Origin of the sequence: Ureibacillus sp. FSL K6-2830, from assembly GCF_038004145.1 — a bacterium.
GTDB lineage: Bacteria > Bacillota > Bacilli > Bacillales_A > Planococcaceae > Ureibacillus > Ureibacillus thermosphaericus.
Genome location: NZ_JBBOQR010000001.1, coordinates 807403 through 1268775, shown reverse-complemented (window position 1 = coordinate 1268775; position 461373 = coordinate 807403). Strand labels below are relative to the sequence as shown.

The 461373-nt window shown below is 36.7% G+C and carries 421 protein-coding genes, 1 tRNA gene, 11 pseudogenes, 2 riboswitches and 2 other annotated features (2 of these 437 cut by a window edge); of the genes and pseudogenes, 295 read left to right on the top strand and 138 right to left on the bottom strand.

The features are described 5' to 3' along the window. Both NSU17_RS06205 and NSU17_RS06200 read left to right on the top strand, forming a co-directional pair. On the top strand, positions 1-373 hold the 3' portion of the coding sequence (locus NSU17_RS06205; RefSeq protein WP_096550173.1) for an ArsR/SmtB family transcription factor. It extends 5 nt beyond the left edge of the window; the window shows 373 of its 378 coding nt (coding positions 6-378); the start codon falls outside the window, past its left edge; its stop codon occupies positions 371-373. Beyond that, the gene (locus NSU17_RS06200) at positions 360-2507 is read left to right on the top strand and encodes a heavy metal translocating P-type ATPase (protein ID WP_340704596.1); all 2148 of its coding nucleotides are present in this window, start codon (positions 360-362) and stop codon (positions 2505-2507) included. The genes NSU17_RS06205 and NSU17_RS06200 overlap by 14 nt, the downstream gene beginning before the upstream one ends. 286 nt (positions 2508-2793) lie before the next feature. Here NSU17_RS06200 and NSU17_RS06195 read toward each other — a convergent pair whose 3' ends face one another. Further along, positions 2794-3324, bottom strand: a complete 531-nt coding sequence (locus tag NSU17_RS06195) for a hypothetical protein (protein ID WP_340704595.1) — start codon at positions 3322-3324, stop codon at positions 2794-2796. 99 nt (positions 3325-3423) lie between these two features. On the opposite strand from NSU17_RS06195, the gene NSU17_RS06190 reads away from it, so the two are divergent. Continuing rightward, entirely contained in the window at positions 3424-3999 is a 576-nt protein-coding gene (locus NSU17_RS06190) for a TetR/AcrR family transcriptional regulator (RefSeq protein WP_340704594.1), read from the top strand. Positions 4000-4067: 68 nt separating this feature from the next. Continuing rightward, complete coding sequence (locus NSU17_RS06185) at positions 4068-4787, top strand: glycerophosphodiester phosphodiesterase (RefSeq protein WP_168411887.1); 720 nt, start codon at positions 4068-4070, stop codon at positions 4785-4787. A gap of 350 nt (positions 4788-5137) precedes the next feature. On the opposite strand, the gene NSU17_RS06180 is transcribed toward NSU17_RS06185, so the two are convergent. Then, a complete protein-coding gene (locus NSU17_RS06180) occupies positions 5138-6166 on the bottom strand; it encodes a DUF2804 domain-containing protein (RefSeq protein ID WP_168411886.1) in 1029 nt (342 codons plus the stop codon). 214 nt (positions 6167-6380) lie between these two features. Here NSU17_RS06180 and NSU17_RS06175 point away from each other — a divergent pair, with 214 nt between their 5' ends. Both NSU17_RS06175 and NSU17_RS06170 read left to right on the top strand, forming a co-directional pair. After that, the gene (locus NSU17_RS06175) at positions 6381-6914 is read left to right on the top strand and encodes an amidase domain-containing protein (RefSeq protein WP_340705485.1); all 534 of its coding nucleotides are present in this window, start codon (positions 6381-6383) and stop codon (positions 6912-6914) included. Positions 6915-7062: 148 nt separating this feature from the next. Next, the gene (locus NSU17_RS06170; RefSeq protein WP_016838786.1) at positions 7063-7659 is read left to right on the top strand and encodes a nitroreductase family protein; all 597 of its coding nucleotides are present in this window, start codon (positions 7063-7065) and stop codon (positions 7657-7659) included. A 110-nt stretch (positions 7660-7769) separates the two neighbouring features. Here NSU17_RS06170 and NSU17_RS06165 read toward each other — a convergent pair whose 3' ends face one another. After that, the gene (locus NSU17_RS06165; protein ID WP_340704593.1) at positions 7770-8543 is read right to left on the bottom strand and encodes a LytR/AlgR family response regulator transcription factor; all 774 of its coding nucleotides are present in this window, start codon (positions 8541-8543) and stop codon (positions 7770-7772) included. A gap of 15 nt (positions 8544-8558) precedes the next feature. Beyond that, positions 8559-9200, bottom strand: coding sequence for a sensor histidine kinase (locus tag NSU17_RS06160; RefSeq protein ID WP_157782654.1), 642 nt, complete (start codon positions 9198-9200; stop codon positions 8559-8561). A 1084-nt stretch (positions 9201-10284) separates the two neighbouring features. On the opposite strand from NSU17_RS06160, the gene NSU17_RS06155 reads away from it, so the two are divergent. Then, positions 10285-11139, top strand: a complete 855-nt coding sequence (locus tag NSU17_RS06155; RefSeq protein ID WP_340705484.1) for a fructosamine kinase family protein — start codon at positions 10285-10287, stop codon at positions 11137-11139. 134 nt (positions 11140-11273) lie between these two features. Here the strand turns inward: NSU17_RS06155 and NSU17_RS06150 are convergent, their stop codons facing one another. Next, positions 11274-11801: a DUF2179 domain-containing protein gene (locus NSU17_RS06150; RefSeq protein ID WP_016838790.1), complete on the bottom strand. Its 528-nt coding sequence runs from the start codon at positions 11799-11801 to the stop codon at positions 11274-11276. Positions 11802-12309: 508 nt separating this feature from the next. On the opposite strand from NSU17_RS06150, the gene NSU17_RS06145 reads away from it, so the two are divergent. The 3 genes from NSU17_RS06145 to NSU17_RS06135 all read left to right on the top strand — a co-directional run bounded on the left by NSU17_RS06145 (position 12310) and on the right by NSU17_RS06135 (position 13275). Continuing rightward, positions 12310-12495, top strand: a complete 186-nt coding sequence (locus NSU17_RS06145; RefSeq protein WP_232019902.1) for a hypothetical protein — start codon at positions 12310-12312, stop codon at positions 12493-12495. A 3-nt stretch (positions 12496-12498) separates the two neighbouring features. Beyond that, on the top strand, positions 12499-12627 hold the full coding sequence (locus NSU17_RS06140) for a hypothetical protein (RefSeq protein ID WP_340704592.1): 129 nt from the start codon (positions 12499-12501) through the stop codon (positions 12625-12627). 75 nt (positions 12628-12702) lie between these two features. Continuing rightward, positions 12703-13275, top strand: coding sequence for a methyltransferase family protein (locus NSU17_RS06135; protein ID WP_340704591.1), 573 nt, complete (start codon positions 12703-12705; stop codon positions 13273-13275). A gap of 85 nt (positions 13276-13360) precedes the next feature. Here NSU17_RS06135 and NSU17_RS06130 read toward each other — a convergent pair whose 3' ends face one another. The 4 genes from NSU17_RS06130 to NSU17_RS06115 all read right to left on the bottom strand — a co-directional run bounded on the left by NSU17_RS06130 (position 13361) and on the right by NSU17_RS06115 (position 16328). Beyond that, the gene (locus tag NSU17_RS06130) at positions 13361-14257 is read right to left on the bottom strand and encodes a DMT family transporter (RefSeq protein WP_340704590.1); all 897 of its coding nucleotides are present in this window, start codon (positions 14255-14257) and stop codon (positions 13361-13363) included. Between the two features lie 347 nt (positions 14258-14604). Next, positions 14605-15501: an Rpn family recombination-promoting nuclease/putative transposase gene (locus NSU17_RS06125; protein ID WP_340433379.1), complete on the bottom strand. Its 897-nt coding sequence runs from the start codon at positions 15499-15501 to the stop codon at positions 14605-14607. Positions 15502-15840: 339 nt separating this feature from the next. Further along, entirely contained in the window at positions 15841-16014 is a 174-nt protein-coding gene (locus NSU17_RS06120; RefSeq protein WP_340704589.1) for a hypothetical protein, read from the bottom strand. An 11-nt stretch (positions 16015-16025) separates the two neighbouring features. Further along, positions 16026-16328, bottom strand: a complete 303-nt coding sequence (locus NSU17_RS06115; protein ID WP_340704588.1) for a hypothetical protein — start codon at positions 16326-16328, stop codon at positions 16026-16028. Between the two features lie 347 nt (positions 16329-16675). On the opposite strand from NSU17_RS06115, the gene NSU17_RS06110 reads away from it, so the two are divergent. Together NSU17_RS06110 and NSU17_RS06105 are read left to right on the top strand one after the other, a co-directional pair. Next, positions 16676-18202 (top strand): CoA-acylating methylmalonate-semialdehyde dehydrogenase, encoded by a 1527-nt coding sequence (locus tag NSU17_RS06110; RefSeq protein WP_016838796.1) that lies wholly within the window; start codon positions 16676-16678, stop codon positions 18200-18202. Between the two features lie 349 nt (positions 18203-18551). Next, positions 18552-19175, top strand: coding sequence for an ECF transporter S component (locus NSU17_RS06105; RefSeq protein WP_340704587.1), 624 nt, complete (start codon positions 18552-18554; stop codon positions 19173-19175). 166 nt (positions 19176-19341) lie between these two features. Here the strand turns inward: NSU17_RS06105 and NSU17_RS06100 are convergent, their stop codons facing one another. From NSU17_RS06100 to NSU17_RS06085, 4 genes are read right to left on the bottom strand one after another with little or no spacing between them, the layout of a single operon-like run. Then, complete coding sequence (locus tag NSU17_RS06100; RefSeq protein WP_340704586.1) at positions 19342-20592, bottom strand: Zn-dependent hydrolase; 1251 nt, start codon at positions 20590-20592, stop codon at positions 19342-19344. Positions 20593-20612: 20 nt separating this feature from the next. Next, positions 20613-22127 (bottom strand): sodium:solute symporter family protein, encoded by a 1515-nt coding sequence (locus NSU17_RS06095; protein WP_016838800.1) that lies wholly within the window; start codon positions 22125-22127, stop codon positions 20613-20615. After that, entirely contained in the window at positions 22124-22324 is a 201-nt protein-coding gene (locus NSU17_RS06090; protein ID WP_016838801.1) for a DUF3311 domain-containing protein, read from the bottom strand. The genes NSU17_RS06095 and NSU17_RS06090 overlap by 4 nt, the downstream gene beginning before the upstream one ends. Continuing rightward, positions 22311-23948: an amidohydrolase gene (locus NSU17_RS06085; protein ID WP_340704585.1), complete on the bottom strand. Its 1638-nt coding sequence runs from the start codon at positions 23946-23948 to the stop codon at positions 22311-22313. Before NSU17_RS06085 ends, NSU17_RS06090 begins: the two co-directional genes overlap by 14 nt. 241 nt (positions 23949-24189) lie before the next feature. Between NSU17_RS06085 and NSU17_RS06080 the strand changes: the two genes are divergently transcribed. Together NSU17_RS06080 and NSU17_RS06075 are read left to right on the top strand one after the other, a co-directional pair. Then, positions 24190-25776 (top strand): PucR family transcriptional regulator, encoded by a 1587-nt coding sequence (locus tag NSU17_RS06080; RefSeq protein WP_340704584.1) that lies wholly within the window; start codon positions 24190-24192, stop codon positions 25774-25776. A gap of 378 nt (positions 25777-26154) precedes the next feature. Next, positions 26155-27510, top strand: coding sequence for an aspartate aminotransferase family protein (locus NSU17_RS06075; protein WP_340704583.1), 1356 nt, complete (start codon positions 26155-26157; stop codon positions 27508-27510). Between the two features lie 863 nt (positions 27511-28373). On the opposite strand, the gene NSU17_RS06070 is transcribed toward NSU17_RS06075, so the two are convergent. Further along, positions 28374-28727: a hypothetical protein gene (locus NSU17_RS06070; RefSeq protein ID WP_340433360.1), complete on the bottom strand. Its 354-nt coding sequence runs from the start codon at positions 28725-28727 to the stop codon at positions 28374-28376. A gap of 257 nt (positions 28728-28984) precedes the next feature. On the opposite strand from NSU17_RS06070, the gene ggt reads away from it, so the two are divergent. The 5 genes from ggt to NSU17_RS06045 all read left to right on the top strand — a co-directional run bounded on the left by ggt (position 28985) and on the right by NSU17_RS06045 (position 34104). Further along, a complete protein-coding gene (ggt, locus tag NSU17_RS06065) occupies positions 28985-30619 on the top strand; it encodes a gamma-glutamyltransferase (RefSeq protein ID WP_340704582.1) in 1635 nt (544 codons plus the stop codon). A gap of 156 nt (positions 30620-30775) precedes the next feature. Next, a complete protein-coding gene (locus NSU17_RS06060; RefSeq protein WP_340433355.1) occupies positions 30776-31330 on the top strand; it encodes a chromate transporter in 555 nt (184 codons plus the stop codon). After that, the gene (locus NSU17_RS06055; protein WP_340704581.1) at positions 31327-31854 is read left to right on the top strand and encodes a chromate transporter; all 528 of its coding nucleotides are present in this window, start codon (positions 31327-31329) and stop codon (positions 31852-31854) included. Before NSU17_RS06060 ends, NSU17_RS06055 begins: the two co-directional genes overlap by 4 nt. Positions 31855-31963: 109 nt before the next feature. Continuing rightward, positions 31964-33430, top strand: coding sequence for a GGDEF domain-containing protein (locus tag NSU17_RS06050; RefSeq protein WP_340704580.1), 1467 nt, complete (start codon positions 31964-31966; stop codon positions 33428-33430). 107 nt (positions 33431-33537) lie between these two features. Next, entirely contained in the window at positions 33538-34104 is a 567-nt protein-coding gene (locus NSU17_RS06045) for an NUDIX hydrolase (RefSeq protein WP_340704579.1), read from the top strand. A gap of 312 nt (positions 34105-34416) precedes the next feature. Here the strand turns inward: NSU17_RS06045 and NSU17_RS06040 are convergent. Further along, positions 34417-34489 (bottom strand) — tRNA-Ala (locus tag NSU17_RS06040). Positions 34490-34761: 272 nt separating this feature from the next. Between NSU17_RS06040 and NSU17_RS06035 the strand changes: the two genes are divergently transcribed. The 4 genes and pseudogenes from NSU17_RS06035 (at position 34762) to NSU17_RS06020 (ending at position 38893) form a co-directional block, all read left to right on the top strand. Further along, a complete protein-coding gene (locus NSU17_RS06035; protein ID WP_340704578.1) occupies positions 34762-36279 on the top strand; it encodes a succinate CoA transferase in 1518 nt (505 codons plus the stop codon). A 130-nt stretch (positions 36280-36409) separates the two neighbouring features. After that, positions 36410-37315 (top strand): annotated as a pseudogene (locus tag NSU17_RS06030) (tetratricopeptide repeat protein). A gap of 64 nt (positions 37316-37379) precedes the next feature. Next, positions 37380-37888, top strand: a pseudogene (locus NSU17_RS06025) (YfiT family bacillithiol transferase). Positions 37889-38446: 558 nt separating this feature from the next. After that, the gene (locus NSU17_RS06020; protein WP_340704577.1) at positions 38447-38893 is read left to right on the top strand and encodes an NUDIX hydrolase; all 447 of its coding nucleotides are present in this window, start codon (positions 38447-38449) and stop codon (positions 38891-38893) included. Positions 38894-39036: 143 nt separating this feature from the next. Here NSU17_RS06020 and NSU17_RS06015 read toward each other — a convergent pair whose 3' ends face one another. Beyond that, complete coding sequence (locus tag NSU17_RS06015) at positions 39037-39990, bottom strand: DNA adenine methylase (protein WP_340704576.1); 954 nt, start codon at positions 39988-39990, stop codon at positions 39037-39039. Between the two features lie 241 nt (positions 39991-40231). On the opposite strand from NSU17_RS06015, the gene NSU17_RS06010 reads away from it, so the two are divergent. From NSU17_RS06010 to NSU17_RS06000, 3 genes are all read left to right on the top strand, one after another. Further along, entirely contained in the window at positions 40232-41509 is a 1278-nt protein-coding gene (locus tag NSU17_RS06010; protein WP_340704575.1) for a type II restriction enzyme, read from the top strand. A 126-nt stretch (positions 41510-41635) separates the two neighbouring features. Further along, a complete protein-coding gene (locus NSU17_RS06005) occupies positions 41636-42631 on the top strand; it encodes a DNA adenine methylase (RefSeq protein WP_340704574.1) in 996 nt (331 codons plus the stop codon). A 227-nt stretch (positions 42632-42858) separates the two neighbouring features. Continuing rightward, complete coding sequence (locus NSU17_RS06000; protein WP_340704573.1) at positions 42859-45309, top strand: hypothetical protein; 2451 nt, start codon at positions 42859-42861, stop codon at positions 45307-45309. Between the two features lie 228 nt (positions 45310-45537). Here NSU17_RS06000 and NSU17_RS05995 read toward each other — a convergent pair whose 3' ends face one another. Beyond that, entirely contained in the window at positions 45538-48429 is a 2892-nt protein-coding gene (locus NSU17_RS05995; protein ID WP_340704572.1) for a DEAD/DEAH box helicase, read from the bottom strand. A 19-nt stretch (positions 48430-48448) separates the two neighbouring features. Further along, positions 48449-48847, bottom strand: coding sequence for a (deoxy)nucleoside triphosphate pyrophosphohydrolase (locus tag NSU17_RS05990; protein WP_340704571.1), 399 nt, complete (start codon positions 48845-48847; stop codon positions 48449-48451). A gap of 236 nt (positions 48848-49083) precedes the next feature. Here NSU17_RS05990 and NSU17_RS05985 point away from each other — a divergent pair. From NSU17_RS05985 to NSU17_RS05955, 7 genes and pseudogenes are all read left to right on the top strand, one after another. Next, a pseudogene (locus NSU17_RS05985) lies at positions 49084-50444 on the top strand (transposase). Positions 50445-50773: 329 nt separating this feature from the next. After that, positions 50774-51217: an SgcJ/EcaC family oxidoreductase gene (locus NSU17_RS05980; protein WP_339289350.1), complete on the top strand. Its 444-nt coding sequence runs from the start codon at positions 50774-50776 to the stop codon at positions 51215-51217. A 583-nt stretch (positions 51218-51800) separates the two neighbouring features. Beyond that, complete coding sequence (locus NSU17_RS05975) at positions 51801-52037, top strand: hypothetical protein (RefSeq protein ID WP_016837414.1); 237 nt, start codon at positions 51801-51803, stop codon at positions 52035-52037. Positions 52038-52474: 437 nt separating this feature from the next. Next, a complete protein-coding gene (locus tag NSU17_RS05970) occupies positions 52475-53089 on the top strand; it encodes a flavin reductase family protein (protein WP_340704570.1) in 615 nt (204 codons plus the stop codon). A 102-nt stretch (positions 53090-53191) separates the two neighbouring features. After that, a complete protein-coding gene (locus NSU17_RS05965; RefSeq protein ID WP_340704569.1) occupies positions 53192-54436 on the top strand; it encodes a sensor domain-containing diguanylate cyclase in 1245 nt (414 codons plus the stop codon). A 107-nt stretch (positions 54437-54543) separates the two neighbouring features. Next, the gene (locus NSU17_RS05960) at positions 54544-54681 is read left to right on the top strand and encodes a hypothetical protein (protein ID WP_016837410.1); all 138 of its coding nucleotides are present in this window, start codon (positions 54544-54546) and stop codon (positions 54679-54681) included. A gap of 249 nt (positions 54682-54930) precedes the next feature. Beyond that, positions 54931-55206, top strand: a complete 276-nt coding sequence (locus NSU17_RS05955; protein WP_016837409.1) for a CC/Se motif family (seleno)protein — start codon at positions 54931-54933, stop codon at positions 55204-55206. Between the two features lie 133 nt (positions 55207-55339). On the opposite strand, the gene NSU17_RS05950 is transcribed toward NSU17_RS05955, so the two are convergent. Then, entirely contained in the window at positions 55340-55522 is a 183-nt protein-coding gene (locus NSU17_RS05950; RefSeq protein WP_340704568.1) for a hypothetical protein, read from the bottom strand. Between the two features lie 145 nt (positions 55523-55667). Here NSU17_RS05950 and NSU17_RS05945 point away from each other — a divergent pair, with 145 nt between their 5' ends. After that, positions 55668-56246: a YdhK family protein gene (locus NSU17_RS05945; protein ID WP_340704567.1), complete on the top strand. Its 579-nt coding sequence runs from the start codon at positions 55668-55670 to the stop codon at positions 56244-56246. A gap of 137 nt (positions 56247-56383) precedes the next feature. Here NSU17_RS05945 and NSU17_RS05940 read toward each other — a convergent pair whose 3' ends face one another. The 4 genes from NSU17_RS05940 to NSU17_RS05925 all read right to left on the bottom strand — a co-directional run bounded on the left by NSU17_RS05940 (position 56384) and on the right by NSU17_RS05925 (position 59115). Further along, a complete protein-coding gene (locus NSU17_RS05940) occupies positions 56384-56581 on the bottom strand; it encodes a hypothetical protein (protein ID WP_340432414.1) in 198 nt (65 codons plus the stop codon). 41 nt (positions 56582-56622) lie between these two features. Further along, entirely contained in the window at positions 56623-57222 is a 600-nt protein-coding gene (locus NSU17_RS05935; RefSeq protein ID WP_340704566.1) for a hypothetical protein, read from the bottom strand. 228 nt (positions 57223-57450) lie between these two features. Continuing rightward, on the bottom strand, positions 57451-58617 hold the full coding sequence (locus NSU17_RS05930; RefSeq protein ID WP_340704565.1) for an aminotransferase: 1167 nt from the start codon (positions 58615-58617) through the stop codon (positions 57451-57453). After that, positions 58618-59115, bottom strand: a complete 498-nt coding sequence (locus NSU17_RS05925; RefSeq protein WP_016837404.1) for an Lrp/AsnC family transcriptional regulator — start codon at positions 59113-59115, stop codon at positions 58618-58620. Positions 59116-59283: 168 nt separating this feature from the next. On the opposite strand from NSU17_RS05925, the gene NSU17_RS05920 reads away from it, so the two are divergent. Beyond that, on the top strand, positions 59284-59649 hold the full coding sequence (locus NSU17_RS05920) for a hypothetical protein (protein WP_339289341.1): 366 nt from the start codon (positions 59284-59286) through the stop codon (positions 59647-59649). Positions 59650-59693: 44 nt separating this feature from the next. On the opposite strand, the gene NSU17_RS05915 is transcribed toward NSU17_RS05920, so the two are convergent. Next, complete coding sequence (locus NSU17_RS05915; RefSeq protein WP_232019906.1) at positions 59694-60905, bottom strand: DUF5068 domain-containing protein; 1212 nt, start codon at positions 60903-60905, stop codon at positions 59694-59696. A gap of 281 nt (positions 60906-61186) precedes the next feature. After that, positions 61187-61798: a LysE/ArgO family amino acid transporter gene (locus NSU17_RS05910; protein WP_016837400.1), complete on the bottom strand. Its 612-nt coding sequence runs from the start codon at positions 61796-61798 to the stop codon at positions 61187-61189. 102 nt (positions 61799-61900) lie between these two features. Here NSU17_RS05910 and NSU17_RS05905 point away from each other — a divergent pair, with 102 nt between their 5' ends. Next, positions 61901-63352 (top strand): aminotransferase-like domain-containing protein, encoded by a 1452-nt coding sequence (locus NSU17_RS05905; protein ID WP_016837399.1) that lies wholly within the window; start codon positions 61901-61903, stop codon positions 63350-63352. 143 nt (positions 63353-63495) lie between these two features. On the opposite strand, the gene NSU17_RS05900 is transcribed toward NSU17_RS05905, so the two are convergent. Further along, the gene (locus NSU17_RS05900; RefSeq protein ID WP_016837398.1) at positions 63496-63639 is read right to left on the bottom strand and encodes a hypothetical protein; all 144 of its coding nucleotides are present in this window, start codon (positions 63637-63639) and stop codon (positions 63496-63498) included. 128 nt (positions 63640-63767) lie between these two features. Here NSU17_RS05900 and NSU17_RS05895 point away from each other — a divergent pair, with 128 nt between their 5' ends. Beyond that, positions 63768-64151, top strand: coding sequence for a hypothetical protein (locus tag NSU17_RS05895; RefSeq protein ID WP_016837397.1), 384 nt, complete (start codon positions 63768-63770; stop codon positions 64149-64151). Positions 64152-64229: 78 nt separating this feature from the next. Here NSU17_RS05895 and NSU17_RS05890 read toward each other — a convergent pair whose 3' ends face one another. Beyond that, positions 64230-64382 (bottom strand): hypothetical protein, encoded by a 153-nt coding sequence (locus NSU17_RS05890; RefSeq protein WP_168411853.1) that lies wholly within the window; start codon positions 64380-64382, stop codon positions 64230-64232. A gap of 197 nt (positions 64383-64579) precedes the next feature. Between NSU17_RS05890 and NSU17_RS05885 the strand changes: the two genes are divergently transcribed. The 7 genes and pseudogenes from NSU17_RS05885 to NSU17_RS05855 all read left to right on the top strand — a co-directional run bounded on the left by NSU17_RS05885 (position 64580) and on the right by NSU17_RS05855 (position 68322). Continuing rightward, the gene (locus NSU17_RS05885; RefSeq protein ID WP_016837395.1) at positions 64580-64999 is read left to right on the top strand and encodes a hypothetical protein; all 420 of its coding nucleotides are present in this window, start codon (positions 64580-64582) and stop codon (positions 64997-64999) included. A gap of 124 nt (positions 65000-65123) precedes the next feature. Next, the gene (locus tag NSU17_RS05880; protein ID WP_016837394.1) at positions 65124-65684 is read left to right on the top strand and encodes an NADPH-dependent FMN reductase; all 561 of its coding nucleotides are present in this window, start codon (positions 65124-65126) and stop codon (positions 65682-65684) included. A 134-nt stretch (positions 65685-65818) separates the two neighbouring features. Beyond that, positions 65819-66001 carry an amino acid ABC transporter substrate-binding protein gene (locus tag NSU17_RS05875; RefSeq protein WP_340704564.1) on the top strand — a complete coding sequence of 61 codons (183 nt, stop codon included), beginning with the start codon at positions 65819-65821 and terminating at the stop codon, positions 65999-66001. A gap of 210 nt (positions 66002-66211) precedes the next feature. Then, positions 66212-67105, top strand: coding sequence for a serine O-acetyltransferase EpsC (gene epsC, locus NSU17_RS05870; protein ID WP_016837392.1), 894 nt, complete (start codon positions 66212-66214; stop codon positions 67103-67105). 52 nt (positions 67106-67157) lie between these two features. Further along, positions 67158-67298: pseudogene (locus tag NSU17_RS05865) on the top strand (DinB family protein); the annotation flags it as partial. A 20-nt stretch (positions 67299-67318) separates the two neighbouring features. Continuing rightward, on the top strand, positions 67319-67657 hold the full coding sequence (locus NSU17_RS05860; RefSeq protein WP_340704563.1) for a rhodanese-like domain-containing protein: 339 nt from the start codon (positions 67319-67321) through the stop codon (positions 67655-67657). 83 nt (positions 67658-67740) lie between these two features. Beyond that, on the top strand, positions 67741-68322 hold the full coding sequence (locus tag NSU17_RS05855; RefSeq protein ID WP_340704562.1) for a hypothetical protein: 582 nt from the start codon (positions 67741-67743) through the stop codon (positions 68320-68322). A 163-nt stretch (positions 68323-68485) separates the two neighbouring features. Here the strand turns inward: NSU17_RS05855 and NSU17_RS05850 are convergent, their stop codons facing one another. Both NSU17_RS05850 and NSU17_RS05845 read right to left on the bottom strand, forming a co-directional pair. After that, a complete protein-coding gene (locus tag NSU17_RS05850) occupies positions 68486-69847 on the bottom strand; it encodes a PFL family protein (protein WP_340704561.1) in 1362 nt (453 codons plus the stop codon). 14 nt (positions 69848-69861) lie between these two features. Continuing rightward, the gene (locus tag NSU17_RS05845) at positions 69862-70140 is read right to left on the bottom strand and encodes an ACT domain-containing protein (RefSeq protein WP_026018995.1); all 279 of its coding nucleotides are present in this window, start codon (positions 70138-70140) and stop codon (positions 69862-69864) included. A 73-nt stretch (positions 70141-70213) separates the two neighbouring features. After that, positions 70214-70290, bottom strand: a riboswitch (glycine riboswitch). A gap of 331 nt (positions 70291-70621) precedes the next feature. Here NSU17_RS05845 and NSU17_RS05840 point away from each other — a divergent pair. Next, positions 70622-71152, top strand: coding sequence for a YceI family protein (locus NSU17_RS05840; RefSeq protein WP_340704560.1), 531 nt, complete (start codon positions 70622-70624; stop codon positions 71150-71152). A gap of 233 nt (positions 71153-71385) precedes the next feature. On the opposite strand, the gene NSU17_RS05835 is transcribed toward NSU17_RS05840, so the two are convergent. Beyond that, positions 71386-72780: an amino acid permease gene (locus NSU17_RS05835; protein WP_340704559.1), complete on the bottom strand. Its 1395-nt coding sequence runs from the start codon at positions 72778-72780 to the stop codon at positions 71386-71388. A gap of 332 nt (positions 72781-73112) precedes the next feature. Here NSU17_RS05835 and NSU17_RS05830 point away from each other — a divergent pair, with 332 nt between their 5' ends. Further along, complete coding sequence (locus NSU17_RS05830) at positions 73113-73274, top strand: hypothetical protein (RefSeq protein WP_340704558.1); 162 nt, start codon at positions 73113-73115, stop codon at positions 73272-73274. 11 nt (positions 73275-73285) lie between these two features. On the opposite strand, the gene NSU17_RS05825 is transcribed toward NSU17_RS05830, so the two are convergent. Continuing rightward, a complete protein-coding gene (locus tag NSU17_RS05825; protein ID WP_340704557.1) occupies positions 73286-73891 on the bottom strand; it encodes a class I SAM-dependent methyltransferase in 606 nt (201 codons plus the stop codon). A 159-nt stretch (positions 73892-74050) separates the two neighbouring features. Here NSU17_RS05825 and NSU17_RS05820 point away from each other — a divergent pair, with 159 nt between their 5' ends. The 3 genes from NSU17_RS05820 to NSU17_RS05810 all read left to right on the top strand — a co-directional run bounded on the left by NSU17_RS05820 (position 74051) and on the right by NSU17_RS05810 (position 74905). Next, a complete protein-coding gene (locus tag NSU17_RS05820) occupies positions 74051-74323 on the top strand; it encodes a DUF1450 domain-containing protein (RefSeq protein WP_340704556.1) in 273 nt (90 codons plus the stop codon). A 133-nt stretch (positions 74324-74456) separates the two neighbouring features. Further along, on the top strand, positions 74457-74600 hold the full coding sequence (locus NSU17_RS05815) for a hypothetical protein (RefSeq protein WP_016837381.1): 144 nt from the start codon (positions 74457-74459) through the stop codon (positions 74598-74600). A gap of 152 nt (positions 74601-74752) precedes the next feature. Further along, complete coding sequence (locus NSU17_RS05810) at positions 74753-74905, top strand: hypothetical protein (RefSeq protein WP_340704555.1); 153 nt, start codon at positions 74753-74755, stop codon at positions 74903-74905. Positions 74906-74945: 40 nt separating this feature from the next. Here NSU17_RS05810 and NSU17_RS05805 read toward each other — a convergent pair whose 3' ends face one another. Further along, the gene (locus NSU17_RS05805; protein ID WP_340704554.1) at positions 74946-75083 is read right to left on the bottom strand and encodes a hypothetical protein; all 138 of its coding nucleotides are present in this window, start codon (positions 75081-75083) and stop codon (positions 74946-74948) included. Between the two features lie 422 nt (positions 75084-75505). Here NSU17_RS05805 and NSU17_RS05800 point away from each other — a divergent pair, with 422 nt between their 5' ends. From NSU17_RS05800 to NSU17_RS05790, 3 genes are all read left to right on the top strand, one after another. Further along, a complete protein-coding gene (locus NSU17_RS05800) occupies positions 75506-77653 on the top strand; it encodes a sensor domain-containing protein (RefSeq protein WP_340704553.1) in 2148 nt (715 codons plus the stop codon). Positions 77654-77949: 296 nt separating this feature from the next. Further along, a complete protein-coding gene (locus tag NSU17_RS05795; protein ID WP_340704552.1) occupies positions 77950-79014 on the top strand; it encodes a branched-chain amino acid aminotransferase in 1065 nt (354 codons plus the stop codon). Between the two features lie 724 nt (positions 79015-79738). Next, complete coding sequence (locus NSU17_RS05790; protein WP_340705483.1) at positions 79739-80509, top strand: PhzF family phenazine biosynthesis protein; 771 nt, start codon at positions 79739-79741, stop codon at positions 80507-80509. Between the two features lie 100 nt (positions 80510-80609). Here the strand turns inward: NSU17_RS05790 and NSU17_RS05785 are convergent, their stop codons facing one another. Next, positions 80610-81023 (bottom strand): DUF5367 family protein, encoded by a 414-nt coding sequence (locus tag NSU17_RS05785; protein WP_340704551.1) that lies wholly within the window; start codon positions 81021-81023, stop codon positions 80610-80612. Continuing rightward, positions 81023-81607, bottom strand: a complete 585-nt coding sequence (locus NSU17_RS05780; RefSeq protein WP_340704550.1) for a TetR/AcrR family transcriptional regulator — start codon at positions 81605-81607, stop codon at positions 81023-81025. Before NSU17_RS05780 ends, NSU17_RS05785 begins: the two co-directional genes overlap by 1 nt. Before the next feature lie 553 nt (positions 81608-82160). On the opposite strand from NSU17_RS05780, the gene NSU17_RS05775 reads away from it, so the two are divergent. The 8 genes from NSU17_RS05775 to cyoE all read left to right on the top strand — a co-directional run bounded on the left by NSU17_RS05775 (position 82161) and on the right by cyoE (position 89099). Next, positions 82161-82652: a hypothetical protein gene (locus NSU17_RS05775; protein ID WP_340704549.1), complete on the top strand. Its 492-nt coding sequence runs from the start codon at positions 82161-82163 to the stop codon at positions 82650-82652. 15 nt (positions 82653-82667) lie between these two features. Next, positions 82668-82964, top strand: a complete 297-nt coding sequence (locus NSU17_RS05770) for an RNA polymerase alpha subunit C-terminal domain-containing protein (RefSeq protein WP_016837372.1) — start codon at positions 82668-82670, stop codon at positions 82962-82964. Positions 82965-83159: 195 nt separating this feature from the next. Further along, positions 83160-84170, top strand: coding sequence for a DUF1835 domain-containing protein (locus NSU17_RS05765; protein ID WP_340704548.1), 1011 nt, complete (start codon positions 83160-83162; stop codon positions 84168-84170). A gap of 204 nt (positions 84171-84374) precedes the next feature. Next, positions 84375-84905, top strand: coding sequence for a D-glycero-alpha-D-manno-heptose-1,7-bisphosphate 7-phosphatase (locus tag NSU17_RS05760; protein WP_016837370.1), 531 nt, complete (start codon positions 84375-84377; stop codon positions 84903-84905). 182 nt (positions 84906-85087) lie between these two features. Further along, a complete protein-coding gene (locus NSU17_RS05755) occupies positions 85088-86539 on the top strand; it encodes a protein adenylyltransferase SelO (protein WP_340705482.1) in 1452 nt (483 codons plus the stop codon). A gap of 26 nt (positions 86540-86565) precedes the next feature. Beyond that, positions 86566-86838 (top strand): DUF1292 domain-containing protein, encoded by a 273-nt coding sequence (locus NSU17_RS05750; RefSeq protein WP_016837368.1) that lies wholly within the window; start codon positions 86566-86568, stop codon positions 86836-86838. A gap of 154 nt (positions 86839-86992) precedes the next feature. Further along, positions 86993-88042 (top strand): AbrB family transcriptional regulator, encoded by a 1050-nt coding sequence (locus NSU17_RS05745; RefSeq protein ID WP_340704547.1) that lies wholly within the window; start codon positions 86993-86995, stop codon positions 88040-88042. Positions 88043-88211: 169 nt separating this feature from the next. Beyond that, the gene (cyoE, locus tag NSU17_RS05740; RefSeq protein WP_016837366.1) at positions 88212-89099 is read left to right on the top strand and encodes a heme o synthase; all 888 of its coding nucleotides are present in this window, start codon (positions 88212-88214) and stop codon (positions 89097-89099) included. Between the two features lie 456 nt (positions 89100-89555). Here the strand turns inward: cyoE and NSU17_RS05735 are convergent, their stop codons facing one another. Both NSU17_RS05735 and NSU17_RS05730 read right to left on the bottom strand, forming a co-directional pair. Beyond that, positions 89556-90986: a tetratricopeptide repeat-containing diguanylate cyclase gene (locus NSU17_RS05735; protein ID WP_340704546.1), complete on the bottom strand. Its 1431-nt coding sequence runs from the start codon at positions 90984-90986 to the stop codon at positions 89556-89558. A gap of 243 nt (positions 90987-91229) precedes the next feature. Continuing rightward, the gene (locus tag NSU17_RS05730; RefSeq protein WP_096550246.1) at positions 91230-92609 is read right to left on the bottom strand and encodes a dipeptidase; all 1380 of its coding nucleotides are present in this window, start codon (positions 92607-92609) and stop codon (positions 91230-91232) included. A 221-nt stretch (positions 92610-92830) separates the two neighbouring features. Between NSU17_RS05730 and NSU17_RS05725 the strand changes: the two genes are divergently transcribed. Next, a complete protein-coding gene (locus NSU17_RS05725; protein ID WP_016837363.1) occupies positions 92831-93376 on the top strand; it encodes an RNA polymerase sigma factor in 546 nt (181 codons plus the stop codon). Positions 93377-93506: 130 nt separating this feature from the next. On the opposite strand, the gene NSU17_RS05720 is transcribed toward NSU17_RS05725, so the two are convergent. The 6 genes from NSU17_RS05720 to NSU17_RS05695 form a co-directional block, all read right to left on the bottom strand. Further along, entirely contained in the window at positions 93507-93944 is a 438-nt protein-coding gene (locus tag NSU17_RS05720) for a MarR family winged helix-turn-helix transcriptional regulator (protein ID WP_340704545.1), read from the bottom strand. 49 nt (positions 93945-93993) lie between these two features. Further along, on the bottom strand, positions 93994-94404 hold the full coding sequence (spx, locus tag NSU17_RS05715; RefSeq protein WP_016837361.1) for a transcriptional regulator Spx: 411 nt from the start codon (positions 94402-94404) through the stop codon (positions 93994-93996). 348 nt (positions 94405-94752) lie between these two features. Further along, a complete protein-coding gene (locus NSU17_RS05710; protein WP_016837360.1) occupies positions 94753-94938 on the bottom strand; it encodes an SE1832 family protein in 186 nt (61 codons plus the stop codon). A gap of 113 nt (positions 94939-95051) precedes the next feature. After that, positions 95052-95945, bottom strand: a complete 894-nt coding sequence (locus NSU17_RS05705; protein WP_339289309.1) for a hypothetical protein — start codon at positions 95943-95945, stop codon at positions 95052-95054. A 3-nt stretch (positions 95946-95948) separates the two neighbouring features. Next, positions 95949-96326 (bottom strand): response regulator, encoded by a 378-nt coding sequence (locus tag NSU17_RS05700; protein WP_026018993.1) that lies wholly within the window; start codon positions 96324-96326, stop codon positions 95949-95951. 187 nt (positions 96327-96513) lie between these two features. Beyond that, positions 96514-97560, bottom strand: coding sequence for a PseG/SpsG family protein (locus tag NSU17_RS05695; protein ID WP_340704544.1), 1047 nt, complete (start codon positions 97558-97560; stop codon positions 96514-96516). A 520-nt stretch (positions 97561-98080) separates the two neighbouring features. Here NSU17_RS05695 and NSU17_RS05690 point away from each other — a divergent pair. The 12 genes from NSU17_RS05690 to NSU17_RS05635 all read left to right on the top strand — a co-directional run bounded on the left by NSU17_RS05690 (position 98081) and on the right by NSU17_RS05635 (position 111778). Continuing rightward, the gene (locus NSU17_RS05690) at positions 98081-98635 is read left to right on the top strand and encodes an NADPH-dependent FMN reductase (RefSeq protein ID WP_340704543.1); all 555 of its coding nucleotides are present in this window, start codon (positions 98081-98083) and stop codon (positions 98633-98635) included. Between the two features lie 224 nt (positions 98636-98859). Further along, positions 98860-100203 (top strand): spore germination protein, encoded by a 1344-nt coding sequence (locus tag NSU17_RS05685; protein WP_340704542.1) that lies wholly within the window; start codon positions 98860-98862, stop codon positions 100201-100203. After that, positions 100200-101318 carry a GerAB/ArcD/ProY family transporter gene (locus NSU17_RS05680; protein ID WP_340704541.1) on the top strand — a complete coding sequence of 373 codons (1119 nt, stop codon included), beginning with the start codon at positions 100200-100202 and terminating at the stop codon, positions 101316-101318. Before NSU17_RS05685 ends, NSU17_RS05680 begins: the two co-directional genes overlap by 4 nt. Beyond that, complete coding sequence (locus NSU17_RS05675) at positions 101290-102417, top strand: Ger(x)C family spore germination protein (protein WP_340704540.1); 1128 nt, start codon at positions 101290-101292, stop codon at positions 102415-102417. Before NSU17_RS05680 ends, NSU17_RS05675 begins: the two co-directional genes overlap by 29 nt. 138 nt (positions 102418-102555) lie before the next feature. Then, positions 102556-102873, top strand: a complete 318-nt coding sequence (locus tag NSU17_RS05670; protein WP_340704539.1) for a metal-sensitive transcriptional regulator — start codon at positions 102556-102558, stop codon at positions 102871-102873. Positions 102874-102892: 19 nt separating this feature from the next. Further along, the gene (copZ, locus tag NSU17_RS05665; RefSeq protein ID WP_016837351.1) at positions 102893-103099 is read left to right on the top strand and encodes a copper chaperone CopZ; all 207 of its coding nucleotides are present in this window, start codon (positions 102893-102895) and stop codon (positions 103097-103099) included. Between the two features lie 95 nt (positions 103100-103194). Then, on the top strand, positions 103195-105624 hold the full coding sequence (locus NSU17_RS05660) for a heavy metal translocating P-type ATPase (RefSeq protein ID WP_340704538.1): 2430 nt from the start codon (positions 103195-103197) through the stop codon (positions 105622-105624). Between the two features lie 334 nt (positions 105625-105958). Beyond that, complete coding sequence (locus NSU17_RS05655; RefSeq protein WP_340704537.1) at positions 105959-106606, top strand: DUF1541 domain-containing protein; 648 nt, start codon at positions 105959-105961, stop codon at positions 106604-106606. Between the two features lie 458 nt (positions 106607-107064). Further along, complete coding sequence (locus tag NSU17_RS05650) at positions 107065-107898, top strand: glycosyltransferase family 8 protein (RefSeq protein ID WP_340704536.1); 834 nt, start codon at positions 107065-107067, stop codon at positions 107896-107898. A 161-nt stretch (positions 107899-108059) separates the two neighbouring features. Next, a complete protein-coding gene (locus NSU17_RS05645; protein ID WP_340704535.1) occupies positions 108060-110243 on the top strand; it encodes a DNA topoisomerase III in 2184 nt (727 codons plus the stop codon). A 344-nt stretch (positions 110244-110587) separates the two neighbouring features. Next, positions 110588-111073, top strand: coding sequence for a Cys-tRNA(Pro) deacylase (ybaK, locus tag NSU17_RS05640; protein WP_340704534.1), 486 nt, complete (start codon positions 110588-110590; stop codon positions 111071-111073). Positions 111074-111130: 57 nt separating this feature from the next. Continuing rightward, positions 111131-111778 carry a YczE/YyaS/YitT family protein gene (locus NSU17_RS05635; RefSeq protein ID WP_096550255.1) on the top strand — a complete coding sequence of 216 codons (648 nt, stop codon included), beginning with the start codon at positions 111131-111133 and terminating at the stop codon, positions 111776-111778. Positions 111779-111884: 106 nt separating this feature from the next. On the opposite strand, the gene NSU17_RS05630 is transcribed toward NSU17_RS05635, so the two are convergent. Then, positions 111885-112382: a GNAT family N-acetyltransferase gene (locus tag NSU17_RS05630; protein ID WP_340704533.1), complete on the bottom strand. Its 498-nt coding sequence runs from the start codon at positions 112380-112382 to the stop codon at positions 111885-111887. 237 nt (positions 112383-112619) lie between these two features. On the opposite strand from NSU17_RS05630, the gene NSU17_RS05625 reads away from it, so the two are divergent. Then, positions 112620-113807 carry a glycine C-acetyltransferase gene (locus tag NSU17_RS05625; RefSeq protein ID WP_340704532.1) on the top strand — a complete coding sequence of 396 codons (1188 nt, stop codon included), beginning with the start codon at positions 112620-112622 and terminating at the stop codon, positions 113805-113807. Between the two features lie 68 nt (positions 113808-113875). Continuing rightward, the gene (locus tag NSU17_RS05620; protein ID WP_340704531.1) at positions 113876-114937 is read left to right on the top strand and encodes a nucleotide kinase; all 1062 of its coding nucleotides are present in this window, start codon (positions 113876-113878) and stop codon (positions 114935-114937) included. Positions 114938-115070: 133 nt separating this feature from the next. Here the strand turns inward: NSU17_RS05620 and NSU17_RS05615 are convergent, their stop codons facing one another. The 6 genes from NSU17_RS05615 to NSU17_RS05590 all read right to left on the bottom strand — a co-directional run bounded on the left by NSU17_RS05615 (position 115071) and on the right by NSU17_RS05590 (position 124471). After that, the gene (locus NSU17_RS05615; protein ID WP_340704530.1) at positions 115071-116291 is read right to left on the bottom strand and encodes a dihydrolipoamide acetyltransferase family protein; all 1221 of its coding nucleotides are present in this window, start codon (positions 116289-116291) and stop codon (positions 115071-115073) included. A 16-nt stretch (positions 116292-116307) separates the two neighbouring features. Beyond that, positions 116308-117342, bottom strand: coding sequence for an alpha-ketoacid dehydrogenase subunit beta (locus tag NSU17_RS05610; RefSeq protein WP_340704529.1), 1035 nt, complete (start codon positions 117340-117342; stop codon positions 116308-116310). A 30-nt stretch (positions 117343-117372) separates the two neighbouring features. Continuing rightward, a complete protein-coding gene (locus tag NSU17_RS05605) occupies positions 117373-118308 on the bottom strand; it encodes a thiamine pyrophosphate-dependent dehydrogenase E1 component subunit alpha (RefSeq protein ID WP_197722759.1) in 936 nt (311 codons plus the stop codon). A gap of 125 nt (positions 118309-118433) precedes the next feature. Then, positions 118434-119801: a dihydrolipoyl dehydrogenase gene (gene lpdA / locus NSU17_RS05600; protein WP_340704528.1), complete on the bottom strand. Its 1368-nt coding sequence runs from the start codon at positions 119799-119801 to the stop codon at positions 118434-118436. A gap of 693 nt (positions 119802-120494) precedes the next feature. Then, entirely contained in the window at positions 120495-123089 is a 2595-nt protein-coding gene (locus NSU17_RS05595) for an ATP-dependent Clp protease ATP-binding subunit (RefSeq protein ID WP_340704527.1), read from the bottom strand. A gap of 191 nt (positions 123090-123280) precedes the next feature. Further along, positions 123281-124471, bottom strand: a complete 1191-nt coding sequence (locus tag NSU17_RS05590; protein WP_340704526.1) for a pyridoxal phosphate-dependent aminotransferase — start codon at positions 124469-124471, stop codon at positions 123281-123283. A gap of 160 nt (positions 124472-124631) precedes the next feature. Between NSU17_RS05590 and NSU17_RS05585 the strand changes: the two genes are divergently transcribed. From NSU17_RS05585 to cas9, 6 genes are all read left to right on the top strand, one after another. Next, positions 124632-125426: a carbon-nitrogen family hydrolase gene (locus NSU17_RS05585; protein WP_340704525.1), complete on the top strand. Its 795-nt coding sequence runs from the start codon at positions 124632-124634 to the stop codon at positions 125424-125426. 220 nt (positions 125427-125646) lie between these two features. Beyond that, the gene (locus tag NSU17_RS05580) at positions 125647-126177 is read left to right on the top strand and encodes a sigma-70 family RNA polymerase sigma factor (protein WP_445684070.1); all 531 of its coding nucleotides are present in this window, start codon (positions 125647-125649) and stop codon (positions 126175-126177) included. Next, positions 126161-127216, top strand: coding sequence for a DUF4179 domain-containing protein (locus NSU17_RS05575; RefSeq protein WP_340704523.1), 1056 nt, complete (start codon positions 126161-126163; stop codon positions 127214-127216). Before NSU17_RS05580 ends, NSU17_RS05575 begins: the two co-directional genes overlap by 17 nt. A gap of 595 nt (positions 127217-127811) precedes the next feature. Beyond that, a complete protein-coding gene (locus NSU17_RS05570) occupies positions 127812-128069 on the top strand; it encodes a helix-turn-helix domain-containing protein (protein ID WP_340704522.1) in 258 nt (85 codons plus the stop codon). Positions 128070-128145: 76 nt separating this feature from the next. Next, positions 128146-129516 carry an RsmB/NOP family class I SAM-dependent RNA methyltransferase gene (locus NSU17_RS05565; protein WP_340704521.1) on the top strand — a complete coding sequence of 457 codons (1371 nt, stop codon included), beginning with the start codon at positions 128146-128148 and terminating at the stop codon, positions 129514-129516. A 230-nt stretch (positions 129517-129746) separates the two neighbouring features. Beyond that, positions 129747-130751, top strand: a complete 1005-nt coding sequence (gene cas9 / locus NSU17_RS05560) for a type II CRISPR RNA-guided endonuclease Cas9 (protein ID WP_340704520.1) — start codon at positions 129747-129749, stop codon at positions 130749-130751. Here cas9 and NSU17_RS05555 read toward each other — a convergent pair. Then, entirely contained in the window at positions 130725-131117 is a 393-nt protein-coding gene (locus tag NSU17_RS05555) for a hypothetical protein (protein ID WP_340704519.1), read from the bottom strand. The genes cas9 and NSU17_RS05555 overlap by 27 nt on opposite strands. Positions 131118-131139: 22 nt before the next feature. Further along, the gene (locus tag NSU17_RS05550) at positions 131140-131892 is read right to left on the bottom strand and encodes a hypothetical protein (RefSeq protein WP_340704518.1); all 753 of its coding nucleotides are present in this window, start codon (positions 131890-131892) and stop codon (positions 131140-131142) included. A 112-nt stretch (positions 131893-132004) separates the two neighbouring features. Here NSU17_RS05550 and NSU17_RS05545 point away from each other — a divergent pair, with 112 nt between their 5' ends. From NSU17_RS05545 to NSU17_RS05535, 3 genes are all read left to right on the top strand, one after another. Beyond that, complete coding sequence (locus NSU17_RS05545; protein ID WP_339289281.1) at positions 132005-133303, top strand: Y-family DNA polymerase; 1299 nt, start codon at positions 132005-132007, stop codon at positions 133301-133303. A 198-nt stretch (positions 133304-133501) separates the two neighbouring features. Then, a complete protein-coding gene (locus tag NSU17_RS05540) occupies positions 133502-133819 on the top strand; it encodes a YolD-like family protein (protein WP_016837326.1) in 318 nt (105 codons plus the stop codon). Positions 133820-133962: 143 nt separating this feature from the next. Continuing rightward, a complete protein-coding gene (locus NSU17_RS05535) occupies positions 133963-134916 on the top strand; it encodes an NAD-dependent epimerase/dehydratase family protein (protein WP_340704517.1) in 954 nt (317 codons plus the stop codon). Between the two features lie 128 nt (positions 134917-135044). On the opposite strand, the gene trpB (NSU17_RS05530) is transcribed toward NSU17_RS05535, so the two are convergent. From trpB (NSU17_RS05530) to NSU17_RS05500, 7 genes are all read right to left on the bottom strand, one after another. Further along, a complete protein-coding gene (gene trpB / locus NSU17_RS05530) occupies positions 135045-136208 on the bottom strand; it encodes a tryptophan synthase subunit beta (RefSeq protein WP_340704516.1) in 1164 nt (387 codons plus the stop codon). Between the two features lie 55 nt (positions 136209-136263). Further along, complete coding sequence (gene trpA, locus NSU17_RS05525) at positions 136264-137043, bottom strand: tryptophan synthase subunit alpha (RefSeq protein ID WP_340433935.1); 780 nt, start codon at positions 137041-137043, stop codon at positions 136264-136266. Beyond that, positions 137040-138227, bottom strand: coding sequence for a tryptophan synthase subunit beta (gene trpB / locus NSU17_RS05520; protein WP_339289274.1), 1188 nt, complete (start codon positions 138225-138227; stop codon positions 137040-137042). Before trpB (NSU17_RS05520) ends, trpA begins: the two co-directional genes overlap by 4 nt. Positions 138228-138249: 22 nt before the next feature. Beyond that, a complete protein-coding gene (locus NSU17_RS05515; protein ID WP_340433937.1) occupies positions 138250-138861 on the bottom strand; it encodes a phosphoribosylanthranilate isomerase in 612 nt (203 codons plus the stop codon). Beyond that, on the bottom strand, positions 138858-139655 hold the full coding sequence (trpC, locus tag NSU17_RS05510) for an indole-3-glycerol phosphate synthase TrpC (protein ID WP_340704515.1): 798 nt from the start codon (positions 139653-139655) through the stop codon (positions 138858-138860). Before trpC ends, NSU17_RS05515 begins: the two co-directional genes overlap by 4 nt. Beyond that, positions 139655-140689: an anthranilate phosphoribosyltransferase gene (gene trpD, locus NSU17_RS05505; RefSeq protein ID WP_339289268.1), complete on the bottom strand. Its 1035-nt coding sequence runs from the start codon at positions 140687-140689 to the stop codon at positions 139655-139657. The genes trpC and trpD overlap by 1 nt, the downstream gene beginning before the upstream one ends. A gap of 94 nt (positions 140690-140783) precedes the next feature. Further along, positions 140784-141014, bottom strand: a binding site (T-box leader). 590 nt (positions 141015-141604) lie between these two features. Then, complete coding sequence (locus NSU17_RS05500; protein WP_340433940.1) at positions 141605-142093, bottom strand: QueT transporter family protein; 489 nt, start codon at positions 142091-142093, stop codon at positions 141605-141607. A gap of 8 nt (positions 142094-142101) precedes the next feature. Next, a riboswitch (PreQ1 riboswitch) is annotated at positions 142102-142145 on the bottom strand. A 372-nt stretch (positions 142146-142517) separates the two neighbouring features. Here NSU17_RS05500 and NSU17_RS05495 point away from each other — a divergent pair. From NSU17_RS05495 to NSU17_RS05485, 3 genes are read left to right on the top strand one after another with little or no spacing between them, the layout of a single operon-like run. Continuing rightward, a complete protein-coding gene (locus NSU17_RS05495) occupies positions 142518-143540 on the top strand; it encodes an ABC transporter substrate-binding protein (RefSeq protein ID WP_340704514.1) in 1023 nt (340 codons plus the stop codon). Positions 143541-143574: 34 nt separating this feature from the next. Next, a complete protein-coding gene (locus NSU17_RS05490) occupies positions 143575-144606 on the top strand; it encodes an ABC transporter permease (RefSeq protein ID WP_340704513.1) in 1032 nt (343 codons plus the stop codon). After that, positions 144599-145393, top strand: coding sequence for an ABC transporter ATP-binding protein (locus NSU17_RS05485; protein WP_168411794.1), 795 nt, complete (start codon positions 144599-144601; stop codon positions 145391-145393). Before NSU17_RS05490 ends, NSU17_RS05485 begins: the two co-directional genes overlap by 8 nt. Positions 145394-145561: 168 nt before the next feature. On the opposite strand, the gene ilvA is transcribed toward NSU17_RS05485, so the two are convergent. The 3 genes from ilvA to NSU17_RS05470 form a co-directional block, all read right to left on the bottom strand. Continuing rightward, positions 145562-146821, bottom strand: a complete 1260-nt coding sequence (gene ilvA / locus NSU17_RS05480; protein ID WP_340704512.1) for a threonine ammonia-lyase IlvA — start codon at positions 146819-146821, stop codon at positions 145562-145564. Between the two features lie 714 nt (positions 146822-147535). Next, positions 147536-148816 carry an IS4 family transposase gene (locus tag NSU17_RS05475; RefSeq protein ID WP_340705481.1) on the bottom strand — a complete coding sequence of 427 codons (1281 nt, stop codon included), beginning with the start codon at positions 148814-148816 and terminating at the stop codon, positions 147536-147538. A gap of 283 nt (positions 148817-149099) precedes the next feature. Continuing rightward, positions 149100-150452, bottom strand: a complete 1353-nt coding sequence (locus NSU17_RS05470; RefSeq protein WP_340704511.1) for a YjiH family protein — start codon at positions 150450-150452, stop codon at positions 149100-149102. Positions 150453-150791: 339 nt separating this feature from the next. Between NSU17_RS05470 and NSU17_RS05465 the strand changes: the two genes are divergently transcribed. Beyond that, positions 150792-151088, top strand: a complete 297-nt coding sequence (locus NSU17_RS05465) for a hypothetical protein (RefSeq protein ID WP_096550287.1) — start codon at positions 150792-150794, stop codon at positions 151086-151088. A gap of 110 nt (positions 151089-151198) precedes the next feature. On the opposite strand, the gene NSU17_RS05460 is transcribed toward NSU17_RS05465, so the two are convergent. Both NSU17_RS05460 and NSU17_RS05455 read right to left on the bottom strand, forming a co-directional pair. Further along, a complete protein-coding gene (locus NSU17_RS05460; RefSeq protein WP_096550288.1) occupies positions 151199-151660 on the bottom strand; it encodes a hypothetical protein in 462 nt (153 codons plus the stop codon). A 218-nt stretch (positions 151661-151878) separates the two neighbouring features. Continuing rightward, a pseudogene (locus tag NSU17_RS05455) lies at positions 151879-152115 on the bottom strand (helix-turn-helix domain-containing protein); the annotation flags it as partial. Between the two features lie 306 nt (positions 152116-152421). On the opposite strand from NSU17_RS05455, the gene NSU17_RS05450 reads away from it, so the two are divergent. Continuing rightward, entirely contained in the window at positions 152422-153132 is a 711-nt protein-coding gene (locus NSU17_RS05450) for a hypothetical protein (protein WP_340704510.1), read from the top strand. 485 nt (positions 153133-153617) lie between these two features. On the opposite strand, the gene bshB2 is transcribed toward NSU17_RS05450, so the two are convergent. From bshB2 to thiD (NSU17_RS05435), 3 genes are all read right to left on the bottom strand, one after another. Then, complete coding sequence (bshB2, locus tag NSU17_RS05445) at positions 153618-154295, bottom strand: bacillithiol biosynthesis deacetylase BshB2 (RefSeq protein ID WP_340704509.1); 678 nt, start codon at positions 154293-154295, stop codon at positions 153618-153620. Between the two features lie 13 nt (positions 154296-154308). Next, entirely contained in the window at positions 154309-154656 is a 348-nt protein-coding gene (locus tag NSU17_RS05440) for a YojF family protein (RefSeq protein ID WP_016837310.1), read from the bottom strand. A 213-nt stretch (positions 154657-154869) separates the two neighbouring features. Beyond that, a complete protein-coding gene (gene thiD, locus NSU17_RS05435; RefSeq protein ID WP_340704508.1) occupies positions 154870-155703 on the bottom strand; it encodes a bifunctional hydroxymethylpyrimidine kinase/phosphomethylpyrimidine kinase in 834 nt (277 codons plus the stop codon). 218 nt (positions 155704-155921) lie between these two features. Between thiD (NSU17_RS05435) and NSU17_RS05430 the strand changes: the two genes are divergently transcribed. The 6 genes from NSU17_RS05430 (at position 155922) to NSU17_RS05405 (ending at position 160711) form a co-directional block, all read left to right on the top strand. Next, positions 155922-156599 (top strand): uracil-DNA glycosylase, encoded by a 678-nt coding sequence (locus NSU17_RS05430; protein ID WP_096550293.1) that lies wholly within the window; start codon positions 155922-155924, stop codon positions 156597-156599. Between the two features lie 97 nt (positions 156600-156696). Further along, positions 156697-156876, top strand: coding sequence for a uracil-DNA glycosylase (locus NSU17_RS05425; RefSeq protein WP_168412653.1), 180 nt, complete (start codon positions 156697-156699; stop codon positions 156874-156876). Next, positions 156873-157163 carry a YwdI family protein gene (locus NSU17_RS05420; protein ID WP_340704507.1) on the top strand — a complete coding sequence of 97 codons (291 nt, stop codon included), beginning with the start codon at positions 156873-156875 and terminating at the stop codon, positions 157161-157163. Before NSU17_RS05425 ends, NSU17_RS05420 begins: the two co-directional genes overlap by 4 nt. Before the next feature lie 29 nt (positions 157164-157192). Then, positions 157193-157576, top strand: coding sequence for a DUF423 domain-containing protein (locus NSU17_RS05415; protein WP_340704506.1), 384 nt, complete (start codon positions 157193-157195; stop codon positions 157574-157576). Positions 157577-157762: 186 nt separating this feature from the next. After that, positions 157763-158938: a M20 family metallopeptidase gene (locus NSU17_RS05410; RefSeq protein WP_340704505.1), complete on the top strand. Its 1176-nt coding sequence runs from the start codon at positions 157763-157765 to the stop codon at positions 158936-158938. A gap of 102 nt (positions 158939-159040) precedes the next feature. Next, a complete protein-coding gene (locus NSU17_RS05405) occupies positions 159041-160711 on the top strand; it encodes a methyl-accepting chemotaxis protein (protein ID WP_340704504.1) in 1671 nt (556 codons plus the stop codon). Positions 160712-160889: 178 nt separating this feature from the next. Here NSU17_RS05405 and NSU17_RS05400 read toward each other — a convergent pair whose 3' ends face one another. Then, on the bottom strand, positions 160890-161321 hold the full coding sequence (locus tag NSU17_RS05400; protein ID WP_340704503.1) for a spore coat protein GerQ: 432 nt from the start codon (positions 161319-161321) through the stop codon (positions 160890-160892). 30 nt (positions 161322-161351) lie between these two features. Then, complete coding sequence (locus NSU17_RS05395; protein WP_445684090.1) at positions 161352-161720, bottom strand: cell wall hydrolase; 369 nt, start codon at positions 161718-161720, stop codon at positions 161352-161354. Between the two features lie 335 nt (positions 161721-162055). Between NSU17_RS05395 and NSU17_RS05390 the strand changes: the two genes are divergently transcribed. Then, positions 162056-162226 carry a hypothetical protein gene (locus NSU17_RS05390; RefSeq protein ID WP_016837298.1) on the top strand — a complete coding sequence of 57 codons (171 nt, stop codon included), beginning with the start codon at positions 162056-162058 and terminating at the stop codon, positions 162224-162226. Between the two features lie 32 nt (positions 162227-162258). On the opposite strand, the gene hemQ is transcribed toward NSU17_RS05390, so the two are convergent. Continuing rightward, positions 162259-163011, bottom strand: a complete 753-nt coding sequence (gene hemQ, locus NSU17_RS05385) for a hydrogen peroxide-dependent heme synthase (protein ID WP_096550296.1) — start codon at positions 163009-163011, stop codon at positions 162259-162261. A gap of 181 nt (positions 163012-163192) precedes the next feature. Between hemQ and NSU17_RS05380 the strand changes: the two genes are divergently transcribed. Then, positions 163193-164026 carry a lipoate--protein ligase family protein gene (locus tag NSU17_RS05380; RefSeq protein WP_016837296.1) on the top strand — a complete coding sequence of 278 codons (834 nt, stop codon included), beginning with the start codon at positions 163193-163195 and terminating at the stop codon, positions 164024-164026. A gap of 7 nt (positions 164027-164033) precedes the next feature. Here NSU17_RS05380 and NSU17_RS05375 read toward each other — a convergent pair whose 3' ends face one another. Continuing rightward, positions 164034-164693 (bottom strand): RsfA family transcriptional regulator, encoded by a 660-nt coding sequence (locus NSU17_RS05375; protein ID WP_168412650.1) that lies wholly within the window; start codon positions 164691-164693, stop codon positions 164034-164036. A 249-nt stretch (positions 164694-164942) separates the two neighbouring features. On the opposite strand from NSU17_RS05375, the gene NSU17_RS05370 reads away from it, so the two are divergent. From NSU17_RS05370 to NSU17_RS05360, 3 genes are all read left to right on the top strand, one after another. After that, positions 164943-165173, top strand: a complete 231-nt coding sequence (locus NSU17_RS05370) for a DUF1450 domain-containing protein (protein ID WP_016837294.1) — start codon at positions 164943-164945, stop codon at positions 165171-165173. Between the two features lie 247 nt (positions 165174-165420). Next, positions 165421-166743, top strand: a complete 1323-nt coding sequence (locus tag NSU17_RS05365; RefSeq protein ID WP_445684089.1) for an HD domain-containing protein — start codon at positions 165421-165423, stop codon at positions 166741-166743. A 439-nt stretch (positions 166744-167182) separates the two neighbouring features. Continuing rightward, a complete protein-coding gene (locus NSU17_RS05360) occupies positions 167183-168382 on the top strand; it encodes a polysaccharide deacetylase family protein (RefSeq protein ID WP_340704502.1) in 1200 nt (399 codons plus the stop codon). Between the two features lie 44 nt (positions 168383-168426). Here the strand turns inward: NSU17_RS05360 and NSU17_RS05355 are convergent, their stop codons facing one another. Further along, positions 168427-168612, bottom strand: coding sequence for a 2-hydroxymuconate tautomerase (locus NSU17_RS05355; RefSeq protein ID WP_016837291.1), 186 nt, complete (start codon positions 168610-168612; stop codon positions 168427-168429). A gap of 70 nt (positions 168613-168682) precedes the next feature. Here NSU17_RS05355 and NSU17_RS05350 point away from each other — a divergent pair, with 70 nt between their 5' ends. Continuing rightward, complete coding sequence (locus NSU17_RS05350; RefSeq protein ID WP_340704501.1) at positions 168683-169204, top strand: YwhD family protein; 522 nt, start codon at positions 168683-168685, stop codon at positions 169202-169204. A gap of 303 nt (positions 169205-169507) precedes the next feature. Here NSU17_RS05350 and NSU17_RS05345 read toward each other — a convergent pair whose 3' ends face one another. Next, positions 169508-171565 (bottom strand): transglycosylase domain-containing protein, encoded by a 2058-nt coding sequence (locus tag NSU17_RS05345; RefSeq protein WP_340704500.1) that lies wholly within the window; start codon positions 171563-171565, stop codon positions 169508-169510. Between the two features lie 285 nt (positions 171566-171850). On the opposite strand from NSU17_RS05345, the gene speB reads away from it, so the two are divergent. The 20 genes from speB to NSU17_RS05245 all read left to right on the top strand — a co-directional run bounded on the left by speB (position 171851) and on the right by NSU17_RS05245 (position 196868). Continuing rightward, positions 171851-172723 carry an agmatinase gene (speB, locus tag NSU17_RS05340; protein ID WP_340704499.1) on the top strand — a complete coding sequence of 291 codons (873 nt, stop codon included), beginning with the start codon at positions 171851-171853 and terminating at the stop codon, positions 172721-172723. Between the two features lie 199 nt (positions 172724-172922). Continuing rightward, positions 172923-173360, top strand: a complete 438-nt coding sequence (locus tag NSU17_RS05335; protein ID WP_340434838.1) for a DUF1934 domain-containing protein — start codon at positions 172923-172925, stop codon at positions 173358-173360. Continuing rightward, the gene (gene argS / locus NSU17_RS05330; protein ID WP_016837286.1) at positions 173357-175024 is read left to right on the top strand and encodes an arginine--tRNA ligase; all 1668 of its coding nucleotides are present in this window, start codon (positions 173357-173359) and stop codon (positions 175022-175024) included. The genes NSU17_RS05335 and argS overlap by 4 nt, the downstream gene beginning before the upstream one ends. A gap of 313 nt (positions 175025-175337) precedes the next feature. Beyond that, entirely contained in the window at positions 175338-176510 is a 1173-nt protein-coding gene (locus NSU17_RS05325; RefSeq protein WP_340704498.1) for an acyl-CoA dehydrogenase family protein, read from the top strand. 18 nt (positions 176511-176528) lie between these two features. Next, positions 176529-177410 carry a transporter substrate-binding domain-containing protein gene (locus NSU17_RS05320; RefSeq protein WP_168412648.1) on the top strand — a complete coding sequence of 294 codons (882 nt, stop codon included), beginning with the start codon at positions 176529-176531 and terminating at the stop codon, positions 177408-177410. Positions 177411-177483: 73 nt separating this feature from the next. Continuing rightward, positions 177484-178197 carry an amino acid ABC transporter permease gene (locus tag NSU17_RS05315; protein ID WP_340704497.1) on the top strand — a complete coding sequence of 238 codons (714 nt, stop codon included), beginning with the start codon at positions 177484-177486 and terminating at the stop codon, positions 178195-178197. 15 nt (positions 178198-178212) lie between these two features. Then, positions 178213-178917: an amino acid ABC transporter permease gene (locus NSU17_RS05310; protein ID WP_168412646.1), complete on the top strand. Its 705-nt coding sequence runs from the start codon at positions 178213-178215 to the stop codon at positions 178915-178917. Between the two features lie 15 nt (positions 178918-178932). Further along, the gene (locus tag NSU17_RS05305) at positions 178933-179688 is read left to right on the top strand and encodes an amino acid ABC transporter ATP-binding protein (RefSeq protein WP_016837281.1); all 756 of its coding nucleotides are present in this window, start codon (positions 178933-178935) and stop codon (positions 179686-179688) included. A 350-nt stretch (positions 179689-180038) separates the two neighbouring features. Next, a complete protein-coding gene (locus tag NSU17_RS05300) occupies positions 180039-181091 on the top strand; it encodes an adenosylcobinamide amidohydrolase (RefSeq protein ID WP_340704496.1) in 1053 nt (350 codons plus the stop codon). Then, positions 181088-181648, top strand: a complete 561-nt coding sequence (locus NSU17_RS05295; RefSeq protein WP_340436241.1) for a cob(I)yrinic acid a,c-diamide adenosyltransferase — start codon at positions 181088-181090, stop codon at positions 181646-181648. The genes NSU17_RS05300 and NSU17_RS05295 overlap by 4 nt, the downstream gene beginning before the upstream one ends. A 280-nt stretch (positions 181649-181928) precedes the next feature. Continuing rightward, positions 181929-184079 (top strand): (Fe-S)-binding protein, encoded by a 2151-nt coding sequence (locus tag NSU17_RS05290; protein ID WP_340704495.1) that lies wholly within the window; start codon positions 181929-181931, stop codon positions 184077-184079. A 1210-nt stretch (positions 184080-185289) separates the two neighbouring features. Further along, on the top strand, positions 185290-186477 hold the full coding sequence (locus NSU17_RS05285) for an acetyl-CoA C-acetyltransferase (RefSeq protein WP_340433910.1): 1188 nt from the start codon (positions 185290-185292) through the stop codon (positions 186475-186477). 23 nt (positions 186478-186500) lie between these two features. Next, complete coding sequence (locus NSU17_RS05280; RefSeq protein WP_340704494.1) at positions 186501-187352, top strand: 3-hydroxybutyryl-CoA dehydrogenase; 852 nt, start codon at positions 186501-186503, stop codon at positions 187350-187352. A gap of 15 nt (positions 187353-187367) precedes the next feature. Beyond that, on the top strand, positions 187368-188498 hold the full coding sequence (locus tag NSU17_RS05275) for an acyl-CoA dehydrogenase (RefSeq protein ID WP_340704493.1): 1131 nt from the start codon (positions 187368-187370) through the stop codon (positions 188496-188498). Positions 188499-188561: 63 nt separating this feature from the next. Then, positions 188562-189701 (top strand): acyl-CoA dehydrogenase, encoded by a 1140-nt coding sequence (locus tag NSU17_RS05270; RefSeq protein ID WP_340704492.1) that lies wholly within the window; start codon positions 188562-188564, stop codon positions 189699-189701. Between the two features lie 5 nt (positions 189702-189706). After that, entirely contained in the window at positions 189707-190342 is a 636-nt protein-coding gene (locus NSU17_RS05265; protein ID WP_340704491.1) for a TetR/AcrR family transcriptional regulator, read from the top strand. A gap of 167 nt (positions 190343-190509) precedes the next feature. Continuing rightward, a complete protein-coding gene (gene icmF / locus NSU17_RS05260; protein WP_340705478.1) occupies positions 190510-193794 on the top strand; it encodes a fused isobutyryl-CoA mutase/GTPase IcmF in 3285 nt (1094 codons plus the stop codon). A 251-nt stretch (positions 193795-194045) separates the two neighbouring features. Further along, on the top strand, positions 194046-194204 hold the full coding sequence (locus tag NSU17_RS05255) for a hypothetical protein (RefSeq protein ID WP_340704490.1): 159 nt from the start codon (positions 194046-194048) through the stop codon (positions 194202-194204). A gap of 69 nt (positions 194205-194273) precedes the next feature. Beyond that, the gene (gene rpoE / locus NSU17_RS05250; protein WP_340704489.1) at positions 194274-194858 is read left to right on the top strand and encodes a DNA-directed RNA polymerase subunit delta; all 585 of its coding nucleotides are present in this window, start codon (positions 194274-194276) and stop codon (positions 194856-194858) included. A 402-nt stretch (positions 194859-195260) separates the two neighbouring features. After that, the gene (locus NSU17_RS05245) at positions 195261-196868 is read left to right on the top strand and encodes a CTP synthase (RefSeq protein WP_096550316.1); all 1608 of its coding nucleotides are present in this window, start codon (positions 195261-195263) and stop codon (positions 196866-196868) included. Between the two features lie 811 nt (positions 196869-197679). On the opposite strand, the gene NSU17_RS05240 is transcribed toward NSU17_RS05245, so the two are convergent. The 3 genes from NSU17_RS05240 to NSU17_RS05230 form a co-directional block, all read right to left on the bottom strand. Then, the gene (locus tag NSU17_RS05240; protein WP_340704488.1) at positions 197680-198900 is read right to left on the bottom strand and encodes an IS110 family transposase; all 1221 of its coding nucleotides are present in this window, start codon (positions 198898-198900) and stop codon (positions 197680-197682) included. A 452-nt stretch (positions 198901-199352) separates the two neighbouring features. Then, a complete protein-coding gene (locus NSU17_RS05235) occupies positions 199353-200477 on the bottom strand; it encodes an IS4 family transposase (RefSeq protein WP_340704487.1) in 1125 nt (374 codons plus the stop codon). Positions 200478-200672: 195 nt separating this feature from the next. Next, a complete protein-coding gene (locus NSU17_RS05230) occupies positions 200673-201203 on the bottom strand; it encodes a DUF2529 family protein (RefSeq protein ID WP_340704486.1) in 531 nt (176 codons plus the stop codon). A gap of 169 nt (positions 201204-201372) precedes the next feature. Here NSU17_RS05230 and NSU17_RS05225 point away from each other — a divergent pair, with 169 nt between their 5' ends. After that, positions 201373-201750, top strand: a complete 378-nt coding sequence (locus NSU17_RS05225; RefSeq protein WP_096550318.1) for a response regulator — start codon at positions 201373-201375, stop codon at positions 201748-201750. 271 nt (positions 201751-202021) lie between these two features. Here NSU17_RS05225 and NSU17_RS05220 read toward each other — a convergent pair whose 3' ends face one another. From NSU17_RS05220 to NSU17_RS05210, 3 genes are read right to left on the bottom strand one after another with little or no spacing between them, the layout of a single operon-like run. Continuing rightward, positions 202022-202198 (bottom strand): hypothetical protein, encoded by a 177-nt coding sequence (locus tag NSU17_RS05220; protein WP_340704485.1) that lies wholly within the window; start codon positions 202196-202198, stop codon positions 202022-202024. After that, positions 202188-202448, bottom strand: coding sequence for a hypothetical protein (locus NSU17_RS05215; RefSeq protein WP_340704484.1), 261 nt, complete (start codon positions 202446-202448; stop codon positions 202188-202190). The genes NSU17_RS05220 and NSU17_RS05215 overlap by 11 nt, the downstream gene beginning before the upstream one ends. Then, the gene (locus tag NSU17_RS05210) at positions 202438-202614 is read right to left on the bottom strand and encodes a hypothetical protein (RefSeq protein ID WP_340704483.1); all 177 of its coding nucleotides are present in this window, start codon (positions 202612-202614) and stop codon (positions 202438-202440) included. The genes NSU17_RS05215 and NSU17_RS05210 overlap by 11 nt, the downstream gene beginning before the upstream one ends. Before the next feature lie 348 nt (positions 202615-202962). Between NSU17_RS05210 and NSU17_RS05205 the strand changes: the two genes are divergently transcribed. The 42 genes from NSU17_RS05205 to NSU17_RS05005 all read left to right on the top strand — a co-directional run bounded on the left by NSU17_RS05205 (position 202963) and on the right by NSU17_RS05005 (position 243290). Beyond that, entirely contained in the window at positions 202963-203820 is an 858-nt protein-coding gene (locus NSU17_RS05205) for a class II fructose-bisphosphate aldolase (protein WP_016837264.1), read from the top strand. Positions 203821-203967: 147 nt separating this feature from the next. Further along, positions 203968-204618: a fructose-6-phosphate aldolase gene (gene fsa / locus NSU17_RS05200; RefSeq protein WP_340704482.1), complete on the top strand. Its 651-nt coding sequence runs from the start codon at positions 203968-203970 to the stop codon at positions 204616-204618. A gap of 191 nt (positions 204619-204809) precedes the next feature. Further along, positions 204810-206096 carry a UDP-N-acetylglucosamine 1-carboxyvinyltransferase gene (locus NSU17_RS05195; protein ID WP_340436160.1) on the top strand — a complete coding sequence of 429 codons (1287 nt, stop codon included), beginning with the start codon at positions 204810-204812 and terminating at the stop codon, positions 206094-206096. Between the two features lie 180 nt (positions 206097-206276). After that, the gene (glpX, locus tag NSU17_RS05190; RefSeq protein WP_016837261.1) at positions 206277-207239 is read left to right on the top strand and encodes a class II fructose-bisphosphatase; all 963 of its coding nucleotides are present in this window, start codon (positions 206277-206279) and stop codon (positions 207237-207239) included. Between the two features lie 126 nt (positions 207240-207365). Continuing rightward, positions 207366-208643, top strand: coding sequence for a transcription termination factor Rho (gene rho, locus NSU17_RS05185; protein WP_016837260.1), 1278 nt, complete (start codon positions 207366-207368; stop codon positions 208641-208643). Positions 208644-208829: 186 nt separating this feature from the next. Next, on the top strand, positions 208830-209030 hold the full coding sequence (gene rpmE / locus NSU17_RS05180; RefSeq protein WP_016837259.1) for a 50S ribosomal protein L31: 201 nt from the start codon (positions 208830-208832) through the stop codon (positions 209028-209030). An 88-nt stretch (positions 209031-209118) separates the two neighbouring features. Continuing rightward, positions 209119-209691, top strand: a complete 573-nt coding sequence (locus tag NSU17_RS05175; RefSeq protein WP_096550323.1) for a thymidine kinase — start codon at positions 209119-209121, stop codon at positions 209689-209691. A gap of 81 nt (positions 209692-209772) precedes the next feature. Then, positions 209773-210360: a hypothetical protein gene (locus NSU17_RS05170; RefSeq protein ID WP_340704481.1), complete on the top strand. Its 588-nt coding sequence runs from the start codon at positions 209773-209775 to the stop codon at positions 210358-210360. 172 nt (positions 210361-210532) lie between these two features. After that, positions 210533-211609 (top strand): peptide chain release factor 1, encoded by a 1077-nt coding sequence (gene prfA, locus NSU17_RS05165; RefSeq protein WP_340704480.1) that lies wholly within the window; start codon positions 210533-210535, stop codon positions 211607-211609. After that, positions 211596-212459 (top strand): peptide chain release factor N(5)-glutamine methyltransferase, encoded by an 864-nt coding sequence (prmC, locus tag NSU17_RS05160; RefSeq protein ID WP_340704479.1) that lies wholly within the window; start codon positions 211596-211598, stop codon positions 212457-212459. The genes prfA and prmC overlap by 14 nt, the downstream gene beginning before the upstream one ends. Before the next feature lie 45 nt (positions 212460-212504). Further along, the gene (locus NSU17_RS05155; RefSeq protein ID WP_340704478.1) at positions 212505-213098 is read left to right on the top strand and encodes a stage II sporulation protein R; all 594 of its coding nucleotides are present in this window, start codon (positions 212505-212507) and stop codon (positions 213096-213098) included. Between the two features lie 155 nt (positions 213099-213253). Next, a complete protein-coding gene (locus tag NSU17_RS05150) occupies positions 213254-214303 on the top strand; it encodes an L-threonylcarbamoyladenylate synthase (protein WP_016837254.1) in 1050 nt (349 codons plus the stop codon). Positions 214304-214422: 119 nt separating this feature from the next. Beyond that, entirely contained in the window at positions 214423-214920 is a 498-nt protein-coding gene (locus NSU17_RS05145; RefSeq protein ID WP_340704477.1) for a manganese efflux pump MntP, read from the top strand. A 22-nt stretch (positions 214921-214942) separates the two neighbouring features. Next, positions 214943-215407: a low molecular weight protein arginine phosphatase gene (locus tag NSU17_RS05140; protein WP_016837252.1), complete on the top strand. Its 465-nt coding sequence runs from the start codon at positions 214943-214945 to the stop codon at positions 215405-215407. Continuing rightward, positions 215391-216686 (top strand): methyl-accepting chemotaxis protein, encoded by a 1296-nt coding sequence (locus NSU17_RS05135; protein WP_340704476.1) that lies wholly within the window; start codon positions 215391-215393, stop codon positions 216684-216686. The genes NSU17_RS05140 and NSU17_RS05135 overlap by 17 nt, the downstream gene beginning before the upstream one ends. Positions 216687-216831: 145 nt before the next feature. Beyond that, positions 216832-216957, top strand: a complete 126-nt coding sequence (locus NSU17_RS15910) for a c-type cytochrome (RefSeq protein ID WP_126434561.1) — start codon at positions 216832-216834, stop codon at positions 216955-216957. A 471-nt stretch (positions 216958-217428) separates the two neighbouring features. Then, positions 217429-217866 (top strand): ribose 5-phosphate isomerase B, encoded by a 438-nt coding sequence (rpiB, locus tag NSU17_RS05130; RefSeq protein WP_096550329.1) that lies wholly within the window; start codon positions 217429-217431, stop codon positions 217864-217866. A gap of 8 nt (positions 217867-217874) precedes the next feature. Next, positions 217875-218420 carry a TIGR01440 family protein gene (locus NSU17_RS05125; RefSeq protein ID WP_340704475.1) on the top strand — a complete coding sequence of 182 codons (546 nt, stop codon included), beginning with the start codon at positions 217875-217877 and terminating at the stop codon, positions 218418-218420. Positions 218421-218658: 238 nt separating this feature from the next. Continuing rightward, positions 218659-219921 carry a serine hydroxymethyltransferase gene (glyA, locus tag NSU17_RS05120; protein ID WP_340704474.1) on the top strand — a complete coding sequence of 421 codons (1263 nt, stop codon included), beginning with the start codon at positions 218659-218661 and terminating at the stop codon, positions 219919-219921. A 2291-nt stretch (positions 219922-222212) separates the two neighbouring features. Next, a complete protein-coding gene (upp, locus tag NSU17_RS05115; RefSeq protein WP_016837243.1) occupies positions 222213-222842 on the top strand; it encodes a uracil phosphoribosyltransferase in 630 nt (209 codons plus the stop codon). Between the two features lie 76 nt (positions 222843-222918). Then, positions 222919-224043, top strand: a complete 1125-nt coding sequence (gene wecB, locus NSU17_RS05110; RefSeq protein ID WP_340704473.1) for a non-hydrolyzing UDP-N-acetylglucosamine 2-epimerase — start codon at positions 222919-222921, stop codon at positions 224041-224043. Between the two features lie 436 nt (positions 224044-224479). Further along, positions 224480-224854: an ATP synthase subunit I gene (locus NSU17_RS05105; RefSeq protein ID WP_096550333.1), complete on the top strand. Its 375-nt coding sequence runs from the start codon at positions 224480-224482 to the stop codon at positions 224852-224854. 29 nt (positions 224855-224883) lie between these two features. Next, positions 224884-225609, top strand: coding sequence for a F0F1 ATP synthase subunit A (atpB, locus tag NSU17_RS05100; protein ID WP_340704472.1), 726 nt, complete (start codon positions 224884-224886; stop codon positions 225607-225609). Between the two features lie 83 nt (positions 225610-225692). Further along, positions 225693-225905, top strand: coding sequence for a F0F1 ATP synthase subunit C (gene atpE, locus NSU17_RS05095; protein ID WP_016837239.1), 213 nt, complete (start codon positions 225693-225695; stop codon positions 225903-225905). Between the two features lie 189 nt (positions 225906-226094). Then, complete coding sequence (atpF, locus tag NSU17_RS05090) at positions 226095-226655, top strand: F0F1 ATP synthase subunit B (protein ID WP_016837238.1); 561 nt, start codon at positions 226095-226097, stop codon at positions 226653-226655. Next, positions 226652-227194, top strand: a complete 543-nt coding sequence (locus tag NSU17_RS05085; RefSeq protein ID WP_016837237.1) for a F0F1 ATP synthase subunit delta — start codon at positions 226652-226654, stop codon at positions 227192-227194. The genes atpF and NSU17_RS05085 overlap by 4 nt, the downstream gene beginning before the upstream one ends. A gap of 20 nt (positions 227195-227214) precedes the next feature. After that, positions 227215-228726 carry a F0F1 ATP synthase subunit alpha gene (gene atpA / locus NSU17_RS05080; RefSeq protein WP_016837236.1) on the top strand — a complete coding sequence of 504 codons (1512 nt, stop codon included), beginning with the start codon at positions 227215-227217 and terminating at the stop codon, positions 228724-228726. 79 nt (positions 228727-228805) lie between these two features. Beyond that, positions 228806-229672, top strand: a complete 867-nt coding sequence (atpG, locus tag NSU17_RS05075; protein WP_016837235.1) for an ATP synthase F1 subunit gamma — start codon at positions 228806-228808, stop codon at positions 229670-229672. A 47-nt stretch (positions 229673-229719) separates the two neighbouring features. Next, positions 229720-231135 (top strand): F0F1 ATP synthase subunit beta, encoded by a 1416-nt coding sequence (atpD, locus tag NSU17_RS05070; protein ID WP_096550335.1) that lies wholly within the window; start codon positions 229720-229722, stop codon positions 231133-231135. 25 nt (positions 231136-231160) lie between these two features. Beyond that, on the top strand, positions 231161-231568 hold the full coding sequence (locus NSU17_RS05065) for a F0F1 ATP synthase subunit epsilon (protein ID WP_016837233.1): 408 nt from the start codon (positions 231161-231163) through the stop codon (positions 231566-231568). 100 nt (positions 231569-231668) lie between these two features. Beyond that, positions 231669-231914 (top strand): DUF1146 family protein, encoded by a 246-nt coding sequence (locus tag NSU17_RS05060; RefSeq protein ID WP_096550336.1) that lies wholly within the window; start codon positions 231669-231671, stop codon positions 231912-231914. A gap of 371 nt (positions 231915-232285) precedes the next feature. Further along, positions 232286-233602 (top strand): UDP-N-acetylglucosamine 1-carboxyvinyltransferase, encoded by a 1317-nt coding sequence (gene murA, locus NSU17_RS05055; RefSeq protein WP_340704471.1) that lies wholly within the window; start codon positions 232286-232288, stop codon positions 233600-233602. A gap of 2035 nt (positions 233603-235637) precedes the next feature. Next, positions 235638-236591, top strand: coding sequence for a stage II sporulation protein D (gene spoIID, locus NSU17_RS05050; protein ID WP_340704470.1), 954 nt, complete (start codon positions 235638-235640; stop codon positions 236589-236591). 192 nt (positions 236592-236783) lie between these two features. After that, on the top strand, positions 236784-237443 hold the full coding sequence (locus NSU17_RS05045; RefSeq protein WP_016839305.1) for a M23 family metallopeptidase: 660 nt from the start codon (positions 236784-236786) through the stop codon (positions 237441-237443). A gap of 226 nt (positions 237444-237669) precedes the next feature. After that, positions 237670-237927, top strand: coding sequence for a sporulation transcriptional regulator SpoIIID (locus NSU17_RS05040; RefSeq protein WP_016839306.1), 258 nt, complete (start codon positions 237670-237672; stop codon positions 237925-237927). Positions 237928-238186: 259 nt separating this feature from the next. Further along, a complete protein-coding gene (locus NSU17_RS05035; RefSeq protein WP_016839307.1) occupies positions 238187-239185 on the top strand; it encodes a rod shape-determining protein in 999 nt (332 codons plus the stop codon). A 257-nt stretch (positions 239186-239442) separates the two neighbouring features. Beyond that, complete coding sequence (locus NSU17_RS05030; RefSeq protein ID WP_340704469.1) at positions 239443-240261, top strand: flagellar hook-basal body protein; 819 nt, start codon at positions 239443-239445, stop codon at positions 240259-240261. A gap of 14 nt (positions 240262-240275) precedes the next feature. Continuing rightward, on the top strand, positions 240276-241115 hold the full coding sequence (locus NSU17_RS05025; protein WP_340704468.1) for a flagellar hook-basal body protein: 840 nt from the start codon (positions 240276-240278) through the stop codon (positions 241113-241115). Between the two features lie 37 nt (positions 241116-241152). Further along, positions 241153-241437 carry a DNA-directed RNA polymerase subunit beta gene (locus NSU17_RS05020; protein ID WP_339289198.1) on the top strand — a complete coding sequence of 95 codons (285 nt, stop codon included), beginning with the start codon at positions 241153-241155 and terminating at the stop codon, positions 241435-241437. A gap of 307 nt (positions 241438-241744) precedes the next feature. Then, positions 241745-242188 (top strand): 3-hydroxyacyl-ACP dehydratase FabZ, encoded by a 444-nt coding sequence (gene fabZ / locus NSU17_RS05015; protein ID WP_016839311.1) that lies wholly within the window; start codon positions 241745-241747, stop codon positions 242186-242188. A 202-nt stretch (positions 242189-242390) separates the two neighbouring features. After that, positions 242391-242780, top strand: a complete 390-nt coding sequence (locus NSU17_RS05010; protein ID WP_340434092.1) for a hypothetical protein — start codon at positions 242391-242393, stop codon at positions 242778-242780. Positions 242781-242957: 177 nt separating this feature from the next. Next, complete coding sequence (locus tag NSU17_RS05005; protein ID WP_340704467.1) at positions 242958-243290, top strand: hypothetical protein; 333 nt, start codon at positions 242958-242960, stop codon at positions 243288-243290. A gap of 162 nt (positions 243291-243452) precedes the next feature. Here the strand turns inward: NSU17_RS05005 and NSU17_RS05000 are convergent, their stop codons facing one another. Further along, positions 243453-243869, bottom strand: coding sequence for a YwpF family protein (locus tag NSU17_RS05000; RefSeq protein WP_096550345.1), 417 nt, complete (start codon positions 243867-243869; stop codon positions 243453-243455). Positions 243870-244131: 262 nt separating this feature from the next. On the opposite strand from NSU17_RS05000, the gene NSU17_RS04995 reads away from it, so the two are divergent. Beyond that, positions 244132-244524: a single-stranded DNA-binding protein gene (locus tag NSU17_RS04995; protein ID WP_168412732.1), complete on the top strand. Its 393-nt coding sequence runs from the start codon at positions 244132-244134 to the stop codon at positions 244522-244524. A gap of 446 nt (positions 244525-244970) precedes the next feature. Here the strand turns inward: NSU17_RS04995 and NSU17_RS04990 are convergent, their stop codons facing one another. Together NSU17_RS04990 and NSU17_RS04985 are read right to left on the bottom strand one after the other, a co-directional pair. Continuing rightward, a complete protein-coding gene (locus tag NSU17_RS04990) occupies positions 244971-247745 on the bottom strand; it encodes a DEAD/DEAH box helicase (protein ID WP_340704466.1) in 2775 nt (924 codons plus the stop codon). Next, positions 247742-249301 carry an SWIM zinc finger family protein gene (locus tag NSU17_RS04985; RefSeq protein ID WP_340704465.1) on the bottom strand — a complete coding sequence of 520 codons (1560 nt, stop codon included), beginning with the start codon at positions 249299-249301 and terminating at the stop codon, positions 247742-247744. The genes NSU17_RS04990 and NSU17_RS04985 overlap by 4 nt, the downstream gene beginning before the upstream one ends. A gap of 607 nt (positions 249302-249908) precedes the next feature. Between NSU17_RS04985 and NSU17_RS04980 the strand changes: the two genes are divergently transcribed. After that, complete coding sequence (locus NSU17_RS04980) at positions 249909-250376, top strand: IDEAL domain-containing protein (RefSeq protein WP_016839320.1); 468 nt, start codon at positions 249909-249911, stop codon at positions 250374-250376. Positions 250377-250658: 282 nt separating this feature from the next. Next, positions 250659-251051, top strand: a complete 393-nt coding sequence (locus NSU17_RS04975; protein WP_340704464.1) for a hypothetical protein — start codon at positions 250659-250661, stop codon at positions 251049-251051. A 454-nt stretch (positions 251052-251505) separates the two neighbouring features. On the opposite strand, the gene NSU17_RS04970 is transcribed toward NSU17_RS04975, so the two are convergent. Beyond that, on the bottom strand, positions 251506-251733 hold the full coding sequence (locus NSU17_RS04970; RefSeq protein ID WP_340704463.1) for a hypothetical protein: 228 nt from the start codon (positions 251731-251733) through the stop codon (positions 251506-251508). Positions 251734-252090: 357 nt separating this feature from the next. On the opposite strand from NSU17_RS04970, the gene NSU17_RS04965 reads away from it, so the two are divergent. From NSU17_RS04965 to NSU17_RS04950, 4 genes are all read left to right on the top strand, one after another. After that, entirely contained in the window at positions 252091-252921 is an 831-nt protein-coding gene (locus tag NSU17_RS04965; protein WP_340704462.1) for a flagellin N-terminal helical domain-containing protein, read from the top strand. Between the two features lie 180 nt (positions 252922-253101). Then, on the top strand, positions 253102-254349 hold the full coding sequence (locus NSU17_RS04960) for an RNA-guided endonuclease InsQ/TnpB family protein (protein WP_340704461.1): 1248 nt from the start codon (positions 253102-253104) through the stop codon (positions 254347-254349). 192 nt (positions 254350-254541) lie between these two features. Continuing rightward, positions 254542-255486 (top strand): nuclease-related domain-containing protein, encoded by a 945-nt coding sequence (locus tag NSU17_RS04955; protein WP_096550350.1) that lies wholly within the window; start codon positions 254542-254544, stop codon positions 255484-255486. Between the two features lie 114 nt (positions 255487-255600). Next, the gene (locus NSU17_RS04950) at positions 255601-255807 is read left to right on the top strand and encodes a hypothetical protein (RefSeq protein WP_340704460.1); all 207 of its coding nucleotides are present in this window, start codon (positions 255601-255603) and stop codon (positions 255805-255807) included. A gap of 114 nt (positions 255808-255921) precedes the next feature. On the opposite strand, the gene NSU17_RS04945 is transcribed toward NSU17_RS04950, so the two are convergent. After that, positions 255922-256227 (bottom strand): hypothetical protein, encoded by a 306-nt coding sequence (locus NSU17_RS04945; RefSeq protein ID WP_340704459.1) that lies wholly within the window; start codon positions 256225-256227, stop codon positions 255922-255924. A gap of 291 nt (positions 256228-256518) precedes the next feature. Here NSU17_RS04945 and NSU17_RS04940 point away from each other — a divergent pair, with 291 nt between their 5' ends. After that, positions 256519-257790 carry a nucleotide sugar dehydrogenase gene (locus NSU17_RS04940; RefSeq protein ID WP_340704458.1) on the top strand — a complete coding sequence of 424 codons (1272 nt, stop codon included), beginning with the start codon at positions 256519-256521 and terminating at the stop codon, positions 257788-257790. A 48-nt stretch (positions 257791-257838) separates the two neighbouring features. On the opposite strand, the gene NSU17_RS04935 is transcribed toward NSU17_RS04940, so the two are convergent. Continuing rightward, positions 257839-259596, bottom strand: a complete 1758-nt coding sequence (locus tag NSU17_RS04935) for a DUF262 domain-containing protein (protein WP_340704457.1) — start codon at positions 259594-259596, stop codon at positions 257839-257841. After that, positions 259597-260886 (bottom strand): DUF262 domain-containing protein, encoded by a 1290-nt coding sequence (locus NSU17_RS04930; RefSeq protein WP_340704456.1) that lies wholly within the window; start codon positions 260884-260886, stop codon positions 259597-259599. A gap of 309 nt (positions 260887-261195) precedes the next feature. On the opposite strand from NSU17_RS04930, the gene NSU17_RS04925 reads away from it, so the two are divergent. The 5 genes from NSU17_RS04925 to NSU17_RS04905 all read left to right on the top strand — a co-directional run bounded on the left by NSU17_RS04925 (position 261196) and on the right by NSU17_RS04905 (position 268265). Then, entirely contained in the window at positions 261196-261915 is a 720-nt protein-coding gene (locus tag NSU17_RS04925; RefSeq protein WP_340704455.1) for a WecB/TagA/CpsF family glycosyltransferase, read from the top strand. 743 nt (positions 261916-262658) lie between these two features. Continuing rightward, the gene (locus NSU17_RS04920) at positions 262659-265394 is read left to right on the top strand and encodes an S-layer homology domain-containing protein (RefSeq protein WP_340704454.1); all 2736 of its coding nucleotides are present in this window, start codon (positions 262659-262661) and stop codon (positions 265392-265394) included. Between the two features lie 483 nt (positions 265395-265877). Next, positions 265878-266078, top strand: a complete 201-nt coding sequence (locus NSU17_RS04915; RefSeq protein WP_340704453.1) for a hypothetical protein — start codon at positions 265878-265880, stop codon at positions 266076-266078. An 85-nt stretch (positions 266079-266163) separates the two neighbouring features. Beyond that, entirely contained in the window at positions 266164-267324 is a 1161-nt protein-coding gene (locus NSU17_RS04910; protein ID WP_340704452.1) for an AbiH family protein, read from the top strand. A 689-nt stretch (positions 267325-268013) separates the two neighbouring features. After that, complete coding sequence (locus tag NSU17_RS04905; RefSeq protein WP_340704451.1) at positions 268014-268265, top strand: helix-turn-helix transcriptional regulator; 252 nt, start codon at positions 268014-268016, stop codon at positions 268263-268265. 249 nt (positions 268266-268514) lie between these two features. Here NSU17_RS04905 and NSU17_RS04900 read toward each other — a convergent pair whose 3' ends face one another. Further along, positions 268515-270356 carry a DEAD/DEAH box helicase gene (locus NSU17_RS04900; protein ID WP_340704450.1) on the bottom strand — a complete coding sequence of 614 codons (1842 nt, stop codon included), beginning with the start codon at positions 270354-270356 and terminating at the stop codon, positions 268515-268517. 880 nt (positions 270357-271236) lie between these two features. Further along, complete coding sequence (locus NSU17_RS04895; protein ID WP_340704449.1) at positions 271237-272151, bottom strand: tyrosine-type recombinase/integrase; 915 nt, start codon at positions 272149-272151, stop codon at positions 271237-271239. A 204-nt stretch (positions 272152-272355) separates the two neighbouring features. Here NSU17_RS04895 and NSU17_RS04890 point away from each other — a divergent pair, with 204 nt between their 5' ends. From NSU17_RS04890 to NSU17_RS04870, 5 genes and pseudogenes are all read left to right on the top strand, one after another. Beyond that, on the top strand, positions 272356-273261 hold the full coding sequence (locus NSU17_RS04890) for a tyrosine-type recombinase/integrase (protein WP_340704448.1): 906 nt from the start codon (positions 272356-272358) through the stop codon (positions 273259-273261). A 109-nt stretch (positions 273262-273370) separates the two neighbouring features. Beyond that, positions 273371-273655: a helix-turn-helix domain-containing protein gene (locus NSU17_RS04885; protein ID WP_081189730.1), complete on the top strand. Its 285-nt coding sequence runs from the start codon at positions 273371-273373 to the stop codon at positions 273653-273655. A gap of 348 nt (positions 273656-274003) precedes the next feature. Then, positions 274004-275209 carry an AAA family ATPase gene (locus tag NSU17_RS04880; protein WP_208651224.1) on the top strand — a complete coding sequence of 402 codons (1206 nt, stop codon included), beginning with the start codon at positions 274004-274006 and terminating at the stop codon, positions 275207-275209. An 18-nt stretch (positions 275210-275227) separates the two neighbouring features. After that, positions 275228-276067: a PD-(D/E)XK nuclease domain-containing protein gene (locus NSU17_RS04875; protein WP_340704447.1), complete on the top strand. Its 840-nt coding sequence runs from the start codon at positions 275228-275230 to the stop codon at positions 276065-276067. A 227-nt stretch (positions 276068-276294) separates the two neighbouring features. Beyond that, a pseudogene (locus NSU17_RS04870) lies at positions 276295-276447 on the top strand (helix-turn-helix transcriptional regulator); the annotation flags it as partial. A 398-nt stretch (positions 276448-276845) separates the two neighbouring features. Here the strand turns inward: NSU17_RS04870 and NSU17_RS04865 are convergent. Continuing rightward, a complete protein-coding gene (locus NSU17_RS04865; RefSeq protein ID WP_340704446.1) occupies positions 276846-277277 on the bottom strand; it encodes a hypothetical protein in 432 nt (143 codons plus the stop codon). A 751-nt stretch (positions 277278-278028) separates the two neighbouring features. Between NSU17_RS04865 and NSU17_RS04860 the strand changes: the two genes are divergently transcribed. Further along, a complete protein-coding gene (locus NSU17_RS04860) occupies positions 278029-278670 on the top strand; it encodes a tetratricopeptide repeat protein (RefSeq protein WP_340704445.1) in 642 nt (213 codons plus the stop codon). Here NSU17_RS04860 and NSU17_RS15905 read toward each other — a convergent pair. After that, positions 278624-278971 carry a transposase gene (locus NSU17_RS15905; RefSeq protein ID WP_445684069.1) on the bottom strand — a complete coding sequence of 116 codons (348 nt, stop codon included), beginning with the start codon at positions 278969-278971 and terminating at the stop codon, positions 278624-278626. The two genes, NSU17_RS04860 and NSU17_RS15905, sit on opposite strands and share 47 nt — an antisense overlap. Positions 278972-279262: 291 nt before the next feature. On the opposite strand from NSU17_RS15905, the pseudogene NSU17_RS04850 reads away from it, so the two are divergent. Further along, a pseudogene (locus tag NSU17_RS04850) lies at positions 279263-279370 on the top strand (UDP-glucose 4-epimerase GalE); the annotation flags it as partial. Positions 279371-279494: 124 nt separating this feature from the next. Here NSU17_RS04850 and NSU17_RS04845 read toward each other — a convergent pair. Beyond that, positions 279495-279986 (bottom strand): sigma-70 family RNA polymerase sigma factor, encoded by a 492-nt coding sequence (locus NSU17_RS04845; RefSeq protein ID WP_339289140.1) that lies wholly within the window; start codon positions 279984-279986, stop codon positions 279495-279497. Between the two features lie 324 nt (positions 279987-280310). On the opposite strand from NSU17_RS04845, the gene NSU17_RS04840 reads away from it, so the two are divergent. From NSU17_RS04840 to NSU17_RS04830, 3 genes are all read left to right on the top strand, one after another. After that, positions 280311-280799 (top strand): competence protein ComK, encoded by a 489-nt coding sequence (locus NSU17_RS04840; RefSeq protein ID WP_016839611.1) that lies wholly within the window; start codon positions 280311-280313, stop codon positions 280797-280799. 248 nt (positions 280800-281047) lie between these two features. After that, positions 281048-282757 carry a phospho-sugar mutase gene (locus NSU17_RS04835; protein WP_340704444.1) on the top strand — a complete coding sequence of 570 codons (1710 nt, stop codon included), beginning with the start codon at positions 281048-281050 and terminating at the stop codon, positions 282755-282757. A 336-nt stretch (positions 282758-283093) separates the two neighbouring features. Further along, positions 283094-284449, top strand: a complete 1356-nt coding sequence (locus NSU17_RS04830) for a serine/threonine-protein kinase (protein ID WP_340704443.1) — start codon at positions 283094-283096, stop codon at positions 284447-284449. Positions 284450-284995: 546 nt separating this feature from the next. Here NSU17_RS04830 and NSU17_RS04825 read toward each other — a convergent pair. Continuing rightward, positions 284996-285280, bottom strand: a complete 285-nt coding sequence (locus tag NSU17_RS04825) for an amphi-Trp domain-containing protein (RefSeq protein ID WP_340435611.1) — start codon at positions 285278-285280, stop codon at positions 284996-284998. Between the two features lie 118 nt (positions 285281-285398). Continuing rightward, complete coding sequence (locus NSU17_RS04820; protein ID WP_340704442.1) at positions 285399-285872, bottom strand: hypothetical protein; 474 nt, start codon at positions 285870-285872, stop codon at positions 285399-285401. A 453-nt stretch (positions 285873-286325) separates the two neighbouring features. On the opposite strand from NSU17_RS04820, the gene NSU17_RS04815 reads away from it, so the two are divergent. The 13 genes from NSU17_RS04815 (at position 286326) to NSU17_RS15900 (ending at position 302475) form a co-directional block, all read left to right on the top strand. Continuing rightward, positions 286326-286772: an Hsp20/alpha crystallin family protein gene (locus tag NSU17_RS04815; protein WP_340435607.1), complete on the top strand. Its 447-nt coding sequence runs from the start codon at positions 286326-286328 to the stop codon at positions 286770-286772. A gap of 634 nt (positions 286773-287406) precedes the next feature. Beyond that, positions 287407-287508, top strand: coding sequence for an S-layer homology domain-containing protein (locus NSU17_RS04810; RefSeq protein WP_340435411.1), 102 nt, complete (start codon positions 287407-287409; stop codon positions 287506-287508). 20 nt (positions 287509-287528) lie between these two features. Continuing rightward, complete coding sequence (locus tag NSU17_RS04805) at positions 287529-288614, top strand: Ig-like domain-containing protein (protein WP_340704441.1); 1086 nt, start codon at positions 287529-287531, stop codon at positions 288612-288614. Between the two features lie 278 nt (positions 288615-288892). After that, positions 288893-289552, top strand: a complete 660-nt coding sequence (locus tag NSU17_RS04800) for an S-layer homology domain-containing protein (protein ID WP_340704440.1) — start codon at positions 288893-288895, stop codon at positions 289550-289552. 257 nt (positions 289553-289809) lie between these two features. After that, positions 289810-290910 (top strand): CAP and S-layer homology domain-containing protein, encoded by a 1101-nt coding sequence (locus NSU17_RS04795; protein WP_340704439.1) that lies wholly within the window; start codon positions 289810-289812, stop codon positions 290908-290910. 242 nt (positions 290911-291152) lie between these two features. After that, positions 291153-292103 carry a C40 family peptidase gene (locus NSU17_RS04790; protein ID WP_340704438.1) on the top strand — a complete coding sequence of 317 codons (951 nt, stop codon included), beginning with the start codon at positions 291153-291155 and terminating at the stop codon, positions 292101-292103. A 220-nt stretch (positions 292104-292323) separates the two neighbouring features. Further along, the gene (locus NSU17_RS04785) at positions 292324-294285 is read left to right on the top strand and encodes an N-acetylmuramoyl-L-alanine amidase (RefSeq protein ID WP_340704437.1); all 1962 of its coding nucleotides are present in this window, start codon (positions 292324-292326) and stop codon (positions 294283-294285) included. A gap of 358 nt (positions 294286-294643) precedes the next feature. Then, a complete protein-coding gene (locus tag NSU17_RS04780) occupies positions 294644-295555 on the top strand; it encodes a C40 family peptidase (protein WP_340704436.1) in 912 nt (303 codons plus the stop codon). Positions 295556-295850: 295 nt separating this feature from the next. Continuing rightward, positions 295851-297308, top strand: a complete 1458-nt coding sequence (locus NSU17_RS04775; RefSeq protein ID WP_340704435.1) for an N-acetylmuramoyl-L-alanine amidase — start codon at positions 295851-295853, stop codon at positions 297306-297308. Between the two features lie 182 nt (positions 297309-297490). Further along, positions 297491-298915, top strand: coding sequence for an MBOAT family O-acyltransferase (locus NSU17_RS04770; protein ID WP_340704434.1), 1425 nt, complete (start codon positions 297491-297493; stop codon positions 298913-298915). A 48-nt stretch (positions 298916-298963) separates the two neighbouring features. Then, entirely contained in the window at positions 298964-300142 is a 1179-nt protein-coding gene (locus NSU17_RS04765) for a DHHW family protein (RefSeq protein WP_340704433.1), read from the top strand. 390 nt (positions 300143-300532) lie between these two features. Further along, on the top strand, positions 300533-301819 hold the full coding sequence (locus tag NSU17_RS04760; RefSeq protein ID WP_340704432.1) for an oligosaccharide repeat unit polymerase: 1287 nt from the start codon (positions 300533-300535) through the stop codon (positions 301817-301819). A gap of 473 nt (positions 301820-302292) precedes the next feature. Continuing rightward, positions 302293-302475: an MbeD/MobD family mobilization/exclusion protein gene (locus NSU17_RS15900; protein WP_445684088.1), complete on the top strand. Its 183-nt coding sequence runs from the start codon at positions 302293-302295 to the stop codon at positions 302473-302475. Positions 302476-303937: 1462 nt separating this feature from the next. Here the strand turns inward: NSU17_RS15900 and NSU17_RS04755 are convergent. Continuing rightward, complete coding sequence (locus tag NSU17_RS04755; protein ID WP_340704431.1) at positions 303938-305851, bottom strand: S-layer homology domain-containing protein; 1914 nt, start codon at positions 305849-305851, stop codon at positions 303938-303940. Between the two features lie 198 nt (positions 305852-306049). On the opposite strand from NSU17_RS04755, the gene NSU17_RS04750 reads away from it, so the two are divergent. From NSU17_RS04750 to NSU17_RS04720, 7 genes and pseudogenes are all read left to right on the top strand, one after another. Beyond that, the gene (locus NSU17_RS04750) at positions 306050-308326 is read left to right on the top strand and encodes an S-layer homology domain-containing protein (RefSeq protein WP_340704430.1); all 2277 of its coding nucleotides are present in this window, start codon (positions 306050-306052) and stop codon (positions 308324-308326) included. A gap of 207 nt (positions 308327-308533) precedes the next feature. Next, positions 308534-308770, top strand: a complete 237-nt coding sequence (locus tag NSU17_RS04745; protein ID WP_340704429.1) for a hypothetical protein — start codon at positions 308534-308536, stop codon at positions 308768-308770. A gap of 123 nt (positions 308771-308893) precedes the next feature. Beyond that, the gene (locus tag NSU17_RS04740) at positions 308894-310009 is read left to right on the top strand and encodes an IS4 family transposase (protein WP_096549683.1); all 1116 of its coding nucleotides are present in this window, start codon (positions 308894-308896) and stop codon (positions 310007-310009) included. Between the two features lie 166 nt (positions 310010-310175). Further along, positions 310176-311090 (top strand): annotated as a pseudogene (locus tag NSU17_RS04735) (polysaccharide pyruvyl transferase family protein); the annotation flags it as partial. Then, the gene (locus tag NSU17_RS04730) at positions 311087-312187 is read left to right on the top strand and encodes a glycosyltransferase (protein WP_340704428.1); all 1101 of its coding nucleotides are present in this window, start codon (positions 311087-311089) and stop codon (positions 312185-312187) included. The pseudogene NSU17_RS04735 and the gene NSU17_RS04730, both read left to right, overlap by 4 nt. Then, on the top strand, positions 312184-313719 hold the full coding sequence (gene murJ, locus NSU17_RS04725; protein WP_340704427.1) for a murein biosynthesis integral membrane protein MurJ: 1536 nt from the start codon (positions 312184-312186) through the stop codon (positions 313717-313719). Before NSU17_RS04730 ends, murJ begins: the two co-directional genes overlap by 4 nt. A 643-nt stretch (positions 313720-314362) precedes the next feature. Further along, positions 314363-314935, top strand: coding sequence for a TetR/AcrR family transcriptional regulator (locus tag NSU17_RS04720; RefSeq protein WP_340704426.1), 573 nt, complete (start codon positions 314363-314365; stop codon positions 314933-314935). Between the two features lie 183 nt (positions 314936-315118). Here NSU17_RS04720 and NSU17_RS04715 read toward each other — a convergent pair whose 3' ends face one another. Both NSU17_RS04715 and brnQ (NSU17_RS04710) read right to left on the bottom strand, forming a co-directional pair. Continuing rightward, on the bottom strand, positions 315119-316558 hold the full coding sequence (locus tag NSU17_RS04715) for a S41 family peptidase (protein WP_340704425.1): 1440 nt from the start codon (positions 316556-316558) through the stop codon (positions 315119-315121). A gap of 480 nt (positions 316559-317038) precedes the next feature. After that, positions 317039-318373: a branched-chain amino acid transport system II carrier protein gene (gene brnQ / locus NSU17_RS04710; protein ID WP_340704424.1), complete on the bottom strand. Its 1335-nt coding sequence runs from the start codon at positions 318371-318373 to the stop codon at positions 317039-317041. Positions 318374-318603: 230 nt separating this feature from the next. Here brnQ (NSU17_RS04710) and NSU17_RS04705 point away from each other — a divergent pair, with 230 nt between their 5' ends. Together NSU17_RS04705 and NSU17_RS04700 are read left to right on the top strand one after the other, a co-directional pair. Continuing rightward, the gene (locus NSU17_RS04705) at positions 318604-319539 is read left to right on the top strand and encodes a C40 family peptidase (protein ID WP_340704423.1); all 936 of its coding nucleotides are present in this window, start codon (positions 318604-318606) and stop codon (positions 319537-319539) included. Between the two features lie 309 nt (positions 319540-319848). Next, the gene (locus NSU17_RS04700) at positions 319849-320364 is read left to right on the top strand and encodes a C40 family peptidase (RefSeq protein ID WP_340704422.1); all 516 of its coding nucleotides are present in this window, start codon (positions 319849-319851) and stop codon (positions 320362-320364) included. 168 nt (positions 320365-320532) lie between these two features. On the opposite strand, the gene NSU17_RS04695 is transcribed toward NSU17_RS04700, so the two are convergent. Then, complete coding sequence (locus NSU17_RS04695; protein WP_340704421.1) at positions 320533-321657, bottom strand: IS4 family transposase; 1125 nt, start codon at positions 321655-321657, stop codon at positions 320533-320535. A gap of 164 nt (positions 321658-321821) precedes the next feature. On the opposite strand from NSU17_RS04695, the gene NSU17_RS04690 reads away from it, so the two are divergent. Further along, a complete protein-coding gene (locus NSU17_RS04690) occupies positions 321822-322061 on the top strand; it encodes a hypothetical protein (RefSeq protein WP_340704420.1) in 240 nt (79 codons plus the stop codon). 81 nt (positions 322062-322142) lie between these two features. On the opposite strand, the gene NSU17_RS04685 is transcribed toward NSU17_RS04690, so the two are convergent. From NSU17_RS04685 to NSU17_RS04670, 4 genes are all read right to left on the bottom strand, one after another. Further along, positions 322143-323045, bottom strand: coding sequence for an accessory Sec system S-layer assembly protein (locus NSU17_RS04685; protein WP_340704419.1), 903 nt, complete (start codon positions 323043-323045; stop codon positions 322143-322145). Then, positions 323042-325408, bottom strand: coding sequence for an accessory Sec system translocase SecA2 (gene secA2 / locus NSU17_RS04680; RefSeq protein ID WP_340436760.1), 2367 nt, complete (start codon positions 325406-325408; stop codon positions 323042-323044). The genes NSU17_RS04685 and secA2 overlap by 4 nt, the downstream gene beginning before the upstream one ends. A 236-nt stretch (positions 325409-325644) precedes the next feature. After that, positions 325645-325866 carry a hypothetical protein gene (locus NSU17_RS04675; protein WP_340704418.1) on the bottom strand — a complete coding sequence of 74 codons (222 nt, stop codon included), beginning with the start codon at positions 325864-325866 and terminating at the stop codon, positions 325645-325647. 61 nt (positions 325867-325927) lie between these two features. Further along, positions 325928-327361: a S41 family peptidase gene (locus NSU17_RS04670; RefSeq protein WP_340436756.1), complete on the bottom strand. Its 1434-nt coding sequence runs from the start codon at positions 327359-327361 to the stop codon at positions 325928-325930. A 168-nt stretch (positions 327362-327529) separates the two neighbouring features. Between NSU17_RS04670 and NSU17_RS04665 the strand changes: the two genes are divergently transcribed. Continuing rightward, positions 327530-328966, top strand: coding sequence for a DDE-type integrase/transposase/recombinase (locus NSU17_RS04665; protein ID WP_340704174.1), 1437 nt, complete (start codon positions 327530-327532; stop codon positions 328964-328966). Positions 328967-329471: 505 nt separating this feature from the next. On the opposite strand, the gene brnQ (NSU17_RS04660) is transcribed toward NSU17_RS04665, so the two are convergent. Further along, positions 329472-330803, bottom strand: coding sequence for a branched-chain amino acid transport system II carrier protein (gene brnQ, locus NSU17_RS04660; protein WP_340436754.1), 1332 nt, complete (start codon positions 330801-330803; stop codon positions 329472-329474). Positions 330804-331046: 243 nt separating this feature from the next. Between brnQ (NSU17_RS04660) and NSU17_RS04655 the strand changes: the two genes are divergently transcribed. The 4 genes from NSU17_RS04655 (at position 331047) to NSU17_RS04640 (ending at position 334637) form a co-directional block, all read left to right on the top strand. Then, positions 331047-331952 (top strand): C40 family peptidase, encoded by a 906-nt coding sequence (locus NSU17_RS04655; protein WP_340436753.1) that lies wholly within the window; start codon positions 331047-331049, stop codon positions 331950-331952. Positions 331953-332495: 543 nt separating this feature from the next. Continuing rightward, positions 332496-333560, top strand: a complete 1065-nt coding sequence (locus NSU17_RS04650; RefSeq protein WP_096550420.1) for a glycosyltransferase family 4 protein — start codon at positions 332496-332498, stop codon at positions 333558-333560. Positions 333561-333922: 362 nt separating this feature from the next. After that, positions 333923-334090: a hypothetical protein gene (locus tag NSU17_RS04645; protein WP_340704417.1), complete on the top strand. Its 168-nt coding sequence runs from the start codon at positions 333923-333925 to the stop codon at positions 334088-334090. A 331-nt stretch (positions 334091-334421) separates the two neighbouring features. Beyond that, positions 334422-334637, top strand: a complete 216-nt coding sequence (locus tag NSU17_RS04640; RefSeq protein ID WP_340704416.1) for a hypothetical protein — start codon at positions 334422-334424, stop codon at positions 334635-334637. On the opposite strand, the gene NSU17_RS04635 is transcribed toward NSU17_RS04640, so the two are convergent. The 3 genes from NSU17_RS04635 to NSU17_RS04625 form a co-directional block, all read right to left on the bottom strand. Continuing rightward, entirely contained in the window at positions 334627-334767 is a 141-nt protein-coding gene (locus NSU17_RS04635) for a hypothetical protein (RefSeq protein WP_340704415.1), read from the bottom strand. The genes NSU17_RS04640 and NSU17_RS04635 overlap by 11 nt on opposite strands. A gap of 212 nt (positions 334768-334979) precedes the next feature. Then, the gene (locus NSU17_RS04630) at positions 334980-336065 is read right to left on the bottom strand and encodes an LCP family protein (protein WP_340704414.1); all 1086 of its coding nucleotides are present in this window, start codon (positions 336063-336065) and stop codon (positions 334980-334982) included. Between the two features lie 218 nt (positions 336066-336283). Further along, positions 336284-336919 (bottom strand): YigZ family protein, encoded by a 636-nt coding sequence (locus NSU17_RS04625; protein ID WP_340704413.1) that lies wholly within the window; start codon positions 336917-336919, stop codon positions 336284-336286. 168 nt (positions 336920-337087) lie between these two features. Here NSU17_RS04625 and NSU17_RS04620 point away from each other — a divergent pair, with 168 nt between their 5' ends. Together NSU17_RS04620 and NSU17_RS04615 are read left to right on the top strand one after the other, a co-directional pair. After that, positions 337088-338260 (top strand): sensor histidine kinase, encoded by a 1173-nt coding sequence (locus tag NSU17_RS04620; RefSeq protein ID WP_340704412.1) that lies wholly within the window; start codon positions 337088-337090, stop codon positions 338258-338260. A gap of 25 nt (positions 338261-338285) precedes the next feature. After that, positions 338286-338960 carry a response regulator transcription factor gene (locus tag NSU17_RS04615; RefSeq protein WP_340435969.1) on the top strand — a complete coding sequence of 225 codons (675 nt, stop codon included), beginning with the start codon at positions 338286-338288 and terminating at the stop codon, positions 338958-338960. A gap of 343 nt (positions 338961-339303) precedes the next feature. Here NSU17_RS04615 and NSU17_RS04610 read toward each other — a convergent pair whose 3' ends face one another. The 4 genes from NSU17_RS04610 to NSU17_RS04595 form a co-directional block, all read right to left on the bottom strand. Then, the gene (locus NSU17_RS04610; protein WP_340704411.1) at positions 339304-339738 is read right to left on the bottom strand and encodes a transposase; all 435 of its coding nucleotides are present in this window, start codon (positions 339736-339738) and stop codon (positions 339304-339306) included. 116 nt (positions 339739-339854) lie between these two features. Beyond that, a complete protein-coding gene (locus tag NSU17_RS04605; RefSeq protein ID WP_340704397.1) occupies positions 339855-341129 on the bottom strand; it encodes an ISL3 family transposase in 1275 nt (424 codons plus the stop codon). Positions 341130-341312: 183 nt separating this feature from the next. Continuing rightward, positions 341313-341744 (bottom strand): IS110 family transposase, encoded by a 432-nt coding sequence (locus tag NSU17_RS04600; protein WP_340704410.1) that lies wholly within the window; start codon positions 341742-341744, stop codon positions 341313-341315. Positions 341745-341747: 3 nt separating this feature from the next. Next, positions 341748-341900, bottom strand: coding sequence for a hypothetical protein (locus NSU17_RS04595; protein ID WP_340704409.1), 153 nt, complete (start codon positions 341898-341900; stop codon positions 341748-341750). A gap of 524 nt (positions 341901-342424) precedes the next feature. On the opposite strand from NSU17_RS04595, the gene NSU17_RS04590 reads away from it, so the two are divergent. The 25 genes from NSU17_RS04590 (at position 342425) to NSU17_RS04475 (ending at position 365549) form a co-directional block, all read left to right on the top strand. Beyond that, entirely contained in the window at positions 342425-342976 is a 552-nt protein-coding gene (locus NSU17_RS04590) for a nuclear transport factor 2 family protein (RefSeq protein WP_340435808.1), read from the top strand. Positions 342977-345044: 2068 nt separating this feature from the next. Next, entirely contained in the window at positions 345045-345896 is an 852-nt protein-coding gene (locus tag NSU17_RS04585) for a DegV family protein (protein WP_340704408.1), read from the top strand. Positions 345897-345967: 71 nt separating this feature from the next. Next, the gene (locus NSU17_RS04580; RefSeq protein WP_340704407.1) at positions 345968-347392 is read left to right on the top strand and encodes a DEAD/DEAH box helicase; all 1425 of its coding nucleotides are present in this window, start codon (positions 345968-345970) and stop codon (positions 347390-347392) included. Positions 347393-347418: 26 nt separating this feature from the next. Beyond that, positions 347419-348039, top strand: coding sequence for a ComF family protein (locus tag NSU17_RS04575; RefSeq protein WP_340704406.1), 621 nt, complete (start codon positions 347419-347421; stop codon positions 348037-348039). Between the two features lie 273 nt (positions 348040-348312). Then, on the top strand, positions 348313-348735 hold the full coding sequence (locus tag NSU17_RS04570) for a TIGR03826 family flagellar region protein (protein ID WP_340704405.1): 423 nt from the start codon (positions 348313-348315) through the stop codon (positions 348733-348735). A gap of 151 nt (positions 348736-348886) precedes the next feature. Continuing rightward, positions 348887-349150, top strand: coding sequence for a flagellar biosynthesis anti-sigma factor FlgM (gene flgM / locus NSU17_RS04565; RefSeq protein ID WP_016837982.1), 264 nt, complete (start codon positions 348887-348889; stop codon positions 349148-349150). 119 nt (positions 349151-349269) lie between these two features. Next, positions 349270-349767: a flagellar protein FlgN gene (locus tag NSU17_RS04560; protein WP_340704404.1), complete on the top strand. Its 498-nt coding sequence runs from the start codon at positions 349270-349272 to the stop codon at positions 349765-349767. 79 nt (positions 349768-349846) lie between these two features. Further along, positions 349847-351550, top strand: coding sequence for a flagellar hook-associated protein FlgK (gene flgK, locus NSU17_RS04555; protein WP_340704403.1), 1704 nt, complete (start codon positions 349847-349849; stop codon positions 351548-351550). A gap of 15 nt (positions 351551-351565) precedes the next feature. Then, a complete protein-coding gene (gene flgL, locus NSU17_RS04550) occupies positions 351566-352441 on the top strand; it encodes a flagellar hook-associated protein FlgL (protein ID WP_340704402.1) in 876 nt (291 codons plus the stop codon). A 53-nt stretch (positions 352442-352494) separates the two neighbouring features. Beyond that, the gene (locus NSU17_RS04545) at positions 352495-353049 is read left to right on the top strand and encodes a DUF6470 family protein (RefSeq protein ID WP_340704401.1); all 555 of its coding nucleotides are present in this window, start codon (positions 352495-352497) and stop codon (positions 353047-353049) included. A gap of 21 nt (positions 353050-353070) precedes the next feature. Continuing rightward, positions 353071-353511 carry a flagellar assembly protein FliW gene (gene fliW, locus NSU17_RS04540; RefSeq protein WP_340704400.1) on the top strand — a complete coding sequence of 147 codons (441 nt, stop codon included), beginning with the start codon at positions 353071-353073 and terminating at the stop codon, positions 353509-353511. 4 nt (positions 353512-353515) lie between these two features. Beyond that, positions 353516-353731, top strand: coding sequence for a carbon storage regulator CsrA (gene csrA / locus NSU17_RS04535; RefSeq protein WP_340704399.1), 216 nt, complete (start codon positions 353516-353518; stop codon positions 353729-353731). 216 nt (positions 353732-353947) lie between these two features. After that, on the top strand, positions 353948-354793 hold the full coding sequence (locus tag NSU17_RS04530) for a flagellin N-terminal helical domain-containing protein (protein ID WP_340704398.1): 846 nt from the start codon (positions 353948-353950) through the stop codon (positions 354791-354793). 220 nt (positions 354794-355013) lie between these two features. Further along, complete coding sequence (locus tag NSU17_RS04525) at positions 355014-356288, top strand: ISL3 family transposase (RefSeq protein ID WP_340704397.1); 1275 nt, start codon at positions 355014-355016, stop codon at positions 356286-356288. Between the two features lie 210 nt (positions 356289-356498). Then, positions 356499-356669 (top strand): hypothetical protein, encoded by a 171-nt coding sequence (locus NSU17_RS04520; protein WP_340704396.1) that lies wholly within the window; start codon positions 356499-356501, stop codon positions 356667-356669. After that, positions 356666-356761: a hypothetical protein gene (locus tag NSU17_RS15895; RefSeq protein ID WP_445684068.1), complete on the top strand. Its 96-nt coding sequence runs from the start codon at positions 356666-356668 to the stop codon at positions 356759-356761. The genes NSU17_RS04520 and NSU17_RS15895 overlap by 4 nt, the downstream gene beginning before the upstream one ends. 232 nt (positions 356762-356993) lie before the next feature. Continuing rightward, on the top strand, positions 356994-358073 hold the full coding sequence (locus tag NSU17_RS04515) for a vWA domain-containing protein (RefSeq protein ID WP_340704395.1): 1080 nt from the start codon (positions 356994-356996) through the stop codon (positions 358071-358073). Positions 358074-358135: 62 nt separating this feature from the next. Continuing rightward, on the top strand, positions 358136-359692 hold the full coding sequence (locus tag NSU17_RS04510) for a hypothetical protein (protein WP_340704394.1): 1557 nt from the start codon (positions 358136-358138) through the stop codon (positions 359690-359692). Between the two features lie 399 nt (positions 359693-360091). Beyond that, positions 360092-360448: a flagellar protein FlaG gene (locus NSU17_RS04505; RefSeq protein WP_340704393.1), complete on the top strand. Its 357-nt coding sequence runs from the start codon at positions 360092-360094 to the stop codon at positions 360446-360448. Between the two features lie 19 nt (positions 360449-360467). Further along, a complete protein-coding gene (fliD, locus tag NSU17_RS04500) occupies positions 360468-363089 on the top strand; it encodes a flagellar filament capping protein FliD (protein WP_340704392.1) in 2622 nt (873 codons plus the stop codon). 22 nt (positions 363090-363111) lie between these two features. Beyond that, positions 363112-363471, top strand: a complete 360-nt coding sequence (locus NSU17_RS04495; protein ID WP_340704391.1) for a flagellar protein FliT — start codon at positions 363112-363114, stop codon at positions 363469-363471. Between the two features lie 93 nt (positions 363472-363564). Then, the gene (gene fliS / locus NSU17_RS04490; protein ID WP_340704390.1) at positions 363565-363969 is read left to right on the top strand and encodes a flagellar export chaperone FliS; all 405 of its coding nucleotides are present in this window, start codon (positions 363565-363567) and stop codon (positions 363967-363969) included. 221 nt (positions 363970-364190) lie between these two features. Next, on the top strand, positions 364191-364583 hold the full coding sequence (locus NSU17_RS04485; protein WP_340704389.1) for a PilZ domain-containing protein: 393 nt from the start codon (positions 364191-364193) through the stop codon (positions 364581-364583). A 120-nt stretch (positions 364584-364703) separates the two neighbouring features. Beyond that, a complete protein-coding gene (gene hpf, locus NSU17_RS04480) occupies positions 364704-365258 on the top strand; it encodes a ribosome hibernation-promoting factor, HPF/YfiA family (protein ID WP_340435530.1) in 555 nt (184 codons plus the stop codon). A 159-nt stretch (positions 365259-365417) separates the two neighbouring features. Then, entirely contained in the window at positions 365418-365549 is a 132-nt protein-coding gene (locus NSU17_RS04475) for a hypothetical protein (RefSeq protein ID WP_340704388.1), read from the top strand. Positions 365550-365735: 186 nt separating this feature from the next. Here the strand turns inward: NSU17_RS04475 and NSU17_RS04470 are convergent, their stop codons facing one another. The 3 genes from NSU17_RS04470 to NSU17_RS04460 all read right to left on the bottom strand — a co-directional run bounded on the left by NSU17_RS04470 (position 365736) and on the right by NSU17_RS04460 (position 367120). Continuing rightward, entirely contained in the window at positions 365736-365972 is a 237-nt protein-coding gene (locus NSU17_RS04470) for a hypothetical protein (protein ID WP_340704387.1), read from the bottom strand. Positions 365973-366288: 316 nt separating this feature from the next. Continuing rightward, positions 366289-366864 carry a hypothetical protein gene (locus NSU17_RS04465; protein WP_340704386.1) on the bottom strand — a complete coding sequence of 192 codons (576 nt, stop codon included), beginning with the start codon at positions 366862-366864 and terminating at the stop codon, positions 366289-366291. A gap of 19 nt (positions 366865-366883) precedes the next feature. Next, entirely contained in the window at positions 366884-367120 is a 237-nt protein-coding gene (locus NSU17_RS04460; RefSeq protein WP_340704385.1) for a hypothetical protein, read from the bottom strand. 196 nt (positions 367121-367316) lie between these two features. Between NSU17_RS04460 and NSU17_RS04455 the strand changes: the two genes are divergently transcribed. Further along, entirely contained in the window at positions 367317-367760 is a 444-nt protein-coding gene (locus NSU17_RS04455; RefSeq protein WP_016838018.1) for a hypothetical protein, read from the top strand. Between the two features lie 237 nt (positions 367761-367997). Here NSU17_RS04455 and NSU17_RS04450 read toward each other — a convergent pair whose 3' ends face one another. After that, positions 367998-368894, bottom strand: coding sequence for a DMT family transporter (locus tag NSU17_RS04450; protein ID WP_340435539.1), 897 nt, complete (start codon positions 368892-368894; stop codon positions 367998-368000). A gap of 474 nt (positions 368895-369368) precedes the next feature. On the opposite strand from NSU17_RS04450, the gene NSU17_RS04445 reads away from it, so the two are divergent. Then, on the top strand, positions 369369-370484 hold the full coding sequence (locus tag NSU17_RS04445) for an IS4 family transposase (RefSeq protein WP_096549683.1): 1116 nt from the start codon (positions 369369-369371) through the stop codon (positions 370482-370484). Between the two features lie 1537 nt (positions 370485-372021). Continuing rightward, positions 372022-372852 carry a bifunctional hydroxymethylpyrimidine kinase/phosphomethylpyrimidine kinase gene (gene thiD, locus NSU17_RS04440; protein ID WP_340704384.1) on the top strand — a complete coding sequence of 277 codons (831 nt, stop codon included), beginning with the start codon at positions 372022-372024 and terminating at the stop codon, positions 372850-372852. A gap of 63 nt (positions 372853-372915) precedes the next feature. Here the strand turns inward: thiD (NSU17_RS04440) and NSU17_RS04435 are convergent, their stop codons facing one another. Continuing rightward, a complete protein-coding gene (locus tag NSU17_RS04435) occupies positions 372916-373143 on the bottom strand; it encodes a VOC family protein (RefSeq protein ID WP_340704383.1) in 228 nt (75 codons plus the stop codon). A gap of 284 nt (positions 373144-373427) precedes the next feature. Beyond that, the gene (locus tag NSU17_RS04430; protein ID WP_096550461.1) at positions 373428-374549 is read right to left on the bottom strand and encodes an RNA-guided endonuclease InsQ/TnpB family protein; all 1122 of its coding nucleotides are present in this window, start codon (positions 374547-374549) and stop codon (positions 373428-373430) included. A 352-nt stretch (positions 374550-374901) separates the two neighbouring features. On the opposite strand from NSU17_RS04430, the gene NSU17_RS04425 reads away from it, so the two are divergent. From NSU17_RS04425 to prfB, 3 genes are all read left to right on the top strand, one after another. Beyond that, the gene (locus NSU17_RS04425; RefSeq protein ID WP_340704274.1) at positions 374902-376245 is read left to right on the top strand and encodes an ISLre2 family transposase; all 1344 of its coding nucleotides are present in this window, start codon (positions 374902-374904) and stop codon (positions 376243-376245) included. Positions 376246-376426: 181 nt separating this feature from the next. After that, complete coding sequence (gene secA / locus NSU17_RS04420) at positions 376427-378931, top strand: preprotein translocase subunit SecA (RefSeq protein ID WP_016838028.1); 2505 nt, start codon at positions 376427-376429, stop codon at positions 378929-378931. A gap of 245 nt (positions 378932-379176) precedes the next feature. Beyond that, positions 379177-380287 (top strand): peptide chain release factor 2 gene (gene prfB, locus NSU17_RS04415; protein WP_340704382.1). Its coding sequence is split into 2 segments (ribosomal slippage): positions 379177-379236 and positions 379238-380287, totalling 1110 coding nucleotides; the frame shifts between segments, so codons are not numbered across the junction. A gap of 144 nt (positions 380288-380431) precedes the next feature. Here the strand turns inward: prfB and NSU17_RS04410 are convergent. Further along, positions 380432-380946, bottom strand: a pseudogene (locus NSU17_RS04410) (transposase); the annotation flags it as partial. A gap of 47 nt (positions 380947-380993) precedes the next feature. Beyond that, positions 380994-381308: a hypothetical protein gene (locus NSU17_RS04405; RefSeq protein WP_340704381.1), complete on the bottom strand. Its 315-nt coding sequence runs from the start codon at positions 381306-381308 to the stop codon at positions 380994-380996. A gap of 87 nt (positions 381309-381395) precedes the next feature. Between NSU17_RS04405 and NSU17_RS04400 the strand changes: the two genes are divergently transcribed. After that, positions 381396-381983 (top strand): hypothetical protein, encoded by a 588-nt coding sequence (locus tag NSU17_RS04400; RefSeq protein ID WP_340433592.1) that lies wholly within the window; start codon positions 381396-381398, stop codon positions 381981-381983. Between the two features lie 89 nt (positions 381984-382072). Here NSU17_RS04400 and NSU17_RS04395 read toward each other — a convergent pair whose 3' ends face one another. From NSU17_RS04395 to NSU17_RS04370, 6 genes are all read right to left on the bottom strand, one after another. Beyond that, a complete protein-coding gene (locus NSU17_RS04395; RefSeq protein WP_340704380.1) occupies positions 382073-383428 on the bottom strand; it encodes a transposase in 1356 nt (451 codons plus the stop codon). Positions 383429-383540: 112 nt separating this feature from the next. Then, positions 383541-383726 carry a DarT ssDNA thymidine ADP-ribosyltransferase family protein gene (locus NSU17_RS04390; protein ID WP_340704379.1) on the bottom strand — a complete coding sequence of 62 codons (186 nt, stop codon included), beginning with the start codon at positions 383724-383726 and terminating at the stop codon, positions 383541-383543. A 25-nt stretch (positions 383727-383751) separates the two neighbouring features. Then, positions 383752-384108 (bottom strand): DUF4433 domain-containing protein, encoded by a 357-nt coding sequence (locus tag NSU17_RS04385; protein ID WP_340704378.1) that lies wholly within the window; start codon positions 384106-384108, stop codon positions 383752-383754. A 203-nt stretch (positions 384109-384311) separates the two neighbouring features. Beyond that, positions 384312-387368, bottom strand: a complete 3057-nt coding sequence (locus NSU17_RS04380; RefSeq protein WP_340704377.1) for a YhgE/Pip domain-containing protein — start codon at positions 387366-387368, stop codon at positions 384312-384314. Between the two features lie 577 nt (positions 387369-387945). Further along, positions 387946-390750 (bottom strand): S-layer homology domain-containing protein, encoded by a 2805-nt coding sequence (locus NSU17_RS04375; RefSeq protein WP_340704376.1) that lies wholly within the window; start codon positions 390748-390750, stop codon positions 387946-387948. A gap of 255 nt (positions 390751-391005) precedes the next feature. Next, complete coding sequence (locus NSU17_RS04370) at positions 391006-392361, bottom strand: transposase (RefSeq protein WP_096550004.1); 1356 nt, start codon at positions 392359-392361, stop codon at positions 391006-391008. A gap of 311 nt (positions 392362-392672) precedes the next feature. Between NSU17_RS04370 and NSU17_RS04365 the strand changes: the two genes are divergently transcribed. From NSU17_RS04365 to NSU17_RS04355, 3 genes and pseudogenes are all read left to right on the top strand, one after another. Further along, positions 392673-392915: a PepSY domain-containing protein gene (locus NSU17_RS04365; RefSeq protein ID WP_408647328.1), complete on the top strand. Its 243-nt coding sequence runs from the start codon at positions 392673-392675 to the stop codon at positions 392913-392915. Between the two features lie 406 nt (positions 392916-393321). Further along, positions 393322-394062 (top strand): annotated as a pseudogene (locus NSU17_RS04360) (SDR family NAD(P)-dependent oxidoreductase). Positions 394063-394074: 12 nt separating this feature from the next. Further along, positions 394075-394197, top strand: coding sequence for a DinB family protein (locus tag NSU17_RS04355; RefSeq protein WP_126434450.1), 123 nt, complete (start codon positions 394075-394077; stop codon positions 394195-394197). Positions 394198-394287: 90 nt separating this feature from the next. Here the strand turns inward: NSU17_RS04355 and NSU17_RS04350 are convergent, their stop codons facing one another. The 3 genes and pseudogenes from NSU17_RS04350 to NSU17_RS04340 all read right to left on the bottom strand — a co-directional run. After that, positions 394288-394482 (bottom strand): DUF5957 family protein, encoded by a 195-nt coding sequence (locus tag NSU17_RS04350; protein ID WP_096550480.1) that lies wholly within the window; start codon positions 394480-394482, stop codon positions 394288-394290. Positions 394483-394587: 105 nt separating this feature from the next. Further along, positions 394588-394899: a DUF6220 domain-containing protein gene (locus tag NSU17_RS04345; protein ID WP_096550481.1), complete on the bottom strand. Its 312-nt coding sequence runs from the start codon at positions 394897-394899 to the stop codon at positions 394588-394590. 115 nt (positions 394900-395014) lie between these two features. After that, positions 395015-395401 (bottom strand): annotated as a pseudogene (locus NSU17_RS04340) (winged helix-turn-helix domain-containing protein); the annotation flags it as partial. 249 nt (positions 395402-395650) lie between these two features. Here NSU17_RS04340 and NSU17_RS04335 point away from each other — a divergent pair. Next, on the top strand, positions 395651-396853 hold the full coding sequence (locus tag NSU17_RS04335) for a transposase (RefSeq protein ID WP_096550268.1): 1203 nt from the start codon (positions 395651-395653) through the stop codon (positions 396851-396853). Positions 396854-396977: 124 nt separating this feature from the next. Here the strand turns inward: NSU17_RS04335 and NSU17_RS04330 are convergent, their stop codons facing one another. Next, positions 396978-397349 carry a hypothetical protein gene (locus tag NSU17_RS04330; protein WP_340704375.1) on the bottom strand — a complete coding sequence of 124 codons (372 nt, stop codon included), beginning with the start codon at positions 397347-397349 and terminating at the stop codon, positions 396978-396980. 15 nt (positions 397350-397364) lie between these two features. Continuing rightward, on the bottom strand, positions 397365-397658 hold the full coding sequence (locus NSU17_RS04325) for a hypothetical protein (RefSeq protein WP_096550484.1): 294 nt from the start codon (positions 397656-397658) through the stop codon (positions 397365-397367). A 162-nt stretch (positions 397659-397820) separates the two neighbouring features. Here NSU17_RS04325 and NSU17_RS04320 point away from each other — a divergent pair, with 162 nt between their 5' ends. Next, complete coding sequence (locus tag NSU17_RS04320) at positions 397821-398066, top strand: hypothetical protein (RefSeq protein ID WP_096550486.1); 246 nt, start codon at positions 397821-397823, stop codon at positions 398064-398066. Between the two features lie 90 nt (positions 398067-398156). Here NSU17_RS04320 and NSU17_RS04315 read toward each other — a convergent pair whose 3' ends face one another. Then, positions 398157-399512 carry a transposase gene (locus NSU17_RS04315; protein ID WP_340704374.1) on the bottom strand — a complete coding sequence of 452 codons (1356 nt, stop codon included), beginning with the start codon at positions 399510-399512 and terminating at the stop codon, positions 398157-398159. 522 nt (positions 399513-400034) lie between these two features. Between NSU17_RS04315 and NSU17_RS04310 the strand changes: the two genes are divergently transcribed. Beyond that, entirely contained in the window at positions 400035-400412 is a 378-nt protein-coding gene (locus NSU17_RS04310; RefSeq protein ID WP_016839245.1) for a hypothetical protein, read from the top strand. On the opposite strand, the gene NSU17_RS04305 is transcribed toward NSU17_RS04310, so the two are convergent. Beyond that, the gene (locus NSU17_RS04305) at positions 400402-400938 is read right to left on the bottom strand and encodes a competence protein ComK (RefSeq protein WP_096550487.1); all 537 of its coding nucleotides are present in this window, start codon (positions 400936-400938) and stop codon (positions 400402-400404) included. The two genes, NSU17_RS04310 and NSU17_RS04305, sit on opposite strands and share 11 nt — an antisense overlap. Positions 400939-401290: 352 nt before the next feature. Between NSU17_RS04305 and NSU17_RS04300 the strand changes: the two genes are divergently transcribed. From NSU17_RS04300 to NSU17_RS04275, 6 genes are all read left to right on the top strand, one after another. Further along, positions 401291-401527: an IDEAL domain-containing protein gene (locus NSU17_RS04300; protein ID WP_096550488.1), complete on the top strand. Its 237-nt coding sequence runs from the start codon at positions 401291-401293 to the stop codon at positions 401525-401527. A gap of 262 nt (positions 401528-401789) precedes the next feature. Next, on the top strand, positions 401790-403772 hold the full coding sequence (uvrB, locus tag NSU17_RS04295) for an excinuclease ABC subunit UvrB (protein ID WP_340704373.1): 1983 nt from the start codon (positions 401790-401792) through the stop codon (positions 403770-403772). Between the two features lie 135 nt (positions 403773-403907). Continuing rightward, positions 403908-406775, top strand: coding sequence for an excinuclease ABC subunit UvrA (uvrA, locus tag NSU17_RS04290; RefSeq protein ID WP_096550490.1), 2868 nt, complete (start codon positions 403908-403910; stop codon positions 406773-406775). A 276-nt stretch (positions 406776-407051) separates the two neighbouring features. Beyond that, entirely contained in the window at positions 407052-407603 is a 552-nt protein-coding gene (locus NSU17_RS04285) for an ECF transporter S component (protein WP_340704372.1), read from the top strand. A 740-nt stretch (positions 407604-408343) separates the two neighbouring features. Continuing rightward, a complete protein-coding gene (locus NSU17_RS04280) occupies positions 408344-409573 on the top strand; it encodes a DUF4097 family beta strand repeat-containing protein (RefSeq protein ID WP_340704371.1) in 1230 nt (409 codons plus the stop codon). 280 nt (positions 409574-409853) lie between these two features. Next, positions 409854-410162 (top strand): hypothetical protein, encoded by a 309-nt coding sequence (locus tag NSU17_RS04275; protein WP_340704370.1) that lies wholly within the window; start codon positions 409854-409856, stop codon positions 410160-410162. A gap of 121 nt (positions 410163-410283) precedes the next feature. Here NSU17_RS04275 and NSU17_RS04270 read toward each other — a convergent pair whose 3' ends face one another. Next, complete coding sequence (locus tag NSU17_RS04270; RefSeq protein ID WP_340704369.1) at positions 410284-410721, bottom strand: hypothetical protein; 438 nt, start codon at positions 410719-410721, stop codon at positions 410284-410286. 191 nt (positions 410722-410912) lie between these two features. On the opposite strand from NSU17_RS04270, the gene NSU17_RS04265 reads away from it, so the two are divergent. The 8 genes from NSU17_RS04265 to NSU17_RS04230 all read left to right on the top strand — a co-directional run bounded on the left by NSU17_RS04265 (position 410913) and on the right by NSU17_RS04230 (position 421126). Then, positions 410913-412037: an IS4 family transposase gene (locus NSU17_RS04265; RefSeq protein ID WP_339287653.1), complete on the top strand. Its 1125-nt coding sequence runs from the start codon at positions 410913-410915 to the stop codon at positions 412035-412037. A 799-nt stretch (positions 412038-412836) separates the two neighbouring features. After that, complete coding sequence (locus NSU17_RS04260) at positions 412837-414198, top strand: IS4 family transposase (RefSeq protein WP_340704368.1); 1362 nt, start codon at positions 412837-412839, stop codon at positions 414196-414198. Positions 414199-414626: 428 nt separating this feature from the next. Then, positions 414627-415313, top strand: coding sequence for a cell division ATP-binding protein FtsE (gene ftsE, locus NSU17_RS04255; protein WP_340434522.1), 687 nt, complete (start codon positions 414627-414629; stop codon positions 415311-415313). Then, positions 415303-416202 (top strand): permease-like cell division protein FtsX, encoded by a 900-nt coding sequence (gene ftsX, locus NSU17_RS04250; protein WP_340434611.1) that lies wholly within the window; start codon positions 415303-415305, stop codon positions 416200-416202. Before ftsE ends, ftsX begins: the two co-directional genes overlap by 11 nt. Positions 416203-416222: 20 nt before the next feature. Continuing rightward, positions 416223-417452 carry a murein hydrolase activator EnvC family protein gene (locus NSU17_RS04245; protein WP_340704367.1) on the top strand — a complete coding sequence of 410 codons (1230 nt, stop codon included), beginning with the start codon at positions 416223-416225 and terminating at the stop codon, positions 417450-417452. 172 nt (positions 417453-417624) lie between these two features. Next, complete coding sequence (locus NSU17_RS04240) at positions 417625-418206, top strand: peroxiredoxin family protein (RefSeq protein WP_340704366.1); 582 nt, start codon at positions 417625-417627, stop codon at positions 418204-418206. Positions 418207-418275: 69 nt separating this feature from the next. Next, positions 418276-419715 carry a S41 family peptidase gene (locus NSU17_RS04235; RefSeq protein ID WP_340704365.1) on the top strand — a complete coding sequence of 480 codons (1440 nt, stop codon included), beginning with the start codon at positions 418276-418278 and terminating at the stop codon, positions 419713-419715. A 244-nt stretch (positions 419716-419959) separates the two neighbouring features. Next, positions 419960-421126 (top strand): PDZ domain-containing protein, encoded by a 1167-nt coding sequence (locus NSU17_RS04230; RefSeq protein WP_340704364.1) that lies wholly within the window; start codon positions 419960-419962, stop codon positions 421124-421126. Positions 421127-421284: 158 nt separating this feature from the next. Here the strand turns inward: NSU17_RS04230 and NSU17_RS04225 are convergent, their stop codons facing one another. Next, positions 421285-421608, bottom strand: coding sequence for an AzlD domain-containing protein (locus tag NSU17_RS04225; protein WP_016839259.1), 324 nt, complete (start codon positions 421606-421608; stop codon positions 421285-421287). After that, positions 421605-422339 carry an AzlC family ABC transporter permease gene (locus NSU17_RS04220; protein WP_340704363.1) on the bottom strand — a complete coding sequence of 245 codons (735 nt, stop codon included), beginning with the start codon at positions 422337-422339 and terminating at the stop codon, positions 421605-421607. The genes NSU17_RS04225 and NSU17_RS04220 overlap by 4 nt, the downstream gene beginning before the upstream one ends. A gap of 266 nt (positions 422340-422605) precedes the next feature. Between NSU17_RS04220 and NSU17_RS04215 the strand changes: the two genes are divergently transcribed. From NSU17_RS04215 to NSU17_RS04155, 13 genes are all read left to right on the top strand, one after another. Next, positions 422606-423157, top strand: a complete 552-nt coding sequence (locus tag NSU17_RS04215) for a helix-turn-helix domain-containing protein (protein WP_340704362.1) — start codon at positions 422606-422608, stop codon at positions 423155-423157. A gap of 11 nt (positions 423158-423168) precedes the next feature. Continuing rightward, entirely contained in the window at positions 423169-423816 is a 648-nt protein-coding gene (locus NSU17_RS04210; protein ID WP_340704361.1) for a TVP38/TMEM64 family protein, read from the top strand. A gap of 148 nt (positions 423817-423964) precedes the next feature. Next, positions 423965-427480 (top strand): helicase-exonuclease AddAB subunit AddB, encoded by a 3516-nt coding sequence (gene addB, locus NSU17_RS04205; protein WP_340704360.1) that lies wholly within the window; start codon positions 423965-423967, stop codon positions 427478-427480. After that, the gene (gene addA / locus NSU17_RS04200; RefSeq protein ID WP_340704359.1) at positions 427461-431186 is read left to right on the top strand and encodes a helicase-exonuclease AddAB subunit AddA; all 3726 of its coding nucleotides are present in this window, start codon (positions 427461-427463) and stop codon (positions 431184-431186) included. The genes addB and addA overlap by 20 nt, the downstream gene beginning before the upstream one ends. A 74-nt stretch (positions 431187-431260) precedes the next feature. Then, a complete protein-coding gene (locus NSU17_RS04195; RefSeq protein ID WP_340704358.1) occupies positions 431261-432433 on the top strand; it encodes a DUF418 domain-containing protein in 1173 nt (390 codons plus the stop codon). 89 nt (positions 432434-432522) lie between these two features. Beyond that, complete coding sequence (locus tag NSU17_RS04190; RefSeq protein WP_340434545.1) at positions 432523-433431, top strand: fumarylacetoacetate hydrolase family protein; 909 nt, start codon at positions 432523-432525, stop codon at positions 433429-433431. Positions 433432-433598: 167 nt separating this feature from the next. Further along, positions 433599-433961: a DUF1516 family protein gene (locus NSU17_RS04185; RefSeq protein ID WP_340434547.1), complete on the top strand. Its 363-nt coding sequence runs from the start codon at positions 433599-433601 to the stop codon at positions 433959-433961. A 391-nt stretch (positions 433962-434352) separates the two neighbouring features. Beyond that, entirely contained in the window at positions 434353-435816 is a 1464-nt protein-coding gene (locus NSU17_RS04180) for an alpha-amylase family glycosyl hydrolase (RefSeq protein WP_340704357.1), read from the top strand. Positions 435817-436041: 225 nt separating this feature from the next. Beyond that, positions 436042-437034, top strand: a complete 993-nt coding sequence (locus NSU17_RS04175; protein WP_340704356.1) for an ABC transporter ATP-binding protein — start codon at positions 436042-436044, stop codon at positions 437032-437034. 21 nt (positions 437035-437055) lie between these two features. Beyond that, positions 437056-438000 (top strand): ATP-binding cassette domain-containing protein, encoded by a 945-nt coding sequence (locus tag NSU17_RS04170; RefSeq protein WP_340704355.1) that lies wholly within the window; start codon positions 437056-437058, stop codon positions 437998-438000. Continuing rightward, entirely contained in the window at positions 438001-438963 is a 963-nt protein-coding gene (gene opp4B, locus NSU17_RS04165) for an oligopeptide ABC transporter permease (protein WP_340704354.1), read from the top strand. 21 nt (positions 438964-438984) lie between these two features. Next, positions 438985-439878, top strand: a complete 894-nt coding sequence (locus NSU17_RS04160; RefSeq protein ID WP_340704353.1) for an ABC transporter permease — start codon at positions 438985-438987, stop codon at positions 439876-439878. A 69-nt stretch (positions 439879-439947) separates the two neighbouring features. Next, positions 439948-441696 carry an oligopeptide ABC transporter substrate-binding protein gene (locus NSU17_RS04155; RefSeq protein WP_340704352.1) on the top strand — a complete coding sequence of 583 codons (1749 nt, stop codon included), beginning with the start codon at positions 439948-439950 and terminating at the stop codon, positions 441694-441696. A 109-nt stretch (positions 441697-441805) separates the two neighbouring features. Here the strand turns inward: NSU17_RS04155 and NSU17_RS04150 are convergent, their stop codons facing one another. Both NSU17_RS04150 and NSU17_RS04145 read right to left on the bottom strand, forming a co-directional pair. Further along, positions 441806-442663: a DegV family protein gene (locus NSU17_RS04150; protein WP_340704351.1), complete on the bottom strand. Its 858-nt coding sequence runs from the start codon at positions 442661-442663 to the stop codon at positions 441806-441808. Positions 442664-442740: 77 nt separating this feature from the next. After that, positions 442741-443550 (bottom strand): Cof-type HAD-IIB family hydrolase, encoded by an 810-nt coding sequence (locus NSU17_RS04145; protein WP_340704350.1) that lies wholly within the window; start codon positions 443548-443550, stop codon positions 442741-442743. 124 nt (positions 443551-443674) lie between these two features. Here NSU17_RS04145 and NSU17_RS04140 point away from each other — a divergent pair, with 124 nt between their 5' ends. From NSU17_RS04140 to NSU17_RS04110, 7 genes are all read left to right on the top strand, one after another. Beyond that, positions 443675-444451 (top strand): prolyl oligopeptidase family serine peptidase, encoded by a 777-nt coding sequence (locus NSU17_RS04140; protein WP_340704349.1) that lies wholly within the window; start codon positions 443675-443677, stop codon positions 444449-444451. Positions 444452-444520: 69 nt separating this feature from the next. Continuing rightward, a complete protein-coding gene (locus tag NSU17_RS04135; protein WP_340705477.1) occupies positions 444521-444829 on the top strand; it encodes a metal-sulfur cluster assembly factor in 309 nt (102 codons plus the stop codon). A 285-nt stretch (positions 444830-445114) separates the two neighbouring features. Further along, a complete protein-coding gene (locus tag NSU17_RS04130) occupies positions 445115-445324 on the top strand; it encodes a hypothetical protein (protein WP_340704348.1) in 210 nt (69 codons plus the stop codon). A gap of 191 nt (positions 445325-445515) precedes the next feature. Beyond that, a complete protein-coding gene (locus NSU17_RS04125; protein WP_340704347.1) occupies positions 445516-445731 on the top strand; it encodes a hypothetical protein in 216 nt (71 codons plus the stop codon). 21 nt (positions 445732-445752) lie between these two features. After that, positions 445753-445971, top strand: coding sequence for a nitrous oxide reductase accessory protein NosL (locus NSU17_RS04120; protein ID WP_340704346.1), 219 nt, complete (start codon positions 445753-445755; stop codon positions 445969-445971). 349 nt (positions 445972-446320) lie between these two features. Continuing rightward, positions 446321-447592, top strand: a complete 1272-nt coding sequence (locus NSU17_RS04115; RefSeq protein ID WP_340704345.1) for an IS4 family transposase — start codon at positions 446321-446323, stop codon at positions 447590-447592. 393 nt (positions 447593-447985) lie between these two features. Next, positions 447986-449257: an IS4 family transposase gene (locus tag NSU17_RS04110; protein ID WP_340704345.1), complete on the top strand. Its 1272-nt coding sequence runs from the start codon at positions 447986-447988 to the stop codon at positions 449255-449257. 341 nt (positions 449258-449598) lie between these two features. Here the strand turns inward: NSU17_RS04110 and NSU17_RS04105 are convergent, their stop codons facing one another. Further along, entirely contained in the window at positions 449599-450306 is a 708-nt protein-coding gene (locus NSU17_RS04105; RefSeq protein ID WP_445684087.1) for a Crp/Fnr family transcriptional regulator, read from the bottom strand. Between the two features lie 185 nt (positions 450307-450491). Here NSU17_RS04105 and NSU17_RS04100 point away from each other — a divergent pair, with 185 nt between their 5' ends. Then, the gene (locus NSU17_RS04100; protein ID WP_340704343.1) at positions 450492-452627 is read left to right on the top strand and encodes an ATP-dependent Clp protease ATP-binding subunit; all 2136 of its coding nucleotides are present in this window, start codon (positions 450492-450494) and stop codon (positions 452625-452627) included. 436 nt (positions 452628-453063) lie between these two features. Here the strand turns inward: NSU17_RS04100 and NSU17_RS04095 are convergent, their stop codons facing one another. Both NSU17_RS04095 and NSU17_RS04090 read right to left on the bottom strand, forming a co-directional pair. Next, a complete protein-coding gene (locus NSU17_RS04095) occupies positions 453064-454179 on the bottom strand; it encodes an IS4 family transposase (RefSeq protein WP_096549683.1) in 1116 nt (371 codons plus the stop codon). A gap of 250 nt (positions 454180-454429) precedes the next feature. Continuing rightward, on the bottom strand, positions 454430-454630 hold the full coding sequence (locus tag NSU17_RS04090; protein ID WP_016838218.1) for a DUF2929 family protein: 201 nt from the start codon (positions 454628-454630) through the stop codon (positions 454430-454432). Positions 454631-454820: 190 nt separating this feature from the next. Here NSU17_RS04090 and NSU17_RS04085 point away from each other — a divergent pair, with 190 nt between their 5' ends. Together NSU17_RS04085 and fabF are read left to right on the top strand one after the other, a co-directional pair. Beyond that, positions 454821-455759, top strand: coding sequence for a beta-ketoacyl-ACP synthase III (locus tag NSU17_RS04085; protein WP_340704342.1), 939 nt, complete (start codon positions 454821-454823; stop codon positions 455757-455759). Between the two features lie 67 nt (positions 455760-455826). Then, the gene (gene fabF, locus NSU17_RS04080; protein WP_340704341.1) at positions 455827-457065 is read left to right on the top strand and encodes a beta-ketoacyl-ACP synthase II; all 1239 of its coding nucleotides are present in this window, start codon (positions 455827-455829) and stop codon (positions 457063-457065) included. A gap of 266 nt (positions 457066-457331) precedes the next feature. On the opposite strand, the gene trpS is transcribed toward fabF, so the two are convergent. Continuing rightward, entirely contained in the window at positions 457332-458327 is a 996-nt protein-coding gene (trpS, locus tag NSU17_RS04075) for a tryptophan--tRNA ligase (protein ID WP_340704340.1), read from the bottom strand. Positions 458328-458383: 56 nt separating this feature from the next. Beyond that, positions 458384-458596: a binding site (T-box leader), on the bottom strand. Between the two features lie 438 nt (positions 458597-459034). Here trpS and spxA point away from each other — a divergent pair. From spxA to NSU17_RS04060, 3 genes are all read left to right on the top strand, one after another. After that, positions 459035-459430, top strand: coding sequence for a transcriptional regulator SpxA (gene spxA / locus NSU17_RS04070; protein ID WP_172597913.1), 396 nt, complete (start codon positions 459035-459037; stop codon positions 459428-459430). A 394-nt stretch (positions 459431-459824) separates the two neighbouring features. Beyond that, positions 459825-460469 (top strand): adaptor protein MecA, encoded by a 645-nt coding sequence (gene mecA, locus NSU17_RS04065; protein WP_340434574.1) that lies wholly within the window; start codon positions 459825-459827, stop codon positions 460467-460469. Between the two features lie 138 nt (positions 460470-460607). Continuing rightward, positions 460608-461373 carry the 5' portion of a competence protein CoiA gene (locus NSU17_RS04060; protein WP_340704339.1) on the top strand. Its footprint extends 371 nt past the window's final position, so 766 of the gene's 1137 nt are visible here — the first part of the coding sequence; it begins with the start codon at positions 460608-460610; its stop codon lies off the right edge, out of view.

The following is a 461373-nucleotide window of genomic DNA, read 5'->3' as shown; positions in this document are numbered from 1 at the left end:
AAAAGAACACGATGTTTGTGAAGTTACCTGTATCGATGAGGTAAAAGTAAAGAGAGTTCAGGAGCAACTTGCTCAACAAAAAACGCTGGAAGTGGCCAAGATTTTTAAAGCCCTTGCTGATGAAACACGCATAAAAATTGCATATGCATTAGCCGTGGAAGAAGAGTTATGTGTGTGTGATGTAGCTAATATTATCAATGCTTCCACTGCAACTGCTTCCCATCATTTAAGGTTGTTACGCAATTTGGGGCTAGCAAAATATAGGAAAGAGGGAAAGCTTGTTTATTATTCTCTCGATGATGATTGCGTGAAGCAGCTCATAGAGATTGCTTTCAAGCACCAACAAGAGGTGACGAAAGTTGAAAGAAGTTGAGAAACAAATTTATCGTGTAGAAGGCTTTTCATGCGCAAATTGTGCGGGGAAATTTGAACGGAATGTGAAGGCATTGCCGGGAGTGGAGGATGCAAAAGTCAATTTTGGCGCATCTAAGATCACCGTATTTGGGCATGCGACAGTAGAAGAATTGGAACGAGCAGGAGCCTTTGAAAATTTAAAAGTATATCCGGATAAAGTGATTCGTAAATCCTCGACTAAAAAAGAGGATCAGCAAGAATCGACAGTACCCTTTTATGAAAAATATCAAACGTTATTATTCTCTGGGTTACTGATTGTTCTCGGGTATGTTTCAACCTTTGTAAATGGGGAAGATAATCTCATTACTGTGTTGCTCTTTATTTCTTCTATCATCATAGGAGGATATTCGCTGTTTAAAGTAGGGTTAAATAATTTAATCCATCTCGACTTTGATATGCGAACGCTCATGACAGTTGCAATTATTGGTGCGGCTATTATCGGTGAATGGGCGGAAGGTGCCATTGTCGTCATTTTGTTTGCCATTAGTGAAAATTTAGAGCGATATTCAATGGATCAAGCGAGAAAATCCATTCGTTCGTTAATGGAACTTGCTCCGAATGAAGCTTTGATTCGACGAGGCGGTGAAGAATTAATCCTTCCAGTTGAAGAGATAAAGATTGGGGATATTATGATTGTAAAACCTGGCCAGAAGATTGCAATGGATGGCGTTGTGGTGAAGGGGACATCAACTGTAAACGAAGCAGCAATTACCGGTGAATCGATTCCTGTTGAGAAAAAGGAGAAAGATGAAGTCTACGCTGGGACGCTCAATGAAGAAGGATTATTGGAAATTCGAATTACAAAATATGTAGAAGATACAACCTTATCGAAAATCATTGAATTAGTTGAAGAAGCGCAAGAAGAAAGGGCTCCTGCACAAGCCTTCATCGACCGATTTGCAAAATACTATACGCCTATTATTATGATCATTGCTTTGCATGTAGCGATTGTTCCACCATTATTTTTCGGTGGAGTTTGGCTAGAGTGGATTTATCAGGGGTTAGCAGTATTAGTTGTTGGTTGTCCATGCGCCCTTGTAATTTCAACGCCAATTTCGATCGTTTCGGCTATTGGTTCTGCTGCGAAAAAGGGCGTGCTCATCAAAGGCGGTATTTATCTTGAAGAAATGGGTTCATTGAAAGCTGTCGCCTTTGATAAAACCGGTACGTTGACGAAAGGATTACCTGTGGTGACAGATGTGAAGGTAATGGATGAAGGGTCAAATGAAAAAGAAGTACTGGAGATCGCTTATACATTAGAAAAAAGCTCCAATCATCCGCTGGCATCGGCCATTGTGAGAAAGGCGGAAGAGGCAGGAGTGAATCATTCTGAATTGGTAGTGGAGCAACTCAAATCCATCACAGGTAAGGGAATTCAAGCGACCATTGGAGGAGAAACGTATTATATTGGAAGTCCAAATTTATTTTTAGAGATTTTCCAAAGTGGTTTGATGGAAGTTATTCAGAAAGAAGCGACGACACTTCAAAATGAGGGCAAAACGGTGATGTTTTTAGGAACAAAAGAAAAAATTCTCGCGGTCTTTGCCGTTAGAGACGAACTTCGCGAAACTAGCAAAGAAATGCTGGAAAAATTGCATGAGTTCGGCATTGAAAAAACGGTGTTATTGACAGGGGATAATGAAGCAACCGCAAAAGCCATAGGGATTGAAGCAGGAATTTTAGAAGTAAAAGCGGATTTAATGCCTGAAGACAAGTTAGAGTTTGTGAAAACGTTGCGAAAACAATATGGTAAAGTAGCGATGGTAGGGGATGGTGTAAACGATGCCCCCGCTTTAGCGGCCGCCACAGTTGGCATTGCTATGGGTGGTGCGGGAACAGATACAGCCCTTGAAACTGCTGATGTTGCGTTTATGTCCGATGATTTAAGCAAACTACCCTTTACGATCAAATTAAGTCGCAAAGCATTGGCTATTATTAAAACAAACATCGCCTTTGCTTTAGCGGTGAAACTTCTTGCGTTGCTACTTGTCGTTCCAGGGTGGTTAACTCTCTGGATTGCCATTTTCTCAGATATGGGCGCAACGTTATTAGTTACATTAAATAGTATGAGGTTATTGAGAGTTAGAGAATGAAGTCATTCCATCAGCAATAATTTGATTTTTGCTGATGGAATTTTTTTATTGGGGATAGGTAAGAATTTGGGAAAGCGGTTTTCGAAAAAGTTGCAAGTAATGGGGAAAACCCGGGTAAGTCAAGATATGTAGTTCCAAAAGGGAAAAACATCGCACATGAAAGTTGGGGCGAATACCTAGATGACAACCATATTTTCTTATAACTTACCAGTATTTTAAAATCGCTAGTATTTTCTAGTAACAAACCATGAAAAAACGCACCTTGTATAACAAAGTGCGTACATCATTATCCTTTTTTCTCCTCTCTTTTTGGAAAAATCACGTATGAAAAACATATTAGAAAATCTATAATCAATACAATTGTCCACAGACTTAAAACACGCATAAGTGGATCAATTTCTTCCCCAACATACCATATCATAAGGCCAAGGAGGCTACATCCAATGATATACGCTAAAAGATGGCGGCCCCACATCTTCATTTCATAAACAGCTTTAGCCTTGCCATATAATATTTTTTTCTTGGAAGGCTTCTTTAATATCCAATTTTGGAATTTGCTATCTGCCCAGGCAATCATAGATTTTCCGTAAGCAATCGAAACTCCAATGTAAATAGCAGCAAGACCATGGGCAAAACTTGCTGTGGCTCCGTTTTTCAAATCGATTGCAGTAAGTACTAGCAATGCAAAATCTATAACGGGTGTAAGTAAGAAAAAGAAGATGCTGAGTCTATTTCGTTTCCATATATATCGTGTGAAAAGCCCTGCAATAATTACAATCCAGAAAGCAATTTCAGCGGCAATGATCCAAAAAAGCATTCAATAGCTCACCTCACAATTATTTAATACATCTGTATTAAAATAATACTATGTTTTATTATTTAATACAACTGTATTAAAAAATGTTATAATAAAATCATGCCGAAAATTGTTGACCATGAAGAAAGAAGAAAAATCATCGCGAAAGCAACTTGGAATGTAATTGCACGGGAGGGGTTAGGAGGTGCTTCAGTTCGTTCGATTGCAAAGGAGGCGAATCTTTCATTAGGAGCTGTTCGTCATTATTTTCAAACGCAAGAAGAACTGTTGGAGTTTGCGATGCAGCTCGTTCAAGAACAAGTAACAGAACGAATAATGGAGCACATCCAAAGCCCGCTTCCTCCTAAAGAGCAAGTGCTCAATATATTAATGGAGTTGATTCCTCCTGAAGAAAAGAAAATAGAAATGCAAGTATGGCTAGAGTATATCTCCTATAAAATTCGCAAAAAGGAGTTACAAAAAGAATCAGTGCATGAAGCTATTGTGGGGATTTTACATCGTTTGCAAAAAGCGGGTTTATTAAAAGAGGATATCCTTTTGGAAGAAGAAATTGTTTTGTTGCATGCGTTAATTGACGGAATTGCTTTACATATTTTAATGGGGCTGGTTCCAATTGAAAGAGGCCGCATACGCTATTTATTGGAGAAAGAGTTGAATCGAATTTTTGTGGAATAGTTGAATGAAGAGTGCAAGACAGCCTACATGAACAAAGTGAATCACATCTATGTGAAGGGAGTTACTTCATGCACATTTTTGCCCATAGAGGCTATTCATCAAAGTATCCTGAGAATACACTCGCGGCTTTTAAAGCGGCGGCAAAGCTGAAGATTACCGGTGTCGAGTTGGATGTTCATCTTACAAAGGACAGAAAAATTGTTGTCATTCACGATGAAAAAATTAATCGAACGTCCAATGGAAAAGGATACGTTAAAGACATGACGTTGGAAGAATTGCGGAAGTTTGATTTTGGTTCTTGGTTCCATCCAAAATTCCAGGGCGAAAAAATCCCTATATTAGCGGAAGTGCTTGATTTATTCAAAGATACTCATCATAAGATAAATATTGAATTGAAATCAGATAAATTTCTCTATCCAGGGTTGGAAGATCTTGTCTTACAAGAAGTAGATCAATTTCAATTAAGAGATCGGGTCATTATTTCTTCCTTCGATCACGAAGCTGTTAAGCGAATGGCAGAGCTAGCACCAGATATTGAAACGGCTCCGTTGTTTTCTTACAGCATATTAAACATGAAGTGGTACCGGACTTTATTTCCAGCAAATGCTCTTCATGTAGCATACAGGGCAGTGAGGCGACGTCCTGTATTGGAGGCTTTGAAAGTTGGGATACCTATTAGGGTATATACAATCAATGATAAAGAACAAGCGAAAATGTTACTGCATTTAGGAGTGGCAGGAATCATTACGGATTGTCCAGAAGAACTGTATGAAGTTCTAAAGAAATAATTAATAAAGCAAACCTCTTTGAAAGAGTCGAGATTCAAAGAGGTTTTTTCTATTTTCAAGATTGAAAAGGTAACTGGAAGAGAAAAATTGGTGAAATTGTGATGGAACAATTAGGTGGGAAGAGCAAGGTAAAAGTTTCCAATTCTATTTTGGCGAATGAAAATAAACAATTAATCATGTAAATTAAATGAAAAAAGAGCCTAACCGAAAAGTGCCAAACTTTTGGTCAGGCTCAAATTCTTTTATTCAATCTTTTCGTGCGGTGGTTTACATCGTTGCAATTGTTTTGTGAAAATACGTAAGCGTCAGTCAGTAGAAAAGCATCAACATAAGCTTTTAATTCACTTTTGTTACCACTTAGCAACATGTTCCTCAATGCAGCCTAACATTTGTTGAATGATGAGGGTACTTCCATCTTCCAATTTGACTTTACCGTTATAATAGCCAACTAGCTGATGCACTTCTGATTGCACAAGCTTTAAATCCGTTTTTGCTACCCTTTCAAAAAATGGATGGAATGTGAGCATAATGGAGTCGGTAAACTTTGTTGTAATGTACCAAGGTTTTTTGAAATTAGAGCGATCATATTCAAAAATGACGTCTTCATGGATTTTTGTCATTTTTCCATCTACGAATACAGCGTTTTCCGTCATGCCTGTACCGTCCGTCCACTTACCTCCAAAATTTAACCCTACTCGCTTATTGCGAAGTCGCTGGGAAGCATTTGCCCAATTCCATATCACTTCCCGTGGCCAGACACCTCTTCCAAAATCCAATACGCTAAAACATTCTTCCTCATGAAACTCATATCGCTTATTTCCAAGTTTGATAAATCCTTTCGTCGGCAGTATGTGATGCTTTGCGGTAAATTGAAAAGTGTGGCGGTTCCATGGCACGACGACATTCAACGATTCGTCGCCAACAGGATGCAATATCTTCAAATTAACATTTAGGGGCTCGTTATCAAAGTTATCGCAACTGACCGCTAGCAATGTTTGATTTTGAAAATAAGAGATATTGACATTGATTTCGCTGTTTGTAAATCGAATTGGTTCAAGTACACGAGTTGGCATTTTTAATTTTTTTACAACGCCTAATGGAATTGTAACGGTTTTTTCAAAGAAACGTTGAGTTTCATATTCTAGAAAGTAAATAAAGCAAGAAACAGCGTAATCAAAATGACAGATCGTAACAGAAAATAATACATCTTCTCCGTAACAACACCAATAATTCCATTTCTTCTTTCGCATAAAATGTCCAGATAAATTACATTCGATAATTGGTTTTCTAGCATAACCAATAGCAGCAGGATTTAAATTTCCCTTTTTATCGCATAAACTAGTCCACTCAAAAATTTCTCTTTCAGCATGCTGCACCAATGTCAACATCCTCTCAATCCATAATTCAAAAGAATTCCCTAATAAATATATGATGAAATTTCAAAAATTTACCATGAAAATAATGTGGATACATAGATATTCATAAATAATATTGTATCAGAATTTTACAATTTTTTCTTGATTAGAACAATATGTAGGAAGTTCAGAAAACAGCGATTTATTCATAAGATGATGGAAAAAAGGAGGTAAGAAAATAGCAATTTATTACAATCGGCAAGCAGCTGTCGATTATGCAAGAACTTGGTGGGATTCGTTTAATCCAAATTATCCTATTTTTACAGTGGATTGTACAAATTTTTTATCACAAGCGCTGCGTGCAGGAGGAGCTCCGATGTCAGGTTATCCGAATCGAAACAAGGGTTGGTGGATTACGGATGGCTGGAAAGTTGGAGCGAGAGAATACTATTATCCAAATGAAACATGGAGTTATAGTTGGGCGGTTGCTCATAGTTTAAGATGGTATTTGGAGAGTTCTAAAGCAGGGTTAACGGCTAAGCGTGTTTATACTCCTTCCGAATTAGAACCTGGAGATGTAATTTTTTATGACTTTCAAGGGAATGGAGTCATCGATCATAGCACTATTGTGACAAGCGTGATTGATGGTGTTCCTTACGTTCATGCCCATACAGGACCTAGTGCGGACCGACACTATGATTATTCCAATTCATATGCCTATACGCCAAATATACAATATTATTTCTTTAAAATAGATGATATATTCTATTAACGTTTTCGACCGAATAGGAAGTGTGTTATATAATAAAGAATAGAGGCTCTAATAATGGATATTTAAATTCAACAAGTTTTGTGATAAGGTTGTTTGGAGATAAACGTAATAAAGTTCAACCTATATTTTTAAGGAGAGTAATGAACGAATGAATGAACAAGCGTTAACGGTAAGAGAAGCCATTATCGGAAGACGATCGATTAAAAAATTCAACGGACAGCCTGTAGATCGAGCGGATTTATTGCAAATTATAGATGATGCCGTTTGGGCGCCAAATCATCAAAACCGTGAACCTTGGCGACTTGTCGTGGCATGTGGTAAAGAACTGTTCCAACTTCATGATTTACTGCGCAATACAACGATTCCGGATTGGAGAACGCTTTCGGAGGAAGAAGTAGAAAAACGCATGCAAAAATTCACAACACCAGGTGGTTATGTGTTTGTGATTGTTCCAGAAGACCCTCGCCAAAAGGAACGATTAGAAGACTTTGCAGCAGCATGTGCACTCATTCAAAATATGATGCTTCTAGCATGGGATTACGGCATTGGATCTTGTTGGAAAACTCCGGAATTTTTAGATAAACCAGATTTTCGTAAAGCACTAGGAGTAAAGCCTGGAGAACGAATTGTAGGCATGGTGCAATTTGGTTATTTTGATGAACTGCCAAAAGGAAAAGATCGTAAAAAATCTGACGAGATTGTGACAATTTTTGGTGAGAACGAAGAAGAGCATAAAGAAGAATAGATGCAATGATTAAAATACGAAAAAAATGCGCCTCCGATTTGGTTAATGCAAGCAAAACAATTCGGAGGCGCTGATTTTTTAATCAACCTGACGACTTAAGGTTAAGTGGATCAAGCTTCGATTTTCTGTTTTTCTAAACAATTGCATAAAAATTCATCTAACCGTCTTTGCATAAGACGCAAATTGCGATGAGAAACTTGGCATATACCGCCATTTGTCATAATGACAATGCGCTCTTTTTTATTTATTTCTTTTACATGCTGTAAATTGATGACGTAACTTTTGTGGCATCGGAAAAAGCGGTCATCAATTTTCTCAATTTCTTTTAGTTTCCCATAATACTCATAACAGCCATTTTTTTCATAGAGCATGATTTTATGAATGATATGGGATGTTTCAAAATAGTAAATATCGTCCAATAAAATATTTTTAATTTTTTCTCCTATTTTAATTTGGAAAATGGGTTCTTCCTTCGATTCACCCAGTTGTTTATAACGCTCGAAGGCCACTTTTAAAGCATCGATAATTTGTTTTGATAGTAGAGTGGGGCTATCTTTTACGATAAAGTCCAATGCAGCGATTTTATACGAAAAAGTAAGTTGAAGTTGATCTGCGTGTTGTGTAATAAAAATAATGTTGGTCAATGGATCTTTTTTGCGTATTGCAGCAGCTAACTCTAAACCCCTCATCTTTTCATTATTTAGCTCAATGTCGAGAAAATAACAATCCCCTCGTTGCTCTTCAATAAAACTTAACACATCCTCGGCATGCCCTGTAGATAATACAATTTCTATACTAGGTTCATGAAAAGTTGAATATTTTAAAATTTGAGATTGAATAAATTGTCGATGTTCATAGTTATCTTCACAAATTACAATATTCACACTCGGCACCTCCGTCTAGCGAAATTCTAATTCTTGGATAAACCATCCATTTTCGATGCGAGTATTCATAGTTGCATTCGGGTATTTATGCAATAGTTTTCTTACATTGACAAGTCCGATTCCGCGTCCTTCCCCTTTTGTAGAATAATATCCTTTAAATAATAGATTCATATCCGGCATTTCATCAAAAGTATTTTTTATGACAATTAACATTGATGAAGGAGTTTGAATGAATCCAATTTGAATTTGTTTAGTAGATGCTTTTTCACTTGCTTCAATTGCGTTATCAATTAAGATTCCAATGATTCGTGATAAGTCAATCATATCAGCGGGAGCTGTATGGACCTCTTCCGGAATTTCTAGATGAACATTTATCCCTAATTGTTCAGCAATGAGCAGTTTTGAAGCGATTAACCCCTTTAACTCCATGAGCTTTAAGTTTTTAATTTGGCAAAATGCTTTGTTGGTTAGGAGTGTTTGCTGTTCTACTTTTAAGATTCGAGATTGGAAATAATGTTTTAATCCTTGTATGTCTTCTGTTTCGATAAATGTTTGCAGTGTAAAGAGGATATTAGCATAATCATGGCGAAAATGCTTCATATCTTCATTAATTGTTTCAAGAGCAACAATATAGTTTGACAACTGATTCTGTTTCATCATTTCCATCTTTAAATGCTGATTTTTGTGGAATTGACGTTGCAACAAATACAGCACTGTCAATAGAATAACGAGATACAAAAATTGTGTAAAAAAATAAACATATATCCAAAAACTATCTATCATTAATGTGCTAAAAAAAATGTTTATCAGAAACACCATGAATGAGGAACATAAAATAAAAAAAATAAATAATTGCATATTCATAGTGAAATTAGTAAATTCAATTCCTTTATTTAATCGCTTGAAGAAAATATATACAAAGATTACATTTAATAGAATCATAAAAACATGCTCTAGCCAAGCGAAAGCGTTTAACACAATTGGCAACATGAAAATTTTCGTTAGAGAGTATGAAATCATTTGTCCAATAATTAGTAATAACACATGATAGAGAGCTTTAGTTGTTCTCGTAATATAGAAAAATACAACACAAATCGTAATGAATGATATAAAAATCCAAACCCAAACAGGAAAAAAATAATATGAGATGAGGGAGGGAAGCACAATAAAAAGCATGATATAAAATACATTTTTTAATGAAAAACTAATGTTTAACGTATAATGAAGGGCAATAATCGTGTATAGAGTCCCAATCAGCCCTAAACTATATTGGATAATATGAATCTTCCTCTCTAAAGGAAAAAGTAAATTTCCTAGAGTATCTATCAAAATATTTATTTTCGGAATTTTATAATTTCATAATTTTTCAATTTTTATGGGATAAATATACTATCATAATGATAACAAATATAAAAAGATATTCATAAGAAAACTCATAATCGTTCTATTTAACCTCATTAACGTTATTGATAATCAGTTGAAAATCAACGAGATTATAGAGTTTATCTATATTGGAATAATAAGGAAGGAAAATATAAACAATCCCAAAAAAAGTAGTGAAAAAGAACTGTGATTATTATTTCAGAAAAGATAATTTTATATGGGTGAAAGACTTGACTATATTGTTTGTATCTTAAAAAAGAACATTAGAAAAGAAACCGTAGTAATTTTGATTTATTATTTTTATATGAGGATAGTATTAATCAATAGAACAATGATAAGGGTGGTCAAATTGATTACGATGATAAAAAAAGGATTACAAACGATTTCACCCCACGAAAAAATTCAAGAAATTCATCCAGTATCCGGCGGCGATATTAATAAAGCTTATTATGTGCTAACAAATCAACATGAATATTTTGTAAAGCTGAATCAACAAATGAATATCGGCTTTTTCCAATTTGAAGAGCGCGGGCTAAAGATGATTCAGGGGACCGGTACAATCAATGTACCAAATGTATTAGGTTGCTTAGAAATAGAAGGCATTCCCATGCTTTGGCTAGAGTGGATTGAAGGGAAAAAGACTTATGAAACGGATGTGCTATTAGGAGAACGTCTAGCAGCACTTCACCTTGCCGATGCAAAAGGATATGGTTTAGAAGGGGAAAGTTATATTGGGAAGTTGCCGCAACAAAATCGATTGATGGATGATTGGGTGGAATATTATCGGGACGTGCGTTTAGTTGGCCAATGGAAGCGGGGAAAAGATTCAGGTACGATGGGACAGACACGCGAAAAAATGCTTGTAAAACTGATGGAGAGATTAGATGAGTGGATTCCGAGAACACCAAAGTCTTGCTTATTGCATGGGGATTTGTGGGGAGGTAATTGGATGACGGGTCCGGAAGGGGTTCCGTATTTAATTGACCCTGCAATCCTATTCGGAGATCATGAAATGGAACTTGCTTTTACGGAATTATTCGGTGGTTTTTCTCGACGATTTTACGAGGCATATCAATCGGTATTTCCGCTTTCACCAGAATATGAAGAGCGCAAAGAATTGTATCAACTCTATTATTTATTAGTACATTTAAATATGTTTGGGGAATCATATGGTCCATCGGTGGATCGCATATTACGCCGATATGTAGGATAAAAGCATATTATAGGAGTGTCTAGAAAGTCGTATAACTTTCTAGACACCCCCACTTGTCCAATAATCTTTTACTCTTTGCTTCTGCGGTTGTCGAGACAAGATTCCGCAATCTTCGCTGTCTCAAAATGAATTTGTTATGAATGATTTTTATGTTTTTTCATTCGATCAACAAGGAAACCGCCTTTAAAGGATTTCGGTTCATAGGAAATAATGAATGCTTTTGGCTCGATGGAGTTAACGAGTTCAAAGAGCTCTTTCTCACGATTTCGTTTTGCTAAAATCTCATATTTGTAACGTTCGCTGTCTCGTCCTTCACCAACGTAGGTTGTAACAGCAAAACCGTTGGAGCGGAGTGTATTGATTAATTCATGGTTTTTCGTTTGAGTATTGATGGTTACATACACGTAACCAATCGCTAATTTATTTTCAATTTTCGTTCCTAAAAAGATACCTAATCCAAAGCCGACTGCATATACAATCATTGCAAGAAAACTTTGATCCCCGCTGAATACGAGGGAAAGCCCAAAGACGTAAATGAGCATTTCTAACGTTCCAATCATTGCTGCTAGGAACGTTAAGTTTTTGACTAAAAAGATTGTGCGCAATGTAAGCAATGGAACATAAATCAACTGTAAAACTAAGATGAGGAGAATATTTGTCATCCTTAATCCCTTTCTTTAGCGATTATCGATTTTAGTATTGTACTCATAACTAGGTATTGTCTAAGATTCTTATATCCATTGTAGCTAAAATGCAAAGAATTTCCTGATTGTGTCAATCATTTGAGTGAAAGTGTTTCTTCAGTGAATGATTTTAATCCGTTTCCGCTAATAATATTGATATTAACAGAAGATAAAATGTTTTGTAAGAAGAGAGTGACAATAAATGAGTAAATTTGAATGGAGAAAACATTTAAAAGACTTTACTTGCCCGGCACGCAACCAACCACTATTCATGTGCCACCAATGAAATTTTTTACGATTGATGGCAAGGGAAATCCGAACGGAAACCATTTCAAGAACATATCGAAATTCTTTATGCTTTATCCTATGCGATTCGAATGATGCCGAAAAAGGGGATTACGCCGGAAGGGTATTATGAATATACCGTGTTTCCATTGGAAGGGCATTGGGATTTGGATGAAGAGGGGAGAACGAAAGATTAGATTATTTGGATAAAAATCATCTCGTGTATAAATTAATGATTCGGCAACCGGATTTTGTAACGGAAGAATTGTTTCAATATGCGCGGGATACGGTGAAGAAGAAAAAACCGGATTTGGATGTCAACCAAGTTCAATTTGAAACGATTTCGGAAGGGTTATGTGTACAAGGAATGCATATCGGCAGTCGATGATGAATGGGAACTTTCGAACGGATGGAACCGTATTGTGCAGAAAATAACTTAAAGCGGGAAGAAAAAAAACATAAAGAAATCTATATTTCAGATCCGAGAAAAACGGCACCGGAAAAATTAAAAACAGTGTGAAGGTTTAAAGTGGAAGAAATGAAATAGGGGAGTATCAGGTTTTTGTAGCCATGGGATAAAAAAGGTGAGGCTGCGGTGCAAGGATATTTTGCAATTTTAACATTGCTTTCATTGATTATATTGGTCATTATTCGTGCGAAAATGCTTGGGAAAAAGGGAATCAAAGTGTTTCGATTCGGAGAGCTGGATAAGAAGGATTTCTTGATTCCGCCTTTTGCATTATTGTATTTCTATCTCATTTTCGCCGAAGTGTTCGGTTTTCCGAAATTAGGCGCAAGGCTGTTTTATAACGGGATTGTCAGTTGGGTTGGTGTCGTTTTATGTATATTGGGAATAATGTTATTCTTGTGGAGCTTAATTTCATTCGGGAAAAGTTTCAGGGTCGGGATTGATGAAGAAAAGCCTGGTGAACTCATCACAAAAGGGGCTTTTGCGATTAGCCGCAATCCCATTTATACATCTTTTGGAATGGTATTAGCAGGGATATTTTTCATCATGCCAAACTGGATAAAATTATTGTACGACTTAGCTGGAGGATGGCTTTTTAATCGGCAAGTGAAGTTAGAAGAGGCATCTTTGAGAAAAATATATGGGAAAAATATGAAGAATACTGTAAAAGAGTTCGGAGATATTTATAAGATTGGCTGATTAAAAGAATGATAGAGGGGCATAACAGAAAGTAAATGAAACTGCAATGCCCATTGATTTTATTTGGCATGAAAAAGAAATATTTTTATTTATTTAATGAAGTTTCCAAGGAGCCAGCCTCCATCTTCCTGCTGCTAGTCCAGTTCACTAAGAAGATTCCAGTAAATATGCAAAGACCTCCGATGGTCACATACCAATTAATCGTTTCATCTAATATTAACCATCCAGAAAGAACCCCGAAAAATGGTGCCAAGAACAAAAAGGCGCTAGTTTTGCCGGGATCGCCTTTTTGAAGCAAATAAAACCAGCCTGCAAATTGGACGATGGATGCCATAATGGCGAGCCACAATACGATAGAAATGGATGTGCCGGTTATTCGGAAGTAGGGATTTTCTAAAATCAGACTTCCCATTAACAATATGATGCCGCCAAATAACATTTGATAGGCCGTCAATACCCATGTATTAAATTCATTTCCCCATTTTTTTATGAGCAATGTGCCAATTGCCCATGAAACTGCAGATAGATAGGCGAGAATCGACCCGATTTCAAAACTTAACTTCGCCCCAAGGGTTATGAATACGCCAATAAAACCTAATATCACACCTGTCCATTGGCGTAGGCTATACGATAATTTCATAAAAATCGTTCCAAAGATAACGACTAAAAGTGGGTTCATAAATGTTAATATGGAAGATTGCCCCGCTGAAATTGTCCTTAAGCTGAGAAAGATACATGACATAACGCCAGCTGTTTGAAAGGAACCGATGACAGCGATTTTGATCCATTGGAAAAAGGCTTTAGGATGAGGGATTCTTAATAATCGAACAGCGATGGCCATAATCACTCCTGCTAAAGAAAAACGTATGCCGACTAATAAAAGCGGTGTTGTATATGAAAGGCCAATCTTACCGATAGCAAAAGATGAACCCATTAAAAAGGTTGTTAAGATGACTAACATGCTAAAAAGCCATTTGTTCATCTAAAATCCCTCCCCATAGACTGATTTATCATTAAGCAATCATAGGATATAAATTTAGAAGATTATTAATATTCAATAAATTAAAATCAAGAGATAGACTATCATTACATATTCGTATTAGTCAACTAGTAGACATTGAGAAATATGAACAGAGGGGGATAAAATATTATGATTTCTACGTTTCTATAGATATTTGGTAAATTGTAGAGGGAAGATTAGAGAACGAAGGCAAAAATAAAAAGCGTTGCAAAAACGAACGCCTTTAGAACCATCAGTCCAAATAAATAACCCCATCATCGACAATAGTTTATTTCAACAGAACAACACGCATGCTTTGAAGAATATAACTACCTTAATTCTTGAATCTCCTTCAGAGATAGCCCAGTGATTTTTGAAATGGATTGGATATCCATTTGTTCTGCAAGCATTTTTTTTGCAATTTCCATTTGCAGCTTTTTTGCTCCTTTTTCAAAGGCTTCATCTTCCCGACGTTTTGCTTCCCGCACTTCCACCTCCTCTTCAAGTGTTTGTTTCAAGCGTTCCTCATAGACTTCCATTTCATCTTTTGACTGGCTTAACTCTTTCCAACGATTCAACGCTGCTCGAATGTGGTCATCCCTTAAAGAGATTAGATCTAACTCTTTATAAATGTCGTTATATACATTTCCATTGCGATGGTCAACGATTGCGAGCAGTAAAAGCCATCTTGCCTTTGCGTCGTTCCAAGGATCGATTTTTTTCGCTTCAAAATTCCGTATTATTTTTGGATATTCGATGAAATGCAATTCGAATACATCGGGGAGGGGAGTGCTAGTATGTTTCTCTTGCAAAAGATAAACCGTATGAAAGTTTTCGGTTTGATTGAATAATTCATAGCTTAAAAGATTGATGAAAATAACAGGTTGCAAGTCGTTTTCGCTTTGTTCTGCATAGGCTTTCGTTGCGTAATAAAGAGAGCGTTTTACAATATCGAAACGATTAAAAAAGTTAATTAATATATGCATTTTTTTGCTGTCTTTTGTTATACCGATAAAATGGACGGGTGCTAGTATATTTTCTTCATAAAAGTAATTGGATGGAACGGTGATGCGTTGAATCTTTTGTCTCGGCTCTCGGTTCAGGATCTCATTTAAAAAAGTGAGCGTCACGTTATGATGCTGTTCCCAGCCAATCACCTTTTGGAAGGCAATATCAATTTTCAAATCCATCAATTTTTGAAGAGCTGCTTTTTTATAGTTGCTCAAACTCATCACCTCGGAATCAGGAATTCTCTTACACTACTTTATCGTTTAATGATTGGTGCTATGACAGCGGTCGTCGGCAGATATAAATAAATCCAGATGTCCTTTGGTAGTTGTGTTTATCAAGGTTTACAGGATGAAACCGTAAATGGATATAAGTCGAAATGGGAATGTAAATTTCAAGCTTTCTTTGAGAGGTTGATGTACTTTGGTGCAGTCGTTACGAAAGAACAAGTGAGGGGTTTACTTTTATTTTAAAGCTACATCCATTGTAATGATATGGATGTTTCCACAGTATAAAATAAAAAAGCGCGGTTTCAACGGCCACGCTTTTTTGTAGTTTTAACTTTGTTTCGCTTGAACTTTTTTCTTCCGCCAAGGTTTTAAGTACGAAATAACGAAGATGAAAATGGTTACGGTGATTTGGAAGAACACTGCAGATTGCATGACCTTATGGTTTTGAACGAAAGTTGGATTGCTGATTGCCATTTCTCTTTGCTCTTCCAACATTTCCATATTTCTCACCATTAATTCGTCAACAATAAAAATACCGACGATTGTTTGGATGATATATAGAACAAATTTAACGCCAACCCATCGATGCTTAAAAATCCCCAATTGGTGAAAAAACCGTAAACAAATCCGATTAATAAAGTCCCTACAGCACCCAATCGAACGATATAATCGCTAAGGATAATCATATTTTTATAGCCGAGATAGGATTCATCATATTTTGTGAAATCAATATGTAAATTTAATACCATCGAACTTAAAATGCCTCCGAAAAAGACTACTACTAGAAACACATGGATGATTTTTAACCACTTCATGTCTTTTGAGCCCATTTTTTTCTATTATTAAACCTCCGAGTTGCTTAATGGATGAATGATTATTAACACAAGAATGATTATAGTAGGAACATAATAAGCTTTTAATGAGCGGCAGGTGTATTTTTCTCTACATCTATGGTCTTACGCAAGCCGTATTGAAAGAGTGGAGTCATGACTCTATCAATCAATGAACTTATACATTCTGTTAAATAAATTCATTTTGTTGTTTACTATCTGTCCATTACATTTTCATTCCGTTTCCATTACAGTTATGGGTAACAGGACAACAGCTGGACATATTTGGAGGAAGAGAATATTTAAATTAAACAATACAAGGGGTGTATAATATGGCAGTTGAACAAAAAATTCGTGAGTTACAACATTTTATAAATGGTTCGTTAGTGCCTGGAACAAGTGGCCGTTTTTCGAATGTGTACAATCCGTGCACAGGAGAAGTTATTGCACGCGTACCACTTGCGACTCGAGAAGAAGTTCGACATGCGATTGAAGTGGCGAAAAATGCTTTTCCAAAATGGAAGGCGATGTCTGGCGGAAAAAGATCTGAGATTGTGCAAAGATTCCGCCAACTGATTGCAGAAAACCAAGAAGAATTAATCGAAATTATTTGTGAGGAAAGCGGTAAGACGAAAGAAGACGCTCGTGGAGAAATTCAGCGCGGTTTAGAATCAGTAGATTTAGCGATTAATGCTCCACACATGGTAAAAGGGGAGTATTCCGTAAATGTAGGTGGCGATATTAATGCATTCTCCCGCAAAGATCCTCTTGGAGTTGTGGCAGCTATTTCACCGTTTAACTTCCCAGTTATGGTGCCGCTTGCTCAAACAAGTATGGCGGTTGCCGTAGGAAATGCCGTTATTTTAAAACCATCAGAAAAAGTGCCGATTTCTGCGCTATATATTTCAAACCTTTGGAAAGAAGCAGGATTACCAGATGGTGTATGGACGGTTATTAATGGAGATAAAGAGGCGGTAAATGAATTGCTAGAAAACGATACAGTACAAGCGATTCACTTTGTAGGTTCAACACCAATTGCGGAGTATATTTATCACACTGGAACGAAATATAATAAGCGGGTAGCGGCGCTTGGCGGCGGTAAAAACTTTATGATTGTCATGCCAGATGCGGATTTAGAAAAGGCGGCAAATGCATTTATTGGAGCGGCTTATGGTGCAGCTTCCCAGCGTTGTATGGCACTATCAGGAGTAATTCCAGTGGGGAAAGAAACGGCAGATAAACTCGTTGCCATCTTAAAAGAAAAAATCGAGAAATTAAAAGTAGGTCCATATACAGACGATAATGTAGACTTCGGTCCGGTTATTTCGAAAGAATCAAAAGAAACGATTCTTGGCTATCTTGAGCGAAGCCTAAAAGAAGGAGCAAAACTTGTAACAGATGGCAGAAATCCTGAAATCTTGAAAACTTTAAATGGTTTCTATTTAGGTCCAACTTTACTAGATGAAGTGACGCCAGATATGGAAATCTTTAAATATGAGGTATTCGGCCCTGTACGAATTGTGGTGAGAGCAGATTCTTTACAAGAAGCAATTGATATCATTAATTCCCATGAGCTTGGCAATGGGGTGACAATCTTTACGAACAATGGTGCAGCTGCTCGCAAGTTCCAAGACGAAATCGAAGTAGGAATGGTTGGTGTCAACGTGCCAATCCCAATTCCAGTAGGTTATCACAACTTCGCTGGTTGGAAACGTTCAAATTTCGGTACAGGTGTCATGTTCGGTCCAGATCAAGCGAACTTCTACACGAAGAGAAAAACAATTTCTGAAAAATGGCTTGATGTGGATACAGAATCAAAAGTTACATTTGCATTCCCTAGCAATGACAATACAAAATAATTTTTCATTTGGGGTAATAGGTTCTTTGCTTTCCTAAGTAAAAATATAAAATTCCCCCTTATGAGGCTGTCTAGAGAGGGTATTTCCTTTCTAGGCGGCTTTTTTTATGAGATCCTGTAGGTTTTCTTTACAGAGAACAATGCGGCCAATTTTTAAAGAATGCCGCGTCCATTAGTATCGATAAATTATCTTAATATAGAGAAGATTGGTAGAAAATCCATTGTTCAATGCAAATTCTTAAAAGATGAATTCAATAGTGAAATATTTTATGAATGACAATTTCGAGCATTCATGGGAAAATCTTAGAGTAACCGTTTCATACTAGATCGTTATAAAAAGGGGATTAGTTATGAGAATAAGAGATTTTACGCTAACAACCGTATTTTTAGCAATCATTTTATTATTTGCGCTTACACCCATTGGATTTATTCATTTAGGTGTGATTAAAGCTACAATTATTCATATTCCAATCATTATTGCTTCTATTATTTTAGGGCCAAGAATTGGGGCTTTTCTCGGACTTGCCTTTGGAATTTCAAGTGTTATTACGAATACAATTGCACCAACCTTATTATCTTTCGCTTTTTCACCGGCAATCCCTGTGTTAGGGACAAGCCAAGGCAGTTTATGGGCGCTATTTATTGCCATTGTGCCAAGGGTGATAGTCGGTATTCTTCCATATTTTCTTTATAAGTTCCTTCAAAAAGTTTTGGCAAAGATGAAATCCAATCTGAAAGTATCTTTATTTTTAACGGGACTATTGACTACGGTTTTACATACGTTTTTGATTATGGGGTCTATTGCTTTAGTGTTCCATGACGCTTATGCGCAAGCAATGAAAGTGGATAGCGTGCTTGGCGTTATAGCTGCCGTGTTAACGGTGTTTTTCACCAATGGCATTGCCGAAGCCACGCTGGCAGCAGTAGCTACAGCAGTGGTGGTGCCGCCGTTGCTAAAAATCGCGAAGAAATAGGAATTAAAACAATTGGCAATACATTATGCTAAAATGCTGACAGTTGCGACGAGGATAGTGATATTTTGATATGACCACCGCAGGAGCAAAGTTTTTAGAGAATATTACCATAAGAAGTAAGGCTGTTCAGAAAGTGATCGACTTTCTGGACAGCCCCAAGGTATTTTTATTGATTTTTCGAAGCTGATGAATATTTTGATAAATAGTGATCGTGAAGGGAAAGTAAAGTTTGCAACAATACGTTGGCACCTTTATAACAATCTTCGTAGTAAGTTAACTCTTCTTCACAGTGGCTGCGTCCACCTACACTCGGTACAAAAATCATCGCTGTTGGAACAATGCTTGCAATAAACTGCGCATCGTGGCCAGCCCCGCTGTACATTCTTCTAGTAGAATATCCTAATGATTTGCTTACGGATTCAATTGTATTTACAATCGTTTCATCAAATGGAACTGTATCACGGCCCCAAAGCTTCTCAAAGCTAACGGTACATCCATTCGACTCGGTAGGGAGTGAGTGAATGATTGTTTCCACTTGTTTAATGACGTTCGGATCTTTATGGCGAGATTCTAGCGTAAATTTCACTAGATTTGGCACCACTGTATGAATGTTTGGATGCACATTGACTCGCCCCATTGTATACACGAGTTCTTCATCAAGTTTTCCGAGTTCTTGTTTTAAATGCGTAATTAAATCAGCCGCTAAGAAGAGGGCATCCTTTCGATGTTTCATTGGGAAAGTACCGGCATGGTTGGATTCACCTTTCACTGTAATTTCGTAGCACACCATTCCAACGACGCCTTCAACCACTCCAATTTCTTTCTGTTCGGACTCAAGGACAGGACCTTGTTCAATATGAAGTTCGATAAAGGCTGTTCCTTCTTTCAAACGGTTTTGCTCATCACCTTTAAATCCGCTATTTTCGAGAGCTTCTCCAAAAGTAATGCCGTTTTTATCTGTGGATTTCAGCATTTTTTCTTTATCAAATTTCCCTGTCAGTACGCCAGAACTCATCATCGCTGGGTCAAAGCGGGCGCCCTCTTCATTCGTGAAGTTCACAAGTATAATTGGAAATTCTAGTTCTATGTTTAAATCTTTCAAAGTGCGAACGACTTCTAACGGTGTCACCACTCCTAAAACTCCATCGAAACGACCGCCTTTTTCAACAGAATCTAGATGCGAACCCATAAGGATAGGAGGAAGATCCTTTTTACCTGGCAGTGTGGCATAAATATTGGCCATGTCATCAATTTTTATGGACATTCCTAACTCTTCACAGCATTTAATAAAATATTTTCGTGCTTCAATATCTTCTTTAGAGAGGGATAGGCGCGTTACACCATTATTTTTCGTTTTCCCAATCTCTGCAAAAGCTTCAATCGTTTCACGAAGTCGATTTGCATTACAAACTTTCATATTCCATTCCTCCAATCAAATTATTTTGTGATAGATGTTTCCTCTAGTTGTGCAGGGCTTTGTTGCAATACCGCTTCTTCCTCTTTTTCCTTCACCAAACTTTTCGTTAGCAAACTCACGCAAATGGCAACAATGAAGTTCAGGATTAGAGCAAGCATGCCTGTACTAATGTCGTTAATAAATGTTGGAACGTTAGGGAAGAAGGTTGCAATCTTAGCTCCTGTTAAACTCATGTAGAAAATCACTGCAACCGCAGCTAAGATCCCTGCAATAACCCCGTACTTATTCAACAATGGTTTCTTTGAGAAGCTAAACAACAGTCCAGGTGCTAATTGCGTAATAATCGCATACGATAAAATGTTTAACATCGCTAGAGCATCACTACCATTTACAGCGAAGTAAAGGGCGATGATGACGATAACAACGATAAGTATTTTGGATAGGAGCAATTGCTTTCGTTCGCTAGCATTTGGATTAATGACACGGTAAATTCCTGTTGTAAGACCAATGGAAGCGGAATTTAACATAACGGAAGCAGGAACTAACGCTGTTAATAATCCAGCTGCACCAACGACTCCAATTACCCAAGGGTCAAAAGTTTGAATGGATAAACGCAATAACGACAAATCTCCTTCAGAACCTTGCAATCCAGGTATTTGCACGATTGCCGCAAAGCCGATGAAAAAGGCGAACAATAATAATAATGTATAGAGTGGCAATGTAATCGCATTCTTCCGTAATGCTTTTTCACTGTTAGCCGTTAACGCGACAGAGAACGAGTTTGGAAGCAAATAAAAGCCGAGTGCGTTTAATAACACAGTTGAAATAAACCAAGAAATACTAAAACCGGAATCTGCAAGTGTTAATTTTTCTGGCTGTGTAGCTTGTACAGCTTCAAACAATGGTCGGATTCCACCGAAGTAATGATAAGGAATATATAGCCCTAAGAAGATAATCACGGCTAGAATCATTATATCTTTCACAACGGCTGTCCAAGCAGAACCGTGCATACCTGAAATAATGACGTACGTTGTTACAATAACCGCTCCAATTGTACTTGCGATAGCAGGGGAGATTGCGCCATAAGATGCCTCTGATACAATAATCCCTAAACCTTTTAATTGAATCATAATATAAGGAACGAGAGCGGCTGTTCCGAGAATCGCAACGATAATCCCTAAAGCTGTACTTTTATAAAAGGATGCAAAATAGCTTGGCTGAGAAATAATGTGATGATCTTTTGAATATCGCCAAACTTTTGGAATGAGCCAATAGGATAACACGTACGCCAAGCAAATATAAGCAGGGACATAAAAGGCTGCTGCACCATTAGAATATGCCCAACCACTACCTCCTAAGAACGTAAATGTTGTATAAACTTCCCCAGCAATTAACAAGAACACAAATAGCGTTCCGAAACCTTTATTACCGACAGCAAATTCATCTAAATTAATATCTTTCCCGCGAGATGAACGAATCCCTAAATACAAAGCGAATAGGGCAAAGGCAAAAATAATGATTAATGAAGTATTCATTCAGCTTCACCTTCCTTATTATCTGGATCAAATCGATAAATAATGGCCATGATGACTGATGAAAGAATCATCCAAAACACAATCCAAAATAATAAAAAAGGCAAGCCAAATACATAAGGTTCAATGCGATTCACCATTGGGAGACAGACAATCATCCCAATAAAAGGAATAATCAGCAACAATTTAATGTACTTCATAGAATCCTACCTCCTTTGAATCCTTTCTCTGATAAAGAATGTTTCCATCAATCATTGTTAAATCCACTTGTAAATCTTTAATGTGATGAGGATGAATATTCAAAATGCTATCATTTAGCACAACGAGATCAGCAAGTTTTCCTGGTTCGATGCTACCTTTTATGTGCTCTTCAAAGGAGGCATAAGCACCGTTGTAAGTATACATTCTGATTGCTTCTAAAACGTTGATGGATTGATTTTCTCCAATCGGCGTCCCTTCGCTCGTTTTACGATTCACTGCTGTATGAATTCCAATTAAAGGATTGTAGTCTGTAACAGGGGAGTCTGAACCAGCTGCTGCCAGAATGCCTTGATCAATGAAATCTCGAGCGGGGTACATGTAACGAACTCGCTCTCCGTAATTGTGGATATACGATTCACCAAACTCATAATGGAATGGCGGATTTGGAACAGGAATCAAGCCTAGTTCCTTTATTCGCTTTTGCAAATCTGGAGTCGAAATGCCAGCATGTTCAATACGATGGCGATGATCTTTTCGCGGGTGTTCTTTCAATGCTCGCTCAACAACATTCAAATACATTTCAATTGCCTTATCTCCTTGAGCATGTACGGTAATTTGATACCCCAGTTTATGAGCATGTCCTAAAATGTTATAAATCTCTTCTTCAGAGTAATAGAGAATGCCATGATTTGCTGGATTACTTGTATATCCTTCACGCGTTGCAATGGTTGGGCCAGTGCTGCTACCATCCAAAAATAATTTAACGGGTCCTAATTTGAACCATTCATTGCCTGTCCCAGTGAGCGTTCCAGAGGCTATGATTTTCTTTAGAAAGTCTTTTGAATCAACTAATGAACCTAATAATGCATATATTCGTAATTGCAACAAGCCTTGTTGACTCGCAATTTGGAGTGCTCGAAAACTATCCGCGTTAAACGCTCCAGCTTCACCAACACTTGTTATGCCAGCTGCTAAAAAATCCCGATTGGCAATTTCAATCGCTTTTAACAACTCTTCTTCCGTATAGCTGGCAACTTGATTCATTTCCATATTTGCTGCTTCAATAAGTCGACCAGTAAAATGGCCGTTTTGATCTTTTTCAATGATACCTCCTTGAGGATTAGGTGTGTGTTGATCAATATTTGCAAGTTTCAATGCTTTGCTATTGACAAAGGAAATGTGGCCACATGTTCTAGTAATGATAATAGGGTGTTCTGTTGAGATGGCATCTAATTCTTCCAGTGTAGGGTAGCGCTGTTCTGTTACTTTTCTTTCATTAAATCCCCATGCTCGAATCCATCTTCCGGGGGGAGTGCTTTTCGCCTTTTCTGATAAGGCATGAAGAATGGCTTCTAAGGAGTCCATTCCAGATTCTTTGCAATTGATGGCTAGTTGATTTACTCCATATAAAACAAGATGTAAATGGGCATCATTAAACCCTGGAAGAAGAGATCTTCCATTTAAACGAATCCGTTTTGTATTTGGACCTATCAAGTGTTGGAGAGAATTGTATTCACCTGTTGCAAGAATTTTTCTTCCTTTTACACAAACACAATCAACGACTGAATCAAACCGATCTACTGTGATCACTTCTCCATCATAAAATACATAATCTGCAAACATACATTCACCCCTTATACAAAAAATACCTATACACCTAGAAAGGGATTAGTGTATAGGTATAATAAATTTAACATTTATAAAATTCAGAAAAATATAGACACTTTGTTAAATACTTTCAAGTATCATTATACATATCGTAACTACAAAAATTTATATTATTTCTCTATTATGCTGAAAATTTGTTAGTTTTGTTCTATTAAACAACGTTTTAACAATATAAATAAATAAGGAGGGATAGCCATTGAATCATTATTCCATGCAAGTTCAAGATATTTTGCACAACAAACATTTTCAAAAAGCGGAAGTGATTGCAGGAAGATTGGGTTTACACAATGTCATTAAGTGGGTACATATTTTAGAAATTGTCAATGTTGAAAACTTTGTAAAAGGCAATGAGCTTGTATTAACGACTGGACTGGGCATCCAAAATGATGTAGATAAATTTTTATATTTTGTAAAAGGGCTAATTGAATCCAATTGCGCGGCTCTTTGTATTGAATATGGGCAATATATTCAACAAGTGCCTTATGAAGTGGTTCAACTTGCAGATGAGCATGCCTTTCCCATCATTGTTTTTAAAGAAGAAGTGGCCTTTATAGAAATTACGCAAGAACTGCATTCCCTCATTATTAATAGGCAATATGCGATGGTTTCAAAGCTAGAGAGCTATTCCGAAAAGTTGAATAAAGAAACATTGTACGCACAGCAACCGGAAGAAATCTTGAAAATTACTTATAAATATTTAGAAAAACCACTTGTCTTGAAAATTGATGGACAAGAACCCATTTTATATCCAAACACTTCGAAAAAACATAAAGCTTGTTTGTTGCAGAAGTTAGAAGAAGAATCATATGTTCAAAAACTACTCGTGCAACCTATCCATCTATTTGAACATAAATATGCAGAAGTGATGTTAGTAGAAAAGAAAACTTCTATAACTGAATTCGAAACACTCATTTTGGACAGAACAGCGACTGCCCTTGGCCAACTTTTTATTCGAAAATTATATGTGGAAGAGAAAAAGGGAATGGAGGACGCTCACTGGATAGAGGGATGGATTGAAGGGAAGCATTCAAAGGATGAAATTCATCACTACCTATTTTCGCAATGGCCAAGCCTTTCTTTACAAGGCGGAGCGGTATTTATCACCCAATTTAATGAATCTTTCTCACAGCAGAAACTTGATATTACTTACTACAAATTATTAGGGCGGTCTATTTTCGAACAGTACGGATTTTTAACATTAATTATAGAAAAGAAAAAGTATATTATTTTTATCTTGTTAAATAAAAGAGAAGGTTCAATGAAAGAGCGAATGAAAGAAGCCCTGAGCAAACTGGGAAATTCTGAAGTGTTAGCGAAAATTCATCCATCTTCTTTCCAATTTGCTGTAGGAAAAATCATCAATGATCTGCAATGCATGCATGATAGCTTTCAGACGGCGTTGGATACGTTATATATTAAAAGAAAAGTAGGGACACCTGCTCAATTTTATGATGATTTGCATTTATTCCGATTGATTTATAATTTGCAAAAACATGTAGATTTAGAGCAAATGGTAGAAGATTATTTGCAACCGTTAATTGAGTTTGATGAAAAGAACAATGGCCAATTGCTTGAAACGTTAGAAGTGTATTTGCAAACGAATGGTTCGAAACAGGAAACCGCAAGAAGGTTATATATAGTACGGCAAACGTTGTATCACCGCATTCGAAAGATAGAAAGTTTACTAGGGGAAGATTTTATGAATGGTGAAAAAAGGCTTGCATTAGAATTTATGCTACTTGCAAGAAAGTTTTTAGTGCCGATGAAGAAAGGGAGCGCATGAAAAGTCATTTTGATGGGTCTCTTTTATGGCTCGCTCTGCTTTCGTCGCAGATATATTGCGACGAGTGTGACCATTGGTGGGAGAGATTAAAAAAGATATTTATTGATAAGATTTGAGCCTGACCAAAAAGTTTTACATTTTTTGGTCGGCTTTTTACATTTTTTGAAAAGCCTTTTACGACAAGAGCGGAGGGGAGTTATTTTTACGTTTTGTACAATATTTTGAATTTTATTTAACGTTTTGTTCAATGAAAAACACCTACTTCCCATTCATAATATACATACAACAAGTGCCTTTCTAGCTAGCATTCTATTGATTTTTGAAAAGGGTTTCTTTTGTAAGCGGAATGATGAAAGTAATGAATAGGAGCGTGATGAAATGTTAAGTACAAATGCTGGGAAAGAGTTGTTGGCAAAAGATGAAAAATATGTGTGGCACTCCATGAAACCATACAACCCTAATGCAACCTTTGTAATTGAAAAATCAACGGGCGCAAGAGTTGTTGATGTGGACGGAAAAGAGTATATCGATGCGATGGCAGGGCTTTGGTGTGTGAATGTTGGATATGGTCGGGAAGAGTTAGCGAAAGCAGCATATGATCAAATGATAAAAAATGCGTACACGCCACTATCCTTTTCCCATGCACCAGCTATTGAGTTAGCAGAAAAAATTAATGAGCTGTTAGGCGATGACTATGTCATTTTCTTCTCCAATAGTGGTTCTGAGGCAAATGAAACAGCCTTTAAAATCGCAAGACAATATCACCATCAAAAAGGCGAGTCATCCCGCTGGAAAATCGTCTCCCGCTACCGTGCCTATCATGGGAACTCTATGGGCTCACTGGCAGCAACTGGTCAAGCAGAACGAAAATACCGTTACGAGCCATTAGCACCAGGATTCATTCATGTAACACCGCCTGATTCTTATCGCAACAATGAAGATCATTATACAGACCCACTTGAAATTCCAAGTGTAAAAGAAGTCGACAAAGTCATGACTTGGGAGTTCAGCGAAACAATTGCGGCAATGATTTTAGAGCCAATTATTACAGGGGGCGGCATCCTCATTCCTCCAGAAAACTATTTAAAAGGAATCGAAGCGGTATGTAAAAAGCACGGAGCATTAATGATTGTTGATGAAGTGATTTGCGGATTCGGCCGCACTGGAAAACCATTTGGCTTTATGAACTACGGCGTTAAACCAGATATCATTACGATGGCAAAAGGTATTACGAGTGCTTATCTACCTTTATCAGCAACTGCGGTGAAACGGGAAATTTATGAAGCCTTTAAAGATAGTGGAGAATATGATTTCTTCCGCCATGTGAATACGTTCGGCGGAAATCCAGCAGCATGTGCAGTAGCGATTAAAAATATTGATATTATGCTAGAAGAAAATCTATTCGAACGTTCAGCGGTAAAAGGTGCTGAAATGTTGAAAGCATTCCAAGATGAGTTGAAAAATGCACCGTATGTTGGCAATGTGCGAGGAAAAGGATTGCTGATTGGAATTGAACTTGTGAAAGATCAAGCTACAAAAGAGCCGCTTGATGTAAAACTAGTGAATGAAGTCATTGCGAAAAGTAAAGAGAACGGCGTCATTATTAATAAGAACGGCGTAACAGTGGCAGGCTATAATAACATATTAACAATCGCACCACCATTAAATATTTCAGATGAAGATATTGAAACAGTTGTGAAAGTCGTTTCTAAAGCAATTAAAGAGTTGAAATAAAGTTACGTACACACATACCTTTAAAATAATGTTGTAATAAAGTGAACGACATTGTACGAATGCAAAGTGGATACTTGATGGTTCTATCAAATGAATCCCTAAAAATTGAAGGTTGCATATGTTGCGTTTTGGCGATTATTGCATAAAGTGCATGATGTAAGAAACTCAATTGAATCTCTTTCGAATGTGAAAGTTGAAGCACATCCCTATGAAGAAACCGGCGAAACTACTTTCGTCCTTCCCCCTTGTTTTAAATAGAACGTGTTAATTCGAATAAATTTTTATGAATTTGTGATAATTACTTTGAAAGTTGAAGCGAATCTATTAAAATATTTAATTGCGTGTGGTTATGAATGAAGGAATAGATTGCATGGACCAGTCGAATTTTAGGTTCGACTGGTCTATCTTTTTGTAGATATAAATGTAGAAAACGGAAGATCATTAATCGTTAGAAAAGATGAAATGTTGCATTATTTCCCGAGAAATGTCTTATTTTGGGAGGGGAATTTCCTTGAATGTCGAAGATTTGGTACATGAAACAGAAGGTGTTGAATTCTATCTGAAAGACAACTAAATAGGATCTTCTATTGGAATAAAAAATTTTTTGGAGGGAAGGAACTTTTTCGTAGCGACATATCGTTATCCCCGTTAAGGAGGCTATTCCTTTATTATCTGACGAGGGGAAGTAGTTGTTGGACGAAAGTTTATTATTCGAAAATCTCGACTTCATTTCGCCTTCGTGAAGAAAAAGCCGCTTACTGTTGCGATTGTAAATAAGACATTAAATGACCCTTTAATAATGAGAAAAACGAGGAGAAGTCCCCTCGTTGTTGATAAGTTGAAATTAAACCCGTATCTATTCATCAATTTAACTCTAGTGCAATGGTTTCTGTTTTGCCATCCCATTCTATTATAGCTTCAATTTCCGATTCCTTACTCACATTAGAACATCCAAAAGGTAAACTGAATACTCCTTCAGGTTCTAGTGAAACATCTCCTTCTAAATTATCAATGGAGAACTTTATACTTTCGGGAACTGGCTCATTGCCTATATATTTAATAGCTCCACTTGATTTTCCGCAAACTTCACTTTTATTCACTTCATAACGTATACTCCAATAATCGCTTTCCCCAGTATATAAAAGAATTTCTTGTATACATGCTGGCAAGGGAAGAATACAAATAAGCAAAATCATTAACATACGGACTTTTTTCAAAATTTAACACCTCCCGCTTAGTAACTAAATAACTTTACTAGAATTGCAATTCGACATTATTAATATATTACTCATGAATTTCAAAAAATCCTTGCAGTTTGTCGATAAATTAACTAAAGGTTTAAACAGTTTTGGCAAATCTCCTTCCTTTTGAAGAAATCAAAAATAAAAAACTGTAAACTCTTTACATTTTCAATTTACAGAATAAAATGAAGATTATGTAGGTTGATTGATGGATTATACAGGGGGGAAGGAGAATGGTTCAATATAGAGCAACGACAATGGCAATGAAAGGGATGGTGACGTCGCCACACTACTTAGCATCACAGGCAGGCCTTTCTGTGTTAAAAGAGGGAGGGAATGCAATTGAAGCTGCTATTGCAATGGCTTCAACCATTGCCGTTGTTTATCCTCACATGAATGGCATTGGTGGAGATAACTTTTGGCTCATTTATAACGCAAACAACGGGGTAATCAAAGCGATTAATGGAAGTGGTCGTTCGGGCAAAAGGGCAAGCATTGAATTTTATCGCTCCAAAGGATACGAAACAATTCCTGCGCGCGGTCCACTTGCGGCTATTACGGTACCCGGTGCAGTTCGGGGATGGAATGTAGCATATCAATACGGACAAGATGAAATGGGAAGTACCATGCCATGGCATAAGCTCCTTGAACAAGCGATTGCCTATGCAAAGGAAGGCTTTCCTGTGACTCCAAGCCAACACACATGGACGAAAGTAAATTTGGATGAAAAAGATCAAAGGTTTCGTGCATTAAATCGTTTTGAAGAGTTTTCTCGCATCTTTCTAAAGGATGGCAAGCCTTACAAAGTGGGAGATATCTTCATTCAAGAAGATTTGGCACACACATTAGAACTCATTGCACAAAACGGCGCGGACTATTTTTATGATAGTGAATTGACGGAACGTATGGTGGAAGACTTGCAGAAACACGGAGGCATTTTGACAAAAGAGGATTTCCAAAAACATACGAGCGATTTAGTGGAGCCCATTTCAGTGCCTTATCGTAACTTTGTGGCTTATAATCTTCCGCCAAATACACAAGGATTGGCGTCTTTATCCATATTGAATATTTTAAATCAATTGAATTTAGCAGAGATTGAAGAAGGCTCTGCACAGTATTATCACCTATTAGCAGAAGCCATCAAACATGCCTTCCGAGACCGTGACAAGTATTTAACTGATCCAACATACAACCATATTCCGCTGAACGAATTGCTCAGTAAAGAGCGGGGAGTTGGCTTTGCTGAAAAGATAAAAGAAAGTTGCCATGCGACGGCATTGCCTGCCATGGATCCAAAGGGGGATACGGTTTGGTTTGCGGTGGTGGATGAAAAAGGAAATACTGTTTCCTGCATTCAAAGCATTTATCATGAATTTGGTTCCGCCTTTATTCCAAAAGGAACAGGGGTATTATTGCAAAATCGAGGCAGCTTCTTCTCTTTAGATGACAAACACGTAAATTCCTTACAACCGAGAAAACGCTCCTTCCATACGCTCAATTCTGCCATGCTGATGAAGGATAATCGCCCAGTCTTAATTTACGGAACTATGGGGGGAGAAGGTCAGCCACAAACGCAAACGCTCCTTGCAACACGCATTATCGATTACGGTATGAATGTACAGGAAGCTATCGAAGCTCCGCGATTTTTATACGGCAGGACTTGGGGAGCAACCACTAATACATTAAAAGTGGAAAGTCGTATTCCGAAAAATGTGCAAAAGGAGTTGAAACGATTTGGGCATGAGGTGGAAGTGGTAGAAGAATTTTCGGATTTAATGGGACACGCAGGAGCGATATATATCGATGAAAAGGGAGTGAAGTATGGAGGAGCAGATCCTCGTGGTGATGGTATAGCCATTGGGTATTAAAAAATTTTCTAATTCCTCTCGTTCGTAATATAACAATTAATTTGCAAAATATGAAATTTTTGTAAAATATATAGAGAGAAAGATATAAAGTATATAAAAAATATAAATACTATTCTATAAGAATTTTACCTACATTACGATAAAGGGGGATAAAGTATGGCAAGGCAGAGAGATATATTTATTGCCTTTTTCCGTTCTGGCATGTTGGGATTTGGTGGAGGGCCATCAACTATCCCTCTTGTTCAAAAAGAAGTAGTGGCTACCTTTCAAATGATGACCGATGAAGAATTTGCGGATGTGTTAGCAATAGGCAATACTTTACCTGGCCCCATTATTACAAAAATGGCTGGATATATTGGTTATCGAGTAGGTGGATGGCTAGGTTTAATCAATGCTTTAATCGCTGCTATTCTCCCATCGGTTATATTAATGATTCTTTTCCTTGCCACACTCAAACAATTTAAAGATTTTGATTTTGTAAAAGGAATGTCGAATGGAGTTATTCCAATTGTAGCCGTAATGCTTGGAGTACTCACTTGGGATTTTCTTAAAAAATCTCATAAGTCTCTTGGGTGGAAAGTCGGAGGCATTATTTTGTGCGTTTCAATCGTTGGAATGCTGATTCTGAAGCTACATCCTGGCATCATCATCGCAGGATTGCTTCTGATTGCACTACTTCTCCCAATCAAAAAAGAGGAGAGAAAAGAATGATTTATATACAATTATTTCTGGCCTTCTTCTACCCAGGGATTTTAGGATATGGAGGGGGGCCTGCTTCCATTCCGTTAATTGAATATGAAGTTGTTGATAAGTATGGATGGATGAATACATCAGAGTTCAGCGAAGTATTGGCGTTGGGAAATTCATTGCCTGGACCGATTGCGATTAAAATGGCAGGATACATTGGCTATGAGGTCGGGGGCGTTTTGGGGGCGATTGTAGCATTGTTTGCAACAGTAGGGCCTTCATTAGTTGCCATGTTGATTTTACTTAACATTTTATATCGCTATCGGCAATCCCCGAAAGTCAAAAGATTGTCTAGTTTCGTTTTACCGGCAGTTGTTGTATTGCTTGCAGAATTGACCTTTGATTTTTTGATAACGTCTTATGATACAATTGGAATAATTTATACGATTATACTCATCGTAGGCGCATACATAGCTCTTGAAAAATTAAAAGTTCATCCTGCTTTTGTTGTGATGATGGGCCTAATAATTGGTGGGATATTTCTTTAATAAAAGTGGTTATGATAGGCAAAATGAGGCATTCTTTGGGGTGTCACTATTTTGCCTTCTATCTTTGTGTCATGAAAATACTTTTCAACTATGAAATATAGGTGGTTAGATGAAATATAATTTAAGGGTCAAATTAATTGTAAGTATCGTAATATTAGCGATTATGAGTTGCACTTTTCTAGCAATCGTTTCTTTTATTCAGTTGAAGAAACAAACGGAGGCGGAAAATGAAATTGTTTTTAAACGGATAGAAGACGCAATCAAAGATTCTTTAAAATCCTATGAAAAGGCGATTCTACTGCTAGATGATAACAGCGCTGAAAAAATGAAAGAATATACGGAGATGTTAATAGAGAAGTATAATGAAAATCCAAACTTTGATGAATGGGATTTCCAAGGCTTGAATCAAGAATTAGGGATGCATATATACATAATCAACAAAGAAAATGTGATTACTCATAGTAGTTTTGAACAAGATATTGGTCTAGATTTTACGAAATGTTGTAAAAAACTAACCACCCTATTAAATGAAAGAAGAGCGACTGGAGAGTTTTATCATGATGCGTTAGATATAGAGCAACAAACAGGGGAAATAAAGAAGTATAGTTACATGGCTACACCAGATAAAAAGTATGTGATTGAATTGAGCTACTCTTTAAATGAAAATAATATTTTCAAGGCGTTTAACTTTTTTAATCACATCCAAGAATTAAAAGAATTATATCCATTTATTTATGACATTCATATTTTGAACATTGGAGGATTAACGCTTGGCAAATCTACTAATGAAAGGCGCTTAACGAAAAAAGAAAAGGAAGCCTTTGACAGAACGTTTTCATCGAAACAACCGACAGAAATAAATTATTATTGGAATGGTACACCTGCTACTTTCCGTTACATGTTTTATGAATCAGAATTTAATCGTGACTTTGCTCAAAATAAAGTAATTGAAATCATCTATGATGAAAAACTTTGGAATGCCAATCTGCATCAAATAAAAAAAATGTTTGTCATTCAATTAATCATTATTTTTAGCTTCGTACTAGTGCTATCTTTTGTGATTGCAAGACCAATGTATTTAGCTTACCATGACCGCTTAACGGGACTTGCAAACCGCTCTGCATTTGATGAATTTATAACGGCAATCAAAACGAAAAAAGGGAAGAAAACAGCCTTTTTCATGATTGATTTAGATCATTTTAAGGAAGTTAATGATGTGTTAGGACATCAATCAGGAGATGTGCTGTTAAAAAAAGTGGCTCAAATTATTCGCAGCCTCATCCCGAAAAATGGGGAGGCTTATCGTTATGGTGGAGATGAATTTATTGTTGTTCTGAATTCAACAACGACCGAAGAAGCGAAAGAATTGGCACAGAAAATCATTACGGAAATTAATCACCTTGTTAAACGAAATACAGACATTAATAATCTTGGGGTTTCTGCAAGTATCGGCATTTCTTTTTATCCTGACGATGGGGACAATAAGTATTTGCTTTATAAAAAAGCGGATGTGGCTTTATATATAGCAAAAGAAAAGGGAAAAGGCCAATATTCTATTTTCAAAACAAAGTATTAAAATCTGGATAAATCATGACGTCTTGATATGAAAAAGACGCCTATTTTGTTAACATGTTGCACTAGTCAAACCATTAATGAAATTAAAGAAGAATCGAGGTAGCAATCATGGTTTTACGACAACAAATTGAAAACTATACGCCATATAACGCACAAGAAGCAAAGGATCAAGAACTTATCTTACGTTATATGGATACTTTTGATAACTTATTGACACGTGATAATGAATTTGCCCATTTTACTGCATCTGCTTGGCTTGTGAATAAAGACCGTACAAAAGTGTTAATGGTCTACCATAATATTTATCAATCATGGTCATGGGTAGGGGGGCATGCCGATGGAAATGCCAACTTATTAGGAGTAGCTATGAAAGAGGCGAAGGAAGAAACGGGTTTAAAACAAGTAACCCCTGTATTGAAAGATATATTTTCAATCGAAATTTTAGGTGTCGCAGCCCATGAAAAAAAAGGTAGACATGTGGCGACTCATTTGCATCTGAATGCTACTTTCTTACTGGAAGCAAATGAACACGAATTATTGCATATTAAACCAGATGAAAACAGCGATATCAAGTGGTTTTTATTAGATGAAGCAGTGGAAGCAAGTACGGAAAGGGAGCTACAAGTAGTGTATAAAAAATTAAATGAAAAGTTGCGTTTATTACAAGGAAAATGAACCATTTAGGGGTGATTCTTCCATATCTTAATGGTTAATAATATGAATATTTATGCATAAGAAGAATTTTTCTATTTTAAACTAGCATGGAAGCCGGCAATACCTGCTTTTTTGCATGTTTGAGGGAATATGGAATGAGAATATGGTCATAAAGAACAATTGAAGATGGAGATATAAAATTATATCATCTATAACTATAAAAAGGAATATGTTAATTTTCGATAAGCAGAAAAAATTGCATCGAACAGTTAAAAAATTGTTTTTTAATATAAAATAAAAAGAACCGCGGAATGATTAGCGGTTCTTTTAAAATGGAGCATACCGGGCTCGAACCGGTGACCTCTACGCTGCCAGCGTAGCGCACTCCCAACTGTGCTAATGCCCCGATTAATCAATATTATACCTATTTTTATAAAGTTATCAATCCTTTGAGAAAAGTTTGAAAAAGCAATTATTTCTATATAATGATAGTTTTTTTCTATTATAATCATAGAAATATTTTATTAGACGAATATATGGTTCATATTTACAATAAAATTTAAAGGTAAGTGAAAAAATATACACTTTTTTTAGGCTTCGTATTCGAAAAATTGTGTTTTATTTAAAAATTCTTCATATATTTAATACTAAATTATAATTAATACGAGGTGACATGTAATGGAAAAGGATTTAAGCCAAGTTATTCGACACAAAGCTTTCTTAGACAAAATAGTATCTGCTGAGGAAGCGGCTTCTTGGATTGAAGATGGAATGAACCTTGGTATGAGTGGTTTCACACTTTTCGGTGAGCCAAAAGAGTTCCCAAGAGCGCTTTCAGAACGTGGCAAAAAAGAAAACTTTAAAGTCAATGTTTATACTGGCGCTTCACTTGGACCAGCTGCTGACCAAGCTATGGCTGAAGCAGGAATCATTAATTTACGTGTTCCATATCAAGGAAACGCGGTAATGCGTAAAAAAATCAATAGTGGCGAAATGTACTATATCGATCAACATTTGTCTCATACGGCTGAAGAAGTAAGAAAAGGTACTTTAGGAAAAATTGATTATGCGATTATTGAAGCGGCAGCAATCACTGAAGATGGCTTAATTATCCCAACTGGTTCTGTAGGTAACTCTCCAATTTTTGTTGAGAAAGCTGAAAACGTTATCATCGAAGTAAACTTAACTGCACCTAGAGCATATGAAGGTCTTCACGATATTTATGTACAAAAAGAACAAGGTGAACGTCGAGAAATCCCAATTTACAACGTTTCTGACCGCATTGGTGAAATTGGAATCAAAGTTGATCCTGCAAAAGTAAAAGGTGTTATTTTATCTGAACAACCTGATATTCCTTCTCCTTTATTTGAGCCAAATGAAGAAACACAAGCAATTGCAGACCACTTAATCGACTTCTTAAATAAAGAAGTAGAAGAGGGAAGATTACCAATTTCTTTAGCTCCGCTACAATCTGGAGTAGGTTCTGTTGCTAACGCAGTTCTTAAAAATATGAAAGATGCTCAATTCAGAGATGTAGAAGTTCACTCTGAAGTATTACAAGATGGAATCTTTGACTTAATTGATGCAGGGGTTGTTAAATTCGCATCTGGTACTGCGTTCTCGCTTTCTAAGAAACGCGTTGATTCATTAGCGGAAGACTTGGAAAAATACAAAGGCAAAATCATATTCAGACCTCAAGAAATTTCAAATAACCCAGAAGTTATTCGCCGATTAGGAGTTATTTCATTTAACACAGCTTTAGAAGTTGACATTTACGGTAACGTAAACTCAACACACGTAAGCGGTACTAATATCATGAACGGTATTGGTGGATCTGGTGACTTTGCACGTAATGCTCGTATTACTATCTTCGTAACGCCTTCATTAGCAAAAGGTGGAGCAATTTCAGCAATCGTACCATTCGTATCGCATGTTGACCATACAGAGCACGATGTAGACGTAATTATTACTGAACAAGGATATGCAGATCTTCGCGGACTTCCACCAGTGAAAAGAGCAGAAAAAATTATCGAAATCGCACATCCAATGTACAGACCACAATTACGTGCATACTTTGAAGAAGCAAAAGAAAAAGTGGGTGGACAAACACCACACATCCTTGAAAAAGCCTTCTCCTTCCATACAAATTTAAAAGAAAAAGGTACTATGCTTTTTGAAGAAGCAGAAGTAAAATAATATAATATAGTATAGAAATGGGTTACGTTTTTCCACACGTAACCCTTTTAAATATGGAGAATACAGTTATTGTTATGAATTCACAATCATGATTATTTCATCAAATCTAATTTATGGGGTGTATTGTTAGTTGGATACGAATCAGAGAGCAATTGAACTGTATGAACAAAACGAATATGAGAAGGCAATGGAACTGTTTTTGAAAGCAGTGGATGAATCGAAAAACGTACAATCCTTGAACAATCTGGCCTGGATGTACCTTTATGAGAAAGAGGATGTCAACCGGGCCCTTGAATTGATTAAAGAAGCGGTTGGGATGAATCCTGCTTCCTATTTTCCTTATAATATTTTGGAAGAAATTTGAATTAAACAGGAACGTTGGAAGGAAGCGGAAGAGGCATTACAGAAGTCCATTTCGATTCAGCCATCAAACGAAGCCTTCATCAATTTGGCGGGAGTCTATTATCATCTTGGGGAACTGGAGCTTGCAGCAAAGTATTACTTGCTGGCAGAGAAAGATTCGGACATTTCCATGTATAGCTATATAAAATGCTTGATTGATTTGGGAAGAACAAAGGAAGCAAAAGAAAAATTGGATTTCATTAACAAGGGATCCTATCATTTGATTGGCGAAATCGAAATTGCCGATTTATACGTTGAGCTGGACTGCTACAACGAAGCAATCGAATGGTTTGAAAAAGGGTATAATGCATACTCCGGCAGCTCCTATTGGATTAGCCGATTTGTGTATGCTTTGTATAAGACGAATAATTTCTCCCGTTTAGATGAAGTCATTAAAGAGGAGATTGAAGAAACAAACAAAGCCATTATGCAGGAAGAAGTGAATGAAAACTGGACCGAGGCGCAAAAGAGAGACGCACTCGAAAATTATACGAGGGAATACAACTATTATAAACAATTGAAAGAGCGGGTCACTTCCGGATATGTTCCGCAATTGCAATTTTCTGCTCCGTTTACGAGTGCATGCTACTTGTTTGGATGCAAGCGCCACGGGAATCCGGAATATCAAGGCTAGAGGCCTCTATCCAGGCAAAGTTTAATAGGGCAATGAACTGTTGAAAAAAAGGGGTGTATGAAGAATGGATGTTCGATATCCTATTGGGGAATTGCAAGTTCCTGAAAACATTACGTTGGGACAAGTGCAAGAGTGGCTAAAGGAAATTGAAACGTTCGGACGTCGATTGCGGGAAGCGGTGGACGGATTGAGCGGCGAGGAGTTGGATAAAACATACCGTGAGGGACATGGACAGTTCGCCAACTGGTCCATCATATAGCGGATGCCCAAGTAAACATGTATATTCGATTGAAATTGGCGCTCACAGACGACCATGCAAGTGTGCCGGTATTCGATGAAAATCTGTGGGCAGTTCTTCCGGATACAACTCTTCCTGTTGAAAGCTCCATTAAAATCCTGGAGGGAACGAATGAACGCATCGTTTCATTGGGAAAGACGCTAACGGAAGAACAACTGAAGCGCACATACAACCATCAAATCAACGGCCCAACTGCTGTAGCGTCGGAACTTGCAAAAATGCGTTGGCACGAAGAACATCATTTGGCCCAGATTAAAATCGCATTATCCAAATAAATCAAATCGGCATGCCGGAATTCGGCAGCCGGTTTTTTTATAGGGGATCGATTTGGCTGGAGATCTAGAAGGGGATGCCTGATGAAAGGAAAGGCAGCTTACAGCGGACGGCAATTCCATCGAATGTAACGTAAATTTGAGAAAACGGAATTATTGCAGATGCATTGAATTGAGCAGCTGCAATAATAGAAGACGAAAGATTTGGAACTATTAAGAAATACTCAATTCGGGATCGATGTTGTTTCGTTTTCCATGCAAGCCATTCGAAAGGATAGACAATTGCTCATTTCTTTTTTGACTGATATGGGACGAAAAACTGGATTCCGTATCTGCCGGGGATTGCCCAATAATCTTGTCCATGATTTCAATCCTTGAGGAAATAAAGAGTGAAAAGGAAGAAGAGAAGAAAGAATAGATTGCAATGATGGTTTAAAGGGATTGTATGAGAATTGGAGCATCGTTCAAAATAGTGCTTGAGAGGTTAATATAGCCTTTATTAAAATTGAACAGTACGTTCAAAATTAAAAAAGCGCATCAACTTGGGACAGGAGACAAGATATGGAATACTATAAGTTTTTAAGGCAATACGTCGGAACAAAACCTTTGATTTTGCCGGGCTCTGTGGTCATCATCGGCAATGGCAAGGGAGAAGTCCTTCTGCAAAAACGCCCGGAAGGAAGATGGGGGCTTCCTGGAGGGCTAATGGAACTTGGTGAAAGTTTTGAAGAAGTGGCTGTGCGGGAAGTGAGGGAAGAAATCGGCCTTGAAATCCGAAACTTAAAACTTCTCCACGTCTTTTCAGGCAAAGATTTTTATACAAAAGCGTCAAATGGCGACGAATTTTACAGCGTGACCGCCGTCTTTTATACAGACGAAGCGGAGGGAACCCTTCAATGCCAGCCTTCCGAAACACTCGAAGTCCGCTTCTTTAAACGCAGCAACTTGCCGGAAAACATGGTGGGGAGTCATAAAATGTTTATTCAACTCTTGGAAGGTTCTCAATAAAAAACCGAATACTCAGTATTTGGAATTACATGAATTTATTACCGTCGTTTATGGAAACGTAAGTATGGTGGTGTGAGGGGACGGGAGCTAATCACTCCCTCCTACTCGATTATATTGAAGCTTAGTTATGTCCTAGACTCTTTTTATTTATAATTACGAATTAAAAGTTCGCTAATACTTCCACGACCCGAAGAGTTTGAATTTATATTTCTACGTGCGGAAACGGGTTCGATTTCAAACCCCTTATACAAATCATCAAAGTAATTATCATTAGGATCTGTATTTTTGGGATCAGAATTACTCAACATTAGTTTAGCACCAATTTCCTTGTCTACTTGCTTGAAGAATTCCCCTAATTCACTTTGTTTTTCATTTGAGAAATCTTCTTTAGAATATGATGTAAAACTAGAACTAGTTGAGAGTGGTCTATATGGTGGATCAAAATATACAAAAGTTTCAGGTGTAATAAATTTTTTACTTTCTTTATAATCAAGATTGAAAATTATTACTTTTTTAAGGAGATTGTGAACGGCTTTTAAGTTTTCCTCATTACATATTGTAGGATTTTTGTAAGATCCCATAGGAACATTAAATTCCCCTTTTTTATTAACTCTAAATAATCCATTAAAACAAGTTCTATTTAAAAATATGAATTGTGCTGCACGTTGAACTGACTCTTTATCTATTTCTTTTTTATTAAAGTCAAATGAATTGACTTTTTTATTGAAAGCCTTCCGTTCTTCATAATATTTTTCTTTGCGACCTATTAAATCTGAGGAAAGATACTCTTCCTCAATTTCTTTTAAAACATCAATTAAATCCATAACTTTTTCTTGAATTACTTTATATACTAAAATCAATTCTGGATTTATATCAAAAATATATGCCTCATCAATATTGTAATTCTGAAGTAAATGAAATAATACTGCGCCACTTCCTACAAAAGGCTCTACATAACGTGTAATAGTTCCTTTAGGTTCTCCAATTGGAGTTAATTCTTTTGGTAGCTTTTCATCTATTATAGGTAAAAGTTGTGTTTTTCCACCTGCCCATTTGACAAAAGGTTTTGCCTTTTCTGTGATAGAACTTTTTTTCATTATAGGCAACCTCCTAACTTATTAATTATACTTGTTTGGGTTAACATTTCAAAATGATTTACTAGTATTTTCATAATTAATTAAAGAATAATAAAGGGTTGATAAACATTCCGAAGAATAGGCAGGAATATCTTTAAACAACTAAGAAATGTATCTCATTAGAATTCGAATTAGCAAAGTGAGTTAGTATTATAGAGATTATAAGAGGAAAATGTTCAGTTCGGGAGGTTATAAATAGGAGATGGGAACTAAAAATGACCAGGCTTGGGAAAAAATATTTAAAAAATACAATATCCTAAATGAAATAGAGAAAAAAGGATTTTACGAAATCCTGGCAGACCACATTCGAGAATATAGAGAGCCACGTTTAATGTGTAAATTTGATCATAAAAACAATTTACCAGATATTTTTAAAAAATATAATTTAAACATACTTCCAATATCTACAAAATCATATATCATTGGTGATTTTAAGCTATTTGAAGATATAAAATATGATGACAAGTTAAAACCAAAGCAAATGAGTATTCCTGCTTACATTGAAACTGTAAAGCCGGCCGATTTGTATAGTGAGGCTTCCGCTTTACACTGTGCACACATAACGGGGATGATCGATGATTTCCTAGGTGAGGAATCTTTATTTACTGTTAGTGGTAGAATGGGCTCTGGTAATTTTGATTACAATGTATTAAGTAGTGTAGGAACATCCAGACAAATCAATGTTAGTGGAGCACAAATTGAAATTGACGGAGGATATGAAAGTCACTCAAATTTTGTCTTAATTGAAGCTAAAAAGCAGAAGGTTAATAATTTTAACATCCGACAATTGTATTATCCGTATAGGGTTTGGAAAGAAAGAACTAATAAAGTGATTAAGCCAGTTTTCTTTACAATATCAAATGATGTCTTTCATTTTTTTGAATTTCGATTTGAAGATGATGATACATTCAACTCCATAACTCTTGTTAAACAAAAGAGCTATACCGTAAATTATGAAAAAATTACACAACAAGATGTAGATTATGTTGTCAATAGGGTAACAACATTTGTTCCAGAACCTGAAGTACCATTCCCACAAGCAGATGATTTTACAAAGGTAATCGATTTACTTTCTTATCTTTATGAACAGGATATGACTAAAGATGATATTGCAGAGCAACTAGACTTTGATAAAAGACAATCTGATTACTATTACAATAGTTGCCTCTATTTGGGATTAGCTAATAAGTATACGAATGAAGAAGGAACATTTGCTACATTAAACGATAAAGGAAGAGAAATAGTGCGTCTTCCTTTTAGACAAAAGCGATTAGCTTTTGCAGAGTTAATTCTGCAACATGAGATATTTAAAGAAATTTACGATAAAACGGTAGTAGAAGGAAAAGTAAGTACAGATTACATTGTTAGCCGAATGAAACATCATAAATTATATAACATTAATTCGGAAACAACTTTTCGAAGACGTGCCTCAACAATCCGAGGTTGGGTTAAGTGGATAATGGAATTACCAAATAAATAGTTATATTTTAAAAATGAACTAGTTATAAAAATGGCTGGTTCATTTTTTAGTTTTTATTATAGAACATATGTTCTGTAATGTGTTATAATTTAAAAAATGGATAAAGTAAAATGGGGTGAATGAAATTTGGTAACTTTATTAACTTTGCCCGCAAAAATTGAAAATTTTCTTATTGGTGAACAAAGTGTAGCTTACTTAAGTAGTATTAATAAAGTTAAAAAATTAGAAGGGGGACCATTTGTTAAATGGGCGGGAGGAAAATCTAAGCTAGTAGAAACTATATTAGATATTGTATCAGCACATATTAATTTGAATGAAATTGAACACTATATTGAGCCATTTGTGGGTGGAGGAGCCATGTTTTTTTACTTGGCAAACCGTTGTCAATTTAAAACGTATACTATCATAGACATTAATTTGGATCTCATAAATGTTTATAGAGCAATTAAAGAAAATCCAATTTTGTTAGTAAAAGAAATGGATAAAATTCAAAATAAGTACAATAGTTTCTCATGTTTTAATGATAAAGAAATGTTTTATTATGAAATTCGAGATAAATATAACAACTATGCTAATAAAGGAAACTTATTTGAATCTATAGACTTTAACCGGGCAGCGCAATTTATCTTTTTAAATAAGTCAGGTTTTAATGGATTATATAGAGTAAATAAATCTGGTGATTTTAATGTTCCATTTGGAAAAAAAGAAAAAATAAAAATTTATGACGATAAAAATATTTTAAAAGTTTATGAATTGTTACAGAAAACAACTATTGTTCATGGGGATTATAGACAAACTGCAGATTATTTAAAAAAGAATACATTTGTGTATTTTGATCCGCCATATAGACCGATAACAAATACGTCTTCCTTTACTGCTTATGATCATAATGGTTTTAATGATGAAGACCAAGTAGCTTTAGCACAATTTTGCATGCAACTCTATATTCAAGGAATTCGTTTTTCATTAAGTAACTCCGACCCGCATAATACAGATCCATCTGACGATTTTTTTGACGATTTATATAAAGGATTTAATATTTATCGCATAAGTGCACCAAGACAAATTGCTGCAGAATCTAAAAGTAGGAATCGAGTAACAGAAATTTTAGTTGTGGGATAAATATAAAAAAACGTTGGATATTCTTTTTGCTTCTAGAATATTCAACGTTTTTTATGCAAATAAATCTATTTATTTACAATTAAATAACTTAATTCACAAAAAATGTAATAACTTATAATTTAATGTTGTAGTATATTTATAATAAGAGGTAATTTGTGCCTAGAAGACATAAGTTAGAAATAGGTTAAACTGTATGTTTTTTATTAATACAAGGGGAGGTTGTTTTGTTGAGAAAGTTACTATTACAATTATTACATGCCAAATCAGAGGAAGAAGTAAAAGACATAATTGACAATTCTCCTATTCTATCAAATCCGAGTAATTGGTTGCCTTATGGTGGAACAACCGGAAATTATTCATCTTTTGAAAATCAGCAATCCACATCCATGGGAGCACTGGTTGAAAAGTTTACTAATTCCATCGATGCAATTCTAACAAGAAAGTGCTTAGAGAAGGGAATTGATCCTTCTAGTGATAAAGCTCCAAAATCAATGGAAGAAGCAGTAAAAACATTATTTACTCCAGATGAATTAAAAAACACTAGAGTACACGTATTTACTGATGGTTCAAAAGATAGTGTTAACGTCATTACCGTAGATGATGGTGAAGGGCAGCACCCAGATAACTTTGAAAATACTCTCTTATCTCTTCAAAGAGGAAATAAAAATAGTATTCATTTTGTGCAAGGAAAGTTTAATATGGGCTCCACAGGGGCGGTAGTATTTTGCGGTAAGCATAAATATCAATTAATTGTTTCGAGAAGACATACCGGCATTGACCCAAACAGTAAAGAAGTTGGATTTACCCTTGTCCGAAAACATGAACGAAATGAAGAAGAATTAAATAAATATAAAAATACTTGGTACGAATATTTTGTCATTGACGGGAAAATTGCTCGCTTTACTTTAGAAGATGACGAAACAATTGAAGTGATTAATGGAATTAAAGAGTCTAGTTTTAAACAAGGTACAATCATTAAAATGTATAACTATGATTTACCTTCAAAGTCTCAATCTTTCCAAGGTCTTAAAGAAGAAATCAACAGACTCTTATATTTTCCGGCATTCCCGATTAATGTATATGAAACAAGAAAAGATTATGAAGTGGTAAAGAATAGAAAAAAAGGATACGTCATGAATACCGCTTACGGTGCTGGAACAATTCTTAAAAAGAAAGTGGAGGAAGATGGGGAAAACTCAAAAGAAAAGAGAAAAATAACACCTATATATGAATCAATTAATAATGAATTAAGAGATACGATATTTGGAAAAGCTCTAATAGATATTTATTTATTTGAAAATAAAAAAGATATAGAAGACGTTAGAGGAAAAACGCCAGTTGTTTTTCTCATGAACGGTCAAGTTCAATATTCATTAAATACTACATACATATCAAAAGATTTAGGATTTAAGTTGATAAAAGATACATTATTAGTGACTATTGATTGTACAAATTTATCTAGGTCTTTTTTAGATGAAGGCTTCTTTATGGCAAATAGGGAAACAATTCGTAAAACAGAACATAGTAAATATTTTATTGATAAAGTTACATCTTTCTTAAAAGAAAATCCAGAACTAGATAAGTTGAATCGAGAAAGAGCAACAAAACAAGTATCAGGTTCTAGTACGAAAAAATTATTTGAAAGTTTATTAGGAAAAAACGCTCAAAATAGTATGTTAAAAAATTTCTTTAAAGACGATGTACTTGGAGCTGCAAATAATGGTACTTCTTCAAGTAGTAAAAAAGAAAAGCCCGAAATCCAATTAAAAGAATTTCCAACTTATATGAAAGTAAATAATATGGATGTTGAGGATGGGAATGAAACAGTAAAAACAGTTCCTATTAACGGGAGACTGTCCCTTAAGGTAATCACAGATGCTTGTGATAACTATTTTACTAGAGATGAGGCTAGAGGTGAATTTTCAATTAGAATAAAAAACAGGGAAAAAGATGAAAAAGAAAATGATGGAAATCAAATCGGGGACAATAAAGATTTTGGTGAAGCATTTACAATTAAACGAAGTTCTTTGAAAAATGGGCAAATGAATATACAACTCGAAGCTAAAGAAAGTGTAGTAAATGTTGGTGAAGAAGTGGCAATTGAACTAAATATGAAAGATGAACAGAATGAATTCACACATATAGTTTTAGTGAAATTTATTGACCCTGTAAAAAAAGAGAAAAAGAGCACTAAAAAAGGAAACAAGAAGTTAGAGCTTCCAGCTTTAATTCAGGTATTTAAAGATCAGGAATCAATTGACGCTCTTGATAAATCAGATGAAGAAAAAGAACAATACAAAACTTGGGAAGACATGAGTTGGGATGAAGAAGAGGGGAAATCTAAAATTGTTTACTTAGAACCCGGTTTAGAAGACCAACCTGTAGGGGCAATTTATATTAATATGAATTCTTCTGTATTAGAACAAATTATGACTGAAGAAGGTACAACAGGAACAAAAAAAGCATTAGTTCAAAACCAATTCATCACTCAACTTTACATGAATAGTTTTTTAATTGCGGCAGCTCTTATGAAAATTGAAAAGAGTGATAGCGATAAGGAATTTGAATTAGAACGTATAGAGGCAGAAAAGTTGATTACTCGAATAATAGAAGAAACAGCATATTTAGCGGTAAAGATGCAGGTAAATAATATTAATAATGCAATGCAATTTGTTTAAAATTTTTATTAAAAAGCACTTGAATAATGTTGTTTATGGCAAAACTAAAAATGGATCTTACGTAAACTTAGTGACTTAAATAGAACATTTTAATATCTAAATCATTGATTATTATTAATGCATTTATTAAAAGAACGTAAGAGCCATATTTTACTTGTCAAAAACAACAAAAAGACATTTAAAAGAGTTTTAATCCTTTTAAATGTCTCTTTTAATTTTTTTAAGATTTTATTCTTCCACTAAATAATGATAAATATCATACTTAACTGGTTGTTCCAAAATCAAATTCATTGAAACAACCGGGAGGATTTTACCGTTATCGTCCATCATTGTATCATTTCTTGCACTGTTATCATCAATATTTACTTCACCTAAATAATAAAAATCTGTTCCTTCTCCATCATCTTTTTTTATAAATAGATAAATTTTCATTCCAGTTTCTTTGTAAGATAAAATATTTTTCACTTCTTTAGAGTTCAAAGTCAAACGATTACGAGTAAACCATCGAAACAGTTCTGGAGAGAGGAATTCATCCCCATATGCTTGACTTGATTCCACATTATCTTTCTTGTGATATGTTACAAATATAGGACAGGTATTGTATTTTGCTCGATAACCATATATTGTTGATGAATCGTCATGAGGCCAATTTAATAGCCTACATGCATCACGTCGGGAGTATTTTTCATATAAAGTTAAGGGTTTTGTTTTATCATATTTTTGGTTCTTAATATATCCGCATCTCACAATATCTTCAATTAATTCTCTAAAATAATTATTACGTAGACATTCTTGAATATCATTATTAAAAGTATATTTTCCGTTTTCTATTTCAATAATTGGTTTTAAACCGTACTTTTCAATATCTTTTTGTGTAAAGAATTTCAATGAAAAAATTGTTTCTACAGATTTAATTGTTGCTTCATCAACATAAGTACCGAATTCTTTTAACTTCTTAATATAATTTTGTTTTAAAACGGAATCACTTTCCAGTAACAATTCAATTAAAATGATTTCATGAATTCTTTTTCCATTAATAAATTCTTTTGAAATCATTGTAAGTACAGATTGTTCGTAATCGGAAAGATTCGGTACATCTTCTTTCATTTTTAATAAGAAAGAGTGATAGTTATCAGAAGATTTAATGATCACTTCAGGATCTATTGAGTTTTGTAGAATAAAATCATATAAGGTTGGGATTCTACCAATACGATTTTTTAATTCCATATAGGCTTCTCGTAACATTTTTAATGTTGATAAATTTGTATTGTTTATGGATTCGAAAATGCGTTTCTTTGCAATTTCTTCAAAGTTAATGGTAGAAACTCCACTGATATAATCAGTATTAACAGTTTTTCGTCGAATATTATCTTTATTTAATGATTGATCTCCTGATAAAGCAATAGGAATTAAATAGTTATTTTTATAGTTTCCAATAAAGTCGATAATTGTAACATAGTCTTTCGATGGATGTTTACGTAAACCGCGACCTAATTGCTGAATAAAAATAATGCTTGATTGAGTTTGACGAAGCATAACAATCTGATTTAAGAAGGGGATATCTATACCTTCGTTAAATATATCTACAGTTACTATGTATTCTAATTCGCCTTTTTCTAATTTTTCGATTGCTTTCTCACGTTCTTCTTGTGTGTTATCCCCAGTTAGTGCAATTGTTTTTAAGCCTCTAGCATTTAAAGCCGTTGAAAGATTGTGAGCCTCTTCTTTTGAACTACAGAACATAAGTCCTTTTACGCTATCACCGGAATAACCGTAGTAATTTAATTTTTCAATAATATGATGAACTCTTTCATTAGATATAAGTTTTCTTAGATCGGAAGTATCGTCAATTAATTCTCCATTTTTTTCATAGTCAATAACACCGAAATAATGGAAAGGGCATAACATATCTTCTGCTAAAGCAGCTTGTAATCGTATTTCGTAAGCAATGTTGTAATCAAATAATTCATATATATTGAAATTGTCTGTCCGTTCAGGCGTTGCTGTCATACCAAGCATAAATTTAGGAGTAAAATAATTAATTACTTTTAAGTAAGATGCTGCTCCGGCTTTATGTACTTCATCAATTAAAATATAATCAAAATAGTCTTGCTCAAATAGTTTGAGATAAGAATCTTTTGAAATTGTTTGAATAGTGGCGAATAAGTATTTAGCATTTATATCTTTTGAATTTCCTGAAAGTATACCAAAATCTTCTTCTTGTCCACCAAGGATTTTTTTATAATCTTGCATGGCTTTCTTTAAAATTTGTTCTCGATGTACAATAAACAACATTCTGTTTGGTGCAAAATTTCGGACGTCAAAAGCAGACAAATAGGTTTTTCCTGTACCAGTTGCAGAGATAATTAATCCTTTTTTTGCACCAGTTTCTCGTAATTTTTTTAATTCCTTTAATGCAGCCGATTGCATTTTATTTGGTTTAATTGATAGGCTTTCAGCTAAAGAATTAGTTAAATATGTTGTGTTCAGCTCTAGAACATTTGAAGATTTTGAAGAAACAAAAGGTTTTAATTGGTAAATTTGTTTGTAATCATTAATCCATTCGTTCGTTAGTTGAGTTCCTTCATTCCAAGCAACTTCAAATTGATTTTTAAAGTGATTGATAATTTCCCCATTTTCTAAAGACGTTAAAAAAACGTTCCATTCGTAGTTCGTTTTTAATGCTCTATCGGTTAAGTTAGAACTACCAACTATAAGGGAGTAATAGTCTTGATGTTCAAATATGTAACCTTTTGCGTGAAAATCTTTCTCGTTTGTTATTCGCACTTCAACATTTTCTAGTTTTAATAATTCTTTAAACATTTTTGGTTGATTAAAATTTAGGAAAGTAGAGGTAAGAATCCTACCTTTAATACCTTTTTGTTTTAAGTCATAAAGCATTGTTTTTAATGTAGCAAGACCACCTTCAGTAATGAAGGCAACAGAAAAATAAAACGTTTTACATGTTTTTAATTCTTGTAGTAAAGTTGACAAAACAGTTTCTTGTTTTTTGTTTGTTAGTAGTTTCGGTTTGAATTGAGCAGTAACGGGTTTATTTTTATCAATGAATCCTTTGTATAGGGAATTTTCGATTTTTTTTAATAATTGTTGTTGATTCATTTCATTACCACCACATTATTTACAATTGTTCTCTTGCTATCTTTTTAACAGCCGGTATATCTGCAGGAGCAAAGTTGAGTTTTTCAATGTCTTTACGAGAAACCCATTTAGTTTCAGCGTGTTCTCGTGCTATAGGTTCTCCTTTGATTAGTTTCGCCATATACGTTTCCAAACGAACAATTACTTTTTCATATTCGTAGGTTGTGTCTTCAACCTTCTGCCCTACTTTTATTAAACAATTAAATTCTTCCTTAATTTCTCGAGCTAAAGCTTGTTCAGGTGTTTCATTCTCCTCTATTTTTCCGCCTGGAAATTCCCAATAGTTTGGTAAAGTCATTTCAGGCCCTCTTAAAGCACAAAAAATTTCATTTCTTTCATTTTCAATAATTGCTCCTACTACATGGACTTTCTTTTTCATAAGTATTATCACCTTTAAATTTTTTAGTAAATAATATTTTAATTATACTAAATGAATATTGAGATATTAATATTAGATAGTAGAATAAAACAGTGTTGTGTTTACATATGAGTTAACTTCATAATTCTCACCCCTTGATTTTCAAGGGATTCAAGACAATAAAAAATGGGTACCTCCCCAAATTTCGTTATAATGGTAGGTAACCAAACAAACCATACGAAAGAGGTGAGTACCCTATGACTATTGTAAAACAAATTTCTCTTTTTGACATCCATCAATTATTAGAAATGGAAAGTTCCCATCGTTATGATGCCATTTTTAGTGCAATCGACATTCAGCCTATATTTCAATTGTTTTCTAAAAAGACATTGAAAGGTGCACCACGCCACGTGAATGGAATGATGGTGCAATGATTCAATCGCTGATTATTCGTATTGTCGAACGAATTCCAACAATGAAGGATTTAGTCAAACGTTTGGTCCATGATCCTTTATTTCGTTTCGACTGTGGATTCCTTGTGTCTGATGTCGTACCATCTGAAAGCTCTTATTCACGCATGATTCAAGTCATTAGTGAATCAGATGTGCTAGATAAAATGAACGATACACTCATCAAAACAGCGATGTTGGAAGGCTTTCTAAATGATGAACATGTCGCCATCGATGCGAGTCACTTTGAAGCTCGTGATGCTTTCACACCATCAGAAAAGAAAGCACCTAAAACTCCTAAAAAACGTGGTCGTAAAACTAAAGCTGAACGAGCTGTTTGGTTAGCCGAACAAGTAGAGAAAAAAGGAAATCAATCAACCTATGAAAAAGAACTGAAAGAACAGCTGGATATCCCATTAGAAACCCTTTGGAAGGATGTACCGATTGAGCCAAAATGGGGTGTGAAAAAGAATAGTAAAGGAAAAAATACATTCTGGTTTGGTTATAAAGCCCATTTAGCTGTTTCGACGAAAAGTCAATATATCATCACTCGTTTGATGTCCTCAGGTAATTTAAGTGATTGTAAAGCTGCGATTCCATTATTGAAAAAACTTCATCACTTAGGAAACGGTCAATTTACAATCGCTATATTTGATGCTGGTTATGATGTTGAACCTATTTACCGTCAAGCCGTATCACAGTCCATGCGAGTCGTGATTCCTTACAACGTTCGCCGAGAAGGAGAATATATAGGATTCGATGAACATTTTCGTCCAACCTGTGTGCGTGAACATAGTTACCAATATGACAGCTTTGACGCTAAGTACAATACATTAAAATTCACACGTCCAAAGGAATGTGCAACTTGCCCATTACGAGAAGACACCCTTTGCCAAAAAGTTTTCAAAATCAAATGTGATATAGATATCCGTAAATTTACCTATCCAGCACGTGGGACAGAACGATGGAAACAGCTTTATCAAGAACGTACAGCAGTCGAACGCGTTAACGCTTATTTAAAGGAATACTTTCAATTAAACAATGTCCGTCATCGTACAGGAAAGAAAGCAAAAATGCATTTCAATCTGGTGACGTTAATTTATAATACCTGCAAACTAGCAGTTGATCGAATCAATGCTTTATTACAGCAACAAAACCAAGTTGCATAATTAAAAAAACAAAGTTTTTAGTATAGGGGTACTCTATACTTCAGACTATGATTGATGAAATTGATTCATATAATAAAATTGTTTTTTTAAATTGCTCAACGATACTGACAGATATACATTACTATCATCACTATATGTTAAGTTAAAATTTATTCATTGTATTTCTTTACAGTGCTATTAACAAATCCTCAATTTTTATCGAAAAATTATTGATTTTCGAGTATTATCAAACCATAGCAGTATTTTGTACGTGGTAGAAGTGCTGTTATATCAAAGCATGGGAAATGCGTACACTGAGTAGTGTTTGCTGCTTTAGGGGAGGGAAAGAAATGTCTAGTAAACTAGAAATCCAAAAACTATATGAACAATGGATTGAAGCATGGAATCGACGGGACGCAGAAGGCATGGCTGCTTTGTTTGGAGAAGAAGGGGTGCAGATTGGATTTGATGGAAGTATGGCGATTGGACAGGAAGAAATCCTCTCGCATTTAGCGCCTATTTTTGAAAGTCATCCAACGGCTCCTTATGTAACGAAGGTGAAGGATATTCGTTTTTTAGGAAGCGATATTGCCTTCTTACGTGCGATTGCTGGGATGGTCCCGCCTGGAGAATCGGATATTGAAACTTCCGTCAATGCTCATCATACAGTTGTAGCGGTGAGAAAAGACGATCACTGGTTTATTGAATTGTTTCAAAATACACCTGCTCAGTTCCATGGAAGACCTGAACTTGTCGAAGCCATGACAATAGAGTTGCGGGAACTACTTTCGTAATTTGTTCGCTATAGGTATTTAGGCAACCAACGTTTTGTTGATTGCCTTATTTTTATTTACTTTTGAAACAATGTTCCGTACATATCCTGTAATTCTTTTGCGCTATTTTGCCATTGAACAGGTTCGCGATTCCCCATTTGGACTAGTATATTTAGCATCGATAGCTGTTTATGGGTAATGTCATGATGCCTCCTTGTTCCACATCATCTAATGAATTAAATCCACTATTTCACGTGAAGAAAATTGTTTTGGCAATTCTAACGTTAGCGATATAGGTCGTTCTTTCCCATCATCAAAGTGTATCATCCCACCAACTTTACATTCCATTTCTCCTGTTGCAAAAAGAGTGTAGCACTCAAGGGCGATTAAAAGATCAAATCATTTCACAATCTTTTTGGAAAATGCATTCAAATGTTAGTGCATACCGACCGTTTACTTCATCCGTATTCAATTATCTTCTCAATACTCCACACAGCTTCTAGAAGATACGCACGAAAAAATTACGAATGATTGGAATTTCTGTAAACAGAGTTCTATTTCCTGTGGAAAATAATACATTGGGGGTAAGAGGGGAGGGATTGTTTTGTCAACGCATCAAAAAGAAGAACTCATCTTATTATTAAAAGCATTTAGTGCTGCATTTGTTGCGACATTTGTGCACATGTTTACGGTCAATGTGCTGAATGTTCATCCGTGGGTTTTATTATTGTGTATTGGTGCAGTGCTGTTTGTGGTGTTTGTAAAGTTTGTCCCGAAACTAACTCCCTTTGCGATTACCTACTTTATAACATCCGTCGTCTGGACGGTCGTGTATTTCTAAAGTGTTAGTAGTGGGGGAAATGGAACGTTGAAAATTGTTGTCTGCTTAGTGATTACAAACGTTGCCATTTTCCTCACAATTTCCATGACAAAGTGCCTTTCTCTCCTTTAAACGACTTTTGCATAAGTCCATTCCCATAAATCCTCATTTAACCTCAATTCTTTATTTTGAATGTAACCTTTATTGAAGAAGCCCTCGTATTCATTGTTTGCACAAGTGCCCAATTTAAGTCCCCAAGACTCTTATTAATTAAGGGGATGGATCTTAAACCAATCCTCAACAAACTCTTTCCATCGTCAGTCCCGCGACATTTCTGAAAAAATAATATTTTCCCCATTCGAAAGTTATATTGAGGAAAATATTTAATTATCATGTAATAAAATAAATCAAGAAGGCTGTAGTGGGCCGGACAATCTTTTAGAAAAGGTGACTTATGCATGCTTTCCATTAATCCAAAAGAAATAAGTGAAAGAGAGAATGATACTTTACTTACTGGTATGATTATTCCTCGACCGATTGCCTTTGTTACGACGATGTCCACTGAAGGCGTTGTCAATGGAGCACCTTTTAGCTATTTTAATATCGTTTCAGCCAACCCACCGATGCTTTCGATTTCTGTACAACGAAAAGATGGAAAAATGAAAGACACTGCTCGAAATATTTACAATACGCAGGAATTTGTTGTGCATGTTGCGGATCATGAAAATATAGAAAAATTTAATTTGGCATCGGCAAACTTACCAAGTGATAAAAGTGAACTGGAATATGCAAAATTAACTCCAGTAGAAAGTGAAATGGTAAGTGTTCCGGGAGTAGAAGAAGCGAAAGTGCGATTGGAATGTAAACTGGTAAAAGGGATTCCTTTAGGGGGCATCAATGGTGAAGGGCCGAGCTGCGATTTATTTATAGGTGAAATTGTGCTCGTGCATTTAGATGAAAAAATCTATGACCATTCATATATTAAAACAAGAGAACTCAATCCTATCAGCCGATTAGCAGGTCCGAAATATGCTACGATAGGCAATATATTTTTAATCGAAAGGCCGAAGTAATACAATATGAAAATGTATAGTTTCATCTTGGTTTTCTGACAATAACAGAAGTGAGCGTCTCATGTTGAGACCCTTTTTTTATCCTTCAAAGGAGAGAATGGAATGGATTTTAAACAATCTGTAGATCCTGATGTATTGGAACTCGTATGGAATAACTCCAATGATGCCTTATTTACTGTTGATTATGATGGGAAAGTGTTAATGGCAAACCCTGCTTTCGCAAAGATTCTTGGGTGTGCGGAGGAAGATTGGCAAGTTCCTAATCATTTACTTGTTTTTCAGGAGCAAGACCAAGAAGAATTTCAACAACTATTGAATACTTTAAAAAGCGGAAAAAATGTTCCCTATTATATGACGAAAAGAAAACGAAAAGATGGAAAAGTATTAGATATTTTAGCTTCCTATGGTGCAGTAAATGAAGGCAATGTCCTTGCGGTTGGTACGTATAAAGATTTTACAGAGCAAATGGAAATTCGACGGAAACTCGAATCGAATCAAGAAAGTTACCGCAATTTATTGGAGTTTTTTCCATATGCGGTTTTTATGATAAAAGATGATGCTGTCATCTACATCAATCAAACTGGCATGGACCTGATTGGCGCTCGTTCCAAAAAAGACGTATTAGGTATGTCTGTATGGCAATTGATTCATACGGAGCAACAGTTTTCGATTAGAAAGTTATTAATAGAAGGAATTCAAACAACAGTACTCGAGAAAATGAAGCGGGTCGATGGGGAAGTTTTGTGGGCGGAAATTACAATGATGCGTGTGTTTTTTGAAGGGCAATATGTGAATCAGCTTGTAGTGAGAGACGTAACCGAGAAGAAACACTATGAGGAACAGTTAAAATATTTTGCGTACCACGATCCGTTAACAGGACTGACGAACCGGCGTTATTTTACAAAAGAAATGAAAAAAGTCGTAGAAGAAGCAAGAAGAAATAATGGCATGTTCGGTGTTATGTTTATCGATATGGATGATTTCAAAAAGGTGAATGATACTCTCGGCCATGAAGTAGGGGACCAATTATTAATAAAATTTGCCGATCGGTTGAAAAAGAATGTGCGTGAAGGAGATGTCCTTTGCCGCATTGGTGGCGACGAATTTCTGATTTTAATTAAAAATATCCGTGGAAAACAAACCCTTGTTGAAATTGCAACGAGGTTACAAAAAGCCTTTCAAGTTCCTTATCAAATAGAGGATCAATCGATAGTCGTCACTTCGAGCATCGGTATTGCCATCTTCCCTCAAGACGGCATTGATGTAAAGACGCTTATATCCAATTCTGATCAAGCTTTATATGAAGCAAAAAAATATCGAAAAGGATTTGTATTCTATAAAGAGTAGAAGAAATGGTATGAGTATAAGATGATGTGCCCGGTATAAGGTCAAAATAAAAAGGAAGAAGCGTATTTTTTTCTTTTTTTGACCATACTCTTTGTGAGGTGAAAAATATGGAGGATTGGCAATACGCACACTTATCGGAAGAACAGTTGGCAGAAATTAAGGCGCTGGAGCATAAACTTGGTGTCGCATTAATAGCCTACGAAAATGAAAACAAACAGGACCATCAAGAACATTTGGAAAACTGATAGGAATTTTTCTTATCAGTTTTTTATTTGGAAAAGAAATCGTTAATAAAAAAGCGACATGATAGGTTTCCCTGAATTCATGAATTTCAATTGCACTTGAATCGAGTAAGTGGAGGGAAGTCGTTTTCGTTCGACTTGCGGTTTATGTGTGATTCTCAATGTAAAGTGCTGTTCCTAAACAAAAGTATTTTCTTCATCTTTTGCATCATATATGATAAAGAAAAAATTTGACCGAAACGGGGGAGGAACATGCACGTAGAAATCCATGAGGGTGTAAAAGACTGGATTCGTTCAAAGGGGAATCAATTAACGGTGCAATTGTTAGAAGTGAAAGGGTGTTGTGCTCCAGATATCCAAGAGCTCGTTGTGTTGCCAAGAAAACCGAAGAATGTGCAAAACTATCGAGAGTTTACCATAGATGACTTGTCTGTTTATGTACAAACTCCTATTGCTATGAAAGAAAAGCTCGTTCTTCAATTAAAGGGATTTGGCATTTTTAAAACGGTTATAGCAAGAGTGCAATAAGTAGTTATCATGGGGCCGTCTGAAAAGTCATATTGAGATGTCCCCTTTGCGACGAGGATTGTGCAAACTTGTTTCGACTACTGTAGGAGAGAGATTTTTAAAAGCTAAAGAAAGCGAGAGGGGTGGAAAGCCCCTATTTTTTTTTGAAAATCGTTGTGTTTTCGATTCGTATGGAATCTACTTCTCCACAATGTAAACAAAATGTGTAAATTTTATTTGCACCACTCATCGACATGAGGTTTGGTTTAATTGGCATGTAGTCTGTGCCTTCTGCAAATTCCGTTCCTCCGCATTTAAAACATTTTTTTGTTTCCATATCCATCCTCCCCTTTTTATTCATAATTACGATTCTTTTTCCAATTGGTTTCAAAAGCGTTTGAATTAGGGTTCAATTAGGCAGATTTATGTATATAAAGATGAAAATTGACAAACCTAATAATAAAAAGCAGGGGAGGGTTTTCATGAAAAAAAATTGGGCTTTTACATTATTTTTACTATCTTTTTTATTCACTGTTGTAGCATGTGGAGATACATCTGAACAAATAGACAAGAATAAAGTGGAAAATCAACAAACTTCTGAAGAACAAGTAGAAACGAAACAAGCAGATGCCATTGAAGATCGTTCTGGAAAAGTACCGTTAGACTTAAAAGTGGCAGACAATCCAGCCTTCCCAGTTGGCAGTAAAGTAAAAATTTATGCAAACCATATGGATGGCATGGAAGGAGCAGAAGGAGTAGTTGTCGGAGCTTATGATACAACGGCTTACTCTGTATCTTTTAGACCAACAGATGGCGGTGAGGAAGTAAAACATTATAAATGGGTGATTCATGAGGAGTTAGAAGGAGCAAGTGGAGATCCAATGGAACCTGGTAGGGAATTGGTAATTAATACAGAACATATACCAGGCATGAGAGGTGCATCGGCAACGATTGAAACGGCAGAAGAAGGACCTGTCTACATGGTGGACTTTACAACAACAACAGGAGAAGAAGTAAAAAACTACAAATGGCTAGTTGAAGGGGAACTTGTTGCTCCGTAAACGCACACTTTTTGACTGATACTTCCGCTTGACAAGGCGGTATGCTAGATGTGATTACTATAAGGAGAGAAATATTCATCATAAGGAGTCGGTCCTGATCCAAAAGTTTTGGACTTTTAGATCAGGCTTTTTCACGTCTAAGTAAATACAAAAATAAGCAGGCTAGCCGCAAATAACAAATAGCCAACTTGAATTAGGATATACATCGTCCGTTCAAAAGCAGTCAACGCTCGGTGTTTTCGTGCTTTTTCTAATTGGCGTAAATAAACAATAGAAGTAATAATCATGATGATGACATAAATGGAAAATAAAATTTCTGATACAATATTATCCAAATTTTCAACTCCTTTACAGAAGTTATTTATCACCCTCAATTTTAATCTTCATGTTCTTCAATTTTCATTTTCACTAGTAGGACATACTTAGAGTCTTGAATCATTTGTTCGACTTCTTTTTCATCTTGTAAATCGTAAACTGCCATTTCATTTTCTGATGCTCGATATACTCCTAATAGATAGGACTGATTTAATTCTAATGTTTCTTCATTTAAAGCATATTTCCATTCGCTAATGATGTTTTCGGAATTGGGGATATCAATTTTTGTTGGCTTCAATGAGATGTTGTTGGAATAAATAAATAGATATGATCCATCGACGGTTTCAAACATACCGATTCCTAAAGGACCCTGCTCTGTTTTGTTAGGGCTTAATCCATAAGCCAATTGAGCGGCCGATTGTTCTTTTTGTTTTCCATCCTGATAACTTTCCACCCAAATCGTTACCCACGTTTGATCCGCATTATTTAATTTGAAATCAAAGTTTAATAGGTTGCCAATTCTGAGTTCTTGAAAGGTTTTACCATATCCGGTGTCAGGTTTGGCTTCTATCGTTGCAGGAACGTCGTCATTGGTGGTAGAACAAGCGGCGAGAAGGATGATTGAAAACAACAATAAGTTACTAAATAACTTGTATTTCAAATGAATCACCTCAGTAAAAAATTTCAAAAAATAGATTTTGTTATAAAGGAGTGTAGCAAGGAAATGAAAAAAGAGAAAGTTGCAAATGTCCTGTTTTTTTGGAGGGAGAAGGAAGGGAAGAAATGAATATTTAAAATAAAGTTGCAAGTATTTCGCCAAAGTTATCATGTTCAATAAAAAAACAGACTGCTAAGCAACCTTAACAGCCTGTACAAATCAAGTCTAATATTACAACGAATCAATAAAGTGTTTAATTCGTTTCATTGCTTCTTTTAATTCTTCCATTGATGTTGCGTAAGAGCAGCGGATATGGCCTTCGCCGCTTTCGCCAAAGACATCACCTGGTACAACGGCAACGCTTTGTTCTAACAATAATCGTTCTGCAAATTCTTGAGAACTGAGTCCAGTTAATTCAATGGAAGGGAAGGCATAGAAAGCACCTCCTGGCATGTGGCAAGTAAGCCCCATTTCATTAAAGGAATTCACAATGAAATTACGGCGGAGACGATAACTTTTCACCATTTTCTCCACTTCGCCTTGTCCATTGCGCAACGCTTCCAAACCGGCATATTGTGAATTTGTTGATGCACACATCAATGCATATTGATGAACTTTCAACATTGCACTTGCAATTTCTTCCGGTGCACATACATAACCTAGTCGCCAACCTGTCATGGCAAAGGCTTTTGAGAATCCATTCACTAAAATGGTTCTTTCCCGCATACTAGGGAGAGAGGCCATACTTGTAAAGGAATCATCATATGTAAGTTCGGCATAAATTTCATCCGATATCACGAGTAGATCATATTTTTTGGCAATTTCCGCAAGAGCTTCTAACTCTGTTCTATTTAAGAGCGTCCCTGTAGGATTGTTAGGGAAGCAAATAATCATCGCTTTCGTTTTGTGCGTGATTGCTGCTTCAATTTGACTTGGTAAAATTTTAAAGTCATTTTCTTTTAACGCTTGCACTGGGACTGGGATGCCGCCTGCAAGAGTGACGGTAGGGCTGTATGATACGAAGCAGGGTTCTACAACAATAACTTCATCGCCTGGATCGATAATCGTGCGCATCGCTGTATCGATTGCTGAACTTGCCCCCACTGTGACAATGACTTCGGAAGGGGAATACTCCACATGATAACGGTTTTTTACATAATTTGTGATTTCTTCGCGTAGTTCTAGAAGACCCGCATTCGGTGTATAGGAAGTATATCCTTCTTCAATGGAACGGATCGCCGCTTCTCGAACATGCCAAGGAGTGACGAAATCAGGTTCACCAACACCTAGGGAGATGACGCCTTCCATTCCTGCAGCTAAATCAAAAAAACGACGAATACCTGAGGGTTTTAATTCTCTAACTGTTCTGGAAATATATGTACTTTTTGTTGCCTTCATTTATGACACCACAATTCTTTTATCTTTTTTCTCTTGTTCTAAAATAATTCCATCATGTTTGTATTTTTTCAAGATGAAATGAGTTGTTGTTGATACGACAGATTCCAATGTAGACAATTTTTGTGATACAAAATTTGCCACTTCATTTAAAGTATTGCCTTCAACAATAACGGATAAGTCATAAGTACCGGACATTAAATAAACAGATTGCACTTCATCATAACGATAAATTTTTTCAGCAATCTCATCGAAGCCAACGCCTTGTTTAGGGGTTACTTTCACATCAATCATTGCTCGAACGCCTTGATGTTCATCGATTTTTGTCCAGTCAATCATTGTTAAATATTTAACAATGACTTGATCACTCTCAAGTTTTTTTAGAATGGATTCTGTTTCTTCTATACTTAAGCCCACCATTTTTGCAAGGTCTGCTGTTTCGATTCGAGCGTCTTTCTCTAACACTCCAAGTATTTCTAATTCTTTTTCGTTAAGTTTCATGAAAAAAAGACCCCCAACTATGTGTAGTTTATTTATAGATTTTAGCACTATGAATAGAGAGTTCAAGTACAAATCTGACGAAGTTATTGCGTTTTTCTAAGCATTTAAGTCATCTAAGAGGTGATGGAAAATTTTTGTAGAATCAATGAAATAGGGGGAGAGAAATAGATGAAGAAATATGTATTTATTTTTATGCTGATGTTTTTAGCAGCGTGTCAGACATCTCAATTCAGCATAAGTGAATTAGAGGTTGTTCCGAAAAAAGTGCAAGAGAGAATAGATGAATACGCTAAGCTCCAAATATTGAATACGAAAGGGAATGTTTTTTATATTGTTTATTCATCTACTGCAAATGTAGAAGCAGATTTAGAATTGAACGGGACTACACTAATTGTAAAGCTTGATGAACAAGAAGAGCAAAATACAGAAAGAAAACATGTGTTTAAGGTAACAAAGGACTCTACAAAGGTTGAATATTTAGAAGCATATATAAATGGTGAGTTTGTACCTTTTGATGTCTCTACAGGTGTATAACCTCTTTAAAAAACACCACGCATCGATACGTGGTGTTTTTTTGTTTATCTTGGTAATGTAAAAGTAACTGTCTTTCCTTTAAATTGATCTTTTCCTTCATCATTTGTGAATGGACCAAATTCTAAATCAAATCTCTTGAAAATTTCAAATTCATCTTTTCTAAAAAGAAATACATGATGTTTAACGCCTTGTTCTCCTGGTTGCACTTCTCTTTCATCAGAAGGTTCCACCATGCCGCTAGCAATAGCTGTACCGCGGTTATCATCGATTCTTAATTTTGAACCAATTTGATCAATATTAACTTTTTCACTGGATTGGTTATCGATCAAAAGTCTCACCGTAATTGCCACGACACCGCTATCGCCAAAGTTACGGAAACGTTCTTCATTGCCAGCGGTTGGAATGACTTCTGTATATTGAACACCATCTAACGTAATGATTACATTGTCAATTTGTTTTGTTTCATTGATATTTGATTTTTCAAAAATCATTACTTTATCAGCCCAGTTTGCCGTTGTTAAACGATCTGGGTAAAATTGTGGTGCGTTTCCAACTTCTTTTGCATATTCTTCACTATATACGAAGTCAAACACAGCATCATCAAGGAAGCTTTCTTTGAATGACTCATTTTCAGATACGCCACCTTCAATGACAAACTTCGGTTTTACAGAAGATATAGCTTCAAATTGTTCATTTGTTAAAGTGAATGTGACATAGCCTTCCGCTATTTCACCTGGAGCCCAAGCACGTGTTTGTTCGTTTTGTGGGCGAGGGAAAAGTTCTTTTCTTAAAAATGTAAGGTCAAATGGGATGTAATCTGTTTCGTGTGTTAAACGAATATTAAAATTGAGGTTGTAGTACATATCTTTCTCTGTTGTATTGTTTATGATTGTTTTAGCAATGATGATATAACCTTCTTGTTGGTCATCAAATTGAATAAGAAAATCTCGATTCATATCAGTGACTTTCACAATTTGATAGGCAGGAACGTCGACAATAAAACCTTTCATATCATGGGAATAATTTGCGCTCTCGTTTGTGTATACAACTTCTATATTTCCTTCTGTTGCTTCTTGAATGAGTTTATTTACTTCATCAAAAGATGTAGTTGCTCCGTTTACTTTTTCATTTTTTTCTTCGTTTATGTCTACTTCTACATCTGCATTTTCTTCAAGGTTTTTTGATTCTTCATTTCCACCACAGGCTGCTAATAGCATTGCCAAGAGCGTGACAACGAACCAATGAAATTTACCCACTTTTTCACAACCTTTCAAATTTTTTGTCACGTGAACCATTATATAGAAAATTTTCTCTATTATAAGAGCATCCATCAAAAATGAGAGAAAGGTATAGCATTTTCGAGTTTGGATTATGAAAAAGGTTTGTAAGTAAAGTGGGATAATGTTCATAACATTGAAAAGTTTAAATAGCTAATTGGTATAATTTGTTTTTTGTACAAGCTTGTCAGAAGTAAATGCAATGGCTCTTTATTTAATTAAAAAGGAAAACCTATTCTTAAGCATTTCATTGGAAAAGACTAGAGCTGGCCAAATACATCAGTCATTAAATAAATAGCAGTGCCCCAAATAAAAATGGCTGAACATTTGTTAAAAATCATTAAAATCCTTCCGGAGCGATCTAACTTTTTCAAGACTCCCCCTGCTATGGTTAGGCCAACAAACCAAATCCAAGATACGCTGATGCAGGCTAAGGTAAATAATAATTGTTCGATATCTTCATATTTCAGCGCGCTCGTTCCAATCACACCTATAATGTCTAAAATAGCATGAGGATTCAAGACGGAAACGGAAATCGCAAAGATAATTTGCTTTTTGGCTGGCAACGCGTTGTTTGTTTCAGTGATTGCTGGTTTGCTTTTCCAAATGGCATACCCCATATATAACAAAAATACGACTCCCACCATTAAAAGCCCTATTCGCAACCATTCAAATTGCAACACAATTGCGGATAATCCAAAAACAGCAAGTAAAATTAACAATGTATCGCACATCGCTGCAGTAATTGTCGCAGGAAAGGCGCGGAAAAGATTCGGCTGCATAGCACCTTGTGTAAAAACAAATACATTTTGAACCCCTAAAGGTAAAATCAATCCAAATGCTAAAATGATTCCGTGTAATAGTGGTTCCATTTCTTCACCCCGCTTTCTAAATCAATCATACTTTGTTATAACTAAAAGAAAACGACCAATTGGATGGATTTTGCACCATCCAATTTTAAAGAGGTGATTTTTTTGGACTGGAAACCAGAACGGAATTCCCATTTAACCCTACAAGAACAAATTGTCAATTGGATGCGGTCTCGCATTGAAAGAGGAGATTGGACGGTTGGCACAAAAATTCCACCCCAACGAAAACTTGCGAGCCAATTGAAAGTAAATCGTAGCACGGTGCAACAGGCGATAGAAGAATTAAAAGCGGATGGCTTATTGGAATCGAAAGTGGGTTCTGGAGTCTATGTGGCGAATCATTCTTGGAATGCCCTGTTAAACAAATCCCAACCGAATTGGAAACAACATATTGAATCGAGTATTCATAAACCAAACATTCATACCATTCAATTGATTAATGAATACGAGCAATACGATGACGTCATTCGCCTTGGAACAGGGGAGTTGTCACCGGAATTACTTCCGACAAAAGAGTTGAAGCAGTCTCTTCAATCAATTTCTCTTGATGCGAAAGTAATCGGCTATTCATCACCTCTAGGGAATGAACGATTGCGAAAGATTTTGTGCGAATATTTACAAAAGCGGGGGATTTATACTTTTCCTGAAAATATCTTAATTGTTTCAGGGGCACTTCAAGCATTGCAATTAATTGCTCTTGGCTTGTTAGAGGAAGGCTCAATCGTATTTCATGAAGATCCATCTTATTTAACTTCAGTGCATCCATTTCAATCTGCGGGGATGCAAATGATCTCGGTTCAGCGAAATCAGCATTTACAAGAAACCCTACAATCTTTAAAAAAGAAAAGGCAGTCTATTTTTTATTGCATTCCCTCATTGCATAATCCAACAGGAATAAATTTTTCAGTGGAAGAAAAGAAACAGTTGTATGAAGTGTGCAATGCTTTGCAAATTCCGATTGTGGAAGATGATGTGTACCATGAATTATTATTTGATTCTCCGACACCGCCGATTAAATCCTTCGATTCTTCAGGACAAGTGCTATACATCGGGAGCGTTTCGAAAACGTTAAGTCCAGGATTACGCATTGGTTGGGTAGTAGGGCCAACGCAAGTAATCCAGAGATTAGCCGATATTAAAATGCAAACAGATTATGGGTCTAGCTCCTTCTCACAAGAAATTGTGGCTCACTGGTTATCAACGGAATTATATGAAAATCATGTTTCATGGCTCCGACATCAACTAAAAGAGAGGGTTGCCTTTGTAGAAAAGATATTGGAAGAAGAGTTTAAAGATATTGCCTCATGGAATAAGTCAGCAGGGGGCTTTTATATTTGGCTTAGGTTCCATCAGCCGATTGTCAATAAAGCTTTCTTTTTAAAACTGTTGAATGAAAAGGTTTTGATTAATCCCGGATATATTTATGCTGCAAACGACTTGCATCATATACGACTTTCATACGCATATGCATCTTTTGATGAATTGGCTAAGGGGTTAGAAATTTTGCGGAAAATCTCTAAAGTTTCGATGAATAGAGGAATAGAAGGAAGCGAATAGGAATTTTAAAATTGGAGCTTTGTTTTTTAGCAAAATTCTCTAAAGAGAATGTTAAATTTTTCAATTATCAATATCCATCCTTTACAAAAAAGAGCGAATCGTTCTCTACATTCGCTCTTTTTATGGGCTAGTACCCATTGAAATTAAGTATTTCGGGGTTTTCTTACTTCAGCAGGAGGATTGTTGTGGATTACTTGATTAAACTCTTTTGAATATTCTTCCCGTTGATTAGATCTTTTATTCTCCTTTTTATCTTTCTTAAAACTCGTCTTATTTTTCTTCGCCATCCTTATCACCTCCCAAAAATCTTGAATTTAGCGTGCGTCAATTCAATGAAACTATTCCTTCAAAATTTTTCTCTTTAATGCATAGATCCAAAATGATTTCATAGGAATACGAATGAAGAGGTGACAAAGTGATAAAAAGAGCAATTTTTGTCTTCATTGTTCTCATTGTGCTTACAGCATGCCAAAATACGAAAGAATGGACTTTTGTCGGTGAAACGAAAAATTGGCGAGTTGTCTATGAAGTGGTAATGGAGAAAAAACAGGAATCATCCATACTTCAAATCGAATACATCGGGAAGAAACCAATTCCAAAACAAATCGGCTATCGTATAGAAACACCATCCGGTTCTTCCACTGAAATCGGTTTATTAAATGATCAGGGGATCTTAATGATTACAGATGTTTGTGGGGAATGTACAAATGTAAATGAAGAGACGGAAATCAACATGGCCGTTGAATGGGGCAGACAAATTGAATTGTTTACATTACAATTTGAAAAGATTGAAGAGTGATATGTTTGGATGAAATAAAATGAGTCGTTTCTTCCCATGAGAAACGACTCTTATATGTTTACCCCTTTGTTCATGCCATTAAATATCCGTTTCCATTTCAAATCGAGAATACGCAAAATCATACGTAGCTTCTAACATACGATCAGAAATGTTTACAAGCTGAATTGGTTCAAGTCCAAAATACTTCACCAAAAACTGAACCATATTTTTACGCTCTTTATTGCTCAACAAGGCCATCCCCTCCTATGTGATATATAACAATTATATTATATATAAAACTGATATACAACAGATAAACGCCTAATATTTCGTAAAAATTGTGAAAAGTTTATTTTTAAAAGGATGAAGAATAATAAAAGTAGTCCAAATAGGAGGAGTGCAAACAATATGGTGAACCCACTAAATTTCACGCTGTGGGGTGAGAAGTGATGAACATTTTTCGTGGAGACGCTCACAAAATTTATAAGCGGCTTAAAGAAAATCAAGATGCCATTCATGAATCAAAATATTTAAAAGATCTTTATGAAGTTCGAAAATTTTATGAGTCAATTGAAAGCGATGTGTTGCAATTAATTTACTATCGATTAGTAAAAGAGGAAAATGGGTCAGGCATGATTCCGATTTTTGTTTCGTCCATCCCTTTTTTATTTTTAATTTTTTCCGAGCATCTTCAGAAAATCCTGTTTCAAGAAGGAACGCGAAATTGGATGATTTTCATTGTTTGTTATATCACAGGTATTACATTTGCTTTGTTTCTTCATTTTAGGGAAAAGGCATGGGCGTCTTCCCATATTGAAATGATTAAAGATATTTTGGAAGAACGAAAGAACAAACAGCATGACATATAGATGTGAATATCAAGACAAAATCTATCCATAAAAATTACATTTTCCGACATCATAACTTTTCGACAAATTGGCAACATTGTTATCATAAAGAGTTTTTTAGAAAAATAATTAGGAGGAACTTACAATGTCAGAGAAATTAAAAATTGGGATCATTTTAGGAAGTACACGTGAAGGTCGAGTAAGTCCTCAAGTTGGCAAATGGGTAAAAGAAATAGCTGATAATCGTGAAGAAGCGGAATTTGAAATCGTTGATATCGCTGATTACGACTTGCCTTTTTTTGGTACGACAACATCTGATACAGTAGATCCTCGAGTAGCTAAATGGAATGAAAAATTAGCAAGTTTAGACGGATTTATTTTTATTGTGCAAGAATATAACCACAGTATTACAGGGGCTTTAAAGAACGCGCTCGATTTAGCTAGAGAAGTTTGGAATAATAAAGCGGCTGGCATTGTCAGCTACGGTTCTGTTGGAGGAGCACGTGCTGCTGAACATCTACGCGGGATTTTGGGAGAATTAGCGGTGGCAGATGTTCGGACACACCCTGCGTTATCTCTTTTCACTGATTTTGAAAACATGACAAAGTTCAAACCAGCAGAAATGCATACAAAAACTGTAAATGATATGCTCGACCAACTGCTTAAATGGTCCAAAGCTTTAAAAACAATTCGCAATAACTATTAACTTTATAAAATCTGCTTCAGTTCATACAATGGAGCAGATTTTTTATAGCGAAGAAAGCTGTTAGGAGGGGGAGCTTTATTAGGTAAATAGATAGCAACTGCGATTTTTTTAAGCAATTACCTACTTTAGGTGAATTGGATTGTATCGCTCCAGCTGTTAAAAAAGGAAATGCAGAATTATTAGAATGGTTAAATGAAGAAATTGAAAGTTTATATGAAGAAAAATTCTTTACAAAAGCATATGAAGAAACATTAAAACCTGCTTTCGGTGAAACAATCAAGGCGGATGCTGTAGTAGTTGAAAGCAAAGTTGAATAATGTTAAAAAATGCTTACTGGAGTGTTTATCCAGCAAGTTTTTAGTCTATCAATAGTTTTCTAATTGTCAAATTTTATGAAAAAATCAAGATAGTTGATAAACCTAGTGCAAGTTTTATATGATAGCAATAAATAAAATCTAAGGAAAAAGAATTTACTAGCAAAGGGGTTCCTTTCCTTTCCTTCGAAAAAAAATAGGGTGGTGGATTCATTGAAATTAGATGAATGGTTAAACAATGGTGTACCAAACATCGCCAATTCATTGCTCGATGTTCATAAACAACACTTTCCAATTGAACAATCTATCGGCTTTGAAGGGCAAGAAAAGATTATTAAAATTTTGAAGAACTTCCGTAAAGTGTTATACCCTTGTTTTTGCGACACCTTTAAAGACGAATTGCGCATTGAGACAAACATTGGGAATCTATTAAGATCAACTGCACTAGATTTAAAAGATATCATTTCGAAAGTGCTCAAAAATAATGGAGAAAGCCAACCGGAAGTAAGAGCAGAAGAAATCGTTGTGGATTTACTCAACAAATTACCTGAAATTCGTGAAATTCTACAAACGGATATTCAAGCGGCTTACAATGGAGACCCTGCAGCTTTATCATTAGAAGAAATTTTATTCAGCTATCCATCCATTACAGCCATTACGATACATAGGATAGCTCACGAATTATACCAAGCAGGCGTTCCAATTATCCCAAGAATTATGTCAGAGCATGCTCATAGTTTAACAGGTATTGATATTCATCCAGGAGCAAAAATTGGCGAGTACTTCTTCATTGACCACGGAACAGGTGTGGTGATTGGAGAAACAAGCACAATTGGTAAAAATGTTAAAATCTATCAAGGTGTAACGATTGGGGCAAAAAGCTTCCCGTTAGATGAAAATGGAAACCCGATTAAAGGAATTAAACGTCACCCAGACATTGGGGATAATGTAGTGATTTACGCGGGAGCAACAATTCTAGGTGGAGATACGAAAATCGGACATGATTCCGTCATTGGCGGTAACATTTGGTTAACTCAATCCGTTCCACCATATTCAAGAATTTACAACTCCCAACCGCTTCCAAATATTAAGCAGAAAAAAGAATAGGATTGTCTATCCCTTAAGCAAACATGATTGCTTAAGGGATTTTTATACCTTCATGGGACTTATTAAACACATTATTCATCTTCGTGGACAAGCAACAGGACTAATGATACAAGCAGGGCTAAAACCGTTTGGCGTTTATGGGCCGCCGAAAGAAGATTGGATTAATCTAGGAGTAGAGGAACCACCACTATAATTTCATAGGAGGTTTTTAAGATGGCATTGAAAAAAATTTCACCAGAAGAATTGTTTCAAAGAATGCAGCAAGGTGAGCAACTCACGATTTTAGATGTTCGAGATCAAGAGAAATATAATACCTTCCATATTGAAGGGGAAAACATCCAATCACTTAATATCCATAAAACAGAGATTTTCGAGTTAGAACATAATCAAGATAAAAACATATCAGCTTTACCTGAGAAAGGCGAAATCATTGTCACTTGCACAACAGGCAATTCTGCAACAAAATGTGCAAACATTCTATCCAAACATGATTATGATGTAGTTGTATTAGATGGGGGACTCACAGCTTGGAAGGATTATATAAAGAAGTAAGTCGTAAGACGTTTTAATGTTGTATAGTAGCTGTGGGTATTGGATTGGCTTTCTGAAAAGTTTGCTTTTTTGGTGGATTTACATTGAGGATAGAAGTTAATGTATCTGAAAGGAGGATATGCTATCCTGTCTTGGAAGCACTTTGGCAGGATAGTTTATTATTTTGGCGCGCCCATTTCATCTTTAGTATTACAAGATATCCACTAAGAGTGAAATTGGCAATCAACCAAAAAAGGATATCGGGTCATGTGATAATAGTCAAAGTCATGACAATAATAGTCAATCATCAAGAGATAATGGCCAAATTTGTGAACATAATAGTCAATCGAAAAAAATCTACACTTGAAAAGAGAGATAATAGTCAGAATCGAGCTGATAATAGTCAAGCTCCAAAAGATAATAGTCAAACTTGCGTATATAATGGCCAATCGACAAAAAAATGGCTTTCGGGTCATGTGATAATAGTCAAAGTCATGACAATAATAGTCAATCATCAAGGGATAATAGCCAAATTTGTGAACATAATAGTCAATCGAAAAAAATCTACACTTGAAAAGAGAGATAATAGTCAGAATCGAGCTGATAATAGTCAAGCTCCGGAAGATAATAGTCAAACTTGCGAATATAATGGCCAATCGACAAAAAATGGCTTTCGGGTCATGTGATAATAGCCAAAGTCATGACAATAATAGTCAATCATCAAGGGATAATAGCCAAACCTGTAAACATAATAGTCAATCGATCAATTTCATAATAGCCAAGTAAAAGAGCGAATGAGAAAGCTGATCTCTTCATCACTTTCTACATTCGCTCTATCACTTATATCAATTAATTCCCCAACGCTTGTAGTGGAGCTGGAATGCGTCCACCTCGGCGGATGATTTTTTCAGAGCTAAATGGATTTACGCCCATCACAGGTGCTCGTCCAAGCAGGCCGCCAAATTCCACCATTTCGCCTTCTTTTGCGCCAGGCACAGGGATGACGCGAACGGCTGTTGTCTTTTTATTAATCATACCAATAGCCGCTTCATCTGCAATCATTGCAGAAATGGTACTAGCAGGTGCGTCTCCCGTAATGGCAATCATATCAAGCCCTACTGAACATACGCATGTCATCGCTTCCAACTTTGATAAGCTTAGAGCACCTTCTTCAATACCACGAATCATGCCGTTATCTTCACTAACTGGGATGAAGGCACCGCTTAATCCACCCACATAGGAAGAAGCCATCGCTCCGCCTTTTTTCACTGCATCGTTCATTAATGCAAGGGCGGCGATTGTGCCGTGTGTACCAACACGTTCCAAACCAATTTCTTCTAAGATTTCAGCAACACTGTCGTTCATCGCATTTGTTGGTGCCAGTGACAAATCCATAATGCCGAATGGGACCCCTAAGCGTTTTGCTACTTCTCGGCCAATTAATTCACCAGCGCGGGTAATTTTAAATGCGGTTTTCTTAATAATATCTGCCACTTCACCTAAGTCAGCATCTGGATAACGCTTTAGTGCATTTAACACAACTCCTGGCCCGGAAACTCCGACATTCAACACAACTTCTCCTTCACCGGATCCGAGGAAAGCTCCTGCCATAAACGGATTATCTTCTACAGGGTTGCAGAACACAACAAGCTTTGCACAGCCGAGACCCGATTTATCTTTTGTAAGCTCTGCTGTTTCTTTAATGATTTCACCTAATTGACGAACTGCATCCATATTGATGCCGGCTTTTGTTGTTCCAACAGAAACGGATGCACAAACTCGCTCCGTGACTGCTAGAGCTTCTGGTAGGGCATCAAATAATACTTGGTCTCCCTTCGCAATTCCTTTATGCACAAGGGCCGAAAATCCACCGATAAAGTCAATACCGAGGGTTACAGCAGCACGGTCTAATGTTTTGGCAAGTTCCACTGCTTGATCTTTTGTTGCATTGCCTAGAAGATCTGCAATTGGGGTCACGGCAATACGTTTATTAATAATAGGGATGCCATACTCTTTCTCCACTTTTTCAGCAGTTGTTTTTAAATCTTTTGCGTAGCGAGTGATTTTATCATAAATTTTTTGATTCATTTTATCGAAATCGGAATCTGCACAGTCTCTGAGATTAATCCCCATCGTAACTGTACGGATATCCAAGTTTTCAGTTCGAACCATTCGGATGGTTTCCATCATTTCTTGAATTTCAAAATTCATATTTGCACGTCCTTTCACACACGATGCATTGCTTGGAAAATTTCTTCAAGTTGTACAGTAATGACAACGCCAATTGATTGACCAAGTTCATTAAGTTCTTGTTGTAGAGTTTCAAGATTAGGTAAATCGGTCACATCAATCACCATCATCATTGTGAAGAAATCTTGTAAAATCGTTTGGCTGATATCTAAAATGTTGATGTTTCGATCTGCAATCACAGTCGTTACTTTAGCGATAATGCCAACTTGATCTTTTCCAATGACACTTACAATTGCTTTTCTACGTTCACTCATTTGTTTCACCTCAATTGATGTAATAAAAAAGAGATTGGCTTCCCAATCTCAAACACAAAAGAATAATAAGGTTTATCATTCTTCTGTCCTTTTGCCTGAGATTGTGAATCCTTCGGCGCCACAAAACGTGGTCTCTCCAGAAGCTGCTCCTGCGTGTAGTTTTACCCACAGCATTCATCGCTACACCTATTCAGTTCCAATACTAAAAGATACTAACACCTTTGGAACAATTGGTCAACAAAAAATATATTGAAATTTTTCATAAAAAGGAAAATTCAATCTATGATTCAAAATGTAGATTAAATGTTTTTTTCGTAAAGAAGAGGGAATATATGAAATAAAACATGAGATTCATAAATGGAAGGATTGACAAAAAAATAAGTGCATGATATATTTATCTCGAATTCAAAATAAATTAATTCAAAATAAAATAATCATATATATCTTGAATTCAAAATAGGATAATATGGGAGGTATGAAAATGGCGAAGTGGGTTGTTGACAAATCACACTCAGAAATTGGTTTTGAAGTAAAGCATATGATGGTGTCAAAGGTGAGAGGGCATTTTGATTCTTATACGGCTGAAATTGAAGCGGAAGATTTAACGGATCTGACAACTGCTACAATTGCATTTACCTTTGATGTTGCGAGCATTAATACAAAATCAGAAGATCGCGATAATCATTTAAAATCTGCAGACTTTTTTGATGCGGAAAAATATCCAACAATTACGTTCCAATCCAAAATGATTACGAAAACAGATGATAACGAATATGAAGTGACAGGGGATTTAACAATTAAAGATGTAACAAAACCAGTCACATTCGAAGTGGAGTACAATGGTAAAGGGAAAAACCCTTGGGGCGTGGAAGTTTACGGATTCGAAGCGGAAGCAAAAATCAACCGTGAAGAATTCGGTCTTACATGGAACGCTGCCCTTGAAACAGGTGGCGTATTGGTAGGAAAAGATATTAAAATAAAAGCAGAATTAGAAGTGAACCCTGCAAGCTAATAAGTGGGGGGAAGAAGAGGGTGTCTAGAAAGCGAAAACTTTCCAGTCACCCTTACTTTTTGATAAAAATTTTTCTTTTACCGATCATTGCTCCGGCGGGAAACATATCCTAGTCGCAAAGGTGTTGACTCAATAGAGAACTTTTATTAATTATGAAGGAAAAGCTTATTGTTTTAAAATGATGCTCAAGCGAAAAAAAGCTTGTTGCACTCATTGCAACAAGCTTTTTGATCCTATTTTTTATTCAATACACTATGCGTTCTTCCATACACAAAATACACTAATAAACCAATAATCATCCAGATAAGACAAGTAAACATTGTGAATGTAGATAATTGGACGATCATGAAAATACAAAGGAGGGAGGAAAGAATTGGCACAATTGGGAACAATGGTACTTTAAATCCTTCTTTTAATCCATCAATTTTCATTTTTCTAATAAAGATAACGCCGATCGATACAGCAGCAAAAGCAATCAATGTACCGATATTCACAAGTTCTGCCAACTTATCAATCGGAATAAAACCAGCGAATAAAGATACAAATATTGCATAAATCCATGTGTTTTTTAACGGGATTTTACGGCGAGGGTGAATTTCTGATAACACTTTTGGAAGCATTCCGTCACGAGCAAAGGAGTACACTAAGCGAGTACCTCCGTAAAGCATAACGAAAATCACCGTCATCATACTAATAACTGCTCCGAGCGAAATAACCCCAAATACCCAATCAAGATTTTTCATTTCCATCGCATAAGCAACAGGATTTCCTACATTCAATTCTTTATATGGAACCATCCCTGTTAACACAAGGGAAACGGCTACATATAAAATTGTACAAATCACGAGCGTTCCGATAATTCCAATCGGCATGTTTCGCTGTGGATTTTTTACCTCTTCAGCAGCGGAAGATACCGCATCAAAACCTAAATAAGCAAAGATTACTAGTGCCGCTCCTGATAAAATCCCACCAAAACCAAATGGCATAAATGGTTGCCAGTTGTCAGGCTTCACATAAAACATTCCAACAAGAATAAAGAGTAAAATAATCCCTAGTTTAATGAAAACCATGATTTTATTTAATCGGTTAGACTCTTTCATTCCTAAAGATAGGAAGGAAGCTAAAAGTAAAATAATTATAATGGCTGGTAAATTGATATATGTTCCGTTTGCTGGACTGAATGGGCCAGATAATGCTTGCGGCACGTGAATGCCAAATCCTTCAACAAGAGATTGAAAGTAAGCAGACCAACCAGTTGCCACTGCTGCAACAGCTAAACCATATTCAAGCAAAAGACTCCATCCGATTATCCAAGCGATTAGCTCACCAAAGATCACATAGGAATATGTATAGGCACTACCAGCTACTGGAATCGATGAAGACAATTCCGAATAACATAAGGCTGAAAAAGCGCATACAATTGCTGCCAAAATAAATGAGAAAACGATGGCAGGGCCTGCATGAACAGCAGCTACAGTACCTGGTAAAATGAAAATCCCTGTTCCGACAACTGCTCCAACACCAAGAGCGATTAAATCAAATGAATTCATTGTTTTATTAAACTGTGATGTGCCTTTTTGATTCAATAATTCGCTTAAAGATAATTTTCGAAATAATTGATTTTTCATAGCTCATTCCATCCTATTTTGATATAATAATTCATTTATTAATGATTTTTATTACTTAAAAATAAAATCGAATAAAGTATAGCACTTTTTCGCGTTGAAGTGTTGAAGAATCGAAAAGTTATAATCTTTAATTAATTAACAAATTTCTGATTATTATATCAATTTATATTATTGTAATATAATAATATAAATTATTCCCATCCTTATTAAGTTGTCCTGCGTTTTAAAAACATATTCAAAGCGTGTGAAGTATATCTAGTAAGGCTCTCTCATACAATGGGGAAAGTGTAATTAACTTGATAGAACATTATTAGAAAAGGGAGAATCAAAATATGAACATATTTATATGGATGGGGATATTTTTATTGCTATTTGGCGTTTATTTTTCAAAATGGACAGCCTTCGCATTAATTATTTCCATTGTCGGATGCACGGTCATTTTTGGGGGATTTATCTTAAAACAACGGCAAAAAATAATGAAAAAAAGCCATTAAGACAATGGCTCCTAGTTTAATCGATAAATAATAAAACGTTCTTGCCAATTTTTTTCGTGCAATGTAGGAATGGGAATTTCCATTACTTTTTCAAAAGGAGTGTAATGATTTACATAATCGATGTAGTCATTTGATGGATAGTATAAAATTACGTCCACAGGTCGCTTTTTCTCTTCGATTGAGAGCATGATATGATGCAGAACTTTCATAAATATCTGCAAAGAAAAAGGGTTGAAAAAATAAAATTTATTTTCTGTCGGTTGAATTGGGTAATCTTGAGCGAAACAGCGGAGAAACTGGATTTTATCTTCCTTTTTTTTAAACTTCTTGCAATATCGTTCTCGGTTTTTCATTGCTTCTTTTATGAATTGCTCGTTCATGTCGATACCCAAGACAGATGCATTTGTTTTGTAGTGGAGGAAAATGCTTAATCGCCCTAATCCACAGCCAAAATCGACAATGGAGTCGTTCTCGTTGATTTGATAATTTTTTAGCAATTCTTCTAAGGCAGAATAAGGAGTGGGTTCGTAGCGGTTGTAATGAATGGATTGATAGATACCGTTATTCGATCCACAAGTTTCAATATGGAGGAAACGATCATATTCTGTTTCGTTCATCATTATTCTCCCATCTTTATAAGGTGTTTTTTAGTATATCGAAGTGGTGAAAAGGTGTACATCCTTTTAGTTGGTTTGTCAAAGTTTATTCACGATGAAAAGAGTAGAACATAGTATAATATAATTAATTAACGGTTTACATAGCGAAGGAGTGCGCACATGTTTAAAAAACTATTCGGCCGAAAAAGCGAACCTTTCAAACATAGAGTTGAATTTTGTGTTTCGAACAGGGCTTATTGCCATCCAGATGTATACGATGAGTTGGAACAGCGAGAAGATGTAATAGTGGAAGATACAGGGTGTAATTCCTATTGTGAAATTTGCAACGGTCATTATTATGCCCTTGTTAATGGCGAGCCAATTTCAGCAGATAGTGCAAAAGAGTTATTAGAAAAAATCGAAGAAGAAATCAAGTTGAATCCGATTGAGTGAAGAGCCGCAATTTGAAGAAACAAACAGGCGTTTACAGTTTCTTCGATGAATGCAGAATTCCTCTAGAAGTAACAGTTCAACCGTTTTTGCATATATCAAAAGTGAGCGAATCTTCTGCAACGGAGGGAAGGAAATGGGGTATTATCCCATGGGTTATGGATTTGAGCAGATTTTAATCAATATTTTATATTATTTAGGTGTCTTCATTATTATTGCAACAATTGTTTGTGTCATTTACGGCTTCATATACAGTTTGATATTCGGGGCGGGCGTTTAAGGAATTTCCTTAAGCGTTTTTTTATTTGATTGAAAAATGACAATCACTTGACGATTTTCGTAAAAGCCTATTTTTATAGAAAAGATGTTATATAATAAAGATGTAAATGAAATACAACTTTAAGTTCAGCAAACTGTTTGGAGGAATAGTTTATGGAACAAAATGAAAAAGCAGAACGTCTAAAAAATATGTTAGATGGAGAATTTCAACCATTGCATGAAAAAATTGATCGGCTTGAAGATGAAGTGAAATCCTTGCAAGAAGACATAAAAAGCCTAATGAAGTTGCTTTCATCAAAGGAATAATTTTTCCGACTTTACAAAAATTATAGTCACAACTTTAACCTCATAACGTCTCTTTTCTAAAAGGCTGTCCGTAAAGACCGTTAACGGTTTGCGGTTCAGCTTTTTTTAAGCCATTTTTCTCTCTTGCAATGAAATACAAGCTATTCTTCCCCCAAGTCAATTTCATTCTCATATGCAAGATGTGTTTTCTCCCAGAAACGAAAATTCCTATCAATTTATTGAATTTTTTCTCCTCACAAACAATAGTATATATCTAAGCATTTTCGTTTTATCTCGCACAGAAAAGCTAGTTCATCTTCTTTCAATAAATTTATTCAACATTCACCTTTTGTTAATTTTTACGTTACTATAAGGTGGAAATCCAATAAAAATATGCTCCGCAAATAAAATTAGAGAAATTATGACATAATTTCAACAAATTTATAAAAATTATTCATATTAATTATTACTTTTTCACCTTAATTATAGGTTTTTGTTAATATGGTATTATAAAAATAGTAAAAAATTAGTGTAATTTCCAAGAGCACTTAAGTATGGATAATAGAAAAATGGTATTTTTTGGACATTTTTTCGATTTCTGTAAAGGAGCATTAATGATTTATGGATGATAAAATAAATGTTTCGTTCAATGTTGAACAGCAAATTGACATACAAAGTTTGGCTGAAGAATTGAAAGAATTGAAAGAACTGAAATATGCATTAGATAAATCCTCTATTGTCGCTATTACGGATGCACAAGGAAGAATTACATATGTCAATGAATTATTTTGTGAAATTGCCCAATATTCTCGAGAAGAATTAATAGGGAAGACTCACCGTGTCATCAATTCTGGTTTTCACTCAAAAGAATTTTTTAAACAAATGTGGAGTGAAATAGGAAAGGGGAACATATGGAGAGGTGAAATAAAAAATAAAAAGAAAGATGGCTCTTATTATTGGGTACATGCAACTATTGTTCCTTATTTAAATGAGAAAGGAAAACCATATAAATATTTCTCCATTCGAACAGATATTACGAAAGAAAAAGAATTGGAAGAAGAACTAGAACGAAGCTACAAAAAATATGAGTTGATCGCCGAACATTCCGACAACTTTGTAGCGTTAGTTGATGAAGATGGTGCTTTTCATTACGTCTCTCCAACATTCCAAATACTATTACATTATGATTTAAAATCATTAGAAAAACAAAATGTATTTAATTTGATTCACTTGGAAGATTCAGAACTGTTAAAAAAGGAAATCCAAAAATTATTGAATATGTCCAAAGGGAAATCTTCGCGTAAGTTGGAGTTTCGATTGCTCCATGGTGATGGAAGATACATTGATGTGGAAGCGACGATTAAAATCATTCATAATGATGAAAATCCGTTAAACAATTTAGTACTAATTGTCATGAGCGACATAAGTGTTCGTAAAGAAGTAGAGCAGAATCTTTATCGCTTAGCCTATCACGATAGTTTAACAAATTTCCCTAATCGTCCAACTTTTATGAATGAGCTTCGATCGTATGTTATGGATGTTCGATTAACGAATAAAAAATTTTCTATCTTATTCATTGACTTAGATGATTTTAAATTAATCAATGAACAACTTGGGCATGATAATGGGGATTTAGTCATTGTGAAAGCTGCTGAAAACATTCGAGAATCAATTCGAGAGATCGATTTAGTGGCTCGAATGGGCGGTGATGAGTTTATTGTACTGTTGCGTGATATTAAAGACGAACAAGATACTATTAACATAGTGAATAACATAATTGAGAAGTTTCAAAAACCCATTGTTGTAAACGGAAAGGACAATGTATTGACTTGCAGTATTGGAGTAGCTTCATATCCTGAACATGGCACAACACCGGAAGAGCTTATTAAAAACGCAGATTCTGCTTTAACTCAAGTAAAACAAAAGAGTAAAAACAATTATGCTGTTTACAATAAAAAATTGGAGAATATGTCCTTAGAGCGACGCATTATTGAGAATGCTATGCGAAAAGGGTTAAACGAACATCAATTCTTTTTAGAATATCAACCAAAATTCAATATTCATAATGATGAGATTGTCGGTATGGAAGCGTTGGTTCGCTGGAATCATCCAGATTTAGGAACAATTCCTCCGGGGAAATTTATTTCTCTTGCTGAAGAAACAGGCTTAATTATTCCATTAGGGGAATGGATTTTAAATGAAAGCTGCAAACAAGCAAAAGAGTGGCGAGAAAAAGGTTTCGGGCAGTTAATTGTGTCTGTCAACGTTTCGGTTCGTCAATTGCAAGATCCAAAATTCGTTCAACAGGTAGAGCGAGTGTTGAAGGAGACCGGATTTAATCCGAAATTCCTTGAATTGGAAGTGACGGAAAGTATTTTTGCAGATTTAAATTGCATAACTCCGATATTGAAACGCCTTCGCAGTCTTGGAATTCATATCTCGGTGGATGATTTTGGAACGGGATATAGCTCATTAAGCTATATTAAGCATCTTCCAATTGACGCGTTAAAGGTAGATGCTTCATTCGTTAAGGATATTCATAAAAATGAGGAGAGTAAAGCCATTGTAAGAGCAATAATTAATTTGGCAGAAACAATTGGGTTAAAAGTAATTGCGGAAGGCATAGAAATTGAAGAGCAAGTGAGAGCGCTTCGCAATGATGGTTGTATCTTTGGGCAAGGCTATTTTTATAGCCGTCCATTGAGAAAAGAAGCATTTGAAGAATATATCCGTAGTAAAGGTTTTATTACATCGAGAAATATAGTTTGATTGTACAAAATTTGTCCTGCGATATTTTTAATCGCAGGATTTTTTTCTAAGCTTTCATCTTTGTTTTATATGAAAATAATTTTGTCTTACTTTATAAGAATAAAGAAACTGAAATATTAATAGAAATTCTATGTTAAAATACTATTTTATAAAAATAGTTCATCAAATAGCATTTCTATATAAAATTTAGTTAGTTTTTTCTAAATATTCTTTTAACAATTGTTAAAAAAAGTATTATACTATTTTAATAACAGAATTTTTTTCTGAATATTCAACAAAATATTGGAGGCTTTACTATGACAGAAATAACAGTAGAATTAACAGACAAACCGAAAGAAAAGCCAGCTCCGGACGAACTGGGCTTTGGACATTATTTTACTGATCACATGTTTATAATGGATTATACAGAAGGGAAAGGATGGCACGACCCTCGCATTGTGCCTTATCAAAAAATTTGTCTAGAGCCATCCAGTATGGTATTCCATTATGGCCAAACAGTTTTTGAAGGCTTAAAAGCGTATCGAACACTAGATGGAGAAGTTCAGTTATTCCGCCCTGATGCAAACTTTAGACGATTAAATCATTCCAATGAACGATTAGTCATCCCACCAGTGGATGAAGATCTTGCATTAGAAGCGCTAAAAAAATTAGTGGATATTGACCGGGATTGGGTACCGGATGCACCAGGAACTTCTTTATACATTCGTCCATTCATCATTGCAACTGAGCCGTTTTTAGGTGTACATCCTGCTAAAAACTATTTGTTTATGATTATCTTGTCTCCGAGCGGTTCTTATTATAAAGAAGGTATTAATCCACTAAAAATTATGGTAGAAGAGCGATATGTTCGTGCAGTAGTGGGTGGAACAGGTGAAGTAAAAACAGGTGGTAACTATGCAAGCTCCTTAATTGGACAAATTAACGCTGAAAAAGAAGGTTACTCTCAAACATTATGGTTGGACGGTGTTGAAAAACGCTATATTGAAGAAGTAGGGAGTATGAACATCTTCTTCAAAATTGATGGTAAAGTCATTACGCCAGCGCTTACAGGAAGCATCTTACCTGGTATTACGCGTGATTCGATGATTAAAGTTTTACAATCTAAAAATATCCCAGTAGAAGAACGACGTATTTCAATTGATGAAGTAGTGGAGGCTGCTCATAACGGAACGCTAGAAGAAGTATTTGGGACAGGCACTGCCGCGGTGATTTCACCAGTAGGGGAATTAAAATATTTAGACCATCGCATCATCATAAATGACGGAAAAATCGGCGAAGTATCTCAAATGCTCTATGATACGTTAACTGGCATCCAATACGGAAGAATTGAAGATCCATTCGGATGGACTGTACGCGTATAATTTAATTTAATGTTCTACTCGCACCTTTCGCTAAGGTGCGAGTTTTTCAGTTTTCATCTTGTGCATTTTCGACGGCAAATATATTGAGGAGTTTGACTAATATCTTTTGGGATTTGACTATAAAGTTCTAGCATTTGACTATTATCGTTCCTTACGAGAGCCGATTTTATTCGGATGGCAAATATATTGAGGAGTTTGACTATTATCTTTTAGGATTTGACTATAAAGTTCTAGACTTTGACTATTATCGTTTCTTACGAGAGCCGATTTTATTCGGATGGCAAATATATTGAGGAGTTTGACTATTATCTTTTAGGATTTGACTATAAAGTTCTAGACTTTGACTATTATCGTTTCTTACGAGAGCCGATTTTATTCGGATGGCAAATATATTGAGGAGTTTGACTATTATCTTTTAGGATTTGACTATAAAGTTCTAGACTTTGACTATTATCGTTTCTTACGAGAGCCGATTTTATTCGGATGGCAAATATATTGAGGAGTTTGACTATTATCTTTTAGGATTTGACTATAAAGTTCTAGACTTTGACTATTATCGTTCCTTGGGGGAGTAGATTTTTTTCGGTTGGCAATTTTATTGCAGACTTTGACTAATATCGGATGAAGAATGGCTATTATTGTCGCTGCTTTGACTATTATCTCTTATAACAACTAAGGCAAATTTTATAAAAGAAAGGGGATTGTCTAAAATGCCAATGATCCCATTTACCAAGTAGATGCATTTACAAGTGAACCGTTTAAAGGGAATCCAGCAGCGGTCGTTCCTCTTGAGAATTGGCTTTCAGATGAAATGATGCAACAAATTGCGGCGGAAAATAATTTATCTGAAACAGCTTTTGTCGTTCATCAACAAAATGAAGAATACGAGTTACGTTGGTTCACACCGAAAACTGAAATCGATTTGTGTGGACATGCTACATTAGCAACAGCATTTGTCGTTTTCCAATATCTTAACCGATCCATAACACAAGTAAAATTCCATACAAAAAGCGGTATCTTAACCGTGACAAAGAACGGTTCCTTGTTAACGATGTCGTTTCCATCTCGGGAAGGGCAGCCTTGGGAAATTCCAGAAGCTCTTGTGAAAGGTTTAGGCAAAAGACCGAAAGAGGTGTATGTAGCTAGGGACTATTTAGCGGTGTTTGATACAGAAGAAGAGATTCGAAATCTAAATATCAATGTGGAAGAATTAAAGAAATTAGATGCTTTCGGCGTAATTGTGACTGCGAAGGGGAAAAAGGTTGATTTCGTTTCTCGATTTTTTGCACCAAAGGCTGGAATAGATGAAGATCCGGTGACAGGTTCCGCCCATTGCACATTGGTTCCTTATTGGAAAAGAGTTTTAAAGAAAGGGGAGTTCACAGCGTTGCAATTGTCCTCACGTGGAGGAAAACTTTTGTGTAAAGATGTAGGGGATGAAATTCAAATATCCGGCGAAGCGGTTGTTTATTTAGAGGGGAAAATATTTATTTGATGGAAGAAGGTTATTAGGATGCAAAGGGGAAAAAACCCCCTTTTCCAGTTAGATATTTTGAAAACGGCCATTCATATGGAATACTAGAACGGCACTTGCCTTATACTTGAATTCTTTCTTTTCCACTTACCTTATGATTTATCATGAGAGGAATCAATAAATATAACGCATACGCAAAAGACATCCATGCAGTAAATGCAATAACTTGCGAATCATCTAATTTCGGAAAAACGATATGATGAAAGGATAACGAAAATGTATCTAATACTAAACCAATAATAGTACCGATTAATCCAAACTTTAATGGTGCATTATTGGTCTTATCAAAGATATGATAAACATAAGTTACAACCCACAATAAAGCTGCAGTTCCAACTAATAATAGGGTAGTGCTAATCAAAAACTTATTCGTACTTGGGCTAAAGAGAACATATTCACCGAAAAATCTGAAAAATAATGTGGCAAATAACCAAACTGCCAACCCCCACATAGCTGTGAAGAAGTAATTTTTCATTATTTCCCCTCCATACCTTTCAAATGACTAAGCCCATTAATGAAATGCTCGAGTTCTTTGTATATTTGATTAATAGGCAAGTCTTTTTGTAATAATGCTTGCAATGCCAATCCATCCACTACAGCATTTAATAAAATCCCCCATGTTTCAAAAGAAACGCCTTTTATTGGTGATTCCATCCACAAGTTTGATAATTTCTCGGACAGAGTTTTATTTTCTAACTGGATGATTTCGCCAAGTTTACTTCTTATCTCATCGTTGTTAAAACTGGAAGCAATCAATGAAATAAATAATTTATGGAAAAACGATTCATATGAACAACGACTTTTTGCTGATGCAATCGCTTGCTCCATCATATTTTCTTTATTCTCCGCTATTTCCCGCCAGCTGTTGTCACAAATGTCCTGAACAATATCAATTAACAATTGTTCCTTCGTTCTAAAATGGTAGTAAATTGTGCCTTGTGTTACACCTGCCGTCTCAGCCACTGCTCTTAAGGTGAAATTTTCAATCCCTTTATTCACTAAACATTCCTTCGCATATTTAATCAGTTCACTTTTACTGATACCATTAGGTTTTGCCATTTCATCACCCCATCTTAGTTATTCAACTAACTAAATTAACATTATAATAACAACGAATATAAAACATGACAATCAACTTGTTAAATATTTTGCTTATCAATTTATATACGTATATCTTTAAGAGGGATAATTCTTTATGTATATCATTCCTGAAAATTACAACTAAACACCCAAAAATAAATACTAAAGTTGGAATTAGCATTCCTATATCGAAAGCAATTAATAGAACGGATAAACCCATTAATACTCCTCCAATATAAGAAATCCAATTCCACATTGATTTATCCCCCCTTATTATTAATTTTACAATAAATCCCTAAAAATCCAGAACCCATACAATTTCATCCTAGGAGTAGTTTATTGTTTTTTCGATTGAAATAGTAGGCAGTAAAAATCTATAATTACTAAAAGTTTACATGAAGGTGATAAAGTGAAATTTCGTTTGTTCATTATAGTATTAGCAACTCTAATATTAGCTGCTTGTAACAATCAAGTGACAAAGAGTAATACGATTAAGCAAAAAAATTAATCCGATGAAGAACGTAACAGGTTAATGGCAGCAGTTGGGGGAAAGATTTTTCATTATGAATACAAAGCGGAAAAGGAAAAATTATTGCGGGTATGGGTGGAACGTTATGAATACGGAAATTTAGTTGAGCAGGTTGGAGACATCGGGGGAATCATTGAAAATGAAGAGGGAGAAATTCTCGTTTATTTTCTAGAAAATCTTGAGTGGGAACACTATTATTTGCGTAGTGCAATTATCAATGAAACAGGTCATTCTATGTCGAGTAGCCATATTTCCAAACCGGGTGAAACATTAGAAGCGGAATCTTGGAGTTCGATTGTCAGTGATAAGGTTCCTCTGACAGAGGATGTAGTATTAGGGTATATGGGACTTTTTGAAGCACATGACGGGAGCTCGATAAGTGTCCGTACTAGTCAATCACCTCCTCAAGAATTGGTTGAGGAGAATACACATATTCCTGTACTTTACCTCATTCGAGCTTCATTAACGGATGATACCGACTTGGACGTCGAGTAGGAAGGTGGAATGATGATGAAGCGTTCGGAAAAAACATTAAGAGTTTGTGAGAAGGGTCATCGATATTATAAAAGCAGTGATTGCAACACTTGTCCAACTTGTGAAGCAGAACGAAAACCAACAGAGGGTTTCTTAGCTGGATTTTCCGCCCCGGCAAGAAGAGCACTTGAAAGCCAGGGGATTACAACTGTTGAGGAACTTTCGAAATATACGGAGAAAGAAATCATGTCCCTTCATGGCATTGGTAAAACTGCGCTTCAGAAAATGAAAGAGGCGTTAGATGAAGCGGGATTAAGTTTTAGTAAGGAATAATTTTAATCTTGAAATTTTTTTCATTTGCCGTCATAAATAAATGAACACTCTCTAATATCGGGCTTTATTTTAAAATTTTTTCTCATCGTCGACTTCACAAACAATTGCATTCGATGAAATTTCCGCATGGTCGTTACTTTTCATTATTATTGCTGCTTCAATTGCCTTCTAAAAATTCAGAAAGGGGAGTAAAAAATGGATATCAATCAATTAAAAAAAGCAATTTCAAATCTCAGCGAGCAGGAAGTCAAAAGTTTATTACATTTGATTATGATCCGTTCTGAACATATTGATGAAGACTTCCCAGAATTTATGCAATCCTTGAAAAACGCCCTTATTAAAAGAGAAAAAACACCGAACATGAAAAATCCTGAAACCATCCATATAGTATTCGGTGCTTCTGCAGCTGGTGGTTTGAAACACGCTTTTAAAGATCAACAAACAGAGGAAATCATCGAATTACCGGATTATTTTGCAGAAGGTCCATTGAAACATTATCATACCCCAGAAGGTTTCGAACAACGTTATCAATGGTTTAAAGAAAACTATCAGTGGGATTCAGAGCATGCAGAGTGGTACAAATTTAAAATGAAAGAAGCGTTTGAAAAAATTCAATCGATTAACCCTGAGCAGCGAGTGGTGATTTGGACTTCTTCAAATGCAAGTGAACAAACAGGATTACGCCTAGTGCTTTATTTATTGAAAGAAAAAACAAATGCGGTATATAAAATCAATACGTATGAAGCTTATCACAAACTTTACAAAGGAAAAGAAGAAGATTTTCCTCGCCATACGGGAGAATTAAATATTGAACAGTTGCGTGCATGTTACGAACTTGTAAAAATGAAGGAATTGACGGTAGAAATGCGCCATTCTTTAACAAAAGAAGGGGAACAATTATTCACTTCCGAGTCGATTTTACGAACGTATAAAAATGGGCAAATTTTGAGCGCTGAAAGTAATCGGGATGACGAGTTCATCATTGAAAAATTGAAGGAGATTCATGAAACGCAAGGGAAAAAGGATTTCCTTAAAGCTGCTAGATTAATTGGAGAAGTGCTTGGTCATATGCAGCAGCATACGAGCTATGAATGGCTTGAGTACCGCTTGCGCCAATTAATTGCCGAAGGGAAAGTAGAATATCAAGGCGAACTCCGAGGCATGAGATATTATGAGGTCAAATTGAAGGAAGCGCTTGTTGGTTAAAGCATGTTTATACATGCTTTTATTATTATAGGGTGGCGTTATTTTATTGCTCTTCATTGTATGAATTTGTGATGATGCAAGTATTTAGCGGTAAACCGCAAGTAATTATCAAGTGTTTGAATAAAGTTCAGTTCATTTTATCGCTCAGATTCATTTAATGAATTTAAGTATCTCCGCAAACAATAACAAGAGGAGGAGGGCAAAATGAAATCAGCGGTCTTTTTAGATCGAGATGGCGTTATTAATGAAGTGCTTACAGAGAGAGTAAAATTCGTAAATAAACCAAAAGATCTTTACTTTTTACCGGGCGTACCGGAAGCTATTCGAAAACTAAATGAACATTTTGATTATATTTTCGTGGTGACGAACCAAGGAGGCGTTGGGCTTGGATTTATGAGAGAAATCCAGCTTCTAAAGGTTCATGAGCATATGGTGAATGAATTGAAAAAACAAGGGGCAATTATACATGATGTTGTCTATTGTCCACATAAACCGAAAGCTGGATGTGCCTGTCGCAAACCAGGTTCTAAAATGATTGAAGATTTGGCTGAAAAATATAACGTGGACCTGCCCAAATCTTACATGGTGGGGGATACGGATACAGATATCCTAGCAGGGAAAAATGCAGGTACAAAGACGGTTTTTATTGGAGACGAGGAACCTTTAGCCGATGCAACCTTTCCGAATTTATTGACTGCAGTCGATTGGATAATCAAGGATTCAAAATTGCATTAATATGAGAGATGCGAATATTTTATTGAAAACTGCAAGTAAATGGGCGCATGTCGCAAGTATTTGATTAATTGCCAAACTACCTTCGATACCGCACGAATTTGTTCATCACATATCCTAAATGCGAAGAAAGTATAAACCGCCACTTACTTGCAAAAATAAAAAGAAAAAAAGGAACGATTCAAATGCAATTAAAACCTGGATGGAATTTTCATAACAGTTATGCAACATTACCACCCATTTTCTATACACAACTAAACCCTACACCAGTAGCATCTCCCAAGCTAGTTGTTTTCAATGAATCTCTTGCTGAAGAATTGAATTTGAATAGTGATGCACTGCAGACAGAAGAAGGGGTTGCTACATTTGCGGGTAACAAAATACCGGAAGGAGCGGAGCCGCTCGCTCAAGCTTATGCAGGGCATCAATTCGGTTATTTCACTATGTTGGGCGATGGACGAGCCATTCTTTTGGGAGAGCATGTGAATACTCAGAATCAGCGCTTTGATATACAGCTAAAAGGTTCGGGAAGAACGCCATATTCCCGCGGCGGTGATGGACGAGCAGCTCTTGGACCAATGCTTCGAGAGTACATTATTAGTGAAGCGATGCATGCCCTTGGGATTCCTACAACGAGAAGTTTAGCCGTTGTCACAACAGGGGAAACGGTCATTCGAGAACAACTGCTTTCAGGTGCTATTTTAACAAGAGTGGCTTCAAGCCATATCCGCGTTGGAACTTTTGAATTTGCACGAAAATTTGGTTCAAAAGAAGACTTACAAGCTCTTTGCGACTATACTATTGAAAGACATTATCCTCATCTTGCAAAAGAAAAGAATCCATATCTGCAATTATTAAAAGAAGTCATCGAAAAGCAAGCAGCACTTATTGCTAAGTGGCAACTCGTCGGCTTTGTCCATGGTGTGATGAATACTGATAACATGACCGTTAGCGGGGAGACCATTGATTACGGGCCATGCGCTTTTATGGATCTTTATCATCCTGAAACAGTTTTTAGTTCGATTGATACTTACGGTCGCTATGCTTATGGAAATCAACCCAAAATTGGAGGATGGAACTTAGCAAGGTTTGCCGAGGCACTTATTCCGCTGCTTGATGAAAATAAAGAGAAGGCGGTCAGACTGGCAAAAGAAGCCATAGAAACTTACCCAGACCTTTACGTATTTTATTATCTCGACGGTATGCGTAAAAAATTAGGGCTCCTTAATGAAGAAGCGGATGATGAAGCACTCATACAAGATTTACTTCAATTAATGGAAACACATAAACAAGATTATACAAATACGTTTAGAGCGTTAACTTTGCAAAAATTCGAAGAACCATTTTTCCAAACTCCAGAATTTCAAGATTGGTACCAACGTTATCAAGCTCGCTTAAAACGCCAAAATTCTATAGATATTATGCAAATGATGAAGCAACATAACCCTTCTGTGATTCCTCGAAACCACCGGGTAGAAGAAGCAATCGAAGCAGCGGTGGAGCGAGGAGACTTCACCGTTATGAAAAAATTGCTATCGATTATCGCGAATCCTTATGCATATTCAGCGGAACAAGAGGAATACTGTACATTGCCTGAATATCCAGATGAACCGTATATTACCTATTGCGGTACGTAAAACTCGCAAAGAATGGAGGAACTCAAATGGAAAAAATCGAAGTTGGCGAAGTATTTACCATCGGGGATGACGAACAAGAAGAGGAAGTTGAAGTTGTTGCAACGCTGACAGTAGATGGACAAGATTATGTCGCAGTTGCCTTTACAGATGATTTACATGAAGAGAATGAAGAGGATATCGAAGTCTTTTTCTTGAAAGTGGATGATGAGGGGGACTTCGACGTGATTGAATCCGATGAAGAATTCGATAAAGTGTCAGAAGCCTTTGATCAAATGATGGATGAAATGGATGAAGAGTAAAATGTTTACGGGAGCAAGATTTACAGGCTCCCGTTTTTTTCATCTATCGAAATAATAATCAAATAACAGCAGCCCTCCGTATTGGCAAGCAGATTTTAAGCATTGCTAAATTATGTTAGATTAATAGAAAGAATATGAAAAAGGGGACTTCTGTGTGCACAAAATTCAATCGATGGGCATTGTACTAGTTATCAGTTTATTGGGCGTATACCTTTTTAACATTTTGCATTTACCCGTTCCTTGGTTACTCGGTCCGATTTTTACAGTGTTAATCAGTCAATTTTTTATCAAAACACACCTCTATTGGCCATCAACATTACGCAACTTCGGATTAATCATCGTAGGAATTACCATTGGCCAAAGCTTTCAATTAACTGTTTTTTCCGGCATGGGCTGGCTTATTGGAATCATGTTGTTATTGAACATTATGATTATAATATTTAGTGTTCTATTAGCATTTGGACTTGTGAGAGTGGGGGAGCTTTCATTAAAAACCGCATTGACATGTACGGTTCCCGGAGGACTTTCTCAAATTGTGGCCTTTGCAGAAGAGGAAGAAGGTATTGATATTGCCATTGTCACGTACTTTCATGTTGTTCGTGTAATCACTATTGTGATTGGTATTCCCTTAATATTACATGCCCACGCAGTAGCTGATAAGAAAGAAGCGATGTTATCCTTCTCTTCAATGATGGCATTATTGCTACTGATTCTCGGATCTATAGTAGCTGCAAGGATAGGGAAGAAGATAAAAATTCCGGTTTCTTCTTTTTTATCTCCCGTATTATTCGTGATTGGTCTCCAATTGTTTTCGATTAAAATGCCAGAAGTCCCAAACCTCTTTCTCAATATGGCACAGTTAATGATTGGTGCTTATATAGGACAGCTGCTAAAGCCTAACATGCTAAAATTGGGGAATCGGGTTCTATTATTAGGTATTGGAACTGCCATATTCCTGTTGCTCTTTACTTTTGTACAAGGGTGGATGTTAACACAAATGATGAAATATTCCTTGTCAACAAGTATATTAAGTACAGCGGCAGGAGGGCTGGATCAAATGAGTCTACTTGCCAGTGCCATTGGAGCGGATGTATCGATCGTGACGGTCTTTCAAATGTTTCGAATTTTATTTGTTTTTATCGTTGTTTTACCATTATTAAAAGTATCTTGCCGATATATTGATGAAAGGAATACTAATACTTAAAAGAATCAGAAAGGTTGTTTCTAGTAACATTTATAGATACTATTAATGGTAGGGTCGCCATAAAAACTAGACGAATATAGTAAAAAACTGTCGATTGTTGATTCACAAGAAAAAATGGTATGATATATATTAGTTTGTCTATGAAATGATAAGGGGAATATGACATAAAATGCAAAACAAAAAAATAGAATTGTGGAAAAAAGCTGTGAAAACAGGTATTATCAAGTCGAATTTAATTCCGATGTTCGCCGCTTTAATGCTTGCCCTTTATACTTATCATTTAAGTTTCATTGAAAATATACCGAATATGATTTTTGCTCTTATCGGTTCGGCGGCAGTCATCGGAGCAGCTGGAATATTCAACAATATATATGATCATGATATTGATGCGAAGATGTCCCGTACAAAATTGAGACCATCTGTTACTGGTGAAATTAATCTTCGCACGTTGTTGATTGTCGGAATACTATTACTGATTATCGGACTTGGATTTTTAGCCTTGACAACACTAACAGCTGCAATTCTTGGATTCCTTGGTGTATTTTTCTACGTTGTTCCATATACGATGTGGACGAAGAGAAGAACTATTTGGAACACTGAAGTGGGGAGTATTTCTGGTGCGGTTCCACCGTTAATTGGATGGGCGGCTGTTGCACCTACGATCTGGCACCCAGCATGTTGGGCGCTCTTTATCATTATGATCATTTGGCAAATGCCGCATTTCTATGCACTGGCCATCCGTAAGAAGGATGATTATGCAGCAGCAAAAATCCCAATGCTTCCAGTTGTAAAGGGCGTTAAACGCACATATATCCAAACGAATGTGTACTTACTTTTGCTCATGCTAACGAGCTTCCTGTTTGTTCCGTTAAGCTGGGGGTTAACGCTTTCTTCACTAATGCTTGGCGGCATTTGGCTATGGATTAGTTTAGTAGGATATAGACAAATGGACGGGAATAAATGGGCAAATAAAATGTTTGGTTATTCATTAATTTACATGACAGCAGTGTTTGCCACAGTCATTATTTATGCCGGAGTAGGAATGATATTACGTTAAAGTATGATGAGACCGAAAGTTCATTATTGTTAACTTTCGGTCTGATTTTGTTTACATATATCAATAAATTAACATAGTTATTCATAAAAACTCTGCCATAACTATGTCAATAAAGTTTAGTTGCAAGGAAATTCCTGTATATGTAACAAAAAATGCAATGATGAAAAAATAAAAATATAAAATTTGTGAACAAAAATATGATAAAAATGTGACATATTTCGAGAGTTGATGTACAAAGAGATGATGGGGTGCTATTGTAATATTACAATACAGCGAAAAATGTAGTTGCTGTATAAAAAATTGCTCTTTTAGTAAAAGTATCATGTAAGCTCATAAGAACCTAAAATTTGTTCGACTGATCAATAAAACCTCCCCTATATTTTTTATAACTAGCTTATAAGGTTTGGAAAAGGCTGGACGCATTGGCGAACCAGCCTTTTTGTATTTTAACAGTTTTCATTTGAGAGGTAGACAATTTGATTTTTTTCCTTGTCTTTTTGCCATATAGAGAGCTTGATCGGCAACTTTAAAGATTTGAGTGAACTTTTTAGCATATGGAATGCTATTGGTACATACTACTCCGATGCTAACAGTCACTTTAATTTCATTTGTTAAATAGTTTATCTGAAAGGAAGTAATTTCATTATAAAGTTGTTTTGCTCTTTCCATAATTGAATGTGAAGGATATCCTTTTAAGAGGACAATAAATTCATCCCCACCGTAACGACCGACGATGATATTTTCTTTATCTTCATTAGCCACCTTTAAACAAGCCTGTGCGACCCCTTTAATCACTTCATCACATATTAAATGGCCAAAGGTATCATTAATATTTTTAAACGAGTCAATGTCGATGACGACACAACAAATATGTTCATCTGTTTTTTTCATTTCTTTGAGCCACTTGTCACATGCTGTTTCAATATAATAACGATTATATACTCCTGTTAAACTGTCCACATTTGCCCGTTTTTCTATCGCTTTAATGCTTTGATTGACATCCAATTCTCGTATTTTAGATGAAAGGCGAGTGGAAAACAGTTTTTCAACAATTGTTAAATATTCTTTCATCGCTTCGTAAGATTTCTTATAATTGCCAAGGGATTCATAAATTTCTGCAATTACTTTCAATATAGACTTTAATTTCATTTGATTATTATATTCAGAATATATGTTGAAAGATTTATGTAATAATTGCAATGCTATATCATGCTCACCTTTGGAACGATGAAATGTGGCTTTCACATGGAGAAAGTGCGCTTTTTCATGAGGTAGGTTGTTGATATACTGGTTGAGCTCTAGATGATTGATAATTTTTTCTGCCTTCGATAATTCATTCAAACCGATATAACTTGATGCAATACTTAAATAGATATGACATTGCAATAATATTTCGCTAGGGCAATGTTCTTTTGCAATGGCTAATGCTTTTAACGCATAGTGAAGTGCTTTTTCATAGTTTCCTTCATGCAATAAGTAGTTGCTGTAGGAGTTGAAACTGCTGCTTACTGAATAAAACATTTCTAATTCTTGTGCAATCCGTATACATTGCTTCATCGCTTCTTTTGCTTCTTCGAAATTTTCTTCATAAGCATATATCAAAGCACTCAAATAATATAAGTAATACTTATCCCGATCGTCTCCGAATTCATCACACAACACTTTATAATCAAGAATATGTTGGAAAGCGATTTCAATTTCACCTAAATAATAATAACAACAAGCAAGATTCAAATGGGCATTCATCGTGGCCTTAATATCTTCGGTTTTTTTAGCGGTTTCTAATAGTTCTTTACCCAACTCAATAGCTTCTGTATACTTGCCATCGATAAAAAGGTTTCCTGTGAGCGATTCCAACCTTGTTAAATGGTACAATTGAGCGTTCATTTTTCTACCCCTCTCGTTGAAGGAAGGAAGAAATACCTTGGAAACACAATGGTTTTCTGGGTATTTCTTCCCTATTTATATTATAAACTTCAAAGGGATACTAAAATGTATACAATATTTGACAATATAAAAGTAATTTCATGACTTTTCATAAGGGGTCTAAACAGTACAAAATTCTTAAACGTTTTTTATGGAAAATTTAGGTTAGTGAGAAAAAGTTTTAACGAAAATTTTACTACTCAATTACAAAGAGAGGTTGGCAACTTCACATAAATAATCGCAAAGAACACGCAATCCTTTATCAAAGTTTTCTAAGTGGAAGTGTTCATTTGGTGCATGGAAGTTTTCTGTACTTAAACCAAATCCCATTAACACGACAGGGATATTTAAGATTTGATCAAAGGTTGCAACAATTGGAATAGATCCTCCGCCGCGAGTGAATGCAGTAGGGGATTCATACACTTTTTCATACGATTTGCTTGCTGTTTGAATTAATGGGTGGTCAAAAGGTGTAAGATATGGTGCCCCGCTGTCAAATTTCGTTACAGTGACGGTTACCCCTTTAGGTGTATGTTTTTCAATATGATTTTGTATTAACGCAATGATTTTGTCGGGATCTTGGTCTGGAACAAGTCGGCAAGTTATTTTTGCTCCTGCTTCATTTGGTAAAACGGTTTTAATTCCCTCTCCGGAAAATCCACCGAAAATTCCATTGATTTCTAAAGTAGGGCGAGCCCAAGTTCTTTCAAGATAGGAGTAGCCTTCCTCACCAAACAATTCATCAACTCCCAGTTCCTCTTTTAATGCTTCTTCATTAAATTGTAGGTCAGCAAAGGCTTTACGTTCCTCATTTGATAGTGGTCGAACGTCATCATAAAATCCTTCGACTAAAATTTTACCTGTATGATCTCGGAATGAATCAAGAATTGCTACTAACGCATGGATTGCATTTTGCACTCCACCACCGTAAAGACCAGAGTGCAGGTCGCTTTTCGCTCCACGCACATCGATTTGGAGGCCTGTAAGTCCTCGTAATCCATAGCAGATTGCCGGTTTACCTGGACCATACATATTTGTGTCAGAGATTAAAATGAAATCTGCTGCTAATTTATCTTTATTTTCCTCTATATAAGAAGGAAGGTTAGCGCTTCCAATTTCTTCTTCACCTTCATAAATGAATTTTACATTGACAGGCAATGTACCGAGAATCGCGAAAAGTGCTTCAATTGCTTTTAGGTGCATGAATATTTGTCCCTTATCATCGGACGCTCCTCGAGCATACAATTTATTTTCAATGATTTCAGGTTTGAAAGGTTCTGTTTTCCATAAGTGTAATGGATCAACTGGTTGAACGTCATAATGTCCGTAAATTAACACTGTAGGCTTTCCTTCAGCATGAAGCCATTCACCATAAACGACAGGATGCCCAGCTGTTTGGTCAATGGATACATTTTCAAGATTCAATTGTTCCATCTGATTTTTTAGCCATTGAGCTGCACGCTCTATATCTTGCTTATGGTCGGATAGTGCGCTGATGCTAGGAATAGATAAAAATTCAAACAGCTCCTGTAAATGCTTTTCGCGATTTTTTTCAAAATACTCATGAAAACGTTGCAAGTCCATATAAATCCCCCGATTCAAAAAATTTTCTAAAAATTAGTATATCATAGAATTGGAAATTTCAAGCGAATGTCAAAACATTTTGAGAAAGGTAATAAAAAGGGGGAAGCAATAATAGAAATCTTACAGAAATGTAATGTAATTGAAAGCTAATCATATAGAGTGTAATACAAATTTTTGGGAAAATGTATACAGAAAGCTCTTAAATACGGAGGAATTGAACGATGAGTAAAATTTGTGATGTTTACGAAGAGTTTAATCGTTATATATATCATTTATGTTTAAAATTAACGCGCAATCCTTTAGAAGCTGAGGATTTAATGCAAGAGGTGTGGGTAAAAGTTGTCCGCAACCAAAAGCAAGTGGAACAAGTTGATCATGTAAAAGCATGGCTTACGACCATTACAATGAATACGTTTCGAGATCGTTATCGGAAAAATGTGCGCCGCAGTAAGTATGTAATGAATCAACCTGAAACTTTAGACGTTCCAATACTAGAATTGGTTCCAAATAATGAAGTTTCCACAGAAGAACAAATTGAAAAAGTGGTCATTACTAAAATTGTGCAGGAAAAAATGAAACAATTAGATAGTATTTATCAAAAGACGCTTTGGTATTTTTACGTTGAGCAATATTCTTTAGCTGAAATATCCAATTTAATGAAAGTATCAATCGGCACTGTAAAATCCCGCTTATTCCGTGCAAAGCAAAGACTGAAAGAAATTTTAATGTCAGATAACAACTTGGTAGATGTGGTTGTGCCGGTATAACATTGAAAAGTAGCTTGTGGTCATCCAATGGCCACAAGTTTTTTCTATGGAAACAGTAAATGCAAGCTGCTATTATAGGCAACTTGCATTTTCCTTAACATTCGACGTACAAACATACTTCCACCCCTTTTTATTTATAAGGATAATTTTCTAAACATTTTTCAAAAATGTTATGCAATGTTTGGATTTCCTCGTTTGATAACATGCCAAACATGGAATGAACTAATGCCATCACCGGAGTTTTGGATTGTTCTAATACTTTTCTTCCTTCAGGAGTAATTGCGATTTGAGATACGCGGCGATCGTTTGCACTTTGTGTTTTTTGAATATATCCGCTTTTTAACAGTTTCGATGTTAAAACGGTTACTCCGCCTGTTGTAATTTTTAATCGTTCCGCAATGAGAGAAGGGCGTTTTGGACCTTCTTTTGCAAGTAAATCTAACAAAAGAATATGGGTTTTTGAAAAACATAAATCATTAATTTGATTCCATTCATTAGACCATTTTCGCTCTAGCGTTGAAACCACTTCAAATAGGCTGGAAATGGTTTCATATCGTTGGTTATCCATTATTTTCAGCTCCACTTTCATTTTCAGTACAAGGGTAGGGGAAGATAATTTAACTTACAATTTCGTCAGCATGCTTTCTCAATTCATTTAATTCATATACACGAACTTTGCGTGGAATAAATCGACGGATGTCCATTTCGTTATAACCGACTTGGATGCGTTTTTCATCAATTAAAATTGGACTACGCAGCATTCGAGGATGTTCTTTAATTAATTCATAAAGCTCTTGGATGGAAAGTTGATCAATGTCAACATCTAAGTTTTTGAAGTCGTTTGAGTTTGTTGCAATAATTTCATCTGTTCCATCTTCCGTCATGCGCAATATGTTTTTAAACTCTGATAATGTTAGTGGTTGAGATGTAATCCGTTTTTCTGTAAAAGGGATATTGTGTTCTTTTAGCCATTTAATTGCTTTGCGTGAAGAAGAACAACTAGATTGGGTGTAGATGGTAACTGTCATATATACCGCCTCCAATAATGGTTTAGAGTTGTGTTTTGTTATTGTAAGAGAAAACAGCATTAGATATCTTATCAGTAAGATAAATCAAAGTCAATTTTGAAAAAAGTGGACGACTAAATAATGTATAACCATTTTTCTAATAATAATTACGTTTTTATTGGGCGAAAGTTTCAATTTTAGGGAAATTATTTTAGTTGAATATTACAGAAGGGGAAATTTTGATTTTCACAGTAAAAATTAATTTTCTGGAAGAGTAAGAGAATTTAATGGATTTCTTAATTATAATAATGCAAAGTACAATTTCTGTTAGAAAGGGAAATGAATTGAAAAAAAGAAAAAACTCGCGATTTACATTTCCGCGAGTAGCTTATTGAGCTCTGCTAATTTCTTTTCCATACGAGCTAGTCGTTCTTCTGCTTGCATTACCGAATCAATATGGCCAGTATTTTCAAGTTTCTCTATATCGCCTTGCAAATTGATATAATCCATTTTAATTTCAGCAATTTGCTGTTCAATTTCTCGTTTTGTCAACATAATTAACTCCCATCTTTCATGTTCAGTCACATTAATATGGTTATTGTATCATAAAGGATTGGAGTTTTCATTCATCTAAAAAAACAATGGCCGTATTCGACCATTGATGCAAATTAATGGATGTTCACTTTTTCGGGATTTGTAGAAAGGATTAATTGGAAGGATCCTTTTTGAGTTTTCACTGTTACCGTTACAAATTCGCCTGAGACCTTGACATTTTCTTGGAATTTTTGAGGATTCATAGAAAGTTCTGTGCCCCAGTTCGACATGTTGACTAAATAGATTCCGTTATGTAAATTTAGGAATTCACTAAAGGCATCTTTGGCAAGTTCGTCAATTTCAGTTAAATTCTCTTCTGCATAGTTCGATGCAATGTGCAACAACGATTGATCATCAGCTGCAATTGCTGTAAATAGTGGAGCACTTCCAGTAATTTCTTGACTTACGAACCATTTTGAATGATGAACTTCTTCGTTTGAAATTTTAAGGAATGTTTGGCGATCAATGAAGCGAATCATATTTTTCGCAAAAAGGGAAATGTAGTCTCCGTATTGTTCACGAATTTCTTTGTGATCTTTAGTTAAAATGTTTTCCACTAATGCATCGATATTTCCGCTTTGAATTTCCTCAAACTTTTCGGTGGATAGACTATATTCTTTCTTATAGTCATTTAAAGCTGAACTGAATTCGTCCATTGTCATATAACCGCGGTCTATTAACGCTTGTGCTAAATATAGATGGCCTTGTTTTTGATGGGAAATAAGCTCTTCAACTTGTTCTTCTGTTAGATATCCAAGTTCAATAGCAATTTCACCGAAACGCTTGTCCATTTGTTTTTGTTTTTCATGGACTTCATTTACTTGATTAGAAGTCATCAAACCTTTGTCGACAGCAATAACACCAAACTTTACGTGCACCGCTTCTTGATACTCTAGCACATCTTGAAGTTGTTCATTTGTAATCAATCCACGATTTAATAAGTAGTGACCGAAATATTGGCTAAACATGGATTATCCCTCCTTTAAGGCTTTCTCAACAATGTTCGTAAGAGTTTCAAATTGAATAGGTTTTTGAATAAAATCATATGCACCAAGTTGAAGGGCTTCTTTTAATTTGCTGCTTGTACCAACGGAAGAGGCCATTATAACCTTCGTCTCAGGACTAATTTCTTTGATTTCTTTAAGTGTTTCAATTCCATCTTTTTCAGGCATAACGATATCTAAAAATACTAGATTTGGCTTATATTTTTCTACTTGTTCTACTGCTGAAATGCCATTTTGTGCTTCATAGATTGCTTGAAAATTTAATTCTTCGAGGGCTTCTTTTAATTTCTTTCTAATGAGGAGAGAATCGTCACAAATTAGAACTGTAAATTTTTCCAATGCCATCAGCTCCTTTTATTAATACCTACTTATTTATATAGTACTACATACCTATGAAGATTTTCTAGATGACTATCCAAAAATTTTAACAATTAACAAAATTTATGGATATTTAATATAAAAAGACAGCCGATTCTAAAATCGAACCGGCTAAAAGTTTTGATATATAGGAAAATAGTATTGGAAAGCTAGGTTATAATGATACAATATTATGCCGTTCATAGGCGAAATCTAGTAGAAGCGATTTTAATACTTCATTATTATCTTGAATTTCTAATTGAATTTGTTTTCGAACTGCTCGTTCACGTCTTGCTTCATGGAGCAATAATTCCATAACAGCATTTTGAATGTTAGACTGCTTCATTTTGCGCCCCAATCCTAAGTTTATAAAACCGTTATTTTCTCTTGGAAAGATATTATTTAATTCCCGTTCATTTTGTGCTGATATGATGCAAGGGATACCGACGGCAGCCACTTTATATGGCGTATAGTTGGCGTTACAAATGACGATATCTGCAACTGGCAATAATTTATCGAGTGGTTTATCATCTTTGAAAATTTTTGTATTTCTTCGGCTCAACGCCATCATTTGTAAATCGCTGATTGAATGCTTATATTCTCGATCTATTGCTATTGTCACTTTTAGTGGGATTTGTAGGTGGGTTAAGTGGCGCAAAGTACGGTATGTTAAGTTGTTGTCGTCTCCATCTTCATAAGCAACGACGATATGTGGCGGGTTTGATAATTCGTTAGAAACTCTAGATTCAGCAATTGATTTTAGTGTATCCGTAACCGCGAAGGCGAAGCTTCCTGCTAGAATATTTTGAGCAGTCGTTTCTCTCGTTTCTTCTAATATAGACATAATATTGCAATCAGCAAGCTCTGCTCCCTCACCAAAATCATCGAAATGCACTAACGTTTTGCACAGCGGTCTAATCGTTTCTACATATTCAACATACGTATCTTTTCCATCTTGTACAATTAAATCTGGCTGTAATTCTTTCAGGTGTTTTACTAGTTCGTCGATATGGTCATAGAGTATCGGTGAAAGTTGTGCATCTGTAAATATTTCTAACGCTTCATCTGATACATTTTTAAGAAAAACCGTAACGTCCTCTTCAGTTTTTAATAGTTTTGCAAGGATGCTCGTTCTTTCAAATGGGTAGTAGCCTTTAATAGCACTATACTCAACGATAAAAGCAATTTTCTTTTTTGGTTTTCTACTCAAATCATTCTGCATACCAATCCCATCCTTTCCCAATCATTATTTAAAATATGGTTAAATATTTGAAAGTATGTGTGAAATTATAAATAAGTAAAAGATTTTCAACTTTCTAGCTTTGAAATATTGATTATTTTATGATGGGGAAAGGAAGAAAATGAAAGGTTGTTTACTATGAACAGACGTTCAGCTATGGTTTTTGGCGGAACAGTGGGAATGCTTTCTGTTATCATATCAGACCTGGCGAATAGTTTGAGAGAAACCGCAAGTCCGAAAACTGGCAAGTGTTTGTAAATAATTTGATTTTGTTGATGAATTAAAAAACAAAAATGAATTTTCGTTTAGTATAAATTAAATGAATGCTCCATAATAAAATGAGAATGCCGCGTTAAAATACCCGTCAGTAAACTAACAATGAAATAATATTTTCAGCCTAAAGACTGAACTTTTTCTTTTTTAATACGGTTCCCTATCGAAAGATTTGTGCATTTGCTACAATTAACAGATGGATGATAACAATAGATGGAGGATTTACAACATGAAAATTCTACTCGTAGATGGTACAGTTTTTGGTACAAAGACGGGTGCGCTCTTAAGACAGGTGGAGCAATATATAAAAGAATTTGATTCCAATTTGGAATTGGAAATATTATATTTTTCTAAATTAAAACATCAAATTTTAGATGGAAGTCCGCTTAATGATGATATGAAAATGATGATTCAAAAATTCGAAGAAGCGGATGGCTATATATTTGCAACGCCTATTTACCAAGCGTCCATTCCTGGCGTATTAAAAAATGCTTTAGATATGTTGCCACCAAAAGCGTTGCGCTATAAACCAGCAGCAATTGTGGCTAATGGCGGCACATTCCAACACCATTTAGTTGTGGAAAATCAATTCAGACCGATTTTAGATTATTTCCGCTGTTTAGTCACTCCAAACTACGTATATACTCATACATCCCATTTTGGTGAAAATGATCAAATTATCGATCAGGATATTCATGAGCGTTTACGTGAATTAGCTCGCGTCTTCGTTCAATATTGCAAAATGAGCGAAACGCTAACGAAAGAGCCGATTGATAAACACTAATTTTTCTAAATTTGAAAATAGAAAGACTTTAATTGAAAACACCTGTAATTCTTTGTGAATAAGATTTACAGGTGTTTTTATGTATTCAATTCATCACTAATTTTTATCCTTTTTATGAGTAAAGAGCATAAATCGTTTTCATAAATTTATGGTTAGCAAGTATGTGAATTGGATATTCTAAAATATATACTGCTTCATACTATAGAAGATTGGAGATTATCTCAATGTCTTCAAAAGTAACTCTTTCATGGATTGCCAGTCAATTTGAAGATAAGAATGATTTAATACAAAAGAAGTTAGAGTTAGATCATAAACAAATTACAGTATTATTTATTAAATCGCTAATTGATCAGGAATTGTATCAAAAATACATTATTAATCCATTTTTTGAATTGCCGACACAAGAACAATTTAACCTTTACTTATTTGCATTACCTCAATTTCAAGAAGTCCCTTCAAAAGAAAAAGCACTTTATTTTGTGATGGAAGGGAATGTACTTATTGAAATTCAAGACAATTTATATTCCCTTGATTTCAAGTTATCAAAAAATAGTGATGTCAATTCTACTTCTGTTGAAACAACCATCCATGGATCTGAATTGGCATTAAGTGATAACTTGATGACCAATATTAATGTGATACGTTCTTCGTATCATCAACCGTCTTTAATGATTGAATATTTCGAAAAAGGTGAAGTAAATAAGCCAAAAATGGCGCTAATTTATGATGATAAAAAAGTAAAACGAAAGGCATTGGAAAGTATCAGGGAAAAATTAGAGAAAATTGATATGCAAGTCATTACAGAGGCACCTCAATTCAATACTTTATTAAATGATCAACGGTATTCCTTATTTCCTAAAATGTTACTAACAGAACGTCCAGACCGAATTGTTTACAACCTTGCTGGTGGGAAAGTGATATTGTTGGTAGACGGCAGCCCTCAATCAATGATTGCGCCTGTCGTATTTTTCGATTTTATGACAACCATGGAAGATAATTACCATACATTAGCGATTTCATATTATTTAAAATTGCTGCGTTATATTGGTATATTCGTATGTATTTTACTTCCAGGAATTTATATAGGCGCTGTGTCCTTTTCACCAGAGGTATTTCGAACAGAATTAATGTTGACCATCGCAGGAAGCAGAATGGGAGTTCCATTTACTTCCTTTGTAGAAGTATTATTTATGCTTTTTTTTATGGAACTGTTACTCGAGGCGAGTATTCGACTTCCGAAGGCGATTAGTGCAACGGCAGCAACGGTTGGAGGTCTTATTTTAGGAACAGCTGTAACGGAAGCGGCCCTTGCTTCTAATATCATGGTCATTATCGTATCGGCAGTTGCAATCTCGACCTTCGTCATTCCTGTTAATGAAATGGCGTTTGCAATACGCATCGTACGATTAATTTTAATTGTGATTGCGAGTATTTTTGGATTAGCTGGCCTCACATTAGGTTTTTTATGTTTCATTATGTATCTAGTAAATTTGACAAGCTTTGGGGAACCGTATTTAAGGTTTTATAACTACCGAAAAGGTAATCAGGATTCGGAGGGACAGGCTTGAGTCGATTTTATTATTATTTAGTCATGATTAATATGATTGCAAATATTATTTCAGCTGTTCCTACCATTCTTTTGCGGTATCGAAACGATGGAGCTGTATTGTCTTTAATTGTCGGTATCATATTAGGGCTAGTAATTGTGATTGTTTATACGAAATTTTTTAATGCCTTCCCAGGGAAGACATTTCCGGAACTGTTGGTACAAACGACATCTAAATGGTTTTACTATCCATTATTATTTTTTATGGCGGTTATGTGGTTTATTGCAGGGATAAGCACATTAATTACTTACTCTTTTTTGCTTATACGGTATTTAACTCCTGATATACCAATTATGCTTATGGGGTTAACCTTAATTTTATCTATTATATTTGGATGTTTTATGAAAACCGATCGAGTGTTATACACCATCGAAATCGTTTTTGTAATTAATTTTCCTATCATTATTTTTATTATTATCAAAGCATATACAAGCAAAAATTTAAATTGGGATTTTATTAGGGAAGCAATGTTACATGTTGTGCAAGCACCCAATATACATGCAGTTTCTTCAAGTATATTTTTATTTCTTGGCGTAGTGAATCTCGTGATTTTTAACCGTTTCTTTACCCAAAAACAAAACTTTGGTTTAAAACAAATCATTGTACTTGTTTTTATCGCCATTGCAACCACTTTTACGACTTATTTTATACCAATCGGTTTTCATGGTTCGGAGTCAATCGGTGAGCTTGTCTATCCATGGATTGCAACGAGCGACTCCATGAGAATGAAATATTTTGTAATAGAACGTCTAGTATATGTTTTTTTACTTCTTTATTTATCAATGGCTTTTTTAAGTATCTTGATTCACTGGCATGTAGCGGTCGAGTTATTCAAGTTTATTTTCAAATTAGAAAAAATGAAATTTAAAGGAATAAATATCGGCTATATCATTTTGATTGTCTTTTTCACCGTTAGTTCTCTCTATATAATCGTATCATTAACAGAGTATCAGTTGTTTCAATACTCCAAATACTTCTTCAACATAAGTGTTGTTACTATCTTTGTCATGACATTTTTATTTATCTATATCATTAGGAGGATGAAAGGTGTTAATAAAAAAGCGAATGAAAGCTAAAGTATTCATCCTAATAACGATTCCATTCCTCATCGTTCTCACAGGTTGTGGAGAATTCAAAGATATAGATAGAATGGTGTTTGTTTCGATGATTGGGATTGATCAGACCGATGATCCTGAAAAACCATACAAAATCATTTTAAAGCTTTACGTTCCTACGAGTTCGTTTAGACAAAATTCAACGCCTGAGTACACATATCTTTCAAAAAACGGTAAGACGTTAGCAGAAACGATTTCGATATTGGAATCACATTTAGATAAAGAATTGGATTTTGGCCACTCGAAGTTAATTGTGGTTGGGGAGAAAATACTTCAAAATGATAATTATAAGGAAATATTGGATTATCTCATCCGAAAACATGATATTCAAATGATTTCTTATTTTGCAGTGGGTAGACCTGCTGCTGAAGAGATTATTAAATTTTTACCTGCAGGGGAAACAGCATTACAACCAACCATCTTTAATTATTTTGACAATAACGGAGCAGAAAGTTCATACATTATCTCCACTTTTTTATTTGATTTGCGAAGAAGGTTAAAAGAAGAAGGAATTGATCCAATTTTACCGATTGTTGAAATGAACGAACCGAAAACACATTTTATTATTAATAAATCAATAGTACTGGCAGATAATCGGCCTCCATACGAATTAGATATCGACAAAACATTACTTTTTAAAACACTTTCTATGGGGGCAAAGAGGATATTCTTTGCTGTAAAAAGAGAAGGTGAATATTTTGTTTCTAGAATTGACTCCATCAAGTCAAAATACAATGTAAATGTAGAAAATAAAAAAGCTTCAATAAAAATCGAAATCAAATTAGCAGGGATGATTACCGAATCAAAGAAACCATTAAGCAATAAAGAATTATCAAGATATAGCAAAATGTTAGATGAGGAAATGAAGGAAAAAGTGTCAGAATTTATTCATGAAATGAAAAGGGAAGGATATGACCCGTTCGGTTTCGGTTTGAAATATTATGCTCATACTTTGCCTAAAAATCGAATGACTCACGAGGAATGGGTAGAAGCATATAAAAACGCAGACGTAGAAGTGATTGTAAAGTCAAGTTTGAAGAGTACAGGTAGCATTCAATAAATTGAACCAGTATAGGGGAAAGTCGTGGAAAAAGATCGAGTTGGAAAAAACAATTCCATATTAGATCTTTTTTCTTTCTTCTAATTAATTGCATACCATACCACCGTATAGTATAATGAGTTTAAGGATTGGAGGTAGATGAAACTGGAAAATCTGAATGAAGAGCATTGTTCTCACCGAAAGAGCCACCATCCAGAACATGTAAAAAAGGATTTAATCACCCGTTTGAATCGAATTGAAGGACAAATTCGTGGCATTAAAGGCATGATTGAACGGGATGTATATTGTGATGATGTGATTACGCAAATTGCTGCTACTCAATCGGCTTTAAATAGCGTTGCCAAAATCTTATTAGAAGGACACATTAAAGGATGTGTTGTCGATCGATTAGCAGAAGGAGATTCGGGAATCATCGATGAATTGGTGGTAACGATTCAAAAGTTGATGCGAAAATAAATTAAAGGGAGGAAACGTGATGGAAAACGTGACATTACAGGTAAAAGGAATGTCTTGCAATCACTGTGTAAAAGCGGTTGAAGGGAGCGTTGGTGCTTTAGATGGAGTACAAGAGGTAAAAGTGAATTTAGCAGCTGGCGAAGTAAATGTAACTTTTGATCAGTCAAAAGTAACAATCGATCAAATTAAAGAAACAATCGATGAACAAGGTTACGATGTGGAATAATAAACGTAATTAGGTTAAGTGCTTTTCAAATAAAGCACTTTTCTTCTCCCATTTAATATACCCTATAAAGGTATACACAAGAGGTGAACCTCATTATGAATCAAGAACAAAACCCTAATGTAAAAGAAACATCGCTGCAAATAACGGGAATGACTTGTGCAGCTTGTGCTAATCGCATTGAAAGAGGATTAAAGAAAATACCAGGGGTTGAGAATGCCCATGTCAACTTGGCGTTAGAAAAATCAACGATTCATTTTGATCCAAACAAGATTAGTGTAAAAGAATTAGAAAAGAAAATTGAAGATTTAGGCTATGGCGTTGCAAAAGAGAAAAAGGAACTCGTCATTACAGGAATGACTTGTGCAGCTTGTGCCAATCGCATTGAAAAAGGGCTCAATAAAATGTCTGGCATTTCAAATGCTACGGTCAATCTTGCTTTAGAAAATGCGACGGTCGAATTTCATCCTTCTGAAGTCAGCCTTTCAGATATCATTCAGCGGATTGAAAAATTAGGGTATGGTGCCCATGTAAAAGAAAATGATCAAGAAGAGCTGGATTATCGCGTTCAAGAAATCTACAAGCAAAAGAGTAAATTCATCATTGCTGCTATCTTTTCTTTACCATTATTGTGGACGATGGTCGGGCATTTTCCGTTTACTTCTTTCATCTATATGCCGAAGTTTTTAATGAATCCTTGGGTGCAAATGGCGTTTGCTACTCCGGTGCAATTTATTATTGGATGGCAGTTTTATGTTGGTGCATATAAAGCTTTAAAAAACGGCAGCGCCAATATGGACGTTCTTGTTGTGCTCGGTACGTCCGCTGCATACTTTTACAGTTTATATCAAACACTGAAAACACTGGATACTCATATACACCCTGAACTTTATTTTGAAACAAGCGCAGTATTAATTACATTAATTCTTTTAGGGAAATTATTTGAAGCGAAAGCGAAAGGACGTTCATCAGAAGCGATTAAGAAACTGATGGGGTTACAAGCAAAAACTGCCATTGTTTTAAGGGATGGTGTGGAAAAGGAAATTCCTCTAGAAGAAGTGGTTGTTGGTGATATTATTTTCGTTAAACCAGGAGAGAAAATTCCTGTAGACGGCGAAGTGATTGAAGGAATGACGGCTGTAGACGAATCGATGTTAACAGGTGAAAGCATTCCAGTAGATAAATCAGTTGGTTCCATTGTATACGGTTCAACTATTAATAAAAATGGTTTCATGAAAATAAAAGCCACAAAAGTTGGGCGCGATACAGCCCTTGCTCAAATTATAAAAATTGTAGAAGCTGCTCAAGGGTCAAAAGCTCCTATTCAACGACTTGCCGATCAAATTTCCGGCATTTTTGTCCCGATTGTAGTAGGTATTGCGATTATAACTTTTATTGCTTGGCTTTTCTTTATTACACCGGGGGAAGTGACACCAGCATTAGAAGCAATGATTTCCGTTTTAGTCATTGCTTGTCCTTGTGCGCTAGGTCTTGCAACACCGACATCTATTATGGCTGGTACGGGAAGAGCAGCAGAGTTCGGGATTTTATTTAAAGGTGGAGAGTATCTTGAACAAGCTCACCATATCGACACAGTCGTAGTGGATAAAACAGGGACTGTTACAAAAGGTGAACCAGAATTAACGGATTTTTCTTTGGCAGAAGGTGAAGATGAAAAAACTATTCTTTCCTTTATCGGTTCTGTTGAAAAGCAATCAGAACATCCTTTAGCCCAAGCTATTGTGAAAGGGATTGAAAAGAAGGGAATCGCCTTTCGAGAAGTTCAAGCATTTGAAGCAATTCCTGGCATGGGTGTTAAAGGAATCGTCGATGGAAAAGAAGTGCTCATCGGAACTAGAAGATTAATGCAAAGCCATCATGTGGAAATAACAGACGTTTTACCTCTTATGGAACAGTTTGAGAAAAAAGGAAAAACTGCTATGTTAGTGAGCATTGATGGCAAGTATACAGGGTTAGTTGCTGTCAGCGATACGGTGAAAGATACGTCAAAACGAGCAATTCAACGACTAAAAGAAATGGACATTGAAGTGATTATGCTGACAGGAGATAATAAACGAACGGCGAAAGCAATTGGAGAGGAAGTTGGCATCGATCAAGTAATCGCTGAAGTGCTTCCAGAACAGAAAGCAGAAAAAATTAAAAAATTGCAGAATGAAGGAAAAAAGGTCGCAATGGTCGGAGATGGCATTAACGATGCTCCTGCTTTAGCTGTAGCAGATATCGGAATGGCGATTGGTACTGGAACAGACATAGCAATAGCGGCAGCGGATATTACGTTAATGCGCGGCGATTTAAATAGCATTGCGGATGCAATTTTGATAAGTCATAAAACAATGCGAAACATTAAGCAAAATTTGTTCTGGGCCTTTGCCTATAATACGCTAGGTATTCCGATTGCAGCGGCAGGATTCCTTGCACCATGGGTTGCCGGTGCAGCGATGGCCTTCAGCTCGGTTTCGGTGGTATTGAATGCATTACGATTGCAACGAGTAAAACTAAATTCATAGCGTTATGAGGGGTGTCTAGAAAGTCGACAATTTTCTAGACACCCTTCTCTCTTGATAAACTTGATTTTTTAAAAATTTTTGCTCCTGTGGTTGTCGAAACTAGTTTCCATTATCCTCGTTTTAAGTGTTCGTCTCAAATGACTTTTCCGGCGTCCCCTTTTTCAAAAATTATCGTTACCTCGCAAGTTTCGGGAAAAATTTGACGACTTTGAATAAAATATTTGCAACTTCCGATTTAACTTCAACGCATAAATCCCTATGAAATGCAAATGCTGTAAATATAACAAATGTGGAGTCTGCCAGAGAAACTTCATCACTAATAGGAGGAATTCCAATGAAAAAGCAGCTTCTAATACTTACAGCAGCACTTTGCGTTTTTTCTTTAACTGCATGTGGAAAAAAAGATGAAAACATCTCTATGGAAAATTCAGAAAATCCAGCTCAATACACGGATAACGATTCAGCTGACAATATCGTAACAAACAATCAAGCAGACGGAGATAAAGTAGTTGGGCCAAACATGGATGGTGTAGAGAGTCATGCTGATGTATCGCATGCTACTTGGGGAAAAATACCGGAAGGATTAAAAGAAGCTAAAAACCCGAAATATAAAATAGGAGACAAAGTCATCATCAATGCAGCTCATGATGATGATATGCAAGGATCAGAAGGAACCATTGTCGGAGCCTATGAAACAACAGTATATTCCATTTCTTATGTATCGACATACGATGAAGAACTGGAAGAAAACGAAAAATGGTTTGTTCGAGAAGAAATCCAGCCACTTGGTGAAAAAAAATTAGATGTTGGATCTAAAGTCATTATTGAAGCTGACAGAGAAGAGGGGATGAAAGGAGCGGAAGGAGTCATTGATACCGTTGAAGAAACGGTAGTTTATATGGTAGATTATATCGATAAAGAAGGAGAGCCTGTAAAAAATTATCAATGGCTCAAAGAAAGCGAATTATCTCCAGCAAAATAAATATTGATAGTGTGACATCCGAAAATAAAACAATCAAAACGAGGGCTGGGACATAACGAATAAAGTGAACGAGCTGCAAAAAGGTTTTTGTAAAAAATGGATTGGAGTGACGGGGCGAGTGCTCCTGTCGCGCACGCTTAGTCGCAAAGCGGAGCAAGCTCAAGGAAGTAAATTCAAAGCTTTCCTGCGACGAGCCCTCTCGAGACCCCGCAGGAGCGAAGGACTGAATCAGAGGAGGGTTGAGCCGGGCCCGCGGAAAGCGTCCCCGGAACGGAAATCAATTCTTCAATTATCAAAAAAACACCATTTCCTCCTGTGAGAAAATGGTGTTTTTTATATTTTATCCCAAGCTCGTTTTTTTATTGTTTATGAACGTTGCTTTGTTTCAATTATTTGTTAATAAGCAGATTTTTTTATTAAGATATTCTTATTAGCACTCATATAAAGGAATGAACGCCATGAAGAAGAATATTCTTGCAACGGTTGACTCCAATTATCTTTATCCTTTAAAAATAATGTTAAAATCACTGTTTATGAACAATCCACAAGAGCCTTTCTCCATTTATCTTGTCCATTCTTCAATATCTGCTCAACAACTAGAATCATTAGAAGCTTTTATTGCGAGCGAAGGTCATGAATTTCATCCTATTCAAATTGATGAAGAGTTGTTTAGCGAAGCCCCAACTCTTTTGCACTATACGAAAACGATGTATTATCGATTACTTGCCCATAAATTTTTGCCGCAAACAATTGACCGTATACTTTATTTAGATCCAGATATATTAGTGATTAATCCAATCAGAGAACTGTATGAGCTTGATTTGGAAGGATATCTTTATGCAGCAGCAGATCATCGAACAATGCCAATAGTAGAAATTAATAAAATACGATTCAATCCATTTGATTTGGAAGCGTATTATAACTCTGGCGTTTTATTAATGAACTTAGCATTGCAACGGGAAGTTATTGATGAAAAGGATATATTTAATTTTGTAAAAAAATATCATTCTAAGCTTATTATGCCTGACCAAGATATTATGAACGCCCTTTATTCCAAGAAAATTAAAGGGATTGACGAAGTAAAGTACAATTATGATGCTAGATTTTATAACATTTATAAGCTAAAAAGTAATGGTAAAGTAGATATGGATTATGTCATGAATCATACAGTTATCCTACATTTTTGTGGAAAAAAGAAACCATGGAGGAAAAATTACAGCGGGAAATTTTATTCATTATATAAACATTACGAGAAAATAACGAAAGACACAATTTTAGCATTGGAAGATTAGAAAGCTGAATCTACTAGTGGAAAAGTATATTAAGTGGCAATAGTATTGTAACAGTTATCCATGAAGCATAGTGAAAATGGAAATACAATAGTTGGCTCGAAAATGAATGGAGAGACGAGATATGCTATAGTAATCCTATGACTGACGAAAGGATGTAACCTATGGCAAAAAGTGTAGTATTAGCCGAAAAACCATCAGTAGCTCGTGATATTGCTCGAGTGCTCAATTGCAAAAAAAGCGGAAATGGATTTTTAGAGGGGAATCAATATATCGTTACTTGGGCTCTTGGTCATTTAGTAACCCTTGCAGACCCTGAGAGTTACGATGTGAAATATAAAACATGGAAACTTGAAGATTTACCAATGCTGCCAGAACAAATGAAACTTTCGGTTATTAAGCAAACCGCAAAACAATTTCAAGTGGTGAAAAATCAACTGCTTCGAAAAGATGTAAAGGAAATCATTATTGCAACCGATGCCGGACGAGAAGGGGAGTTAGTTGCTCGCTGGATTATTGAAAAAGCGAAAGTTCGTAAACCCATCAAGCGTCTTTGGATTTCATCGGTGACAGATAAAGCCATTAAGGAAGGCTTTAAAAATTTAAAGCCTGGTAAGCAATATGAGAACTTATATGCCTCAGCGGTTGCCCGTTCAGAAGCAGACTGGTATATCGGATTAAACGCTACCCGTGCTCTTACGACAAAATACAACGCCCAACTAAACTGCGGACGGGTGCAGACACCGACGCTTGCCATTATTGCTGCTCGTGAAGAAGAAATCAAAAACTTCGTACCGAAAAATTATTATGGAATACAAGCGACTAGCGACAAAGTGAAGCTAACATGGAAAGATGCAAAAGGAAACACTCAAAGTTTCCACAAAGAAAAAATCGAATCGATCATCCAAAAATTAAGCAACAAACATGCTGTCGTTACAAACATCGAGAAAAAGACGAAAAAATCTTACGCTCCTGGCCTCTATGATTTAACAGAATTGCAGCGGGATGCTAATAAAATTTTCGGCTTTTCCGCAAAAGAAACGTTGAATATTATGCAAAAGCTATATGAGTATCATAAAGTATTAACGTATCCAAGAACGGATTCGCGATATCTTTCATCCGATATCGTAGCTACCATTCCTGAGAGGCTTAAAGCATGTGGTGTAGGGGAATATCGACAACTTGCCCATGGAATATTAAAAAAGCCAATCAAAGTTAACAAATCTTTTGTGGATAACAGTAAAGTGAGCGATCATCATGCCATTATCCCGACAGAACAGAACGTCAATCTTTCTTCTTTTTCCGATAAAGAGCGAAAAATTTACGATTTAGTTGTAAAACGATTTTTGGCAGTACTCCTTCCTCCAACCGAATACGTACAGCTTACAATGAACGCAAAAATTGGGGACGAAACATTTATTGCAAAAGGAAAAAACATACTAACACCTGGATGGAAAAAAGTATATGCAAATGATTTTGTTGAAGAAGATGAAGAGGATGTACATGAGCAAATTTTACCGCAAATGGAAAAAGGGGATACACTAACGATTACGAGTATTCAAATGACCCAAGGACAAACAAAACCACCTGCAAGATTTACCGAAGCCACATTGCTTTCTGCGATGGAAAATCCGACAAAGTATTTAGAGTCGAGCAATCGAAAGCTTGCGGATACTTTAAAATCTACCGGAGGACTTGGTACGGTAGCGACCCGCGCGGATATTATCGAAAAATTATTCAATAGTTTCTTAATTGAAAAACGGGGCGGAAAAGAAATTTATATAACTTCAAAAGGGCGTCAACTCTTAGATTTAGTGCCAGAAGATTTAAAATCTCCAGCTCTAACTGCTGAGTGGGAGATGAAGTTGGAACAAATTGCGAAAGGCAAAATGAAAAGAGAAACGTTCATCAACGAAATGAAGCAGTATACAAAAGAAATTGTTGGAGAAATCAAATCGAGCGATAAAAAATACAAACATGACAATCTTTCAACAAAAAACTGTCCTGAATGTGGAAAGCCAATGTTAGAAGTGAACGGAAAAAAAGGGAAAATGCTTGTTTGCCAAGATCGACAATGCGGTTATCGAAAAAGCATTTCTCGCTTCACGAATGTTCGTTGTCCGAATTGCCATAAGAAGCTGGAATTGCGAGGAGAAGGAGAGGGCCAAATTCTTGTATGTCAATGCGGATTCCGAGAAAAATGGTCCACGTTCCAAGAAAAACGAAAACAACAAACGAATGGTAAAGTGGATAAGCGCACTCTGCAAAAATATTTGAAGAAAGAAGACGAAAAAGAACCGATTAATAACGCTCTTGCGGAAGCATTAAAGAAATTAAAATTAGATTAAATAGAAGAACTAGGCAGATAAGATGCTGCCTAGTTTCTTTTTATAGCATCTTTAAATATGAAGAAACTCAAAAAGAGACTGAAACTTGCTCCATTAATAAACATCGTACTTGGGCAAATGATTAGTCCAAGAAGCTCCGCTGCTGTTGTCGTCGCTGTACTAAATAGTATATGATAACCCAATTTTTTATTTTGGTGATTATCATAGCGACTTGAGCCGTAGCAGATCGTTTCGATGATGGAACAACTTTTTTATATTAAGAATTTCAGAATCATACTTTCAGAAATTTGAAATTTTTTGTTATGATATAAATTACATTCATTGGAAGTGAAGGTGATGAAGGGTTGGCTAAAAAGAAAATCGCAAAAACGAACGCAATTCGGTTATTAGATTTACAAAAGGTGCCTTATCAGACGATTACTTATGAGACAGCAGGAGCTATTGATGGAGTATCCGTTGCACAGAAAATCGGTCATCCTGCAAATCACGTTTACAAAACGCTTGTGACAACAGCAGGTACTCAGAAATTTTATGTGTTTGTCATTCCTGTTGAGGCGGAGTTGGATTTGAAGGCAGCCGCTCGGGCAGCTGGAGAAAAGAAGGTGGATATGCTGCATTTAAAGGATCTACTGGCTGTGACCGGCTATGTCCGGGGAGGTTGTTCGCCGATTGGAATGAAAAAGCTGTTTCCAACCTTTATTGATGAATCGGCAAAAGAATTGGATTACATCATTGTGAGCGGCGGGAAAATTGGGCTGCAGATTCAATTGGCGCCTAACGATTTGGCGAATGTAGTAAATGCTACTTTTGTTCCGGTTACGAAACCATGATCTTTTGCATTAAAATAATGAAAAAGATTTAATAGATAGAAAGAAGGCGCATTTTCAATGAGAAGAGAATATTCATGGCGATGGGGATTTTACATTGTCGGTTTAATTATCATGGGATTAGGAATTGCGATGGTAATTAAAGGAGAGGATATAGGGGTTAATGCATGGGACGTGTTGCATATTGCCTTGTATAAAACAATCGGCTTATCGATTGGTTCTTGGGTAATCATTACGGGACTTGTCATTTTGGCATTTACTTCGTTGATGTATAGAAGTTTTCCGAAGATCGGAACATGGTTAAACATGCTGTTGATTGGTGCATTTATTGATTTCTTCTATTGGCTATTGCCCGATGCGGAGTCATTTGCCTTCCAACTAATCTATTTTGTTGTCGGAATTTTTGTTCTAAGTTTTGGTACGGGTATGTACATATCACCGAATTTAGGTTCTGGTCCTAGAGATGGTTTAATGATGTGGATTGTAGAAAAATTAGGAGGAAGCATTAAAGTAGCTCGCATCTCTATTGAATTAGTCGTTGCCGTGATTGGATGGATGTTAGGTGGTCCACTTGGCGTTGGTACAATCATTATTGCCATTGTTTCTGGCTATATCGTGCAATTTTCATTACCTTACTGCCAAAAACTATTGACAAAATGCATCGGGGAAGAAGCGATAGAAAAGGAAAAGCCGTTTATTCATCAGTAATCATGAGAGTTTCAGAGAATTGAATAGTTGAATATTTCAATTGAAGACCCAAGAAATATTTTATCAGTATTTCTTGGGTTTTTGTGCTTTTTTTCATGTCGTAAATTTATTTTACCTTTTTCCCAAGAATGACTAAATTTCTTTTTACACCATCTAAATTAGCAACTTCTGGTAAATCTCCCCATTTTTCAAAACCCAAACTTGAAAATAAGCGAATGCTAGGTTCATTATGTCCGAAGATAAAAGCGATTAGTGTATCGATTTCTAACTTAAGACTTTCCTCAATCGCTTTGCTTAGAATCTTTTTTCCGAGTCCTATCCCTCTATAGTTTTCGTGAATGTAGATACTAATTTCAGCAGTGGCATCATAAGCGGGTCTTCCGTAGAACGATTGAAGACTTACCCAACCACAAATATCTCCTTCATATTCTACAACCCATAAAGGTCTTTTTTCAGGGTGATGTTCATGAAACCAATTTAATCGATCTTCAACTGATACCGGGGCGATATCGGCAGTAACCATTCTACTTGGAATTGTAGAATTATAGATATCCACAATAATTGGCAAATCATTAAGGGTAGCAATTCGAAATATCATTGTCATTATCGTCATCCTTTTATCTTTATTCTTTATTTCTAGTATAAAAGAAATAACTTCCATATGCGCTTTTTATTGTTTGAGAAAGGAAATACAATATGATTTTCTCGAGTTAGATGTAGTCATAAAATTCTTCATATTATTACGAAGTACGTTTCAAACGGAAAAGTTAATCAAGACTAGAAAAGAATCTATAGTTTGAATCATATATTGTTTCTAGAAACCTGGTCTGGAGGTGCAAAATTGGCGAAAGCTTTAGATTCTTTTCTTGAAGAACACTTACAGCAATTGAAAAGCCAAGGGTTATACAACGAAATTGATGTGGTGGAAGGGGCAAATGGTCCTGAAATCCAAATCAATGGTAAGCGGTTAATTAATTTATCTTCCAATAATTATTTAGGATTAGCAACGAATCAAGAATTAAAGGAAGTGGCGAAACGCGCTATCGATCAATATGGAGTTGGAGCAGGAGCGGTTCGCACAATTAATGGAACGCTAGATTTACATGATCAATTGGAAGCAAAGATAGCAGAATTTAAAGGAACAGAAGCGGCAATTAGCTATCAATCTGGGTTCAATTGCAATATGGCCGCCATTTCAGCTGTCATGAGAAAAGATGATTGCATTTTATCGGATCAATTGAATCACGCTTCCATCATAGATGGGTGCCGATTATCAAAAGCACATATTGTTGCATATACTCATTCTGATATGGATGATTTGCGGAAAAAAGCAAAGGAAGCTGTAGAGTGCGGACGTTATCAAAAAATCATGGTCATCACAGATGGCGTGTTTTCAATGGATGGGGACTTGGCGAAGCTTCCGGATATTGTGGAAATCGCAAAGGAATTTGATCTCATCACTTATGTCGATGATGCTCACGGTTCAGGGGTCACTGGAAAAGGAAGAGGTACGGTAAAACATTTTGGGTTAGAGAAAGACATTGATTTCCAAATTGGTACATTATCAAAAGCGATTGGCGTTGTCGGAGGATATGTGGCAGGAAAAAGGAAGTTAATCGATTGGCTGAAAGTGCGCTCCCGTCCGTTTCTATTTTCAACGGCAGTGCCTCCAGGTGATGTAGCGGCTATCATTGCGGCGATAAATATGTTAATGGATTCAAATGAACTAACAGAGAAATTATGGGAGAATGGAAATTATTTCAAAGAAGGATTAAAACAGCTTGGATTTGATATTGGAAATTCGGAAACGCCGATTACTCCGTGCATCATTGGAGAAGAAAAACTGACGCAACGGTTTTCCAAGCGTCTACTGGAAGAAGGTGTTTATGCGAAAGCGATTGTGTATCCTACAGTGCCTAGGGGAACAGGGCGTATTCGCAATATGCCTACAGCAGGACATTCAAAAGCAATGCTAGATAAAGCACTTGCAATCTACGAAAAAGTGGGGCGTGAACTAGGCGTAATCTAAGTGTAAAGGATTGAATTTGCAAAATCTAATTAGAGGTGCCTGGCATTCCAATAAGAAAGGATGATCATTTGAAAGGTTCCATTACGAAGTTTTTCGGGCAGGCGATGACCGGGCAAGGAATGAAAAATCTGTATCAAGAGATTATCAAGGAAGCCGATAAAGTCTACTTTTTAAAAGGAATTTTTGGATTTAATGTATCCAATTTATTGAAAGAAATTGGCTATCATTATGTAAACAAAGGCCATGATATTGAATTTTTCTATGACCCTCTTTTTGAAAATACAATTCAAGCAGTATTCATTAAAGACATCCATACGTTATTCCTCAAAAGTTCCACTCCTTCTATTGAACCGACTCACCTGGGTACTCGCGATCAAATTATTTCCTTTTATGAATGTTTAGATGAGGCATCACTTAAAAAGCATGGTCAACGAATAAAGGAGCTTTCTGAAGAAATAAATAAATGGCATAATAAATGTTTTGCTTCGCTCCAATCCGCCATTGAAATACATGATGAGTGGGAAAAACAGACGCAGTCTCATATGGATTGGAAGGGGCTTGAACAACATCGGGATGAACTGTTTGATCAAATTTTTGATGGCATGCTTCTTAATAAAAAAGGGGTGTTAACTCATCGATTATTCGGAACGCTTACGCCAAATGGGGCAAGAGATTATTTGCAAAATATTACGCGAAATTTAGAAAGAAGATACTTTATTAAAGGGCTACCGGGAACAGGCAAATCCAGCATGTTAAAAAAACTAACTCAAGATGCGCTAAAACGGGGATTTGATGTACAAAAAGTATGGTGTGGACTAGATTCAAAATCGATTGACATGGTTATTTTACCAGAATTAAAGCTTTGTATTTTTGATAGTACCGCTCCCCATGAATACTTCCCTGAAGATGGAAGAGCCGGTGATCAGATTGTTGATATTGTAAAACATTGTAAACTAACAGAAGAAGCAGAAGAGAAGATTCAAGAGATTTCAAAAGAATATCGGAATGCAATTCAACATGCAACAAACTACGCAAAACTGTATGCAGAGGCCGAAAAAGAAATGCGTGAAATTATTGACTTATCAACGAATCTATCAAAATGGAAAACACAATCTGCGCATTTGTTTTAACGATCTACTTAAAACCCTTGGATTTCTCTTGTGAGAAACCAAGGGTTAAAGAATTGGGTGAAGAGTGTAAATCTCTTTAGGAATCCTTATATATAAAGAGGCAGGGGAGTGAATGAACCACTCCTTTTATTTTTTATAAAAGCAAACGATAAGGGTCTTGCAAATAATCAGCAATTTTACTTAAAAACTCAGAAGCAGGTGCACCATCTATAATTTGATGATCGTATGTTAAACTGAGAGGCAATTTTAATTTTTCTACAACTTGGCCATCTTCTAGTGCCAGTTCTTTTTGGATGGCCCCCACACCTAAAATACCTACTTCCGGTGTATTCAAAATTGGTGTGAAGTATTCGATTTCATAGCCGCCTAAGTTGGTAATCGTAAAGGTTGACCCGCTATAGAGGCTTCCATCAAGCGAACCTTGTCGTGCTTCTGTTGTTACTTTTTGAATAGCTGCACCGAGTTGGGATAAGGACATGAGATGCGCATTTTTAATAACAGGAACGACTAAACCTTCTTCGATTGCCGTTGCCATTCCAATATGCACTTCATCTACGCGGATATATTCGCCGTTATGATACCAAGCATTCATATCCGGCGTATCTTTTAAGGCCAAAACTACCGCTTTTGTTAATAGGGTATTGATGCTTAACTCGCCATTTGTGAGCGGTTCTTTTACTTTTGTTTTTATTTCTTCACGGAATTTCATTAATTCCGTAATATCCACTTTTCTATGGTTTGTTACTTGAGCGGTTGTCTGAACACTGCGCATCATCCGTTGAGCAATGGTTTTGCGCATTCCGGATAGTCCAGCACCATAGGAAACTGATTGTGTGGATGGTGCATTTTCTATTGAAGGAGCTGCTTGTTCCATGGAAGCTTGATATCTTAATATATCTAATCGAGTAATGCGTCCATTACCGCCAGTACCTATTACGTTATGAATATCAATGCCAAGTTCATTTGCCATTTTACGGGCAACCGGCGTAATAAAGATTCGTTCTCCAGCTTCTTTTTCTATCATCTCCGTTTTTGCGGTTGAAACTGCTTTTGCTGTTTCTGCTTTTTTCGGTTCTTCTACACTTAATGATGGAGAAGGGGAGCCGATCTGTTCACCAGGTTTTCCGATATACGCGATGGGCGCCTTACTTGGCACGACATCTCCTGCTTGAGCGACAATTTTAATGATTGTACCGGACTCTGGTGCAACGACTTCACCGGTCAATTTCTCTGAACTGATTTCCGCCACTGCATCACCTGCATGAACTTCATCCCCTTCATTTACAAACCAATGTTCCACTGTACCCTCTGTCATCGTCAAGCCTAGCTTAGGCATCAATATTTCCGTAGCCATAATGAATCACCCCTCTCTATTTAACTCTCAAGTCATCGATAATTTCTGTCGCTACTGTCAATACTTTATTAGCATCTGGGATATATAATTTTTCAAGATTAGCAGCAAACGGAACAGGTGTGTTTGGCGCGCATACGCATTTGATCGGTCCATCTAAATAATCAAAGGCTTTGTCTGCTACAACTGAAGCGATATCAGTTGCCGTGTTGTTGTGCGGATTGGATTCATCGATGATAATTAAGCGGCCTGTTTTCTTCACAGACTCCAGTACTGTTTCTTCATCCCATGGTGCAACAGTGCGCAAGTCAATGACTTCGACTGAGATATTGTCCTTTTCTAAAATGTCTGCAACTTCTAAGCCGACGTACAACATTTTTCCAATGGTAACAATTGTCAAGTCTTTACCTTCACGTTTGATGGCAGCTTTGCCAATTGGGATTGTGTAATATTCTTCCGGTACTTCGCCTTTCATTCCGTACAATGTTTTATCTTCCGAAAAGATGACAAGGTTATCATCTTCAATAGCGGAGAGGAGAAGACCTTTTGCATCATATGGTGTTGCAGGGACAACGACTTTGACGCCAGGAATTGAACCGAATAAACCGTAGTAGGAGCCGGAGTGTTGAGCTGCTGCGTTCACCCCTGCACCGTGCATTGTGCGCACTGTCATTGGGACTTTCGCTTTTCCCCCGAACATGTAGCGCATTTTTGAACCTTGTCCGATGATGGAGTCAAAGCAAAAGCCGATAAAGTCGTTAAACATCAGCTCAGCTACAGGACGCAAACCAGTAACAGCCATACCTACAGCCGCAGCCATATAACCCATTTCGGAAAGTGGCGTATCGATGACTCGTTCACGGCCGTATTTTGGCGCAAGGCCGCGGGTTACGCCCATTACACCGCCCCAAGCATCTTCGTTGGCCTCTTCCAAATGTTGGACTTCCGCTCCGCCTGCAATATCTTCACCTAATAAAATGATGTTTTCATCTTTTGCCATTGCTTGATCAAGCGCTTCATTGATTGCATTCATGAATAAAATTTCTCTAGTCATTCTCTATAACTCCTTTCCAAGTTTTTTAGATTAGTCCGCAAAAACATCTTGATAGAGTGATTCAGGTGATGGTTCTGGACTTTCTTTCGTGAATTCAATCGCCTCTTCAATATCGCGAACGGATTTTTCTCTCAATTGATCCAATTCTTCTTCAGTCAACAAGCCGTTTTCAATAGCGAATTGACGGAATACTTCAAGCGGATCCACTTCTGCCCATTCTCTTTCTTCTCCACTAGGCGCTTTGTAACTTTGTTCGTCACCTTCAAAGTGTCCGTGGTTCCGGTAAGTGACACATTCAATTAACGTTGGTCCTTCACCTCTGCGTGCGCGTTCAATGGCTTCGCCAGCTACTTCATATACGGCGACAACATCTTTTCCGTTCACCCGAACACCAGGCATATTGTAGGCGGCAGCTCTTTCCGCGATTGTGCGGGAAGCGGAAGAATACCATTGTGGAGTGGATTCTGCGAAAAGGTTATTCTCACATACAAAAATCACAGGCAACTTCCAAATGGATGCCATGTTCAAACATTCATGGAATACACCTTCATTAGCTGCACCATCACCGAAGAAGCAAACGGCAACCCGGTCAGTTTTCTTATATTTGTTGCGCATGGCCGCACCTGTTGCCAGTCCGAAACCGCCTCCAACCATTCCGTTGGCGCCTAAAATTCCTTTATCCATGTCGGCAATGTGCATGGAACCGCCTTTACCTTTGCAAAGTCCTGTGGCTTTGCCAAAGATTTCAGCCATCATTCCTTTTAAATCGCCGCCTTTCGCGATACAGTGGCCATGTCCCCGGTGGGTACTTGTAATGTAATCTTCATCGGATAGGTGAGCACAAACACCTACAGCAATTGCTTCCTCACCAGCATATAAGTGTACAAACCCTGGAATTTCTCCGGCAGCAAAGAAACGTTTTACATTTTCTTCAAAATTGCGGATATCCTCCATTGATTTATACATGGATTTTGCCTTATCTTTCGTTAATTCTGCTGTATCCGTAGCTGTACGAATCTCTAAATCTACCAATTCTTTCACCAACGTATCAACACTCGCAAACAATTTAGGCATGCCTTTTGCTTTTTGCGTCATTCTTGATTCCTCCTTAAGTTTATTGATGTTTTATAAATTCTTTTTGCTGTTTCTTGGATTAACTCGGATACAGTAGGGTGAGCGAAGACTGTGTTTGCCAATTCATCAACAGTACCTTCGGATTCATAAACTGCTAGAATTTGGTGAATTAAGTCTGCTGCGTTGGGGCCGACAATAACGGCACCTAATATTTCCCGATATTTGGATTCGGATATGATTTTGACAAAGCCTTCTGTTTCATTGGCAGCAATGGCTCGTCCATTAAATGAAAAAGGCATTTTTTCAACGATTACGTCATAGCCTTTTTGTCTTGCTTCTTCTTCGCTCATCCCAAACTCAGCAACTTCCGGTTCGATGAAAAGCGGGCGAGGAATACTGTATGGAGATACAGGCCTTTCTTTTTTTCCATTTATGGCACGAACAGCTTTTATGCCTTCCGCACTGGCTGCATGTGCCAATGTATAACCGCCAATTAAATCGCCAATGGCATAAACATGTTTCATGCTTGTTTCATAATATTCATTTACTTTGACAAAATGTTTTCTTTCATCCAATTCAAGTCCCATTGCTAACGGGATTTCCAAGTTTTGTTTTCTGCCTGTTGCCACCAGCAGTTGATCAAAAGGAATTTCTTCACTGGAAAGAAGGACGCATCCTTTTTTCACTTTTTGGACGGAAGCCTTCGTAATGATTTTTATACCCATCCTCTGAAGCTTTTCTTTCACAATGGAACGGGCTTCCGAATCAACCGTCAACAATATGTCCGGTGCGGCTTCGATAATCGTGACATCGGCGCCGAATCTTTTCATGGCATAGGCCAATTCAACACCGATTACCCCGCCGCCGATGATGGTCAATTGATTAGGCAATGTTTCCATGTCAAAAAAGGTGTTCGTCGTTAAATAATCTACATCGCTTAATCCTGGGATGTTTGGGACGAAGGGGGAACCGCCCATGGCAAGTAACACATTTTTTCCGTAGTATCGCTCTCCGTTCACTTCGAAAATTTTTCCTTCTACGTATTTTGCTTCACCTGTAATATATTGGATACCATTCTTTTTAAACGTCACGTGAATACCGGATTGTAAGGTGGAGATAATCTTGTTTTTTCTTTTCACAACGGAGGGGAAATCAATTTGATTCACTGTAACTGATAAACCGTTTGCATTAAGAGCATGAACAGCGGACAACCAGTGGCTATATTGCAAATAAGTTTTGGAAGGAATGCAACCGACGTTGAGACAGCAGCCACCAATGGCATTTTTTTCAATCACGCAGACTGAATTACCGAGCTGTGCAGCTTCTTCTGCGGCAACATATCCACCGGGTCCGGCTCCGATAATGAGTACATCATAAGTTTTCAAGGAATCACCTTCTTTTCTTTCGAATGAATTGCAAAAGTTAGAATTTTCGGAATAATGAAATGATTGTAAATTAATTTTAGCGGATTTTAAAATATCCGTCTATAGATTTTTTGAGAATGATTGGAACCTCATTGCGGAAAATAACTATTTTTGAGATTTGATGGGATGGAAGTTTAGGAAAGGGGGCGTCTGAAAAGTCATTTTGAGACGCCCCCTTTGCGACTGTCGCACATGCTTAGCCGCAGATAAATTGCGGCTGTCGCTATCGCTTTCGCCGCAGATAAATTGCGGCTGTCGCTATCGCTTTCGCCGCAGATAAATTGCGGCTGTCGCTATCGCTTTCGCCGCAGATAAATTGCGGCTGTCGCTATCGCTTTCGCCGCAGATAAATTGCGGCTGTCGCTATCGCTTTCGCCGCAGATAAATTGCGGCTGTCGCTATCGCTTTCGCCGCAGATAAATTGCGGCTGTCGCTATCGCTTTCGCCGCAGATAAATTGCGGCTGTCGCTATCGCTTTCGCCGCAGATAAATTGCGGCTGTCGCACAAGCTTAGCCGCAGATAAATTGCGACGAGGAGGCGCGTTTGATGTGACCAACGCAGGAGCAAAGTTTTTAAGAGAATATTACTATAAGAAGTAAGGCTGTTCAGAAAGTGTTCGACTTTCTGGACAACCTCCTACTTGAAAGTTGAAATTATATCGGTTCGTAAAGAAAAACCGGTTCATTATTTTTGATGGAAATAGTAATACGGACATTTTCTTCAATTTGATTGGCGATAATATCCCGAGCCAGTGGTGTTTCAATATGTTGGACGATAAACCGCTGAATTGGCCGTGCGCCATTAATTTGGTCGTAGCCATTCTCCGCAATCCATTGTATAACTTCCGAAGTTGTGTGCAAAATTAATTTGTTTTCTTTTAATCGTTCATTGAGTTCTTTCATCATGATTTCGGCAATTGCCACCATTTGTTCTTTCACCAATGGGTTGAAAATGATGGTTTCATCAATCCGGTTTAAAAATTCCGGCTTGAAATGGGAGCGCAATTCGTTAATGACCGCTTGTCTTGCTTCAGATGTAATAACATTATATTTTTCTATCGAATCCAATAGTAGTTTCGATCCGATATTGCTTGTCATAATTAAAATTGTATTTTTAAAGTCCACCGTTCTACCTTGGGAGTCCGTAAGTCTTCCTTCATCGAGCACTTGTAATAGAATGTTGAAAACATCCGGATGTGCTTTTTCGATTTCATCGAGAACGATGATGGAATGGAGACGATGCCGGACCGCTTCCGTCAAGTGGCCCCCTTCGTCATAGCCAGCGTATCCTGGCGGAGGACCAATGAGTTTTGCGACTGCATGTTTTTCCATATACTCTGACATGTCCAGCCGTACCATATCCAGCTCTGTACCAAACAACACTTTTGCCAGTACTTTCGCCAGTTTCGTCTTGCCGACACCTGTAGGTCCAAGAAAAAGGAAGGAGCCGGTTGGTTTATTTGGGTTTTTAATTCCAGCCCTTGAACGCAAGACGGCATGAGTTACTTTTTTCACCGCTTCATCTTGTCCCACAATGTATTTGTGTATTTCGTTCTCCAAATTTAATAGTCGTTCCCGTTCATTTTTCATGACACCTGTAATTTTAATTCCGGTTAGTCTCTCCACGACGCGCTCGATATCTTCAGCGGTCACTACATTATCGATGAAGGTTTTACTTTCTTTTATTACACTCCATTGTTGTTCGAGCTCTTTTAGTCTCTTTTCAGATGCAGGAATATCGTAGGTTTCCAATTGAACGATTTGGCCGACTTCATTATTCTTTACCGCTTTTTCATATAACTTATGCAATCTTACCAAATTTCTTTTTTCCCGTTGCGTAAAATGGAGTATTTCCAGCTCTTTTGCCCATTGTCTTTCCATTTTTTCTTTTTCGTTTTCAATAATTTTTAGCTTCTGTTCAATGGCATACTTCTCAAATGCCGGGTCGGGTTCCAACTCATGCTTATAAAGGGCGATTTTTGCTTGCAAAATTTGTTCGTTGATTTTTTTGATGGAGTGGGGGACTTCATTTAAGGAAATCCGTTTGACTGCGCTGGCTTCATCCATCAAGTCAATGGCTTTATCCGGCAAATACCGGTCGGTGATGTAGCGTTTTGAAAGTTTAACAGCAGCTTCGATGGCTTCATCAGTGATAAAGGTTTCGTGATATAATTCATAGTCTTCTTTAATGCCTTGCAAAATTTCAATGGTTGCTTCAATCGACGGTTCATTGACGATCACACGTTGGAAACGGCGCTCCAACGCTTTATCTTTTTCGATATATTCCCGATATTCATCTTGTGTGGTTGCTCCAATACAGCGAAGTTCACCTCGGGCAAGCATCGGTTTTAATATATTTCCTGCATCCATGGAGCCTTCTGTTCGTCCCGCACCGACGATCGTATGAATTTCATCAATGAAGAGGATGACTTGATTATTTGATTGTTTCACTTCATTTAATACGGCTTTTAATTTTTCTTCAAATTCCCCGCGATATTTAGCCCCAGCAAGAAGGGAGCCCATATCTAGACTATAGACGACTTTATCGAGCAAATTATTTGGAACATCTTTGTTCACAATTTTTTGAACCAACCCTTCAACGATGGCGGTTTTTCCAACCCCAGGGCTGCCTATTAAAATCGCATTATTTTTATTTTTTCTTGTTAAAATGCGGATAATATCATTGATTTCCTTTTCCCTTCCAACGATTCGGTCAACTTTTCCATCTACATATCTTTGATTCAAATTGACTGCATATTTGTTCAATGCGTCGTATAGCGTCTCCTGATTGTCGGATGTGACCGTTTGTCCGTTTCGAGTTTGATGTAATTTTTCATATATGGATTCTTTCGTTACATGATGTTCGGTTAAATATTTTGTAATAGGATTAAAATCTTGTTCAAACAAAGCAATCATTAAATGCTCAACAGAAATAAAGCGATCTCGTAGCCGTTCCGCTTCGATTTCCGCTTGTTTAAACAGCCTTTTTAGTCGTTGGCTTTCTTTTTCTCCATAAGCCATATTCGTACCGGCTAAAGAGGGGATTTTATCTACTTCTTTATTTACTAGTTGAATAAGCTCGTTCATATTCATATTAAATTCTTGATAAAAGTTATAGGCAAAGTTGTTGGGCTGTAATAAAGCGGTCCATAGATGAGGAATATCCAGCTGATAGTTTTGTTTGCTTCGAGCAAGTTTCTTTGCATGGAGAATTCCTTCTTTAACTGCAATTGTATATTTGGCAGTCATGTTATCACCCTTTGCTGTGGAATAGTCAATATTTGTATATCTATCGTAAGCGAAAAATCATATGAAAATCAATCTTATTTCTGAATTTTTTGTCAATTGAAGATTCAGTCGAGGGAATCTTTGGAGATGCAGGGCTGGCAGAGAGGGTAAAAATTTACCCCCTTCTCTTAAAAAAGGGAAGGGGATCGATATCATTTTTGAACTTTTGCTATATCTTTTTGGAAAAATCTTAATGCTTCAATGCGGCGGATGGCTTCTCGGAGCCTCTCTTCTTCCACAAGCAGCCCCACCCGGATATAGCCTTCGCCGTGCTCGCCGAATCCGTTGCCGCTTGCGACTGCCACATCCGCCTTATCCAATAGGTAATCGGAAAATTCTTGGCTCGTAAACCCTTCCGGAACCGGCAACCATGCGAAGAAGGAGCCTTTTGGGGCTTTTACGTTCCATCCGATCCGACGGGCTTCTTCCACCAGCACATTGCGACGGGATTCGTAAATGCTTCTCAGTTCTTCCACACATGATTGGTCGCCGTTTAAGGCATATGCGGCTGCCCGCTGTACGGCAGGGAAGAGGCTGCAAAACAGATGGTCTTGCAACAAGTTGATGGCTTCAATGATGTCGCGGTTACCCACCGCAAAAGCAACGCGCCAGCCAGCCATGTTATAGGTTTTGGATAAAGTGTAAAATTCAACACCGATTTCTTTTGCGCCTTCCGCTTGCAGGAAGCTCACTGGTTTCTCCCCGTCGAATCCAAGTGCTCCGTATGCGAAATCGTGAACAACGGTAATAACATGTTCTTTTGCAAATTGCACCGTTTTATTGAAGAACTCTAAAGTGGCAGTGGCGCCCGTTGGATTGTTTGGATAGTTCAAATACATCAATTTTGCCCGTTTCTTCACTTCATCAGGTAAAGTGTTATAATCCGGGAGAAAATCATTTTCCTCAAGCAATGGCATTGTATCAAAATGAACATCCGCCAACACCGGACCGGATAAATAGTCCGGATAGCCTGGATCCGGTAGCAGCATATAGTCGCCAGGGTTTAACACGCACAACGGAAGCTCGACCAAACCGACTTTTGCACCACCTAAAATGGCCACTTCTTCATTTGGATCGATGTCTACGTTGTATTCCCTTTTGTAAAAGTTGCTTACGGCTTGTTTTAATTCTGGGATGCCACTGAAAAGGGAATATTTATGAGTAGCAGGGTCGGCTGCTGCTTCTTGAAGCGCCTTGACAATGTGAGTAGGTGTTGGGAGGTCTGGATTTCCCTGTCCTAGATTGATCACATCCCGTCCTTCAGCAATCGCTTTATTCACTTTTTGCACAAGGGAAGCGAAAAATTGAGTAGGAAGTTTTTGGAGTTTATAGGATAATTCCATGTGCATCCTCTTTTCTTATTGATTTAGTTGGTGAATGTACAACTTGATTGAATTCTCAAAATCTGTCATTCTGTATTTTAAGAAAATACCAGTTTATAATTATAAGTAGATATGTAGGAATATTATTATTTTCTTGAATAATTGTCTAGGGGGATTCAAGATGAAAATTGGTTGCATTCAAATGAATGTCGGGTTTGGGAAAGTGGAGGAAAACTACGAGCGGGCGGAACAATTGATTCGGGAAGCGGCAAGTAAGGGTGCCGACATTGTGGTATTGCCTGAAATGTGGAATACAGGATATGCTCTTGAAAAATTAAAGGAGTTAGCAGATGAAAATGGCAACCGCACAAAAGCTTTTCTTCAACACCTTGCCAGTGAGCTAGGAATACATATTATCGGTGGTTCTGTAGCGACAAAAGAAAATGGCAAATTTTATAACACGATGTATGTCGTGAATCGAGATGGGGAATTATTGAGTGAATATAGTAAAGTTCATTTATTTAGATTAATGGATGAAGAAAAATATTTAGAAGCTGGCGAATCCATGAACCGCTTTGATTTGGGAGATCTTCCGGCAGCGGCGGTGATTTGCTATGATATCCGTTTCCCTGAATGGCTTCGCGCCCATGCATTAGCGGGAGCAAAAGTGTTGTTCGTTGCTGCTCAATGGCCGACACCAAGAATTGATCATTGGAAAACACTTTTGCAAGCCCGTGCCATTGAAAATCAATGTTTTGTTGTGGCAGTAAATCGAATTTCCCGCAAACCGGAAAACTTTAATGGACAGTCAATGGTGATTGAACCTTGGGGTGAAGTGTTATGGACTGGTGCAGAAGGTGAGGAGTTGGCGGTAATTGACGTAGATTTCTCAAAAGTGGATGAAGTTCGCACACGAATTCCGGTATATGACGACCGCCGTCCAGAATTATATGGGAAAGTAGTAGAGCAAAAGTAAAGGAAAGTGAGCCGAGCAATGTAGGAAATTGCTCGGTTTTTTTTATTGGTTATCGAATCTTGAGTGGACGTAATTTTTTCGAATGGCGATGATTTTTCAGGAGTTGGCAATTATTAGATCTCTGAAATAGGGACTTTTTAACTGTTGATAAAAAACTTTAATCCTTTGAAACTTTTCCATTATCCCTGAAGCTCTAATTAATGAAAGGAGGATGAAGAGAGTGAAACATGATATCGAACTAGTAGAAAAAGCAATCAAAGGAGATGCGACAGCCTTTGAACAATTGCTAATTAAGGAAGAACAAATGCTTTATTACAAAGCACTTTCCTATGTCGGAAGGAAAGAAGACGCACTGGACGTCATCCAAGAAACAGCTTGTAAAGCATTTCTAGCGATTAAAGATTTGCGAAATCCAACATGGCTCTTTAGAATTCTCATTCGTGAATGCTACCAATTATTAATGAAACGCAATCGAATGATTCCGTACGATGAAATGGAACTATTAAGGAAAATGGATCACAAACAGGAGCTACCATCTGATTCTTTTCACTTAGGTGAAGTATTATCAAAATTAAATGAATCGTATCAAACTTCGATTATTTTATTTTATTATCACGACCTGTCTATTCGGGATATTGCCGAAGTGATGGGAAAACCGGTTGGAACAATTAAAACCTATTTGCGAAGAGCTAAAAAACATTTAAAAAATGAATTAGAAAGGAGTTATAAGTTCAATGAAAGAACAATATGATCGTTTCGAAGTGTTTCCGCAAGATGAAGTTCGATTAGCGATTCGAACTGGAATTGCTCAGGCACAAGAGCAAATAGATGGAAAGGTGAAAACTCCTTTATATAAAAGAAAAATAACTTATCTTTTAAGCAGTGTAGCTGCAGTATTTGGATTATTATTCATTTCAGCTCAATATTCTCCTGCGATTGCAACGAGTTTATCGAAAATACCGTTAATTGGTTCTGTTTTTGGTGATTCCGACTTTATTGGTTTACAACATGCCTACCAAGAAGGGTTAATCGACGAAATTGGCGAAACACAAACGGTTAATGGAATATCCGTTACTTTAAATGAAGTTCTGTATGATCAAAGCAATATTACAATCGGCCTCATTATTGAGTCTGAAAGGGAATTAGGTGAACATTATTTCGGTGCTGGCATGGATATTACGATTAATGGAAAATCGCCTAAAGCAGTTACAGGTTCTTATGGAGAAGAAATAGTATCATCAACAACTCGTACAGCCATTCAAACGATCAACATTACAGAAGACATGCCTGACCAATTTGAACTGGGGCTAACGCTTCAAGGAGAAAAGGGTGAAAAATGGCATTTCTCAACACCAATCCAAAAAATAAAAGACATAAAAACAATTCCTGTTCAACATAAACAAACAGTAGATGGCATACAACTTACGGTAACAGAAGTGTCCATAAGTAAAACAGGTGTCAGTGTATCTTTTGTGAGTTCTGAAAAAGAGAGCGATTTTGATAAAACGAGAGGGCATTATATCGATTTCCGAGTAGTAGACCAAGATGGTAACAAACTGACAAACCTTTCAGGTGGAGTGACAGGGGAAAGAATGAAAGATACCATCGTGTATAAAAGTACAAAGCAATTTGATCCAATTGGCTCAAATGTAACGGAATTGACCATTACCCCTTATTTAGTGATTCCGTCTAGTGGTAGAGGGGTAGATGAATACGGAAAATATATCGAAAAGGATTATAGTGCAGTAAAAGACGTTAAATTTGAATCATTTACAGTGAAAATACCTTAATAATTGAAAGGGTGTCTGAAAAGTCATTTTGAGACGCCCCCTTTGCGGCTGTCGCAAGAGCTTTCGCCGCAGATAAATTGCGGCAGTCGCACATGCTTTCGCAGATAAATTGCGGCAGTCGCACATGCTTTCATGCCAGATAAATTGCGGCAGTCGCACATGCTTTCATGCCAGATAAATTGCGGCAGTCGCACATGCTTTCATGCCAGATAAATTGCGGCAGTCGCACATGCTTTCATGCGCAGATAAAATGCGGCTGTCGCAAGAGCTTTCGCCGCAGATAAATTGCGGCTGTCGCACATGCTTTCGCCGCAGATAAATTGCGGCAGTCGCACATGCTTTCGCCGCAGATAAATTGCGGCTGTCGCACATGCTTTCGCCGCAGATAAAATGCGGCTGTCGCAAGAGCTTTCGCCGCAGATAAATTGCGGCGAGGAGGCGCGTTTGATGTGACCACCACAGGAGCAAAGGATTTAAAGAAAATATTACTTTAAGAATTAAGGCTGTTCAAAAAAATTATCGACTTGATATGCGCCCTATTAGGTAGACAGATGAAAAAATAAAAATTCATCTGACCTAATAGGGGGCTTTCATTATGACCTTTTACAAGTATCCTAAAAAGTTCATGTTCAAACTGATTCATTTATATTTAACGGGTGTTGAAAAGTTTGCTCGTCAATATAAAATTCACCAAAGCACTTTAAAACAATGGGTTCGAAAGTATGAAGCTTTTGGTGAAGCGGTCTTTCACTCTAACCACAAATCCGTTAAAAACATGGACTGTCAATATATTTATAAAACGTGGCAATATTGTCACAATATCAGTAAACATAGCCATAAATACTGTAAATAAAAACATGTTCTCCACCCCAAAATTTAAAATGAGTGATAATATAATCAATGGCACTTAAACTTTTGAGGTGAACAAATTGAATCTACCACAAACCTTTAAAGACAAAATGCAAACATTATTACAAGATGAATATGATGCGTTTATTCGAAGTTACGAAGAAGAAAAGAATCAAGGGTTGCGCATTAATACATTAAAGATTTCCATAGATGAATTTTTACAAATTAATCCTTTTACGACTGAGAAAATCCCTTGGGTGAAGGAAGGATATTTTTATCCTAACAATGAACGTCCAGGAAAACACCCATACCATGAAGCGGGATTATATTATATCCAAGAACCAAGTGCGATGGCGGTAGGGGAATTGGTAGATCCCAAACCAGGGGAATACATTCTCGATTTATGTGCAGCACCGGGCGGGAAAACTACACATCTTGCATCGAAAATGAATGGAGAAGGGCTGCTTGTCTCGAACGAAATCCATCCGCAACGGGCAAAAATTCTATCGCAAAACGTCGAGCGAATGGGTATCAAAAATGCCATCGTGACCAATGAAACACCGGAACGTTTAGCAGCGCGTTTCCCAAGTTTTTTTGATCGAATCTTAGTGGATGCCCCCTGTTCTGGAGAAGGAATGTTTCGAAAAGATGAAGAGGCTCGCTTGCATTGGAGTCCAGACAATGTAACTCTTTGTGCCAATAGACAAGACGATATTCTTGAGTATGCGCAAAGCATGTTAAAACCAGGTGGTCGTCTTGTGTATTCTACGTGCACCTTTTCTCCAGAAGAAAATGAAGGAACGATCAGCCGCTTTCTTGAAAAGTATCCACACTTCGAGATTGAACAAGTGGAAGTGTATGAAGGCTTTAGCCAAGGAAGAGCGGATTGGGTGGAAAATGCAGCCTCAAATATTGAACAAACGATTCGCATATGGCCTCATCTTGTGAAAGGGGAAGGGCATTATATTGCGGTGTTAAAAAAGAAGGACGGGGACGAGGCGCCTCGCATGAAGTATCCGAAACAAAAACTGGACCCGAAAATGATGAAGGCGTACCAGGATTTTGCCGGCGAAACATTAAATATCATGCCTTTTGGATATTTCCTTGCCTTCAACGACCAATTGTATGGATTGCCTGAAGAAGTACCAACATTAGAAAAATTAAAGGTGCTCCGTCCAGGATTGCATTTAGGAACGTTCAAAAAGAACCGATTCGAGCCTTCCCATGCCCTTGCCTTGGCTTTACGAAAGGATGAAGCAAAAAACGTATCGAATCTTTCCGCGGATTCGGATGAAATCATTTCCTATTTGAAAGGAGAAGTTTTACAAGCTAGCGGTCCAAAAGGATGGCACTTAATCACCGTTGATGGTTATTCGATTGGTTGGGGAAAACTCGCTGGGAATATGATGAAAAACCATTACCCAAAAGGACTGCGGTGGATGGGGAATTAGCTTTTATCTTACGAAAAGAGTTGGGGGAATAACGCTAAACTTTCACCGCGAATGAAATTCCTGTTACATGTAGCAACAAATTCAAAAATCTACATACATTAGAAATAACCTCTCGAGGCTGCTCTGGCTTTGGGGGGTGTTTTTATTTATAAAATTGTAAATTTTCTTCCAATAGATGTGAATTATAGGATACTATATAAGTATAAATAGTTAGTGGAGGAAGGGAAGTTATGAGTAAAGTACTAGGTCTGGATATCGGGGTTTCATCAGTTGGTTGGGGGATTATTGACACTGAAAAAATGGAGATAATTGATGCGGGTGTCAGACTATTTGAGGAAGCAACGAGAAATGCCAATGAAGAGCGACGTGGATTTCGGGGGGCAAGAAGATTAAAAAGAAGAAGAAACCATCGATTAGAGCGAGCTAAAAAATTATTTGAAGAGTTTGGTATACCGACAAATTGCATCGGCACAGGAAATCCATATGAAATTAGATGCAAAGCGTTAAAAGAAAAAGTATCGTTGGAAGAATTAGCAATTGGTCTTTATCACATTGTAAAAAGAAGGGGTACCGTAATAGATGCTCCTTTAGAAGAAGAAAAAACGGGTGGAGAATTATCAACAAAAGAACAATTAAAAAGAAATAGTAAGGAACTAGAAACAAAATATGTTTGTGAAATACAGTTTGAAAGATTGAAAAAAGGATTAGTTCGTTCCCATGAGAACCGTTTCCGCACGGAAGATTATATAAAGGAAGCAAGAGCTATTTTAAATAGACAAGCCCAATTCCATCAAGAAATCAATGATGAATTTATTGAAAAGTATATTGAGTTAGTTCAAAAAAGAAGAGCTTATTATGATGGCCCTGGATCTAAAAAATCTCCTACCATTTACGGTAGATATTTTATAAAAAATGGGAAATTCCATGAGATGTCGATGATTGAGAAAATGAGAGGGAAATGTACTTATTTCTCGGATCAACCTCGCATTGCAAAAATGTCATTTACAGCGGAATTGTATGATTTATTAAACGGTGACTTAAATAAATTGCAAGTAAATGGGGAGTATTTAACTGAGGAAGATAAAAAATATATAGTTGAAGAAATTGTTAAGAAGGGCCAGAAGGTTACAATAGATCGAATTTTAAAATATAAAGGGCTTCCAAAACAAAAGAAGGTACAACCGTTTCTGTACTCTTCAGTCATGATTTCACTTAGTATGATTGTCTGCCTTTAGGAATAGGGTGTCCTCTTGTTCGGATAGCGTGGCAACTTGTGCGAATAGGGTGTCCGCTTGTTCAGATAGCGCGGCAACTTGTGCGAATAGGGTGTCCGCTTGTTCAGATAGCGCGGCAACTTGTGCGAATAGGGTGTCCGCTTGTTCGAATAGCGTGGCAACTTGTGCGAATAGGGTGTCCTCTTGTTCGGATAGCGCGGCAACTTGTGCGAATAGGGTGTCCGCTTGTTCGAATAGCGCGGCAACTTGTTCGGATAACACGTCCGCTTGTTCAAATAGCGTGGCAACTTGTGCGAATAGGGTGTCCGCTTGTTCGGATAACACGTCCTCTTGCTCAGATAGCGCGGCAACTTGTTCGGATAACACGTCCTCTTGTTCGGATAGCGTGTCACTTGTTCGAATAGCGCGGCAACTTGTTCGGATAACACGTCCGCTTGTTCAGATAGCGCGGCAACTTGTGCGAATAGGGTGTCCTCTTGTTCGGATAGCGCGGCAACTTGTTCGGATAACACGTCCTCTTGTTCAGATAGCGTGGCAACTTGTGCGAATAGGGTGTCCTCTTGTTCAGATAGCGTGGCAACTTGTGCGAATAGGGTGTCCTCTTGTTCAGATAGGGTGTCCTCTTGTTCAGATAGAGCGTGGCAACTTGTGCGAATAGGGTGTCCGCTTGTTCGGATAGCGCGTCAACTTGTTCGGATAACACGTCCTCTTGTTCAGATAGCGCGGCAACTTGTTCAGATAGCGCGGCAACTTGTTCGGATAACACGTCCGCTTGTTCAGATTGCGCGTCAACTTGTTCGGATAACACGTCCTCTTGTTCGAATAGCGCGGCAACTTGTTCGGATAGCGTGTCAACTTGTGCGAATAGGGTGTCCTCTTGTTCGGATAACACGTCCGCTTGTTCGGATAGCGCGGCAACTTGTGCGAATAGGGTGTCCGCTTGTTCAGATAGCGTGGCAACTTGTGCGAATAGGGTGTCCTCTTGTTCGGATAGCGCGGCAACTTGTTCGGATAACACGTCCGCTTGTTCGGATATCGCGGCAACTTGTTCAGATAAAATGTTCCCTTGTGCAGATAACCCCTCAACTTGTCTAAATAGCATGTCCGCTTGTGAAGGTAACATCCTCAATCCAATCCCCAACCTTATCCTCCTATTTCCACATAATCTCACTTGTCGTCTCAATGGTCTCGTTTTAAAATGAGTTATAGAACAAATGTTCCCTTCGTATGATAAAATAGGGAGGTGGTTAAGTATGCGCATAAATACATTCAACTACACGAACTTTAGCCCAGAAGAATTATATCAACATCTCCCAAACCGTTCGATCATTTGCATTGATATGCGTTGCTTTTATGCTAGTTGCATGGCGATGCTTCACAATTTAAATCCAATGGAAGTGCCGATAGCGGTGGTGGGCAATTTTGAGCAAAAGGGCAGTATCGTGCTTGCTGCATCACCACCGATGAAGAAGCGTTTTGGCATCAAAACCGGATCTCGGCTTTATGAAATACCCAAACATCCAGACATTAAATTGTTCGAACCGAAAATGGAATTTTTCGTGCAAATGTCGATGGAGATTACGAATTTAATTAACCAATTCGTACCGAAAGAAGCGATTCATGTATATAGCATTGATGAAAGTTTTGTTGATTTAACAGGCACGGAAAAACTTTGGGGGCCACCTGAAAAAACTGCCAAATACATTCAAGAAAGAATATATAGCCAGTTTCAAATTCCGAGTGCGGTAGGGATGGGGCCGAATATGCTCATGGCAAAACTAGCTCTTGATTTAGAGGCGAAGAAAACAGAATTTGCTCAATGGACGTATGAAGATGTTCCGAAAAAATTATGGCCTGTGGCGCCCCTTTCTGAAATGTGGGGAATTGGTCGCCGCACGGAACGCACGTTAAATAATATGGGCATTTTCAAAGTAGGAGATTTAGCGCAAACCGATTTACAACTGCTGGAAAAGCGCTTCGGTATTTTAGGAAATCAATTGTACTATCACGCTTGGGGAATTGACTTATCCCCTCTTGGTGCGCCACTTGCAGAAGGGCAAATTAGCTTCGGCAAAGGGCAAGTGCTTATGCGGGATTATCGCACACGCAGCGAAATTCTTACCGTCATTTTAGAAATGTGTGAAGATGTGGCGCGGCGAGCAAGGGAAGCGTATCAAGTAGGAAGAACGGTTTCTCTTGGTGTGAATTACAGCAAAGATGCCTTTGGAGGAGGATTTTATCGCTCCCGAACAATCGATGAACCGACGAATGATACGATGAAAATTTATGAAGTATGCAAAGAATTGCTTGATGAGTTTTATGCCGAACGCCCTGTAAGACAACTTGCTATCAGTCTCTCTAAACTTGAAACGGAACGCTCCATGCAATTAAGTTTTTTTGACCAGCAAAAATGGAAAAGGCGAAAACTTGGCGCGGTAATGGATACTTTGCGCTCTAAAATAGGGCCCACTGCTGTGCTTCGTGCGGTTTCTTATACAGAAGCAGGAACGGCCCTTGAGAGAGCTCAACTTCTTGGTGGACATAAGAAATAGAAGGAGGACGCGGCTTGTTGTGTGTATGTCTGAGAAGACGGCGGATTAACTCCTCGGCGAATATAACAAATTGTAGAGGTATGTTCCCTAGCAAGAGGCGGATTATCTCTTCGAACGAAGAGAAAAAGGAAGAAACTTGCTATGCCCAAACACACCTCCAACGACCTGCAACAAATGGAGTATAAAAGGGGTGAGAAAGTGATTCGAGATCGTGGAAATATTAAATGGAATGCCATGATGCTTCCGGAACATGTGAAAGTACTCCGGGAATGGAGAGAAAAAGATAAATATGAAGAAAAACCAACTCTTGATGAAGGGGCATTGCAAGATTTAAACGAACAGCTGCTCATTGCCTTCACCAATCGCTATGAAGTCGAATTAAAAATTTGGCACAAGGGGCGCATCTTCAAAGCGACAGGGAAGATTGCCAAGCTCCATGCTGAACATGGCTGTACATTCGAAGATGGCCGCACCTTCTCCTTTGAATCGATCTATGGCATTACGATTATGGAATAAAAATAGAAAAATCCCTTCCTCTAGTCAAAAGAATAGCCCAACAAAAAGCACTGGCATATAAATAGTTTACAACATAATTTATATTGTTCGCGAATCGTGAGAATGTCGCTTTTAAGCCTGTAATTCACCAGAGGAGGGGCAAGATGAAAAGAATTCTTGTAACAGGTGCGCTTGGACAGATTGGTTCGGAATTGGTGAGAAAACTCAGATTTGAATACGGAAAAGATAATGTACTAGCAACGGATATTCGAGAAGACAAAAATCATGACGGTCCCTTTGAAGTGTTGGATGTGCTCGATGCATTAAAAATGTACGAAGTGGCGAAAAGATTTAATGCAGATACGATGATTCATTTGGCAGCATTGCTTTCCGCAACGGCAGAAATTAAACCAATCCTTGCATGGGAATTAAATATGGGCGGTTTATTAAATGCGTTAGAGGTTTCAAAAGAATTAAACATGCAATTGTTTAATCCGAGTTCTATTGCAGTCTTTGGGCCAACTACTCCGAAAAACGATACACCACAAGAAACATTGCAACGGCCGACGACCATGTATGGCGTGAATAAAGTAGCAGGAGAATTGCTATGCGATTATTATCACTTACGCTACGGTGTTGATGTAAGAGGTCTTCGATTCCCAGGTTTAATTTCACCAGGAACACCACCTGGAGGAGGAACGACGGATTATGCGGTGGAAATTTATCATAAAGCGGTAAATGAGGGAAGTTATACTTCTTATATTGCAGAAGGAACATATATGGATATGATGTATATGCCTGATGCATTGAATGCGATTGTGGATTTAATGGAAGCAGATCCTGCCAAACTAACTGTTCGCAATGCCTATAATATCTCCGCAATGAGCTTTGATCCATCAGAGATTGCAGCGGAAATCAAAAAACATATTCCTCATTTTGAAATTAAATATGACGTCGATCCGGTGCGGCAAAGTATTGCGGAAAGTTGGCCAAATTCCATCGATTCTTCCCGAGCGATTGCTGACTGGGGATTCAAGGCAACTTATGATTTAACGACAATGACAATCGATATGCTTGATAAAATCGGTGGAGGCATTAAAAGCAAAACGACACTATAACACGTAAAAGGGATTTTATTTATATATGATACGTAAAGAAAAAGGAGAGTTAGAAGTTCCGAAACTTTGCGACTTCTCTTAACGAAAAAATTGCATAAGAAAAGGGGAGTTCGAATTCGAACAGCCCCTTATTTTTTCAGCAATTCAAATACTTGTTGTACATCTTTATCACCACGGCCAGAAATATTAACGATAATGCTATCTTCAGCTGATAAAGTAGGTGCCAATTTCAGAGCATAGGCAACGGCGTGAGAGCTTTCAAGAGCTGGAATAATACCTTCCGTTTTGGATAACGTTTGGAATGCTTCTAATACTTCTTCGTTTGTGACCGCAACATACTCGCCGCGGCCTGTTTCATGCAAGTAGGCGTGTAGTGGTCCAACCCCTTGATAATCTAAACCGGCAGCGATGGAATTTGTATCGAGCAAGTTGCCTTCTTCATCTTGAAGGACATAGCTTTTGAAGCCGTGAAGGATGCCGGGAGAACCTTTCGTAAGGGTTGCAGCGCCTGCAGGTTCCACACCGATTAAGCGCACATTTTCATCATTAATATAATGGGAGAAAGCACCAGCTGCATTGCTGCCCCCACCGACAGCAGCGATAATAGCTGTTGGAAGTTTGCCTTCTCTTTCTAAATGTTGAGCGCGGCTTTCACGGCTAATCACGGATTGGAAATGTTCTACAATTTCAGGATATGGAGTAGGGCCTACAGCAGAGCCTAGCAAATAGAAAGTATTTTCATAGTTATGAACTAAATCAAGGAAGGCTTCATCTACCGCTTCTTTTAATAAGCCGTTTCCTTTATCCACCGCAACTACTTGAGCACCGAGAAGCTCCATGCGGAACACATTTAAAGCTTGGCGCTTCGTGTCCTTTGCGCCCATGTAAATCGTGCATTCCATTCCGAACATCGCAGCAGCTGTCGCAGTGGCAACTCCGTGTTGTCCAGCTCCCGTTTCAGCGATGATTCTTTTAGCTCCCATACGTTTGGCAAGCAAAATTTGGCCAAGCACATTGTTTAATTTATGGGAGCCCGTATGGTTTAAATCTTCTCGTTTTAAATAAATTTTTGCTCCGCCTAATTTTTCCGTTAAGTTTTTAGCAAAGTAAAGGGGAGTTTCGCGGCCAGCATATTCTTTTAAGTAATAGTTTAGTTCTTCATTGAAAGCTGGGTCGTCTTTAACTTTCCCAAATTCTTCTGCAATTCGGTCGAGCACTTTTTGTACCTCATCTGGAACAAAGCTGCCACCAAAATCTCCATAGTAACCATTTTTAATTAAAGTTTTGCTCAAGATTTACAACTCCTTTTTCAAAGTGTTGATTTTGTCACAAAAACAGTCAATATGTTCACAAAATCTGTATCTTCGAAGCTTTCACAAGACTTTCAATTGTATCCCAATCATCTTTTGTTAAACTGTCAACGATTTTACTGCCGACAATAACACCGCTTGTAAAGGTGCCGAATTGTATAACCTGTTCTGGGGTGGAAATGCCGAACCCTGCTAAAACAGGTGTATCTGTATAGCTTTGAATTTTTTCAAAATGGCTCTCTAAGTCGCCTTCGAAAGTGGAGCGAGCACCAGTGATTCCATTAACTGTCACCGCATAAATAAATCCTTCGCTTGCTTTTGTAAGCTTTTCAATTCGCTCTGGTGTACTTGTCAATGAAACAAGCTGAACTAAGTCAACGCCATATGCCTTAAGTGAAGGGTGAACGATAGTACTTTCTTCTAGTGGCATATCTGGAATAATGACGCCGCGAATCCCTGCCTCATAAGCATCTTTTGCAAATGCATCGATTCCGTAGGCTAAAATCGGGTTTAAATAGGTCATTGCCACTAATGGAACCGTAATTTCATCTGCGAAAGAGGCAAGAGTTTCAAGTACTTTTCGTAATGTTGTGCCCTTTGCTAATGCTCTTACAGCAGCCTCTTCAATCGTCGGTCCATCCGCTACAGGGTCGGTGAAGGGGATGCCCACTTCAATCGCAGTGACTCCTAGTTGTTGCAATTTCAAAATCGTCGGTTTCAACGTATCAAGCCCGCCATCGCCAGCCATTATGTAAGGAATAAAAGCTTTATGGCCTAGGCGAGTTGCTCCTACAATTGCTTCAGTTAATTGGCTCATGATAAGTCACCTCCAAGGGCATCAAAAATTGTATGAACGTCTTTATCTCCACGGCCGGATAAACAAACGACGATAATCTGATCTTGGTTCATTGTTTTTGCAAGTTCAGTAGCATAATAAACGGCATGGGCGCTCTCTAAAGCAGGGAGAATCCCTTCTGTTTGGCAAAGAAGTTTAACCGCCGCAAGCGCTTCTTCATCAGTTGCCATGACATATTGGGCGCGGCCAGTTTCATACAAATAGCAATGTTCTGGGCCGACTCCCGGATAGTCAAGCCCCGCGGAAATGGAGTGAGCTTCTTGTACAAATCCGTCATCATCTTGCAATAAGTACATATAAGCGCCATGCAATACACCCGTTTTTCCACCGTTAATAGCAGCTGCATGTTTTCCAGTTTCAAAGCCTTTTCCGGCAGCTTCCACACCGTATAGAGCAACCTCTTGATTTTCAACGAAAGGATAGAACATACCAATGGAGTTGCTGCCACCTCCGATGCAAGCAACAACAGCATCAGGCAGTCGGTTTTCCTTTTCGATAATTTGTTTTTTCGTTTCATCGCCAATGATCCGCTGGAAATCACGGACAATTGTAGGGAAGGGGTGTGGCCCCATGGCAGAGCCTAAAATGTAGTGGGTTGTTTCGACATTTGTCACCCAGTAACGCAACGCTTCGTTGACCGCATCTTTTAATGTTCTGGATCCTTTATCGACAGCCACCACTTTTGTACCTAATAGCTCCATGCGGAATACGTTCAATGCTTGACGCTTTACATCTTCTGCTCCCATGAAGACGATGCATTCCATGTTGAGTAGGGCGCAGGCAGTTGCAGTTGCGACACCATGTTGACCAGCTCCAGTTTCGGCAACAATTTTTGTTTTGCCCATCCGTTTTGCAAGCAATGCCTGGCCGAGAGCGTTGTTAATTTTGTGGGCTCCTGTATGGTTTAAATCTTCTCGTTTTAAATAAATTTTTGCGCCGCCACAATGCTCAGTAAGTCGTTCTGCAAAGTAAAGGGGCGTTTCTCTGCCAACGTAGTCTTTTAAATAGTAGTGAAGTTCCTGTTGGAAAGACTCATCATGTTTATATTGTTCATAAGCTTCTTCAAGTTCCAGTAAGGCTGTCATTAATGTTTCCGGAACAAATTGACCGCCAAAACGACCGAACTTGCCTTTTACTTTCGTCATGTCATTTAGCTCCTTTAACCGTTTATTGTAAAGTTGTTGCTGCTTGGATGAATGATTGAATCAGCTCACAATTTTTCTTTCCATCTTGCTCAACGCCGCTTGAAACATCTACAGCGAAAGGTTGTACCGCTGCAATCGCCTGCTGCACGTTCAAAGCATTCAGTCCTCCTGCAAGTATTACTTTCTCTTTAGGGATGGAAAGTTGATCAAGTAAAGACCAATCAAATGATTTACCACTCCCGCCAGCGAAATCTGTTCCGGGAGCATCGAATAAATAGTAATCTACGTTGTACTTGCTAGCTTTTTCAACATCGCTAAGCTCGCGGATGGAAAAAGCTTTGATAGAAGGGAGTCCTAGTTTTTCGATAAAAGTTGGTTCTTCATTGCCGTGATATTGAATGAAATCGAGTGGTACTTTTTCAAAAGCTTCTTTCACTTCATCTTCTGTCGGATTGACAAATACACCAACTTTTTTCACATGTTTCGGTACTATTTGTGCAAGTTCACAGGCCTTTTTGATGGAAATTTGTCTTTTGCTTGGCGCAAACACAAAGCCTAAAAAATTCGCTCCTGCAGCAACTGCACAATGCACGTGAACTTTTTCTTTTAATCCGCAAATTTTCACTTTCGTCATCGCTCTACATCCTTAAAGGGAGGAAGTTTTATTTGGAAAGATTTTAATGTCTCTTCCACATTGCCGCTTCTCATCAACGATTCGCCGACAAGAATTCCACGGGCTCCCGCTTTAGCAACACGTTCGGCATCCACTGTTTCAAAAATGCCGCTTTCACTGATGAAGGCTATACCTTCAACGCGATTGATTGTTTCTGCCAACTTTTCAGTTTGAGCTAAGTTGACGTGGAATGTTTTCAAATCTCTGTTATTGACACCAATCAATTTTGGTTGAAGGCGAAGGGCGCGCTCCAATTCTTCTTCGTTGTGTACTTCAACAAGTACCTCCAACCCTAAACCTGTTGCGTACTCATATAATTCCGATAAAGTTTCGTCATCTAAAGCAGCGACAATCAGCAAAATAACGGATGCACCTGCATGGAGTGCATAATCGATTTGCACTTTATCGATGATGAAATCTTTATTTAAAATTGGAGTATCTACATGATTTGCAATGCTGGCCAAGTCTTCAAAAGATCCTTTGAAAAACTTTTCTTCCGTTAAAACAGAGATGCATGCTGCACCAGCTTGTGCATATCGTTTTGCTTGTTGTACTGGGTCAGCGTCCTCATTTATGATGCCTTTAGAAGGGGAGGCTCGCTTCATTTCTGCAATAATTTGAAGAGTGTCAGATTTTCGTAATGCATCGTACAATGATGGCCGTTTTTTTAAAGGAATGTCCCATTGGGGCTTTGATTCTTTCAATTTTGGAAGAATCGCTTTTTTATGTTCAATTATCATATCTAAAATCGTCATTAAAGTGCTTGCTCCTTTATTGTGTTTTGGCTAAATTCAATCACTGCTTCTAGTTTCTTATAAGCACGACCGGATTCGATGGCATCACGAGCCATGGAAACACCTTCTTTCAATGTTTCGGCAATGCCGTAAGCGAAGAAACCGAGAGCTGAATTTAAAACGACTGCATCATAGTATGGCGAGCGTTTTCCTTTCAATAATTCTTTTAATATTTCAGCATTTTCTTCCGGTGTACCACCACGGAGGTGTGATATCGATGCAGGTTGTATACCCAGTTCTTCAATGTTGATGGTGAAAGGTTTAATTTCGCCATTTTCCAACAGGGCAGAACGGTTTCGGTGGTCGAGAGAAGCTTCATCCATGCCTTGTGATCCTGAAATAACGATAGCTCGCTTTCTCCCTAAAATACTTAATACTTTTGCATATTCCTCCACGAAATCTGGACGATTAATGCCGACTAGTTGAACCTCTAAGTCAACAGGATTTGTTAAGGGGCCAACTAAGTTGAAAATGGTTGGCTTACCAATTGCTCGTCGAACTTCACCGATGCGTTTCAGTTTTGGATGAACGGCCGGGGCATATAGAAAAGTGATTCCTTCTTGTTCCAATAACTGTACGGACTCATGGACAGTAAAATCTGTATGAATACCTAGTGCTTGTAGGACATCGGCACTTCCAGAAGAACTAGAAATTTTCCGATTGCCGTGTTTTGCAACTTTGACACCACTACTGGCTAACACAAAGGCAGAAGTTGTACTGATGTTGAAAGTTTTCAGACCGTCGCCCCCAGTACCGCAAATATCGATATAAGTATCTTTTGGAACAGGGAAATGAATGGCATTGGATTTCATCACGATGGAAAGGGCGGCAATTTCCTCTGCTGTTTCACCTTTTTCATGAAGTGCTACTAAAAATTCAGCAATTGCTTCTTTTGGTGTTTCCTCGTTAAAGATGATTTCTACCGCTTGAATCATATCGTCATAAGATAAGTTTTCCTTCTGTTGAACTCGTTTGATATAAGCTTGAATGTTCATTCTATCATCCTCCAAATTTAAAATTTGAAGTTTAGATAGAATAGCCGGTGGGAGAAATAAAAAAACCTCTGCAAAAGGGCATGAAAACCCATTTGCAGAGGACGACCTTGCTGCCGCGTTGCCACCTCTATTGAAGCAGTTATGACTTCCACCTCGGTGTGCTCACTGTCGTGAACACTTCCCAATAACGCGGGAAAGACGTCAACCACTTGCGCAGTTGCTCTCGTAAGGCCCATTCACGAAAAGGAATGCACTAGTTTCCACCAACCACTAGCTCTCTATCGCATTACACATTTCGCTACTTTTCCTTACTCATCAATTTTGCTCGGCTATTCTCAACTAAACTCAGACTCTACTCAACTAAGCTACCGGTGCGGTGATTGTGCTTCCACAACCTTTCTCCGCCACGTTTGATTTCAGTATATTTTATTCTGAAATTATATGAATGTCAATAATTTTCGGTAAATTTGGGAAGGAAAATGTTATTCGAATAAATAAGTATTTTCGAATCGATAAATTGCTAAATTCAAAAAATAATTGCTGATTGTAAAAATCAAGCAAATCCAAAAGAGTTCGTTCATTTTTAATCCTAGTATAAGAGGCCGGGGCAAAAGATAAAAAACACCATTTTCTCACGGGAGAAAATGGTGTTTTTGATAATTGAAGAAAATTGATTTCCGTTCCGGGGACGCTTTCCGCGGGCCCGGCTCGAGCCTCCTCTGATTCAATCCTTCGCTCCTTCGGGGTCTCGAAAGGGCTCGTCGCAGGAAAGCTTTGAATTTACTTCCTTGAACTTGCTCCGCTCTGCGGCTAAGCGTGCGCGACAGAAACTCGCCCCGTCACTCCAATCAATTTTTTACAAAAAATCTTTTTGCAGCTCGTTCACTTTATTAGTTAAGTCCCAGCCTCTTTATATTATTGATCGATTAAATTTTTGAAATGTAATCGTTTATCTAGCAATTGCATAATTGGAATGCCGATTAGTAAAACAACCGCTTCACCAATGGCTGTAGTTAACCACGAAAGCCAGAAGGGAAGCTCTAACGCTAACTTTAATTCTAAAGCGATAATCCACATCATGAATGTGAAGACAAATGAGTTAATCAACATACGATAGGCGATGTTTTTCACATATTTGCTAACGATGATAAGAATCGTTAAGCAAATAACGGAGTGGGCTACTCCGAAGACTAAATCAAACCAGCCTAGAGGTGAAAATAAGTTTGATATAAATACGCCTAATACAACACCTAGCATATAGCGAGGGTTAAAGGCAATTAGGTGGTTAAAGATTTCAGCGATGCGAAATTGAATATCGCCAAAGCTTAAAAATGATAGCGTATACGTTACCGCAATATAAAGTGCAGCTATGATTGCGGACATTGCCATAAATTTTGTTTTCATTAAATTTTCACTCCTTAGTTTTTTATCGTGGGATTTCGCGAACCACGGTGTGATAAGCACACAAAATATAATTCTATCATAAACAAAAAGAAAATCAAATTTAGCTTTGGAAAAAATGAACGATGATAAAGGGAAGATTTCGTACAACAAAATAAAGTTCACAATTTTGTCACAAAATATTCATTATTTCAAAAAAATAATTTATTCTAGAAAATCCTCGTAATTTAGCGATTTAAAGCGATAAATTAACATTACTAAAGTAATAAAAAGAATTTTCTTAAATTCAGAACATTCCTAATGTTATTGACTCTTGAACGATGAGAATGTAATATATCGTTAAACTCTAGCTTTATTTGAATAAAGCGAAAAAATTTTTCATTCGAAATTGTTAGTAATTTTTTGAAGGATAGCGGGGGATATTTGTATGAAAAGTAGCATGAAAAAACTATCATTTTTGCTCTTTGGTTTAATGTTGCTTCTAGCTGCTTGTGGCGGCGGCGGTAATGATACATCTGAATCGAGCGAAAACAACACAGAAAACGAAACAACAGAAGAAGCAAAAAATTATAAGATTGGTGTAACACAAATTGTTGAACATCCATCTTTAAACGCTGCATATCAAGGATTCCAAGATGCATTGAAAGATGCTGGTTTAAATGTTGAATATGATTATCAAATTGCACAAAACGATAATAGTTTGAATACGCAAATTGCACAAAACTTAGCAAGTGCAGGAGTAGATTTGATTTTCGCCAACTCCACTCCATCTGCACAAGCTGCTAAAAATGTAACAACTGAAATTCCAATTGTTTTTACATCTGTAACAGATCCGGTTGCAGCTCAATTAATTGATTCGATTGAATCACCTGGTGCAAACGTTACTGGTACGATTGACTTGCACCCAGAAGCAATTAAAACAACGGTAGAATTCATGAAAGACGCTTTAGACGTTAAATCAATCGGAATGGTTTACAACGCAGGTGAACAAAACTCAGTAGCTCAAGTAAACCAAGTGAAAGAGATTGCTGATTCATTAGGTTTAAAAGTAGAAGGTGCTACTGTATCTCAAAGTTCAGAGATCAAACAAGCTGCAGAATCTTTAATCGGAAAAGTTGATGCATTTTATATCATTACAGATAACACAGTCGTATCCGCTCTAGAATCTATTATTCAAGTAGCAGATAGCAATAAACTACCGCTTGTTGTTGGTGAATTTGACTCTGTAAGACGCGGCGGATTGTTGGCATTTGGTTTCGAGTATTACGATATCGGATATCAAGCTGGTGAAATGGCTGCAAAAATCTTAAAAGGTGAAGCGACACCTGCAGATATTCCAGCAGAATATCCAAATACATTGAAATTAGTAATGAATAAAGATGCAATTGAGAAACTTGGTCTTGAAGTGAAAGACGAGTGGGAAGCTGAGCTTGTCGAAACACAACAATAAAATATTTTCAACATGTTAGGAGAGATGATTCAATATGTTTACAGCAATGTTCGGTGCAGTTGAGCAAGGAATCATCTACGCAATAATGGCACTCGGAGTGTATCTAACATTCCGAGTGTTAGATTTTCCAGACTTGACGGTAGATGGTAGCTTTGTTTCGGGTGCGGCTACAGCTGCAACAATGATTGTTTTAGGTTATCACCCAATATTAGCTACGTTAGCAGCGATTGTCGTAGGATTTATTGCAGGATGTATCACTGGTTTGCTCCATACAAAAGGAAACATTAATCCGCTCCTTGCCGGGATTATTATGATGATTGGCCTCTATTCCGTAAACCTGCGAATTATGGGCATCTCGAGTGAAAATGCAGCAAGCCTTCCGAACGTTCCTCTACTAAATAGTGAAACAATCTTCACTAAAATTTATTCCTTCTGGGAACATTTAGGGATTGATGCATTTTTCAATAACATTTTGACGAGTTTAGGAGTAAAAAATCTTCCACAAACTTGGGAAATCCTTTTTGTCATGATAATTCTTACAACAGCAATTAAGTTCATAGTGGATTGGTTCCTCAAAACAGAGGTTGGTCTAGCGATTCGAGCTACGGGAGATAACAAACGAATGATTCGCAGTTTTTCAGCGAATACGGACACTTTAATTATTTTAGGTGTTGGATTATCGAATGGATTAGTAGCGTTAGCGGGGGCTTTAATCGCCCAATATAATAAATATTCCGATGCGACAATGGGGATCGGGATGATTACAGTCGGTCTAGCATCGGTCATTATCGGTGAAGCGATTTTTGGAACGAAATCAATCATGCGCACTACTTTTGCGGTAATAGTTGGAGCAATTGTTTATCGGATTGTACTTGCGATTGCATTGCGAGTGCCATTCCTCGATGCAAGTGATATGAAATTGATTACAGCCATTATTGTAATCTTAGCGTTAGTAGTTCCGCAAATGATTGATAAGCAAAAAGATAAGAAGAGGAAGGAGAAGCGACTGCAAGAAAAGTTAGCCGCTGCCCAACTAGAAAAGCAAGGAGGCGATCACCTTGCTTAAGCTAGAAGGCATTAACAAAATTTTTAATGAAGGTACACCAGATGAAAAGGTGGCATTGAATAATATCAATCTTCATTTAAAACCAGGAGATTTCGTAACAGTTATCGGAAGTAACGGTGCGGGAAAGTCAACGATGATGAATATGATTTCTGGGGTATTAAAACCAGATGTTGGAAAAGTATGGATAGATGGAAAAGACGTAACCCATTTACCTGAATACAAGCGTTCTCATTATATCGGGCGCGTTTTTCAAGATCCGATGGCGGGTACTGCACCATCTATGACAATTGAGGAAAATCTTGCAATTGCTTATGCTCGAAACGCCAATCGTTCATTGCGATTAGGCGTGAATCGACAACGACGTGACTTCTTCCGCACGTCTCTTGAGAAATTGCATTTAAATTTAGAAAATCGCTTAAATGCAAAAGTAGGATTGCTATCCGGTGGGGAAAGACAGGCATTGTCATTATTGATGGCAACATTTACGCAACCTGCGATTCTATTACTAGATGAGCATACGGCAGCTCTTGACCCATCACGAGCAGAATTGATTACGAACTTAACAAAGCAATTGGTAGAAGAAAATCATTTAACAACGTTAATGGTAACGCACAACATGCAACAAGCTATCGATTTAGGCAATCGTTTAATTATGATGGATAAAGGGCAAATCATTTTAGAAGTAGATGAAGTTCAAAAACCAAACTTAACAATTCCAGACTTAATGGCTGAATTCGAACGCATCCGCGGTGAAAAAATGAATTCTGACCGAGCGTTGTTGGGGTAATTAATGTTGATACAGCCAACTCTTATTATAAGGGTTGGTTTTTATTTTTTTAAATACCAAAATAAAAATGAATACTATCCTTCCAACTTGAAAAAAATAATACAAAATCTGTTAATAAAATTTAAAACCCGGGCGTTGATCACACTAAACGCTCGGGTTTCTTTTTTGTTAAATCAACAATCCAAATAAAGTGCTGTCTTTATTCACTTCTTTAAACTCAAAACCATTCACTCGCATGCGATCGATTAAACCTTCATAATCTTCCGGCTTGCTTACTTCAATTCCGACTAGTGCAGGACCTTCTTCTTTATTGTTTTTCTTCGTATATTCAAATCGGATAATATCATCATTAGGGCCGAGAACAACCGTTAAGAATTGGCGTAATGCTCCTGCGCGTTGAGGGAAGTTGACGATAAAGTAGTAAAGCAAACCTTCATATAATAATGATTTTTCTTTAATCTCTTGCATACGGCTGATATCATTATTGCCACCTGTAATAATCGCAACGGCCGTTTTTCCTTTTAGCTGATCCGCATAAAAATCAAGGGCGGATACTGGTAATGCGCCGGATGGTTCTGCAATGATAGCGTGTTTATTATATAAGTCAAGAATAGTTGTACTTACTTTTCCTTCCGGTATTGTAATAATATCATCTAAATATTTGCGGCAAATTTCATAAGTTTTTTGCCCAACAGATTGAACTGCTGTACCGTCGCAAAACTTATCAATTTTTTCTAAAGTGACAGGTCCGCCATTTTCAAAGGCTGCTTTCATACTTGGAGCGCCTTCTGGTTCAACCCCAATCACTTTTGTATGTGGTGAAATGTTTTTAATATAGGCAGCAACTCCGCTCATTAATCCTCCGCCACCGATACCTCCAAATACAAAATCAAGAGGTTCTTCAATGTCATTTAAAATTTCTACGCCCAATGTACCTTGTCCAGCGATAATATCATAATCATCAAAAGGATGAATAAAGATCATTTCATGTTCCAAACAATAATCCATCGCTGCATTTGCTGAATCATCAAATGTATCGCCAGTTAACACAATCTCCACATAATCGCGACCGAACATGCGCACTTGGTCGACTTTTTGTTTTGGAGTTGTCAACGGCATGAAAATGGTTCCTTTAATCTTTAAATGAGCACAAGAATAAGCTACCCCTTGGGCATGATTGCCGGCGCTGGCGCAAACAACACCTCTTGCACGTGCTTCATCTTCAACTTTTTTAATTTTATAATAAGCACCCCGTAACTTAAAGGAGCGCACTGATTGTAAATCTTCACGTTTTAAATAAATATTCGCACCGTACTTTTCTGACAGATATTCATTTTTTTGCAATGGCGTATGAATTACTACATCTTTTAATTGGTGCTGTGCTTTTAAGATGTTTTCAACAGTAAAGCTTTTATCCGCAACTTCCATTTTAAATTTAACCTCCGTTAGTTCCAGCATTTATTTATTTTAACATAAGATTCAGTATTTTATGAAATTTATAAATGCCATACTGTAAAGTCCCTTTATATGTATATGATTTCATACATAAAACTTTTGAAATATAAATAATATACAGAATAGTCTAAAGACAGCTTTTAAAAAAATCAAGGTATAAATCGATAAAAAAAGAAAAAAATTTGTTTATTTAAAACGTTAAAGTGTTAAAGTTATTTGAATAATCGACATGCTTCCATAAGTAGGAGCCGTATTTAAAAAACGGGGCTGGGATATAACTAATAAAGTGAACGAGCTGCAAAAAGATTTTTTGTAAAAAATTGATTGGAGTGACGGGGCGAGTGCTCCTGTCGCGCACGCTTAGTCGCAAAGCGGAGCAAGCTCAAGGAAGTAAATTCAAAGCTTTCCTGCGACGAGCCCTCTCGAGACCCCGCAGGAGCGAAGGATTGAATCAGAGGAGGCTCGAGCCCAATGTCAGAAACTTATACAACCAATAATTTACAGTTAGTAGGCAACCATCTGGCTGTCTACTTTTAAAAATACTATTCAACCTACAAAGTGTTGATAATTTTCTAAAATCGGCTAAAAAAGGCAATAGGATGCCCGGGGCTTAAATTTTTATTTTTTTAAGCCCCTAATTTATTTACATTTAATAAACAAATAGGTTATATTTATCCTATGTATTGTTTATAGACACCTTTTTTGGTTTAGGGGATACTTTGTTGAGGACAGACCATTCCTTCGTGGGTAGCTTCTCCCAGATCGAATAGGTGTCTTATTTCTTATAATCACTTTCATGATTTTTGTAAACATTCTCTCTCTTTTGATTGGACAATCTTCTAATAATAAGTGAACCATCCTATCTTTTAATTTTCCTATTAAGATATTTGTGTTTACTTGATAATCATGTTTTCGTCTTTTTTTCTTACTCTCCTCATTAATTGTTTCATTGGCATCATTTCTCAATAAACTGACCATATTCGATAAATATATTGATGCATAGAAATCTTGTTCAATTGCGATTTTCGAACTACCCGTGAAATTTTCTATTTCGATTTTATTTTTCACATCATTATATTCTGTTTCAATTCCCCAGCGTTTAAAATAAAGAGATTTAAACTCAGAGATACCAAACTCTTCCTCGGTTAAATTTGTGACAAGTATTTCTTCCGTGCCAGAATCCAGTGGGAATCTAACTACACGAGCAGTAATCACTTGTTTCCTATGTATTATATGAATGTTTTGATCAGCATCTTTCGCTTCGACAATTTCCTTTATCGTATTTTTTTGACATCGCATCACATATTTGATACCAAGGGCATCTAAATAGGCAATAAAATCTCTCGATGGATACCCTCGATCAAATAAAAAAAGATCATTTTTTAATCCAATTTGTACGAGTTCTTCAATCATATCCTTTGCACTATCTCGCTCAGCTACCTTATATGGATTGATTCTAGAAGTAATAATGATTCCATTCTCAAGATCGTAAATACAAGAGGCACTAGCTCTTGCATAACTTGTCTTATGATTTTTTCCATACCCAAAATAATTTCGAAGCTCCTCAGTATCAGGGATTTGGAGCACACTTCCATCGATTGCGCAAAGTCTAAATCCACGATAAGTTTTAAAGGAATTTTCTTCATAATACCAATTCACAATCGCTTTTGTAAGTTTTACAAAAGCGAGAGGAGAAATCTTTTTTCGTGCGGCTGAATAGCCTTGTTTGGAAATACTAATTTCTGATAAATTAAATTTGTCGAAAAAGTCGTCAAGTTCAATTTGGAGGCTCTTTTTAACAAAGTTTAAGCTAAATAGAATAGTATTTTTAAAATTTAACTTCTTTTCTTTTCGTGTAAAATACGTTTCTTTTGTCCGAGATTCAAGCATAAACATCACATCATTCAGCATCTTTCGAGTAATCTCAATTGCGCCTAAAAAAGTACTTTTCGTTTTCAAAAAAACCACCATCCTCGTTTTATTAACCAAAAATTGGTATCTAAAACGATTTTGGTGGTTTTTTATAAAATACAAGAGTCCTTTTACCTATTTTTGTGAATGTTAAATTAAAGATTAATTTTCAAATAAACTTCCATTAAATGTAATCTTAAGTTGATGACATTGGGCTCGAGCCGGGCCCGCGGAAAGCGTCCCCGGAACGGAAATCAATTCTACAATTATCAAAAAAACACCATTTTCTCCTGTAAGAAAATGGTGTTTTTTATATTTTGTCCCAAGCTCGTCATATAAGTTAAAAGATTAAGTGAGCGATGAAAGCAACTATCGGTATTGAAATGATTGTGCGAATTAAGAAGATAATAAACAAATCCCAAATTTTTAATGGAAGTTTTGTACCTAAAATCAAGCCACCAACTTCAGACATATAAATTAATTGCGTAACAGAAATTGTTGCGATAAAGAAACGAGTTAATTCAGACTCGATTCCAGCTCCTAATATAGAAGGAAGCAACATATCCGCGAATCCAATAATCATTGTTTGGGCAGCTTCGTCTGCGTAAGGAATTTGGAACAATTGCAAAATCGGTTCGAATGGCATTCCTAAAATTTTAAAGAAACTAGTATATTCTGCAAGAATTAATGCTATTGTACCGAATGCCATGATGACCGGTGTAATGGCAAACCACATTTCCAAAACATTTTTAAAGCCTGAGCGAACCACATTTAATAAATTTCGATTGCTATGGGCTTTATCTAACGCATTTTGTAGGCCAAAAGTAAATGAATTAAATCCTTCCGGAACATCTTCACGGCGACTTTCTGGAGTAGATCCGTCAAAATTCGTATCCGGTTTATTTCGTAAAGGATAGATTCTTGGCATAATGACAGCCAAGATTAAACCAACTAAAATGACCGTACCGTAAAATTGCAAGAAATAATGGCCAAGATCTACCGTTTCAACAATTACAAAACAGAAAGTAATCGAAACGACGGAAAAGGTAGTGGCGATTGTAGCAGCCTCTCTCGCTGTATAGTTTCCTTGCTCATATTGTCTACTTGTGAGAAGCACACCAATTGTGCCGTCTCCAACCCAAGAAGCCAAACAGTCAATAGCAGCTCGTCCAGGAATTTTAAAAATGGGACGCATAATTTTTACCATCATGGAACCAAAAAATTCTAATAGCCCGAAATCTGTCAAAAGCGGTAACAATAATCCAGCAAAAAAGAATAATGAAAACATCATTGTTACTAAGCCGCCATCAGGATTTAATAACAAGCCAGATGTGTTTTCACTAGTGAAGGCTTCCGGCCCGATTTGGAATATATATAACGTTGCAAATACGACCGCTAAAACTCGCATTACTGTCCAGAATGCATGAGTACGGAATAAAGCATCGAAAATCGTCACTTTTCCTGATTGCGGTACAAAGTGCATCACAATAGATCCAACAGCAGCAATAATAAAGACAACATACGCAAACCAATGGATAAAGGTTACGATATTAGCAGAAAGACCGTTCGCCAAAAGTGCGATTGGAACCTTAAGTCCATCTGGCGTACTAACAGGAATAATGAATAAAAAGATACCTAAAATCGAAAGACATAAAAATAAAAACCATGTATATGGATGAAATTTTTTTACCATAATAAACCCCTCATTAATTTTTGTTGCATATTTATACACTATAAATGGTATTTATACTGATGTCTATATAAATAGAAAAAATAATAGTATTTCGAAAATTTTATACTTTTCGTCTTTTATACTACACTAAAATAGCAAAAAACTGCATAAAAGAGAAGAGGGTAAATAAAAAAACACCATTTGTGAAAAAATGGTGTTTTTTTGATGTGCGCCCGGCATGTACATGAACTATAGGGTGTAAGTCCCGAACCCCGAAGACAGAAGTAGAGGTTAGCTCAACGAAAGGGTGTCCGTGGTGACGCGGAATCTGAAGGAAGCTGGAGGCAAAACACCGGTCAAATGTTAGCGGTATTAACTAAACGTGACGATATAGTAACGGCACATATGATTTATTTGTCAAAATTAGATGATATGGGCGTTAGTGAGAAAGAAAATGAGGAAACAATTCGCTTTGAAAGTCCTTTCAAATTTAATGGGGAAAAAGTTGTCGGATTAGTATTACCTAGGGTACAAAATTTAAAAAAAGGAAAAAAGGATCTACTGGAACTTTTAGTTTACTTTGCTGACATAGAGAAATGGAAATTAGAAGCTATGGAAGAAGTGAAGTACGATAAAATCAATATCTTGTTTTCTTAACTTGATTTTTGCAGAAACACGTAACGGATTTCAATAAAAAGTCTCGGAATTACTTTTCCCAGTATAACCATTTAAAGGTTTTTCTGGTACATTGGTTTATATTGATATTTTTAAGAAATTAATTGTAATTTCTTCACAAACCCTTCTTCGTATATAGATAGTTTTTGAAAATTATCATCATCAATTAACTCTGTGAACTTAATAGCGTCGATTAAGTATTTTCTGTTTCGATTATCTAAATCACGTATGATTCTATCTGGAAAAACGTGCTGAATTATTAATGTTGCTTTATCGAAACTAATATTTAGTTCAGGGTAATTGTACATATCAGAGGTAACTTGAAAATAATAATCTCTAACAAGTGCTGTATATTCTTTGTCCTTTTCACTATACAAAGGCATAGCACCCTCGTATCTGAATTGGATCACTGGATAACCGTTAACCATTATTGGCTGGGCGAATTGCTCGATTGGTCTGTTTAGCATATTTTTTGGGAGTTCAACTTGCACTACTTGTTCCAAATACAAACTTGTTCTTATACGTTCTAAGTTTCTTAATGTAAGTCCGATCATAGAAAACATCCTTTCTTGGAATTTTTGTAAAACACTGATTATATCAAGCTTTTTAGGTGAATACGTCAGACGTTATTCCATCTTCTTATTTCACAACGTCAGACGTAACTACAACAAAACCTTATAATATCAACGTTTGTGAAAGGAATTTACGTCATAACTATAAGGAATTAATAAAACATGATGTTATTTACTTTCCAATATTCGAGATATTCATTAGGGAACTCCGCACGATCTTCAAAAAAGTTCTTATAAGCATTTTGCAAATGGATCTGTGCATTTGCTAAAGCTAAAGAATCCACCTCTTTTAGAAACGGGAATTCTTTCTTATTTTTTGCTGGTGTCGGAAACTTTTGCTTTTTAAGCGTTTCCTTATCGTCTTTGAACTTCTCATATGTTTCTTTACGTTCTGCTAGCATCTTGTTGTAGACAAAACGAACACAACCAAAAGTTTGCATAAATCTAAATAATTATAGTTTTTGAGGACTGAATAAGGTAAAAATATTTCACTCAAATCGATTCTTCTTTCTTCATAATTCAACATTGGCCTTTCAATATTTAAAGGAGCCTCACAAACATCGTATTTTATTAATTCATTAACAGAATAACAATACTGACAAACTTTAATTTTTATCATAATCATCCCTACTTTCGTATTTTTTAAAAGGTGGCCGTGATAGATTATTTTATATATTTTCAATATTTTTCCAATTACTTGAATATATTGTAATTGTAGTAGTATATTCAAAGGAGGAAATAAAATGCGTAAAAAGATAACAAAAATAGGAGTTGCTGCATTATGTAGTGCTACGTTAATAATGCCAACTACTGCTTTTGGAAGTTCAAATGTGAATTCTATCAACAAACAAGAAATCGTTTCAAACTCATCTATCTCAAATTTCTCTAATCTAACAGATGAGTTGGTAAAAAAGGTAGACCCTTATATCGAGTTAGTTGATTTTAAATTCATAATCAACAATGAAGCGGAGCTAATGAAAAATATTACACAATCAGAATTCGAACAAGTAAACAAAATATTAGAAGAAGTTAATGCACATTTACAAACAATGAAGTTAGAATCGAAAATATATAACAAGTATTCATTAGAAACTAACGGGGATACAATTATTGTTTCATTAAACAAAGAATCATTAAACAAACCACTGAGTTCAGTCAAGACGGCTTCTAAAAGTGAAGAAGGAAAAAGAGGTATAAAAGTATATTGGAATCATGTGGAAATTTACCTTACAAAAACCGATGTTAATGCTATACTAAAAGGTGGAGTATCAGGTGGAACTGCTGCTTTAGGTGCTTTAATTGGTAGTTATGGTGGCATCCCGGGAGCTATTGGAGGTGCTGCTATAGGTGCTGCTGCTGCAACAATTATTAATGAATATATAGATGCGGTTCCACTAGTGATTTATATCCCATATTTGAACCCGACTACCGGTGTAAGAGTTTATAAACAGTAAATTAATTTTAAGTGAAAGGTGATTAACATAAAAAAAAGACTTTATCCTGCAATTTGTGCTGCTCTAGCTGTATTTTTAGTTAATTCCATCTTTGAATATTTCTTTAATGATTTATCACTTTCAATTAAAATTATATTAAATATGATATCTGCAGCAATAGGAGCAGTTTTCGGTGTTGCTATATTAAAAGAAAAACAAGACTAATACAATCAAGTAAGAGAGAATTAATCACTCTAATACAAAATTATAGGAATTAGAGAAAGAGGTCGGGACAACCCCCTCATCTAAACACATTATTTACACAGAACCCTTGGTAACTCCTATTGGAGAAACCAAGGGCTGAAAAGTCTTGAAGCTCGTTATGAAAACTTGCGTCAATGATCTTAATTGAACCGCCGTATACGGAACCGTACGTACGGTGGTGTGAGAGGACGGGAGTTAATCGCTCCCTCCTACTCGATTGTATAAAAAAGCATGCTTTTTAATTAATCAACAAACGTAATTGTATAAAACTTTTCATAATGGAACCAACTATCACTCATCGGTTGACCTTCATCAATCCGCTTTTGATTTTCTTCAACCATCCATGCTGTTTGAGAATTATGAGCTAGTAATGCTTTTAATTTATCTTCCTTGACGGTTGTAATATCAATAATGACGTCTGGTTCTCCTTTTTCAGCGATTGTATTATTGGCAAATCCGACACCGTAAACTGACGGGCGATCATCTTTCGGCATTCGGCGAACTGCCTCAACAACTGCTCGGCCAGTGGCTTCATGATCTGGGTGAACGCTGTAATTTGGCAAGAATGTGATGATGAGAGAAGGGTTCAATTCGGAAATTAAATCTTGAACGAGCTTCACCATTTTCTCATCGTCTTCAAATTCAATCGTTTTGTCTCGGAAGCCCATCATTCGCAAATCTTCAATCCCCATTGCTTTACATGCTTCTTGCAATTCTTTTCGACGAATTTCAGGCAATGATTCACGAGTAGCGAAAGGAGGATTCCCAAGATTGCGTCCCATTTCTCCTAAAGTTAAACAAGCGTATGTAACGGGAACTCCCATATTGCGATAAAGTCGAATGACGCCGGCAGATGAAAAAGCTTCATCATCTGGATGTGGAAAAACAACTAAAACGTGGCGCTGTGGTTTTAAAGTCATATTAATCCCCTCCTTAAGAAAATGGCGTTTCACTAATTTCTAGTGCAATCGCTAATTTTCCTTCGTGGTTTAACCCAGCCATTAATAGTCTACCTTGTTCATCTAATTCATAATGGGTAATCCCTTGCGCATAAACCCATCCGTTTTCTAATTTAAGTCCGACACGGTGGGGATTATCATTGATGACTTTTCCATGTTCATATCGAATTTTCGCGTTGCGGATAAATGCGCTGGCATTAAAAAATTGTTCGTTATAGTGAGTGGCATAAGAGCCATTTGTCGTTTCGAGGTGTATATAAACATCTTTATTTGCAAATGAATCAATTAACTTTTGAAGCTCTAGCACATCAACTTCCTTCATTCTCATTCCCCTTTCCAGAGACTTATGTTATTAGTATAGTAAAAAATTTCCCTCGATGAAAAGAAAAAGCAATGCGAATGAAAAATATTGAAATGAATGAAAAACACCCGTACATTTTCATTGTACGGGTGTTTTCTTAATAAAATGCTATTTTTTTGAAATTTCATTGCTTTTGGGATTGGATGAATATCATTGGGAAAGTGTATTTGGAAATTAAATTTCATTTATTGTAACTTTTGGAGCTCCAAATACGTTTTTTGCTCCATGCATCACTGGACCAACATATTGATTCAATCGCCAGCCATGCTGGATTGCTGCTGCAACGAATTCTTTTGAAGCAACAACTGCTTCTTGTACGGATAAGCCATTTGCTAAATTTGCAGTAATGCTTGCTGCAAAAGTACAGCCTGCACCGTGATTATAATTTGTTTCAATAGGGTCCGTCTCTAATGCATAAAACTTGTCCCCATCGAAAAATAAATCAATGGCTTTTTCTGTTCCGAGAGAACGGCCACCTTTAATAACCACGTTTTTTGCGCCTAATGCATGAATTTTTTCTGCCGCCTCTTTCATTTCTTCAATGTTTTTTGGTGTTTTCATTCCAGCTAATTGTCCCGCTTCAAACAAGTTTGGAGTTGTGACAAGGGCAAGAGGTAAAAGATATTGAATCATGGCATCCACATTACCTGGGTTTAATACCTCATCTTCACCTTTACATACCATCACTGGATCAATTACGACATTATTAGTTCCTGATTGTTGAATGCCTTCTGCCGCAACCTGAATCACTTCTTCATTAGGAAGCATTCCAGTTTTCACTGCATCAATGCCGGTAGAAATGGCCGTTTTTAGTTGTTCTTTCAATACATCGATTGGCAATGTATATACACTATGTCTCCAACCATGATCTGGATCCATTGTTGCAATGCAAGTTAAAGCTTGCATTCCATAAGTACCGTATTCTTGGAAAGTTTTTAAATCTGCGTGAGTTCCGGCACCGCCTGATGCATCAGACCCAGCAATCGTTAATGTTTTCTTCAATGTCAATTTGCTCAACTCCTACTTAATGATTGTGTTTTTAGTATATACCTAATCTGACTTTACAAAAATGGTCAGAATGATAAAAAATGATATAGTCAGAACACAACTAGCTAGGTATAAATTATAAATAAAGAGAAAGTTTTCCAAAGCGTGTCCGAACAGATTATATAAAACTATTGATAATCTTCACGTAATCAAGTAGGTTGAAAGAGAGGTGTTCTGATTTGAAAAAAGTATTCGATAATGACTGGCAAGAAATTTTGCAAGATGAATTCGAAAAAACTTACTACAAGAATTTAAGAAAATTTGTAGCTGAAGAATATAGTACAAAAATTGTTTATCCGCCAATTGATGAAGTGATGAGTGCTTTTTACTCTGTTCCATACAAAGATGTAAAAGTTGTCATTTTAGGTCAAGATCCATATCACGGACCTGGACAAGCTCACGGCATGTGTTTTTCTGTTAAACCAGGTGTGCCTCATCCACCAAGTCTACGAAATATATTCCTTGAATTACATAATGATTTAGGCTGTCCCATTCCAAAGGACGGCTATTTAATGAAATGGGCGAAACAAGGAGTATTCTTATTAAACACGGTGTTGACAGTGAGACAAGGGGAGGCCAACTCCCATAAAGGTATGGGTTGGGAGCAATTTACCGATACCGTTATTGAAAAATTAGCAGAGCGGCAAGACCCAATCGTTTTTGTATTATGGGGAAGACCTGCACAAATGAAAAGGACAATCATTCAACGAAAGGGGTCTCATCACTGCATTTTACAAGCGCCCCATCCAAGCCCATTAAGCGCTCATCGCGGATTTTTCGGGAGTAGACCTTTCTCTAAAATCAACGCACAGTTAATTGAATGGGGAAAAGAACCAATTGATTGGTGTTTAACATAAAATGAGCACCAACTTTTTAGCAAGTTTTTGAACAACTTTGATTAAACTTTTCACAACACTGGAAATTTGGTAGAGTGAAATAAAAGGTGGGTTTCCCATGAAAGTCAACTGTTTTAAGTGTAAATATTTTAAAGTAACGTGGGATCCAAACAATCCACGAGGTTGTACAGCTTATCAATTCAAAACAAGACAATTACCGTCTGTTGTTGTAAAACAATCTTCCGGGATGGATTGTTTAAAGTTTGAACGAAAGGAATTACAGGGGGAAAGAAAATGATTTCCTACGAAAGATTGTTTAACCAAATTGAACGTTATACGGCACAAGCAAAACAAACGACTAGTGAACAAGAGTTACGTGAATTGTTGAGCGCCATTCGAGCGTTATGTGATGTAGCATTAAACTCAGAAAAACGACCAACGTCCTTTGCCCAAAAAGACCAAGTGCAAAGTAATGTGCAAAGGCAAATGCCAAGCTATGTGCAAGTATCTCACGGAAATCAACTTCCCCCTTCAACCAAACTAGATGAAGAGGATGCAAACGGGGAATCAATTTTTGATTTTTAAAAATAAAAATAAAAAAGAGGTTTTGTAAAATGAAAGGTTCTATTATAACAGGTGCAGTATTTGGTTTTTTAGCGGTTGCATTAGGAGCATTCGGTGCACATGCATTAAAAGAAGTATTGGATGACTATGGTGCAGGAATTTGGGATACTGCTGTTCAATATCAAATGTTTCATGCAGCGGGCATCGTTCTAGTCGGCATTTTAATGCATCCAAGATTAATAGGAGATACGTCTCCTTTAAAATGGTCGTTTCTCACTATGTCCATTGGTATTTTATTCTTCTCCGGCAGTTTATACATACTCGCTGTTTCGGGTATCGGAATTTTAGGTGCTATTACCCCAATCGGTGGAGTATTATTTTTAACAGGATGGGTTTTGCTCATGATTGGTGTAGCAAAAAGCAGAATTTACTAATCAAAACTTTAGCAGTTTGAAGTCCATGTGAACGGCTTTAAGCTGCTTTTTTTATGGTTATAGGAATATATTAAAGGAAGTATAAAAAGTATAATTTGATTTACGCAATATTTCGACACATTCTATGGTGCTTATTCGTGGTACGATAATATGTAAAAGGACGCAACTTGGAAAGGGGTTTTTACATTGGAAAAATTATTGCTATTGTTAGATCGATACTATGAGGAAATGGTTTCCATTCGAAGATATTTACATGCAAATCCAGAGCTATCTTTTCAAGAAGTGCACACACCTCAATATATTGCGAATTTCCATCGTGAAATAGGCCTTGAAGTTCGAGAAGGAGTCGGTGGAAGAGGAGTTGTAGCCACTTTACGTGGAGCAAAACCTGGAAAAACAGTGGCGCTCAGGGCTGACTTTGATGCATTGCCAATCCAAGAAGAAAACGATATCCCTTATAAATCAAAGGTAGATGGAGTTATGCATGCTTGTGGGCATGACGGTCATACGGCAACGCTCTTAATATTAGCTAAAGCACTTTACGAAATGAGGGAAGAAATCAGCGGGAATATTGTGTTCATTCATCAATTTGCGGAAGAAGTGCTTCCGGGCGGTGCAAAACCGATGATTGAAGATGGTTGTTTAGATGGGGTAGATGTGATTTTCGGAACGCATCTTTGGGCTCCTACGCCATTAGGAGAAATCCATGTAAAAAGTGGTGCGATTATGGCAGCTCCAGATATGTTCGAAGTGACAATTCATGGTAAAGGTGGACATGGAGCAGAGCCTCATAATGCTATAGATTCCATCGTCCTTGGTGCTCAATATGTAAGCCAGTTGCAAACCATCATTTCGCGAAGAATTAGTCCACTCAAACAAGCGGTCATTACGGTAGGACAATTTGAAGCTGGGAAAGCGTACAATATTATTTCGGAAAAAGCTACATTAAAAGGAACTGTCCGTACACTCGATGAAAAGGTGCGCAATCAAATTGAAAAAGAGTTGGAATCTCTGCTTAAAGCGATATGTGATGGAGCAAATGCGACTTATGAATTTAAATATACGAGAGGTTATCCTGCCGTTGTGAATCATCCAGATGAAACAGCCTTTTTAGCTGATATTGCAAAAGCCATTTCTGAAGTAAATCAAGTAAAAGAATGTGAACCATTGATGGTTGGAGAAGACTTTGCTTATTATTTGCAAAAAGTGCCTGGTACATTTTTTATAACTGGTGCAAAACACCCAGATTGGGAAACAGCATATCCACATCATCATCCAAAATTTAATTTTGATGAACGAGCGATGTTAATTGCTGCAAAAACGATGGGACTTGCTACACTAACTTATTTGGAAAATAGATAATCATATTAATTTTTATAAAATCTTCCTTATATCTAATAAAAAATGAAAAAGAAAATAGTATAATAGACTTATAGTATATTTCCATATGATGAGGTGACCAGGATGAGCATCTGGGGAAAAATGAATGTAGCTTTTTATTCCTTAATCGGGCTACTGTGTATATCGATGATTGTTAGTTTTATAAATTTTAATAGAATCGATAATCAAGTAGATGAGGCATTAAATGAACGAGTGGTAGCGCTTCAAGAAGTCTCTTCAGTTCGTTATCAAGTAGCCAAACTTGATAATTCAATCACAAAATTTCTTCTTACGAAAGATTATTCCAATTATGAAATGGTCAGTGTATACACACAATTAATCGATCAGCAAATAGCAAAGTTAGAAGAATTAGCTGCTACCGATACGATGAAAGGTTATATTGATGAATTAAAGCAATATAAACAAGCATTCGATGCAGAGTTTGCCATAGTAAACGAAACGATTAATTATGAAGAATTAAATAACGAAAATATTCAATCCATTCGACAAGGTCTTATTGATACGATTGATAAAATAACTCAATACCAGACGGAACAATTGGAAGATATAAAAAAAGAAACCAATGCTGCCATCTACTCATCCAACTTTACTGCCGTGATTGTCTTAATTGCCAGCTTAATTGTCAGCGGAATTTTAGTATATTTTGTACGAAAAACAATTACGTTACCTTTAAGAAAAGTAATGGAAGCAGTAAAAGTGGTTTCATCCGGTAATTTAACGGAAAAGGATTTACAAGTGAATTCAAAAGATGAAATTGGCCAGCTTTCAAAAGCATTTAATACGATGAAAAATAATTTAAAAACACTCATTCAAAGCGTACAGCAAAACGCGGAACAATTAAGTGTTGCAGCACAACAGCTTTCTGTGAGTACTGAGGAAATTACTTCCACAAGCGAGGATATGTCTCGTCGCGTTAATTCGACAGCGGAAGTGGCTCAGACGAACTCTCAAGCGGCAAATGATTCCGCTCGAGCGATGGATGAAACAGCGATCGGCGTACAAAAAATTGCTGAATCCACTCAGCTTTTACATTCCAATTCTATAGATACGAGCAATATGGCCGTACACGGTGGAGAAATTATTTTACATGCAGAAAAACAAATGGATACCATTAGTCTTTCTACGAGCCTTGTTAATGATTTAGTTCAAAAATTGAGCAAACAAACAGAAGAAATCGAAAATATATCAAGGGTTATTGCTGAAATTACAGATCAAACGAATTTACTAGCATTAAATGCTGCTATTGAAGCGGCTCGGGCAGGGGAACATGGAAAAGGATTTGCTGTAGTTGCTGAGGAAGTTCGTAAACTTGCAGAAGAATCAAAAGAATCGGCAAGTCAAATTACTGAACTGACGGTGGAAATTAAACGAGATACCGAAAATGTCGAAAAAGCTGTATCCAATTCATTACGTTCAGTGGAAGACGGCGTAAAAGTCATTTCAGAAGCAGGACAAAACTTCGCTAACATTGTGAAAGCAATTGAACAGATGAAAATCCAGATTGAGGAAATATCTGCAACAAGCGAACAAATTTCAGCAAGTGCTGAGGAGGTTTCTGCTGCGATCAATGAAATTTCCATTGCATCCACTGAATCTGCGAGCGAAATTCAAATGGTTGCTGCAAATATAGAAGAGCAGGCTGCAACGATTGAACAAGTGAATAAAGTGGCTGCCGAATTAAATGATAATGCACAAAACTTACAAAAGGTAATCAGAAAATTCCGCATCGAATAAAAGGATTAACGACTTGTCCGAATAACCCACAAAAAAGAGCGAATAAGGAATGTAAAGTTTCCATTCGCTCTTTTTAATGATGTGTAGTCTATTAGTCTGATAGTGGATGTTTGATGAAAATGCGTAGCGTTAGAAATTAAGTAATTACATTTTAGTTGAAAATGTAGATTTTGTTTAACTAACGCTGTGGTCTAGTCGGTGTATTAATATATCTAAATCCTTCTTCAAAACGCGCATAGTCAAAGTAAATCATTGGTAATAAGTATACGTGATTTGTATTCGCTTCTCGAATCACCGCATGATCTCGACCGGCTTGCATGACTACTCCGCGAATGCGCAATGTATTTCCTTTGTTTTCACTTGTATTTTCTGCACTTGGGAATGTGAAAGAAAATGTACCTGTTACACCGATATTTTCACGTAAAATGTTTTCAATATAAGATTCCTCTGTTTGTCTACCCCCAGTACCAGGTAACACCGTTCCGGAAGGTGTCATAAGATTTCCGCTTTGTACAGAAGGTGGTGTTTGCTGCATTTGGCCTTGGCCAAAATACGGTTGCTGATAATATTGACTCCCTGAAGCACCAGGACCCCAATAATAGTAAGTCACTCAAAACACCCTTTCATAATAATTTAATGCTTAAATACCAGGACAAACGCCTTCAGTAGGTGCATAAAAGCAGTGGGACTTATATCTCCCGGTATTCCATTGTCCATACCATTGTGCAGGGCAGCTTCCGGTAGGCTTGAAAAACCAAAGAGCCCTGTCGGCGGGAACGAAGCGTTCACCGTTAATCACTCTGCGTGCTAATGCCATGTCTTGCGGACGTGCTCGCTGGTAAAAATAACTTTTTTGTACCGCCTCAAAACCTCCCGGGCTTTGGTAAACCATATCTTCTATGGTCCGGACATTTTTAAAGTCCAGACAGTCTGCCCGTACACGGTTCACCCCTACATTCCCAACTAACAACATGCCAAGGTCTCCATCTCCTTCTGCTTCGGCTCTCATCAATCGAGCAAGTAAGGCAACTTGCGCTTCATTAGTTGCAATGACGGCGATTTTTCATACCTCCTCAAAATAATGTATGCAAGCCATCACGAATCAGAATAAAATTTGCAAAAAATGTTTCATTTACTTGAATAAAGATATTTTACGGCATGGAGTTGTATAAAGTGAGACTCATATCAATAAACTAGAATTGAAAAGTTTGACGTGTTTCGACATGCAACACTATTGAATAGAATATGAGTAGAGGTGTTAGTTTGTGACGAATTGGGGAATAGATAATACTAAATAGAGGGGAGAAGAGAGCAACTAGATTATTTTAGTGGGAGTTGGTGAAATTGCAATTAGGTGTATGGATTGGGATTGTCGTCAGTGCTATTTTGGCGTTTATTATTGCAAGTTTCTTCAATCAACCGCTCCATTGGTATCTGTTTATTTTAATTCTTTTCATCGGCTTTTTACTTCAAACAATCATTATGATTTTAAAAACGCCTGATGAAAATGAATGAGCGAGACGCAACAACACGTCTCGCTTTTTTAATTACCGAATTTCAAGTAATTTTGCGAATTTTTCTTGATCTAATAAGTTGCCAACGAGGAACTCGCCAAATTCTCCGAAGCGGGCAGAAGCTTCATCAAAGCGCATTTCATAAACAATTTTCTTAAATTGAAGCATATCATCTGAGAATAATGTTACGCCCCATTCGTGGTCATCTAAACCAGTAGAACCAGAAATAATTTGTTTTACTTTTCCAGCATATTTGCGTCCAATTTCACCATGAGAGCGCATTAAATTACGGCGTTCAGACATTGGCAACATGTACCAGTTGTCATTACCTTGACGGCGCTTGTCCATTGGATAGAAACAAACATATTTAGTTCGAGGTAGTTCCGGATATAAACGTGAACGAACATATGGATTTTGATATGGATCTTCGTTCGAATCGCTTGCTAAATAGTTTGAGAGCTCCACAACAGAGAAATAAGTATATGTTGGAATTGTAAAATCAGCTATTTTTAATTTATTAAATTCAGTTTCTAATTCGTGAATTTCTTCAGGCGTTTCACGAAGAATCATTAACATAAAGTCTGCTTTTTGGCCAATTGTAGAATAAAAGGCATGAGAGCCAGTTTTAGCTTCGTGAACTTGATTTAATTTATCTAGATATTGATTAAATTCTTCAATCGCTGCTTGGCGTTCCTCTTCAGAGATTAATTTCCAAGAAGCCCAATCCATTGCACGAAAATCGTGCAGACAGTACCAGCCATCTAAAGTTAATGCTGCTTCGCTCATTGCTTTAACACTCCTTCGAATTGATAATCATTCACAATAATCTTAGCATAAATTATAAAATATTCCTTGCAAATAAACTTAAAATTAATGAACCTTTCATGAAATCGTTTACTTTCATTCAAAAATACTTTTGTGTATCCTTGAAATAGAGACGCTTATTAATATACAAGGAGTATATACAATGCAAACATTATTACAGCAAAAAACGTGGCGTTTTATCGATCAGTCAATGTCTTTTAACCGTACCCCACTCGAGTCTTTTGCGATGGATGATACCCTTTGCCATTTAGTGGGCCAAGGCTTGTCTTTTCCAGTTGTTCGCACATGGGTGCATCATCCTTACGTTGTACTTGGTATTCAGGATCATCGTATGCCATACATTCAAGAGGGAATTGAAGGATTAAAAAAAGCACATTATGAAGCGATTGTCCGAAATTCCGGTGGTCTTGCAGTTGTACTCGATCGAGGCGTATTAAATATTTCCATTGTCCTTTCAGAAGCACCAGGTTCCATTAGTATAAATACTGGCTATGAATTAATGTTTCAATTTATTAAGTTGTTATTTTCAGAAGCTGCACATCAAATCGAAGCCTATGAAATTGTCGGCTCATATTGCCCAGGTTCATATGATTTAAGCATCGGAGGAAAAAAGTTTGCAGGGATTTCTCAACGTCGAATACGAAATGGGGTTGCTGTACAGATTTATTTATGTATTGAAGGAAGTGGAAGCGAGCGAGCAGAACTTATTCGGGCATTGTATGAAACGAGTTTAAAAGATGTACAAACTAAATTCCAATATCCGAACGTACAGCCGGAAGTGATGGCTAGTTTAAGCGAGTTGTTAAATCGCTCCATTACTGTTCAAGAAACAGTCTTCCAAGTTCAACAATTGCTCGCTTCACTTTCTGGAAACGTTTTGTTTCAGCCGCTGGTGGAGGAGGAATTAGATTTATATTCTTTTTATTTAAAGAGAGTATTGGAGCGTAATGACAAATTGATTGGAAAAAATAAGTAGATGTGCATTAGTTCGGCACATCTACGTTTTCTTTACTAGAATTCATGTGAGTATAATCAGCGACTAAGTTTCCGTTCTTCTCCATTTTGAAAACAGGTGCAATGCGCGGTTCTTCATCTTCCAACGTAACAAGTCTGCGAGCGCGATTCATAATTTGAACGAATTGTTCGTAATCTTCCCGGATTTGTTTGTTTTCCTTGCGCAATCTTTCGATTTCTTTTTCTAATTCTTTTATTTTTTCAGTAGCAGAGTTTGCGATTTGACGCCATTTAGTAGCTTCATTGTCATGTCCACTTTGAGACTGTAAACGCAACAAATAAGCAATAACAATATCTAAATTCATATCAGATAAGGAGATTGGCTTGGATTGTTCTCCATCACTGCTAGGCAGTAAATAAACACCTGGTGAACGTCGTCTACCGTTCATCCCTAATAATTTCATTCGCTCTTTACGAATTCTTTTCGCTTCTTCTAGTTCTTTTTCATAGCGTTTGCGAACAACGGCATTCCATCGGAAACCACATGCTGCTGCAGTTCTATTTAATTTGTCTCCTGCTTCCTCAAAAGCGTTTAGTTGAGTACTGCCTTCTTTCACATGTCTTAATACTGCTTCAGCAAGTAGTTCATCGTTTTCTTTCAGCCAAGCATCTTGTCGAACTTTAACCATCGTTTAACCTCCTGTTAATATAGTAGTTTTTTATTATCAAAACTTATCGTGTCCAACAAGTTCCAAATTTATTCATTTTTATTTTAAAATTTTTATATGAATTTACTAAATGCTCCTTTCGTAAATGCATTTCAGTTCTTTGATGGATATTTGTCTTTTTTACTTGAATCGTTGTAACGTAATGGTCTAAAATATCACTTAGGCTAAAAGTAGAATTGAATTTGTATTATAGAAAGGGTTGTTGATCTTATGGCGGCAAACGAATTTAAAGTTTGCGATGAATGTCAAGCCGTCAATTTAAAAACGTTGATTCCTAAATTAAAAAAGCTTGATCCTGATGCAACGATTGTCATAGGCTGCCAATCATATTGCGGGCCTGGTCGCAAGAAAACGTTTACTTTCGTCAACGGGAGACCAGTTAATGCATTAACAGAAGAAGAATTAATGGAAAAAGTCAAAGCGAAATTAAAAATGGATTAAACAAAAGCTACTTTCTATTGTGGTAGAAGGTAGCTTGTTTTTTTATTAGTTTTTAAAAAATGCGTTGTTTTTAAACGAAGGATTTGGGGAAATCTACAAAATACTTGAAAGTTTTTGTATTTACTTGCGGTTTCTTACAATTTGAAACGATACTAAAAAAACTTCTCTGAATGATACCATTTACGTGTAAATAAATAGAAACTTTCTTATAATAGATAGTAAGAATTGGAAGGAACGAGGTGCAGTCATTTTGGTGGAATATGCAAAAAGAAAACTTGCAGAAGAAAAAGTATTTAAAGATCCCGTGCACCGATATGTTCATGTTCGTGACCAAGTGATTTGGGATTTAATTGGAACAAAAGAATTTCAACGGTTGCGTCGAATTCGCCAATTAGGTACAACTTACCTTGTATTTCATGGTGCAGAGCATAGTCGCTTTAACCATTCTTTAGGTGTATATGAAGTTGTTCGTCGCATTGTGGATGATGTATTTCATGGAAGATCTGATTGGAATGATGATGAGCGACTTCTTGTGCTATGTGCAGCACTACTCCACGATTTAGGCCACGGACCATTTTCTCATGCCTTTGAAAATGTATTTAAAACCGATCATGAATATTTTACGAGGCAAATATTATTGGGAGAAACAGAAGTCAATACGGTATTAAAAAGAGTATCGGAAGATTTTCCTGAAAAAGTGGCACAAGTCATTGAAAAAACCTATGAAAATCAACTGGTCGTAAGCTTGATTTCCAGCCAAATAGATGCGGATCGAATGGATTACTTACAAAGAGATGCATATTATACTGGCGTTAGTTATGGACATTTCGATATGGAAAGAATTCTTAGAGTAATGCGGCCGAGAAAAGGAAAAGTTGTTATTAAATCAAGTGGAATGCATGCGGTGGAAGACTATATCATGTCCCGCTATCAAATGTATTTGCAAGTCTATTTCCACCCGGTTTCTCGAAGTGCGGAAGTATTATTAAATAACATCTTGAAAAGAACGAAGCATTTATATGAGCAAGGTTATCAATTTACTGTCGAACCCGTTCATTTTAAATCCTTTTTTGAAAATAATATAACAGTAGAAGATTACCTTGAATTAGACGAATATTTATTGATCACTTATTTTAAATTGTGGATGAAAGAAAAGGATCCTATTTTACAAGATTTGAGTACGAGATTCGTGACCCGCAAACTGTTTGAGTATATTAATCTCAATCCAGAAGAAGAGATGGAGCGCTTTGAGAAATTAAAAAATTTATTCCAACAAGCTGGTATTGAAACAGAATACTATATTTATCATGATTGCACTTCTGACTTACCTTACGATTACTATGAACCGGATGAAGAAACGAACCGAATGCCGATTTTTTTAGAAATGCCTAACGGTGAAATTAGAGAGCTATCAAAGGAATCTTATATTGTTGATGCTATCGCAGGCCGCATGAAAAAAGATCATAAAGTCTATTATCCAAAAGAAGTATTAATGGATTCAACTCTTGATCCATACTTGAAAGTAGAAATCGAGAAATTATTGAACGAAACAAAAGAGTCTGGGACATAAACAAAAAATGAAAGGGGCAGTTGAAAGAATTTTGATAAAAAATTGATATAACGAAAAATTGATTGAAGTGACGGGGCAAGTTTCTGTCGCGCACGCTTAGTCGCAAAGCGGAGCAAGCTCAAGGAAGTAAATTCAAAGCTTTCCTGCGACGAGCCCTCTCGAAACACCGCAGGAGCGAAGGAATGAATCAGAGGAGGCTCGAGCCGGGCCCGCGGAAAGCGTCCCCGGAACGGAAATCAATTTTAATAACATATCAAAAAAACATTATTTTCTCCTTGGAGAAAATGATGTTTTTTAGATTTGTCCCAACCTCTTCTTTTTGCTTAATTCACGAATTAATCATGGGGATATGGAAGATTTAAAGTTTTCTGTAATGATTTAGAAATTATATTATAATAGGATAATAATATATTTAATATTTTTAGAAAGGATTAACGACATGAAAATCGCTCATAAAATAATCGCTTTATTGCTTCCGCTTGTTTTTATGGCTATAAATATGGGGGAAGCAAGTACGGTTCGTTATGCCGTCCCATTGCAGGATAACGTCAAAATTTTTGATAATCGTACTGGTGAATTTATTCCTGTTGCCACCATGAAAAAAGATCAGCCGCTTGTTATTAATAAAGAATATGAACAAGATTGGTGGGAAATAAAATTTGGAAACGGCTATGCCTATATAAGTAAAAGCGATGTTTATCAATCAGAAACATGGACAACCCGTAACGTCAATACAAATGCAAAAAATTCAAATCAAACGGTATTAATCAATTACGATTTAGAAGTATATGATAATACTTCCGGAAAATTAGTTCCAATGGTATCCATTAAGGCAGGATTACGATATCCGGTGATTAGTGAGTTCGGAAACTTCTGGAAGGTAGATGTTGGCGGTCGAATTGGCTATATGCCAAAAGCAAGAACAAGTGTTGATAACGGTATACCGATATTGATGTACCACCATATTTTAACACCGGAAGAAAAAGCAAATTCTGTATATGCGAATGCTTCAACAACGATCACAACAACAGAATTTAACAGCCAGATGGAGTGGTTGAAGAAAAATCAGTTTGAGACGATTTCGCTATATGACTTAGAACGATATTTACATAAACAAGTAAATCTCCCTGCGAAAGCAGTTGTGCTGACCTTTGATGATGGGATTACAAGTATTAGGGAATATGCATATCCAGTGTTAAAGCAATATGGCTTCATTGCGGAACAATTTATTATTACGAGTAGAATTCCGAAATCAAAACAGCCTTTTCAATGGGACACGCTGCGTTTTTTCAGTCAACAAGATATGGATGAGATGAGCGATGTCTTTCACTACGGTAGCCATACCCACAACTTACACAGTTTAATCGGTAATAAAGCGAAGGGGCTTACAGTTTCAAGCGAAGAATTATATGAAGACTTATTAACAAGTCAAAATATTTTAGGTACAAATTATTTTGCCTATCCTTTTGGTCAGTATGATCAACGCTTTATTGATACAGTGAAAAAAGCAGGTTATCGAATGGCTGTTTCTACGAGAAGAGGAAAAGTGAATTTAGGGGAAGATTTATACACACTCGAGCGTTTAGGAATTGAGCCGGGGCTTTCCATTAATGAATTTGCAAAAAAAGTGAGCAATTAAAAAATTTGAGGGTGCCGAATTGGTCACCCTCATCCTTTTGTACATTACTTATCTGAAGCGCGAACGCCGCCTGTTGCATAATGATTTTTAGACATTTCTTCAATAATAATTGTTACCGCTTCAGGTTTTGCATTAATTGTTTCAACTAGAGCTTCTGTAACTTTTTCAACCATCGCCTTTTTCTGTTCATCTGTGCGACCTTCTAACATTTTGATTGTAACTACTGGCATGACGCAACCTCCTAGTGGATAAATTTGAAGTATAATCATTATAATAGGTTTAAATGGAGGGGATGACAATATGACAAATGAAGAAAAACCAAAACAAAAAATGTCTTTTACCATTATAAAAAACGATCCAACAGATGGTCATAAAGGATTTGGAATAGGTACAATATCATTGGAGAATGTAACGCCAGTATTTATTGATATAGAAGAAAAACATGCATTTATCGATATGGGAGCAATGCATGCCAAGAGTGAAGTGGAAAAACGCATTAAATTTACGACAAACCGTGAAGATTCAGCTGGCGGTAAACCATATTGGCTTGTATGGGTCACTGTCGATATAAAAGAAGATGGACCATATTACGCAGGGGTTGCAGCATGCGAAATGGTTGTCAATAAAGAAAAGCGCAGAGGTTATAAGATACTTGCCGACCATGTAAATAAAATGGACAAATCATTAAAACGCAAAATTGTTGTCGATCATATGGACGATGAATCGAAAAAAATATTGGCGGATTTTCTACAAAATCACGATCTCGGCATGTGGGAACGAAGCAGTCAACAATTAAAAGATGAATTAGCTATAAAAAAATAAAAAATATATAAACAGCAGATTTTATTGTCAATAGGATTTGTGAAAAAAGTATCTAAAAGTGTCAGAATTGTGACGAAACGTTGTAATATTCATTCCTTTGTTGAAACCATTCTAAAAAATAAGTACACTGAATTTATAGCTAAAATAATAGTATAGCTAGGACAAGGACATTTAGTAGATAGAGTAGAATCAATGTGGCATTTTATTTTCCCAAGCAAAATGTCTCATTTATCTCTGTTTACGAAAAAAGCTTTCTCTTTCGTGAAAATTCCAAGAAAGAGAAAGCTTATTTTTTTATCTTTTTTAATTAAACAAACCTTTTAATGACTCGAATGGAAATAATTCAAAAAGACCATTCCAACCATCTTCATGAAAGAAATCAAAGTCTGTACATTTTTTCGTCGGAATATCTTCTTCCTTTAAATACATGAGACGTTGTTTTGGGCATGCGTCTGTCGCAAGTTTACCCGTTTCAATATCAATCATAACCCCTCTGACGCCTTTTGGTACTTCAAAAGATTCATTCGGTTTATCACGATGAACGGCCTCCATAAAATCAATCCATACTTGTTTATGGGCGGACATATCGGAAGAAGAAGATAACGTTTTTCCTTGATCATAGCCGTTCCAAACTCCTGTCGTAATGGAAGGACTATAACCAATCAACCATTGATCTGAAACCGTTGTTCCCGATTTTGCCGCATACGTATGCGTCATTCTTGAACGAAGGGAAACCCCAGTTGCAGGGGAATAATCACTGAATATCGGGTCAAAAATGCCTGTCATCATTTGAGTTAATAGGAAAGCATCTTGTTCAGAAATGACTTGTTCTTCAGAAGGTTCTTCATATTCATACACAAGTTCGCCTTCCGCATTATGAATTGATAGAATTGTAGTCGGTTTTCGATATTGCCCTTTTGCAGCAATGATATTGTAAGCATTTGTTAAGTCATATAACGAGTTTTCAATCGTTCCGAGCGCCATGGATGGATTGTCTTTGTTGGAATATCTTAAATTAAATCTTTCAGAGATTTCTCGGAATTTATCGTAGCCGATTTGTTCTAATGTTTTAACTGCGTAAATATTATCTGAAATCGCAATCGCCTGAGCCATCGACATGTCGCCATCTGCAAATTTTCCATTGACGTTTTGTGGCTTGTAGGTAGCCCGTCCATCATCGTAAGTAAAAATCGTTTCACCTACGTCTAAATAGGTGAGCGGTGTAAAGCCATTTTCCAGTGCTGCTGCATACAGGATTGGTTTTATCGCAGAACCGGGTTGACGAAGTGCTTGTGTTACGCGATTATAGGAACTTTCTCGATAATTACGTCCACCGACAAGGGCGGTTACTTGGCCAGTTTCTACATCCATGCTGACAAGTCCCACTTGTAATTCATTATCAGGCATATTTTTATTAATTGCCTCTTCAGCAGCCTTTTGGTGAGCTTGGTTTAATGTCGTTTTAATAATCCAGCCCCCTTCTCGAATATTGAGTTTTTTCTCTTCCAAAATTTTCGTCGCTTCTTGCCACACAACATCCAAGAAATAAGGCGCAATCGTTTTAGAAGCAGTCCATTGATCATTTTTTAACACGATGTTTTCAGATAATGCGCGTTCCTTTTCTGCACTTGAAATTTTATTTTGATCTTCCATTAACGATAAGATTAACTTTTGACGATTAAAGGCTTTGTCATAATTATTAAGAGGAGAATAGATACTTGGCCCTTTAGGGATGCCCGCAAGCAAAGCAGATTCAGCTAACGTTAAATCGCTTGCGGATTTACCAAAGTAATATCTACTTGCTGCTTCAGCTCCATACATGCCGTGACCGTAGTTCACTGTATTCAAATAGGCTTCTAGTATTTCATCTTTAGAATAAAAGAGTTCCAAACGATAGGCGTAAAGTGCTTCCATTATTTTACGAGACCATGTTTTTTCTAAAGTTAAATATAGATTCCGTGCTAATTGCTGGGTGATTGTACTTGCACCTTCTGCTTTACTGCGCGTTTTTAAGTCATTTAAAACGGCACTCGCAATTCTTGAATAATCAAAACCATTATGTTGATAGAAATCTTTATCTTCCACTGCAATCGTTGCCTCTATTAAATAAGGTGAAATTTCATCTAGTTCTTTCCAATATCGACGTTCAGCAGTAAAATAATCGCCAATTTGATTGCCGTTCCGGTCTAAGAATACGGATGCTTTCGTTATGATGAGTGGTGGAGCTCCAGCAACTTGCGCATAGATTCTTAAACCTACAAACGATACGACAATTGCACATAGAAAGGCAATCGAGTAAAAAGCAATATTTCGAATCTTTTTTTTCCGTCGAATATGCCGATGATAACTACGTCTACCCATCCATTTCACCTCTTTTCAATCAACTAATCATAGTATGGACTTGAAATTTACTGTTTAATCGAAAATATACATAAAAAAACTGTTGCCTTTTGTCTAAAAACGTCTATACTTTTTCTGTATGAAAATTGTTTCATCTTGAAATGAAGTTTTTGTTTTCGTAATCAATAGTGAATACGAAAAATGTCGAATAAAGTTCCGAATTCTTTTGGATTCGAAATTTTCAGTTTTCAAGTAATAGGTACTAGAATTAGTGTAAGTAAAAGATGAATAGAGTAGGTGATTCATATGAGATTTGACGAAACATATTCTGGCAATGTTTTTATAAAAAGCCATCCTAATTACGAAGAATCAAAGGCAGTCCTATATGGTATGCCGATGGATTGGACAGTAAGTTTCCGCCCAGGTTCTCGCTTCGGTCCCGCAAGAATTCGTGAAGTTTCTGTTGGATTGGAAGAATATAGCCCATATCTAGACCGTGAATTAGAAGAAGTAAAATTTTTCGATGCAGGGGATATTCCACTTCCATTTGGGAATGCTCAAAAATCATTAGATGAAATTGAAAAGTTTGTAAAGAAAGTGTTAGCAGATGGGAAAATTCCTGTCGGCATGGGTGGAGAGCATTTAGTGTCTTGGCCTGTAATGAAAGCTGTTTATGAAAAATACCCAGATTTAGCCATCCTTCATTTTGATGCACATACGGATTTGCGCACAGATTATGAAGGAGAGCCATTAAGCCATGCTACGCCAATCCGAAAAATTGCGGAATTGATTGGTCCTCATAATGTATATTCTTTCGGTATTCGTTCTGGACTTAAAGAAGAATTTGAATGGGCGAAAGAAAACGGCATGTATATTGCGAAATTTGAAGTGTTAGAGCCTTTAAAAGAAGTACTTCCAACGCTTAAAGGTCGCAACGTTTATATCACGACGGATATCGATGTGCTAGATCCTGCATTTGCTCCTGGAACTGGTACAGTAGATTGCGGCGGCATTACATCAAAAGAACTGCTTGCATCAATCCATGAAATTGCAAGAAGTGAAGTAAATGTCGTTGGTTTTGACTTAGTAGAAGTAGCTCCTGTATACGACCACTCTGAAATGACAGCCAATACGGCTTCCAAACTATTAAGAGAAATGATTCTAGGTTGGATTAAATAAAAATCTTGAGGCGATTAAAGTTCATTGGAAAACTTTAATCGCTTTTTTATTTGATATTTTTTCCTAATCAGAAGGAAAACCGTTTAAAATGAAGCCAACGCCTTGATATTTTGAATTTTCATCCGTTCCCTTGAAATTTCTTGCAAGGCAATAATATAATGTATAAGTTATAGTAATACATAAGGAGTGCCCACAGGAAATGAGTGTTGAAAAAAACGTAAAAATAAAAGTCATTTCGACGATTTGCCCAATTGAAGGGGACGAGGAAACATATGAACTGTGGCTTCAAGGTGTTTGGCTAAAAAAGAACAGTAAAATGTATTTACGCTATGAAGAAGTAATAGAAGACCAAACAATTCGTACAACAGTAAAAATGAATAACGACGATGCACTCATTTTGCGAAGTGGAGCTGTCAACATGCGGCTGCCTTTTAGCACAGAATGTAAACAAAATGGTCATTACGACACAATGTATGGCACGTTGCCATTGCAAACAAAAACTTATCACCTAGGGTTCGAACATGTAGATGAAGATAATATAAGTGGCAGATTTAATGTGCAATATGATTTAATTATTAGTGGACAATCAGTCGGTCATTATACATTGGAAATACAATACACGGAGGGACAAGCATGAATGCAGTAGGACAATTGCAAGAATCATTGAAAAACGCTTTAAAAGCTGCTGTTTTAAAAGCGCAAATTTTAGAAGAAGGAACGGATTTTCAAGTTCATATTGAAGTGCCAAAAGATCAAACAAAAGGTGACTTCGCAACAAACTTGGCGATGCAACTAACGAAGCTAGCAAAAAAACCCCCACGCCAAATAGCAGAAGCAATTGTTGAAAATTTAGAAACAGAAGGAACTGATATTGAAAAAGTTGAGATTGCAGGACCGGGCTTCATCAACATCTTTGTTCGCAAAGATTTCCTTGCAGATATTGTAAAAGCGGTGTTCGAACAAGGTGAAAATTATGGTCGCTCAAATAGCGGAGGCGGAGAAAAAATTCAAGTGGAGTTTGTATCGGCGAATCCAACAGGTGACCTTCACTTAGGACATGCTCGCGGTGCTGCATTCGGCGACTCCCTTTGCAATGTTTTAGATTTTGCAGGATATGACGTTACTCGTGAATATTACATTAACGATGCGGGAAATCAAATTAACAACTTGGCTTATTCCCTAGAAGCGCGTTACAAACAAGCGTTGGGACTTGATGCGGAAATGCCGGAAGATGGCTACTATGGCCAAGACATTATTGAGATTGCAAACAAACTTGTTGAACGATACGGCGATTCTATTTTAGAAAAATCCGATGAAGAACGTTTTAACTTCTTCCGTGAAAATGGATTAGCTCTTGAATTAGAAAAATTGAAAAAGGACTTAGAAAACTTCAGAGTTCGATTTGATGTATGGTATTCCGAAACTTCATTATATAAAAATGGAAAAATTGACCACGCTTTAAATAAATTAAGAGAAAACGGCCACGTTTATGAACAGGATGGAGCGACTTGGTTCCGCTCAACAACATTTGGCGACGATAAAGACCGCGTTCTCATTAAATCAGACGGTTCATACACATACTTAACACCAGATATTGCATACCATGAAGATAAAATCCAACGAGGCTTCGATAAACTGATTAACGTATGGGGAGCAGACCATCATGGTTATATTCCGCGTATGAAAGCGGCAATTCAAGCTCTTGGCTATGACCGTGATAAATTAGAAGTCGAAGTCATCCAAATGGTGCAGCTTTATAAAAACGGCGAAAAATATAAAATGAGTAAACGTACAGGTAATGCTGTAACAATGCGTGAGCTGGTGGAAGAAGTAGGGCTTGATGCAGTACGATACTACTTCGTGAAAACCGCTTGCGATTCCCATATGGACTTTGACCTTGATCTTGCAGTTGCAGAATCAAACGAAAACCCTGTATACTACGCACAATACGCTCATGCACGTATTTGTTCTATTTTGCGCAGTGCAGAAGAACAAGGATTCCAAGCATCATTAGAAAACTTACATTTATTAACGGATGAAAAATCAGAGGAAGTGTTGAAAAAGGTAGGTACTTTCCCACAAATCGTAGCAGAAGCAGCAAAACATCGCACTCCTCACCGCATTGCGAACTATACTCAAGAATTAGCAGCGGCATTCCACAGCTTCTACAACGCGGAAAAAGTGTTAAATCCGGATAATAAAGAATTAACAGAAGCGCGTCTTTCATTAATTCAAGCTGTTCGAGTAACTCTTGCCAACGCATTAAGACTAATCGGCGTTTCAGCACCAGAAAAAATGTAATTTGTTTTAAACCAGCTTCATAATAGGGGCTGGTTTTTTTGTATTCTTATAAAATTTATAGGAATTATATTGACATTGAATGTACGATTGAGTAAAATTTGATTCATATAAATCCAACTAAACAAGTTGGTATTAAGTGATTGATAAAGTTGTAGTTTCTATAACATAACAATTCTGACTAATGAACTAAGAATATATTGACTAATAATGTCGAAAAAAGTAAAATCATGACGTAGTAAATATCATTAAGTTGAGTTTTTTTGTTGGAAAAATAAGAGATCCCTTTTTATTGTGAAAGGCAGGTAAATCTTACTTGAAAGAACTATTTATTAAAACCGAAAAACAACGGGAATGGCTTGAAAAGTTAGCTGTTTTAGAAAAAGCTATAAAAGAAAATGCCCAACGAAACGATGAAGAATCGATTTTCCCTCATGAAAATATAAAAAGGTTACGTGAGATTGGATATCCAAAAGTTACTTTGCCTACCGAATATGGTGGCGAGGGGATGAATGTTTATGATGCCATATTACTGCAAGAAACGTTAGGTAGTTATGATGGCAGTACAGCTCTTTCTATTGGATGGACTCTGCTCACGGTAGGGGATGTCTATGAAACGAAAAGCTGGGCAGAAGAAAAGCTTAAAGAATTTGCAAACGATGTAAAAAACGGAGCAATCATCAATAAAATTTTCAGTGAAGTCATTACAGGAAGTCCAGTCCGTGGTGGCCGTCCTGGAACAAGCGCTGTGAAGAAAGGGAACAAATGGGTAATCAATGGTCGTAAAGCTTATGCAACATGTTCACCTGAGTTAGATTATTTCTTAGTAACCGCTTGGATTCCAGAAATTGAAAATATCGGAAACTTCCTAATTCATAAAGATACAGAAGGCCTTTCAATCGATGAAACTTGGGACGTAATAGCCATGAAATCGACTGGCAGTCACGATCTAGTTTTAGAAAATGTAGAAGTAGATGAATCAAATTTAGTAGAAATTCCGAAATACCAAACAGGCTTTAAATTGAATGGATGGCTATTAATCATTCCAGCTACATATCTAGGAATTGCGCAAGCAGCTCGCGATTATGCAGTGGAATTTGCCAATACACACTCACCAAATAGCATTAAAGGAACGATTGCAACATTGCCGAACGTTCAGGCATTAATTGGAGAAATTGATTTGCTACTGATGCAAGCTCGCTATACCCTTTATGGTGCAGCCCAAAGTTGTATCGATTTAATGCAAAAAGGTGAAATTTCAACAGAAGACGCTGCCAACATTGCAAATGCAGTCAATGTAGCAAAATATACCGTTACAAATAATGCAATTCAAGTCGTGGATAAAGCAATGCGCGTGGCAGGAGCAAGAAGTTTACAACGCAACAATCCACTTCAACGATATTATCGCGATGTTCGTGCAGGACTTCATAATCCACCAATGGATGATTTAACAATAAAACAATTAGCAGAATCAGCATTAAAATTATAATTTTAGGAGGAAACAACAATGAATTTTAAAAAATTTTTTAAATTAGGAGCGATTGGTTTACTAGCAGCATCCCTTGCTGCATGTGGTGGAGGAAATGAAACATCTACTACTGAAAACGAAAATTCTCAAGATTCATCCGATGTGAAAAAAATTAAAGTAGCTTATGCAATTTCTTGGAAGCCGATTACGTATCAAGATGAAAACGGTGAGCCAGCAGGATACGAATTAGATATGCTAAGACTTGTTGATGAAAAATTGGAAGACTATGAATTTGAATATATCGGAACTACAGACGATGATTTATTAATCGGTGTAGAACAAGGGAAATACGATTTAGGGGTTAAAAACATTTTCTATACAGATGAACGTGCAGAAAAATATGTTTTCCCTAAAGAATTCACAGGATTAAGCAGCGTTGGATTACTATTGAAAAAAGAAAATGAACATATTAAAGATTTATCAGATTTCGCAGCTGCTGGTTTAGAATTAGCTCCAATTGCAGCTAATAACGCTCAATACACAGTAGTAGCGAAATACAACGAAGAAAATCCGGATAACCAAGTGAAATTAGTTGCTGGCGATACATTTGCTGTGGACGCTGTACAATGGGTAAACGAAGGACGTGCAGATGGTGCAATTGCACTTGAACCAGTTATCGATAAACAAATTAACGATCCAGAAGGTCCATACCATAATCTAAAAGACGAAGTAGTGTATAACGAGTTCACTGTGATCAAAACTTGGACATTATTTAACAAAAACAATCAAGAATTGGCAGATGCTTTCGACGAAGTAATTAAAGAAATTAAACAAACAAATGCATTAAACGAATTAATGGTTAAACACTATGGACGTGACCTATTTGAAGTATTAGAAAGAGTAGAAGGTCAGTCTAAATAATCATCTTGATATACGGGCTGTTGGGTACCAATCACCTTACAGCCTTCATTTTTTCATGAAAAGTGGTGAGAGAATGTTTGAAAAGTATTTTGATATTGGCTATTTATGGGGAGCATTTCCGCAATTATTGCCATACTTAAAAATCACTTTTGCTGTGGCGGGTCTTGCCGTATTCTTTGGTACATTGCTTGGCTTAGTCTTAGCCTTTATGAAAATGGGCAAAAGTAAGGTGCTGCAAGTAATCGCCCATGGATATACAACGATTATGCGTTGTACGCCATCCATCGTTCTATTGTTTTTAGTCTACTATGGTGTTCCATTTTTAGCAGATTCATTGTTTAATGTGAATTTACAAAATATTTATACAGGTGTTTTTGTCGTTATTACGTTCTCATTACAATTTGCAGCCATGATGTCTGAAGTGATTCGTTCCGCAATTCAATCCATTGATAAAGGACAATTTGAGGCGGCGGTAAGTGTTGGGCTGACGCCATGGCAAGCATACAGACGCATCATTTTCCCACAAGCTTTTGTTGTAGCTCTTCCTAACTTCGGAAACGGTCTAATTGCCGTTTTACAAGAAGGGGCATTAGCTTACACAATTGGATTTATCGACATTGTTGGAAAAGCAAACTTGATTATTGCAAGTAACTTTAATTCCCATGCGTTAGAAATATACATTGCATTAGCCGTGATTTATTGGGTTATTTCCATTGTCATTGAAAAAATATTCGAACTCCTTGAAAAAACTTTCAGCAAAGGTTCCCGCTCGATAAAGGCATCGTAGGAGGTGGAGTAACAAATGTTAAATACAGAATTTTTAATCGATACGTTTTTCGTTGCATTATCAGGCGTGCCGATCGCATTGCTTGTGACTGTTGTTGCTCTTGCGATTGCTTTGCCGATTGGGTTTTTCTTCGCTTTAACAAGAATTAATAAAATTCCGGTGCTGAATCAACTAGCGAAAATTTATGTATCATTCGTTCGCGGTACGCCAATCATTATCCAAATTTTCGTTTTATATAGTTTTATACCGATTCTATTAAATATGACCTTTGAAAAATATAACATCGATTATGAAGTGTATAAAATTCATCCGATATGGTATGCATTCGTTATTTTCGCTTTCAACAAGTCAGCCGTTTTAATTGAAGTATTCCGTTCGGCCTTATCGACTGTTGAAAAAGGACAATTGGAAGCTGCCTATTCTGTCGGTTTAACGACAGCTCAAGCATATCGAAGAATTATTATTCCGCAAGCTCTTGTCTCTGCCTTGCCAAACATTGCGAATACAACGGTAAACTTAATTAAAGCAACCTCATTAGGTTATGCCATCTCCTTACAAGAGATTACATTAAAGGCAAAAGTAGCAGCAAACTTTGGTTATAACTATTTGGAAGCATATATTGATATTTTCATTGTCTATTTAATTATTTGTATTGCGGTCGAACAATTATTTAAGTATTTAGAGAAACGGTTAAGCCGTTACAAAGTTGCCAATGCTTAAGGAAGGAGGCAAATAATGTTAGAGATTAAAGATATTCATAAATCCTTTGGTAAAAATGAGATTTTAAAAGGTGTAGATTTAAAGATCAATAAAGGGGACGTTGTAGTCATTCTAGGTCCAAGTGGTTCCGGGAAAACGACACTGCTTAGATGCATTAACTTTTTAGAAAGAGCAGATAAAGGAACTGCAAGATTCGGGGACTTAGAAGTAGATTTAAAAAATGCGACGAAAAAAGAAGTGCAACAAGTACGTAAAAAAACTGCCTTCGTATTCCAAAACTATAATTTATTTAACAATAAAACGGCCATTGAAAACGTAATGGAAGGGTTAGTTATTGCTCGCAAAGTGCCGAAAGCCGAAGCGAGAGAAATTGCGAAAAAAGCATTAGATAAAGTCGGCTTATCCGAAAAATACGACTATTATCCAAGCCAGCTATCAGGAGGGCAGCAACAGCGTGTTGGAATTGCTCGTGCTGTCGCTTTAAACCCGGATATTATTTTATTTGACGAGCCAACATCCGCACTTGACCCAGAACTAGTAGGGGAAGTATTAAATACGATGAAAGAGATTGCCAACGAAGGTACGACGATGCTTGTTGTTACCCACGAGATGGGCTTTGCTAAAGACGTCGCAAATAAAGTGATTTTCATGGACGGCGGTGTGATTGTTGAAGAAGGTACACCACATGATATTTTTGTTTCGCCTAAAGAGATTCGAACAAAACAATTTTTGCGTCGTGTATTGCCAGGGTCTTTTGATTACGAAATTTAATCTTCATTTAATGAAACGCTCTCATGTTATAGATTTGAGAGTGTTTTTTTGTACCTTTTTCTGTTTTTTAGAATTCGTACGATAATTCTTAAAGAATAAGCTATAATTAAATGGGTGAAGAGCGCACAATCTTTGAGGGAGAAAGGTACGCATGTTGGCTATCTGTTTCTCGTTTTATGGCGGGAGCTTTTTTATTTTTCAAAAGTTGATACGAATCAATTGGAGGACGTATGGAAACTTACGATACGTATTTTAGAGGGGTAGAGGATAGATGGTGAAGAAAAAATTATTACTCGCTTACGGCTCCTCTATTTTTCTATTACTTATAAGCTTTTGATTTGGGGTATCAATTGGTTCTGTTGATATTCCATTATCATCTTTATGGAATGAAGAAACCAATCCGAGAACATTTAGTATTTTATGGAATATTCGCATGCCATTTAGATATTGCACATCAAAAACAAATTTTGGATATGATACGTAAAGAAGTGACGGAACATGGTTTAACCGTTGTATCGGTATTTCATGATATCAATTTAGCTTCCCTATATTGCGATCATTTATTGCTCATGGAGGCTGGGAGCGTAAAAGCATACGGTGAGCCTCATGAAGTAATTATTGAACAGCAAATCATGGATGTATATAAAGCACGTATTTCAACGCAAGCCCATCCTGAGCAACCGAAACCGCAAATGGCAATTCTCCCAGATTTTGAAGAGCAGAGAAAGGAAAAATCCGTTTCCTTATCCAATATACAAAAGGGAGAGGATTACATTGCTTTTATTGCTGAATTTCCTTTAAAAGTGTTGTCATCAGCGGTTCATAATGCAGGTTTAGGATGGTATGCAACATTCATCAATCGAACAGTTCCACAAGAATATGATATAGAAAATGTGAAAACTGAATTTTTGCAATATATAATTGAAAAGGGCTTTTCACCAACGAATACAGTAGGAATGATGACGGCAGTCGATACGAAAAAAGCGGTGATGAAAGAATATCTTGCACCTTTTGGCAACCTTATTGTCATTGTCACAGCTGGAATTGGCGGTGCTATCGATGTATCTCATGCCTATGAACGAACAGCATATCAAACCATCGGGACAATCAATACATGGGTAATTATCAATGGAAAGCTGTCCAAAGAGGCTTTCGTGCAAGGGATGGTGACTGCAACAGAAGCCAAATCGAAAGCACTACAAACAGAAAAGGTTATGGATAAATTATCAAATACCATTGCCACAGGGACACCGACTGATAGCCTGCTAGTTGCTGCGACGCAACAAGGAGAATTTATGCAATATGCTGGTCCTCTTACAGAAGTAGGGAAAATGATTGGCAAAGGGGTTTATGAAGCAACGGTGGAAGCTATTCAAATTTATAAAAGGGAGATGGAACGATGAAAATTTATACAAAAACAGGAGATCAAGGGAAAACGAGTTTAATTGGTGGTCGAGTTAGTAAAGACCACGTTCGTGTGGAAGCGTATGGAACAATCGATGAATTGAATTCATTTATTGGTAAAGCGGTAACGGAATTAGATCCAAATAAATTTCAAGATATTCTAAAGGATCTTGAAACAATCCAACACGAACTTTTTGATTGCGGAGGAGATTTAGCAAATGTCATGAAAGAAAGAACATACAAATTGCAGGAAGCTTCCGTAGAGGCGTTAGAAAAACGTATTGATGTACTTTCTGAGGAAGTGCCACCAATTAAGCGTTTTATTTTGCCAGGCGGATCACCAGCAGCAGCAACACTTCATATTGCTCGGACGGTAACAAGACGTGCAGAGCGACAGGTAGTTACGCTAATGAATGAAGTAGAAGATGTCCCAGGAGTAATTCAAAAATATTTAAATCGTCTTTCAGATTATTTCTTTGTTGCTGCTCGTGCCGTGAATTACCGCTTGAATGTAAAAGATGTGGAATATATTCGAGGCGGCGATGTATTTCGATAATACTGTATATTAAAATAATGAATTTGCTATAGTAAAAAAATCCAAGTGTGAAATTTTTTATGTTGCGCTTGGATTTTTGTATTTTAGGCAATATTTTTGTAAAAATATCTACTTTTTTAATTGTATAAAATTATATATCATATTTAGTAAATATAGTATTCTAGTTCAACCAGCTAAAAATTTAGAAATTTTTGAATAGTTGTTGACTGAATGCTCATTCATAATTAAAATGAATGATATAAATTGTTGCTGTTCACATGACAAACAAGGGGGATTAGATATGAATGGTTTTTTGCTAGTGAACGGGTTATTATTTATAGCCGTTGTTCTGTATGCAGTTTATCTGTTTGTTTATTCAGTGAAAACAAGATTAGAATATATTAAACTCGGTAAAAAAGAAGAGTTGGAAATCAGTTTCAAAGAGCGATTTGAGAATTTTTGGATTAACGTTCTTGGACAAAACAAATTGTTCAAAGATCGTAAAAGTGGTGTAATGCACCTTATTTTGTTTTATGCATTCTTTATTATTCAATTAGGATTAATTGAATTAATCATCAAAGGATTTATTCCAGGATATACATTTCCGTTAGGAGCTCTTCATCCATTCTTCACGTTTATGCAAGAGTGGACGATGTTTTTCATGTTATGTGCTCTTGTTTATGCAGCTTATCGCCGTTATGGTGAAAAGCTAACACGTTTACAATGGAAAAGAGATAAGAAAGCGGCTTTTGTATATATTGCGTTAATTACACTATGTCTTTCTATTTTCCTTGCTCTAGGTTTTGAAACGGTTGCACATGAAAATGAGCCGAATTTTGTCATTGCTCCATTTTCAGGTATATTTGCATTCCTTTTTGGCGGCTTAAGCCCGGTAGTTGCAAATGTGCTATTTAATGTATTTTGGTGGGTACATATGTTAGCGGTGTTCACATTCCTCGTATTTGTACCCCAATCTAAACAATTCCACGAAGTATTTGTTACGATTGGTCTTTTCTTCAAAAGAGCAGGAAAAGCTGGTCGCTTGCGCAAAATCGACTTCGAGGATGAAGAAGCAGAATCATTTGGTGTTGGAAAAATTGAAGATTTTACAAGAATCCAATTGTTAGACTTATATTCTTGTGTAGAATGCGGACGTTGTACAAATATGTGTCCAGCATCCGGCACTGGAAAAATGTTATCGCCAATGGATTTAATTGTTAAACTACGTGACCATTTAACGTATACTGGTGCCGTTGTGACAAAGAAAAAACCTTGGGTGCCAACGTTAGTTTGGAATAAAACGAAAGGTAATCAACTGGCAATGGCGGCAGGTGCTGAAGGTGCGGTCATTGAAGATATTTATTCTCCATCATTAATTGGTGATATTATTACAGAAGAAGAGATTTGGGCTTGTACAACTTGCCGAAATTGTGAAGATCAATGTCCAGTAATGAATGAGCATGTTGATAAAATTATCGATTTACGCCGTTATTTAACGATGACAGAAGGAAAAATTAATCCTGATGCACAACGAGCGTTAAATAATATTGAGCGCCAAGGAAATCCATGGGGGCTTAACCGTAAAGAAAGAGAGAACTGGCGCGACTCAGATTCAACTGTTCACATTCCAACAGTAAAAGAAGCAATGAAATCTGAAGAAGGCTTTGAATATTTATTCTGGGTAGGTTCCATGGGTTCATTCGATAACCGTTCACAAAAAATCGCGATGTCTTTCGCTAGATTATTAAATGCAGCGGGTGTTAAATTTGCGATTTTAGGAAATAAGGAGAAAAACTCTGGTGATACACCGAGACGTCTTGGAAACGAGTTTTTATTCCAAGAACTAGCTCAAGGAAACATTCAAGAGTTCGAGAAATATGGCGTGAAAAAGATTGTAACAATCGATCCACACGCATACAACATCTTCAAAAATGAATATAAAGATTTCGGATGGGAAGGGGAAGTTTATCACCATACGGAATTGTTATACAAGCTCATTGAGGAAGGCAAGCTTGTATTGAACCACCGTGTGGATGAAACAATCGTATTCCACGATTCCTGCTATTTAGGACGCTATAACAACGTATATGATGCGCCGCGTGAAATTTTAAAAGCGATTCCTGGCGTGAAATTAGTAGAGATGGAACGCAACCGTGAAACAGCAATGTGCTGCGGTGCAGGCGGTGGATTAATGTGGATGGAAGACCGTGTAGGAAATCGCATTAACGTTGCTCGTACAGAACAAGCATTAGCGACAAATGCATCTGTGATTTCTGCAGGCTGTCCATACTGCTTAACGATGCTTACAGACGGCACGAAAGCAAAAGAAGTGGAAGACAAAATCGGAACATATGATGTGTGTGAATTGTTAGAAAGATCTGTCTTCGGAGAAAGAGCAAAAGAAATCGAATCGGGTGAATCATCACAAGAAGAAACTGTAGAAGTACAGTAAAAATGTTTGAAGGGGCTGTTTAGAAAGTCGAACACTTTCTGAACAGCCTTACTTCTTATAGGAATATTCTCTTAAAAACTTTGCTCCTGCGGTGGTCACATCAAACGCGCCTCCTCGTCGCAATTTATCTGTGGCTAAGCTTGTGCGACAGCCGCAATTTATCTGCAGCTAAGCATGTGCGACAGCCGCAATTTATCTGCGGCGAAAGCGTTAGCGACAGCCGCAAAGAGGGCATCTCAAAATGACTTTTTCAGACGCCCCTTTTCGATTTGGGAGTTTGGATGCAAACCCGTCTTTTAGAAATCGTGTGTATTGGTGTTGGCTATTAAATGCGCAAGTTTGACTATTATCCTTTGAAGAATGGCTATTATTATCAGGAAGTTGACTATTATCGTAAATGTCGGAAACAATATTTGTTCCCCTTGGCAATTATGTATTCGACTTTGACTATTATCTTTAGAAAGTTGACTATAATGTGATGGATTTTGACTATTATCTCGTCCGTCAGCGATTGTTTTTATAGGATTGGCTATTAAGTACACAGCTTTGACTATTATCTTTTGAAGAAAGGCTATTATTATTAGGAAGTTGACTATTATCATAAATGTCGGAAACAATATTTGTTCCCTTGGCAATTATGTAAACGACTTTGACTATTATCTTTAGAAAGTTGACTATAATGTGATGGATTTTGACTATTATCTCGTCTGTCAGAGATTGTTTTTATTAAGTACACAGCTTTGACTATTATCTTTTGAAGAAAGGCTATTATTATTAGGAAGTTGACTATTATCGTAAATGTTGGAAACAATATTTGTTCCCTTGGCAATTATGTAAACGACTTTGACTATTATCCTTTGAAGATTGACTATAATTCTTTGGGAATAAAAATATTGATTCACGAAGAGGTTAAAGTATTGGCGAGGCGAGTACATCCAATAAGGATAAAGAGAGGTATTTGGGGTATAAATATTATACTGAAATATTAAATTGTTAGAAAAATAAGAAAAATCGATTGCTAATCTACTTAATTTTCAGTAAAATAATAGGGAGAATAGAAAATGGAGTTCTAAACAACTCCGCTTTTTCTTATGATTAATACTGAGCGAGCGTTCAATCGATTATCAACACTCAGTACTACTATTATTGTATTCAACAAAATAATGAAACATTCAAGATTTACGCACGTTTCGATAAAGGGGTGGAATGTTTGAAAACAGTTATATTAGAGGGTGCAAGAACACCTTTTGGCAAATTCGGTGGCGCATTATCAACTCTTACTGCTTCTGATCTTGGAGGTATTGCCATTAAAGAAGCATTGAAAAGGGCAGATGTCAAGGCGGATCAAGTGGATGAAGTAATTATGGGTACGGTTCTTCAAGCAGGGCAGGGACAAATTCCTTCTCGCCAGGCAGCAACAAAAGCGGGAATTCCTTGGTCAGTAAAAACAGAAACAATCAACAAAGTTTGTGCATCAGGTATGAGAAGTGTGACACTTGCTGATCAACTAATTCGCCTAGGGGAAGAAGAAGTCATTGTTGCTGGCGGAATGGAATCGATGTCCAATGCTCCGTATTACTTGCAAAAGGGTCGTTGGGGATTACGTATGGGAGATTCAACAGTTGTTGATGGCATGATTTATGATGGCCTATCTTGTTCCTTCCATCCAGATAAGGTTCATATGGGGACTTATGGAAACGGAACAGCGAAGGAATTCAACATCTCAAGAGAAGAACAAGATGCATGGGCATTGCGTAGCCATCAATTAGCAATCCGAGCGATTGATGAAGGGAAATTGGCTGAAGAAATCGTTCCGGTAGAAGTAAAAACTCGCAAAGATACATTCATTGTAAAAGAAGATGAGGCGCCTCGCAGAGAAACATCATTGGAAGCGCTAGCAAATTTAAAACCTGCTTTCGACCGAGATGGCACAATTACTGCAGGAAATGCTCCGGGAGTAAATGATGGCGCTTGTGCACTTGTATTAATGAGTGAGAAAAAAGCGAAGGAAGAAGGACGCACACCGCTCGCGTATGTATTAGCTCATGCGGAAGTTGCTGTTGAGCCAGAAAACTTCCCACAAACTCCAGGACTTGTGATTCGTGAAATTTTAAATAAAACAAACAAAACGATTGATGAAATTGACTTAATTGAAATTAATGAAGCCTTTGCAGCAGTTGCTCTTGTAAGCAACCAAATTGCTGGACTCGATCCAAACAAAGTGAATGTAAACGGAGGAGCGGTTGCATTAGGTCATCCGATTGGTGCTTCAGGTGCAAGAATCATTTTAACTCTTTGCTACGAATTAAAACGTCGTGGTGGTGGAATTGGCATCGCAGCTATTTGCTCTGGTGGTGGTCAAGGGGATGCCATCATGGTAGAAGTACCGAAAAATTAATTCAAACAAATGGGGGAAAAGAAATGGCAATTAAAAAAGTAATGGTTGTTGGTGCTGGACAAATGGGTTCAGGCATTGCTCAAGTATGTGCTACAGCAGGATTTGAAGTAAAATTAAACGACATTAAAGAAGAATACTTTGAACGAGGTCTTACAACAATTACGAAAAATTTGTCTCGCGATGTGGAAAAGGGACGTAAAACTGCTGAAGAAAAAGAAGCGATTTTAAATCGAATTACGAAATCCTTGAGCTTAGAAGATGCTCGTGATGTGGATATTGTAATCGAAGCAGCAACAGAAAATATGGAAATCAAGCAATCTATTTTTAAGCAACTAGATGAAATTGCACCGGAACATGCAATTCTTGCGACAAATACATCTTCACTTCCAATTACGGAAATTGCAGCAGTAACGAAACGACCTGAAAAAGTAATCGGTATGCACTTCATGAATCCAGTGCCAGTTATGAAACTGGTGGAAGTAATCCGCGGTCTTGCAACGGCTGATGAAGTATACAAAACGGTAGAACAAATGGCGATTGCGTTAGGCAAAAAACCGGTAGAAGTGAATGACTTCCCGGGATTTGTATCCAACCGCATTCTCCTACCGATGATCAACGAAGCGATTTATGCACTATATGAAGGCGTTGCGACAAAAGAAGCAATCGACGATGTTATGAAGTTAGGCATGAATCATCCAATGGGACCACTTCAATTAGCAGATTTCATCGGTTTAGATACATGTCTATACATTATGGAAATCTTGCATGAAGGATTAGGAGATAGCAAATATCGTCCGTGTCCTCTACTTCGCAAATACGTGGCAGCTGGTTGGTTAGGGAAGAAATCAGGCCGCGGTTTCTACATCTACGAATAGCAGGGAGTGAAACCGATGAATTTGAACTTCACAGAAGAGCAACTCATGATGCGTGATATGGTTCGAGATTTTGCACAAAACGAAATTGCTCCGTTTGTCGAAAAAATGGAAGCAGGTGAATTTCCTAGGCCGATTTTAAACAAAATGGCTGAGCTCGGTTTAATGGGGATTACTGTTCCAGAAGAGTATGGCGGTTCTGGAATGGATTTTATTTCGTATATCATCGCCATTAATGAACTCTCCAAAGTAAGCGCGGTAATTGGTGTTATTCTATCTGTGCACACTTCTGTTGGTACAAATCCAATTCTATATTTTGGAAATGAAGAACAAAAACAAAAATATGTGCCAAAACTCGCAAAAGGAGAATATTTAGGAGCCTTTTGTTTAACAGAACCATCTGCCGGAAGCGATGCTGCTTCCTTAAAAACAAGAGCGGTGAAAAAAGGCGATAAATACATCATCAACGGCTCAAAAATCTTCATCACAAATGGTGGAGAGGCAGATGTTTATATCGTCTTTGCTAAAACGGATCCTGAAAAAGGTTCCCGCGGGGTAACGGCGTTCATTGTTGAAAAAGATGCTCCAGGCCTCATCATAGGAAAAGATGAGAAAAAAATGGGCTTACACGGTTCTAGAACAGTTGAACTGAGCTTTGAAAACATGGAAGTGCCGGAAGTAAATCGCCTCGGAGAAGAAGGAGAAGGCTTTAAAATCGCAATGTCAAACTTAGATGTCGGCCGTATCGGGATTGCAGCACAAGCTCTTGGTATTGCAGAAGCGGCTTTAGATGCTGCAGTGAAATATGCAGGCGAGCGTCAACAGTTTGGTAAGCCAATTATTGCGAATCAAGGAATTGGGTTTAAGCTTGCAGATATGGCAACAGCGGTAGAAGCTGCAAGACTACTCGTTTATCGTGCGGCAGACCTACGTTCAAAAGGCTTGCCTTGCGGTAAAGAAGCGTCGATGGCGAAATTGTTTGCATCACAAACAGCGAGAGAAGTGGCAATCGAAGCAGTTCAAGTATTTGGCGGTTACGGTTATACAAAAGAGTATCCGGTAGAGCGCTACTTCCGTGATGCAAAAATTACTGAAATTTACGAAGGCACAAGTGAAATTCAACGCATTGTAATTAGCAAACATTTATAAGATTCTGGTACTGTCTCAATATTCAAGTAGAAGTGCCAAACACTCGAAAAAAGGGGGATATCCATGAATTTTCAATTGTCGGAAGAACATTTACAACTGCGAGAAATGGTACGAGATTTCGCGCTAAATGAAGTAGCACCTACAGCTCAAGAACGTGATGAGCAAGCACGCTTTGATAGAGAAATTTGGGATAAACTAGCAGAACTTGGACTGACAGGAATCCCTTGGCCAGAGGAATACGGTGGAGCTGGCTTTGATTATTTAGCTTATGTAATCGCTGTAGAAGAACTTTCTCGCGTATGTGCGTCAACAGGTGTAACTCTCTCAGCTCATACTTCATTAGCGGGTTGGCCAGTTTATAAATTCGGTACTGAAGAACAAAAGCAAAAATACCTTCGACCTATGGCAGAAGGGAAGAAAATCGGTGCATATTGCTTAACTGAGCCTGGTTCAGGTAGTGACGCGGGCGCGATGAAAACAACAGCTGTTCAGGATGGAGATGAATACGTGCTAAACGGTTCAAAAATCTTCATCACAAATGGTGGTATCGCAGACATCTACATTGTCTTCGCATTAACAAATCCTGAAGCAAAAACAAGAGGAGTTAGCGCCTTTATCGTTGAATCAAGTTTCCCAGGTTTCCAAGTTGGGAAAAAAGAAGACAAAATGGGAATCCGTTCATCACCTACAGCAGAAATTATCTTTGACAACTGCCGAGTTCCAAAAGAAAACTTACTTGGTGCAGAAGGAGAAGGCTTTAAAATTGCAATGCAAACATTAGACGGTGGACGAAACGGAATTGCAGCCCAAGCGGTAGGAATTGCCCAAGGAGCGTTGGATGCAGCTGTTGAATATGCAAAAGAACGCGAACAATTCGGAAAACCAATCGCAGCAAATCAAGGGATCTCTTTCAAACTGGCAGATATGGCTACAGCAGTAGAAGCATCAAGACTATTAACTTATCAAGCAGCTTGGCTAGAATCCGAAGGCTTGCCTTACGGAAAAGCAAGCGCGATGGCAAAATTGATGGCGGGAGATACAGCAATGAAAGTGACGACAGAAGCTGTGCAAGTCTTTGGAGGATACGGTTATACGAAAGAATATCCTGTTGAGCGTTACATGCGTGATGCAAAAATTACGCAAATCTATGAAGGAACGCAAGAGATTCAAAGACTTGTAATCTCTCGCATGTTGACAAAGTAACAGGTATGAGCAAGGAAAAAATTATCGTACAAACTTCCGTCAAAGATGAAAGCCTTATCGAATTAAGACGCCAACAAATCGTTGAAGCAAGCGTTAAATTATTTAAAGAAAAGGGCTTTCATCGTGCAACAACAAGGGAAATAGCCAAAGCTGCTGGATTTAGTATTGGAACATTGTACGAATACATTCGAACGAAAGAAGATGTACTCTATTTAGTTTGTGACCACATCTACAATAAAGTAACGATGTGTTTATCAGACATTTCAACGCAAAAGGGAACAATTGAAGAACTAGAAAAAGCAATTCGACAATACTTCTTGTTAATTGATCGCATGATTGATGAATTTACAGTCATGTATCAAGAGACAAAATCATTGCCAAAAGAAGCAATGCAATACGTATTAAGCAAAGAGCTAGAGATGGTTTCATTATTTGAGAAAATATTGAAATCTTGCGTGAAATCGGGAGAAATAGAGCTGACAGATCAAGAAATCTATTTAGCAGCAAACCACTTAGTAATCCAAGGACAAAGCTGGGCATTCCGCAAATGGGCGTATCACAAAAAATATACAACTGAAGAATTTATTGCATTGCAAACGAGATTATTCTTATCGGGGATTCTACATTTTCGTGAAAAATAGGGGTAAACACCGCTAAATTGCATACAATAGTTTCGTTTGCAAAGCGGTGTTTTATCGCCTCAACCTTATTTTTCTTCGATGTGCATTTTTCATGAAAGGAAGTTCACTTTAACAACCGGGAGATTTTGTTCACTGTTAAATGAAAGGGGTTTTATTATATGGTTCAAATGCAAACAGAGAATAAGACATCAAAGACTGAAATAAACCGTCCAACAACGGAAGTATATCGTCCGAAGAATCATGTTCGATTTGTAACAGCATCTAGCCTTTTTGACGGTCATGATGTATCGGTTAACATCATCCGAAGAATCCTTCAAGCAAGCGGGGCAGAAGTAATTCACCTTGGTCATAACCGTTCAGTAGAAGAAGTGGTGAACGCAGCGATTCAAGAAGATGCACAAGCTGTTGCTGTTTCTTCTTATCAAGGCGGTCACATGGAGTACTTCAAATACATGTACGATTTGCTTAAAGAAAAAGGAGCACCTCACATTAAAATTTACGGAGGTGGAGGTGGAGTTATATTACCGAGAGAAATAAAAGAACTCCACGACTATGGTATTGCAGGTATTTTCTCACCAGAAGACGGCATGCGCCTTGGGTTGCAAGGAATGGTCAACGAAAAACTCAAAGGAGCAGACTTCTCAACACTGAGAGGGAACTATTTAGAGCTTCTAGATAAATTATCGACAGATCGACCAGAAATATTAGCGAACTTAATTACGGCAGCGGAAGTCGGTGGAGATCCGGAAATCGATGAAATGCTGAAACGGGCGCGCCAAAGAAGCAAAGGAACGCCGGTTGTCGGCATCACTGGAACAGGGGGAGCTGGAAAATCTTCACTTACGGATGAACTTGTACGAAGATTTTTACGAGAGTTCCCAGATAAGCGAATGGCGATTCTCTCTGTTGACCCGACGAAACAAAAAACAGGTGGGGCATTACTTGGTGACCGTATCCGCATGAATGCTATTTTCGATAAACGAGTATATATGAGAAGCCTTGCAACGCGCGGATCTCGTTCAGAACTTTCTGCATCTATCGGCGATATTCTTGATGTGGTGAAAGCAGCGGGCTTTGATTTAATCTTTGTAGAAACAAGTGGAATTGGTCAAGGGGATGCGGAAATTACGAAATATACAGACCTATCCATGTATGTGATGACGAGCGAGTTTGGTGCACCAACGCAATTAGAAAAAATCGACATGATTGATTTTGCTGATTTAATCGCTATCAATAAATTTGAGCGAAAAGGTTCCGAAGACGCCCTTCGTCAAGTACAAAAACAATATCAACGCTCTCATGAATTATGGAACCGACAATTAGACGAAATGCCTGTTTACGGCACAATTGCTAGTCAATTTAACGACAAAGGAACAAACGCTTTATTTGCAGCGCTTGTGAAGAAAATTAACGAAAAATTCGGCTATAATTGGGAAACTTCTTATGAAATCGTCTCTAAAACAGAAAAGCAAGATGTCATCATTCCAAATGACCGTCGATTCTATTTGCGCGAAATTGTAGATACAGTTCGCAACTATCATAAAAAAGTCGAGCAACAATCAGAACTTGCAACAAGACTTTACCAAATCGAAGGAACAATCAAAGAATTAAAAGCGAAAAATCCGGATGAGGTTCTTATCAAGTCTCTCGAAACACTAGCGGAAGGAATCAAAAATGAATTAACACCAGAATCTAAACGAATTTTAGAAAACTGGGAGAAAGTAAAAGAAGTATATGCAGGAGAAGAATTTGTAACAAAAATCCGCGATAAAGAAATTCGAACTTTACTTACAACAACATCTTTATCCGGAACAAAAATCCCCAAAGTGGCATTGCCAAAATTCAAAGACTACGGTGAAATTTTACGCTGGGTATATAAAGAAAATGTTCCTGGTTCCTTCCCGTATACAGCAGGAGTATTTCCATTCAAGCGACAAGGAGAAGATCCGAAACGCCAATTTGCTGGAGAAGGAACACCAGAACGTACAAATAAGCGATTCCACTACTTATCAAAAGATGATCCGGCAAAACGTTTATCAACAGCATTCGATTCTGTAACGCTTTACGGAGAAGATCCAGATGAACGTCCTGACATTTTCGGAAAAATAGGTGAATCGGGTGTAAGTGTCTGCACGCTTGATGACATGAAAAAATTATTTGAAGGCTTTGATTTGTGCCACCCATCAACATCTGTATCGATGACAATTAATGGTCCAGCGCCAATCATATTAGCGATGTTCATGAACACAGCGATTGACCAGCAAGTGAAAAAGAAAGAAAAAGAATTAGGCCGCATTTTAACAGTGGAAGAGTTTGCAGAAATTAAAGAACAAACGCTACAAGTTGTTCGTGGTACGGTACAAGCGGATATTTTAAAAGAAGACCAAGGCCAAAACACTTGCATCTTCTCAACGGAATTCGCCCTTCGTATGATGGGAGATATTCAAGAATACTTCATTAAACATAAAGTGCGCAACTACTATTCTGTATCAATTTCCGGCTATCACATTGCGGAAGCTGGGGCAAACCCAATTACACAATTAGCCTTTACGCTAGCAAATGGCTTTACGTACGTGGAATATTATTTAAGCCGTGGCATGCACATTGACGATTTTGCACCGAATTTATCATTCTTCTTCTCAAATGGCCTTGACCCAGAATACACAGTGATTGGTCGAGTGGCTCGTCGCATTTGGGCAATTGTAATGCGTGACAAATACGGTGCAAATGAACGCAGCCAAAAGCTGAAATACCATATTCAAACATCTGGACGCAGCTTGCATGCGCAAGAAATTGACTTTAACGATATTCGAACAACGCTTCAAGCATTAATGGCATTACAAGATAACTGTAACTCACTTCATACAAATGCATACGACGAAGCGATTACAACGCCAACAGAAGAATCCGTAAGAAGAGCGATGGCTATTCAAATGATCATTACGAAAGAGCACGGTCTGTCGAAAAATGAAAATCCATTACAGGGCTCATTCATCGTAGAAGAATTAACGGATTTAGTAGAAGAAAAAGTGCTTGAAGAATTTGAGCGAATCAATGACCGTGGTGGCGTTCTTGGAGCGATGGAAACACAATATCAACGAGGAAAAATTCAAGAAGAATCCATGTACTATGAACAATTGAAACATTCCGGAGAACTGCCAATTATCGGTGTGAATACGTACATTAATCCGAATGCTTCCATTGAAGAAATTGATAAATTAGAAGTGGCTCGTGCATCGAAGGAAGAAAAAGAACAGCAAATTCGAAACTTACGAGTATTCCAAGAGCGCAATAAAGGTGAGTGTGCCCAAGCATTAAAACGATTGCAAGAAGTTGCACTTTCTGGCGGTAATATTTTTGAAGAATTAATGGAAACAGTAAAAGTAGCAAGTCTCGGTCAAATTACGAAAGCATTGTACGAAGTTGGCGGCCAATATCGAAGAAACATGTAATGTTTATGGTAGATATTTTTTACAAATATAAAGTGCACATAGTAAAATAATAGATGTTGTAATTTTCACCTAGTTGTTAATATTCAGGGGGAACGTTCGAAGTTTTTAGCTTCCGAGCGCTTCCTCTTCTTATACATATACATAAAAAAGTTGGAAAATTTTCCTCTTCTTCATAAAAAATTGTTGCAAATTTTATCATCTTTGGAGGAAAATTGGCTATAATGTTTGTTACAAGAAGAGGAGGGTTGCAAGTGAAACAATACGGACACTATTTAATGATTTTATCATGCCTAATTGCAACCTTCTTTTTGTATAATAAACAATTGGGAGCAATACCGCTTCTCATCTTGTCAGGTTATTTATTTTATATGGCAATCAGAGATTTTTATAAAATAAAAAACAATAAATGAATCTAGCATAGTATACAATTATTTGTATATAATGGTTAACATGTGTAATGTATGTATTAAAGAAAGGGCGTGCACGAGTTGAAGATTCGTGAAATGACAAAAGAGCAAATAGCAGAAGAAGCGTTAGTAGACTTAGCGTTTGCAATTCTAGAAGAGAAAAAAACAGCTACTCCTTTTTTCGATTTATTAGATGAAATTAAAGAATTAAAAGGGCTTTCAGAAGAAGAAGTTAAACAAGTATTGGTACAATTTTTTACGGATTTAAATGTAGACGGTCGTTTCTTATTAAACCACGATAACACGTGGGGACTTCGTGAATGGTATAAAATCGAAACAATCGAAGAAGAAACAGCACCTACTATTAAAACTCGTAAACGTAGAGCGAGAATAGCTGTCTTTGATGGTGACGAAGAAATCATTGATGAAGATGATTTAGTATTTGAAGAAGAATTTGAAGAGTTCTTGGATGAAGATGAAGAAGATATCGACTTCGATGATGAACTTGTGGACGACTTCGATGATGCTCTTGATGATTTAGATGTAGAGCTTCCAGATGAGATTGATGAAGTCGATGATGATTTAATCGATGGTGATGAAGAGTTATTAATCGACGATGAAGAATTAGATGTAGAAATCGATGAAGAGGAAGAATAATAAATTTTTGTAAATATGTAAATTTAATGGTTTTTATATAAACTACTTGACTAATTAATTTGTTCCGTTTAATCTTTTATTTGGGCTCCTTAAGAAGGAGAATGAACGTGATATATTCACGCTCCCCCTGCAAAATGCAGGAGGAGCGTTTTTTATTTTTTGTTCTTGAGGAAGCCTATTTCCTATAAACATGTTCCACAGAGAAGTGTATAATACAAGCCATGAGGAAATTTCGGTAATTGTGTTTAGTGCTTTCTCTTTTGGAACGTTGCTTGTAAGCATGGAAATGTAGGAAAAGGAAAAAATGAATAAAGGATTATTGATGAGTTAACATTCAGCAATGATTTAGTATAAGTTATGTAATTTCATAAAAGTGGAAATATTTGAGGAGGAATTTTACAAATGACGAAGTATATTTTTGTAACTGGTGGAGTAGTATCGTCCTTAGGAAAAGGGATTGTTGCTTCATCATTAGGTAGACTATTAAAAAATCGAGGCTTGCAAGTGACGATTCAAAAATTCGATCCTTATTTAAATATAGATCCTGGTACGATGAGCCCTTATCAACATGGTGAGGTATTCGTTACTGATGACGGTGCTGAAGCAGACTTAGACTTAGGGCACTATGAACGTTTTATCGATATTAATTTAGGTAAACATTCTACGGTAACTTCCGGTAAAATATATCAAACAGTTTTAGCGAAAGAGCGTCGCGGTGACTATAATGGAAAAACAGTTCAAGTTATTCCTCACGTGACAAATGAAATTAAAGAGCGCATTCAACGTGCTGGAAGAGAAACAAGTGCGGATATCGTAATTACGGAAGTAGGGGGAACAGTTGGAGATTTCGAAGGGCTTCCATTCTTAGAAGCAATCCGTCAAATGAAATCTGATTTAGGTGCAGAAAATGTGATGTATGTTCACTGTACACTAATCCCTTACATCAGAGCTGCAGGTGAATTAAAAACAAAACCAACTCAACATTCAGTAAAAGAATTGCGTTCTTTAGGTATCCAACCAAATATTTTAGTTGTGCGTACAGAACAACCAGTTTCAGAGGACATGAAAGAAAAATTAGCATTATTCTGTGATGTATCCTCTCGCAACATTATTGAGTCTCGAGATGTGGAACATTTATATGAAGTGCCATTAAATCTACATGCTCAAGATTTAGATGATATCGTATTAGAGTATTTCGGAATCGAAGCACCAGAAGCTGATATGTCTGATTGGAAAGAGCTAGTGCATAAGGTGAAAAACTTAAAACATAAAACACGCATTGCGCTTGTTGGAAAATATGTTGAGTTACAAGACGCATATATTTCTGTTGTTGAAGCTTTAAAACATGCTGGTTACGTTTACGATTCCGATATTTGCATCGATTGGATTAACGCTGAAGATATTACAGAAGAAAATGTGCATGAATTATTGAAAGATGCAGACGGAATTATTGTACCTGGCGGATTTGGTAATCGCGGTACAGAAGGAAAAATCACAGCAATTAAATATGCTCGTGAAAACGATGTGCCATTCCTTGGTATTTGTTTAGGAATGCAAATGATGGCAATTGAATTTGCTCGAAATGTTCTAGGATTAAAAGGAGCGCATACAACAGAAATTGTGAAAGATACTCCATATCCAATCATAGATTTACTACCAGACCAAAAAGAAAATATGGATTTAGGTGGAACATTACGCTTAGGTTTATATCCATGTAAATTAAAAGAAGGTTCTCGTGCTGAACAAGCTTATCAAGATGAGTTAGTATATGAACGTCATCGCCACCGTTATGAATTCAATAATGAATTCCGTGAAGCAATGGAAGCTGAGGGACTCGTATTCTCAGGTACAAGCCCTGACAATCGTTTAGTGGAAATTATCGAATTACCAGAGAAAAAATTCTTCCTTGGATGCCAATTCCATCCTGAATTTGTTTCTCGTCCACAACGCCCGCAACCTTTATTCCGTGAGTTTATCGGAGCAGCTTTCAAATACCGCAAAAATCAATAAATGCTAATAAAAAAGGGGGCGTCTGAAAAGTCATTTCAAGACGCCCCCTTTGCGGCTGTCGCACACGCTTTCGCCGCAGATAAATTGCAGCTGTCGCACAAGCTTAGCCGCAGATAAAATGCGGCTGTCGCACACGCTTAGCCACAGATAAATTGCAGCTGTCGCACAAGCTTAGCCGCAGATAAATTGCGGCTGTCGCACACGCTTAGCCACAGATAAATTGCGGCTGTCGCACACGCTTAGCCGCAGATAAATTGCGGCTGTCGCACACGCTTAGCCGCAGATAAATTGCAGCTGTCGCACATGCTTAGCCGCAGATAAATTGCGGCTGTCGCACACGCTTAGCTGCAGATAAATTGCAGCTGTCGCACATGCTTAGCCACAGATAAATTGCGACTGTCGCTAGAGCTTTCGCCACAGATAAATTGCGGCTGTCGCTAGAGCTTTCGCCGCAGATAAATTGCGGCTGTCGCTAGAGCTTTCGCCGCAGATAAATTGCGGCTGTCGCTAGAACTTTCGCCTCAGATAAATTGCGACGAGTAGGCGCGTTTGATGTGACCACCGCAGGAGAGCAAAGTTTTTAAGAGAATATTACTATAAGAAGTAAGGCTGTTCAGAAAGAGTTCGACTTTCTGAACAGCCCCTTTCTTACCTCTAGTCAAGTGTTTTTTATTAAATAATTTGGTTCACATAGATTTTATTTTGGAAGGAAGGGGTACCCCTTCCTTCCAAAATAAATTTTCGCATGACAAATAGACCTCACGATTTCCATTTTTTTCGCCAGGTCTTTGTGATATAATCTTACTTACGATTACTGATGCATTGTTGCCTTTTCGTAATCGTATTTCAGATTATGTGTGATAAGGTGATAAGCCGATTTCAAGAACTTATTCACGCATGCTATGGACGCAACTTTATGAGGTTTCCTCTGGGGTTGCGTTTTTAATTTATCATAATAATCTACAATATGATTTTGTGTATTTTTCCGTAGTTGGATCATGGTCTGGATCATGTAAAATAGAATCTTTCTAAGTTTGTTATTTCCTCTTTTATTAATCTTGTCTTTATAAAAGGTATTCCCAGATTGATATCTCATGATATCAATACCGACGTAAGCATTCAGTTGTTTATGGTTTTTGAATCGTCGAATATCTCCTAGTTCTCCAATTAAACGAACTGCAGTCGTTTCTCCGATTCCTGGAAATGAAATTAAAATCTGATACTCTTGTTTATCTTTCGATAATTTAACCATCTTTTGGACAAGTTGATCTCTTTTCTCCTTCAAGTCTGCAATCCGTTTGGCATAATCCCGCACTTGTTCACAGCGAATATCATCTTTTGAAATTGCTGGATACGCTTCTTTTGCTGCTTCGATTAAAGCGATCCCTTTTTCTTCAGCACGTGCCAATGATAAGTTTTTTCTTGTGTTGGCTTTTAAACGATTACGAATCACTGTTTTTGAACAAACTAACACATGATCCGGATGAGGGTATAATTGAACGACATTCAAAAATAAAGCAGAACGTTTACTGAATAGTTTTTCTAACTCGGGGAAACTCAATTGTAGAATCGCATGTAAACGACTATATAAATGCGTCATTTCACTACTTAATTCATCATAATATCTCGTCATTGCACGCATTTGTTTATAATACTCCTCTTCTTGATAAGTTTGTTCACGTTCAACTCTAAAGTGAGTTTTCGCAAGTTCATGAGCGTCGCTTTTATCTGTTTTTTGTCTCCTCATTGAAGCCATTTGAATATTCGCTTCGAGTGGGTTAACTCGATAATACATATAACCTTGATCACCTAAGAATCGTTCTAGTGGTTTTGAATATACGCCTGTTGCTTCAAAGACAATATCAGGGGCCTGTCCATCTTTTTGTGTTAAAGTTATAAGGGTTTCGTTTAATTTCTCGAAAGAGTAACGGTTATGGGTTATTTCACCCTCATATTCGCATTGACGATAACGGTCGTAAATGACCATTGTACTTTTCCCCATACTGACATCAAATGCCACTACGTGTTTCATATTTTCTGCCTCTCCTTTTTAGCCAAACATAGAAGTTCTTCACATTGCCTTATCGATTCCACTTTCTTATACACGGTCTCTATGGACCCAACATACTAAACTGATTCAAATAAGGGTGTGAAGTTGGTCTGTTTTTAATACGGACTCTATTTGGTCCCAGGAGCTGTTCGACCTTCCTTCACTTCTACTATAAAAAAATAGTAGCACAAACCTTGGCCTAGGTCTGTACTACTAATGTTAGTATGTTTTTATTATGATGAAATATCAGATAAAAAAGGAAAAACTGTATTTTTTTACTATTTTCGTTCACTACCGTCGCATAAATGATGTCTGAATTTTCAGTTTTATTTTTTCTGGACTTTAGAGAAAAAACGAAAACACCTAAGCGAGGGTAGTAAACATCCATTTTTTTACTATAACCTATGACTTGTGCAACAACGACTGGCAAACCTTTATGGGACGCCGTTTCCTTCGATTTTTCGTAACCAAATGTGAGCCGATTTCCATAAAGATGCCTTTAGATAACGACTAATTTGTAAATAACTTCGGTCACTATTTACGTTCAGCTGTGCTAATACATTTAAACAATACACAATCATCGCAACGTACACTTGGTTGTGGACGGCTTGTTCACTGTGACCGTAGAATTTTTTAATGTTCAGGTGCTGCTTCATCCATTTGAAGAACAGTTCAATCGCCCAGCGTGACTTGTAGATTTCAGCGATTTCAACTGCACTTAAATCTAAACGATTTGTCAGTAAATGAAGCTCATTTCCTTTTGTGTCATGCAATTTGAGTAAGCGAAACACGTTTTCAGAACGATTTTGTGGTGTTCCAATGACAACCATTTCATCAGAGAATACGGGTGAATCTTCTGGTAACGAAAAGGATTCTAACACTCGGACAACAGCGTTTTTACGCAAACGGGTCACAAAGAAATAGCCATCTTCCGTCATTTGATCAAAGCGCCCATAATCCAAGTAACCACGATCAAACACGTACATGCATTCTTTGTCATCCACGAATACTTCTAGTTGACCACGATCATGTTCGTTGGCATTCGTGAGTACGGCTTTATCTGGATAGGAGAGTCCTTTTTCCATAAAAACAAGTCGTAAGTGAAGCTTTACTCCTGATTTTGTTTTTCGAAACTCTGCCCACTTATGATTGGTCAAATTAAGCGGTAATGTACTCGAATCAATGATTTTCAAAGGCGTTGTCAGCTTTCTTCGCTTTTGAAAATGTGTTTTCTCATGAATTTGAGCCACTAAATCAAGAAAAATCGATTGAAAGAAAACCGTTGGAATGGCGTTGATTCGTCTCCCTAACTGTGAAAAACTAATCGATTCCAATCCCGTTGCTCGTTGTAATTCTTCTAAAAAGACAGCGTCACTCAACGCCCGTAAACTCTCGGTTTCATGGAGTTGGGCATACAAAAGCAGTTTCATAAATGAAGCCATATAAAGCTTCTTGGTATAGTGATTTAATTGATGTGTTTTCACTAGGTCGTCAAATAATGGACGATTAATCGGTGAAAACCATTGTTCAAATGATGTTTTTCGTGTAGACTTATCCATGCGATTGTCCTTTATTTTGGATTTGGATGGTTTACTACCACCCAACCATTATAAAGGATTTTTTTTTGTTTGGATTATATTTCAGAAAATTCGGTTTGTTTGAAGGTGTTAAATTATTTTAATGCGACGCTAGTGATTTTCGTTATATTAATAAACAATTGACTATATTTGAAAATAATAAAAGGTAAACAAAGATTATATTTCATCTTCTAACATTTCATCATAAGCAAGTTTAATTGCTTCATAAATAAAGAGACCAGCATGTAGGTGAGGAATAACAACCCGTTCGCCTAAATTCGTAGGATGGGGAATTAATCCACCTCGAACATGCATCGATATATAAGTATAAGCAAGATCGCTTAACTCATTATCATTGCTTGGAACTTCGCTTGCTACTGCTGCAAAAGGGATAAATTGTTCATATAATTTCTTCGCAAGTTGAAGGGCTTCTGTATCTTGACAACTTTTTGCAAATATTAAAACTCGATCCGTTTCACGAATTTCAGCATCAGGTGACCATTTTACGAGATTTAAAAATGGTTGTTCTTTGTTAGATAAAGCGTAGGATTCAATTCCTTGCAGTTCATCAAAACAAGCAAAGTAAACACTCCCTTCACCGACACTGGCTTGTGCGAGAAGGCGGGCAGTTTGTTCAATTGCATCCTCTTCGTTTTGAACAATTTTTTGATATAAACCATTTAATTGTGTAGCGAGTATTTTTGACATATTTCCACCTCAAACCAATTATAATTTTCTACTCTTTGAAATGCAAAATTACATAATTGTGATGGAAGTATGTAAATTTTTTATATATCAAAGTAAAATTCATGTTTATTATAATAAAATTAAGGGAAAAGGAAGGGTAGGGGAAAAAATGTTTTAAGGGGAAAAGACTGTGAAAAAAATATTGATTGTGGACGATCAAAGAGGAATCAGAATGTTGCTCGACGAGATTTTCAAAAGGGAAGGGATGAAAACGTATTTAGCATCAAATGGGCCTGAAGCACTTCAATTAATAGAAAATTCGAGAATGGACGGTGTCCTTCTTGATATGAAATTACCAGGAATTGATGGAAAAGAGATACTAAGGAAAATGAAAACTTTGTACCCTGAAATGCCAGTATTTATCATGTCCGCATGTGAAGAAGCTGAAATGATGGAACAAGCTAATTGTTATGGAGCTGACTATTATTTTACGAAACCCTTTAATATTTTTGAATTAAAAGATGCTGTGATTAAGATGATAAATAGAAAGAAAGTTTTATCCGAATAAATGGCCGTTCCAAGTTTTGGGACGGTTATTTTTTCAGGTAATCGTAGAAGAAAAGATTCATCATAATTGGGATGAAGAATAAGTGTAGACACACATGCTAGGATTCTATCTGCACAAGAATAGGTTGCATCCACACGAGTTAAGGTTGTATCTGCACAAGAGTAGGACGCATTCGCACGAGTCAGGGGATTATCTCTCAAGACAGGGTATATCCACACGAGATAAGGTTCTATCTGCACGAGAGCAGGACGCATTCGCACGAGTCAGGGGATTATCTCTCAAGACAGGGTATATCCACACGAGTTAAGGTTCTATCTGCACAAGAGTAGGACGCATTCGCACGAGTTAAGGTTCTATCTGCACAAGAATAGGTTGCATCCACACGAGTTAAGGTTGTATCTGCACAAGAGTAGGACGCATTCGCACGAGTCAGGGGATTATCTCTCAAGACAGGGTATATCCACACGAGTTAAGGTTGTATCTGCACAAGAATAGGTTGCATCTACACGAGTTAAGGTTGTATCTGCACAAGAATAGGTTGCATCCACACGAGTTAAGGTTCTATCTGCACAAGAATAGGTTGCATCTACACGAGTTAAGGTTCTATCTGCACAAGAATAGGTTGCATCCACACGAGTTAAGGTTGTATCTGCACAAGAGCAGGACGCATTCGCACGAGTCAGGGGATTATCTCTCAAGACAGGGTATATCCACACGAGTTAAGGTTCTATCTGCACAAGAATAGGTTGCATCTACACGAGTTAAGGTTCTATCTGCACAAGAATAGGTTGCATCCACACGAGTTAAGGTTGTATCTGCACAAGAGCAGGACGCATTCGCACGAGTCAGGGGATTATCTCTCAAGACAGGGTATATCCACACGAGTTAAGGTTCTATCTGCACAAGAATAGGGTGCATCTACACGAGTTAAGGTTCTATCTGCACAAGCCAAAGAAGCATCCCCCTGAATAAGGATTCATCCGAACAAGCCAAAGAAGCACCCCCTGAATAAGGATTCATCCGAACAAGCCAAAGAAGTACCCTCTCCAGTAAGAATCCATCCACATAAGAAGTACCCGCCCGAGTAAGGATCCAACACACAAACTCAAGCGTTCCACAACATTTGCTCACTACTTGTGGGGGAAAGTTGATTTTGGTACTATTAAAACGGAAATCATTATTAAATTAACCATCCTGAGGAGGATTTGTATAATGCCATTAGTATCGATGAAAGAAATGTTGATTAAAGCGAAAGAAGGAAAATATGCGGTTGGTCAATTTAATATTAACAACTTAGAATTTACACAAGCCATTTTACAAGCTGCTGAAGAAGAAAAATCACCGGTAATTCTTGGCGTTTCTGAAGGTGCCGGAAAATATATGGGCGGATTCGTTGCTGTTGTACACATGGTGAAAGGCTTAATGGAAAGCTACAACATTACAGTTCCTGTTGCCATCCACTTAGACCACGGCTCCAGCTTTGAAAAATGTAAAGAGGCAGTAGATGCTGGCTTCACTTCTGTTATGATTGATGCATCCCACAAACCATTTGAAGAAAACGTAGAAATTACAAAAAAAGTTGTTGAATATGCACACTCAAAAGGTGTTTCTGTAGAAGCGGAACTTGGTATCGTAGGCGGACAAGAAGATGATGTCGTTGGAGAAGGTATTATTTATGCTGATCCGCAAGAATGTAAACAATTAGCGGAGTTGACTGACATTGATTGCTTAGCTCCAGCACTTGGTTCTGTTCATGGTCCGTATAAAGGCGAACCAAAACTTGGCTTCAAAGAGATGGAGGAAATTTCTCAATTAACAGGACTTCCACTCGTACTTCACGGCGGAACTGGAATCCCAACAAAAGATATTCAACGTGCAATTTCATTAGGTACAGCAAAAATTAACGTAAATACTGAAAACCAAATTGCAGCAACAAGAGTTGTTCGTGAAATTCTAGAAAAAGATGCGAACCTTTATGACCCACGAAAATACTTAGGTCCAGCTCGTGAAGCAATTAAAGAAACAGTAATCGGAAAAATTCGTGAATTTGGAAGCTCAAACAAAGCATAAAAATAGTTCAAAATAATCGTTTATTTTTTAACAATAAGTGTCTAGTATAGTTTTTAATAACAAAAATATCACTTCGAAAACAATACAAGGAGAAGTGTCGAGCGTACGACCTTCTCTTCATTTTTAATGAAATTGGGGAGGGCTATCATGAAATTTTTTATTGATACAGCGAACTTCGATGAAATAAAAGAAGCGCACTCTTGGGGGATTCTTTCAGGAGTAACGACGAATCCTTCATTAGTTGCAAAAGAGGAAGGAATCTCTTTCCATGACAGACTACGTGAAATAGCGGAACTCGTTGACGGATCTGTTAGTGGAGAAGTGATTTCGCTAGATGCAGAAGGAATGATTAAAGAAGGACTAGAATTATCAAAAATTGCTCCGAATATTACAGTGAAATTACCGATGACACCAGAAGGATTAAAAGCATGTAAATATTTTTCAGAAAAAGGCATCAAAACAAATGTCACTTTAATATTTAGTGCTAACCAAGCCCTTCTAGCTGCTCGTGCTGGTGCCACATACGTATCTCCCTTCTTAGGTCGATTAGATGATATCGGACAAAATGGTGTACAACTAGTGGCGCAAATTGCAGAAATCTTTAATATTCATCAAATTGAAACGGAAATCATTGCTGCGTCCATTCGCCATCCGCAACATGTAGTAGAGGCTGCTTTAGCTGGTGCGGATATTGCCACAGTGCCATTTAAAGTGCTAAAACAACTGTTTCATCATCCATTAACGGATAAAGGAATTGAAGCATTTTTAGCTGACTGGGAAAAACGTAGTAATAAATAATATAATTCCCAGGATGTAGTTTAGTTTGTTCCGTTATCAGAAAAGAATAAAGAAAAGACAAAATTGTTATCTCACTTTTTGTGATGTAGAAATAAACTAAATATTACAAATGAATTTATTTTAAAAATGCGTAGTTAAGCGGAAAAAAGACCATAATAAAGGAAACTTTCCAATCACGAGGGAGAACGCTTATGGATGTATATAAAATTATTGGCGGAAATCGTCTTAAAGGAACAGTCAAAGTCAGTGGAGCCAAAAATAGTGCCGTTGCGTTAATACCCGCGTCAATCCTAGCTAATTCTCCGGTGACAATCGGTGGGATTCCCGAAATTTCAGATGCTTTCACGTTGAAAGCTCTACTTGAGGAAATAGGTGGAGAAGTTATTTTCGAAAATGGACAAATGACGATTGATCCTACAAATATGACGCCGATTCCATTACCAAATGGCAATGTGAAAAAACTTCGTGCCTCCTATTACCTCATGGGAGCGATGCTAGGTCGGTTTAAAAAAGCTGTCATCGGTCTTCCTGGAGGATGCTTTTTAGGACCGCGCCCAATCGATCAACATATAAAAGGATTTGAAGCATTAGGGGCGAAAGTGACAAATGAACACGGCGCAATTTATTTAAGAGCAGAAGAATTAATTGGTACGAAAATTTATTTGGACGTTGCGAGCGTTGGTGCGACGATTAACATTATGCTTGCAGCTGTTCGAGCGAAAGGCAGAACGATTATCGAGAATGCTGCGAAAGAACCAGAAATTATTGATGTTGCCACACTTTTGACGAACATGGGTGCAAACATTAAAGGAGCTGGAACAAGTGTCATTCGTATTGAAGGTGTCGATGAACTTCATGGTACGAAGCATGTGATTATTCCAGACCGTATTGAAGCAGCCACTTATATGATTATGGCGGCTGCGTTAGGAGATGGAGTCACGATTGATAACATCATTCCGCTCCATTTAGAAGCGGTAACAGCAAAATTGCGTGAAATGGGAGTAAGAGTGGAAGAAGGAGAAGAGAGCATCTTTATTCCAAAATCGGATGAATTGCAAGCGGTAGACGTAAAAACCCTTGTATATCCAGGATTTCCCACTGATGTTCAGCAACCACTCTCTGTATTGATGACACAAGCAATCGGTGCCTCAAAAATAACGGAAACCATTTATACTTCTCGTTTTAAACATATTGATGAATTAAGACGAATGAACGCAAATGTTCGAGTAGAAGGAAATACGGCAATCATTCAAGGACCAACAAAATTGCACGGTTCAAAGGTGACTGCAACAGATCTTCGAGCAGGTGCAGCTTTAGTGCTGGCTGCTTTATTAGCAGAAGGAGAAACAGAAATCCGAGATATTTATCATATTGAAAGAGGATACAGTAATTTTATTGAGAAATTGCGCAGTCTCGGAGCAAATATACGCAAAGAATCAATAACGGTAAACACTGTTGAAAGAGTTGAGAAAATTTAAAAGAAGTCTCTCACCAGAAAAATGTAATTGTTGGCCTAGGGGAGAGACGAATTTTCTCGTAAATGTTGATACAAGTAAAGGTTAAATGCCCACACTCCATACTAGGTGGTGGGCAGTTTACAATTATGGTACAATGGTATATGGAAGTTTTCGTACTTGTAGCAGGAGGAAAATAAAATAATGGAACGTAGTTTAACGATGGAAATAGTTCGCGTCACTGAAGCAGCAGCAATTGCATCCGCCAAATGGATGGGGCGCGGTCTGAAAAATGAAGCAGATCAAGCAGCTACTTCAGCAATGCGTGCTTTGTTTGATACAATCCCTATGCACGGTAGAGTTGTGATTGGTGAAGGTGAAATGGATGAAGCACCAATGCTGTATATTGGTGAAGAACTAGGCCTTCGCAATGGTGGTCCAGAAGTGGATATTGCCGTAGACCCTTTAGAAGGAACAAACATTGTTGCTAAAGGTGGAAATGGGGCAATGACGGTCGTTGCCATTGCGGACCGAGGAAATTTATTAAATGCACCAGATATGTATATGGAAAAAATTGCGGTCGGTCCTGAAAGTAAAGGGAAAGTTGACATAAACGCTTCTGTCACAGAAAATTTAAGGGCCGTAGCAGAAGCAAAAAATAAATCAATTTCTGACGTCGTTGCAATTTTACTTGATAGACCTCGCCACCAACATATCGTAGATGAAATTCGTGCTGCTGGAGCCCGCATTAAATTCATTCAAGATGGTGACGTGAGTGCTGCAATTAGCACAGCATTCGATGAAACGGGTATCGACATCATGTTCGGTACTGGAGGAGCACCAGAAGGCGTGATATCCGCTGTAGCATTAAAATGTTTAGGCGGAGATTTCCAAGGGCGATTAGTCCCACAAAACGATGATGAATTGAAACGTTGTATTAGCATGGGATTAGATGTTTCCAAAGTGTTGTACTTAGATGACCTTGTAAAAGGTGATGACGCTATTTTTGCTGCAACAGCAGTGACAGATAGTGAACTATTAAGAGGCGTTCAGTATAAAGGGGAATATTGCTTAACAAACTCACTTGTTATGCGTGCAAAAACAGGTACAGTTCGTTTCATTGAAGGTCGCCACAATATGATTAAAAAGCCAAATTACGAAAAATAAATAAATTCTTCCCATATTAAGATGTCTGATAGTATATTAAAAATATGCATCAGACATCTTCTACCTTCTAAATCCACTAGTAATTTTCCATAGACATTAAAAATTTATAAAGACTGGAGTAATGTTATGACTCTTACGATTGCTCAATTAGAAAACATGACATTGAAAGAATTATATAATCTCGCAAGGGAATATAAGATTTCTTATTATAGCAAATTAACAAAAAAAGAATTGATATTTGCCATATTAAAATCTCGTTCAGAACAAGAAGGATACTTCTTTATGGAAGGGATATTAGAAATTGTCAATTCTGAAGGGTTTGGCTTCCTGCGACCGATTAACTATTCACCTTCCAAAGAAGACATTTATATTTCTGCATCTCAAATTCGCCGTTTTGACCTTCGAAATGGTGATAAAGTTTCTGGTAAAGTACGCCCACCAAAGGAAAACGAACGATATTACGGATTACTTCAAGTAGACGCGGTTAACGGAGAAGACCCGGAAATTGCGAAAGAACGCGTTCACTTCCCAGCTCTAACTCCACTCTACCCTAATCGACAAATCAAACTCGAAACAACACCTGATAAATTATCGACAAGAATAATGGATTTAGTTGCTCCCGTTGGATTTGGACAACGAGGATTAATTGTGGCGCCACCAAAAGCTGGTAAAACTACATTGTTAAAAGAAATTGCTAATGCTATCACTACAAACTATCCGCAAGCTGAACTAATTGTTTTATTAATTGATGAACGTCCAGAAGAAGTAACTGATATTGAACGCTCTGTTAAAGCAGATGTCGTTAGTTCGACATTTGATGAATTACCAGAAAACCATGTGAAAGTTGCAGAATTAGTATTGGAACGTGCACGTCGCCTCGTTGAACATAAGCGAGATGTGATTATTTTAATGGATTCTATCACAAGACTTGCACGCGCTTACAACTTAGTTATTCCGCCAAGTGGAAGAACATTATCCGGTGGTATTGACCCTGCGGCATTCCATCGACCAAAACGCTTCTTTGGGTCAGCGCGAAATATTGAAGAGGGCGGCAGTTTAACAATATTAGCGACTGCTTTAATCGATACGGGGTCACGTATGGACGAAGTAATTTACGAGGAGTTTAAAGGGACAGGTAACTTGGAGTTGCATTTAGATCGTAATCTTGCAGAACGCCGAATTTTCCCGGCGCTCGATATTCGTCGATCCGGCACAAGGAAAGAAGAATTGTTAATTCCGCAAGAGCAATTAGATAAACTATGGGCAATTCGAAAAACCTTTACCGATGCTCCAGACTTTACAGAACGTTTCTTGAAAAAACTTCGTTCAACAGAATCTAACGAAGAGTTTTTTGAAATTTTAAACGAAGAAATGAAAAAAGCAAAAGGTAGAGGTCTTTTATAAAGGATTAATCCTTTGATTTCTATTTTAAATTCATTTATACTTTACCTTGAATATTCAAAAGTAGTATGATAATATAGTCGAGTATGTAACGTGTGCATATGTAACTGGCATATTCGGGTTACGTAAGGCACAGTACGATAAATAACTCTGTTCCAGAATGGTTCAGGGCGGGAGGAGTAAACGAATATGAAACAAGGAATTCATCCAGAGTACTACACTGCAACAGTTACTTGCTCATGTGGTAACACATTCCAAACAGGTTCAGTGAAAGCAGACATTCGCGTTGAGGTTTGCAACGAATGTCACCCATTCTACACTGGACGTCAAAAATTCGCGGCTGCTGATGGCCGTGTGGATCGTTTCAACAAAAAATACGGTCTCAAATAGGAAGCATAAAATGCCTGCCAACAAAATGGCAGGCATTTTTTTGATAGTATTTCTACATACCACCAAGTAGTAAAAAAGAGGGAGAACGATGGCTCAACTATTTTTTAAATATGGTGCAATGAACAGCGGAAAATCAATTGAAATTTTAAAAGTTGCACATAATTATGAAGAGCAGAATAAACCGGTATTAATGTTTACGTCTGGAATCGATAATCGGGATGAAGTCGGATACGTTTCAAGTCGCATTGGATTACGCAGAAAAGCTATTCCTATTTTTGACGATACAAACATTTTTGAAATCGTGAAAAGTCATCCAGAAAAATTGTTTTGCATCCTTGTTGATGAAGTGCAATTTTTAAAGAAGGAACATGTATTACAATTAACGAAAATTGTGGATGTATTAGATATTCCGGTGATGGGCTTCGGTTTAAAAAACGACTTTCAAAATGAGTTGTTTGAAGGTAGCAAATATATGTTAATTTACGCGGATAAAATTGAAGAAATGAAAACCATTTGTTGGTTCTGCCATAAAAAAGCAACGATGAATTTGCGGATTGATGAAAATGGAAAACCGATTTACGTTGGTGAACAAATACAAATTGGTGGTAATGATACATATTATCCTGTCTGCCGTAAATGCCATGCCAATCCGCCATTGTGATTAACTACGCAATGATGTTAGGGTGTTAACCGAGATAAGGTAGTACCTTCACAAGCAGTTGCACTATCCGCACGAGCGAGGGTGTTATCCACACAAGCCGAGGATTCATCCGCACGAGCAGGGGTGCTATCCACACAAGCCGAGGATTCATCCTCACGAGCGAGGGTGCTATCCACACAAGTGGGAATGTATCCGCACGAGCAGGGGTGCTATCCGCACAAGTGGAGTGCTATCCGCGCAAGCCAAGAATCTATCTGCACAAGCTGGAGTATTATCCACACAAGCCGAGGATTCATCCGCACGAGCGAGAGTGTTATCCACACAAGTGGGAATGTATCCTCACGAGCGAGGGTGTTATCCACACAAGTGGTAGTGCTATCCGCGCAAGCCGAGGATTCATCCGCACGAGCGAGAGTGTTATCCACACAAGTGGTAGTGCTATCCGCGCAAGCCAAGGATCTATCTGCACAAGCTGGAGTATTATCCACACAAGCTGAAGATTCATCCGCACGAGCGAGGGTGCTATCCACACAAGCGGGAATGTATCCGCACGAGCGAGGGTGCTATCCACACAAGTGGGAGAGCAAGGGAGTTATCCACACAAGTGGTAGTGCTATCCTCACGAGCAGAGGATTAATCCGTACAAGTGGGAATTTCCTATTCTCATGAGCAAGCACCAATTACCCAGGCATTGCATCCATTTGCACAAGAAAGTATCACTTTCCAAAAATTGATGAACTAGTAGCACATCACTTGCATTTTCTTTATACTAATAAAGTCTAAGAAATTACAAAGCACAACACTCTTTCATATAAACCGAACAAAAATAGAGGTGAACTACATGTTTGATAAACTGCAAGCAGTGGAAGATCGCTACGAAAAATTAAACGAATTACTCAGCGATCCTGACATCGTAAACGATGCCAAAAAACTTCGCCAATACTCAAAAGAACAATCAGACATACAAGAAACGGTTGAAGTATACAGAGAATATAAAAAAACAAAGGCTGAATTAGAAGAAGCAAGAGGAATGCTTGAAGAAAAACTTGATCCAGAGATGCATGAACTGGTGAAAGAAGAGTTCAACAATTTAAAAGGGAAAATCGAAGACCTTGAACAGCAATTAAAAATTCTGCTAATTCCTAAAGACCCGAATGATGACAAAAACGTTATTATGGAAATTCGCGGAGCAGCTGGTGGGGATGAAGCAAACATTTTTGCTGGGGACTTATTCCGCATGTATACTCGTTACGCTGAATCTCAAGGATGGAAAGTAGAAGTGATGGAAGCTTCTCCAAGCCCAAGTGGTGGATATAAAGAAATTATCTTTATGATTAATGGTCATGGCGCTTATTCGAAATTTAAATTCGAAAACGGTGCCCACCGCGTACAACGGGTACCACAAACAGAATCCCAAGGTCGTATTCATACATCTACAGCAACTGTTGCCGTTCTGCCAGAAGTGGAAGAAGTGGAAGTAGAAATTCATGAAAAAGATATCCGCGTTGATACTTTCGCATCATCCGGAGCAGGCGGACAATCCGTTAACACAACAATGTCTGCTGTTCGTATGACGCATATTCCAACTGGGATTGTCGTTTCTATGCAAGATGAACGCTCCCAAATTAAAAACCGTGAAAAAGCGTTAAGAATTCTTCGTGCGCGTGTAGCAGATTTATACAACCGAGAAAAGCAACAAGAATTAGATGCAGCAAGAAAATCTGCCGTCGGAACAGGAGACCGTTCAGAGCGCATTCGCACGTACAACTATCCACAAAACCGCGTCACTGACCATCGTATCGGTTTAACCATTCAAAAACTAGATCAAGTAATGGAAGGGAAGCTTGATGAAATCATTGATGCACTCATCATGGACGAACAAGCTTCCAAACTAGCTCAGCTAAATGAAGAAGCATAATACTGTGTTTGAGGCCCTCCATTGGGCTTCTTCTTTTTTAACGAAACATGGTCGTGACGAAAATGCTGCAAGAATTTTATTGCAATATTTATACGAAACAAATTACTCAGGGCTCATGATGCGCATGCACGAAGAAATGCCACAACAAAAGCTGGAACAATACCAACAAATGGTGGAGCAACATGCGAATGGGAGACCGGTTCAATATATTACGGGGATAGAAGAATTTTATGGAAGAATCTTTCATGTAGATGAATCTGTATTAATTCCACGTCCTGAAACGGAAGAATTGATTGTCGGAGCCATTGACCGCATGAAACAACTTTTCGGTGAAAATGAGGAACTAAACATTGCAGACATCGGTACAGGCAGCGGCATCATTGCGATTACGATGAAGCTTGAATGGCCAAACGCAAAAGTGACAGCTACGGATATTTCAGAGTCAGCCCTTAATACTGCTAAAAGCAATGCAGAAAATTTGCAGGCAGCTATTGATTTTCGCTTAGGCGATTTAACAGAACCAATCGCAAATGAAAAATGGGATGTGATTTTATCGAATCCACCATACATTGCCTATCAAGAAGCAGAAGAAATGTCTGATGTTGTATTGGATCACGAACCGCATCTTGCGCTCTTTGCAAAGGATAATGGGCTCGAGTTTTACAAGCGATTAGCTCAATCACTACCAAACTTATTAAATAAACGAGCTTTGGTGGGAGTAGAAATCGGATACAGACAAGGAGAAGCGGTGGCAAATCTTTTAAAATCAAGTTTTCCACAAGCTAAAGTAGAAATAGTAAAAGATATTAACAAAAAAAATAGATTTGTTTTTTGTATAATCGATGTATAAAAATCTTCCTTCCTGTCCATTATGATGGCAGGGAGGGATTGAATTATGTTAAATGATTACGAGATTATAAGAAATGAAAAAGACCCTATTCAGCCGATAATCAGTATTTTAAAATTAATTGCTTCTAGTTTAGCTGTATATTGTTTTCTATTAATGGTTCCAGATATGGTAGAAAAATTCTATGAAGCTCGAGAAAACATGCTAGATGATTCATTAAAAATCCGCGTCATTGCAAACAGCAACACAAAGGCCGATCAACAATTAAAAAATGAGATGGTTGCAAATCTACAGCCGATCTTTGCAGAAATTTTACACAATGAATATAACAATGTGGATAATGATGAAGCTTTCGCAAAATTAGCCACATATGTTCAGCAAAATTATTCACAATACGATGTAAAAATTAATATCGGTGAACATTTAACGCCACCAAAAATCGAAGGGAATACTTTTTATCCACAAGCGTATTACGATACATTAGTATTAACGATTGGTGCAGGACGCGGGGACAACTTCTGGTGCAGTATTTTCTCTAATTTGTGCGAACGTCCAAGCGAAAAAGAAGAAGTGAAACAAGAAGAAAAGCAAAAAGAAGTTCGTTTCATTGTGTGGGAATGGCTAAAAAAGTTGTTTGCTTAAAGTTATACACATACGAGTTTGATTTTGGGTACCCAATAGAAAAATTTCGACATAGTTTTCCACTATTTTCAGAAAAGTTATACACATTTTGCACAAAACTATCCACAAAATGTGGATAATATTTCAGAAATTCAGTTTTTCAGGAGATGACATACATGGAAACAATCCAACTAACTGTGGATAAAAACGTGGACAAAGAAAAAATTTATTCACAAGCTGTGGATTTATTAAATCAAGGGGAAGTTGTTGCTTTTCCAACTGAAACCGTATACGGTCTTGGAGCAGTGGCAACAAACGATGAAGCTGTGAAAAAAATTTATGAAGCAAAAGGGCGCCCATCCGATAATCCCCTCATTGTACATATTGGAACGGTTGAAGAAGTGACGGATTTTGTGGAAGAGATTCCAGAAAAGGCAAAAACTTTAATGGAACGTTTTTGGCCTGGTCCACTCACTTTAATTATGAAAGCAAAAAAAGACGTACTTGCTAAAAGCGTGACAGCCGGCTTATCAACGGTTGGACTTCGCATGCCAGATCATGAAGTGGCATTGACTTTGCTTAGAATGTTGAAAAAACCGGTAGCAGCTCCTAGTGCAAACCGCAGCGGAAAGCCGAGTCCTACAAAAGCAGAGCACGTTTATGAAGATTTACAAGGACGAATCCCATTAATTTTGGACGGTGGCACTACTGGAATCGGTATTGAATCAACGGTAATAGATGTAACGGTAAATCCACCAGTTATTTTACGTCCAGGTGGTGTAACGAAGGAGATGATAGAGAAGGAAATCGGTGAAGTTATTGAACCGACGCCAAAAGAACAGCAACTTGAATCCACTCCGAAAGCTCCTGGCATGAAGTATACCCATTATGCCCCAGATGCACCTGTTTATTTAATTGAAAATAATCGAGAGCGAATCGAACGAGCCATTGACGAATTGAAACGAGAAGGACATAAAGTGGCTCTCCTTGCTCCATCTAACTTTTCATCAACAACAGCGGACTATTTTTTCCCCTATGGTGAAGAGGAAGATAAAGAGCAAATGGCGGCGAAATTATACGACGATCTCCGCGCGTGTGATAAAACGGATGCTTCAATCATATTAGCAACAACCACTACAACTGAAGGAGTTGGCGCAGCAATTATGAATCGCCTCCACAAAGCTGCTGGAGGAAAATGGTATGGAACACCTAGCACCACTACTTGAAAATTGAGACAATCATAGAAGAGCCAGGCACCTCCTGAAAAGTGCCTGGCTCCCTTAATATTTGTGCCTTCTAATTCATAAGATGCTATAAATCTTTCTGGGAGAAAAGAGGACGCTGATTGCAAGAAATTTTTTCGGGTCTTATTGTGTCGCTGGATGTGGTAGCACTCTATTTATTAATTACAGATGTAAAAAGCCGTTTTTTGCTTTCTATGTGGACAGCCATTCTCCATATGATTTTTCCAGTCATCGGATTTACTTTAGGAAATTGGATGCTTCAGATTTTGATGCAATGGTCCAATATTGTATCTAGCATTTTATTATTTTTCATTGGATTACAAATTATTTTATCTTCAAAAAACGGACATCGCACTCTTCCGATTGGATTATTAGCCATTACAGCAAGTTTAGACACCTTTTCAGTGAGCATTTCTTTTGGTATGCTTAACTTACAAAAGTATTACTTTATACTAAGTGCAGGAATATGGACTTTTATCCTATCATATATAGCATTACATATAGCAAAAGCTGGCATTTTATTTAAAGGTACGCCATTTAAATGGATTGCGGGCTTATCTTTGATTACAATAAGTGTATATACATTATGGGATCAGTAATAAGGAAGAGTGAGAGGGTACCATGAATATTTATTTTGTTTGTACAGGAAATACATGTAGAAGTCCGATGGCAGAAGCCATCTTAAAGCACAAAAATATCGATGGCATCCAAGTGAAGTCAGCAGGGATATACGCACTAGAAGGAGGGAAGATATCAGAACATTCTAAAAGCGTTTTAGAGCAAGAAAATATTCAATTTCATCACACAACAAGACAAGTAAATGAAGAAGATATTGCATGGGCAGATTTAATTTTAACGATGACAGCCGCTCACCGCGATATGATTCTACAATTTTATGAACAAGCAAGAGGAAAAACTTATACTCTTAAAGAATATGTAACACCATATAGTTCTTTGGATGTATCCGATCCTTATGGTGGTGATTTGAACACATATAAAAACACATATGAAGAATTAAATCGACTCATTGAGGAATTAGTGAACAAAATAACTGGAGGTGGTAAAGAAGATGAAGAAAACATTTAGTATTCGCTGGAAACTTGTTCTATTTGTTGGAGTTTTAGCCATTGTCACTTATTCAACAAGCTTTGTATTCATCCGCTTTTTACATCCTTACTTTTTCTCGCAATTTAGCATATTTTCAAACAAACTTATCTTTGAGATTATTACATACTTACTAGGTATTACTTGGTCATGTATTTTAGCTGCCGTATGTAGCGTTGTATTGACGAAACCGCTTGAAAAACTTGAGAAAACAGCAACGAGAGTAGCGGAAGGTAAAATTGGGCAAGATGTGGAAATGCCAAAAACTCATGACGAAATTCGTTCAGTGGCAGAAGCTTTCCAACTGATGTTGCAAAACTTACGTCAAATGGTTGAAAGCATTGATGTAAACTTCCAAAAAACGAATGAAACCATTATTGAACTATCCGAGCAAACAACGAGAGCAACGAGAAAAGCAGAGGGTATTGCTGAAACCGTTGGACAAATTTCAGCGGGGGCAGAAGCTTCTGCAATTGCGGTGCAAGAAACAGTTGAAGCCATTGAAGATGTACGACAATTGGCTTCGGAAGTAAACCGAAAAGCATTAAACTCAAGAGAAGAATCTTTGCAAATTATCGAAAACTTAAAAATTACTTCGAGTGCTTTTAACAACTTGATTGAAAGCATTCAAAAAATTACGTTAGGAAATGAAAAAGCACTTGAGAGCATTCATCAATTGGAAAAAAATGCCGAACAAATTGGGAATATCATTAGTCTTGTTGGTGATATTGCCGCACAAACAAACTTGCTTGCATTGAATGCATCAATTGAGGCAGCAAGAGCTGGTGAGCATGGAAAAGGTTTTGCTGTTGTAGCTGAAGAAGTGCGCAATCTTGCAGATGAAAGTGCGAAGGCAGTACAAGGAATTGCAGATTTAATTAAAACGATGCAAGAAAACGTGCATGTCGTTGTAAGACAAATGAATGAACAAGTAACATTCGCGAAAAAAGAATCAAAGAAAATTACAGAAGCAACAGCAATTGTTGAGCAAATGTCAACTAGCGTTCGCGGTATGGCAGATGCTGTTATTCAAATTTCTCAACTAATTGAGAAACAAATGGAAAATATTGAAACGACTGCTCGTCAATCCCAAGAAGTTGCAGCGATTGCAGAAGAAACATCTGCTGGTGCGACGGAAGTGAAAGGTTCAACAGATGAACAAGCTGTAAGTTTAGAGCAAGTAGAAAAACTTTCCCAAGAATTAAAACAACAGTCTGAGCAATTATACAGATTCATTCAACAATTCGATCGTTCAAACTAATTTCTATGAAACTGGGGATATCTTTATAGGAACTTTTCTAGGGAGATATATTAGAAACGATGCAAAAGGGGGCATCATCGAATTAATCTTGGGACTCAGTGCATGCAGTGGGTAATGAATCAACTGAAACGCATCAGAAGAATCAATAAATAGTACTCTTACCGCTAAGGGTGAAAAGATTGTAAAATCAAGTTGTACCGGTTGCCACGGAATTGATTTTTCAGGTGATTTTGATCCAAATTTACATAATCTCTCATTATCAAAAGATTAGATTAAAAGGCTGAAAATCAATGCCACCTGGTACTGCAAACGGCAAGGAAGAAGAAGTGGCCGAATATTTATTGACATTAAAGTAGGACAAGCAATTGATACAAAACTCGAACGAAAAATGATGACGTTCGGGTTTTTTATTTTGGAAGAGTGTTAGGCGGAATTGATTTCTATTTATAGATATTATCGACAGATTACACAATTTCTTGAAAGTATAAAAATTAAGATTATCCATGCGGTATGGGGAAGGATTTAAGAACTATTTAATTTGATGTGAAGAAAATTTCCGAATAATTTTAAGCAAAGAGGAAAATATGATAAGATTTTATATAAAAAATGAACGATTTTTTATGTTTGGTGAAAAAATATTCGTATTTTCATAAAAAATAGGCTGAAAAGGATGTGAAAATCCGTGTTAATCTTTTATAATTAGTGGTACACTGTTGGTAAATAAGCTTTAGGAGGTAAACAGGTGAAAGTAGCAATTTCATCAGACCATGGTGGCATGAATTTACGTAAAGAAATCATGGATCTGTTAGACGAGATGAATATTGAATATGAAGATTTTGGTCCAAAAACATCTGAATCGGTTGATTATCCAGACTATGCTCTTCCAGTGGCGGAAGGAGTAGCAAGCGGAAAATACGACCGAGGCATTTTAATTTGTGGAACGGGAATTGGTATGTCCATCGTTGCCAATAAAGTAAAAGGTGTTCGATGCGCACTAGTTCACGATGTATTTAGCGCCAAAGCTACGAGATGTCACAATGACTCAAATGTACTTGCAATGGGAGAAAGAGTCATTGGTCCAGGTCTTGCGCGAGAAATCGTAAAAACATGGTTGAATACTGATTTTGAAGGCGGTCGTCATGAACGTCGTGTAAATAAAATTACTGAACTTGAAGGGTGAGTCGTCCAATGGCTCTAGAAACCATTCGGAATCAAATAATACAGCTATTGAAAGAGTTTGAAGAGCAAGTTGAAATGATGCCTGGACAGTTATTTGTCGTAGGCTGCTCTACATCAGAAGTAAAAGGTTCTAAAATAGGAACTGCTGGCTCTATGGAAATTGCTCAAGTGCTATATGAAGCATTGGATGAATTTGCGAAGAAACATCATATTTATCTTGTTTTTCAAGGATGTGAGCACATTAACCGCGCATTAACTTTAGAACACGAAGCGGCGGTGAAGTATGGCCTAGAGCCAGTATCTGTAATTCCTGTTGCAACTGCTGGAGGATCGATGAGTGCATACGCTTATACGAAAATGAACAATCCAGTCGTCGTAGAACATGTTCGCGCGCATGCAGGAATAGACATAGGACAAACTTTCATTGGCATGCATTTAAAAGAAGTAGTCGTTCCTGTTCGCACATCGGTACGTCAAATCGGAGAAGCGATTGTTACTACGGCAAAAACTCGGCCAAAGCTCATCGGTGGTAGCCGTGCAGTTTATGAACGGTAAGAAGGAAAAACATGCCATTAATCATTTTAATTGATAGATTTTTTAATAATTTTCGATAACTCAATGTACCTATATAATAGTGAAAATAACTGTGATTTGTTTTATATTTAAATCAGAAAGAATAGTTAAAATAATTTAAAGTTTCGAGCAGTTGGAAAACTTCTATTTAAACTAGTTGCATAATAAGTGGAACCTTTTCCCACTTAATTTTAAAAACTTAACAATAGGGGGATCTTTGATGGCTTACGAAAAACTAGCAGCACAGGACAAGGCAGTTTTAGAAGCAATTTTAAATGAAAAGAAACGTCAACAAGAAAACATTGAATTAATTGCATCTGAAAATATCGTGACTGAAGCCGTAATGGAAGCACAAGGTTCAGTGTTAACAAACAAATATGCAGAAGGTTATCCAGGTAAACGTTATTACGGTGGATGCGAACATGTGGATGTAGTAGAAGAGATTGCCCGCGAGCGTGCCAAAGAACTATTCGGTGCAAAATTTGCCAATGTTCAACCACACTCTGGCGCTCAAGCAAACATGGCGGTGTATTATACAATTTTACAACCTGGCGATACAGTATTAGGGATGAATTTATCTCATGGTGGTCACTTAACACACGGTTCACCAGTAAACTTCTCTGGTGTTCAATACAATTTCGTTGATTACGGCGTAACAAAAGATACAAATGTGATTGATTATGATGATGTTCGTGCAAAAGCATTAGAACATAAACCAAAATTGATTGTTGCGGGAGCTTCAGCATATCCAAGAGAAATTGATTTCAAAAAATTCCGCGAGATTGCGGATGAAGTTGGCGCTTATTTCATGGTGGATATGGCTCACATCGCTGGCCTTGTTGCTGCTGGTGAACATCCGTCTCCTGTACCATATGCTCACTTCACAACTACAACAACGCATAAAACGTTACGTGGTCCTCGCGGCGGGTTAATACTTACAAACGATGAAGAATTAGCAAAGAAAATCGATAAAGCAGTATTCCCTGGAATTCAAGGTGGACCATTAATGCATGTTATTGCTGCAAAAGCGGTTGCATTTGGAGAAGCGTTAAAACCGGAATTCAAAGAATATGCAAAACAAATTAAGAAAAATGCTCAAGTTCTTGCGGAAACTTTAATTTCTGAAGGATTACAAATTGTTTCAGGCGGAACAGACAACCACTTATTGCTTGTAAATGTTAAATCCGTAGGTCTAACTGGTAAAGTAGCTGAAAAATTATTAGATGAAGTAAAAATTACAGTAAATAAAAACTCTATTCCATTCGATGAAGAAAAACCATTCGTTACTTCTGGTATTCGCATCGGTACACCTGCAATTACAACACGTGGCTTTAAAGAAGAAGACACGAAAGAAGTTGGTTTAATCATTGCGAAAGTATTGAAAAACCCTGAAGATGAAGCTGTAAAAGAGGAAGCACTTGCACGAGTTAAAGCTTTAACAGATAAATATCCTATTTATGAAGACTTAGTAGTAGGAGAATAATTCCTCTTATGCCCGCTCAAACTGTTTGAGCGGGATTTTTTTATGAGGGAGTGGAGAATATCTAATCCAGAAACGGCTTTTTACAAATATAAGAGCTAAAGGGAAAAATGACTTTTCGAATGAACGGATAATAGTCAAATTCGGGAAGATAACAGCCAAACCCGACAGGATAATAGTCAAGTCCCCGAAAATAATAGCCACACGAAAAAAATCGCTTCCTGAGAAATCGGATAATAGTCAAACTTGGGAAGATAATAGCCAAATCAAACAGAATAATAGTCAAGTCAGCAAAAATAATAGCCATTCGAAAAAAATCGCTTCCTGAAAAATCGGATAATAGTCAAATTCGGGAAGATAATAGCCAAACCCGATAGGATAATAGTCAACTCAACGAAAATAATAGCCATTCGAAAAAAATCGCTTCCTGAAAAATCGGATAATAGTCAAATTCGGGAAGATAATAGCCAAACCCGATAGGATAATAGTCAACTCAACGAAAATAATAGCCATTCGAAAAAAATCGCTTCCTGAAAAATCGGATAATAGTCAAACTTAGGAAGATAATAGCCAAATCAAACAGGATAATAGTCAAGTCCCCGAAAATAATAGCCACACGAAAAAAATTCCTTCCAGAGACATTAGATAATAGTCAAATTCGGGAAGATAATAGCCAAACCTGACAAGATAATAGCCAACTCATAGAAAATAATAGCCATTCGAAAAAAATCGCTTCCTGAAAAATCGGATAATAGTCAAATTCGAGAAGATAATAGCCAAACCCGACAAGATAATAGCCAACCCATAGAAAATAATAGCCATTCGAAAAAAATCGTGTCCTGAAAAATCGGATAATAGTCAAATTCGGGAAGATAATAGTCAAACCTGACAAGATAATAGCCAACTCAACGAAAATAATAGCCATTCGAAAAAAATCGCTTCCTGAAAAATCGGATAATAGTCAAATTCGGGAAGATAATAGTCAAACCTGACAAGATAATAGCCAACTCAAAGAAAATAATAGCCATTCGAAAAAAATCGCTTCCTGAAAAATCGGATAATAGTCAAATTCGAGAAGATAATAGCCAAACCCGACAAGATAATAGCCAACCCATAGAAAATAATAACCATACGAAAAAAATCGCTTCCTGAAAAATCGGATAATAGTCAAACTTAGGAAGATAATAGCCAAACCCAACAGGATAATAGTCAAGTCCTCGAAAATAATAGCCACACGAAAAAAATCGTTTCCTGAGAAATTGGATAATAGTCAAACTTAGGAAGATAATAGCCAAATCAAACAGGATAATAGTCAAGTCCCCGAAAATAATAGCCACACGAAAAAAATTCCTTCCAGAGACATTAGATAATAGTCAAATTCGGGAAGATAATAGTCAAACCTGACAAGATAATAGCCAACTCAACGAAAATAATAGCCATTCGAAAAAAATCGCTTCCTGAAAAATCGGATAATAGTCAAAATCAAAAGCATAATAGTCAACCAGAGGAAGATAATAGTCAACCCTGTGCACATAATAGCCAAAGAGGAAAAATAACTACTTGAATAAATGGATAATAGTCAAAATTTAAAGCATAATAGCCAAACAAAGGAAGATAATAGTCAACCCTGTGCACATAATAGCCAAAGAGGAAAAATAACTACTTGAATAAATGGATAATAGTCAAAATCAAAAGCATAATAGTCAACCAAAGGAAGATAATAGTCAACCCTGTGCACATAATAGCCAAAGAGGAAAAATAACTACATGAATAAACGGATAATAGTCAAAATCAAAAGCATAATAGTCAACCTGAGGGAAATAATAGCCAAACCTTTAAACTTAATAGCCAAAGAGAAAAAATAACTACATGAATAAATGGATAATAGTCAAAATCTAAAGCATAATAGCCAACCTGAGGGAAATAATAGCCAAACCTTTAAACTTAATAGCCAAAGGGAAAAAATCGCTCCAAAAAGAAGGGATAATAGTCACCACCCTAGCAGCCATCAATAAAATCACACGTCCCAATTCCTTGTAGAAACAGACTTCATCGCACAGAATACTGTAATAATTCACTTGAAAACCTGCGAAAATTACATAGGAAATAAATAAACTTCCAAAACATTTTCGACTTTTAAAAGAAATTGACAACTATGTAAATGCATCGATTATTTGTTTTCTAATGAAATGTTTTTTGTTATACTGATTTGGATAATGTGGAACAATAAAATCCACCTTTAGTCCGTATAGACGATAAAAATTTAATATCTTCAGAAGTTAGGAGCGAACTACATGAGTAGAGTATATGTATTTGATCATCCACTAATCCAACATAAGTTAACGTATATTCGCGATAAAAATACTGGTACAAAAGAATTTCGTGAACTTGTTGATGAAGTAGCAACATTAATGGCATTCGAAATCACTCGCGATTTGCCATTAGAAGAAATTGAAATCGATACACCGATTACAAGAGCAAAAACAAAAGTACTTGCAGGTAAGAAAATCGCTCTTGTTCCGATTTTGCGTGCGGGAATAGGAATGGTTGACGGAGTATTAAAATTAATTCCTGCAGCTAAAGTTGGTCATATCGGATTATACCGTGATCCTGAAACGTTAAAACCAGTTGAGTATTATGTAAAACTTCCTCAAGATGTAAAAGAACGTGAATTTATCGTAGTAGACCCAATGCTTGCAACAGGTGGCTCTGCTGTAGAAGCGATTAACGCGTTGAAAAAGCGAGGAGCAGTAAACATTAAATTTATGTGTTTAATTGCAGCACCGGAAGGAGTACAAGTATTACAAGAAGCTCATCCGGATGTAGACATCTTCATTGCAGCTTTAGATGAAAAATTGAATGAACATGGCTACATAGTTCCTGGTTTAGGTGACGCGGGTGACCGTCTATTCGGTACGAAATAAATAGAAAATAGATGCGTCCTTCAAAATGAAGGGCGTTTTCTGCAAATTTTGCACAATCAGAAGGGAGTATCATCCGTTGACAAATAAAATTAAAGTAATGACCATCTTCGGTACTAGGCCAGAAGCAATCAAAATGGCACCGGTCGTGTTGGAGCTAAAAAAATATCAAGATCAAATCGAATCGATTGTCACAGTAACGGCACAGCATCGACAAATGCTTGATCAAGTGCTTGAAACTTTCGATATTACACCTGACTACGATTTGAATATCATGAAAGATCGACAAACGTTAATCGATGTAACGGTGAATGCCCTTCAAGGTTTAGATCAAGTCATGAAGGAAGCAAAACCAGACATCGTTTTAGTTCATGGTGATACAACAACAACATTCGTAGGTAGCCTTGCTGCCTTTTATAACCAAATTGCAATTGGACATGTTGAAGCAGGATTAAGAACTCACAATAAATATTCACCGTATCCAGAAGAAATGAACAGACAACTTACTGGCATCATGGCTGACTTGCATTTTGCACCAACTGAACAATCTAGACAAAACTTGCTAAAAGAGAACAAAAATCCTGACACGATTTTTGTCACAGGCAACACAGCTATTGATGCATTAAAAACAACGGTGAAAGAACACTATACACATCCCATTTTAGATAAAATCGGAAACGATCGCATGATTCTCTTAACAGCGCATCGACGTGAAAATTTAGGAGAACCGATGCGTCACATGTTCCGAGCAATCAAACGCTTGCTTCAAGAACATGAAGATGTACAAGTAGTATATCCAGTTCATTTAAATCCAGCTGTAAGAGAAGTAGCAAATGAAATTTTAGGTGATGATTCGAGAATTCATTTAATCGAACCGCTTGAAGTATTTGACTTCCATAATTTTGCTGCCCGCTCGTATATGATTTTAACGGATTCAGGAGGCGTGCAAGAAGAAGCACCATCATTAGGAAAACCTGTACTAGTATTGCGTGATACAACAGAGCGTCCAGAAGGCATTGAAGCGGGGACATTAAAACTTGCTGGAACAAATGAAGAAACTATCTATCATTTAGCGAAGGAATTGTTAGAAGATCAAAATGCATATGAGAAAATGGCGAAAGCATCCAATCCATATGGTGACGGCTTCGCATCTCGTCGAATTGTTGATGCGCTATTAACATATTTCCTTGTGAAGAAACAATAATTTTACATGAAATTCGATTCTATTAAATAATTGGAATTTGTCACAATAAAAATCGTCTAAAATAGATTCTCTGTTGGAAATTTGTCAATATTTTGACAAAGTAAGTTCGCTGTGAAGATTTTCACTAAAACTAATTGACATCAAAAAGCCCCTATTGTATGCTTACAAAGTGTATGAATATTAAGGGGATTCTATTACAAAATGATTTTCAAACCCTTGTAATATCAAGTTTCTACTATGCAAACAGTGGAAACAAAGAATGAAATTTTGCAACGTTGGAAGAGTCTGAATACAAGAGTAATAAAAAGGGAAAAATACATAGCGGTAAAAAATTTTGCCCTCAGAGAAAATATGTAAAATTTGTTTCCACTTGACACTAAACTCTTGTATAACTCAATAGGCACGGCGAATAAAAAGGATTCAGGAGATTGAACCAATGTTGGATTTGCACCAAATTTTTATTAAGCAGAAAAAAGCTTTATTTTTTTTGCTTGCCCTATGTATAATAGGATGGTTTTTTACGCCATATCCGACGATTTTCTCGGGAATGGGGATTGGTGCGCTCTTTGGTACTTACAACTTTTGGATTCTTGTTCGAAGAATGGACAAGTTTGACCGTTCCTATCAAGAGGGAAAACGAACAGTTTCTCTTGGTTCAGGTTTACGCTTTGCCTCTGCAGTAGCTGCAGTAGCAATACCGATCGCGTTGCCAAAATACTTCAATGTTGTTAGCTCAGTCATCGGGCTAATGATTCCTTATATTTTCCTCTTTATCGAGGCCTTCATCAGTTTACTCAAAACTAGAAAATAGGTCATTTGAAAGTGAGGTGAGTGCAAGAAATGGAACATGGAGCACCGGAGTATACTCTATTTTTAGGAAGCCTTCCTATCAAATTTAATTTAGCGACTGTCTTAACGTTATTAGTAACAGCAGCAATAGTATTTTTAATCGCGTTCATCTCAACGAGAAACTTAAAGTTGAAGCCGACGGGAATGCAAAACTTCATGGAATGGGTAATGGACTTTGTAAAAGGGATTATCAAAAGCAACATGGACTGGAAAACAGGTGGTCGATTCCACGTTTTAGGAATCACGCTTATTATGTTTATTGCAGTCGCGAACCTTTTAGGTCTACCTTTCTCAGGTATTTATATTCACGGTGATTTATGGTGGAAATCACCAACTGCAGATCCTGTAGTAACATTAACGTTAGCATCAATGGTAACAGTACTTGCAACATTCTATGGTATTAAGTTGCATGGCTTAGGACACTATGCTAAAACTTTTGTTCAGCCAAAAGCATTCTTATTCCCATTAAAAATAATCGAAGAGTTTGCAAACACGTTAACACTTGGTTTGCGTCTTTACGGTAACATCTATGCAGGTGAGATTCTATTAGGTCTACTTGCTGGACTAGCTAGCTCAACAATATTCGGCTTTATCGGTGCCATTATCCCAACAATGGCATGGTTAGGATTCTCAATCTTTATCGGCTTTATCCAAGCCTTCGTATTTACAATGTTAACAATGGTTTATATTTCACACAAAGTGAGTGAAGACCATTAATTTTATAAAGTCATAGTGTAATATTCACATTATGCATTTCATCTCAAAAAAATAAAAAATAATTCCAAGGAGGAAATATTAAGATGGGTTTATTAGCAGCAGCAATTGCAATTGGTTTAGCAGCACTAGGTGCAGGTATTGGTAACGGTTTAATCGTATCTCGTACAGTAGAAGGAATTGCACGTCAACCAGAAGCACGTGGCGTTCTTCAAACTACAATGTTCATCGGGGTAGCGTTAGTAGAAGCCTTACCGATCATCGCTGTAGTAGTTGCGTTCATCGTAATGAACCGATAATTGGTTCCGTGTGGCGAAGGATGATTTGTATAAGAAACTTCGCCATTCCTTTTATTTAAAGGTTTAACTGCAACCATTTTTTATAAAAATGACTGTTAGAAACAATTTTAAATCACAAACAATAGATTTGAAAATAAAAGGCTCTCTTCAAATTTTCGATTGGAAATGAACTGAAGTAGGGCAGACTAAATGGAATTTGAAGCTCTTGAAGGGAGTGAAACAATCGTGAATTTTGAATATCTAGTATTAGGTTCAGATGTTGCTGAAGTAGTTAACCTTGGAGATATTCTTGCAACATTAGTAATCTTCCTCGTATTAATGGCATTATTAAAGAAATTTGCATGGGGTCCATTAATGGGCATCATGAAACAACGTGAGGAATTAGTTGCAAGTGAAATCGACGCGGCTGAAAATGCTCGCAAAGAAGCTGCAAAAGCTTTAGAAGAGCAAAAAGCATTATTAAAAGAAGCTCGCACAGAAGCACAAAAAATTATTGAAAGCGCGAAAAAGCAAGCTGAAGCACAGCGTGATGAAATCGTTGAAACAGCTCGTCAAGAAGCAAATCGCTTAAAAGAATCTGCTGTTCGTGAAATCGAAACAGAAAAAGAAAAAGCGATCGCTTCATTGCGTGAAGAAGTGGTTTCACTTTCAGTTCTTGCAGCATCTAAAGTGCTTGAAAAAGAAATTTCTGAAGAAGATAACAGTGCATTAATTAAAGAAACGATTGCTAAGGCAGGCGAAGCGAAATGAGTAAATCTACTGTAGCTAATCGCTATGCCGAAGCACTTTTTTCTGTAGCACAAAAACAAAATATCGTCGATGAAGTGAATCAAGAACTTCAAGAAATGACAAAAGTCGTAAGTGCAAATCGTGATTTCATTTCATTATTGACGAATCCAAAGTTTTCTTCTGAACGAAAAAAGGAAATCGTTTCCGAACTTTTCAAGGAAGCGAATTCAATCTTATTAAATACAATCAAATTATTAATTGATAAAAAACGTATCAATGAATTAGTGAATATTGCAGAAGCATTTAAAACATTAGCAGCTGACGCTCAAGGCACTGCGGAAGCTACAGTATACTCAACACGCGAACTAACAGAAGAAGAGAAAAAAGACATTTCTACTTCTTTCGCAAAATTAGTTGGCAAAGAGTCATTGAACATTACAAATGTGATTGAACCATCAGTGATTGGTGGAGTTCGAGTTCAAATTGGAAACATGATTTTCGATAACACTGTAGCGAATAAATTAGATAGTCTCAGACGCACGTTAGTCGTTAATAAATAGAAAAGTGAGAGGTGACATTCATGAGCATCAAGGCTGAAGAAATCAGCGCTCTGTTAAGAAAGCAGATTGAAAACTACCAATCTGAATTAGAAGTAAATGAAGTTGGTACTGTAATCACTGTTGGTGACGGTATCGCACGCGCTCATGGCCTCGACAACTGTATGGCAGGAGAACTTCTTGAGTTCGAAAATGGTGTAATGGGTATGGCACAAAACCTAGAAGAAGGCAACGTCGGTATCGTTATTCTAGGTAACTACCTTGGCATCAAAGAAGGCGATACAGTTCGTCGCACAGGTCGTATCATGGAAGTTCCAGTTGGTGAAGAATTAATCGGTCGTGTCGTAAACCCACTTGGTATGCCAGTGGATGGAAAAGGACCTATCAATACAACAAAAACTCGTCCAATCGAAAGCCCAGCTTTCGGGGTTATGGCTCGTAAATCTGTACACGAACCATTACAAACAGGTATTAAAGCGATTGACGCATTAGTACCAATCGGCCGTGGTCAACGTGAGTTAATCATTGGTGACCGTCAAACAGGTAAAACATCGATCGCAATCGATACAATCTTAAACCAAGCTGACCAAAACATGATTTGTATTTACGTTGCAATCGGTCAGAAAGAATCTACAGTTCGTACGGTTGTTGAAACGCTTCGTAAAAACGGTGCGTTAGATTATTCAATCGTTATCACAGCATCAGCTTCTCAACCAGCACCATTATTATACTTAGCACCATATGCTGGGGTTTCAATGGCTGAGCACTTCATGTTACAAGGTAAACACGTTTTAATTGTGTACGATGATCTTTCTAAACAAGCAGCAGCTTACCGTGAGCTTTCATTGTTATTACGTCGTCCACCAGGTCGTGAAGCTTACCCAGGTGACGTATTCTACTTACACAGCCGTTTACTAGAACGTGCTGCGAAATTAAGTGACGCAATGGGTGCAGGTTCTATTACAGCTCTTCCATTCGTTGAAACACAAGCTGGGGATATTTCTGCTTACATCCCAACAAACGTAATCTCAATCACAGACGGACAAATTTTCTTACAATCTGACCTATTCCACTCAGGTGTACGTCCAGCGATCAACGCCGGTTTATCCGTATCCCGTGTAGGTGGTGCTGCGCAAATCAAAGCGATGAAAAAAGTTGCTGGTACATTGCGTCTTGACTTAGCTGCGTACCGTGAACTTGAAGCATTCGCTCAATTCGGTTCAGATTTAGATAAAGCGACACTTGCAAAACTTGAACGTGGTAAGCGTACAGTTGAAGTGTTAAAACAAGACTTAAACAAACCAATTAAAGTAGAATATCAAGTTGTAATCATTTACGCTCTAACTCGCGGTTACTTAGATGATATTCCAGTAAAAGATATCCGTCGTTTCGAAAATGAGTTGTACAGCTGGTTAGATGTAAACCACACTCACATTTTAGAACATATTCGTACTACAAAAGATTTACCATCAGACGAAGACTTCAAAGCAGCTCTTACAGAATTCAAAAACCAATTTGCTAAATCAGAAGAATGATTCTTTCAGCTTTGCTGAAAGATCTTCTGCTGATTCGTAGCACGAATGATGACTAAAATGAAAAGGTGGTGAAATACCAGTGGCAAGAAGTTTGCGCGATATTAAAAACCGAATCAACTCAACGCGTAAAACAGGGCATATTACAAAAGCGATGCAAATGGTGTCCGCTTCTAAAAGATCAAAAGCGGAAGAAAATGCAAAAGCTTACGTTCCTTATATGGAAAAAGTGCAAGACGTTGTTGCATCGATTGCTAGCGGCGCATCAGATGTCTCACACCCAATGTTGACAGCTCGCCCTGTTAAGAAGACGGGTTATATCATTATTGGTTCCGACCGTGGATTGGCTGGAGCTTATAATGCGAACGTAATTCGTGAATTATCACGTACGATAGAAGAACGTCATAAATCAAAAGACGAGTATGTCATTTTATCAATAGGGCGTGTACCTACAGATTATTTTAAAAAGCGTGGCTTAAATGTTGTTGATAGCGTTGTCGGCCTTCCTGACCAACCATCATTCTCCCAAATTAAACAAATCGCACGAAAAGCTGTTGGTATGTTCGCTGATGGTACATATGATGAACTTTATATGTACTATAACCACTACGTGAGCGTTATTTCACAAGTAGTGACAGAGAAAAAAGTATTACCAATTACGGATTTAGCGCCTGCAACAGAAGGGCTTCAAGCATCGTATGAATTCGAACCAAATGCGGAAGCAATTCTAGAAGTATTGCTCCCTCAATATGCTGAAAGCTTAATTTATGGTGCTCTACTTGATGCAAAAGCAAGTGAACATGCTGCACGTATGACTGCCATGAAAACAGCGACAGATAATGCGAATGAACTTATTAAAACACTTACACTTGAATACAACCGTGCTCGTCAAGCATCGATTACACAAGAAATTACTGAAATTGTTAGTGGAGCAGAAGCCATCCAATAGGCTAGCTTCTTGTTGCGTATAAATGTACGATAGGAGGGTACACAGGAATGAACAAAGGACATGTTCTTCAGGTAATGGGTCCAGTCGTTGACGTAAAATTCCCGAACGGACAATTACCAAATATCTACGATGCTTTAACAGTTAACATCAATCGTCCTGGTGAAGATACTGTTACTTTGACATTAGAAGTAGCATTACATCTTGGTGACGACTCTGTCCGCACAATTGCCATGGCCTCTACAGACGGTCTTCAACGTGGCGCGGAAGTAACAAATACGAATGCACCAATCTCTGTTCCAGTTGGTGAAGTAACACTAGGACGCGTATTCAACGTTCTTGGTGAACCAATTGACGAAAAAGAAGATATTCCAGGAGAAGCTCGTCGTGATCCAATTCACCGCGAAGCTCCAACATTTGAAGAATTATCTACAAAAGTAGAAATTCTTGAAACAGGTATTAAAGTAGTTGACTTATTAGCTCCTTATATTAAAGGTGGTAAAGTAGGTCTATTCGGTGGTGCCGGAGTAGGTAAAACGGTACTTATCCAAGAATTAATTCACAACATCGCACAAGAACACGGTGGTATCTCTGTATTCGCTGGTGTAGGTGAACGTACTCGTGAAGGTAACGACTTATATCATGAAATGAGCGATTCCGGAGTTATTAGTAAAACTGCCATGGTATTCGGACAAATGAACGAACCACCTGGTGCACGTATGCGCGTTGCCCTAACAGGTTTAACAATGGCAGAATACTTCCGTGATGAACAAGGTCAAGACGTACTTTTATTCATCGACAACATCTTCCGCTTCACGCAAGCAGGTTCGGAAGTATCAGCCCTACTTGGTCGTATGCCATCAGCCGTTGGTTACCAACCAACACTTGCTACAGAAATGGGTAACTTACAAGAACGTATCACATCTACAAATAAAGGTTCTATTACATCTATTCAAGCGATTTATGTACCAGCCGACGACTATACTGACCCGGCTCCAGCTACAACATTCGCTCACTTAGACTCTACAACAAACCTTGAACGTAAATTATCTGAGATGGGTATTTACCCTGCGGTGGACCCACTAGCATCTACTTCTCGTGCGTTATCACCAGAAATCGTTGGTGAAGAACACTATCAAGTAGCTCGTGGTGTACAACAAACATTACAACGTTATCGTGAATTACAAGACATCATCGCAATCTTAGGTATGGATGAATTATCTGAAGAAGATAAGAAAACAGTTGAACGTGCACGTCGCATTCAATTCTTCTTATCACAAAACTTCCACGTTGCTGAGCAATTCACTGGTCAACCAGGTTCATACGTTCCTGTAAAAGACACAGTGCGCAGCTTTAAAGAAATCTTAGAAGGTAAATATGACCATTTACCAGAAGATGCATTCCGTTTAGTAGGAAGCATTGAAGACGTAATCGAAAGAGCTAAAGCAATGGGCGTAGAGGTATAATGTTACGGACGGAGGAGGAAAAAAAATGAAGACAGTTCAAGTCAATATTGTCACTCCGGACGGCCCAGTATACGATTCAGAAATCGCAATGGTCATTGCTAAAACAGTTTCTGGGGATATCGGTATTCTTCCAGGTCATATTCCTTTAGTGGCACCGCTTGAAATCAGTGCGGTAAAACTAAAGTTAGCAGACGGTTCACAAAAAGCAGTAGCCGTTAGCGGTGGCTTTATTGAAGTTCGTCCAGATAAAATCTCGATTCTGGCACCTTCAGCTGAAGTTGCTGAGAACATTGATCTTGCTCGCGCTCAAGCAGCAAAGAAAAGAGCAGAAGAACGTTTACAAAGTAAGTCCGATGACATTGATTTTAAACGGGCAGAATTAGCTTTGAAACGTGCGATCAATCGTATCAACGTTTATGAGGGTAGAATTTAATGAATAAGCGGGCAGTTTAACTGTCCGCTTTTAATATGTTATATCCTTCTTTGAAGAAACATCATTTCAATTTGACTATCCTGTTTGAGGAGACGTGCATATGAATAATATTTATCAAACTATTGGAATTCAAGCTGCAATTGGATTAATTTCTCATATTCTATTTATCTGTATAGCATTCTATGCATTGCAATCTATTCGATTAGATGTCGTGTTTAAAAAGGGCAAGACTTTTCAAATTCAACTCATGTATATATTGTTAAGCATTGTTTTAGGATACAGTGTATCAAAGTTTGTCCTTGATTTTACAGGTTTATCAAAACAATTACCGTTTATTTTTTCGTAATGTACTTTTATTTTGCACAACAGTTCCCTTCCATTATTTATATGGTTTGTAAGGGCAAATGACAATTTATGACTCCTTTGTCGTTACAATACATATACGTGTTATTTCCTGGGCAATCATGTAGATAAATTTGAGACAAAAATGACATAAAAAGTTGGAAAAGTATACAAAATTTAATATTTCGTAAAAATTCACCATCAATCCCTGTTGTGCGTAATATATAATTGTAGATATATGATGAAAAATATCTGAAATTAGTATTTTTAGTCACTTGTAAATATTTGATTTAAGCATTACTATGAATATGGTTTGTTTTTTTATTGATTGATTGTGATAAACATCATTGGAGAATGGATTCGGAGGGACGATTTGTGGATAAAATGATTGTTACAGGAGGCCGAAGATTACAAGGAAAAGTTAAAATAGAAGGGGCAAAAAATTCCGTATTGCCAATTTTAACTGCTTCGTTGCTAGCTTCTAAGAATACTAGTGTTATAAAAGACGTCCCGAACTTAGCGGATGTTCATACCATAAATGAAGTATTAAAAAGCTTAAATGCTGAAGTAAAATATGATGTTGAAAATAATGAATTTCATATAAATGCTGAAAAGAAATTGTTAAGCGAAGCTCCCTTTGACTATGTTAGCAAAATGCGCGCCTCAATTTTAGTGATGGGATCTCTTTTAGCTCGAAATGGATATGCTCGTGTTGCAATGCCTGGTGGTTGTGCAATTGGTTCCCGGCCAATTGAATTGCATTTAAAAGGTTTTGAAGCCATGGGAGCAAAAATTTCCTTCGGTCATGGGTATGTGGAAGCAAAAGTGGAAAATCGTTTAAAAGGTGCGAATATTTATTTAGATTTTCCAAGTGTGGGAGCAACAGAAAATATCATGACGGCTGCTGCTTTAGCTAAAGGAACAACAATTATTGAAAATGCAGCAAAAGAACCGGAAATTGTCGATTTAGCAAATTTCATCAACAAAATGGGTGGTCGTGTCACAGGAGCAGGAACTGACACAATCCGCATTGAAGGTGTGGATGAACTGCACGGAACAATTCATCATGTAATTCCAGACCGAATTGAGGCAGGGACTTTTATGGTAGCTGCAGCAATTACTCGTGGTGATATTTTAATAGAAAATGTGATTCCTGAACATTTGACAGCTTTAATTGCAAAAATGAGTGAAATGGGCGTGAAGATTACGGAAGAAGGAAATGGACTTCGAGTATGTGCATCTGAACCGTTAAAAGCAGTTGATGTGAAAACGATGCCATATCCAGGATTCCCTACAGATATGCAAGCCCAAATGATGGCGTTAATGTTAACAGCTCAAGGAACGAGTATCATTACGGAAACGGTTTTTGAAAATCGCTTTATGCATGTTGAAGAGTTTCGTCGCATGAATGCGTCGTTGAAAATTGAAGGCCGTTCAACGTTTGTCGAAGGACCAGTGAAATTACAAGGTGCAGAGGTTGCAGCAACGGACCTGCGTGCAGCTGCAGCATTGATTTTAGCTGGGTTAGCTTCAGAAGGAGTCACTCGCGTAACAAAACTGCATCATTTGGATCGGGGATATGTCGACTTCGAAAAGAAATTGCGTGCGCTTGGGGCAAATATTGAACGCGTTTCTAGCAATACAATTGAAGAGAAACCAATTGTTACGACGGAAACTACGTTAAATGTGTAAGTGATTTTAAGGGCAATCTATTTTTCTATTGCACAATATGTTAGGTGTGTTTAATTTATTCCCATCAATCGTGGAAAGAACGACAAAATCTTGTGGGTGAGGTTTTGTCGTTTTATTTTTGTCTTTCATTTAATAAGCAGAAAGGGTTATTTGCTTCTTGAAAGACAAGATAGTGAATGGAGGAGTTATTCGTTAAATTTGTGAAAATAATCCTTATATATTGGATAATAGTCAAACAGGGACAGATAATAGCCAAACCCGACAAGATAATAGTCAAGTCTCCGAAAATAATAGCCACACGAAAAAAATTCCTTCCAGAGACATTAGATAATAGTCAAATTCGGGAAGATAATAGTCAAACCTGACAAGATAATAGCCAACTCATAGAAAATAATAGCCATTCGAAAAGAATAACTACCTGCGACATCGGATAATAGTCAAACTTAGGAAGATAATAGCCAAACCCGACAGGATAATAGTCAACTCATAGAAAATAATAGCCATACGAAAAAAATCGCTTCCTGAAAATCGGATAATAGTCAAATTCGGGAAGATAATAGTCAAACCTGACAAGATAATAGCCAACTCATAGAAAATAATAGCCATACGAAAAAAATCGCTTCCTGAGACATCGGATAATAGTCAAATTCGGGAAGATAATAGCCAAACCCGACGAGATAATAGTCAACTCATAGAAAATAATAGCCATTCGAAAAGAATAACTACCTGCGACATCGGATAATAGTCAAACTTAGGAAGATAATAGCCAAATCAAACAGGATAATAGTCAAGTCCCCGAAAATAATAGCCATTCGAAAAAAATCGCGTCCTGAAAAATCGGATAATAGTCAAACAGGGACAGATAATAGCCAAACCCGACAAGATAATAGTCAAGTCTCCGAAAATAATAGCCACACGAAAAAAATTCCTTCCAGAGACATTAGATAATAGTCAAATTCGGGAAGATAATAGTCAAACCTGACAAGATAATAGCCAACTCATAGAAAATAATAGCCATTCGAAAAAAATCGCTTCCTGAAAAATCGGATAATAGTCAAACTTAGGAAGATAATAGCCAAATCAAACAGGATAATAGTCAAGTCCCCGAAAATAATAGCCATTCGAAAAAAATCGCTTCCTGAAAAATCGGATAATAGTCAAATTCGGGAAGATAATAGTCAAACCCGATAGGATAATAGTCAAGTCCTCGAAAATAATAGCCATTCGAAAAAAATCGCTTCCTGAAAAATCGGATAATAGTCAAACTTTGGAAGATAATAGCCAAACTTGATAGGATAATAGTCAAGTCTCCGAAAATAATAGCCATACGAAAAAAATCGCTTCCTGAGACATCGGATAATAGTCAAATTCGGGAAGATAATAGCCAAACCCGACGAGATAATAGTCAACTCATAGAAAATAATAGCCATTCGAAAAGAATAACTACCTGCGACATCGGATAATAGTCAAACTTAGGAAGATAATAGCCAAATCAAACAGGATAATAGTCAAGTCCCCGAAAATAATAGCCATTCGAAAAAAATCGTGTCCTGAAAAATCGGATAATAGTCAAAATTAGGAAGATAATAGCCAAACCCGATAGGATAATAGTCAACTCATAGAAAATAATAGCCATTCGAAAAAAATCGCTTCCTGAAAAATCGGATAATAGTCAAACAGGGACAGATAATAGCCAAACCCGACAGGATAATAGTCAAGTCCCCGAAAATAATAGCCACACGAAAAAAATCTCTACATGAGAAATCCGATAATAGTCAAACTTAGGAAGATAATAGCCAAATCAAACAGAATAATAGTCAAGTCAGCAAAAATAATAGCCACACGAAAAATTCTCTTCCAAAGTAATTAGATACTAGCCAAATAAACCTAATGTGCTTTCTAAATACAACAAAATTGGTTAAGAAATACGCCAACTTTAAAGCAATACCACTTCTTCCAACCAAATGAAAATTCCCATCCAAAAATCTTCTATAAAAAAGATATATTTCCTCATTTCAAATCATAAGTAATATGTATGAAACCATTAAAAAATCACAAAAATCTAATCCCTATTTTCTCGATTGCACTATTTATTTTAGCTTTATTTTTCTTGCCGTTTTTATTCAAAAACTCAAACAAAACTTTAAAAGAAGCGTCAGGGCCATTAGTAGTTGCAGAAGAAGAATGCAATATTTATATTCGCATCACAGGACAAAAGGATCCTATTCCTCTAGAAGAATATGTCGTTGGTGTGGTTGCAGCGGAAATGCCGGCAAACTTTCATCCTGAAGCGTTAAAAGCTCAAGCGATTGCCGCAAGAACCTACGTGCTAAAATCAACAAACAATGGCCAAACGGAAATCGAACCGACTGTTTTAAGACAAGTATTTTATGATGAAGATACGAGAAAAGCAAACTGGCAATCAACTTTTGATGAATACGAGCAAAAAATTAGACAAGCGGTAGAAAGCACTAGAGGAGAAGTACTGAAATATGACGGGGAACTTATTACTGCGATGTTTCATTCAATGAGTAACGGCAGAACAGAAAGCTCCCTAAATTACAGTGGGGTCGACTTACCATATCTTCAATCAGTGGCTAGTGCGGACTTTCATGCAGAAAACTATGTTACGAAAAAAACGCTCACTTTAGTAGAATGGAATAAACTATTAAAGGTCAACATGACGCTCGAAGATATTAAAAAAATCCGTACGAAACAAAACAATACTGGGAGGGTAGAAAAAGTAATTGCTGGCAATAAAGAATGGACAGGTCGTGATTTTCGAACATTGCTTGATTTACGCTCAACAGATTTCACCATACAAGTTGTGAATGACAAAATTGAAATCACAGCAGAAGGCTACGGACATGGTGTTGGTATGAGCCAATATGGAGCTGATGCGATGGCTAAACAAGGAAGATCAGCTCATGAAATTCTTTCACATTATTACAAAGGCACAACCATTGAAAAAATGATGTGTAAAAAATAAAAGCATTTAACATCAACAACTAACGGGCAGTTCAACAATCATCAAACTCTGGAACAAATTGACCTAAACTCATACGCTAATAAACAAATATTACGAGCGAAAAAATAATATGCAAAAAATAGTGAAATTTTCCAAAAATATAGTTTAGAAATTCCAAAACTTGTTCATCCTTCATTTAGAGGTGATGAACATATGAGAGAAGATAACAACAAACAAAATAAAACTTCTCAAAAAACAAACTGGCAGCAAAAACCATGGTTTTGGCCAACAATATACGGGGGCATTGCAGTAGTACTCATTGGTTTAATTTTCACTTATTCAGCACTCACTCGTGAAGATGAAAATGAAACGGTGAACGAACCAACTGTACAAGATGAATCACCAGTCATCGAAACAAATGCACGAACAGAAACACTAAAATATCCTTTTGATGAAAGTCAACTAGAAAACGTAAAAGTATTACAAGACTTCTATGACATGAATGCGGATGCAAAAACACGTGAAAATGCACTATTAGTATTTGATCAAACATTCTCAACATCATCAGGATTGTCAATTTCTATTAACAACGAGCCATTTGAAGTACTAGCTGCAATGAGCGGTGAAGTGAAAGAAGTGAAACTCGATTCTTTCACTGGAAATAAAATTATCATCGCACACCCTAACGGAATGGAAACCCACTATAGTTCCGTATCTGACATCCTTGTAAAAGAAGGGGACTTAGTGGAACAAGGCCAACCAATCGCAACTACGATTGAAAACGAATGGAATCCAACTGCCGGCATCCATCTTCACTTTGAGGTGTTAGAAGATGGAAAACATGTAAACCCAAGAAATTATTTAAACTTCTAAAGGATAAAAGCGCAGCCTGAAAGACAAATTCCGTCTTATTGGGCTGCGCTTTTGTACTTTCCTGGGAAAAAAAGTTCTGAAAAATGCGAAACATACATATTGTGAATAAACGTTAAATCGCTAATTGCAAACGTCAATGAAATACATGTATCAGAAAAACGTCGAAATAGATTGTTTATTGTTAGTAAAACTGCACTTTCTTATATCCGATAGAAAGGAAGAGAACGTGCACGAGCATATTCGGCACCGTTGCGTTCGACTGGGAAAGCTGCTTGTGGAAACGGGTGAGACGGTTCGAGTCCTTGCGAAAATGACAGGATATTCAAAAAGTACGGTGCACAAAGACTTAACGGAACGATTACAACTAGTAAATGAGGAATTGGCAAAAGAAGTGAGAGAAATATTAGCCTATCACAAATCCGTTCGTCATTTGCGAGGGGGCGAGGCAACACGTAGAAAGTGGCAGTCCCAAAAAAAACAATGAAAAGGCATTTAGTTTGGCTTTGCATAAAGTCAGGCTGAATGCTTTTTCATTTTCACATACTGAATGTACACATCGCAAAATCCAACAAAAAATAAAAAGGAATCTTACATGAACAAAGAAATTGAAATAGGTTGAAAAAAGTCAAAAATACCCATAATTTAGATGTAATTAGATTTTTTATATGATAAAATATTCTAGATAATGTGTAATATATTGAACGTTAGAGTCGCAATAATTTGGAAGGAGAAATTAGATTATCATGTTTTCTAAAGATATAGGGATCGACTTAGGAACGGCTAACGTACTGATTTACGTGAAGGGTAAAGGAATTGTGTTAAATGAACCTTCTGTCGTAGCTATCGACAAAAAAACAAATAAAGTGCTTGCAGTTGGTGAAGAAGCAAGAAAAATGGTAGGTCGTACTCCAGGAAATATCGTTGCAATTCGTCCGCTTAAAGATGGAGTCATCGCAGATTTCGACTTGACAGAAGCAATGTTAAGACACTTCCTCAACAAACTTGACGTAAAAGGCTTCTTCTCAAAACCTCGCATCTTAATTTGTTGTCCTACAAACATTACAAGCGTTGAACAAAAAGCAATTCGTGAAGCTGCTGAAAAATCAGGTGGAAAAAAAGTTTATTTAGAAGAAGAACCAAAAGTGGCTGCAATTGGTGCAGGCATGGACATTTTCCAACCAAGTGGTAACATGGTAGTCGATATAGGCGGTGGTACGACAGATATAGCTGTACTCTCAATGGGAGATATTGTGACGAGCGAATCTATTAAAGTAGCAGGAGATACATTTGATAACGATATACTACAATACATAAAGAAAGAATATAAACTATTAATCGGTGAACGTACAGCAGAAGCAATTAAAATCAACATTGGAACTGTATTTCCTGGCAGTCGCGATGAAACAATGGAAATTCGCGGCCGTGACATGGTAACAGGTTTACCCCGCACGATTACCATTCATTCATCTGAAATTGAAAAAGCGTTGCACGAATCCGTTGCATTGATTGTTCAATCAGCAAAAAACGTATTGGAAAAGACTCCGCCAGAACTATCTGCGGACATTATTGACAGAGGCGTCATTTTAACTGGTGGCGGTGCATTACTTCACGGCATTGATCAATTGCTCATGCAAGAATTAAAAGTACCAGTCTTCATTGCAGAAAATCCAATGGACTGTGTTGCAATTGGTACAGGCATCATGCTAGACAACATTGATCGTTCACCTGGTTCAAAACTATAATTTATGATGAAAAACCGCCTACAATCTAAAAAATAAATTTGAATTACAAATTGTAAAGCAAGTATTTTTATTGGAAATGTAAATCAAAACGATAACCTAATCATACGTCCGAAACAAATAGTTAATCAATACATGAATTGAACATCATCTACCAAAACTAGAGAAAAGCGAAAAACGGACTATAGTTATTTGCGACTTTTCGCCGATATATTAAAGAAGAGAAAAAATGAACCAGCTGCTAAAAAGAGGTGAATGAGATGTTTAAAGGATTATACACTGCAGCATCCGGCATGCTTGCACAGCAGAGAAAAACGGAAATTTTAACAAACAATATGGCAAATGTGAATACACCGGGATTCAAAGCTGAACAAACGTCGATTCGTTCATTTCCTGAAATGCTTTTATCTGCCATTGATGACACAAACGTTCCTACGAAAAAAGGGTTAAATTTAAACCAAATCCAACAAATTGGCACAATTTCAACTGGTATCTACTTGCAAGAGACAATGCCTAATTTTACACAAGGCGATGTGTACGAAACGAATTTAAATACGGATTTCGCTTTAGTAAACGGAAACATCCCAGCAGGAGGCAATATCTTTTTCCGTTTAGCTCATCCGGATGGTGGCGAAGCGTATACGAGAAACGGAAACTTTACATTAGATGGACAAGGATATTTAGTCACTGGAGACGGATACTATGTTCTATCTGAAACAGGCGCTCGCATCCAACTACCGAATGAAGATTTCCAAGTCGCTGACAACGGTGCCGTATACGTTAACAATCAACAAATCGCAACAATTGGTGTAGCCTTTGTAGAAAATGCCAACGAACTTGTAAAACAAAATAACGGGATATTCCGTACTCAAAATGGACAAGCGTTGCCATCTGCTTTCGCACAAGGAAATATCACTTTCGCTATTAAACAAAAATTCTTGGAAGGTTCCAATGTAGATCCTGCACAAGCAATGACCGAATTACTTACAGCTTACCGTGCCTTTGAAGCAAATCAAAAAGTACTTCAAGCATATGACAGAAGCATGGAAAAAGCAGTAAACGAAATTGGTAAAGTATAAGGAGGAAGTTAAGGATGCTCCGAACAATGCTCACTGCAACAAACTCATTACATCAAGTCCAACATCAAATCGATACGATTAGCAATAATATTGCGAATGTCAACACTGCTGGCTACAAAGCGAAAGAAGCTCGTTTTTCAGAAATGCTTTACCAAGAATACTTGAACACTCGCAAGGATGAACAAGCCCCAAGATTGACGCCACCAGGCATTCGCTACGGTGTTGGTGCTAAAATTTCGCAAATTCAAACAAACAATGCACAAGGATCATTGCAAAACACAGACAGGGATTTAGACTTTGCATTTACAAAAGAACGCCAATATTTTAATATCTTAATGCCAAATGAAAACAATGAAATCAATATGGTTTATTCTCGTCAAGGTAACTTTTATGTTACGCCTGTCGAAGATGGACAAGTGATGCTCGTAAATGCTGACGGTTATGCAGTAGCAGACAGCTATGGCAATCCTATTATCTTTAGAGACGATGTAGAAAAATTCATTCTCAATGAAAATGGCACATTGCAAGTCAAATTTATAAATGGTGATGAACAATCATTTTTACTAGGTGTTACAGAAATTCATTTACCGCAAGTAATGGAGCAAACAGGCTTATACATAATGATACCTGCAAATTTAGACGAATTAGGGTATGATGAGAATGATATATTAACAAACTTAGTAGGATTTGGGCGAGAAAATATCGGTCTTGAAAATCAAAAATTAGAAATGTCTAACGTTAATTTAACGAAAGAAATGACAAATTTACTTCAAGCGCAACGTTCATATCAGTTTAATTCCCGAGCGATTACCATTGCAGATCAAATGTTAGGATTAATCAATGGAATACGTTAATATTGAAATACTTCTAAGAAAATAGGGGAAATAGAAAATGGCAAACGAAATGAAAAGTGGCTCTACTTTGTCGAATCAGGACATCCCTCAAAAAAGAGCGAGACGCCAAGATCGCAATGAGAAACATCCAAAATTTAAAATTTATCGCACAAGATTGATTCCTATATGGCTTAGAATCGTCATTGTGCTAGTTCTTCTATTGCTTGCAAGCGTTTTTGGACTAATGATTGGATTCGGCGTAATTGGTGACGGCAACCCATTAGATGCGTTAAAATGGGAAACGTATCAACACATCCTTGACATTATAAACGGAATTGAATAGGTATTTTCTATTAGTGGAAAGATGAATTCAAATAGGAGGAGACTTCCATCCTTTCTTTCCACATTGTCCTATTATGCGATGTGAATAGAAACATATGGTTGTCTTGTCATTTCATTGTTTATAAGAATTGAACGAGTCCAATTATCCAAATTTCATTAACGACATGTCTTTAGGTGTTTCTACAAATGTTTTCGATGAAAAACATGTGCGTCTTGCCTAATGTGCCAATCGACATAAAAGGACATCTTGCGTCCAAAAGCAGCCACTACTTTCGTTTGTTTTATTTTGAATAACTGGGGGGATTCATATGTTAAGTGTTGAACAAATTCAAGGAATTTTGCCACATAGATATCCATTTTTATTAGTAGACCGTATTCTTGAAGTTGAAGAGGGCAAACGTGCTGTTGGAATTAAAAACGTTTCCATTAACGAACCTTTCTTTAATGGGCACTTTCCAGGCTATCCCGTTATGCCTGGTGTATTAATTGTAGAAGCAATGGCACAGGTCGGGGGCGTTGCATTATTAAACTCCGAGCAATTCAAAGGAAGATTGGCATTTTTAACAGGAATCGACAATGCCCGATTTAAACGTCAAGTAGTTCCAGGTGATCAATTAAAATTGGAAGTAGAATTTGTCAAATTGCGCGGCACAATGGGAAAAGGGCATGGCGTTGCAACTGTAGATGGCGAACTCGTAGCAGAAGCGGATATTTTATTTGCAATCGGCCCGGAAGCTCCAAAGGCAAAATAAACTTTCGTAAAAGAAGTGCAAAAATCAAAGGAATAAAAACATCGGAACTGTGACAACCTTTAGTACAAAGGTAAAATTTGTTGAAATGACTCCTAATTTGAAAAATTTTAACAATAGAGATAGAATATAAAAGTTGAATTTTTATTTAGATACAAGTATACGCACCCTTGGCTTTTTTAAACGTAGGAGGTTTAATTTTAGAATGTATAAACAGCTATCATCGGGCGTAAAAATCAGTATTACTCGATCCATTTCTACGGCGTTCGAGCAATATTTGGCCAGCATCGGTTGGGACGAAGAGCGCTTTTCAATGGAAGACTTTATTGCCAATTGGCAACAGTATTTTCTAGAAAATGCAGCATGGTTTGAAAAAGTACCGCAGGAAATCTTGCTGAGCCCAGAATTCCATGAAGAAATTGCACAAAAAATTGATGAAGTAATCGCTAAAATTTTAAGTGAAAAGCCAACAAAGAAACAGATCGAATCAATTGAAAAAATGCAAAAAGAGCTTGGCACAAATTACACATACGGCTGCAAGGCGGAAGCGAATTATGTAGAACAGCTTTTGAAAGAGCAATTGAAGCAAAAATAACGCCCACGCATTATTCCTATAATATGGAGAAAGTTCTAAAATAGATAATGGATAGTTCCCTCTTATTTCGCACAAATTAAAATCAGTCACGAGTAGTGACGATTAGCGAAGAAAGGAGGGAATTTTTTTATGTGGAAACCAACCCTTTGTGCCTTATTGTTAGGGTCTTCTTTATTAGTGGGCTGTAATAATAATGGCGATGAAGACGCTATCAATGATGTTGGGGATGGCTTAAAAGAAGGTGTAGAAGATGTAGGTGAAGGCGTTCGGGAAGGCATCAATGATGTTCGAAAGGGAGTCGACGAAACGCTTGACAATGACACTAGAAATAATGATGTCGATCTGAATAATGATGGTATCAATGATGGAGTCCAAGATAACAATGGCGTATTGGACAATAATGATGTCATCCCTGACGATAAAGGAGTTCGCGGGGATGAACGCGGCAACCAAGAAGATGTCATCGAAGACGCTAGAGATATCAGAGACCGCGATACAAAAGATGAATAATCCTCGTATAATCCCCTTACTGATGCAGGAGCTATCCACAAAGCGATAGCTCCTTTGTTTTTAGCAAAATCTGTAAATATAAGCGCAGGGCTTCAACATGTGTTTATAAAAAAGGATTTGTCAACTGCAAAAGACCCTCTCCTATAAATCGCGGTGCTAATTTTACCCCTTCAACCGCGGACGCTCGCGCATTCCTTTTTTAAATTCACTTAATAATTCCTCATTGGACAAGTTTTTCTCCAGCAAAGATTGTAACAATTGCTCCGCATATTTTAATCGCACAACGCGTAAATGGCCTTTCAATAAGATTGAAATTCGGTCTTCAAACTCTTCAATGGATTCCACTTTCACCGTAAAAGGTGCTGGTTCATTATCCGGAGAAGTAATCGTCACTTGCACATCAAAGAATTCTTTTGAATCTAAATATTTTTCTAACAACTCTCGATATTGTTTTTCAATAAACAGTTCCAAAATCCACGTTTTTTCTTTATTTTCTTGATTTATAGTAATTCCATCAATCAGTGGAACCTCAATCCCCTCCAGATCCAATTGAAAGGAAATCATTTTGAAAGTCTTCATTGAATTTACCTCCCAACTATTAATTAAGTATAACATAGGGTGATGTGTAAAAATAAAATGAGAAAACTGCTAAATTTTTATTTTGACCATTTTTGGAAAATGCGGATAATCATTGTAATAATCTAGTGTATTGGCATTTTTGCAAACATTTATTCTATATCGAAAAGGAAATTTTGGATTAGAAAAAGGGCTCATTCTTTTATTTTGCTATTTTGTCAAAAATAGGCGCAATCGATATGATGGAGAAAAAGGAGGTGAAATGATGAATCATGTCGGACTAGTCGGGCGATTAACGAAAGATCCAGTTCTTCGGGAATTTGCAGAAAACCGTGTAGCCACGAGCTTTGTCGTAGCTGTTAATCGCAATTATCGCAATCATCAGGGTGATGTGGATGCGGATTTTGTTTTATGCACTGCATGGGGGAAATTAGCAGAACGCATCGTCCAATATTGCGGAAAGGGATCATTAATCGGAGTCAACGGGCGATTGCAATCACGCTCCTATATTAATAAGGAGAATTTCAAAGTGTTTAGTACGGAAGTCGTTGCCGATGAGGTCCGATTTTACTTACTAAAGTCTCCAACCAATAAGCAATCGGAAGTTGAAAAAGATTTTGTACTTCCTGAAACTGAAGAAGGATTACCAGTTACGTGAGAGTCTCTAAAATGAGGAATGGGTTGAAGAAAGTAAGATGGTTTATTAAGTAGGCAACATGTCATTTAAAAATGGGAAAAGGCTATAAGGATGAAAAAGTAAAAGGATTCCGGGTAAACATAGTAGAAGGGTGCAATTTATTAACGGAAGGCAATGGATTGATAATAATAGGGAAATGATTGCAATAAAAGTTTTTGGAGGTGATAAAAAAACACTGCTGGATTGTGACCGCCCAGCAGTGCATGGAATAAGAATCTATCATGTTCGATTAATCCACAATTGAATACAGTGAGGCTATAAACGGATAAACGAGGAAATCAGAATTCGACCAATCTTCTTCCTCCCAAACTTTGTCCGAGGCAACATGCTTCGGATTTTTTTGTGCCAGGCATCTCTATTTGGATACTAGGAGTGCCAGGCACCCTTTCCAATCACAATTTTATTGCTTACCCTAACCTAAGCAATTCCATCAATTTATCTTCCTCTAGCTCCGTCAGCCATTGACTTGACTGAATTAATTCTGCAGATAATGCGGATTTCATCTCCAGCATTTGATCGACTTTCTCCTCAATCGTCCCAATTGTAATAAACTTATGCACTTGAACAAATTGCGTCTGGCCAATGCGATAAGCACGGTCCGTCGCCTGATTTTCCACGGCAGGATTCCACCAACGATCCGCATGCAAGACGTGATTAGCGGCCGTCAAATTTAAACCAGTTCCCCCCGCTTTTAATGACAGTAGGAAAATAGGAAAATCTCCAGCTTGAAAGGCTTCAACTAAAGCATCCCGCTGTTCTTTACGCATACTTCCCGTCAAAAACGGCACATCCCAATCAAACAGCTCGAAAAAACAATGTTGCAACAAGTGTCCCATGCCAATATATTGAGTGAAAATCAAGCACTGCTCGCCTCGCTCAACAATTTCCTGTGTCAATTCAACGATGCGCTTTAACTTCATAGAACGCTCTAGCATGATTCGTGCATCACTAAATGGTTCCTTCAAATAAAGAGCAGGATGGTTGCACAATTGCTTCAACTTGCTCAACATCTGCAAAATGCGCCCCTTGCGTTCGAAAGGAGACATTTGCTCCAAGCCTGCCAATGACTCTTGAATGTAGCCTTCATAAAGGGCGGCTTGTTCTTCTGTTAGCGGACAAAACTCTTTCGTCTCTTGCTTATCCGGTAAATTTAACTGTAATTCTGGATCATTTTTTGTTCTTCTTAACAAGAATGGACGAATTTTTGCACGCAACCTCGTTTTATGCTGGTCAGAATCTTCACGATCGATTGGCACAATAAACTCGTCTTGGAACTTCTTGAAACTTCCTAAATACCCTCGATGGATAAAATCAAAAATCGCCCACAATTCAGATAAACGATTCTCGATAGGCGTTCCTGTCAACGCAATATGATGGTCGCCATGTAAGCGGCGAATTGCTTTCGACTGCATCGTTTGCATATTTTTAATATTTTGGGCTTCATCCAACGTCACCACTGCCCAATCGATAGAATCCAAAAACTCCACATCTTGTGAAATGGTTCCGTATGTGGATAAAACCACTTGAGGCGATTCCTTTAACAAGAAATGATGAAATTCTTCATCTTTCAAACGGCTAGAAGAATAATGAGTATGAACTTTTAACGTCGGAGCAAACCGCGCTAATTCCTTCTGCCAGTTTCCTAAAACGGAAGTCGGGCAAACAATGAGCGTCGGTTTCTTTTCCTGCAACACTTCATATAAATGCAGAACATAACTAATGAGCTGTACCGTTTTTCCAAGCCCCATATCATCAGCTAATATAGCCCCAAATTGTTGATTTCGCATAAATACGAGCCATTCAAACCCTTGTTGTTGGTAAGGCCGCAACGTTGCGTTCAAAGATTTAGGCAATTTCACAGAAGGCAATCCTTGTTTTTCTTGCAACAGATTCACATAGGCCTGCAATGAACGCTGCATTTCAAAAGCAAAGAGCGGATCGTCCTGTTCTGCATCTTCCTCTTCTTCCAACGATGGATTTAAAAGCTCCTCTGGTATCTCGCGGAAAACTAATTCCTTTACGGTCCAATTTTCTTTTTCAGCTTTGTCCATTAATTCTCGCACTTTCGTCATCCAATCGGCATCCATGCGGAACCATTCATTTCCGATTCGAATAAATTCCCGCTTTTCATCAACAATTTTGCGAAACTCTTCCGGGCTAATTTTTTCTCCTCCGACTGACAACTCCCATCGGAAAGATAAAATATCATCAAGCCCAGCCATCGATTTTTGCGAACCACTTTGCGCATTCACACGAACTCGCATTTTCGTTTTTCTTAATTCTTTCAACCAGCCCGGAAGAATCACTTCGAATCCTAAGGCCGTTAACTTTACAAATTTATCGCGGAGAAGGGTTCTCACCTCGGCATCGCTTAATGGCATATGCAAAAATGATTCATCGGATACATTATCCAACATCAACAATTCCAACATTTGCTTTTGCGTTTGCCTAATCTCTTCCGAATAGTTCTTCCACTTATCAGGAAGCGCCTTATTCATAGGCAGATGCCGCTTCCGTACTGCTGGCGTCCAATGTTTCGACGAACTGGATGAAAGAATTACGGTTTCCAATAACCATTCCTCAGAATCTTCTTCCGGCTCATTCAAGCGAAGTGCTACTTTCAAATGACCAACAGTTCGATCCGGTTGCAGCGGCCAGCCACCTTCTTTAAAGAAAGGAATAAGTGATGGTACGTCGGAAAGTTGTAAGCCCCGATTTGCCAATTTTTGATAGATTGCAGTCGTTAAAAACTCCTTCTGCAGATCACTTTCACCATTGAGTAAATGAACGACTATTTCATCCTCAACCATTTCTACATTATTCCATAGGGAAGGGGAGTTCCACAGCATTTGCGCTTGCTCGATACTATCAAGCAATAAAGCATCTTCCTCTGTTGCTCCTACAAAATGCACAAAAGGGTGCTTGAACTGTGGGGAAAGGCATTCCAACAATTCAACAGCTGTAATCAAAAGCGCCTCTCCCTTAAATTCAGCATGCAAACCGTAAAAGTTTGGTTCGTAACGGAAAAAGAAAGCCGATGTTAATTTTTCTCCTGAAACAACAGAGCCGTTTTCGAAAGCCCTAACAGCGTACAATCCCTGCATCAGTTGTTCGAATGATAATTGATATACGGTTGCGAAAGGAGTATGTTTGGATACTTTCCTTAATTGCAAATCTTTCATATAAATAAATTTCCTTTCTCCAATTCTTCCTGCAATGCGCGGAGTCTTTTATACTGGTTGCGAATGGAAGCAATATATTCTTCCCAAAAATTCATTTTTCCCGCTTTTTTCGCAGCAGTTTTCATCTTTTTCCAAATTCGAACGGCCTGTTTGTAATGAAGCCGCGACTTTTGCTTAATTTCCTCCATCGCATAAAAATGATATAACGGAAGAACCACTGCTGGAGCTTCTTCCACGACTTCCTTTAACCCGTAAAATTCTAAATACTCAATTGAAGAAGGGTACAATTGTTGCAATGCCACCCATTCTTCATATCGTTTCTGTTTCAATAAATATTCCGAATACGGCTGAACCCCGTCTTTTCCAAAAGAAGAGTATAATAAAAGCTCCTCATCTTCTGTTAAATCCATTTTTTCATATAACGAATAAATGGATGAAACAACATAGGGACGAAAGGCAGGTTGAACTTTTTGAATATTTGCCTCTAAAAACGGAAGAATGCCTCTCAAGAGGATTTCCCCTGCTCGTTCATTTTGCTTGGAATAAGCAAACTTCACCAATCCTATATACAGTCCTAAATGGTCTGGACGAATATGACGCATATTTTCTTCTAATGCCGAATGATTTTTTAAAATAATATAGAATACAATCAAAAGTTCTGGTATTTTAGTATGCTTTTGCTCTTGAAGAAAAATTAATTCTTCTAACACCCGTCTCTTCTCATAAAACACTTCATCCCAAAACAGTAAGTACAGATTCATTCTTCTACTTACAAAACCTTCCCGTTCAAGCATTACTTCTCGAAGCATGCTTTGCATTTTATCAAAGAACGGATCTGTTACGAAAAGACGGGATTTTCCAGAGATTTCGCGGACGATTTTTTGGATAGATTGAAATCGTTTATCAAAAAAGTGTTGGTAATGGTCGACATGAAATTCTGACTCTAAATCAGTGAAATGGCGAGATAATTGATAAACAACAGCAAGTTCCATAAATAAGCGGTAAATCGGTTGCCATTCCCGTTCAAAAGGAATCTGCTTATTTAATTTTTCCAATGCGTTTTCTGCAATATTTAAATAGAGGAAGCTAGGAATTTCATCCGCCCCCTCCAAATAATGGCTAAGCACTTCATCGACCATTTTCAACCAATTATCAGGGGTGCGAACATTGGCAAGAGCCTGCAAATTAACCGATTTTTTCGAACGCCAATTGCTAATCCATTCTTGAACGGAATCAATATGTTGATATAACGACAATAGAACGCTTACCTTATGTCGGCACCAGCCATTATTCGGGCATGTACAAGTGATGGAGTTGCTGAGAAAATCAATCGTCACTTCTGTTGGGTGCACATCTTTTACAGTTGTAGTAAGGACGGAAAAAACAGAAACGTATCGATGGAAAACAACTGATTGATTTCGAACAGCAAAAAGAGCCCTCCTTATTATCTCTTCATCCTCTGTGACAGAAGGATGCAACTCTCTCTCAATAGTTCGTAATGTTTGGCGAATAAATTTTTCTTGCTCTTCTGCAATATGTGCAACTGATAATACCATTACATTCGCTCCTAAAAAAAGTCTTTCCCTTCATTTTAACACGGCATTTAGTGTTTGATAAGACTTGTCCTTTGAAACTTTCGCAATTGCGGTCGTCACATAAAATTAGCAGACTTGAGTTGAATAAAATAGTTTTTTATAAAACGGTATAAATTATTATGAATTTTCAGAAAAATAGTATAAAATAATGATAAATTATCTGAAAATGAGATTAAAATAAATAGAAATGATATGAACTCCTTATAATCGCCATTTATTTACTGCTTCTGTAAATTTTATACAAAAAACTGATGATTCCTTGGATGAAGAAGGGGAATTTGGGGAAAAATATGAATATCATCCAAATAAAAAGCGGGGAATATGTGGAAAGCAAAATTCGTATGATACATTAAGCAATATTTAATGGAAGCTTTATCATTAAAAACTCTTTCTTTTGAATAAGTGATTGGAATTATTTAGAAATTGTGATTTGTATCATTCGAGTTTAAACATAAGCTTTTTTGGAAAACCCTAATAAAGTTCCAAGTTGCGGATTACGAATAAAAAGTTTCGTTTCATCAACTTCGGGCTAATAAAAAGAGAGAGATTCAATATAGGAGGGATAGGTATGATCCATGTCCAATATATGAAACCTTTTTATACGAAAGCCTCGGGGGAAACATTGCGTCTCGTCTTTGCTTATCAATATTTTTCCATTATGAAAGACAACGAACTGTTTCACTTTGTACCCATCGAAGGAAAAGAAATCATTGTTAACATAAAAACGATGCAAATCGAAAATTTATCGGAAATTTTTGTTTTCCAACGTGGAAATCGCTTTCTTCGATTGCCGTTATACCAGCTTCTATTGATATCCAACATCCATGAACATTTGGCGCCAATACTTGAAGAAGCAGCCAACAAATCAGAAACAATCAATATCGTCCCGCATGGAGAAAACGCAGAAGTGAATCACCTCATCCGCTCATTGGAGTCTGAAAATATTGATCGATTGATCGATGAAGCGTTATCCAATCGTGACGAACAAAGATTTTATGAATTAGTGGCGAAAAAGAAAAATATGGAGAACAGATGAGTAGGAAATTGCAAGAAGTTAACGGAGGAAGTAAAGTGAATAAGAGTCAATGATGAAGCACCTCGATTTGAAAAATTGAAGGTGCTTATATTTTTAATTAGATGATGAGGCATTTTAGGCTTTGGTGAAATCAATCCTTACAATATGCTATGTATTAAGCCCCACTATAAGAGTTATCTGCACAAGTAGGGGAAATATCCGCACAAGAAGTAATGTTATTCACACAAGAGAAGGAGATATCTACACGAGTTAGGTAACTATCTGCACGAGTGGAAGTGGTAAATGCACGAGCAGGGGAATTATCCACACGAGCAGGGGCTATCTGCACAAGCGGAAGTGGTAAACGCACGAGTAGGGTTATTATATGCACAAGCGAAAGAGTTATCTGCACATGTAAGATTGCCATCCACACAAGTGAAACATCCAAATGCACAAGAGGAAGTAGTAAACGAACAAGCAGGGGAATTATCCACACGAGCAGGGGCTATCTGCACAAGCGGAAGTGGTAAACGCACGAGTAGGGTTATTATATGCACAAGCGAAAGAGTTATCTGCACATGTAAGATTGCAATCCACACAAGTGAAACATCCAAATGCACGAGCGGAAGTGGTAAATGCACAAGTAGGGGAATTATCAACACGAGCAGGGGCTATCTGCACAAGCGGAAGCAGTAAACGCACGAGTAGGGTTATTATATGCACAAGCGAAAGAGTTATCTGCACGTGTAAGATTGCCATCCACACAAGTGAAACATCCAAATGCACAAGAGGAAGTAGTAAACGAACAAGCAGGGGAATTATCCACACGAGCAGGGGCTATCTGCACAAGCGGAAGCAGTAAACGCACGAGTAGGGTTATTATATGCACAAGCGAAAGAGTTATCTGCACGTGTAAGATTGCCATCCACACAAGTGAAACATCCAAATGCACAAGAGGAAGTAGTAAACGAACAAGCAGGGGAATTATCCACACGAGCAGGGGCTATCTGCACAAGCGGAAGCAGTAAACGCACGAGTAGGGTTATTATATGCACAAGCGAAAGAGTTATCTGCACGTGTAAGATTGCCATCCACACAAGTGAAACATCCAAATGCACAAGAGGAAGTAGTAAACGAACAAGCAGGGGAATTATCCACACGAGCAGGGGCTATCTGCACAAGCGGAAGTAGTAAACGCACGAGCAGGGTTATTATATGCACAAGCGAAAGAGTTATCTGCACGTGTAAGATTGCCATCCACACAAGTGAAACATCCAAATGCACAAGAGGAAGTAGTAAACGAACAAGCAGGGGAATTATCTACACGAGCAAAAAGCATATCTGCACAAGAAGAAATGTTATCTACACAATCAGACATCCCCCTGCACGGAAGAAACTGTACATAATCCCAATAAATTCCCTCAGCCAGAACCACATCGGCTTACTGCGCATCTACTAAAACGCTACCTAATATTACGAGATAAAGAAATAAAGTACACTCACTGCAATCCCTGAACCAATAATTCCAAACAAGCAATCTTCGAAAGAAAGTTTCATATCTTTCATGACAAATCCCTCCTTGGGAGACAGCATATCCCAATAAACCAATTATTAAACCTAATTTCAACCAATCTATTCAATGAATAATAAAATTATTAATTCTCTCATAAAAATTCATTGAAAAAAACCGATATGAATATCAATAGAACCTTCGCTATAAGAAAGGAGGAATACGATGCTGGGGCAATGGTCGGCTACGGGATTGATGATTTTAAATAATCTTCATCAAAACTGGATGAATGCCAATAAAGCGTTATTACGAATCTCTTCAGGTTATCGCATTAACAGCGCGGCAGATGATCCGGCGGGACTAGCCATTTCAGAAAAAATGCGTGCTCAAATTCGCGGCCTCAACATGGCGAGTAAAAATATACAGGATGGCATCTCCCTCGTTCAAACGGCAGAAGGCGCTCTCAATGAAACTCATGCCATCATACAGCGCATGCGTGAACTAGCAATCGAAGCTGCAAACGACACACTTACTGATGATGATCGAAAGCACTTAGATCTTGAATTCCAACAACTGAAAGAAGAAATTACTAGAATTGCGAAACAAACAGAATTCAACACGCGCCCTCTCTTAAACGGTGACTACGAATCAAATCCATTAAAAATTCAACTAGGTGCGAATGCTGGACAATATATGGAGACCTATATTGGCAATGTAGATAGCACCAGCCTTGGTCTAGATAATCACGACATCACAACTAGAGACGGTGCAGACAAAGCGATTGGTGCTTTAGATAAAGCTTTACAACAAGTATCCAGTGAACGCTCTCGGCTGGGCGCTTATCAAAATCGAATGGAACATGCTTATAATAATGTAGTGAACACGGCAGAAAACTTAACTGCAGCAGAATCTCGAATAAGAGATGCAGATATCGCGAAAGAAATGATGAACTATACAAAAGCAAGCATTCTTGCCATGGCGGCACAACAAGTTCTTGCGCTCCATCTACAACAAGCCCAATCCATTTTAATGCTACTAAACTCCGGAAAAAAATAACTCACAGGCGGGAAAGAAATGGACGTTTGTGAGTTTTTTATCTTCATTAGGCGAGAATACTCCCACTTAAACGAAGTGAAACGGAGTAAGTGGGAGATGAATCGCCTTAACTATATTTACTGAAAATAATATAGATTCAGTAAAGTATAGTATAATATAGTTAGATGGGAGGTGAAAAAAATGTATTTTTGTATCAAACAACAGCTAAATGGTTTAACCAAAGAAGAATACTTGACTCTTAGAGAACTGTGCCGTATTGCCAAGAACATATACAACGTCGGATTGTACAATGTTAGACAATACTATTTTGAACACAAGGAATTTCTTAATTATGAGAAAAACTATCATCTTGCAAAAACGAACGAAAACTATAAGCTGTTAAACAGCAACATGGCACAGCAAATTTTAAAAAAGGTTAATGAAGCTTTTAAATCTTTCTTTGGCTTAGTAAAACTAGCCAAACAAGGCAAATATGACTACAAGGCTATCAGTATCCCAAAATATCTTAAAAAAGATGGCTTTCATTCACTAATCATTGGTCAAATTCGTATAGACGGCAACAAATTCACGATACCGTATTCGAATCTGTATAAAAAGACTCATAAGCCTATCACGATAACGATTCCGCCTGTGTTACTTGACAAAAAGATTAAGCAGATTGAAATCATTCCTAAGCATCATGCTAGGTTCTTTGAGATTCAGTATAAATATGAAATGCCTGAAGATCAAAGAGAATTAAATGACCAAAAAGCACTGGCGATTGATTTAGGATTAAATAATCTTGCCACTTGTGTCACATCAGACGGCAGATCGTTCATCATTGATGGGCGGAGATTAAAAAGTATTAATCAATGGTTTAACAAAGAAAATGCCAGACTTCAAAGCATTAAAGATAAGCAAAAAATCAAAGGTACAACTCGTAAACAAGCTTTGCTTGCTATGAATCGCAATAATAAAGTTAATGATTATATCAACAAGACTTGCCGTTACATCATAAACTACTGTATTGAAAATCAAATTGGCAAACTTGTCATTGGCTATGCTGAAACATTGCAACGCAATATTAATCTAGGAAAAAAGACAAATCAAAACTTTGTCAATATTCCTCTCGGTAATATAAAAGAAAAACTAGAATATCTTTGTGAATTTTACGGCATTGAATTCTTTAAGCAGGAAGAATCATATACGTCCCAAGCCAGCTTTTTTGACGGCGATGAGATTCCTGAATATAATGCCGACAATCCAAAAGAATATAAGTTCAGTGGCAAACGTAATAAGCGAGGTTTGTATCGAACAAAGTCCGGCAAACTAATCAATGCTGATGTAAATGGCGCACTAAACATCTTAAAGAAAAGTAAAGCTGTAGACCTGAGTGTCTTATGCTCTAGCGGCGAAGTGGACACGCCTCAAAGAATAAGGATTGCTTAAAGCAGTCAAACTTCTTTGGAAGCCCCCACTTCAAATTTTCGCTAGAAAATTAAGTGGGGGTAGTTCACGGAGTACCAGAGACATTGAAATTTTCATTTTCCCACCAAAAATTCCGCGAAAATAAAAGTTTCCAGCAAACTATTCCCCTCTCAATTTCCATTTGCTAATTTATAGAAAAAAGGAGGGAAACATTTGCTGCTCAAACCATACAAAACAAGTGATTACAAAATCGCATTAGAGTCTCTTCACAAACGCTTAAATCCAGGTCACGAAAAAGCTTTCAAAATCGAAGAAGAATTATCGTTGCAAGAAGCTGGAGAAAACGGAGAAAAACATTTGCTAACCATCCTGACAGAAAATCAATTGCCTAAAAACACCTACATTCTTCATAACATCAGTATTAAATCCATCATCACGATTCAAATCGACATTATACTCATTTCACCAAGCTGGTGCCTTATTTTAGAAGTGAAAAATCTCAATGGAGAACTAACCTTTACAAACAATCCACCTCAACTAATTTGCGTGAAAGAAGATAAAAAGCTATCCTATCGCAGCCCAGAAGCCCAAATCGACCAATATATTTTGGCGTTAACAACATTTTTGGAACAACATCAAATCAAAGTCCCCATTTATGGTGCAATCGTATTGCCGTATAACAATGCAATTATCGATAAACCGCCTTCCAAATACCCGTTATTTATGGGAAGAGGTATTATTCAATACATTTGGTCATTGCCAAAAAAAGAAGTCATTCCTTCAAAACAAGTAGGAGAATTATTAATTCAATATTCAAAAGAACGAATTTGGGACCATTTCCCCCTAACCCAGTATTACAGCATCAACCCACAAGAAATCCGAACTGGAGTAGAATGTCCGAATTGTGGCACTATTCCAATGAAACGACTCAAACGTACATGGCATTGTGAAAAATGTAATACGCGGAGCATGTACGCCCATGAAAAAGCCTTGAGGGATTATTATATGTTGATCAATAAAACGATATCTCCTAGTGAAGCGATGAACTACTTAAGATTAAGAAATCGTTTCGAAGCAACTAGAATATTAAAAGCTAACAGTAAATCCCGAACAGGCAACACAACAGCATGTAAATATGAATTAAGTATAAATGGATAAAATTTGTAAGAGTGTGCAGAGTAATGAATGCACGCTCTTTTTTTGAGAGAGGATTGTATTTACACGAACTGGTATTCTAACTGCACAAGAAAGGGAGCTATTCACACAAGTTGGATGATATCTGCACAAGAGGAAATACTATCCACACAAGTTAAGGAGTTATGTACACGAGTGGAGGTGCTATCCGCACGAGTCGTGGAGTTATCTACACAAGTAGGTGAACTATCCGCACGAGCAGAGAAGTTATCTGCACAAGTGGGGAATCATCCACACAAGCTAAATTTGCAAATGCACGAGTGTGAACCGTATCCACACGAGTAAAGGATCTATCCGCACGAGCCAACGTACCATCCACACAAGCTAAATTTGCAAATGCACGAGTGTGAATCGTATCCACACGAGTAAAGGATCTATCCGCACGAGCCAACGTACTATCTACACAAGTAGGTGAACTATCCGCACGAGCAGAGAAGTTATCTGCACAAGCGGGGAATCATCCACACAAGTGGGTGTATTATCCGCACGAGCCAACGTACCATCCACACAAGTTGGAGTTGCAAATGCACGAGTGTGAACCGTATCCACACGAGTAAAGGATCTATCCGCACGAGCCAACGTACTATCTACACAAGCAAGTAATCTATCTACACAAGCAAGTAATCTATCTACACAAGCAAGTAATCTATCCGCACGAGCCAACGTACTATCTACACAAGCAAGTAATCTATCCGCACAAGCCAAGGTACCATCCACACAAGCTGAATTTGCAAATGCACGAGTTTAAACCGTACCCACACAAAAAAGAGTAGGTAATGTGAAAATAATTCACAGTTTCACTCAAAAGTTGTATACTTGTAATCGCAGGACAAAAATGAAAAACAACACTATCAGACATTCTAAACAAAACGAGTCTCGGAGCATCACTAGTTATTTAAAACGCGCTTAATAATCAAAATTCCCCAAAACAAAAGTGCATCCTTAAAAGAACAGCTCCCTCTCGTTCTTGAAACTCGAAAGGAAGTAACGATTCATATGAACAAAACAATGTGTGTAATCGGACTAGGATACATCGGATTACCAACTGCGGTTACTTTTGCAAATTACGGAGTAAAAGTGCACGGGGTCGATGTAAACCCTGCTGCTGTTCGAAGCATTCAAGAGAAAAAATTACATATCGAAGAACCAGGCTTACAAGAACGTCTGAATAAAGCGGTAGATGAAGGGTACTTAACAGCTTCCACAACACCGCAAGAAGCAGATGTTTTCATTGTGGCGGTTCCTTCACCTATTAATGCAGATAAAACAGCAAACCTTGAATATGTACGTGAAGCAACAAAATCAATCGTTCCTTATTTAAGAAAAGGAAATCTTGTTATCTTGGAATCTACTGTTCCACCAAAAACTGTGGAACGTGTGATGATACCTGAACTCGTTAAATCTGGATTAGATATTGGAACAGAACTATATGTTGCTCACTCTCCAGAACGAGTAATTCCGGGACGCATCTTTGAAGAATTAATCAACAACGGCCGCATCATCGGAGGAATCAATAAAAAATCTGCAGAATTGACAAAAGAACTTTACGAACTATTCGTAAAAGGCCCAATCCATTTAACGGACGCCACAACTGCGGAACTGGTCAAAGTCATGGAAAATACATACCGTGATGTAAACATTGCATTCGCTAACGAATTAGCAAAACTAGCGGAAGAACTTGATGTAAACATTTGGGAAGCCATTCACTATGCGAACTTCCATCCACGTGTAAACATCCACTTCCCAGGACCAGGTGTTGGTGGACATTGCATTGCCGTTGACCCATGGTTCTTGGTGGAACTTGGTGGAGATAAAGCCCAAATGATTCACCTAGCTCGCAACATTAACGACGGAATGCCACTATTCACAGCGCAAAAAACACAAAAAATCTTGAATGAAAACAAAATTGCGGGCGGCAAAGTAGCTGTTCTGGGTCTTGCATTCAAAGGAAACGTCGATGATATGCGCGAAAGCCCATCATTAGAAGTGATCCACGAACTTCAACAACTAGGCTTAGAAGTCGTTTCATTCGACCCGCATATTAAAGAAAATAACCATCCAACACAAACACAAAACTTTGAAGAAGCAGTAAATGACGCAGACATTTTATTAGTATTAACAGACCATAAAGAATTTAAAGAATACAACCCATTAACAATCACACCAAAACACAAAATCGTGCTCGACACGAAAAACTGCTTGGATCGCGAAAAATGGAAAGAAGCAGGATTCCAATTCCACTTGCTTGGCGATTCAAAAAATAAATAAGAAAAATAAGCGACAGAGCGAATGGAGCTCTGTCGCTTTTGTAACTAATCAATATATATTTTTCTTTAAAATCTTAAACATTTCTTCTCTATGTTCTTCCACTTTTTCTTTTGTCCAACTTGAATGATCAATCTTGGTCATTTTCTCCATAATTTTGAGTTTCAAACTTTGTTTCATTAACTTTTCATAACGTACTTTATAGTCTGGTGGTAAGTTGGAAAGGGTTGAGTTATCTGATACATTCATTAATGCCAAGTTCCCAAAATCATCCAAGTATTTTTTCTCCCATATTTCCTCGTTAATTGGCTTTTGCGGATAGAAATGTTCAATCGAATTTCTGAATTGAACCTCCCAATCATCCATCGGTGCGATGATTCTCTTATTCTTATACGAATATCCGTTTTTATATAGCAGATAATCAAGATAAGTGAATACAATTCTTTCAAATTCGAATCCACTGGCATTCTGGTAATTGGATGCTTTTACTTTTTCTTTACAGTAATTTTCAAGAATCTCAAGCAGATTGCAATTTTCGTCCTCCGATAAATTTTTCAAAACAACGGTAATCCAATGCATCGTTTTGGGCGATGTATACGTAATCCGCAAACAAGCTTGCAGCGTCTTAATAAGCTTATTTTGTTTGCTCTCCTCATCACCGAAAGTGTTGATATATTGCGGCTTATTATTATCATATTTTTTTAACCGTTGCAGTGACCATCTTCCATCTTCTTTATAAGTCCGGGCATATTCGCGTTTCACGATATATTTATCAAATAATACACGGCATTTTAGCAAATGGAATAAAAAATCTTTTGCTGCATCAGCGTTTTCCCAAGCCCTTGATAAGTTGTCCAAGAGGTTTTTGTCATCAAGGGATGAATCTTTTTCCTCCGACCTTCTCCAAGCCGCATTCACTTGAAGCAAGAAATTGGGGAAGGAAATGATGGATTCAAACCGTTCATTTTCTTCTTCATTTTTCCGGTCTTCATTATAAATCGGTCTATTTTGTAAAATATCTTCTAATGTTGCGAATTGCCGTTCCTCGGATTGATTGGATAAACACTTTTGAATTGATTCAAATCCGTTAATATCATTCTTTAAACTTGACCAATCCTCAGAAAAAAGCTGATTTCTCACTTTCGAATCAAAATTCATCTGCACATAAGAATCCATCTCCGCGCATTTATCCCAAATCAAAGCGGCTGTGTGCCGAGCTTCTTCCGTTTCCAAAACCTCCAAAAATTTGGCCTTTGCGATTTCATGGAGTTCCAGCTGTTCTCCCCGGGTATTCATGATTTCAAAATAATGATTCAAATCGATGTCTTTGGGAACCTGTACCCGGATCAGAAGGGTTTTTTCTAATTTTTGAAGCAACTCTTTTTTGCATAATTTATTTGCATTCATATAGTTCTCAATGATGTTATAACCGTTTATGATCTCTTCTGAATACAATTCCTTTAAATGTTCCCAATCATCATTCGGAATCTTTTCGAGTGTACGATTGGATTTTTCCCGTGCTTCGAATCTTAATGCATCTTTTGGTAGAGTCATGCCGAGACACTTTTCTAATAGAAATAATGTCGTCAATCTTTGTTGGCCATCGATGACTTCAAATGTATCATTATCCGTTTGATTTACAATAAGATTGCCAAGGTAGTATTGATCAATGGGATTGTCCATCATATCTTCAATAAGTTGCTCGATTTCCGATGCCTCCCATGCATAATTCCGCTGATAAATGGGGATTACATATTTGGCTTCATCAAAAATACACGACACTTTGATCACTTCCAAATGACTGCTCATTTACTTCCACCCATTCCATTCCCAAAGTTTGTTGTAAATATCTTTGTATTTTTCTTTATTTTTTTCGATAACAGTTGGCTTTTCCAACACAATGAGTTTGATTTCTTCCGGACCATTCATTTCAGCGATTTCTTGAAACATGTTTAGCCCATTGTTAACGCGGTCATGTCCTTTTCGGGCATAATTATCGATTGTTTCAAGATATACCGCCTCCATTACTAACCGCAAAGAATAGCACCATGTGTAAAATGTTTTTATTGCCATCTCCGTTAAACTTTCCATACCGAATCGGTCGGCAAAAAACATTAACACACATTCATATAACTGTTTAATATATACGTCTCCAGTTCGTTTCTTAGGGAGCTGTATATCTTGTTGTTTATTGATCTTTTGTATTTGGTGCAGTAAATCTTGATAATGGTAAGTATAATGAAAAAATCGTGTTCCTGCCAAAACAGGCTGGTTCAACTGGAATTCATTTAACTTGTTTGAACCTATGAGTTCATTGCTGCCGTTGGAATTAAACTGTTCGACGAAAAGGTGGCTGGCCTTATGATAGATTGCATAGTTATAAACATTATTGCTTTTGATTCCTTTGAATATATCAATTTTATTAGAAGCATATTTCAAACCACTTTTTCCTTTATACCAATGGGTTAAAGGGTAAAGATAATTCTTGAATAACTCATCTAAATCATCTTCTTTGATGTTTTCCCATTGATTAATGATTTGGGCTTTCCGGGTTTCGTCTACTTGATTCATCTCCCTTAAATGATAGGATTTTAATAAGTCATGAGGTTTTAACGGTTTCCCACGGGAATTTTGGGAATCGAAAAATTGGAATGCTTCTTGTTCATTATCTGTGACAATTTGAACGACTGTACAATGATGAAGTAAATAGTCTTTATACTTTTCTAGTTCGTCTTTTGAAAGTTCTCTAATCCGGTTGGATAATATTTCGTAGTTGATGACGATCGCTTGGTTGGATAACGGATTATAGGTTTGCTTTAATAATTTGCTGTTTTTATCGCCTAAACAATATAGGAGTATAGACAAGGTTGTCAGCCGTTGTTGACCATCCACAATGTTGTAATTTTCGTTTTCTTTATGCAAAATAACTGAGCCAATTCTGTATTCTTCCAATCCATCCTGAAATGCTTGATATGTATCTTGAAAAAGCATATTTGTTGATTTCTTGCTCCAACGATATGGCCGTTGATACGAGGGGATGGTTAGTTCCAATGAAAACAATTCATCGAGCTTACTTATTTTTAATTCCTTTAAAGTCATTCTCAATCCTCCAGCATTCATAATTCTATTTATTCAATTCTGATTGTTCGGAACTATAATAAGAGAATAAACCAAAAAATGACAGCTAACAATACTCTCCAATGTTCTTAAACATCAATGAGCTACAGGATCCCTTTGTTTCAATGAATACCTTTGCGCAAACAGACTAAAGGACAAATAAAAATTCAACACCCGTAATCCCACTGTCACCGTTTTATCAACAATTTTTAACCTTCCAATTCTGTACAATATCAAAATTTTTGGTATGATGATAAACGGAAAAAATACAATCGAAATGGATGAATGGAAATGAAAGAAACCGTATTAGGGATACAAGTCAACACAGAAACCTACGACGAACTGATCGAGCAGATTTTTGACCGCATCGAGAAAAAAGAAAAATCACTCATTGTCGCCATCAACCCGGAAAAAATCATGAAAGCAAAAGACGATCCGGCTCTCAAAAAACTATTGAACGAAGCTGAATTCCAAATTCCTGATGGCATTGGTGTCATCCTGGCCTCCAAACTTCAAAAAGGGAACATCATCGAAAGGGTTACGGGCATCGACATGATGATGCACATTTGTGAAGAAGCGGCGAAAAAACAAAAACGGATTTTCTTATATGGAGGAAAACCGGGAGTTGCCGCATCCGCTGCGGAAAAACTGAAAGAACTTTACCCTGGCATCCAAATCGCCGGCATCCAGCACGGTTACGAAAAAGACAATGCAAAAGTCGTAGCCAACATCAATGAAGCCAAACCGGATATCCTCTTTGTCGCAATGGGCAGCCCAAAACAGGAAAACTGGATCAATGCCAACCGCGACCAATTATACCCAATCATCTATCAAGGGGTGGGAGGATCCTTCGACGTGCTCGCAGGAAATGTCAAACGGGCGCCGGAATTTTTCCAAAAAATAGGGCTTGAATGGTTTTACCGGTTGATGCTGGAGCCAAAAAGAATCAAGAGACAAATGGCATTGCCTAAATTTTTAATCGAAGTCATCCGCAGCAAAAAAGCCAATTAGCAACATTTCCCTCAACTCCACAAAATTATGCAATAGAAAATTATTTTGTAATCTTTGTAATAATTTATTGTGTATTTACACTGATGGTGTTAGACTGAAGTAAGTAGTAAGATTTCCTCTACAAAATAGATGGAAAAATTTTCCCTGCAAGAAAAAATGGTTGGTAGCCCAGGAAAGAGGCCTCAGCAATTCACTGCTGGGGCCTTTTTCCTGCTCACCAACCCTCATTTATAAATAGGAAGAAAATCCAAACGGTGCCACAAGATGCTTCTATTGGAATAAATTCTATCCATCCGATCGCGCCAACTCCTACCCAAATAAACCCCAACAAAAAAATCGGTCATAAATCCCAATAGCCACCAATATACTAGGTGTCGGGTGAATGAAACGGAACATGAATAAACGATTGGAACAAAAGAACCAATCAGCAAAAAATAGCAGATCATCCCCAATGTCATGAAAAAAATGGACCAACATTAGTAAAATGAAAAAATCTAAAAAAAATATAAGAGAATTGCTGATTGAGGTTGTTTTTTACAAATAACTTATGTCATAATATAAGAGATTCTTAGTTATCCTTTTCACGAATTTGTCGATCTTGTAACAGTATTGGAATTGTTTCCAAAAAAAGATTGACAACCCATTCGCAGACTACTAAACTTTTATTTGTAATAGTTTATAGTTCTCATATGTTTTGAGGATAACTAAAAATATTATGTGAAATAAGAGGAGGAAATCTTTCTATGGCTAACCAACCAAAGAACTATAAAAAATTCGTAGCAACAGCTGCTACAGCTACATTGGTTGCAAGCGCAATCGTTCCTGTTGCTTCAGCTGCAAGCTTCTCTGACATCGAAGGCAACACTCATGCTGATGCAATCAAAGCTTTATCAGACGCTGGTATCATCAAAGGTTATGAAGATGGTACATTCAAACCAAACGCAGAAATCAACCGCGGACAAACTGTTAAATTATTAGGCCGTTGGTTAGAAACTAAAGGCTACAAAGTTCCAGAAAACTGGAATACTGTACAACGTTTCAACGATCTTCCAGTAAACGCAGCTGACTCTGAATTAGTAAAATACGCAGCACTAGTTAAAGATGCTGGCGTATTCAACGGTTCTAACGGCAACTTAAACTACAGCCAACCAATGCAACGCCAACAAATGGCACTTGTATTAGTACGTGCCATCAAAACGGTAGAAGGCATTGACTTAATTCAAGATTACAAAGAAGCTGGATTCACATCTAGCATCAAAGACTTAGATAAAGCATATTCAACTGAAAACGTTGAAGCAATCACAGCTTTAGAATATGCTGGTATTACAGTTGTAGAAAACTTCAACCCAACAAGCGCAATCACACGCGGTCAATTCGCTTCATTCTTAAACCGTACAATCAACTACGAAGTGCCAGTTAAAGTTGAATCAGTAAGTGCGATTAACGCTAATACATTAACAGTAACAGGTACTGGTTTAAAAGATTTAACAGCTGAAGATATCACTGTTGAAGATAATACAGTATCTACTGTAACAGTTGCTGAAGATGGCAAAACTGCTACTGTAAAACTTAAAAACCCATTAGTTGTTGATGTAGCAACAAAAGTAACTGTAAAAGACGCTTCATTTGATGTAACTTACAAAATCGAAGCAACAGAAGTAAAAATTGCAGAAGGTCAATTCTTTGATGACGATACAGAGAAACAATTCATCCAAATTCTTGTTAATGGCAAAGCAGTAACAGCTCAAGAATTAATTACAGCTGGTTATACAGTAGAATTTGAAGCGACTGATAGACGTAGTGGTGGAAACCCTGTAAATATTTTCACTGGTGATTCAGCTACATCAACTACAGGTGAGTTAGCGGATAATCTACATGAACTTCTAGGCGACGATGCTTCTGTTGACTATTATGTAACATTAACTTTAACAAAAGGTTCAGAAGTATTTGTAACTCCTAACACGAAAATTACTATTAAAAATCTTGATTCAGCAGTAAGTAACATTACTAACGGAGTTATTGAAGTGACATCAGATAGTACATTCAATAGTACATTTGATTTAGTAAGCTCAACACTTGTTGCTGGAGATACAGCGAAATTCAAGGAATTACATGTTACAGTTGGTGGAACTAAAGAAATCGTTGATTTAAGTGGATTAAGTAGTATGTATTCTGTTACATCTTCAGACGAATCGGTTATTTCTGTAAATAAAGCAGATTATACATTAACAGCAGAAGGACCTGGTACTGCAACAATCACGGTCACTTACGGTGGTCAAACATATACGAAAACACTAACTGTTAAGAGTGAAAAACGTAAAATTGCAACGGCTAAATTAAATAAAACATCAGTTAACATTGGAAAAGGTGATACAGCAGGGGACTTTAAAGTTCAAATCCTTGACCAATATGGCGATCCGGTACATGCTACTCCAGGTACAGACTTCACAGTGCATAGTTCTGATGAAACTGTAGCTAAAGTACAAGAAATTGATTCTACTCCATCTACTGATGGTAAACTAGAGTTCAAAGTAATTGTAGAAGGTGTAGACACTGGTACAGCTGACTTTACAATTCGTAACAAAGCGGATACTCGTATTGGATCATCTGTTCGAGTAAATGTAACTGACAATGTTACAATTTCTAAATATACATTAACAGTTGATAATTCTATTTCAGACGGAGATGTTAAGAAAGTTCAAGATGCTGGTGGAACAGACGCTACTAAAAACAATATATCAACAACATCTACAATTGATACTCGTGATAAAAAGTATGTGAAAATTGATGTAAAAGCGTTCAATAGTGCGAATCAATTACTACCAGATCCTACAGCTGGTACAGACTTTGAAGTAACTGCTGTTAATGCTTCTGATAGTGATGTTTTAGATGAAACATTTGGTACTAAAGGTGTAGTTGCGAATGATGATTATCTAATTGTTAAAGCAGGATCGAATGATGGTACTGTAACAATTACAATCACTGATAAAAATAACTCAAATGTTAAACAAAGTATTAAATTAACAGTTACTGATAAAGGTGTTGCGGTAACAAACGTTGCATTCAAAAATGTTCCAACTATTAACTATGCAACAACATTAGACTATGAAGATTTCTTATCTTATACAAAATCTGGAGATAGAGATCCAAGAATCAATGGCTTAACTTTATCAAGAAACTATTCTCAAGCAGTGCGTTTAACTAGTGATATAGTGGGAGAAACGACCCTTACTAATGTCGATTCATTGTACATTGATTTAGATGGTGACGGCGCATTTACTGTAGGTGAACCAGTTGTTGGTTATGTTGGTATGGCTACTACTGGTGATGTATATGTAAACGGAGATGTAAATAAAACTGCAGTTAAAGCAACTGATGGTTACGCTGTAGAAGCAGGTTCTGACGGATATGTAATCTTCCGTGTATACAATGATAAAGGTGAAATCGTCGCTACGAAAGCAGTTAAAGTAGATATCTAATATCATAAAATTTATTTTATTTGGTACATGGGGAGGATCCACGGGGACGGTTCTCGTGACTCATTTTGGATAAATTTTCAAGAACTCACGAGGACGATTCCTTTCAGGAATAAGTGGAAGGTAAAGGGTTTCGGCTCTTTACCTTCTCGTTTAATACGAATCTAAAAACATAACCACAACATGACAATGACTTATTTGAAGTAAGTAGGTGTCGTGTTGTGGTTTTTTGTTTAATTCCGTAAAAAAGAATGATGAGTGCCTGTCACTTGTCAAATCGTATCGAACTATTGTTCTGACAAATAGGAAGCCTTGTGGAGAGAAATCTCTGCAGGGCTTTTCTTTTCCGCTTCAATTAGAAAATCAAATATATATTATAACCATGAAACGATATAACGAATCAACCATGGCTCATTCTCAAGTTAAAGAGAATGGGCTTTTTTGTTTGTTTTGGTAGAATGGTAGAGAGAGAGGGGGTGAGAGAATATGACGGTTAAAGTAGTGGAGAGCAATGTGAAGCTTATTCCTGTAGGGATATATACAGACCAGGAGTTTGATGATTTGGTGGAAGAGTATAGATTAGCAAATATGGCTACATATCCGGGTGCAACTTTTAGTACAACGGAAGATGGATCACACCTTTATCTTATGGGCAGCGATAAAGTTAAGCTGGTTAGAAGTAAGTAGAAAAAGGACTGAGCGCATGTTGCTTAGTCCCAAAATAGTCAATCTACCACTAGCTCAATTCATCAATCATAAAAGAGGTGTACTTGTGTCAGATGAAAAGATATTCTTATTAAAGTGTATACAGTGTGATGCAACATTTTTTACAGAGGGAGAACGTAATTTTTATAAAAAGAAGGGCCTTCATACTCCCAAAAGGTGTAAGTCATGCCGTGAAAAAAGGAAGGCTCAATTGGAACAGAAACGTCAAAAACAGGAACTAAATCATGTTTTAGCAAATTTGCAATTTGAACAGGTAGAAGAAATAGAAATGCAATCGGCAGATCATAATACGGTTCTTTACATTATTGGGAACGGATTTGATCTCATGCATGGTGTTCCATCAAGTTACTATCATTTCAGAGATTCCATGGGACGCCATAATGAACTTAGAAAAACACTAGAAATGTATATTCGTAAAGAAGACTTATGGGCTGATTTTGAGGAAAGTCTTGCTTACCTTGATAACGAAGCCATGCTCGTTACGCTTAATGATTGGATGGATATTTTTGACGTAAAAGAACAACATGATGATGATTTTTCTGCAGCAGATTTTTTCATGGCCGAAGAAGCGGCTATGTCCCCCACGTACACGATTATGGACGAGTTACCAAAGAATTTTAGAAAATGGGTAGCTTCTTTAAAACCAACTAATTCTAACACACCGCTTAAGCAGGTTATAAATACTAAAGCAAAGTTTATAAATTTTAATTATACAGAATTTCTAGAAACGATTTACGAAGTGCCAAAAAGAAGTATTTTCTATATTCATGGGGAAAGACGAGATAAAAACAAAGAGTTGATTTTGGGCCATTCTGACATCGATAATCATGAAATTAATTTGGATCCAAGCAATTTTAAAAGTAATCAGTTGAGAATGAAAAACCAGACTACATATGATTTGCATGCGACTGCTGGATATCAATTAGGAAATTACTACTCCTCGACTGCCAAGAAATCTAGTGATGTGATTGAAGCTAACCAAACAACATTTATGGCTTATAAAGATATAGAAATAGTAGTGGTTATAGGTCATTCCCTTTCAATAGTTGATTATCCATATTTTAAAGAGATTATTAGAAAAAATAAAAAATCGTCAAATATGAAATGGTTTGTTAGTTGGTACAGTGCCGATGATATCAAACGCATTGATGCCTTTGCCAAAAACCTTGGTATAAAATCCAAACAGATTAAATTGTTTAAAACGTAATATGGCTGTATTTTTCAGGCACTAAATCGAGAAACACGGTGATGTACGTCATTCAAGTAGATAAGATGAAAATCTCCTTTTACCCCGGTGTAAAGTATTTTTGACAAAAAAATTTTTAGAAAAGCAAATAGGTGTATTTAATATCTAGTGTAAATATTCTTATCTTTTATCGTTTGGTATGAAATTACTGCAAACATAATTTTTCACAAGGATACTATTGGTATTGGAAATGACTAATAGAAAAACAACAGTGCAGTTACAAATTGTATCAGCTATGTAAAAGCTAAAACTGTAGAAGGTGGTACAATAATAAATGTTTGTCCGACATTATTTTCAACGATAAAAGTTTATATAATCACATTTTCATTCGGTTATGTCTGACGTAAAATAAGAAATATTCTTTTTTTACGATTTGTCTGACATTGTTCACTGAATAATGTCTTTAATGGTTGATAAATAAGCTTTTTGTTAGGAAGATTACGTCATAAAAATTTTCATTCATCTTTGCAATCTAAAATCGAATTCGGATGAGATTTTAAATACGTTTAGAAAAATAAAAAATATATTTAAGCAAATTTCACAGAACATCCAACCATAATGGAAGGTATAATTATAAATAGAAAAGCGAGCGTGATTGGAATGAATCTAAAAGGATAAAGACAACTTTCAATGGAAAAGGGTGCCTTGAAATGGATCAATTTGAAATGCTTAAAAAAAGAGCGAGAGAAAATGCTTTTGTTGCTAAGTATTTGGATAGCCTTAAAAGTGCATTGGGGAAAGATATCATAAAATTGCGTATAACAAACAGATTAACGCAACAAGAACTAGCCAAAATCGCCAAAACTACTCAAAAAACAATCTCTAGAATTGAAGCTGGGGATCCTGGAATAGAAATAGACATATATAATAAAGTTTTAAAAAAATTAAGGAATTTAAAATAAATGAAAGTATAAATTCGCTTCATGCTAATCTGTCGCCTTATATATGATAGTCTCCAAACAGAGTATTTGCTGATTGCAAAAGAAAGAAAGAGGTTAACCGAAACCAATCTAATGAAAAGTTGAGAATTGCGAAGTTCTTGAAAATTAATTATTGGTATTGGTGGAGGTTAATGAAAATGAAAGACGTTTTAATTTCTTCTTAATGGAAATATCCCCAAAATGGGGATTTTTAATAGTGTATGTGGATTGTTAGTGGGTTTCGTATGTTAGCCAATCAATCAATTTCCAACCACGGCTGTTTTCGGTGATTGTTAATCCGTACAATTGAAACGCTGAGAGGATTTCATCTTGATAGTTTTGCCAATGTCGGTTCATGAAGTTTTTGATTGCTGTTGAGTTTGTTATTTTTCCGACTGGCTGGGGTAAAATGATATCTTCTTTTTTAATAATTTCTACTAATTCATTTGCATACATTATCGCTTTTTCTTTTACTTTGTCGCTATCTATTACTGTTTTGCTATCAAAATGGAACGTCACTTTATCCATTCCGCACTGCTCGAACAGACGTTTTAACTCATATAGAAAATGAAGTTGCTTTGTTGCAATATAGATGTTTACCTTTTTCGTTTTTGGCTCATTCAAATTTCGGATATTGCTACGATAAATGATTTGAATCAGCTCTCTTAATACAAGTTCACGATAAATTTTTTCAATCCTCTCATCGCTAAACCATTGTTTGACCGAATGATCATGGTTCATTTTTAAATTTAGTAGCTCTTCATCTTTTTCAAACATTGCTATAGCTGCTGCTTTGTAATAATACGGCGGACGTAATGGCAAAGCACCGAGGTACAGCTCCGTATATTTAGACAAATAGTTTTTACTCGATGTCGTTAGGATATTTATTTCTTTATAAATTGAACTTTCACTGTCAATGATATTGTGTTTTGAGTAATATTCATAATCTTTCTTATAGCTCAAAAGAAACGGATTTTGATTGTTTCCACGAAGCTTTTCTAGTTCCCGAATGATTACTTGATAGGTTTTGTCACTGCTTGACCGTGCATAATAAGATGTATTAATATGGTGATGAGTGATGATAAGTCGTTCGTCAATCGTACGGTTTTTTAAAGGAATAATGTTGTAATCTTGATAATGGATTGGAGTGGCAAAAGCCGTTCCATCCATTATTAAAATTGGGCATTGCAACGTTTCATAATTAATTTTTTTACTGCATATGATCTTCTTCTCATTTTTATTTCTTTTCGATAACGAATCCTCTTGATCCATATATCCTACATTTTCTTCTTGACACAATCGAATGAACCATCTAAGTTTATTACGAGATTCGAAGTCTATTATTTCGTAGATATTCTTTTCCGTTTTTCTCAAAAATTCAATTAATCGTAGTTTTTCGTCAAAATCGTTGATTTCTGAAAGGATTGGTTTTCCCGTAGTCGGTCCATTTTCATTACTGATTTTTTGATTTAAAAGTTTAATAATTAAATTGCGTATTTTTACTCGTTCTTCGTTGTTATAAGCTTTCCCGTTTCCATCCAACCAATCATTAATCCACTGGCAATCATCAGTAACCTGATAAATAAAACTATCAATCATCTCTGGCATTTCATCGACAATCACTTTTCGTTTTTTACCTCGCCATGTTGTGAAAAGATTGATATTTTCTTTTCTAAAATGTTCAATTGCAATTTCTTTAAAGCGTGCGTGAGTAATAATAACGATTTGGCTTTGTTTTATTTTTTCTCTTACTTCACTTAAGTTTTCGTGTGATACATAAAGTACTTTACTTTCTTCTGGCGGTAAAATTTTATTAAGTGCTTTCATGTGACTAATTTCTTTGACTACAAAGAGAAAACCATCATATTTTCGTTTATCATGTAAAATTTGATTAGCCAGCAAAGCTAATGCAGTTGTTTTTCCATGCCCTGGATAGGCAAGTAATACGTTGTTGTTTGCGTAGTTCAAAAAGTTGTTTATATAGTCTAGAAGTACATTATAAATGTCTTTAACAGCTTCTAACTGAACAGTTGATAAATAATCTTTTGGTAATCTATTTAAAGAAGAATTCATAGTATAGCCTCCTTTAACAGTAAATCAAATATTAAGAAAGTGTGATATGTTAAAACATACATGATTTTTGGCTGCGGAGCGTATAACTAATTGTATAGCACAGCACCTATTTTGTACGTATGCCTAAATTCCTCAGCAACCAAATATATAATACTAGTTTAAACAAATGAATAAAGTTACTTGGATTGTTTAGTGCAAGAGATTACTACTTTAAGTGAATCATAAACTCTTATATATAAAGAAAAATGATTCACTTATTAAAGTTAAATGATAAATTTGATTGCGGATAGTATAGCCAAATGTTTTGAACTGCATCTATTTTGTTCGTTTCACCAGTTTTTTTGGCAACCAAATATAATACACAAAGTTTAGGAAACCAATAACATTTTCTTGATTGTTCACATGTAAGAAATTATTAAAAATGAATCACAGACTTTATATATTAAGAAATGGTGATTCACCTTTAAAATCTAGTTAGTTGAATTGGCTGCAGTAGTTAAATGCTAAGTATGTTGCAATGCATTTGTTATATTCGATTCACTTATTTTTTTCGACAGCCAAATAGAGAATTAAGTGAATCACAGACCCTTAATATATTAAGAAAAAGTGATTCACTTTTAAAACTTAGTTATTTTAATTGGCTGGGAAAGTATGATGTCATGTGTATAGCTCCAGCCATATTGTTCGTTTCCCTAATGTCTTCGGCAGCCAATTGAGTACATAAGGATTATTGAACAGCTAATGTGAAATGACTAATTAGGTGTAAGCGTTAATAATTAGAGTGAATCATAAATTCTTATATATTAAGAAATCGTGATTTACTTTTTCCATTTATGCAGTACATTGGTTGCAGCTTGTCCTTCAGATGTTTTGATTAAGGTTACATTCGTCTAAGTGCATCAACTAATTCTTTTGCACTTGGATCAATATAAATTGCTGTTGTTTCAATTTTTTCGTGTCTGGCTAGTCTGCGGATAATTTCTATTGGAGTATTTTGTCTGGCAAGGTTTTTACAAAAAGTATGGCGTAGACGATGTGGAGTAATATTTTCGACACCTGCTAACTTTCCATACTTAGAAATAAATTTTTGGATTGCTCTTGCTGTTAATTTACTTGATCGTTCAGATACAAACAGTGAAGTAGAGTTCTCATGGAAAGTCTTTGTGCATTCATTTCTTATACGCAACCAATGCTTTAAGTGTTTTGCATGTTTAGAAACTAATGTAACCTCTGCAAATTTGCCATGTTTGCCATCACGAATTAATATATTTAAGTCTGTACCCGCTTTGGAAACATCATCTAGCTGTAAATCTGCAACCTCTTGCACCCGCAAACCAGCAAACAACATTAAGTCTATAACAGCTAAGTTACGAATTCGTAACCACTCATTAGGTTCTAGTTCAGCGTAACTAATAAATCTATCTTGCTCTAATGGAGATAACCATTTATTATGATTAGTAGTTACTTTTGCATATGAAATCCGTTTTATTTGTTCCATAGGATTATTTTTTATCAATTCTTGTTCAGTCAAATAGGCATAAAATGATTTTAAGGATGCGATGTATTTATTAATCGTGGACGGTGCAATCCTACGTTCATGACGTAAGTAAGTGATATAGTTACGGATATCAATCGGTTTAGCTTTGATTAGTTTATTTTCTTGCTTAGACCACTTCTTAAAATCCATAACTGAATGGAGATAAGTCTTAATTGTCTTAGAATCTTTACCATTCTCTTTTAAATACTCAACGTACAAATCAATAAGATACATTTTTATCATTTCACTCTCTTTCATTAATTTGTACTACGAACTTATGAAGTTTAAAATCACCCCATACTCCGAACAATTTTGGTGTGATTTGGTGTGCTTTGTTCGGAGTATTACCATTCTGCGCCGAATAGCATTCTAATCGGTTTATAATTGTTCGCAGAATTATTTAAAGGCTTAACTAAAATTGTTCGCATAACTTTTTAAAAAACATTTTTTATGAGGTGTGCCATGCAACAGTTTGTTGATTCATTTGTTCATTACTTATATGAAGAAGCAAAAGATAAAAAAACAATCGCTTCGTATTGCACGACGGTAATTCATTTTCTCGAATGGTATGAACAGCGGGAAGGGAATATTACAATAGAAGAAACTCGTCCAGTCGATGTGAAGGAATACATAAGCTACTTGAAGCATCAATGCAAACGAAAGCCAGCAACCATCAACAAATATATTGCTGCAGTAAAGGTATTTTTTTCATACTTAACTGAGACCGGCCTGATAAAAGATAACCCAATGAATCGAATCAAAATGGAAAAAATCGAGTATGCTCAAAGTTCTAGCCAAACAAAATGGTTAACCAAAGAAGAACAAGAACGGTTTATAAGCTATGTTGAATTAGAAAAAAATGAGTTTAAGCGCCTCCGGAATCTTGCGATTATCGACTTAATGCTTTATGCGGGTTTGCGGGTCAACGAAGTGGCATCCTTAGAATTAAGCGATATTCAAGTCAAAGGAAATGATATTGAAATTATTGTTCGCCAGGGGAAAGGTAATAAATATGCCTCCGTTTTGCTCGTTCAAAAGTATTCAAGAAACCTGAGAAAGTGGTTAAAATACCGTCAAAGACTTGAGAAGAGCATTCATAAGGAATCTCAACGTTTATTCGTATCAGAAAGATCCATGTTTCTAACAGAGCGGGCCATTCAAAAAATGCTAGCGAAATACGCTGATTTAGCCAACATGAAGAACATTACCTCGCACCGCTTCCGTCACAGCTTTTGCAAAAATTTAGCCAATGCCGGGACTCCGATTGAAATTATTAGACGTCTTGCTCGGCATGAAAGCATTCAAACAACAGCTATTTATGTAGATGCATCGAAAGAGGAACAGGTAGAAGCATTACGGAAAATGTAATGATCATTATTCAGTATAATCCATATTCTTTCTGATGCGGAGGGCAACCATTTTCCAAACGATATAATCATCCATCATTTTGCGATTCACAATTTAGGAGGGAAAAAGAATGAGTGATTTTTTTAAGAAATACGCAGCTATTCGAGGCGAGCTGCATGTTCAAAAACTTCAATTAGAAGGAACGATAGCTGCACAGATCAAAACAAGACGGAAGCAGCTGAATATGTCTCAACAGGAACTTGCAGATCGTATTGGAGTTCCAAAATCCACAATTGGAAGGATTGAAGCAGGGCTTACGAGTCCTAGAGTAGGGACACTTTTTAAAATTTCGCAGGCACTGAATACCCCTTTTATCATTGACGGTACGAGTAGACAGGGTCAGACAGGATCATAACCATAACTGCATGTTCAAGTTTAGAGCATCATTCATACGCTTATATTATCGAAGTTGTTCCTTGGAGAGAACATTCTCCAAGGAATTTGTTTTTGGAGGAAGGGATCAATGTATGTAAAATTTCGTATCTGTCAATCGTTGATCTCTCCTTATGTGCTTTGACGTTTAGATAAATATGAAAAGCATAAGATAAAAAGGCCGTGAAAAGTACAAAAAGGTCTATAAAGGTCTTTTTTTATATTATTAGGTTTAAAATTAGTGATGATTAGGTTAAAATATTAGTATTAAGATATATAATATATATTAGATATATAAGATATATAAAGGTGTGAAAAGGAGGGATATGGTTTGAGAAAGCTTCGTTCTAATGAAGTGTTCAAACCGGGATCATTTCCGAAATACACATACGTTTCTAGAAAGTCTTCGGGTTTCGGTTTTACATATGAAACACGTTTGAAGCAAGCTCTTAATACACCGGGATATTTAACGTCCATTATTGGTCCATCTAAAACAGGGAAGACTGTCTTATGTGAGAAAGTGATCGAACCGCAAAATATGGTTTCTTTAACAGGTAGTGATTTTAAAAATGCAAAAGATTTTTGGGAAGTTGTTGCAAATAAAGTCGGTTTGCCTCTTGAAGGAGAATACTCAGAAACGACTGTGCTAAAAGGCACTGATAATAATCCAGAAGATAAATCAATTTCTACTCGAGAAAAGTATGGATCAAACAAGGATAAAGTGATTGAATTTTTTAAAGAAAATAACCTTGTGTTAGTTCTAGATGATTTCCATTATGCTCCTGAAGAGGTGCAGTTAGATATCGCTTATCAATTAAAAGATGCCATTAGAAGAGAATTTAAAGCTGTGGTTATATCACTACCTCATAGAGCGGATGACGCCATTAGGAAAAATCCAGATTTGAGCGGCAGATTAAATTTAATTAATATCGAACCATGGCAAGAAGATGAGTTAAAGGAAATTGCGATTACTGGTTTTGAGCAGCTTGGCATCAAAATAAGTGATGAATTGGCTTCAAAAATGGCTTTAGAAAGCCTTACATCTCCACAGTTAATGCAGTCAATTTGTTTGAATTTGTCGCTTATTTTAAATATTGATGAAGATGAAAGTATAAAGGAAATAAATGACGAAAAAAAATTGGAAGAAAGTTATCGGTTCACTACTATTAACTTACCGTATCAAGAAGTGGTTAAAAAGTTAATGGCCGGTCCATCCACAAGGGGGCAAGAAAGAAAAAAATATCAATTAAAAAATGGAGAAAAAGCGGATATTTATCATATTTTATTAAAAGCAATTGCTCAAAATCCACCTGTTGTTAGCCTGTCAGTGGACGAAATGAAAGAGAGAATCGATCAGCTGCTAGTAATTAATTCAAAGGAAAAAATCGAGAAGAACAAGATTAGAGATTCTCTTCAAAAATTGCATGATATCATGTTTTCTAGTGAGCCTATTTATCAAGTCTTTGAATGGAAAGATAATCAAATATTCATTCTAGATCCCCTGTTCCTGTTCTTTTTAAGATGGGGTACTTATTGATCGTGAAGGGGGATTTATATGTCGATGATTCGAAAAGAGCCGGATATAGTTATAAAAGAAATAAATGAAAGAATAGATGATCTCGAAAAACTTATAAGCCTCTATGAGCAAAAGCAAGATGTTTATGACTCTTTTAACGCTTGGAGGAACGATGTAAAGAGAACGTTGAGTGAAAATTTTTCTGAATCATCGATAAGTAAAGATTTTCTGATTGAAACGAAAGTGGTTCCAAATAAATTCTCGAGAGCGGACACTATTAGTAAAGTCGGAGAAGCTCTTCAAAAAAGTAGAGATATTTTGAGTAAATTAAAATCTGACGTTGAGTCCGGTAAATACTTACCAGAGAAAAGTGCTGAGGATCATATAGACAAAACAATAGCTGTAACAATTATCCGAAAGATTTTAAAGAATTTTCATAAACACATTGAGGCGATGTATCAAGATGAAGTTCATGGTAATGGTACGATCAAAAAGGAAGATTTAGATAAGATTAAAATCGGAAATGAGTACGATGTTCAGCGGATACTATATTCGCTAATCAGACCAATATTTCCAGATGCTAGATTAGAGGTTGTAGATGATGCTGGTTATGCTTCCGTCAGATATGATATAGTACTCGATGAATATGGAATTGTAATAGAGGTGAAATGTACAAGGGAAAACATGACTGAGCGTAAATTAAGGGAAGAGTTAGGCTCAGATTCATTTCATTATGAAGCCGATCATCTTTTCCTGTTTATATTTGATAAAGTGAAATTAATAAAAAACCCTGATGCTTTTGAGAAGGCTTTTCGAAGAGAAAAACAAGGTTTTGATAAAGAACTTGAAACAATTATTATTCGAGAAATCACTTTCTGATTTCTAAAATGCAAAGAGTTTTGTTAAGGTGAATGGCATGAATGCTCACAGATGTTTATTGCAAAATAAAAGTGTCTCTGACTCAATCTTGGCGATCGGAAGAGGTTCATTGAGAAAATGAATGTGCAAATAAGTATTTTTATTTGTATTCTCAATTACCTCGATTTTCCACGAAAAGAACGTAAGAGCCATTTTCTCTTTGCAAAAAACACACAGACCGTAGTGGAGTTCCAAAATCCACGATTGGAAGAATTGAAGCGGGGCTTACAATCCCTAGAGCAGAGACACTTTTTAAAATTTCGCAGGCATTGAATACTCCTTTCATCATTGACGGTAGTAGTAGACAGGATCATGACCATAACCTGCATGTTCAAGTTTAACGCATAATTCATATGCTTATATTATCGAAGCCATTCCTTGGAGAGAAAATTCTCCAAGGAACAGCTTTTTTAGGAGGAATAAGTATATGGACGTAGTTTGAAATCAAACACTTGGACGGGGAATGTGAGAAGCTGGTTAAATTATATAAAATGGCATACTTCACTTTATATGTGTGAGAATCTTTTTATTACTTTTGTATTTAGTTGAGTTAAAATGTTGATTGCTGCCTGTTGGGTAGCTTAATTGGATAAAAGCCAGTCAATGAAGAACTGGCTTTTAAAATCATTAAATCAATAAATGCATTTTTTTCTTTCCTAAAACCACACAGATTTGCAAATGCATTGAAAATGGGAATTACAGGGATACCACGAATAATGAAAGGAACAGTTATTTCCTTTTAGATAACGTTTGTTTTATTGATATCAATGTATATATTAATTTTTTTCAATTCTTCTTGTAAGACCGATTCAATATTATTTAAGTCCTTATACTTTATCCGAATGAGGGGGATTCCTTTCTGTTTCGCAAAGTCATTTTTAATTTGGTCATTTATTTTCCTTTCTTTAAATCCTTTTTCTCCCCCGAAAAAATCAGATGGTTTGTCATGCTGTTCTCCATCAAACTCAATGAAGGCGATAATTTTATCCAGTCTCCAGAAGGGTTTTCCATTCAACCAATCCGCTAGTAAATTTGCTGTTTGTGTCCCTATAAAGGGTGAAATAATATTAATTCTCCTTCTGTTTTCTCCAAAAGTTCTTGAAACTGATTCAGCAGATTTTTGGATATTGAATTGACCGGCATTTTTTATCCTCCTTACAAGATACTTCAACGCAAAACCTTGAATGTTCCAAGGTTACTTTAGCCTATAATTCAACAAATTATATGACATTAGCTATCTATCTAACAGCCGTTAAAACCTATTATATAAGGCGTTGATACAACAGCAATATTTTTGTGAAAAAATGCTATGTTGATAGACTGTAAGTGCGATTAACAAGAAAACTGTTAAAGTCACTCTAAACAAAGAAGTATCTGATATTAAATTAGCTAATGTTAAAGTTGCTCTTAAAGATAACAACGCAGACTTATACCTTGAGAAAGTAGAAGTATCAGGTAAAGAAGTAACTATTACAACTGGTGATACATTAACTGTTGGAAAAACTTATGTTGTTAGCATTAAGGATTTAGCTCCAGTTGAAACAATTTATAACGTAGCTCCTGCTGCTAAGGTTGAAGTTGTTAAAACTGTAGTTTCTAATACAGCTAACACTAAACTTGAAACTAAAGTTTATGACAAAGACGGAAATGACATCACTCCAGACTATACAGTTAAGTTCGAATCTGCTGACACTTCTCATGTAGATGCAGATGGTAACGTAAATGTAGCAGGTTTCCCTACTAGCGGTGTAATTGTTAAACCTTATGTAGTAGTTGGAAACGAAAAAGTATATGGTGCGCAAGTAACTATTAAAACTGCAGCTGTTGCAGCAACAACTTTTGAAGGATTTACTATCGTAGACGATGATAATAATGCTATAATAATTATGGAAATTATATGAAAGGGGACCAAATTTATCGTTATGAAAAAACTAATTTTAGTCACCATTTCTGTACTCATTTTATTTATAATAGGTTGTCAGAGTGAAGAAGAAAAAACAAATGAGCAAATTAGAAATCTGACAAGTCTCGCTGAGGACTACTATAAAGAAGGAAAATTAGAAAAGGCAATAGATACATATGAAGAAATATTATCTTTAAAAAATACTGACGAAATTCGTAAAAAGGTTTCAGAAATAGAAGAAGAAATAGCTAATGCTCAAAAAGCAAATGATTTTCTAACAGGGTTGTATAATATTGAAAAAGAGAAATTAAGAAGCGGTATATCTGTATCAGCATCAGATATGGAATATATAATGAAAGATATAAAAAAATTGATTGACGAATTTGAAAATATTGATACAAGCGCTGACAATGATATTAATAAATTTATTGAAAGTATAAGAGCTGATGATAGTTTTAGAGGTTATCAATATTTAAAGGAAGAAGTTAATAATCAGATATATACGGATGGTGGGACAACTGATTTGTTGGGAGAACTTGATTCTAGTTTTGATGTGTTCTCTTCAAGTGTTATGGCACTAAACAGACAATGGGTATTAGAATCAATAAAAAAAATCACATCAAATGAAATCCCAAATAAATATAGCAGTGTAATAAAATAATTGGTTCTTTGTCAAAAGGTGTGGGTGAATAAATTTTAGTGATATTATTTGGTAATAGGTAATCGGATGGCTTAGGGGAAATTCGAGGTTCCCCTAAGCTGTTTTTATTTTCGCTAAGTATTCGGTTTCTAAAGTGATAGAAGGATCGATAACCGAAAGAAATGCGTTTCATCACCTTGATTTTGTTATGAATCCCCTCTAAAATGCCGTTATGATAATCGTACTTTAGCGTATTCTCGACGTCATTGATGGATTTGTTGATTGTCTTGTCTTTTTTTCGTAAAGAATGATGGTGAGACATGTGACACAACTCCTTTGGGAAATGATGTTTTGTTCGATTCCATTTTACTAGAGTTTGTCACATGTCTCATTTTTTTGTGTAAAAAATGGTGCTGGTTGTATTCACCAACAAAAAATATAATAGAGCCTATCAATCGATCACATCTCCCTGTAAGATAGAGTTATCCATTACAGAGGAGGTGTTTTTGTTTGGCAGTTGAAAAATTAAATATCGTCCCTGTCAATTTGGAATCCGATTCTGATTCAACTCCACCCTCAACGAGTCGTGGTCCTCTCAAACCTGTATGCTTACGTTTGTTACGCAGACGCTTCGAAGGCAGAAAAAGAATTAGGTTGGAAAGCAAAACGAAATCTTATTGACATGTGTAGAGATGCATGGAGATTTGAAAGTTCAATATAGGTGCCCAGCACAACTACTTTGATTTTAAGAATGTGCTAGGCACCTGTGCAGGTACCTTGTATCTATTCTTTAATTTGAGACAACGATCAGGCACCCAATACATAGTTGCTAACTGATCCCACTCTCACCCCAACTCCTCCCGCAACCGTTTGATCAATCGATTTCTCCGTTTCTTCAAAGCTGAAACAGAAACACTATATTTCTCCGCTAGTTCATCGTATTTATATCGGTAATAATAAAGATCCAACAGCAGTTCCATTTCTTCCTTAGAGACGATTGTCTCCAGCTTCAAAAAAATATCCGAACAGCTTGACTGTCCACCGTTTTTGATTTCCATCTGTTGTGCTAAAAATGTAAGAGTTTCTTTGTCGAAGCTTGTACAATGTTTCTCATAATGATTTTCCTTGCTCATTTCTCGGTAAATCGTCGTGAGCATTGTGCGATAAGCATATGGTGCAAATGGGCCGTAAGAAGGTTCATAGTTTCTCCATGCATTCCATAATGCGATTGTTGCACAATGACGATAATCGTCGTGGTTTTTATACACTTTTGCTCGTTTTACTACGCTATAAATCATCGGTGTATATTGTTCGAGTACTTGATCAAATGTTTCCATCCTTCTTCTCCTACGATCAGTACTGATCAATATTCCCGGGTGCTACTATCGTAAGAGAAGTTTTATATTTTTTCGAATCGACTATTATCATGATTTTCTACTAATAATTACTAGATTTTTCTATACTATTATCTATAAATTAAAGAAAATTTTAAAAATTCCATAATATGTATTGTATTTTTTTGTTTATTCTGTATAATTTTAGTTGTAAGTAGTAAAAACGGTTCAATTCTATTATCCTTTATAAATAAAATTGGAAAAGTTCATTAAATATTTACTATTTCAAAATAGATGAAGCAAATTAGCATAGGAGGAAGTTATTGTATGAATGAATTCAATGAATTGGACATGATGAAAAATTTTAATGTTTTTGCAATTACTCCTTTCTATACTGAAGTGCATTCATCTCAGGTTTTGACTTATGATTATGGGAAAATAGCTTCAACCAAAAACACGTATCAACTTCTGGATGACATCTGTATTTATTTCGGTTCGGATTTAAATGGGCGACTAAAATCAGCGAGAAGAATTTTAAGAAAACGGAAAAATCCGCCCATCATTATTTCTGAAGAAAGAGGAATTGTAGCCTGTCAATTTCCATATAAAGATTACCGAGAACCATTATGGGTTATCGATTTAACTTTCAAAGTTCAGCCTGTTGATAAAAATCATTGCTATATTATATTCCATAATAACGAACGCTTTCTTATTCGATTATCAGCGGAAAAAGTGTGGGAAAGAAGAAGACTTGCCCTTGCATTGTTATGTGAAACAAAATATATTTCAGGCAGAAGAAGATTTATCAATTTGTAATGGAATATTTTTTAAAATCTGTTAAACTATTGTTGCCATTCTCCTCTTCATCATAAAGGGACAATCTAATGGTCTCGAAAAAGGAGCGAATTGTGAAAACGAAGCGTTTTCCAATTTGCTCTTTTCATTTTTATTTAAAATTACTCTAATTCCTAATTATAGTAACAACATTGGTTTTTTAGTTTATCTATGCCATAATTAAAAGCATGAAAATGAAGGTACAATTACGTTATTGAGTAGGTGTCAAAATGAGTGTGATAGAACTTTATCAACAATGGAAAAATGAAGACTTGCCGAATTATTTAAAAGAAGAACTGGAGCAAATTGCAGAAAATTTTGCTGCGATTGAGGACCGGTTTTATCAATATTTATCCTTTGGGACAGCAGGGATGCGCGGTATCCTAGGTGCTGGTACGAATCGCATGAATATCTATACAATTCGTCGAGTTGCTGAAGGGCTAGCTTGTTATATCGATTCTCAAGGGGAATCAGCAAAACGCCGGGGAGTCGTCATCGCTTATGATACTCGGCATTATTCTTATGAATTTGCGTTGGAGACGGCTCGTGTTTTAGGGGCTCATGGAATTTCTTCTTATCTATATAAGGAACCGCGGCCAACACCACAATTGTCCTTTACTGTTCGAGAGTTACATGCCTTCGCAGGAGTTGTGATTACGGCGAGCCACAATCCAAAACAGTATAATGGTTTTAAAGTGTATGGCGAAGATGGGGCGCAGTTAGTTCCATCAGCGGCGAAAACAATAGTGGATCATATGGAAAAAATTGAGGATATATTTGCGATTGAAGTGGCGTCTGAAGATAAATTAGAGAAGCAAGGTTTATTGCATTGGATTTTAGAAGAGTATGATGAAAAGTATTTGGCAAATTTATTGACGTTAAAGAATCGACAAGACTTAGCTCTTGGGTTAAGCATAGTGTATACTCCGTTGCACGGGACAGGTTTTGTACCAGTAACAAAGGGATTAGAGGCATTTGGATTTACAAATATTCATGTAGTAGAATCCCAGGCAACTCAAGATGGTACGTTCCCAACAGTTGCTTACCCGAATCCTGAAGAACCTGCTGCTTTTAAGCTAGCGATGGAGTTGGGAGAAAAAGTTGGGGCAGATTTGTTATTGGCGACCGATCCAGATGCCGATCGCCTCGGTGTTGCTGTTTGGAACGGGGAGAAGTATGAGCTTTTGACAGGAAATCAGCTTGGTGCTCTATTATTACAATATTTATTAGAGACGAAGAGAGAGCAAGGTACTTTGCCGGAAAAAGGCGCGATGGTGAAGACGATTGTAACTTCAGAAATGGGTACTGCGATTGCGAAGAAATACAATGTAAAGACTTTTGACACATTAACTGGATTTAAGTACATTGCTGAAAAAATTGCGGAGTTTGAGAAAACGGGAGAATATACATTTATATTTGGATATGAAGAAAGTTACGGTTATTTGATTAAGCCATTTGCTCGCGATAAAGATGCCGTACAAGTAGCGATTCAGGTCGCTGAAATGGCAGCTCATTATGCTACGAAAGGAAAAAAATTGTCGCAAGTGTTAGAAGAGTTATATGGGGAGTTTGGTTATTATCGTGAGGCTCTAGTGTCAAAAGTGTTTGAAGGAAAAGATGGACAAGAGAAAATGAAAGCCATTTTAGATGGGTTGCGTAAGGATTTACCAAAGGAAGTTGATGGCGTGCCGGTAGTAAGGGTGGAAGATTACTGGAATAGTTTGGCATATTTGGTGGACGGCACTACTGAGCCATTAACTTTGCCTAAGGAAAATGTATTGAAGTTTGTGTTGGCAGATGACTCCTGGGTAACAATCCGTCCATCCGGAACTGAACCAAAATGTAAATTCTACTTTGGTGTGGTGAAAGAAAGCAGAGAAGCAGCGGAAGAGTCGCTGGAATCCTTAGTGAGTGCTTGGCATCACTACTTGGCGAGATGAGACAGGAAGGTGACTGAGTAAGACCCTATCACTAAACATTTTTATAAGAGTAAAAACGGCATAAATTCTTATCACACAAGAATTTGTGCCGTTTTTCTTATAATTGTTCTACCTTCTTTTACACTTATGAATAGAATATCCCTAATTATGAATAAAAGAGAAATGTAGTGTTAACTTGATATACAATTATTAAAAAATGATGAAATGGTAATGTCCCTAATTCTATTAAATTTTCATGTTGATGAAATGACAGTACAGGATCACAATATATTAATAATGCATAAGTGGAGGTTTCTATTTAGCAACACATTCTTAATACTTTCAGAATGGTTTAAATTGAACCATGAAAATAAAATCCCATTAAAGGAAGAAGAAGCCATGTTATGCGAACTACAATATGAAGATATGATTGGTGAAAGCGCAATTACAATTGTATCAAGATATGTTGATGAGAATGGCCACAAATACGCTGTTAAAAAATTGAAGAGAGAATTTATTAACGATGAAGCGATTGTAAAAAGATTTAAAAGAGAAATTGACATATTGCATGCTCTAAAAGGGGAACCCCATATTGTTCCATTAATAGCCTATAATAAAGATGAACTGTGGTATATCATGCCTTATGCAGAACAAAATTTGCAACAATATATAACTAGTAATCATCAACTCTTAAATATGGAAACACGTACCAATATTTTTGAACGTATTCTTGATGGAATATCAATTGCGCATTCTAGAAGTATATTACATCGAAATCTAACTCCACAAAATATTTTATTAATAGATGGGGAATGGTACATCAGCGGCTTTGGGGTAGAAAAGGATTATTCTAGATTTTCTCAAGGTGGATATTGTTCTGGAACTTATTACTATGCAGCACCAGAACAAGTAGATAAATTAAAGGATGCAACTATTCAGAGCGATATATATTCCTTAGGGAAAATATTATACTTTATTCTTACAGGAAGAGAACCAAGCAATTTGCGTGATGCTCCATCAGCATTTAAATTCGTTATTAAAGGGGCAATTTCTGAAAAAATAGAGGATCGATTTGAAAATGTTTCGGTTTTAAAAAAGGAATTGCTCAAATATAAGATGCTGCAATCAAAGTTCAGTTTTTTTAATTTGGATCATATGACTGTGAGGGAATATTTAAGTCAAAAAAGCGGTGTTGAGTCGAATGAACTCTACGAAGTTATTATGAAATCCAATATATATGATCATGTTTATTACGATTTTATCGAGCCTATAATAAACTACTTTGATAATATAAGCGGAATATCAAAGTTTGTATCAGATATAGGAGAAGATAAAGCGCTTAAATTTATAAAATTGTTTATTCAAAATCTTAACCATTGTTATGCACGAGTAGGATGGCCATTCAGTGCTATGAACTCTTTTGGTTATTTCCTCATCAGATTTTTTAAGGCTGTGCCACAAAGTTCCGCTATCCAATTGGAATGCTTAAAAGAAATGTGGGAGTTAGCTTCCTATCATGATCAATGGGCTATACAAGATTTAATCATAGATATCATTACAAAAAATCAGGTGCCTGCAGAAATAGAAGAAGAATTTGCTTACTATATTTTAAAGAGAGGCATGTATTTTGTTAAATTGAACAAGTTAAACGCAAGTAATATACATTCGCGTAACATTGCAAAAGCAATTCAGTCAGTAAAAGTAAGTATATGAACTTGCTAAAAGTTCAAAACATTCTAGGTACCATCTAAATGAGTACCTTGCACTATACAAAAAGTAACTGGCACCAGGAATGAAGCGCCAATCATAGAGATGCTGAAAACTGTGTTTCTCACAAGAAATGTTGGGCACCATCATAAAAATGCCTGGTAGCTTTTCAAGGCATATAGGACCATATGGAATATGGATGCGTATAGAATGCCTTTTCGGTTATTTCATCAGGAATTTTTGATTATCGAAAATGGGAAGCGTTAGAAATAGCCATAACTAAAATCCAATAATTTTTAAAGGAATAAAATGTAGATTTTGTTTACATCACAATTTTTGATGAGGAAATGGTGCGAACTAGTAAAGAACAGCTCAGGGATATATGACTTTTCGTCAATCCTTGCTTTTTTAAAGAAATAAAAGGGGAATCCCCTTAAGCATCAGGAATTCCCCTCATTTACTAATATGATGTATAATTTGAAACATTTATTTTAAACCTCTACCAAACACTGAGAAAATTGAAACCGTTTTCAAAAAAGTTTGCCAATAGAATCATTCAATGGTCATTTTATTCTCAACCTTGGAATTTGGAGACCATTCGAATTCAATTTCAAATTCGTGTTTGTCTCCTTTTACCGTGTACTTATAATCCACTTTCAATTGATTACTTGGAGCCACTTCGATTTGTTCCGTCCCTTGCACAAAAGTGAATTTTCCTTCTTGTTTCAACTTTTGTGCAATTTTCTCAAGCATTGTCGCAAAATCTTGGACATTTTGAACTTCCTTATGTTTGATAAGTACTTGTGTGAAAGGTTTTTCTTGATTTGTATGTTCCATTGTGATCGCCTCCTTTATCTCTTACTTCCATTGTAACACGACATTAGATGCAAAAATAATTTTCCGCATGCAAAAAAGCTAGAAAGTACTCATCGTGAATACTTTCTAGCCCATTTTTTTATTCAGCAACAAATTCTTGTTTCATTTTGATTAAACCATATACGTAGAAGAAAATGCTAAATGTCACGATAGTAAGAATCACAAATAATAGCGCTTTCCCTGATTCTCCTGTCCAACGATAAAATAAACGGTAACTGTAATAAATAAAGATTACCATCATCGCTAACGAAGCTAACCAACCGATAAATGGAATAAATGACACTACAAATAACACAGCATATATAATCATCCATGTTAATGCATCTTTTTTCACTTCTTCCGGAGTCGTTTTCTTTGATCCAAAAGCAAAGAGTAAATATGCATTGACTAAAGGAATCCACGCTAAAAATGCAAGATCTTCAGGACCATTTGTTTTGGCTGTATAAAAGTAAATAAGTGCAGTAATTACATAGGCAATGACAGCAAGTATCAGTAGTACAAAAAATCCTCCAATAAGACCGACAATGACGCTTTCTTCAAAATTTGGAGACATCCTACACCTCCTTTCCATGTAAAGAAAGCAGAAAAATCATTGTCATTATATGACTTTGTTACAAGGAAATGCCCAACTACCTAGGAAAATGAATCTTTCTCCTTAAAAGTCTGGCTGCCCAATTACCTTTTTCTTAAATATTATTTCCTCAGAAAGTAATAAATAATAAAACTTTATAATCAATACTCCATATTTTTCACCAAAAATCATTCACCAAAATCATCAAGTGCATAAAATGCCAAAGGAAGGGCACAATAATTGACGTGAAGAAATAAAATATTACAGAAATGCGGAGAAAATTTGATGAAATTTTAATCAAAGTTTGTCTAAAGTTTGATAAAAATATGATGATTTTCCATCAATTAACAAAAACATCAAAATTTTTTATTCATAAGGAGTATAATGAGGGTGTAAAAAGTACTTGTACTAAAAACATATAAAGGAGGAATTGAAATGTTTGATTTAAGACCATTCAGAAGAAAAAATGAGGATTTGTTTGAACGATTCAAAAATGCTTTCGATGAGGTGTTTAACGACGATTTCTTACCTGCATTTGGAAGAGATTTTCAATCCCTCCGCACAGATATTACAGAAACTAAGGATGCATATGTTGTACAAGCTGACTTGCCTGGATTTAATAAAGAAGATATTCAAATTGATATAAACAATAACTATTTAACAATTCGTGCAAAACGCGACGACCAAACAGAAGAACGCGATGAAAAAGACCGCATTATCCGCAAAGAGCGTCATTTCGGTGAATTTTACCGTTCGTTCTATATCAATGATGTCGATCAAGACAAAATTGAAGCGGAATTAAATAATGGGGTATTAAAAATTACCCTTCCAAAAATTACTCCGGATGATGAGGGTCCATCCAAACGAATTCAAATTAAATAATCATTGATGGGCCATGACGCATTGTCATGGCTCTTTTTATAATTTATACATGATTTATAAGTCTTTCTGTGTAAAAATATGGTATAGCTAGAAAAAATATAAAGGTATCTATTTTTACATTTTCTTGTTATTTTCGTTAAATATTTTTGATTAAATTCAACTTATTCATTGTTCTTTTTTTCTATAAGTGATAGACTAAAATTGTATATAGGATTATTTCCTCTATAACTATAAATTACTTTTCCCGCTAGGAAATACCAGGTTGGTAGCCCAAAAGAAAAAGCACAAACGCCAAAGTTTGTGCTTTTTCTTTTGCTTTTAAAATGGTAAAGTATCAAAAATATAACAAATATACTAAATGGAAATTAGACTTGGGTGTTGGAAGTATAATATCTAATAATAATAAACTATTGATAAAATATGCTAATTAATGCTAATTATTGGCAACTAAATATTACCTTTGACTAAAATAGATTATACTAATATACTAGTTTTTGTTGATAGGAATCAACCGAACTTTATCTAAAAATAATAAAAAAATGATATTTCTTCGGAGGGCAGTAGTTATGATGAATAAGAAATTTTTGGCATCAACAGCTGCGTTCCGGCTGCATCAGCGGCATCTTTTTCAGATGTGACAGAAGATGACTCACATAAAGAAGCAATCGATGCTTTAACAGAAATGGGAATCATCAAAGGTTACCCAGATGGTACATACAACCGTATAAAACGTTGAAACGCAGCGATGTTGTAAAATTGTTGGGGCGTTGGCTTGAAGAACAAGGTAAGGAAATTCCGCAAGATTGGGATACGGTTCAACGCTTCAAAGATTTGCCAGTGGACTTTGCAGACGAAGAGTTAGTAAAATACGCAGCTTTAGTAAAAGATCATGGCGTATTTCTTGGTTCAGATAACAAATTAATGCACATGAACAATATGGACCGTTCGCAAATGGCTTTAACTTTAAATCGTGCATATGAAGCAATGTTTGGTGTATCATTAATCGAATTAGCTGAAGAGATTGATGATGTAACAGTAGTTGACATGGATGAAGTTTATAACGATAACAATAGAAGAGAAGCAGTACAAGCGTTGCGTGACTTAGGAATTTCCGTTGTTGAAAATTTCAGACCGAACGAAACGGTAACACGCGGACAATTTGCTTCATTCTTATATCGCACAATTCAAGTTTCTGAACAAGATGAATTAAAAGTTGTCTCTGCGACTGCCACTACAGCTTCAACGATTGAAGTAATATTTAATGAACCAATTAATAATACACAAGAAAATCTACAACAAGTAAAAGTGATTGCAAAAGAAGATGCAACAACACCTGATTCATTAACATTTACATTAAGTGAAGATGGAAAAACGTTAACAATCACAAATCAAACGTTGTTCAATGGTGATTATGAAATTGTAATCGAACCGAAAAAAGTAAAAGGTACAAAAGAAAACCAATTCGTTTCTGAATTTAAGAAAACTGTAAAATTTGAAGAAATCACAAATGAAGCGCCTACAGTAATTTCAGCTAAGTTTAATAAAACAACAAAAGAACTTGAAATGACTTATTCTGAAGAAATCAAATTATTAAATGGCGAAAATGCAAAAAATGACTTTGAAGTGCTCATCAATGGCAAGTCATTAACTACTCCATTAGAAATTGATGCCAACAAAGGTGAAGGAGAAAAAGCTGCTAAAGTCATCATCAAATTGGAAGATTTCACTATCGAAGCAGATGATACAATCTCAATCCAACTTTTAAATACAACAGATATAAAAGATTTAAAAGATAAAACAATCGAAGCAACAGAAGCGATTCCTGTTGAGATTGTGGAATAACAATCCCTTTGAACTCTTAAGAGAAACGCTACTAACTTTTGCTATTAAGTATTAGTTCAAAGGCTACCAACCAACAACTAATACTTAAACTTCATAGATGGACATAGCAGGGAAAGTCCAAATAGAGGGGCCGAATGGAGACAAATGGTTTTCTGTTCGGTCCATTGTGTTATCGAAAAAAAACTCCCTATATTCCTTCTGTCAATAGTTATTATAGAAACCTACCATAATTTGGGTTACAATGGTTGAAGAGAGTAGGATAGGGGGAAAATATCCACATGAAACTAAGGAAATTTTGGATATCCGTTGTCATCTTTGGTATCGTAGCTGCAATTTACATTCCAACTTCAGCCAATGCAGCGGAGAATCCTTTTATTGATGTATCTGTTAAAGATGCCCATTATGAATCGATTGTAACCCTTATTAACGAAGGTATCGTTGAAGGGACGAGTGCGACAACATATGAACCTTATAAACAAGCAACAAGACAAGAAGCGGCTTTATTTATTGCCAAGGCATTACATTTAGATACAGTGAACGTGGAAGATCCTGGATTTATTGATGTACCTAAAGCAAGCAAATACTATGGTGCTATTGCTGCGCTGAGCCAAAAAGGAATCATACAAGGCTATCAAGATGGCACATTTCGTCCATCTAATACGTTAAAACGTTCGCAAATTGCAAAAATGGTAACATTAGGTTTTGGCTTGAAAGTATCGAATAAAACAACGACACCATTTAAAGATGTCAATGTCATCAATGATCTGGAAACGAGACGATATATTCAAACGTTGATTGATTATAAAATTACAACAGGCACAACTCCTGAAACATTTCGTCCTTTTTCTCCACTAACTCGAGGGCAATTGGCAACTTTTATGAAAAGAGCTCTTGAAGCAACGGATGGGCTAGGATTCCAAGTCATTAGCGTTGAATAATATTTCAAAGTAAAGCATTATCTTGGGATTTTTGCTCGAGATAATGCTTTTTAAATGATTACCTTACTTTATTGAAGATATTAATAGAAAATTTATCTGATACATTTGATGTTGAGAACGTAATTCTTTTTTATCAAAACATATTTCTCTATTAACAAATCATGAACTTTTTGAAAATAAAAGGTAATTTTTATAAAAATAGAGAATACATAAAAAAAGGTAGTTATTTTAGTTTTATTGAAGTGGAGAGAGAATATATGAAACGTAACACAATCATAATAACCACCGCTATCATATTGTTTTTAAATGGGGGTTTTTTACATAATCGAGTTCATGCAATGGCGGGAGAAGAGCGTGTTAAATCAACAGAACTGCAAACTCCCTTTCAAGATATAAGCAGTTCATTTTGGGCAGCAACACCAATTTTAACACTGAAGGAAAAAGGATACATGGATGGTTATCAAGACGGTACCTTTAAACCGAATCAGTATGCAACCCGAGCGGAAGCGGCTAGTGTTATAGCGAAATCGTTAGAAATCCCCCTTGAATCAGATTTCGAATTAAACGCAAAAGATTTATCACCCAGCCACCAATATTATCAAGAAATTTGCAAACTCGCAGAACTAGGAATTGTTCAAAATAGTGAGCATTTTCGTCCGGAAGAACCGCTAAGAAGAGCACAAATCGCTAAAATGTTGGCTCTTAGTTATGGTGTTCAAGTAGACCATGTGAATAAAACTTCCTTTAAAGATTGCCAAAAAAATTTCTGGGCAAAGGATTATATCGAATCGCTTGCGGATGTTGGAATCATCAAGGGAACAACACCTACCACCTTTTCGCCCAATCAGTTTGTAACACGGGCACAGCTGTCAGTCCTTGTCTTTAGAGGCATTGAATTTCAGAAAAAAGTAAAATCGTATCAAATCGCTTATGATTTTTTATCTAAGCATTATATTTCCACGGTCAATAGCGCCGAAAAATGGACGAATGAAGTGATTGCGTTAGTCAATGAAGAGCGGAAAAAAGCGGGTGTCTCCCCTTTGAAACAAGATTTGGCACTCAATCAATTGGCGATCATCAAAGCCCAAGATATGATTCAACGGAAATATTTCGATCATTCCTCCCCTTACTACGGCCAGCCCTGGGATATGGCAACACTTTTTGATTACGAGTTTACCAGATTCGGAGAAAATATTGCCCGCAATTTTACTCAACCGAAAGACGTTGTCAATGCATGGATGGCGTCTGAGAAACATAGGGAAAATATTTTAAAAGAAAATTATACAAATATAGGTGTCGGAATCAAGCAGGATTCCCAAGGAAACTACTATTGGGTTCAATTGTTTTCTAGCAAATAACTGTAATAAACTAGTATCTTTTATTACAGGAATATTACAAAACCTATACGAACAATTTCATAAATTTTCTATTAGAAGTGTCGAATTTCCTTTAAAGGTAAGGATTTCGGCACTTTCTTTTATGTGCCAAAAAAGTTACACAATTGAAAAATTACTAGAGACCATTCTATGATAGTCTATTAACTGTGAGGTTTTAGAGTAACGGATTTAGCAATGTTTGATTTGAAAGGAGCCAAGTGTTCGTGAAAAAGAAATGGTTATTGCCAATTTTTGCATCATTCATGCTTGTATCAGGTTTCGGTGCAAACAGCACAGCACAAGCAGCAACAGTGGATGAATTAACAAAAACAGCGAAGCAGTACATAGGAGCGCCATATAAATATGGTGGGACGAATATTAAAACGGGAGTCGATTGTTCAGGATATACAAGATATGTATTTTCTCAATTAGGCATTTCATTAAAGCGCACTTCCAAAGAACAATACACACAAGGCACAGCTGTCTCCAAAAGCGATTTACAACCTGGAGATTTGGTATTTTTCAATACTTTTGGCAAAGGAGTTTCCCACGTCGGAATTTATTTGGGGGATAACAAGTTCATTTCCGCTACTACATCTGGCGGAGTGGAAATCGATAGTCTAAACGATCCGTACTACTGGGGCTCCCGTTATGTTGGTGCAAGACGTGTTGCGGAATTTACAACTGAAGATGTGGAAAAAATTCAAGCTGAACAAGCAAAAGTGGAAGTAAAAGAAGCTGCAATCGATTTTAGCATTGTTGTATCCCGCGGTGAAGCTGCAATCCGACTTGCTGAAGCATTAAACTTAGATACAACTGATCAAAATTCACCATTTATTGATGTGAAGCCAGAATCTAAATATGCTGGTGCAACAACGGCCTTAAATAAATTAAATATCTTTACTGGAGATTCAAATGGAAAATTTAACCCAGGTTCACCAATCACTCGTGGCCAACTGGCAAAAGCATTAGTGATTGCGTACGGTTTAGAATTAAAAGGTGAACCAACAACATTTGCTGATGTTTCTAAAGAACATTGGGCATACGAATATGTAGCTATTTTAGCTTCCAATGGCATTGCGACTGGTAGAGAAGACGGAACATTTGGAGTAGACGAATACGCAACTTTCGAACACTTGGACACTTTCATTGAACGTATAAATAATGCACAATAATACTGGCTACCAACTTTTCTTGTAGGAAATTAAATAAATTTATAGGTAGAGAGGTTTAACGAACCTCTCTTTTTTTATCATTAAGCGAGAACTTCTTCATTCTAGAATCGTTAATAGATTATATAAGGATAAATTTAGGGAAACAGGTAGAAAAGACCGATGAATGAAAATAATTCTTTTGATAGAATAAAATTACTATCTTAGAAGGGCGGGAAATGTATTGTCTTTAAAAAAAATAAGTTTATTAATAGGTTTTATACTTTGTTTATCTTTATTCAATATACATACAACTAGTGCAAAAGTTCAGTTTGTCGATGTTCCACCATCTTATGATGCCTATGAAGAAATCCAATATTTAATTAACTTAGGTGCTATTAAAGGGTATGAAACGAAAAATGGAACGTACTATAAACCACATCAACCAGTTACGAGAGGACAGGCTGCCAAAATGGTAGTGATTTCTTCCGGGTTGCAACCGTTGAAAGTAAAACAATCTTCTTTTAAAGATGTACAAACAGGGACAGAACTTTCAGATTATGTGGAAAGAGCAGTAAAAGAAGGATATTTTTCTGCTTCTAAAAATGGAGAATTTGGTCCTTACGTTAACTTAACTCGCCAAGAAATGGCGAAAGTTTTAGCAACTGCCTTTCAATTAGATGTGGAGAAGTACGCAAACTTAACGGTGCCTTTTAAAGATATCAATCCGAAACATCCTTATTACAAATACATTTCTGCAATTTATTACAACGGTATCACGAAAGGGAGTCCTTCCGGTAAAGAACGCGTATTTATGCCGGAATCTTCCGTTACACGTGGACAATTTGCTTCCTTTATTGCCCGAGCGAAAGAGGAAAAATATCGTTTAGAATTACCAGTGCAAGGCGTGCAAGTTCCGAATGAAAAAGATGCTATTGGAACAGTGGCGGCGACAGTTGATTACTTAAATGTCCGCACTTCAACCGATACATCAACAAACGCCAATCGAATTGGCCAAATCAATAAAGGAACTAAACTCCCTTTATTTGAAATTCAACCGGGTTGGTTTAAAGTGATGTATAAAGATCAATATGCCTATATTTCAAGAGATTACGCTCAAGTAGTGGATGAGGCTGGACAACCTCTCGGAAAAGTGCAGAAACATGTGATTGCAGTTGGAAAAGTGAATGTTTATAAATCTAGCAATACCAATTCAAAAGTGATAGGTTCTTTTAACGCTGACGAGCAAATACCGGTTTATAAAACAGTAGGTGAATGGTATTTAACAGAAAAAGATGGAGTTCCTGGATACGTTCAAGCTTCTGCTACGAAACAACCGGTTGTGGAGAAGCCTGTTGATCCGCCTGTAAAAAATCCAGTAGAAACGCCGCCTGTGAAAAATCCTGTAGATAAAGACCCAGTTGTTGAAACACCTACTTATACGACTAACACAATTGGTCGTGTTACAACGAATGCATTAAATATTCGAGAGAAAGCAGATGCTGCTTCTAATTCTCTTGGAACATTAAATAAAGGAGATGTAGTGGCTGTTCATTCGATTAGCGGAAACTGGGCAAATATTACGACGGCAAATGGAAAAAAAGGCTTTGTGCATAAAACATATTTGAAATTAATCAACCAGAAAGGAAGTCCCGTAAAAGACCGTGTGATTGTCATTGATGCAGGCCATGGCGGCAAAGACCCTGGTGCAACAAGCAACGGTGCGGTGGAAAAAGAAATTACATTAAAAGTAGCAACGGTTGTAAAAAATAAATTGGAAGCCGATGGTGCAAAAGTTATTATGACTAGAACGGGAGATAAGTACCCGACGTTAGAAGATCGCGTGAAAATTGCGCTTAATAATTACGCGGAAGTGTTTGTGAGTATACACGTAAACTCTGCTTCAAATGAGAGTGCAAAAGGTACAGAAACGTACTATAGCGTTGCGGGTAACGTGAATATTGAAGAAGATGAAACATTGGCAAAAGCCATTAACGATCAAATTGTGAAAAATGCAGATATGAAAGATCGTGGTGTGAAAAAACAAGATTACTATGTAATTCGCAATATGATTCTTCCTTCCGTGTTAGTAGAATTAGGATTTATTACAAATCCTGAAGACCGTGCAAAATTGACAGATCATGAATATGTCGAAATCTTTGGTGATTCAATTTATAAAGGAATCGTAGAGTATTATCAAAAATAATAATTGAGCTTGCGTTAGAAATTCAAGAAAGCGAATTGAGAAAAACGATGTGTTTTCCAATTCGCTTTTTTATATTTCTAGACAACCGTATTATTTGGAATTCAACCCTTATTTTTAATAAAAATCCAACATTATCCTGTATTTTTTCCGGTTAGTATCAAATAAATATTACACCCATATTACAAATGATACTCATAAATAACAATTTTCTCTTTAATGATAAATTTTTCTTTTTTAATCGATTTATTTCTGCAATAACGAAATATAAAACGTTACATAAATGAAAAATCACAGGGACAGGATTTATGGTAGGCTCGAAATAGATTGCGAACAGAGGAAATTGAAGGAGGAATTGACAGTGAAAAAAAAGTGGTTAATTCCAGTATTTGCATCATTCATGATTTTTACATCTCCTTTGATTGATGCAGAAGCTGCAACACCACAAGAATTGGTTTCAACAGCTAAACAATACATAGGCGTACCGTATGCTTGGGGCGGCACTACATCGAGTGGATTTGATTGCTCTGGATTCACGCAAAAAGTATTTGCTGATTTAGGATACCCATTAAATCGAACATCTGCTGGACAATTTGCTCAAGGGACAGCCGTTTCAAAACAACATTTACAAATTGGAGATTTAGTATTCTTTAATACATCAGGACAAGGTGTTTCCCATGTAGGGATTTATATAGGAAACAATCAATTTATTAACGCTTCTTCAAGTAAAGGGGTAAGCATTGCTTCATTGAATAATAGCTACTGGAAAAATCGCTATGTTGGTGCAAAACGAGTAATCGATTTTTCGAAGCAACAAGCTTCTGAAGTGAAAAATGCATCGGTTGATTTGGGCTTTTATGCATCTCGCGGGAAAGTAGCTCTTCGATTGGCAGAAGGATTAGGGCTTGATACTTCCGATACGAACTCTCCATTTATCGACGTAAAGTCGACAGATTATGTAGCAGGAGCCGCAACAGCCCTAAATAAATTGAGAATTTTTGAAGGGAATGAGCAAGGAAAATTCAATCCGAATTCCCCAATTACTCGCGCACAAATGGCGAAGGTTCTAACAGTTGCCTTCAATTTAAAACCAATTGGAAAAAACACTGTGCAATTCCGTGATGTGGATCAAAATCATTGGGCATATGACTATATTACAATTTTAGCTCAACATGGTATTACGATTGGAAAAGGAAATGGCTTATATGGACCGAATGACTATGTGACACTTACACAGTTAGAGACTTTTATACAGCGTGCGGTTAGTAAATAATTTTTGAGTGGTTCTGCATTGCTAGAAAAGAGAAGAAATTTAATCGGTTTAGAAATTCTTCTCTTTTATTGAAGCAGTGCAGAAATTTGTTTATTAAGGAATTTTTTAAGAAATATGGTGCAATAAAGAAGAAATAGACCGCTAAAGCGAGAGAAAATTTTTATTAAAAAATACTAATAATCTATTTTTTATTCCAAAAAAATGGAGTGATTACTTTAAATTTCATCAAAAAAATGTTATCAATGGTAATAGTGGATAACATTTTGGACTAATTGGAGGGAGGAGAACAAAAGGAATGTCTTTGAAAAAAACGAGTATTCTATTTTCATTTTTAGCCATTGCAATATTTGCTATATTCAGTTCAGAGGCATATGCAAGCCAGAGATTTGCAGACGTCCCTTCAACCCACGAAGCATTTCATCAAATCAACTATTTGGAAGATAGGGGCATCATTGAAGGGTATTCAGAAAATGGGACACGAGTGTTCAAATTATATCAACATGTTACCCGTGGACAAGCTGCAAAAATGGTTGTATTAGGTGCAGGTTATAAACCATTGAAAGTAACACAATCTTCCTTTATCGACATTGATCCAAAAACAGAACCGGAATTGTCTGGATATGTTGAAAGGGCAATGAGTCTAGGTTTATTTAACGAGGTACCGGATAAACGATTTAAACCGCACACACCACTTACTCGAGGAGAAATGAGTAAAGTTGTGGCAACTGCTTTCAAATTAGATTTAGAAGAATATGCTTCTTATCCATCACCATTCTGCGATATTACTTCGGATCATCCGTATTTTAAATATATTAATGCCCTATACTACAATGGTATTTCCCAAGGAAGTAAAGGAAAATTTAACCCAGATAGTTATTTAACAAGAATGCAATTTTCTTTATTTGTTGCGCGGGCAATGGACAAGCAATTCCGTTTAACCGTAAAACCTGTCAACGCTCAAAATCCATGCCAACATCAAACAGCTCCAGAAAAAACAGATACGATTGGTCGGGCAACAGTAAATAATTTAAATGTTAGAAGTGAAGCGAATAATCGTTCCGAGATAATTGGAAAATTGAATCGTGGAGATGAAATATATGTCATTTCGATTGATGGTTGGTGGGCGAAAGTAAACTACCAAGGTTCTATTGGATATGTACATAAAACCTATTTAAAATTGCTTAGCCAAAGCGGTTCTAAAGTAAAAAATCGCATTATTGTCCTTGACCCAGGCCATGGAGGAAAAGATCCGGGTACAGTAAAAGGGAAATACGCAGAAAAACGTATCGCCTTAGCTGTTGCCAATGTTGTGAAGCGGAAGTTAGAAAATGATGGTGCAATTGTTTATATGACGCGCGAAGGAGATACATATCCTACATTGCAAGATCGAGTAGATTTTGCTCATAAACACTATGCCGAAATGTTCGTCAGCATTCATGTGAATTCAGCGTCAAGTTCTAGCGCTAAAGGAACGGAAACTTATTATAGTATTTCAGCGAATGATAACGAATTAGAAGATCGCGCTCTTGCAACCAATATTAATAACGAAATTGTAAAGCAAGCGAATATGCAAAATCGAGGAGTAAAACGAGCAGACTATTATGTAATTCGACATTCCGTTTTTCCTTCTGTATTAGTAGAATTAGGTTTTATCACAAATAATGAGGACCTTTCAAAACTTGTAAATAGCAATTATCAACAAGTATTTGGAAACGCTATTTATCAAGGAATCGTTCATTATTATAGTAATTAAAGATCAGCAGGAATTTTCTTGCTGATTTTTTCTTTAAACACCAACCTATATAATTAAAGATAGCACTGATGAAGACTTTAGTTTACAATGAACAAAGTAGAGATTTTTGACATAAGTCAATAGATTATGACGAATTTCAACGAAAAAACGAAACACTATTTTATAAGTATTGGGGTAATACCATGGTTTTCAGTAGTTTAGTGTTTTTATATTTATTTTTACCTTTGATAATCATTGCATATTTCATATTCCCAAAAAGTTTTCGCAACATATTGTTATTGATTGCGAGCTTGATTTTCTATGCGTGGGGCGAACCTAGGTACGTCTTTTTAATGCTCATCTCCATACTGGTGAATTATGTGATGGGGATTGTTATTGATCAGACGCCACCTTCAGCTAAGAAGAAGCGTTTGTTGATTCTGACGCTCGTTATCAATATTGCGATTTTAGGTTATTACAAATATGCGGGGTTTTTCATTGGGATATGGGAAGATTTATTCCATGTAGACATTGCATTTGAGGAAGTTCCTCTTCCGATTGGAATCTCTTTCTACACGTTCCAAGCGATGAGCTACATTATTGACGTATACAGACAAGAAGTAAAAGCCCAGCGAAATTTAATTGATTTATCTCTATTTATTTCTTTATTCCCTCAGCTTGTGGCGGGTCCAATTGTACGTTATCAAACGATTGCTGATCAAATTAAGCACAGAATTATACAAAATGAAGATGTCATGATTGGTACTCGCAGGTTTATTCAAGGGTTAGCGAAAAAGGTGTTAATCGCCAATCCAATGGGCGCTGTTGCAGACCAATGTTTCGCACTCTCAGGTGACAGCTTAACGACAGGGACAGCTTGGATTGGAATCATTGCTTATACGCTACAAATTTATTTTGATTTCTCTGGATACAGCGATATGGCCATTGGATTAGCTCGCATTTTTGGATTTAAGTTTTTGGAAAACTTCAATTATCCATATATTAGTCAAACGATAACAGAATTTTGGCGCAGATGGCATATTTCGTTAAGCCATTGGTTTAGAGATTATGTCTACTTCCCGTTAGGTGGAAGCCGCGTCGATGCCCAGTGGAAAGTGTATCGTAATTTATTAGTCGTATGGACATTAACAGGATTTTGGCACGGTGCCAGCTGGACATTCATGGCTTGGGGATTTTATTACGGAGTATTAATTTGCCTAGAAAAGTGGTTTTTATTGAAATGGTTAGACAAAATTCCAAGAGTGTTCCGCCATGTATATGTGCTACTAATCGTAATGGTCGGTTGGGTATTTTTCCGTGCAGATGATTTTGCTTATTCTTTTGAGTACATTCAAACAATGTTCTTTTTAAATGATGTTCCTTTGTATGATTATCAAACATTGTTGTTTTTGAATGATTATACGATTTATTTTGCACTTGGAATCATCTTCTCAATGCCGATTTATCAATGGTATTTAAAATGGAGTGAACAAAAGGCCGAGGAAAACAGCGGTTTTTATATTTCACTACGACTCGTACAGACAGTGTATTATTTAATCATCGTTGCGATTGTTACAATGTTTTTAGTGAATTCAACACATAATCCGTTCATTTATTTTAGATTCTAATCGTTGCTTGTAAGCTTGTTTATTAATGCATAGATGCTAGGTGATAAGATGAAAAAATTAGAATTGCTGTTGCCCATTAGTTTCTTCATCGTTATATTTGGCGTGTTTGTCTGGCATGCCTTCATTCCGGATCAAAAAGTATCTGAAATGGAAAACCGCAATTTGACGGTGCTAAATAAACAGCCAACAATGGAACAAATCTTTTCAGGCGAATATTCGAAACATCTTGAGGAGTATTTTACAGATCAGTTTCCAAAGCGAGACGAATGGCTAAAAAATTATATTTTATTACAAAAATTTACTGGGAAAGTCTATTTTAATGATAAATATTATGTGGAAGAAGATGGTTGGATTGCTGCTAAACCAGTAGTGGAAATGGAAGATGAATCGATTAGAAATTTTGTCAATGAATTAACGGACATTTCCAATGAATTGACAGCAGCGGGTATACCTTTTACTTATTATTCCTTTCCTGCAAAAGCCACATATATTTTGAAAGCTCCTGACTATATGCCAGAAGATGTTGGACAAGCAAGAAATCAAAGAGTTCATGAATTATTGAAGGAACAAAATGTAGATGAAGTTCGTTTAATAGATTACATAGACAATACCATTTCGTTCGAAGAAATGTATTTTAAAACAGATCATCATTGGACGATGAGAGGAGCATATGCGGCTTATGAAGCATTGATTCGAACGTTAAACGAAAGAATAGATGGGTCTTTATCCCCAATGCCATATGATGAAAACAATAATGTATGTCTGAAAAATGAATTTTTAGGTTCTTGGAATAAAATTTTGGCGATGACGGTAGAGCATGATGATCAAATTTGTTACAATGAGCCAATTGATTTTTCAGAGATATTAACGATTTATGAGAGAACGACTACGAGAGAATTTCAAGTGGATGTAGAGCAAATTTATGGAGTGGCAAAGGGGTTTGACGAATCAAGGCCAGTCAACTATAGCGAGGGATATAGTCGCGACTTTTTAGAATTGAATATTTTTAATGAAAAATCCCAAGTGGACAAGCATCTTGTAGTGATTAAAGATTCTTATTTTAATCCAATTCAATTTCATGTGGCTTCTCATTTCCGTCAGTTGACGGTGATTGATTTACGCTATTTTGATAAGCCGCTAATTGAATATTTGTTGGAAATTCAACCAGATTACGTAGTTTTAGCGTATAATGACCGAAATATGAATGTTTATCTAAAAAATGAATAAATTTTGCATCGTTTGCTTTTCATAATTGTTTCAAGCTCAGCCATACTGAAATTAGAAAGTTAGAAGAGAAAATGTTGTGGCAGACAGGAATTATTATTTAAACATAATACTTCCTATTTGCCATAATTTATTCCTACCCATTAGTTACCAAGCGCATCTATCGAAAATACATTTGCGAATCGATTTCATCTAATGTAAAATGCATGAATGTAGATGAGGGACTAGTGAGCTATCTGAAATTTGTTAATGCATTGAAATCTACTTATTTTTTGATAGAAATGAATCAAGCACTTTATTGTGCTATAATAGCCTTTGATTTGTCGAAAAAAATACATAATGAAGAGAGGGAAATGAAGAGCATCCAATTGCATTCGATGTTCGCAATGGTTTATGAAAGATAGGATAGAAGCAACCGTAAAGAATATAAATAAAATAGATACTTTTTCGCCATATTTCTTTTTACCTTTTATTTTAATGGCTTATTTTATCATTAGTTTATTTGACTTCTGGCGATTTGATTTGTTTAATGTTAGAAAATCGATTTGGCCGGCAGTCATTTTGTCCGTTCTTTGTTATTACATAGGTGTATATATTGCTGACCGAAAAAATTGGACATTGCCAACGTTCGGGCTGTCTAAGTTAAGTAAATTTATTGTTCATTTTATTGTCTTCTTAACTGCAATCGGTTTAGTGGCGTACGTGTTGATGATTGCTCAAGGGATGATCGGGCTTTCTGATGAATCTGTACGTCGAAATTTAGACCCGAAATTAAATTTCTTCAGCCATTTGTTATGGTACGGGGTATTGTTACTCCTTTCTTATAAAATGATTAAAGAAAAAACCATGACAATGAAAAAAGCATTCGTTTATGCTGGGTTATATGGTGTAGTGATGTTTCTATTTTTATTAATGGGTTATAGAACACCATTAGCGTTAATGTTATTTACAGGCATTATCGTATTCCATTATGTGGTGAAGCGAGTTAAGCTCACTTGGTTCCTTACGTTTCTTACAGTCGTTGCAATTTCATTTGCTTTATTTGGATTTTTCCGAGTTGTAATGGAAGACACATCAAAAGAATTTAATACGCGGGAACAACCAGATCGCGAGCATTTAGAGGAAGAGGAATTAGAGAAGTTACTAACTGCTGAAGACAGAGTAAATGCGACACCAAAATGGATTTTAGCATTAAATGGTGAAATGGTTACAGGACATATTGTGTTAAGTAAAATTATTGAGTATACCGAAGAAGAAGGGTATCTCGGTGGAGAAATCCATAAAGGCATTTTTAGTACAGTATTACCAGGAGAACAAATTTCCCCTCGTATGCAAGTTACAGAAGTAGTGAACTCGCTAAGTGTTGAGGAAGGGAAGTATATTACTCGTCCTGGTAGAACGACAACACCAACATTCATTGGACAATTGTATTTAGATGGCGGCTATATACTTGTAATTGTTGGCTTCTTGCTTTATGGTGCACTTGTATCAATGCTATATAATAAGGTAAAACAAGCAGGCGCGAAAAGCTTCCATACAATTGCATACGCTTTTGTATTAACATTATTTACTGTATCCATTCATACAGGGTTACTAGATTTAATTTTCATCTTAATGCTAGGCTTCGTAATCCTTGCTTCAGCAATTAGCAAGACTGATAAGGATCGGGTAATGTTATAGCTTTAGGCAGTTTATGGACGAATAGATTTATACACGTGTTTTGAGTGTATTGACACCTTTTGAATGAAGCGATTCATTCAAAGGGTGTTTTTTAATTGCACGGATTGTTGGTTGGATAAGCTGACAAGATAAGGGTAGGGATTATATGCAGCATGAGGAGCTATCCGCTTGAGTAAGGTGATAATTTGCACAAGTAGGGAGTTTATTCGAACGAGTTAGGAGATTATCTGCACAAGTAGGGAGTTTATTCGAACGAGTTAGGAGATTATCTGCACAAGTAGGGAGTTTATTCGAACGAGCTAGGAGATTATCTGCACAAGTAGGGAGTTTATTCGAACGAGTTAGGAGATTATCTGCACAAGTAGGGAGTTTATTCGAACGAGTTAGGAGATTATCTGCACAAGTAGGGAGTTTATTCGAACGAGTTAGGAGATTATCTGCACAAGTAGGGAGTTTATTCGAACGAGTAGGGGATTATCTGCACAAGTAGGGAGCTTATTCGAACTAGTAGGGGATTATCTGCACAAGTAGGGAGTTTATTCGAACGAGTTAGGAGATTATCTGCACAAGTAGGGAGTTTATTCGAACGAGTTAGGAGATTATCTGCACAAGTAGGGAGTTTATTCGAACGAGTAGGGGATTATCTGCACAAGTAGGGAGTTTATTCGAACGAGTAGGGGATTATCTGCACAAGTAGGGAGTTTATTCGAACGAGTAGGGGATTATCTGCACAAGTAGGGAGTTTATTCGAACGAGTTAGGAGATTATCTGCACAAGTAGGGAGTTTATTCGAACGAGTAGGGGATTATCTGCACAAGTAGGGAGTTTATTCGAACGAGTAAGGGGATTATCTGCACAAGTAGGGAGTTTATTCGAACGAGTAGGGGATTAATCTACACATGAGAAGAGGGATCTGCCCGAGCAGGGGATATATCTACATAAGGAAGACGTTTACCCACTCGAGTTAGATGTAAATCAAAGAGTTAAGATGTTTTTCTATTCCAGCAAATGAGCTAACCACACGATTGAACGAATTCCGAATAGATATATGGAGTGGATCTAAATAAGAAAAAATTGTAAGTAAAAACCGAGAAATCACTTTAGTAAAGATAAGATAATAGTCAAATTCAAAGAGATAATAGCCAACTCGGACGAGATAATAGTCAATCTAGGTAAAATAATAGCCAAAGCCAAAAATTTGCTCCAGCAGAGATGAGATAATAGTCAAATTCAAAGAGATAATAGCCAACTCGGCCGAGATAATAGTCAATCTAGGTAAAATAATAGCCAAAGCCAAAAATTCGCTTCAGCAGAGATGAGATAATAGTCAAATTCAAAGGGATAATAGCCAACTCGGCCGAGATAATAGTCAATCTAGGTAAAATAATAGCCAAAGCCAAAAATTCTCTCCAGTAGAGATGGGATAATAGTCAAATTCAAAGAGATAATAGCCAACTCGGCCGAGATAATAGTCAATCTAGGTAAAATAATAGCCAAAGCCGAAAATTCGCTCCAGCAGAGATGAGATAATAGTCAAATTCAAAGAGATAATAGCCAACTCGGCCGAGATAATAGTCAATCTAGGTAAAATAATAGCCAAAGCCAAAAATTCTCTCCAGCAAAAAAAGGATAATAGTCAAATTCAAAGAGATAATAGCCAACTCGGCCGAGATAATAGTCAATCTAGGTAAAATAATAGCCAAAGCCGAAAATTCGCTCCAGCAAATAAAAGATAATAGTCAAAACCCAAGCGATAATAGCCAACTCGGCCGAGATAATAGTCAATCTAGGTAAAATAATAGCCAAAGCCAAAAATTCTCTCCAGTAGAGATGGGATAATAGTCAAATTCAAAGAGATAATAGCCAACTCGGCCGAGATAATAGTCAATCTAGGTAAAATAATAGCCAAAGCCGAAAATTCGCTCCAGCAAAGATAGGATAATCGTCAAAAGTGGGAAGATAAAAGTCAACCTGACGAAAATAATAGTCAAAGCCTAAAAATCACTTCCTATCAAGTTAGCTTGCATTTCGAGAGATACGAAATGTCTATAAGATAAAAAAGTGAAATCGACTCGTTTATGTCGATTTCACTTTTTTAATTCAAAGTAATCCCTACTTCTATTTAACAGTATCCAAGACGATAACGTATTGTGAGCTTACGTAGGCGACTTTATGGTCACGGCTGTCTGGAATGATCTCGTACCAACCGTTTGCTGCAAGGTTTGTGCTTGTAATAATGACTGGAATATTTGTCCGGCTGTATCGATAAATTGGCGTGTTATTAGTAGTTGTCGCTACAGAACGAACATTTAGTCCTTCAATATTCGTTAATCCGATTGTATATGCGTTATTTGCATCTTTAAATCCTAAATATTTATCTGCACGGTAGTAGTGGCCAGCTGCTTTGGCACCCCAATAAGGATCGGATGCGTATTTCACATTAAATCCGATTCGTTTTGTTCCGAATACAGGACCGTGAGCGAATGGTGCGTTTGCTGGAATGTAGTTTTTCCACCAGAATTTTTCCATCAGTTCACGAATGCTTGCTTCTGGAGAATCGAATTTCACCTTTAATGGATTAGTATCATACACATACAAACCGAATAAGTTGTTGTATTGCTGCGCGTAATTACTCATCCCCATGTCGCTTTCGTGCATTGCAAGGGCAAGTATCATCATCGCATTAATTCCGTAGTCTTCTTCAATGGCTTTCAACTGTTTACCTAATCCTATCAATTTACTTTTCTTAGAAGCATCAACATAACGGCCGCCAACTTTTTCTCGCTCTGCTAATGCGTATTGAATGTACTTGTCGATTTCTTCAGCTGAATACTGTGTTTTTGAGTGAACAGGTAGGAATTGGTAATAATTGTAGTATATAAACTTTTCCCCACCATTGTAGAAATTAATGCCGTCCCAGCTGTAGTATTTTACCCCAGGTTTCATTTGGCTTGGTGCTTTTCCATAAATATAGCTTGCTTTATCGTTTCCTGTTTTGTGATCTACTAGGACGTGTTTCATTTCTCCGCCAACGTTTAAGTAATAGTGGCGACCTTTTGATAAGGAGAAAGGAATTAATGATACAGTGTTTGCATCCACATATCCAACTTGTCCTGCTAAATTCACTTTCACACGGTTGCCTTCAGATTGAAGATATTGCATTTCTGTTTCTGAAGCTACGCTAATCTTATCTTTTACCGTTTCAGAGTCTAAAACCGTGTAAGATTTTGCAACGACGAAACCAGAACCCGGCTTCATGTAGATGATGTTGTTATTTTTTGTAATAACATGAGTGTCTTTTGAAACGCTTTTTAATACAGCGTCGTAATCAAAAGAAGTAATTTCTGTAGAAACGAGTTGTCCACCCTGAATATCTTTTAATTCATATGGTCCAAAGTTAATCGCTTCTTGATTACCAGCTACCTCCATCATCCGAATGATGAACGTTGCAGCTTGTGATACCGGCGTATTTTTTAATGGATAAAAATACACGCCATCAGGCATTGTGGAACCTTGAATAATTCCCTTTTCTGCACCTGTTGCAACCGCAGAATAATATTCTTTATAAATTTGATGTTTATCTTTAAATTGCAAATCTTTCGCCGTGCTCGTAGGAATCTTTAAATGCTTCATTGCTCGCTCAATCATGACAGCCATATGTTGGCGAGTAATCGGATCATTCGGTTTGAATGTGCCGTCTTCATATCCGGTAATAATCCCTGATGCTGCGGCATTTTGAATATCTTGATAATAGGGACTATTTGTTGGTACGTCCTTAAAATCAATATTTTCTTCCGCTTTTGGTAAGCCGATTACTCTGGAGATAAACGCTGCGAATTGGCCGCGTGTTACAGTAGCGTTTGGATTGTAATTGCCATTCGCATCAGGCGTTAAAGCCCCTTTCATAATTAAATATCGTAATCCCCGTTCATGATCGTTGCCTGTTACATCGTCTGCAGCCTGTACTTTGCCAGTTGAACAGAGCGAAAAAACTAACAAAATACTGAAAGCCATTAATAGAAATTTTTTCATGTAGTACCTTCTCCTTTCTCTACCTCCCATACTAACAAATTTCTATTAAGTTATTAATAGGATAAATGGTCAATTATATGAATTTTATAATAATAATAGTGAAAAAAGTATTATTTTATATTTCTAGTGTTTTTCCTTTTATATTTATAGATTAATATGTTTTAATGGAAAAGAAATGAATGTATGGGGGGAAGGAAGGTGAGGGCTCTTTTTGAGCAAAATCAAATGAAGAAAATTATTTCAATATTATTTGCTTTTGTGCTTTTGTTTGGGACTGTGGCACCTGCTCAAGCGAATCAATCAGTCAATGAGCAATATCCAGTGTCTTCTGGAGTGGTGTATAGTCAATATACATATAAAACATCAAAAACAAATGTAATCAATCATCTATCAATTAATTTAAATGATCCATTTACGAAAGTAGATATTGGCTTACCTAGTGCTTACAATAAGCGAGAAACGGTAACGGCAATAGCAAATCGAGACTCTAAAGATGGTAATAGAGTAGTAGGAGCTATTAATGCTGCATTTTTCAATATGAGCGATGGGGTTCCATTGTTTTTAATTGCAAAAAATAATCGCATTATTAACGGTGGGGCGATCTCTGAAGGTGCGGATCAATATTTGAACGTTCCAACAGCTTTCGGTATCGATAAAAACGGACAAGGCATTATCGATTATTTCGATTTTCAAATTACGATGACGACAAATGGCCAATCCTATCAACTGACTGGCATGGACCGTGTTCGGAATGGCAATGAGGTCATCGTTTATACACCGAACTATTACAAAGGCTATACAGATAATAATCAATATGGATTCGACATTATTGTTGAAGGAGATACACCAATCGGAGAAATATATTTCGGAGATACGATTTCTGGGGTAGTGAAAGAAATCGCTCCTTATGGGGAATCAAAACATCCTATTCCGAAAAATGGTTTCATTCTATCTGTCCAAGGCGGCTCACCTTTAAGTAAAACGTTGTCTAGTTTACAAATTGGTCAACAAATTGATGTGAACTTTTCCATCGACTCAAAATGGCAAGATGCACAATTTATTGTTGCGACAGGGCCTTTTTTAGTGCGCGATGGTAAACCGTATATTATGATGAGCACTGCTTCTAGCCGAGCAAGAGAAGTAGCGCCTAGAACAGTTGTAGCAGTGAGTAAAGATAAGAAAACCGTTCATTTCATTACTGTAGATGGAAGACAGTCCCACAGTAAAGGGATGAATATGAAAGAACTTGCAGATTATCTAGTTTCTTTAGGAGTAGATACGGCCATTAACCTTGATGGTGGCGGTTCAACAACGATGGCACTGCGTAAATATGGAAGCAATGATGTAGTTGTCGTGAATAAACCATCAGGTGGGTCCCAACGTGCAGTACATGCGATTTTAGAAGCAATTAGCACTGCACCGCTTGGAGAGGCGAAAATAATGAAATTTACTCGTACAAATGTCGGTACGATGTTGGAAGGAACAAGTTCCACTGTCAGCGTACAATATGTACTGGACGAGTACTATAATCCGCTGCCAATTACTCCTGATTCTATTAGTCTAGCATCACAAAATGGAACTTTAACGATTAGTGGTACGACATTTACAACAACAAAAGCAGGACAAGATCGTATTTACATTATGTATAATGGAAAAGTCGTACAATCTTTCCCAGTGACAATTGTTGATGCACCAAGTCAAATGACAATTAAAGGAGCACAAGAAGTAGTCGTTGGTGCAACGCAGAATTATTCAGTTGAAGCAAAAGATGCGGAAGGTAAAAATTTAATTTATAATGCAAATCAAGTGAAATGGTCGGTAGAAGGAAATATCGGAACCATTACTTCTACAGGACAATTTAAAGCAACAACTGCAGGTAGCGGTAAAATTATTGCAACGTTAGGTTCAAAGACTGTTTCAATTCCTGTAAAAGTAAAAGAGAAAGTCATCTTTAAAGATGTCCCTACAAATCACCCTTATTTCAATGAAATTAGTTATAGCGTAAAAAACAATATCGTCACAGGGTACAGTGATGGCACATTTAGACCGACAGAAAATATTTCCCGGGAGCATGCAGCTGTCATTTTAACGAGAGTTCTGAAATTAGATACGACAAATGTTCAAAATCCGAACTTCAAAGACGTTCCAACGAATTATCCTTATTACAAAGAAATTGCAGCGGCAGCAAACTACGGATTAGTGAGCGGCAAAAACGATGGCACTTTTGATCCTAAAGGTAAGCTGACGCGTGCACAAATGGCGAAAATTTTAGCGATTGCCTTTGAATTGCATGGTTCAGAAAGTAAATCAACAAAATTTAAAGATGTTCCAACAAATCATTGGGCATATCCTTATATCGATGCATTAGCTTATAGCAAAGTCACAACGGGATACGAAGATGGAACATTTAAACCAAATGAAAATATCAATCGTCAGCATTTTGTTCTATTCGTATATCGTGCTATACATCGTTAATTGAAGTTAGTAGAATGGTAGCTCTGTACTTTGTCATTTAACGTTGAATAGCCCACCTTATCTATAAAGGGGCATATCCCTTTGAATAGAAAAATCATAGAATGGGAAATCTAGGTTCATCATAAAAAAACTCTCCCCTACTTTGATGTGGAGGAGAGTTTTTATATGATATAATTGTTCATTATTAAGTATAAAGGATGTAGGTTCATGAAAATCGGAATCGTAGGTAATTACGGTAATGATAACAACGGGGATGAATCGATTTTGCTCAGCATCATTATGCAGCTCGAGCAAGCATTTAACATTTCCCGTGAAGATATCACCGTTTTTAGCAATAACACTCAACAAACGAGTGAACAATATGGAGTTCAAAGCTATCCATTATATTATAAACGCAAAAATTTATATAAAACTTTTTATACTACATCACTAGCATTGCACTAATTAAATCTGATGATTCAAAATACTAAGAATGTTCAATTTTTTATTGATTTCGAAACAAAAAAATCCTTTACAATGGAAGTACAGGTGGTTCCTGTCCAAATCCAATCGTAAAGGATAAACGTTATGGACAAGAATACACTAATTTCATCATTTGGTAAATGGGTTTCACCCATAAATATTCAAAAACTTAGCGAACAAGTCAAAGAATTGAAACAGGACTATTACACAAAAAAGCTGACAACAGAAGCCTATATTAAACTTTTATTGGTAGCCCAGCTGCTCGAATTTAAGAGCTTAGAGGAAATGAGTGATGCACTTGTAGACGAAGATCTTCAAAAAGCACTCGGATTTGAATCGATAAGTGCCTCTCAGCTATCCCGAAAAAACAATCAGATCAACCCACTAATTCTTGCAAATTTGTTCTTGGATCTTGTTTGGAAAATTCAACGGTACCATTATAAAACCGGAAAGAATATGCCACTGAAAATCATTGATTCAAGTACACTCCCGTTGAATTTGACCAATTATAAATGGGCAAAATTCCGTAAAACAAAAGCTGGTGTAAAGCTACACTTACGGCTCGTTTTCATGGATAAAGACACCGTCTATCCTGAAAAAGCAGTGATTACGACAGCAAAAGAACATGACCGAAATCAACTCGAAGTCCTAGTGGATGATAAAGAAGCCATGTATGTGTTTGACCGCGGTTATGTGGACTATGAACGTTTTGATCGGATGACAGATGATGGCTATTTCTTCGTTTCAAGACTGAAGAAAAACGCAGTCATTCGTGAAGTCTATACATTTTCACTTCCTGATGATTGTCACGTTCTATCCGATAAAATGGTCTACATTGGTACCACACAAAATCGTACTGAAAATGTCTTTCGTCTACTAGAAGTTATGGACACAAAAGGGAACTTACTTCGTTTCATCACCAACCGATTTGATTTAAAACCAGAAGAGATAAGTGATATTTACCGATCTCGCTGGGCTATTGAACTCTTTTTCAAATGGCTCAAGCAACACGTAGAAATTAAGCACTTTTATGGAATGAGTGAAACAGCTATTCAAAATCAAATTTTCTTAGCCCTTATCACGTATTGCTTACATGTTCTCATTCAATTGGAGATGAAAAGTAAGAAATCTCTACTTCGAATTACTCGTTGGTTAAAGAGAGCTCTGTGGAAACCAGCTTATGTTTGGTTGCGAAAATTTGATGGGCGAGCCAGTCCATAATCTCCCTTTTGTCGTTGTCGCTCTGGTTTAACTGTATATATTTACCAAATGGGCAGTGCCACCTTTCTTTAGGTTTTGTCTTTTTGGCACAAATTCACAAAAATTAATTAACAGAAAATTCTAACTATATTTATGCAATGCTAATGATACTACATATCAATCGAATAAAAAATATGTTTCTCAATTTGATTTACTCATTATTGGCGGCGGCGGGATTTTAATGGATTTTTATCGCCGTGAAGCTCACCTATATAGCACATATGCACTGATGGCAAAGCATGCGAAAGTGCCATATATCGTTTATGGCTGTGGTGCTGGTCCTCTCGACACCATTACCGGGCGCCTAATGATTCGATTAATGTGTAAACATGCCTTCAATATTTCAGTGAGAGATCCGGAATCAAAAGACCTATTAGAAAAAATAGGTGTCAAAAAAGAAATTAAAGTGATTGGTGATCCTGCCTTTACTTTATACAGTCCAAAAGATAGCTATTCTAACGAGCCAAAGGAAGTCGCCGTATCTTGTGTTCCAATGTATAACGCGAACTATTGGCCTTTTGGCGACGTCGACAAATATGAAAGTTACATTACTGGAATGGCTAAGAATTTAGATCATTTAATCGAGAAGGAACATGTCAATATTACCTTTTTCGCTACAAAATATCCTCAAGATGTCTATGTGACGAAGGATATTCAAAAGAAAATGAAGCATCAATCGAAGACAAAAATTATTGATGAGAATTTAAAACCGCTGAAATTAATTGACGTGGTGAGTAAATACGATGCAGTCATCGGTACGCGTTTGCACTCTTTAATTATTGCAACTTGTTCCGCAACACCAGTGATTGCGATTTCTTATCATCCAAAAGTAACGAATTTTATGAGATTAACAGGAAACGAAAAAAGATGTCTTACGATTGAAGATATTGAAAAGGACGAAATGATCATATCCCGTTCCTTTAGCGATATTCGAGAAAATTGGAAAGAAGTTGTGAGTGAAACGAAAAAAATTGCTGCAAAGGCATTTGAAGAAGCGAGTAAAGGCAAAGAATTGATGATGAAGGCAGTGAAGGACAAATGAAAAAAGTATTTGTAATTAGCAATATGTATCCTTCAAAAGAACATCTCTCGTTTGGTATTTTCGTAAAAAATCAAGTAGAGGCACTGCGAAATTCGAATATTGATGTAATTGTCGCAGCAAATGATAATCCAAAGACAGGTAAGAAAAATACCATATTGAAATATAGTAAGTGGGCAAAAGAGGTTCTTTCGAAAGCTTTAAAATATAAAAAGGAAATTTCCATTACGCATGCTCATTACGTTTTTCCATCCGGTGTTTTTTCATTCATAATGAAGAAAATGTTCAATATTCCGTATGTGGTGACTGCCCATGGCGGCGATATTGAGCGGATGGCGAAGAAAAGTGCGAGCATCCGAAACTGGACGGAGAAAATCTTGCAGGAAAGCAGCTATGTCATTGCCGTTGGTCCAGTGCTTGCCGAGCAAATCGAAAAGGATTATGGCATTCCACGTGAGCGGATTTTGGTTTGCAGTATGGGTGTGAATCGGAAACAATTCAAGCCTGGAAATAAAGAAATGGTAAGAAAAGAATTAAATCTAGACGATGATGCCTTTATCTATTTATTTGTTGGGAATGTCATTAAGCAAAAAGGTGTAGAAGAGCTGTTAATCGCTTTTCAACAAGTGAAAAAAGAGGCGAATCGAAAAGTAAAGCTTGTGATCATTGGTTCTCAACGAGATAGAAGTTTTGTGAATAGTCTATCGCCATTAATGGATGATGACGTGCTAATGTATGGACCAATGAAACAAAACGAGCTTGTGAAATGGTATCAAGCGAGCGATGTGTTTGTATTACCTTCGCATTTAGAAGGCTTCGGTTTAGTGGCTTTAGAAGCAATAGCTAGCGGAACGCCTGTCATTGCATCGGATGTTGGAGGTTTAACTTATTTATTAAAAGATGGTGCTGGGCATTTAGTAGAGCCAAAAAATCCGAAAGCGCTGGCTGATGAAATGTTCAATGCTCTAACGACACCAAAAGAACAGTATACCAATCAAGAGGCATGTGATGAGATTTTGCATATTCATGATGCTGATGAAATTACGAAACGGGTCATTAGGCTATATGAATCTGCGGTGAACGGAGGTTCTAGCCTATGAATAAATTTTTAAAAATCGTTGGAGCGGTAGCTATCATTAATATAGCAGCCCGCATCTTCGGGTTTTTCCGGGAAATGGCCGTTGGGTACCAGTACGGATTTTCCTATGCAGCGGACAGTATTTTTACCGCTTATATGGTGCCGAACTTTTTATATTTAGTAGTCGGCGGTGCTTTTACGACAGCTGTGATTTCTCTATATAATAGGAAAACGACGAACCAATCGGAATTTGTGAAACAGTCCTTCACGATTGTGTTAACCTCTGGAATCGTCATGACAGCGGTATTACTCCTATTTACCGACCCAATTATTAAAATGTTATTTGAGAATAATGAAGACATTGCACCTGATGCAATTGAATTAACGAAGCATTTATTTTACTGGATGATGCCTTCATCAATTTTCTTAATTCTCGCATCGTATTATAGCGGTTTACTAAATGTTCATAATAAATTTCATTTATCCAGTTTTTCGATTTTAATATATAATGTGGCGTTTCTAGTTATTGCAGTCGCATTATCTTTTGTGATTGGTCCAATCGCTTACGGTATAAGTGCTTTTGCCAGTTCCATCATTATGATTTACTTCTTAATTGTAGGTTATCGCAAGCTGGATTCTTCACATCCAATCGGAATCTCATTTAAACGAGATGCGACGACAAAAGACTTATGGATTATGGTTGTACCCATCATGATTGGTGGTGGAACAATTCAGATTTATGCCATGTTGCAGCGTTTCTTTGCTCAGCTTTTAGGATTTGGAGAAAGTGCGATTTCCGTTGTTAACTATGCTTCCCGTTTAACACAGTTTCCACAAACGATTTTAATTACAGCGGTGACGACGGTAATCTACCCAATATTAAGCCGCAAAGAAGCAGAAGATGATCATGAATCCATTAAAAGTTTATATAGCAGAGGGTTACGTTATTTAGTATTGTTGATGATTCCTGTATCCATATTTGCATATTTCTACGCGGAAAATATTATTCAAGTGATTTTTGAGTACGGAAATTTTACTAAAGAAGGAACTAAATTAACGACACCAGTAATGCAAATTTTCGTGTTATCTATGTTCTTCTTAGCTGCGAATACGTATATTACTCGTTTCTATTATGCAAAAGGAGACTCGATCGCTCCTGTTATTTTCAGCATCGTCAATGTATTCATCGTGAATATTGCGGTGATGTATTTACTTGCTGATTCAACAGGAGTTAATTCTATCGCTTGGGGTACGTTAATCAGTTCGGTTGTCAATACAGTGTTGCTAATTATCTATGCACACTTTAGATATGAATTGAAGATAGGTAATGGAAAACTAAAGGATTTCTTCAAACTATCCATACCGCTTATTTTAATCGGTTGTATCACGTATTTATCGAGTAAATATCTCGTTTTTGATTATAAGTGGGTTACATTTATTACAGGATTGGTTATTTTCAGTGTAAGTACGATTGGTCTATTTTTGCTGTTTCGAATAAAAGAAGTTGAAGACTATATTAACGGAATCAAAAAGAAGTATTTTAGCAATAAGTAATCTTAAGTTGAAACACAGGTTATCCTGCTTGGATAATGAATAAAAAGTGGAATTTACTAGCTTTATCGGGATTGTTTAAGATTCAACAATTCCCGAGGGGATATAGTAAATTCCGCTTTTTTTATTAATGATGATATATAACACGATAGCTTACTATTTACTTATTGTAGGACAAATGAAATCTGCTAACATCAATTGTCGAAATTTAAGTTATATTAAGATATTATTAGTAAGTAATTAAATGGAAGAATAAGAAATTTAATGTTTTATTATTAATATAGGCATAAAATATTAAAATACATTTAATACATAATGCCTAATGTATTGTGATAATAATACTAGTTTTTTTTTTGCATTATTTTTATACATAGTTTGATATTATCTACTTTTATGATTGAAAATTGTATTATTATGATAAATATCTTCAATTTAAAGTATTTCCATTTTATAATGAACTTGATTTAATAATAAAATGAAATGCCTCTTACGAAAAGCTCGAAATGTTATATTACTAAAACACTTTTTGCGTAGTGGAAAAATTGTCAACAAATGACTTTTTTCTTAAAAGAACATAATTCCGTAAGAGCCGATTTTATTCTTACACAACACTCAACACACCGTTTTTGGAATGGGGGTAGTCCAGTTGCCGAGGGGTCGAAAAGTAAACTCTAGTGGAGAAAAAAGTAAAAAATTACTTCAACAAAAGGCGATAGAATTATTTTCACAATTTGGGTATCATGAAACTAAAATTAGCGATATCGTAAAGGCTGCTAATTTAACACAACCTACATTCTATCTTTATTTTGAAAATAAAGAATCACTATATAATGATTTGATATTACAATTTAGAAATGAATTTTTAGAAAATGTAAATCGTATCAATGTGGGGAATGAAGATAATTTCATCGAAAAATTACAAACAAACTTTACAGCTCTTTTTAAATTCTTCGCCAGTAATCCACACCTGACAAAAATCGGTTTCTACCAAACAGAAGAGTCGGAGGAATTAAAAAACATCTTTTCACAAATTCTTGAGGAAAAATTAAAAGAACGAGTAGAATTTTCGGATCATGATATTCGTATTTTTATAAACAGTATTGTTGGTTCTATTGAGCGGCTTACACTAACGATGTTGTTTACAAAAGAAAAAGAGCCGGAGCAATTAGCTTCCGAACTCATTAATATTTATTTTGCTAAAGAATTAATATGTAGATAAAGATAAATTACATGATGGACCTTAATAGAAAAGTTCTGCCAATACTAGATTGCTTCATCAATTGGAATCCTTAAAAAAGTTTAACTTTTTAAGGATTATTTTTTTGGTTCCTTAATAAATATAAAAAATGAGCCATTATTTATTTTCCGCTCCAATAAATATGACTCATTTTAGATGTTCCTTTTAAAATTCTTTTTTTACTGTTATGTGCAAGTAAGCACCTTTTTTCAGTTGATGATTTTGATTGTCTTTTAATGTTGGATGAATGAGAAGCATATATTCTCCACCTTCATTCAACGGTTTTTTCGGTGTCACAATTAATTGATTCCCATCCGTTAATATATTAACATCTACTTTATTCCCACCTAATTCAACTAATTCAACATCCTTTTCATTTATAGCACCTAATGGACGATTTAATGTGATATTAAATGTTTTCGTCGTCGGAACATCTAATAATGCTTTCAACTCTTTATAGTTTACTAGATTTTCTGCAATTGCATCGAAGTGTGCTTGATAAATAGGATTTGAATTTGTTTTAATATGTGGCATTATTCCCTGATCGCGAATGACTGTTCCTTTTGGGCCGAAAAATTCGCCTATTGTTAATTTTAAATAACTGCCATCTGATAATTGATAAAACCCTTGCATCGTGCCTTTTCCATAAGTTTTTTCACCATAAACAACAGCAGCGTCATAATCCGATAAAGCAGCAACTGTCATTTCAGAAGCGCTTGCACTATAACGATTGACAAGCACTTTCGTATTACTATCAAAAATTGGTTGTACAAAATAAGGTAAGTTTACCAACAGAGTACCGTCTGGCTCTAATAGATATTTATAATGATCTCGATCGTAATATAAATAATATTGTGTATTGCCTTCCTGATATTTGACTTTGTATGCAAACATTGCGTTTTTAAATAAAGCGATTAATTCTTCGGCAGATTCTACATAACCGCCGCCATTATTTTGCAAATCGAGAATAAAGGAAGTTGCACCTTTTTGGGTTAATTTTTCATATTCCTTTTTGACAAGGTCAGCAGCATCTTCAGAAAATGATTGAAGCTGTATGTAGCCAATATTTCCGTATAGAATTTGACTCGTGGTATTTGGTATTGAGAAAGCTTTACGTGTCAATTGCTTTACAACGGTTGTACCATTTTCTTTTAAAATTTCAAGCTTTACCGTTGTATTTTCTTTTCCTAAAAGTAATGACTGGCCTTCCTCAACTGATTTTCCTTTAAGGGATATTGAATTGACTTTTGTAATGATGTCTCCAACTACTAACCCTTGTTCGTAAGCACTTCCATTTTCTAATACGTCCGTAATTAACAATCCGTTTTCATGTTTTTGAATCACAACCCCAATGCCGATTTGCTTCATATCAACGCTTTTGATAAAGCTTTCATATTGTTCAGGGGTATAATAGTTGGAGTATGGATCAAGCATTTCCATTATTTCATTGATGGTATTCGCTTGATCGATATTTCCATTTATTTCGCCCACATATTCACTTTTGACAATCTCTTTTATTTCTTGCAATGTTGTTGCAGCTTGTACATTGAATGGCATTGCAAGAAATAGAAAAATCATAGAGATTATTGGAAACCATTTTTTCATATAGCACACCCCTTCTTTCTAGATATATCCATTATAGCAATTGACTTTTCGTAATAGAATTGAATTTTAATACGTTTGTAAAATTTTGATAGAGTCTGGTTGTTTCTTGGTGAGTGAGAAGGATAATGAGGAAATAGATTGAGATGCCCTTCCCAAGAGAAACGAAATATAAATAATTCAACATCGATAGATTATGTAAATCTTTAGTGGAGAAAAGACAGAAATTGAGGATTTTATATGTATATGAAAGAATAGAATAGTTTGTCTTCTTTAATACACCATATGTACATTGAAGTGTAATTAAAACGAAAAGTTCGTTGTTTTTGAAATATTTTTGTAACAATAAATTGGATGTCTAGAAAGCCAAAACCTTTCTAAACACCCTTATTTTTTCATTATCTTGATTTTTACTAAATTTTTGCTTCTGCGGTAGTTTCATCGCAAAGGATTTGTCTAAATATGAATTTTCAGACAGTTTAATTATTTAGCATGTTTTGCGGATTTAGTAATTAAATGAATCCCCCAACCAATCACTAATCCAACTATTGCAGGAAGTAACCATCCAAGACTTTGACTGTGTAATGGTAATGAACTTACAATATTTGCATACCACTTAATTTCAAATCCTGCCCCTTGAATTCCATCGTATAAGCTTACAAAAGCAGTGGCAATTAGAGCAAGACTGTAAACGATTGGTGCTCGGTTCCATGCTTTATCGAACATCACCATAAACATGAGTACGATTGCAATAGGGTAAATAAATAATAAAACTGGTAAAGTAATCGCGATTAATTTCGCTAATCCAAAGTTGGAAATGAAGAATGAAAATACTGTAAAGATTACAACTAATAATTTATAAGATGCTTTTGGGAAGATTTTAGCGAAATATGTGGCATTCGCTGTAATTAATCCCACAGAAGTAGTGATACAAGCAAGAATGATGACTAATGATAAAATGATGCTTCCTCCACTACCATACAATGCTTTGGATGCAGCTGAGATAACGCTACCACCTTCATTAAAATAGCCTATAGCTGATGGACTTGATGCTCCAATCCATGATAAAGAAATGTATACAAACGCTAATCCAATGGCTGCTATAATTCCTGCAAAAATTGTAATGGTTACTTGTTTGGCACGAACTATGATGCCTTTTGCTTGAATGGATTGCACCACAACGATTCCGAATACAAGGGAAGCGAGCACGTCCATTGTTAAGTAACCTTCAACAAACCCTTTTGAAAAGGCTTTTGTCATATAATCTCCATGTGCTTCTTGAAGAGGACCCAATGGAGTAATCACACTTTTTAGTGCAAGCAACAGGATGACAATCAATAATGCTGGAGTTAATATTTTTCCAATACGGTCAACTAATTTTGTTGGGTTTAATGCTAAATATAAACTAATAGCAAAATAAATAAATGAACTTATAAATAATGGTACCCAGCTATCAGCTTGTGCATCAGATAAGTAAGGAGCAATACCGATTTCATATGTAACTGCGCCTGTACGAGGAATCGCAAAAAGCGGTCCAATTGATAAATAAACGACTGATGTAAAAATAACACCAAACCAAGGGTGAATGCGACTAGCTACTTCTTGCAAATCCCCGCCATTCTTTGCAACAGCTATGATACCTAGAAGCGGTAACCCCACTCCGGTAATAAGGAAACCGATCATTGCAGGTACGATGTTTTCTCCTGCCAGTTGCCCTAATAGCGGTGGAAAGATAATATTACCAGCTCCTAAAAATAGAGCGAATAACATAAATCCTACAGCTAAATGGTTTTTTACAAGATCTCCTAAGTTTTTCATAGTTGCATTTTCTCCTTTATTTTCGAATAGCGGAAAATTTCTAAAAATAATAAATAATTAGAACGGTAACAATGTCGAATTATATCATCTATCGTCGAAAAAGACAAATAATATTTTTGGATATTTTAAGAATTCCTTACTTAATGTTTAATTATTTCTAAAAAATTATTAGTTTTTAGCCGAAATATTAAGTATGATATAGTTAATCTTTATATAAGGAGGGAGATAGAGTGTACCGGCGAAAAAAGTCGATTGTATTAATAAGTGCGGGTTTGTTGGCAAGTTGTATTTTCGCCCAAAGTGTTTATGCATCCACGGAAAGTGATAAAATCAGCGGCAAAAAAACACTTGAACATTTTAACATAAAAAGTAACGTTTTACCTAATAATTTTTCGAATATCGACCGTTCTAAAACGAGAAAAGAAACTTTATCTAAAGCTAGAATGACAAAATTAAATATTCCAGATAGACAACTTGCTTCTCAAATTACATATAAAGTGGTTAAAGGTGATACTTTAACAAAAATTTCCAAAAAATTCAATGTGACTGTTGAAGACATGATGAATTGGAATCAGTTAAGTTCTGCTGATGTGATATATGCTGGACAAATATTGACAATTTATTCATCCTCTCAATCTCCAAATCATGAGGAGCAGGGAGACTTACCTAACCAAAATATCGAGAATGAAGTGAAGAATCCCCCGCATGATGAATTGTTAGTTGATGAAGTAATTAAAAAACAGTTAGAAAAAGAACAGATGATTGATAAGGATCCTTCAGAAAAAGGACGAGCTATATATAACAAAGTGTTGGAAATTGCTAATGCTCAACTAGGTGTACCTTATCTATTTGGGGGAAATACACCAGAAGGATTTGATTGTTCTGGATTTGTACGGTACGTTTTTGCTAATGCGGGATTGGATATTCAGCGAAAAAGCAGTGAAGACTATTTTAACCAAGATACCACTGTAGTAAAAAACCCAGTTCCTGGCGACGTGATTTTCTTTAAAAATACGTACAAAACAGGCATATCTCATATGGGCATATATTTAGGGGACGGAAAATTCATCCATGCAGGAGACAATGGAGTAGAAGTATCGAACGTTCATTATGACTATTGGAATAAACATTTCGTGACATATAAACGGTTTAAAGGAATTAATTGACAATTTTATCGTGTTTTTATAAAGGGTATTTCTTCTATCAAAGTAGAAAAATACCCTTTTCATGTTATAGAAAAATACAAGTTACAAATATTACGCAATAATAGAGGATTTCTTAGATTCTCTTTCGATATATTCGTAAAATAGATTGACAAATTCATTATAGTAAGAAGCTTTGTGGCCCCGGTTAACAAGTTTTATTCAGCCGATATCGTGAATGTTTGATGTCATGTGAATGTAAATGAACTGTAATGTTACGACAGACCGCCACATGTTACACTTTTTATAATTGAATTTTCTGACTAATTCACGATGGAGGGTACTATCATTTTCCAAAAGAATATTCAACAATTGCTTTTGGCAACTGTGGCTGGTGTAGTCATTTGTTTATCTCCTATAGCAGTTGGTGCAACGGAAAAGGATTCAACAGATTTTACTTCAACGGAATTGCGGGAGACTGCTAGCAAATATTTAGGGATAAGATATTTGTATGGAGGAACGTCAACAAGCGGCTTTGACTGTTCAGGATTTGTCAGAAAAGTATTTAGTGATTTAGGGATAGAATTGCCCCGTACCGCAAAGGAAATGTATGAGATTGGGGAGCCAGTGAAGATTGGTGAAATTCGGCCAGGAGATTTATTGTTCTATAATACATCAGGGTCAGGAATCTCCCATGTTGCAATTTATTATGGTGATGGTAAAATGATTCATGCTCAAACAGGAGAAGGAGTAAGTTTATCGAACTTCTTTGATCAATACTACTGGTATGACCGTTTCGTAGGGGCTAAGCGTGTGGCGGATGTGGAGTTGATTTCTGAGGGAAATTAAAAATTTATAGATATATTATTTTGCACTACCGTCGCATAAATGATGTCTGAATTTTCAGTTTTATTTTTTCTGGACTTTAGAGAAAAAACGAAAACACCTAAGCGAGGGTAGTAAACATCCATTTTTTTACTATAACCTATGACTTGTGCAACAACGACTGGCAAACCTTTATGGGACGCCGTTTCCTTCGATTTTTCGTAACCAAATGTGAGCGGATTTCCACAAAGAAGCCTTCAAATAGCGACTAATTTGTAAGTAACTGCGTTCGCTATTCGTGTTCAACTGAGCTAAAACATGCAGACAGTACACGATCATGGCTACGTACACTTGATGATGTACAGCTTGTTCACTGTGACCAAAAAACTTTTTAATGTTCAGATGTTGTTTCATCCATTTGAAAAAAAGTTCGATTGCCCAACGTGATTGGTAGATTTCTGCAATTTCATCTGCGTCAATGTCAAACCGATTTGTCAGTAAATGAAGCTCATTTCCTTTTGTATCATGCAATTTGAGTAAGCGAAACACGTTTTCAGAACGATTTTGTGGTGTTCCAATGACAACCATTTCATCAGAGAATACGGGTGAATCTTCTGGTAACGAAAAGGATTCTAACACTCGGACAACAGCGTTTTTACGCAAACGGGTCACAAAGAAATAGCCATCTTCCGTCATTTGATCAAAGCGCCCATAATCCAAGTAACCACGATCAAACACGTACATGCATTCTTTGTCATCCACGAATACTTCTAGTTGACCACGATCATGTTCGTTGGCATTCGTGAGTACGGCTTTATCTGGATAGGAGAGTCCTTTTTCCATAAAAACAAGTCGTAAGTGAAGCTTTACTCCTGATTTTGTTTTTCGAAACTCTGCCCACTGATGATTGGTCAAATTAAGCGGTAATGTACTCGAATCAATGATTTTCAAAGGCGTTGTCACTTTTCTTCTTGTTTGGAAATTGGTTTTCCGATGAATTTGTGCCACTAAATCGAGAAAAATCGTTTGAAAGAACTCAGTTGGGATGGTATTGATTCGTCTCCCTAACTGTGAAAAACTAATCGATTCCAATCCCGTTGCTCGTTGTAATTCTTCTAAAAAGACAGCGTCACTCAACGCCCGTAAACTCTCGGTTTCATGGAGTTGGGCATACAAAAGCAGTTTCATAAATGAAGCCATATAAAGCTTCTTGGTATAGTGATTTAATTGATGTGTTTTCACTAGGTCGTCAAATAATGGACGATGAATCGGTGAAAACCATTGTTCAAATGATGTTTTTCGTGTAAACTTATCCATGGTTTCGTCCTTTGTATTGGATTTGGATGGTTTACTACCACCCAACCATTATAAAGGATTTTTTTGTGTTCAGATTGTATTTCAGAAAATTCGGTTTATTTGAAGGTGTTAAATTATTTTAATGCGACGCTAGTGATTTCAAGGAAAATCAAAATTTAACAAAAATGGGATTTCATTCCGAATTTTCAGAAGAAATTAAAAATTATTTTTCACAATTGCTTGAAGAACAATTCAATTTGGTGAAAAATCAGTATGGAGTGCATATAGACTCCAAGCTAATTGCTGATAGCCTCATAGGCAGTGTTGAAAGATTAGCATTTACCGCCTTGTTGGAAGAAGAAAAACAGCCAGAAGAATTAGCTTCAACAATTATCCAAATCTTCTTCCATGAGGTGTATGTATAATCCTTCATACTATAAGAAAAAGTTAGGCTTACTAGAAAGATATCATTTTTCTAGTAAGCCTAACTTTTAATTTATGTTTCATTATTTTTCTTGAATCACTCTAGCAGTCCAACGGGATAAATCGGCGCCTTCAGCATTTACTAATTTGCTTGGGAAAATGAATGTCCAAGGTTTTGTGGAGTTTGGCTGCACCGTTAAAACTGGATCCATTTTAAAGGAGCCTTTTGCTACTTGTTTTCCGTTGGCATCAATAATTTCCAAAGGCAATTGTTCGATATTAATCGCTTTGGAGTTTCCGTTGCGAATGAAAATGGATGCATGCAAACTATTATCTTCCTGAAATTTAATTTGCAAGCCTGTAAAGTTCACTTCATTTTTGCCGAGTTTTGGCAAGTCTTTTACTATTTTTGCGAGCAGTTCTTGTTGTTCTTTTGGCAATTGTTTTTTCCAAGATTCATCTAAATCTAATTGATGTTCTCTTAAAGAAGAGAGGTTAAAGGCGATTTTCCAGCCTTCCTCTGGGAGTTCATCGGTTTCCAAGCAGTCCTTTTCAAAAGTGAAAACCCAAGGACGTGCGCTTTCTGGCGGGATTTTTCCAAGTTGTTTAAAATCGAACCATTTTGCACCAAGGCGTTTATTATCTTTGTCTAACAAAATTAACTCTACTTCGCCAAGTTCAATTGTTTGAGGCAGGGAGGAACGGAAAAAGGCTTTTACGTTCCAATCTCCTGTAAAGAAATTTCGTTCAATGTTGATGGCGGCAAGGGATAATTGGTTTGGTTTTAACGGCTCTAATTCATTGGCCAAGAAACGAAAGACATATTCTTGTTCTTGGGGCACTTTCCAATCAGGATGGATGGATAATTTCGTTTTGACAAGCCCTTTATTTTTGGATTGCTTTGTATCTTTTACAAGTTCTTTTGAATCGATTGCGCTATCGGCACCGACTTTATCTGTTTTTTTGAAAAATGAGAAGATGCTCATATTTCTTCCACCTGCTCTTTCACTGTTAATGATTTCATAAAGTTAACAATTTCTTGTACTATATTGCGGCGTAGTTCTTGATAGTTTTTCTCAAATAATTCTAATCCTTCACGCTGGTAAATGCGCATTGGGTCTTCTTGTTGATACTGGCGCAAACCAATTCCTTCTTTTAAGTGGGTCATTTGTTCAAGATGTTTTATCCAAATACTATCGATATAATTAAGCATTACTTGTGTTGAAACTTCAATTACCCGTTCGTTTTCTTTGAAGCTTTCAATGAATTCCAATAATTCATCAAGAGAAGGCTTTATTGCCGCTAAAATGCGTTTTACTTTTGGTTCATTGCGGTCAATGGTTACAGGAGTAAGGAATAGGGAATTGATTACTCTCTCTATCTCATCGTGTTTCCATTCGCTTACATCCAACTCTTCCGGTGCGTTATCGTGAATAGCAAATTCAACTGTGTCTACAACCATTTCTTTTAATAGTTTGATTGTATTGTCGCTTTCGAGCACTTTATCGCGAAGACTGTAAATAACGCGACGTTGATCGTTAATGACATCATCCAGTTTTAAGTTGTATTCGCGCATGGAGAAGTAGGCGCCTTCCACAATCCGTTGTGTGCGGTCGATGAGTTCGTTAATTTCTTTATTCAAGATGCGGCCTTCTTCATCAACAACCATTTTCTTTTTGAATTTTTCCACGTCTTCTTTCGCGAAACGGCGGAACATATCGTCTTCAATCGACAGAATAAATCGGCTTTCCCCTGGGTCGCCTTGCCGTCCTGAACGACCTCTTAACTGGTTATCGATCCGGCGGCTTTCATGTTTTTCTGTACCGATGACATATAAACCGCCAAGTTCTGCAACACCTTCGCCAAGAACGATGTCGGTACCACGTCCAGCCATATTGGTTGCCACGGTGATGCGTCCCTTTTGGCCAGCTTGGGAAATTAATTCCACTTCTTGTTCCACGGTTTTTGCGTTCAGCAACTGATAAGGAAGGCCCTCTTTATCTAAATATTTAGCGACTTCTTCAGATTGAAGAATAGAAGTCGTTCCAATTAAAATTGGCTGTCCTTTTTTGTGGCGTTCTTTTACTTCTTTCACTACATATTTGTATTTAGCATCTTTAGATTCAAAAATGATGTCCGGATGGTCAACGCGGATTTTTGGGCGGTTCGTTGGAATTTGGATAACCCGCATGCCGTAAACTTCTAAAAACTCTTTTTCTTGCGTTTTTGCTGTACCAGTCATTCCGGATAGAATCGGATACATGCGGAAATAGTTTTGGATGGTGATTTGAGCTTGGGCTTTATTTTCTTCTGTGATTGGAACGCCTTCTTTTGCTTCAATGGCTTGGTGCAAACCATCTGATAAAGAACGACCTTCCATAATCCGTCCTGTGAACATATCCACAAGCTGCACTTTGCCATCTTTTATGATGTAATCGACATTTTTTTCAAACATCACATGAGCTCGAACTGCTTGAATCACATAGTGATAGAGGGTTTGGTGTTCCAGGTCGTACAAATTGTCAACACCAAAGGCTTCCTCTACTTTTTCAATTCCTCGCTCAGTAAGCGTTGTTGCTTTTGTTTCATCATCAAATTCGTAATCGACATCTTTGACGAAACGTTTTGCCAAGATGGCAGCAATTCGATGCAATTCTTCATTGGCTTTCATTTTTCCTGCAATGATGAGCGGCGTTTTTGCTTCATCAATAAGAACGGAGTCCACTTCGTCAATGATGGCGAAGTGATATGGACGCTGCACTTTATCTTCAAGGTTGCGAACCATATTGTCGCGCAAATAGTCAAAGCCAAATTCCGTACCTACGCCATAGGTAATATCTGCTTGATAGGCGCGTTTTTTATCAGCCGGGTCCATCATTGGCAAATTCAATCCAACTGTTAACCCTAAAAAGCGGTGAATTTGACCGATTAATTCATAGTCCCGTTTTGCTAAATAATCGTTTACGGTAATCACGTGCACGCCTTTTCCTTCAAGAGCTCGAACATAAGAAGGAAGGGAAGCAACCAACGTTTTCCCTTCTCCAGTAGCCATTTCCGAAATATTTCCTTCCGCAATCACCAGACCACCGATTAATTGCACGTCATAGTGCCGCATATTTAACACGCGCTTTGAGGCTTCACGTACAACGGCAAAGGCATCTGGGATAATGTCGTGAATTGTTGCACCGTTTTGCAATTGTTCTTTAAATTTATTTGTCATACTTCGAAGCTCTTCGTCCGACATAGCTTCATAAGTAGCTTCCAATTGATTAATTTGATTAACGATTTTATAGTAAGGTTTTAATTCTCTTTTACTTGTTTTTTCCTTATTTTTTAAGAAAGATAACATTTTAGTGATTGCGCTCCTTTTATCCTGTCTCATCTTGTAGACTCTTCACTTATTCTATCAAACTTTTGATTGGATGACTACTTCGCACCAAGGAAAAATAATGGGGTGGTGAAAATTAACAAATTATGTTTTGGATATAGAAAAGCAGGAATTTCAGTGGAAAACTGTTACATTAAGATTATCTCGGTTAGAATATGACAATTATTAAAATTCGATTACGTTTTTGAAACGTTGTGTTAGTACGTTTGGTTTCTTAATATCAATAGGATTGGATGCATCTTCATTTGGTGCGTTTGGCTTCTTAATAGGAGCGGATGCAGCCCATTTGGTGCGTTTAACTTCTCAATAGGGGCGGATGGTACTGCATTTCGTGCGGATACCTTCTCAATTGGAGCAGATCCAAGCTCATTTTTATCATCCCATTTAGTTCGAATAAATCCTAACTTATTTTCTAGCACCGTATTTTTTCTCTACAAAAAAAATGGCATTGGCTTCATCTACCAACACCATTTTAAATAATTAATTCTCTACTGTAATGTGCAAGTAAATACCATTGATAGGAGATTTTCCTTTCGAATCTTTTAACGTTGGATGAACAATGAGCATATATTCTGCTCCGGAAGTTAGTGGTTGTTTTGGCGTTATGTATAATTCATTTCCTTCCGCATGCAAATCAACTTCTATTTGATTTCCGCCTAAAGCAATTAAATCCACGTCGTCATCCTTTACTGTGCCGATTTTTCGGTTTAATGTCACTTTAAACGTTTTTGTTGTTGGAATATTCATTAAACTTTTCAACTCTTTATAATTCGCCAGTTGTTCTTTAATAGCATCATAATGTGCTTGATAAATAGGATCAGAAGAAGTTTCTATATTAGGTTTTACTCCGATTTTATTGATGGAGTTGCCTTTTGGACTTAAAAATTCGCCGATGGTTAATTTTAAATATCCATTATCTGAAAGTCCATAAAAGCCTGGCATTGTTCCTTTGCCGTAAGTATTTTCACCATATAAAACAGCCGCATTGTAGTCTTTCAAAGCAGCAGCAGTCATTTCGGAGGCGCTGGCGCTGTAACGGTTGACGAGCAGTTTTGTATTGCTGTCAAAAATCGGTTGGATATATTTTGGCAAACCAAAAAGGAGAGCCCCATTTTCTGTTAATGTATATTTATTGTCCTCGTTATCATAGTATAAATAGTAATTTGTGTTATTTTCTTTCATTTTAACTTGATAAGCATAAGAAGCATCTTTAAATAAAGCAATTACTTCTTCAGCTGCATCTACATATCCGCCGCCGTTATTTTGCAAATCTAAGATGAAAGTAGTGGCTCCTTGATTCTTAAGTTTTGTATATTCTTTTTTGATTAAATCCGCTGCATCTTCTGAAAAGGATAGAAGATATATATAGCCTACATTTCCATAAAGCAATTTGCTTGTTGCAACAGGTATGGAAAACGGTTTGCGAGTAAGAATTTTCACGACCTTTTGGCCATTTGGTTTTAAAATTTCAAGAGTAACCCTAGTATTTTCATCGCCTAAAATCAATTTTTGTGCTTCTTCAAGAGATTTTCCTTTAAGAGAAATGGAGTCAACTTTTGTAATAATATCTCCTGGTTCGATGCCATTTTCCGCTGCACTGCCTTTTTCGATGACGTTGGTTACTAAAAGCCCTTCTTCATGCAGCTGAATGACAACACCGATTCCAATTTGTTTCATGTTGACTGAATCAAGAAATTCTTGAAACTCATTATTAGAAAAATAGGCGGAATAGGGGTCTAACATTTCAATCAGTTCATCTATGGTGCGGGCACTATTGATATTTCCTTTAATTTCACCCATATATTCGCTTCGAATCATTTCTTTTGCTTCTTGGAGTGGAGAAGCAGCTTGTGTATCCCATGGAATTATGAAGAAAAAGAATAAAATTAGAAAATATAAATAGATTTTTTTCATTATGTCACCTCATCTTTCAATAACGTATTGTCAAAAATTTATAGATAAAATCTAGATGATTTATTGATATATAAGGTTTTATAAACAAAAAACTTGCCACCCCCTTAAAATTAGGGTATTTATGAGGTAACCACACACTCAAAAATCCCTAATGAAGGAAGTGACAAGTTGTTACCTCAATTATTAACCTATTTGCTTGAATATATCAAGTACCAAGATCAAATGATTCGAACATTACTTACCCTTCTGATTGGAAAAAACATGTTTGATAAGCCAACTGAAAAGCCTGTCAATAAGCCTTATCAAAAACTCCAGGTGGATGAGCTGCCAATCATTGAAACTCTACAAAAGCTTGATTATCAAATTCTTCTCAAAGAATATTTGGAGAAGAACGGGAAACCTCTCAAACCTGTTCAGAGACGCTCCAATTCAAAAGGTAAAGTACCTTCATCCATGAAATGTCCAAGGTGTGGTGCTCCGTCAGATTATCTTTATGCCAATAACGGAGGTAAAGGACAGTATCAATGCAAGGTGTGTGCGTGTCTGTTTAATAAAAAGAATCAATATGCCAAGGAGGCTGTACTAAAATGTCCACACTGTTCGAAAACACTCGAGAAGATCAAGGAAAGAAAAGATTTTCTCGTATTTAAGTGCAAAAACAATGACTGTCCGTATTACAAAAAGAAACTGCGAGGAATGTCTAAAAAAGAGAAAAAGCAGTTCGAAAAGGATCCTCAGTCTTTTAAAGTTCGATACATATTCCGTCAGTTTCAAATTGATTATCAGCCGTTAGCCAAACATTCACCTAAGAAGCCAAAAGTGGATTTGTCCAGGCTTCATGTGTCACCGCACACATTGGGGCTCATTTTAACCTACCATGTAAACTATGGCTTATCGGCTCGGAAAACAGCTGCACTGATGAAGGATGTTCATGGTGTACCCATCTCTCACCAGAGTATATTGAATTACGAAAACAGCGTAGCACTTCTGCTCAAACCTTATGTGGATCATTATCCTTACGAGCTTTCTGATCAATTCTGCGGAGACGAAACATACATTAAGGTGAATGGCCGTTGGCATTATCTTTTTTTCTTTTTTGATGCGGTAAAGAAAATTATTCTGTCCTACCCTGTTTCTCCAAATCGTGATACAGTATCAGCCATTCGCGCGATTGATGAGGTCTTATGGAAGATGAAAGAGATTCCTGAAGACCTCACCTTTGTCGTAGATGGCAATCCGATTTACCTTTTAGCACAACACTTTTTTGCCCAGCACGGTATTACGTTTGATGTGAAGCAGGTCATTGGACTAACCAACGAAGACCCGGTTTCAACGGAATACAGACCGCTAAAACAAATTATTGAAAGACTGAATCGAACATTTAAGGGTAATTACAGATCGACACACGGATTTGGATCCGATCACGGATCCGTTTCTTATGTGACTTTGTTTGTGGCTTATTTTAACTTCTTGCGGCCACATTCAGCCCTGGAAGGCAAAGTGCCTGTAGTCATTCCAGAACTAAAAGAACTGCCGAATATGCCTGCACGTTGGATAAAACTGATTGGTTTAGCTCAACAATGGCTAGTAGAGCAAACTGCCTAACTTTTTGTTTAGCAGAGCCCTTACCAGCATCGGCGAAGCGAACTCTTGACAAACCGAACCAGTCAATGGTTTAAAATGGGAATTGGCAAGGGCTTCTTTGGTGTGCCTTCTTTTTGTTCCCTTCGCCCTTGTTGGTTCGAAATCAAACCATTGACGTGTTTGTCAAGAGCGATTGCGGCGGCATTTTCTCTATTTTCGTTAGAACACATCCTTCCAATACTGAGTTTTCATAGAACTTTTGACACTACCTTCAATAAATCTATTATAACAATTTTAGGAAAATTAGAGAAAAAATTGATTTGGTTGCAATAGAAAGAAAAAATGGTATTCCATTGCGAAATAAAAACTAAGTAAAAATTTCAACGAAGAGTGGCAAAGAAAGTTTGAAGAATTGTATGTATATGGATGGGGAAATACAGAGGATTCTCCGTTTATATAACATATGAAGAAAAAATTTTATTTAAAACAAAAAGACCTAAGCAGATGTGGCTCAGGTCTTTTTGTTTTAATGAGTTACCGTTTTTGCGGATTTTGTCATTAAATGGATCACCCAGCCAATGAGTGCACCGACAATTGCCGGAATCAGCCAGCCAAGACTTTGGTCATGTAATGGAAGGGTACCTACGATATTGGCATACCATTTAATTTCAAATCCAGCCCCACTGATGCCGTCATATAAGCTGACGAATGCAGTTGCAGCCAGTGCAAGAGTGTAAACGATTGGCGCACGGTTCCAAGCTTTGTCCATCATCACCATAAACATTAGCACGATGGAGATTGGATAGATGAATAATAAAACAGGCAATGTAATAGAAATTAATTTCGCTAAACCAAAGTTGGAAACGATGAATGAAAAAATCGTAAATACAATAGTAAAAGTTTTGTATGAGATTTTCGGAAATAATTTTGTGAAAAATGTTGCGTTGGCTGAAATTAATCCAACAGCTGTTGTTACACAGGCAAGGATGATAACAAGTGACAAAAAAATATTTCCGGCATTGCCGTACAACACTTTTGCCGATGCAGCAATCACGCTTCCTCCATTGTCAAAATATCCAGTGACGGTAGGACTTGTTACCCCAATCCAAGATAAAGAAATATAAACGAAAGAAAGTCCAAGGGCGGCAACCACCCCTGCAAAAATCGTAATAGATACTTGTTTTGCCCGATCTATAGTGCCTTTTGCTTGAATAGATTGAACAATGACAATCCCAAATACAAGGGAAGCGAGTACGTCCATTGTTAAGTAGCCTTCAATAAATCCTTTCGAAAAGGCGTTATGGATATATTCGCCTTGTGCTGCTTGAATAGCCCCCATTGGCGTAATCACACTTTTAATAGCAAGCAATAAGATGACCATTAATAATGCTGGCGTTAATACTTTCCCGATGCGGTCAACAAGTTTTGTCGGGTTGATCGCTAAATATAAACAAAATGCAAAGAAAATGAACGATGTAATAAATAACGGCACCCAACTGTCGCTATTGGATAAATACGGAGCGATGCCGATTTGATATGTCACCGCTCCGGTACGAGGAATCGCAAAGAACGGCCCAATGGATAAATAAACAATAGATGTGAAAATAATGCCAAACCATGGATGAATGCGGCTGGAGATTTGCTGCAAGTCCCCTCCGTTTTTGGCAACAGCCACGATACCCATTAATGGCAAACCAACACCCGTAATAAGGAAACCGATGATGGCTGGAATGAAGTTTTCTCCAGCCTGCTGACCTAATAACGGTGGGAAGATAATATTTCCAGCTCCTAAGAAAAGAGCAAATAGCAAAAATCCGACTGCTAAATTATCTTTTACAAATTTTCTGAAATTGTTCATCGTTGTAAAATCTCCTTTAATTCAAAAGAAATGAAATTTTCAAAAAACTTATGTTTATTGATACTGTCGAATTTTACCATATATTGTCGAAAAGAACAAATAAGATTTTTATATTTTTTAAAAATGTTCGAAATCAATTATTCGATTAAATTTGAAAATTTAATAAAATGAAAATATCAAGTTTTATATTTTTAGATTCCCACCGAAATAATTAATAAGAGAAAGAATTCGGGAGGGATCGGTATGCCTAAAGGAAAATCAAAATTGCTGGCTTTAAGTGCGTGTGTGTGTGCAAGTTTTATTTTTGCTCCCAATGCTTTGGCAGATACAGAAAGAACGAATGCAAAAGCAGCTCTTCAAATTGACACAAAGAATATAATAGTATCAAATAATGTGGTTGTAAATGATAATCGTTCCATGACAAGGAAAGAAACTTTGTCAAAAGCGCGGATGACAAAGGCGCAACCTTTAAAACAAACTGCGAATTCCGTTGTTACATATCAAGTGAAACAAGGCGATACGTTAACAATAATTTCAAAACAATACAATGTATCGATTGATGATCTCATCAAGTGGAATCAATTAGCCTCTGCTGATTTGATTTATGTTGGACAAACATTGAAAATCTATCCTTCATCTGCTGCAGTAGTTAACGAAAATCAAGCTGTGGAAACGGAAAAAACTGCTAGCGAAGCATCTGCAGCAGACAAGGTGATTGAAAAGCAATTGGCAAAGGAACGAATGATTCAATCTGGAGTGAGTGAAAAAGGACAAGCAATCTATCAAAATGTTTTAAATCTTGCTTATGAATTGATTGGGACTCCTTATGTGTACGGTGGAAATACACCAGAAGGGTTTGATTGTTCAGGGTTTGTCCGCTATGTATTTTTTAATGCGGGATTAAATATTGAACGAAAAAGCAGCGAAGATTATTTTATGAAGGATACAACAATAGTGGAAAATCCGGTGCCGGGGGATGTGGTATTCTTTAAAAATACGATTAAAGAAGGCATCTCTCATATGGGGATTTACATAGGAGACGGAAAGTTTATCCATGCAGGGACCGATGGAGTTGAAATTTCTAAATTGGACTATGATTATTGGAAAACGCGATTTGTGGCGTTTAAAAGATTTAATTTAATCAAGTAAGGAAATATAGGGGAGCTGAAAGTCATTTGGAGGCTCCCCTTAGTAGTTGCTGTAACTACCGCAAATGCAAAGTTAAAAGAAGTGAAGGGGCGTCTGAAAAGTCATTTTGCGACGCCCCCTTTGCGGCTGTCGCACATGCTTTCGCCGCAGATAAATTGCGGCTTTAGCTAGAGTTTTCGCCGCAGATAAATTGCGGCTGTCGCACATGCTTTCGCCGCAGATAAATTGCGGCTGTCGCACATGCTTTCGCCGCAGATAAATTGCGACGAGGAGGCGCGTTTTGTGACCACCGCAGGGAAAGTTTTTAAGGAATATTCCTATAAGAAGGAAGGCTGTTCAGAAAGTGTTCGACTTTCTGGACAGTCCTTTATTATTTTATGTATGACTCTTTTTGGATGGGGAACATTAAAGATAAAAGGCACGTTTATAATTGTAGATGAGAAATGACATTTTATAGGAAATACTAGGTTTTTTTTTTTATTCATGCTATAATATCTTGGGTTTATTAAAGGAATTGGAATTCATTTTCTAAGGAGGATAGACATGGTTTACGTGTCTTTAGCAGTGGCGCTAGTCGCGTCCATCATACTGACTCCGATTGTTAGACGATTAGCGTTTCGCATAGGTGCTGTGGACGCACCGAATTATCGGAAAGTGCATCAAAAAATAATGCCACGTCTAGGTGGTTTAGCTATATTTTTATCCTTTTTAATAGGACTAGCGATACTAAGACCGGAAAGTCCTCGATATGAAAGTTCATTAATGCCTTTATCGATTGTATTAGGTGCTTTGGTAATTGTTATTACTGGTATTTTAGACGATAAATATCAAATAAGTGCAAAGGCAAAAATGTTAGGGCAAATTGTTGCCGCTTCCATTGTTATTTTTATGGGCGGTGTGCAAATTGACTTCATTAACTTGCCTTTTGATAACGGTATTTTAAATTTTGGATTATTGAGTATTCCGTTAACACTATTGTGGATTGTTGGAATTACGAATGCGGTAAATTTAATTGACGGTTTAGATGGATTAGCAGCAGGTGTGTCAACGATTGCTTTAATTACTCTTGCAACGATGGCCTATATTATGGGCAATGGATTTGTACTTGCCGTTGCTGCGATATTAGCATGTAGTACGATTGGATTTTTATTCTTTAACTTTCATCCGGCAAAAATTTTTATGGGCGATACGGGTGCCCTGTTTTTAGGATTTATGATTGCTGTGCTTTCATTGTTAGGTTTTAAAAACTTAACGTTAGTATCATTCATTATCCCAGTTATTTTGTTAGGTGTACCGATTTCAGATACATTCTTTGCAATCGTGCGTCGCGTACGCAATAAGCAAAAATGGTCGGATCCAGATAAATCTCACTTGCACCATTGTTTAATGAAAATGGGATTCTCTCATCGACAAACGGTATTGATTATCTATGGAATTGCAGTAATGTTTGGAATTGCATCTATCATATTCTCTATGGCAAAACTTTGGGGAGCAATTCTTCTTATCACTGTTATTTTAGTTGCCATTGAATTGTTTGTAGAAGTAATAGGTCTTGCGGGCAAAAACTACCGACCGCTCATTAATTTAGTGAAGATGTTAAGTAAGTAATTGAGTTTTCATATTGGGAAGTTTTTTTGCAATTGGATAAATGTGATGAGCTACTGCTTCTAAGAAGTAGTGGCTTTTATTTTATGTTTGGAGGAATTGATTTGCTTGTGGTTTCTTTTAAACAAATTTGAGGTTATCTGCACATATTTGAAGTTGCATTTGAACAAGTTGAGCGGATGTATGCCAAAGCTTGGAGCATTAGCTGCCCGAGTTGAGAAGCCAAACGCACGAGCTTAGGTGTTATATGCACGAGCTGGGGAGCTAAACGCACGAGCTTAGGTGTTATATGCACAAGATGAGGAGTTATACACACGAGCTGGAGTGCTATCTGCACGAGTTAGGAGCTAAACGCACGATCTTAGGTGTTATCTGCACGAGCTGGGGAGCCAAACGCACGAGCTTGGGTGTTATATGCACGAGCTGAGGAGTTAAACGCACGAGCTTGGGTGTTATATGCACGAGCTGAGGAGTTAAACGCACGAGCTGAAGTGACATCTACACAAGATGGGAAACTAAACGCACGAGATTAGGTGTTATCTGAACGAGTTAGGAGCTAAACACACGAGCTGGAGTGTTATCTGCACGAGCTGGGGAGCTAAACGCACGAGCTAAGGTGTTATCTGCACGAGTTAGGAGCTAAACACACGAGCTGGAGTGTTATCTGCACGAGTTGGGAGCTAAACGCACGAGCTTGGGTGTTATATGCACAAGATGAGGAGTTATACACACGAGCTGGAGTGCTATCTGCACGAGTTAGGAGCTAAACGCACGAGCTTGGGTGTTATCTGCACAAGATGAGGAGTTATACACACGAGCTGGAGTGCTATCTGCACGAGTTAGAAGCTAAACGCACGAGCTTGGGTGTTATATGCACGAGCTGAGGTGTTGTATGCACAAGATGAGGAGTTATACACACGAGCTGGAGTGCTATCTGCACGAGCTGGGGAGCCAAACGCACGAGCTTGGGTGTTGTATGCACAAGATGAGGAGTTATACACACGAGCTGGAGTGCTATCTGCACGAGCTGGGGAGCTAAACACACGAGCTTGGGTGTTATCTGCACGAGTTAGGAGCTAAACGCACGAGCTGAAGTAATATCTTCATGAGTTGAGAAGTTATCCGCACGAGCCAAAGAATTATCTGCACAAATAGAGGATACATCTGCACAAGCCAATGAACTATCTGCACAAGCTTCAGTTGCACCCACACGAGCTAGAAGGCTATCTTTATAAGCGTAAAGTATTACCCATACATGTGAAAAGTATATCTCTTTATAATAATCATAAGAATTAATTCTTTACAGTGAATAAAATGATGCTAAGTTGTTCAGACTGTAGATTGAAAAAACTACTCCCCTTTCCAATATAAAAAATACACTCTCAAGCTCTTTGAGAGTGTATTTTGCCTATTGTGAATTATTTACCGATTCCAATTTGATGAATAGGAATATGAACCAACGTCTACTTGCTGTGCTTCATCGTCACTACCGATTTCTGAGATGTTTGAATTCGCTTTGTTTGGAATGATTTCTAAATGGCTTTTTAAAATTTGTTTAGTTTCTTCTAAAGATTCTTCATCTAACATGTAATAATAAATGCCTGTTGACATGTCACCTTGACCTTGTAATGTCAATGTATCAATTTGCGGCATGCCGCCTGAGAAATACGTAAGGAATGATTTCATATCATCGAATGTTAAGTTAGTTTTCATGTTGTCACCGATTGCCAAAATGATTTCATCGTATTTCGTGATAGAGGATAAGGAAAGTGCTTTATTGGCAATGGCTTTAATGATATCTTGTTGACGCTCGCCACGGGCAATATCTGTATCGTGTTTACGAGTTCTTGCCAATGCTAATGCTTCTCGACCATCTAAATGATGGTATCCAGGTTCTAAATAAATGGAGTAGCGATCGTTTTCGTCTTTTTCATAAAAGGCATATGGAATGTTAACTTCTAAATCAATACCGCCAAGCGCATCGACTACATCGATAAATGCATTAAAATTCATTCGTACATAATAGTCGACAGGAATATCAAATAATTCTTCTATCGTTTCGATTGTTGCCACTGTGCCACCAAAAGCATGTGCGTGCGTAATTTTATCTTGATATCCTACTTTTGGTATGTACACATATGAATCCCGAGGGATACTGACTAATTTTGCTGTTTTTTCTTCACGGTTGAGTGTCATTAATAAAAGAGCGTCTGAGCGGGAATGATCTGAACCCTGTGCACGCGCTTCACTGTCATCTACCCCGATAAATACAATGGAAATGTTATCAATTTCAGCTTCAGCTTTTGTTTCCCTTTTAGGAGAAGATTGTCGCTCCTCAAGCTCTTCGTAAGATTGTTTTGCTGCGTATTCAGCTTTTTTCGTTAAATAAATTCCATAAGCTGTTGCACAAATTAAGAATGAAGCCGACAAAAGTGCAAATACTTTAAGTACTAGCGAAAACTTTGTCGAACGTTTTCCTTTTTTCTCCTTTTTCTGCATTCGTTTCATTATATATACTCTCCTCTATATATGTAGGAATGTTGATTTTGTACGACTTGTTATGTTTATTATGGATTTCAACTTAAGATTCATCACAGGTAAATCTTATGTGAAAAGCAAAATTGTTCAATACGATTAATTATACAATGTTGTCGAAAAACAGTAAATTGAAAAATTATGACAAAGAATTTTTGACAAAAAAAGAAATTTTTCGAGGACTTAAACGATTATGAAATGACCTTTTCAATAAATATTTTGTCAATACATGTAATTGTCGCTTGTCCGTTAGTTAATTCTGTCATCCATTCAACAAAGGTTTGTTCTTCGTCTTTTAAAACATGAACGATGATATCGACATTGTCAGCATATTGGATTTCAGCTAAGGTATATTTCGAATTTCGAATTTCATTTTCCACCTTACCAAGCCATGTATAATCAATCGTTACTTTCATTACATGATGTAGTCTTCTTTCCACTACTTGGGCGGCCGCAATCCCTTCTGTAGTCGCTTTTCCGTATGCCCGAACAAGCCCTCCAGCTCCAAGCTTAATGCCACCAAAATAGCGAGTAACAACAACGACAGTATCTTGAAGTCCTTGTTTTTTTAGCACCTCTAACATAGGAACGCCAGCAGTTCCGCTAGGTTCCCCATCATCATTCGCTTTTTGAATTTGATTGTGCTCGCCAATCATATAGCAAGAACAGTTGTGGGTAGCATTATAATGCATCTTTTTTATTTTATTAATAAAATTAATAGCTTCCTCTTCAGTTTCAGCCCTATCAACATATGCGATAAATCGAGATTTCGATATAACAATCTCTTTTTCTCCATAACCCTTTACAGTTTTGTAGTCTTTTCGCATCACTAAAACTCCTTTATTTTCCAAAAAAACGAATTCCTTGTAATAAAAATTTTTCTTAAAAGTTTACTGGAAAATGGTATAATAATGTTAGATTAATATAATCATTAATTACTAATAGTTGCTCATATATAATTTATTATATTACACCAATTGGATTGGGGACAAATCATGTATTTTGATGAAAAAAACAAAATTGATATCCAATCGATTGATTTTATCTTTAATCGGATGATTGAAAATATTACCAATTCGAAAAACGATATTTTTATAATCAGCGAACAAAGCCGTAGAAGCTTTGAGGAAATGAAAATCGAATTGGAATTAATTAAGCAAAAATTAAAAGTAGTTATTCACAATAGTGATACTTTAGCTCGCCAAACGCAACTGGCAAAACAAAGGTTAGTAGAAGTTAGCAGACATTTCGATAAATATTCAGAACAGCAAGTCAGGGAGGCTTATGAAACTGCCAACGACTTGCAAATTCGGTTATCACTTTCCGAGGCGGAAGAAAAAAGCCTACGAGAGAAACGTGATGACCTTGAACGGCGTCTAAAAGTATTATACGATACAATACAACGAGCCGACCATATTGTTAATCAAGTGAATGTCGTGTTAAATTATTTAACATCCGATTTGAAAAATGTGGGTGCAGCACTTGAGCAGGCAAAATTAAAACATGAATTTGGCATAAACATTATTGCCGCTCAAGAAGAGGAAAGAAAAAAATTGTCTCGTGAAATTCACGATGGTCCTGCACAAATGATGGCAAATGTTTTGATGCGAGCTGATTTAATAGAAAAAACATATCGTGAAAGAGGCATTGATTCCGCTATAAAGGAAATTTCAGAACTCAAGAAAACAGTTAGAGAAGCATTGTCTGAAGTAAGAAGGATTATTTACGATTTACGTCCTATGGCATTAGATGATCTTGGCATTGTGCCGACATTAAAAAAATATTTGTCCACAATTATGGAATATAACAAGGGTGTAGACATTCATTTTCAATCTCTTAATAATGAAACGAGACTTCCTTCAAATTATGAAGTCGCAATTTTCCGATTAGTGCAGGAATGTGTGAATAATTCGGTAAAACATGGAAACCCAACAGATATTTGGGTTAAACTAGAATGGAATCTTAACAATTTAAATGTTATTGTAAAAGATAACGGTAGTGGTTTCGACTTAGAATCCAAAAGAGAGCAATCTTTTGGAATTATTGGAATGAGAGAACGAGTTGAAATTTTAAAAGGTTCGATGGACATTAAAACGAAAATTGGAAATGGAACTGTAGTTATGTTTAAAATACCATATCCAAATAACGAACAGAAATTTCAACTGTAATATACTTGTTAAGGGGGAATGCTTTGTGACAAGAATAATCATTATTGACGATCACCAATTATTCCGAGAAGGAGTAAAACGTATTTTAGAGTTTGAAGAATCCTTTGAGGTTGTTGCAGAAGGCGATGACGGCAGCGACATCATCAGTTTGTATAGAGACTATTTACCAGATGTAGTGTTAATGGATATCAATATGCCAGGTAAAAATGGCGTAGATGCAACAAAAGAATTGATTCAAGAATTTCCAGATGCAAAAGTAATTATGCTTTCAATTCATGATGATGAATCATATGTTACGCACGCGTTAAAATCCGGTGCTTTTGGATATATGCTGAAAGAAATGGATGCAGATGAAATAGTAGAAGCAATCAAGGTTGTTGCAAATGGAGGATCTTACTTGCATCCAAAAGTAACGAAAAATTTAGTAGCTGAATTCCGTCGCCTAAGTGAGCATGAAAATAAAGGAAACTTCCATCAAACAGAAATTCGTCGTCCATTCCACTTGCTCACAAAACGTGAATGTGAAGTACTGCAATTATTAACTGATGGACAATCTAACCGTGCAATTGGTGAAACATTGTTCATTTCTGAAAAGACAGTGAAAAACCACGTATCTAGCATTCTACAAAAAATGAATGTAAATGACCGTACACAAGCTGTCGTAACAGCTATTAAAAACGGTTGGGTGGAAGTACGATAATTCCATAAGCACCAAGAACAAATTTACATACTGTTATTTTGTAAGAGGTTGGGACAGAACTAAAATTAGCCTTCTTAAAAAGAATTATCATACGCATTTTGGTATTTAATTAAAAAAACGAACGATATTGAAGCGCAAAATAGAGTTTCAAATAGGCTGAAAACCTTTTGTCCCAGCCTTTTCTTACGATTAGTCAAGTAAATTGTATATGTTTTTATTTTAGTTGTAGTTGTGAAGGGGTATCCCCTCACAACTACAACTAAATTTTGGCATGCCAAAAAGACCTAACGATTTTTAATTTTTTCGCAAGGTCATTTATGGTATAGTGTAGTTAATCGATTATTTAACTTAAGGCAGTTTCATAATCGTATAGAATGCCATGGGTCAGTAACTGGAACGTCACTTTTAAAAATTTATTGATACAGGCGATAATCGCAACCTTATGAGGCTTTCTCTGAGGTTGTGTTTTTAATTTATAATAGTAATCTACAAAATGATTCGGTTTATCTTTCTTCTTCATAATCATGGCACACACCATAAAATATAAAAGCTTTCGCAAGTGTTTGTTACCTCTTTTATTAATACGATCACGATACTGTGTATTCCCCGATTGATAGCGCATAATATCAATTCCCGCATAAGCATTCAATTGTTTAGCATGTTGAAAGCGACGAATATCACCCATTTCCCCCATTAATCTACAAGCAGTAGCATCACCGATATCAGGGATGGAACGTAAAACCATATACTCTTTTCGATCTTTTGATAAAGTAATCATTTGTTGGACAAGTGCTTCTTTTTTAGGTTCTTTGTCAAATGGTGTTGGTGAATAAATTTTAGTGACATTATTTGGTAATATGTAATCGGATGGCTTAGGGGAAATTCGAGGTTCCCCTAAGCTGTTTTTATTTTCGCTAAGTTTTGGGTAATGAATATTCGGTTTCTAAAGTGATAGAAGGATCGATAACCGAAAGAAATGCGTTTAATCACTTTGATTTTGTTATTAATCCCTTCTAAAATGCCGTTGTTATAATCATATTTCAACGTATTCTCCACGTAATTTATGTATTTGTTTATTGTCTTGATGGCGGTTTTCATATAGCTGGAAACGCTGTTCTGTTTATTCGCCAAGGTTTTCTTCAAGAGCTCAAAGTCTTTGGTTTTGATGCAATGTTGCACGTATTGGTATAACTCATAGGACGCTTTTAATTCAGAATCTAAATCAATGAGATAGTGGAGAATCTCCACCTCACACATATGCTTTTTAAAGCAACGATGATATGTATAGTTCTTATAATCAAGTTTTGTTTGATCTTTCAGAAGGAGCTTCCAGTATTTTTTCAATTTATTGTAATTCTTTTTATCCCGATTCATGACGTTGATGCGCGTTTTGTTTAAAGCTCTGCTAAATAGTTGGAGGATATGGAATTTGTCGAGTACGATTTCCGCTTTAGGGAAAACTTCGTGGATTAAGGAAATATAAGGGCTGTACATATCGATGACAATCGTTTTTACCGCATCTCTCGCCTTCTTGGAATACCGTAAGAAATACTCTTTGAGGACATGTAATCTCCGGTCCTCCACGATATCCACAATCTCCCCCGTTTCAGAGTCGCAGAAAATAAAGGACATCGCTCCAGCTGCGGATTTCACTGATTTAAACTCGTCAAAACACAAATGCTTTGGAAGATAGTGATAATTCGGCTGATAGTAGCTATAAAAGCTGTCAATGACTCTACTGACAGTGGCATGAGAAACATTATGTTTCATTGCAATATCTTTTTCGGATATTTTATCTTTGGCGTTTAAAGCAATCGATACTTTGGTATTGTTGGAAATACAACAGTTTTTAGCCACGACGCTCGTTTTTAAAGTAAACGTGGAATGACAATGTTTACAGAAATAACGCTGTTTACGCAATTTTAAGTAGGTATGAAAACCTGAAATGCTAGGCATTTTAATGAGAGACGTTTTAAAACCGTGTTTAATGATTTGATCATCAAAGACATGTCCACAAGCATAACAAGCTTTTGGTTGGTAAGTTAATTGGCCATAAAAGACTTTTGATTGGACCCCTTTAATGAGTTCTTCTGCACAAAAATTTTCATCAAATGTGATATTTTTATCTTTAATATTTAATAAATTACGTATAGAATAATGATGAGACATGTGACATCACTCCTTGTAAATGTGGTTTTGGTCGATTACATTTTACCAGAGTTTTGTCACTGTCTCATTTTTTTGTTCAAAAAAATTGGTGCTGGTTTTTACTCACCAACACCAAATATTATAGAGCCCTTTTTTATCCTTTAATTCTGCTATTCGATTTGCGTAATCACGGACTTGTTCACATCACACATCGGTAGATTTAATCGCTGGATCACTATTTTGAGCAGCTTCTAATAAAGCAATTGCTTTTTTCTCTGCACGTTCTAAAGAAAGGTTCTTTCTTGTATTCGCTTTTAGGCGATTCTTAATGACAGTTTTAGAGTGAGCTAAAACAAGTGTTGGGTGTGGGGATCGTTGTACTATATTTAAAAATAGTGCAGAATTTGGTGTCAGTATTTTTTCTAATTCTGGAAAACTCAATTGTAAAATGGAATGCATACGATTTTTTAATAAAATCATTTCTTCATCAATTTCATCATCATAACGTGTCAATGCACGCATCTGCTCATAATAATCATCTTGGATATAGGTTGGTTCTCTCTCCATTTTAAAATGTGTTTTGGCTAATTCATGAGCATCGCTTATATCGGTTTTATGTCGACGCATCTTCGCCATTTATCAGTTCGCTTCATGGGGATTCATCCGACAATATGCATAACCGTAATCTTTTAAAAATGCTTCCATCGGTTTTGAATAATCACCTGTTGCTTCAAATACAATGTCTGGTGCTTGCTCATCAAGTGATGTAATATCTACTATTCGCTTATGCAATTGTTCAAAATCTCTTCGTGTATGATTGATTTCGCCTTCATATTTGCACTGACGATAACTATCATAGATCGTTACTGTACTCTAATCCAATAACATGTTTCATTCCATTACTCCTTCTTTGCCAATTCATAGAAGTCTTCACCTTACCTTATCGATTTCACTTTCTTATACACGATCTCTATGGAGCCAACATACTAAACTGATTCGCATAAGGGTGTGAAGTTAGCCAGTTTTTAATATGGATTCAAAGATCCCTGAGACTGGTCGACTTTTCTTCACTTCTACTATAAAAAATAGTAGCACAAACCTTGGCCTTGGTTTGTACTACTAATCTTAGTATGTTTTGAATTCAATTATGCAAATGGTGCGTAATGGAGAGGATTTGTAAATCGAGGCAACTAAGTTTAAGGTGATTTCGTCTTAAGTAAATGATGAAATGTTTCTTGTAATTTCGACAAAAATCTGCATCAATAGAAATGGTAGTTGCACATATGCTACAATATTGCCTTGGGAGGTAAGGGTAAATGAAGAACTGGTTAATCTTAGTAGTTTCTGCAGTATTCCTGCTAACTGCTTGTGGAAATAATGATTCAGATACTGATTCTAATTCTAAAGCGATTTCATCCGTAGAAAATACAACTGGGGAGTCAGAAGAGGCAATTGGGTTTGAAATGATCGGTGACCAATTTGTTGAAGCGGCGAATGTTCCTGTTGATGAAAAAGTAAAAATTATTGCTGCCTTTGATGAATATATTAATTCATTTAATGCGAAAGATATTAATCGCTACGCAAATGTTCTTTCCAAAAATGCAATTGGATTTAATTATGAAGAAGAAATTGAAATGTTAAAAGAAACATTTAAAAATCATGATGTGAAATTAGAGGATTCAGATGCAACGATTGTGAAGTATAACGAAGACGAAGCTCATGTGGTTGCGAATATTGATTATCATGTGAAAGAACATGGAACAGATGCAACGCTTAATCGTACGGTGAGACAAGTTACAATCTTTGTGAAGGAAAATGATGATTGGAAAATTACAAGGATTGTAGGTATGGAAAAGTTAGACCAGTAAAAGAAAAAGGATCATCCAACTTTGGATTGGATGATATTTTTTTGTGCAGGAAGGTAGGCGGGAGTGGCTAATTAAGGAAGTGTTTTTTGGTTTGGCTATTATTTTCTTGAATTTGACTATTATCATGCTCAGATTGGCTAATATATACGGAAGTTTGACTATTATCCCATCTTCAGGGGATTGATTTTTTTCGCTTGGCAAATATTTTCCCGAATTTGACTATTATCATGCTCGAATTGGCTAATATCTTCTGAAGTTTGACTATTATCCCATGATTAGGGAAGGAATTTTTGAGGCTTGGCTATTATTTTTCGAGATTTGGCTATTATCTTGCTCAGATTGGCTAATATCTTCTGAAGTTTGACTATTATCCCATGATCAGGGAAGGGATTTTTGAGGATTGGCAAATATTTTCCCGAATTTGACTATTATCATGCTCGAATTGGCTAATATCTTCTGAAGTTTGACTATTATCCCATCTTCAGGGGATTGATTTTTTTCGCTTGGCAAATATTTTCCCGAATTTGACTATTATCATGCTCAGATTGGCTAATATATACGGAAGTTTGACTATTATCCCATGATTAGGGAAGGGTTTTTTGAGGCTTGGCTATTATTTTTCGAGATTTGACTATTATCATGCTCAGATTGACTAATATCTTCTGAAGTTTGACTATTATCCCATCTTCAGGGGATTGATTTTTTTCGCTTGGCAAATATTTTCCCGAATTTGACTATTATCATGCTCGAATTGGCTAATATCTTCTGAAGTTTGACTATTATCCCATCTTCAGGGGATTGATTTTTTTCGCTTGGCAAATATTTTCCCGAATTTGACTATTATCATGCTCAGATTGGCTAATATATACGGAAGTTTGACTATTATCCCATGATTAGGGAAGGGTTTTTTGAGGCTTGGCTATTATTTTTCGAGATTTGACTATTATCATGCTCAGATTGGCTAATATCTCCCGAAGTTTGACTATTATCCCATCTTCAGGGGATTGATTTTTTGTGCTTGGCAAATATTTTCCCGAATTTGGCTATTATCTTGCTCAGATTGGCTAATATCTTCTGAAGTTTGACTATTATCCTATGATCAGGGAAGGAATTTTTGAGGCTTGGCTATTATTTTTCGAGATTTGACTATTATTTTGCTCAGATTGGCTAATATCTTCTGAAGTTTGACTATTATTCCATGATCAGGGAAGGAATTTTTGAGGCTTGGCTATTATTTTTCGAGATTTGGCTATTATCTTGCTCAGATTGGCTAATATCTTCTGAAGTTTGACTATTATCCCATGATTAGGGAAGGAATTTTTGAGGCTTGGCTATTATTTTTCGAGATTTGACTATTATCATGCTCGAATTGGCTAATATATACGGAAGTTTGACTATTATCCTATGATCAGGGAAGGAATTTTTGTGGCTTGGCAAATATTTTCCCGAATTTGACTATTATCATGCTCAGATTGGCTAATATATACGGAAGTTTGACTATTATCCCATGATTAGGGAAGGGTTTTTTGAGGCTTGGCTATTATTTTTCGAGATTTGACTATTATCATGCTCAGATTGGCTAATATCTTCTGAAGTTTGACTATTATTCCATGATCAGGGAAGGGTTTTTTGAGGCTTGGCTATTATTTTTCGAGATTTGACTATTATCATGCTCAGATTGGCTAATATCTTCTGAAGTTTGACTATTATCCCATCTTCAGGGGATTGATTTTTTTCGCTTGGCAAATATTTTCCCGAATTTGGCTATTATCTTGCTCAGATTGGCTAATATCTTCTGAAGTTTGACTATTATCCCATGATTAGGGAAGGAATTTTTGAGGATTGGCTATTATTTTCCCGAATTTGACTATTATCTTGCTCTGATTGACTAATATCTTCTGAAGTTTGACTATTATCCTTTTAGAAAATTTTAATACTTAAATTTGGCTAATATCACATCAGCAAGTTTTTTCTCTTTCAAGTCTCACAATCATTCTTTTTGTAGTTTTTTTCTTATTAACAAGAATGCATGATTACTGTATGATAAATTACATAGGAGAGTGAATATATGAGCATCGCAGTTGTAACGGACAGTACAGCTTATTTATCGCCTGAAGAACGTGAAAAATACAATATTTATATGATTCCATTAAGTGTGACATTAGAAGATGGTGTGTTCGAAGAAGAAGTCGAAATTCATGCAAAAGAGTTTTACGATAAAGTTCGTGAAACAAAGGTGTTCCCGAAGACGACTCAGCCGCCTATTGGTAAATTTATGGAATTATTTGAAACATTATCGAAAGACTATGATGAAGTTATCTGCATTCATTTATCGAGCGGAATTAGCGGGACATTTCAAAGTGCAATGCAGGCCGGCAATTTAGTAGAAGGCATTAAAGTGCATAGCTTTGATAGTGAAATTTCTTGTGCGCCGCAAGGATACTACGCAGTGCAGGCAGCAAAAATGGCGAAAGAAGGAAAAACTTCTGATGAAATATTAGAGAAATTAGAAGAAATAAAAAGCCGCATGCGTGCTTATTTTATTGTTGATGACTTGTCTCACTTGCAACGGGGAGGAAGATTGTCATCTGCAGCTGCCATTGTGGGAGGATTGTTGCAAATTAAGCCAGTTCTTCATTTCGAAAATAAAGTTATTGTCCCATTTGAAAAGATTCGCACGAAGAAAAAAGCCTTAAGTCGTGTGGAAGAACTGCTTTCGCAAGATGCAGCAAAATATGATCGTATTCATGCTATGGTGATTCATGCCAATCGGGAACAAGAAGCACGAGAGTGGATGGCGAAAATGCAAGAAAAGTTTCCAAACGTGGAATTTCATTTAAGTTATTTTGGACCAGTGATTGGCACTCATTTAGGAGAAGGCTCATTAGGATTAGGCTGGGTTCCGGTAATAGAAGAGTAAACGTTTGTAGTCTCTACTGTAATAGTAGAGGCTTTTTTATTGGTATTAGGAGCTTCAAAAAGGAGGATTGTATGAAACACAAAGTGCAGCTAACTCAAGCAAGACAATATAAAGGAATCATCGTAGAACCAGAAATTCGTGAATTCTTTATCGGGAAAGTTTGGTCCAGGGAAAATACTCCTTTTTCAAAAGAAAAGATTGATCGTTATATCGAAAACAACTATTTCAAAGTAAAGCCTGCTATTTCAGAAAAACAGTCTTTTTTCCCCTTCTTTAATAAAAAATATATTTGCAACCGCTGTTCTAATGATAATCAACAAGAATTTGTAGAATTTGAATGTGCGCGATGTAGGAAAATTTGCGTTTACTGTAGACATTGCATCAACATGGGGAGGATGAGTAGTTGTACAGATCTTTTAGTTTGGAATGGTCCGAGTGAAAAATTTCCTAAACATCACATACTCGACTGGAATGGCATGTTTACGGAGCTTCAACAAAAAGCTTCAAAAGAGCTGCTAGACAGCATAATTCAACGACGGAACCATCTCTTGCATGCGGTGTGTGGCGCGGGTAAAACTGAGATTTTGTTTCCCGCCGTTTTCCATTGTTTACAAGAAGGATTAAGAATTTGTATTGCAACGCCAAGAACAGATGTCGTATTAGAATTATTTCCTCGTTTTCAAAAAGTTTTTCCGAATACGGTTATCCATGCCTATTATGGCAATGCCCCAAAACAAAAGGGAACCGCTCAACTCGTCATCGCAACGACACATCAACTTTATCGCTTTGAAGAGGCATTTGATATGGTCATAGTGGATGAAGCGGATGCGTTTCCATATACTTACGATATTTCATTGCAAAAGGCGGTATGGAAATCAAAGAAGAAAGGTGCTCCTGTCGCACTTGTCACGGCAACTCCATCTGTTCAAATTTTATCGAAAGTTAAAAAAGACGGATGGGGTTATTCGTTTATTCCGAAGCGATATCATGGTCATTCGCTCCCAATACCTCGATTTGAGTCTCTTTGGTTTTATGAAAGGCAAATAAATAAAGGAAGAATTCCAAAAAAATTAGCGCTATGGACGAAATCGAGAATTGAGCAAGGAGAACCCTTTTTCATTTTCTTTCCGACGATTCACTTAATGCAAAAAGCCGCACCACTATTTCAACAAATTCATCCGGACATTTTAAGCGTTCATGCCAAAGATCCAGAACGGAAAGAGAAAGTCATGAAATTGAGAAATGAAGAAATCCCTGGATTATTAACAACGACAATATTAGAAAGAGGGGTAACAATCTGCAATGTGCAAGTTGCAGTCGTAGGGGCAGAATCAAAAATTTTTACATCGAGCGCGTTGATTCAAATAAGCGGTCGTGTTGGGAGAAATGTAAATTTTCCTGGCGGTGAGATCGTCTTTTTCCATCACGGAATCTCGGTTGAAATGGATGCAGCGAGAAATGAAATCCTTCGATTAAATAAGGAGGGATTTCAATAGGACAATCGAATAAAAAGGAGGATAAAATGAATCGCAACGAAGTCAAGAATTGCCTTCTTTGCAACGCACCATTAAATAGTCAGATGGATTGGAAACGGCTTTTCTTCAATCGATTTCCGAAAGTAATTTGCGAAGAATGTGAAAATCAATTTGAGTCGTGTCTCCATGAACAGGATGAAGAAGTAGTATCGTTATATTACTATAACGAAGCGATGCAAGATTATTTACATCGTTATAAGTTCATGCATGATGTGCTGCTCGCAAAAGTGTTTCGTGAGGAAATTTATTACAATTTAAAAAATCGGAAAGAAATGATAGTCCCAATTCCGATTCATCCTGAAAAATTAAAGGAACGCACCTTTAGCCATGTGGATGAATTACTGAAGGAAGCACGAATCCCTTATGTTCATTTGTTGGAGAAAATAACGACAGAAACTCAAGGAGGAAAAACGAGAGAGGAACGGATGAATACGCCACAAATTTTTAAATTAAAAAAAACCGTACAAGTGGAAGGGAAGGAAATTCTCCTTGTTGATGATATATATACGACAGGAACGACAATCAGACATGCCAAACGAGTGCTTATTGAAGGAGGTGCCAAATCGGTAAAAGCTTTTACGTTAATAAAGTCGGGTTTCTATAAATGAAGAGAAAATTTACAATAACTCCTATGAGTAGAGATAAGAAACTGAGGAATGAGCGATCCATTAAAAAATCTGTTTTTTAGCATATACTACACAAAATGTCACAATTAAAATTTTGCCAAAATGTTAAAAAAGTGTGAACATTATTTACAAAATTAGTTACTAGATAATAGTATTTTTTTATCAAAATAGGACAATTTACTACATTGTTGTATAATGGTTTTAATATGATGTGGATATTTTAGTCAATCTTCTTTATTGATAGGGGGGCTAGTTTTGGTAGAGATCCGAAATTGTCCGAGTTGTGGTGAATTTTTTAACTATACAGGCATTAGAGATGTTTGTTATAAATGTTCTCAAAAAGAAGAAGAAATGTATCAAATTGTTTATCGTTTTTTAAGAAAACGAGAAAACCGTGCTGCGACAGTGGATCGAATAGTAGAGGCAACAGGAGTAGATAAGGAATTATTGTTTAAATGGGTTCGTAAAGGGCGCCTTCATCCAGCAGTTTTTCCAAACTTAGGCTATCCATGCGATAACTGTGGACGTTTAACGAAAAAAGGGAAGCTATGTGAAAGTTGCGTTACTGAATTAAAATCAGATTTGCGTACTTTTGAAGCGGCGAAAGAATTTAGAGAAAGTATTGAAAAAAGTGAACGTCTTACTTATCTAGCTGATAAGGAAAAAAATAAAAAATAATAATAAACGGCTCACAATTTGCTCACGTCGCCATTGTTGTTATACTAAATAATGGTGTAAAGCAGATGTGAGTTTTTTTATTTAACTCATTTAACATTTTCGTGAACAAACCGAAATAATAACTAGACAGGTTATGAAGGGGGGCTAACTTGTGAAAATCAATCCAATCAATACGAATTCAGTAAATCCTTATACGAAACAACAGCGAAATGTGAATACTGTAAAAGCAAAAAATGCTTTTGCAGATAGAATAGAAATTTCAGATGCAGCAAAAGAAATGCAGGTAGTGTCCGATTATAGTCAAGAGCGTGCGGAAAAAATCCAAAAATTAAAAAAGGAAATCCAATCAGGTCAATATAAAGTCGATGCTCAGAAAGTGGCTGAGGATATGTTGAAATATTACCGTCTCCGTTAAGATGACTCAAAACAAAATCATCGAGATAAAAGAAATTTTTTCAATGAGCTTATATTAAGCAAGCTCGATGAAAAGATTTCTTGAGATCAAAAGGAATTTATTTAAAGGAGTTCAAAACCATGTCAGTTCAACCGATTATTTCAATTTTAGAGAAGCTTGAAAAAATGCATAAGAGTTTACTTGAACATGCTTATAAGAAGACGGAACTTGTGAAAAACAATGACATGGACGAACTGGATAAAATGTTAAAAATCGAACAATCCCATGTGGCTGCAATCGAACAATTGGAATCCCAGCGCCAACAGAAGGTCGTGGAATATTTTCAGTCAAAAGGCATCGAAGTGTCTAGTGTTCCAACGATTGCGGAGTTATTGGAAGCGGTGGAAGACGAAGAAGAGCGGCAAAAGTTAGCGGATGTTCGCAATCGATTATTGAAAGTAGTTGAAAATTTAAAAATTCAAAATGATTTGAATCAGCAGCTGATTTTCAATTCGCTGCAGCTTGTGAACATCACGCTGAATATGTTGCGCCCTCAGCCTGAAGAAATTAACTATTCTGAGAAAACGGTGCGCGGTGGAAATGCTCCCCGTCATTCGCTGTTTGATTCGCAAGCATAGAGGATTGATTGCGTAGAGGAGGGAACACTTGGCCCCTTCCCAAATCTTGAATACATATTTTAGGTAAGGAGGAGTCTATATGCGCTCCACATTTATGGGACTGGAAGCAAGTAAACGCGGTTTATATACACAACAAAGCGCATTATATACAACTGGACATAACATAGCAAATGCCAATACGGAAGGTTATTCTAGACAAAGAGTTAACATGGAGCCAACACTTGGTTATCCGGGTACAGGTTTGAATGCCCCAAAAGTTGCAGGTTTTATTGGAACGGGTGTTAAAGCTAGTTCTGTACAACGGATACGTGATGCCTTTGTAGATCGGCAATATCGTCAAGAAACAAACAAATTAGGTTATTGGGAAACAAAATCCAAATCCATCAGCCAATTGGAAGATATTTTAAATGAGCCATCGGATTATGGATTGGCCAAAGCTTTAGATGGATTTTGGAATTCATTACAAGATTTGCATGTGCATCCTGAAGATGGAGGTGCTCGAACAGTAGTTGTTCAGAGAGCAATTGCCGTAGCAGATTCCTTCCATTATATTTATAACTCTATCCAACAATTGAGAGAAAATGCTGCAAATGAAATAGGAATTACATTAAGGGATATCAACTCCGTTTTGGAACAAATTGCTCATCTAAACTATCAGATTCAATCAGTGGAACCCAATGGTTACATGCCAAATGATTTATATGATGAAAGGGATAAATTACTTGATCAGCTTTCTACATACATCCCAATTGAGTTGGAATATGAAAAATCAGGAGGAAACGCTCTCGCAATTGCAGAAGGTTCTGTCAGAGTATTCTTAAAACTAAGTGATGGAACAAAAGTGAAATTAGTGGATGGTAAGGATTTTGCACAATTGCGGAATTCCGGTGCATCTACAAGTGATGGACTGACACCAACGGATTCAGTCAAAGGATTTAAAATTGTTAGAGTTGATGAAATTGGCAATGAAACGGAAATTGATATTAATATTAATCAATTCAGCAACCTTGGAAAATTGAAATCTCTCGTTGATTCTTACGGATATATTGATATAAACGGAAATCAAAAAGGGCTATTCCCTGAAAACCTTGAAAAAATCAATAGATTAGCGAAAGAATTTGCAGAGGCATTTAATGAACTCCATCGAAAAGGAACCGATTTGGATGGAAAACAGGGTGTAGACTTTTTTGTAAAAAACAATTCTGATAATGAAATCACTGCTGGAAATATTTATGTTTCCGATACAATCATCAATTCACCAAATAAAATCGCAGCTTCTAAAATCGCAGCTTCGGACTCAAATTCGGGCTCAACTTCGGACTCAACTTCGGGCTCAACTTCGGACTCAAATTCGGGCTCAACTTCGGACTCAAATTCGGGCTCAACTTCGGGCTCAACTTCGGGCTCAACTTCGGACTCAACTTCGGGCTCAACTTCGGGCAATGCTGAACCAGGAAACGGTAAAAATGCTTTGGCACTTGCAAATTTAAAATTCCAAACACTTGAGGGGCTTAAAGGCGTCAGCATTCAAAGCTACTTTGAAGGATTTGTTGGACAATTAGGGGTTGACGGTCAACAAGCAGAACGATTGACATATAATGCTCAAACGCTGCAACAATCCGTTTCTGAAAGAAGATCGTCCATCAGTTCCGTTTCCCTTGATGAAGAAATGACCAATATGATTGCATTCCAACAAGCCTATAACGCCAATGCTCGAATGATTACAGCAATCGATGAAATATTGGATAAAATCATCAACGGAATGGGCCGTGTTGGACTATAGTAAGAGGTGATCGAAATGCGCGTAACACAGTCGATGCTTTCTAATAATATGTTGAGAAATCTTTCTGAGAGTTACAGGAAATTAGGGAAATATCAAGATCAAATCACAACCGGAAAAAAGGTGAACCGACCTTCTGATGACCCGGTTGTTGTGATGAAGGGGATAGGTTATCGTACAGAACTAAACAAAGTTCAACAATTTTCACGCAACATTGGTGAAGCATATAACTGGCTTGATACAACAGATGATACGTTGGACAAAATCGGTTCTGCTCTTCAACGGGCAAGGGAATTGATGGTTCAGGCTTCATCAGACACAGCCACTCCTGAAGACCGTTTACAAATAAATAGCGAGTTGCAGCAATTAAGGGAGCATATCCAAAGTTTAGCTAATACAAAGATTGGGAATAAGTATATTTTCAGTGGCACGAAAACGACGACACCACCATTTGATAATGGATATCCTGAACCCATTGATGATGCATTTTTTAAAGGAATCGAAATTGAAGTATTCAGCGGCATACAAATTCAAATCAATACAACACCCATCCAGTTATTAAAAGAGATTGATTTGATGTTTGCAGACATTAACACCTCAATGGATAAAAAAAGTGCTGGAGAATTATCTTCTTTTTTAGAAAGCATTGATAATGTAATGGATAAGATATTAACAACTCGTGCGGATATCGGTGCCCGCCAAAATCGAATCGAGTTGATGGATGAAAGATTGCAGTCACAAGAAGTCATCGCAACGAAACAAATGTCAGAAAATGAAGATGTCGATTACGAAAAAGCGATAACGAATTTAATTACGCAGGAATCCATTCATCGAGCGGCATTATCTACAGGTGCTCGAATCGTTCAGCCTACCCTGGTCGATTTTCTGAGATAATACGAAGCGTTTGGAGACATTCCAAACGCTTTCTTTGAAAAGGGGGAGAATCCATGAATTTCCCAAAAATTCAAATTCAAACAATTGATGCCCTAATTGGAATGACAACGACAAAACCTATTCAAAGAATTGAACAACCTAAAGCTGAACAGGAAATTCACCAGCCGATAGCCAAACTGTCGATTAAAACCACTCCATCCAAACTGTCCATCGATGCTTTTGAAGCAAGAGAAAGCATCGGCCACAAAAACGTCCGGGCAAGAACTGCCGAAATGGCGCAAGAAGGAAAACAAGCCGCTTTGGAAGGAACGGCCAGAAGGGCAGAAGAAGGACAGCAACTGATGCGCATCGAAAACGGAGGAAATCCCATCCGGGAGCAAGCTAAAAAGCATCATATAAAACTCTATTCAAGTTTAAATATAAAATTTATTCCACAACCTGGTACTGTCAAAATCAACTATGAACCAGCGCAGGTAGAAATTCAATTTGAACCTCAAAAAGTAATTCATAATGTAAAAATTCATAAACCGATTCATGAATACACACCAGGAAAAGTAAACATTGAAATGTTACAATATCCATCAGTAAAAATTGATTGGCTTGTATAAATAGCAAGGAGTCGTTAAAAGATGATGAACATTCAAACAGCGTATATAGGTGAAATTGAAATTGATCCTGCGATGATTTTAACGTTTGAACACGGTATACCAGGATTTGAAGAAGAGAAACAATTCGTGCAAATCCCTATTGAAGAAAACAGCATGTTTCAAATCCTGCAATCCATTCAAACGAAAGAACTTGCATTCATTATTACAAGTCCTTATTTAATAACAGAAAACTATACTTTTGAAATTGATGAAGCAACCGTTCATGCCCTTGATATAAAATGTGAAAAGGAAGTCGCGGTATTTGTCATCGTGACATTGAAAGAAACATTGGAAGAATCGACAGCCAACTTAAAAGCGCCGATTGTCATTAATACCACGAATCATAAAGCAAAACAAGTCATTTTGAATGATGAAACATACGCCATCCGCCACAAACTAAATTTACAAAGTGTGAAGGGGTGAGCGTATGCTGGTACTTTCGAGAAAAAAAGGTGAATCTATTTGGATTGGCGATGATATCGAAATCATCATTTCGGAAGTGAAAGGAGATCAAGTAAAAATCGGCATCCGTGCACCGAAACATATTGACATCGTGCGGGGAGAACTTAGACACGCAATCTCCCAATCCAATACGGAAGCTGTTATCAAAAACTTGGATATATTAAAAAACAAATTGAAATGAAACAATTCCGCTTAGTTTTGAATGAGGCTAAGCGGTTTTTTTGTTTTAACAAAAAAATTCTAAAGGATTTTTTTATAAATCTATTTAAACATTTACTTTCCCATCCGATATTAATAGTGTAAGTGAGGGAAGCAAGTTCCGGCCGGCTTGTTTCTCTTCTACATAAACAAAAAGCCCACAAGGACGTGGGGAAAAAATTTCAAGGAGGAAAATAAAATGAGAATTAACCACAATATTGCGGCTCTTAACACTCATCGTCAATTAGGAATTGCAAACAATGCACAATTAAAATCTATGGAAAAATTATCTTCTGGTCTTCGCATCAACCGTGCTGGTGACGATGCTGCAGGTCTTTCTATCTCTGAAAAAATGCGTGGCCAAATTCGCGGTTTACAAATGGCTTCTAAAAACGCACAAGATGGTATCTCAATGATTCAAACTGCTGAAGGTGCTTTAAACGAAGTACATTCTATTCTTCAACGTATGCGTGAATTAGCAGTGCAAGCTGCAAACGATACAAACGTTGATGTAGACCGTGAAGCAATCGCTCAAGAGTTAACAGAATTAGGAAAAGAAATTACAAGAATTAAAGAAACAACTCAGTTCAACGAACAAAATCTTTTAGATGGAACAGCTGGAGATGGCTCTGGTTCAGTTACATTCCAAGTTGGTGCAAATAAGGATCAAACTATGACTGTAGATTTTACAACTAAAGGAATCAATCTTACTGATATTGAAACAGCAGTTGGGTCTTTAACTGATACTGATGTAGCAGATAGCGCAACTGCAACTGGTTTAATTGAAACAATCAACGACCAAATTAAAGAAGTTTCTGCAGGACGTTCTCTATTAGGTGCTACTCAAAACCGTTTAGAGCATACAATTGCTAACTTAGACAATGCTGCAGAAAACTTAACAGCTGCAGAATCTCGTATCCGTGATGTAGACATGGCGAAAGAAATGATGGAGCAAACAAGAGCTTCTATTCTAGCACAAGCTTCTCAAGCAATGTTAGCTCAAGCTAACCAACAACCACAAGGTGTACTACAATTATTACGTTAATAAATAAAGAGATTGGGACAATCCCTTCTCGAATTCAAAAAACCCATAGACATTTTAAATATCTGTGGGTTTTTTATGGCTCTATAATATTTGGCTCTATAATATTTGGTGTTGGTGAGTAAAAACCAGCACCAATTTTTTTGAACAAAAAAATGAGACAGTGACAAAACTCTGGTAAAATGTAATCGACCAAAACCACATTTACAAGGAGTGATGTCACATGTCTCATCATTATTCTATACGTAATTTATTAAATATTAAAGATAAAAATATCACATTTGATGAAAATTTTTGTGCAGAAGAACTCATTAAAGGGGTCCAATCAAAAGTCTTTTATGGCCAATTAACTTACCAACCAAAAGCTTGTTATGCTTGTGGACATGTCTTTGATGATCAAATCATTAAACACGGTTTTAAAACGTCTCTCATTAAAATGCCTAGCATTTCAGGTTTTCATACCTACTTAAAATTGCGTAAACAGCGTTATTTCTGTAAACATTGTCATTCCACGTTTACTTTAAAAACGAGCGTCGTGGCTAAAAACTGTTGTATTTCCAACAATACCAAAGTATCGATTGCTTTAAACGCCAAAGATAAAATATCCGAAAAAGATATTGCAATGAAACATAATGTTTCTCATGCCACTGTCAGTAGAGTCATTGACAGCTTTTATAGCTACTATCAGCCGAATTATCACTATCTTCCAAAGCATTTGTGTTTTGACGAGTTTAAATCAGTGAAATCCGCAGCTGGAGCGATGTCCTTTATTTTCTGCGACTCTGAAACGGGGGAGATTGTGGATATCGTGGAGGACCGGAGATTACATGTCCTCAAAGAGTATTTCTTACGGTATTCCAAGAAGGCGAGAGATGCGGTAAAAACGATTGTCATCGATATGTACAGCCCTTATATTTCCTTAATCCACGAAGTTTTCCCTAAAGCGGAAATCGTACTCGACAAATTCCATATCCTCCAACTATTTAGCAGAGCTTTAAACAAAACGCGCATCAACGTCATGAATCGGGATAAAAAGAATTACAATAAATTGAAAAAATACTGGAAGCTCCTTCTGAAAGATCAAACAAAACTTGATTATAAGAACTATACATATCATCGTTGCTTTAAAAAGCATATGTGTGAGGTGGAGATTCTCCACTATCTCATTGATTTAGATTCTGAATTAAAAGCGTCCTATGAGTTATACCAATACGTGCAACATTGCATCAAAACCAAAGACTTTGAGCTCTTGAAGAAAACCTTGGCGAATAAACAGAACAGCGTTTCCAGCTATATGAAAACCGCCATCAAGACAATAAACAAATACATAAATTACGTGGAGAATACGTTGAAATATGATTATAACAACGGCATTTTAGAAGGGATTAATAACAAAATCAAAGTGATTAAACGCATTTCTTTCGGTTATCGATCCTTCTATCACTTTAGAAACCGAATATTCATTACCCAAAACTTAGCGAAAATAAAAACAGCTTAGGGGAACCTCGAATTTCCCCTAAGCCATCCGATTACATATTACCAAATAATGTCACTAAAATTTATTCACCAACACCATTTGACAAAGAACCTAATATTTGGTGTTGGTGGATACAACCATCACCATTTTTTTACACAAAAAAATGAGATATGTGACAAACTCTGGTAAAATGTAATCGACCAAAACCACATTTACAAGGAGTTGTGTCACATGTCTCACCATCATTCTATACGAAACCTACTCAATATACAAAATATCGTTTCCCGCTATATGAAAACCGCCATCAAGACAATCAACAAATACATCAATTACGTCGAGAATACGCTAAAGTACGATTATAATAACGGCATTTTAGAGGGTTTAATAACAAAATCAAAGTGATTAAACGCATTTCTTTCGGTTATCGCTGCTTCCACCATTTTAAAAATCGGATTCTGATTACCCAAAATTTAATCACAATGAAAAAAGCTTAGAGGATTCGAAGTTCCTCTAAGCTTTGCGGTTGCATATACCAGAAAAGTCACTAAAACTTTTCACCAACACCATTTGACAAAGAACCTAAAAAACTATAATCTATCACTAGTTCACCATTAACAATATATTACTGAAAAATAGGTATATAGACATAGAAAATAGGTATATAGACATAGATATATTTATCTATTAAAATAAAATGTATAAATATGGATATAAGAAGGTGGTTTAGTGAAGAAGCTTATTAACATTCTATTAGTATTATTTCTAACATTTATACCTTATTATTCTAATGTGAGAGCAGAAAATAACTTCAATTACGAAACATCTTATATGTTAGTTATTGATGCTTCTGGCAGTATGGCAAGTAATACTAGAATTGAGAGAGCTAAAAGTGCAGCACAATCTTTCATAAATAGTGTAAAAGGAAAAAATGTAGAAGTTGGTCTTATAGCATTTTATAATTGTGGAGATGTTCGAGTTATTCATGAATTAACATCAGATGTAGAAAAATTAATTGATCCATTAAATTCAATTCAACCATCTGGAACTACTCCTTTAGTAGGAGCGATTTCTTTTAGTGCAGATTATTTAAAACAGCACGGTACTGGCCAAAAAGGAAAATTAATTGTATATACTGATGGAGCAGATACTTGTGGTGGAAATTATCAAGATGCAAGAAATGCGCTTGAAGGATTAGAGATTGATATTTGGGGTATTGATTTACCAGAATATGTTGAAAAAGAACTTGAAGAAAATTTAAATGTCCCTGTTCAAGATCTTCCAGAAGATGAACCAGGGGAATTAGTTCGTATTTTTGTAGAACCTTATCCTTCAGATTTTTCAGTAGGCCAAACAATTCAAACGGTTGTAAAAGCAGAATGGTCTAATGGTAAAATTACAACTTTAAATCCTCTTGAAGTGAGTTATAAAAGTAGTAGAGAAGATAGGGTAATCGTTTCAACAGATGGAAAACTTACCGCGTTAAATAGAGGTACTAGCTTTATTGATTATGAATATCAGGGAAAAACTTTTAGAAATATAGTTAATGTAAACCCTGCACCTGTTTTAGAAGATTTTTATTTGGAAACTGCTCTACCTTCAACTATGGAAATTGGTGATAAATATACAGTAACTGGATTAAAAGCCAAGTGGTCAAATGGAACAGTGACTGATGTGTCGATTAATGATGTTCTAATAACTAGTTCAAGGGAAGATAGGATTAAAGTAAAAAATGGAGAGCTAGAAGCACTTGATTCTGGTACAAGTTATATTGATTTTACTTTTAATGGAAAAAAATTCGTAACTTAATATCAGTAGTACCTGGACCAAAAGTAGTAGATTTCTATCTAGACACAGCACTTCCATCAACAATGAAGATTGGGGATAAATATACAATCAGTGGACTAAAAGCGAAAATGTCTGATGGAACAATAAAAGATCTTTCGGTATCTGATGTGACAGTAACAAGTTCACGAACAGACCGAGTAAACGTGACTGGTGGAGAGCTAGAAGCATTAGCTTCAGGAACAAGTTATATCGACATTAGTTATAATGGAAAAACAATCCGAAAATTAGTAACAGTAGAATCGACAGCGACAATCGGAGATTTCTATCTAGACACAGCACTTCCATCAACAATGAAGATTGGAGATAAATATACAATTAGTGGACTAAAAGCGAAAATGTCTGATGGAACAATAAAAGATCTTTCGGTATCTGATGTGACAGTAACAAGTTCACGAACAGACCGAGTAAACGTGACTGGTGGAGAGCTAGAAGCATTAGCTTCAGGAACAAGTTATATCGACATTAGTTATAATGGAAAAACAATCCGAAAATTAGTAACAGTAGAATCGACAGCGACAATCGGAGATTTCTATCTAGACACAGCATTTCCATCAACAATGAAGATTGGGGATAAATATACAATCAGTGGACTAAAAGCGAAAATGTCTGATGGAACAATAAAAGATCTTTCGGTATCTGATGTGACAGTAACAAGTTCACGAACAGACCGAGTAAACGTGACTGGTGGAGAGCTAGAAGCATTAGCTTCAGGAACAAGTTATATCGACATTAGTTATAATGGAAAAATAATCCGAAAATTAGTAACAGTAGAATCGACAGCGACAATCGTAGATTTCTATCTAGACACAGCACTTCCATCAACAATGAAGATTGGAGATAAATATACAATTAGTGGACTAAAAGCGAAAATGTCTGATGGAACAATAAAAGATCTTTCGGTATCTGATGTGACAGTAACAAGTTCACGAACAGACCGAGTAAACGTGACTGGTGGAGAGCTAGAAGCATTAGCTTCAGGAACAAGTTATATCGACATTAGTTATAATGGAAAAACAATCCGAAAATTAGTAACAGTAGAATCGACAGCGACAATCGGAGATTTCTATCTAGACACAGCACTTCCATCAACAATGAAGATTGGAGATAAATATACAATTAGTGGACTAAAAGCGAAAATGTCTGATGGAACAATAAAAGATCTTTCGGTATCTGATGTGACAGTAACAAGTTCACGAACAGACCGAGTAAACGTGACTGGTGGAGAGCTAGAAGCATTAGCTTCAGGAACAAGTTATATCGACATTAGTTATAATGGAAAAATAATCCGAAAATTAGTAACAGTAGAATCGACAGCGACAATCGTAGATTTCTATCTAGACACAGCATTTCCATCAACAATGAAGATTGGAGATAAATATACAATTAGTGGACTAAAAGCGAAAATGTCTGATGGAACAATAAAAGATCTTTCGGTATCTGATGTGACAGTAACAAGTTCACGAACAGACCGAGTAAACGTAAATGGTGGAGATTTGGAGGCTATATCTAAAGGAACAAGTTATATTGATATTATCTATAATAATAAAAGAATTAGAAGTTTAATTACTGTTTCTCAATGACTTTAACTTGTGAAAATGTTTGCCAAAAAGCTTAGAGGAAATAGATATTCCTCTAAGCTTTTTTAATTTCTCTAAAATTATTTTGCCAATGAGTATATCAAATCTTCATTAAATATCGTAAGAAATACTCTTGTAGGATCCGGTCTATATTATCTTCAATCTTTCCCATTTGCGTGACGATTTAAAGCCATATTCAATGATTTAATTGTTGTCCATAAGTGTAAAATGTTAAGTTAACGAATCATAAAAGACCTTTAATTAAAGCTTTTTAGTAACTTCTCCATCTCACAAATTATCATCAAAACGCAAAGAATTCCCCTTAATCCCAGCTTCTCATCTAAAACAATTAAACTCCCATCCGATAAAAAAAGTAAGAATCTTTAATTTGGAGGAATACACATGCGCGTTGATGCTCAAAGTGCGATGGATAAAGTGTCTTTATTTAATACAGTAGATTCTAATTTGCCTATATCGAATGATGGGGAAGTAGAAAAAGCGGCAGCTCACAATACTGATGGTCGAATAATTGCTTCTGAGGAACAAATACAGCGTGCAATTCAATCGATAAACGAATTTATCAAAGTCAATCATAGCGAATTAAAATATATGTACCACGAAGAACTAGGAGAGTATTATATTCAATTAATAAATTCAGATACGGAGGAAGTTGTACGAGAAATTCCTCCTAAGAAACTGTTAGATGTTTATTATGAAATGCAAAAATTAGCTGGAATTATTATCGATAAAAAAATCTAATAATTGGAGTGGTTGAACCATGTCAACAATGAGAATCGGCGGTCTAGCCTCAGGGATGGATATTGATAGTATCGTTGAAAAATTAATGGCAGTAGAACGATTACCATTAGATAAATTAGAACAAAAAAAGCAAGTTTATGAATGGCAACGAGATGCATATAGAGAGGTTAATACAAAGCTCCAAACTTTGGATAAGTATATTGCAGATAATTTAATCCTAAAAGGGATTAATTCCAAAACTGCTACATCTTCCAATTCAGATTATGTAACTGCAACAGCTACAGGCTCAGCAGCTGGTACATTGTCTATCGAAGGAGTATTTCAATTAGCTACTGCTGCAAGAGGAATTGGAAATCAAATTAATGCAATTGGATCAACAACTTTAGGTGAACTTTTTCAAAGTTATTTAGCTGATAATCCAGATGCAGAACCTGTTACAGATTTATATATAGAAATTCAAGCAATACAAAAAGATGGAAAATTAGCATCTACACCAACAAAAATTGAATTTACACATGATATGACAATCAATGAATTTATAAATAAAATTAATAAAAGTAATGCTGGTGTTAATGTTATTTTTGAAAATGGAAGATTCTCAATTACAGCCAAAAATACTGGTGATGTAAAAGATGGACAAGAAATTGTAATAACATCTGGTAAAAATGTTTTCAAAGCATTAGGATTTTCTGATCCAGATAATATTGTTACTGTTGAAGGGAAAAACGCAATTTTCAAAGTAAATGGAATTATAACTGAACGTTCTTCTAACTCCTTTTCCGTTTCAGGTTACAATGTTACTTTGAATAAAACCTTTAGTACTCAAGATAGTCAAAATATGATCGATGATTACTTGCAGGCTGCACAAATTGAGTTAACAAATGCTGAAACAGATAAAGCACTAAAATATCAGGCTCTACAGAATGCAATAAATGCTTATTCAGGAACTGTTATCTCAAATTACGTTACACAATATAACCTAATATTTGCCGATAGTTTTTTAGATTATGATAATCTAAACACATTTAAAACGTTTAATAATGTTAGTTTCTTTAAAAATTTAACTACTGATGAAATGATTGAAATACAAAACATAACTTTAGATGAGAATTTGACAGATGAAGAGATCAAAAATATTATCAGTAATTCTTCGCTCTCTACGAGTTTAAAAAATAAGTTGAAAACCTTAAATAGAGAGCAACTTCTATTATTAGATTCACTAGAATTATCCCAATTAGAGAGTTATAAAAAATACGCTCAATTTTTAGATATTAACGATAACAATTTCTTTATCCAGTTAAAAGCAGATGAAATTGCTGAATTGAAGAGCTTGACGATTAATGAAGAAGATACTTTGGAAAACATTTTAGATTCTATAAGTGATGAATCATTACGAAATAAACTTAAAAAGTTTTCCTTAAACCAATTGGTTTCTATTGTTGAAAACATTGATGATTATATTGGCCAAGCAAAAGTTGAAGAGTTAAAGAAAAATTATAATAATTTAGGCATAACTTTCCTTAAGGAATTATCAGAGGATGAAATCACAGCGATTTCAACTATAAATTTTGATGATGAAAATCCATTTGAAGGCTTAGAAGAATCTCTTAAAGAAAAATTAGAGGGATTAAGTGCTACGCAAAGAACGGTGTTGGAAAATATTATAAAAAATACTCCTAGTGAAGACTTAGAATCCCTTTTAGAAAATTTAAGTAATTTAGCAGCTATTCAGTTTGTGCATGATACAGCAAAATCAAATTTAGAAAAAGCTGAAAAGGCATATCAAGCTAGTGTTGAACGTCATGCGATTGCTCAAGCAACATTTGATAAAGCAAATGAATTAAAAAACACTGGAGCAACTGAGCCTCCAATGATTTCTGCACCAATAAGTGTAACTTCTACTACAAATGTTGAAGAAATAATTACAAAGATTAAAGATTTTGTTAATACTTTAAATGGACTGATTACAGATTTAAATAATTTAATTAAAGAAGAAAAATATAGGGATTATAAGCCACTCACTGCTGCCCAAAGAAAAGAAATGAGCGAACATGAGATAGAGCTTTGGGAGAAAAAGGCAAAAAGCGGTGTTTTACGCAATGATGATATTATTAGAGAAGGATTGTCAGCAATCCGTGCATTAATTTACGAAACAAACTACGGCGTAGTAAATGAGAAATTTAATACTTTATTTAGTATCGGAATAACTACTTCAAAGAATTATCTATCCGGTGGTACTTTAGAAATTGACGAAGATAAACTAAGAGCCGCACTTGAAGAAGATCCTGATGCTGTTGCTACTTTATTGTCTAATAGTAATGGAAAATTAAAGGATAAAGTTATCGTTAATGGAGAAGAAAGAGAAGTTGATACTCGAGGATATCTCCAAAAACTTAGAGCAACTTTTGATAGTATAAAAGAAAAAATAGAACTTCGTGCGGGACGTTCTTCAATGACGCAAACCCAATACACTATTGGAAGATATTTGAGAGACGTAGATGGTCAAATTGAAAAATGGAAAGCTAAATTAGTTGAAATAGAAACACGATATTGGAATCAATTCTCTTTGATGGAGAAAATGATTAGTAAAGCTAATCATCAATCAGCAATGCTAATGGGTCAGTTCTATAGTAGTTATTAATAAATGATCGGGGAATTTTTACATGGATACTCAACAAAGATTACTTCAAATTTCAGCTAAACTATATAAATTATTAGAATCAGTTCCAAATGGTGATCATCGGAATGAATTTATTCAAGAGATTGGCCGATTATTGGATGAGCGTGGAAAGTTAATTGAATTGCTTGTTCACAATAATGTTCAATTAGATTCACAAAACAAAATCCATGTACTACTTAAGGAATTAGATGCAGGTATAAAAAATCGGTTATACAAAGTGATGGAAGTTATTAAAATGGACATGAAAAATCTTCAAAAGACGAAAAAACATGAAAAACAATATGTAAATCCTTATGCAAACGTGCAAGTGATGGACGGCATGTATTACGATAAGAAAAAATAATTGAGGGAAACTAAAAAAGAATTATCTTCTATGATAAAATGATAGTAAAAAACTCATAGGGTTTTTTACTTAGTGATTAAAGGAGTGTCTTATATGACATTACATAATAACGCATATAATGCGTACAAACAAAACAGTATCAATACAGCTTCCCCTGGCGAACTGACATTAATGCTTTACAATGGATGTATTAAATTTTTGAATTTGGCTAGAAAGGCAATCGAAGAAAAAAACATTGAAGAAAAAAATACCAATCTTCAAAAAGCCCAAAATATCATTACGGAATTAATGGTTACGCTCAACATGGAATATGAAATATCCAAACAAATTTATCCATTATATGAATACATGAATCGCCGTTTAATCGATGCAAACATTCATAATGATATTGAAAGTGTAGATGAAGTGATTGGGCTGGCAACGGAATTTCGCGACACTTGGAAAGAAGTCATTAAAACGAATCGCCAACAGCAATATCAAAATGTGCAGCAAGTGTAGTCGGAATAAGTTTACTAATCATTTGGATCTTAAAACGCCTTACAACCCTATATTTCGGATGTAAGGCGTTTTTTATTTTTTCAAGGGCTTGTTCCATCTTTAACTTGTCACAATTTTTGTGAAGAAAATATTAATTATTATGGTGTATATTTCCTTTTTATTAAAGTGATTTATAATAAAAAGTAATTGAAAAGAGACGTTATTAATTTGGAGGAATGAATATGATATCTAAAAAATATAAGCGCAAAGAGGCGTTTCGGTTCGTTTTTAATCAACCATTAGATGCTGAATTTTCGGTGCTTGTAAACGGACGTCGGATTGATAGTGAGATGCATCCATGTAAAATTATTGATATTAGTCCTCGGGGAATGAAAGTGTATACGAACTCAGATATTTCTAAAATATACAACATTCCTCCTGAATCGTTCCAGTTTCAGATGCATTTTGTTTTGGATATTACAAGAATTCAAGCAATTGGTTATGTACGCTGGTGTAAACTTTTTGGTACGGGTGCTCATTTTGGATTGCAATTTGAAAATCAACCAGATATTGAAGAATTGATTATTAGCGAAATGAAGCGCCGGAGAAGAAAAGAAGTTATTTCAAAAAAATAGATCGGTTTTTAAAAGGTAAAAAATTTGTCGAATTCCTAAAAAGAATACATAGTTTCTAGAAGGAATTTGCAAACTTATGTAGAATATAATTTACATAGGGTCAATAAAGGAGGAGTTTACATGCTAAACTTTAACATTCGCGGTGAAAACATTGAAGTAACTCCAGCTATTCGAGATTACGTCATCAACAAAGTTCAGAAAATTGAAAAATATTTCAATGAAGGAGTTAATGCTTCTGCCAATGTAAACTTGAAAGTGTATAACGATAAGAAAACAAAAGTGGAAGTAACCATTCCGTTAAAAAACTTAACGCTTCGTGCTGAAGAGCGCCATGAAGATATGTATGCGGGTATTGACTTAATTGTAGATAAACTCGAACGACAAATTCGTAAACATAAAACAAAAGTCAACCGCAAACTTCGGGATCGCGAAGGAGTAGGCGTTTATTTTGCTAATAATGTTGCTCCAAATAACAATGATAGCAGCAAAGATGAAGATTTTGAAATTGTTCGTACAAAACAGTTTGACTTAAAACCAATGGATGAAGATGAAGCCATTCTCCAAATGAACTTGCTCGGGCATGACTTTTATGTTTATACAGATGCAGAAACAAACAATACAAACATCGTATATAGACGCAAAGACGGAAAATACGGTTTAATTGAAACAAATTAATTAATAGACCCCTATTCCCTCTGCTTTAGGCAGGGGGATTTTCCATTTTCGCATGTAGAAAGCATTATACAATGGTAAGCCCGAATTCAAACGACGCATATCAATCGATCGTACCTCCCTGTAAGATAGAGTTATCGATTACAGAGGAGGTGTTTTTGTTTGGCAGTTGAAAAACTAAATATCGTCCCTGTCAATTTGGAATCCGATTCTGATTCAACTCCACCCTCAACGAGTCGTGGTCCTCTCAAAAATAAGGAGTTATCTATACAAGTTGAGAAGCAATTTGCCTGAGCAAGGTGTTTTTCTAATCCAGCAATGGAGCTAACCACACGATTGAACGAATACCGAATAGATATATGGAGTGTAAGTAAAAATTGTAAGAAGAGCAAAAAAAATCAAAGGATAGGATGGTAGTTAGAAACGAGAAAATAATAACCAACTCGGCCGAGATAATAACCAACTCGCCCGAGATAATAGTCAATCTAGGTAAAATAATAGCCAAAGCCAAAAATTTGCTCCAGCAAAAAAAGGATAATAGTCAAATCCAATAAGATAATAGCCAACCTGCTCAAGATAATAGTCAACCCAGGTAAAATAATAGCCAAAGCTAAAAATTTGCTCCAGCAGAGATGAGATAATAGTCAAATTCAAAGAGATAATAGCCAACTCGGCCGAGATAATAGTCAATCTAGGTAAAATAATAGCCAAAGCCAAAAATTTGCTCCAACAGAGATGAGATAATAGTCAAATTCAAAGGGATAATAGCCAACTCGGCCGAGATAATAGTCAACCCAGATAAGATAATAGCCAAAGCCAAAAATTCGCTCCAGCAGAGATGAGATAATAGTCAAATCCCATAAGATAATAGTCAACTCGGCCGAGATAATAGTCAATCTAGGTAAAATAATAGCCAAAGCCAAAAACCCAAACCAGCAAAAAAAGGATAATAGTCAAATCCAATAAGATAATAGCCAACTCGGCCGAGATAATAGTCAATCCAGGGAAAATAATAGCCAAATCCGAAATCAAATCACTCTTCCGTCAATTTCAGTTCGTATAGCTTTCTTGGTCTACCTCTTCCAGGAGGTTGTTCTTCACCAATTACTTTCGCGAATCGATAGCTTTCTAATGTGTGTAATATGCGATTGGCAGTGCGCAATGATATGTCAAATGCTTCGGCAATTTGATGGCTTGTAATATAAGGGTGGTCTTGGTTTTGAATAAGTGATCGTAATTTTGAAATGGTTATGGCACTTAATGAAGTCTTCTTTGCAATATCTTGTAAATGACGATTATTCAAATGCGTTGAAAAGGAAAGGGGTTCCACTTCTTCACTGTTTAATGGCCCTATAATCTTGCCATGTTGATAAGCTAAGTACGTGGTTGAAGCATGCTTTGATTCAGCAAATTTTAACGCCTGATTTGCATAAATTTCAGCACGCGCTGCATCATTTCCAACACCGATGCCAATCGAGATTCTCGTTCCTAAAATTTCCTCAATCTCTTTTGTAAAAGGGAACACTTTATCATTTTTGGTAAGTTCTTTTAAAATTGATTGATTTGTATAAAGTATGGCTTTGAAATCGTTTTCGAAAGTGAGTGACATTTCATATTTCTCACAAAAATTAATAATGGCTTCTTGGAACTTTAATTTTTTGCTTATAAAATGTATATCGATTTTTTGGACGGCGATCTGCTTCATGCCATTTGACTAGTATGGCAATGGTTTTCAGCTCATTGCTAATTAATTGTTCTAATTTTGCGCTTAATATTTCGATTGTCATTGAGATTGCAGCGTACGTTGGTTTAATGCGCATCACTGGAACTTGACGTTTTTGAAGTTCATAGGCAACACTTGTCAAACAAGTAACTGCATATTTCGTTTGTTTGCTGGGGCTGCTAACTTAATTACAACGATTGTTGGTACGTTTGTATGCGTTGTTTTCTCTCTACCATTTACAAATTTCTTATATAAACATTTGGAACCAATCTTGGGGAGACGTTCTAGAATTCAAACAGATGGTGAAAATTAATTGAGCTAAGTGGGGGTACACATATATGTTGGATAAAACATTAACGTTCATATTGATTGGAATCATTGCGATAGTAGGGAACTGGATTGGATATGGTGTCTCTCCAATTGATGCTTTACCTGGAATGATGATTATTGCGGCAATTACGATTTTAGGTTATGCCATTGAAAAAATTGTTCCATTAAAAATTCCAGTAGTTATTTGGGTGTCCGTTATTGCGTTATTTGTGACTTCAGCGATTTTCCCTTGGCAACAAACAATTGTAGATGCCACAACGCAAATTAACTTTATGGCGTTAGCAACTCCAATTTTAGCTTATGCGGGTCTATCATTTGGAAAAGATTTAAAAGAATTTAAAAAGCTCGGCTGGCGAATTGTTGTCGTATCACTTTTTGTGTACACGGGAACTTTCTTGTTAGCTACATTGATTGCGGAAATCGGATTTAGATTAACGGGACAATTTAAATAGTAACTAATTTAATTTAGCTATAGATAACATATTGAAAGGAGATGATATGGAAAAGGTAAATTTTTCAGTGGTTGGATGAAGAAGTAGTAATAGCGGTGTTGAAGTTGGTGTTGAGGCATTTTAGAGTGGTTTTTATTTGAAGTTTGTTATTCTTGATTATATGGTGTTGAAGCGGAATAGAGATGATTAGCGAAGGTGTCCAAATCAGGATGTCTTCGCTATTTTAATAAAACAGCACTATTCTTCCAAAGTTTTAGTTTTTTCTATTTGTTTATTTACTAAATAGATGCTTGATCCTACTAAAATCATGCCGATAAATAAATTTTTTGTGATGGCTTCATTCAAAAAAATAGCACTGACAACCACTGAAATAATAGGTACTAAAAAGGTGTAGGAACCGACTTTGCTTGCTTCACCTTCATTCATTAATTTAAAATAAATCACTTGCCCCGCGGCCATTCCTGCTGTTCCGCCCCAAATAATGGTACTGATTAAGTCAATGTTCCAAACGATGGCATTGATATTTTCTAAGAAATATCCTAAAACAAGTAGCGATCCCCCACCGAGTATCAATTGCATAACGACCATCCAATAAAAGTCGACTCTGGATTTTAATTTTTTGACAAATACGACTCCACTTGCCCAAGCAAGAGCTGTGGCGAGGGCGAGTGCAACACCAATGGCAGAAAGGTGGATAATTAATCCGTCAATGCTTACAAGCACAATCCCGATAAATCCGAGCACTAAGCCAAATATTTTCGTAACGGTCATATCTTCATTCAACAACCACCAAGATAAAATGCCCAGAATAACTGGTTGAAAGTATACTAGTACAGAAAATAATCCACCTGGCAAATACACCATGCCAACTGTTTGAAGTCCCAGGTAGAGAATGTTATTTAATATTGCTGAGATTACGTAAAACTTCCAATGTTCTTTAAATTTCAAGAGATGCCGCATTTTCCAAGCAAGGGTTAACAAAATAATTCCTGCGATAAATGAACGGATTCCAGCAAAGAGGAGTGGGGGCATGAAGTTAACGCCATGTTTATAGATAGGCCAGCTAACTCCCCAAATGATAATTAACAATGCAAGAAGTAAATAGGAGACGAGCGGATTCTTACTTTCTGTCAATGAGCAACCTTCTTCCATGATGTAATTAGTTTTTGGAGTGAGGTTTATGAGTTTATTAGAGGAAAATTGAATTGTGTTTAATAACTTTATCTGAGGCAACTAAAACCTCCAAATGATGAAGAATTCAGCTTAATCAATCGAATTTATCAAAATTTCTTTCGCATGATTTGATAAGCATTTTTTCTGAAATACGTAATCCAGCTGTGCCCATTAGTATATGTTGAGATGCAGTAGTAGGTGCTTAGTGGGTAAGGTCTTTTGAAGAGAATTGCTATTAAAGGATGAATGATTTGTGGTTAAAATGATGGCGGAAATGATTTTTTTATTGGCAAATCACTAGCATTGCACTAATTAAATCTGATGATTCAAAATACTAAGAATGTTCAATTTTTTATTGATTTCGAAACAAAAAAATCCTTTACAATGGAAGTACAGGTGGTTCCTGTCCAAATCCAATCGTAAAGGATAAACGTTATGGACAAGAATACACTAATTTCATCATTTGGTAAATGGGTTTCACCCATAAATATTCAAAAACTTAGCGAACAAGTCAAAGAATTGAAACAGGACTATTACACAAAAAAGCTGACAACAGAAGCCTATATTAAACTTTTATTGGTAGCCCAGCTGCTCGAATTTAAGAGCTTAGAGGAAATGAGTGATGCACTTGTAGACGAAGATCTTCAAAAAGCACTCGGATTTGAATCGATAAGTGCCTCTCAGCTATCCCGAAAAAACAATCAGATCAACCCACTAATTCTTGCAAATTTGTTCTTGGATCTTGTTTGGAAAATTCAACGGTACCATTATAAAACCGGAAAGAATATGCCACTGAAAATCATTGATTCAAGTACACTCCCGTTGAATTTGACCAATTATAAATGGGCAAAATTCCGTAAAACAAAAGCTGGTGTAAAGCTACACTTACGGCTCGTTTTCATGGATAAAGACACCGTCTATCCTGAAAAAGCAGTGATTACGACAGCAAAAGAACATGACCGAAATCAACTCGAAGTCCTAGTGGATGATAAAGAAGCCATGTATGTGTTTGACCGCGGTTATGTGGACTATGAACGTTTTGATCGGATGACAGATGATGGCTATTTCTTCGTTTCAAGACTGAAGAAAAACGCAGTCATTCGTGAAGTCTATACATTTTCACTTCCTGATGATTGTCACGTTCTATCCGATAAAATGGTCTACATTGGTACCACACAAAATCGTACTGAAAATGTCTTTCGTCTACTAGAAGTTATGGACACAAAAGGGAACTTACTTCGTTTCATCACCAACCGATTTGATTTAAAACCAGAAGAGATAAGTGATATTTACCGATCTCGCTGGGCTATTGAACTCTTTTTCAAATGGCTCAAGCAACACGTAGAAATTAAGCACTTTTATGGAATGAGTGAAACAGCTATTCAAAATCAAATTTTCTTAGCCCTTATCACGTATTGCTTACATGTTCTCATTCAATTGGAGATGAAAAGTAAGAAATCTCTACTTCGAATTACTCGTTGGTTAAAGAGAGCTCTGTGGAAACCAGCTTATGTTTGGTTGCGAAAATTTGATGGGCGAGCCAGTCCATAATCTCCCTTTTGTCGTTGTCGCTCTGGTTTAACTGTATATATTTACCAAATGGGCAGTGCCACCTTTCTTTAGGTTTTGTCTTTTTGGCACAAATTCACAAAAATTAATTAACAGAAAATTCTAACTATATTTATGCAATGCTAATGTTGGCAAATATTTTCGTGAAAGTGGCCAATATCTAGGCGTAGTTGGCCAATATCGATTGGAAATTGGTTAATATCGCACTTGCAGAAGCAGGAAAATTTTCGAATGGCAAATATATTTCCGAGAATGGCTAATATTTCGGCGAAGTTGACTAATATCGAACAGAGATTGACTAATATCCCACTCGCAGAAGCAGGAAATTTTTCGAATGGCAAATATTTTTCTGAGAATGGCTAATATCAAGGCGAAGTTGACTAATATCGAATGGAAAATGACTAATATCCGAATCGTCAGAGCAGGAATTTTTTCAATTGGCAAATATCTTTCCGAGAATGTCTAATATTTCGGCGAAGTTGACTAATATCGAACAGAGATTGACTAATATCCCACTCGCAGAAGCAGGAAATTTTTCGAATGGCAAATATCTTTCCGAGAATGGCTAATATTTCGGCGAAGTTGACTAATATCGAATGGAGATTGACTAATATCCTAATCGTCAGAGCAGAAATATTTTCGATTGGCAAATATCTTTCGGAGGATGGCTAATATCTAGGCGTAGTTGGCCAATATCGAATGGAGAATGACTAATATCTTAATCGCAGAAGCAGGAAATTTTTTGAATGGCAAATATTTTTCTGAGAATGGCTAATATCTAGGCGTAGTTGGCCAATATTGTTGGGAGTTTGACTAATATCGCACTTGCAGAAGCGAGGATATTTTCGATTGGCAAATATCTTTTGGAGGATGGCCAATATCTAGGCGAAGTTGGCCAATATCGCTGGGAGTTTGACTAATATCCCACTCGCAGAAGCAGGAATTTTTTTGAATGGCAAATATCTTTTCAAGAATGGCTAATATTTCGGCGAAGTTGACCAATATCGCTGGGAGTTTGACTAATATCGCACTTGCAGAAGCGAGGATATTTTGGATTGGCAAATATCTTCTTGAGAATGACTAATATCTCTGCGAAGTTGACTATTATCGAATGGAGAATGACTAATATCTTAATCGCAGAAGCAGGAATTTTTTTGAATGGCAAATATCTTTAGGAGGATGGCTAATATCTAGGCGTAGTTGGCAATGATCTTATTAGATTTGGCTAATATCTCAACAAGCAGCAGTTGCATTTTCCAATACATAGGGTGATCCTGATATTATTTTGTTCTTGATAATAGAATTTTGCTTACTTGCAAGTGTTTCTGCCAAACCCGCAAGTTTTCCCAGTATATTTTCAAATCACTCTCCATAAGTTTGAATTCAAACACGTAATTAGGATCTCCCGCAACAAATCTGACCCCAATCAAATTGCCTAATCTGAATATTTCCATTCCTCTATTAAAAACCTTAAAATCAAGTATAGATTGACTTGGTATTAGCAAAAGGAGAAATAGACATGACAATAGCGAAAGTATGTACAGTTGCAGGTGCTGCAGCCCGCAGTGGTGCCGGCATTCAAGCGGATTTAAAAACTTTCCAAGAGCTTGGGGTGTACGGTTTTACAGCCATCACTGCCATCAATGCAAAACATCCAAACAAAGAAAAAAGTTTATTCATTCAATCTTTAGATGCAATTGAAGCACAACTCCTCATTATCAATGAACAAGAGGATTTAGATGCATTAAAAACGGGAATGCTTTTCTCAAAGGAAATTATCGAACTTGTTTCCGATTGGTTGGAGACAACTAACATTCAAAATATCGTGGTTGATCCGGTAATGTTCGGTAAATTCGGGTCTCCTTTACTTGATTTTGATGCGATGGAAACGCTGAAATCGAAACTGATCCCTCAAGCAACAATTATTACACCAAACATGCCGGAAGCAACTTATTTACTTAATGGACAAGAAATTACATCAGTTGCGGATTTGCAGGATGCAGCAAGAGATCTTTTAAAACTTGGTCCAAAGTATGTTCTTGTAAAAGGAGGACGTTTAGAAGGACCAGCTATTGATGTATTGTATGATGGTCATAAAATGATAAAATTGGAAGCTCCACGAATCGATACAATCCATACAAATGGGGCAGGCTGTTCATATTCAGCAGCAATCACAGCGGAACTGGCAAAAGGAAAATCAATTGAGGAAGCAGTGTTCAATGCGAAAAAATTCGTCACTGCCGGTATTAAACGCTTCATTCCATTTGAAGTGGTACCGGGGATGATTGATCACCGTGCCTATAAGATGTACGATGAAGATGAAGTTACGATGACAGAAGTTGGAATATAATGGAGTGAATGAAATAGGCAGTATATGTTGATTCATTTTCAACAATAGACTGCCTTTTCTTCTTTATTGCTCTTTGCTTTCGTGATTGAATTGCCAATTTACTCCGAATTTGTCAGTTAGTGATCCGTAAGATTCGCTCCAAAACGTTTCTTGTAGTTCCATTTCCACTTTGCCCCCTTCTTTCAACATCTCAAATGCCCTTTTCATAAAATTCAAATCATCATCAATGAAGGCGACAGTAATATTATTGCCTATTGTATAAGGGTTGCCTGGAAATGTATCGGAAAACATTAGTCGACTGCCACGTACGTTTAGATTAGCATGCATATAGATTTTTTGCTTCTTCCGGCATGTTAAACTCTGAATTGTCTTGGTAAACTTCTCCGTACGTTTGTATGTAAGGCTTCTCCATTTCGACCCTCTTTATCATTTACTGTTATATCATTAGCCGTTTTTTCCAATAAGTGAACTACCCGCCACCTACGCTTCGCTTAGAGGAGGGGGCTTCTCGGGTAATCCCATCTCATGATGGGAAATAGACCGAGCTATCCCTCTCGTTCCAAGAGTTCTTTTTACTATACTAACCCTAACAGCCGCAATCCTTCATGTTTGATATTGATAGAAGCGTTCCAATCACGGTCTGCCACAAAACCACAATCACAGCGAAATGTACGCTCAGAAAGAGATAGAGACTCCTTTACTCGACCGCAACATGAACAAGTTTTGGATGATGGAAACCATTTATCTATTTTGATAAGCTTTTTCCCTTGCTCTTCTAACTTGTATTGGAGAAATGTTGTAAACATCCCCCATGCGTTATCAGTAACACTTTTACCAAAATGTAGGGCTTGTGACATTCCCTTCATGTTGAGGTCTTCGACAACAACACAATCGTACTTGCTTGCAAGATGATGGGACAATTTGTGTAAAAAGTCTCTTCGTTGGTTTGCAACCTTTTCATGTAAGTTCGCTACTTTCAGTCGCTGTTTGTGCCAACGATTAGAACCTTTCTTCCTGCGTGACAAAATACGTTGTTCCTTCGCTAATTTTTTCAATGCTTGTCGATAGAAACGAGGATAATTGGCTCTCTTACCCTCTTCACTATCGACATACAGAACATCCATAGCAAAATCTAATCCAACCACATGTTGAATGTTTACTTTAGTAGTTTCTTTCTCATATTCTGTCAAAATCGAAATATAGTATTTGCCTGTCTTTGTTTTCGAAATAGTGCAAGATTTGATTTTGTAATCAGCAGGAATCTCTCTATGTTGCTTCATTTTCAGCGGCTTTTTGAACTTTGGTAATTTGATATGACCATCTTCAATCTTAATATTTCCATTGACCATATTGGTTGTATAGGATTGCTTGTGTTTTTTACTTTTGAATTTAGGGAACTCTGCACGACCTTCAAAAAAGTTCTTATAAGCATTTTGTAAATGGATTTGTGCGTTGGCTAAAGCTAAAGAATCCACTTCTTTTAGGAATGGGAATTCATCTTTGTACTTTGCCGGTGTCGGAAACTTTTGTTCTTTAAGCTTCTCTTTGTCGTCTTTGAACTTTTCATATATTTCTTTACGTTCTGCCAACATCTTATTGTAGACAAAGCGAACACAACCAAACGTTTTTTCCAATAACTCTTTCTGTTCTTCATTTGGATATATGCGAAACTTGAAGGCTTTGTTTTGCTTGGTCATATCAAATCACCTTACTTTAACCACGAACACTAGTTCTCTTTTTTGTTTATTGTACCATAAGTTTTGGCTATCGCCAACCGACATTCATCTCCCACCTACTCATTGGGCTATCGCCCTTCACATTCCTTGAGGATGGGAGACTTCTGTCGGAAAAAGTTAAAGGGTATGAGTAAAATGTTTGTAGGCAAAATTAACCCCCTTCATTTGGTGAAGGATCGAAAGATCGTTCACCAAATGAAGGGGCCACCAAGCGAAAGCGCGGTAGGATTTAAGCAAGAAACATGAAAAGGAGGGTTACTCCTTGGTAGAATTATAGTCGACAAAAACCACACCACCAAAGGAGGTAACCCTCATGCAAAAGAATAACACAGTATATCCAAATTTAAAACAGATTGAGCAATTAGTTTGGAGGCAATTACAGGAAACCTTCTCAGAGGTCATGAAAACACTATTAGAGGACATGGACAAGCAGATTGCTGAAGAACGAAATAAAAAGCGTTATCGTCTACTCGATAAGCGTACTACCACTATTATCAGTCTTTTTGGCGAAATAAAGGTGAAACGGAACTACTACCGAGACAGGGAGAAAGGTGAATATGTCTATCTGCTTGATCGCTTTTTGGAATTCGAAGGGACAGGCTCCTTTAGTCCGCTGATAGAAGAAGCGGCTCTAGAGCTTGCCATTACGGGGCCATCCTATCGAAAGGCAGAACGCACGCTTGAAACACTTTTAGGATACCGAGTGATTAGTCACGAAGCTATACGTCAACATCTGTTACAGATTGAAAGTATCCCAAAAGAGCGACAGCCTGTAAACTATCCTGTCCTATTCGTGGAAGTAGACGGCCTATATGTGAAACGTCAAGGAAAAGGAAAACGGGGCAAGGAAGAAAAAATTGCAGCGGTTCATCAGGGCTGGGAAATCAACGGAAAACGAGTAAGTTTGAAAGACAAACGCCATTTTATTCACCGTGGGAATCAGCCATTTTGGGAGGCGTTTGAGGATTTTCTCATTGAAAACTTCGAGTATGACCCAACTGTCCATAAGCTAGTAATAAACGGGGATGGTGCCGGATGGATTACAGCCTGTCGAGACCATTTTAAAGGCAGGGCATTCTTTTCAATTGACCGTTTCCACGTGGCAAGGGATATTCGCAGCTTATTCCGTAAGCATCCTCGCTATCGCCAAATGCAAAAGGCACTAGCTTCCTATGACAGTCAGAAACTACTTACGGAATTAAACAGTGCTGTTGGAACACTAGAGACAGAGGATCAGGAAGAACGTCTTGAACAATTGATTCGTCAACTAGAAAAATATCCTGAAGCCCTCGGGGATTACCGGAAGTGGCTCCGAGAACAAGGTATTGACACCAAAGGAATGCGTCCAATGGGAAGTGCCGAGGGAACAATGAGTGTCTTCGCAAAAAGACTCAAAAACGGACGTAGCTGGGTAGAAAAAGGCGTAAGTGCCATGATTACTGGATTGGTGGCTTTCCTAGACAATCTGGCATTGAAAACATTATTTGGGAAAGTCGAAAGATGGACAGAAACCAAGGGAGAAAAGAATCCTCCGAAACATTATGTTGAAAAGGTGACAAGCACAGTTGGAGAAGCCACAAGAGACAATCTCCTATACTTGAAAGGTAAAGCCAATACTCCCATATACAAAGCCCTAAAAGCACTGACTGGTTTTTAAAAAAAAAGAAGAATTTTTTACCAAGAGAGTACCCTGAAAAAGTGAATTCGCTTTCAAAAAATAGCAATTAAAAAAGTTGCCCACAAATACTTGACTCAATCAGTTAAAGGCGTGTATTTGCACCATTATACTACCAATGATAAAATGAAAGTTAAGACTGAATGGGAAGTGAATGTTTTCAATGGTAAATATTTTAAATAAATTATTTGATTTCAACAAAAAAGAATTGAAGAAATTAAATAAAATTGCTGACCAAGTGGATGCATTAGCACCACAAATGGAACAGCTTTCTGATGAAGCACTTCAAAATAAAACAGAAGAATTTAAATCTCGTTATCAAAACGGTGAAACTTTAGATGACTTATTACCTGAAGCTTTCGCTGTTTGTCGCGAAGCTTCCCGAAGAGTGCTTGGCATGTATCCTTATCGCGTGCAAGTGATGGGGGCGGCTGTACTACATGACGGTAACATCGCTGAAATGAAAACCGGGGAAGGGAAAACGTTAACTTCCACAATGGCGGTTTATTTGAATGCCCTCACTGGTGAAGGTGTACATGTTGTAACAGTCAATGAATATTTGGCAAAACGTGACGCCACTGAAATGGGTAAATTATATGAATTTTTAGGTTTGTCTGTTGGGCTCAATTTAAATAGCTTGACGAAAGAAGAAAAGCGTGAAGCTTATGCAGCGGACATTACATACAGTACAAATAATGAACTGGGCTTTGACTATTTGCGCGATAACATGGTGCTTTATAAAGAAGACCGTGTGCAACGCCCATTAAACTTTGCCGTTATTGACGAGGTGGACTCGATTTTAATTGATGAAGCAAGAACGCCATTAATCATTTCTGGACATGCGGGTCGTTCGGCAAAACTTTATGTGCAAGCAAATGCCTTTGTTCGCATGTTAAAAAAGGATGAAGATTACACTTACGATGAATCGACTAAAGGGGTTACGCTTACAGAAAGCGGTATGACGAAAGCGGAAAAAGCTTTCGGAATCGACAACTTATATGATTTGGCTCACGTTCGTTTGCTTCATGCAATTAATCAATCCTTAAAAGCCCATGTTTCAATGCAAAGAGACGTCGATTATGTTGTGCAAGATGGAGAAGTAGTGATTGTTGACAGCTTCACTGGCCGTTTAATGAAAGGTCGTCGTTATTCAGATGGTCTTCACCAGGCGATTGAAGCAAAAGAAGGCGTGGAAATCCAAAACGAATCGATGACAATGGCAACCATCACATTCCAAAACTACTTCCGTATGTATAAGAAATTAGCTGGTATGACAGGTACAGCAAAAACGGAAGAAGAAGAATTTAGAAATATTTATAATATGAATGTTGTTGTCATTCCAACAAACAAACCAATAGCCCGTATTGACAAACCAGACCTTATTTTCGCAACAATGCAAGGGAAGTTTGAAGCTGTTGTAAAAGATATTGCGGAACGTCACGAGAAAGGGCAGCCGGTTCTTGTTGGTACTGTAGCGATTGAAACGTCTGAAATTATTTCAGAATTGTTAAAGAAACATAAAATTCCACACAACGTATTAAATGCAAAGAACCACGAACGAGAAGCTGAAATCATCGCTCAAGCTGGTCAAAAAGGTGCTGTGACGATTGCGACGAACATGGCTGGTCGTGGTACGGATATCAAGCTCGGTGAAGGTGTAAAAGAGCTTGGCGGACTTGCAGTAATCGGTACAGAACGTCACGAATCTCGCCGCATTGATAATCAGTTGCGCGGTCGTTCCGGACGTCAAGGAGATCCAGGGATTACTCAATTCTATTTATCCCTTGAAGACGATTTAATGCGCCGCTTCGGTTCAGATAGCATGAAAGCCATGATGACGAAACTTGGGATGGATGATTCCCAACCAATTCAGTCAAAAATGGTATCGAAAGCGGTTGAATCTGCACAAAAACGCGTAGAAGGAAATAACTTTGACGCTCGTAAACGTTTGTTACAATACGATGAAGTGTTGCGTCAACAGCGTGAAGTCATCTATAAAGAGCGGAATGCTGTTTTAGAATCAGAAAATATGCGCGAAGTTGTGGAACACATGATTCGCGAATCAATTGAAAATATAGTCCATACGTATACTTCTGGAAATAAAGAAGAATGGAACTTTAAAGCAATTGAAGATTATATTAAAGCAAACCTTCTGGATGAGGGAGATATTACTGTAAATGATCTTCATGGTAAATCACCGGAAGAAATGATTGATTACATCTTTGCTGCTGCAATGGCTCGTTACAATGAAAAAGAAGAACAATTGACGCCAGAACGTATGCGTGAATTTGAAAAAGTTATTTTACTTCGTTCCATCGATACGAAATGGATTGACCATATTGATGCAATGGACCAACTGCGTCAAGGTATTCATCTTCGTGCTTATGGTCAAACAGATCCGCTTCGTGAATATGAGCAAGAAGGATTTGCGATGTTTGAAGAGATGATTGCTGCGATTCGTGAAGATGTCACGAAGTATGCAATGAAAGCCCAAATTCGCAATAACCTGGAGCGGGAAGAAGTGGCGAAAGGTCAAGCAGTGAATCCGAAAGAAGAGGAAAAACCAAAACGCCAGCCGATTCGTAAAAAGCAAGACATTGGTCGAAACGATCCATGTCCATGCGGCAGCGGCAAGAAGTATAAAAACTGCCATGGTGCAGTATCTTAATTCATTTTCTCTCATCATCTCTTTTGAAAGTTTTCTACAAAACCGTTGTCACCCTTTTTGATGGCACGGTTTTGTTTCGCGATTTGGTAAGAGACTTACTTCCATATTAAATGATTCTGTTTATTTGTATTGGGGTGCAAGGTAGGTTCGAACATTCTCTATTCAATTGAGTAAGATCAGTTTGCCGACCTTCTCCCGTTAAGTCATTTTATTTCTTCAAATCTAATTAAATTGGAGGAGCTTTTATGGAATTATCTGATGTGCGAAATATTTTAGAAACTACAGCCGAAAAATTGGCGGATTTCAGGGGGTCTCTTTGACTTAGAAAACAAAGAAGCCCGCATTCAAGAATTAGAAGAAATCATGATGATGCCCGACTTTTGGGATGACCAAAATAAAGCGCAAAGCATCATTAATGAGGTAAACGGTTTAAAGGCCATCGTAAATGAATTAAATGATTTATTATCCACTCAAGAAAACTTAGAAATGACTCTTGAATTGTTAAAAGAAGAGCCTGATGAGGATCTTCAAGCAGAGCTTGTTCAGGAATTGAAAGAGTTTGAGGAGAAGTTAGAGAACTTTGAGTTACAGCTTTTATTAAGCGAACCATATGATAAAAACAATGCCATTTTAGAGCTTCACCCAGGAGCTGGAGGTACAGAGTCTCAAGATTGGGGTTCAATGCTTCTTCGTATGTATACTCGTTGGGCAGATAAACATGGCTTCAAAGTGGAAACCCTCGATTATTTACCAGGGGATGAAGCGGGTATCAAATCGGTGACATTGCTTATTAAAGGGCATAACGCTTACGGTTATTTAAAGGCGGAAAAAGGTGTTCATCGTTTAGTGCGTATTTCACCTTTCGATTCTAATGGTCGCCGTCACACATCCTTCGTTTCCTGTGAAGTGATGCCAGAGTTCAATAATGAAATTGAAATCGAGGTTCGCCAGGAAGATTTAAAAATAGATACGTATCGTTCCACAGGTGCAGGGGGGCAACACGTTAACACGACGGATTCTGCTGTCCGCATTACGCACATCCCAACAGGAATCGTTGTTTCTTGCCAAGCGGAACGTTCGCAAATTAAAAACCGTGAAAAAGCAATGAACATGTTAAAAGCAAAATTGTATCAATTAGAGATTGAAAAACAGGAAGCAGAACTTGCTGCACTTCGCGGTGAACAAAAGGAAATTGGTTGGGGTTCTCAAATTCGTTCTTACGTGTTCCATCCATATTCGATGGTAAAAGATCACCGCACGAATGTGGAGACTGGAAATGTGCAAGCGGTAATGGATGGCGATATTGACTTATTCATTAACGCTTATTTGCGCTCTCAAATCACAGCGAAGAATTAAATGATATAAGTAACAAAGTGTGCAAAATCATTTCATTGGTTTTGTGCACTTTTTATTTTTTTATTAATTGAATCAATTTCATAAATCATAGTATTTCTGAAGTATAGAGTACCCCTATACTAAAAACTTTGTTTTTTTTTAAAATTATGCAACTTGGTTTTGTTGCTGTAATAAAGCATTGATTCTTCAACAGCTAGTTTGCAGGTATTATAAATTAACGTCACCAGATTGAAATGCATTTTTGCTTTCTTTCCTGTACGATGACGGACATTGTTTAATTGAAAGTATTCCTTTAAATAAGCGTTAACGCGTTCGACTGCTGTACGTTCTTGATAAAGCTGTTTCCATCGTTCTGTCCCACGTGCTGGATAGGTAAATTTACGGATATCTATATCACATTTGATTTTGAAAACTTTTTGGCAAAGGGTGTCTTCTCGTAATGGGCAAGTTGCACATTCCTTTGGACGTGTGAATTTTAATGTATTGTACTTAGCGTCAAAGCTGTCATATTGGTAACTATGTTCACGCACACAGGTTGGACGAAAATGTTCATCGAATCCTATATATTCTCCTTCTCGGCGAACGTTGTAAGGAATCACGACTCGCATGGACTGTGATACGGCTTGACGGTAAATAGGTTCAACATCATAACCAGCATCAAATATAGCGATTGTAAATTGACCGTTTCCTAAGTGATGAAGTTTTTTCAATAAGTATTTGGAGTGAATTTAATGAATTCTTTTAACTCCTCGATAGAATAAGATTCTTCTACACCATTTCCATCATAAATTTTCACCTTAGAGTAGAATTCATCATTTAAAGTAGTCTCATTTGGAGTGAATTTAATGAATTCTTTTAACTTTTCGATAGAATAGGATTCTTCTACACCATTTCCATCATAAATTTTCACCTTGGAGTAGAAATCGTCACTTGAGTTAATAACACTTGCAGAAGTATCTTGGGTAGTATAAGAGATACCCACTAAAGCAATAGCAAGTGCAAAAGAAAGTTTACGTTTCAAAAAAATTCCTCATTTTCCTATCTTATAGTAATATGGTAAAATATGATAAAATATAAGTCAACTTAAAATTGAAAGGAGTATTTTTTTATGAAAAAAAAGTTTCCTATATTAATTATTCTTACTATAAGTTTTATGATTATCAGTACATTCCTATATCTTAATAATGTTACGCCTACTATTCAAAACGATAAAAAAGCTCGTACAGAACGAATATCATCAGTTCTCAACGATGTATGGGATAGATTTGGATTTTTTAGTTACCAAATTGGCAATACTGACACTACTATTTGGATTGTAATGGATGATAGTAAAAATGAGGAAGAATTAATGACATACTTAACTGAAAATTTATCTCCTTCAGATTTAAAATACTATAATATTAAAATACTGAAGAAAAACAAAGAAGAAGCAAAAGTAGAAAGAGCTATGCAACAAATTTCATATTTGATATTTGATTATATACAAGAAAAAGGATATAAAAATATTAAAGTTATGTATCCTACTTTCGATAAAATGAAAGGTTTAATAACTATTGAAAATTCAAGTGAAGTTTCTAATGAAGTTTTAAAAAAAGAATTTGAGAATCTAGTCGTGAATCACTACACTGAACTTTCTATCGACGATAAAATCTCCTACGAAATTCAATTAATCACTCCAAATCACGAAAATGATTAATCTTTAATGAAATGAATCAATTTCATAAATCATAGTATTTCTGAAGTATAGAGTACCCCTATACTAAAAACTTTGTTTTTTTTTTAAAATTATGCAACTTGGTTTTGTTGCTGTAATAAAGCATTGATTCGATCAACTGCTAGTTTGCAGGTATTATAAATTAACGTCACCAGATTGAAATGCATTTTTGCTTTCTTTCCTGTACGATGACGGACATTGTTTAATTGAAAGTATTCCTTTAAATAAGCGTTAACGCGTTCGACTGCTGTACGTTCTTGATAAAGCTGTTTCCATCGTTCTGTCCCACGTGCTGGATAGGTAAATTTACGGATATCTATATCACATTTGATTTTGAAAACTTTTTGGCAAAGGGTGTCTTCTCGTAATGGGCAAGTTGCACATTCCTTTGGACGTGTGAATTTTAATGTATTGTACTTAGCGTCAAAGCTGTCATATTGGTAACTATGTTCACGCACACAGGTTGGACGAAAATGTTCATCGAATCCTATATATTCTCCTTCTCGGCGAACGTTGTAAGGAATCACGACTCGCATGGACTGTGATACGGCTTGACGGTAAATAGGTTCAACATCATAACCAGCATCAAATATAGCTATTGTAAAATGACCGTTTCCTAAGTGATGAAGTTTTTTCAATAATGGAATCGCAGCTTTACAATCACTTAAATTACCTGAGGACATCAAACGAGTGATGATATATTGACTTTTCGTCGAAACAGCTAAATGGGCTTTATAACCAAACCAGAATGTATTTTTTCCTTTACTATTCTTTTTCACACCCCATTTTGGCTCAATCGGTACATCCTTCCAAAGGGTTTCTAATGGGATATCCAGCTGTTCTTTCAGTTCTTTTTCATAGGTTGATTGATTTCCTTTTTTCTCTACTTGTTCGGCTAACCAAACAGCTCGTTCAGCTTTAGTTTTACGACCACGTTTTTTAGGAGTTTTAGGTGCTTTCTTTTCTGATGGTGTGAAAGCATCACGAGCTTCAAAGTGACTCGCATCGATGGCGACATGTTCATCATTTAGAAAGCCTTCCAACATCGCTGTTTTGATGAGTGTATCGTTCATTTTATCTAGCACATCTGATTCACTAATGACTTGAATCATGCGTGAATAAGAGCTTTCAGATGGTACGACATCAGACACAAGGAATCCACAGTCGAAACGAAATAAAGGATCATGGACCAAACGTTTGACTAAATCCTTCATTGTTGGAATTCGTTCGACAATACGAATAATCAGCGATTGAATCATTGCACCATAATTCAATTCACGTGGCGCACCTTTCAATGTCTTTTTAGAAAACAATTGAAAAATAGGTTGAATGTCAATCACACTAAAAATGGCATCATAACGATGGGAACTTTCCATTTCTAATAATTGATGGATGTCAAAAAGAGAAATTTGTTTTACAATAGTCATAGGGTACTCACCTCTTTCGTATGGTTTGTTTGGTTACTTACCATTATAACGAAATTTGGGGAGGTACCCATTTTTTATTGTCTTGAATCCCTTGAAAATCAAGGGGTGAGAATTATGAAATTAACTCAATTTGATGTATTCGTAAAAGATCCTTAACTTTATCTTTCATCTCCTCATCTATAACCGCAAAAACGGTGAAAAGGTCCGTTGGAACTTGGCGGTGAACGAGAAATTCAGCTTGTCGTCTCCGCTTTCTATCTGGATCTTCCTCCGTGTCAGCCCAATACAATTCTTTCATAATCGTCCAATCCACTTTCTCTAGGTCATCTAACCGGGAATAAAACTCCGGTAAAAACATAAGGTAAACCACTCTGTTGAATTTTCGATATATCTGTAACAAAGTAAACAATATCGCGCTGATTAACTCCGTTATTGATTATCGAATACAGCATAGGAGAGCGTGCGGCAAAATAAAAAGGCACATAATCATGTAAATCCCCACCAGGAGAAAGGGGGATATGAATTCCAGACCTTCGTATTTGAATATCTGAATTTGCGATATCTTTATGTTGGCTATTTTTCGCTACCACTTCCGAATAGGCTAATAATCCCCTATTTTTAAAAATTGACGGCAAATTTTTAACATGTGTCATATGAAAAAGTAGTTTATTCGTCTCCATTTTCCACGACCTGTCTCATCATTTCTTCTTTTTATATAACGATCATCTTTTCATTCATTTTATCACACTTCAAGGAAGCATTCTTCTTTTCACAGCCAATACATAATGCATTTAAGATTTCTTACACAATACGAAACAGAAAAACTCCGCAGAGATCTTACTCTCCACAGAGCTTTACTTTAAAGCAAACCCACTAGCTTTATCTACAAGATAACCTTACTTTCTCTTGCTTCTGCTAAAAATTTATCGCTTGATTTATTAATGCGTTCTTTCAGTTTGATGCCGATGAAAAGGAACACGCCCATATAGCCAAGGAGCCAGGCGATGTGCTTCCATACTACCGGCCATATGATTCCGCCTACTGCTTCACGGAACAAGCCCAGGGCATGCGTGAATGGCAGGAAGGCATGGATTTTTTGGAAAAAGGCAGGTGTCATCTGAATCGGGAATGTCCCGCCTGAAGCGCCCAGCTGCATGACAAGCAAGACGATGGCAATCACTTTTCCAGTATTTCCGAAGACTGACACGAGCGTGTAGACGATCGTAACGAATGTTGTGCTGATTAAAAAACCAAACAGCACGAACATGAACTTATGGGCAACGAATGTTTTCAATAGAAACATATCGCCCATCGTGACGACGAATGCCTGCATTAATCCGATGGACCAAAATGTTAGGAATCTGCCGAAATAAGCTTCATAGCTTTTGTAGCGATGTTTATTCGGAACATCGACAATCAATGATGATACTAGGATTAAAGCGCCGACCCATAGAGACATGGCTGTGAAGAATGGTGACATCGCTGATCCATAGTTAGGGATTGGAAATAACTCATGTTCCTTTAGTAAAATCGGATCCGCGAAAAAATCACCTTCGACATTCGGATCATTTTTCATTAAGTCAATGAGTTGATCCAAATCGCCTTTTTCTTCTAAGTTTCGAATACGATTGGCCATTTCAATGACTTTTTCTTTCACTTCCGGAAAAACTTCATGTGCTTTTTTCAGCCCGTCTTTTCCTGTGTTAAGTCCTTCTTCTGCTTTGCCTAGAAGCTCATCCACTTTCGGGAAAGTCGCATTGGCCTTTGCGAGCATCCGATTGCCTTCTTTAATAGCATTGTTCGCCCTTTCCGAAGCTTTTTCATACTTCGGCATCAGTTCATCGTCAATAAATCGGATAAGCTCTGTGATGGAGTTATCCATCTTCCGTGATTTATCTTTAATATCAGTTAGGGCTTTTCCTATATTCTCTTTGCTTTGACGTGTATTTTCGACAAATTGAAGGATCGTGCTTTTGAATGCCTGAAGGTCTTTTTGCATTTGCTCAAGACGTTCTGCGCCATCCAATAACACCCCTTGGTCAATGCGCTGCTGAATTCCTTCGTTAAACTTAACGAGTGATTGGATCGCATTTTGTCCGCTGTCAATCCGTTCTGTCATATTTTTTAATGCCTTAATGGTCTTTTCAGGATTTTTTGCCACGTCCAGCAATGTATCAGCCAGTTCAGAAGCGCTCGCTGCTGTTTCTTTCAAGCGATCTAATTCACTGCTAATTTCGCTATCAATCTTTTGCAAATTGGCGATGGCCTCATCAAAAGCATCAACCACTGTCGTTTCCGCATAATTGATGACCTCGTCAAGCCGCTGATCGACTTTTTCAAATTGCTGTTTAAGAGTATTCCAGATGACTGGACTGACCTCTTCGCCGCGTTCAATGGCTTTCAGTGTTTTCGTCAATAGCTCGCTCGCGCTCGTTAATTGATCTTGAAGATTTGTTAACGAAGCAATTGGCTTTTCTAGCAACCGGCCGCCACTTATGTCATTCACGCGAGTAAAGACAGCTAATAAGGTCTCCACTCTGGATAGATTTTTATCTACCACCGGCAGGATGGTCTCAATTTTCTCTTTGTACTGTGTCGTATCAACGAGTCCGCCGTTTTCTTCCCATTTTGTAATTTGATCAATCACTGATGTATTCACCTTTTGCAGATCAACCAGTGTGTCTTTTACTTTAGGCGCCTGTTGACGAATAGCCTCAATGTCTTTTTCAATTCTTGGAATAATAATGGTCTCATAAGTATTGGTGATATCTGCCATACGCTGTTCAAGATCTTTTGTCATTTCATCAATTTTTACAGCGAGATCAACAGCAACATTTTCTCCTTTTTCAAGCTTATCAATGGCTTCTTTAATATTACCTTTGAGCTCATCCATTTTTTCATGTTCACTGTTTAAAGTGTCAATGATCTCTTCAATCTTTCGTTCTTCCGTTAGCTTCTGATCCGACTCTTCAAGCAAATCTGCCAGCTTCTGCAATGCGGCTGTTCCATCATCAATCTTTCCAGTGCCTTCGCTAATTTTATCTAATAACCTGTCAATATCCGTCCCTTTTTCAGAGACACGGTCTACAGCATCAGGAATTTGTTGAATGACTTTCTGCGCTAAGCGCAAATCTTGTTTGACGAGCGGAACGTAAGTACGAACAGACTTATCTACGTCTCTCATCACCTTTTCGATTTCTTCGCTCATTTTTTCGGCCTGGTCACTAATTTCCCGTGCTTTTACCATGCCTTCATTAGCCTTTTCAATGGCTGTTTCAGCGTGTTCTAAATCCGTGTCAGCAACCCCTAGCACGCGTTCAATTTCAGGCAAATCGCCTTCCAATCGATAAATGGAATCTCTGATTTTTTCAATAGAGGGGCGATTGACTTCAAGCTCGATCCCAACCTCATTGAACGCGGTGAAAATGGCTTCGTTTGCGACTTTGACAAAGCCGCTCTGAATACTTTCAACAATACCTGAAGCCCCTGCGCCAGTAACTTTAGGCGCAATCGCATTAACCTTTTCATTGATATAATAGCTGAGTTCAGGCTTTTCAGGTTCATCCGTTAACACACTCGTTAGTTTTTCCGAGAAATCCTTCGGTATAATAATCGCGGCGTAATAATCCCCCTGCTCTACGCCTTTCATCGCCTCTGCTTCGTCAACAAACTCCCAGCCAAGCTTCTTATTTTCAAGCAGGGAGAGCACGATTTCATTCCCGACATTTACTTTTTCTCCCCGCACTTCCGACCCTTCATCTAAATTGGCGACAGCGACAGAAACGCCCTCTGTATTTTCATACGGGTCCCACGAAGGAATAATATTGAACCAAGCATACATCGATGGCAATATCATTAAGGCGACAATCACGACAATAGCCGCTTTATTTCTCCGTATATTGTTCACATCTGTTTTAAAGATATTTAAAATATCCTTCACTTATAAACCTGGTTATTTTAAAACATAATCATGCTTCATAATAAAATAACCAGTTTTCACCTTCTTTCGATAAATTTAAAAACAATTATTTCTATTAAACTTAGGATCTTGCAGTCTAATTACTATGATAGATCCCTAAGTGACAACCTCTTTTACTATGACTCTTACATTGAAAGCATCTTTTAAAAACTTGTTTTTTTATAATGATTGCAGTCGTGTTCCTCTTCTGCATCGCTGCACAGTGGTTAATAAAGCAGCCTCGAAATGAGATATGCCTGGCTATCATCTCGACTTGATTTCTTCCATTTCCCTCCCTAGATTACAAACATACATCATTCATGTTATACCGTAAATTCTTCTTAATTTTTTTGCGGAATCAGCCATTAGCTTGACCTTATATATTATACCAAATATTGTTCTAAATGCATTTATATGCTCTTAAACTGGTGCTTTAATATCGTTCATTTTTTATTGATCTCAAAATAAAAATAAGCCCTACCTCCGTTCATGGAAGTAAGGCTTCATTCATTGATCCAAGCTTCTTATTTTCTTTTACAGTACACTAGAAGATCCTCTTTTATTGAGAATCATTCCCTCTCTTTATGCCAGTAATGGTTTGCGGGTTCTGTTCGTTCTCTTTCATGTCTCGTACCAGAACATGATTATTTCTTGTATATATGACTTTCACCTTTTCTAAGTCCAGATCAGGTTTAAATGTTTCCGGTTTATTAAAAGTGATCATTAAGTTCGGAGAAAAACCTGCCAGTGGCGAAACAAGCGAAGCAGTTAATCCATAGGCATTTTTAGTGGCGTGCTCTACTGCAAATTGTGATGCCTGCATCTCCGGATCACTGCCTTTAAACGCGACCGGTTCACTATAAGTGATCGTAATGGTGCTATCAGTCTCTTCTTTCTGTGCACCAATCATTATTGGCAAGGCACGATCAATGATGTTCACCGGATCAATATGATCTGTACTCGTCAATCTTGTATTTTCCACCCCGCTTCTCTCTCCTTTAATTGAATCCCCTTGAATCGAGAATAGATTCGCAGCCGCATTTGTAACAAATGTTACGCCGGAATTTGCTGGTCTAAGGGTCAAGGTATTCTCATCCACACTAAATGCAAGCTGAGAATTGCCAGTTAAAGAAATAGGATTGGCCGTAAAGTTTCCGTTCTTATACGTTTCATAGCCTTGTACAGTAATATGATGCGCCTGCAGATTTTTGGCATCAATGTCTTCTTTAAACCTAATAACGATCTCTTCCGCAGAGTTAATAAATATTTTATCAAGCTCTGGCGCTGAAATACTAATACCAGTTACAGATGATACCAGCTTTTCCTGATTTGTCTTTATCCCGTTCTCTGTCTCAACTGTATTTGGCTTCAATTCAACCGTATAAGATTTGCCGTATCTTGGTTTGAAACCTCTCTCCTGCGTGTTGCCATTCAGTTTAAAGGCTGATCCAACATCCTCAATCATCACTGTTTTGCCTGTCGGATCACCGTAGTAAAGCTCCAAGCCTTTGGGATCGATCCACTGATAAATAGATCCCTCATCTTTAATGATCATTTCATCGCTATTTGCGGCCATTAGCTCTTCCAGATCAGCACGCTGGTCAAATGTAAGAAGCAGATCAGCTTTATCCTTATGGCTGGATTGCCGTACGAACTGAGCTGAAACACTGGTTATTTCAATATCTTTTTGCGCCTTAGCCTCCAAGCCCGTAACCTCTTGATTCAAGGCATGGGGAAAAATCGCATTGGCAACCATATTTGAAGGAAGATCAACCGTATAAGCTAAATCATTCTCTAATCTATACCCTTCAGCAACGGAAATTTTTATCTCTTTATCTCCTAAATGATTCCCTTCATTGGCCAGCTCTATATTGGCAACTGGAATGGTATGCCCGCCCGGCTTTTTCACAACGACTAAAATAGGATTAATCAAAGCCTTGTTTAGATTTTTATCGAACATGACGATTAAATCATTATGAACGACCCTTGCCAATATTGCTTTCGGCTGTGCGTCTGAAAGGGTAGGAGTCTTGATGCGGATGGTTCGTTGAACGTCAGATAACTCCGCACCCTTATCTGTTTCTACTCGATTTGACACCAGAATTTTGTATGTTTCCTTTACATTAAACTTCTTGCTGTCTATATTCTTATTTAATGTAAACTCAATAGATGTTTTCTCAGTAGCATCGGCCCAATCACCTTTAGCCAGACCATCTCCGCTCAGATCAGAGGCGACTATATATTCCTCCAAACCGCCGCTTAATCGATTGTTTTCATAAATTTGATAGTTGCGTGCTTCAAGAGCTGAGTTAGACATTTTTTCGTTAAATTTTAAAATCAGCTTATCTTGCTTGCCATCGACGATGACCTCTGGCTGTTCTGCGCCTTTCTTCAGCATAACTGGAGCAAATGTTTCAACAATATCGGCTACGGTCTTATTATCGCCATTCATTAAAGCAACGGTATAGTTAGCATCTGCTTTAATCGAGTCATCTTCTAAGATCACCGCTGCTTTTGTATGATCCTCATTAAAACTAATCGTCTGCGATTGAACTGCGTCTGAACTACGAGCAGATTGTCCCGCATGATAAACGATGAAACGCTTCCCGCTATATTCAATTTCGGCTGCTAAATCTTCATCCAACGCTGAACTAAAGGTAACTTCAAATTTCGTTTCATTAAACACAGTCACCTGTTTAATCGCCGGGAAGACTTTCTTTTTTGGCACTTGAAGACGAGCTGTCTCCACTTCAGTACGGTAGACAAAAGCGGCCATTTCCACACGGGTGACATTTCCTGATGGAGCAAATTTACCCTCGCTTCGCCCCGCAACAATGCCAAGACTTCCTAAAATATTAATATAATTAAACGCCCAGCCCGAAATATCGGAAAAATGGACCTCAGCCTCTTCGTTCAATTTGAGATTGTAAGCCGCCACCATCATCTTCGCCAATTCTGCGCGAGTGATAGAGTCATTGGGCCGGAAAGTTCCATCAGGATAACCTGTAATGACGCTCTTTTTTTGTGTTTGAAAGGCTGCTATGTATTTTGACGCCCAATGATCCCTTGAATCGGCGAAGGCAGGTTTTTGATGATCACTTACATCAAGACCTAAAGAAATAGCCAATATTTTCACTGCTTCGGCACGAGTCAGTTCGTTATGAGCACGAAAGCTTCCATCCGGATAACCCACAATCGAACCATTTCCCACCAAATAATCAACCGCCTCTTGACCCCAACCAGGAACATCTGTAAAACGATTAGCTGATTGACCCATCCCTGGTGACAATATAGAAGCAAGAAGTACAGCAACACACATCAAAGCCAAAAGTTTACGGCTAATTAATGACATAAACTTATTCAATTACATTCGCCCCTCTGTATTTAAAAAGCAATATCCTAACAAGAAAATGATATTGAATATCAATTCAGTTTCATTTCCTATCATTCTATAAATCCTGAGTTCTATCCAATATTTACATAGGATATTACACCCTAAAGTATATCAAAGTCATTTTCTAAAAGAGACAAATTAATTAATTATATGAATCAATTTCATAAATCATAGTTTTTCTGAAGTATAGAGTACCCCTATACTAAAAACTTTGTTTTTTTTTAATTATGCAACTTGGTTTTGTTGCTGTAATAAAGCATTGATTCGATCAACTGCTAGTTTGCAGGTATTATAAATTAACGTCACCAGATTGAAATGCATTTTTGCTTTCTTTCCTGTACGATGACGGACATTGTTTAATTGAAAGTATTCCTTTAAATAAGCGTTAACGCGTTCGACTGCTGTACGTTCTTGATAAAGCTGTTTCCATCGTTCTGTCCCACGTGCTGGATAGGTAAATTTACGGATATCTATATCACATTTGATTTTGAAAACTTTTTGGCAAAGGGTGTCTTCTCGTAATGGGCAAGTTGCACATTCCTTTGGACGTGTGAATTTTAATGTATTGTACTTAGCGTCAAAGCTGTCATATTGGTAACTATGTTCACGCACACAGGTTGGACGAAAATGTTCATCGAATCCTATATATTCTCCTTCTCGGCGAACGTTGTAAGGAATCACGACTCGCATGGACTGTGATACGGCTTGACGGTAAATAGGTTCAACATCATAACCAGCATCAAATATAGCTATTGTAAATTGACCGTTTCCTAAGTGATGAAGTTTTTTCAATAATGGAATCGCAGCTTTACAATCACTTAAATTACCTGAGGACATCAAACGAGTGATGATATATTGACTTTTCGTCGAAACAGCTAAATGGGCTTTATAACCAAACCAGAATGTATTTTTTCCTTTACTATTCTTTTTCACACCCCATTTTGGCTCAATCGGTACATCCTTCCAAAGGGTTTCTAATGGGATATCCAGCTGTTCTTTCAGTTCTTTTTCATAGGTTGATTGATTTCCTTTTTTCTCTACTTGTTCGGCTAACCAAACAGCTCGTTCAGCTTTAGTTTTACGACCACGTTTTTTAGGAGTTTTAGGTGCTTTCTTTTCTGATGGTGTGAAAGCATCACGAGCTTCAAAGTGACTCGCATCGATGGCGACATGTTCATCATTTAGAAAGCCTTCCAACATCGCTGTTTTGATGAGTGTATCGTTCATTTTATCTAGCACATCTGATTCACTAATGACTTGAATCATGCGTGAATAAGAGCTTTCAGATGGTACGACATCAGACACAAGGAATCCACAGTCGAAACGAAATAAAGGATCATGGACCAAACGTTTGACTAAATCCTTGATAGTTGGAATACGTTCGACAATACGAATAATCAGCGATTGAATCATTGCACCATAATTCAATTCACGTGGTGCACCTTTCAATGTCTTTTTAGAAAACAATTGAAATATAGGCTGAATGTCGATAGCACTAAAAATGGCATCATAACGATGGGAACTTTCCATTTCTAATAATTGATGGATGTCAAAAAGAGAAATTTGTTTTACAATAGTCATAGGGTACTCACCTCTTTCGTATGGTTTGTTTGGTTACTTACCATTATAACGAAATTTGGGGAGGTACCCATTTTTTATTGTCTTGAATCCCTTGAAAATCAAGGGGTGAGAATTATGAAATTAACTCAGTTATGTTTAATAAAAACTTTATCGAAGCCACATTAATTTGAAATGGGAAATCATAATTCTTTTTATTTTTATTTGCATGTTCTAACGTGTATTCATCGTACAAGCAACCCCTATCGTACAGGAACCTAAAACTTATTAGTTGCATATTAATAAGTGACTTGATTTATGAGGGGGAGTTTCAGTTGAATCAGTTTCCATACGGTAATCAACCAATGTATAATCAACGAATTACAATGCAGCAAGCTCAAGAAATAGCACTTCAAAGAGTACCTGGAAGAGTTATGCATGTAGATATGGATTTAGAAAATGGTGTTTTAGTTTATGAAGTATTTATCATGACAGCAGAAGGAATGATATACGAAGTAGAAGTTCTTGCAAGAAACGGACAAATATTAAAAGTTGACCGAGAAAATGATTATGATTAATAAACAATCTTTAAAGAAGTGAGTTTTTTAAGAAATGAAGAGAACTTCAGTACCGAAATAGTAGTGTAAATCTGCTTATTTCGGTTTTTTTATTGTATAAATTGCTAAAAAAAGGAAGGGTATTGTGATTAAGAGAAGAAATTAGCCGTCGGTTATATAGAAGGAAACAAATTTGTATTAATTATGATAAATTTACAAAAGTTCATAAGAAGTTCGATTTTAAATGCAATTTTTTTTCTAGACTATTCCTATCGTTGATAAAAATTTAATGTCGCGTTTATACTATGAAAGTCCATGTAGTTGAATAAAAGATTGACCGAAAGGTGATAAGTGTAGGTATACAATGTTTACCACCAACAGTGGATTAAAAATAGAGATAAGATGAACATCAAGAGGAGTGTTTGGCATGCAAGGAAAAACAGCAATCATTACAGGTGGCGGAAGCGGATTTGGTAGGGGAACGGCAATTAAACTTGCCGAACGAGGTGCAAATATTAGTATTGTAGATGTGTCGAAGGAACAAGGAAATGAAACGGTAAAGCTATGTAAAGAAATAGGTGTAGATGCCATTTTTATTGAAGCGGACGTTAGTAAAGTGGAAGATGTAAAACGATAGGTTGCTGAAACTGTAGAACGCTTTGGAAAAATTGATATGTTTTTCAACAATGCCGGTATATCAGGATCGGGTGTACTCACTTTAGAATGTCCCGATGATGAATTTGAGGCGATTGTGAACGTGAATTTAAAAGGTGCTTTTTACGGGCTAAAATATGTAGCGAATGAGATGTTAAAAACCGGCGGAGGTTCAATTGTGAATACTGCATCATTAGGTGGAGTTGTAGGTATCCCTACGCTAGGTGCTTACTCTGCAACGAAACATGCAATTATCGGTTTAACAAAAACGATCGCAGGGGAATATGGCAGAGAAAATATAAGAATCAATGCGATTGCTCCAGGTACGAATGAGACACCGATGGTAAAAGCATTTCCACCAGAAGCAATTCAAGCAATGGCGGAAGCAGTGCCAATGGGTAGACTAGGTCAGCCCCATGAAGTAGCTAATGTTGTAGCCTTTTTACTTAGTGATGAAGCATCCTATATCCACGGCGCAGTGATTTCAATTGATGGTGGAGCTGCGGCATTATAGTTATCCAATTATTTGATTTTAACATCTTGTAAACCAGGAACTTACCATAGGGGAAATACCGCTGCAATGATTAGACAAATGGGCTACGAAGGAACACCGACTGATTATATTGCCTTTTTAAAAACAATTAAATGAGGTTTAATGTTTTGAAAATTGTAAGAGGGCAGATTCGGATTATTGAATCTGCCTATAATTTTAAAATAAACTGAAAGTCTCGTAAGTTAATTACTGTGTTTTCAATTTTAGCTCATACATAGGTAGGATGATTGCGCATAAAATTGCTGTGTAGTAAGGTAAATATTTAATCCCCATCGGTACTTTAAATAATGTTATTGAGATAATACCAATAAAGCTCGATAATGCAATTCCTAATATAAATCCTCCAACTAAACCAACAATAATCGATAGAAATACTCTCATGTTAATTTGATTCCACCTTTTTTATAAAAATAAGTTTTGCAGTATTTATGAATAATTGATATGACACATAAGATAAGAAAACTGCCATAAGAGGGTGTAGTGCTCCTACCCACGGGATACTTGATGTAATATTCGCTGTAAATACATACCAAATACACCAAACATGAGGCCAAATACGTAAAGGTAACCCCAACGTGGTAATTTTCCGAGATAAGCGAATAATAGTAAAAATATTGGAACGTTAAACCCGAATAAATGTATATAAGTTATATGGGATAACCAATGGGTTGGTATTACAAATATCGCCAATCCCGCTGTAAATATTTGAATCGCTACACTAATTAAAAATAGAGCTGCTCCTAGAAAGAATAAGTATCTACTCAATTTTTGAAATTTCGTCACATGTAAATTGTCCAAATCTAAAAACCTCCTTCGTTCTAGGTACTAGAATACAGAGGCATTCTAAAATAACTATTAGCCATTTCTTAAATAGACAAAAAGAAGCCCTAAGAATTTAAGGCTTCTTTTCTACTTAATCATTAAATCGATAGCCGACTCCCCATACCGTTTCAATAAACACTGGGGAGGATGGATCTGTTTCAATTTTTTCTCTAATTTTTCGAATATGGACAGTTACTGTAGAAATATCACCGACAGCATCTATGCCCCATATTCGATCAAATAAATGCTCTTTACTAAATACCCGATTAGGATTAGTAGCTAATAAAGTTAATAAATCGAATTCTTTTGCAGTAAAAATCTTTTCCACATCATTAATAAACACTCGACGGGATTCCTGGTCAATCACCAGCCCCCTTACTCGAATTTCTTGTTTTGGTTGGTGACGGTTTGTTAATCGTTCGTATCGTGCAATGTGGGCTTTAACTCTAGCCACTAGCTCATTAGGATTAAAGGGTTGGGATGTCAGCTCCCTTTCTTACAACTAACTATAATTTACGCTTTAAAGTCTAAAGTTGAAGTAGTGCCTATTTGAATACTCGATTTCAATTCTTTATCGTAGTTTTTATGTTTTTTTAATTGAGCATTTTGCATATTTTTTGACCCAAGAGCCATAAGGATTTCAAAGACATAAAAAAGGACTTCACCCCTAAAATGTAGAATTTTTGAAGTGACGAAACAACAAAAAATTCAAAAGGAGGAAGTCACTTTGTATATTCTACAAGAAAGCCTATTTTCCTTTGAAGAACTGCAAAAATTAGAGTCAAAAGAGAAATTACCTATCTTTTTTAGCTCGCTTGATTTACGCCCTTATGCTAAACAGTTGAGAAGTTCTTCACCCCGAGGGGCTGACGGTCATTCCAGAGAAGGGATTCTAAGGGCTCTCATCGCTGCCCCACTCGAAGGCATCGACACCTTTACCGCCCTTCATCATCGATTGGATAAAGACCTTCGTTTCCGTTATCAATGCGGTTTATCGATTGATCGCCCCGCACCGTCTATCTCCACTCTCAGCCGGGTTTTTGCAGCACTTACCAAAAAAAAGCTGGCTGAAAAGATCTTCCTTGACTTGGTACAGTTAGCTCAGGAGGAAGGAATAATTGACGGCAGCCACCAGGCCATCGACAGTGCCGCCATTGATGCCTATGAAAAGAAACAGCCCAAAAAGCGTAGTGAACAAACGGGTAATGCCAATTGGGGCGCAAAATATGATTCCTTCGGCAATAAAATTACCTGGTTTGGCTATAAGATGCATCTTTCAGTCGATACCGCAAGCGAACTGCCAATGGCCATAAAAGTAACCCCTGCCCATGTGAACGATGGAGAAGTCGCACCAGAATTAATCGAGCAAGTGGCAGAGCGTACCAAATCCAAAATTGAATTTCTGATCATGGATGGCGGATATGACCAACTAAAAAACTATGAATCAGCCAAAAACATTGGAGCGCAAGCCATTATCCCGCTCAATTTGCGCAACGAAAAAGAGCCTCCTGAAGGGATTTCTTCCAATGGAACTCCGCGTTGTTCCATGGGTTATGAAATGACTTATTGGGGAGCTGATAAGGACCAGCTCAAGTTCAGATGTCCTCACGCAACCGGCAAAGTGGATTGCCCATTAGGAATGGCAGCCTGTTCATCTTCCAACTATGGAATGGTGGTAAAAGTCGACATCAAAAAGGATGTGCGCCGATATTCCAATCCGCACCGTGATACAAAACGTTGGAAAGAGCTTTACAACGAGAGGACAAGTGTAGAACGCTGTAATTCAAGAATGAAAAGCTACCTTACGTCGAACTCCCTACATGTATGGGGAATTGAGAAAGTAAAGAGCCATATTTACCTGAACGCTATTGTATTACTTGTTTCAGCGCTAGCGATGGCAAAGGAAAATAAAGGGAAGAAAGCCGCTTAAAAAAATTCAATGTGAAAAATTCTGCAGGTATGCCCAAAAACAGGATTATTGTAATATTTTGTAAAATAACATGCTGGTAGCTATTTGTCGAGTGCTTTATTTTTTATACTTTTATCCAAAAAATCTAATTTTGCAAAATGCTCAATTCAAAATATCGTTTTTCAACTTGGTTTTCAATTTCGATTAATATGCTCCATTTTTCAGACAATCCATTTGGCTCTTCTTCCATTAACATAGGTATATCAATTCCAGCTATAGCGTGTCTAGGAGATATACCTTTTTTTCCTATAATAGGTATTTCATAAATACCTACTATTTGTTCTTCTCCATTATGGAATTTAAACCAATGGAATCTTATGAAAGTATCTTGTCGAATTTCATTTAATTGTACTAAGACTTGAATACTCAAATCTGTTGAATAGAATATGTTTTTCTTATTAACAGGTTCAAATTGTTCATTAACATATTCACATAATGTTATTTTTTTTATATACACGAAAGATTACCTCTATTAATCTGTTAGTCCGAAGAATTTAGCAGTATTTCCAGCAGCATATTTTAAAGAGCCAGTAAAAGCTCCATTTATGGCACCTATATTTGCTCCAACTACTGCTCCACCAGTTGCCCCAACTTTAGGTAATTCTGAATTTTTGCCACGCACTGTGCTAAGTAATGTAGCCCCTGCATGTCCTGTTGCCGCACCTATCGCTGCACCCGAAGCTGATTTCTTTGCAATTTCATTTTTTACTGTATCTGGTTCACTCCAACTATTCAAAGTTGATTTTACTTTAGATATTACTGCCATTAAAATCACCTCCTGTATAAATTTAACATAAAATTTAAAAAATGTTAATAAATAATTTGTTTTCTTTGAAGTAAATGGTATATTATGTTTGGTATGATATTTAATAATTAAGGAATAAAAATTTAATGTTTTTATCAGCAAGTTTGATGGAGGCAATATCTGATGGTTACTATTCTTATAGGCATAATATTAATTATTATTGGTATTATTTTAATCCCTGTGGGATATTCTGAATTTAAGAAAGAATTAAAAATGGTAAAAGAAGTATCAAAGATTAAGAGAATATTTGTATATTTTATTACATTTATTGGATTTTTAAGTTTAGATAATTTGTTAGGATGGATATTAAGCTTAGGAATATTATGTATATTAATAGGGGCTGCCTTTATTCTTTTAACAATCTTCTGAATTTCTATATATCTGAATCAATTTCATAAATCATAGTTTTTCTGAAGTATAGAGTACCCCTATACTAAAAACTTTGTTTTTTTTTTTAAATTATGCAACTTGGTTTTGTTGCTGTAATAAAGCATTGATTCGATCAACTGCTAGTTTGCAGGTATTATAAATTAACGTCACCAGATTGAAATGCATTTTTGCTTTCTTTCCTGTACGATGACGGACATTGTTTAATTGAAAGTATTCCTTTAAATAAGCGTTAACGCGTTCGACTGCTGTACGTTCTTGATAAAGCTGTTTCCATCGTTCTGTCCCACGTGCTGGATAGGTAAATTTACGGATATCTATATCACATTTGATTTTGAAAACTTTTTGGCAAAGGGTGTCTTCTCGTAATGGGCAAGTTGCACATTCCTTTGGACGTGTGAATTTTAATGTATTGTACTTAGCGTCAAAGCTGTCATATTGGTAACTATGTTCACGCACACAGGTTGGACGAAAATGTTCATCGAATCCTATATATTCTCCTTCTCGGCGAACGTTGTAAGGAATCACGACTCGCATGGACTGTGATACGGCTTGACGGTAAATAGGTTCAACATCATAACCAGCATCAAATATAGCGATTGTAAATTGACCGTTTCCTAAGTGATGAAGTTTTTTCAATAATGGAATCGCAGCTTTACAATCACTTAAATTACCTGAGGACATCAAACGAGTGATGATATATTGACTTTTCGTCGAAACAGCTAAATGGGCTTTATAACCAAACCAGAATGTATTTTTTCCTTTACTATTCTTTTTCACACCCCATTTTGGCTCAATCGGTACATCCTTCCAAAGGGTTTCTAATGGGATATCCAGCTGTTCTTTCAGTTCTTTTTCATAGGTTGATTGATTTCCTTTTTTCTCTACTTGTTCGGCTAACCAAACAGCTCGTTCAGCTTTAGTTTTACGACCACGTTTTTTAGGAGTTTTAGGTGCTTTCTTTTCTGATGGTGTGAAAGCATCACGAGCTTCAAAGTGACTCGCATCGATGGCGACATGTTCATCATTTAGAAAGCCTTCCAACATCGCTGTTTTGATGAGTGTATCGTTCATTTTATCTAGCACATCTGATTCACTAATGACTTGAATCATGCGTGAATAAGAGCTTTCAGATGGTACGACATCAGACACAAGGAATCCACAGTCGAAACGAAATAAAGGATCATGGACCAAACGTTTGACTAAATCCTTGATAGTTGGAATACGTTCGACAATACGTATAATCAGCGATTGAATCATTGCACCATCATTCCATTCACGTGGTGCACCTTTCAATGTCTTTTTAGAAAACAATTGAAATATAGGCTGAATGTCGATCACACTAAAAATGGCATCATAACGATGGGAACTTTCCATTTCTAATAATTGATGGATGTCAAAAAGAGAAATTTGTTTTACAATAGTCATAGGGTACTCACCTCTTTCGTATGGTTTGTTTGGTTACTTACCATTATAACGAAATTTGGGGAGGTACCCATTTTTTATTGTCTTGAATCCCTTGAAAATCAAGGGGTGAGAATTATGAAATTAACTCCATTGTGTATTTTTTTCGGGTATAAGTCTTTTGGTGAGAGAAACTTTGACGATGTTTTTATTCCTCAAGGATTGTTATAGATAAAAAAAATCCGATTGGTTGCATCGTTGCCAATCGGAAATGAAAAGGGTTTTGCAATTACTCCTTTATATAATGAAGTGCACTCATCAGAAATCATATCCTGATTCAAGCCTTTAAGTAATTTATAAGCTTGAATGAACTGGATACAATTTCTTTATTTACTATATTTTTTAACTAATTTCACCGATTTTGTCAATAGCTGAGACAAATTTTTTTATAAGTCATTGCATTTTTCTTACGAAGATGTATTATAATATTAAAAGAACATACGTTCCCTTCTTGATAATCATTAAATTTAGTAGGGAGGAGTTTTTGTGGCGCATATTCCCATTGAAGCTGTCCCGTATTTGGAATCAGCCATCTATTTACCGATGCTGCTCATCGTTTTAGAAAAAGATTACGAGTTAATAGAGCATGGACAATTTAAGCTAAAGCGCCCTTACGTCCACTTAATTGAAGAAGCAAAAAAATTGGCACAAAGAGATTTACAAGATGTAAAAGCATATTTAAAAAGCCATTATTTAAAAGTTGTCCAAGGTGAAAGAGATGAATTATTTACTGAATATCATTTTCATTACAAACAAATTTTAGAGGTTAGACGATATTCGAATATTCGGTTGAGAAATCGGGTTGAAGAATTGCTAAATTTGTACTTAAATAAGGCATCACAAGCACATTCAGCTATTCAATAATTGCATTTTCTTTTTCTTTAGCAATCTGTAGAAGGCTTAATTCCTTATGAATGGCTTCCCTTTGTTTCAAAGCGAATTTCAGAAGCATTGTTGCGCATACGTATTGAGTGCAAAAAGAAGGATAGTGTATTGGTAAAGTAATTTCATAATCATTTTTTAAAGTTATGATTGTACTATCTTCACATTTTTGTATGTTGATAATCGCGTGCTGAGCTATCCAAATATTTTTAGAAGAATAGGGTGATAAGAGCGGGAAAAAGGCGTAAGGTTGATCATAAGACAAAACGATTGGAAGTTTGTGCTTCTCCTTACCAAAAAACCTTTTTGAAAAGTCTGTTGATGCTTTGTAAGTAGTACCTAATTTTTTTAAAGTATCACCCACAAGCTTCAAAGGTTTTTTGTCAACGTAAAAAATGCCGAATTTGTCATAGACAAGCGAGCAATGTTTTCCCTTATGCTCTACAGGTTCAATTAAATACGTGTTAGGAGTTATATAGTACCAATCAATTACCTCTGTATCTACCATAAAATTCACCCTTTCTAAAAAATTGGAAATTTCATAGTCTTATTATCATAATAATGAGAAAACGGAATAAAATCAATAAAAATTTGGAATATACAGAAAAAACTGACAAAATTTATTTTTGGGCGTTTTTTGGCGTCCAAAATTTAATTTTCACCCCTTTTCTAACGTTGGATGGAGGCAATATTCAAAAGGGTATAAATAATTGTACACACAAGTAATTTTCACACCTAAATGATATGGGAAATAAAGTAGAATTTCCTAATATTATACTGTGGGAGTTTTATTTTTCTAAATATATTGAAAATTAACCCCTGATTTTTTATAATAGAAAAAAGGAATCGGGGTGATGTCGATGGATAAAAATAATTCATACGCAGATTTTAGTGCAGCAGGTTCAAATCCAGTAGTAAACGATTCTGAAAAATTGTTAAATGAGATTTACGTAGATTTGTTTTTAAACAGATTACAAAGATTACATCGTATTGAGCAATTAAGGGAATTCATCGATCAAGCATTGGATGAAAGAAATGAAGAAGCATTTCATAAGTATACGCAAGAATTAATTGAATTACAGGAGTCATTGAATTAAGCATTTCCCATAAAAGAGAAGTCGTCTATTGCACAAGTATACAAGCTGTGCAAAAGGCGACTTTTTTTGCATTTCCAATACAATTTTTTTGAAAATTCCTGTGCTTTTGTGAGAAAAATAGTCGTTGTGAGATTCACAATTACATCCAAAAAATGTTATCTAGGTGTACTCAATTTCAGAATATACGTTCGAAAAATAAATGATATTTACAATTGGATATGCTAAAATAATCATACGATCTATTGGGAAAGGACGATTGACTATGGCCGATGCTTTTGAACTACATTCTTCTTATAAGCCGAGCGGGGATCAGCCACAAGCGATTGAAAAGCTTGTCCAAGGCATCAGAGAAGGGAAAAAGCATCAAACGTTGCTCGGGGCTACAGGAACTGGAAAGACTTTTACGATTTCGAATGTCATTAAAGAAGTTAATAAACCGACGTTGGTCATTGCTCATAATAAAACACTAGCCGGTCAATTATATAGCGAATTCAAACAATTTTTTCCGAATAATGCTGTAGAGTATTTTGTTAGTTACTACGACTATTATCAACCGGAAGCGTATGTGCCTCAATCGGATACATACATCGAAAAGGATGCCAGCATCAACGACGAAATCGATAAACTCCGACACTCTGCAACGAGCGCATTGTTCGAAAGAAGAGATGTCATCATCGTCGCATCGGTTTCTTGCATCTATGGCTTAGGTAATCCAGATGAATATCGCGAGTTGGTCGTATCAATTCGTAAAGGAATGGAAATTGAGCGTAACCAGCTGCTCCGTCGACTAGTAGATGTTCAATATGAAAGAAATGATGTGAATTTTCAACGGGGAACGTTTCGAGTACGTGGAGATGTTGTGGAAATTTTCCCAGCCTCCCGAGATGAGCATTGCATTCGCATCGAATTTTTTGGTGATGAAGTAGATCGTATCCGAGAGGTCGATGCATTAACAGGAGAAATTATAGGAGAACGAAACCACGTAGCGATTTATCCTGCTTCCCACTTCGTAACTCGTGAAGAAAAAATGAAAAAGGCCATTGAAAACATCGAGAGAGAACTAGAAGAACAACTTGAGAAATTTAGAGCGGAAGGAAAACTGTTAGAAGCACAACGTTTAGAACAACGAACAAAGTATGACTTGGAAATGATGCGTGAGATGGGCTTCTGCTCGGGAATTGAAAACTACTCCCGTCACTTAACATTGCGTGAGCCAGGGGCAACCCCGTATACGCTGCTTGACTACTTCCCTGATGATTTTTTAATCGTAATCGATGAAAGTCACGTTACATTACCACAAATTCGGGGAATGTATAATGGTGACCAAGCACGGAAACAAGTATTAGTAGATTATGGTTTTCGTCTGCCTTCAGCATTAGATAACCGTCCGTTGAAATTTGAAGAGTTTGAAAATCATATTCATCAAGCCATTTATGTATCCGCAACTCCTGGCCCATACGAGAAAGAGCATTGTTCCGAAATGGTGGAACAAATTATTCGACCAACTGGGCTTCTTGATCCAACAATTGACGTTCGTCCAATTGAAGGACAAATTGATGATTTAGTGGATGAAATTCAAAAACGCGCGAAGAAGAATGAGCGAGTACTTGTAACCACATTAACGAAAAAAATGGCAGAAGATTTAACGGATTATTTAAAAGAGATGGGAATTAAAGTCGAGTATCTTCACTCTGAAATTAAAACTCTCGAGCGAATTGAAATCATTCGTGAACTGAGAAAAGGTACCTTCGATGTGCTTGTGGGCATTAACTTATTGCGAGAAGGGCTGGATATTCCAGAAGTTTCGTTAATCGCCATACTCGATGCCGATAAAGAAGGATTCTTGCGTTCGGAAACATCTTTAATCCAAACGATAGGACGAGCAGCACGCAACGCAAACGGACATGTTATTATGTACGCGGATACGATAACAGATTCGATGAGAAAAGCAATTGAAGAAACAAAACGTCGTCGCTCCATTCAAGAAGCTTATAATAAAGATCACGGTATAACACCAAAAACGATTCGAAAAGAAATTCCTGAACTTATTCGTGCAACACAGACAGCAGAAGCAGAAGAAAAATATATTACAAAAGTAACGAAAGGTAAGAAATTAACGAAATCCGAATTGGATAAACTGCTTGCATCCCTTGAACAAGAAATGAAAGAGGCTGCGAAAGCATTGGATTTTGAACGCGCAGCTGAATTGCGAGATACAATTTTTGAATTAAAAGCAGAAAGGTGACAGACCACCGCCAAAAGCTTCACAAATTTGGGATTGCCAGTGGAAAGATGAATTTCCCGTACTGCTTTAAGTCTCACTACTTTAAGTGAAAAAGGTGCTGCACAATATACATTTGAATTTAGAAAGGTGACGAGTGTGGAAAATAAACAAATTGTCGTGCGAGGGGCACGTTCACATAACTTAAAAAATATTGATGTAACGATACCGCGGGATCAACTTGTTGTCTTGACAGGGCTTTCAGGTTCCGGTAAATCATCGCTTGCTTTTGATACGATTTATGCAGAAGGGCAACGACGATATGTAGAATCATTATCCAGCTATGCCCGTCAATTTTTAGGACAAATGGACAAGCCAGATGTTGATTCCATTGAAGGTTTATCACCGGCAATTTCCATTGACCAAAAAACAACAAGCCGTAACCCTCGTTCAACTGTAGGGACGGTTACGGAAATCTATGACTATTTGCGATTATTGTTTGCTCGGATTGGGAAGCCTGTTTGTCCAACTCATGATATTGAAATTACATCGCAAACGATTGAACAAATGGTTGACCGTATTATGGAATATCCGGAGCGAACTAGGGTGCAGCTACTTGCTCCGGTGATTTCCGGGAAAAAAGGGACTCATGCCAAACTCATTGAGGATTTGAAAAAGCAAGGATTTGTCCGTGTTCGAATCGATGGAGAATTGCGCGATTTAGACGATCATATCGAGCTAGATAAAAATAAAAAGCATAATATTGAAGTTGTCGTTGACCGAATTGTTGTAAAAGAAGGCATTGAAGTACGATTAAGCGATTCTCTCGAAACAGCCTTAAAACTTGCAGATGGTCGTGTGATTGTCGATGTAATGGAACATGAGGAACTATTATTTAGCGAACATCATGCTTGTCCGATATGTGGCTTTTCTATTGGGGAATTAGAGCCTCGCATGTTTTCATTCAATAGTCCTTTTGGGGCATGTCCAGAGTGCGATGGGCTCGGCTCCAAATTAAAAGTAGATATCGATTTATTGATTCCCGATTGGAATAAAACATTAGAAGAAAATGCAATAGCTGCTTGGGAATCATCTAGTTCCCAATATTATCCACAATTGTTGAAAGCGGTATGTAAACATTTCAATATTCCAATGGATGTGCCGGTATCCCAACTGTCGGATGAACAAATGGATATTATTTTATACGGTTCAAAAGATGAAAAAATCCACTTCCATTATGAAAGTGAATATGGCAGCGTTCACAACAAAGAAATTGTCTTTGAAGGAGTCGTTCACAATATTGAACGTCGCTATCGAGATTCTTCATCGGATTGGGTGCGTGAAACGATGGAGAAATTCATGAATGAGCAGCGATGTTCATCATGTAAAGGGCAACGACTAAAAAAAGAAAGCCTTGCTGTAAGGATTGACGGAAAAAATATTGCGGAAGTGACAAATTTATCTGTAGCGGAACTCTATAATTATTTTCTTAACATCCAATTTTCAGAAAAAGATATGCAAATTGCCCGCTTAATTTTAAAAGAAATAAAAGAACGTCTAGAATTTTTACTAAATGTCGGCTTGGAATATTTAACATTAAGCCGCACAGCAGGAACATTATCCGGCGGTGAAGCGCAACGCATTCGTTTGGCGACGCAAATCGGTTCTCGGTTAACAGGCGTCTTATATGTGCTGGATGAACCGTCCATTGGTTTGCATCAGCGGGATAATGACAAATTAATTAATACGTTAAGAACGATGCGCGATATTGGTAATACGTTGCTTGTTGTAGAACACGATGAAGATACAATGCTTGCTGCAGATTATTTAATTGATGTCGGCCCTGGTGCTGGTTCTCGCGGTGGAGAAATTGTGGCAGCGGGAACACCTGAAGAAGTGATGAAAAATGAAAAATCCATTACTGGACAATATTTGAGCGGTAAAAAATTCATCCCTCTTCCTCGTGAACGAAGAAAGCCAGATGGTCGAAAAATTACAATTAAAGGCGCCGCTGAAAACAACTTAAAAAATATTAAGGTAGACATTCCATTAGGCATGTTTGTGGCGGTAACAGGAGTCTCAGGTTCTGGAAAGTCGACATTAGTCAATGAAATTTTATATAAAAAACTTGCACAGGATTTAAACCGTGCAAGAACAAAACCAGGGAAACATAAAGAAATTACGGGACTCGAACATTTAGACAAAGTAATTGATATCGATCAGTCGCCAATCGGCCGTACACCTCGCTCCAATCCAGCAACATATACAGGGGTATTTGATGATATTCGTGATGTCTTTGCAGCGACTAATGAGGCGAAAGTGCGGGGCTATAAAAAAGGCCGCTTTAGCTTCAACATTAAAGGAGGCCGCTGTGAAGCTTGTTCCGGCGACGGAATTATTAAAATCGAAATGCACTTTTTACCGGATGTGTATGTACCATGTGAAGTGTGCCACGGAAAACGATATAATCGCGAAACATTGGAAGTAAAATATAAAGGCAAAAACATTGCAGAAGTTTTAGATATGACCATTGAAGAAGCAACCGTGTTCTTCGAGAATATTCCAAAAATCCATCGAAAGCTGCAAACACTTGTAGATGTAGGACTAGGTTATATGAAATTAGGACAACCTGCCACAACGATGTCTGGAGGAGAAGCACAGAGGGTAAAGCTAGCTTCTGAATTGCATCGTCGTTCGACAGGTAAATCCTTCTACATTTTAGATGAGCCAACAACAGGGCTTCATGCAGATGATATTGCAAGGCTTTTAACAGTGTTGCAGCGCCTTGTTGATAATGGGGATACGGTTCTTGTGATTGAGCATAATTTAGATGTAATAAAAACGGTAGACTATATTATCGATTTAGGTCCAGAAGGCGGAGATAAAGGGGGCACAGTCGTAGCAACTGGTACACCTGAGGAGGTTGCAGCCCATGAAAATTCCTATACAGGTCAATATTTAAAGCCTATTTTAGAGAGAGATCGTAAAAGAATGGAACAATTATTGGCGCAAATTGCGGATCAGTAAGCAAATAAGCTAGATATGAATAAGCAGCTCAAACGATGATAACGTTTGAGTTGCTATTTTTTTCGTTTGGTAAATGTGAATGCAACGTTGGCAAACGTCTTATTAAGCAAGTGCATTTTTCTTTGAATTTAATAATCAAAACCAAAAACGACGCTTGCACAAAAATACTTACAAATCAAACTGACCTTGTAGTTTTTATAATAATTGACACTTTTATAGGTGCCAATCTTCTGCTAATGTAATGATAAATTTTATTACATCAGAGGGGTAGAAAAAATGCAGAAGACAAATACTCTTTCAAAACAACGTGGAAAAACGACCGATTTAGCCATTCAAGCAATGTTGGTTGCATTAGTTTTCATTTCTACGATATTTTTGAATATTAAGTTGCCCATTGCATCGAATGGAGGTCTAGTACATTTAGGAACTGCAATGCTATTTATTGCTTCTATCTTATTTGGTCCAAAAAAAGGTGCAATTGCGGGTGCTGTCGGCATGGGGCTATTTGATCTCGTTGGCGGATGGCTTGTTTGGGCTCCAATTACAATTATATCTAGAGCTTTACAAGGGTATATTGTTGGAAAAATTGCTTGGTCAAATGGAAGCCGTGGAGATAGCCTTGCTAAAAATATCATTGCAACGATTGTATCCATTCCTGTGATGGTGGGGGTATATTACATCGGTGAAGCGATTATGTTTTCAAGTTTCATTATGCCGCTAGCTTCTATTCCAGGCGATCTTGTACAAAATGGAATCGGCATAATCATTGCAATTCCAGTTTGCATGGTACTGAAAAAAATTCCTTATTTTGCTTCAATTACTAGATGATGAATGGCCGATATTGTTATGACATTGGCCAAAATAGAATCTAAAGTGGCTAATAACTTTCAAGAAATGGCCAATATAGCAAAAGCAAAAGTAGCATTTTTTCTGGTAGGCCAATATCTTTGGGAAAGTGGCCAATAAATAGTCGTAAGTGGCAAATAAATTACAGGAATTGACCAATATAACGAAAACAGAAGTAGCATTTTTTTTGAAAGGCAAATAAATTTGCGAAAGCGGCTAATAAATAATCGCAAGTGGCTAATAACATACAGGAATTGGCCAATATAGCAAAAACAGAAGTAGCATTTTTTTGAAAGGCAAATAAATTTGGGAAAGTGGCCAATAAATAGTCGCAAGTGGCTAATAACTTACAGGAAATGGCCAATATAGCGAAAGCAGAAGTAGCATTTTTTTCGATAGGCAAATATCTTTGGGAAAGTCGCCAATTTTTTAACCAAAGTAGCTAATAACTTATGAGATTTAGCAATATCTTAAAGGCAGAAGCTACAAATAGTTTTCCTGAAGGGGCAATTTCATGATTCGAATTCAATAATATTTCTATTGAAGTAAGCGGAAAACCCGCAGACAAAACTTCACTAGAAAATTTCAAATTTCATAGAATAATGCCTCTCAAAATTGTTCATCATATCGTCATGCATTCCAAACAAAACTTGATGAAAAAAGAAACTTTTTTGGGAATTCTAACGTATAAATGGTATAGAACAAAGAGGGAGGCAGTAATTATGGATAATGAACGTAAGCGGATTATTAAATTAGTTGAAGAAGGTGCCATCTCTGCGGAAGAAGCTATCACTTTACTTGAAGCGTTAAATAAAAAACAAGATTCAGCAACACAGACTCAATCTCAATCCAGCGCAGTTTCATTACCACTTTCCAATGAAGAACAAAGTCACCAATCTCAACAGCAATCTACTACTGATCATTCCCAAAAAACAACTGGATTTGAAGATATTTTTGGGAAAAACTTTAACAACAAAGAATTTAATAAAAAGATGGATGAGTTCATGAACGAAATCAAAGAAGATTTGACCGAGTTTTCAAGTCGTTTAATGGGCGTATTTGGGACAACGTTAAAAAAACTGAAAGATTTTGACTTAGATTTCCCATTGAACAATACAAAAATTGATTTTGAAAAGCAATATTCCTTTAATGGCAATGAAGTGAGAGGAATTCAAATTGAAATTCCAAATGGGAAAGTGGAAGCTGTACGTTCTGAAACAAGTGAGTTGAAAGTGGTTGCCAAAGTAAAAACATTCATGATCGATAATGATGAAGAGCAAACAATCGCTGCATTTGAACGGGAGTTCGTAAAATTTGAAGATGGAAAACTAGAATTAAAATGCTCATCTAAATTAACGCAAGTAAATGTACGTATCATGATTCCTGAGAAAGAGTACGACATTGTGTTAATGAAACTACTGAATGGCGGCATTTCCATCAATGAGTTAAATGCTAAACTTGTGAAAATCCGCACTTATAATGGCTCAATTAAATATATGGATGGACAATTTGAAAATGCCGATGTGCAATCCGGAAATGGTGCCATTGAAATTGTTCGCGTAAAAGGTGAAGATTTAGAAGTTCAAACAGTGAATGGCCGAATTTATGTAGACGGAGAACTTCGAGAAGTAGAAGCGGAATCAGTGAACGGAGCAGTTATCGTGACAACCAATGATAAAAATGCTCGAAAAGTGAAGGCACAAACCGTTGCAGGGGCAGTGGAGCTATATGTTCCAAAAACGGTTTCAATTAACGGATCTGCAACAACAAATGTAGGGAAAGTAGATCTTGGTCTATCAGATGTGATGACACGAATAGTTGAAGATCAATTCCTTACGAAAACAGTGCATTTCGATAAGATTATCGAAAATGCCCCTGTATTAAAAATGACTGGTGAATCCCGCACAGGAAGCATCATCATTCGATATACAACGATAGGCGGGGAATCCTGATATTTTCAGGGTTCCTGGCTTTTTTTTATTCATTAGCCCAATTTTAGCCCTACTTGCTTTCAAACTGTCGCTAAAAATGCTAATTAGAGCATCACCCGAATCTTTTGTAAGATGACCATAAATACGGTTAATCATATCGACTGTATTTGTAACGGATGTTGGAAAAAAATGTATTGTTATTAGAATAAATAGATACATTTTAAAAAAGCGATAGTTTTACTCCTTTTTGGAGTGAGCTATCGCTTTTTTGATTATAAAAAATAATCAAGGGAGGAAGTGAATGTTAAAGCAAAATGATTTAACTGTTATCACTAAAAAGTTGCTGAAGATGAAAAATGAGATTAATCACTATACACATGCTGGATGGGAACCTTTTTTAAGATCATTTATTCAAAGAGAAGGGTTATTTTTAAAGAAAGAACTTTTAAAAATTATACAGAGCCAGAATGTAACAAATGTTTATGTAAATTTTTGTTGGATAGATTCAGATACAGGAAGCAAAATGATAATTCCTTTTATTTTACAAACTTCTGATTATATAGGCAATTCCATTGGAGTGTTACTTGAAAAAGGAGAAAAATTATTTTAATTTGCCATATTAATTCAAATCATCTTATACCAATAGGTTGGGAAAAGAAATAGTAACAATGATATTCTGAAAAAGCTAGAACGGCACAGATAATATCCAATAGAAAAACTTTTTAGTGTAGTTATTTACTTTTTCCTATCTTGAAGCTAGTTTTTTTGTTGAAAAATTTAATTGTGTAAACGATGAAATATAAAATAATGTATGGAACAATAATGTACAAAGTAATTACCAACATATCATCTTTAAATTCAGCAATTTCTTCTAATAGAGTTAAATGTCTACCATCATATACAATATCTTTAAAAGAAAATATGAAATGATCAACAGTCAAATCAGCGAGCATGATTATAATCAAATATGCAATGTAGATGAGTGTATTGATAACGAATTTGAATCTTCTTTTTGAATTTATAGATTCTATCAAAATAACAAAAAATACAAAGGAAATAGCCAGCATTATGATTTCATTAAATTCAACATACCCTGAATTATCAATCAATAATGCAAAGACTATAATAAAATTTATAACTGCCAGTATAATCAAATTTTTCTTTTTCACCCTTTTTTCCCCTCTCCCATTATAGTAACTCCAATTTTAACGAAAAAATATAATTTCACTAGCGTCGCATTAAAATAATTTAACACCTTCAAATAAACCGAATTTTCTGAAATATAATCTGAACACAAAAAAATCCTTTATAATGGTTGGGTGGTAGTAAACCATCCAAATCCAATACAAAGGACGAAACTATGGATAAGTTTACACGAAAAACATCATTTGAACAATGGTTTTCACCGATTAATCGTCCATTATTTGACGACCTAGTGAAAACACATCAATTAAATCACTATACCAAGAAGCTTTATATGGCTTCATTTATGAAACTGCTTTTGTATGCCCAACTCCATGAAACCGAGAGTTTACGGGCGTTGAGTGACGCTGTCTTTTTAGAAGAATTACAACGAGCAACGGGATTGGAATCGATTAGTTTTTCACAGTTAGGGAGACGAATCAATACCATCCCAACTGAGTTCTTTCAAACGATTTTTCTCGATTTAGTGGCACAAATTCATCGGAAAACCAATTTCCAAACAAGAAGAAAAGTGACAACGCCTTTGAAAATCATTGATTCGAGTACATTACCGCTTAATTTGACCAATCATAAGTGGGCAGAGTTTCGAAAAACAAAATCAGGAGTAAAGCTTCACTTACGACTTGTTTTTATGGAAAAAGGACTCTCCTATCCAGATAAAGCCGTACTCACGAATGCCAACGAACATGATCGTGGTCAACTAGAAGTATTCGTGGATGACAAAGAATGCATGTACGTGTTTGATCGTGGTTACTTGGATTATGGGCGCTTTGATCAAATGACGGAAGATGGCTATTTCTTTGTGACCCGTTTGCGTAAAAACGCTGTTGTCCGAGTGTTAGAATCCTTTTCGTTACCAGAAGATTCACCCGTATTCTCTGATGAAATGGTTGTCATTGGAACACCACAAAATCGTTCTGAAAACGTGTTTCGCTTACTCAAATTGCATGATACAAAAGGAAATGAGCTTCATTTACTGACAAATCGGTTTGACATTGACGCAGATGAAATTGCAGAAATCTACCAATCACGTTGGGCAATCGAACTTTTTTTCAAATGGATGAAACAACATCTGAACATTAAAAAGTTTTTTGGTCACAGTGAACAAGCTGTACATAATCAAGTGTACGTAGCCATGATAGTGTACTGTCTGAATGTTTTAGCTCAGTTGAACACGAATAGCGAACGCAGTTACTTACAAATTAGTCGCTATTTGAAGGCTTCTTTGTGGAAATCCGCTCACATTTGGTTACGAAAAATCGAAGGAAACGGCGTCCCATAAAGGTTTGCCAGTCGTTGTTGCACAAGTCATAGGTTATAGTAAAAAAATGGATGTTTACTACCCTCGCTTAGGTGTTTTCGTTTTTTCTCTAAAGTCCAGAAAAAATAAAACTGAAAATTCAGACATTATTTATGCGACGGTAGTGATATAATTTTTAAAAACAATATATTTTTTACAAAATTAAGAATTTCTGGATATTACTCTTTACATATAACCTAATCATTGTTATATCTAAATTTTCATAATTAGCAAATTCAATATCATCAATCAATTCTACTTTTAAGCCACAACGTTCAGCAAATTGTTGCTCTGTTAAGCCAAGTTCATAACGTCTTTGAAGCATGCACTCAGGATCTTTTAGAGCCTCTTTTAAATCCTTTTCAAAAGTTGCTTTGGCAAGTTAGCTAACTGTTTTTGAGTTAAACCTCTTTCTAAACGTATTTCGAAAATTTTCATTCCTAATTGACTCTGCAATGATTCAAATATTCAGCAGCAATCGGATTTTGCTTATCAATTTACCGATTATTTCAAATTGATTCCCTATAAATCACTTGTGAATGTGGTGGGAAGGTTAAGGTGCTTTTGGAATAATAAGGTCAAAATGTATTAATGACATATCATTTTTTTTACTTAATAACTCAACTTTCGCAGTCCAAAATCTTGTTTAAATGCTTGATGTAAATGGTTTTGGGAAGTACAAAATTATCATTTGACATTTTTTAAAACATAAAGAAAGACACCTATTCTTTTGGTAAAATATTGGTGACGAAACCAAATCCAAAAGAAAGGTGTCACCACTATGATAACGAATAAAGACTACTTTGCGCAATTACCAAAAGAAATTAAACAAGGATTTTCCGAATTAAATATTGGATATCATTTAAGAAAAGCGAATATTACGAAACTTTCCGGGTATTCTTGTCTTACTGTTTTCAAACTGATTTTTCTTTTAGTCTTCCAATATAAGAACTGGTTTCGTGCTTTTATGAGTAAACGATCTCAGGATCTGCCCGGAAAGGATACAGTCTATCGCTTTTTAAATACACCAACCTATCATTGGAGAAAGTTTCTGCTTTCATTAAGCAGTGAAATGATCCGTCTGCTTCAACCATTAACTTCAAAAGATCGTGTCACAGCTTTTGTGATTGATGATTCTGTCTTTTCACGAAACCGTAGTAAGTCGGTTGAACTGTTGGCTAAGGTTTTTGATCACTCTACCCATCAGTACTTGAAAGGGTTTCAAATGCTTACCCTTGGCTGGACCGATAGTTTTACTTTTATTCCCGTTGATTTTGCTCTTCTAAGTTCACCGAAAAAGGAAAATCGCCTGCAAGAAATCAATACCAATATTGATAAACGAACATCTGGCTATAAGCGTCGCCAGGAAGCTCTGAAATCAAAACCGGACGTGGCTTCAGCTTTACTTGATCATGCGCTTGAAAAAGGGATTATAGCTGACTATGTTCTCATGGATTCCTGGTTTACACAAGCGCCTTTAATTGAGAAGATTACGAACAAAGGGTTATTTGTCATTGGCATGGTGAAGCAATTAAAGCAGCGATACGTTTACAATGGTGAACGTTTCACACTGAATCAACTTTACAAATTGGCAAAACCTCACATGGGTAAAAAAGACATTCTCGGATCCGTTTATGCTACTTTAGACAATGGAATTCCAGTAAAAATTCTATTTGTACGAAACCGTAATAAACGGAGCGAATGGCTTGCCATTCTCAGCACAGATACAACATTAGAAAATGAAGAGATCATTCGTATTTACGGCATGCGTTGGGACATTGAAGTCTTCTTCAAATGCAATAAATCCCTTTTAAATTTAGAGAAAGAATTCCAGGGACGTTCCTACGACATGTTAATTAGCCATACAACCATTGTTTTTACACGATATATTCTCATTGCTTGGCAAATGCGAAAAGAGGAGGATCCTAAGACGATTGGCAACCTTTTTTACATCCTTTGCGAAGATGTAAAAGACATAGATTTTATTACTGCCCTTCAATCACTTATTGACCTTTTCCAAACTTTGGCGGAAGCCAAGGTTTCTTTAAACATGGACATCTTTAAAAATCAAATGAATAAATGGTTGGTTACTATACCTAATTATATCAAGCAATGCTTAAATATTACTGTGTGCGAAAGTTGAGTTAATAAAAATAAAATAGTAAAGGAGGGGATAAAGTGGATGATATTTATAACGGCAAATATGTCGAAATATCAAAAGAGCATAGTCAAGTCGGTTTTTCGTTTATAGAATCATTAAAAAACAATGATATAAATTCATTTTGGTAGAGTTGACGGTATTTATTCTATATTAAAAGAAGAAAAAAATTTCTCTAAAAAGATCGAACATATGAAATCTATTCGATAAATTATTAATATTTTTTTGAAAATAGAAGGATTTTTTTTATTGATTATTGAATTAAATTTTCTGGTGCTTGCTTTTTTTCTAGTTTATTAGGAAATTGGTAAGTTTTGTTGAGGAATGAAACGAAAATGTAAAATTATGCGTTCTATAAAGTGATATAATATGAATTGGTGAATTTACTATAGATAGAAATTAGGTGAAAATTAATGATATATATGAAAGAAGTTTACAAAAAATACCCGAATGGTGTAGTAGCTGTAAACGGTATTTCTGTAGATATAAAGCAAGGTGAATTTGTTTATGTTGTCGGTCCCTCAGGGGCTGGGAAATCGACATTCATTAAACTTATGTATCGTGAAGAAGTACCTACTTCTGGAGAAGTCATCATAAATGGCGTCAATACATCAAAATTAAAACGAAAGGAAGTTCCTCACTTTAGAAGGCAGCTTGGTATTGTGTTCCAAGACTTTAAATTGCTTCCAAAATTAACTGTTTACGAAAACGTTGCCTTTGCAATGGAAGTAATTGAAGAACATCCAAAAGTTATTCGTAAACGGGTTATGGAAGTGTTGGAACTGGTGGGGCTAAAACATAAAGTTCGCATGTTTCCAAGCGAATTATCAGGGGGAGAACAGCAACGAGTTTCGATTGCTCGATCCATTGTGAATATGCCAAAAGTTGTGATTGCGGACGAGCCTACAGGAAACCTTGACCCGGAAATTTCTTGGGAGATTATGAGAATCTTCGAAGAAATTAATACGATGGGAACGACCATTGTCATGGCAACTCACAACCGAGAAATTGTCAATCGAATTCGCAAGCGAGTGATTGCAATTGAAGGTGGTATGATTGTAAGAGACGTTTTCGGAGGTGAATATGGTTATGAAATATAAAACCCTCCAACGTCATTTTCGAGAAAGTTTAAAAAGTTTGAGCCGTAACGGTTGGATGTCAATCGCTTCCATCAGTGCAGTTACTGTAACCCTTTTGTTAGTTGGTATTTTTGCATTAGTGATGATGAACTTAAATCATTTTGCAGACAATATTGAGAATGATGTAGAAATCCGCGTTCTGATTGATATTATTAACGATCCTGAAGAAATGAAGATTGCAGAAGATAAGTTAATTCGTCAAGTGCAAAGTTTACCGGATGTTGCAGAAGTAAAATACTCGTCAAAAGAAGACGAATTACAAATTTTAATAGAAAACTATGGTGAAGATTTTAGCTTATATGAACAAAGCAATCCGTTAAGAAACGTTTTATATGTAAAGGCAAAAGAGCCAGAACAAACAGCAGATCTTGCGAAGAAAATCGAAAAGTTTGACCATACATATGATGTCATTTACGGAGAAGAAAAAGTTGAAAATTTGTTTAATTACTTAAATACTGGTCGCAATATTGGCCTCGTATTAATTTTAGGTCTTTTATTTACGGCGATTTTCTTGATTTACAATACAATTCGCATTACAATCATTGCTCGTCGTGATGAGATTGAAATTATGAAACTTGTAGGGGCAACAAGCTCTTTTGTACGAATTCCGTTTTTATTCGAAGGATTGTGGCTTGGTATATTTGGATCGATAATTCCAATGATTGTCGTATCTGTCGTTTACTATAACCTTTACCACAAATTGACCCCAAAAATTCATGGTAAAATGTTACAACTGTTAGAAGTAACTCCTCTAATCTATCAAGTGAATTTAATCATTTTAGTGCTTGGTATCTTTATAGGAGTTTGGGGCAGCTTCATGTCTGTAAGAAAATTCCTGAAAGTCTATTAAGCTGAAGGAGGAACTATTTGATGGGGAACTTTGCAAAACACCATTTCAAATTATTTGCTGCTCTAGTAGCTGTACTATTATTCATACAAATACCAGTTACCTATGCAGCGAACTTGTCGGATTTAAAAAATAAACAAAGTCAAGTAGAGCAACAGAAAAAACAATTGAATGCACAAATTCATCAAAAATCCAATGAACTTAAATCAAATCAAACCAAACAAGAACAATTGTTAGCTCAAATTGATCAGCTTGTGAATCAAATTTCGAAAACGAATGAAGAAATTAAACAAGTAGAAAATGAGATTGGACAAGCAAATGAAAAAATTGAAGCGTTGGAAGAGGAAATCGAAGAGCTTCAGAAAAAGATTGATGAGCGAAATGCATTGTTAGAAGAACGGGCACGTGCTCTTCAAGCAAATGGTTCTGTCACTTTCTTAGATGTTATGTTAGGTTCAAACAGTTTTGTTGATTTTATTGATCGTTTTTCAGCGGTTAATACATTAATTGAGGCGGATCGCCAAATTATTCGTGATCAAAAAAATGACCAACAGAAATTAGAAGAACAAAAATTAGTTCTTGAAAATACGAAACGCAAACTTGAAGAACAGCAATCAAAACTAGAAAATTTAAAAGCATCTTTAACTTCTCAAAAACAAGAAAAAAATAGATTAATAGATGAACTCGAAAAAGAACAACAAAAACTATTAAACGAGAAAAAATTATTAGAAAAACAATATTCCGAGTATCTCGAAATCAGTAAAGAACTGCAAGAACAAATCGCAGAAATCCAAAGACAACAATTAAGCAAAGCTCAATCTGCAGGTAATTTACCAGTTTCAGATAGCGGATTTATGAAACCGACAAACGGTGTTTTAACAAGTGGTTATGGTTGGCGAAATCTTGGTTATGGTCCTGATTTCCACTATGGAATTGACTTAGCAAATAGTGCAGGAACGCCAATTGTTGCATCTGCTGACGGAGTTGTGACATATGCTTCATCACTGAGTACTTACGGAAATGTTGTGATGATTACTCACAATATCAACGGTGAAATCTATACAACACTATATGCTCATCTAAGATCCTTTAATGTAAGTGTTGGGGATGTCGTGAAACAAGGGCAACAAATTGCTGAAATGGGCTCCACTGGTCGTTCCACAGGTCCTCACTTGCATTTTGAAGTTCATATCGGTACTTGGAGAGGACAAACTGCCGGCGTCCAAAACCCACTTCGCTATATTTCACTATAATGAAAGTATAAAGGCTGCATAGAAAGTATTGTTTTCTATGCAGCCATTTATTTTTATAGCTATTCAGTTACGGTTTTCATCATTTTGACATAGATTCTCCAGATGTACTCTGCTAAATTTATGTTATTCTATAAGTACATGGGTTTCATTTGGAGCAATCTGGAGGGGTTGAATGAACAACAAGAAGAAAGTGATAAGTGCATTGCTCATAATAGCATTAGTAGTCATTGCAGTCACTACGTTTATCAATAAACAATTGGATAGAAATAAAAATACCCTTGATGATAATATTCCTGGGTATGAAGTGAAATTCGACAGCCCCCAAAGTGTTGGGTTAGGAAAGCCTGCACCGGATTTTACTTTAAAAACTTTAGATGGGAATACAATGACCCTTTCTGATTTAAAAGGAAAAAAAGTCATTTTAAATTTTTGGGCATCCTGGTGCCCACCTTGTAAAGACGAAATGCCTTATTTCCAAGAATATTATAAGAAATATGCAAAGAAAGATAATGTGGAAATTGTTGCAGTAAATCTTACTTTTAATGACAATTTAACCAATGTTCAAAACTTCGTGAAAAGTTATGATTTAACATTTCCCATTCTCCTAATGGAAGAAGAAGGATTAAATTTAACATATAAAGTATACACAATTCCTTCCACATTCATGATTAATACAAAAGGAGAAATTGAAAAACAGATTTTAGGACCGCTAGACCTAGACACGTTAAGAGATTATATTACCAATTTAGAGTAAAAAAATCGCTCTTTTGCATGTGTTATTACCACTCGTTCTTACATAGATTGAACGAGAGGAGGAAAGTGAGTGCGAAAGAGTCGATTTTTTTTCATTTTGGCAATTGTTTGTTTATTAGCTGCCATCATTGTGTATTGGAAAAGTGATATGAAATCCGAAACAGCAGTAAAAGGAAGCAATATCCCTGTAATTGACCAAGCTTTTTCACTCATAAAAGAAAAATCAGTGTTTGACACAAAAGATAAGGATTTGATTGAAGGCGCGTTAAGAGGAATGACGGAAGCAATTAAGGATCCGTATAGCACGTACTATACCGAAAAAGAAGCAGCCATTCATCGTCAGTCTTTAGCAGGACAACGGGTTGGTATAGGTATTGAAATTACAGAAAAAGATGGAAAATTTATCGTTGTATCGCCTGTTAAATCATCTCCCGCTGAAAAAGCAGGTATACGTCCTTATGATGAAATTGTAGAAGTGGATGGTGTGCGTTTAGAGGGCAAAACCCTTGGGGAGTTGTTGCAATTAATTCAAGGGAAAGCTGGAGAAAAAGTAACCTTAGTCTTATATCGTCCAAGCACAGACAGGCATATTAAAATAACGGTTGAGCGAGCAGAAATTGATAATCAAACGGTATCATGGAAAGTGATTCCGATTGATGATACAAAAGTTGGATACATTTCCATATCAATGTTTGGAGAAGAGACGGTAGAAGAATGGATCGAAGCAACTGCGAGATTGATATCGGATGATGTAAAAGGATTGATAGTCGATTTGCGCGATAATCCTGGAGGTTATTTACATAGCGTTGCTGGCGTCGTAAGTAGCATCGGGAAAGATGGAGAAGTTTTTGCTTATATGCAAAATGCAGAAGGAAAGCTTGAAGCAATTAAAACAACAAAACTTGACGTTGATGAGGACTATTTGAAGAAAATGAAGGTCATTCCTTTAGTAGTTCTCCAAAATGAAGGAAGTGCATCGGCAAGCGAAGTGATGGTAGGAGCGCTAAAAAGTTGGAATCGTGCAATTATTGTAGGATTAAAAAGTTTTGGAAAAGGAACGGTTCAAGAAACTTATGATTTGGAAAATGGTGGGGAATTAAAATTATCAACGAATAAATGGCTTACTCCTGATCGAGATTGGATTCATGGAAAAGGAATCGAGTCGGATATCGAAGTGGAACAACATCCGCTATTTGCAATGGAAATTACACCGCTGCGAGGCGAATTTGCTGAAGGAGATTATAGTGAAGAGATTGCCTACGTTCAAAAGGTATTAAATGGATTGGGCTATAACATGGTGAGGACTGACGGATTTTATGATGAACAAACAGCAGAAGCAGTGGCTTCCTATCGGCAAAAACATGATTTAAAAAGCGGAAGACATATGGATGACGAGTTTTTCGCAAGCATTCGAGATCAAGTCGCTTTATATAAAGAAGATATGGAACATGATGTACAGTTGGAAATGGGCTTAAGTGTAATACTTCATAGAATCAAGGGGGATATTTAACGTTTTGAAGGTGAGGCTGTCTAGAATACATTTCTAGGCAGCTTTTTGTATCAAAGATTTCCATAAATATTACCATATTTATCTTAAAAATGATAAACTATATGTAAATTTTCTAAATTGTCAGAAATGATGTGTGGTGCATGATTTTATTTTATGTTGGAAGACGGGTATATTGATGCTACGCAAATTTTCATTCCTTTGATAAAATGAACAATAGTAGTAGTAGGAAACGGCGGTGGGATGAGTGATCGAGATATTAATAGAATTGTTTCGTGCAATCGGCAGAATGTTTTTAAATCCTCTATTGTATATTGCAATTTTTATGTCGATTTTTTTAGGATATGTACGAGTTAAAAGAGAGAGAAAACATTTCAATATTCGAATTTTATGGGGTTGGTCGGAATTTGCAGGCCTCATAAAAGAAGGGGTATGGTTAGCGCTCATTATTTCCGTCATTACCCTCTTTTTCGGATTGACTCAATCAGTTGAACTATTATTCTTTGTTACAGCTTTCAGTATATTAGGACTTGTTCTTTATCAGTTTCATTTACTTTCACCAATCATTCTGTTTGCCTTGAGTATGGCTGCCATAATCTTGATGAATATTCAAAATTGGTCCTTTCAATTATTAGGGTTGACAATTCAAGGGGTAAACGTACTTGAAGGAACTGCGGTAACATGCGCATTGGTTGCAGGGTTATTGTTAATGGCGGAAAGTCGCTTAATGAAGAAATATGGATTGCATTATGCATCCCCTATTATCGAAAAGTCAAAAAGGGGATTACATGGCGTTGCTTTCTTCACGAAAAAAATTTGGTTGTTGCCGATTTTTTTCGTAATTCCTGGACAAGCAATTGATGCTTATTTTCCGTGGTGGCCACAATTTTCACTAAACCATCAACAATTTACATTGATTTTGTTCCCTGCTATCATCGGATTCCAGCAAAAGACGAGACGTTCATTGCCGTTAAATGTATATCCTAAATTATCAAGGGCGATTTTCATTTTAGGGGAATTGGTGCTAATCGGAGGACTTGTAGGATATTTTTATCCTATTGTTGCAGTTGTGACTGTATTCGTCGGCGCATTCCTTCGTTTAATAATCTCCTATATTTATAAAGTTCGAGAGCGTCGTGATGTCTATGCCGTTTCTGCGCGTCCAAATGGTGTGATGATTGCTGCTGTTTTACCGAACTCACCGGCAGAAAAAATGGGGCTTCAAGCAGGAGAGGTTATTCGCAAAGTAAACGGTATGGAAGTGCACAATGAATTGGAATTGTATAAAGCCCTTCAAATCAATGCGGCTCATTGTAAATTGGAAGTATTAAATCATCAAAATGAATTGCGCTTAACGCAGCATGTCGTCCATAGTAAAGACCATTACCGCATTGGATTGTTAGTAGTAGAGTAACATACGAAATGGCTTAATTCTTCTTTAAAGAGAATTAGGCCATTTTCGTTATGTTTGGGGACTCGTTCACCAATGGAGGAAAATCTGATAATACAAGAAAGTGATTTTCACAATAAAAAACATCGGCTCTGTGCGAAATTGTCGCAACGCCGATGTAATTAAAAGAAATTTCTCAATACAGCTACCGTCAACACACCTACGACAACTGTTATGGATAAACTTTTCGTCCAAATTGCTACAAGTAATGTTGGGATGAATGCAATAGTACTTTCTATATCAAATGTGACAAATTTCCCTTCTTCACGAAGTAAGGCTTGAAATACAAGTGCGCTTAAAATGCATACGGGTATAAATTGGAGCCAACGCAATACGATATTCGGTAATTGGATATTCCGTACTAATATAAATGGAGTAACGCGTGGTACCCACGTAACAAAAGCACATCCTAAAATAAGTAAAAACATGGATAGCGTAGTCGTCATTTTTCAGTCAACACCCCAATCGTTGCTACAATAATCGTCGATAAAAGCACAGCTAAATGACCAGGCATGAAATAAGAAAGAATATACAAGCTTCCAAAAACACAACCGATTAATTTTAAATAATGCATGAGTTTTCTTTTATGAACATTTGCTAAGTTTAAAACTAGCAACGCAATAAACATCGCTACTAACGCATAATCAAGACCAAAAGCTTCAGCATTTGGAATCCAATTTCCTACAAGACCTCCAACAACACAAGCTGCGATCCATGTAAAATAGGCGGTTAAATTTAAACCATCCATCCAACGACCACCAAGATATTGTTCTCGTCCTATTTTTGTAATCGCAACACCAAACGTTTCATCTGTTATAAGCGAACCAAAGCCGACATTGCGTAAAGCAGAATAACGAGTTAAATGCGGTGCTACAGTAAGCGACATTAAAAAGAATCGTAAGTTAACAATAAACGTTGTAATAACCATGATGTACATTGGGGCTCCCGCTAAATATAAACCTGCAAAAATGAACTGTGCACTGCCAGCATAAACTAGTGCCGAAAGTAGAAAGATTTCTAAAATCGATAAATTTGATGTGACGCCTACTACCCCAAAAGCAAGCCCTATACTTATGTAACCTAATAATGTAGGAACGCAATCCTTCGCACCTTGTAAAAAGGAGTCATCAGAAAAACGTTGATTCACTTCCTTGACTTCCGTTGCCACACTATCCATTCCTTTCTACTAAATTTTCAAATATAATAAATGAAAAATACTGTTTTAAAAGATTGACGGAATTTTCGCAGTAAGCAGCATAAATGACTAAATCATCGTTACAGTACAAAGAGAAATTTTGTATTATGATAAATACAGAGATCATTTAATTTAAATAATCGCTAATTAATGGTAATAAACAGAAAATAAAAAATCAGAACATTCACATTTCGTTTAGTATAGTATACATTTGTCTTTTAAAATAGACAATAGGGTGGAATGAAAAAATGGATCAAATGAGTCGTAATATTGGTATACAATTAAAAAAAATTCGGAAAGAGCGGAGTTTAAGTTTGGATGATGTGGCAAAAGCTACTGATGTAAGTAAGGCACAGCTTGCCCAAATTGAAAAGGGTGAAGCAAATCCAACTGTTTCAACCCTTTGGAAAATAGCTGCAGGGTTAAAAATTTCATTTTCATCCCTTTTACAGCCACCGAAAACATTTTTCCAAAAATATAGTGTGGATCCTTCTACATATGTGTCTGAAGAAAATGGCAAATACCGTGTATATTCCATTATCCCTTATAGTCCGGAACGGGGTTGGGAATTTTATAAAATTGAAATGGATCCCGGGGTGATACATAAAAGTGAGCCCCACACGGAAGGAGTAGAGGAAACAGTTACGGTCATAGAAGGACAGGCAGTTGTCCAATGCGGCAATATGAAGGAATGTTTAGAAGAAGGTGAAACGCTCGTATTTTCTGCTAATCAGCCGCACCAATACGAAAATCCAACAGATAAGGTGACGATTTTACATTTAATTATTCAATATCGATAGAGGTGGAACAGGTGAGTGAATGGTTTACGGTAGAAAATATTGAAGCATTGGAAGCACAATATAGAACACTAGGACCGCTAATTGGAATCCTTTTTCCTTTCTTAGAATCCTTTTTGCCGTTCCTACCTCTAGTTGTTTTCGTAGTAGCCAATGCAAGTTCTCACGGGCTTTGGTTTGGTTTTTTACTTTCCTGGGGTGGAACAGTATTGGGGTCTTATTCGGTCTTTTTGCTCGTTCGTAGATTTGGAAATAATCGTAGGGTCCAACAATTCATTAAGTATGAAAAGATGCAAAAACTCATTCAATGGGTAGATATGAAAGGAATTGCCCCACTGTTTTTATTATTGTGTTTCCCTTTTACACCATCCGTATTAGTCAATATCGTGGCAGGGCTTTCCAATATTAAGAAAAAATATTACTTCGTCGTGTTGTTGGCAGGAAAATGTGTAATGATTTTAACAATTAGTTTACTTGGTTACGATATCGGCGCATTATTGCGAAGTCCCACAAAATTAGTACTTGTCATTGTCGCAATTTTCTTATTATGGATTATCGGAAAGCAAATTGAACGATATTTAAATAAACGTGTTGAAAGAGAATTAAAAGAAGTATCGAGACTTAGAAAGAATAAGAAATTAAAAATAACTTATAAAGATTAAGCTTGGTAAGTGATTGAAAAGGGGGCGTATGAAAAGTGGACAGCCCCGTTTTTCATTGGTGCATTTTATCGAATCTATTAGAAAATGTACTATAATAAATAAAATACTATTTTTCAATAAAGCAAGAGGAAATTGAAGGAGGAGCAACATGTCATTACGAATTATTAGCGGACGAGCTGGGACAGGGAAAACAGCCCTCATTCATCGAGAAATTGTGGAAGAGGTAAAATCTAATCCCTTTGGCCCACCGATTTTTTTAATTGTGCCAGACCAAATGTCTTTTTCTACGGAATACCAGCTAACGAATCACTATGATATTCAAGGGTTGATTCGTGCGCAAGTAATGACTTTTAAGCGATTATCCTGGCACGTATTACAAGAAACGGGAGGCATCGCAAAAGATAAAGTTGATAAAATTGGATATCGAATGCTCCTTAGAAGATTGTTGGAAGAAAATAAAGACCATTTTACTTTATTCCGACAAGCTGCTGATAAGCGAGGATTTACCGAAGAAATTGAGAAGATAATGAAGGAATTTAATCAGTTTAATATCGATAGTATCGCATTAAAAGAAGCAATTGAAAAATTTGAACAAGCCCAAGCTCCTCATACACTAATTGCGAAATCTAAAGACTTACAAATCATCATACAAAAATTAGAAGAAATTTTAGGGGATCGATATGTAGAAGGAGATGGACTATATCCCTTCCTTATCCAGCAAATGAAATACTCTGAAAAATTGAAAGACACTCATGTATATATCGATGGATTTACATCATTTACAGTGCGTGAGTTTGAAATTGTCAAGCAGCTTTTATCTTTAACGAAAAGAGTTACCATTGTTCTTCCTTTTGAAGATGAACAAGATAAACACAATGAACAAGCAGTGTTTTATCGTGCTGCTCTCACATACGACAAATTAAAACAAGAAACGACAAAATTAGGTATCGAAATTGAACCTAGAATTCATTTGGAAACAACTCACCGCTATAAAAATCGAGATTTATTTCATGTGGAACAGCAATTTTATCAGCTAACTCCAAAAAAAATCGAAGCAGAAGGTTTTATCAAGATTATTGAAGGAGCAAATCGGCGTGCTGAAGTTCATGGCATTGCCCGGGAAATAAAACGATTAGTGCAAGAAGAAAGTATTCGTTATCGTGATATCGGGATTATGTATCGACAAGCAGATGTGTATGATCCGCTAATTTCGACAATATTTGCACAATATGATATTCCTGTTTTTACCAATGAGAAAAAATCGATGTTGCATCATCCGTTAATTGAATTTAGCCGCTCTATTTTAGAAGTGATTACGTCTCATTGGAAATATGAACCGATTTTCCGTAGTGTAAAAACAGATTTATTTTTCCCATTAAACTCTAATGTAAAAGAATTAAGAGAGAAAGCGGATGTATTTGAAAACTTCGTCATTGCTCAAGGAATTTATGGAGACCGATGGATGCAAGACGACCGTTGGATGTATAAAAAATATCGAGGTTTAGAGTTTGTGACAACGAAACAAACCGATGAAGAAAAAAAGATACAAGCGATTATCAATGAAATGAAGGGTTACATTCGAGAACCTTTATTAAAATTTGAAAAACAATTAAAGAAGGCTCGTAATGGACAAGAAATCGCAACGGCTCTATTTACAACCGTTGAAGAATTGCAAATCTATGAAAAGCTTCAAGCGTTAAAAGATCAAGAACTGGAAGAAGGCAAACTGGAAGAAGCGATGGAACATGATCAGGCATGGAACCAGTGGGTAAACGTACTTGAACAATTCGCTATCATGTTTGGAGACCAGTCCTTAACGATTGAAGAAGCCGCTAAAATCTTGGATGAGGGATTTGACACGCTGAAATTTTCAAAAATTCCTCCAGCTGTTGACGAAGTGACTGTTGCAACTGTGGAGTTTTCCCGTTTTGACAATATGAAAGTTGTTTTCGTCATTGGCGTGAATGACGGAGTATATCCAATGCGTATTGACTATGAAGGATTCATAAACGATATGGACAGGGAATGGTTTTCAGGAATTGATGTGGAATTGTACCCATCATCCAAGCATCGACTCATGGAAGAAAACTTTTATATTTATCGTGCTTTTTCTTCCCCTACAGACCGTTTATATGTCACATATTCCAGCAGTGATGAGGAGAGTAAAGCTTTATTACCATCTCTTTATGTACAACGGTTGCTCAACTTATTTGAAGTAAACGGACAATACACATTGCCTCATGAAAGAATTTTTATTGACCCGATTGAAGAATGGAATAAAGAAAAAGTGCTTTCTTACTTACGACATCCGAGAACATCGTTAGCTTACTTAATGACTCAATTGAAACAAGCTGAATCAATGGAGCTTGCATCAGAATGGAGAGCGCTAAAAACGTTTTATGAACAAAGTGATGAATGGAAACCAGTACTTGAAGTTGTAATGAAACCGTTGAAAGAAAAAAATGTTTCAGAAAAATTGGCTCAAGATTTGACGGAAGCATTATATGGGGATGACTTCACCTCCAGCGTTTCACGAATTGAAAAGTATTTTAGTTGTCCATTTGCCCATTTTGCATCCTATGGTCTTCGCTTGCAACAACGTCCGGAGTTCCGTTTAGAAACATTTGAGATGGGGGATTTGTTCCATGAAGCTTTAAAGTGGATTTCGAAGGAGACAAGCCGATTGAATTTGCCATGGAATAAATTAACGAAAGAACAATGTGCCCATCTTGCACGAGAAGCTGTAAAACAGATTGTACCGGCTTTTTCACACCAAATCTTGTTAAGCAGTTCACGCTATCGCTATATTCAACGGAAATTGATGCATATCGTTGAAAAAACGATGATTGCCCTATCACAGCATGCAAAGAATTCAACCTTTAAGCCAATAGCTGTGGAAGCGTCTTTCGGCCCTAGCAAAAATGAACAATTACCGCCTTTAGAAATAGCATTAAACGGCGGCCGAAAAATGAAATTGAGAGGGCGAATTGACCGAATAGACCATGCAAAAGTTGGTGGAACATCCTACTTGCGTGTCATCGATTATAAATCTTCTGGCAGAGATTTAGATTTAAATGAAGTGTATTACGGCTTATCATTGCAATTATTAACGTATTTAGATGTAGCCGTTGAAAATTCATTGATTTTACTAAAAGAACCGGCAATGCCAGCGGGTGTCCTATACGTCCATGTGCAAAATCCTTTGTTAAAAATTGAGCAGGAGTTAAATGAATTACAAATCGAAGAAGAACGATTAAAAATGTACAAAATGAAAGGGTTGTTATCCGAAAATCAAGAGGCTGTGATTGCGATGGACGAGCGTTTAGAAGAGGATGGCAAGTCGATTATTATTCCGGTGTCGATAACGAAAAAACAGGAATTTTCCAAAACTTCGAAAGTTGTGCCGCCTGAAGCGATGGAAGAGTTGCGATTATTTGTGCGCAAAAAACATAGGGAAGCAGGGGATTCCATTTTAAGTGGTGATACTTCAATTCGACCATTTAAGTTAAAAGATCGAACTGCTTGTGATTATTGCGAATTTAAGTCGGTATGCCAATTTGACCCGACAGACGGTGAATATCAACTGTTGCAGGCAGATAAAATGCCAAATGTCGTAGAAAAAATTCGAAAGGAGTTGAATGACGATGAACTCAATTCCAACTAAGCCGAAAGACGCTACATGGACCGATGAACAATGGAAAGCCATTTGGGCAACGGGACATGATATTCTTGTTTCCGCTGCTGCAGGTTCAGGAAAAACGGCGGTGCTCGTTAATCGGATGATCGAAAAGGTCATTGCAAAAGAAAACCCGATTGATGTGGATGAACTCCTTGTCGTTACCTTTACCAATGCTTCAGCTGCGGAAATGCGCCACCGCTTAGCGGATGCTCTTGAGAAGGAAATTGCGAAAGACCCCCATAATGCTCATTTACGAAAGCAGTTGAGCCTTGTCAACAAAGCGCAAATTTCTACACTGCACTCTTTTTGTTTATCTATTGTTCGGCAATATGCTTATTTACTCGATATTGACCCGGGATTCCGCATTGCCAGTGAAGGAGAAATTTCTTTACTCAGGGATGATGTGTTAAAAGATGTGCTAGAGGAAGCCTATAGTGCTGAAGATGAAAACGAAGTTAACCGTATTTATCGGTTAGTGGATAGTTTTACGTCCGATCGAGATGACCAAGATATCGAAGTTTTGATTGATCAATTATACGATACTGCTCGAGTACATCCCGAGCCAAAAAAATGGCTTCATTCTCTAGTGGAACAATATCAGATTCCGAATGATGTGACGGTAGATGATTTACCTTTTATTGAGCATTTGAAAAGTGCTATAGAGTTTCAATTGGAGGAAGCAAGGTCTCACCTTTTAACGGTTCGTAAATATGCTTTAATGCCAGATGGTCCGGCTCCATACGGAGAAACGGTGGAATTGGATTTAGCGCTCATTCAAGAGGCATCTCGTCGCATTCGCTCTTCTTGGCAAGAAGCATACGAATTCTTTTCTACATTAAAATGGTCAACTTTAGCAAGGGTGGCGAAAGATTCTTGCGATGAAGAATTAAAAAAGAAAGCGCAAGATAAGCGAAATAAAGCAAAAGACATCGTAAAAAAAATTCAAGATACGTATTTTGCTAGAAAACCAGAGCGGCTCATTGAAGAAATTCGGCTCATGGCTCCGACAATTGAAACATTGGTAAAATTAACACTTCAATTCGATGAAAAGTTTAAACAAGCAAAATTAGAAAAAGCGATTGTAGATTTTTCAGATTTAGAGCATTATGCCCTTGAAATATTAACGATAGAAGAGGATGGAAAAATAAAACCATCTCCTGTAGCAATCGAATTCCAACAGCGCTTTAAAGAAGTGCTTGTCGATGAATATCAAGATACAAACATGCTGCAGGAAACGATTTTGCAATTAGTTAAAAGCGGCGATGAGAGTAACGGCAACTTATTTATGGTAGGGGACGTAAAGCAGTCCATTTATCGCTTCCGATTGGCTGAACCAATGCTCTTTTTAAATAAGTATTTAACATTTGAGGAAGAGCCGAAATCGAGCGGTTTGAAAATCGATTTAAATGCCAATTTCCGCAGTCGAAAGGAAGTTCTATACGGAACGAACTATATATTCGAGCAAGTGATGGGTGAGAAGGTAGGAGAAATTAAATATGATGAGAAAGCAGCTTTAAAACCAAGCGCACCATATGATGATGTCGAAGTTCCAGTGGAATTAGCAATCATTTATGAAGAACAGCCAGATACTTCTACTGATAATGAAAAAGAGGATATTGATTTAATAATCCAAGAGGAAATGAAAAAATCTCAACAAGAAGCTCGTTACATTATCCAACGCATTCGAGAAATGATGGATGCTGGTGCAACAGTGTACGATACGAAGCAAAAAGACCCAGGGAAGCGAATGCGCCCAATGCGTTATAGCGATATCGTCATTCTCATGCGATCAATGACCTGGTCGAACGATATTATTGAAGAATTTAAAGCTGCAAATATTCCTCTATATGCCGAAAGTTCCAAAGGATATTTTGAAGCGCTTGAAGTGATGATCATGATTAATTTATTAAAAGTCATTGATAATCCGTACCAGGATATCCCGCTCGCTTCTGTATTAAGAGCTCCATTTGTCGGCTTAACGGAAAATGAAATGGCACTCATTCGTTTAACTGAAAAGCAAGCATCCTTCTATGAAGCTGTAAAAATATTTGTTGAAAAAGAGCATTCAGGCCTTGAAATAGGCACACAAGCAAAGCTTGAAAAGTTTTTAAAACAATTGGATAATTGGCGAGATTTAGCACGCAGAGGCAGTCTATCTGATCTAATTTGGCAAATTTATTTAGATACAAATTATTATGAAATGGTAGGCGCGATGTCGAACGGTAAACAGCGTCAAGCTAATTTACGAGCGCTGCATGACCGAGCATTAAGTTTTGAAAAATCTTCTTTCAGGGGATTATTCCGCTTTTTACGATTCATCGATCGCATGAAATCCCGCGGGGATGATTTAGGAATTGCAAAATCGATTGGAGAGAAGGATGATGTTGTTCGTTTAGTAACGATTCACTCTTCGAAAGGGCTTGAGTATCCCGTTGTATTTGTAGCTGGATTAGGTAGTAATTTTAATCTAATGGATTTCAATCAACCATATTTATTTGATCAAGAGTACGGTTTAGCTGTTAAAGCGATAGACCCAGACAATCGAATTATGTATACTTCATTGCCATTTTTAGCGATGAAGGAAAAGAAAAAGTTAGAAATGAAAGCGGAAGAAATGCGCATTTTATATGTGGCGATGACCCGCGCAAAAGAAAAGCTCGTTCTCGTCGGCTCTGTGAAAGATTGGGAGAAAACGAAGCAAAATTGGTGTGAAGTTCAAAGTTTGGCTCAAGATGAAATGTTGCCGGATTATGTAAGGGCTCGAGCTCGAAATTATCTTGACTGGATTGGTCCAGCAATTAGTCGACATGCATCGTTTAAAGATTTTAGTGATACAGACTATACGCCGATACAACATCCATCCACTTGGCAAGTAAGCGTCATATCCAATGATTCATTCATGAAAAAACAGGAGAAAATGGAAGAAACGGAAAACGAACTTGCAAAGAAAGAAGTGGATGACAGTTTATTGCAAGAATTGGAACGTCGATTTACTCATATTTATCCATTTGAAAGAGCAACTAAGAAAAAATCTAAAACGAGTGTATCCGAAATGAAGCGCATTGAAAACTTGCAGCAAGAAGATGAGAGTGAGTACTTTGGAATTTATTATAAAAATCGCAAAAAATCATTCGTCAAGCGGCCAATTTTTATGCAAGAAAAACAATTAACTGCGACAGAGATTGGTACAGCGATGCATACCGTGATGCAACATGTACCGCAACAAGGGTTTATCAATACGGAAGAAGCACAACGGTTCCTTGAAACGTTAGTTGAAAAACAATTAATTACAGAAGAAGAGATGAAAGCTATCCAAATTGAACAACTATTGCACTTTTTTGCTACGCCAATCGGAAAACGATTTAGCAACGCGAAAAAATTGTATCGAGAAGTACCGTTTACATTAAGTGTGTCCGATGAGGAAGGCGACTCTCAAATGATCCAAGGGATTGTCGATTGCTTAATGCAAGATTATGACGGAAAATGGGTGTTGCTCGATTACAAAACGGATAAAATATTACCGTTTTTTGAAGAAGAGGAAGCGTTAATAGTTGAAATGTCGAAGCGTTATAGTGTGCAAATCCGCCTTTATGCGGAAGCGGTGGAAAAGATTTTACAAATCAAGGTAGATGAAAAGGTACTTTACTTATTTGAGGCAGGGAAGGAAATACAGTTGGAAGCTTTGGTGTAATAAACATTCGACGTTTCTTCTTGTAAGAATTGCATGAAAATGATAGTTTAATTGTATTTAGGAGGTCGAATGTAGTGTTTCAACCAACGTCTTTGAATGAAAGAATTCATACCCTTGATATTATGCGGGGATTTAGTTTGCTTGGCATTCTAATAGTGAACATCTTTGCCTTTTCCCTGCCGCTTCCCCACATTCTTGATTTGCATAGCTGGTTTACGGATTATCAGGATGTAATGTTATATCAAACATTAGATATCTATGTACAAAGCAGTTTTTATCCTTTATTTTCGATGTTGTTTGGTTATGGTTTAGCGATGCAGTGGATCAAAGCTGAACAAACCGGTACGAGATTTTATCCTTTCGCAACAAAACGTCTCGTTGTGTTATTCATAATTGGATTGTTGCATGCGTTTCTTATTTGGTGGGGAGACATCCTTACGATGTATGCTTTTTGCGGATTTTTCTTAATTTTATGTTTGAAATTAAAGAGTGGATGGTTGCTAACCGTTGCTTTAGCAATGAATGGTCTATTGCATTTCTTCATCCTCTCCTTATATGCCCTTGCAGGTATAGCAAATGCAGAGTTTGAAACTCCTCATGTCGATATTACTGCAATTAATAATGCGATTACAGCTTACGGTATTGGAACTTGGACTGATGCCTTTTTCCAACGTTTAAATGATTTAGCGGTTCAAATGGCTCCAGGTATGTGGATTAGCGCGTTGTTTACGATTTTGCCATATATGATGATCGGAGCAGCTGCTGCTAAGTGGCGTTTAGTTGAACGGGCAAAAGAATTGAAAATGATGTGGATTATACTAACGATTATTTGTATTGCTGGAGGGCTTTTTATTAAAAGTGTGCCTTTTCATGTAACGCGGACTTATTTATTAGAGTATGTCCGAGTTTATATAGGAGGGCCCATGTTAGCCGTAGGGTATGCATCTTTAATTGTCGTACTTTGTCTCATACCATTTGCAACAAAACTACTAACCCCAATCGCTAAAGTAGGACGCATGTCATTAACTATCTATATCATGCAGTCTATCATTTGCACTTTATTATTTTACAATTTCGGTTTTGGGTTATATGGAAAAGTGGATGTAATGATGGGAATTGTCATCGCCATTGGTATTTATGTCGTTCAGTTAGCCTTATCTGAATTGTGGTTTTTGAAATATCAACAAGGACCGCTTGAAAAAGCTGTAAAACGCATCACTTATGGAAAAAACGTTACGGAAAATTAAGCAATATAAATGATTTTCATGTAATATGTTATTAATACTACGCTTCGTAGTTTAATAGAATTTGTGAAAATGAAAAGGGGCTATTACGAATGAAAATTTTATCCTTTAAATTCAATAATCAAGTGAAGTTTGGTCCAAAAGTAAAAAAAGAAGAAGCAGTTTGGGATGTGTTAGCAATTCAAGAAACGCTTCAAGTGCTACCATCGTTCCCGCAGACGATTATTGAAGGCATTGCATTAGGGTATGATTTTGTTGAAAAAATTAGAAGATTAGTAGAAGTAGCAGAAAAATCAGGAGAGGTTGAAAAGTTTAAATTACCATTTAGCAAAATTGAATGGTTATCGCCAATTCCAAGAACTCCAAAAAATATTATTTGTGTAGCCAAAAATTATGATGAACATGCAAAGGAAATGGGAGTGGAAGCTGCTCCATCTGATTTAGTCATTTTCACAAAGTCACCGACAACGATTGCTGCAGACCACGAAGTTTTACCAGTGCATGAAGGAAAAACGGACTCTCTTGACTATGAAGGAGAGTTGGCAGTTGTCATTGGCAAATTCGGAAAAGATATACCTGAAAAATTAGCTTATGATTATATTTTTGGGTATACGATTGCTAATGATATCACAGCCCGTGATATTCAACAGAGACACCAACAATATTTTTTAGGTAAAAGTTTGGATGCTACTTGCCCAATGGGGCCATACATTGTAACGAAAGATGAGATTCCAAATCCCCAAAACTTGACGATTGTAACGAAAGTGAATGGGGAAGTTCGCCAAAATGGAAATACAGGAGATATGATGTTCCCAGTAGATCGGTTGGTTTCGATTATTTCTCACCATGTTCCACTAGAACCTGGCGACGTTATTTTAACAGGGACTCCTGCCGGGGTAGGGAAAGGAATGAATCCTCCACAATTTATAAAAGCTGGAGATGAAGTGAAGATATCGATTGAAGGCATTGGTACATTAACAAATCGTTTTGAATCAAATTAAAAAAATGGATACGAAATTGAATCCGCAATGATTGCATTCACTGTGATGACTTGCGGATTCTTTTACTGTATTAAAATAAATACAAAATAAAAAGAAGTATTATATTTGAATAGAAACTATTCACGTGTTAGGATAATCTATGAAATATACGATGAGGTGGGAAGTAGATGGATTTTTTAACAAGTTCAACGCATTTACACATTACAACGTGGTTTATTGGAATTATATTGTTTTTAATTGCTGCCATTAAACCAAATAAAGGATTGCAAATGGCATTACGCTTATTTTACATCCTTATTATCATTACGGGTGGAGCTTTATTTATTGAAGCAATGGACTACGGTCAAGGCATGAATTATGGAATCAAATTTCTTTTAGGTATTTTAGTGATTGGTATGATGGAGATGATTCTTGTTCGTAAAGCTAAAGACAAACCCACAACAATATTTTGGGTTTTATTTGCAATATTCTTATTTTTAACGTTATTCTTTGGCTTTAAATTACCAATGGGAATGAATTTCTTAGCTTAATCATTCGTTCGTGCGCAAAGTATATTTTGTACTTTGCGTTTTTTTAGTTTGTAGATAGAAATTCTTACTCATTTACTCTAAAATGATTTCAATCAATATGAGAAAAATGAAAGGAAATGCGCTATGATTCCAATCGTTATGCTTGTATTTGTGATTGCTTTCATGATACTTTTCATTCTTTTTACATTTTTGCAAAAAACGAGTAATCATAGAAATGAAGAAATTCATTAGACTCGAAGATAAAAAGAACGAATAACCATGAGGGGTTCTTTATTTTTTTGTCACACTTTAGACAAAAAATAAGCGCATTTTATTAAACTTTTACGTTTTATTAGGAGTTGTATCTATATTTTTGGTAAAATGTCGTTGATTGGTTTAAAGGAGAGGAATTATGTTGAAACTCAGTAAATGGATTCGAACGACAGCAATGGCAACATTATTATTTGCAAGTTTCTCAACGCCTATCGCAAGCGCTGAAAAACCCCGTTCAATTGCTGATGAGAGTATATACGATTTATTAGTCGATCGTTATTTTAATGCGACGAATGAAAATGACGATATTTCGAAAACCGATCCAAAAAATCCAGCAAAATTCGCTGGTGGGGATTTTCAAGGGATTATAGATAAACTTTCTGACATTAAAGATTTGGGATTTACGATTGTTTCCATCGGCTCCGTCTTTGCAACAGAATCTTATGACGGTTCAATGGTGACAAGTTACCATCAATTGGAACCTAATTTTGGGACAGAAGAAGAGTTCAAAAAGTTGATTCAAATTGTGAAACAAAATGGCATGTCCATTATGGTAGATTTTCCGTTAACAAATGTAAGTGAAAATCATGAATGGGCTAAAGATCCTAAAAAAGCTTCTTGGATTGTAGGGACAGCAAACGGAAAACTTCGCTGGGATTTAAAAAATGAAGAAGTACAAAAGGCGCTAATTGATGCTGTTGTCCAATTTGCTTCTACATATGATGTTGATGGTATCCGTTTAACAAATCTCGATATTGCCGATACAGAATTTTTAAATGAGATGATTGATGCAATTAAATCAGTCAATGAACAAATTTATGTGATTTCAAATACTGAAAGCAATGCTCGATTTGATGCGAAATTTTATGATGAAGTAAGCCAAATTTTTAGCCATGCGTTTAAAAATATTGATGAAGATACATCCGATTTATTGAAACATTTTGAACCCTATGCAAAGGGAGAAGAGGAAATCCCTACGCAAATTATGATTGACAATGTAAATACAGATCGTTTTCTATATACAGCGGAAATTTATCCTCCAACTCGATTAAAAATGGCATTGGCAACAACTTTGCTACTTCCGGGCGTACCGGTTATGCAATATGGATCCGAGATTGCCATGAACGGTAAAGCTGGACCTGAAGCTCATCAAATTTATAACTTTAAAACGGAAACAGAATTAAAAAAATATATTGAAGATATCCAATTGTTGCGTAATAAATCGGAAACTCTACGCAGAGGAGATTTCAATCTAATTCAAAATAAAAATGGATTAATTGTTTTCCAGCGTTCTTCTGAGGATGAAAACTGGATTATTGTCATCAACAACACAGGAATGCGCGAAAAGATTGAAATTCCGAAAGAGTTTGTTGGAGAAAATAAAGAGCTTCGTGGAATGTTAAATAGTGAAATTTTCCGTGAAGGTGAAGACGGGATATTTAGAATTATCCAAGACCGAGAAGTTGTTGAAATTTATCAAGTGATTGATGAACAAGGTATCAATATTTCATATATTCTAGCGATGGCTTTCGTTTATATAATTTTCATTGTCTTTATCATTTCTTTAATTAAACGAGGAAAACGCAAACGTTCTCAAGGATAATTCAAAATTCAGCGAAATCAACTAGTTTTGATTTCGTTTTTTTTATGACTGAATAGCAAGGATGCCGAAGAAAAATGATGAGAAGATTATAGGTATTTTTGAAAATAACCCATTTGTAGAAAATTCATTGAGAAGATCCTAACTCTTATGTAATTAGGTTAATTTTCTTCTTTTCAATTCATACACTTCATTAAAGTCAATTGCAAGAAAGGGGACTCTCCCAAAATGGACATACTGGCCATTCAAAATCTACATGTTGGATTTCGAATAAATGATACATTTTATGATGCAGTGGATGGGGTTTCCTTCACATTAAAAAATAACGAAATTCTTGCAATTGTTGGGGAGTCGGGCTGTGGAAAGAGTACGCTTGCTACAGCCATCATCGGTCTCCACCATGAACAGAATGCGCGGGTGACGGGAAAAATCCTTTTTAGAGAACGCAATCTCTTGGAATGTTCAGAAGAGGAAATGAATCATATTCGCGGTGCAGAAATAGCAATGATTTTTCAAGATCCTTTATCCGCCTTGAATCCTTTAATGCGAATTGGTGATCAAATTGAAGAAGCGTTAACATATCATACTGACTATTCTCGTGATGAACGGGAAGAAAAGGTATTACAATTATTAAAACAAGTCGGTATATCAAAACCTGAACAAGTTGCTAGGCAATTTCCCCATCAATTATCCGGGGGAATGCGGCAACGGGTTATGATTGCAATAGCCATTTCTTGTAAACCGAAAATAATTATAGCTGATGAACCGACAACGGCTCTAGATGTGACGATACAGGCGCAAATTTTAGATTTATTGAAGGAATTGCAAAATGAAACAGAAGCAGGCATCATATTGATCACCCATGATTTAGGGGTTGTTGCAGAAATGGCCGATCGGGTGATGGTGATGTATGCGGGAGAAATCATTGAAGAAGCACCAGTACAAAAATTGTTTGCCAGTCCAAAGCATCCATATACGCGATTATTATTTAACTCGATGCCACAACTCCACTCCACAAATGAACGCCTCAACGCCATTGAAGGAATCGTTCCATCGTTAACCCACTTACCAAGAACAGGATGCAGATTTGCATCTCGCATTCCATGGATTCCAAAAGATGCTCATGAAGAACAACCGATATTCCACGAAATTTCAAAAGGGCATTTTGTGAAGTGCATATGCTGGAAGTATTTCAATTTTCAACATGAAAAAGCTCCATAAATCATTGAAGGAGGAAGCAGTTTGAGCTTCATGCAAATCATTGATTTAAAAGTGCATTATCCGATTCGGGGTGGATTTTTTAACTCCATCGTTGATTGGGTGTATGCGGTAGATGGTATAGATATGGAGTTCGAACAGGGGAAAACTTACGGGCTTGTGGGAGAGTCTGGATGTGGGAAATCGACAACGGGAAAAGTGATCATTGGCCTTGAGAAAATAACGTCGGGAAAAATCCTTTTTGAAGGGGAAGATGTGACGAAGGAGAGGAAATCTCGCACCTCCCATTTTCATCGAGAAGTGCAAATGATTTTTCAAGATTCCCATTCCAGTTTAAATCCGAGAAAACGGATTGCTGATATCCTTGCAGAACCGATTCGAAATTTTTTGAACTTAACTCCTAGGGAAGAAAGGAAAAAAATTGATGAACTTCTTGCGATAGTTGGCATGCCGGGCGATTCAAAAGAAAAATTTCCACATGAATTTTCAGGAGGACAAAAGCAGCGCATCAATATCGCAAGAGCCCTTGCAACGAATCCAAAGCTAATTATTGCTGATGAACCGGTTTCAGCTCTTGATTTATCTGTACAGGCACAAGTGCTCAATTTTATGAAAGATGTGCAGAAGGAATTTGGATTAACCTATTTGTTTATCTCCCATGATTTAGGAGTCGTCAAGCATATGTGTGACTATATTTTTATCATGTATAAAGGAAGGTTTGTGGAATGCGGTACAAAGCAGGATATTTACCAAAATCCAAAGCATCTTTACACGAAGCGATTGCTTAATTCCATTCCGGCGACAACTCCTTTGGGAAGGGAAAAAAGGAAATGGGCTCGACAAGAGTTTGAAAAAGTGTATGAAAAGCATATTCATAAAGCTTTTGATGAAAATGGACGAGTGTATGATTTAATTCCGATTTCCGATACCCATTACGTTTCGGCTTCGAGCGTAAAGGAGGTCGTATAGATGTGGAAAACCATTGTACGTCGTCTCATTCTTATGGTTCCACAACTGATTGCTTTAAGCATCATCGTGTTTGTGATGGCAAAGATGATGCCGGGGGATCCATTTACAGGTATGATTACACCCGAAACAGACCCAGCACGAATTGAAGAATTGAAGGAAGAATGGGGATTAAATGACCCTTTACCAATACAATATGTTCGCTGGGTAAAAAATGCGCTGCAAGGTGATTTCGGCAAGAGCTATACTTTTCAGCGGGATGTGACTTCTCTCATTGGGGAACGGGCGTTGAACACCTTTTGGCTATCCTTTGTCAGCGTCATTTTATTGTATCTAATAGCCATTCCTCTTGGGATTTTAGCGGGGCGATACCAACAGTCAAGGCTAGATAAATTTATTGTGTTTTATAGTTTCATCACCTATGCCATTCCAACGTTTGTACTTTCTCTGTTGTTTTTATATATATTCGGCTACAAATTGCAATGGTTTCCAACAAGCGGAAGCGTAGATATCGAAGTTGAACCAGGAACCATCCAGTACATATGGAACCGTTTTTATCACATCCTACTGCCAGCCATTACGTATGCCATTCTCGGTACGACCGGTGTGATTCAATATTTGCGTTCGGAAATCATCGATGCAAAAACAATGGATTATGTACGAACGGCCCGAAGCAAAGGCGTGCCGTTAAGGAAAATTTATACGAAGCACATTTTGCGAAATTCGTTTATTCCGATTGCAGCTTTTTTAGGATTTACCATTACCGGACTTCTTGGCGGATCTATATTTATTGAGACGATTTTCGGCTACCCAGGAATGGGACAATTATTTGTCAGTTCCATTGCCTCAAGGGATTATAGCGTCATTTGCGCTTTAGTGATGCTGTATGGTTTTTTAACATTGCTAGGCAGTTTGCTTTCCGACATTATTTTAAGTATTGTGGATCCTCGCATTCGAATTGAATAGTGAGGAGGGGATGGTGGAAAAATGAGACGTAAGAAGAAGCGATATCGAAAAAATGGTCGTCCACGAGGAATAGGTGTTGCTTTTCGGGAATTCCAAAAGGATAAAATCGCCTTGGTTTCGCTCTTTTTATTAGTTTTGTTCATTCTATTTGTTTTTATAGCATCTTTCTTCATTGATCAAGAGCAGTTGATGCGCATTAATTTGTACGACCGTTATAGTCGGCCGGGAGAGAAGTACTGGTTAGGTGCAGATCAGGGCGGAAAAGATATTTTGGGACAACTAATCATTGGCGCCAGAAACTCCGTATCCATTGCTCTTGCTATCACGCTTATCACTGGTTTTATAGGCATTGTGGTAGGTCTCATTTGTGGTTATTTCGGCGGCTGGGTGGATTATATCATCATGAGAATCATTGATTTTTTCGTAACGATTCCTTCATTGTTATTTATCATTGTCTTTGTAACCCTTGTGCCAAAATATTCGGTAACCTCTTTCATTCTGATTATGAGCCTCTTTTTATGGACGGGAACAGCCCGGCTTGTTCGTTCAAAGGCATTATCAGAAAGCAAAAGGGATTATGTGAGCGCATCGAAGACACTTGGAACGAGCGATTTTGTCATACTTCGGAGGGAAGTGGCGCCAAATTTAAGTTCATTATTAATTGTTGAGTTAACATTGAATTTTGCGGGCAACGTCGGCATTGAAACTGGTCTTTCCTATTTAGGATTTGGCTTGCCGCCCACAACCCCTTCATTAGGGACCTTAGTGAGCTATGCCAATAATCCAGCCGTATTGCAACAATATTGGTGGGTATGGCTTCCGGCATCTTTATTAATTTTATTCATGATGCTTGCCATCAATTATATCGGCCAAGCTTTAAGGAGATCGGTGGATGTGAAGCAGCGATTGGGATAATGGATGATGTCAATGAATTGTTTTATTTATTGATAAATATTAACTAAAACAGCACCAAGGGAGGACATCATGAGAAACATATTATTACTCTGCATCACGATTATCATCATAACAGCACTAATGAATTCGAATGTTTATTCAAAAAATGTCACATTGCCGACTTCCGTTACAAATGAAGGAACACCAATCAAAGGAGGTATTTTAAAAGTAGGGATTGTGAAAGATGAACCTTTCCAAGGAGTGTTTTTGGCTGAACTCTATGAAAACCGCTACGATGCTGCCATTATGAGCTATGCATCAAATGCCATTTTTGAAATGGATGGCGATTTTTTAATCAATGATGAGGGCATTGCATCCATGATAGTGGATCAGGAAGAGAATAAAGTGACCATTACGATTCGTGAAGGTGTACGGTGGTCCGATGGTGAGCCACTCAAAATAGAAGATTTGATTTTGCCTTACGAAATTATTGCCCATCCTGATTATACGGGCGTCCGATATGATACGGAATTCAAGAATATTATCGGGGTGGAAGAATACCACGAAGGAAAAGCGAAAACCATCTCCGGCATCCGAAAAATTAATGAGCGTACGTTAGAAATCCGATTTAAAAAGTTATCGCCTGCGATATTTTCCGGTGGGGACGGTTTATGGACGTATGCGGCACCAAGTCATCAATTAAAAGGCATTCCTGTGAAGAAGTTAATTGAAAGCGACGCCGTTCGAAAAAATCCTGTGACACTCGGACCATTCCAGTTTCATAAAATTGTTCCTGGGGAATCTGTGCAATTTGTGAAAAATCCATACTATTGGAAAGGCGAACCGAAATTGGACGGCGTCTTTGTGGAGGTTGTTCCATCCAGCTCAGTATCTGTTGCGATTGGGGCTGGAAAGTATGATATTGTGTCGGGATTCACTGCAACAAAATGGCCGGAAATCCAGAAGTTCAACAACATTGATATTTTAGGGCGGCCAGAATTATATTATTCCTATTTAGGATTTAAGCTGGGAAAATGGGACCCGAAAAAGAGAGAAGTGGTGACAGATTTAAATTCCACACCTGTGGGAGATCAGGCTTTAAGACAAGCGATGGGATATGCGTTGGATGTGGAAGCGGTTTGCGAAGTGCTCTTTTTCAATTTCCGTCAACGGGCCAATTCATTGATTCCTCCAGCGTTTAAAACTTACCATGATGCTATGCTGAAAGGATATACGTATAATCCCGAAAAGGCAAAAAAGATTTTAGACAAGGCAGGTTACATCGATATTGACGGGGATGGCTTCCGGGAAGACACAAAGGGAAATAAGCTGGAAATCAAGTTTGCAACAATGGCAGGAGATACCATTCAAGATGAAATTGCCGCTTACTATTTACAAAATTGGCGGGATGTTGGATTAAATGTCACTTTAACGACAGGAAGATCGATTGAAGTGAATGCTTTTTACGATAAAGTGGAGGCCGATGATCCGGAAATCCATGTCTTTATGGCTGCATGGGGAACGGGGACAAATCCTTCGCCATCAGGATTGTACGGCAAATCCGATGCCTTTAACTTTAGCCGTTTTACGTCTGACTTTTTAGAGGAAACGATTCAAAAAATCGACTCTCCAGAAGCGTTTGATCAATCATATCGTGCAGAACAGTTTCGGATTTGGCAGCAATATATGGCAGAACAAGCTCCCGTCATCCCACTCCAATTTAGCTATGAGATTGTTCCGGTAAATAAGCGGGTGAAAAATTACAGCATCGATTTTGAAAATCCGACTGAACTGCATGAGATTGAATTATTGGCAAAAGAGCCGATCAAGAGTAAATAATGGACAACGGTCATTATGTCCACTAAATCAGAAGACATTGTCACAAATACTGTGGATATAGCACAAAATCAAAAGCACCTTCGTCAATCCGGGAAGGTGCTTTAAACATTTATTCTTGATAATCTTTATCCGTAAAGAAGATCGCCAATGTGCCAGGGCCGGAATGGGAACCAATCACAGCGCCCACCATCGTGACATCAAAGCCTTTTGGACGGAGCTTGTCTTCAATCAACTTTTTCACTTCTTCCACCGTATCCAAATCATCCCCGTGGGAGATTCCGACGATTTTATCCGAAAAATCTCCGCCGCGTTCAGCCATGATATCAACCATCCGGGCAAGGGCTTTTTTTCTTCCCCTTATTTTTTCAAGGGGAATGAGCTTCCCGTCCTCCACATGCAGGATGGGCTTGATGCTCAATAAGCCGCCGAAAAACGCGCTTGATTTTGAAATGCGTCCGCCTCTTGCCAAGTAATCCAGATTTTCCACGGTGAAAATATGTTGCATATGTTTTGCGTAATTTTCCACTTTTTCAACGAGCTCATCGAAAGGGACTCCAGCATCTCTCAATTCTACGGCTTTTTTCACAACAAGGCCTTGTCCAAGGGAAGCACATTTCGTATCAATGATTTTTAATTTGAAATCCGGATACTTTTCCTGCAATTGTTCGGCAATCATGACAGCCGTGTTGTAAGTGCCGGACAGTTGGGAAGAAAAGCTGATATAAACCACTTCTTCACCGCTTTGGGCGTATTTTTCGAAGGTATTGTAGAACATTTCAGGCGATACTTGGGAAGTTTTCGGTGCAGCGCCTTTTCTCATTTCATCGTAAACTTCTTTTGGATCGATGCCGATGACATCATCATATTCTGTATCATTGAGGTGGACTCTCAGCGGGAAAAAGACCACATTATGCTCATCATAATAAGCTTTTGGCAAATCGCTTGCACTATCTGTGAATAGAATCATTTTACTCTCCTTTCCATCCTTTATAAAATACCCTTCTCAAAAATTGGTAAGTAAGGGTGCCTCATGATGGAATCATGTTAAGATAATTTTAATCTTTCTGATAAGAAATTTGCAATGCCATCTTCGTTGTTTGTTCCAGTCACTTCGTTGGCGATGCTTTTTAATTCGTTGATGCCGTTGCCCATTGCAACCCCGATGCCGGCATATTCAACCATTTCCAAGTCGTTGTCTTCATCCCCAAAGGCGATGATGCGGTCCCTTGGGATGCCCAAATCTTTTGCAATGAGGGAAACGCCGACCGCTTTATTTAATCCTTTCCGCACCACTTCGATAATATTGAAAGGTGCTCCCCAACGCCGATGTTCAATGAGTTCCGCATGCACCTCCTGCAAATGTCGGCGGATCAAAGGCACGTTGTTTTCATTGGCGTGGATGAGCAAACTTGTTGGATTTTCATTCAAGTTGCCGCGCAAATTTCCGATGGTCACTTTGGGATCTCCCATTTTGAAAATGTTCATCATTGTCGGAGCTTCCACATGTATATACACATCATCAATGACTTCGGCAATTAAGTTTTCATACGGGTATTTATCCACTGAATCAATGACGTCGTGCACCACCCGCATATCGATGGGGGAGTGGATGGCCTGCCAAGATGGATTTTTTGGATGGTGTATATAAGCTCCGTTGAAATTGACAATCGGAGTGGTTAATCCCAATTCCTGATAATAAATATTGCTCGCCCGGAATGGTCTTCCTGTGGCGATCATGATGAGATGGCCGGCTTCTTTCGCCTTCATCAAGGTTTGTTTGGTTTTCGGCGAAATGGTATGATTGTCCGTCAATAGAGTGCCATCCAGGTCCAAAACAATTAGATGTTGTTTCATGGAAAATCCCCTTTCTGTCTTTACGATTTTATCGCGACGATGGGAGTTCGTCAAAATTTTGTCACCAGTTATAATTTTTGGTAACATAATTGATTAGAGAGAGTTGTTGAGGAGTGAAGCGTTAATGTTAATAGATGAAGAATTATGGCAGGATATTCCGCTGATTCATTTTTATAATGAAGAAATGAATGAATGTTCACCCGTTCTCATTTTTTTACATGGATTTACAAGTGCGAAAGAACACAACTTACATTATGCCTATCAACTAGTGAAAAAAGGGGTTCGCGTGATTTTGCCGGATGCCCTATTGCATGGCGACAGATGCGAGGGATTATCCGAAGAAAAAATGAATTTGCAATTTTGGAACATCGTTTTGAATTCTATACATGAGGTTGGGGAGTTATACAATGAAATTCGATCCCGTTTCCAACCGAAAAAATTGGGTATTGCAGGAACAAGCATGGGCGGAATTACAACATGCGGCTGTTTGAAGAAATATGATTGGATTGATGCAGCCGGCATTTGCATGGGTGCACCGGGATACAACGTCTTTGCGGATTATCAGCTGGTGGAGTTTGAAAAAGCGGGGATTCCGCTTCCTTTGAGCGATGAGCAAATCGAACAGATACATACCGCTCTTTCTGAATATGATATATCAAAAACGCCGGAACGATTAAACAATCGCCCTGTGATATTCTGGCATGGAAAAAGAGATGTGACCGTCCCTATGGAAAATGCGGTACATTTTTATGAACAGGCCCGTCCATACTATCAACAGCCGGAACATTTGCAGTTGATTATTGATGAAAACCAGGGGCATAGAGTGAATCGGGAAGGGATGCTGAAAGTGACCGACTTCCTTGCTAAACATTTGACAGAAGACGAAACTTTTGTATTTTAATTTTTAATATAGTATGATGATTGAGAACAGTTATCATTTTCGGATTGAAAGGAGCGATGGCTGATGGCAATGGATGCGGATATGAAAGAAAGTATTCTTGGTGCTTTGGAAAACGTCATTGACCCTGAATTGGGAATCGATATTGTCAATCTCGGTTTGGTATATGATGTGGATATGGATGATGAAGGTGTCTGCAAAATTACCATGACACTGACTTCATTGGGCTGTCCGCTTGGTCCAATTATTGTGGATCAAATTAAAACGGTGTTGAGCGAACTTCCAGAAATTAAAGATGTGGATGTCAATATTGTATGGAATCCGCCATGGAATAAAGATATGATGTCCCGCTACGCAAAAATGGCATTGGGAATCCGATGATTGCAGTAATCAAACGGATGTATTGAATCATATAATTTGGTTAAAATATAAGCACGAAAAAGGCATTTCCGGCACCTCGTTTGATTGTAAATGCAGAGCGAATTGGGAAAACGTTGAGTTTTCCGGTTCGCTCTTTTTGTTTGGGATGAAAACGGGCATGCAACAAAATTGCCAATTTTATTTCTCATTTTTTTAACAGACACTTTCATCTTTTTTCGCAACTTCTTAGTAAAGTAATAAGCGTATAACTTATTCTAGTAATCTGTTGGAAGGAGTCTTATCAGAATGAAGAAATTATTGACACTCATGATGTTGCTCGCTTTGTTCACATTGGCTGCTTGTGGACAATCAGATGATGCAAGTAGCGATTCAAAAAATGCAAATGACGACACAAAACAAACGGAAGTAAGCAAAGACAAACAAAATAAAGAAGATGAGAAAGTTGCCGTATCCAAACCGGATGCACGCCTTCAAGAACCGACTGCCGAAATGTGAAATGTGGTTTTATTGAATCAAATCGATCAACAAACCAATAAAACCGCCAAACAGCTGTTGGTGGATGAAACACCGGCAACCCAATTTGAAAGGGACAAAGCCTTCCATTTTCAATTTCATTTGCCTCAGCTCATCATTGGATTGATTCTTACAATCGGATGCATCGCTATTTGGAGAAGGAGTGTCCTAATATGAAATGGAAAACGTTTATTTTCATTTTATCATTGAGCTTGTTTTTAGTCGGCTGCTCGGAAAAAGCCTATGAGCCGAAAGAAATCAATGTGGAAACGGATATTTGCAAAGTGTGCAACATAGGGATTGCCCATGAAGATTATGCGGCGGAACTGATTTTTAAAAACGGTGATTATGAAGTGTTCGATGATTTGGGATGTTTGGTGGAATTTTAGAAAGATGTCGACGAATCGGAAGTGGGTGCCGCTTATATAAAAAGTGCTAAGGGCAACGAATGGCTTCCTGTGGAAGATGCAACCTATGTTTATTCCAAAGACTATTGGACACCGATGAATTATGGTGTGCTCGCCTTCCCTTCCAAAGTTGCTGCGGAACAATACATGGAAGAGAATGGTGAAGACGAAGTATATTCCTTTGAACAATTGGACGATTTTCAATGGGGAATCCATTTCTGATGCTGGGCAAATTCATTTTGTTCGAATGGAAACAAATGATTGGAGTGACGGGGCGAGTGCTCCTGTCGCGCACGCTTAGTCGCAAAGCGGAGCAAGTTCAAGGAAGTAAATTCAAAGCTTTCCTGCGACGAGCCCTCTCGAGACCCCGCAGGAGCGAAGGATTGAATCAGAGGAGGCTCGAGCCCAATGTCATCAACTTAAGATTACATTTAATGGAAGTTTATTTGAAAATTAATCTTTAATTTAACATTCACAAAAATAGGTAAAAGGACTCTTGTATTTTATAAAAAACCACCAAAATCGTTTTAGATACCAATTTTTGGTTAATAAAACGAGGATGGTGGTTTTTTTGAAAACGAAAAGTACTTTTTTAGGCGCAATTGAGATTACTCGAAAGATGCTGAATGATGTGATGTTTATGCTTGAATCTCGGACAAAAGAAACGTATTTTACACGAAAAGAAAAGAAGTTAAATTTTAAAAATACTATTCTATTTAGCTTAAACTTTGTTAAAAAGAGCCTCCAAATTGAACTTGACGACTTTTTCGACAAATTTAATTTATCAGAAATTAGTATTTCCAAACAAGGCTATTCAGCCGCACGAAAAAAGATTTCTCCTCTCGCTTTTGTAAAACTTACAAAAGCGATTGTGAATTGGTATTATGAAGAAAATTCCTTTAAAACTTATCGTGGATTTAGACTTTGCGCAATCGATGGAAGTGTGCTCCAAATCCCTGATACTGAGGAGCTTCGAAATTATTTTGGGTATGGAAAAAATCATAAGACAAGTTATGCAAGAGCTAGTGCCTCTTGTATTTACGATCTTGAGAATGGAATCATTATTACTTCTAGAATCAATCCATATAAGGTAGCTGAGCGAGATAGTGCAAAGGATATGATTGAAGAACTCGTACAAATTGGATTAAAAAATGATCTTTTTTTATTTGATCGAGGGTATCCATCGAGAGATTTTATTGCCTATTTAGATGCCCTTGGTATCAAATATGTGATGCGATGTCAAAAAAATACGATAAAGGAAATTGTCGAAGCGAAAGATGCTGATCAAAACATTCATATAATACATAGGAAACAAGTGATTACTGCTCGTGTAGTTAGATTCCCACTGGATTCTGGCACGGAAGAAATACTTGTCACAAATTTAACCGAGGAAGAGTTTGGTATCTCTGAGTTTAAATCTCTTTATTTTAAACGCTGGGGAATTGAAACAGAATATAATGATGTGAAAAATAAAATCGAAATAGAAAATTTCACGGGTAGTTCGAAAATCGCAATTGAACAAGATTTCTATGCATCAATATATTTATCGAATATGGTCAGTTTATTGAGAAATGATGCCAATGAAACAATTAATGAGGAGAGTAAGAAAAAAAGACGAAAACATGATTATCAAGTAAACACAAATATCTTAATAGGAAAATTAAAAGATAGGATGGTTCACTTATTATTAGAAGATTGTCCAATCAAAAGAGAGAGAATGTTTACAAAAATCATGAAAGTGATTATAAGAAATAAGACACCTATTCGATCTGGGAGAAGCTACCCACGAAGGAATGGTCTGTCCTCAACAAAGTATCCCCTAAACCAAAAAAGGTGTCTATAAACAATACATAGGATAAATATAACCTATTTGTTTATTAAATGTAAATAAATTAGGGGCTTAAAAAAATAAAAATTTAAGCCCCGGGCATCCTATTGCCTTTTTTAGCCGATTTTAGAAAATTATCAACACTTTGTAGGTTGAATAGTATTTTTAAAAGTAGACAGCTAGATGGTTGCCTACTAACTGTAAATTATTGGTTGTATAAGTTTCTGACATTGGGCTCGAGCCCAATGTCATCAACTTAAGATTACATTTAATGGAAGTTTATTTGAAAATTAATCTTTAATTTAACATTCACAAAAATAGGTAAAAGGACTCTTGTATTTTATAAAAAACCACCAAAATCGTTTTAGATACCAATTTTTGGTTAATAAAACGAGGATGGTGGTTTTTTTGAAAACGAAAAGTACTTTTTTAGGCGCAATTGAGATTACTCGAAAGATGCTGAATGATGTGATGTTTATGCTTGAATCTCGGACAAAAGAAACGTATTTTACACGAAAAGAAAAGAAGTTAAATTTTAAAAATACTATTCTATTTAGCTTAAACTTTGTTAAAAAGAGCCTCCAAATTGAACTTGACGACTTTTTCGACAAATTTAATTTATCAGAAATTAGTATTTCCAAACAAGGCTATTCAGCCGCACGAAAAAAGATTTCTCCTCTCGCTTTTGTAAAACTTACAAAAGCGATTGTGAATTGGTATTATGAAGAAAATTCCTTTAAAACTTATCGTGGATTTAGACTTTGCGCAATCGATGGAAGTGTGCTCCAAATCCCTGATACTGAGGAGCTTCGAAATTATTTTGGGTATGGAAAAAATCATAAGACAAGTTATGCAAGAGCTAGTGCCTCTTGTATTTACGATCTTGAGAATGGAATCATTATTACTTCTAGAATCAATCCATATAAGGTAGCTGAGCGAGATAGTGCAAAGGATATGATTGAAGAACTCGTACAAATTGGATTAAAAAATGATCTTTTTTTATTTGATCGAGGGTATCCATCGAGAGATTTTATTGCCTATTTAGATGCCCTTGGTATCAAATATGTGATGCGATGTCAAAAAAATACGATAAAGGAAATTGTCGAAGCGAAAGATGCTGATCAAAACATTCATATAATACATAGGAAACAAGTGATTACTGCTCGTGTAGTTAGATTCCCACTGGATTCTGGCACGGAAGAAATACTTGTCACAAATTTAACCGAGGAAGAGTTTGGTATCTCTGAGTTTAAATCTCTTTATTTTAAACGCTGGGGAATTGAAACAGAATATAATGATGTGAAAAATAAAATCGAAATAGAAAATTTCACGGGTAGTTCGAAAATCGCAATTGAACAAGATTTCTATGCATCAATATATTTATCGAATATGGTCAGTTTATTGAGAAATGATGCCAATGAAACAATTAATGAGGAGAGTAAGAAAAAAAGACGAAAACATGATTATCAAGTAAACACAAATATCTTAATAGGAAAATTAAAAGATAGGATGGTTCACTTATTATTAGAAGATTGTCCAATCAAAAGAGAGAGAATGTTTACAAAAATCATGAAAGTGATTATAAGAAATAAGACACCTATTCGATCTGGGAGAAGCTACCCACGAAGGAATGGTCTGTCCTCAACAAAGTATCCCCTAAACCAAAAAAGGTGTCTATAAACAATACATAGGATAAATATAACCTATTTGTTTATTAAATGTAAATAAATTAGGGGCTTAAAAAAATAAAAATTTAAGCCCCGGGCATCCTATTGCCTTTTTTAGCCGATTTTAGAAAATTATCAACACTTTGTAGGTTGAATAGTATTTTTAAAAGTAGACAGCCAGATGGTTGCCTACTAACTGTAAATTATTGGTTGTATAAGTTTCTGACATTGGGCTCGAGCCGGGCCCTCGGAAAGCGTCCCCGGAACGGAAATCAATTCTTCAATTATCAAAAAAACACCATTTTCTCCCGTGAGAAAATGGTGTTTTTTTATCTTTTGTCCCAGCCTCCATGTTCAATCAATGCGGCAAACGGATAGCGGACAGTTTTCGCAACATATTTCTTTCTTCAAATACTCTAAATTGTGAATGGTAATGATGCTTTTATCAAATGAAATAACTCCTTGTTTTTTTAGATCATTCAGCATACGATTCACCATTTCTCGACTTGTGGAGCAAAGATTGGCAAGATCCGAATTCGTTAAATTGAAATCAATGTAAAGATCGTTGTTTTCATTCAATTTGCCGTAAGTATTGGCAAGTCGAATGAGGGTTGAGTAAAGAGCCCCTTTTTTACCGTGCATCACTAAATCCCGTAAAATACTTTGGGTTTTCAGATGTTCATTTTGTAGCCATTTAATATATTCAATCATTAATGTCGGTTGCTCAGTTAAAAGCATTTCTAATGAATCTTTTTTCATGGACAAAAGTTCAGTATTCATCATTGCTTTAGCAGTCATTGTATGATTGATAGGAGGACCAAAAACAGAACATTCACCGATCATGGAGTTAGGACCACAAATTCTTAGCGTTAATTCTTTACCGCTTTCTGTTTCTTTGCTTAATTGTACAGCTCCTTTTTGAATAAGATAAAGTTCTTCTGCATTTTCACCTTCCTGGAAGATTTGATTTCCTTTATCTATTTTCAATAACAGACCATGTTCTGCAAATAGCGAATAAAAATTCATAGGAACCATATCGACTAAGACCATGCTATTCATCACATCCTTAATAATGATGTTAATTTGTCGGTTCCATTCAACGACACACATTAAACCTATATATATAATACCACATTAATCTGTTATTTTTTTGAATAATTTTGGAGATATTTTTTGCATTTCCATAATCGTAATCTTATAATCAAGTTAGTCAAAGAAGGTCAAACTGTTTTGAAGAGGTGGGTTGTATGCAATTACAACAGGAAGATAATCGTAATGCATTAGAAAAATTTGGTCGCAATTTAAATGAAGAAGTAAAAAAAGGGAAAATTGATCCTGTTATTGGTCGCGACGAGGAAATTCGAAATGTGATTCGTATTTTATCCAGAAAAACGAAAAACAATCCAGTGTTAATTGGAGAACCTGGCGTTGGGAAAACCGCAATCGTTGAAGGGCTGGCTCAACGAATTGTTCGTAAAGATGTGCCAGAAGGATTGAAAGATTGCATTCTTTGGGAATTGGATATGAGTTCATTGATTGCTGGAGCTAGTTTCCGTGGTCAATTCGAGGAACGTTTAAAAAGCGTATTAAAAGAAATTCGAGAATCAGATGGGCGCATTATTTTATTTATTGATGAGATTCATACGATTGTTGGTGCAGGTAGAGCAGAAGGTTCAATGGATGCTGGGAATATTTTAAAGCCAATGCTTGCTCGTGGTGAGCTTCATTGTATCGGGGCGACTACGTTAGATGAATATCGTAAATATATTGAAAAAGATCCAGCTTTAGAACGAAGATTCCAACAAGTGATGGTGAGAGAACCATCTGTTGAAGATACGATTTCGATATTGAGGGGCTTAAAAGAACGTTTTGAATTGCATCACGGAGTAAGAATTCATGACCGGGCGATTATCGCTGCTTCTCAGCTTTCCAATCGCTATATTACAGATCGCTTTTTACCGGACAAAGCCATTGATTTAATTGATGAAGCTTGTGCGATGATTCGTACGGAAATCGATTCCATGCCCCAAGAATTGGATGATGTGACTCGCCGCGTGATGCAACTGGAAATAGAAGAACAAGCGTTAATGAAAGAAAAGGACGAGGCGAGTAAAAAACGGTTGGAAGCTCTGAGGGAAGAATTAAAAGAATTAAAAGAAGAACAGGCGGAACTCCAAAAGAAATGGCAGTTTGAAAAAGAAGGATTGGAACAGCTTCAAAAGAAACGGGAAATATTGGATGAATACCGCCGCCAGTTGGAAGCTGCGGAAAGCAAGTACGATTTGAATAAAGCGGCGGAACTTCGCCACGGAAAAATCCCGGCTGTGGAAAAAGAAATCAAACAATTGGAAGAAGCGTTGGCAAATGCTTCAGAAAATCGGATTTTAAGAGAAGAAGTTACGGCAGAAGAAATTGCAACAATTGTTTCTCGATGGACGGGAATTCCAGTTACAAAATTAGTCGAAGGTGAACGGGAAAAATTATTGCGTTTAAAAGATACTCTCCATGAAAGAGTCGTTGGGCAAGATGAAGCGGTGAAACTCGTGACAGAAGCTGTATGGCGTGCACGTGCTGGCATTAAAGATCCTTACCGTCCAATCGGTTCCTTCATTTTCCTTGGTCCAACTGGAGTAGGGAAAACGGAGCTTGCAAAAGCATTAGCAGCTCAATTGTTTGATTCGGAAAATCATTTTATTCGTATCGATATGAGTGAATATATGGAAAAACATAGTGTATCCCGATTAGTTGGTGCACCTCCAGGGTATGTTGGCTATGAAGAGGGCGGACAATTGACTGAAGCGGTACGTCGCAATCCTTATTCTGTTATTTTATTAGATGAAATTGAAAAAGCCCATCCAGATGTGGCAAATATTTTGCTTCAAATTTTAGATGATGGTCGGATTACGGATAGCCAAGGGCGTCTTGTTAACTTTACGAATACGGTTATCATTATGACATCCAATATCGGTTCTCAGTACTTATTGGAAGCAGGCTCTCATTTTGACGAAAATGTTGAAAACGTTGTAATGAGAGAACTTCGAAAACATTTCAAGCCAGAATTGTTAAACCGGATAGATGATATTATTTTATTCCATGCATTGACGGATGAACACTTTACTACAATCGCTTGGAAATACATTAAACAATTGCAACAACGAGTAGCTGAAAATGAAATTACGCTAATCGTGGATGATGAAGTGGTAAATTGGGTCGTAGAAAACGGTATTGATCCGCAATTTGGTGCAAGACCATTAAAACGATTTGTGCAACGACATGTTGAAACGGCTGTGGCAAGAGAGTTGTTAAAGGGAGAAATTCTTCCAGGCGAGACGATGAGGGTTTCCTTAACAGAAGGTCAATTAGTAGTAGCAAAAGGTGAATAAAGTACGTGGGGAAACGGCTTGAGCTCTTTTTTGCTCAGCCGTTTTTTAAGAAAAGGCGAAAATAAAATGGGTTATTTTATATGTTGCTACGAACTTCTTAGACCCCATTTTGTTTGGCTAATATGTTCAAAGGAATGACTAATATCCTCCTTGGATTGACTATTATAAGTTCGATTGTGACTAATATTTCTGAATATTATTAATATTCAACTGTATGACTATAATCCATTTTTTCCTTGGTTATTATGTACAAGCGAATGCCTATATCAAAAATTTGAGATAAATTTAATCATTAGCATTGCATAAATATAGTTAGAATTTTCTGTTAATTAATTTTTGTGAATTTGTGCCAAAAAGACAAAACCTAAAGAAAGGTGGCACTGCCCATTTGGTAAATATATACAGTTAAACCAGAGCGACAACGACAAAAGGGAGATTATGGACTGGCTCGCCCATCAAATTTTCGCAACCAAACATAAGCTGGTTTCCACAGAGCTCTCTTTAACCAACGAGTAATTCGAAGTAGAGATTTCTTACTTTTCATCTCCAATTGAATGAGAACATGTAAGCAATACGTGATAAGGGCTAAGAAAATTTGATTTTGAATAGCTGTTTCACTCATTCCATAAAAGTGCTTAATTTCTACGTGTTGCTTGAGCCATTTGAAAAAGAGTTCAATAGCCCAGCGAGATCGGTAAATATCACTTATCTCTTCTGGTTTTAAATCAAATCGGTTGGTGATGAAACGAAGTAAGTTCCCTTTTGTGTCCATAACTTCTAGTAGACGAAAGACATTTTCAGTACGATTTTGTGTGGTACCAATGTAGACCATTTTATCGGATAGAACGTGACAATCATCAGGAAGTGAAAATGTATAGACTTCACGAATGACTGCGTTTTTCTTCAGTCTTGAAACGAAGAAATAGCCATCATCTGTCATCCGATCAAAACGTTCATAGTCCACATAACCGCGGTCAAACACATACATGGCTTCTTTATCATCCACTAGGACTTCGAGTTGATTTCGGTCATGTTCTTTTGCTGTCGTAATCACTGCTTTTTCAGGATAGACGGTGTCTTTATCCATGAAAACGAGCCGTAAGTGTAGCTTTACACCAGCTTTTGTTTTACGGAATTTTGCCCATTTATAATTGGTCAAATTCAACGGGAGTGTACTTGAATCAATGATTTTCAGTGGCATATTCTTTCCGGTTTTATAATGGTACCGTTGAATTTTCCAAACAAGATCCAAGAACAAATTTGCAAGAATTAGTGGGTTGATCTGATTGTTTTTTCGGGATAGCTGAGAGGCACTTATCGATTCAAATCCGAGTGCTTTTTGAAGATCTTCGTCTACAAGTGCATCACTCATTTCCTCTAAGCTCTTAAATTCGAGCAGCTGGGCTACCAATAAAAGTTTAATATAGGCTTCTGTTGTCAGCTTTTTTGTGTAATAGTCCTGTTTCAATTCTTTGACTTGTTCGCTAAGTTTTTGAATATTTATGGGTGAAACCCATTTACCAAATGATGAAATTAGTGTATTCTTGTCCATAACGTTTATCCTTTACGATTGGATTTGGACAGGAACCACCTGTACTTCCATTGTAAAGGATTTTTTTGTTTCGAAAGCAATAAAAAATTGAACATTCTTAGTATTTTGAATCATCAGATTTAATTAGTGCAATGCTAGTGAAATTTAATAATGAATGCATAAATTAATTGTTAAACAAAATAAAAAACGAATGGGGAAGATAGGAGTCCCATTCGTTTATTTTGTGCGCCTTGTCAATGCTATTGATAGATTATTGTTGGTCTGCTTTAAGTTCTTTTGGAGATTCGCTAGGAATGATCGCAGCTACAACCCAAACGAGAACTGTGAAAATAACAGCAACTACTAAAGTTGTAACAAAGTCAAAAACTGTAATTCCTAAAATAGAACCAACTACGTAGCTTAACATAGAAATTAATAAAATTCCCCAAATGAATGACATAATATATTGCATTTCGTTTCACCTCTATCGAACTTTAATTACTAATATATACTTTGCTCATCTTAATAATCATAACATAGTACGACAAAAATGAACAATAAACTTTTCGTAGAAACAAATTTTTCTGTTGTGAATTTCATTATTATGGTCTATAATTAAGACCAACTACTAATCGTAAGTATTAAATTGGGGGTTAAATACCATGAATGCAGGAATTCTAGGATTAGGAAAATATGTTCCTGAAAAGATTGTCACAAATTTTGATTTAGAGAAAGTTTTAGATACAAATGATGAATGGATTCGTACGCGTACAGGAATTCAAGAAAGAAGAATTGCTCGTGAAGATGAAGATTCCTCAGATATGGCATTTGAAGCGGCAAAAGAAGCTCTTGAAAACTCTGGAATTTCACCAGAACAGATTGGATTGATTTTAGTAGCAACGGTTACGCCGGACCGAGCTTTTCCAAGCGTTGCATGTCAACTTCAAGAACGATTAGGAGCTAGCAATGCGGCTGCAATGGACATTTCAGCTGCCTGCTCTGGGTTTATTTATGCCCTTGCAACAGCGAAATTGTATGTAGAAAGCAACAGCTATGACTATGTATTAGTTGTTGGTGTTGAAAAATTATCAAAAATCACGGATTGGAAAGACCGCAATACAGCTGTCCTTTTTGGCGACGGTGCAAGTGCTGCTATCGTTGGTAAAGTATCTGAAGGAAGAGGGATTTTGGCCTTTGAATTAGGCGCTGATGGCACTGGCGGAAAATACTTGAATATGAACGATGATAATTTCATTTATATGAACGGCCGCGAAGTTTTCAAATTTGCAGTGCGTCAAATGGGTGCAACAGCATTGTCCGTTCTTGAAAAGGCAGGATTGTCAAAAGAAGATGTTGATTTCCTAGTTCCGCACCAAGCGAATATCCGCATTATGGAATCAGCGAGAGAAAGATTGGAATTGGAAGAAGATAAATTATCAAAACGCATTCATAAATATGGCAATACCTCTTCTTCCTCAATCGGTATCGCTTTAAAAGAGGAGCTGGATGAAGGAAAAATTAAAGATGATGATATCGTAGTATTAGTAGGATTCGGTGGAGGACTCACTTGGGGCGGCGCCGTAATAAAATGGGGAAAATAATAGATTTTCATATTCCAGTTATAGTAATTTATAAGTATAGTTAATCCTAAGGGGGTACTAGAGATACATGAAAAGGAGAGTTGTCATTACCGGTATAGGTGCTGTTACACCACTAGGTAATACAGTAGATGAAACCTGGTCAGCAATTAAAGAAGGGAAATCCGGCATTGGGCCGTTAACAAGAGTCGATGCAGAATTATTCCCAGCTAAAGTTGCTGCTGAAGTAAAAAATTTTGATATTGAACAATATATTGATCGAAAAGAAGCAAGAAAGATGGACCGTTTCACTCATTACGCGCTTGCTTCTGCATTGATGGCAGTGAAAGATGCAGATTTAGTAATTAATGAAGAAAATGCTAACCGCGTTGGTGTTTGGATTGGTTCTGGAATCGGTGGGATGGAAACGTATGAACAACAATTTGAAGTGTTCCAAAAACGTGGTGCACGCCGAGTAAGTCCATTTTTCGTTCCAATGATGATTCCAGATATGGCAAGTGGGCAAGTTTCGATTTATTTAGGAGCAAAAGGTCCAAATGCTTGTACAGTAACAGCATGTGCTTCTGGAACAAACTCTATTGGTGATGCTTTTAAAGTGATTCAGCGTGGCGATGCAGATGTCATGATTACGGGTGGAACGGAAGCTCCAATCGTAAAAATGGCTGTTGCTGGATTCTGTTCAAGTACTGCGCTTTCGCTAAACACAGACCCAGCTACGGCATCTCGTCCATTCGATAAAGAACGCGATGGATTTGTTATAGGTGAAGGTGCAGGTATTCTTGTATTAGAAGAGTATGAACATGCAAAAGCTCGCGGTGCAAAAATTTATGCGGAAATCGTTGGATACGGCGCAACAGGTGATGCTTATCATATTACAGCTCCAGCGCCAAATGGTGAAGGTGCTGCCCGTGCTATCCAGCAAGCTATTGAAGATGCGGGTATTGATCCTTCAGAAATAGGATATATCAATGCTCATGGAACAAGTACACCATACAATGACTTATATGAAACAATGGCTGTCAAAACGGTCTTTGGAGACCATGCATATAAATTAGCTATGAGTTCAACAAAATCCATGACAGGTCACTTGCTTGGTGCAGCGGGTGGTATTGAAGCAATCTTTACAGCATTAGCATTAAAAGAAGGAATTTTACCACCTACAATTAACTTGCATAATCCAGATCCTGAGTGTGACCTTGATTATGTACCAAATGAAGCTCGTAAAGCAGATATTCAATATGCTATGAGCAATTCCTTAGGATTTGGTGGACATAATGCAAGCCTTGTATTCAAAAAAATAGAAGAATAAAAAATTGTCGATAAGTAAAATGCGTTTAGCTTAAAGCTAAACGCATTTTTACTTAATTTGATGAATAATAAGAGTAGTAAAGGATGGTGGCTTGATATTTCGATTTATGCTGTTTTTATTCAGCTATGGCATTTGCGTTATTTCGGTAAGCAATCTTCTTTTATACTTAAACTATCGGACGCTTGGTTATTCTTGGCGCGCAGTCTTTTTTTATATTTTAGGTTCTCCTGAATTGTATTTCATGATCATATCATTAGTAATATTATTTATCGTAATATTCGACCTATTCCCATCGCGATTTCCATTTTCTTAACGGTTTCGTTTGCAATGGCGTTGGCTTTTTCTGCACCTTCATCTAAGATGTTATCTAATTCTTCTGAATCGATAAGTTCGTTGAATCGTTCTTGAATTGGCGTTAAATGTTCAATTAAGCAAGTAGCAACCCCTTCCTTAAAGGCACCGTATCCAAGGCCTTCATATTTTTTTACAACCTCATCAATGGATTTATTTGTTACTGCTGCTTCAATTGTAAGTAAGTTGGAGATACCTGGTTTCTTTTCTTCGTCGAAAGCGACAACACCATCTGAATCTGTAACGGCTGATTTAATTTTTTTCATGATTTCTTTAGGTGTATCTAATAAGCGAATTGTCGCTTTTGTATTTGGGTCGGACTTGCTCATTTTTTTCGTAGGGTCTTGCAATGACTTAATGCGAGCTCCTGCTTTTGGTAATTGAATTTCTGGAATTTTAAATACCTCACCATATCGTTTATTGAATCGTTCTGCCAAATCACGAGTCAATTCAATATGTTGTTTTTGGTCTTCTCCAACAGGAACGATATCCGTATTATATAATAGGATATCAGCAGCCATTAACGGTGGATAAGTTAATAGACCAACAGAAACGAATTCTTTTCCTTCCTTTGCTGATTTATCTTTAAATTGAGTCATTCTTTCGAGCTCACCAATGGATGAAATACATTGTAACATCCAGCCAGCTTTTGTATGAGCAGGTACTTCCGATTGAATAAATAACGTTGCTTTTTTCGGATCAATGCCCGTTGCAAGATATGTAGCAGCAAGGGTGCGAATGTTTTGTCGCAATTCTTTTGGATCTTGTGGAACGGTAATGGCATGTTGGTCTACTATACAGTAAATTGCATTTCCTTCATCTTGAAGTGCAGGGAATTGCATAAACGCTCCGATATAGTTCCCCAATGTAATAACTCCAGTTGGTTGTACTCCTGAAAAAATAGTCTTCATTAACACTACCTCCTATTTTTATCCATAAAAAAACATCAAACGACCAATACAAATTGTATTGGGACGAATGATGTATATCCGCGGTACCACCCAGTTTGCCTTAAAAGGCCGCTCTCGATTCTTCGTAACGTGAAGCGTACGAGCTTTACTACTCACTTTCGTAAAGCCAACTCGAAAGTCCATTCCATTTGCTCTGCGATCTGTTTGCACCTACCACAGACTCTCTAAACGCAGAAATCAAATGTACTACTCTTCGTCATCGTTGTTCAATGTATATACTCGGTAAATTATGAGTGAATTATAAAGTAATTCAAAGGAAAAATCAAACGTGAAAAATTTTTCATTTTGGAATGAGATGAAAAAGATTTGGGTAGTATTGTAGTAGGAAAATGTAAGGAAATTTTATCACTAAATATAGAAATTCTTGATTGCCGTTATCTATCTAATTGAGAAAATAAATTGGAAGATAAAGGAGGGAAGAAAATACAACTTTAGTAGGAAATTTTATGTTAATTGTGAAAAAAAGCTAAGATTCACGAATGTTTTTTTAAATTTATCATATGAATATGTGAATTTTTCAATTATCCTATATTCAAAAGGAAAAGAATGTTGTATAATTAATACAGAATTTAAAATAATATTAATTCTAAATTAATAATAAAGCATAGATGCCTTTGATTTATATATAGAAGGGAAGTGTAACAATGATTGTAACATTATTTACATCACCTAGTTGTACATCATGTAGAAAAGCGAAAGCTTGGCTAGAGCAACATGATATTCCATATAGAGAACGAAATATTTTTTCAGAACCGCTAACAATTAGTGAAATTAAAGAAATTTTACGAATGACAGAGGATGGAACTGACGAAATTATTTCTACACGCTCTAAAGTATTCCAAAAGTTAAACGTTGATGTGGAGAGTTTACCTTTACAAAAATTATATGAATTAATCCAAGAACATCCAGGATTACTCCGAAGACCAATTATTTTAGATGAGAAGCGTCTGCAAGTTGGTTACAATGAAGATGAAATCCGTCGATTTTTACCTCGAAAAGTACGTGCTTATCAATTAATGGAAGCCCAAAAAATGGTCAATTAATCATATAATGTGGTGAAAAAGTGTAAATTCAGTCAACGTTTGTTTGACTTGTTTACGCTTTTTTATTGCATTTTTTTTTAATGAATTCCTTCATAAAGAAAATTCATCCTTTTTTCACTTAATACTTGATTTAATTGATATTGTCATCTACAATTTTGAATAATTCAAATAATTTTATTTGAAGGGTGTTTTTCCTTTTCATTTTCTATTAGTTCATCATACAATAGAATCATAGAATGAAACATAAATATTCATTAAGCATTTTGTTCTGTATACCAAGGGATGTAAAGGGGAAAGGCACTAAAGAATTGGGGTGTATTTTACTCCGATTCAAACATACTAAGTACACGCTTTCGGTTTTTCAACCAATGACTGTGAAGGGAGTTGAAATCTCATGGACATCGAACGCGTAAATGAAAATACAATAAAGCTCTTTATCACATATCGTGATATTGAGGATCGCGGTTATAGCCGTGAAGAAATATGGTATAACAGAGCAAAAGGCGAAGAGTTATTTTGGGATATGATTGGTGAAATCAACACAGAAGAATATTTCGATTTAGATGGCCCAATTTGGATACACGTGAATGCTTCAGAACAAGGTTTAGAAGTAATCGTCACACGTGCCAATGTAAATGATTCAGATCCAAGCTCTCTGTTCTCTAATTTTGATGAACATCATGAAGCTACAGTTAACCATAAAGACCCGTTCAATCCCTTCGATGATGATGATGTGTTAAATCATGAAGGAATTGCGAACATATCATTATATAAATTCAAGGATATCGACGAAATTATTCCAGTAGCAAATCGATTAGTGGAGTACGGCTTGCACACTTCTTTATATAAATATGAAAATTATTACTATATTGCCATCGATTTTGCTGGTGTGAATGATAGTGCAACTCGTCAAAATATACGCTCGATTTTAAATGAATATTTAACAAGTTCAAAAATGACAATATATCGTTTAAAAGAGTATGGTACAGCGATCATGGAAGAAGATTGCTTGGAAACAATTGTTCATTACTTTAATTAAATGTGCCTAAGTGTAGGCACTTTTTTTATGTTAATATTTTGAATTTCAGTTAATCTCCCCCTTGAAAAATATATCTTGTTGTATGCTCTTGTCAATCCTAAAATTCTGCCATAAAATGGTGTGAAAAGGGGGGGTTTTGTGCTTGTAGCAATTACAGAAAATCAAGAAAGATTTGTGATTGATTCTACAATTCCTCATACAACATTAAAACGACTTAGAGAAGAAAGACAATTCTATTGCCCACAATGCGGTGAAAAACTCCAATTGAAAATTGGAACCGTTAAAGTGCCTCACTTTGCTCACATTTCAATAAATCATTGCGAGTCTTATTTTTCTGAAGGTGAAACAATCCAACATCTCCAAGGAAAAGAACAGCTGTTTCAACTTTTTCGATATCTTCAAGTCCCCGTATTGCTAGAGCCTTATATAGCTGAACTAAAGCAAAAGCCAGATCTGCTAATAAATTTAAATGGATATCAGTATGCCATTGAATTCCAATGTAGTCCAATAAAGCATGAACGATTTCTTGAGCGAAATAACGGTTACAATCAAAAAAATATCCAACCTATTTGGATTCCATTGACTCCTATTCAAAAAATAAAAGGAAATGGCTTACAAAAAATTACCCTTCCTCATCAACTCCAACAATTTATTACTAGCGAAAAGAAAGCAAAATATTTAATGACATATAATCCAAATACAAAGCAATTTTTGTATATATCTAACCTCATTCATTTAAAGGGAATTAGTTATTTATCAAAAATTAGTCCTCTCCCACTATTAAAACAAAAATTCCCATTTTATATACCGAGGCCTTTTACAGAAAAGGAATTTTCCAATGTATTAAATGCATACCGTAATTTTATCAATCAATTTTTAAAATCAAGGGTATTATTTAGCCGAA

Coding starts and splice junctions, on each gene's coding strand:
- NSU17_RS06195 (WP_340704595.1), bottom strand. CDS start 3,324: ATGCTTTTTTGGATCATTGCCGCTGAAATTGCTTTCTGGATTGTAATT.
- NSU17_RS06190 (WP_340704594.1), top strand. CDS start 3,424: ATGCCGAAAATTGTTGACCATGAAGAAAGAAGAAAAATCATCGCGAAA.
- NSU17_RS06185 (WP_168411887.1), top strand. CDS start 4,068: ATGCACATTTTTGCCCATAGAGGCTATTCATCAAAGTATCCTGAGAAT.
- NSU17_RS06170 (WP_016838786.1), top strand. CDS start 7,063: ATGAATGAACAAGCGTTAACGGTAAGAGAAGCCATTATCGGAAGACGA.
- NSU17_RS06160 (WP_157782654.1), bottom strand. CDS start 9,200: ATGAAACAGAATCAGTTGTCAAACTATATTGTTGCTCTTGAAACAATT.
- NSU17_RS06155 (WP_340705484.1), top strand. CDS start 10,285: ATGATAAAAAAAGGATTACAAACGATTTCACCCCACGAAAAAATTCAA.
- NSU17_RS06150 (WP_016838790.1), bottom strand. CDS start 11,801: ATGACAAATATTCTCCTCATCTTAGTTTTACAGTTGATTTATGTTCCA.
- NSU17_RS06140 (WP_340704592.1), top strand. CDS start 12,499: ATGGGAACTTTCGAACGGATGGAACCGTATTGTGCAGAAAATAACTTA.
- NSU17_RS06130 (WP_340704590.1), bottom strand. CDS start 14,257: ATGAACAAATGGCTTTTTAGCATGTTAGTCATCTTAACAACCTTTTTA.
- NSU17_RS06120 (WP_340704589.1), bottom strand. CDS start 16,014: ATGGAAATGTTGGAAGAGCAAAGAGAAATGGCAATCAGCAATCCAACT.
- NSU17_RS06115 (WP_340704588.1), bottom strand. CDS start 16,328: ATGAAGTGGTTAAAAATCATCCATGTGTTTCTAGTAGTAGTCTTTTTC.
- NSU17_RS06110 (WP_016838796.1), top strand. CDS start 16,676: ATGGCAGTTGAACAAAAAATTCGTGAGTTACAACATTTTATAAATGGT.
- NSU17_RS06105 (WP_340704587.1), top strand. CDS start 18,552: ATGAGAATAAGAGATTTTACGCTAACAACCGTATTTTTAGCAATCATT.
- NSU17_RS06100 (WP_340704586.1), bottom strand. CDS start 20,592: ATGAAAGTTTGTAATGCAAATCGACTTCGTGAAACGATTGAAGCTTTT.
- NSU17_RS06095 (WP_016838800.1), bottom strand. CDS start 22,127: ATGAATACTTCATTAATCATTATTTTTGCCTTTGCCCTATTCGCTTTG.
- NSU17_RS06090 (WP_016838801.1), bottom strand. CDS start 22,324: ATGAAGTACATTAAATTGTTGCTGATTATTCCTTTTATTGGGATGATT.
- NSU17_RS06085 (WP_340704585.1), bottom strand. CDS start 23,948: ATGTTTGCAGATTATGTATTTTATGATGGAGAAGTGATCACAGTAGAT.
- NSU17_RS06075 (WP_340704583.1), top strand. CDS start 26,155: ATGTTAAGTACAAATGCTGGGAAAGAGTTGTTGGCAAAAGATGAAAAA.
- ggt (WP_340704582.1), top strand. CDS start 28,985: ATGGTTCAATATAGAGCAACGACAATGGCAATGAAAGGGATGGTGACG.
- NSU17_RS06060 (WP_340433355.1), top strand. CDS start 30,776: ATGGCAAGGCAGAGAGATATATTTATTGCCTTTTTCCGTTCTGGCATG.
- NSU17_RS06055 (WP_340704581.1), top strand. CDS start 31,327: ATGATTTATATACAATTATTTCTGGCCTTCTTCTACCCAGGGATTTTA.
- NSU17_RS06050 (WP_340704580.1), top strand. CDS start 31,964: ATGAAATATAATTTAAGGGTCAAATTAATTGTAAGTATCGTAATATTA.
- NSU17_RS06045 (WP_340704579.1), top strand. CDS start 33,538: ATGGTTTTACGACAACAAATTGAAAACTATACGCCATATAACGCACAA.
- NSU17_RS06035 (WP_340704578.1), top strand. CDS start 34,762: ATGGAAAAGGATTTAAGCCAAGTTATTCGACACAAAGCTTTCTTAGAC.
- NSU17_RS06020 (WP_340704577.1), top strand. CDS start 38,447: ATGGAATACTATAAGTTTTTAAGGCAATACGTCGGAACAAAACCTTTG.
- NSU17_RS06015 (WP_340704576.1), bottom strand. CDS start 39,990: ATGAAAAAAAGTTCTATCACAGAAAAGGCAAAACCTTTTGTCAAATGG.
- NSU17_RS06010 (WP_340704575.1), top strand. CDS start 40,232: ATGGGAACTAAAAATGACCAGGCTTGGGAAAAAATATTTAAAAAATAC.
- NSU17_RS05995 (WP_340704572.1), bottom strand. CDS start 48,429: ATGAATCAACAACAATTATTAAAAAAAATCGAAAATTCCCTATACAAA.
- NSU17_RS05990 (WP_340704571.1), bottom strand. CDS start 48,847: ATGAAAAAGAAAGTCCATGTAGTAGGAGCAATTATTGAAAATGAAAGA.
- NSU17_RS05980 (WP_339289350.1), top strand. CDS start 50,774: ATGTCTAGTAAACTAGAAATCCAAAAACTATATGAACAATGGATTGAA.
- NSU17_RS05970 (WP_340704570.1), top strand. CDS start 52,475: ATGCTTTCCATTAATCCAAAAGAAATAAGTGAAAGAGAGAATGATACT.
- NSU17_RS05965 (WP_340704569.1), top strand. CDS start 53,192: ATGGATTTTAAACAATCTGTAGATCCTGATGTATTGGAACTCGTATGG.
- NSU17_RS05960 (WP_016837410.1), top strand. CDS start 54,544: ATGGAGGATTGGCAATACGCACACTTATCGGAAGAACAGTTGGCAGAA.
- NSU17_RS05955 (WP_016837409.1), top strand. CDS start 54,931: ATGCACGTAGAAATCCATGAGGGTGTAAAAGACTGGATTCGTTCAAAG.
- NSU17_RS05950 (WP_340704568.1), bottom strand. CDS start 55,522: ATGGAAACAAAAAAATGTTTTAAATGCGGAGGAACGGAATTTGCAGAA.
- NSU17_RS05945 (WP_340704567.1), top strand. CDS start 55,668: ATGAAAAAAAATTGGGCTTTTACATTATTTTTACTATCTTTTTTATTC.
- NSU17_RS05930 (WP_340704565.1), bottom strand. CDS start 58,617: ATGAAGGCAACAAAAAGTACATATATTTCCAGAACAGTTAGAGAATTA.
- NSU17_RS05925 (WP_016837404.1), bottom strand. CDS start 59,115: ATGAAACTTAACGAAAAAGAATTAGAAATACTTGGAGTGTTAGAGAAA.
- NSU17_RS05920 (WP_339289341.1), top strand. CDS start 59,284: ATGAAGAAATATGTATTTATTTTTATGCTGATGTTTTTAGCAGCGTGT.
- NSU17_RS05910 (WP_016837400.1), bottom strand. CDS start 61,798: ATGGAACCACTATTACACGGAATCATTTTAGCATTTGGATTGATTTTA.
- NSU17_RS05900 (WP_016837398.1), bottom strand. CDS start 63,639: ATGGCGAAGAAAAATAAGACGAGTTTTAAGAAAGATAAAAAGGAGAAT.
- NSU17_RS05885 (WP_016837395.1), top strand. CDS start 64,580: ATGAACATTTTTCGTGGAGACGCTCACAAAATTTATAAGCGGCTTAAA.
- NSU17_RS05880 (WP_016837394.1), top strand. CDS start 65,124: ATGTCAGAGAAATTAAAAATTGGGATCATTTTAGGAAGTACACGTGAA.
- NSU17_RS05860 (WP_340704563.1), top strand. CDS start 67,319: ATGGCATTGAAAAAAATTTCACCAGAAGAATTGTTTCAAAGAATGCAG.
- NSU17_RS05850 (WP_340704561.1), bottom strand. CDS start 69,847: ATGAATTTTGAAATTCAAGAAATGATGGAAACCATCCGAATGGTTCGA.
- NSU17_RS05845 (WP_026018995.1), bottom strand. CDS start 70,140: ATGAGTGAACGTAGAAAAGCAATTGTAAGTGTCATTGGAAAAGATCAA.
- NSU17_RS05840 (WP_340704560.1), top strand. CDS start 70,622: ATGGCGAAGTGGGTTGTTGACAAATCACACTCAGAAATTGGTTTTGAA.
- NSU17_RS05835 (WP_340704559.1), bottom strand. CDS start 72,780: ATGAAAAATCAATTATTTCGAAAATTATCTTTAAGCGAATTATTGAAT.
- NSU17_RS05830 (WP_340704558.1), top strand. CDS start 73,113: ATGAACATATTTATATGGATGGGGATATTTTTATTGCTATTTGGCGTT.
- NSU17_RS05825 (WP_340704557.1), bottom strand. CDS start 73,891: ATGAACGAAACAGAATATGATCGTTTCCTCCATATTGAAACTTGTGGA.
- NSU17_RS05820 (WP_340704556.1), top strand. CDS start 74,051: ATGTTTAAAAAACTATTCGGCCGAAAAAGCGAACCTTTCAAACATAGA.
- NSU17_RS05815 (WP_016837381.1), top strand. CDS start 74,457: ATGGGGTATTATCCCATGGGTTATGGATTTGAGCAGATTTTAATCAAT.
- NSU17_RS05810 (WP_340704555.1), top strand. CDS start 74,753: ATGGAACAAAATGAAAAAGCAGAACGTCTAAAAAATATGTTAGATGGA.
- NSU17_RS05800 (WP_340704553.1), top strand. CDS start 75,506: ATGGATGATAAAATAAATGTTTCGTTCAATGTTGAACAGCAAATTGAC.
- NSU17_RS05795 (WP_340704552.1), top strand. CDS start 77,950: ATGACAGAAATAACAGTAGAATTAACAGACAAACCGAAAGAAAAGCCA.
- NSU17_RS05785 (WP_340704551.1), bottom strand. CDS start 81,023: ATGAAAAATTACTTCTTCACAGCTATGTGGGGGTTGGCAGTTTGGTTA.
- NSU17_RS05780 (WP_340704550.1), bottom strand. CDS start 81,607: ATGGCAAAACCTAATGGTATCAGTAAAAGTGAACTGATTAAATATGCG.
- NSU17_RS05775 (WP_340704549.1), top strand. CDS start 82,161: ATGGCAGCAGTTGGGGGAAAGATTTTTCATTATGAATACAAAGCGGAA.
- NSU17_RS05770 (WP_016837372.1), top strand. CDS start 82,668: ATGAAGCGTTCGGAAAAAACATTAAGAGTTTGTGAGAAGGGTCATCGA.
- NSU17_RS05765 (WP_340704548.1), top strand. CDS start 83,160: ATGGATATCAATCAATTAAAAAAAGCAATTTCAAATCTCAGCGAGCAG.
- NSU17_RS05760 (WP_016837370.1), top strand. CDS start 84,375: ATGAAATCAGCGGTCTTTTTAGATCGAGATGGCGTTATTAATGAAGTG.
- NSU17_RS05755 (WP_340705482.1), top strand. CDS start 85,088: ATGCAATTAAAACCTGGATGGAATTTTCATAACAGTTATGCAACATTA.
- NSU17_RS05750 (WP_016837368.1), top strand. CDS start 86,566: ATGGAAAAAATCGAAGTTGGCGAAGTATTTACCATCGGGGATGACGAA.
- cyoE (WP_016837366.1), top strand. CDS start 88,212: ATGCAAAACAAAAAAATAGAATTGTGGAAAAAAGCTGTGAAAACAGGT.
- NSU17_RS05735 (WP_340704546.1), bottom strand. CDS start 90,986: ATGAACGCTCAATTGTACCATTTAACAAGGTTGGAATCGCTCACAGGA.
- NSU17_RS05730 (WP_096550246.1), bottom strand. CDS start 92,609: ATGGACTTGCAACGTTTTCATGAGTATTTTGAAAAAAATCGCGAAAAG.
- NSU17_RS05725 (WP_016837363.1), top strand. CDS start 92,831: ATGAGTAAAATTTGTGATGTTTACGAAGAGTTTAATCGTTATATATAT.
- NSU17_RS05720 (WP_340704545.1), bottom strand. CDS start 93,944: ATGGATAACCAACGATATGAAACCATTTCCAGCCTATTTGAAGTGGTT.
- spx (WP_016837361.1), bottom strand. CDS start 94,404: ATGACAGTTACCATCTACACCCAATCTAGTTGTTCTTCTTCACGCAAA.
- NSU17_RS05710 (WP_016837360.1), bottom strand. CDS start 94,938: ATGTTGACAAAACGAGAAATTGAACAGCAAATTGCTGAAATTAAAATG.
- NSU17_RS05705 (WP_339289309.1), bottom strand. CDS start 95,945: ATGTTTAGCCAATATTTCGGTCACTACTTATTAAATCGTGGATTGATT.
- NSU17_RS05700 (WP_026018993.1), bottom strand. CDS start 96,326: ATGGCATTGGAAAAATTTACAGTTCTAATTTGTGACGATTCTCTCCTC.
- NSU17_RS05695 (WP_340704544.1), bottom strand. CDS start 97,560: ATGCAGAATGATTTGAGTAGAAAACCAAAAAAGAAAATTGCTTTTATC.
- NSU17_RS05690 (WP_340704543.1), top strand. CDS start 98,081: ATGAAAATTCTACTCGTAGATGGTACAGTTTTTGGTACAAAGACGGGT.
- NSU17_RS05685 (WP_340704542.1), top strand. CDS start 98,860: ATGTCTTCAAAAGTAACTCTTTCATGGATTGCCAGTCAATTTGAAGAT.
- NSU17_RS05670 (WP_340704539.1), top strand. CDS start 102,556: ATGAAACTGGAAAATCTGAATGAAGAGCATTGTTCTCACCGAAAGAGC.
- copZ (WP_016837351.1), top strand. CDS start 102,893: ATGGAAAACGTGACATTACAGGTAAAAGGAATGTCTTGCAATCACTGT.
- NSU17_RS05660 (WP_340704538.1), top strand. CDS start 103,195: ATGAATCAAGAACAAAACCCTAATGTAAAAGAAACATCGCTGCAAATA.
- NSU17_RS05655 (WP_340704537.1), top strand. CDS start 105,959: ATGAAAAAGCAGCTTCTAATACTTACAGCAGCACTTTGCGTTTTTTCT.
- NSU17_RS05650 (WP_340704536.1), top strand. CDS start 107,065: ATGAAGAAGAATATTCTTGCAACGGTTGACTCCAATTATCTTTATCCT.
- NSU17_RS05645 (WP_340704535.1), top strand. CDS start 108,060: ATGGCAAAAAGTGTAGTATTAGCCGAAAAACCATCAGTAGCTCGTGAT.
- NSU17_RS05635 (WP_096550255.1), top strand. CDS start 111,131: ATGAGAAGAGAATATTCATGGCGATGGGGATTTTACATTGTCGGTTTA.
- NSU17_RS05630 (WP_340704533.1), bottom strand. CDS start 112,382: ATGACAATGATATTTCGAATTGCTACCCTTAATGATTTGCCAATTATT.
- NSU17_RS05615 (WP_340704530.1), bottom strand. CDS start 116,291: ATGGCTACGGAAATATTGATGCCTAAGCTAGGCTTGACGATGACAGAG.
- NSU17_RS05610 (WP_340704529.1), bottom strand. CDS start 117,342: ATGACTAGAGAAATTTTATTCATGAATGCAATCAATGAAGCGCTTGAT.
- NSU17_RS05605 (WP_197722759.1), bottom strand. CDS start 118,308: ATGTATAAATCAATGGAGGATATCCGCAATTTTGAAGAAAATGTAAAA.
- NSU17_RS05595 (WP_340704527.1), bottom strand. CDS start 123,089: ATGACTGCCAAATATACAATTGCAGTTAAAGAAGGAATTCTCCATGCA.
- NSU17_RS05590 (WP_340704526.1), bottom strand. CDS start 124,471: ATGGAATTATCCTATAAACTCCAAAAACTTCCTACTCAATTTTTCGCT.
- NSU17_RS05585 (WP_340704525.1), top strand. CDS start 124,632: ATGAAAATTGGTTGCATTCAAATGAATGTCGGGTTTGGGAAAGTGGAG.
- NSU17_RS05575 (WP_340704523.1), top strand. CDS start 126,161: ATGAAAGAACAATATGATCGTTTCGAAGTGTTTCCGCAAGATGAAGTT.
- NSU17_RS05570 (WP_340704522.1), top strand. CDS start 127,812: ATGACCTTTTACAAGTATCCTAAAAAGTTCATGTTCAAACTGATTCAT.
- cas9 (WP_340704520.1), top strand. CDS start 129,747: ATGAGTAAAGTACTAGGTCTGGATATCGGGGTTTCATCAGTTGGTTGG.
- NSU17_RS05545 (WP_339289281.1), top strand. CDS start 132,005: ATGCGCATAAATACATTCAACTACACGAACTTTAGCCCAGAAGAATTA.
- NSU17_RS05535 (WP_340704517.1), top strand. CDS start 133,963: ATGAAAAGAATTCTTGTAACAGGTGCGCTTGGACAGATTGGTTCGGAA.
- trpA (WP_340433935.1), bottom strand. CDS start 137,043: ATGAGCCAATTAACTGAAGCAATTGTAGGAGCAACTCGCCTAGGCCAT.
- trpB (WP_339289274.1), bottom strand. CDS start 138,227: ATGACGAAAGTAAAAGGCAAGTTCGGTCGTTTTGGCGGTCAATTTGTT.
- NSU17_RS05515 (WP_340433937.1), bottom strand. CDS start 138,861: ATGACGAAAGTGAAAATTTGCGGATTAAAAGAAAAAGTTCACGTGCAT.
- trpC (WP_340704515.1), bottom strand. CDS start 139,655: ATGACGATTTTAGATATGATAATTGAACATAAAAAAGCGATTCTTCCA.
- trpD (WP_339289268.1), bottom strand. CDS start 140,689: ATGAACATTCAAGCTTATATCAAACGAGTTCAACAGAAGGAAAACTTA.
- NSU17_RS05500 (WP_340433940.1), bottom strand. CDS start 142,093: ATGAAAACAAAATTTATGGCAATGTCCGCAATCATAGCTGCACTTTAT.
- NSU17_RS05495 (WP_340704514.1), top strand. CDS start 142,518: ATGAAAAGTAGCATGAAAAAACTATCATTTTTGCTCTTTGGTTTAATG.
- NSU17_RS05490 (WP_340704513.1), top strand. CDS start 143,575: ATGTTTACAGCAATGTTCGGTGCAGTTGAGCAAGGAATCATCTACGCA.
- ilvA (WP_340704512.1), bottom strand. CDS start 146,821: ATGGAAGTTGCGGATAAAAGCTTTACTGTTGAAAACATCTTAAAAGCA.
- NSU17_RS05470 (WP_340704511.1), bottom strand. CDS start 150,452: ATGGTAAAAAAATTTCATCCATATACATGGTTTTTATTTTTATGTCTT.
- NSU17_RS05465 (WP_096550287.1), top strand. CDS start 150,792: ATGTTAGCGGTATTAACTAAACGTGACGATATAGTAACGGCACATATG.
- NSU17_RS05460 (WP_096550288.1), bottom strand. CDS start 151,660: ATGATCGGACTTACATTAAGAAACTTAGAACGTATAAGAACAAGTTTG.
- NSU17_RS05450 (WP_340704510.1), top strand. CDS start 152,422: ATGCGTAAAAAGATAACAAAAATAGGAGTTGCTGCATTATGTAGTGCT.
- bshB2 (WP_340704509.1), bottom strand. CDS start 154,295: ATGACTTTAAAACCACAGCGCCACGTTTTAGTTGTTTTTCCACATCCA.
- NSU17_RS05440 (WP_016837310.1), bottom strand. CDS start 154,656: ATGAAGGAAGTTGATGTGCTAGAGCTTCAAAAGTTAATTGATTCATTT.
- NSU17_RS05425 (WP_168412653.1), top strand. CDS start 156,697: ATGAAAGTCAACTGTTTTAAGTGTAAATATTTTAAAGTAACGTGGGAT.
- NSU17_RS05420 (WP_340704507.1), top strand. CDS start 156,873: ATGATTTCCTACGAAAGATTGTTTAACCAAATTGAACGTTATACGGCA.
- NSU17_RS05415 (WP_340704506.1), top strand. CDS start 157,193: ATGAAAGGTTCTATTATAACAGGTGCAGTATTTGGTTTTTTAGCGGTT.
- NSU17_RS05405 (WP_340704504.1), top strand. CDS start 159,041: ATGAGCATCTGGGGAAAAATGAATGTAGCTTTTTATTCCTTAATCGGG.
- NSU17_RS05395 (WP_445684090.1), bottom strand. CDS start 161,720: ATGAGAGCCGAAGCAGAAGGAGATGGAGACCTTGGCATGTTGTTAGTT.
- hemQ (WP_096550296.1), bottom strand. CDS start 163,011: ATGAGCGAAGCAGCATTAACTTTAGATGGCTGGTACTGTCTGCACGAT.
- NSU17_RS05380 (WP_016837296.1), top strand. CDS start 163,193: ATGCAAACATTATTACAGCAAAAAACGTGGCGTTTTATCGATCAGTCA.
- NSU17_RS05375 (WP_168412650.1), bottom strand. CDS start 164,693: ATGGTTAAAGTTCGACAAGATGCTTGGCTGAAAGAAAACGATGAACTA.
- NSU17_RS05370 (WP_016837294.1), top strand. CDS start 164,943: ATGGCGGCAAACGAATTTAAAGTTTGCGATGAATGTCAAGCCGTCAAT.
- NSU17_RS05360 (WP_340704502.1), top strand. CDS start 167,183: ATGAAAATCGCTCATAAAATAATCGCTTTATTGCTTCCGCTTGTTTTT.
- NSU17_RS05355 (WP_016837291.1), bottom strand. CDS start 168,612: ATGCCAGTAGTTACAATCAAAATGTTAGAAGGTCGCACAGATGAACAG.
- NSU17_RS05350 (WP_340704501.1), top strand. CDS start 168,683: ATGACAAATGAAGAAAAACCAAAACAAAAAATGTCTTTTACCATTATA.
- NSU17_RS05345 (WP_340704500.1), bottom strand. CDS start 171,565: ATGGGTAGACGTAGTTATCATCGGCATATTCGACGGAAAAAAAAGATT.
- speB (WP_340704499.1), top strand. CDS start 171,851: ATGAGATTTGACGAAACATATTCTGGCAATGTTTTTATAAAAAGCCAT.
- NSU17_RS05335 (WP_340434838.1), top strand. CDS start 172,923: ATGAGTGTTGAAAAAAACGTAAAAATAAAAGTCATTTCGACGATTTGC.
- argS (WP_016837286.1), top strand. CDS start 173,357: ATGAATGCAGTAGGACAATTGCAAGAATCATTGAAAAACGCTTTAAAA.
- NSU17_RS05320 (WP_168412648.1), top strand. CDS start 176,529: ATGAATTTTAAAAAATTTTTTAAATTAGGAGCGATTGGTTTACTAGCA.
- NSU17_RS05315 (WP_340704497.1), top strand. CDS start 177,484: ATGTTTGAAAAGTATTTTGATATTGGCTATTTATGGGGAGCATTTCCG.
- NSU17_RS05310 (WP_168412646.1), top strand. CDS start 178,213: ATGTTAAATACAGAATTTTTAATCGATACGTTTTTCGTTGCATTATCA.
- NSU17_RS05305 (WP_016837281.1), top strand. CDS start 178,933: ATGTTAGAGATTAAAGATATTCATAAATCCTTTGGTAAAAATGAGATT.
- NSU17_RS05295 (WP_340436241.1), top strand. CDS start 181,088: ATGAAAATTTATACAAAAACAGGAGATCAAGGGAAAACGAGTTTAATT.
- NSU17_RS05290 (WP_340704495.1), top strand. CDS start 181,929: ATGAATGGTTTTTTGCTAGTGAACGGGTTATTATTTATAGCCGTTGTT.
- NSU17_RS05280 (WP_340704494.1), top strand. CDS start 186,501: ATGGCAATTAAAAAAGTAATGGTTGTTGGTGCTGGACAAATGGGTTCA.
- NSU17_RS05275 (WP_340704493.1), top strand. CDS start 187,368: ATGAATTTGAACTTCACAGAAGAGCAACTCATGATGCGTGATATGGTT.
- NSU17_RS05270 (WP_340704492.1), top strand. CDS start 188,562: ATGAATTTTCAATTGTCGGAAGAACATTTACAACTGCGAGAAATGGTA.
- NSU17_RS05265 (WP_340704491.1), top strand. CDS start 189,707: ATGAGCAAGGAAAAAATTATCGTACAAACTTCCGTCAAAGATGAAAGC.
- icmF (WP_340705478.1), top strand. CDS start 190,510: ATGCAAACAGAGAATAAGACATCAAAGACTGAAATAAACCGTCCAACA.
- NSU17_RS05245 (WP_096550316.1), top strand. CDS start 195,261: ATGACGAAGTATATTTTTGTAACTGGTGGAGTAGTATCGTCCTTAGGA.
- NSU17_RS05240 (WP_340704488.1), bottom strand. CDS start 198,900: ATGAAACACGTAGTGGCATTTGATGTCAGTATGGGGAAAAGTACAATG.
- NSU17_RS05235 (WP_340704487.1), bottom strand. CDS start 200,477: ATGGATAAGTCTACACGAAAAACATCATTTGAACAATGGTTTTCACCG.
- NSU17_RS05230 (WP_340704486.1), bottom strand. CDS start 201,203: ATGTCAAAAATACTCGCTACACAATTAAATGGTTTATATCAAAAAATT.
- NSU17_RS05205 (WP_016837264.1), top strand. CDS start 202,963: ATGCCATTAGTATCGATGAAAGAAATGTTGATTAAAGCGAAAGAAGGA.
- fsa (WP_340704482.1), top strand. CDS start 203,968: ATGAAATTTTTTATTGATACAGCGAACTTCGATGAAATAAAAGAAGCG.
- NSU17_RS05195 (WP_340436160.1), top strand. CDS start 204,810: ATGGATGTATATAAAATTATTGGCGGAAATCGTCTTAAAGGAACAGTC.
- glpX (WP_016837261.1), top strand. CDS start 206,277: ATGGAACGTAGTTTAACGATGGAAATAGTTCGCGTCACTGAAGCAGCA.
- rho (WP_016837260.1), top strand. CDS start 207,366: ATGACTCTTACGATTGCTCAATTAGAAAACATGACATTGAAAGAATTA.
- rpmE (WP_016837259.1), top strand. CDS start 208,830: ATGAAACAAGGAATTCATCCAGAGTACTACACTGCAACAGTTACTTGC.
- NSU17_RS05175 (WP_096550323.1), top strand. CDS start 209,119: ATGGCTCAACTATTTTTTAAATATGGTGCAATGAACAGCGGAAAATCA.
- prfA (WP_340704480.1), top strand. CDS start 210,533: ATGTTTGATAAACTGCAAGCAGTGGAAGATCGCTACGAAAAATTAAAC.
- prmC (WP_340704479.1), top strand. CDS start 211,596: ATGAAGAAGCATAATACTGTGTTTGAGGCCCTCCATTGGGCTTCTTCT.
- NSU17_RS05155 (WP_340704478.1), top strand. CDS start 212,505: ATGTTAAATGATTACGAGATTATAAGAAATGAAAAAGACCCTATTCAG.
- NSU17_RS05150 (WP_016837254.1), top strand. CDS start 213,254: ATGGAAACAATCCAACTAACTGTGGATAAAAACGTGGACAAAGAAAAA.
- NSU17_RS05140 (WP_016837252.1), top strand. CDS start 214,943: ATGAATATTTATTTTGTTTGTACAGGAAATACATGTAGAAGTCCGATG.
- NSU17_RS05135 (WP_340704476.1), top strand. CDS start 215,391: ATGAAGAAAACATTTAGTATTCGCTGGAAACTTGTTCTATTTGTTGGA.
- NSU17_RS05125 (WP_340704475.1), top strand. CDS start 217,875: ATGGCTCTAGAAACCATTCGGAATCAAATAATACAGCTATTGAAAGAG.
- glyA (WP_340704474.1), top strand. CDS start 218,659: ATGGCTTACGAAAAACTAGCAGCACAGGACAAGGCAGTTTTAGAAGCA.
- upp (WP_016837243.1), top strand. CDS start 222,213: ATGAGTAGAGTATATGTATTTGATCATCCACTAATCCAACATAAGTTA.
- NSU17_RS05105 (WP_096550333.1), top strand. CDS start 224,480: ATGTTGGATTTGCACCAAATTTTTATTAAGCAGAAAAAAGCTTTATTT.
- atpB (WP_340704472.1), top strand. CDS start 224,884: ATGGAACATGGAGCACCGGAGTATACTCTATTTTTAGGAAGCCTTCCT.
- atpE (WP_016837239.1), top strand. CDS start 225,693: ATGGGTTTATTAGCAGCAGCAATTGCAATTGGTTTAGCAGCACTAGGT.
- atpF (WP_016837238.1), top strand. CDS start 226,095: ATGGAATTTGAAGCTCTTGAAGGGAGTGAAACAATCGTGAATTTTGAA.
- NSU17_RS05085 (WP_016837237.1), top strand. CDS start 226,652: ATGAGTAAATCTACTGTAGCTAATCGCTATGCCGAAGCACTTTTTTCT.
- atpA (WP_016837236.1), top strand. CDS start 227,215: ATGAGCATCAAGGCTGAAGAAATCAGCGCTCTGTTAAGAAAGCAGATT.
- atpD (WP_096550335.1), top strand. CDS start 229,720: ATGAACAAAGGACATGTTCTTCAGGTAATGGGTCCAGTCGTTGACGTA.
- NSU17_RS05065 (WP_016837233.1), top strand. CDS start 231,161: ATGAAGACAGTTCAAGTCAATATTGTCACTCCGGACGGCCCAGTATAC.
- NSU17_RS05060 (WP_096550336.1), top strand. CDS start 231,669: ATGAATAATATTTATCAAACTATTGGAATTCAAGCTGCAATTGGATTA.
- spoIID (WP_340704470.1), top strand. CDS start 235,638: ATGAAACCATTAAAAAATCACAAAAATCTAATCCCTATTTTCTCGATT.
- NSU17_RS05045 (WP_016839305.1), top strand. CDS start 236,784: ATGAGAGAAGATAACAACAAACAAAATAAAACTTCTCAAAAAACAAAC.
- NSU17_RS05035 (WP_016839307.1), top strand. CDS start 238,187: ATGTTTTCTAAAGATATAGGGATCGACTTAGGAACGGCTAACGTACTG.
- NSU17_RS05030 (WP_340704469.1), top strand. CDS start 239,443: ATGTTTAAAGGATTATACACTGCAGCATCCGGCATGCTTGCACAGCAG.
- NSU17_RS05025 (WP_340704468.1), top strand. CDS start 240,276: ATGCTCCGAACAATGCTCACTGCAACAAACTCATTACATCAAGTCCAA.
- NSU17_RS05020 (WP_339289198.1), top strand. CDS start 241,153: ATGGCAAACGAAATGAAAAGTGGCTCTACTTTGTCGAATCAGGACATC.
- fabZ (WP_016839311.1), top strand. CDS start 241,745: ATGTTAAGTGTTGAACAAATTCAAGGAATTTTGCCACATAGATATCCA.
- NSU17_RS05010 (WP_340434092.1), top strand. CDS start 242,391: ATGTATAAACAGCTATCATCGGGCGTAAAAATCAGTATTACTCGATCC.
- NSU17_RS05000 (WP_096550345.1), bottom strand. CDS start 243,869: ATGAAGACTTTCAAAATGATTTCCTTTCAATTGGATCTGGAGGGGATT.
- NSU17_RS04995 (WP_168412732.1), top strand. CDS start 244,132: ATGAATCATGTCGGACTAGTCGGGCGATTAACGAAAGATCCAGTTCTT.
- NSU17_RS04990 (WP_340704466.1), bottom strand. CDS start 247,745: ATGAAAGATTTGCAATTAAGGAAAGTATCCAAACATACTCCTTTCGCA.
- NSU17_RS04985 (WP_340704465.1), bottom strand. CDS start 249,301: ATGGTATTATCAGTTGCACATATTGCAGAAGAGCAAGAAAAATTTATT.
- NSU17_RS04980 (WP_016839320.1), top strand. CDS start 249,909: ATGATCCATGTCCAATATATGAAACCTTTTTATACGAAAGCCTCGGGG.
- NSU17_RS04975 (WP_340704464.1), top strand. CDS start 250,659: ATGCACGAGCAGGGGAATTATCCACACGAGCAGGGGCTATCTGCACAA.
- NSU17_RS04970 (WP_340704463.1), bottom strand. CDS start 251,733: ATGTCTGATTGTGTAGATAACATTTCTTCTTGTGCAGATATGCTTTTT.
- NSU17_RS04965 (WP_340704462.1), top strand. CDS start 252,091: ATGCTGGGGCAATGGTCGGCTACGGGATTGATGATTTTAAATAATCTT.
- NSU17_RS04960 (WP_340704461.1), top strand. CDS start 253,102: ATGTATTTTTGTATCAAACAACAGCTAAATGGTTTAACCAAAGAAGAA.
- NSU17_RS04950 (WP_340704460.1), top strand. CDS start 255,601: ATGATATCTGCACAAGAGGAAATACTATCCACACAAGTTAAGGAGTTA.
- NSU17_RS04940 (WP_340704458.1), top strand. CDS start 256,519: ATGAACAAAACAATGTGTGTAATCGGACTAGGATACATCGGATTACCA.
- NSU17_RS04935 (WP_340704457.1), bottom strand. CDS start 259,596: ATGAGCAGTCATTTGGAAGTGATCAAAGTGTCGTGTATTTTTGATGAA.
- NSU17_RS04930 (WP_340704456.1), bottom strand. CDS start 260,886: ATGACTTTAAAGGAATTAAAAATAAGTAAGCTCGATGAATTGTTTTCA.
- NSU17_RS04925 (WP_340704455.1), top strand. CDS start 261,196: ATGAAAGAAACCGTATTAGGGATACAAGTCAACACAGAAACCTACGAC.
- NSU17_RS04920 (WP_340704454.1), top strand. CDS start 262,659: ATGGCTAACCAACCAAAGAACTATAAAAAATTCGTAGCAACAGCTGCT.
- NSU17_RS04915 (WP_340704453.1), top strand. CDS start 265,878: ATGACGGTTAAAGTAGTGGAGAGCAATGTGAAGCTTATTCCTGTAGGG.
- NSU17_RS04905 (WP_340704451.1), top strand. CDS start 268,014: ATGGATCAATTTGAAATGCTTAAAAAAAGAGCGAGAGAAAATGCTTTT.
- NSU17_RS04900 (WP_340704450.1), bottom strand. CDS start 270,356: ATGAATTCTTCTTTAAATAGATTACCAAAAGATTATTTATCAACTGTT.
- NSU17_RS04895 (WP_340704449.1), bottom strand. CDS start 272,151: ATGAAAGAGAGTGAAATGATAAAAATGTATCTTATTGATTTGTACGTT.
- NSU17_RS04890 (WP_340704448.1), top strand. CDS start 272,356: ATGCAACAGTTTGTTGATTCATTTGTTCATTACTTATATGAAGAAGCA.
- NSU17_RS04885 (WP_081189730.1), top strand. CDS start 273,371: ATGAGTGATTTTTTTAAGAAATACGCAGCTATTCGAGGCGAGCTGCAT.
- NSU17_RS04875 (WP_340704447.1), top strand. CDS start 275,228: ATGTCGATGATTCGAAAAGAGCCGGATATAGTTATAAAAGAAATAAAT.
- NSU17_RS04860 (WP_340704445.1), top strand. CDS start 278,029: ATGAAAAAACTAATTTTAGTCACCATTTCTGTACTCATTTTATTTATA.
- NSU17_RS15905 (WP_445684069.1), bottom strand. CDS start 278,971: ATGTCTCACCATCATTCTTTACGAAAAAAAGACAAGACAATCAACAAA.
- NSU17_RS04845 (WP_339289140.1), bottom strand. CDS start 279,986: ATGGAAACATTTGATCAAGTACTCGAACAATATACACCGATGATTTAT.
- NSU17_RS04840 (WP_016839611.1), top strand. CDS start 280,311: ATGAATGAATTCAATGAATTGGACATGATGAAAAATTTTAATGTTTTT.
- NSU17_RS04835 (WP_340704444.1), top strand. CDS start 281,048: ATGAGTGTGATAGAACTTTATCAACAATGGAAAAATGAAGACTTGCCG.
- NSU17_RS04825 (WP_340435611.1), bottom strand. CDS start 285,280: ATGGAACATACAAATCAAGAAAAACCTTTCACACAAGTACTTATCAAA.
- NSU17_RS04820 (WP_340704442.1), bottom strand. CDS start 285,872: ATGTCTCCAAATTTTGAAGAAAGCGTCATTGTCGGTCTTATTGGAGGA.
- NSU17_RS04815 (WP_340435607.1), top strand. CDS start 286,326: ATGTTTGATTTAAGACCATTCAGAAGAAAAAATGAGGATTTGTTTGAA.
- NSU17_RS04800 (WP_340704440.1), top strand. CDS start 288,893: ATGAAACTAAGGAAATTTTGGATATCCGTTGTCATCTTTGGTATCGTA.
- NSU17_RS04795 (WP_340704439.1), top strand. CDS start 289,810: ATGAAACGTAACACAATCATAATAACCACCGCTATCATATTGTTTTTA.
- NSU17_RS04775 (WP_340704435.1), top strand. CDS start 295,851: ATGTCTTTGAAAAAAACGAGTATTCTATTTTCATTTTTAGCCATTGCA.
- NSU17_RS04770 (WP_340704434.1), top strand. CDS start 297,491: ATGGTTTTCAGTAGTTTAGTGTTTTTATATTTATTTTTACCTTTGATA.
- NSU17_RS04765 (WP_340704433.1), top strand. CDS start 298,964: ATGAAAAAATTAGAATTGCTGTTGCCCATTAGTTTCTTCATCGTTATA.
- NSU17_RS04760 (WP_340704432.1), top strand. CDS start 300,533: ATGAAAGATAGGATAGAAGCAACCGTAAAGAATATAAATAAAATAGAT.
- NSU17_RS04755 (WP_340704431.1), bottom strand. CDS start 305,851: ATGAAAAAATTTCTATTAATGGCTTTCAGTATTTTGTTAGTTTTTTCG.
- NSU17_RS04745 (WP_340704429.1), top strand. CDS start 308,534: ATGAAAATCGGAATCGTAGGTAATTACGGTAATGATAACAACGGGGAT.
- NSU17_RS04740 (WP_096549683.1), top strand. CDS start 308,894: ATGGACAAGAATACACTAATTTCATCATTTGGTAAATGGGTTTCACCC.
- NSU17_RS04730 (WP_340704428.1), top strand. CDS start 311,087: ATGAAAAAAGTATTTGTAATTAGCAATATGTATCCTTCAAAAGAACAT.
- murJ (WP_340704427.1), top strand. CDS start 312,184: ATGAATAAATTTTTAAAAATCGTTGGAGCGGTAGCTATCATTAATATA.
- NSU17_RS04715 (WP_340704425.1), bottom strand. CDS start 316,558: ATGAAAAAATGGTTTCCAATAATCTCTATGATTTTTCTATTTCTTGCA.
- brnQ (WP_340704424.1), bottom strand. CDS start 318,373: ATGAAAAACTTAGGAGATCTTGTAAAAAACCATTTAGCTGTAGGATTT.
- NSU17_RS04700 (WP_340704422.1), top strand. CDS start 319,849: ATGGAGGGTACTATCATTTTCCAAAAGAATATTCAACAATTGCTTTTG.
- NSU17_RS04695 (WP_340704421.1), bottom strand. CDS start 321,657: ATGGATAAGTTTACACGAAAAACATCATTTGAACAATGGTTTTCACCG.
- NSU17_RS04690 (WP_340704420.1), top strand. CDS start 321,822: ATGGGATTTCATTCCGAATTTTCAGAAGAAATTAAAAATTATTTTTCA.
- NSU17_RS04685 (WP_340704419.1), bottom strand. CDS start 323,045: ATGAGCATCTTCTCATTTTTCAAAAAAACAGATAAAGTCGGTGCCGAT.
- secA2 (WP_340436760.1), bottom strand. CDS start 325,408: ATGTTATCTTTCTTAAAAAATAAGGAAAAAACAAGTAAAAGAGAATTA.
- NSU17_RS04670 (WP_340436756.1), bottom strand. CDS start 327,361: ATGAAAAAAATCTATTTATATTTTCTAATTTTATTCTTTTTCTTCATA.
- brnQ (WP_340436754.1), bottom strand. CDS start 330,803: ATGAACAATTTCAGAAAATTTGTAAAAGATAATTTAGCAGTCGGATTT.
- NSU17_RS04655 (WP_340436753.1), top strand. CDS start 331,047: ATGCCTAAAGGAAAATCAAAATTGCTGGCTTTAAGTGCGTGTGTGTGT.
- NSU17_RS04650 (WP_096550420.1), top strand. CDS start 332,496: ATGGTTTACGTGTCTTTAGCAGTGGCGCTAGTCGCGTCCATCATACTG.
- NSU17_RS04630 (WP_340704414.1), bottom strand. CDS start 336,065: ATGAAACGAATGCAGAAAAAGGAGAAAAAAGGAAAACGTTCGACAAAG.
- NSU17_RS04625 (WP_340704413.1), bottom strand. CDS start 336,919: ATGCGAAAAGACTACAAAACTGTAAAGGGTTATGGAGAAAAAGAGATT.
- NSU17_RS04620 (WP_340704412.1), top strand. CDS start 337,088: ATGTATTTTGATGAAAAAAACAAAATTGATATCCAATCGATTGATTTT.
- NSU17_RS04610 (WP_340704411.1), bottom strand. CDS start 339,738: ATGATTACTTTATCAAAAGATCGAAAAGAGTATATGGTTTTACGTTCC.
- NSU17_RS04605 (WP_340704397.1), bottom strand. CDS start 341,129: ATGTCTCATCATTATTCTATACGTAATTTATTAAATATTAAAGATAAA.
- NSU17_RS04600 (WP_340704410.1), bottom strand. CDS start 341,744: ATGGCGAAGATGCGTCGACATAAAACCGATATAAGCGATGCTCATGAA.
- NSU17_RS04590 (WP_340435808.1), top strand. CDS start 342,425: ATGAAGAACTGGTTAATCTTAGTAGTTTCTGCAGTATTCCTGCTAACT.
- NSU17_RS04585 (WP_340704408.1), top strand. CDS start 345,045: ATGAGCATCGCAGTTGTAACGGACAGTACAGCTTATTTATCGCCTGAA.
- NSU17_RS04580 (WP_340704407.1), top strand. CDS start 345,968: ATGAAACACAAAGTGCAGCTAACTCAAGCAAGACAATATAAAGGAATC.
- NSU17_RS04575 (WP_340704406.1), top strand. CDS start 347,419: ATGAATCGCAACGAAGTCAAGAATTGCCTTCTTTGCAACGCACCATTA.
- NSU17_RS04560 (WP_340704404.1), top strand. CDS start 349,270: ATGTCAGTTCAACCGATTATTTCAATTTTAGAGAAGCTTGAAAAAATG.
- flgK (WP_340704403.1), top strand. CDS start 349,847: ATGCGCTCCACATTTATGGGACTGGAAGCAAGTAAACGCGGTTTATAT.
- flgL (WP_340704402.1), top strand. CDS start 351,566: ATGCGCGTAACACAGTCGATGCTTTCTAATAATATGTTGAGAAATCTT.
- NSU17_RS04545 (WP_340704401.1), top strand. CDS start 352,495: ATGAATTTCCCAAAAATTCAAATTCAAACAATTGATGCCCTAATTGGA.
- fliW (WP_340704400.1), top strand. CDS start 353,071: ATGATGAACATTCAAACAGCGTATATAGGTGAAATTGAAATTGATCCT.
- csrA (WP_340704399.1), top strand. CDS start 353,516: ATGCTGGTACTTTCGAGAAAAAAAGGTGAATCTATTTGGATTGGCGAT.
- NSU17_RS04530 (WP_340704398.1), top strand. CDS start 353,948: ATGAGAATTAACCACAATATTGCGGCTCTTAACACTCATCGTCAATTA.
- NSU17_RS04525 (WP_340704397.1), top strand. CDS start 355,014: ATGTCTCATCATTATTCTATACGTAATTTATTAAATATTAAAGATAAA.
- NSU17_RS04520 (WP_340704396.1), top strand. CDS start 356,499: ATGTCTCACCATCATTCTATACGAAACCTACTCAATATACAAAATATC.
- NSU17_RS04510 (WP_340704394.1), top strand. CDS start 358,136: ATGAAGATTGGGGATAAATATACAATCAGTGGACTAAAAGCGAAAATG.
- NSU17_RS04505 (WP_340704393.1), top strand. CDS start 360,092: ATGCGCGTTGATGCTCAAAGTGCGATGGATAAAGTGTCTTTATTTAAT.
- fliD (WP_340704392.1), top strand. CDS start 360,468: ATGTCAACAATGAGAATCGGCGGTCTAGCCTCAGGGATGGATATTGAT.
- NSU17_RS04495 (WP_340704391.1), top strand. CDS start 363,112: ATGGATACTCAACAAAGATTACTTCAAATTTCAGCTAAACTATATAAA.
- fliS (WP_340704390.1), top strand. CDS start 363,565: ATGACATTACATAATAACGCATATAATGCGTACAAACAAAACAGTATC.
- NSU17_RS04485 (WP_340704389.1), top strand. CDS start 364,191: ATGATATCTAAAAAATATAAGCGCAAAGAGGCGTTTCGGTTCGTTTTT.
- hpf (WP_340435530.1), top strand. CDS start 364,704: ATGCTAAACTTTAACATTCGCGGTGAAAACATTGAAGTAACTCCAGCT.
- NSU17_RS04465 (WP_340704386.1), bottom strand. CDS start 366,864: ATGTCACTCACTTTCGAAAACGATTTCAAAGCCATACTTTATACAAAT.
- NSU17_RS04455 (WP_016838018.1), top strand. CDS start 367,317: ATGTTGGATAAAACATTAACGTTCATATTGATTGGAATCATTGCGATA.
- NSU17_RS04445 (WP_096549683.1), top strand. CDS start 369,369: ATGGACAAGAATACACTAATTTCATCATTTGGTAAATGGGTTTCACCC.
- thiD (WP_340704384.1), top strand. CDS start 372,022: ATGACAATAGCGAAAGTATGTACAGTTGCAGGTGCTGCAGCCCGCAGT.
- NSU17_RS04435 (WP_340704383.1), bottom strand. CDS start 373,143: ATGTTTTCCGATACATTTCCAGGCAACCCTTATACAATAGGCAATAAT.
- NSU17_RS04430 (WP_096550461.1), bottom strand. CDS start 374,549: ATGACCAAGCAAAACAAAGCCTTCAAGTTTCGCATATATCCAAATGAA.
- NSU17_RS04425 (WP_340704274.1), top strand. CDS start 374,902: ATGCAAAAGAATAACACAGTATATCCAAATTTAAAACAGATTGAGCAA.
- secA (WP_016838028.1), top strand. CDS start 376,427: ATGGTAAATATTTTAAATAAATTATTTGATTTCAACAAAAAAGAATTG.
- NSU17_RS04400 (WP_340433592.1), top strand. CDS start 381,396: ATGAAAAAAAAGTTTCCTATATTAATTATTCTTACTATAAGTTTTATG.
- NSU17_RS04395 (WP_340704380.1), bottom strand. CDS start 383,428: ATGACTATTGTAAAACAAATTTCTCTTTTTGACATCCATCAATTATTA.
- NSU17_RS04390 (WP_340704379.1), bottom strand. CDS start 383,726: ATGAAAGAATTGTATTGGGCTGACACGGAGGAAGATCCAGATAGAAAG.
- NSU17_RS04385 (WP_340704378.1), bottom strand. CDS start 384,108: ATGGAGACGAATAAACTACTTTTTCATATGACACATGTTAAAAATTTG.
- NSU17_RS04370 (WP_096550004.1), bottom strand. CDS start 392,361: ATGACTATTGTAAAACAAATTTCTCTTTTTGACATCCATCAATTATTA.
- NSU17_RS04350 (WP_096550480.1), bottom strand. CDS start 394,482: ATGAGAGTATTTCTATCGATTATTGTTGGTTTAGTTGGAGGATTTATA.
- NSU17_RS04325 (WP_096550484.1), bottom strand. CDS start 397,658: ATGGCAGTAATATCTAAAGTAAAATCAACTTTGAATAGTTGGAGTGAA.
- NSU17_RS04320 (WP_096550486.1), top strand. CDS start 397,821: ATGGTTACTATTCTTATAGGCATAATATTAATTATTATTGGTATTATT.
- NSU17_RS04315 (WP_340704374.1), bottom strand. CDS start 399,512: ATGACTATTGTAAAACAAATTTCTCTTTTTGACATCCATCAATTATTA.
- NSU17_RS04305 (WP_096550487.1), bottom strand. CDS start 400,938: ATGGTAGATACAGAGGTAATTGATTGGTACTATATAACTCCTAACACG.
- NSU17_RS04300 (WP_096550488.1), top strand. CDS start 401,291: ATGGATAAAAATAATTCATACGCAGATTTTAGTGCAGCAGGTTCAAAT.
- uvrB (WP_340704373.1), top strand. CDS start 401,790: ATGGCCGATGCTTTTGAACTACATTCTTCTTATAAGCCGAGCGGGGAT.
- NSU17_RS04285 (WP_340704372.1), top strand. CDS start 407,052: ATGCAGAAGACAAATACTCTTTCAAAACAACGTGGAAAAACGACCGAT.
- NSU17_RS04280 (WP_340704371.1), top strand. CDS start 408,344: ATGGATAATGAACGTAAGCGGATTATTAAATTAGTTGAAGAAGGTGCC.
- NSU17_RS04275 (WP_340704370.1), top strand. CDS start 409,854: ATGTTAAAGCAAAATGATTTAACTGTTATCACTAAAAAGTTGCTGAAG.
- NSU17_RS04265 (WP_339287653.1), top strand. CDS start 410,913: ATGGATAAGTTTACACGAAAAACATCATTTGAACAATGGTTTTCACCG.
- NSU17_RS04260 (WP_340704368.1), top strand. CDS start 412,837: ATGATAACGAATAAAGACTACTTTGCGCAATTACCAAAAGAAATTAAA.
- ftsE (WP_340434522.1), top strand. CDS start 414,627: ATGATATATATGAAAGAAGTTTACAAAAAATACCCGAATGGTGTAGTA.
- ftsX (WP_340434611.1), top strand. CDS start 415,303: ATGAAATATAAAACCCTCCAACGTCATTTTCGAGAAAGTTTAAAAAGT.
- NSU17_RS04245 (WP_340704367.1), top strand. CDS start 416,223: ATGGGGAACTTTGCAAAACACCATTTCAAATTATTTGCTGCTCTAGTA.
- NSU17_RS04240 (WP_340704366.1), top strand. CDS start 417,625: ATGAACAACAAGAAGAAAGTGATAAGTGCATTGCTCATAATAGCATTA.
- NSU17_RS04225 (WP_016839259.1), bottom strand. CDS start 421,608: ATGACGACTACGCTATCCATGTTTTTACTTATTTTAGGATGTGCTTTT.
- NSU17_RS04220 (WP_340704363.1), bottom strand. CDS start 422,339: ATGGATAGTGTGGCAACGGAAGTCAAGGAAGTGAATCAACGTTTTTCT.
- NSU17_RS04215 (WP_340704362.1), top strand. CDS start 422,606: ATGGATCAAATGAGTCGTAATATTGGTATACAATTAAAAAAAATTCGG.
- addB (WP_340704360.1), top strand. CDS start 423,965: ATGTCATTACGAATTATTAGCGGACGAGCTGGGACAGGGAAAACAGCC.
- addA (WP_340704359.1), top strand. CDS start 427,461: ATGAACTCAATTCCAACTAAGCCGAAAGACGCTACATGGACCGATGAA.
- NSU17_RS04190 (WP_340434545.1), top strand. CDS start 432,523: ATGAAAATTTTATCCTTTAAATTCAATAATCAAGTGAAGTTTGGTCCA.
- NSU17_RS04185 (WP_340434547.1), top strand. CDS start 433,599: ATGGATTTTTTAACAAGTTCAACGCATTTACACATTACAACGTGGTTT.
- NSU17_RS04180 (WP_340704357.1), top strand. CDS start 434,353: ATGTTGAAACTCAGTAAATGGATTCGAACGACAGCAATGGCAACATTA.
- NSU17_RS04175 (WP_340704356.1), top strand. CDS start 436,042: ATGGACATACTGGCCATTCAAAATCTACATGTTGGATTTCGAATAAAT.
- opp4B (WP_340704354.1), top strand. CDS start 438,001: ATGTGGAAAACCATTGTACGTCGTCTCATTCTTATGGTTCCACAACTG.
- NSU17_RS04160 (WP_340704353.1), top strand. CDS start 438,985: ATGAGACGTAAGAAGAAGCGATATCGAAAAAATGGTCGTCCACGAGGA.
- NSU17_RS04155 (WP_340704352.1), top strand. CDS start 439,948: ATGAGAAACATATTATTACTCTGCATCACGATTATCATCATAACAGCA.
- NSU17_RS04150 (WP_340704351.1), bottom strand. CDS start 442,663: ATGATTCTATTCACAGATAGTGCAAGCGATTTGCCAAAAGCTTATTAT.
- NSU17_RS04145 (WP_340704350.1), bottom strand. CDS start 443,550: ATGAAACAACATCTAATTGTTTTGGACCTGGATGGCACTCTATTGACG.
- NSU17_RS04140 (WP_340704349.1), top strand. CDS start 443,675: ATGTTAATAGATGAAGAATTATGGCAGGATATTCCGCTGATTCATTTT.
- NSU17_RS04135 (WP_340705477.1), top strand. CDS start 444,521: ATGGATGCGGATATGAAAGAAAGTATTCTTGGTGCTTTGGAAAACGTC.
- NSU17_RS04130 (WP_340704348.1), top strand. CDS start 445,115: ATGAAGAAATTATTGACACTCATGATGTTGCTCGCTTTGTTCACATTG.
- NSU17_RS04125 (WP_340704347.1), top strand. CDS start 445,516: ATGAAATGGAAAACGTTTATTTTCATTTTATCATTGAGCTTGTTTTTA.
- NSU17_RS04100 (WP_340704343.1), top strand. CDS start 450,492: ATGCAATTACAACAGGAAGATAATCGTAATGCATTAGAAAAATTTGGT.
- NSU17_RS04095 (WP_096549683.1), bottom strand. CDS start 454,179: ATGGACAAGAATACACTAATTTCATCATTTGGTAAATGGGTTTCACCC.
- NSU17_RS04090 (WP_016838218.1), bottom strand. CDS start 454,630: ATGCAATATATTATGTCATTCATTTGGGGAATTTTATTAATTTCTATG.
- NSU17_RS04085 (WP_340704342.1), top strand. CDS start 454,821: ATGAATGCAGGAATTCTAGGATTAGGAAAATATGTTCCTGAAAAGATT.
- fabF (WP_340704341.1), top strand. CDS start 455,827: ATGAAAAGGAGAGTTGTCATTACCGGTATAGGTGCTGTTACACCACTA.
- trpS (WP_340704340.1), bottom strand. CDS start 458,327: ATGAAGACTATTTTTTCAGGAGTACAACCAACTGGAGTTATTACATTG.
- mecA (WP_340434574.1), top strand. CDS start 459,825: ATGGACATCGAACGCGTAAATGAAAATACAATAAAGCTCTTTATCACA.